At 62.5% G+C, this 417,603-nt stretch carries 378 protein-coding genes, 13 tRNA genes, 1 other RNA gene, 4 pseudogenes and 1 riboswitch; of the genes and pseudogenes, 148 read left to right on the top strand and 248 right to left on the bottom strand.

Annotated elements, in window-relative coordinates; all coding sequences use genetic code 11:
* The 5 genes from CDO35_RS15095 to CDO35_RS15075 form a co-directional block, all read right to left on the bottom strand.
* The coding region (locus CDO35_RS15095) for an aminotransferase class III-fold pyridoxal phosphate-dependent enzyme (RefSeq protein ID WP_143507340.1) at positions 1–485 on the bottom strand (485 nt) is incomplete at its 3' end.
* A gap of 23 nt (positions 486–508) precedes the next feature.
* Positions 509–1,855, bottom strand: a complete 1,347-nt coding sequence (locus CDO35_RS15090; RefSeq protein WP_099525512.1) for a glutamine synthetase family protein — start codon at positions 1,853–1,855, stop codon at positions 509–511.
* Between the two features lie 26 nt (positions 1,856–1,881).
* On the bottom strand, positions 1,882–2,439 hold the full coding sequence (locus CDO35_RS15085) for a helix-turn-helix domain-containing protein (protein ID WP_026042256.1): 558 nt from the start codon (positions 2,437–2,439) through the stop codon (positions 1,882–1,884).
* A 16-nt stretch (positions 2,440–2,455) separates the two neighbouring features.
* Positions 2,456–3,745, bottom strand: a complete 1,290-nt coding sequence (locus CDO35_RS15080) for an NAD(P)/FAD-dependent oxidoreductase (protein WP_099525511.1) — start codon at positions 3,743–3,745, stop codon at positions 2,456–2,458.
* A gap of 78 nt (positions 3,746–3,823) precedes the next feature.
* Positions 3,824–4,123 (bottom strand): putative quinol monooxygenase, encoded by a 300-nt coding sequence (locus tag CDO35_RS15075; RefSeq protein ID WP_099525510.1) that lies wholly within the window; start codon positions 4,121–4,123, stop codon positions 3,824–3,826.
* A gap of 496 nt (positions 4,124–4,619) precedes the next feature.
* On the opposite strand from CDO35_RS15075, the gene CDO35_RS15070 reads away from it, so the two are divergent.
* Positions 4,620–5,567 carry an AraC family transcriptional regulator gene (locus tag CDO35_RS15070; RefSeq protein WP_099525509.1) on the top strand — a complete coding sequence of 316 codons (948 nt, stop codon included), beginning with the start codon at positions 4,620–4,622 and terminating at the stop codon, positions 5,565–5,567.
* An 87-nt stretch (positions 5,568–5,654) separates the two neighbouring features.
* On the opposite strand, the gene CDO35_RS15065 is transcribed toward CDO35_RS15070, so the two are convergent.
* From CDO35_RS15065 to dnaX, 5 genes are all read right to left on the bottom strand, one after another.
* Entirely contained in the window at positions 5,655–6,803 is a 1,149-nt protein-coding gene (locus CDO35_RS15065) for an acyl-CoA dehydrogenase family protein (protein ID WP_099525508.1), read from the bottom strand.
* Positions 6,804–6,869: 66 nt separating this feature from the next.
* On the bottom strand, positions 6,870–7,448 hold the full coding sequence (locus tag CDO35_RS15060) for an eCIS core domain-containing protein (RefSeq protein ID WP_099525507.1): 579 nt from the start codon (positions 7,446–7,448) through the stop codon (positions 6,870–6,872).
* 30 nt (positions 7,449–7,478) lie between these two features.
* Entirely contained in the window at positions 7,479–8,078 is a 600-nt protein-coding gene (gene recR / locus CDO35_RS15055) for a recombination mediator RecR (RefSeq protein WP_099525506.1), read from the bottom strand.
* Between the two features lie 212 nt (positions 8,079–8,290).
* Positions 8,291–8,617 carry a YbaB/EbfC family nucleoid-associated protein gene (locus tag CDO35_RS15050; protein ID WP_074940389.1) on the bottom strand — a complete coding sequence of 109 codons (327 nt, stop codon included), beginning with the start codon at positions 8,615–8,617 and terminating at the stop codon, positions 8,291–8,293.
* Between the two features lie 23 nt (positions 8,618–8,640).
* Positions 8,641–10,734 carry a DNA polymerase III subunit gamma/tau gene (gene dnaX, locus CDO35_RS15045; RefSeq protein WP_099525505.1) on the bottom strand — a complete coding sequence of 698 codons (2,094 nt, stop codon included), beginning with the start codon at positions 10,732–10,734 and terminating at the stop codon, positions 8,641–8,643.
* Positions 10,735–11,198: 464 nt separating this feature from the next.
* Between dnaX and CDO35_RS15040 the strand changes: the two genes are divergently transcribed.
* Positions 11,199–11,420: a hypothetical protein gene (locus tag CDO35_RS15040; RefSeq protein WP_099525504.1), complete on the top strand. Its 222-nt coding sequence runs from the start codon at positions 11,199–11,201 to the stop codon at positions 11,418–11,420.
* Between the two features lie 53 nt (positions 11,421–11,473).
* A complete protein-coding gene (locus CDO35_RS15035; protein WP_099525503.1) occupies positions 11,474–11,761 on the top strand; it encodes a DUF3509 domain-containing protein in 288 nt (95 codons plus the stop codon).
* Positions 11,762–11,941: 180 nt separating this feature from the next.
* Here the strand turns inward: CDO35_RS15035 and CDO35_RS15030 are convergent, their stop codons facing one another.
* Entirely contained in the window at positions 11,942–12,916 is a 975-nt protein-coding gene (locus tag CDO35_RS15030) for a phytanoyl-CoA dioxygenase family protein (protein ID WP_099525502.1), read from the bottom strand.
* Between the two features lie 130 nt (positions 12,917–13,046).
* Between CDO35_RS15030 and mhpA the strand changes: the two genes are divergently transcribed.
* Both mhpA and CDO35_RS15020 read left to right on the top strand, forming a co-directional pair.
* Positions 13,047–14,636 carry a bifunctional 3-(3-hydroxy-phenyl)propionate/3-hydroxycinnamic acid hydroxylase MhpA gene (gene mhpA / locus CDO35_RS15025; protein WP_099525501.1) on the top strand — a complete coding sequence of 530 codons (1,590 nt, stop codon included), beginning with the start codon at positions 13,047–13,049 and terminating at the stop codon, positions 14,634–14,636.
* A 57-nt stretch (positions 14,637–14,693) separates the two neighbouring features.
* Positions 14,694–15,347 carry a TetR/AcrR family transcriptional regulator gene (locus CDO35_RS15020; RefSeq protein WP_099525500.1) on the top strand — a complete coding sequence of 218 codons (654 nt, stop codon included), beginning with the start codon at positions 14,694–14,696 and terminating at the stop codon, positions 15,345–15,347.
* On the opposite strand, the gene CDO35_RS15015 is transcribed toward CDO35_RS15020, so the two are convergent.
* Positions 15,344–16,579: an NADH:flavin oxidoreductase/NADH oxidase family protein gene (locus tag CDO35_RS15015; RefSeq protein ID WP_099525499.1), complete on the bottom strand. Its 1,236-nt coding sequence runs from the start codon at positions 16,577–16,579 to the stop codon at positions 15,344–15,346. The two genes, CDO35_RS15020 and CDO35_RS15015, sit on opposite strands and share 4 nt — an antisense overlap.
* Positions 16,580–16,763: 184 nt before the next feature.
* On the opposite strand from CDO35_RS15015, the gene CDO35_RS15010 reads away from it, so the two are divergent.
* The 6 genes from CDO35_RS15010 (at position 16,764) to CDO35_RS14985 (ending at position 24,957) form a co-directional block, all read left to right on the top strand.
* Positions 16,764–17,378, top strand: a complete 615-nt coding sequence (locus CDO35_RS15010) for a TetR/AcrR family transcriptional regulator (RefSeq protein WP_099525498.1) — start codon at positions 16,764–16,766, stop codon at positions 17,376–17,378.
* 80 nt (positions 17,379–17,458) lie between these two features.
* Positions 17,459–18,550 carry a VOC family protein gene (locus CDO35_RS15005; RefSeq protein WP_243699092.1) on the top strand — a complete coding sequence of 364 codons (1,092 nt, stop codon included), beginning with the start codon at positions 17,459–17,461 and terminating at the stop codon, positions 18,548–18,550.
* A 157-nt stretch (positions 18,551–18,707) separates the two neighbouring features.
* A complete protein-coding gene (locus CDO35_RS15000; RefSeq protein WP_099525496.1) occupies positions 18,708–19,664 on the top strand; it encodes a fumarylacetoacetate hydrolase family protein in 957 nt (318 codons plus the stop codon).
* A complete protein-coding gene (locus tag CDO35_RS14995; protein ID WP_099525495.1) occupies positions 19,664–21,583 on the top strand; it encodes an acyl-CoA synthetase in 1,920 nt (639 codons plus the stop codon). Before CDO35_RS15000 ends, CDO35_RS14995 begins: the two co-directional genes overlap by 1 nt.
* Positions 21,584–21,699: 116 nt before the next feature.
* The gene (locus CDO35_RS14990) at positions 21,700–23,583 is read left to right on the top strand and encodes a DUF1302 domain-containing protein (protein WP_099525494.1); all 1,884 of its coding nucleotides are present in this window, start codon (positions 21,700–21,702) and stop codon (positions 23,581–23,583) included.
* Between the two features lie 15 nt (positions 23,584–23,598).
* Positions 23,599–24,957: a DUF1329 domain-containing protein gene (locus CDO35_RS14985; RefSeq protein ID WP_099525493.1), complete on the top strand. Its 1,359-nt coding sequence runs from the start codon at positions 23,599–23,601 to the stop codon at positions 24,955–24,957.
* A 205-nt stretch (positions 24,958–25,162) separates the two neighbouring features.
* Here CDO35_RS14985 and ffs read toward each other — a convergent pair.
* The 3 genes and pseudogenes from ffs to CDO35_RS23290 form a co-directional block, all read right to left on the bottom strand.
* An RNA gene (gene ffs / locus CDO35_RS14980) (signal recognition particle sRNA small type) lies at positions 25,163–25,259 on the bottom strand.
* A gap of 104 nt (positions 25,260–25,363) precedes the next feature.
* Entirely contained in the window at positions 25,364–26,098 is a 735-nt protein-coding gene (locus tag CDO35_RS23295) for a methyl-accepting chemotaxis protein (protein WP_371916976.1), read from the bottom strand.
* Between the two features lie 123 nt (positions 26,099–26,221).
* A pseudogene (locus CDO35_RS23290) lies at positions 26,222–26,998 on the bottom strand (HAMP domain-containing protein); the annotation flags it as partial.
* Positions 26,999–27,194: 196 nt separating this feature from the next.
* Between CDO35_RS23290 and CDO35_RS14970 the strand changes: the two are divergent.
* Both CDO35_RS14970 and CDO35_RS14965 read left to right on the top strand, forming a co-directional pair.
* The gene (locus tag CDO35_RS14970) at positions 27,195–28,787 is read left to right on the top strand and encodes an alpha/beta hydrolase family protein (RefSeq protein ID WP_099525491.1); all 1,593 of its coding nucleotides are present in this window, start codon (positions 27,195–27,197) and stop codon (positions 28,785–28,787) included.
* Between the two features lie 136 nt (positions 28,788–28,923).
* Entirely contained in the window at positions 28,924–29,202 is a 279-nt protein-coding gene (locus tag CDO35_RS14965) for an HU family DNA-binding protein (RefSeq protein WP_013715180.1), read from the top strand.
* 52 nt (positions 29,203–29,254) lie between these two features.
* On the opposite strand, the gene CDO35_RS14960 is transcribed toward CDO35_RS14965, so the two are convergent.
* The 3 genes from CDO35_RS14960 to arcD all read right to left on the bottom strand — a co-directional run bounded on the left by CDO35_RS14960 (position 29,255) and on the right by arcD (position 31,723).
* The gene (locus tag CDO35_RS14960; RefSeq protein ID WP_099525490.1) at positions 29,255–29,764 is read right to left on the bottom strand and encodes a cupredoxin domain-containing protein; all 510 of its coding nucleotides are present in this window, start codon (positions 29,762–29,764) and stop codon (positions 29,255–29,257) included.
* A 98-nt stretch (positions 29,765–29,862) separates the two neighbouring features.
* On the bottom strand, positions 29,863–30,225 hold the full coding sequence (locus CDO35_RS14955; RefSeq protein WP_099525489.1) for a hypothetical protein: 363 nt from the start codon (positions 30,223–30,225) through the stop codon (positions 29,863–29,865).
* Between the two features lie 70 nt (positions 30,226–30,295).
* Positions 30,296–31,723 carry an arginine-ornithine antiporter gene (arcD, locus tag CDO35_RS14950; protein ID WP_099525488.1) on the bottom strand — a complete coding sequence of 476 codons (1,428 nt, stop codon included), beginning with the start codon at positions 31,721–31,723 and terminating at the stop codon, positions 30,296–30,298.
* A 156-nt stretch (positions 31,724–31,879) separates the two neighbouring features.
* Between arcD and CDO35_RS14945 the strand changes: the two genes are divergently transcribed.
* From CDO35_RS14945 to CDO35_RS14905, 9 genes are all read left to right on the top strand, one after another.
* A complete protein-coding gene (locus CDO35_RS14945) occupies positions 31,880–32,857 on the top strand; it encodes an alpha/beta hydrolase (RefSeq protein ID WP_099525487.1) in 978 nt (325 codons plus the stop codon).
* Positions 32,858–32,995: 138 nt separating this feature from the next.
* Positions 32,996–33,682, top strand: a complete 687-nt coding sequence (locus CDO35_RS14940) for a hydrolase (protein ID WP_099525486.1) — start codon at positions 32,996–32,998, stop codon at positions 33,680–33,682.
* 97 nt (positions 33,683–33,779) lie between these two features.
* Entirely contained in the window at positions 33,780–34,358 is a 579-nt protein-coding gene (locus CDO35_RS14935) for an antibiotic biosynthesis monooxygenase (protein WP_166432410.1), read from the top strand.
* Between the two features lie 137 nt (positions 34,359–34,495).
* Positions 34,496–36,337 carry an amidohydrolase gene (locus CDO35_RS14930; RefSeq protein ID WP_166432416.1) on the top strand — a complete coding sequence of 614 codons (1,842 nt, stop codon included), beginning with the start codon at positions 34,496–34,498 and terminating at the stop codon, positions 36,335–36,337.
* Between the two features lies 1 nt (position 36,338).
* Entirely contained in the window at positions 36,339–37,943 is a 1,605-nt protein-coding gene (locus CDO35_RS14925) for an MFS transporter (RefSeq protein ID WP_099525483.1), read from the top strand.
* Between the two features lie 44 nt (positions 37,944–37,987).
* Positions 37,988–38,725, top strand: a complete 738-nt coding sequence (locus CDO35_RS14920) for an alpha/beta fold hydrolase (protein ID WP_099525482.1) — start codon at positions 37,988–37,990, stop codon at positions 38,723–38,725.
* Positions 38,712–41,753 carry a sensor histidine kinase gene (locus tag CDO35_RS14915; RefSeq protein ID WP_243699091.1) on the top strand — a complete coding sequence of 1,014 codons (3,042 nt, stop codon included), beginning with the start codon at positions 38,712–38,714 and terminating at the stop codon, positions 41,751–41,753. The genes CDO35_RS14920 and CDO35_RS14915 overlap by 14 nt, the downstream gene beginning before the upstream one ends.
* Positions 41,750–42,391, top strand: a complete 642-nt coding sequence (locus CDO35_RS14910; protein WP_099525481.1) for a response regulator — start codon at positions 41,750–41,752, stop codon at positions 42,389–42,391. Before CDO35_RS14915 ends, CDO35_RS14910 begins: the two co-directional genes overlap by 4 nt.
* A gap of 87 nt (positions 42,392–42,478) precedes the next feature.
* A complete protein-coding gene (locus CDO35_RS14905) occupies positions 42,479–43,048 on the top strand; it encodes an AraC family transcriptional regulator (RefSeq protein WP_099525480.1) in 570 nt (189 codons plus the stop codon).
* On the opposite strand, the gene CDO35_RS14900 is transcribed toward CDO35_RS14905, so the two are convergent.
* Together CDO35_RS14900 and CDO35_RS14895 are read right to left on the bottom strand one after the other, a co-directional pair.
* Positions 43,049–43,651: a glutathione S-transferase family protein gene (locus CDO35_RS14900; RefSeq protein ID WP_099525479.1), complete on the bottom strand. Its 603-nt coding sequence runs from the start codon at positions 43,649–43,651 to the stop codon at positions 43,049–43,051. It abuts the gene before it with no gap.
* A gap of 48 nt (positions 43,652–43,699) precedes the next feature.
* The gene (locus tag CDO35_RS14895; RefSeq protein WP_099525478.1) at positions 43,700–44,866 is read right to left on the bottom strand and encodes an aminotransferase-like domain-containing protein; all 1,167 of its coding nucleotides are present in this window, start codon (positions 44,864–44,866) and stop codon (positions 43,700–43,702) included.
* An 83-nt stretch (positions 44,867–44,949) separates the two neighbouring features.
* On the opposite strand from CDO35_RS14895, the gene CDO35_RS14890 reads away from it, so the two are divergent.
* The 4 genes from CDO35_RS14890 to CDO35_RS14875 all read left to right on the top strand — a co-directional run bounded on the left by CDO35_RS14890 (position 44,950) and on the right by CDO35_RS14875 (position 49,631).
* Positions 44,950–45,471, top strand: coding sequence for a MarR family winged helix-turn-helix transcriptional regulator (locus CDO35_RS14890; protein ID WP_099525477.1), 522 nt, complete (start codon positions 44,950–44,952; stop codon positions 45,469–45,471).
* Positions 45,472–45,673: 202 nt separating this feature from the next.
* Positions 45,674–46,198: an RNA polymerase sigma factor gene (locus CDO35_RS14885; RefSeq protein ID WP_425048541.1), complete on the top strand. Its 525-nt coding sequence runs from the start codon at positions 45,674–45,676 to the stop codon at positions 46,196–46,198.
* Positions 46,195–47,142: a FecR domain-containing protein gene (locus CDO35_RS14880; protein WP_099525476.1), complete on the top strand. Its 948-nt coding sequence runs from the start codon at positions 46,195–46,197 to the stop codon at positions 47,140–47,142. The genes CDO35_RS14885 and CDO35_RS14880 overlap by 4 nt, the downstream gene beginning before the upstream one ends.
* Before the next feature lie 80 nt (positions 47,143–47,222).
* Complete coding sequence (locus tag CDO35_RS14875; protein WP_099525475.1) at positions 47,223–49,631, top strand: TonB-dependent siderophore receptor; 2,409 nt, start codon at positions 47,223–47,225, stop codon at positions 49,629–49,631.
* Between the two features lie 54 nt (positions 49,632–49,685).
* Here CDO35_RS14875 and CDO35_RS14870 read toward each other — a convergent pair whose 3' ends face one another.
* On the bottom strand, positions 49,686–50,333 hold the full coding sequence (locus tag CDO35_RS14870) for a hypothetical protein (protein ID WP_099525474.1): 648 nt from the start codon (positions 50,331–50,333) through the stop codon (positions 49,686–49,688).
* 140 nt (positions 50,334–50,473) lie between these two features.
* Between CDO35_RS14870 and CDO35_RS14865 the strand changes: the two genes are divergently transcribed.
* Positions 50,474–51,085 carry a LysE family translocator gene (locus tag CDO35_RS14865; RefSeq protein WP_099525473.1) on the top strand — a complete coding sequence of 204 codons (612 nt, stop codon included), beginning with the start codon at positions 50,474–50,476 and terminating at the stop codon, positions 51,083–51,085.
* Positions 51,085–52,275: a benzoate/H(+) symporter BenE family transporter gene (locus tag CDO35_RS14860; RefSeq protein ID WP_099525472.1), complete on the top strand. Its 1,191-nt coding sequence runs from the start codon at positions 51,085–51,087 to the stop codon at positions 52,273–52,275. Before CDO35_RS14865 ends, CDO35_RS14860 begins: the two co-directional genes overlap by 1 nt.
* An 87-nt stretch (positions 52,276–52,362) precedes the next feature.
* Here the strand turns inward: CDO35_RS14860 and CDO35_RS14855 are convergent, their stop codons facing one another.
* From CDO35_RS14855 to pyrF, 3 genes are all read right to left on the bottom strand, one after another.
* Positions 52,363–53,259 (bottom strand): bile acid:sodium symporter family protein, encoded by an 897-nt coding sequence (locus CDO35_RS14855; protein WP_099525471.1) that lies wholly within the window; start codon positions 53,257–53,259, stop codon positions 52,363–52,365.
* 112 nt (positions 53,260–53,371) lie between these two features.
* Entirely contained in the window at positions 53,372–54,133 is a 762-nt protein-coding gene (locus tag CDO35_RS14850; RefSeq protein WP_099525470.1) for an SDR family oxidoreductase, read from the bottom strand.
* A 218-nt stretch (positions 54,134–54,351) separates the two neighbouring features.
* On the bottom strand, positions 54,352–55,053 hold the full coding sequence (gene pyrF / locus CDO35_RS14845) for an orotidine-5'-phosphate decarboxylase (RefSeq protein ID WP_099525469.1): 702 nt from the start codon (positions 55,051–55,053) through the stop codon (positions 54,352–54,354).
* A 358-nt stretch (positions 55,054–55,411) separates the two neighbouring features.
* Between pyrF and CDO35_RS14840 the strand changes: the two genes are divergently transcribed.
* From CDO35_RS14840 to CDO35_RS14825, 4 genes are all read left to right on the top strand, one after another.
* On the top strand, positions 55,412–56,806 hold the full coding sequence (locus CDO35_RS14840; RefSeq protein ID WP_099525468.1) for an ethanolamine ammonia-lyase subunit EutB: 1,395 nt from the start codon (positions 55,412–55,414) through the stop codon (positions 56,804–56,806).
* Complete coding sequence (eutC, locus tag CDO35_RS14835; protein WP_099525467.1) at positions 56,806–57,573, top strand: ethanolamine ammonia-lyase subunit EutC; 768 nt, start codon at positions 56,806–56,808, stop codon at positions 57,571–57,573. Before CDO35_RS14840 ends, eutC begins: the two co-directional genes overlap by 1 nt.
* Positions 57,574–57,628: 55 nt before the next feature.
* Positions 57,629–57,802 (top strand): DUF2897 family protein, encoded by a 174-nt coding sequence (locus CDO35_RS14830; protein WP_099525466.1) that lies wholly within the window; start codon positions 57,629–57,631, stop codon positions 57,800–57,802.
* Between the two features lie 98 nt (positions 57,803–57,900).
* Positions 57,901–58,659, top strand: a complete 759-nt coding sequence (locus tag CDO35_RS14825; protein WP_099525465.1) for a CPBP family intramembrane glutamic endopeptidase — start codon at positions 57,901–57,903, stop codon at positions 58,657–58,659.
* Here CDO35_RS14825 and CDO35_RS14820 read toward each other — a convergent pair.
* The 3 genes from CDO35_RS14820 to CDO35_RS14810 all read right to left on the bottom strand — a co-directional run bounded on the left by CDO35_RS14820 (position 58,610) and on the right by CDO35_RS14810 (position 61,008).
* Positions 58,610–59,428 (bottom strand): substrate-binding periplasmic protein, encoded by an 819-nt coding sequence (locus CDO35_RS14820; RefSeq protein ID WP_099525464.1) that lies wholly within the window; start codon positions 59,426–59,428, stop codon positions 58,610–58,612. The genes CDO35_RS14825 and CDO35_RS14820 overlap by 50 nt on opposite strands.
* Before the next feature lie 75 nt (positions 59,429–59,503).
* Positions 59,504–60,289: a substrate-binding periplasmic protein gene (locus tag CDO35_RS14815; protein WP_099525463.1), complete on the bottom strand. Its 786-nt coding sequence runs from the start codon at positions 60,287–60,289 to the stop codon at positions 59,504–59,506.
* A gap of 95 nt (positions 60,290–60,384) precedes the next feature.
* Entirely contained in the window at positions 60,385–61,008 is a 624-nt protein-coding gene (locus CDO35_RS14810; protein ID WP_099525462.1) for a TetR/AcrR family transcriptional regulator, read from the bottom strand.
* A 222-nt stretch (positions 61,009–61,230) separates the two neighbouring features.
* On the opposite strand from CDO35_RS14810, the gene CDO35_RS14805 reads away from it, so the two are divergent.
* The 7 genes from CDO35_RS14805 (at position 61,231) to CDO35_RS14775 (ending at position 70,668) form a co-directional block, all read left to right on the top strand.
* Positions 61,231–63,036, top strand: coding sequence for an acyclic terpene utilization AtuA family protein (locus CDO35_RS14805; RefSeq protein WP_099525461.1), 1,806 nt, complete (start codon positions 61,231–61,233; stop codon positions 63,034–63,036).
* A 40-nt stretch (positions 63,037–63,076) separates the two neighbouring features.
* Entirely contained in the window at positions 63,077–63,946 is an 870-nt protein-coding gene (locus tag CDO35_RS14800; RefSeq protein WP_099525460.1) for an SDR family oxidoreductase, read from the top strand.
* A 4-nt stretch (positions 63,947–63,950) separates the two neighbouring features.
* Positions 63,951–65,567 carry a geranyl-CoA carboxylase subunit beta gene (gene atuC / locus CDO35_RS14795; RefSeq protein ID WP_099525459.1) on the top strand — a complete coding sequence of 539 codons (1,617 nt, stop codon included), beginning with the start codon at positions 63,951–63,953 and terminating at the stop codon, positions 65,565–65,567.
* 81 nt (positions 65,568–65,648) lie between these two features.
* Positions 65,649–66,809: a citronellyl-CoA dehydrogenase gene (gene atuD, locus CDO35_RS14790; RefSeq protein ID WP_099525458.1), complete on the top strand. Its 1,161-nt coding sequence runs from the start codon at positions 65,649–65,651 to the stop codon at positions 66,807–66,809.
* 54 nt (positions 66,810–66,863) lie between these two features.
* A complete protein-coding gene (atuE, locus tag CDO35_RS14785) occupies positions 66,864–67,664 on the top strand; it encodes an isohexenylglutaconyl-CoA hydratase (RefSeq protein ID WP_099525457.1) in 801 nt (266 codons plus the stop codon).
* 102 nt (positions 67,665–67,766) lie between these two features.
* Positions 67,767–69,755: an acetyl/propionyl/methylcrotonyl-CoA carboxylase subunit alpha gene (locus tag CDO35_RS14780; protein ID WP_099525456.1), complete on the top strand. Its 1,989-nt coding sequence runs from the start codon at positions 67,767–67,769 to the stop codon at positions 69,753–69,755.
* 88 nt (positions 69,756–69,843) lie between these two features.
* A complete protein-coding gene (locus CDO35_RS14775; protein WP_099525455.1) occupies positions 69,844–70,668 on the top strand; it encodes an SDR family oxidoreductase in 825 nt (274 codons plus the stop codon).
* 116 nt (positions 70,669–70,784) lie between these two features.
* Here CDO35_RS14775 and prmB read toward each other — a convergent pair whose 3' ends face one another.
* A complete protein-coding gene (prmB, locus tag CDO35_RS14770; RefSeq protein ID WP_099525454.1) occupies positions 70,785–71,705 on the bottom strand; it encodes a 50S ribosomal protein L3 N(5)-glutamine methyltransferase in 921 nt (306 codons plus the stop codon).
* A 78-nt stretch (positions 71,706–71,783) separates the two neighbouring features.
* Positions 71,784–71,912 carry a hypothetical protein gene (locus CDO35_RS23105; protein WP_256579520.1) on the bottom strand — a complete coding sequence of 43 codons (129 nt, stop codon included), beginning with the start codon at positions 71,910–71,912 and terminating at the stop codon, positions 71,784–71,786.
* Between the two features lie 155 nt (positions 71,913–72,067).
* Between CDO35_RS23105 and CDO35_RS14765 the strand changes: the two genes are divergently transcribed.
* The 5 genes from CDO35_RS14765 (at position 72,068) to CDO35_RS14745 (ending at position 74,835) form a co-directional block, all read left to right on the top strand.
* Positions 72,068–72,664: a cysteine hydrolase family protein gene (locus tag CDO35_RS14765; protein WP_099525453.1), complete on the top strand. Its 597-nt coding sequence runs from the start codon at positions 72,068–72,070 to the stop codon at positions 72,662–72,664.
* A gap of 81 nt (positions 72,665–72,745) precedes the next feature.
* Positions 72,746–73,066: a hypothetical protein gene (locus tag CDO35_RS14760; protein ID WP_099525452.1), complete on the top strand. Its 321-nt coding sequence runs from the start codon at positions 72,746–72,748 to the stop codon at positions 73,064–73,066.
* Between the two features lie 154 nt (positions 73,067–73,220).
* Entirely contained in the window at positions 73,221–73,778 is a 558-nt protein-coding gene (locus CDO35_RS14755) for a Smr/MutS family protein (RefSeq protein WP_099525451.1), read from the top strand.
* Between the two features lie 77 nt (positions 73,779–73,855).
* Positions 73,856–74,401, top strand: coding sequence for a GTP cyclohydrolase I FolE (gene folE, locus CDO35_RS14750; protein ID WP_074680367.1), 546 nt, complete (start codon positions 73,856–73,858; stop codon positions 74,399–74,401).
* A gap of 65 nt (positions 74,402–74,466) precedes the next feature.
* Positions 74,467–74,835: a glutaredoxin family protein gene (locus tag CDO35_RS14745; RefSeq protein WP_099525450.1), complete on the top strand. Its 369-nt coding sequence runs from the start codon at positions 74,467–74,469 to the stop codon at positions 74,833–74,835.
* Positions 74,836–75,054: 219 nt separating this feature from the next.
* Here CDO35_RS14745 and ligA read toward each other — a convergent pair whose 3' ends face one another.
* The 4 genes from ligA to CDO35_RS14725 all read right to left on the bottom strand — a co-directional run bounded on the left by ligA (position 75,055) and on the right by CDO35_RS14725 (position 82,664).
* The gene (gene ligA, locus CDO35_RS14740; protein ID WP_099525449.1) at positions 75,055–77,415 is read right to left on the bottom strand and encodes an NAD-dependent DNA ligase LigA; all 2,361 of its coding nucleotides are present in this window, start codon (positions 77,413–77,415) and stop codon (positions 75,055–75,057) included.
* 59 nt (positions 77,416–77,474) lie between these two features.
* Positions 77,475–78,296, bottom strand: a complete 822-nt coding sequence (zipA, locus tag CDO35_RS14735; protein WP_099525448.1) for a cell division protein ZipA — start codon at positions 78,294–78,296, stop codon at positions 77,475–77,477.
* Positions 78,297–78,509: 213 nt separating this feature from the next.
* Positions 78,510–81,998, bottom strand: coding sequence for a chromosome segregation protein SMC (gene smc / locus CDO35_RS14730; RefSeq protein ID WP_099525447.1), 3,489 nt, complete (start codon positions 81,996–81,998; stop codon positions 78,510–78,512).
* Positions 81,999–82,004: 6 nt separating this feature from the next.
* Positions 82,005–82,664 carry a GntR family transcriptional regulator gene (locus CDO35_RS14725; RefSeq protein WP_099525446.1) on the bottom strand — a complete coding sequence of 220 codons (660 nt, stop codon included), beginning with the start codon at positions 82,662–82,664 and terminating at the stop codon, positions 82,005–82,007.
* A 612-nt stretch (positions 82,665–83,276) separates the two neighbouring features.
* Between CDO35_RS14725 and xdhA the strand changes: the two genes are divergently transcribed.
* From xdhA to guaD, 4 genes are all read left to right on the top strand, one after another.
* Positions 83,277–84,716, top strand: a complete 1,440-nt coding sequence (gene xdhA / locus CDO35_RS14720; protein ID WP_099525445.1) for a xanthine dehydrogenase small subunit — start codon at positions 83,277–83,279, stop codon at positions 84,714–84,716.
* Between the two features lie 62 nt (positions 84,717–84,778).
* On the top strand, positions 84,779–87,175 hold the full coding sequence (gene xdhB, locus CDO35_RS14715; protein ID WP_099525444.1) for a xanthine dehydrogenase molybdopterin binding subunit: 2,397 nt from the start codon (positions 84,779–84,781) through the stop codon (positions 87,173–87,175).
* A gap of 269 nt (positions 87,176–87,444) precedes the next feature.
* Positions 87,445–88,275, top strand: a complete 831-nt coding sequence (xdhC, locus tag CDO35_RS14710) for a xanthine dehydrogenase accessory protein XdhC (RefSeq protein WP_099525443.1) — start codon at positions 87,445–87,447, stop codon at positions 88,273–88,275.
* Between the two features lie 110 nt (positions 88,276–88,385).
* A complete protein-coding gene (guaD, locus tag CDO35_RS14705; RefSeq protein WP_099525442.1) occupies positions 88,386–89,690 on the top strand; it encodes a guanine deaminase in 1,305 nt (434 codons plus the stop codon).
* A 181-nt stretch (positions 89,691–89,871) separates the two neighbouring features.
* Here the strand turns inward: guaD and CDO35_RS14700 are convergent, their stop codons facing one another.
* The gene (locus CDO35_RS14700) at positions 89,872–90,639 is read right to left on the bottom strand and encodes a GntR family transcriptional regulator (protein WP_024307768.1); all 768 of its coding nucleotides are present in this window, start codon (positions 90,637–90,639) and stop codon (positions 89,872–89,874) included.
* Positions 90,640–91,232: 593 nt separating this feature from the next.
* On the opposite strand from CDO35_RS14700, the gene CDO35_RS14695 reads away from it, so the two are divergent.
* Both CDO35_RS14695 and CDO35_RS14690 read left to right on the top strand, forming a co-directional pair.
* On the top strand, positions 91,233–92,573 hold the full coding sequence (locus CDO35_RS14695) for an NCS2 family permease (RefSeq protein ID WP_099525441.1): 1,341 nt from the start codon (positions 91,233–91,235) through the stop codon (positions 92,571–92,573).
* Between the two features lie 339 nt (positions 92,574–92,912).
* Positions 92,913–94,739: a long-chain-acyl-CoA synthetase gene (locus tag CDO35_RS14690; protein WP_099525440.1), complete on the top strand. Its 1,827-nt coding sequence runs from the start codon at positions 92,913–92,915 to the stop codon at positions 94,737–94,739.
* A gap of 1 nt (position 94,740) precedes the next feature.
* Here the strand turns inward: CDO35_RS14690 and CDO35_RS14685 are convergent, their stop codons facing one another.
* From CDO35_RS14685 to CDO35_RS14650, 8 genes are all read right to left on the bottom strand, one after another.
* On the bottom strand, positions 94,741–95,238 hold the full coding sequence (locus CDO35_RS14685; protein WP_243699090.1) for a hypothetical protein: 498 nt from the start codon (positions 95,236–95,238) through the stop codon (positions 94,741–94,743).
* Between the two features lie 93 nt (positions 95,239–95,331).
* Entirely contained in the window at positions 95,332–95,994 is a 663-nt protein-coding gene (locus CDO35_RS14680) for a hypothetical protein (RefSeq protein WP_099525438.1), read from the bottom strand.
* Complete coding sequence (locus CDO35_RS14675) at positions 95,991–96,563, bottom strand: RNA polymerase sigma factor (RefSeq protein WP_099525437.1); 573 nt, start codon at positions 96,561–96,563, stop codon at positions 95,991–95,993. Before CDO35_RS14675 ends, CDO35_RS14680 begins: the two co-directional genes overlap by 4 nt.
* Complete coding sequence (locus CDO35_RS14670; protein ID WP_099525436.1) at positions 96,560–98,260, bottom strand: vWA domain-containing protein; 1,701 nt, start codon at positions 98,258–98,260, stop codon at positions 96,560–96,562. Before CDO35_RS14670 ends, CDO35_RS14675 begins: the two co-directional genes overlap by 4 nt.
* A gap of 85 nt (positions 98,261–98,345) precedes the next feature.
* Complete coding sequence (locus CDO35_RS14665) at positions 98,346–99,791, bottom strand: aminotransferase-like domain-containing protein (RefSeq protein ID WP_013715143.1); 1,446 nt, start codon at positions 99,789–99,791, stop codon at positions 98,346–98,348.
* 186 nt (positions 99,792–99,977) lie between these two features.
* Positions 99,978–100,790 carry an OmpA family protein gene (locus CDO35_RS14660; protein WP_099525435.1) on the bottom strand — a complete coding sequence of 271 codons (813 nt, stop codon included), beginning with the start codon at positions 100,788–100,790 and terminating at the stop codon, positions 99,978–99,980.
* Positions 100,790–101,140, bottom strand: coding sequence for a DUF4398 domain-containing protein (locus CDO35_RS14655; protein ID WP_099525434.1), 351 nt, complete (start codon positions 101,138–101,140; stop codon positions 100,790–100,792). Before CDO35_RS14655 ends, CDO35_RS14660 begins: the two co-directional genes overlap by 1 nt.
* A gap of 9 nt (positions 101,141–101,149) precedes the next feature.
* The gene (locus CDO35_RS14650) at positions 101,150–101,983 is read right to left on the bottom strand and encodes a substrate-binding periplasmic protein (RefSeq protein WP_099525433.1); all 834 of its coding nucleotides are present in this window, start codon (positions 101,981–101,983) and stop codon (positions 101,150–101,152) included.
* Between the two features lie 113 nt (positions 101,984–102,096).
* Here CDO35_RS14650 and CDO35_RS14645 point away from each other — a divergent pair, with 113 nt between their 5' ends.
* Entirely contained in the window at positions 102,097–103,023 is a 927-nt protein-coding gene (locus tag CDO35_RS14645; protein WP_099525432.1) for an alpha/beta fold hydrolase, read from the top strand.
* An 83-nt stretch (positions 103,024–103,106) separates the two neighbouring features.
* On the opposite strand, the gene CDO35_RS14640 is transcribed toward CDO35_RS14645, so the two are convergent.
* Entirely contained in the window at positions 103,107–104,036 is a 930-nt protein-coding gene (locus CDO35_RS14640) for an electron transfer flavoprotein subunit alpha/FixB family protein (protein ID WP_099525431.1), read from the bottom strand.
* Positions 104,037–104,786: an electron transfer flavoprotein subunit beta/FixA family protein gene (locus CDO35_RS14635; RefSeq protein ID WP_012018936.1), complete on the bottom strand. Its 750-nt coding sequence runs from the start codon at positions 104,784–104,786 to the stop codon at positions 104,037–104,039.
* Between the two features lie 323 nt (positions 104,787–105,109).
* Here CDO35_RS14635 and CDO35_RS14630 point away from each other — a divergent pair, with 323 nt between their 5' ends.
* Positions 105,110–106,774: an electron transfer flavoprotein-ubiquinone oxidoreductase gene (locus tag CDO35_RS14630; protein ID WP_099525430.1), complete on the top strand. Its 1,665-nt coding sequence runs from the start codon at positions 105,110–105,112 to the stop codon at positions 106,772–106,774.
* A 126-nt stretch (positions 106,775–106,900) separates the two neighbouring features.
* Here CDO35_RS14630 and CDO35_RS14625 read toward each other — a convergent pair whose 3' ends face one another.
* The 15 genes from CDO35_RS14625 to leuC form a co-directional block, all read right to left on the bottom strand.
* On the bottom strand, positions 106,901–107,677 hold the full coding sequence (locus CDO35_RS14625) for an SDR family oxidoreductase (RefSeq protein WP_099525429.1): 777 nt from the start codon (positions 107,675–107,677) through the stop codon (positions 106,901–106,903).
* Between the two features lie 2 nt (positions 107,678–107,679).
* A complete protein-coding gene (locus CDO35_RS14620) occupies positions 107,680–108,891 on the bottom strand; it encodes an O-succinylhomoserine sulfhydrylase (protein WP_099525428.1) in 1,212 nt (403 codons plus the stop codon).
* 113 nt (positions 108,892–109,004) lie between these two features.
* Positions 109,005–110,513 carry an amidophosphoribosyltransferase gene (gene purF / locus CDO35_RS14615; protein WP_099525427.1) on the bottom strand — a complete coding sequence of 503 codons (1,509 nt, stop codon included), beginning with the start codon at positions 110,511–110,513 and terminating at the stop codon, positions 109,005–109,007.
* Positions 110,514–110,588: 75 nt separating this feature from the next.
* Positions 110,589–111,110, bottom strand: coding sequence for a CvpA family protein (locus CDO35_RS14610; protein WP_099525426.1), 522 nt, complete (start codon positions 111,108–111,110; stop codon positions 110,589–110,591).
* 86 nt (positions 111,111–111,196) lie between these two features.
* Positions 111,197–111,814 carry an SPOR domain-containing protein gene (locus tag CDO35_RS14605; protein ID WP_099525425.1) on the bottom strand — a complete coding sequence of 206 codons (618 nt, stop codon included), beginning with the start codon at positions 111,812–111,814 and terminating at the stop codon, positions 111,197–111,199.
* A 14-nt stretch (positions 111,815–111,828) separates the two neighbouring features.
* Positions 111,829–113,106, bottom strand: a complete 1,278-nt coding sequence (gene folC / locus CDO35_RS14600; RefSeq protein WP_099525424.1) for a bifunctional tetrahydrofolate synthase/dihydrofolate synthase — start codon at positions 113,104–113,106, stop codon at positions 111,829–111,831.
* On the bottom strand, positions 113,103–113,987 hold the full coding sequence (gene accD / locus CDO35_RS14595) for an acetyl-CoA carboxylase, carboxyltransferase subunit beta (protein WP_099525423.1): 885 nt from the start codon (positions 113,985–113,987) through the stop codon (positions 113,103–113,105). Before accD ends, folC begins: the two co-directional genes overlap by 4 nt.
* Positions 113,988–114,126: 139 nt before the next feature.
* Positions 114,127–114,780, bottom strand: a complete 654-nt coding sequence (locus CDO35_RS14590) for a phosphoribosylanthranilate isomerase (RefSeq protein ID WP_099525422.1) — start codon at positions 114,778–114,780, stop codon at positions 114,127–114,129.
* Positions 114,781–114,804: 24 nt separating this feature from the next.
* Complete coding sequence (truA, locus tag CDO35_RS14585) at positions 114,805–115,668, bottom strand: tRNA pseudouridine(38-40) synthase TruA (RefSeq protein WP_099525421.1); 864 nt, start codon at positions 115,666–115,668, stop codon at positions 114,805–114,807.
* A gap of 7 nt (positions 115,669–115,675) precedes the next feature.
* Positions 115,676–118,507, bottom strand: a complete 2,832-nt coding sequence (locus tag CDO35_RS14580) for a motility hub landmark protein FimV (protein WP_099525420.1) — start codon at positions 118,505–118,507, stop codon at positions 115,676–115,678.
* A gap of 155 nt (positions 118,508–118,662) precedes the next feature.
* Positions 118,663–119,673 (bottom strand): aspartate-semialdehyde dehydrogenase, encoded by a 1,011-nt coding sequence (locus CDO35_RS14575; protein ID WP_099525419.1) that lies wholly within the window; start codon positions 119,671–119,673, stop codon positions 118,663–118,665.
* A 141-nt stretch (positions 119,674–119,814) separates the two neighbouring features.
* Positions 119,815–120,927, bottom strand: coding sequence for an aspartate-semialdehyde dehydrogenase (asd, locus tag CDO35_RS14570; protein ID WP_099525418.1), 1,113 nt, complete (start codon positions 120,925–120,927; stop codon positions 119,815–119,817).
* A 56-nt stretch (positions 120,928–120,983) separates the two neighbouring features.
* Positions 120,984–122,066 (bottom strand): 3-isopropylmalate dehydrogenase, encoded by a 1,083-nt coding sequence (leuB, locus tag CDO35_RS14565; protein WP_099525417.1) that lies wholly within the window; start codon positions 122,064–122,066, stop codon positions 120,984–120,986.
* A gap of 87 nt (positions 122,067–122,153) precedes the next feature.
* Complete coding sequence (gene leuD / locus CDO35_RS14560; protein WP_099525416.1) at positions 122,154–122,801, bottom strand: 3-isopropylmalate dehydratase small subunit; 648 nt, start codon at positions 122,799–122,801, stop codon at positions 122,154–122,156.
* A gap of 11 nt (positions 122,802–122,812) precedes the next feature.
* Complete coding sequence (leuC, locus tag CDO35_RS14555; RefSeq protein WP_099525415.1) at positions 122,813–124,240, bottom strand: 3-isopropylmalate dehydratase large subunit; 1,428 nt, start codon at positions 124,238–124,240, stop codon at positions 122,813–122,815.
* A 224-nt stretch (positions 124,241–124,464) separates the two neighbouring features.
* Between leuC and CDO35_RS14550 the strand changes: the two genes are divergently transcribed.
* Both CDO35_RS14550 and CDO35_RS14545 read left to right on the top strand, forming a co-directional pair.
* On the top strand, positions 124,465–125,346 hold the full coding sequence (locus tag CDO35_RS14550; protein ID WP_099525523.1) for a LysR family transcriptional regulator: 882 nt from the start codon (positions 124,465–124,467) through the stop codon (positions 125,344–125,346).
* Positions 125,347–125,448: 102 nt separating this feature from the next.
* Complete coding sequence (locus tag CDO35_RS14545) at positions 125,449–128,727, top strand: sensor domain-containing protein (RefSeq protein WP_099525414.1); 3,279 nt, start codon at positions 125,449–125,451, stop codon at positions 128,725–128,727.
* Between the two features lie 102 nt (positions 128,728–128,829).
* On the opposite strand, the gene CDO35_RS14540 is transcribed toward CDO35_RS14545, so the two are convergent.
* Both CDO35_RS14540 and CDO35_RS14535 read right to left on the bottom strand, forming a co-directional pair.
* Positions 128,830–129,279 (bottom strand): Hsp20 family protein, encoded by a 450-nt coding sequence (locus CDO35_RS14540; RefSeq protein WP_092374829.1) that lies wholly within the window; start codon positions 129,277–129,279, stop codon positions 128,830–128,832.
* A 140-nt stretch (positions 129,280–129,419) separates the two neighbouring features.
* Positions 129,420–130,370, bottom strand: a complete 951-nt coding sequence (locus CDO35_RS14535; protein ID WP_099525413.1) for a tRNA dihydrouridine synthase — start codon at positions 130,368–130,370, stop codon at positions 129,420–129,422.
* Positions 130,371–130,543: 173 nt separating this feature from the next.
* Between CDO35_RS14535 and CDO35_RS14530 the strand changes: the two genes are divergently transcribed.
* Positions 130,544–130,939 carry a hypothetical protein gene (locus CDO35_RS14530; RefSeq protein WP_099525412.1) on the top strand — a complete coding sequence of 132 codons (396 nt, stop codon included), beginning with the start codon at positions 130,544–130,546 and terminating at the stop codon, positions 130,937–130,939.
* Between the two features lie 5 nt (positions 130,940–130,944).
* On the opposite strand, the gene CDO35_RS14525 is transcribed toward CDO35_RS14530, so the two are convergent.
* Complete coding sequence (locus CDO35_RS14525; RefSeq protein ID WP_099525411.1) at positions 130,945–131,394, bottom strand: acyl-CoA thioesterase; 450 nt, start codon at positions 131,392–131,394, stop codon at positions 130,945–130,947.
* 198 nt (positions 131,395–131,592) lie between these two features.
* Between CDO35_RS14525 and CDO35_RS14520 the strand changes: the two genes are divergently transcribed.
* The gene (locus tag CDO35_RS14520) at positions 131,593–133,455 is read left to right on the top strand and encodes a sensor domain-containing diguanylate cyclase (protein ID WP_243699089.1); all 1,863 of its coding nucleotides are present in this window, start codon (positions 131,593–131,595) and stop codon (positions 133,453–133,455) included.
* Here the strand turns inward: CDO35_RS14520 and CDO35_RS14515 are convergent.
* The 9 genes from CDO35_RS14515 to CDO35_RS14475 all read right to left on the bottom strand — a co-directional run bounded on the left by CDO35_RS14515 (position 133,425) and on the right by CDO35_RS14475 (position 138,342).
* Positions 133,425–134,264: an alpha/beta fold hydrolase gene (locus CDO35_RS14515; protein ID WP_099525409.1), complete on the bottom strand. Its 840-nt coding sequence runs from the start codon at positions 134,262–134,264 to the stop codon at positions 133,425–133,427. The two genes, CDO35_RS14520 and CDO35_RS14515, sit on opposite strands and share 31 nt — an antisense overlap.
* A gap of 23 nt (positions 134,265–134,287) precedes the next feature.
* On the bottom strand, positions 134,288–134,827 hold the full coding sequence (locus tag CDO35_RS14510) for a TetR/AcrR family transcriptional regulator (protein WP_099525408.1): 540 nt from the start codon (positions 134,825–134,827) through the stop codon (positions 134,288–134,290).
* Between the two features lie 295 nt (positions 134,828–135,122).
* Positions 135,123–135,198, bottom strand: a tRNA-Ala gene (locus CDO35_RS14505).
* A 47-nt stretch (positions 135,199–135,245) separates the two neighbouring features.
* A tRNA-Glu gene (locus CDO35_RS14500) sits at positions 135,246–135,321 on the bottom strand.
* Positions 135,322–135,369: 48 nt separating this feature from the next.
* A tRNA-Ala gene (locus tag CDO35_RS14495) sits at positions 135,370–135,445 on the bottom strand.
* A gap of 48 nt (positions 135,446–135,493) precedes the next feature.
* Positions 135,494–135,569, bottom strand: a tRNA-Glu gene (locus CDO35_RS14490).
* Between the two features lie 60 nt (positions 135,570–135,629).
* Positions 135,630–135,705: transfer RNA gene (locus CDO35_RS14485), tRNA-Ala, on the bottom strand.
* A 201-nt stretch (positions 135,706–135,906) separates the two neighbouring features.
* Positions 135,907–137,388, bottom strand: coding sequence for a glutamate--tRNA ligase (gltX, locus tag CDO35_RS14480; RefSeq protein WP_099525407.1), 1,482 nt, complete (start codon positions 137,386–137,388; stop codon positions 135,907–135,909).
* Between the two features lie 33 nt (positions 137,389–137,421).
* Positions 137,422–138,342, bottom strand: a complete 921-nt coding sequence (locus tag CDO35_RS14475) for a LysR family transcriptional regulator (protein ID WP_099525406.1) — start codon at positions 138,340–138,342, stop codon at positions 137,422–137,424.
* A 107-nt stretch (positions 138,343–138,449) separates the two neighbouring features.
* On the opposite strand from CDO35_RS14475, the gene CDO35_RS14470 reads away from it, so the two are divergent.
* Together CDO35_RS14470 and CDO35_RS14465 are read left to right on the top strand one after the other, a co-directional pair.
* Entirely contained in the window at positions 138,450–139,499 is a 1,050-nt protein-coding gene (locus CDO35_RS14470) for an HlyD family secretion protein (RefSeq protein ID WP_099525405.1), read from the top strand.
* Positions 139,489–141,042, top strand: a complete 1,554-nt coding sequence (locus tag CDO35_RS14465; RefSeq protein ID WP_099525404.1) for an MDR family MFS transporter — start codon at positions 139,489–139,491, stop codon at positions 141,040–141,042. Before CDO35_RS14470 ends, CDO35_RS14465 begins: the two co-directional genes overlap by 11 nt.
* A gap of 147 nt (positions 141,043–141,189) precedes the next feature.
* On the opposite strand, the gene uvrB is transcribed toward CDO35_RS14465, so the two are convergent.
* The gene (gene uvrB / locus CDO35_RS14460; RefSeq protein ID WP_099525403.1) at positions 141,190–143,205 is read right to left on the bottom strand and encodes an excinuclease ABC subunit UvrB; all 2,016 of its coding nucleotides are present in this window, start codon (positions 143,203–143,205) and stop codon (positions 141,190–141,192) included.
* A 245-nt stretch (positions 143,206–143,450) separates the two neighbouring features.
* Here uvrB and CDO35_RS14455 point away from each other — a divergent pair, with 245 nt between their 5' ends.
* Together CDO35_RS14455 and CDO35_RS14450 are read left to right on the top strand one after the other, a co-directional pair.
* Positions 143,451–144,647 carry an amino acid aminotransferase gene (locus CDO35_RS14455; RefSeq protein WP_099525402.1) on the top strand — a complete coding sequence of 399 codons (1,197 nt, stop codon included), beginning with the start codon at positions 143,451–143,453 and terminating at the stop codon, positions 144,645–144,647.
* Between the two features lie 237 nt (positions 144,648–144,884).
* Positions 144,885–144,960 (top strand) — tRNA-Asn (locus tag CDO35_RS14450).
* Positions 144,961–145,359: 399 nt separating this feature from the next.
* Here CDO35_RS14450 and CDO35_RS14445 read toward each other — a convergent pair.
* The 28 genes from CDO35_RS14445 to ihfB all read right to left on the bottom strand — a co-directional run bounded on the left by CDO35_RS14445 (position 145,360) and on the right by ihfB (position 177,009).
* Complete coding sequence (locus tag CDO35_RS14445) at positions 145,360–145,683, bottom strand: ComEA family DNA-binding protein (RefSeq protein WP_099525401.1); 324 nt, start codon at positions 145,681–145,683, stop codon at positions 145,360–145,362.
* A gap of 94 nt (positions 145,684–145,777) precedes the next feature.
* A complete protein-coding gene (locus CDO35_RS14440; RefSeq protein WP_099525400.1) occupies positions 145,778–147,778 on the bottom strand; it encodes a polysaccharide biosynthesis protein in 2,001 nt (666 codons plus the stop codon).
* A 9-nt stretch (positions 147,779–147,787) separates the two neighbouring features.
* A complete protein-coding gene (locus tag CDO35_RS14435; protein ID WP_099525399.1) occupies positions 147,788–148,375 on the bottom strand; it encodes a PglD-related sugar-binding protein in 588 nt (195 codons plus the stop codon).
* A complete protein-coding gene (locus CDO35_RS14430) occupies positions 148,372–149,388 on the bottom strand; it encodes an MraY family glycosyltransferase (RefSeq protein ID WP_099525398.1) in 1,017 nt (338 codons plus the stop codon). The genes CDO35_RS14435 and CDO35_RS14430 overlap by 4 nt, the downstream gene beginning before the upstream one ends.
* Positions 149,385–150,347: a UDP-glucose 4-epimerase family protein gene (locus CDO35_RS14425; protein WP_099525397.1), complete on the bottom strand. Its 963-nt coding sequence runs from the start codon at positions 150,345–150,347 to the stop codon at positions 149,385–149,387. Before CDO35_RS14425 ends, CDO35_RS14430 begins: the two co-directional genes overlap by 4 nt.
* 2 nt (positions 150,348–150,349) lie before the next feature.
* Positions 150,350–151,477, bottom strand: a complete 1,128-nt coding sequence (gene wecB / locus CDO35_RS14420) for a non-hydrolyzing UDP-N-acetylglucosamine 2-epimerase (RefSeq protein WP_099525396.1) — start codon at positions 151,475–151,477, stop codon at positions 150,350–150,352.
* Positions 151,470–152,480 (bottom strand): polysaccharide biosynthesis protein, encoded by a 1,011-nt coding sequence (locus CDO35_RS14415; RefSeq protein ID WP_099525395.1) that lies wholly within the window; start codon positions 152,478–152,480, stop codon positions 151,470–151,472. Before CDO35_RS14415 ends, wecB (CDO35_RS14420) begins: the two co-directional genes overlap by 8 nt.
* A 62-nt stretch (positions 152,481–152,542) precedes the next feature.
* Entirely contained in the window at positions 152,543–153,403 is an 861-nt protein-coding gene (locus CDO35_RS14410; protein ID WP_279432786.1) for a dTDP-4-dehydrorhamnose reductase family protein, read from the bottom strand.
* A 36-nt stretch (positions 153,404–153,439) separates the two neighbouring features.
* On the bottom strand, positions 153,440–154,876 hold the full coding sequence (locus CDO35_RS14405) for a hypothetical protein (RefSeq protein WP_143507338.1): 1,437 nt from the start codon (positions 154,874–154,876) through the stop codon (positions 153,440–153,442).
* Complete coding sequence (locus tag CDO35_RS14400) at positions 154,869–157,280, bottom strand: hypothetical protein (protein ID WP_099525393.1); 2,412 nt, start codon at positions 157,278–157,280, stop codon at positions 154,869–154,871. The genes CDO35_RS14405 and CDO35_RS14400 overlap by 8 nt, the downstream gene beginning before the upstream one ends.
* A 45-nt stretch (positions 157,281–157,325) precedes the next feature.
* The gene (locus CDO35_RS14395) at positions 157,326–158,537 is read right to left on the bottom strand and encodes a glycosyltransferase family 4 protein (protein ID WP_099525392.1); all 1,212 of its coding nucleotides are present in this window, start codon (positions 158,535–158,537) and stop codon (positions 157,326–157,328) included.
* Positions 158,534–159,838: a glycosyltransferase gene (locus CDO35_RS14390; RefSeq protein ID WP_099525391.1), complete on the bottom strand. Its 1,305-nt coding sequence runs from the start codon at positions 159,836–159,838 to the stop codon at positions 158,534–158,536. The genes CDO35_RS14395 and CDO35_RS14390 overlap by 4 nt, the downstream gene beginning before the upstream one ends.
* A 61-nt stretch (positions 159,839–159,899) precedes the next feature.
* Positions 159,900–161,786, bottom strand: a complete 1,887-nt coding sequence (asnB, locus tag CDO35_RS14385) for an asparagine synthase (glutamine-hydrolyzing) (protein WP_099525390.1) — start codon at positions 161,784–161,786, stop codon at positions 159,900–159,902.
* 42 nt (positions 161,787–161,828) lie between these two features.
* Positions 161,829–163,286, bottom strand: coding sequence for an oligosaccharide flippase family protein (locus tag CDO35_RS14380; protein WP_099525389.1), 1,458 nt, complete (start codon positions 163,284–163,286; stop codon positions 161,829–161,831).
* Positions 163,279–164,529: a glycosyltransferase gene (locus CDO35_RS14375; protein WP_143507336.1), complete on the bottom strand. Its 1,251-nt coding sequence runs from the start codon at positions 164,527–164,529 to the stop codon at positions 163,279–163,281. The genes CDO35_RS14380 and CDO35_RS14375 overlap by 8 nt, the downstream gene beginning before the upstream one ends.
* A gap of 80 nt (positions 164,530–164,609) precedes the next feature.
* Complete coding sequence (locus CDO35_RS14370) at positions 164,610–165,122, bottom strand: acyltransferase (RefSeq protein ID WP_208019964.1); 513 nt, start codon at positions 165,120–165,122, stop codon at positions 164,610–164,612.
* A 13-nt stretch (positions 165,123–165,135) separates the two neighbouring features.
* Positions 165,136–166,224 (bottom strand): DegT/DnrJ/EryC1/StrS family aminotransferase, encoded by a 1,089-nt coding sequence (locus tag CDO35_RS14365; protein ID WP_099525386.1) that lies wholly within the window; start codon positions 166,222–166,224, stop codon positions 165,136–165,138.
* Complete coding sequence (locus CDO35_RS14360; RefSeq protein WP_099525385.1) at positions 166,221–167,198, bottom strand: NAD-dependent epimerase/dehydratase family protein; 978 nt, start codon at positions 167,196–167,198, stop codon at positions 166,221–166,223. The genes CDO35_RS14365 and CDO35_RS14360 overlap by 4 nt, the downstream gene beginning before the upstream one ends.
* Positions 167,195–168,148: a Gfo/Idh/MocA family protein gene (locus CDO35_RS14355; protein WP_158233725.1), complete on the bottom strand. Its 954-nt coding sequence runs from the start codon at positions 168,146–168,148 to the stop codon at positions 167,195–167,197. The genes CDO35_RS14360 and CDO35_RS14355 overlap by 4 nt, the downstream gene beginning before the upstream one ends.
* Positions 168,149–168,152: 4 nt before the next feature.
* On the bottom strand, positions 168,153–168,659 hold the full coding sequence (locus tag CDO35_RS14350; RefSeq protein WP_099525383.1) for an acyltransferase: 507 nt from the start codon (positions 168,657–168,659) through the stop codon (positions 168,153–168,155).
* Positions 168,649–169,722 (bottom strand): DegT/DnrJ/EryC1/StrS family aminotransferase, encoded by a 1,074-nt coding sequence (locus CDO35_RS14345; RefSeq protein ID WP_208019963.1) that lies wholly within the window; start codon positions 169,720–169,722, stop codon positions 168,649–168,651. The genes CDO35_RS14350 and CDO35_RS14345 overlap by 11 nt, the downstream gene beginning before the upstream one ends.
* A 193-nt stretch (positions 169,723–169,915) precedes the next feature.
* Complete coding sequence (gene wecB / locus CDO35_RS14340; protein ID WP_099525382.1) at positions 169,916–170,998, bottom strand: non-hydrolyzing UDP-N-acetylglucosamine 2-epimerase; 1,083 nt, start codon at positions 170,996–170,998, stop codon at positions 169,916–169,918.
* A complete protein-coding gene (locus tag CDO35_RS14335) occupies positions 170,995–172,086 on the bottom strand; it encodes a DegT/DnrJ/EryC1/StrS family aminotransferase (protein ID WP_099525381.1) in 1,092 nt (363 codons plus the stop codon). The genes wecB (CDO35_RS14340) and CDO35_RS14335 overlap by 4 nt, the downstream gene beginning before the upstream one ends.
* Positions 172,083–172,667: a UDP-2-acetamido-3-amino-2,3-dideoxy-D-glucuronate N-acetyltransferase gene (gene wbpD / locus CDO35_RS14330; protein ID WP_099525380.1), complete on the bottom strand. Its 585-nt coding sequence runs from the start codon at positions 172,665–172,667 to the stop codon at positions 172,083–172,085. Before wbpD ends, CDO35_RS14335 begins: the two co-directional genes overlap by 4 nt.
* A 4-nt stretch (positions 172,668–172,671) precedes the next feature.
* On the bottom strand, positions 172,672–173,622 hold the full coding sequence (locus CDO35_RS14325; RefSeq protein WP_099525379.1) for a Gfo/Idh/MocA family protein: 951 nt from the start codon (positions 173,620–173,622) through the stop codon (positions 172,672–172,674).
* A gap of 66 nt (positions 173,623–173,688) precedes the next feature.
* Positions 173,689–174,990 carry a UDP-N-acetyl-D-glucosamine 6-dehydrogenase gene (gene wbpA, locus CDO35_RS14320; RefSeq protein ID WP_099525520.1) on the bottom strand — a complete coding sequence of 434 codons (1,302 nt, stop codon included), beginning with the start codon at positions 174,988–174,990 and terminating at the stop codon, positions 173,689–173,691.
* Positions 174,991–175,026: 36 nt separating this feature from the next.
* A complete protein-coding gene (locus CDO35_RS14315; RefSeq protein ID WP_099525378.1) occupies positions 175,027–176,493 on the bottom strand; it encodes an MBL fold metallo-hydrolase RNA specificity domain-containing protein in 1,467 nt (488 codons plus the stop codon).
* 228 nt (positions 176,494–176,721) lie between these two features.
* Positions 176,722–177,009, bottom strand: coding sequence for an integration host factor subunit beta (gene ihfB, locus CDO35_RS14310; RefSeq protein WP_099525377.1), 288 nt, complete (start codon positions 177,007–177,009; stop codon positions 176,722–176,724).
* Positions 177,010–177,456: 447 nt separating this feature from the next.
* On the opposite strand from ihfB, the gene CDO35_RS14305 reads away from it, so the two are divergent.
* Positions 177,457–177,900, top strand: a complete 444-nt coding sequence (locus tag CDO35_RS14305; RefSeq protein WP_099525376.1) for an REP-associated tyrosine transposase — start codon at positions 177,457–177,459, stop codon at positions 177,898–177,900.
* 270 nt (positions 177,901–178,170) lie between these two features.
* Here the strand turns inward: CDO35_RS14305 and rpsA are convergent, their stop codons facing one another.
* The 8 genes from rpsA to mtnA form a co-directional block, all read right to left on the bottom strand.
* Positions 178,171–179,853 (bottom strand): 30S ribosomal protein S1, encoded by a 1,683-nt coding sequence (gene rpsA, locus CDO35_RS14300; protein WP_099525375.1) that lies wholly within the window; start codon positions 179,851–179,853, stop codon positions 178,171–178,173.
* A gap of 149 nt (positions 179,854–180,002) precedes the next feature.
* A complete protein-coding gene (gene cmk / locus CDO35_RS14295) occupies positions 180,003–180,668 on the bottom strand; it encodes a (d)CMP kinase (RefSeq protein WP_099525374.1) in 666 nt (221 codons plus the stop codon).
* On the bottom strand, positions 180,665–182,905 hold the full coding sequence (locus CDO35_RS14290) for a bifunctional prephenate dehydrogenase/3-phosphoshikimate 1-carboxyvinyltransferase (RefSeq protein WP_099525373.1): 2,241 nt from the start codon (positions 182,903–182,905) through the stop codon (positions 180,665–180,667). Before CDO35_RS14290 ends, cmk begins: the two co-directional genes overlap by 4 nt.
* Positions 182,902–184,011, bottom strand: coding sequence for a histidinol-phosphate transaminase (hisC, locus tag CDO35_RS14285; protein WP_099525372.1), 1,110 nt, complete (start codon positions 184,009–184,011; stop codon positions 182,902–182,904). The genes CDO35_RS14290 and hisC overlap by 4 nt, the downstream gene beginning before the upstream one ends.
* Before the next feature lie 97 nt (positions 184,012–184,108).
* Positions 184,109–185,203: a prephenate dehydratase gene (gene pheA / locus CDO35_RS14280; RefSeq protein WP_099525371.1), complete on the bottom strand. Its 1,095-nt coding sequence runs from the start codon at positions 185,201–185,203 to the stop codon at positions 184,109–184,111.
* Position 185,204: 1 nt separating this feature from the next.
* Positions 185,205–186,290 carry a 3-phosphoserine/phosphohydroxythreonine transaminase gene (gene serC / locus CDO35_RS14275; RefSeq protein WP_099525370.1) on the bottom strand — a complete coding sequence of 362 codons (1,086 nt, stop codon included), beginning with the start codon at positions 186,288–186,290 and terminating at the stop codon, positions 185,205–185,207.
* Between the two features lie 109 nt (positions 186,291–186,399).
* Positions 186,400–189,168: a DNA gyrase subunit A gene (gene gyrA, locus CDO35_RS14270; RefSeq protein WP_099525369.1), complete on the bottom strand. Its 2,769-nt coding sequence runs from the start codon at positions 189,166–189,168 to the stop codon at positions 186,400–186,402.
* 224 nt (positions 189,169–189,392) lie between these two features.
* A complete protein-coding gene (gene mtnA / locus CDO35_RS14265) occupies positions 189,393–190,469 on the bottom strand; it encodes an S-methyl-5-thioribose-1-phosphate isomerase (RefSeq protein ID WP_099525368.1) in 1,077 nt (358 codons plus the stop codon).
* Positions 190,470–190,629: 160 nt separating this feature from the next.
* Here mtnA and CDO35_RS14260 point away from each other — a divergent pair, with 160 nt between their 5' ends.
* From CDO35_RS14260 to CDO35_RS14240, 5 genes are all read left to right on the top strand, one after another.
* Positions 190,630–191,964: a TRZ/ATZ family hydrolase gene (locus tag CDO35_RS14260; RefSeq protein WP_099525367.1), complete on the top strand. Its 1,335-nt coding sequence runs from the start codon at positions 190,630–190,632 to the stop codon at positions 191,962–191,964.
* Positions 191,965–192,119: 155 nt separating this feature from the next.
* Positions 192,120–192,818 carry a bifunctional 2-polyprenyl-6-hydroxyphenol methylase/3-demethylubiquinol 3-O-methyltransferase UbiG gene (gene ubiG / locus CDO35_RS14255; protein ID WP_099525366.1) on the top strand — a complete coding sequence of 233 codons (699 nt, stop codon included), beginning with the start codon at positions 192,120–192,122 and terminating at the stop codon, positions 192,816–192,818.
* Positions 192,819–192,823: 5 nt separating this feature from the next.
* A complete protein-coding gene (gene mupP / locus CDO35_RS14250; protein ID WP_099525365.1) occupies positions 192,824–193,495 on the top strand; it encodes an N-acetylmuramic acid 6-phosphate phosphatase MupP in 672 nt (223 codons plus the stop codon).
* Positions 193,496–193,581: 86 nt separating this feature from the next.
* Positions 193,582–194,322 carry a YciK family oxidoreductase gene (locus CDO35_RS14245; RefSeq protein ID WP_099525364.1) on the top strand — a complete coding sequence of 247 codons (741 nt, stop codon included), beginning with the start codon at positions 193,582–193,584 and terminating at the stop codon, positions 194,320–194,322.
* Positions 194,323–194,563: 241 nt separating this feature from the next.
* Positions 194,564–195,490, top strand: a complete 927-nt coding sequence (locus tag CDO35_RS14240; protein WP_092374727.1) for a GGDEF domain-containing protein — start codon at positions 194,564–194,566, stop codon at positions 195,488–195,490.
* 104 nt (positions 195,491–195,594) lie between these two features.
* On the opposite strand, the gene rluB is transcribed toward CDO35_RS14240, so the two are convergent.
* The 7 genes from rluB to CDO35_RS14205 all read right to left on the bottom strand — a co-directional run bounded on the left by rluB (position 195,595) and on the right by CDO35_RS14205 (position 201,712).
* Positions 195,595–196,752, bottom strand: coding sequence for a 23S rRNA pseudouridine(2605) synthase RluB (gene rluB / locus CDO35_RS14235; RefSeq protein ID WP_092374724.1), 1,158 nt, complete (start codon positions 196,750–196,752; stop codon positions 195,595–195,597).
* A gap of 126 nt (positions 196,753–196,878) precedes the next feature.
* The gene (locus CDO35_RS14230; protein WP_099525363.1) at positions 196,879–197,061 is read right to left on the bottom strand and encodes a DUF1289 domain-containing protein; all 183 of its coding nucleotides are present in this window, start codon (positions 197,059–197,061) and stop codon (positions 196,879–196,881) included.
* A gap of 97 nt (positions 197,062–197,158) precedes the next feature.
* The gene (scpB, locus tag CDO35_RS14225; protein ID WP_099525362.1) at positions 197,159–197,968 is read right to left on the bottom strand and encodes an SMC-Scp complex subunit ScpB; all 810 of its coding nucleotides are present in this window, start codon (positions 197,966–197,968) and stop codon (positions 197,159–197,161) included.
* Positions 197,965–198,663, bottom strand: coding sequence for a segregation and condensation protein A (locus tag CDO35_RS14220; protein ID WP_166432412.1), 699 nt, complete (start codon positions 198,661–198,663; stop codon positions 197,965–197,967). Before CDO35_RS14220 ends, scpB begins: the two co-directional genes overlap by 4 nt.
* A 140-nt stretch (positions 198,664–198,803) precedes the next feature.
* Positions 198,804–200,018 (bottom strand): tryptophan--tRNA ligase, encoded by a 1,215-nt coding sequence (locus CDO35_RS14215; RefSeq protein ID WP_099525360.1) that lies wholly within the window; start codon positions 200,016–200,018, stop codon positions 198,804–198,806.
* Positions 200,019–200,205: 187 nt separating this feature from the next.
* Complete coding sequence (locus CDO35_RS14210; protein ID WP_099525359.1) at positions 200,206–200,832, bottom strand: L-threonylcarbamoyladenylate synthase; 627 nt, start codon at positions 200,830–200,832, stop codon at positions 200,206–200,208.
* 13 nt (positions 200,833–200,845) lie between these two features.
* The gene (locus tag CDO35_RS14205) at positions 200,846–201,712 is read right to left on the bottom strand and encodes a PHP domain-containing protein (RefSeq protein ID WP_099525358.1); all 867 of its coding nucleotides are present in this window, start codon (positions 201,710–201,712) and stop codon (positions 200,846–200,848) included.
* 261 nt (positions 201,713–201,973) lie between these two features.
* Here CDO35_RS14205 and CDO35_RS14200 point away from each other — a divergent pair, with 261 nt between their 5' ends.
* From CDO35_RS14200 to CDO35_RS14180, 5 genes are all read left to right on the top strand, one after another.
* Entirely contained in the window at positions 201,974–202,273 is a 300-nt protein-coding gene (locus CDO35_RS14200; protein WP_074940120.1) for a YciI family protein, read from the top strand.
* A gap of 41 nt (positions 202,274–202,314) precedes the next feature.
* Positions 202,315–202,689, top strand: coding sequence for an SH3 domain-containing protein (locus CDO35_RS14195; protein ID WP_099525357.1), 375 nt, complete (start codon positions 202,315–202,317; stop codon positions 202,687–202,689).
* A gap of 3 nt (positions 202,690–202,692) precedes the next feature.
* Positions 202,693–203,370, top strand: a complete 678-nt coding sequence (locus tag CDO35_RS14190) for a response regulator transcription factor (protein ID WP_099525356.1) — start codon at positions 202,693–202,695, stop codon at positions 203,368–203,370.
* Positions 203,371–203,647: 277 nt separating this feature from the next.
* Positions 203,648–204,061, top strand: coding sequence for a Spy/CpxP family protein refolding chaperone (locus tag CDO35_RS14185; RefSeq protein WP_099525355.1), 414 nt, complete (start codon positions 203,648–203,650; stop codon positions 204,059–204,061).
* A 63-nt stretch (positions 204,062–204,124) separates the two neighbouring features.
* Positions 204,125–205,453, top strand: coding sequence for a sensor histidine kinase (locus tag CDO35_RS14180; RefSeq protein WP_099525354.1), 1,329 nt, complete (start codon positions 204,125–204,127; stop codon positions 205,451–205,453).
* A 12-nt stretch (positions 205,454–205,465) separates the two neighbouring features.
* On the opposite strand, the gene CDO35_RS14175 is transcribed toward CDO35_RS14180, so the two are convergent.
* Together CDO35_RS14175 and CDO35_RS14170 are read right to left on the bottom strand one after the other, a co-directional pair.
* Complete coding sequence (locus tag CDO35_RS14175; RefSeq protein ID WP_099525353.1) at positions 205,466–206,026, bottom strand: nitroreductase family protein; 561 nt, start codon at positions 206,024–206,026, stop codon at positions 205,466–205,468.
* 178 nt (positions 206,027–206,204) lie between these two features.
* Positions 206,205–206,576, bottom strand: a complete 372-nt coding sequence (locus tag CDO35_RS14170) for a YkgJ family cysteine cluster protein (protein WP_037002400.1) — start codon at positions 206,574–206,576, stop codon at positions 206,205–206,207.
* A gap of 150 nt (positions 206,577–206,726) precedes the next feature.
* Between CDO35_RS14170 and CDO35_RS14165 the strand changes: the two genes are divergently transcribed.
* Positions 206,727–208,181, top strand: a complete 1,455-nt coding sequence (locus CDO35_RS14165; RefSeq protein ID WP_099525352.1) for a TrkH family potassium uptake protein — start codon at positions 206,727–206,729, stop codon at positions 208,179–208,181.
* A 3-nt stretch (positions 208,182–208,184) separates the two neighbouring features.
* A complete protein-coding gene (locus tag CDO35_RS14160) occupies positions 208,185–209,639 on the top strand; it encodes a TrkH family potassium uptake protein (protein WP_099525351.1) in 1,455 nt (484 codons plus the stop codon).
* A gap of 14 nt (positions 209,640–209,653) precedes the next feature.
* Here the strand turns inward: CDO35_RS14160 and CDO35_RS14155 are convergent, their stop codons facing one another.
* On the bottom strand, positions 209,654–210,667 hold the full coding sequence (locus tag CDO35_RS14155) for an AraC family transcriptional regulator (protein ID WP_099525519.1): 1,014 nt from the start codon (positions 210,665–210,667) through the stop codon (positions 209,654–209,656).
* Positions 210,668–210,797: 130 nt separating this feature from the next.
* On the opposite strand from CDO35_RS14155, the gene CDO35_RS14150 reads away from it, so the two are divergent.
* From CDO35_RS14150 to CDO35_RS14140, 3 genes are all read left to right on the top strand, one after another.
* A complete protein-coding gene (locus CDO35_RS14150) occupies positions 210,798–211,115 on the top strand; it encodes an Mpo1-like protein (protein ID WP_099525350.1) in 318 nt (105 codons plus the stop codon).
* Between the two features lie 67 nt (positions 211,116–211,182).
* A complete protein-coding gene (locus CDO35_RS14145; protein ID WP_099525349.1) occupies positions 211,183–211,770 on the top strand; it encodes an HD domain-containing protein in 588 nt (195 codons plus the stop codon).
* Positions 211,771–211,928: 158 nt separating this feature from the next.
* The gene (locus CDO35_RS14140) at positions 211,929–213,317 is read left to right on the top strand and encodes an adenylate/guanylate cyclase domain-containing protein (protein WP_099525348.1); all 1,389 of its coding nucleotides are present in this window, start codon (positions 211,929–211,931) and stop codon (positions 213,315–213,317) included.
* Positions 213,318–213,471: 154 nt separating this feature from the next.
* Here the strand turns inward: CDO35_RS14140 and CDO35_RS14135 are convergent, their stop codons facing one another.
* Positions 213,472–214,500 (bottom strand): glycosyltransferase family 4 protein, encoded by a 1,029-nt coding sequence (locus CDO35_RS14135; RefSeq protein WP_099525347.1) that lies wholly within the window; start codon positions 214,498–214,500, stop codon positions 213,472–213,474.
* The gene (locus tag CDO35_RS14130; RefSeq protein WP_099525346.1) at positions 214,497–215,309 is read right to left on the bottom strand and encodes a UDP-2,3-diacylglucosamine diphosphatase; all 813 of its coding nucleotides are present in this window, start codon (positions 215,307–215,309) and stop codon (positions 214,497–214,499) included. Before CDO35_RS14130 ends, CDO35_RS14135 begins: the two co-directional genes overlap by 4 nt.
* Positions 215,310–215,443: 134 nt before the next feature.
* Between CDO35_RS14130 and CDO35_RS14125 the strand changes: the two genes are divergently transcribed.
* The 3 genes from CDO35_RS14125 (at position 215,444) to CDO35_RS14115 (ending at position 217,527) form a co-directional block, all read left to right on the top strand.
* On the top strand, positions 215,444–216,190 hold the full coding sequence (locus CDO35_RS14125) for a helix-turn-helix transcriptional regulator (protein WP_099525345.1): 747 nt from the start codon (positions 215,444–215,446) through the stop codon (positions 216,188–216,190).
* 153 nt (positions 216,191–216,343) lie between these two features.
* Positions 216,344–216,679 (top strand): tRNA-binding protein, encoded by a 336-nt coding sequence (locus CDO35_RS14120; RefSeq protein ID WP_099525344.1) that lies wholly within the window; start codon positions 216,344–216,346, stop codon positions 216,677–216,679.
* Positions 216,676–217,527, top strand: coding sequence for a DMT family transporter (locus CDO35_RS14115; protein WP_099525343.1), 852 nt, complete (start codon positions 216,676–216,678; stop codon positions 217,525–217,527). Before CDO35_RS14120 ends, CDO35_RS14115 begins: the two co-directional genes overlap by 4 nt.
* 10 nt (positions 217,528–217,537) lie before the next feature.
* Here CDO35_RS14115 and CDO35_RS14110 read toward each other — a convergent pair whose 3' ends face one another.
* Positions 217,538–217,819: an Rdx family protein gene (locus CDO35_RS14110; protein WP_099525342.1), complete on the bottom strand. Its 282-nt coding sequence runs from the start codon at positions 217,817–217,819 to the stop codon at positions 217,538–217,540.
* Between the two features lie 71 nt (positions 217,820–217,890).
* Here CDO35_RS14110 and CDO35_RS14105 point away from each other — a divergent pair, with 71 nt between their 5' ends.
* A complete protein-coding gene (locus tag CDO35_RS14105) occupies positions 217,891–220,077 on the top strand; it encodes a patatin-like phospholipase family protein (RefSeq protein WP_099525341.1) in 2,187 nt (728 codons plus the stop codon).
* A 55-nt stretch (positions 220,078–220,132) separates the two neighbouring features.
* Here the strand turns inward: CDO35_RS14105 and CDO35_RS14100 are convergent, their stop codons facing one another.
* From CDO35_RS14100 to recQ, 4 genes are all read right to left on the bottom strand, one after another.
* Positions 220,133–222,166, bottom strand: coding sequence for a FimV/HubP family polar landmark protein (locus CDO35_RS14100; RefSeq protein ID WP_099525340.1), 2,034 nt, complete (start codon positions 222,164–222,166; stop codon positions 220,133–220,135).
* 339 nt (positions 222,167–222,505) lie between these two features.
* The gene (locus tag CDO35_RS14095; RefSeq protein WP_099525339.1) at positions 222,506–222,937 is read right to left on the bottom strand and encodes a MarR family transcriptional regulator; all 432 of its coding nucleotides are present in this window, start codon (positions 222,935–222,937) and stop codon (positions 222,506–222,508) included.
* A gap of 130 nt (positions 222,938–223,067) precedes the next feature.
* A complete protein-coding gene (locus CDO35_RS14090) occupies positions 223,068–224,228 on the bottom strand; it encodes a GGDEF domain-containing protein (RefSeq protein ID WP_099525338.1) in 1,161 nt (386 codons plus the stop codon).
* A gap of 90 nt (positions 224,229–224,318) precedes the next feature.
* Positions 224,319–226,451, bottom strand: a complete 2,133-nt coding sequence (recQ, locus tag CDO35_RS14085) for a DNA helicase RecQ (protein WP_099525337.1) — start codon at positions 226,449–226,451, stop codon at positions 224,319–224,321.
* Between the two features lie 171 nt (positions 226,452–226,622).
* On the opposite strand from recQ, the gene CDO35_RS14080 reads away from it, so the two are divergent.
* From CDO35_RS14080 to lapD, 4 genes are all read left to right on the top strand, one after another.
* Positions 226,623–227,207, top strand: coding sequence for a UPF0149 family protein (locus CDO35_RS14080; protein ID WP_099525336.1), 585 nt, complete (start codon positions 226,623–226,625; stop codon positions 227,205–227,207).
* Positions 227,208–227,251: 44 nt separating this feature from the next.
* Entirely contained in the window at positions 227,252–227,650 is a 399-nt protein-coding gene (locus CDO35_RS14075; RefSeq protein WP_099525335.1) for a YbaN family protein, read from the top strand.
* A 152-nt stretch (positions 227,651–227,802) separates the two neighbouring features.
* The gene (gene lapG / locus CDO35_RS14070) at positions 227,803–228,483 is read left to right on the top strand and encodes a cysteine protease LapG (RefSeq protein WP_099525334.1); all 681 of its coding nucleotides are present in this window, start codon (positions 227,803–227,805) and stop codon (positions 228,481–228,483) included.
* A gap of 9 nt (positions 228,484–228,492) precedes the next feature.
* Positions 228,493–230,439 (top strand): cyclic di-GMP receptor LapD, encoded by a 1,947-nt coding sequence (gene lapD / locus CDO35_RS14065; RefSeq protein WP_099525333.1) that lies wholly within the window; start codon positions 228,493–228,495, stop codon positions 230,437–230,439.
* A 92-nt stretch (positions 230,440–230,531) separates the two neighbouring features.
* Here the strand turns inward: lapD and CDO35_RS14060 are convergent, their stop codons facing one another.
* Both CDO35_RS14060 and CDO35_RS14055 read right to left on the bottom strand, forming a co-directional pair.
* Positions 230,532–230,873 (bottom strand): tryptophan synthase subunit beta, encoded by a 342-nt coding sequence (locus CDO35_RS14060; RefSeq protein ID WP_099525332.1) that lies wholly within the window; start codon positions 230,871–230,873, stop codon positions 230,532–230,534.
* A gap of 151 nt (positions 230,874–231,024) precedes the next feature.
* Complete coding sequence (locus tag CDO35_RS14055) at positions 231,025–242,091, bottom strand: retention module-containing protein (RefSeq protein ID WP_099525331.1); 11,067 nt, start codon at positions 242,089–242,091, stop codon at positions 231,025–231,027.
* Positions 242,092–242,537: 446 nt separating this feature from the next.
* Here CDO35_RS14055 and CDO35_RS14050 point away from each other — a divergent pair, with 446 nt between their 5' ends.
* From CDO35_RS14050 to CDO35_RS14040, 3 genes are all read left to right on the top strand, one after another.
* Complete coding sequence (locus CDO35_RS14050; protein WP_099525330.1) at positions 242,538–243,893, top strand: TolC family outer membrane protein; 1,356 nt, start codon at positions 242,538–242,540, stop codon at positions 243,891–243,893.
* A gap of 78 nt (positions 243,894–243,971) precedes the next feature.
* The gene (locus CDO35_RS14045; RefSeq protein ID WP_099525329.1) at positions 243,972–246,131 is read left to right on the top strand and encodes a type I secretion system permease/ATPase; all 2,160 of its coding nucleotides are present in this window, start codon (positions 243,972–243,974) and stop codon (positions 246,129–246,131) included.
* Between the two features lie 12 nt (positions 246,132–246,143).
* On the top strand, positions 246,144–247,502 hold the full coding sequence (locus CDO35_RS14040; protein ID WP_099525328.1) for an HlyD family type I secretion periplasmic adaptor subunit: 1,359 nt from the start codon (positions 246,144–246,146) through the stop codon (positions 247,500–247,502).
* A 157-nt stretch (positions 247,503–247,659) separates the two neighbouring features.
* Here CDO35_RS14040 and CDO35_RS14035 read toward each other — a convergent pair whose 3' ends face one another.
* The 4 genes and pseudogenes from CDO35_RS14035 to CDO35_RS14025 all read right to left on the bottom strand — a co-directional run bounded on the left by CDO35_RS14035 (position 247,660) and on the right by CDO35_RS14025 (position 250,915).
* Complete coding sequence (locus tag CDO35_RS14035) at positions 247,660–248,253, bottom strand: tRNA-uridine aminocarboxypropyltransferase (protein WP_099525327.1); 594 nt, start codon at positions 248,251–248,253, stop codon at positions 247,660–247,662.
* An 85-nt stretch (positions 248,254–248,338) separates the two neighbouring features.
* Positions 248,339–249,379, bottom strand: coding sequence for a methyl-accepting chemotaxis protein (locus CDO35_RS14030; RefSeq protein ID WP_420713178.1), 1,041 nt, complete (start codon positions 249,377–249,379; stop codon positions 248,339–248,341).
* A gap of 243 nt (positions 249,380–249,622) precedes the next feature.
* Positions 249,623–249,904 (bottom strand): annotated as a pseudogene (locus tag CDO35_RS23285) (PAS domain-containing protein); the annotation flags it as partial.
* 117 nt (positions 249,905–250,021) lie between these two features.
* Positions 250,022–250,915: a LysR family transcriptional regulator gene (locus CDO35_RS14025; protein ID WP_099525325.1), complete on the bottom strand. Its 894-nt coding sequence runs from the start codon at positions 250,913–250,915 to the stop codon at positions 250,022–250,024.
* A gap of 311 nt (positions 250,916–251,226) precedes the next feature.
* Here CDO35_RS14025 and CDO35_RS14020 point away from each other — a divergent pair, with 311 nt between their 5' ends.
* The 10 genes from CDO35_RS14020 to CDO35_RS13975 all read left to right on the top strand — a co-directional run bounded on the left by CDO35_RS14020 (position 251,227) and on the right by CDO35_RS13975 (position 262,859).
* Positions 251,227–252,069, top strand: coding sequence for a sugar phosphate isomerase/epimerase family protein (locus CDO35_RS14020; RefSeq protein ID WP_099525324.1), 843 nt, complete (start codon positions 251,227–251,229; stop codon positions 252,067–252,069).
* 9 nt (positions 252,070–252,078) lie between these two features.
* Positions 252,079–253,119, top strand: a complete 1,041-nt coding sequence (locus CDO35_RS14015; RefSeq protein ID WP_099525323.1) for an isopenicillin N synthase family dioxygenase — start codon at positions 252,079–252,081, stop codon at positions 253,117–253,119.
* A 42-nt stretch (positions 253,120–253,161) separates the two neighbouring features.
* Positions 253,162–253,968 carry an ABC transporter substrate-binding protein gene (locus tag CDO35_RS14010; RefSeq protein WP_099525322.1) on the top strand — a complete coding sequence of 269 codons (807 nt, stop codon included), beginning with the start codon at positions 253,162–253,164 and terminating at the stop codon, positions 253,966–253,968.
* Positions 253,969–254,092: 124 nt separating this feature from the next.
* Complete coding sequence (locus CDO35_RS14005) at positions 254,093–255,607, top strand: amino acid ABC transporter permease/ATP-binding protein (RefSeq protein ID WP_099525321.1); 1,515 nt, start codon at positions 254,093–254,095, stop codon at positions 255,605–255,607.
* The gene (locus CDO35_RS14000) at positions 255,604–256,326 is read left to right on the top strand and encodes a class II aldolase/adducin family protein (RefSeq protein WP_099525320.1); all 723 of its coding nucleotides are present in this window, start codon (positions 255,604–255,606) and stop codon (positions 256,324–256,326) included. The genes CDO35_RS14005 and CDO35_RS14000 overlap by 4 nt, the downstream gene beginning before the upstream one ends.
* Before the next feature lie 146 nt (positions 256,327–256,472).
* Positions 256,473–257,432, top strand: a complete 960-nt coding sequence (speB, locus tag CDO35_RS13995) for an agmatinase (RefSeq protein WP_099525319.1) — start codon at positions 256,473–256,475, stop codon at positions 257,430–257,432.
* Positions 257,433–257,508: 76 nt separating this feature from the next.
* The gene (locus CDO35_RS13990; protein WP_099525318.1) at positions 257,509–258,915 is read left to right on the top strand and encodes a YjiH family protein; all 1,407 of its coding nucleotides are present in this window, start codon (positions 257,509–257,511) and stop codon (positions 258,913–258,915) included.
* A gap of 21 nt (positions 258,916–258,936) precedes the next feature.
* Positions 258,937–260,538 (top strand): 5-guanidino-2-oxopentanoate decarboxylase, encoded by a 1,602-nt coding sequence (locus tag CDO35_RS13985; RefSeq protein WP_099525317.1) that lies wholly within the window; start codon positions 258,937–258,939, stop codon positions 260,536–260,538.
* Between the two features lie 157 nt (positions 260,539–260,695).
* Positions 260,696–262,036: a purine-cytosine permease family protein gene (locus CDO35_RS13980; protein ID WP_099525316.1), complete on the top strand. Its 1,341-nt coding sequence runs from the start codon at positions 260,696–260,698 to the stop codon at positions 262,034–262,036.
* Between the two features lie 91 nt (positions 262,037–262,127).
* Positions 262,128–262,859: an MBL fold metallo-hydrolase gene (locus CDO35_RS13975; RefSeq protein WP_099525315.1), complete on the top strand. Its 732-nt coding sequence runs from the start codon at positions 262,128–262,130 to the stop codon at positions 262,857–262,859.
* 5 nt (positions 262,860–262,864) lie between these two features.
* Here the strand turns inward: CDO35_RS13975 and CDO35_RS23100 are convergent, their stop codons facing one another.
* Positions 262,865–262,996 (bottom strand): PA1414 family protein, encoded by a 132-nt coding sequence (locus CDO35_RS23100; RefSeq protein ID WP_256579289.1) that lies wholly within the window; start codon positions 262,994–262,996, stop codon positions 262,865–262,867.
* 87 nt (positions 262,997–263,083) lie between these two features.
* Positions 263,084–264,802 carry a bifunctional isocitrate dehydrogenase kinase/phosphatase gene (aceK, locus tag CDO35_RS13970; protein ID WP_099525314.1) on the bottom strand — a complete coding sequence of 573 codons (1,719 nt, stop codon included), beginning with the start codon at positions 264,800–264,802 and terminating at the stop codon, positions 263,084–263,086.
* A gap of 224 nt (positions 264,803–265,026) precedes the next feature.
* Between aceK and CDO35_RS13965 the strand changes: the two genes are divergently transcribed.
* Positions 265,027–265,917: a DMT family transporter gene (locus tag CDO35_RS13965; RefSeq protein WP_099525313.1), complete on the top strand. Its 891-nt coding sequence runs from the start codon at positions 265,027–265,029 to the stop codon at positions 265,915–265,917.
* 102 nt (positions 265,918–266,019) lie between these two features.
* On the opposite strand, the gene cysK is transcribed toward CDO35_RS13965, so the two are convergent.
* The gene (gene cysK / locus CDO35_RS13960) at positions 266,020–266,991 is read right to left on the bottom strand and encodes a cysteine synthase A (protein WP_099525312.1); all 972 of its coding nucleotides are present in this window, start codon (positions 266,989–266,991) and stop codon (positions 266,020–266,022) included.
* A 128-nt stretch (positions 266,992–267,119) separates the two neighbouring features.
* Between cysK and CDO35_RS13955 the strand changes: the two genes are divergently transcribed.
* From CDO35_RS13955 to CDO35_RS13945, 3 genes are all read left to right on the top strand, one after another.
* Positions 267,120–268,202, top strand: a complete 1,083-nt coding sequence (locus tag CDO35_RS13955; RefSeq protein WP_099525311.1) for a DUF748 domain-containing protein — start codon at positions 267,120–267,122, stop codon at positions 268,200–268,202.
* 145 nt (positions 268,203–268,347) lie between these two features.
* The gene (locus CDO35_RS13950) at positions 268,348–269,193 is read left to right on the top strand and encodes an AAA family ATPase (protein WP_079784028.1); all 846 of its coding nucleotides are present in this window, start codon (positions 268,348–268,350) and stop codon (positions 269,191–269,193) included.
* A gap of 172 nt (positions 269,194–269,365) precedes the next feature.
* Positions 269,366–270,544, top strand: a complete 1,179-nt coding sequence (locus CDO35_RS13945) for a vWA domain-containing protein (protein ID WP_099525310.1) — start codon at positions 269,366–269,368, stop codon at positions 270,542–270,544.
* 57 nt (positions 270,545–270,601) lie between these two features.
* On the opposite strand, the gene CDO35_RS13940 is transcribed toward CDO35_RS13945, so the two are convergent.
* From CDO35_RS13940 to CDO35_RS13915, 6 genes are all read right to left on the bottom strand, one after another.
* A complete protein-coding gene (locus CDO35_RS13940; RefSeq protein WP_243699087.1) occupies positions 270,602–271,012 on the bottom strand; it encodes a hypothetical protein in 411 nt (136 codons plus the stop codon).
* Positions 271,009–272,073 carry a DUF2167 domain-containing protein gene (locus CDO35_RS13935; RefSeq protein WP_099525308.1) on the bottom strand — a complete coding sequence of 355 codons (1,065 nt, stop codon included), beginning with the start codon at positions 272,071–272,073 and terminating at the stop codon, positions 271,009–271,011. Before CDO35_RS13935 ends, CDO35_RS13940 begins: the two co-directional genes overlap by 4 nt.
* Positions 272,074–272,231: 158 nt before the next feature.
* A complete protein-coding gene (locus CDO35_RS13930) occupies positions 272,232–272,756 on the bottom strand; it encodes a DUF2937 family protein (protein ID WP_099525307.1) in 525 nt (174 codons plus the stop codon).
* 4 nt (positions 272,757–272,760) lie between these two features.
* The gene (locus CDO35_RS13925; protein ID WP_099525306.1) at positions 272,761–273,534 is read right to left on the bottom strand and encodes a class II glutamine amidotransferase; all 774 of its coding nucleotides are present in this window, start codon (positions 273,532–273,534) and stop codon (positions 272,761–272,763) included.
* Between the two features lie 4 nt (positions 273,535–273,538).
* The gene (locus tag CDO35_RS13920) at positions 273,539–273,985 is read right to left on the bottom strand and encodes an HIT family protein (protein WP_099525518.1); all 447 of its coding nucleotides are present in this window, start codon (positions 273,983–273,985) and stop codon (positions 273,539–273,541) included.
* Between the two features lie 63 nt (positions 273,986–274,048).
* Positions 274,049–274,522 carry an MFS transporter gene (locus CDO35_RS13915; protein WP_099525305.1) on the bottom strand — a complete coding sequence of 158 codons (474 nt, stop codon included), beginning with the start codon at positions 274,520–274,522 and terminating at the stop codon, positions 274,049–274,051.
* 105 nt (positions 274,523–274,627) lie between these two features.
* Between CDO35_RS13915 and CDO35_RS13910 the strand changes: the two genes are divergently transcribed.
* Positions 274,628–276,670 (top strand): S9 family peptidase, encoded by a 2,043-nt coding sequence (locus CDO35_RS13910; protein WP_099525304.1) that lies wholly within the window; start codon positions 274,628–274,630, stop codon positions 276,668–276,670.
* 78 nt (positions 276,671–276,748) lie between these two features.
* Here CDO35_RS13910 and CDO35_RS13905 read toward each other — a convergent pair whose 3' ends face one another.
* On the bottom strand, positions 276,749–277,063 hold the full coding sequence (locus CDO35_RS13905; protein WP_099525303.1) for a hypothetical protein: 315 nt from the start codon (positions 277,061–277,063) through the stop codon (positions 276,749–276,751).
* An 83-nt stretch (positions 277,064–277,146) separates the two neighbouring features.
* Between CDO35_RS13905 and CDO35_RS13900 the strand changes: the two genes are divergently transcribed.
* On the top strand, positions 277,147–277,488 hold the full coding sequence (locus CDO35_RS13900; RefSeq protein WP_099525302.1) for a YajD family HNH nuclease: 342 nt from the start codon (positions 277,147–277,149) through the stop codon (positions 277,486–277,488).
* Positions 277,489–277,535: 47 nt separating this feature from the next.
* Complete coding sequence (locus CDO35_RS13895; protein ID WP_037002491.1) at positions 277,536–278,006, top strand: RNA methyltransferase; 471 nt, start codon at positions 277,536–277,538, stop codon at positions 278,004–278,006.
* A gap of 17 nt (positions 278,007–278,023) precedes the next feature.
* On the opposite strand, the gene CDO35_RS13890 is transcribed toward CDO35_RS13895, so the two are convergent.
* The 5 genes from CDO35_RS13890 to rnd all read right to left on the bottom strand — a co-directional run bounded on the left by CDO35_RS13890 (position 278,024) and on the right by rnd (position 282,293).
* Positions 278,024–279,250 (bottom strand): gluzincin family metallopeptidase, encoded by a 1,227-nt coding sequence (locus CDO35_RS13890; protein WP_099525301.1) that lies wholly within the window; start codon positions 279,248–279,250, stop codon positions 278,024–278,026.
* 100 nt (positions 279,251–279,350) lie between these two features.
* Positions 279,351–279,800 carry a YcgN family cysteine cluster protein gene (locus CDO35_RS13885; RefSeq protein WP_099525300.1) on the bottom strand — a complete coding sequence of 150 codons (450 nt, stop codon included), beginning with the start codon at positions 279,798–279,800 and terminating at the stop codon, positions 279,351–279,353.
* A 133-nt stretch (positions 279,801–279,933) separates the two neighbouring features.
* Positions 279,934–280,866, bottom strand: a complete 933-nt coding sequence (locus CDO35_RS13880; protein ID WP_099525299.1) for a D-2-hydroxyacid dehydrogenase — start codon at positions 280,864–280,866, stop codon at positions 279,934–279,936.
* Positions 280,867–280,869: 3 nt separating this feature from the next.
* Entirely contained in the window at positions 280,870–281,163 is a 294-nt protein-coding gene (locus CDO35_RS13875) for a YcgL domain-containing protein (RefSeq protein WP_099525298.1), read from the bottom strand.
* On the bottom strand, positions 281,160–282,293 hold the full coding sequence (gene rnd, locus CDO35_RS13870; RefSeq protein WP_099525297.1) for a ribonuclease D: 1,134 nt from the start codon (positions 282,291–282,293) through the stop codon (positions 281,160–281,162). Before rnd ends, CDO35_RS13875 begins: the two co-directional genes overlap by 4 nt.
* A gap of 131 nt (positions 282,294–282,424) precedes the next feature.
* Between rnd and CDO35_RS13865 the strand changes: the two genes are divergently transcribed.
* On the top strand, positions 282,425–283,486 hold the full coding sequence (locus tag CDO35_RS13865) for an SMP-30/gluconolactonase/LRE family protein (protein ID WP_099525517.1): 1,062 nt from the start codon (positions 282,425–282,427) through the stop codon (positions 283,484–283,486).
* Positions 283,487–283,617: 131 nt separating this feature from the next.
* Here CDO35_RS13865 and CDO35_RS13860 read toward each other — a convergent pair whose 3' ends face one another.
* Both CDO35_RS13860 and gdhA read right to left on the bottom strand, forming a co-directional pair.
* Positions 283,618–284,298 (bottom strand): spermidine synthase, encoded by a 681-nt coding sequence (locus CDO35_RS13860; RefSeq protein WP_099525296.1) that lies wholly within the window; start codon positions 284,296–284,298, stop codon positions 283,618–283,620.
* Between the two features lie 129 nt (positions 284,299–284,427).
* Entirely contained in the window at positions 284,428–285,765 is a 1,338-nt protein-coding gene (gdhA, locus tag CDO35_RS13855; protein WP_099525295.1) for an NADP-specific glutamate dehydrogenase, read from the bottom strand.
* A 330-nt stretch (positions 285,766–286,095) separates the two neighbouring features.
* Here gdhA and CDO35_RS13850 point away from each other — a divergent pair, with 330 nt between their 5' ends.
* From CDO35_RS13850 to CDO35_RS13835, 4 genes are all read left to right on the top strand, one after another.
* Entirely contained in the window at positions 286,096–286,950 is an 855-nt protein-coding gene (locus CDO35_RS13850; RefSeq protein WP_099525294.1) for a sulfurtransferase, read from the top strand.
* A 412-nt stretch (positions 286,951–287,362) separates the two neighbouring features.
* Positions 287,363–287,842 carry a hypothetical protein gene (locus CDO35_RS13845; RefSeq protein WP_099525293.1) on the top strand — a complete coding sequence of 160 codons (480 nt, stop codon included), beginning with the start codon at positions 287,363–287,365 and terminating at the stop codon, positions 287,840–287,842.
* Between the two features lie 149 nt (positions 287,843–287,991).
* Positions 287,992–289,266: an OmpP1/FadL family transporter gene (locus CDO35_RS13840; RefSeq protein WP_099525292.1), complete on the top strand. Its 1,275-nt coding sequence runs from the start codon at positions 287,992–287,994 to the stop codon at positions 289,264–289,266.
* A gap of 63 nt (positions 289,267–289,329) precedes the next feature.
* Positions 289,330–289,941, top strand: a complete 612-nt coding sequence (locus CDO35_RS13835; protein ID WP_099525291.1) for a response regulator transcription factor — start codon at positions 289,330–289,332, stop codon at positions 289,939–289,941.
* Here CDO35_RS13835 and CDO35_RS13830 read toward each other — a convergent pair whose 3' ends face one another.
* The 22 genes from CDO35_RS13830 to moaB all read right to left on the bottom strand — a co-directional run bounded on the left by CDO35_RS13830 (position 289,942) and on the right by moaB (position 309,309).
* Positions 289,942–291,690, bottom strand: coding sequence for a hybrid sensor histidine kinase/response regulator (locus tag CDO35_RS13830; protein WP_099525290.1), 1,749 nt, complete (start codon positions 291,688–291,690; stop codon positions 289,942–289,944).
* Positions 291,691–291,702: 12 nt separating this feature from the next.
* Entirely contained in the window at positions 291,703–292,761 is a 1,059-nt protein-coding gene (locus CDO35_RS13825) for a lipase secretion chaperone (protein ID WP_099525289.1), read from the bottom strand.
* Positions 292,762–292,803: 42 nt separating this feature from the next.
* On the bottom strand, positions 292,804–293,730 hold the full coding sequence (locus CDO35_RS13820) for an esterase/lipase family protein (RefSeq protein ID WP_099525288.1): 927 nt from the start codon (positions 293,728–293,730) through the stop codon (positions 292,804–292,806).
* 267 nt (positions 293,731–293,997) lie between these two features.
* Complete coding sequence (locus tag CDO35_RS13815) at positions 293,998–294,549, bottom strand: glutathione peroxidase (RefSeq protein WP_099525287.1); 552 nt, start codon at positions 294,547–294,549, stop codon at positions 293,998–294,000.
* 62 nt (positions 294,550–294,611) lie between these two features.
* Positions 294,612–294,737 carry a hypothetical protein gene (locus tag CDO35_RS23095; protein WP_256579287.1) on the bottom strand — a complete coding sequence of 42 codons (126 nt, stop codon included), beginning with the start codon at positions 294,735–294,737 and terminating at the stop codon, positions 294,612–294,614.
* The gene (locus CDO35_RS13810) at positions 294,734–295,939 is read right to left on the bottom strand and encodes an MFS transporter (protein ID WP_099525286.1); all 1,206 of its coding nucleotides are present in this window, start codon (positions 295,937–295,939) and stop codon (positions 294,734–294,736) included. Before CDO35_RS13810 ends, CDO35_RS23095 begins: the two co-directional genes overlap by 4 nt.
* A gap of 58 nt (positions 295,940–295,997) precedes the next feature.
* Entirely contained in the window at positions 295,998–296,402 is a 405-nt protein-coding gene (locus CDO35_RS13805; protein ID WP_099525285.1) for a MarR family winged helix-turn-helix transcriptional regulator, read from the bottom strand.
* Positions 296,403–296,474: 72 nt separating this feature from the next.
* Positions 296,475–297,206, bottom strand: coding sequence for an adenosylcobinamide-GDP ribazoletransferase (locus tag CDO35_RS13800; RefSeq protein WP_099525284.1), 732 nt, complete (start codon positions 297,204–297,206; stop codon positions 296,475–296,477).
* A complete protein-coding gene (gene cobC / locus CDO35_RS13795; RefSeq protein WP_099525283.1) occupies positions 297,203–297,775 on the bottom strand; it encodes an alpha-ribazole phosphatase family protein in 573 nt (190 codons plus the stop codon). The genes CDO35_RS13800 and cobC overlap by 4 nt, the downstream gene beginning before the upstream one ends.
* The gene (gene cobT / locus CDO35_RS13790) at positions 297,775–298,830 is read right to left on the bottom strand and encodes a nicotinate-nucleotide--dimethylbenzimidazole phosphoribosyltransferase (protein WP_099525282.1); all 1,056 of its coding nucleotides are present in this window, start codon (positions 298,828–298,830) and stop codon (positions 297,775–297,777) included. Before cobT ends, cobC begins: the two co-directional genes overlap by 1 nt.
* On the bottom strand, positions 298,827–299,348 hold the full coding sequence (gene cobU, locus CDO35_RS13785) for a bifunctional adenosylcobinamide kinase/adenosylcobinamide-phosphate guanylyltransferase (RefSeq protein WP_099525281.1): 522 nt from the start codon (positions 299,346–299,348) through the stop codon (positions 298,827–298,829). The genes cobT and cobU overlap by 4 nt, the downstream gene beginning before the upstream one ends.
* A gap of 58 nt (positions 299,349–299,406) precedes the next feature.
* Positions 299,407–300,858, bottom strand: coding sequence for a cobyric acid synthase (locus CDO35_RS13780; protein ID WP_099525280.1), 1,452 nt, complete (start codon positions 300,856–300,858; stop codon positions 299,407–299,409).
* On the bottom strand, positions 300,858–301,868 hold the full coding sequence (gene cobD / locus CDO35_RS13775) for a threonine-phosphate decarboxylase CobD (RefSeq protein WP_099525279.1): 1,011 nt from the start codon (positions 301,866–301,868) through the stop codon (positions 300,858–300,860). Before cobD ends, CDO35_RS13780 begins: the two co-directional genes overlap by 1 nt.
* Entirely contained in the window at positions 301,861–302,769 is a 909-nt protein-coding gene (cbiB, locus tag CDO35_RS13770; protein ID WP_099525278.1) for an adenosylcobinamide-phosphate synthase CbiB, read from the bottom strand. Before cbiB ends, cobD begins: the two co-directional genes overlap by 8 nt.
* Positions 302,770–302,772: 3 nt before the next feature.
* Entirely contained in the window at positions 302,773–303,426 is a 654-nt protein-coding gene (bluB, locus tag CDO35_RS13765; RefSeq protein ID WP_099525277.1) for a 5,6-dimethylbenzimidazole synthase, read from the bottom strand.
* Positions 303,423–304,715 carry a cobyrinic acid a,c-diamide synthase CobB gene (locus CDO35_RS13760; RefSeq protein WP_099525276.1) on the bottom strand — a complete coding sequence of 431 codons (1,293 nt, stop codon included), beginning with the start codon at positions 304,713–304,715 and terminating at the stop codon, positions 303,423–303,425. Before CDO35_RS13760 ends, bluB begins: the two co-directional genes overlap by 4 nt.
* A complete protein-coding gene (cobO, locus tag CDO35_RS13755) occupies positions 304,715–305,326 on the bottom strand; it encodes a cob(I)yrinic acid a,c-diamide adenosyltransferase (protein ID WP_099525275.1) in 612 nt (203 codons plus the stop codon). The genes CDO35_RS13760 and cobO overlap by 1 nt, the downstream gene beginning before the upstream one ends.
* Before the next feature lie 186 nt (positions 305,327–305,512).
* A riboswitch (cobalamin riboswitch) is annotated at positions 305,513–305,763 on the bottom strand.
* Positions 305,764–305,802: 39 nt separating this feature from the next.
* Complete coding sequence (locus CDO35_RS13750; protein WP_099525274.1) at positions 305,803–306,123, bottom strand: hypothetical protein; 321 nt, start codon at positions 306,121–306,123, stop codon at positions 305,803–305,805.
* A 10-nt stretch (positions 306,124–306,133) separates the two neighbouring features.
* Positions 306,134–306,658 carry a C40 family peptidase gene (locus CDO35_RS13745; protein WP_099525273.1) on the bottom strand — a complete coding sequence of 175 codons (525 nt, stop codon included), beginning with the start codon at positions 306,656–306,658 and terminating at the stop codon, positions 306,134–306,136.
* A gap of 127 nt (positions 306,659–306,785) precedes the next feature.
* Positions 306,786–307,409, bottom strand: coding sequence for a C40 family peptidase (locus CDO35_RS13740; protein WP_099525272.1), 624 nt, complete (start codon positions 307,407–307,409; stop codon positions 306,786–306,788).
* Positions 307,410–307,558: 149 nt separating this feature from the next.
* Positions 307,559–308,773 (bottom strand): molybdopterin molybdotransferase MoeA, encoded by a 1,215-nt coding sequence (locus CDO35_RS13735; RefSeq protein WP_099525271.1) that lies wholly within the window; start codon positions 308,771–308,773, stop codon positions 307,559–307,561.
* Complete coding sequence (moaB, locus tag CDO35_RS13730) at positions 308,770–309,309, bottom strand: molybdenum cofactor biosynthesis protein B (RefSeq protein WP_045732987.1); 540 nt, start codon at positions 309,307–309,309, stop codon at positions 308,770–308,772. Before moaB ends, CDO35_RS13735 begins: the two co-directional genes overlap by 4 nt.
* A 68-nt stretch (positions 309,310–309,377) precedes the next feature.
* Here moaB and mobA point away from each other — a divergent pair, with 68 nt between their 5' ends.
* From mobA to CDO35_RS13715, 3 genes are all read left to right on the top strand, one after another.
* Entirely contained in the window at positions 309,378–309,968 is a 591-nt protein-coding gene (gene mobA / locus CDO35_RS13725) for a molybdenum cofactor guanylyltransferase MobA (protein ID WP_099525270.1), read from the top strand.
* Between the two features lie 87 nt (positions 309,969–310,055).
* A complete protein-coding gene (locus CDO35_RS13720) occupies positions 310,056–310,277 on the top strand; it encodes a YgdI/YgdR family lipoprotein (RefSeq protein ID WP_099525269.1) in 222 nt (73 codons plus the stop codon).
* Positions 310,278–310,407: 130 nt separating this feature from the next.
* Positions 310,408–310,484: transfer RNA gene (locus tag CDO35_RS13715), tRNA-Pro, on the top strand.
* A 62-nt stretch (positions 310,485–310,546) separates the two neighbouring features.
* Here CDO35_RS13715 and CDO35_RS13710 read toward each other — a convergent pair.
* Together CDO35_RS13710 and CDO35_RS13705 are read right to left on the bottom strand one after the other, a co-directional pair.
* The gene (locus tag CDO35_RS13710; RefSeq protein WP_099525268.1) at positions 310,547–310,783 is read right to left on the bottom strand and encodes a glutaredoxin family protein; all 237 of its coding nucleotides are present in this window, start codon (positions 310,781–310,783) and stop codon (positions 310,547–310,549) included.
* 48 nt (positions 310,784–310,831) lie between these two features.
* The gene (locus CDO35_RS13705; protein WP_099525267.1) at positions 310,832–311,971 is read right to left on the bottom strand and encodes a DUF5610 domain-containing protein; all 1,140 of its coding nucleotides are present in this window, start codon (positions 311,969–311,971) and stop codon (positions 310,832–310,834) included.
* A 318-nt stretch (positions 311,972–312,289) separates the two neighbouring features.
* Between CDO35_RS13705 and CDO35_RS13700 the strand changes: the two genes are divergently transcribed.
* Positions 312,290–313,537, top strand: coding sequence for an OprD family porin (locus tag CDO35_RS13700; RefSeq protein WP_099525266.1), 1,248 nt, complete (start codon positions 312,290–312,292; stop codon positions 313,535–313,537).
* Between the two features lie 122 nt (positions 313,538–313,659).
* Positions 313,660–313,932: a Rho-binding antiterminator gene (locus CDO35_RS13695; RefSeq protein WP_099525265.1), complete on the top strand. Its 273-nt coding sequence runs from the start codon at positions 313,660–313,662 to the stop codon at positions 313,930–313,932.
* Positions 313,933–313,986: 54 nt separating this feature from the next.
* Here CDO35_RS13695 and CDO35_RS13690 read toward each other — a convergent pair whose 3' ends face one another.
* The 7 genes from CDO35_RS13690 to CDO35_RS13660 form a co-directional block, all read right to left on the bottom strand.
* Positions 313,987–314,526, bottom strand: a complete 540-nt coding sequence (locus CDO35_RS13690) for a DUF2058 domain-containing protein (protein ID WP_074914125.1) — start codon at positions 314,524–314,526, stop codon at positions 313,987–313,989.
* A 193-nt stretch (positions 314,527–314,719) separates the two neighbouring features.
* A complete protein-coding gene (gene mazG, locus CDO35_RS13685; RefSeq protein ID WP_099525264.1) occupies positions 314,720–315,550 on the bottom strand; it encodes a nucleoside triphosphate pyrophosphohydrolase in 831 nt (276 codons plus the stop codon).
* 11 nt (positions 315,551–315,561) lie between these two features.
* The gene (gene relA / locus CDO35_RS13680; RefSeq protein WP_099525263.1) at positions 315,562–317,805 is read right to left on the bottom strand and encodes a GTP diphosphokinase; all 2,244 of its coding nucleotides are present in this window, start codon (positions 317,803–317,805) and stop codon (positions 315,562–315,564) included.
* A gap of 134 nt (positions 317,806–317,939) precedes the next feature.
* Positions 317,940–319,298, bottom strand: coding sequence for a 23S rRNA (uracil(1939)-C(5))-methyltransferase RlmD (gene rlmD, locus CDO35_RS13675; protein ID WP_099525262.1), 1,359 nt, complete (start codon positions 319,296–319,298; stop codon positions 317,940–317,942).
* Positions 319,298–320,203 carry a cysteine synthase CysM gene (gene cysM / locus CDO35_RS13670; RefSeq protein WP_099525261.1) on the bottom strand — a complete coding sequence of 302 codons (906 nt, stop codon included), beginning with the start codon at positions 320,201–320,203 and terminating at the stop codon, positions 319,298–319,300. The genes rlmD and cysM overlap by 1 nt, the downstream gene beginning before the upstream one ends.
* A gap of 98 nt (positions 320,204–320,301) precedes the next feature.
* Complete coding sequence (locus CDO35_RS13665) at positions 320,302–321,639, bottom strand: sensor histidine kinase (protein ID WP_099525260.1); 1,338 nt, start codon at positions 321,637–321,639, stop codon at positions 320,302–320,304.
* Positions 321,636–322,346, bottom strand: coding sequence for a response regulator transcription factor (locus CDO35_RS13660; RefSeq protein WP_099525259.1), 711 nt, complete (start codon positions 322,344–322,346; stop codon positions 321,636–321,638). Before CDO35_RS13660 ends, CDO35_RS13665 begins: the two co-directional genes overlap by 4 nt.
* Positions 322,347–322,466: 120 nt before the next feature.
* Between CDO35_RS13660 and CDO35_RS13655 the strand changes: the two genes are divergently transcribed.
* From CDO35_RS13655 to CDO35_RS13640, 4 genes are read left to right on the top strand one after another with little or no spacing between them, the layout of a single operon-like run.
* On the top strand, positions 322,467–325,217 hold the full coding sequence (locus CDO35_RS13655; RefSeq protein ID WP_099525258.1) for a response regulator: 2,751 nt from the start codon (positions 322,467–322,469) through the stop codon (positions 325,215–325,217).
* Between the two features lie 9 nt (positions 325,218–325,226).
* Entirely contained in the window at positions 325,227–326,222 is a 996-nt protein-coding gene (locus tag CDO35_RS13650; protein WP_099525257.1) for a 2-hydroxyacid dehydrogenase, read from the top strand.
* Between the two features lie 27 nt (positions 326,223–326,249).
* A complete protein-coding gene (locus CDO35_RS13645) occupies positions 326,250–326,681 on the top strand; it encodes a hypothetical protein (protein WP_099525256.1) in 432 nt (143 codons plus the stop codon).
* A gap of 4 nt (positions 326,682–326,685) precedes the next feature.
* Positions 326,686–327,084 (top strand): META domain-containing protein, encoded by a 399-nt coding sequence (locus CDO35_RS13640; protein ID WP_099525255.1) that lies wholly within the window; start codon positions 326,686–326,688, stop codon positions 327,082–327,084.
* Between the two features lie 94 nt (positions 327,085–327,178).
* On the opposite strand, the gene dinB is transcribed toward CDO35_RS13640, so the two are convergent.
* Positions 327,179–328,231 carry a DNA polymerase IV gene (gene dinB, locus CDO35_RS13635; RefSeq protein ID WP_099525254.1) on the bottom strand — a complete coding sequence of 351 codons (1,053 nt, stop codon included), beginning with the start codon at positions 328,229–328,231 and terminating at the stop codon, positions 327,179–327,181.
* Between the two features lie 136 nt (positions 328,232–328,367).
* On the opposite strand from dinB, the gene CDO35_RS13630 reads away from it, so the two are divergent.
* The 8 genes from CDO35_RS13630 (at position 328,368) to CDO35_RS13595 (ending at position 333,470) form a co-directional block, all read left to right on the top strand.
* Positions 328,368–328,444 (top strand) — tRNA-Met (locus CDO35_RS13630).
* A gap of 114 nt (positions 328,445–328,558) precedes the next feature.
* Positions 328,559–328,635 (top strand) — tRNA-Met (locus tag CDO35_RS13625).
* A gap of 135 nt (positions 328,636–328,770) precedes the next feature.
* Positions 328,771–329,319 (top strand): cytochrome b, encoded by a 549-nt coding sequence (locus tag CDO35_RS13620; RefSeq protein ID WP_099525516.1) that lies wholly within the window; start codon positions 328,771–328,773, stop codon positions 329,317–329,319.
* Positions 329,320–329,416: 97 nt separating this feature from the next.
* The gene (gene rimO, locus CDO35_RS13615) at positions 329,417–330,739 is read left to right on the top strand and encodes a 30S ribosomal protein S12 methylthiotransferase RimO (RefSeq protein WP_099525253.1); all 1,323 of its coding nucleotides are present in this window, start codon (positions 329,417–329,419) and stop codon (positions 330,737–330,739) included.
* Positions 330,740–330,841: 102 nt separating this feature from the next.
* A complete protein-coding gene (locus tag CDO35_RS13610; RefSeq protein ID WP_099525252.1) occupies positions 330,842–331,552 on the top strand; it encodes an rRNA pseudouridine synthase in 711 nt (236 codons plus the stop codon).
* A 43-nt stretch (positions 331,553–331,595) separates the two neighbouring features.
* Positions 331,596–331,802: a hypothetical protein gene (locus CDO35_RS13605; protein ID WP_099525251.1), complete on the top strand. Its 207-nt coding sequence runs from the start codon at positions 331,596–331,598 to the stop codon at positions 331,800–331,802.
* Between the two features lie 9 nt (positions 331,803–331,811).
* On the top strand, positions 331,812–332,513 hold the full coding sequence (gene tsaA, locus CDO35_RS13600) for a tRNA (N6-threonylcarbamoyladenosine(37)-N6)-methyltransferase TrmO (RefSeq protein WP_099525250.1): 702 nt from the start codon (positions 331,812–331,814) through the stop codon (positions 332,511–332,513).
* A gap of 183 nt (positions 332,514–332,696) precedes the next feature.
* Positions 332,697–333,470 (top strand): SDR family oxidoreductase, encoded by a 774-nt coding sequence (locus CDO35_RS13595; RefSeq protein ID WP_099525249.1) that lies wholly within the window; start codon positions 332,697–332,699, stop codon positions 333,468–333,470.
* Positions 333,471–333,512: 42 nt separating this feature from the next.
* Here CDO35_RS13595 and CDO35_RS13590 read toward each other — a convergent pair whose 3' ends face one another.
* Positions 333,513–333,815 (bottom strand): putative quinol monooxygenase, encoded by a 303-nt coding sequence (locus tag CDO35_RS13590; protein WP_099525248.1) that lies wholly within the window; start codon positions 333,813–333,815, stop codon positions 333,513–333,515.
* Between the two features lie 61 nt (positions 333,816–333,876).
* On the opposite strand from CDO35_RS13590, the gene CDO35_RS13585 reads away from it, so the two are divergent.
* A complete protein-coding gene (locus tag CDO35_RS13585) occupies positions 333,877–334,293 on the top strand; it encodes a VOC family protein (RefSeq protein ID WP_099525247.1) in 417 nt (138 codons plus the stop codon).
* Positions 334,294–334,437: 144 nt separating this feature from the next.
* On the opposite strand, the gene CDO35_RS23280 is transcribed toward CDO35_RS13585, so the two are convergent.
* The 9 genes and pseudogenes from CDO35_RS23280 to CDO35_RS13545 all read right to left on the bottom strand — a co-directional run bounded on the left by CDO35_RS23280 (position 334,438) and on the right by CDO35_RS13545 (position 343,538).
* On the bottom strand, positions 334,438–335,301 hold the full coding sequence (locus CDO35_RS23280) for a methyl-accepting chemotaxis protein (protein ID WP_371916955.1): 864 nt from the start codon (positions 335,299–335,301) through the stop codon (positions 334,438–334,440).
* Positions 335,296–335,481 (bottom strand): annotated as a pseudogene (locus CDO35_RS23275) (HAMP domain-containing protein); the annotation flags it as partial. The gene CDO35_RS23280 and the pseudogene CDO35_RS23275, both read right to left, overlap by 6 nt.
* A 1,209-nt stretch (positions 335,482–336,690) precedes the next feature.
* A complete protein-coding gene (locus CDO35_RS13575) occupies positions 336,691–338,151 on the bottom strand; it encodes a sodium-dependent transporter (RefSeq protein ID WP_099525245.1) in 1,461 nt (486 codons plus the stop codon).
* Between the two features lie 90 nt (positions 338,152–338,241).
* Positions 338,242–338,892, bottom strand: a complete 651-nt coding sequence (maiA, locus tag CDO35_RS13570; RefSeq protein ID WP_099525244.1) for a maleylacetoacetate isomerase — start codon at positions 338,890–338,892, stop codon at positions 338,242–338,244.
* A 97-nt stretch (positions 338,893–338,989) separates the two neighbouring features.
* Complete coding sequence (locus tag CDO35_RS13565; RefSeq protein ID WP_099525243.1) at positions 338,990–339,976, bottom strand: fumarylacetoacetate hydrolase family protein; 987 nt, start codon at positions 339,974–339,976, stop codon at positions 338,990–338,992.
* A gap of 57 nt (positions 339,977–340,033) precedes the next feature.
* Positions 340,034–341,167: a homogentisate 1,2-dioxygenase gene (locus CDO35_RS13560; protein ID WP_099525242.1), complete on the bottom strand. Its 1,134-nt coding sequence runs from the start codon at positions 341,165–341,167 to the stop codon at positions 340,034–340,036.
* 4 nt (positions 341,168–341,171) lie between these two features.
* Complete coding sequence (gene hppD / locus CDO35_RS13555) at positions 341,172–342,254, bottom strand: 4-hydroxyphenylpyruvate dioxygenase (RefSeq protein ID WP_099525241.1); 1,083 nt, start codon at positions 342,252–342,254, stop codon at positions 341,172–341,174.
* A gap of 223 nt (positions 342,255–342,477) precedes the next feature.
* Entirely contained in the window at positions 342,478–342,804 is a 327-nt protein-coding gene (locus CDO35_RS13550; protein ID WP_099525240.1) for an antibiotic biosynthesis monooxygenase family protein, read from the bottom strand.
* A complete protein-coding gene (locus CDO35_RS13545) occupies positions 342,801–343,538 on the bottom strand; it encodes a CTP synthase C-terminal region-related (seleno)protein (protein WP_099525239.1) in 738 nt (245 codons plus the stop codon). Before CDO35_RS13545 ends, CDO35_RS13550 begins: the two co-directional genes overlap by 4 nt.
* A gap of 94 nt (positions 343,539–343,632) precedes the next feature.
* Between CDO35_RS13545 and CDO35_RS13540 the strand changes: the two genes are divergently transcribed.
* Positions 343,633–344,496: a LysR family transcriptional regulator gene (locus CDO35_RS13540; protein WP_099525238.1), complete on the top strand. Its 864-nt coding sequence runs from the start codon at positions 343,633–343,635 to the stop codon at positions 344,494–344,496.
* A 144-nt stretch (positions 344,497–344,640) separates the two neighbouring features.
* Here the strand turns inward: CDO35_RS13540 and CDO35_RS13535 are convergent, their stop codons facing one another.
* The 5 genes from CDO35_RS13535 to CDO35_RS13515 form a co-directional block, all read right to left on the bottom strand.
* Positions 344,641–346,422 (bottom strand): ABC transporter ATP-binding protein, encoded by a 1,782-nt coding sequence (locus tag CDO35_RS13535; RefSeq protein ID WP_099525237.1) that lies wholly within the window; start codon positions 346,420–346,422, stop codon positions 344,641–344,643.
* Entirely contained in the window at positions 346,415–347,047 is a 633-nt protein-coding gene (locus CDO35_RS13530; protein ID WP_099525236.1) for a DsbA family protein, read from the bottom strand. The genes CDO35_RS13535 and CDO35_RS13530 overlap by 8 nt, the downstream gene beginning before the upstream one ends.
* Positions 347,048–347,049: 2 nt before the next feature.
* Positions 347,050–347,988 carry an oxygen-dependent tRNA uridine(34) hydroxylase TrhO gene (gene trhO, locus CDO35_RS13525; protein ID WP_099525235.1) on the bottom strand — a complete coding sequence of 313 codons (939 nt, stop codon included), beginning with the start codon at positions 347,986–347,988 and terminating at the stop codon, positions 347,050–347,052.
* A gap of 276 nt (positions 347,989–348,264) precedes the next feature.
* Positions 348,265–348,558 (bottom strand): BolA family protein, encoded by a 294-nt coding sequence (locus tag CDO35_RS13520; RefSeq protein ID WP_099525234.1) that lies wholly within the window; start codon positions 348,556–348,558, stop codon positions 348,265–348,267.
* Positions 348,559–348,569: 11 nt separating this feature from the next.
* Positions 348,570–349,067 carry a DUF2059 domain-containing protein gene (locus CDO35_RS13515; protein WP_099525233.1) on the bottom strand — a complete coding sequence of 166 codons (498 nt, stop codon included), beginning with the start codon at positions 349,065–349,067 and terminating at the stop codon, positions 348,570–348,572.
* Positions 349,068–349,345: 278 nt separating this feature from the next.
* On the opposite strand from CDO35_RS13515, the gene CDO35_RS13510 reads away from it, so the two are divergent.
* From CDO35_RS13510 to CDO35_RS13500, 3 genes are all read left to right on the top strand, one after another.
* On the top strand, positions 349,346–350,356 hold the full coding sequence (locus CDO35_RS13510) for a DUF2804 domain-containing protein (RefSeq protein ID WP_059391596.1): 1,011 nt from the start codon (positions 349,346–349,348) through the stop codon (positions 350,354–350,356).
* A 106-nt stretch (positions 350,357–350,462) separates the two neighbouring features.
* Positions 350,463–351,857 carry a class II fumarate hydratase gene (locus CDO35_RS13505; RefSeq protein WP_099525232.1) on the top strand — a complete coding sequence of 465 codons (1,395 nt, stop codon included), beginning with the start codon at positions 350,463–350,465 and terminating at the stop codon, positions 351,855–351,857.
* Positions 351,850–352,467, top strand: a complete 618-nt coding sequence (locus CDO35_RS13500; RefSeq protein WP_099525231.1) for an NAD(P)H-dependent oxidoreductase — start codon at positions 351,850–351,852, stop codon at positions 352,465–352,467. Before CDO35_RS13505 ends, CDO35_RS13500 begins: the two co-directional genes overlap by 8 nt.
* A 30-nt stretch (positions 352,468–352,497) precedes the next feature.
* Here the strand turns inward: CDO35_RS13500 and CDO35_RS13495 are convergent, their stop codons facing one another.
* The 14 genes from CDO35_RS13495 to phnC all read right to left on the bottom strand — a co-directional run bounded on the left by CDO35_RS13495 (position 352,498) and on the right by phnC (position 364,371).
* On the bottom strand, positions 352,498–353,697 hold the full coding sequence (locus CDO35_RS13495) for an MFS transporter (protein ID WP_099525230.1): 1,200 nt from the start codon (positions 353,695–353,697) through the stop codon (positions 352,498–352,500).
* A gap of 98 nt (positions 353,698–353,795) precedes the next feature.
* Positions 353,796–354,545, bottom strand: coding sequence for a phosphonate metabolism protein PhnP (gene phnP, locus CDO35_RS13490; RefSeq protein ID WP_099525229.1), 750 nt, complete (start codon positions 354,543–354,545; stop codon positions 353,796–353,798).
* Positions 354,536–355,117: a phosphonate metabolism protein/1,5-bisphosphokinase (PRPP-forming) PhnN gene (phnN, locus tag CDO35_RS13485; protein ID WP_099525228.1), complete on the bottom strand. Its 582-nt coding sequence runs from the start codon at positions 355,115–355,117 to the stop codon at positions 354,536–354,538. Before phnN ends, phnP begins: the two co-directional genes overlap by 10 nt.
* A complete protein-coding gene (locus CDO35_RS13480; RefSeq protein ID WP_099525227.1) occupies positions 355,117–356,262 on the bottom strand; it encodes an alpha-D-ribose 1-methylphosphonate 5-triphosphate diphosphatase in 1,146 nt (381 codons plus the stop codon). Before CDO35_RS13480 ends, phnN begins: the two co-directional genes overlap by 1 nt.
* Complete coding sequence (phnL, locus tag CDO35_RS13475) at positions 356,252–356,968, bottom strand: phosphonate C-P lyase system protein PhnL (protein ID WP_099525226.1); 717 nt, start codon at positions 356,966–356,968, stop codon at positions 356,252–356,254. The genes CDO35_RS13480 and phnL overlap by 11 nt, the downstream gene beginning before the upstream one ends.
* A gap of 82 nt (positions 356,969–357,050) precedes the next feature.
* Positions 357,051–357,860 (bottom strand): phosphonate C-P lyase system protein PhnK, encoded by an 810-nt coding sequence (gene phnK, locus CDO35_RS13470; RefSeq protein WP_099525225.1) that lies wholly within the window; start codon positions 357,858–357,860, stop codon positions 357,051–357,053.
* Positions 357,857–358,726, bottom strand: coding sequence for an alpha-D-ribose 1-methylphosphonate 5-phosphate C-P-lyase PhnJ (locus tag CDO35_RS13465; RefSeq protein WP_099525224.1), 870 nt, complete (start codon positions 358,724–358,726; stop codon positions 357,857–357,859). The genes phnK and CDO35_RS13465 overlap by 4 nt, the downstream gene beginning before the upstream one ends.
* Complete coding sequence (locus CDO35_RS13460; RefSeq protein WP_099525223.1) at positions 358,726–359,802, bottom strand: carbon-phosphorus lyase complex subunit; 1,077 nt, start codon at positions 359,800–359,802, stop codon at positions 358,726–358,728. The genes CDO35_RS13465 and CDO35_RS13460 overlap by 1 nt, the downstream gene beginning before the upstream one ends.
* Positions 359,802–360,413, bottom strand: a complete 612-nt coding sequence (phnH, locus tag CDO35_RS13455; protein ID WP_099525222.1) for a phosphonate C-P lyase system protein PhnH — start codon at positions 360,411–360,413, stop codon at positions 359,802–359,804. The genes CDO35_RS13460 and phnH overlap by 1 nt, the downstream gene beginning before the upstream one ends.
* Positions 360,413–360,862, bottom strand: a complete 450-nt coding sequence (phnG, locus tag CDO35_RS13450) for a phosphonate C-P lyase system protein PhnG (protein ID WP_099525221.1) — start codon at positions 360,860–360,862, stop codon at positions 360,413–360,415. Before phnG ends, phnH begins: the two co-directional genes overlap by 1 nt.
* An 11-nt stretch (positions 360,863–360,873) precedes the next feature.
* Complete coding sequence (gene phnF / locus CDO35_RS13445) at positions 360,874–361,596, bottom strand: phosphonate metabolism transcriptional regulator PhnF (protein WP_099525220.1); 723 nt, start codon at positions 361,594–361,596, stop codon at positions 360,874–360,876.
* Positions 361,597–361,616: 20 nt separating this feature from the next.
* Positions 361,617–362,408, bottom strand: coding sequence for a phosphonate ABC transporter, permease protein PhnE (gene phnE / locus CDO35_RS13440; RefSeq protein WP_003461861.1), 792 nt, complete (start codon positions 362,406–362,408; stop codon positions 361,617–361,619).
* An 82-nt stretch (positions 362,409–362,490) separates the two neighbouring features.
* Positions 362,491–363,492: a phosphonate ABC transporter substrate-binding protein gene (gene phnD / locus CDO35_RS13435; RefSeq protein ID WP_099525219.1), complete on the bottom strand. Its 1,002-nt coding sequence runs from the start codon at positions 363,490–363,492 to the stop codon at positions 362,491–362,493.
* Between the two features lie 54 nt (positions 363,493–363,546).
* A complete protein-coding gene (phnC, locus tag CDO35_RS13430) occupies positions 363,547–364,371 on the bottom strand; it encodes a phosphonate ABC transporter ATP-binding protein (RefSeq protein WP_099525218.1) in 825 nt (274 codons plus the stop codon).
* Between the two features lie 383 nt (positions 364,372–364,754).
* Between phnC and CDO35_RS13425 the strand changes: the two genes are divergently transcribed.
* Positions 364,755–365,081, top strand: coding sequence for an Arc family DNA-binding protein (locus CDO35_RS13425; protein ID WP_061240039.1), 327 nt, complete (start codon positions 364,755–364,757; stop codon positions 365,079–365,081).
* Positions 365,082–365,160: 79 nt separating this feature from the next.
* Here the strand turns inward: CDO35_RS13425 and CDO35_RS13420 are convergent, their stop codons facing one another.
* From CDO35_RS13420 to CDO35_RS13405, 4 genes are all read right to left on the bottom strand, one after another.
* A complete protein-coding gene (locus CDO35_RS13420) occupies positions 365,161–366,297 on the bottom strand; it encodes a sodium ion-translocating decarboxylase subunit beta (RefSeq protein WP_099525217.1) in 1,137 nt (378 codons plus the stop codon).
* Between the two features lie 10 nt (positions 366,298–366,307).
* Positions 366,308–368,086: a sodium-extruding oxaloacetate decarboxylase subunit alpha gene (gene oadA / locus CDO35_RS13415; RefSeq protein WP_099525216.1), complete on the bottom strand. Its 1,779-nt coding sequence runs from the start codon at positions 368,084–368,086 to the stop codon at positions 366,308–366,310.
* A 23-nt stretch (positions 368,087–368,109) separates the two neighbouring features.
* The gene (locus CDO35_RS13410; RefSeq protein ID WP_166432408.1) at positions 368,110–368,367 is read right to left on the bottom strand and encodes an OadG family protein; all 258 of its coding nucleotides are present in this window, start codon (positions 368,365–368,367) and stop codon (positions 368,110–368,112) included.
* A gap of 201 nt (positions 368,368–368,568) precedes the next feature.
* The gene (locus tag CDO35_RS13405; RefSeq protein ID WP_099525515.1) at positions 368,569–369,465 is read right to left on the bottom strand and encodes an AraC family transcriptional regulator; all 897 of its coding nucleotides are present in this window, start codon (positions 369,463–369,465) and stop codon (positions 368,569–368,571) included.
* A 175-nt stretch (positions 369,466–369,640) separates the two neighbouring features.
* Between CDO35_RS13405 and CDO35_RS13400 the strand changes: the two genes are divergently transcribed.
* From CDO35_RS13400 to CDO35_RS13390, 3 genes are all read left to right on the top strand, one after another.
* Complete coding sequence (locus CDO35_RS13400) at positions 369,641–370,363, top strand: SDR family oxidoreductase (RefSeq protein ID WP_099525214.1); 723 nt, start codon at positions 369,641–369,643, stop codon at positions 370,361–370,363.
* A 74-nt stretch (positions 370,364–370,437) separates the two neighbouring features.
* The gene (locus CDO35_RS13395; protein WP_243699093.1) at positions 370,438–370,704 is read left to right on the top strand and encodes an Atu4866 domain-containing protein; all 267 of its coding nucleotides are present in this window, start codon (positions 370,438–370,440) and stop codon (positions 370,702–370,704) included.
* Positions 370,705–370,731: 27 nt separating this feature from the next.
* Entirely contained in the window at positions 370,732–371,193 is a 462-nt protein-coding gene (locus CDO35_RS13390; RefSeq protein ID WP_099525212.1) for a nuclear transport factor 2 family protein, read from the top strand.
* Here the strand turns inward: CDO35_RS13390 and mgtE are convergent, their stop codons facing one another.
* On the bottom strand, positions 371,194–372,636 hold the full coding sequence (gene mgtE / locus CDO35_RS13385; protein ID WP_099525211.1) for a magnesium transporter: 1,443 nt from the start codon (positions 372,634–372,636) through the stop codon (positions 371,194–371,196).
* Positions 372,637–372,959: 323 nt separating this feature from the next.
* Between mgtE and bamE the strand changes: the two genes are divergently transcribed.
* Positions 372,960–373,454, top strand: coding sequence for an outer membrane protein assembly factor BamE domain-containing protein (gene bamE / locus CDO35_RS23030; protein WP_099525210.1), 495 nt, complete (start codon positions 372,960–372,962; stop codon positions 373,452–373,454).
* A 44-nt stretch (positions 373,455–373,498) separates the two neighbouring features.
* On the opposite strand, the gene CDO35_RS13375 is transcribed toward bamE, so the two are convergent.
* The 29 genes from CDO35_RS13375 to gspE all read right to left on the bottom strand — a co-directional run bounded on the left by CDO35_RS13375 (position 373,499) and on the right by gspE (position 400,084).
* Positions 373,499–373,575: transfer RNA gene (locus CDO35_RS13375), tRNA-Arg, on the bottom strand.
* 70 nt (positions 373,576–373,645) lie between these two features.
* Positions 373,646–373,722, bottom strand: a tRNA-Arg gene (locus tag CDO35_RS13370).
* 74 nt (positions 373,723–373,796) lie between these two features.
* Positions 373,797–373,873 (bottom strand) — tRNA-Arg (locus CDO35_RS13365).
* Positions 373,874–374,084: 211 nt separating this feature from the next.
* A tRNA-Ser gene (locus tag CDO35_RS13360) sits at positions 374,085–374,175 on the bottom strand.
* A 61-nt stretch (positions 374,176–374,236) separates the two neighbouring features.
* Positions 374,237–374,422 carry a carbon storage regulator CsrA gene (csrA, locus tag CDO35_RS13355; protein ID WP_003244478.1) on the bottom strand — a complete coding sequence of 62 codons (186 nt, stop codon included), beginning with the start codon at positions 374,420–374,422 and terminating at the stop codon, positions 374,237–374,239.
* A gap of 191 nt (positions 374,423–374,613) precedes the next feature.
* Positions 374,614–375,852 (bottom strand): aspartate kinase, encoded by a 1,239-nt coding sequence (locus CDO35_RS13350; protein WP_099525209.1) that lies wholly within the window; start codon positions 375,850–375,852, stop codon positions 374,614–374,616.
* Between the two features lie 102 nt (positions 375,853–375,954).
* Positions 375,955–378,579, bottom strand: coding sequence for an alanine--tRNA ligase (gene alaS, locus CDO35_RS13345; protein ID WP_099525208.1), 2,625 nt, complete (start codon positions 378,577–378,579; stop codon positions 375,955–375,957).
* Positions 378,580–378,701: 122 nt separating this feature from the next.
* Positions 378,702–379,706, bottom strand: coding sequence for a low-specificity L-threonine aldolase (gene ltaE, locus CDO35_RS13340; RefSeq protein ID WP_099525207.1), 1,005 nt, complete (start codon positions 379,704–379,706; stop codon positions 378,702–378,704).
* A gap of 159 nt (positions 379,707–379,865) precedes the next feature.
* Entirely contained in the window at positions 379,866–380,879 is a 1,014-nt protein-coding gene (gene astE, locus CDO35_RS13335) for a succinylglutamate desuccinylase (RefSeq protein WP_099525206.1), read from the bottom strand.
* A gap of 92 nt (positions 380,880–380,971) precedes the next feature.
* Entirely contained in the window at positions 380,972–381,250 is a 279-nt protein-coding gene (locus CDO35_RS13330) for a hypothetical protein (protein ID WP_003461883.1), read from the bottom strand.
* A gap of 26 nt (positions 381,251–381,276) precedes the next feature.
* Positions 381,277–382,623, bottom strand: a complete 1,347-nt coding sequence (gene astB / locus CDO35_RS13325; RefSeq protein ID WP_099525205.1) for an N-succinylarginine dihydrolase — start codon at positions 382,621–382,623, stop codon at positions 381,277–381,279.
* The gene (gene astD, locus CDO35_RS13320; protein ID WP_099525204.1) at positions 382,623–384,086 is read right to left on the bottom strand and encodes a succinylglutamate-semialdehyde dehydrogenase; all 1,464 of its coding nucleotides are present in this window, start codon (positions 384,084–384,086) and stop codon (positions 382,623–382,625) included. The genes astB and astD overlap by 1 nt, the downstream gene beginning before the upstream one ends.
* Before the next feature lie 63 nt (positions 384,087–384,149).
* Positions 384,150–385,166, bottom strand: a complete 1,017-nt coding sequence (astA, locus tag CDO35_RS13315) for an arginine N-succinyltransferase (protein ID WP_099525203.1) — start codon at positions 385,164–385,166, stop codon at positions 384,150–384,152.
* Positions 385,167–385,244: 78 nt separating this feature from the next.
* Complete coding sequence (gene aruF / locus CDO35_RS13310; RefSeq protein WP_099525202.1) at positions 385,245–386,261, bottom strand: arginine/ornithine succinyltransferase subunit alpha; 1,017 nt, start codon at positions 386,259–386,261, stop codon at positions 385,245–385,247.
* A gap of 162 nt (positions 386,262–386,423) precedes the next feature.
* On the bottom strand, positions 386,424–387,644 hold the full coding sequence (locus CDO35_RS13305; RefSeq protein WP_099525201.1) for an aspartate aminotransferase family protein: 1,221 nt from the start codon (positions 387,642–387,644) through the stop codon (positions 386,424–386,426).
* A gap of 382 nt (positions 387,645–388,026) precedes the next feature.
* Positions 388,027–389,007, bottom strand: coding sequence for a transcriptional regulator ArgR (gene argR / locus CDO35_RS13300; protein WP_099525200.1), 981 nt, complete (start codon positions 389,005–389,007; stop codon positions 388,027–388,029).
* Between the two features lie 55 nt (positions 389,008–389,062).
* Positions 389,063–389,827: an ABC transporter ATP-binding protein gene (locus CDO35_RS13295; RefSeq protein WP_099525199.1), complete on the bottom strand. Its 765-nt coding sequence runs from the start codon at positions 389,825–389,827 to the stop codon at positions 389,063–389,065.
* 28 nt (positions 389,828–389,855) lie between these two features.
* Positions 389,856–390,554: an ABC transporter permease gene (locus CDO35_RS13290; protein ID WP_099525198.1), complete on the bottom strand. Its 699-nt coding sequence runs from the start codon at positions 390,552–390,554 to the stop codon at positions 389,856–389,858.
* Entirely contained in the window at positions 390,551–391,240 is a 690-nt protein-coding gene (locus CDO35_RS13285) for an ABC transporter permease (RefSeq protein WP_099525197.1), read from the bottom strand. Before CDO35_RS13285 ends, CDO35_RS13290 begins: the two co-directional genes overlap by 4 nt.
* Before the next feature lie 177 nt (positions 391,241–391,417).
* Entirely contained in the window at positions 391,418–392,191 is a 774-nt protein-coding gene (locus CDO35_RS13280; RefSeq protein WP_099525196.1) for an ABC transporter substrate-binding protein, read from the bottom strand.
* 546 nt (positions 392,192–392,737) lie between these two features.
* On the bottom strand, positions 392,738–393,259 hold the full coding sequence (locus CDO35_RS13275; RefSeq protein ID WP_099525514.1) for a type II secretion system protein M: 522 nt from the start codon (positions 393,257–393,259) through the stop codon (positions 392,738–392,740).
* A gap of 5 nt (positions 393,260–393,264) precedes the next feature.
* Positions 393,265–394,404: a type II secretion system protein GspL gene (gspL, locus tag CDO35_RS13270; protein WP_099525195.1), complete on the bottom strand. Its 1,140-nt coding sequence runs from the start codon at positions 394,402–394,404 to the stop codon at positions 393,265–393,267.
* Complete coding sequence (gene gspK, locus CDO35_RS13265) at positions 394,401–395,375, bottom strand: type II secretion system minor pseudopilin GspK (protein WP_099525194.1); 975 nt, start codon at positions 395,373–395,375, stop codon at positions 394,401–394,403. The genes gspL and gspK overlap by 4 nt, the downstream gene beginning before the upstream one ends.
* A complete protein-coding gene (gene gspJ / locus CDO35_RS13260) occupies positions 395,372–396,040 on the bottom strand; it encodes a type II secretion system minor pseudopilin GspJ (RefSeq protein ID WP_099525193.1) in 669 nt (222 codons plus the stop codon). Before gspJ ends, gspK begins: the two co-directional genes overlap by 4 nt.
* Entirely contained in the window at positions 396,037–396,423 is a 387-nt protein-coding gene (gspI, locus tag CDO35_RS13255; protein WP_099525192.1) for a type II secretion system minor pseudopilin GspI, read from the bottom strand. Before gspI ends, gspJ begins: the two co-directional genes overlap by 4 nt.
* Complete coding sequence (gspH, locus tag CDO35_RS13250; protein ID WP_099525191.1) at positions 396,420–396,941, bottom strand: type II secretion system minor pseudopilin GspH; 522 nt, start codon at positions 396,939–396,941, stop codon at positions 396,420–396,422. The genes gspI and gspH overlap by 4 nt, the downstream gene beginning before the upstream one ends.
* Positions 396,942–396,948: 7 nt before the next feature.
* Entirely contained in the window at positions 396,949–397,374 is a 426-nt protein-coding gene (gspG, locus tag CDO35_RS13245) for a type II secretion system major pseudopilin GspG (RefSeq protein WP_099525190.1), read from the bottom strand.
* 4 nt (positions 397,375–397,378) lie between these two features.
* On the bottom strand, positions 397,379–398,596 hold the full coding sequence (gene xcpS / locus CDO35_RS13240; protein WP_099525189.1) for a GspF family T2SS innner membrane protein variant XcpS: 1,218 nt from the start codon (positions 398,594–398,596) through the stop codon (positions 397,379–397,381).
* Positions 398,597–400,084, bottom strand: coding sequence for a type II secretion system ATPase GspE (gene gspE / locus CDO35_RS13235; RefSeq protein ID WP_099525188.1), 1,488 nt, complete (start codon positions 400,082–400,084; stop codon positions 398,597–398,599).
* Between the two features lie 386 nt (positions 400,085–400,470).
* Here gspE and CDO35_RS13230 point away from each other — a divergent pair, with 386 nt between their 5' ends.
* Both CDO35_RS13230 and gspD read left to right on the top strand, forming a co-directional pair.
* Entirely contained in the window at positions 400,471–401,106 is a 636-nt protein-coding gene (locus CDO35_RS13230; protein WP_243699085.1) for a type II secretion system protein N, read from the top strand.
* 4 nt (positions 401,107–401,110) lie between these two features.
* Entirely contained in the window at positions 401,111–403,048 is a 1,938-nt protein-coding gene (gene gspD, locus CDO35_RS13225; RefSeq protein WP_099525187.1) for a type II secretion system secretin GspD, read from the top strand.
* 473 nt (positions 403,049–403,521) lie between these two features.
* Here gspD and CDO35_RS13220 read toward each other — a convergent pair whose 3' ends face one another.
* On the bottom strand, positions 403,522–405,213 hold the full coding sequence (locus CDO35_RS13220; RefSeq protein WP_099525186.1) for an amidase: 1,692 nt from the start codon (positions 405,211–405,213) through the stop codon (positions 403,522–403,524).
* 215 nt (positions 405,214–405,428) lie between these two features.
* Between CDO35_RS13220 and CDO35_RS13215 the strand changes: the two genes are divergently transcribed.
* Together CDO35_RS13215 and CDO35_RS13210 are read left to right on the top strand one after the other, a co-directional pair.
* Positions 405,429–405,794 (top strand): DUF7079 family protein, encoded by a 366-nt coding sequence (locus tag CDO35_RS13215; RefSeq protein ID WP_099525185.1) that lies wholly within the window; start codon positions 405,429–405,431, stop codon positions 405,792–405,794.
* A gap of 110 nt (positions 405,795–405,904) precedes the next feature.
* The gene (locus CDO35_RS13210) at positions 405,905–406,294 is read left to right on the top strand and encodes a GFA family protein (RefSeq protein WP_099525184.1); all 390 of its coding nucleotides are present in this window, start codon (positions 405,905–405,907) and stop codon (positions 406,292–406,294) included.
* 6 nt (positions 406,295–406,300) lie between these two features.
* On the opposite strand, the gene CDO35_RS13205 is transcribed toward CDO35_RS13210, so the two are convergent.
* Positions 406,301–407,005, bottom strand: coding sequence for a class I SAM-dependent methyltransferase (locus tag CDO35_RS13205; protein WP_099525183.1), 705 nt, complete (start codon positions 407,003–407,005; stop codon positions 406,301–406,303).
* A gap of 156 nt (positions 407,006–407,161) precedes the next feature.
* Here CDO35_RS13205 and CDO35_RS13200 point away from each other — a divergent pair, with 156 nt between their 5' ends.
* Together CDO35_RS13200 and CDO35_RS13195 are read left to right on the top strand one after the other, a co-directional pair.
* Entirely contained in the window at positions 407,162–408,223 is a 1,062-nt protein-coding gene (locus tag CDO35_RS13200; RefSeq protein WP_099525182.1) for an AI-2E family transporter, read from the top strand.
* 117 nt (positions 408,224–408,340) lie between these two features.
* Complete coding sequence (locus tag CDO35_RS13195) at positions 408,341–409,153, top strand: alpha/beta fold hydrolase (protein WP_099525181.1); 813 nt, start codon at positions 408,341–408,343, stop codon at positions 409,151–409,153.
* Positions 409,154–409,253: 100 nt separating this feature from the next.
* On the opposite strand, the gene CDO35_RS13190 is transcribed toward CDO35_RS13195, so the two are convergent.
* The gene (locus CDO35_RS13190; protein ID WP_099525180.1) at positions 409,254–409,862 is read right to left on the bottom strand and encodes a TetR/AcrR family transcriptional regulator; all 609 of its coding nucleotides are present in this window, start codon (positions 409,860–409,862) and stop codon (positions 409,254–409,256) included.
* Positions 409,863–410,197: 335 nt separating this feature from the next.
* Between CDO35_RS13190 and CDO35_RS13185 the strand changes: the two genes are divergently transcribed.
* The 6 genes from CDO35_RS13185 (at position 410,198) to CDO35_RS13160 (ending at position 415,963) form a co-directional block, all read left to right on the top strand.
* Positions 410,198–411,970 (top strand): DUF1302 domain-containing protein, encoded by a 1,773-nt coding sequence (locus tag CDO35_RS13185; RefSeq protein WP_099525179.1) that lies wholly within the window; start codon positions 410,198–410,200, stop codon positions 411,968–411,970.
* 12 nt (positions 411,971–411,982) lie between these two features.
* On the top strand, positions 411,983–413,344 hold the full coding sequence (locus tag CDO35_RS13180) for a DUF1329 domain-containing protein (RefSeq protein ID WP_099525178.1): 1,362 nt from the start codon (positions 411,983–411,985) through the stop codon (positions 413,342–413,344).
* Positions 413,345–413,597: 253 nt separating this feature from the next.
* Positions 413,598–414,332 (top strand): hypothetical protein, encoded by a 735-nt coding sequence (locus CDO35_RS13175; protein WP_099525177.1) that lies wholly within the window; start codon positions 413,598–413,600, stop codon positions 414,330–414,332.
* A gap of 238 nt (positions 414,333–414,570) precedes the next feature.
* Positions 414,571–415,014 carry a DMT family transporter gene (locus CDO35_RS13170; protein WP_099525176.1) on the top strand — a complete coding sequence of 148 codons (444 nt, stop codon included), beginning with the start codon at positions 414,571–414,573 and terminating at the stop codon, positions 415,012–415,014.
* 411 nt (positions 415,015–415,425) lie between these two features.
* Positions 415,426–415,668 carry a hypothetical protein gene (locus tag CDO35_RS13165; RefSeq protein WP_099525175.1) on the top strand — a complete coding sequence of 81 codons (243 nt, stop codon included), beginning with the start codon at positions 415,426–415,428 and terminating at the stop codon, positions 415,666–415,668.
* A complete protein-coding gene (locus CDO35_RS13160; RefSeq protein WP_099525174.1) occupies positions 415,661–415,963 on the top strand; it encodes a LasR-specific antiactivator QslA in 303 nt (100 codons plus the stop codon). Before CDO35_RS13165 ends, CDO35_RS13160 begins: the two co-directional genes overlap by 8 nt.
* Positions 415,964–416,090: 127 nt before the next feature.
* Here CDO35_RS13160 and CDO35_RS13155 read toward each other — a convergent pair whose 3' ends face one another.
* Together CDO35_RS13155 and CDO35_RS13150 are read right to left on the bottom strand one after the other, a co-directional pair.
* Positions 416,091–416,966, bottom strand: a complete 876-nt coding sequence (locus tag CDO35_RS13155) for an AEC family transporter (RefSeq protein ID WP_099525173.1) — start codon at positions 416,964–416,966, stop codon at positions 416,091–416,093.
* A gap of 42 nt (positions 416,967–417,008) precedes the next feature.
* Positions 417,009–417,573: pseudogene (locus tag CDO35_RS13150) on the bottom strand (NAD(P)-dependent oxidoreductase).
* Positions 417,574–417,603 lie beyond the last annotated feature (30 nt).

The raw sequence follows: 417,603 nt of genomic DNA, 5'->3' as shown, positions 1-417,603 counted from the left end.
GCCACGGTGGAGCCGTGGTAACCGTTGTCGCGGCCGATGATGATTTTCTTGTTCGGCTGGCCTTTGCATGCCCAGTAGTGGCGCACCAGACGCAGCATGGTGTCATTGCCTTCCGAACCCGAACCGGTGAAGAACACGTGGTTCATGCCAGCCGGCGCCAGTTGGGAAATGGCATGCGCCAGCTCCAGCACTGGCGGGTGGGCGGTCTGGAAGAAGGTGTTGTAGAACGGCAACTGGCGCATCTGCGTCGCGGCGGCTTCGACCAGTTCCTCACGGCCATAGCCGACGGCCACGCACCACAGGCCGGCCATGCCATCGAGAATCTTGTTGCCCTCGCTGTCCCACAGGTGCACACCTTTCGCCTCAGTGATGATGCGCGGCCCCTTTTCGGCCAGCTGCTTGTAATCACTGAACGGGGCAAGGTGGTGGGCCTGGCTCAGGGCCTGCCAGTGTGCGGTCTTGGGGTTGTTTACGGCGTTGTTCATGGCGCCTCCTTCTGTCCGTGACATCACAGGTACCAGCGGTATTCGCGCGGGCTGATGTCGTGCATGAAGGCCAGGTGATCCTGGCGTTTGTTCTCGCAATAGACCATGACGAACTCGCTGCCGAGGCCGGCTGCGACGCGCTCGCTGGCCTGCATGCGGCGCACGGCGTCGAGCATGTCGTTGGGAAAGTCGACGCCGCTGGCGCGGTCGTCATTCAGTGGTGCGATGGGCTCGACCTTGGCATCGAGGCCTTGTTCGATACTGACCAGCAATGCCGCCAGCACCAGATAGGGGTTGGCATCGGCGCCCGGCAGGCGGAACTCCAGACGCAGATTGCGCGCGTCCGACTCGGGAATGCGCACGCAGGCATCACGATCCTCGAAGCCCCAGCTGGCTTTGCTCGCCGAGTTCACCTGGGCGCCAAAGCGGCGGTAGCTGTTGTGGTTCTGCGCGTAGATCGGCATGAGCTCCGGCAACAGCTCCAGGCAACCGGCCACGGCATGCCGCAACGGACGCTGCTCATCACGGGCCAGCAGGTTATCGCCAGCCTCGTCGTACAGGCTGACGTGGATGTGCATACCGCTGCCTGGATACTGCAGGTACGGCTTGGCCATGAAGCTGGCGCGATGGCCGTATTTGAGCGCCACGCCACGGGTCACCCGGCAGAACAGCGCCGACCAGTCGGCTGCCTGCATCGGGTCGGCGTTATGACTGAAGTTGATCTCGAACTGCCCCGGGCCGATCTCGGCGGTGATCACCGTGGTATCGATGCCCTGCAGCCGCGCAGTCTCGGTGATGTCGTCGAGCACGTCGGCAAAGCGCGAGAGCCGCTCGATATGCATGTTCGGCTGATCATCGGCATCGCCACTCAGGTCATCGCGCGGGTACTGCGGCAGACCATCCTTCAGTGCCTTGTCGAACAGGTAGAACTCCAGCTCGAAGGCCACCACCGGGCGAATGCCGCGCGCCGCCAGGCGCTGCACCACGCGTGCCAGCACCTCGCGCGGCTCGAACTCGATGGGCGCTTCGGTACCGTCAGAACTGATCAGCATCTGCCCCAGCGGCTGGCGCTCCCAGTTCACCAGCTTCAGCGTGCCGGGAATCAGCCGCCGTGGCGCGTCTGGGTCGCCGTCATGGAAGCAGTAGTCGCCGATCTCGTAGAGCCCGCCCTGCGCGCCGAGTAGCACGCAGTTCTGCGGCAACTTTAGGGCACTGCCGGCAGCGACCTTCTCCAGCATCTCGATGGGGTAGCGCTTGCCGTAGAAATGCCCGGGGATATCCAGACAGATCAGGTCGACGAAGCGCACCTCGGGGTGGGCCTGGCGGAATTGGCGGACTTCGTCGAGCAGCTCGACTCGGGTGGCGTTCATTGTGGTTATTTCCGGTTCACGGGAGGTCAGGTGTAGATCCACAACACCCGCGCAGGGGTGTCGCCTTGGTTGGCATAACGCAGGTGCGCATAGCTCGGCACCTGGAAAACGTCGCCGGGGTAAAGCGTGGCGCTCTGTTCGTCCTCGCCCAGCCACAGCGTCAGCTGGCCTTCGAGCACGTAGCCGGCCTGCTCGGAACGGTCGCTCATCTGCCGCTCACCACTGCTGGCACCCGGCTCGAGCAGGCTGTCGACGACCATGAAGGCGCCCTGCAGCGTCGGCGAGGCCATGATGTCGGTGATGCCACCGGCCAGGTACAGGGTGCGGCGTTCGTCGGGGCGGGTGACCCAATCCAGCGCCTTGGGCTTGGGCAGGCTGTAGAAATAGGTGGTGGGCACATCGAGCGCCTCGGCGATGGCGGTCAGATCAGCCACCGTCGGGCGCGACAGACCCCGTTCGACCTGCGAAAGAAAGCCCACCGAGCGGCCGATGCGCTCAGCCAGTTCGTTGAGGGTGACCTTCTTGTGCTTGCGCAGGTCGTGGATAAGCACGGCCAGGGCCGCCATCTCCAGGTTCTGGTTCATCTCGGCGCTGTCCATGTCAAAAACTGTCTCTCAGTCGATACCAAGCCTTGCCGATGGCCTCCAGGGGCGCGGCCAGGCGTTCGTTGAAGGGAAAGTCGGGGTTGCGCAGTTGCCGGTACAACGCCAGTTCGTCTTCATGGCCAAGAATGGCATCGCTGACTGCTCGTGCAGCCGCCAGCGTCGGCAATACGCCATGTCCGGAGAAACCCTGCAGCCAGTAACGGCCGTTCTCGCCGCCGATATCCGGCGTACGAGCACGAGTCACGTCGATATGCCCGCCCCAGGCGAAGTCGATGGCTACGCCTGACAACTGTGGGAATACGCGTTCGAGGAAAGGTCGCGTGGCAGCTGCCATGTCCTTCGGCAGGCCACCCAGGTAGGTGCAGCCACCGCCGAACAGCAGGCGGTGATCTGGCGTGCGGCGGAAGTAATCGAGGACGAACTGGTTGTCGGTGACGCAGGCATTGCGCGGCAGCAACGCCTCGGCGCGCTCCGCACCCAGCGGCGCGGTGGCTATCTGGTAAGTGCCGACCGGCAGGATACGCCGGGCCAGGCGCGGCTCCAGGTCGTCGATATAGGTGTTGCAGGCCAGCACCAGTTGATCGGCCTGCACGCTGCCCTGCTCGGTTCGCACGCGGTAGCCGTCGCCATGCATCTCCTGGCTCAGCGCACGGCTCTGCTCGAAGATCTGCCCTCCGGCGCGAACGAAGGCCTCGGCCAGACCCAGTGCCAGCTTGAGCGGATTGAGGTGGCCGGCCTCTGGGTCATAAAGACCAGCCTGATAACGCTCACTCGCGACCCATTGCGGCATCTGTTCGCGAGAGACGAATTGCAACGCGCGATGCCCCCACTTATAGGCGGCCTCTTCCTGCCATTCATGTAACAGCGCCACGCGGCGCGGCAGCACTGCCGTCCACAGATGGCCACGGCGGTAGTCGCAGTCGAAGCCATGACGCTGCGGCAGTTCGCGCAACTCGCGGGCCGCCCAGGTCATGCCATCCCAAAGACGTCGCGCACGCTCGGTACCAAGCGCCTTTTCCAGCGGCGGCATATCGCACGACCAGCCGAGAATCGCCTGCCCGCCGTTACGCCCGGAGGCTGCCCAGGCCACGCGACTGGCCTCCAGCAGAATGACCTTGCGCCCTGCTTCGGTCAGGCGCAAGGCGGTGTGCAGACCACTGAAGCCGGCGCCGACCACCAGCACATCACACTGCAAGTCGCCCTGCAGGGTCGGATAGCGCTTCAGCCGATCCTGACAGCTCTGCGCGTAGTAGCTGTCGACGTGCTCACTGGCGTGGCGAAACATAGATGACTCATGAAATTTTTAATAATTAATTTCATGAAAATCTATAGAGATAAATTCACAAAGGCAAGTCTGAGCGACTCAGGCGACCTGCTGCTGTAACTCCATGCCGCATTCGAGCTGAGTGAAAAGCCCTTCGTTTATAGCCTGAGCCACTACCCGGCGCAGACCTTCGCTGCCGAGGAAAGCGTCACGTGCCGCAGCTGAGCGCCACTGCCCTTCTATCAACCAGGTCAGTGGATCATTGTGCAGAGGAAATACACGCAGGCGTTCGCAGCCCGGCATATCTCGCCCAACCTCGTGCAACCGCGCCAGGCACTGACCCAACCGAGTCGAACGGCCATGACGGGCACAAAGGGTCATACGATGAATGATGCTCATGGCAACCTCCTGGAACTGAATCAATACAGACCGGCAGCGTTTCGCTGCAAAACATGGGGCGCTGCGTCTGGTTCGACGAAAGTCGCTCCGCCAACGGCTCTTGAGTCGAGCTAGGCCGTGGCGAGCAACAACAGGGTCAATGGCGCGATCAACCATTTACTCGGCATAGCTCGCTCCTTTCGTTACGGATGTGGGCACCACTTAGCGGGTGACATGGCTACTGCAGGTGTTTGAGCCGGCACAGAGGCACGACGCGATGACGACAAAGATCAGGCAGATGGTCATCCCAGCGTTAGTCGATTACTGGCAGATTCTTGCCTAAACCTGCATTGATTGGATCACTGCCAGGCAGCCGAATCGTCATGCGATAAACCTTGAAATACTCTGTATAACTGGTCATTTGCCCATTACTGGCAAATATTTGCCTAATCCTGCCGCCCCTCATGACTTGCCTGAAAAACCTGGCTAGGCTTCGCTGACTTTCCGGAGGCGCGCCATGCAGTCACCCATTCACACCGCCACAACGCTCGACACTCCCCTTGCCGAACTCAGCCATGAAATGGCACGCCTGGTCGATCGCTTCGTTCCCGAGGACGGCCTGCACCTCACTGCCATTCCAGGCTTGAAACTGGCGCGCGCCACGACGCCGAGCCTGCCGATGCAAACGGTCTACGACCCGTGCCTGTGCATCATCGCCCAGGGCCGCAAGGAGATACGCCTGGGTGACGAACTCTATGTCTATGATCCACTGAACTATCTGGTGGCATCGGTGGTGCTGCCGGTGACGGGCCGAGTGATCGAAGCCAGCCCGGAGGCGCCGTACCTGAGTCTTGCACTGGAGATCGATCCAGCCCTGATCAGCAGCCTGCTCACCGAGATGCCGCCCATTCCGGCACCGGACGCTGCCTCACAACGCGCGTTGTTTCTCGATCGTCTCGACCCACGCCTGCTGGATGCTGTGATCCGCCTGCTGCGCCTGCTGGAAACCCCGCGCGACATCGCCATGCTGGCGCCACTGGCCCTACGCGAGATTTTCTATCGCATGCTGCTCAGCCCGCAGGGCCATCGTCTGCATGAAGTGGTCATCGCCGACAGCCAGAGCCAGCGCATCTCCCGCGCCATCGAGTGGCTGCGCAAGAACTTCGACCAGCCGCTGCGTATCGAGGAGCTGGCCCGCGAGGTGAACCTGAGCCCGTCGACCCTGCACCATCGCTTCAAGGCCGTGACGGCGTTCAGCCCGCTGCAGTACCAGAAACAACTGCGCTTGCAGGAGGCTCGTCGACTGATGCTGTGTGACAACCTCGAGGCGGCGGCGGCCAGCTACCGCGTCGGCTACGAAAGCCCATCGCAGTTCAGCCGCGAGTACAGCCGCCTGTTCGGCGATCCACCGCAACGCGACATCGCGCGCCTGCGCCAGGCAGCGCAGAGTCAGGCAGCGTCCTGATCACCGATTTCCGTGGGAGGCGCTTCAGCGGCGAGCTTTTCGTCTCATTTAGGCTGATCGCGGCTGAAGGCCCTCCCACGCCAGCAGCTACAGCCCCATCTGCTTCGAAATGATCTCGTTCATAATCTCCCGCGTGCCGCCGCCGATGGAGAGAATGCGGTTATCGCGGTACAGCCGCTCGACCAGGCTTTCGCGCATATAACCCATGCCACCCATGATCTGCACCGCATCGTAGGTCAGGCGGTCAGCGATATCGGTGGCGAAGTTCTTGGCCATGGAAATCTCCTTGATCACGCTTCTGCCAGCCGCCATCTGTGCGGCCTGGCGGTAGGTGAACTCACGCGACACCTCCAGCTGGGTCGCCATCTCGGCCAGACGGTGCTTGAGCACCTGGAACTTGCCCACCGGTTTGCCAAAGGCCTGACGCTCACGCGCCCATTTCATCGACTCTTCGAGCGCCAGTTGCGCGGTCATGTTGGCCATGATCGCCAGGCTCAGACGCTCGTTCTGGAAGTTGGCCATGATGCAGGCGAAGCCGGCGTTCTCCACGCCGATCAGGTTCTCAACCGGCACCTTGCAATCGTCGAAGAACAGCTCGGCAGTATCGGACGCCCACCAGCCCATTTTCTTCAGCTTGCGCCCGACGGTGAAACCCGGCGTATCCTTCTCCACCAGCAACAGGCTGACGCCGCCAAAGCCCTCGCCACCGGTACGCACCGCGACCGTGTAGTAATCGGCACGCACACCACTGGTGATGAAGGTCTTGCTGCCATTGATGCGATAGTGGTCGCCATCCCGCACGGCGCGGGTCTTGAGATTGGCCACATCGGAGCCACCAGAAGGCTCGGTCACCGCCAGCGCCATGATCTTCTCGCCAGCCAGCACCTGCGGCACCACACGCTCGCGCACGGCGGGCTTGGCCCATTTGACGATGGGCGGCAAACCGATATCCAGCGAACCCAGCCCGGCCACCAGCCCGCCCGAGCCACTGCGCATCAACTCCTCGCTGGCCGCGACCTTGGCGAACACATCGCCCTCGTGACTGCCGCCGAACTGCTCCGGGTAGCCGATACCGAGAATGCCTGCGGCGCCGGCTTTGAGGTACAGCTCACGAGGAAACTCCTCGGCCTCCTCCCACTCGTCGATATTCGGCAGGATCTCGCGCTCGACGAAACGCCGGACGGAATCACGAACCAGTTGGTGGGATTCATCGAAATGCGACAGAGGGGCGGCCATGCGGGTACTCCCGTTATTATTTTGGCCACCCTAACCTAGCGCTTGCTTGGTTTTCAAGCGAGCGTTTCATTTCTGCTCCCGCAGCGCCTTCCTCACCCGCTCGCCCATTTCGTAGGCTGGCCCTTCCACCGACTGGAAATTACGGGTGTAGCGCTGGGCGAAGCCATCGGTGCCCCACTCGCGGTATTGCTGCACATGCCATAACTCATGCGCCCACAGCACAGCATCCTCTGCGGCGGCATCGCTGCTGCGAAACACCACCACATCGACCAGCGTCACAGCCTGTACATCGGGGTTCTGCAGCATGACGGTGGCAGCATCCATCTCGTCGGTGATACCGACGCGATAGCGCACTTCATCGAACAACGCATCGTCGTAGAACGGCGCGAGCTGCGCGCGAATCATCAAAGGGATGGGCTCGGTACCGGCCCGTAGAGCGGCCTGGCGGGACTGCAGCAACCACGCTTCAAGCCTGACCGCAGCCAGGTTCAGGCCATCCTCACGCATGCGTACGGGATCCGGCACACACAGGCAGGAGCTGCCCAGGCACACCTGTACCTGCCCGGCCGGGCATTGAGCTTGCGCGGCCAGGGGCGCTGCAAGCAGGAGTAACAGGGCAATACGGCGCAGAGTGTCAGCGATCACAGGCACTCCGAATCGAGAGGGTTTGACGGTTTACAGACTGATCGGGCGCCGACCAGCCAGGGCATGGGCCAGGGTGCCGCCATCGACCAATTCGAGCTCACCGCCCAGTGGCATACCATGGGCGATGCGCGAGGCGATCAGGCCTTTGCCGGCAAGGATCTGGGCGATATAGTGCGCCGTGGCCTCGCCTTCCACCGTCGGGTTGGTAGCCAGGATCACTTCGCTGAAAGCACCGGCATCGATGCGCTCCAGCAGCGCTGGAATACCGATGGCTTCCGGGCCCAGGCCATCGAGCGGCGACAGGTGCCCCTTGAGCACGAAGTAGCGACCGCGAAAGCCGGTCTGCTCCACCGCATGCACGTCCATCGGACCTTCCACCACACACAGCAGGCTGTCGTCACGCCGCTCGTCCAGGCACAGCTGGCAGACCTCGTCTTCGCTCAGGCTGCGGCAGCGCTTGCAATGCCCCACGCCTTCCATCGCCGCATTGAGCGCCTGCGCCAGACGCTGACCGCCACTGCGATCACGCTCGAGCAGCTGCAGCGCCATGCGTTGCGCGGTCTTCTGGCCGACGCCGGGCAGGATGCGCAGAGAATCGATCAACTGGCGAATCAGAGGGCTGAAGCTCATGGAAGTCCTGCAAAAGTTGGCGGGCAATGATCTGGCGGGCTAAAGCCCACCCTACGAACTGCACACGCGAGCAACACAAGTGAGAGTGGCGATCAGGCGGCGTACAGGGCAAGGCGCCGGCGGACGAGGAACCACAGTGTGCTGGAGCACATGAGGATTCCGAGTTCGCCGGTAACGCCGCCATGTGCGTTGACTGGACGGCACGTGGCCTGTCAGAAAGGCATTTTGAAGCCGGGGGGCAGCTGCATCCCTGCAGTCATGCCGGACATCTTGTCCTGGCTGTTCTGCTCGACCTTGCGCACCGCATCGTTGACGGCAGCGGCGATCAGGTCTTCGAGCACTTCCTTGTCTTCCTGCATCAGGCTGTCATCCAGGGTGATGCGCTTGACGTCGTGACGACCGGTCATCACGACGCTGACCAGACCGGCGCCGGACTGGCCGGTGACTTCGGCGTTGGCCAGCTCTTCCTGCATCTTCTGCATTTTTTCCTGCATTTGCTGAGCCTGTTTCATCAGGCCTGCCATGCCACCTTTCATCATGTCGGTATCCTCGGTGTTCAGAATTAACTGGGGGTATCGATTGGTTCGATGCTGTCGTCGCGCACTTTGGCGGCGAACTGCTGAATCATTTGCTGCACCAGCGGGTCGGCATGGATCGAGGACTCGGCACTGCGCTGGCGATCAGCACGGCGACGAGCAGCGGCCTGCGCCGGCGTTTCCTGCTCGGGCTTACACAATTCGATGCGCAGTTTGATGCTGCGTCCCTGCTGCTGGTTCAGCGCATCATTGAGACGGCGCTGCTGAGTCGGGTTGAACAGCGCGCTGTGCGCCGGGTCCAGGTGCAGCAGCCAGTCATCACCATTGGCTTCGATCAGGGTGCAGTTGGCGGCGATGCTACCAGTCATGCCGCCCAGCCCGAGCTGCGGGAACAGTGACAGCCACTCCGCCGCCAGCCCGGTAGCAGGCTTGGCGGCCGGCAACGGTTCTTCGACCGCAGGCGCAGCGGTTTCAGCCTGGCCGAAATCGTAATCGAGGGTTTCGGCGTCCATTTCGACATAGTCGTAGTCGCCAAGCGGCGGCTCGTCGTCGGCGCCATCGGCTTCCACCACGGGCGGCGCAGCCTCGCTCGGCTCCGGCGTGGCAGCCGCGGTCACGTGCAGGGCTTCAGGCTCGGCAACAGCCACCTCAGACACGACTGACGCGACGACCTGAACGGCGTCGGCCACGGGCGCAACGGGTACGGCCGTTTCCCAGGGCACATCGACGACGGCAGACGCAGCGGGCTCAGGCTCAGGCTCAGGCTCAGGGGCCACGATAGCGGTCGCTGCAACCGGAGGCACAACCTCGGGTTCCGGCTCACTCACTGCAGGCTCGACGACAGGCGCTAGCGCAGCTGCGACGGCCTCAACCGGGGCAGGCGCAACAGGCGCCGGTGCCACAGCTGGAGCAGGCGAAGAAAGCACAGGAGCAGGAGCCGGCATAGCGGTGCCGGCCACTGGATTTTGTTGGGAATCAGCAGTGGCCTGGCTGATCCCCAAGGGCTTTAGCGTGACCTTGGGCGCGTCGTCAGTGCCCCCCGGACGGAAGGCCAGCATGCGCAGCAGCACCATCTCGAAGCCACCGCGCGGCTCCGGTGCCAGGGGTAGATCGCGACGACCGATCAACCCCATCTGGTAGTAGAACTGCACATCTTCGGCCGGCAAAGCCTGGGCCAATTGCAGCACGCGCTCGCGGTCGCCCTGGCCATTGTCCACTGCATCGGGCAGCGCCTGCGCGATGGCGACGCGGTGCAGGACGTTGAGCATTTCCGACAGCACGCCATTCCAGTCCGGCCCCTGCTCGGCGAGATGGCGCACCGCCTCGATCAGCGCGCGCGCATCCCCCTCGATCAGAGCGTGTAGCACGCCATAGACCTGGCCATGATCAAGCGTGCCGAGCATGGCGCGCACGTCAGCCGCCAGTACCTTGCCTTCACCAAAGGCGATGGCCTGGTCGGTCAGGCTCATGGCGTCGCGCATCGAACCGTCGGCAGCGCGGCCGAGCAGCCACAGGGCGTCGTCCTCGAACGGCACGCTCTCGGCAGTCAGTACATGGGTCAGATGCTCGACCACCCGCTCCGGCGGCATGTTCTTCAGCGAGAACTGCAGGCAGCGCGACAACACGGTGACCGGCAACTTCTGCGGATCGGTGGTGGCGAGGAGGAATTTGACGTGGGGTGGCGGCTCTTCCAGGGTCTTCAACAGCGCGTTGAAGGAGCTGGTGGAGAGCATGTGCACTTCGTCGATCAGGTAGACCTTGAAGCGCCCGCGGCTCGGCGAGTACTGCACGTTGTCGAGCAGCTCACGGGTGTCTTCGACCTTGGTGCGGCTGGCAGCGTCCACTTCAATCAGGTCGACGAAACGCCCCTCATCGATCTCCCGGCACACCGAGCAGGTGCCGCAGGGGGTGGAGCTGATGCCGGTTTCGCAGTTCAGGCACTTGGCGATGATCCGCGCAATGGTGGTCTTGCCCACCCCACGCGTACCAGTGAACAGGTAGGCATGGTGCAGGCGCTGGCTGTCCAGGGCATTGATCAGGGCTTTGAGCACATGCGTCTGGCCGACCATTTCGCGGAACGAGCGCGGACGCCATTTACGTGCAAGAACCTGATAACTCATGGAAAACCGTCATATGAGGAAAGCAAAAGTGGGCTAATCCTAGCGGAGCAACCGGCAAATTGCATCCGCCACCCGCATGTGTGGAGCTGCATCACTCTGACTTGAGAAATAGTGCTGGTTATTTCTTGCACAACGCATTATCATCCGCGCCGTTCGTACCACGCTGTAAGTCATTAAGGCCTTTGCGCCCACTCGCTGGTTTCCCGGTTCAACGCCTAGCGCATCTCTGCGCTGCCGCCCTCCCCGATCCCACCTGCTGACTGATCAGGCCGACTCGCCGTTTATCGGTGCAGTTCCTCTGCCTGCCTCCGACGTACCAACCACGCCGAAGAACCGTAACAATGGAACTTTATCGTGCTAATCAAGCTCCGATCGGTTGACATGCTATGGCCGCTTTTTGGCCAACAACATGGAGCTACACCACGCGCAACGAAGCGCACATGCTTTAAGGAATACCCAGAAAAATGAATGCTCAACATCAAATTCAGAAAGCCATCAGCACCCTTACTCACGCCTTCGCGCCGTTCGATTGCCGCATCCAGGCAACGCGTAAGGGCAGCTTCAGCTTTACCCTGGTCGACAAGACCGGTATCGCCCAGTACAGCCAGCGTCTCTACCCCGGCCAGTACAACGACGAGTCGCTGCAACAGGTGATCGAACGCACGCGTCAGTCGCTGACTGCCTGAACCAAGTCATCATCCTGAGGTCGAAGGTGACCAACCTCAGGATGGAGTAGGACATGGAACTCACCAACCAACAGCTCGTCGATCACTTGTTCAATCCGCTGCGCGCCAGCTTCAGCTCGCCGCGCCCGGACGGCAGCATCATCCTCGCCCTGCTCGACGAGAGCGACAGCACCGTCTACAGCCGCGTCCTGGCCAAGCCACAGGTCACCGATCAGGATGCCTTCGCCCAGAGCCTGGAAGAAATTCGTCTGGAACTGGCCGTGCGCGCCGGCAATATCCCAGCCGATCTGCGCAAGACACTCAAGGAACAGGACAGCGTGCTGAATTACCGCATCGCCTGAGCCTGCAAACAGCCAAAAGCCCGCGCCCAAAGCGCGGGCTTTTTATTGCGCAGCAATTCCACTTCATTGCAAATCCTGGCGAACGCGCCACGCCCAGCGACCGCCGAGCGGTCTGTCAGCTCGACCAAGCCATAGCCAAGTCCCCCGCGGGACAGGAAGCCTCACTCATCGCGTCAACGATCAGGTATCGGACTTCGACCACGTCTGCTTGAGCGAAACCGTCTTGCCCGGCTTGAATGCCAGTCTCGCTGCCGCGACCGCGTTACCCAGCGAAGAACGCAGCAATTTGCTCATACTAGGTCGCTCCGGCCTGGCTCGTGCAGCCCGCTCATGAGGATCCATCTCGGGCAGGATGCGCGGGAAAGCAGCTCCCTGTAGCGGGCCGCCAGGTACAGAGCAATGCTCGAAGTGAATCGGCATGCGCTTGGCCGAAGGCGCGTAAAGCACATCGTCACCTACCCAGCGCAAAGCCAGGGCGCGGCGACGGCGTGTGCGTGACTGGTTGCCGTATGAACCGTGCAGGGTCAGCGGGTGGAACATCAGGATATCGCCCGGCTCCATGTCCCAATCGAGCAACTCATAGCGTTCCGGGTGCGCGTTGATATCGGGAATGTCGTCCATCCGCTCGTCGATGATCGCCGCCACATAGTCCGGCGAGATGGCCTTGAAACGCTGAGGCCACTTGTGTGACCCCTTCACGTACAGCAACCCGCTGTTCTCACGATTGACCGGGTCGCAGGGAATCCAGAACGAGCAGATCTGCTCACCACGGATAGGCCAGAAGCTCAGATCCTGATGCCAGGGCGTTGGCGCATCGGTGCCTGGCTCCTTGACGAACATCTGGTCATAGAAGAAGCGCACCTGCCGCGACCGCATCAGTTGCTGGGCCCAGCGTGCGAAAGGCCCGTAGTAGACCAGATCACGCAGAGCATCGATGCGCTTCCAGAGAAAGATATCCATCTGGTAGCCCTCGACCTTGCGTGACATGAAGCGTCCGACCAGCGAGGCATCACCTCTCGCCGCGTCGATACCGCTCTCCACCAGGGCCATCCAGTTGGGATCGATAGCGCCCTTGATCATGACAACCCCGTCATCTCGGTAGCGTTGGATATCCTCGGCGGTCAGAGCACGGGCTGGATAAGCAGGGAAAGACATGGGGGACTCCTTCGGCACGGCGTGCACGTTTCTTGTTGTGGCACTTTTTAACTAACATATCAATATTGATCAATTATTCATTTTTGAATAATATTTCATAAAATGACACTACCCATGACAAAGGCCTGACATGCACAACAACAAGAAAGCGCTGCCTGAGAACACTGATGTACTGATCATCGGCAACGGTCCGGTCGGCGCCACGCTAGCTGCCTTGCTCGGCCGCTATGGCGTCCAGACCCTGATCATCGACAAGGCTCACGAGATCCTGCTGATGCCGCGCGCGATCGCCCTCGACAACGAGGCGCTGCGCATCCTTCAGCTGGCGGGCCTGGGCGAAGACGCCTTCGACAAGATCGTGATTCCGGAAGTACGCATGCACTGCCCGATGATCGGCCAGTTCGGTCGTGCCAATACCACCGGCAGCCTGGATGGACACCCCAAGCTGGTGACCTTCTACCAGCCGGATCTGGAACGCTCGATGCGTGCGCACTATCAACGCTTCGACAACGTCACCAGCCTTGGCGGACTGGAGCTGGAAGACCTACGTCAGGACAGCGACGGTGTCACCGCCTGCCTTCGCGCCGAGGACGGCAGCCAGCACCAGGTTCACGCGCGCTATCTGGTAGGTGCAGATGGCGCCAGCTCCAGAGTACGTAGCCTCATTGGCCAGGATTTCGAGGGGCAGAGCTACTCCGAGGACTGGCTGATCGTCGATGCCTGTCAACGCGAAGGAAAGGCCATCGAGCACATCGAGTTCCTCTGCGATCACCGTCGCCCTACCCCACACATGCCGGCCCCTGGCGGCCGCGAGCGCTGGGAGTTCATGCTGCGCGCAGGAGAAACCCGTGACCAGGTGGAGGACACCGGCTTCATCAGCACCCTACTGCAGCGCTGGATCGAGCCCAGCCAATTAAAGATCGAGCGCAAGGCGGTCTATCGCTTCCACGCGCGCTGCTGCAAGCATTTCCAGCAAGGTCGTGTGTTCCTGGCTGGTGACGCGGCCCACATCACCCCGCCATTCGTTGGCCAGGGCCTGGTCGCAGGGCTGCGTGACGCTGCCAATCTGGCGTGGAAACTGAGCTGGGTACTCAAGGGCCAGGCAAACCCAGCGATTCTCGACAGCTACGAACAGGAACGTCGCCCCCACGCCCAGGAAATGATCGACATGGCCAAGTTCATGGGACGCCTGATCATGCCACGCAACGCTCTGCTGGCCTTTCTGGGGCACGGCATGATGCGCACCCTGGGCCTGATCCCGGCGGCGCGGCGACACTTCGAGGAACTGGAGATCAAACCCAAGAACATCTTCAAGCGCGGCCTGTTCATGAACAAGACTCGCTGCGCTCGACTACCTCGGGGCGGCCTGCTGCCTCAGGGCCTGGTACGTACGCCCGATGGTCGCATCCTGCCGAGCGACGACGTGCTCGGAGATGGCCTGACACTGATCGGCCTGGGCACGGATCCCCGCGCGACCCTGAGCCCTGAGCAGATAAAACGTTGGGAGGCGGTAGGCGGGCGTTTCCTGCAGATAGGTCCTCAGGGCCAGCGCAGCCATTCCACCACTCCGTTCATCGAAGACCTCGGCCTGCAATTGACTAGCGCCATGCCGCTGGGCTCGCTAATGGTGGTTCGCCCGGACCGTATCCTGATGCACGATGGCGCTGCCGATCAGGCCGCCAGGATCATTTCCGACTCCCTGCAGCTGTTACGAAAGTGAATGGCCTGGCCGCCAACCACTCCATTATCATCGGGGCCTATTTACCAGGGGCTGAGCATGAGCAGAGCCGATACACCCAACCTCGAACCTGCGCCGCTGAGCCGTGGCCACAAGAAGCGCGAACGAACCCGTCGCGGTCTCATCGATGCTGCCGTGCGCCTGTTCGCCCACAAGGAAGTGGGTGAAATCGCGCTACTCGACGTCGCCAATGAGGCAGAAGTAGCCAGCGGCACCGTCTACAACTACTTTCGCTCGCGCGATGAGGTCGTAGAGGCCGTCGGACTGGCCATGGCCGATGAATTCTCCGAAGCCATCGCCCAGCACAGCGTGGGCGTCGACAGTGGCGCACGTCGCATCGCCATTGGCGTGCGAATGTTCATCCTGCGCGCTATCAACGACCCAGACTGGGCGAGCGCCGTGGTACGCGTGGTGCACTTTGACCAGGCCATGCGCTCGAAGATTGCCAATTACGTCTTGACCGACCTGCGCGCGGGAAAAGACCAAGGCGTCCTGACCTATGAACATGAGGCGATCGCCCTCGACCTACTGGTCTCCTGCACACTCGGCGCCATGCGCAGCGTCGTCGAGGGGCGCAGCGTCGACGAACACGACGTGCTGGTGGCCGAAATGGTTCTCAAGGCCCTGGGCGCGACAGCAGCCAGAGCACGCAAGCTGGCCCGACATGACTTGCCGAGCCAACCGGCACTCTAGCAGCCTTTGCTCGCCACCCAGCGTCGATAGCGACGCGCTTGCAGTTTCTGCCTCAACTGGCTGCCAACCAAGGCCAGAAGAGGCGATGTCTGCGCATTGCTCGGCTTGCCACTGCCCAGCAACACCAGTTGCTTCTTGACCACAGCCTGGGTCGCGGCAGCAGCCAGCGCCCTGTTCTTCCAGCCCACGACCACGGGCGGTACCGCAATATCGTCGCCCGCACGCCAACGCGCAGGCAGTCCTGGTTCGATAGCCAGGGCGGTAGCCATGCCGACCATCGCAACGCCACGCTCGATAATGCGCTCGGCTACAGCCCTGCGGCGTACCCCACCGGTCACCATGATGGGCATCGCTGCCACTTGGCCGATGCGCTCGGCGAACTTGAGAAAATAGGCCTCACGCGCAAGCGTGCTGCCATCACGGGTCTGCCCCTGCATGGCCGGGCTTTCATAGCTGCCGCCGGAGAGTTCGACCAGATCCACCGCACGCTCTGCCAGCATCTTCACGACCGCCTCAGCGTCGCCCACCTCGAAGCCGCCACGCTGAAAATCCGCTGAGTTGAGCTTGACCGCCACACAGAACTGCGGAGCAACCTGAGCCCGCACCGCCTCGACGGTGCGCAGCAGAATACGCGCACGATTCTCCAGACTGCCGCCCCAACCATCGCGACGACAGTTACTGAGCGGAGACAGGAACTGGCTGAACAAGTAGCCATGAGCTGCATGAATCTGCACCCCGGTGAAACCGGCACGCTCAGCCAGAACCGCGGCAGTCACGTAGCGCTGGATGATCTGCTCTATCTGCCTCTCATCCAGCGCCTGCGGCTGCACGAAGAGCTTGGATAGCCCGGGGATATCGACCGGGATCGCCGACGGCCCCAGCGCCGGTTGCCCCAGATTGGCCATCAACTGCCGTCCAGGGTGGTTGATCTGCAACCAGGCCTGAGCCCCATAGCTGCGAGACGCAGCAGCCCAGGCCCGGAAATTTGGCAGATGCTCATCATCTTCCAGCACAACGCCCGCCGGCCCGGTCAGGGCATGCCGATCCACCATCACGTTGCCGGTGATGATCAGACCGGCCCCGCCCTTGGCCCAGGCCCGATAGAGCCGAATCAGGGTAGGCCCGGGCGCGTGCTCGGCGTCCGCCAGGTTTTCCTCCATGGCGGCTTTGGCCAGGCGATTGGGGATGACGCTGCCGTTAGGCAGGCGCAGGGGCTGAAACAGATCGCTCATCGGTGAAGCATCCTCGGCAAGGAAATGGGGTCATGCACTGGCAGGTGTGCGACCACGAACACCCCGAACAGAAGAACATATAAATTCAAAATTGAACACCAGAGTCTAATTTTTAACACAACTGCTTGACCAAAATTAAACACCCGTGTTCAATTACCCCACAACCACCCTGGAGCTAACACCGTTGACACAGCTCAGCACCGCTCAACGCCGTATATACAAAGCAGCAGTCCGTCTGTTTGCGGAAAAAGGCGCTACCCAATTGAACGTCAGCGATCTTGCTCAGGAAGCCGGTGTTGCACGCGGCACTATCTACAACAACGTTGAGAACATGGATCAGTTGTTTCAGCAGGTCGCCAGCCAGTTGAGCAAGGAGATGCACTTGCGCGTCCACAGCAGCTTCGCCGCAGTGGAGGACCCGGCAGAACGCCTATCCATAGGCATGCGCCTGTTCATCCGACGCACGCATGAAGAACCCCACTGGGGCGCCTTCCTCAATCGCTTCGCCCTGGGCGATGCCTCGCTGCGCGAAATGTTCTACAGCCAGGCCACCACCGATGTGCTCACGGGCCTTGAAAAGGGCCGCTATCGCTTCCCGCAAAGCCACCTGGCCAGCGTTATCTCATTGATCGCCTGCTCGACACTCGGCTCCATGTTGCTCGTGCTCGAAGGCATCAAGACCTGGCGTGACGCTGGCAGCGAAGCGGCCGAATTGGTTCTGCGCGCGCTAGGCGTGCCTGAAGACGAGGCGCAACGACTGGCGAGTATCGAGCTGCCGCTCCTGCCAGCCCTGGACTGATTGCCACCTGACACCCCAGCGACCCTGCTGCACAGGGTCGACGGCCCGGCTTTGCCCGAAAAAAGCCACGGAGAACGACAATGGCAAAACAAACCACAACAGCCATGCTCGCCACACCCCAGCCGGCACGTCACCCTCAGCCGACTGTCCGCGCCCAGGCATTGGCTCATCTGATCTTCGAGCGCCCGGATCTGAAGCAGGCCGAACGTTTTCTCGGCGACTTCGGCTTGCACACTGCTCGGCGTGATACCACCACCTTGTACATGCGCGGCACCGGCTCTGCGCCCTACTGCTATCGCGTACACCATGCCGAGCGCCCGCGCTTTATCGGCTTCGGCCTGACGCTCGCCAGCCGCACCGACCTTGAACGTATCGCCGCTCTGCCCGGGGCCTCCGATATCGAGCCACTCGAAGGCCCCGGAGGCGGTGAGCGAGTACGGCTGACTGATCCATCGGGCTTTCTGGTAGAGGCCATTCATGCTCAACAACCTGCCGCAGTCATGGCCCATCGCGCTCCGTTGCCACTCAATCTGGTGGACGAAACGCCACGCATCAACGCCACCCAACGACCGCCCATCGCGCCACCCGAGATCATCAAGCTCGGTCATGTGGTGCTGGAAGTAGCCGACTACCAAGCCACCTGCGCCTGGTACACACAGCATTTCGGTTTTATTCCCAGCGACGTGCAAGTGCTACCGGACGGCTCGCCTGCCGTCACCTTCATGCGCCTAGATCTGGGTGATACGCCCACCGATCATCACACCCTGGCGATTGCACAGGGTTTCATGGCCGCTTACAGCCACAGTGCCTACGAGGTGGTGGACGCCGACGCCGTCGGAATGGGCCAACGCGTGCTGCGTGAAAAAGGTTGGAAACATGCCTGGGGCATCGGTCGGCACATCCTCGGCAGCCAGATATTCGACTACTGGCAAGACCCTTGGCGCGACAAGCACGAGCACTACTGCGATGGCGACCTGTTCACGGCCGGCCACCCCACCGGCGTGCATGCGGTCAGCCCCGAAGCAATGTCGCAATGGGGTCAGCGCATGCCCAAGAGCTTCACCAAACCCGTACTCAACCTGGCGGCCATAGCCGCCCTGCTGCGCAACCTGCGCCGCAGCCCGGACCTAACCCTGCGCAAGCTGATCACGCTGGCGCGGATGTTCGGCTAGAGGCGTTGCCAGCATGCCCGGCTGGAAACGTCGCACAGTGCTCAAGAGCTGCCTGTTCGTGGCCGCCGGAGCAATGTTGCCCGCCAACTGCCGAGCCCATTCAGCACAACAAGACATTGCCATCGAGCAAACCACCGCTTCATCGGGAGCCCTTGCCATGCCAGTCCATATCGTCCGTTTCGAGCACCAGAACCTCGTCCAGTGGGGGGTGATCCGCCAAGGTCTTATTTCCCGTATCCCCGGCGACTACGCCAGCACCGGGGAGCTGATCCGCCATACCCAACTGGCGCACCTGGCAGCCTTGCCCGATGGCGACCTACCGCTGGAGGCGGTGAAACTGCTTTCACCGGTAACCCGCGACCAGCAATTCATCTGCCAAGGCGCCAACTACCGGCAGCACATGATCGAGTCCGGCATGGACCCGGACGTGAAGAAATTCAATATGATCTTCACCAAGGCGACCAGTTGCATCGTCCCGGCGGACAGTGAGCTGATCAAACCGCGCGAGGTGCGCTTTCTCGACTACGAAATCGAATTGGGCCTGGTGCTCAAGCGCGATATCGACGCCAGGCAGCTGGTGACCGACGCCAACCTGCACGAGTTCGTGGCTGGTGTGGTGATCGTCAACGACTATTCGGCGCGGGATATCCAGATACCGCAGATGCAGTTCTACAAGGGCAAGAGCTACCGCACCTTCGGCCCAGTCGGTCCTTATCTGTGCCTGCTCGATGCCAAGGACATGCCCTACCTGAAAAAACTGCAGCTACGCCTGAGCGTGAATGGCCAGACGCGTCAGGACGACAGCACCGCCAACCTCGTATTCGGCCCGGCGGAAACATTGACCGAACTGTCGGGAGTACAAAATCTGGCCGCCGGTGACCTGATCGCCACGGGCACCCCGGCCGGCTGTGCACTGAGCATTCCCTCCCCTGCCAAGCAACGTATCGCCGCCCTGCTGCCCGAAGCGGTCAAGTGGAAAGCCTTCATGAAGGCGCAGGAAGGACGCAGCGATTACTACCTGAAGTCAGGCGATGTCGTCGAAGCCAGCATCCGCAGCGCCGATGGTCTGATCGACCTAGGCAGGCAGCGCAACGTCGTGGTGGAGCAAGCCTGATGGCCGTCGCGTCCTATCTAGATATCGAGGCCATCGAACAGGTCCCGCTGAGCCAGCGAGGCCTGGCCGAGAGCACCTATGCGGCCCTACAACGCAGCGCCAGGGCGCATGCTCAGGCGCCAGCGCTGAGCTTTCTGCTCGATGCGCAGAATTTTCGACGAACGCACGACTGGAACTACGCCGAGCTGTTCGCCGACATCACCCGAGCCGCCAATGCCTTTCACGGTCTCGGCATCGGCCCTGACGACGTGGTGGCCTTCATCCTGCCCAACCTGCCGGAGACGCACTTCACCATATGGGGAGGCGAAGCCGCCGGCGTGGTGATGGCGATCAACCCGCTGCTCGAGGCTCCGCAGATCGCTGAACTGCTGCGAGCAGCCAAGGCCAAGGTGGTGGTCACCCTGGCACCGACACCCGGCAGCGATTTGTGGAGCAAGGTATCCAGCCAACTCGACCAGTTACCAAGCGTGCAAGAGCTGGTGTGGGTGAGCATGACACCCTACGTCGGCCCTCTCGCGAGCCTGGCCCTGCGCTGGATGGCGCTGCGTGAAAAGCGCAACCAGCGCTGGCGCCGTATCCACGATCTGCGCACGCTGATGCGCCAGCAACCTGGCGACCGACTCATCAGCGGCCGACAGATCCGTCCGGGCGAGCCCTCATCCTACTTCTGCACGGGCGGCACCACGGGTTTACCGAAGATTGCCGTACGCACTCACGGCTCGGAGGTATTCAACGCCTGGGCAATGGCCGCCAACATGCAGCCGCGCCACACCGGCCAGGTGATTTTCTGCGGTTTGCCACTGTTTCATGTCAACGGCCAGTTGGTCACTGGCCTGATGCCCTGGAGCCAGGGCGACAAAGTGATCATCGGCACCCCACAGGGTTATCGAGGTACGGGCGTGATCGCGAACTTCTGGGCGATGACCGCGCATTTCGGCATCAACTTCTTTTCCGGCGTGCCCACCGTCTATTCCGCCCTGTTGCAGCAGCCAACGGCCGGGCACGATATTTCCAGCCTGCAGTACGCACTGTGCGGCGCGGCGCCCATGCCAATCGAACTGTTCCGCGAGTTCGAGCAGCGTATCGGCGTACCGATTCTGGAGGGTTATGGCCTGACCGAGGCGGCCTGCGTGTCGTCCATCAACCCACCGGCAGGCGAACGAAGGGTCGGCTCCATCGGCCTACGCCTGGCCTATCAGAACATGCGCGCGGTAATTCTTGCCGACGACGGCAGCTACCAGCGTGATGCGCAGCTCGACGAGGTGGGAATCATCGCCATTCGCGGCCCCAACCTGTTCGCCGGCTATCTCGAGCCGCTGCACAACAAGACTGTCTGGATCGATATTGATGGCCAACGCTGGCTCAACACCGGCGACCTGGGGCGACAGGATCAACAGGGTTATTTCTGGCTGACTGGACGCAAGAAGGAGCTGATCATCCGCGGCGGGCACAACATCGATCCGAAGCAGATCGAAGAGGCGCTGCAAGCACACCCTTGCGTGGCTTTGGTCGCCGCGGTCGGCAGCCCGGATGCGCATGCCGGCGAAGTTCCAGTGGCCTACGTGCAGTTGAACCCGGGCGCCAGTTGCGACGAAGAGACGCTGCTGGCTTTCGCGGCCGAGCGCATCAGCGAAAAGGCCGCCGTGCCCAAGCGCATCGAGGTGCTTGAAGCACTGCCCGTGACGCCCGTGGGCAAGATTTTCAAACCCGCCCTTCAGCAGCGTGAGATCGCCCAGGTGGTGCTCCTGGAGGCCGCACGCAGCGGGATCGTCGACCTGCAGGTAGATGTCGTGCAGGACGCTCGACGCGGCCTGGTGGTGCAGCTCACCGATGGCCCGCAGCGCGAACGTCTGGGCAGTGCACTCGGCCGCTACAGCTTCCCGGTCGACTGGTTGCCAGCTGCCACGCCGCCTGGCTGACAGCACGCGCTAAGCCAGCGCAATTCACCGCACAAACATCACTCCCTGCCAACACAGAGGTAGGCCCCACTCGTCCTCAAAAACGTGCCGTACAACAAAAACAAGAGGTAGAACACATGAGTAAAGCCATTTCATGGCGGCGCAGCCGCCTGCCGCTGGCCATCGGCCTGGCCAATAGTCTGGTGCTGCCAGCTCAGGCCATCGACTTCAACATCGGCGAGATCGAAGGCCAGTTCGACTCGTCGCTCAGCATCGGTGCCAGTTGGTCCGTACGCAACGCCGACCCGCACCTGATCGGTGAAAACAACGGGGGCAAGGGTTTTGCCAGTGGCACGGACGACGGTCGCCTGAACTTCCGCAAAGGCGAGACCTTCTCCAAGATCTTCAAAGGCATCCACGACCTGGAACTGAAGTACGCAGACAGTGGACTGTTCGTGCGCGGCAAGTACTGGTACGACTTCGAACTCAAGGACGAAAACCGCCCGTTCGTAGACGTCGAAGACAGCAATCGCAAGCAGGCCGCCCGCGCCTCCGGCGCCGAACTGCTGGATGCGTTCATCTATCACAACTACGTGATCGGCGAACTGCCAGGCACAGTGCGTCTGGGCAAGCAGGTGGTGAGCTGGGGTGAAAGCACCTTCATCCAGGGCGGTATCAACAGCATCAACCCGGTTGACGTTTCGGCCTTTCGCCGTCCCGGTGCCGAGATCAAGGAAGGCCTGATCCCGGTGAACATGTTCTACCTGTCGCAGAACCTCACCGACAACCTCTCCGCCGAGGCCTTCTACCAGCTCGACTGGCAGCAGACCGTGGTCGACAACTGCGGCACTTTCTTTTCGCAGAATGACTTCGTCGCCGATGGCTGCGATGTTCTGACGGTAGGGCCGAACCTGAGCGACAACCCGTTCGCCCAAGCGGCGCTGACGCCTTTCGGTATCACCCTGGACCCACAAGGCATCCGAGTGCCTCGGCAAGGCGACGCCGATGCCCGTGACAGCGGCCAGTGGGGCCTGGCCCTGCGTTGGTTCGTGCCCTCCATCGACGCCGAGTTTGGCGCCTATGCGCTCAACTACCACAGCAGGCAACCCTACGTGAACTCGGTGAGCAGCCCGAACATCGCCGACAGCAATTTCATCCCGCAACTGTGCGCCAACCTGGGCATTCCAGACCCTGCGCTCTGCGCGGGGCTGCTGGGGCCAGCGCTGAACGATCTGGGCGCAGCCTATCGCCTGGGAACGTCCCGCTATCAGGTGGCCTACCCCGAGGACATTCGCCTCTACGGCCTGAGCTTCGCCACCACTTTGCCTACCGGCACGGCCCTGTCCGGGGAGATCAGCTACAGACCCCACATGCCCATGCAACTCAATGCAGTCGACCAGGTACTGGCGGGCACCGGCGACCCTGCGGTCTCCCCGTTGCTCTCGTCCGGCGCTTATACGGCGACTAACTCGACCTTGATGGAAGGCTACCGACGCAAACCCATGACCCAGGTGCAGTTCACCGCAGTGCACTTCTTCGATCAGGTAATGGGCGCAGACCGCCTGACCCTGGTCGGTGAAGTCGGCCTGGTGCACGTCGGCGATCTGGAGGGCAAGGGTGGGCTGCGTTATGGCCGCGACCCGGTGTTCGGTCAGGGCGCCCTGTATCCCGATAACCAGCTGTGCCGCACCGTCACCAGTGCCAACACCGCGCAGAACTGCAATGACCACGGATTCCTCACCAGCACCTCCTGGGGTTACCGCGCACGCGCGATCTGGGAGTACAGCAACCTGATCCCGGCCATGACCTTCAGACCCAATCTGGCCTGGTCGCACGACGTCGACGGCTACGCCCCGGAGCCTGGCTTCAACGAAGGCAGCAAGGCCATCAGCGTCGGTCTGGATGTCGAGTACCGCAATACCTACTACGCCAGCCTGTCGTACACCGACTTTTTCGGCGGCCAGTACAACACCAGCATCGACCGCGACTTCGTCGCGCTCAGCTTCGGCATGTCTTTCTAAGCGGGAGTACGGATCATGAAACACCTTATGCAGAACGCTATCTTCAGTCTCTTGCTACTGACCAGCACAGTGCAGGCTGCAGTCTCCCCTGATCAGGCCGCCCAGCTCGGCAGCAGCCTCACTCCACTGGGTGCGGAGAAGGCAGGCAACGCCGATGGCAGCATTCCGGCCTGGACCGGCGGGCTCGCCAAGAACACTGGCAAGAAAAGCCCACAGGGCTTTCTCGACGATCCCTTCGCCAGCGAACAACCGCTGTTCACCATCACGGCACAGAACGCCGAGCAGTATCAGGACAAGCTGAGCCCAGGCCAGTTAGCCATGCTCAAACGCTACCCGGACACCTACCGACTACCGATATACCCCAGCCATCGAACGGTTGCCTTGCCGGAGTTCGTCTACAAGGCCGTGCGTGCCAATGCCGAGCGCGCCCAGATGATCGAAGGTGGCAACGGCCTGAACGACTTTCAGGTGGCCTACCCGTTCCCCATTCCACAGAACGCGCAGGAGGTCGTCTGGAACCACCTCACCCGCTATCGCGGCGGCAGCATGAAACGAAACAGCGTGCAGGTGACGCCAGAAAAGAACGGCTCGTTCGTGCCGGTGAAATTCAAGATGGAGTTCGCCTACCGCGATCAGCTCAAGGACTACGACCCGGCCAAGCCAGGCAACGTGCTGTTCTACTACAAGGAGCAGATCACCTCGCCCGCGCGCCTAGCGGGCAACGTGCTGCTGGTGCATGAGACCCTCAACCAGGTACGCGAACCGCGCATGGCCTGGCTCTACAATGCCGGCCAGCGGCGCGTACGACGTGCCCCGCAGGTCGCCTATGACGGCCCCTACCCGGCCTCTGAAGGGCAGCGTGTCGGTGACAACTTCGACATGTACAACGGCGCCCAGGATCGCTACGAGTGGAAGCTGGTCGGCAAGCGCGAACTGTACATCCCCTACAACAGCTTCAAGCTCGACTCACCCACGCTGAAATACGCCGACATTGTCCAGGCTGGCCACCTCAACCCCGACCACACCCGCTACGAGTTACATCGGGTCTGGGAGGTAGAGGCGACCCTCAAGCCCGGTGAACGACATATCTATGCCAAGCGCGTGTTGTTCATCGACGAGGATTCCTGGCAGATCGTCCTGGCCGACCATTACGACGCCCGCGGCACCCTCTGGCGCGTCGGTGAAGGCCATATGCAGCCCTACTACGACGTGCAGGTACCCTGGCTGGCCGTGGATACGCTGTACGACCTGTTGAATGGCCGCTACATCGCCTCCGGCTTACGCAACGAGGAAAGTCAGGGCGTCGAGTTCGGCACCAAACCGCTCGCGGCCGACTACACGCCTGCCGCCCTGCGCAACTCGGGCGTGCGCTGAGTATCATCCGCCCGTCGCACAACACAAGCCGCCACCACGACTGGCGGCTTTTTCATATCAAAGAGTCCGTTGCAGGCGATCACTCGTTCATGCCAGATACAGAGCGGCCAGAGGGCTTGAGTGCAGAAAAAAATAGGAGGGTTCAACAGGCGCGATCAGCGCGAAACGCTTACTGAAATCAGGAGATATCGAGACTGGAGGTGGACCCTACCAGCCACACCCCGGCACACAATGTTCCCGCTGTGGCTGCTCCCTTCCGGGCCTGACCAGGTTAACGGGTAATCGTTGCGAGGGGACCGGCAGGGCCACCATAACGCTGCCCGCCATTGCGACGAGCCGCGCCATTGTAACGGCTAAACGTAAACTTACAACTGCTTCAAACACTTAGATACGCGAGACACTGACGTCACACACGGAAGCGTCCCACCAACTGAGCCAGACCATGAGACAGATCGGACAGGTGCTGGCTGGCCCGCGAGCTCTGTTCGGAGGTTTGCGCCGCCTCGTTGGACAGGTCGCGAATATCGCTGATGTTGCGGGCGATTTCTTCGGTGACGCTGCTTTGCTCCTCGCAGGCAGTGGCGATCTGCGCCGCCATGTCGTTGATGCGCTGCACCGAGTCACCGGTGACGCTCAGCGCCTGATCCACACCAGCGGCCTGCTCCACGCTCTGCCGCGCGCGGGTACTGCCCGAGTGTGTGGCCTTGACTGCGTTCTGCACACCAGCCTGCAGGCGCTCGATCATTTGCTGGATGTCCTTGGTCGACTCCTGGGTACGCGCGGCCAGCGCCCGCACCTCATCGGCGACCACGGCGAAACCACGGCCCTGCTCGCCTGCCCGCGCCGCCTCGATGGCCGCGTTGAGTGCCAGCAGGTTGGTCTGTTCGGCGATGCCCTTGATCACCGCCAGTACCGCACCGATGTTGGCGGTTTCCTGCTCCAGGGTCTGGATGGTGTCGGAGGCGCTTTCCACTTCCTGAGCCAGCTGACGGATCGAATGGATGGTCGCCCCCACCACCTGGGCCCCCTCGCGCGACTGTTGCTCGGCATTGCGCGCTGCATCGGCAGCGCTCTGCGCGTTGCGCGCCACTTCATGCACCGCCACGCTCATTTCGGTGGCTGCAGTACTGACCTGATCCACCGCCGCGTGCTCGCTGCTGATCAGCCGGTCATTGGCAGCCGCCAGGCCAGCCAGGCTTTTGGCCGAATCGGCGACTTCGTCAGTGACGCGGCCGACTTCCTTGATCAAGGGTTGCAGCTTGTCGAGGAAGCGGTTGAAGGCATGGCTGAGCTGGCCCAGTTCGTCCTTGGACAGCACGTCCAGGCGCACACGCAGGTCGCCGTCACCATCGGCGATCTGTTCGATACGATGCAGCAGGTTGTGCAGCGGACGGGTCACCAACAGCGGGAAGCCTACCACCAGCACCAGGCACACCAGCAGGCCGATGGCGATGATCAGCCCTTGCTGCCAGGCCAGAGACTCGCCACGGGCGATGGCTTCGGTGCCCACCGCATTGGCCGCGTTGTCCTCAAGCTCGCCGAGCTTGTCGATGGCACTGCGCGCCTCTTCGAATTGCACCTCGCTGTCGGCGAAACTCAACCGACTAGCGGCATTGGGGTCGCTGTTGGCCAGTTCCAGCACGCGCAACGAGGTCGCCTTCCAGCGTTCAAAACCACGGTCGAAGTCGGCCACCAGAGCCAGCGCTTCGCTGCCTGGCTGCATCTCGGCGAACTTGTGCACGCGGTCATAGGCCTGCTGCAGGTTCTCAGCATGCGAGGTGCGCAACTGCGCGGCATGCGAACCGGAGTCTTCGTCGAGCAGGCTGCGCTCGGCGACGAAGGCCTGGTACAGGTCCCGGTCGGCATTGAGCAGCAGGCTGATTGCAGGCAGATGGCGATTGGTCAGCGTGGTACTGGATTCAGCGACCTGAGTGATGCCACGTACACCCAAGGCTCCCATCGTTACCAGCAAGGCGGCCAGCAACAGAATCGGCAGGGCAATTTTCCAACGGAACCCCAGATCAGTGAATGCACGCAGCATGATGGCACTCCAGCATTAGGCAGGTCTCAGTAGCTTAGTCGAGCCTTGCCAAGTCGCCGTCTGGCCGCGCAAAAATCCGGATAATCTCTAACGCTGAGCTAACCTTCTTCACGACCACCCGCGCCACTCGTCGCATCCCGCAGTTCGGCCATGATGAGCATTCCCGAGGCACGCGCACGCCACCTCAGGAGCAACCATGGCCAATTCACATAGCCCCTTCCATCCGATCATCTACGTGCGTGGCTACGCCATGACCCCGGGAGAGATCGACCAGACCAGTGCCGACCCGTTCTGCGGTTTCAACCTCGGCTCCACCGTCTACCGTGCGGTAGCGGAGAAGACCCGCCAGCCACGCAAGTTTGTCTTCGAGTCGCCGGTGATTCGTCTGGCCTCGGAGTTCGACTATCAGGACGTATACGAAGACGGCTACGACATTCTCGACCCGGAATGGGCCGCCAACCCGGATAACCGTCTGGGCAGCCGCTCGATCATCATCTATCGCTATTACGACGAAGCCTCCCGGCTGCTGGGTATCGGCAGCACACCAAGCCTGGAGGTGTTCGCCAGCAAGCTTGGCGAGCTGATTCTCAAGGTGCGCGAGCTGGTGTGCGCCAACCCGAAGAACGCCATCACCAAGACCGACTTCCGTTGCTACCTGGTGGCCCATTCGATGGGTGGCCTGGTGTGCCGAGGCCTGCTGCAAAACCCCAAGCTGGATCCAGGTGGCGCGGCCCAGCTGGTGGACAAAGTGTTTACCTACGCCACGCCACACAATGGTATCGACCTGCTCGGCATCAACCCGCCAAGCTGGCTTAGCCTGAGCGACATCAGCAACTTCAACCGCCAGCGCCTGGCGACTTTTCTCGATCTGGAAGCCGCCTACAAGCTCACCGAACGCGTCGACTGGCTACCCGAGGCACGTTTCCCGTCGAGGCGCTTCTTCTGCATGGTTGGCACCAATCGCATGGACTACGAAGCCGGTCTCGGCCTCTCACGTACCTTCGCAGGCCACGGCAGCGACGGCCTGGTGCGCATCGACAACGCGACTCTCTGCGGCCTGGATGCTCGCAACAAACCGACAGCCCCTTGTGCCAAAGCCTTTACCTATAGAGCGCATTCTGGCTACTTCGGCATCGTCAACAGCGAGGAGGCTTACCAGAATCTCACCCGTTTTCTGTTCGGCGATGTGCGTGTAGACATCTGGGCCGAAGTTGACGCCATCAGCCTGCCCAAGGAGCTGCGCAAAGCGGCAAGCCAGGGGCAATCAGTCAACGCCTTGTACCAGTTCGAAGTACTCGCCGCCCCTCGCGGCAAGCTCTGGTACCTGAGCCGGCGCACCGCCGAGGAGGACTCGGTGGCCTGTCTCGCCCATCAGCATTGGCTCAAGGCACCGCAGGAGAATGGCAAGCTGTACCTCGGCAGCCTGTTTCTCGCAGACCGGGCGCGCGTGAACAGCAGGCGCAAGGGACTGGCCTATACCTTGACCTTCAACGTTCGCGTGCCGGACTACGAGGTGGAGCGCAAGCTGTGGGTCAACCAGCACTTCGAGGGGAGCTATCTGTTCCGCAACAGCCTGATGCTGGAAATAACCCCACCCGGCGCCGACAGCGACTGGCAAGTGAGTCACGCCTGGCAGAACCAGGGAGTGCACAGCGCCGACCGCAAACTCGATGGCAACCGTCAGAAGGATGGAAGCCTGGAGCTCGAAGTGCCGTTTGACAGTGCCAGTGAACCTGGTATCAGTGGCCGACTGCGTTTTTTGGTCGCACGCTGGAACCACCAGGACTGATGCGACACTAAGCCCTATCGGTAAAGTCTGTCAGGCGCTGCCGAGCCATCCCTTTTGTGCTAGCTTTCCCACGTTTTCGGCTGTGCGGCTTCATGTCTGCCAAGCCGAACCTCTCACCTGCAAACGGAGTTACATCATGGCAATCACCAAAGACCAACTGATCAGCGACCTGGCCGAGGCCGTTTCCCTGCCCAAAGCCACTGTCCGCACCCTGATCGATCAGCTGGGCGAAATTGTCGGCGACGCGCTGGAAAACGACGGTGAGATCACCCTGCCGGGTATCGGCAAGCTGAAGGTGAGCGAGCGCCCGGCCCGTACTGGCCGTAACCCGCAGACCGGCAAGAGCATCGAAATCGCTGCCAAGAAAGTGGTCAAGCTGGTGCCTGCCAAGGCCCTGACCGACGCTCTGAACTGATTCAGAGTCCGGCCGCGATCCCTTCTGGATCGCGGCCTTCCCCTACCTTACCTTAGTTAGCCAGCACCTCGACGCTGCCGCGCATACCGGCCTGGTAATGCCCGGCGATCAGACAGGCGAACTCGAACTCGCCGGCTCGGTTGAACGTCCAGATCATCTCGCCCTGCGCCTCTGGCGCGACATGCGCCATATACGCTTCACCATGAGCCATGCCCGGCGCCCTAAGCATTTCGGCGGCATGTTCATCCAAGGTCTGCCGCGTCCCTAGCACGAACTCGTGCATCAGCTTGCCATCGTTGTGATGAACGAAGCGGATGGTCTCACCCTGCCTGACCTGCAACCGCTCCGGTGTGAAGCGCATGCTGTCGCCCATGCGAATCTCCACGGTGCGATCGACCTTGTCGGCCTGCCCGGCAATGCCCCAGGGTTTCTGCGCTGGCCCGTGATCCATCATCTGCATATCGCCATGTCCGGCGTGACTGTCTTCATGGGCCTGCGCCTGCAGTGCAGGCAACAGTGCCGCGAGAAGCAGAGCCAGCAAGGGGCTGATACGTCGTTTCATCTTTGCATCTCCAATCGTTGGTAACGTTCACGCGCAAGCGCGCGTGCGGCGTGCCGGCTGCTGCAGCCGGCCTGAGGCCGTGGTTGAAAGGGGTTCGATCAGGAGAAAGTCGGACGGGGTGGGCGCTCGGGCGTATCTGCCACTATGGACACCAGGCGCGGGCTCAGCGCCTGAGGTGGCTCGGCACGCTGCACCTCAGCGGCCTGGACAAAGGGCTGGGTGAACACCACCGCACTGAAGCAGAACGTGCAGAGGCTGCAGGAGGCGGCTTTCGCCGGGTGATGCTGGCCGTCGGCTGCTGGCTTCATCGCTGCATGCCGCTGACCATGCTCGGGCATCACATGCACGCTGGCGCTACGGTGCACCTGCTGGCAAAGCTGCATGCCGAATGCGGCCATCGCTTGCATCGGCAAGGCCAGCATCAGGAGGCAGACTAGAGCGGTACGCAGCCGTTCGCGCATGGATAAGCCAGTTACCAGTTGGATTGCAGGCGTCGATTATCCACCTCGAGTGGCGATCCTCCAAGCCCGTTCACAAGCTCAGGTGGCCACCGTACAGCCCATACCCGGCCAGTAGCGCCGTCACCAGCACCGCAGCAAAGATCAGCCACTCGTAGCCCCTGAACAGCACCTGCCCCAGCTCTCGCTTGGCTCTGTGGAACAACAGTACGCCTGGGGCATAGAGCAGTGCCGAAAGCAGCAGGTATTTCATCCCGCCGGCATACAGCAGCCAGATGGTATAGAAGGTCGCCAGCAGGCTGACCAGCAGATCCTTGCGCCGCACGCCGACCTGTCCCTCGTACGTCTCGCCGCGCAGTACCAGTAGCAAGGCGTAGACCGACGACCACAGGTACGGCACCAGGATCATCGAGGATGCCAGGTAGATCAGCGACAGGTAGGTGCCCTGGGCGAACAGGATGATCAGCAGGAACAGCTGGATCATCGTGTTGGTCAGCCACAGCGCATTGGTGGGCACCTGGTTGGCGTTTTCTCGGCGCAGGAAGGCCGGCATGGTGCCGTCCTTGGCCGAAACGAAGAGGATCTCCGCACACAGCAGCGCCCAGGACAGCAACGCACCGAGCAGCGAAACCGCCAGGCCGATGCTGATGAACACGGCCCCCCAGCGGCCCACCACATGCTCCAGCACACCCGCCATGGAAGGGTTCTGCAGTGCAGCCAGCTCGGGCTGACTCATCACCCCGAGCGACAGCAGGTTGACCAGCATCAGCAGCGCCAGCACGCCGAGAAAACCGATCACCGTGGCCTTGCCCACATCGCTGCGGCGCTCGGCGCGCGAGGAATAGACGCTGGCGCCCTCGATGCCGATGAACACGAACACGGTGACCAGCATCATGTTGCGCACCTGTTCCAGCACGCTGCCGAATTGCGGGTTGCTGCGCCCCCAGATGTCGCGAGTGAAGATCTCGCGGTCGAAAGCCAGGCCGACAATGACGATGAACAGCAGGATCGGCACCAGCTTGGCCACGGTGGTAATCAGGTTGATCAGCGCCGCCTCCCTGATCCCGCGCAGCACCAGAGCATGCACGCACCACAGCAGTACCGAGGCGCAGCCAATGGCCAGCGGCGTATTGCCCTCGCCGAAGGCTGGAAAGAAATACCCCAGGGTCGAGAACAGCAGGACGAAGTAGCCGACGTTGCCCAACCAGGCACTGATCCAGTAGCCCCAGGCCGATGAGAACCCCATGTAGTCGCCAAGACCGGCCTTGGCGTAGACATAGACCCCACCATCGAGCTGCGGCTTGCGGTTGGCCAGACTCTGGAACACGAACGCCAGCGCCAGCATGCCCACCGCGGTAATACCCCAGCCGATCAGCACCGCCCCAACGTCGGCCCGCGCGGCGATATTCTGCGGCAGCGAGAAGATGCCGCCGCCCACCATCGACCCCACCACCAACGCGGTCAGCGATCCTACCCCCAGCTTGCGACATTCCCCTGTCATGAACACCTCGAGCGTGAGCCTGATCCTCACTCTAGCAGCCCGATAGCAGCCTGATGCCAAAACGGCAGACCGATCCAAGCGTGGCCTGGTGCCTGGCGTGAAGATGCTCGACGCAGTTGCGCGACAGCTCCTTCAGCCACCACGAGGTCATCCGCCATGCAGCCCACCGCCAACCTGGGCGCCGGTAGTCCCGGCGTCGAATCCACCACCCAGTCCTTTCTCGAAGCCCTGGCCGCCGGCGGTGGTACACCGCTCGAACAACTCCCGCCCCTGGAGGCACGCGGGGTGCTCACCGGCGCCCAGGCCTCGGTCGAGGTCGATCTATCCACCGTGGAAACCCGCGAACACAGCATCGAGGCCGCCGGCCAGACACTGAAGCTGGTGGTAGTGCGTCCGGCGGGCAGCCAGGGCACCCTGCCGGGCTTCATGTTCTTCCACGGTGGCGGCTGGGTGCTGGGCGACTATCCCACCCACGCACGACTGATCCGCGATCTGGTGGTGCACTCCGGCGCCGCGGCTATCTACGTCGACTATACCCCCTCGCCCGAAACGAAATACCCAACTGCGATCAACCAGGCATATGCGGCAACCCAATGGGTGGCCGCCAATGGCAACCAGATCGGTGTCGACGGCGCCCGCCTGGCCGTGGCTGGTAACAGTGTCGGCGGCAATATGGCGGCGGTGGTCGCACTCAAGGCCAAGGAAGCCGGCACGCCGAAGTTACGTTTCCAGCTGCTGCTGTGGCCGGTGACCGACGCCAGCTTCAACAACGCCTCCTACAACCAGTTCGCCGAGGGGCATTTCCTGACCCGCGCGATGATGGAGTGGTTCTGGGACAACTACACCACCGACCCGAAACAGCGTAACGAGATCCATGCCTCGCCGCTGCGCGCCAGCCTGGAACAGCTCAAAGGCCTGCCGCCAGCCCTGGTGCAGACCGCCGAGATGGATGTGCTGCGTGACGAAGGCGAAGCCTACGCGCGCCGCCTGGGCGCGGCCGGGGTGGCGGTCAGCGCCGTGCGCTACAACGGCATGATCCATGACTACGGTCTGCTCAACGTGATCGCTGAGGTACCTGCCGTACGCACGGCCATGCAGCAGGCCGGCGCGGCCCTGCGTGAACACCTGGCCTGATCACCACAGCCCGATACCAGAACCGTAGTCCCATCCAATCCAGGCGGTGGCCGCTTTGCGATAGTCCCGGCGTCTACCCGACGGCAACGACCGACGGGATGCGTGCATCGACCACCGCCTCACCGACAGGTAACCGCTATGAGCAATCCAAAAACCGAAGTCCTCACCCCGCACAACAGCCAGCTGATCTTCATCGACCAGCAGCCACAGATGGCCTTCGGCGTGCAGAGCATCGACCGGCAAACCCTGAAGAACAACACCGTGGGCCTGGCTAAAGCCGCCAAGATCTTCAACGTGCCGACCATCATCACCACGGTCGAGACCGAAAGCTTCTCCGGCCACACCTACCCCGAACTACTCGCCGTATTCCCCGACGCGCCGCTGCTCGAGCGCACCTCGATGAACTCCTGGGACGACCAGAAGGTCCGCGACGCGCTGAAGAAGAACGGCCGCAACAAGGTCATCGTTTCCGGCCTGTGGACCGAGGTGTGCAACACCACCTTCGCCCTCTCCGCCATGCATGACGCCGGCTACGAAATCTACATGGTCGCCGACGCCTCTGGTGGTACCTCGCAGGCCGCTCACGACTACTCCATGCAGCGCATGATCCAGGCCGGCGTAGTGCCGGTGACCTGGCAACAGGTGCTGCTGGAATGGCAGCGCGACTGGAAGAACCGCGACACCTACGACGCAGTGATGGAACTGGTGAAGGAACACTCCGGTGCCTACGGCATGGGCGTGGACTACGCCTACACCATGGTGCACAAGGCACCTGAGCGCGTTGAGCATGGGCCGACCCTGGCCCCTGTAGCGGCGCCCATCTGACCTCATGACGGCGGAAACGCCCTCGACTCGACCAGTGGCGCGCATCGGTGCGCGCCGCTGGATCGACAAAACCAAAGCCTCGAGCAGAGTCTCCAGCATGAGTGAGACGCAAGCAGAAACCGTCACTCTGGTGGTACGCCATCAGGTTCGCCCAGGCCACGTGCCGCGTTACGAGGCCTGGTTGCGACGCATCATCGCCACCGCCAGCCAATGCCCTGGCCACCTGGGTGTCGACGTGGTGCGTAGCCATCAAGCCTGCCTGACGCAGTTCACCTGCGTGCTGCGCTTCGCCAGCCTGCAGCAGTTGCAGAATTGGATCGAATCGGAACAACGACGTCAGTTGATCGCCGAAGTCGAGCCCCTGCTACGCGCGGGTGATCAGCTGGAAATCGCCGAGAACAAGGAATTCTGGTTTGTGCCAGAAAGCGCGCAGACGCCGCCACCGCGTTGGAAACAGGCGTGCGTCACCTTCCTGGTCATCCTGCCACTGAGCCTGCTGGTACCGCTGCTCTGGCAACCCCTTTTCCACCTTACTCCCTGGCTCGGCGCTTACCTGCCAAGCAACACCTTGATCACCCTGAGCATCGTCCTGCTCGTGGTGTACCTGTTCATGCCCATGGTCACGCGCCTGTTCGACGCCTGGCTTAATCCAACCGTTGACGAGAATCGATCATGAGCCAGGATCCCTCCGACCCGAAACGCCGCCATTTTCTCGCCACCAGTAGCGTGCTTGGCGCCGCCGGCGCGTTGTGGTCTGCCCTGCCCTTCGCGGCCATGGCCAGCGACTCATCCGTCAATTCATCAGGAGGCAACATGAGCGCCGATCTCATTCTCTACAACGGTCGCCTGCATACGGTCGACCGCGAAAACCCCCAAGCCAGCGCCGTGGCCATCAAGGACGGGCGCTTCGTCGCCGTTGGCAGCGACGCCGAGGCCATGGCCCTGCGTGGTGACAGCACCCGCGTGATCGACCTGCAAAAGCGCACGGTCATCCCCGGCCTCAACGACTCGCACCTGCACCTGATTCGCGGCGGGCTCAACTACAACCTGGAGCTGCGTTGGGAAGGCGTGCCGTCGCTGGCCGACGCCCTGCGCATGCTCAAGGACCAGGCCGACCGCACGCCAACGCCGCAGTGGGTGCGCGTGGTCGGCGGCTGGACCGAATTCCAGTTCGCCGAAAAACGTCTGCCGACGCTGGATGAGCTGAACCGAGCCGCACCGGACACCCCGGTGTTCGTCCTTCACCTCTATGACCGCGCCCTGCTCAACCGCGCGGCACTGCGCGCCGTGGGCTACGACAAGAACACGCCGAACCCGCCCGGTGGCGAGATCCAGCGCGATGCCAGCGGCGAGCCCACCGGCATGCTGATCGCCCGGCCCAATGCGCTGATCCTCTACGCCACCCTGGCCAAGGGGCCGAAGCTGCCGTTGGAGTATCAGGTCAACTCCACCCGCCAGTTCATGCGCGAGCTCAACCGCCTGGGCGTGACCAGCGCCATCGATGCCGGCGGCGGCTACCAGAACTACCCAGACGACTACCAGGTGATCCAGGAGCTGGCCGACAAGGATCAGCTCACCGTGCGCATCGCCTACAACCTGTTCACCCAGAAGCCCAAGGAAGAGCTGACCGATTTCAAGAACTGGACCAGCAGCGTCAAGCTGCACCAGGGCGATGACTTCCTCCGGCACAACGGCGCTGGCGAGATGCTGGTGTTCTCCGCCGCCGACTTCGAAGATTTTGTCGAACCGCGCCCGGACCTCGCACCGAGCATGGAGGCCGACCTAGAGCCCGTGGTACGTCACCTGGTCGAGCAGCGCTGGCCGTTCCGCCTGCACGCCACCTATGACGAGTCCATCTCGCGCATGCTCGACGTGTTCGAGAAGGTTGACCGCGACATGCCGTTCAATGGCCTGCCCTGGCTGTTCGACCATGCCGAGACCATCAGCCCACGCAACATCGAGCGGGTACGCGCGCTGGGCGGCGGCATCGCTATCCAGCACCGCATGGCCTTCCAGGGCGAATACTTCATCGACCGTTACGGTGCCAAGGCTGCCGAGGCCACCCCGCCGATCCAGCGCATGCTGGCCGAGGGCATTCCGGTTGGCGGCGGCACCGACGCCACCCGCGTAGCCAGCTACAACCCCTGGACGGCACTGTATTGGCTGGTCAGCGGTAAAACCGTCGGCGGCACCACGCTCACCCCGCAGGGCCTGTCACGCACCACCGCGTTGCAGCTGTTCACCCACGGCAGTGCCTGGTTCTCCAGCGAGCAAGGCAAGAAGGGGCAGATCAAGGTAGGCCAGCTGGCCGATCTGGTGGCCTTGAGCGCGGACTTCTTCAGCATCGAGGAAGAGCAGATCAAGTGGCTGGAGTCGGTATTGACCGTGGTCGGCGGCAAAGTGGTGCACGGCACCGGCGAGTTCGACAAGCTTGCCCCGCCGACGCTGCCGATACTGCCAGACTGGTCGCCGGTGGCCATGGTGCCTGGGCACTGGAAGCCGTCAGCGGCGCCCATGGCCGCCAGCATCCACCAGTGCATCGGCGCCTGCTCGGTGCATGCCCACCAGCATGACCGCGCACGTCGCAGCAGCATCCCGGTGAGCGATCACCAGGGCTTCTGGGGCGCCTTCGGCTGTTCGTGCTTTGCCTTCTGACATGGCCGACGAGAAAGCTTCGCCGTGGGGCGCACTCAACCACAGCACTTTCCGCTGGCTGTGGCTGGCCAGCATAGCCTCGAATATCGGCACCTGGATGCACGAGGTCGGCGCCGGCTGGCTGATGACCAGCCTGTCGGCCAACCCCATGCATGTGGCACTGGTGCAGGTCGCAGGCTCTGCGCCGATGTTCCTCTTGGCGCTGCCAGCCGGGGCCATGGCCGACATCATCGACAAGCGCCGCTACCTGCTTGGCGTGCAGGTGTGGATGGCCACAGTGGCAACCCTGTTGGCGACCCTGACGCTGCTCGGGCTGACCACGGTCTGGCTGTTGCTCAGCCTGACCCTGGCCATGGGCGTCGGTACCGCGCTGATGATGCCGGCCTGGTCGGCGCTGACACCAGAGCTGGTGAGCAAGCGCGATCTGCCCTCGGCCATCGCCCTGTCCAGCCTAGGCATCAACGTCGCCCGTGCGCTCGGCCCGGCCATCGCCGGGGTACTGGTCAGCTTGAGTGGTCCCTGGGCGACCTTCGCTCTCAACGCACTGTCGTTCTTCGCAGTGATGGCGGTGCTGCTGACCTGGAAGCGCGAACGCCAGGTCGCCGCCTTCCCGGCCGAACGTCTGCTCGGTGCGATGCGTGCCGGCTGGCGTTACAGCCGCGCGTCGAAGCCGCTCCAGGCGGTACTGGTAAGGGCTGCGGCGTTCTTCGTCGGCGCCAGCGCCGGTATGTCGCTGCTGCCGCTGATCGTCCGTGGCGAGTTGCAGGGCAGCGCCAGCGACTTTGGTCTGCTGCTGGGTAGCGTTGGTATCGGCGCAGTGCTTGGCGCCACGTTGCTACCCAAGCTGCGTGAGCGCATCAGCGCCAACAAGCTGGTGGCCATGGCCAGCGCACTCTACGTGCTGGTGCTGCTGGCCCTGGCCTGGGTGCGTGAATTCGCCGCACTACTACCGGTGATGCTGCTCAGCGGCGCCGCGTGGATCGCCGTGCTGTCGAGCCTGCAAATCAGCGCACAGACCTCGGTGCCGGATTGGGTGCGAGCCCGTGCGCTGTCGGTGTATATCCTGGTGTTCTTCGGCAGCATGGCCGCTGGCGGTGCACTCTGGGGCTATGTCGCCAGCCAGGCCTCGATTCCGGTCGCCATGGTCGCCGCAGCGGGTTGCCTGGCGCTGGGCTTGTTGCTGACGCTGCATTTCCCACTGCCGGTGACCGAAAGCGAAGACCTCGCGCCATCGCTGCACTGGCCAGCACCGATCCTGGCTGACGAAGCCGATCTGGAGCGCGGCCCGGTCATGGTCACCCTGCGCTACGACATCGCCCCGGAGCATGCGGCCGGCTTCCGCCAGGCGATGGCCGAGGTCGCCCGTATGCGCAAACGCAACGGCGCGTTCTCCTGGGGCCTGGTGCAGAACAGCGAGAATCCACGGCAGTGGCAGGAGTTCTTCTTCGACGAGTCCTGGCTCGAACACCTGCGTCATCACGGCCGGGTAACGCGTGCCGAGCAACGCATCGAGGCTGCAGCCAGGCATTTTCAGAACCCGGACGTTCCCGTGCACATCGAGCATTTTCTGATGCCGGCCAAGGACGTGCCCCATGCCACCCCCTGAAGACGGCACCTGCCCGAACCAGGGCATGACAGGTTGAGTGCAACATGCCTCGTCATGCCCTGTTCATTCACGGTGCCTGGCTCACGCCAGCGATCTGGATGCCATTTCAGAGACGTTTCAGCGCCTGCGGTTATCGCTGCACGGCGCCGCCTTGGCCAACTGCCCAGGGCGGACGCCAACCCGGTATCAGCGCCCTGCTCGCCCACTACGAAGCACTGGTGCGTAACCTGGAGCAGCCGCCGTTGCTGATTGGTCACGACCTAGGCGGTCTGCTGGTGCAACTGCTGCTCGACCGTGGCCTGGGTCAAGCCGGCATCGTCATCGACCCAATACCGCCACGTGCCGGCCTGCTGGGCTTCTACGGCACATGGCCATGGCTGTTGCCCTGGAGGGGTTGGCGTGACGTTCTGTACATGACACCGCAGTATTTCGCGCGCAATATGGCGCAGACGCTGACACCTGCACAGCAAGACGCTGCCTATGCGCGCCATATCGTGCCCGCGCCTGGGCGGGTGTTCATCGAAGCTGCCCTGGGCATCGGTAGCGCCATCGACTTCACCAACGGCGAACGTGCGCCTCTGCTGTTGCTGGCAGCGGGCAACTCCCAGGCCGTTCGTGCCAGCGTAGTGGCCGCCCTCTATCGCCGCCACCGAGGCTCGTCAGCCATCACCAGCTTCAAGCAGTTCCCCGGCTATAGCCACTGGCTGATCGCCGAACCCGGTTGGGAAAGAATTGCCGACTACAGCATCGAATGGGTTCAGAACCAAGTTGGACGCTTTTAAACCGCACACCCTGCAAGCTCGCCTCGGCGTCCTGGCAAGCCTGTTTTGCCTGCTGTTTTTCAGCGCTGCCGTGCTGGCCGACAGAAACGTTCTGGAGCAGCAACTGGAACATCGGCGCTGGACACTCAACGACAACAGCCCCAGCCAGATCGGCGCCTTGGCCGAAACCCAGGACGGTTACCTGTGGCTCGGCACCCACGACTCCCTGTACCGTTTCGACGGCTTCGACTTCAGCAGGTACCGCACCCCTGATGGCCATGAACTGGGTATCGTCTCCAGCCTGCTGGCCAGCGACGCCGGGCTTTGGGTCGGCCTGCGCAACGGCGGCGTGCACCTGATCGCATCGGTGGAGGAACAACCCAGCAGTTTCGATCTGGCCCGCGGCGTCATCTACGCCCTGGCACAGACCGCCGACGGCAGCGTCTGGGCTGCCGCCAACGACGGCCTGATGCGTTTTGACGGCAAGCGCTGGCAGCAAATGGGCATCGCACAAGGCTTTACCGGCGAGAATGCCTACAGCGTCTTCGTCGACAGCAGTGACCGTCTCTGGGTGGCCGATGAACAGCGTCTTTACGTCCTGCCGCCCGGCGCCCAGAAGCTGCAGGACACCGGCGTTCGCAGCCAACGCACTAGGCAGATCGCGCAAGCCGCCGACGGTGCCCTGTGGTTGATCGAACGTGATCGCGAGAGCCTGCTGCGGGTAAAGATCGACCAACCGCAACTACAGGCGACCCACATAACAATCGGCGAACCCGCCAACGCCATGCTGTTCGACCGCCATGGTTGCCTCTGGCTGAGCACCGCGGGCGGCGGCCTGCTGCACGTGGCCAAGCCCAACGAACATGACAGCGGCAGCTTCGATGATGTCGAGCGGCTTTCTGCGCGTGATGGCCTGAGCTCAGACTTCGCCTGGCCACTGCTCGAAGACAGCGAAGACAGTTTGTGGATCGGCACCCAGAACGGGCTGGATCGGCTACGCGAACGACCTCTGCGCCCTTCAGGTTTGCCGCCCCAGGCGCACAACCTGGCGATTGCCGCCGATGACGCCGGCAATCTCTGGGCCGCCAGCAGCAACCTGCCGCTCATGCGCCTGGATGAACAGGGTGTGCACGAGCTGCCGCTGCGTACACCGATCAGCGCAATCAGCAAAGACCCCGGCGGCTCGGTCTGGCTGGCCGGGACCGAGGGTATCTGGCGCAGCACTGGCGAACAGTTGGAAAAAGTCTCCGCCCTGCCGGTCGAGCGTGATCTCGATTCCTCGGTGCGCACCCTGTTGATCGAAGATCAGGGGGCGCTCTGGCTCTCGCTCAACCGCCAAGGCCTCTACGTGCTGCGCGACGGCAACTGGCAGCAGCTTCCCGCCCCCAGCGAGGACCCGGCGCAACGGATGCCGGTGAGCTCAGCCCTGGCCCCTGACGGCAGACGCTGGTTCGGCTATCGCAACAACCTGATCGTCAGCCATGACGATCAGGGCGAACGCCACTGGGGCAGCGCCGACGGGCTGGACATTGGCCATGTGACAGCGATGGCCCATTCACAGGGCCACAGCTGGTTCGGCGGGCAACACGGCCTGGCGCGCTTCGATGGCAAGCGTTTTCAGCATCTGCCGCTGAGCGAGAGTGGGCTGTTCGACAACCTCTACGCGATCATCCCGGTCACCAGTCCTGAAGGGGAAGACCTCTGGCTGCAAGGCAAAGGTGGCATCTTCCAGTTACCGGCCGAAGAGATCAAACAGGCGCTGAGCGATCCCAAATACCCGATCCGTTACCGCACCTACGATGTGCAAGGCGGGCTCGCCAACGATCCGCAGCAGGTGCTCGCTCTGCCGACGGCGGTGCGCAGCAGCGATGGGCGTCTGTGGTTCGTCACCCGCAACGGCGTCGCCAGCTTGAGTCCCGATCGGGAATCTCATAGCTACAAGCCGCCCAAGGTACGTATCGACTCGTTACTGGCCGACGGTGCGACCATCTCCCTGCAAACGCCGCCAGCGCTGCCCGCTGACAGCAAACGCCTGGTCATCCACTACGGCGCCCTGAGCCTGTCTGCACCTGAGGGCCTGCACTTTCTCTACCGCCTCGATGGTTTCGACAACGAATGGCACGACGCCGGACGACAACGTGAGGCGACCTATACCGGCCTGCCCGCCGGCGACTATCGCTTTCGCGTGCGCGCGCTCAATCAGAATGGCGTGACCAGCGAGCAGGACGCGGAGCTCGATTTCAGCATCGACCAGGTGTTCTACCGCCATCCGCTATTCATTCTGGCCGTGGCGTTTTCCGCATTGCTGGTCCTGCACCTGCTCTATCGCAACGACATGCAACGGGCGGCGGAAAGGCTGCGTACACGTCTGGAGGAACGCCACGACGAACGCGAACGCATCGCCCGCGAGCTACACGACACCTTGCTGCAGGGCGTGCAAGGGCTGATGCTGCATGTGCAGGCCGCCGCAGACAGCCTGCCAGCCGATCAGCCGGCGCGAGGCAAACTGGAGAATGCCCTGGATCGTGCCGACCAGGTGATCGCCGAAGGCCGTGAACGGGTGCGTAATCTGCGCCATGTGCAAGACGCCTCGAGCGACCTGCCACAGACCTTGCGCGGCTACGATCAACTGCACGAACACGCCAATACCGACTATCAGGTCGAGGTCGCCGGCACGCCCTGCGCACTGCACCCGGTGGTGCATGACGAACTCAGCCAGCTCGCCCGCGAGGCCGTCAGCAACGCCTTCCGTCATGCCGGGGCACGCCATGTTCGGGTGCAGCTGGATTATCACCCCCGACAGTTTTCATTGCGCGTGAGCGACGATGGCCGCGGCCTGCTGGGCGCGGCGCCGATCGATCACTGGGGCCTGCAAGGCATGCACGAACGTGCAGCCAAGATTGGTGGAACGCTTAATATCGACAGCGAGCCCGGACAAGGTTGTCAGGTGCAGCTGACACTGGCTGGGCCCTTGGCCTATCGCCAGCCGCCACCTCGCACACGGCGCTGGCTACACTGGAAACGATTGATCAGGAGCTCGCCGTCATGACCGCTGCCAACCCCATCCGTGTGCTGGTCGCCGATGACCACCCGCTGTTACGCGAGGGCATCGCCGCGGTGCTCGCCGGGCAGGCGGATATCGACCTGGTCGGCGAAGCCAGCGATGGTCGCGAGGCACTGGAATGCTTTCGTCAGCTGCGCCCCGACGTCACCCTGATGGACCTGCAGATGCCGCATATGAATGGCATCGACAGTATCCTGGCGATTCGCGGCGAATGCCCGGACGCACGCATCGCCATCCTCACCACCTACCGCGGCGACGTGCGGGCCCTGCATGCCATCCAGGCGGGTGCGCAGGCCTACCTGTTGAAAAGCAGCCTGCGCAAGGAGTTGGTGGAAACCATCCGCACCCTGGCCGCCGGTAAACGCCATATCCCACCGGAAATCGCCGCCGACCTGGCCCAGCATATCGGCCAACAGTGCCTCAGCCCGCGCGAAGTGGAAGTCCTGCAGGCCGCCGCCCTGGGTTATTCCAACCGCGATATCGCCCTGCAACTGCGCATCACCGAAGACACGGTCAAAGGCCATATGCGCCTGATCATGGACAAGCTCGGCGCCAACAATCGCACCCACGCCGTGGCCATCGCCGTGCAACGTGGCGTGCTGGAGATCGGCACACCACTTTAGTGTTGTCACCCGTCCCTTCCTTGTGAGCTGTGCGCCGCCAAAGACGCCGCGCATGCTGTGCCACTGTTCAGACAAGGAGGCTTCGCGATGGGCTCATTCGGCGAATTTCAGGCCACTGCGCCCTGCCTGCACCAGGCCGGGCACGACCCTCAGCTACTGGACCGTATCGCAGCCTTGCTCGCTGAGGCTGAAACGCAGTTGCTGGTGGACACGCAAAACGCCTACCTGCAGGTCGAGCAGGCCATGGCACTGCTACGCCAGGTCAACGCCAACAAGCAGTGCGGCATTGGTCATTGCGCGAACGGACTGACACGCTGGCAGACGCGACGTTTGGATCAGTACATCAGCGACAACCTGGCCGCTGCCATTCGCACCTGCGACCTGGCCGCTCAGCTCAACCTGAGCAGCAGTCATTTCTCTCATGTGTTCAAACAGACCTTCGGCATCACGCCGCTGGCCTATGTGGCACGCAAACGCATCGAGGCAGCCAGGGCGATGATGCTGGCCACCGACCAACCTTTGACGCAGATCGCCCACGCTCATGGTTTCTGCGACCAGTCGCATTTCACCCGCACCTTCCGCCGCGAAACCGGGCTGAGCCCATTGCTCTGGCGGCAGCGCTGCGCCCCAAGGACGCAGGCCACCGCCGAGCGGTGATCAGCCGAGCATGGTCACGTGGCGTGGGTGACTGGCGACACGATCGAGCCAGGCGCGAACCGCGGGGAAAGCCTCTAGGCTGAAGCCACCTTCGTCGGCCACGTGGGTGTAGGCATACAGGGCGATATCGGCGATGGAATACTGCTCACCGACCAGATAAGGCGTGCGCTCGAGCTGCCTCTCCATTACTTTCAGGGCCTTGTAACCGAGCTTCAGGCAGCGCTCGTGCTCCTCGCGGCGCTCTTCGGGCATCCCCTGGTAAAGCTGGATGAACCGCGCCACCGCGACATACGGCTCGTGACTGTATTGCTCGAAGAACTGCCACTGCAGCACCTGGGTGCGCAAGCGCGGTTCGGTCGGCAGGAACTCGCTGCCATCGGCGAGGAAGTTGAGGATGGCGTTGGACTCCCACAGGCAGGTGCCGTCCTCCAGCTCCAGCACAGGAATCTTGCCGTTGGGGTTCTTGGCCAGGAAGGCTTCGCTCTGCGTTTCGCCCTTGAGGATATCGACGTCAATCCACTGGTACTCCTTGCCCAGCAGATGCAGCATCAGCTTGACCTTGTAGCAGTTGCCCGAACGGTAATCGCCGTAGACCTTGAACATCGCGTTGCCCTCCCTATCAATCCTCGCGGCAAGCTCGCCGCCTCAAAATCAAACCGCAGCTGCGCCCTGCGCATCACGAATCACCGCCGCCAGCCGGCGCAGCCCTTCGCCCAGACGCTCCGGCGCCACGTGGCTGAAGTTCAGTCGTAGGTGACCTGGGTTGGCATCCGGGTCGATGAAGAACGGCTCGCCCGGCATGAAGGCGACGTTCTGCGCCAGCGCCGCGTCGAGCAGCGTGCGGGTATCGAGCGGCTGCTTCAGGGTCAGCCAGAAGAACAGACCGCCCTGCGGAATTTCCCAATCGGCCAGGTCGCCGAAATGCTCCAGCAACTGCGCCTGCATGGCGTCACGGCGAATACGATAGAAATCGCGCAACTCGGCCAGGTGACCGCGGTACTGATCGCTGCCCAACCACTGCAGCGCCTGCCACTGACCGATACGGTTGGTGTGCAGGTCAGCCGACTGCTTCAGGCGCAGCAGATGCGGATACAGGTCCTTGGTGGCGATCAGGTAACCGACACGCAAGCCCGGCAGCAGCGTCTTGGACACGGTACCGGTGTAGATCCAGCTGGCCTGTTTCAAGCGGCTGACGATGGGCGTGGCGCTGCCGGCATCGAACACCAGCTCGCGGTACGGCTCGTCCTCGATCAGGGTCACGCCGAACTCGTCGAGCAGGGCCGCCACGGCTTCACGCTTGGCTTCGCTGTAACGGGTGCCGGACGGATTCTGGAAAGTCGGGATCAGGTAGGCGAAGGCCGGCTTGTGGTTCTCCAGGCGTTGGCGCAGTGCGGCCAGCTCAGGACCGTCAGCCTCCTGCGGCACGCTGATGCAGTCGGCGCCGAACAGCTGAAAAGCCTGCAGGGCCGCCAGGTAGGTCGGCGCTTCGAGCAGCACTTCGGTGCCCGGATCGATGAACAGCTTGGAGGCCAGGTCCAGTGTCTGCTGCGAGCCGCTGACGATCAGCACCTGGCTGGCATCGCAAGGCACGCCCAGCGCACGCGCTTCGGCGGCGATGGCTTCACGCAAGGCTGGCTCGCCTTCGCTCATGCCGTACTGACCCATGCTCGCTGGCATCTCGGCCCAGTCCACCTTCGGCAGCATCGGTTCGGCCGGCAGACCGCCAGCGAACGACATCACTTCCGGACGCTGCGCCGCGGCAAGAATTTCACGAATCAGGGAGCTTTTCAGGCGGGCGATGCGTTCGGAGAAGGCCATGGGATGTCCTGGGGTGCAAAAGTTATTGGAATTAAGTCAAACTGCTTGACCGAAACTACGCCGCCAAGCAGAGATACGTCAATATGACTGACCTAAAAAATTTCTCCGAGAAATTTTTGACGTCGCCCGCCGAGGGCACGCAGGCCGGCCGTCACGGCGCGCAGGTGATCAAGAACGGCGCAGCTCAGCAGGCCGCCATGGAGGCTTTCTTCTTCGGCTATCAGGCTTTCACCGCCAAGCCGGACGAAATGCTGGCCAAGCGCGGGTTGTCACGCGTGCACCACCGCATTCTGTTCTTCATCGCCAAGTACCCAGGCCTGAACATGACCGAGCTGCTGGGTTACCTGGGGGTGAGCAAACAGGCGCTGAACATGCCGTTGCGCCAGTTGATCGAGATGGACCTGGTGCAGAGCGAAGCTGCCGCGGACGACAAGCGCAAGCGTGTGCTGGGTTTCACTGCCGAGGGCGCCAAGCTGGAACAGGCACTGCGCCGCGAGCAGGCGCGCCTGCTGCAACGCGTATTCAGCGAGATGGGCGAAGAGGCCGTGCAAGGCTGGCTGGCCGTCAATCACGCCCTGGCACGCAGCCGCCAGGAACGCACCTGAGCATCGTCGTCACAAGCCCCCCGTAGGAGCGAGCTCTGCTCACGAACCCTCTTGTTCGCGAGCAGAGCTCGCTCCTACCGATTCAGCCTGCCTTTCCATTCCCCCGCACCACCGGTCATGCCGCGCCAACGCGTGATTGCACCCTGACACGACCTCTGCAATCATATGCGAATCATTATCACCTTAACTTAGATCTCGCGAGGTGCGCGTGTCGGTTCAGGATTCCAGCAACCAACAGCTGGTCGGTCTGCTTTATCGCGATCACCGTGATTGGCTGTTCGGCTGGCTGCGCAAAAGCCTGAATTGCGCGCAGCGCGCCGAAGACCTGAGCCAGGACACCTTCGTCCGCCTGCTCGGTCGCGCTGACCTGCATAGCCCACGCGAACCCAGAGCCCTGCTCACCACCATCGCCAAGGGATTGCTGGTCGACCAGTTCCGCCGCAACGCGCTGGAGCGCGCCTACCTGGAAGCGCTCGCGCAGGCTCCTGAAGCGGTGCAACTCAGCCCGGAAGAACAGGCCCTGGCATTGGAGCAACTGACCGAAATTGACCGCTTGCTCGGCCAGCTATCGAGCAAGGCACGCGCAGCGTTTCTCTATAACCGCCTGGATGGCCTCGGCCACGCCGAGATCGCCGAGCGGCTTGGCGTGTCGCCGTCGCGCGTGCGTCAGTACCTCGCCCAGGGCCTGCGCCAGTGCTACGTCGCGCTTTACGGAGCGCCGCAATGAGCCAGGTCTCGGCTCGTGTGCTCGATGAGGCCATCGCCTGGCAGCTGTGCCTGGACTCGGGCGAAGCCAGCGAGCAGCAACGTCATGACTTCGCCGACTGGCTGGCCGCTCACCCGGAGCATGGTCTGGTCTGGCAACGCCTGGGCGGTATCGACCAGCAGCTCGCATCTGCCAACACACCAATGGCACGGCGCGCCTTGTTGCAAAGTAGCGCCAGCCGTCGGCGCCTCGGCAGTAGCGCCCTGGGTCTGCTGCTGGCCACGGGCATAACGCTGGTATTGCTGGCTCAGCAGCGCCCGCTTGGCGATTACCTCGCCGGCTACCATACCGCCAGTGGAGAACAGCGCGACCTGCTGCTCGCCGACCGCAGCCAGGTACGCCTCAACAGCCGTAGTGCGCTGGATATCGAATTCGACGAAAACGAACGGCGCCTGCACCTGCACAGCGGCGAAATTCTGATTCAGACCGCCAAGGGCGATACCCGCCCCTTCATCGTCGAGACAGAGCAGGGACGCTTGCGTGCGCTGGGTACGCGCTTTCTGGTACGGCGTGAAGGCGCCGCGACCGAGCTGATCGTGTTGCAGTCGGCAGTCGCCGCCAGGCCGCTGGCCGGTTCACAGGAACGCATCATCCACAGCGGCGAACAGGTGCGCATGGACAGCCAGCACCTCAGCGCAAGCCACCCTGCCCCCATCGGCGCCGACGCCTGGAGCCGCGGCATGCTGGTGGCGGACAACCTGCCCCTGCAGCGCCTGATCGATCAGCTCGGCGAATACCGCAGCGGTTACCTGAGCCTCGATCCGAGCCTGGCCGATCTGCGCATCAGCGGCAGCTTCCCATTGCACGACAGCGACAAGGCACTGGCCGCTGTCGCACTGAGCTTGCCGGTGCGCACCGAGCAACTGAGCCCCTGGTGGACCCGCGTGGTACCGGCGGAAAAATAATTTTCCCAGCCCCTGTCACTTTTCCTTCCTGCTTCGGCAAAAGGGCATTGAGATACATTAACTCTTAGGAGACGTTCGCAATGTCCTTCCGCCCTGCCCCGTTCCGCCACACGCTGCTGGCCCTGACCATCGCCTTCGCCGGGCATGCCGGGCTGGCCCACGCTGAGGTTTACCAACTGCCCGCCGGCCCTCTGGCGACCACACTCAACCAGATCGCCAGCCAGGCCGGCGTGACCCTGAGCATCGACCCGGCCCTGACCGCGGGCAAAAGCTCGGCACCGGTCAACGGCGACTACGAAGCCATCGAAGCCCTCAATCAGGCGCTGCGTGGCACCGGCCTGCAGTTGCAAAGCGGCAATGGCGGCGCCTACAGCCTGGCCCCCGCCGCAGAAGCGGCAATGGCACTGCCGGACGTCACCGTGACCGCCAGCGAACAGGCCGCCGAGACCGCCTGGGGCCCAACCCGTGGTTACCTGGCCAACCGCACCGCGACCGGCACCAAGACCGACACGCCGCTGCTGGAAACCCCACGCTCGATCTCCGTCGCCACCCGCGAGCAGATGCAGGACCGCAAGGTGCAGAACCTCGATGATGCCGTGCGCTACATGCCGGGCGTCATCGCCAGCAGCTACGGCAGCGACAGCCGCGCCGACTGGATGAAGATCCGCGGCTTCGAACCGATCCAGATGCTCGACGGCCTGCCGCTGCCCAAGGGCAGCTACACCATGGCCAAGCTGGAAACCTGGAATCTGGAGCGCGTCGCCGTGCTGCGCGGCCCGGCCTCGGCGGTGTATGGCCAGACCCCACCAGGCGGTCTGGTGGACGCCGTCAGCCGCCGCCCACAGGCTGAAAGCAGCCATGAAGTGCAGGTTCAGGTCGGCAACTACAACCACAAGCAGATCAGCTTCGACAGCACCGGCAAGATCGATGACGACGGCCGCTTCCTCTATCGCTTCAGCGGTACTGGTCGGGACAGCGGCACCACCGTCGAGCATATCGACGACCAGCGCTTCAACCTCGCGCCCAGCCTGACCTGGAATATCGCTGACACCACCAAGCTCACCTTCCTCGGTCAGTTCAACCGTGACGATACCGGCGGCACCAGCCAGTTCCTGCCGCTGCAAGGTACCAAGCTGAGCACCCCGGCCGGCAAGGTCGACTACCACAAGAACCTCGGCGACCCGGACTGGGAGTTCTACGACAAGACCTTCTACGCACTGGGCTACGCCTTCGAGCACCGCATCAACGACACCTGGCAGTTCAACCAGAACCTGCGCTACAGCAAGCTCGAACTGGATAACCAGATCATCACGGCCGGGGGCTGGGCAACCGCCGTGGCTGACGACGGTACGGTCGCACGCGGCGCCAACGTCTACGACGAAAACATCAGCCATTTCGCCGTGGACAACAATTTCCAGGCGGACTTCAACACTGGCGCCATCGGCCACACCCTGCTGCTGGGCCTCGACTACCTGCGCGTGGATACCGATTACCGCTGGTTGTACGGCTCTGCTCCCAGCAGCAACATCATTCGCCCGATCTACGGCCAGGACTTCAGCGGCGTCAGCTACACGGCTTACCAGGACTACAACCAGAAGCGTCGTAACACAGGCCTTTACCTTCAGGACCAAATGTCGCTGGACAACTGGCGCGTGACCCTCGGTGGCCGATGGGACCGTCTGGACACCGATTCGGTGTTCCACAACGCCAACGATGCCAAGGACAGCCGTCGCGACAGCCAATTCAGCGGCAATGCGGCGCTGAGCTATGTGTTCGACTCCGGCTTCACGCCCTATGTGTCCTACGCCGAATCCTTCCAGGCCGAAGCGGGCGGCAACGGCGGCGCGGCGTTCAAACCCAGCACCGGCAAGCAGTACGAACTGGGCATCAAGTATCAACCGCCGGGTAGCGACATGCTGTTCACCGCCGCGGTCTATGACCTCACGCGGCAGAACATCGTGACCACCAACATCGCCGGCGCCACCGAGCCGGTCAGCGAGGTGGAAGTACGCGGCCTGGAGCTGGAAGCCACCGGTAATATCACCGAGAACCTCAGCCTGACCGCCTCCTACAGCTACACCAACAGCAAGATGACCAAGGTCGGTGATCCACGCGACAAGAACCGCGCACTGCCACTGATCCCCGAGCATCAGGCCTCGATCTGGGCCGACTACGATTGGAGTCAGGGTGTGCTGGCGGGCTTCGGCGTCGGCTTTGGCGCCCGCTTCGTCGGTTCCACCGACAACATCTCTGTCGGTAGCATGGGCTTCGTCCGTGATCCTTCCGACGGACACAGCAGCGCCTATACCGTCTACGACGCGGCGGTGCGCTACGACCTTGGCCAGATCGACGCCAGCCTGCGTGGCGCCAGCGTGTCGCTCAACGCCAACAACCTGTTCGACAAGGAATACCTGGCCACCTGCGATGGCTTCTACTGCTATGCCGGCGACCCACGCCGGGTCACGGCCAGCCTCGACTACAAGTGGTGATCGGCTGAAAAACAAGAGCCGCCCGATGGGCGGCTCCTGTCGTTTTGGGCCTTGCTAACTCGCAGCCCCCTGCAATTCGGCAGCCCCTCTGAAGAACACCAGCCCCTGCGCCACGCAAACCGCCAGTGCCGGCACTATAGCCAGCGGCAAAAACAGCACACTGGCGAACATCACACCGCTGGCGATGGACAGCCAGGCCATGACCCGCAGAGAGGCGTACGCCAGCCTCACCTTGAGCAGGAGAATACCGAACCAGGTAATGCCGAGCCCCATGAGTACCATCAGGCCCAGGTAGGCGATGGTCAGCACGCTAAGTGCCTTGAACAGTTGATCCCCAACCATGAAGTCCATCACCCCACTGACCAGGGCCAGCGCAACGATGATCCAGACCGGCCAGCTCAGCCCCGGCGCAGCAAAACGCTGCTCGATGAAGCTCTTGAGGCGGATCAACAAGTAGTTGCCCAACAACATCAGCAACAGTCCCAGCCAGCGGGTATAGCGCTCGACCTGCTCCAGCTCTGCCTGGCCCAGCCAACTGCTAGCGAAAATAACGCACAGCATCAGCGCACTGCCCAGCGCAGACATCAGCGCCAACCAGCCAAGCACCTGTAACTGACGCACACTCCAGCCCGGGAGCTGCCGCACCGGCTGGTCATCGATCAGTTCGACCTGCGGGGCACTGTAGGGGTTGTCCGGCTGCATGAGGCTTCCTTGTCTGCAAAAGATCAAGGCTAACCATCCACGATGCGCTTGACCAGACTGTACGGTTCAACCCACCAGTGGCTGTACCGCGACGGCGTGACAGCCGCGCAATAGGCTTTGCCAGTCACCGGAGAACGACCATGTCCACCGAACTGCTGCTCGCCTTCATCGCATTCGCCTTCGTCACCTCGGTAACGCCAGGGCCCAACAACATGATGCTGCTCGCCTCCGGGGTGAACTTCGGCGTGCGCCGCAGCATTCCGCACATGCTCGGCATCAGCCTGGGCTTCATGCTGCTGGTGGCTGCCGTGGGCCTGGGGCTCGGCCAGGTGTTCCAACGCCTGCCGGTACTGCATGACGTACTGCGCTATCTCGGCGCCGCGTATCTGCTCTACTTGGCCTGGAAGATCGCCCAGTCCGGCGCACCGCAGAGCCGCGAGAACCCTGAAGCGAAGCCGTTCACCTTCCTGCAGGCGGCGGCCTTTCAGTGGGTCAATCCCAAGGCGTGGATCATGGCCATTGGCGCCATCACCACCTACACGCCGCAGGATGGTTTCTTCAGCAACGTGCTGCTGATCGCGGCCCTGTTTGCCTTGGTCAACTGCCCAAGCGTAGGTTTGTGGACCGTCGCCGGCAGCATGCTGCGCAAGTGGCTGGACAACCCGCGTGCGTTGCGCGCCTTCAATATCGGCATGGCGCTGCTGTTGGTCGCCTCGCTGTATCCCATCATCGTCGACACTGGAATGTTCTGATGCAAGACGCCGCCCCTACTCGCCTGCGCCCCCTGGCGGACACCTCCACCTCGGCCGTGGTCGCTGGCTTCATCGCCATGCTTACCGGCTACACCAGCTCCCTGGTGCTGATGTTCCAGGCCGGCCAGGCTGCCGGCCTAACCGCCGGGCAGATTTCCTCGTGGATCTGGGCGCTGTCCATCGGCATGGCGTTGTGCTGCATCGTGCTCTCGCTGCGTTATCGCGCGCCGGTGATGATCGCCTGGTCCACTCCCGGCGCTGCGCTGCTGATCACCAGCCTGCCGCAGGTGTCCTACGGTGAGGCCATTGGCGCCTACATCCTGGCCTCGGGGCTGATCGTGCTGATCGGCCTGACCGGCACCTTCGACCGCCTGATGCGCCGCATCCCCGGCTCCATCGCCGCCGCCCTGCTGGCCGGTGTGCTGTTCAAGATCGGCCTGGAAATCTGCGTGGCCGCCGAGCAGCAGCCCATCCTGGTGGTGGCCATGCTGCTCGCCTATCTGCTGGGCAAGCGCCTGTGGCCGCGTTACTCGGTGCTCTCCGCGCTGATCGTCGGCAGCGTGCTGGCAGCAGTCTTCGGCCTGCTGGACTTCACGAACTTCCAGTTGCAGCTGGCCACGCCGGAATGGACCACGCCGAGTTTCTCGCTGGCCGCAGCCATCAGCATCGGCATTCCGCTGTTCATCGTCGCCATGGCCTCGCAGAACCTGCCGGGCATGGCCGTGCTGCGCGCCAATGGCTATGACGTGCCAGCCTCACCACTGCTGACCAGCACTGGCCTGGTGTCGATCCTGATGGCCCCATTCGGCAGCCATGGCATTCATATGGCCGCCATCAGTGCCGCCATCTGCGCCGGACCGGAAGCCCATGAAGATCCGCGCAAGCGCTACACCGCAGCGGTCTGGTGTGGGGTGTTCTATGCCATTGCCGGCATCTTCGGCGCCACCCTGGCCTCGCTGTTCGCGGCGCTGCCGGCGGCGTTAATCCTCTCCATCGCCGCGCTGGCACTGTTCGCCTCGATCATCGGCGGTCTGACCCAGGCCATGAGCGAGCCCAACGAGCGCGAAGCGGCGCTGATCACCTTTCTGGTCACCGCCTCGGGCATGACCCTGGCGGGCGTCGGTTCAGCGTTCTGGGGTATCGTCGCCGGCCTGCTGACGCTGGCCGTGCTCAACTGGGGCAAGCGCTAACTCCGATGCAATCCGGGCTACGAGCGGTAGGGTGCGCCGTGCGCACCACTGGATAACAGCGTGTTCAAGCGGTGCGCATGGCGCACCCTACTGTTCAGCCACCGTTTCGTGAGCCAGCTCGGCGCCGTGCATACGGTTGACCCACAGCCCGAACAGCGCTGCGGTAACGAACATGATCAGGCTGTAGATGGCCGCCGGAATCGCCATGGTCGGGTTGTTCAGCAGCGCCGGGCTGAGTGCCAGGGTGATGGCCAGGGTGCCGTTGTGGATGCCGATCTCCATGGCGATGGCAATCGCCTGACGCAGATTGAGCTTGAGCAGGCGCGGCACGCAGTACCCCACCGCCATGCTCAGCAGGTTGAAGGCCAGCGCCGCACCGCCGACCGCAGGCGCGTAATCGACAAAGGTGCGCCAGTCCTTGGCCACCGCCAGCAGGATGATCAACAGCAGGAACAGTGCCGAAACGATCTTCACCGGTTTCTGCATACGCTCGGCGAAGCCGGGGAAACGACTGCGCAGCCACATGCCGATGGCCACCGGCCCGAGGACGATGACGAACACCTGCACCACCTTGGCGAACTGCAGCGGGATGGCCTGATCGGCGGACATGAAGTAAGCCAGCGACAGGTTGACGATCAGCGGCATGGTCAGAATCGCGATCACCGAATTGACCGCGGTGAGAGTGATGTTCAATGCCACGTCGCCATGGGCCAGGTGGCTGTAGAGGTTGGCCGTGGTGCCGCCCGGCGAGGCCGCCAGTAGCATCAAGCCGACGGCCAGCGCCGGCGCCAGGCCGAAGGCCTTGGCCAGGAAGAAGCACGCCAGCGGCAGCAACAGCAGTTGGCAAGCCAGACCGATCAATACCGGTTTGGGGAATTTGGCCACGCGGGCGAAGTCGGCCAGGCTCAGTGACAGGCCAAGCCCGAGCATGATGATGCCCAGCGCAGCGGGAAGGAAAAACGTCAGCAAGGGATCGGCGGTCATTATTGTTATCGCTCCAGTTGAACCTGGCAGGATTGTGCTGAGTCAGGGCCACTGCTGGCAGTGGCCCTGCGAGCCAACCTTAGCCGACGTGCAGACGACCGGGCTAGAGCCTTTATATCGCCGTGGCGCCACCATCCACAGCCAACGCCTGGCCAGTGGTGAACGCGGCGTGGTCGCTGCACAGATAGAGCACGGCAGCCGCGATCTCCTCGACCTTGCCGATACGCCCGACCGGGTGCATGGCGGCGGCGAACTCGGCCTTCTTCGGGTCGGCTTCGTAGGCGCGGCGGAACATATCGGTGTCGATCACCGCTGGGCATACCGCGTTTACCCGCAGCTTCTTCTTGGCGTACTCGATCGCAGCGGATTTGGTCAGGCCGATCACCGCATGCTTGGAGGCGGCATAGATGCTCATCTTCGGTGCGGCACCCAGACCGGCCACCGAAGCGGTATTGACGATGGCGCCGCCGCCCTGGGCCAGCAGCAAGGGGATCTGGTGCTTCATGCACAGCCATACGCCCTTGACGTTGACGCCCATGATGGCGTCGAACTCGGCTTCGTTGCCGTCGGCCAGTTTGCCCTGTTCGATCTCGATGCCGGCGTTGTTGAAGGCGTAGTCCAGGCGGCCGTACTGCGCCATGGTGGCGTCCATCAGTGCCTTGACCTCGGCATCGCAGGTCACGTCGCAACGCACGAAGCAGGCCTCGTCACCGGCCGCACGAATCAGCTCGACGGTACCTTCACCACCGCTCACGTCGACATCGGAAACCACCACCTTGAGCCCTTCGGCAGCGAAAGCCTGGGCGGTGGCACGGCCAATACCGGCGGCACCGCCGGTGACCAGGGCGACCTGGCCGGAGAACGTCATGCTCATGTCTGCTTCCTCGCAGCGATTCTTGTTGAATTGGCGAGGAGTCTAGCCAGCCGGCCGCGCGCAGAGCAGCACTATCAGACTCTGGAGTGGTGGGTCATGCAGGGCGCTGATGACGACTCCAGCAGCGCGTTATCGCGAGCAGCGGATAGCCCGGATGAAATCCGGGACAGATCGGACTACGTGCCAGACCGCCCCGGACTTCATCCGGGCTACAGGGCTCAGCCTTGCAGTTCGGCAACCACAGCCGCCAGCGCCTGCGCCGGATCGGCAGCCTGGCTGATCGGGCGGCCGATCACCAGGTAATCGGAGCCAGCATCCAGCGCCTGGCGTGGGGTGAGGATGCGCTTTTGGTCATCGGCATTGCTGCCAGCAGGACGAATGCCCGGCGTCACCAGTTGCAAGCGCGGCTGCGCGACCTTCAATGCCTGCGCTTCCTGCGCCGAGCAGACCAGACCATCGAGCCCGGCTTCAGCAGCCAGGCCGGCCAGGCGCAGTACCTGCTCCTGCGGCGGCACATCCAGGCCGATGCCGGCCAGGTCCTGCTGCTCCATGCTGGTCAGCACCGTCACGCCGATCAGCAGCGGCTTGGCGCCAGCGAGCTTGTCCAGTTCGTTACGGCAGGCCGCCATCATGCGCAGACCGCCGGAACAGTGCACATTGACCATCCACACGCCCAACTCCGCTGCAGCCTTGACCGCCATCGCCGTGGTGTTGGGGATATCGTGGAATTTCAGATCGAGGAACAGCTCGAAACCCTTGGCCCGCAACGCCTCAACCACTTGCGGACCACTGCGAGTGAACAATTCCTTGCCGACCTTGACCCGGCACAGCGCCGGATCGAGCTGGTCGGCCAGCGCCAGAGCGGCATCACGGCTGGGAAAGTCGAGGGCGACGATGATCGGGGTTTGGCAGGCGGGCATGGGCGAGTCTCGAACAGGATAAAAACGCCGCGCATTGTAGCGCAAAGCATCCTGGCGCTGGTCGCGGTTAAAGCCCCTCTCGCATGCAGAGCGGCAGCCCGAATGAAAACCGGTCTAGTGGCCATCCAGCTGCCAACTACCTCCTGCCATCGGAAATTCAGCATTCGAATTGTGGTTGCCATCATGTAACAGGCATCGCGCGACTGCGCGCCAGAGCGGTGCACCCACACTGCCACTGCACCTTTTTCATTCGTCCGATCCGACCGGCATCCAGGTGCAGGCGGCGGATGGTCAGCGCTCAGGCCTCTGGCATGAGCACTGCACGGTAAGCACATCCTCTCTGCAATGGGTTGCAGCCATGCCTTATCAAACCACCATCGGCAGCCTGGTCTACCACTTCGCCGACCTCAAGACGCTGCTGGCCAAGGCCAGCCCGGCGCGCTCCGGCGACTACCTGGCGGGGCTGGCTGCTGCTACCTACGAAGAACGCATGGCGGCCAAGCTGGCACTGGCTGAGGTGCCGCTCAAGCGCTTCCTCGACGAGGCGCTGATTCCTTACGAAGACGACGAAGTCACCCGGCTGATCATCGACCGCCATGACGCCGCGGCCTTCGCCCCGATCAGCCACCTGACCGTGGGTGATCTGCGCGACTGGCTGCTACTGGAAAAAACCGACAGCGCGCGCCTGGCGGCAGTGGCCGCTGGACTGACACCAGAGATGGTCGCCGCGGTGAGCAAACTGATGCGCAATCAGGATCTGATTCTGGTAGCGCGCAAATGCCAGGTGATCACTCGTTTTCGCAATACCTTGGGCCTGCCCGGCCATCTGGCCGTGCGCCTGCAACCCAACCACCCTACCGACGATGTGCGCGGTATCGCTGCCAGCATGCTCGACGGTCTGCTCTATGGCTCCGGCGATGCCACGGTCGGTATCAACCCGGCCAGCGATTCGCTGCCGACACTGATGCGCCTGTGGCAGATGATGGACGAGGTGCGCCAGCACTTCGAAATCCCCATGCAGAGCTGCGTGCTGACCCACGTCACCACACAGATCCAAGCCATCGAGGCCGGTGCGCCGATCGATCTGGTGTTTCAGTCCATCGCCGGCACCGAGGCCACCAACGCCGGTTTTGGCGTGTCCCTGGCGATCCTGCGCGAGGCCCACGAGGCCGCGCTGTCACTCGGGCGCGGCACCCTGGGCGACAACGTCATGTATTTCGAAACCGGTCAGGGCAGCGCGCTGTCGGCCGGCGGCCACCATGGCGTCGACCAGCAGACCTGCGAGGTCCGCGCCTATGCCGTCGCTCGTGAATTCCGTCCACTGCTGGTCAATACCGTGGTCGGCTTCATCGGCCCGGAATACCTCTACGACGGCAAGCAGATCATCCGCGCGGGCCTGGAAGACCATTTCTGCGCCAAGCTACTTGGCCTGCCGATGGGCTGCGACGTCTGCTACACCAACCATGCAGAAGCCGATCAGGACGACATGGACAGCCTGCTTACCCTGCTTGGTGCGGCCGGTATCAACTTCATCATGGGCATCCCGGGTGCCGACGACATCATGCTCAACTACCAGAGCACCTCGTTCCACGACGCGCTTTACCTGCGCAATGTGCTGGGCCTGAAACGCGCGCCGGAATTCGACGCCTGGCTGGCGCGCATGGCCATTACCGAACCCAGCGGCCGCCTGCGTGAGATCGGTAGCGGCCATCATCTGCTCAAGCAGTTGCCACAGATTTCCGGAGCGGCCTGATGAAACAGATCGACTTGATCCAGCACAACCCCTGGGACGAATTGCGCACGCATACCTCGGCCCGTATCGCGCTCGGCCGCGTCGGCTGCAGCCTACCCACCCGCGAGGTGCTGAAGTTCGGCCTGGCCCATGCCCAGGCGCGCGATGCGGTGCATCGTCCGCTGGACTTCAGCGAACTCAAGCACCAGTTGCATGCGGCGGGCTTTCGCACCTTGAAAGTACGCAGCAACGCCGAAGACCGGCAGACCTACCTGCTGCGCCCGGATCACGGCCGCCACTTGCACGGCGACTGCCAGGTGCAACTGCAGCACGAACTGCCGGCTCCTGAAATCGCCATCGTCCTCGCCGACGGTTTGTCGGCCGTTGCCGTCCAGCGCCATGCCCTGCCGCTGTTGCAAGCCCTGCGCGAGCGTTTTGATACCGATTGGGCCAACACCCCGGTGGTGCTGGCCGAACAGGGGCGCGTGGCGATTGGCGACGGCATCGGTGAAGCCCTGCGCGCACGTCTGGTGATCGTCATGATCGGTGAGCGCCCTGGGCTGACCTCGCCGGACAGCCTCGGCCTGTACCTGACCTACGCCCCGCGCGTGGGCTGTCTGGACAGCGCCCGTAACTGTATCTCCAATGTGCGACCTGAAGGCCTGCCCTACGAACTGGCAGCACACAAGCTCGACTACCTGGCGCGTCAGGCATTGCGCCTGCAACTAAGCGGCGTGAAGCTCAAGGACGACAGCAGCATGCAGGCAGTCGCAGTACAGGCAGACTGACAAGTCTCGGCCCGCGGGTTATGGTGACGACTCTAGTCCCTTGTGAGGAGTCATCATGCCTTGGTACGTCTGGCTGCTGCTGGTCCTGGTGTTCGGCTCGGTGATTGGTAGTTTGCTGGTGCTGCGCAGCAGCGCCAAAAAGATGCGTCTGAGCGAAGACCAGCTCGAACGCATGCGTAAACGCGCCGTCGAGCAAGAGGCCAAGGACGCACGCGAGCGTCAACGCTAAGCGCCCCCACTCTCCGCGCCCTCTCAGCGCAAGAAGCCAAAGCCGAGGTGGTTTTTCGACTGCCTGCTAGACTGCGCGCCTTCTCAGGAGAAGGTGCCATGCCTCTGCATCTGCGCCTGCTGTTCCCCGCTCTTACCCTCGCTCTGGGCGCTGGCCTGGGCTTCATCGAGCCCGTCGGCCTGCTGTTGGGCAGCGTGTTCGTTATCGTCTTGCTGGCCGGACAACCGCGCCTGCCAAACTGGCTATGGCTGCCTTTGATCCTGCTCGGTGGAGTCGCCCTGGCGGCGCATCTCATACCCGGTTTCCGCCCCTGGCAGTTGTGGCAACCGCGCCTCCTCAGCCCGGACGCCGCGCCCTACGCGCTGCGCTTGTCCTGGGACAAACTGTTGCTGGGAACCGCCCTGCTCGCCTGGTGGCTAGGGCAACCACGCAGCCCCGTGAACTCGCTGAAAAATGCCTGGCTGGCGTGCATCGCCACCTTGCTGCTGGTGCCGCTACTGGCCATGGCGCTGGGCCTGGTCGCCTGGCAACCGAAATGGCCACAGGGCCTGCTGCTGTGGCTGGCGGTCAATCTCGGCATAGCGGTGCTGGCGGAAGAGTTGCTCTTTCGCGGTCTGCTGCAAAACGCCTTGATCAAGCGCCTGGGCATATGGCCTGGTTTGCTGTTGACGGCGGGTCTTTTCGGCGCAGCCCACCTGCCCTTCAGCACGCTATTTGCGGTGGTGGCGACCTGTGCAGGGCTGGGTTATGGGCTGGCCTTTCACTACAGCGGTCGCATTAGCTTGGCAATCGCCCTGCACGCAGCAGTCAATCTGCTGCATCTAATGCTGTTGAGCTATCCGCTACGACTGGCATGACAGCTATACGGTAAGGCGAAAATATGCGCTGCAATTCGCCTTTTACCCGTAGCCGCTCGAGCAAGGCGGCGAAGCGCTCAGGGCTTATCGGGGCGCCGGGACGGATCATCGCGTGATGACGGTAGACCTGATCGACCCCCTCCGAGATCAGCAGCTTGCGCGCATGCTCGCGATTACGCTCAACGAAGTCGTAAAGGTTGGAGCGGGTCACCAACGCGACATCCGCACGCCCGCGCACCACCATCAGCAGGTTGCTGTCGTGAGAGTGACCGAGATTGGCATTGAAGGTGCGGGTAAGAAACTCCGGGTCACTGTTGAACTGGGCAAAGCCGTAGTGATAACCGCGGTAGAGCGCCAGACGTTTGCCTTCGAGCTGCTCGAAGTACTCCTGGCCGCGCCGCTCTTCCACTCTGGCGACGAATAACTCGGCGTCTTCCAGCCCCATGTCTACGGCCTCGGCGTCGATGTCCTGCCAACCCCACTGCGGGTTCTCGAAAATCGCCATGTCGATACGCCCTCGTTGCAGGTCGCTAAAGCGACGCACAATGGCCGTGGGCAGCATGGTGAAATGGTATTCAGCCTGTTCTTGATTGAGCGCGTCGAGCAGTTGCGGCAATAGGCCGCTCGACTCTTGCAGGTTGGATTTGATGACGTACGGAGGGAAGTGCGCACCGCCGACCTTGACGACCTCGGCAGCGTAGAGAGAACTGGCAAACAATAGACCCAAGGCAACCCAACACTCATGAACCCAGCGCCGCGAATGCCGCATGTCAAATCCCCAAAAAATCCTTCTTCTAGTGTGGTGCAGCCTACTCCAGTCTCTCCTGACCGACTAGATGGATTTTCACTGCGCAGACATTTTGCCGCCTAATGTCAGACGATACCGTCCAAGTAGCCTGGATAGCTCGCCATTGGCTTGTAACTGACTGAGCAATCCTGCCACTTCTGCAGGGCTCAGAGCCCCCTTCGGCCGCAGCAGAACCTGATGATGATAGAGCTGGTCCAGGCGCTCGGATACCAGAAGCTCAGGCAGTATTTCCGGGTGTAGCTCCAGAAACAGCTCCAAGTATGAACGTGTCACCACTGCTATATCGACACGTCGCGCCAGCAGCATGCGCACGTTGCTGTCGTGGGAGTAGGTCAGCACCGCGTTGAAGGTGCGCGCAAGGTAGTCAGGGTCGGCATCGAACCCGGCGAAGCCGTAGTGATAGCCGTTATAGAGCGCCATGCGCTTGTCGCTAAGGTCCTCGAAATACTCCTGGCCGCGCCCCGGCTCAGCCGCAGCGACATAAACTTCCGCATCATCGATATCCAAACCCAAGGCCAGGTATGAAGTGCCCTGCCACCCCCAACGGCTGGACTCGAAAAACATCAGATCGAAGCGGCCGCTCTCCAGGTCGCGGTAACGGCGGGTTGCAGAGGTCGGCACCAGGACGAAGCGATACCGCTGCTGCACCGCGTTGAGCGCTTGCAGCAACTCGGGTACCAGACCTTGCGGGTGCTGCGAGTCAGGTTTATCCAGGTAAGGCGGGAAGTGATAACCGCCGACACGCACCTCCTCGACCGCAACGGCGACAGGCACATGCAGCAGCAACAGGCAGGACAGCAGGCAAAAGGCTAATGCGCGCAAACTCGACCTCTCGTCACGGATCGCAACGCGGGAAGACCGCTGCGCCCGTGTTCGAGCCGAAAACCGGCGGGTGCTCCTAGCCTAGCCGAAATCGCTCAGGCGTCCTTACATACCAATGACAGCGCTTCCTCGGCCAGTTGATTCAGGCTCATCGGCCCTTGCGAGCGGAACCAGGTGTTGGTCCAGCTCAGCGCTCCTGTGAGAAAACGCCGTTGAATAAAAGGATCACCTTTGAAATAACCGGCATCGCGAGCCTCGCCCAGCACCGCCAGCCAGATCTGCTCGTAGGTATCACGCAAGGCCAGCACCTGCGCCTGGCCATCGTTCGACAGGGAACGCCATTCGTATACCAGCACGGCCATGGCCTCGCCGGTACCGCCCATGATCGATTGCAACTCGCAGCGGATCAGCGCCAGCAAGCGCTCGCGCGTGCCTTGCGCCTCTGCCAGCGCGGAGCGCATCAGTGCAGTGTTGTAGACGATGGTTTCCTCCATCACCGAGCGCAGAATCTCGTCCTTGCTCTTGAAGTGGTGAAAGATGCTGCCCGACTGAATGCCAATGGCGGCGGCCAGATCACGCACCGTGGTGCGCTCGTAACCCTTGCTACGGAACAGGTGGGCAGCCATCTGCAACAGCTTGCCCCGGGCGCTCTCCGGATCGGTCACCTGGCCGCTATCGACCAGCTCCTGCATCACGGCCTGAGCTCTGTGTTCGTCCACGCTGACTTCTCCCCTGATTGCCCTGCTCGGCGATTGTTCTGATTAATTCTTCATGCTGCCGGCAAGTGCTTGTCTTGCTTGATGAAATGTATGCGGCGCCAGCTGACCAAGCAAGCGCTTGGGCGCATTTTTGGCCGAAATGTCGTCTTTCGCCACTTTTCAACCAAGCGCTTGCTTGGTAGTGTGGGCTCACCTTCTCAAATGTGTGACGGGCCAATTCCAATGACCAAAACCGTACGCATCGGCTGCGCCTCCGCTTTCTGGGGCGACACCTCCACTGCTGCCGCTCAACTGGTTCGCGGCGCCGAACTGGATTATCTGGTGTTCGACTACCTGGCCGAGATCACCATGTCGATCATGGCCGGCGCCCGCATGAAGAAGCCAGACGACGGCTACGCCCGTGACTTCGTCGAAGTGCTCGCGCCGCTGCTGGGCGAGCTGGCGGTGAAGCAAACCCGCGTCATCAGTAATGCCGGCGGGGTCAACCCGATGGCCTGCGCTGCGGCCCTGAGCGCCGCCTGCGAGCAGGCCGGGGTGAACCTGAAGATCGCCGTGCTGCACGGCGACAACCTGCAACCCAAGCTCGGCGAGTTGGTCAAGGCCGGTACTCGCGAGATGTTCACTGGCGCCGCATTGCCGCCCTTCTGCGTTTCGGTCAACGCCTACCTGGGCGCACCGGGCATCGTCGCCGCGCTGCAGCAGGGCGCCGACATCGTCATCACCGGCCGCGTGGTCGACAGCGCGGTGGTCAGCGCCGCCCTGGTGCACGAGTTCGGCTGGGCCTGGAGCGACTACGACAAGCTGGCCCAGGCCGCACTGGCCGGGCACATCATCGAGTGCGGCGCGCAGTGCACCGGCGGCAACTTCACCGACTGGCGCGACGTGCCGGATTACGAGCACATCGGCTTCCCCATCGTCGAAGTCGAGGACGATGGCCGTTTCGTCGTGACCAAGCCGGATGGTTCCGGCGGCTTGGTCACGCCTTTTACCGTTGGCGAACAGATGCTCTACGAGATCGGCGATCCGCGCGCTTATCTGCTGCCGGACGTGATCTGCGACTTCACCCAGGTCGAGCTGAGCCAGGTCGGCGACAACCGCGTGCAGCTGCAGGGCGCACGCGGCCTGCCGCCCACCGACCAGTACAAGGTCAGTGCCACGCACCCGGACGGTTTCCGCTGCACCGCCAGCTTCCTGCTTGCCGGTATCGATGCCGTGGCCAAGGCCGAACGGGTCAGCGATGCGATCATCAAGAAGACCGAAGAGATGTTTGCCGAGCGCGGCTGGGGCCGTTACCAGGAAGTCAGCGTCGAGCTGCTCGGCAGCGAAGCCACCTATGGCGTCCATGCTCACCGCAAATACAGCCGCGAAGTGGTAGTGAAGATCGCCGCACGGCATGCCAAGAAAGAGGCGCTGATCCTCTTCTCCCGCGAGATCGCCCAGGCTGCCACCGGCATGGCGCCGGGCCTGACCGGCATCGTCGGTGGCCGCCCCACCGTCTACCCGGTGATCCGCCTGTTCAGCTTCCTGGTGGACAAGAGTGCCTGCGCCCTGAGCGTCGAAATCGACGGCGAGCGCCAGCCGGTCGCCCTGCCCCAGATCGATGCCTTCAACCCAGCCCAACTTCGTGCGCCAGCCGCCCTGCCCGTACCGTTGGGTGAAGCCGACTCCGCCGTCCCCCTGATCCGCCTAGCCGTGGCTCGCTCCGGCGACAAGGGCAACCACAGCAACATCGGCGTGATGGCCAGAAAGCCCGAATACCTGGCGTGGATAGCCGCTGCACTGACGCCCGAAGCCGTGGCCAACTGGATGGCGCATACCCTGGACGCCGAGCAAGGCCGCGTCAGCCGCTGGTACTTGCCGGGCAGCCACAGCCTCAACTTCCTGCTGGAAAACGCGCTGGGTGGCGGCGGCGTCGCCAGCTTGCGCATCGACCCGCAGGGCAAGGCGTTCGCCCAGCAACTGCTGGAATTCCCGGTGCCGGTGCCCAAGGCACTGGCCGACAGCCTGAACACTGCAACCGTCTCGTAGCGCGCCACGCGCACCGCAATCACTCAGGACAACAAGAACAATGAGCTACGACTCCGTATTCAAACCTGGCCTGTTCAATGAACAGACCATCCTGGTCACCGGTGGTGGCAGCGGCATCGGCCGCTGCGTGGCCCACGAACTGGCCCATCTGGGCGCCCATGTGGTGCTGGTCGGGCGCAAGCAGGAAAAGCTGGAGAAGACCTGCGCCGAGATTCTCGAGGACAGCGGCAGCGCCAGCTTCCAGGTCTGCGACATCCGTGACGAAGAAGCCGTGAAGGCCATGGTCGGCGCGGTGGTCAAGGAACGCGGGCGCATCCACCAGCTTGTGAACAATGCTGGCGGCCAGTTCCCCGCGCCGCTGATCGGCATCAACCAGAAAGGCTTCGAGACCGTGGTACGCACCAATCTGGTGGGCGGCTTTCTGGTAGCCAAGGAAGTCTTCCTGCAGAGCATGAGCAAGCACGGCGGCAGCATCGTCAACATGCTCGCCGACATGTGGGGCGGCATGCCCGGCATGGGCCATTCGGGGGCAGCGCGGGCCGGCATGGAGAACTTCACCAAGACCGCCGCCTACGAGTGGGGCCACGCCGGCGTGCGGGTCAACGCCGTAGCGCCGGGCTGGATCGCCTCCAGCGGCATGGACACCTACCCCGAGTCGATGAAGAACATGATCCGCAACCTCAAGGATCACGTGCCGTTGCAACGCATCGGCAGCGAGTCCGAGGTGGCCGCGGCCATCGTCTTCCTGCTCAGCCCGGGCGCCAATTTCATCAGCGGCAACACCATCCGCATCGATGGCGCCGCCAGCCAGGGCACCCGTGCCTGGACGTTGGGCAAGGCGAAAAACAGCGAGTCCTACAACGGTTTCCACCGGGCCTACGTGCCCGACGTACTGAAAGATCAGGAGTAAGGCGATGCCCGTGATCCAATCGGAAATCGATGTGCATGGCGAAGCCTTCGCGCAGAACCGTGACGCCATGCTGGCGGCCATCGCGGCCTTCCGCGACGTCGAGCAGAAGGTGCTCGACAAGGCGCAGGAAGCCAAGGCCAAGTTCGAGAAGCGCGGCCAATTGCTGCCGCGCGAACGCATCAACCTGCTGCTCGATGCCGGCGCGCCCTTCCTCGAGCTGTCCTCGCTGGCCGGCTACAAGCTGCACGACGACAAGGACGGCAGCCAGGCCGGTGGCGGCCTGATCGCCGGTATCGGCTATATCGCCGGCGTGCGTTGCCTGGTGATCGCCAACAACAGCGCGATCAAGGGCGGCACCATCTCCCCCACGGGCCTGAAGAAATCCCTGCGCCTGCAGCAGATCGCCTTCGAGAACAAACTGCCGGTGGTGACCCTGGCCGAGAGCGGCGGCGCCAACCTCAACTACGCCGCCGACATCTTCGTCGAAGGCGCGCGCGGCTTCGCCAACCAGGCGCGCATGTCGGCCATGGGCCTGCCGCAGATCACCGTGGTGCACGGCTCCAGCACTGCCGGCGGGGCCTACCAGCCCGGCCTGTCGGACTACGTGGTAGTGGTACGCGGCAAGGCCAAGATGTTCCTCGCCGGCCCGCCTCTGCTGAAAGCCGCCACCGGCGAGATCGCCACCGACGAGCAACTCGGCGGCGCCGAGATGCACGCCCAGGTCGCCGGCACTGCCGAATACCTGGCCGAGAACGATGCCGACGGCGTGCGCCTGGCGCGCGAGATCCTCGCCATGCTGCCGTGGAACCAGCAGTTGCCGGCGCGTCCGGCGAAAAGCTGGCGCGAGCCGCTGTACCCGGCCGAGGAACTGCTCGGTCTGGTGCCGGCCGACGCCAAGAAGCCCTACGACGTGCGCGAGATCATCGCGCGCATCGCCGATGGCTCCGAGTTCCTCGACTTCAAGAACGAGTTCGACAGCCAGACCGTCTGCGGTCACCTGCAGATCGAAGGCCAGGCCTGCGGTTTCATCGGCAACAACGGCCCGATCACCCCGCAGGGTGCGGCCAAGGCGGCGCAGTTCATCCAGCTGTGCGAGCAGAGCAACACGCCGATCCTGTTCTTCCACAACACCACCGGCTTCATGGTCGGGACGGAATCGGAACAAAACGGCGTGATCAAGCACGGTTCGAAGATGATCCAGGCCGTGGCCAACGCCACGGTGCCCAAGCTCACCATCGTCGTTGGCGGCTCCTACGGCGCCGGCAACTACGCCATGTGCGGCCGTGGCCTCGACCCGCGCTTCATCTTCGCCTGGCCCAACAGCCGCACCGCCGTGATGGGCGGTGCCCAGGCCGGCAAGGTGCTGCGCATCGTCACCGAGGACAAGCACGCCAAGGAAGGCAAGGAAGCCGATCCGAAAATGCTCGACATGCTGGAAACCGTGACAGCGCAGAAGCTCGACAGCCAGTCCACGGCTCTCTACGGCACCGCCAGCCTGTGGGACGACGGCCTGATCGACCCGCGCGATACGCGCAAGCTGCTGGGCTTCTTGCTGGATATCTGCGCCGAAGCCAACCTGCGACCGTTGAAATCCAACCGTTTCGGCGTCGCGAGATTTTAAACGTAGGGCGGGTGAAACCCGCCAAGCATGCGGCGGGTTTCACCCGCCCTACAGACCCATTCGATACGGAGCACAACAACAATGATCTTCACCCAAGAACACGAAGAACTCCGCCGCACCGTCCGCAACTTCGTCGACAAGGAAATCAACCCGCACGTCGATGAGTGGGAAAAGGAAGGCCGTTTCCCCATCCACGACATTTTCAAGAAGGCCGGCGAGCTGGGCCTGCTGGGCATCTCCAAACCGGAAAAATTCGGCGGCATGGGCCTGGACTACAGCTACTCCATCGTCGCCGCCGAAGAGTTCGGCACCATCCATTGCGGCGGCATCCCGATGTCCATCGGCGTGCAGACCGACATGTGCACCCCTGCCCTAGCACGCTTCGGCTCCGATGAGCTGCGCGAAGCGTTCCTGCGTCCGGCCATCACCGGCGAGATGGTCGGCTGCATCGGCGTCTCCGAAGTCGGCGCTGGCTCAGACGTGGCGGGCCTGAAGACCTCTGCACGCAAGGACGGCGACGACTATGTGATCAACGGCAGCAAGATGTGGATCACCAACTCGCCGTCGGCCGACTTCATTTGCCTGCTGGCCAATACCAGTGACGACAAGCCGCACGTCAACAAGTCGCTGATCGTGGTGCCGATGAAGACTCCGGGCGTCAGCGTCAGCCCGCACCTGGACAAACTCGGCATGCGCAGTTCCGAGACCGCCCAGGTGTTCTTCGACAATGTGCGTGTGCCGCAGCGCTATCGCATCGGCCACGAAGGCGCCGGCTTCATGATGCAGATGCTGCAGTTCCAGGAAGAGCGCCTGTTCGGCGCGGCCAACATGATCAAGGGCCTGGAGCACTGCGTCGACACCACCATCGACTACTGCAAGCAGCGCCACACCTTCGGCCAACCGCTGATCGACAACCAGGTCATCCACTTCCGCATGGCCGAATTGCAGACCGAGATCGAGTGCCTGCGCGCGCTGGTCTACCAGGCCACCGAGCAGTACGTGAAGGGCCGCGACGTGACCAAGCTGGCGTCGATGGCCAAGCTCAAGGCCGGCCGCCTGGGCCGCGAAGTGTCCGACGCCTGCCTGCAGTACTGGGGCGGCATGGGCTTCATGTGGGACAACCCGGTGTCGCGCGCCTACCGCGACGTGCGCCTGGTCAGCATCGGCGGCGGCGCCGACGAAATCATGCTCGGCATCATCTGCAAGCTGATGGGCATCCTGCCAGGGAAGAAGAAAGGCTGACCTGCCATTCATCCCGTGCGGCGGGTTTCACCCGCCCTACACCGAGGCTATGCGATGAACGATCTGCCCCACTGCGAAACCCTGCTGCTGAACCTCGATGGTGGCGTGCTGCACGTCACCCTCAACCGCCCGGACAGCCGCAACGCCATGAGCCTGGCCATGGTCGGCGAACTGCGCGCCACGCTGGAGGCCGTGCGCCATGATCCGAACGTGCGCGCCCTCGTTCTGCGCGGTGCTGGCGGCCATTTCTGCGCCGGCGGCGATATCAAGGACATGGCCGGTGCCCGCGCCAAGGGTGGCGATGCTTACCGCGAATTGAACCGCGCCTTCGGTGCGCTGCTGGAAGAGGCCCAGACCGCGCCGCAGGTATTGGTAGCGGTACTGGAAGGTGCGGTGCTGGGCGGCGGCTTCGGCCTGGCCTGCGTATCCGATGTGGCCATCGCCGCCAGCGGCGCCAAGTTCGGCCTGCCGGAAACTACACTGGGCATCCTCCCGGCGCAGATCGCCCCCTTCGTCGTGCACCGCATCGGCCTGACTCAGGCACGCCGCCTGGCCCTGACCGCCGCCCGCTTCGACGGTGCCGAAGCGCTGCGACTGGGTCTGGTGCACTACTGCGAGGACGATGAGACTGCGCTGCAACAGCGACTGGACGAGACCCTGGAGCAAATTCGTCAGTGTGCGCCACAGGCCAATGCCCAGACCAAGGCCCTGCTGCTGGCCAGCGAACACGAAGCACTCGGCCCGCTGCTCGACCGCGCGGCCGAGCAGTTCGCCGCAGCCGTGACCGGCGCCGAGGGTGTCGAAGGCACCATGGCTTTCCTGCAGAAGCGCAAGCCGAAGTGGGCTGCCGATTAACCCTGTGGGAGGGGCTTTAGCCGCGACATGTAGCCCCTCCCGCACATGCCAGAACACCGTAGCCCGGATGCAATCCGGGGATCGCCCCACAGGAGCACAAAGATGCCCGCATTCAACAAGATCCTGATCGCCAACCGCGGCGAGATCGCCTGCCGGGTGATGCGCACCGCCATCGAGCTCGGCTACCGCACCGTGGCCGTGTACTCCGAGGCCGATGCCGACGCCCGCCATGTGCAGATCGCCGACGAAGCCGTGTGCATCGGCCCGGCCCAGGTCAACCAGTCCTACCTGCGCATCGACGCCATCATCGACGCCGCGCGCAAGACCGGCGCCGACGCCATCCACCCCGGATATGGCTTCCTCTCCGAGAACGCCGATTTCGCCCGCGCCTGTGAAGCAGCCAACATCGTCTTTATCGGCCCGACCGTGGAAGCCATCCACCTGATGGGCAGCAAGCGCCTGTCCAAGATCGCCATGCTCGAAGCCGGCGTGCCCTGCATTCCCGGCTACGAAGGCGCCGCCCAGGATGACGAAACCCTGGCCAGCGAAGCCGAGCGTATCGGCTATCCGCTGATGATCAAGGCCAGCGCCGGTGGCGGTGGCCGCGGCATGCGCCTGGTACATCAATCCTCCGAACTGCTGGGGCAGATCCGCACCGCCCGTTCCGAGGCGCAGAACGCCTTCGGCTCCGGTGAGCTGATCCTCGAACGTGCGGTGATCCGCCCACGCCATGTGGAGATTCAGGTCTTCGGCGACCAGCACGGCAATATCGTCTATCTCGGCGAGCGCGACTGCTCGGTGCAGCGTCGCCACCAGAAGGTGGTCGAGGAAGCGCCCTGCCCGGTCATGACGCCGGAGCTGCGCAAGGCCATGGGTGAAGCGGCGGTCAAGGCTGCAGCCTCGGTGAGCTACGTCGGCGCCGGCACCGTGGAATTTCTGCTCGACGCCAGCGGCGAGTTCTTCTTCCTGGAAATGAACACCCGCCTACAGGTCGAGCACCCGGTTACCGAGCTGATTACCGGGCAGGATCTGGTGGCCTGGCAGATTCGCGTAGCCGAAGGCCAGTCCCTGCCACTGCAGCAGGACGACATTCGCCTCACCGGCCACGCCATGGAGGTGCGCCTGTACGCCGAGGACTCGGCCGCCGGCTTCCTGCCGCAAACCGGCCAGGTGCTGCGCTGGGAGCCCGAACTGCTGGCCGGCGTGCGCATCGACCACGGCCTGGTCGAGGGCCAGGCCGTCACCCCCTTCTACGATCCGATGCTGGCCAAGGTCATCGCCTACGGCGAAACCCGTGACGAAGCCCGGCGCAAGCTGGTACGAGCCGTTGAGCAATGCGTGCTGCTCGGCGTCAACGGCAACCAGCGCTTCCTCGCCAACCTGCTCAAGAACCCGGAGTTCGCCGCCGGCAACGCCACCACGGCATTCATCGCCGAGCATTTCGCGGATGACCCCAGCCTGCATCCGCATACCGCCAGCCTGGCCGAGCTGGCCATGGCCGCTGCCCTGCTCTATCAGGTCTCGGCCGACGCCCGTGCGCACCAGCCCGGCCTGTCCGGCTGGCGCAGCGCCGGCAGCGCGCCCTGGCGTTTCGTCCTCAAGCAGGGCGAGCACAGGCACGCCGTGGAGCTGGACGTGCTCGCCAGCGGCGCCCAAGCGCACCTTTGCGTGCGTCGTGGCGAAGAACAGCTGTCCCTGCGCCTACTGGCCAGCGACGGTCGCTGGCTGACCCTGGAGCTGGACGGCGTGCGCCGCCGCCAGGCCTACCACATCGAAGGCGAGCACCTGTGGCTGTATGGCGAGCACGGCAACCTGGAACTGGTTGATGTCACCCATGAACCGGCCGGCGGCCAGAACGCCGCCAGCAGCGGCGCGGTGAAGGCACCGATGGATGGCGCCATCGTCGACGTCCTGATCGCCGAGGGCGCCAGCGTGAGCAAGGGGCAACTGCTGGTGGTGCTGGAAGCGATGAAGATGGAGCACCCGCTCAAGGCTGGCGTCGACGGCATCGTTCGCCGCGTCGGCGTGAGCCAGGGCGACCAGGTGAAGAATCGCCAGTTGCTGGTGGAAATCGAAGCTGCAGAGGCTTGATATATCGCTGTGGGAGGGGCTTTAGCCGCGATGGAAACTCACAATTAGAGTCCCTCCTCCCTCATAACAACAATACCGGAGCACGCCCATGTCACTTTCCGGCAAGACCCTGTTCATCACCGGCGCCAGCCGTGGCATCGGCCGCGAGATCGCCCTCAAGGCCGCCGCCGATCGCGCCAACATCGTCATCGCGGCCAAGAGCGCCGAGCCGCACCCAAAACTGGAAGGCACCATCTTCAGCGTCGCCGCCGAGGTCGAGGCCGCAGGCGGCAAGGCGCTGGCCCTGCAGCTGGACGTGCGCGACGAACAGGCCGTGGCAGCCGCCATGGCCCAGGCCGCCGAGCATTTCGGCGGTATCGACGCGCTGGTCAACAACGCAGGCGCGATCAAGCTGGTAGGTGTGGAGAAGCTCGAACCCAAGCGTTTCGACCTGATGTACCAGATCAACACCCGCGCGGTGATGGTCTGCAGCCAGGCGGCCCTGCCGTATCTGAAAAAGAGCGCCGGCGGACATATCCTCAACCTCTCCCCACCACTCAACCTCGACGCCAAGTGGTTCGCCCAGCACGGCCCCTACACCGTCACCAAATACGGCATGAGCATGCTCACCCTGGGCATGAGCGAGGAGTTCAAGAAGTACGGCATCAGCGTCAACTCGCTGTGGCCAAAGACCATGATCGCCACCGCCGCCATCGAGTTCGAGTTGGGCAGCCGCGACGCCTTCAAGCGCGCGCGCACGCCGGCGATCATGGCCGACGCGGCCCACGCGATCCTGGCCAGCCAGGGCCGCAGCATCACCGGTCGCCTGCTGATCGACGAGGACATCCTGCGCGAACAGGGCGTCAGCGACTTCGAGCCGTATCGCTTCGATCCCGCTGGCGGCAGCTTGGTACCGGATCTGTTTGTCGATTGAGCACGACTGGATACGCCACGCTCCCCTCTCCCATTCATGGGAGAGGGCTGGGGAGAGGGAATACCATTTCGACTTCGTAGCCCGGATCCGTAGGGTGCGCCGCGCGCACCGGCGAATCAGCCTTCGATACGCGAACGAAACAACTCCTGATGCTCGCGGCACTGCTTGGCCGCCAGCAGGAACACACCATGCCCGCCACGCTGGAAGTCCAGCCAGGTGAAGTCCACTTCCGGGTATAGCGCTTCGACATGCACCTGGCTGTTGCCCACCTCGACGATCAGCACACCACGCTCGGTCAGGTGATCGGCCGCTTCAGCCAGCATGCGTCGCACCAGATCCAGTCCATCAGCACCGCAGGCCAGGCCCATCTCCGGCTCGTGCTGGTATTCGGCAGGCATGTCGGCGAAATCCTCGGCGTCGACATAAGGCGGGTTGGAGACAATCAGGTCGAAACGCTGCCCAGGCAACCCGGCAAAGCCGTCGCCCTGCACGCAGAAGACGCGATCCTCCAGGCCATGGCGCTCGATGTTGAGGTTGGCCACCTCCAGCGCGTCGAACGACAGATCGCCCAGCACCACTTCCGCTTCGGGGAATTCGTAGGCACAGGCGATACCGATGCAGCCGGAGCCGGTACACAGGTCGAGAATGCGCACCGGTTCGGTCGGCAGCCAGGGGGCGAAATGACGGTCGATCAGCTCGGCAATCGGCGAACGCGGCACCAGCACGCGCTCATCAACGACGAAGGGCAAACCGCAGAACCAGGCTTCGCCGAGCAGGTAGGCGGTGGGCACACGCTCTTCGATGCGGCGTTTGAGCAATGCCTGCAGGTGAGCGTGCTCGTCGTCTTCCAGGCGGCAATCGAGGTAGGCGTCGGAGATTTCCCAGGGCAAGTGCACTGCGCCAAGCACCAGCTGGCGCGCCTCGTCCCAGGCATTGTCGGTGCCGTGGCCGAAAAATAGTTGCTCGGCCTGAAAACGGCTGACGGCCCAGCGAATGTAATCGCGCAGAGTGCGTAAACGGGTAGTGAGAGCAGTCACGGGCGGCCTCCGGGTGAAAAGTGCGGAAGTTTAGCCCAGTGCGGGTGGCTAGCGCATGAATGGCGGGTTAACTAATACTCATAACCGCTCGCGCTTCTTGCGCAGCGCATCGTCATCAGGACGGCGCAGCTCGCGCAGAACGGCGATGGCCACGGCGATGGAGAACAACAGCCAGAAATGCGGTGAATATTGCGACAAAAGTGACATGGCAACTCCTTTTGCGTACGCCACTGAGTCCTTCAGGGCAGTTCCGATTCTGCGCTGGCAAAATGCTCCGAGCAAGCCTTGGCGCAGATAGAGGTTCACAGAGCGCTCTGGCAAGCGGACAATGGCACATTATCACCATCAGCCAGGAGCCCGAGATGTCCCATCCGCAAACCATGTTCCAGCTCACCGGTCGTGGCCACGCGCCGGCCAGCCTGAACAATGCGACCCTGCTGATAATCGACGCTCAGGAAGAATACCGCAGCGGCGTGCTGGCGCTGCCGGGCCTGGACCCTGCACTGGCCGAGATCGCCAACCTGCTGGCAGCGGCGCGCAGCGCCGGTGCCGACATCGTTCACGTCAAGCACCTCGGCATTCCCGGCGGCCTGCTCGACCCCAGCGGTCCGCGCGGTCGTCACCTGCCGGAAGCGGCCCCGCTGGCTGGCGAGATCGTCGTTGAAAAACGCCTGCCCAACGCCTTTGCCGGTACCGAGCTGCATGATCGCTTGCAGGCACTCGGCCACCTGGACCTGATCGTCTGCGGCTTCATGACCCATTCCAGCGTCAGCACCACCGTTCGCGCCGCCAAGGACTATGGCTACCGCTGCACTCTGGTCGACGCTGCCTGCGCTACCCGCGACCTACCCGCACCAGATGGCAGCGTGATTGCCGCCGCCGAAGTGCATCGCATCGAGATGATCGCTCTGGGCGATAACTTCGCCACCCTGGTACCGCACGCCAAGTCGCTGGTGTGAAAGCGGTAGCAGTCTTGCCAGTGCAGCGGAACCTGAGTGCGACCAGCCGGTCATACCGCCGATAAACCAAAGGAAATCGGAATGAAGCTGTCCGACGATTTCGATGCACGCCGCCTGCGCCCGCGCCAGCCGAGAAACTGGCGCCTGCGTATCGGAGCCGGCCTGGGCGCCCTTCTCGCCGCCTTCGGTATCCTCCTGGCGATGGCCGGCGTCGCCTCGCTGGCGGGTCGTGCGCCAGTGCTGGGCGCGCTCAACGACTCCACCGGCGAGGCCATCGTCCTGCTGTTGTTCGGCCTGTTTCTGTTGTGGGCCGGCATCGCCTTCTGGCGTCGCTGCCGCAGACGCCTGCGTCGCCCCAGCGATCTGAGCCTGTCGCCATCGCTGATGAAAAAGCGCGACTGACCACCCGAAGACAGCCCCGACAACTTTAGGAGCTGGCTTGCCAGTGATGCTTTCCGCCGATTGCGCCTGACAATTCTGCACCTACAAATTCGTCTTTCTACGCTTACGCCGCTGGCATTTGGGTAAAATGCCAGCCTGTTTCGCGGAGCCACCGATGCAAGACGACGACTTTTCCCTGTTCCAGGCCGAGCTGCGCGGCGTCAAGCCGCTCAAGCACGACCGCGCCGATACCGGCAAACCCAAAACTGACCGTAAACAGTTCAACACCCTGCGCCAGGCTGCGACCATCAGCCAGAGCGAGATCAAGGTGGATGGCCTGTCTGATCAGTTCGTCATCGACGTGGGGGCCGAAGACCCGCTGTACTGGGCTGGTAACGGCGTGCAGGACGGCCAGATGCGCAAGCTCAAGCTGGGCCAGATCCCCTTCGACGGCAGCCTCGATCTGCACGGCATGAGCGTCGAGAAGGCGCGCGACACGCTGTGGGAGTTTCTTGCCGAAGCCACCAAGCTGGAGATCCGCTGCGTGCGCGTCACCCACGGTAAGGCGGTCCGCATGGACGGGCGCAAGCCGATGATCAAGAGCCACGTGAACACCTGGCTTCGCCAGCACCCGCAAGTACTGGGCTTCAGCTCCTGCGTCGCCAAACACGGCGGTACTGGCGCGGTGTACATCATCCTCAAGCGCACCATGATGGATGGTCGCGACGAGTAATCAGAGAACCTGGCACTCTTGCCAGGCCCCTGTCGGCGCCCTACCCTGCGCCCATTCGATACCCAACAGGATTTTCCATGTCCCTGGAACAACAGTACACAGCGATCCTTGGCCAACTTGGCGAGGATGTTTCCCGCGAAGGCCTGCTGGACACGCCCAAGCGCGCCGCCAAAGCCATGCAGTACCTCTGCCGTGGCTACCAGCAGACGCTGGAAGAGGTCACCAATGGCGCGCTGTTCAGCTCCGACAACAGCGAGATGGTGCTGGTGAAGAACATCGAGCTGTACTCGCTGTGCGAGCATCACTTGCTGCCGTTTATCGGCAAAGCCCATGTTGCCTACATTCCCAACGGCAAGGTGCTGGGCCTGTCCAAGGTGGCGCGTATCGTCGACATGTACGCCCGCCGCCTGCAGATCCAGGAAAACCTCAGCCGACAGATCGCTGAAGCGGTCGAGCAGGTCACCGGCGCGCTGGGTGTGGCGGTGGTCATCGAAGCGCAGCACATGTGCATGATGATGCGCGGCGTGGAGAAGCAGAATTCCTCCATGGTCACCTCGGTGATGCTCGGCGAATTCCGCAGCAACCCGGCGACCCGCGGCGAATTCCTCAATCTGGTTCGTTGAGCCAAGTCTCAGACGACGGCCGCTCACTTCGGTGAACGGCCGTCGGCATTTCAGGAGTTAGAAAGATGTTGCTCAAAGCCCTTCGTATCGGCCTGGGTCAGCTCGTCGTGTTCGTCGACTGGATCAGCCGCCCGCGCAAGCTCAAGCGCAGCCCCGAAGCGCAAGCCGAGGTCGAGCGCGCCACGGCCAACCTGGCGCTCTACCAGTTCCACGCCTGCCCGTTCTGCGTCAAGGTACGCCGCAATATGCACCGTCTGAACCTGCCGGTGCAGTTGCGCGACGCCAAGAACGATGCTGAACATCGTCAGGCGCTGGAGCAGCACGGCGGCCGCATCAAGGTGCCGTGCCTGCGCATCGAGGAAAACGGCCAGAGCACCTGGCTGTACGAGTCGAAGGCGATCATCGCCTATCTGGATCAGCGCTTCGCTGGTTGAGCCAAGCTTTCCGCAGGAGCCGGCTTGCCGGCGATGTCTCCGTAAAGGATTGCCGGCAAGCCGGCTCCTGCAGGTTCAGAATTCGGCACCTGAACTTCGTCCAGGCCTGCAGGCTCTCGACGATCCGGCACGGGTACTTTCGCGGCTGAAGCCGCTCCTACAAGATCGGCGTATCTTTGCCTGTTTCTGTAGGAGCGAGCTCTGCTCGCGAACAGCCTATTAGGGCTCGATACCGTAGACCTTGAGCTGGTCGAGGAACTGCGCTTCGTCCAGTACCTTCACCCCCAGCTCGCTAGCCTTGGCCAGCTTCGAACCGGCACCTGGCCCGGCCACCACGCAATGGGTCTTGGCCGATACCGAACCAGCCACCTTGGCGCCAAGGCTCTCCAGTTTTTCCTTGGCCACGCCGCGGCTCATCACTTCCAGGGTGCCGGTGAGCACCCAGGTCTGGCCAGCCAGTGGCAGGCCTTCTGCGACCTTCTTCTCGCTTTCCCAGTGCATGCCGAAATCTCGCAGTTGCTGCTCGATGGCGCGCGCGAGCTGGGCGTTCTCAGCATTGTCGAAGAACTCACGCACGGCCTTGGCCTGCTTTTCCGGCAGGGTCTGGCGCATGTCCAGCCAATCGCCGCCAAGCACGCCCTCCAGGCTGCCGAAACGCTCCGCCAGCTTCTGCGCCGCTCCGGGGCCGACACTCGGAATATTCAGTTTGTCGAGCATGCCGCCGAGGGTGGCGACGGCCGAGAACTCGGCGCTCAGTTCGCCCTCCTCCTGCAGTTCGAGGCCGCATTCGCCCAACAAGGCGCTGATCACCTGCTGATTGTGCTCATCCTCGAAGAAGCTATGGATCTCGTGCGCGACTTCCAGGCCAATATCCGGCAAGTAGGTCAGCACCTGCGGCAGCGCCTTGCGCACGCGCTCCAGCGAGGCCAGGGAGCGCGCCAGCACCTTGGCGGTTTCCTCGCCTACATCGGGAATACCCAGGGCGTAGATAAAGCGCGCCAGGGTCGGCCGCTTGCTGTCACTGATGGCCGCCAGCAACTTGTTGCTGGACACGTCGGCGAAGCCTTCCAGACCGATGATCTGCTCGAAGGTCAGTTTGTACAGGTCGGCCGGCGAAGCGATCAGCTTCTCGTCCACCAGTTGCTCGATAGTCTTGTCGCCGAGGCCTTCGATATCCATGGCGCGGCGCGAGACGAAGTGGATGATCGCCTGCTTGAGCTGCGCCTGGCAGCTCAGGCGACCGACGCAGCGATACACCGAGCCTTCGCTGAGCGACTCCTTGCCCTTGCTGCGCTTGACCAGTTGTGTGCGCTCCACGACTGAACCGCACACCGGGCATTGCTCGGGGATATGCACCGGGCGCGCATTATCCGGGCGACGCTCGGGCACCACTGCCATCACCTGCGGGATCACGTCACCGGCGCGGCGGATGATCACCGTATCGCCGATCATCACGCCGAGGCGCGCAACTTCATCCATGTTGTGCAAGGTTGCGTTGGCCACCATCACACCTGCCACCTTGACCGGATGCAGACGCGCAACCGGCGTCACCGCACCAGTACGGCCTACCTGAAACTCCACGTCGAGCAGCTCGGTCAGCTCTTCCTGCGCCGGAAACTTGTGGGCGATGGCCCAATGCGGCGTGCGCGCACGGAAGCCCAGCTGCTGCTGATCCTCGATATTGTTGACCTTGAACACCACGCCATCGATGTCATAAGCCAGGCTCATGCGCCGCGCGCCGATATCGCGGTAGTAGTCCAGGCAGGCCTCGACGCCCTTGGCCAGCTTCAGTTCGCGGCTGATGGGCACGCCCCAGGCTTTCAGCTGCTGCAGCATGGCCACCTGGGTCCCCGGCAGTTCACCGCTGACCTGGCCGACGCCATAGCAGCAGAACTCCAGTGGGCGGCTGGCGGTAATTTTCGGGTCGAGCTGACGCAGGCTGCCGGCAGCGGCGTTGCGTGGGTTGGCGAAGGTCTTGCCACCAATCTCGGCCTGCCGTGCATTGAGCTCCTCGAAGCCGGACTTGGGCATGAATACCTCGCCACGCACTTCCAGCACCTGCGGCCAGCCCTCGCCCTGCAGCTTGAGTGGCACGTTGCGGATGGTGCGCACGTTGCTGGTGATATCTTCGCCGGTGCTGCCATCGCCACGCGTAGCACCGCGCACCAACTGGCCATTCTCGTAACGCAGGCTGACGGCCAGGCCGTCAAGCTTGGGTTCGCAGCTGTATTCGATCTCGGCGCCGCCGCCGAACAGATCACCGCCCGGCACGCCAAGGCCGTTCTGCACACTGCGGTCGAAGGCACGCAGGTCGTCTTCCTCGAAGGCGTTGCCCAGGCTAAGCATCGGCACTTCATGACGCACCTCACCAAAGGCGCTGAGCGCCTCACCGCCGACGCGCTGGGTCGGCGAATCCGGCGTAACCAGCTCAGGGTGATCTGCTTCCAGCGCCTGCAATTCGCGGAACAGGCGATCGTACTCGGCGTCGGGTACGCTCGGCTCGTCCAGCACGTAGTAACGGTAGTTGTGCGCGTCCAGTTCGTTGCGCAGTTCGGAAATACGTTGGGCGGCGTCGGTCATGCTCGGTCTCTCAAACGAAAAGAGCAGCCTCGGCTGCTCTTTTGCAATGCACTGATGTTTCAGCGTTTCTGGGTCAGCTGCCGGCGCTCGAATTCGACGATGCGCTGGCGGTAATGCTCGATGGTCTGCGCAGTCATCACGCTGCGCTGGTCATCCTTCAGTTCGCCGCCCAGTTCGTGGGCCAGCTTGCGCGCGGCAGCGACCATCACGTCGAAGGCCTGCTTGGGATGACGCGGGCCAGGCAGACTGAGGAAGAAGCTCACGGCGCGGGTGCTGAAGCCTTCGATGTCGTCCAGATCGAAGGTGCCCGGCTTGAGAGCGTTGGCCATGGAGAACAGCACTTCGCCATTGCCAGCCATGCTTTCGTGGCGGTGGAAAATATCCATCTCGCCGAAGCGCAGGCCACTTTCGAGAATGTTCTGCAGCAGAGCCGGGCCCTTGAAACCGAAATCATCGCGGGCGACCACGTTGATCACCAGCACCTCTTCCACCGGCGCGGCATCAGCGGCTGGCTTGGCGGCTTTTTTCGGCTCGACGGGTTCGTCATCGACCGGATTGAGCAGAGTCGGCACCGGCTCATCGACGGCCAGGTTGAGATCACCTTGCTGCGGCTCGTTGCGCGGACGACGCGGCAGGTCCTTGGCAGTCATCGACGGCAGTTCGTCTTCGTCCAGCTGCGGCTCGTGGTCGCGATTGACCACACGCGGTGGGCTAAGCAAATCCGGGTCACTGTCGTCATCAGGCATGTTGGCGAAGCTGCGGTCGAGCTTGAACTTGAGCCTGCCCTTGCCACCGCGCATACGGCGCCAGCCGTCGAAAAGAATGCCAGCGATAACGATGATGCCAATAACGATCAGCCACTCGCGCAGACCGAATTCCATGAAATACCTGACCCTTAATAATTCTGGTGAAAAAAAGATCCAATCAACCGGATCACAACTCAACTATAAAACGCGACGCCAACTTGATGTTCTATCTGACGTTTTCCGCGTGTAACAAAAGTGGGCAATAAGCTAGCACGACGAAAGGCAACTTTACACAGGGAGCCACATAAGGTTTTGCCTATATTCAGTTAATCTCGCGGCGCTCTGCCATCACGCCTCCACCATCGCCAGCGCCTCCTCGACATCCACCGCCACCAGGCGCGAACAACCCGGCTCGTGCATGGTTACCCCCATCAGTTGATCGGCCATTTCCATGGCGATCTTGTTGTGGGTGATGTAGATGAACTGCACCGTGGCCGACATCTCCTTGACCAGCCGCGCATAGCGCCCGACGTTGGCGTCGTCCAGCGGTGCATCCACTTCGTCCAACATGCAGAACGGCGCCGGATTGAGCTGGAAGATGGAAAACACCAATGCCAAAGCGGTCAACGCTTTCTCTCCACCGGAGAGCAAATGAATGGTGCTGTTCTTCTTGCCCGGGGGCCGCGCCATGATGGTTACACCGGTATCGAGTAAATCTTCGCCGGTGAGTTCCAAATAAGCGTTGCCGCCACCGAAAACTTTTGGAAAGAGTGCCTGCAAACCGCCATTGATCTGATCGAAGGTGTCCTTGAAACGATTGCGCGTTTCCTTGTCGATCTTGCGGATGACGTTCTCCAGGGTCTCCAGCGCCTCGACCAGGTCGGCGTCCTGAGCATCCAGGTAGCGCTTGCGCTCGGACTGCTGCTGATACTCGTCGATAGCCGCCAGGTTGATCGGCCCGAGACGGGCAATACGCGCGGCCATGCGCTCCAGCTCTTCTTCCCAGGCGCTTTCCGTGGCCTCGGCCGGCAGCGTGGCGATCACCCCGTGTAGGTCGTAATTGTCCTCGGCGAGCTGGTCGGCCAACGCCTTGCGCCGTACGTTGAGCGACTGCCAGTCCATGCGCTGTTGCTCCAGCTGGCTGCGCAGCATTTGCGCCTGCTGCTCGGCCTGGGTGCGGCGTTTCTCGGCATCACGCAGCTCACGGTCGGCATCTTCCAGCGCCAAGCGCGCCTGACGCAGCTCGTCGTCCACCGCCATGCGTCGCTCGAGCAACTCTTCGAGCTTCATGCGCAGCTCTTCCAGCGGCGCCTCGCCCTCTTCCAGATTCAGCGACAGTTGCTCGCGTCGCTCGTGCAGACGCTCGGCCTGCATCTCCAGGCGCTCCAGCGCCTGACGGGTGGAGTCATGCTGCGCCTTGAGCGAACCGACGCGCACCGCCAACTGGTGCGCATGATCCTTGTGCTGGCGGGCTTCCTGACGTACGCGATCAAGGCGCTCGCGCAGGCTGTCACGGCTGGCCAGCAGGCTTTCGCGTTGCTCGTTATCCAGCGCCATGGCATCCAGTGCGTCTTGCAATTGCAGGCGCGACTCGCCCAGTTGTTCCTGCTCGATCTCGCGCTGCTCTGCGGCCTCCTGCAGTTCGTCCTGCAAGCGACGACGGCGCAGGCCCAACTGCTCGGCCTTGGCCTGGCTAGCGGACAGCTTTGCCTTCAGCTCGGCCAGCTGGCGCGCCAGCTCCTGACCCTGACGGCGCTGCTGCTCACGCTGCTCTTCCTGACGACGTTGATCATCGCGCAGCGCCAGCAGACGTTCATCCAGTTGCGCCAGGGCCGCTTCACGCTCTTCGCGCTCCAGTTGCAGACGTTCCAGCTCCTGGCCACGCGCCAGCACGCCACTGTCGGCTTCGGCAGCACGACGCACGCGCAGGAAGTGCCGACCGACCCAGTAGCCGTCGCGGCTGATCAGGCTTTCGCCTTCGGCCAGTTGCCCACGGGCAGCCAGCGCCTGCTCCAGGGATTCGACCGGGCGCACACCGGCTAGCCAGGGCGACAGGTCATGGCTCGATTCCACCTTGTCCAGCAGACTGCCGGCACGCCGCACACCACCCGAAGCCGGGCTGGCCAAGCGCAGCTCGCCCTGCTCCAGCGCGGAGAAATCCAGGCCGGCGAAATCATCCAGCAGCACGGCCTGCAGGTCGGCACCGAGTACGGTTTCAACCGCCAGCTCCCAACCCGACTCGACGCGCAGTCCTTCGGCCAGGCGCGGACGCTGCAGCAGGTTCTGCTCGCGCAGCCACTCGCCAGCGCCCTGCCCCGGATCGAGCGCAGCCTGTTGCAGCGCTTCCAGCGACGCCAGGCGACCGTTCAGGCGTTGCAGCTCGCCTTGCGCCTGCTGCTGGGCCTGGCCGGCCTGCTGCAATTCCTCGCGCAGTTGCTGTAGGCGCTCGGCCTGCTGTTCTTCGGCCAGTTGCAGCGCTTCATGCTCCAACTCACCGGCAGCGAGCTGTTCGTTCAATTCGAGAATGGCGGCGTCTTCGGGGTCGGCCACCAGTTGCTGCAATTCTTCGTTGAGGCGGCGCTGGCGTTCGGCCAGGCGCTCCAGGCTCTGCTCCAGCTGGGCGATGCGCGACTGTTGCACCTCGGCCTGGCGGCGCGGTTCAGCGCTGCGCTGGTTGAAGCCGTCCCACTGTTCCTGCCAGCCGTGCATGGCGGCTTCGGCCTCTTCCAGGCTGGCAGCGGATTCTTCGGCAGCAGCGGCAGTCATCTCCTGCTCGGGTAGGAGCATTTCCAGTTCTTCGCCCAGAGTGGCCAGCAAGGTGCGGTCGTGCCCCAGGTGCGATTCGGTTTCCAGACGCGCCTTTTCCGCCTCGCGCAAATCGTCCTGCAACTGGCGCAGGCGCTGTTGGCCGTGCTGGATGCTCTGCTCGACGCGGGCGATATCGCCGCCCACGGAATAGAAGCGGCCTTGCACAAGGTTGAAACGCTCGCTCAATTCGTGATGACCGTCGCGCAGCCGCTCGATGGCCGCATCGGCGCTGCGCTGCTCGGCCACCAGGGCCTCGAAGGCCACTTCCTGATCACCGATCACCTGCTCGCGGCTGCCGACCTGCTGGTTCAGCGTCTGCCAGCGCAGGGCCAGCAGTTGCGCCTTGAGCTGGCGCTCCTCGGCCTTGTACTCCTGATACTTCTCCGCCGCCTGGGCCTGACGGTGCAGGCGTTCGAGCTGGCGCTCCAGCTCTTCGCGCAGGTCGGTCAGACGTGCCAGGTTTTCCTGCGTGCGGCGGATGCGGTTCTCGGTCTCGCGGCGGCGCTCCTTGTACTTGGAGATGCCGGCGGCTTCCTCAATGAAGTTGCGCAGCTCCTCGGGCTTGGCCTCGATCAGCTTGCTGATCATGCCTTGCTCGATGATCGAGTAGCTGCGCGGCCCCAGACCGGTGCCGAGGAAGATATCGGTGATATCGCGGCGGCGGCACTTGGTGCCGTTGAGGAAATAGGTGTTCTGCCCGTCGCGGGTCACCCGGCGGCGAATGGAAATCTCGGCGAAGGCGGCGTATTCACCCACCAGCGAGTTGTCGCTGTTGTCGAAGATCAGCTCGATCGAAGCCTGGGTCACCGGTTTACGGGTGTTGGAGCCGTTGAAGATGACGTCGGTCATCGACTCGCCACGCAGGTTCTTCGCCGAGCTTTCACCCATTACCCAGCGTACGGCGTCGATGATGTTCGACTTGCCGCAACCGTTGGGCCCGACCACCGCCGCCATGTTGCTGGGAAAGCTTACCGTCGTCGGATCGACGAAGGACTTGAAGCCCGCCAGCTTGATGCTCTTCAGGCGCATCTGGGCTTATCGCTCGGCCAAAGTCGCCAGCACCAGCTGGCAGTTGTGCTCGCCATAAGCCTGCAGCACCTCGCGGGCACTCACGGGGTCGCGGGCGATGATCGCCTGCAGCAGGCTGGCGAAGGTATTCATGAACTGGCCCATCTCGCCTTTGCGTCGCTCCAGCGCCAGGTGGTAGGTGCGACTGATGGCCGGCAGCAGATTCTCCAGGGTTTCCTGCAGATAGGGGTTGTCTGCGAAGGGAAAGGCAGCGCGCATCACGTCGAAGCTGTTCTCGACAAAGGCGCCGATATCACCGCGCTCAAGGCTGGCCAGCAGGCGCTGCTGGATATCGATGAAAGGCGCCAGGTCGGTTTCCAACTTCCAGCGATTGATCACCGCGCGCGCCAGCATGATGTAGAGCTCGATGCTCAGCGCATAGAGGCTGGTGACGTGATGCGGGGTCAGTTCACTGACCTGGGCACCGCGGCGCGGCAGGATCACGATCAGATGACGGCGCTCGAGAATGAGCAGGGCTTCGCGTACCGAACCACGACTGACGTTAAGGGCCTGGGTGACTTTCTGCTCCTGAATGCGCTCACGTTCCTTGAGCTCACCGCGAATGATGCGTTCGGCCAGGTAATGCGCGATTTGCTCGGCGAGGCTGTCCGGGGCCTTGAACGTCATGACATTCCTTATTTACGTCGATCCAGGGGCAGGCGGTCGAGTCTGGGAGCCCCGCCACGGCTGGGCGGGAGCAAGAAAATCTGGCAGCAAGTGTACCACAGGGCGTTACCGGGCCAAGCTCCGCTATCAGGTGCTGCGTCACGCCTACAGCGAACCATAACGCGCGCGCTCCACACGCCCGGCTAAGCCGGTGGAGAGCACCAACTGAGTGAGTCGTAGCTGAGCGGAGCCCCTCGCTCGAGCACACCCGATGCCTCCTGCAACGCAAGCTTGCGGGCTTCATATTGCAGGGTGGCTGCGGTCGTGCACACCTGCTGCTCCGCGAAAAGCCTCACTGCGTAAAGCCCAGACAGCCCCGCGACACCCTGCGAAAGACCCGCAGCAGAGCGCTCGCTGGCACGAAACCCGCTACGCTCAGGGCATGAATCCAGCCCGCCGCGCTCATAACCGAAACGCATGACAAGCAGCTGACCACCAGGTCAAATATTTGTTGACCCAAAAGTCAGAAAACTCTAGATTGCCTCCATGGCCAATCACGCCCGGGGCCTTGCAATGCGCGCACATACCCGGCGAGCCACCGATTCATAACAATAAAGTGCCTGGAGGTCGTCCTTGATCCAGTTTTTACTCAACCGGGAGCTGCGCACAGAGCATGCCCTGGACCCCAACGTCACCGTGCTCAATTACCTGCGTGAGCATGTCGGCAAAACCGGAACCAAGGAAGGCTGCGCCTCCGGCGACTGCGGTGCCTGCACCGTGGTGGTGGGCGAGCTTGAGGGCGACCGCGTACGCTACCGCACCCTCAACTCCTGCCTGACCTTCGTTTCCAGCCTGCATGGCAAGCAACTGATCACCGTCGAAGACCTCAAGCACCAGGGCAAGCTGCACAGCGTGCAGCAGGCGATGGTCGACTGCCATGGCTCGCAGTGTGGCTTCTGCACTCCGGGCTTCATCATGTCGCTGTTCGCCCTGCAGAAGAACTCCACCGGGTACGACAAGAGCCAAACCATGGAGGCCCTGGCCGGCAACCTGTGCCGCTGCACCGGCTACCGCCCGATCATCGACGCCGCCGAACAGGCCTGCTGCCAGAAGCAGCCCGATCAGTTCGATGCCTTCGAAAGCGATACCGTGGCCCGCCTCAAGTCCATCGTTCCGCGCGAGACGGCCGAGCTCAATAGCGGCGACAAGCGCTGCCTAGTGCCGCTGACCGTGGCCGATCTGGCCGACCTCTACGCCGCCAACCCTGAGGCACGCCTGCTTGCCGGTGGCACCGACCTGGCCCTGGAAGTCACTCAGTTCCACCGCGAACTGCCAGTGATGATCTACGTCGGCCATATCGAAGACATGAAGCGCATCGAAGTGACCGACAGCGCCATCGAAATCGGCGCTGCCGCGGCGCTGTCCGACTGCTACGAAGCGCTGTCGCGCGAATACCCGGACTTCGGCGAGCTACTGCACCGCTTCGCCTCGCTGCAGATCCGTAACCAGGGCACCCTGGGCGGCAACATCGGCAACGCCTCGCCCATCGGCGACGCCCCACCGCTGCTGATCGCCCTCGGCGCGCAGATTGCCCTGCGCCAGGGCAACACCCGCCGCATCCTGCCGCTGCAGGACTACTTCCTCGATTACAAGGTGACTGCCCGTCAGGAAGCCGAATTCATCGAGAAGATCATCGTGCCGCGCACCCAGGCAAACCAGGCGTTCCGCGCCTACAAGGTGTCCAAGCGCCTGGACGACGACATCTCCGCCGTCTGCGCGGCCTTCAACCTCACCATCGAAGAGGGTGTGGTCACCGAAGCCAGTATCGCCTTCGGTGGTATGGCCGCCATCCCCAAACGCGCCAGCGCCTGCGAAGCGGCCCTGGTCGGTTCGGCCTGGTATCCGGGCGTGATCGAACGCGCCTGCAACGCGCTGGCTGAGGACTTCACCCCGCTGTCGGATTTCCGCGCCAGCAAGGAATACCGCCTGCTCACTGCCCAGAACCTGCTGCGCAAGTTCTTCCTGGAGCAGCAGTCGCCCGAGATCGAAACCCGGGTTACCGCCTACGCGTAAGCGTGCAGTGAATTGATACGCCGCCGGCGCACCCGGCGGCATGCGAAGTTTTGGAGGCGAAGATGTCCAGTCATATCGAACACAAATCCCAGGAAGAGCTGGCCGCCCTGTTCCGCGCCGGCATGACCAGCGGCGTCGGCCGTAGCGTCAAGCATGAGAGCGCGGACAAGCACGTGTCTGGCGAAGCGGTCTATGTCGACGACCGTCTGGAATTCCCCAATCAATTGCACGTCTACGCGCGCCAGTCCGATCGCGCCCATGCGCGCATCGTGCGCATCGACACCAGCCCCTGCTACGAGATTCCGGGTGTGGCCATCGCCATCACTAAGGATGACGTACCAGGCCAGCTGGATATCGGCCCGGTGGTCGCCGGTGACCCGCTGTTGGCCGACGGCAAGGTCGAGTACGTTGGTCAGGTGGTGCTGGCAGTAGCCGCAGACAGCCTGGAAACCGCACGCAAGGCGGCCATGGCCGCCATCGTCGAGTACGAGGACCTGGAGCCAGTACTCGATGTGGTCGACGCCTACCGCAAAAAGCATTTCGTGCTCGCCAGCCACACCCATCGTATCGGCGATTCGGCCAGCAAGCTGGCCAGCGCCCCACGCCGCCTGCAGGGCACCCTGCATATCGGTGGCCAGGAACACTTCTACCTGGAAACCCAGATTTCCTCGGTGATGCCAACCGAGGACGGCGGCATGCTGGTCTACACCTCGACGCAGAACCCGACCGAGGTGCAGAAGCTGGTCGCCGAAGTGCTCGGCGTGCCGATGAACAAGATCGTCATCGACATGCGCCGCATGGGCGGTGGCTTCGGCGGCAAGGAAACCCAGGCAGCCGGCCCGGCGTGCCTGTGCGCAGTGATCGCGCACCTCACCGGCCGGCCGACCAAGATGCGTCTGCCGCGCATGGAAGACATGAGCATGACCGGCAAGCGTCACCCCTTCTACGTCGAGTACGACGTCGGCTTCGATGACGACGGCTTGCTGCACGGCATCGAGATGGACCTGGCCGGCAACTGCGGCTACTCGCCGGACCTGTCCGGCTCCATCGTCGACCGCGCCATGTTCCACTCGGACAACGCCTACTTCCTCGGCAACGCCACCATCAATGGTCACCGCTGCAAGACCAACACCGCGTCGAACACCGCCTACCGCGGCTTCGGCGGCCCGCAGGGCATGGTCGCCATCGAGGAAGTGATGGACGCCGTCGCGCGCAGCCTGGGCAAGGACCCGCTGGAAGTGCGCAAGACTAACTACTACGGCAAAACCGAGCGCAACGTCACCCACTACCACCAAACCGTCGAGCACAACGTCATCCACGAGATGACCGCCGAGCTTGAGGAAAGCGCCGAGTACGCCAAGCGCCGTCGCGAGATCATCGAGTTCAACCAGAAAAGCCCGGTACTGAAGAAAGGCCTGGCCATGACCCCGGTGAAATTCGGCATCAGCTTCACCGCCACCTTCCTCAACCAGGCTGGCGCGCTGATCCACATCTACACCGACGGCTCGATCCACCTGAACCACGGTGGCACCGAGATGGGCCAGGGCCTCAACACCAAGGTCGCGCAGGTCGTGGCCGAAGTGTTCCAGGTCGATATCGAGCGCATCCAAATCACCGCCACCAACACCGACAAGGTGCCCAACACCTCGCCCACTGCAGCCTCCAGCGGCACCGACCTCAATGGCATGGCGGCGAAGAATGCGGCCGAGACCATCAAGCAACGCCTGGTGGACTTCCTGGTGCGCGAGTACAAGGTCACCCCGGAAGACGTCGAATTCCGCAATGGCCAGGTGCGCGTGCGCGATCACTTCCTGTCCTTCGAGGAGGTGATCCAGAAGGCCTACTTCGGCCAGGTCTCGCTGTCCTCGACCGGCTTCTACCGCACCCCGAAGATCTACTACGACCGCGACAAGGCGGCTGGCCGTCCCTTCTACTACTACGCCTACGGCGTGGCTTGCGTGGAGGTGCTGGTCGACACCCTGACCGGCGAATACCGCATGCTGCGTGGCGACATCCTGCATGACGTCGGCGACTCGCTGAACCCGGCCATCGACATCGGCCAGGTCGAGGGCGCGTTCGTCCAGGGCATGGGCTGGCTGACCATGGAAGAGCTGGTGTGGAACGCCAAGGGCAAACTGATGACCAACGGCCCGGCCAGCTACAAGATCCCGGCCATCGCCGACATGCCCATCGACCTGCGCGTGAAGCTGGTGGAGAACCGCAAGAACCCGGAAGACACCGTGTTCCACTCCAAGGCAGTCGGCGAGCCGCCGTTCATGCTCGGCATCGCCGCCTGGTGCGCGCTGAAGGACGCGGTGGCCAGCCTGGCCGACTACAAGGTGCAGCCGCAGATCGACGCCCCGGCCACGCCTGAGCGCGTGCTCTGGGGTGTGGAGCAGATGCGCAAGCTGAAGGCACAGAGCAAGACAGCCAGCACTACCGAGGTCGAACCGGCCTGACCTGGCGCAGCCTCAGGCTGCCGTGGGAGGGACCTTAGGCGCGGCTGTCGCCGCTGCGACTGCAGGGATGCAGGATGCCCGAGCCGAAAGCGCCTCCCACAGACCTGCGACTGCGAACAAATGATGAATGGGTGTACAACAATGACAAAACACACCGAACCGAATAATCCACCCGCTCGCCCGGTACCGGTCCCAATTCTCGACCCTTCGCCGAGCAACTGGCGCCTGCCGCGCCCGGGACAAACCACGCCTTCCTGGAGGCTGAGCAAATGAGCTGGATCAGCGCCCTCGCCGACCTGCAACAACAAGGTGAAGCCTGCGTGCTGGTGACCATCATCGAGGAACGTGGCTCGACGCCACGTAATGCCGGCTCGAAGATGGTGGTCACCGCCGAACGCATCTTCGAGACCATCGGCGGCGGTCATCTGGAATACAAAGCCATGGAGATGGCGCGCGAGATGCTCGCCAGCCGCAGCCAGGACACCCGCCTGGAGCGCTTCTCTCTTGGCGCCAGCCTTGGCCAATGCTGCGGCGGCGCCACCGTGCTGCTGTTCGAGCCCATGGGCCAGCCACAGGCGCAGATCGCCGTGTTCGGCGCCGGTCACGTCGGCCGCGCGCTGGTACCGCTGCTGGCCAGCCTGCCGTGCAAGGTGCGCTGGATCGACTCACGGGAGAACGAATTCCCCGAACACATCCCCGCTGGTGCGCAAAAGATCGTCAACGACGAAGTGGTCGACGAGGTGGAGAACATGCCGCCTGGTAGTTACTACATCGTCATGACCCACAATCACCAGCTCGATCTGGAGCTGACCGCGGCGATCCTCAAACGCGGCGACTTCGCCTACTACGGCCTGATCGGCTCGAAAACCAAGCGCCTCAAGTTCGAACATCGCCTGCGCGAACGCGGCTTCGAGGAAACGTTGATGGCACGCATGCGCTGTCCCATGGGCCTGGCCGAAGTGAAAGGCAAACTGCCGGTGGAAATCGCTGTATCCATCGCCGGCGAGGTGATCGCCACCTACAACGCAAGCTTCGGCCAGGACGTGAAGAAAGGCGAATCCAGCGTCGCCAAGCTGCTTCCGGCCTCACGCCGGTCCTGACTCTCGGTGCGCACAGCTCACCCTAAGCAGAGCAAGTCGTAGGGTGTGCCGTGCGCACCAGCTCCCCTTCAATGGTGCGCACGGCGCACCCCACTGATGAGATTCACACAATGAGTAACACCCGCAAAGCCTACCGCGCCGCCATCCTGCACAGCCTCGCCGACCCCGCCGTGGTCGGTTTCGAGCAGTCCTATGAATATTTCGAGGACGGCATCCTGCTGATCGAAAACGGCAAGGTCGCCCAGGTTGGCGCGGCTGCAGAACTGCTGCCGAAACTGGCCGGCGTCAAGGTGCAGGAATACCGCGATGCACTGATCACCCCCGGCTTCATCGACACCCATATCCACTACCCGCAGACCGGCATGATCGCCTCCTACGGCGAGCAGTTGCTGGACTGGCTCAACACCTACACCTTCCCCACCGAGAAACAGTTCGAAGACAAGGCGCATGCCAGCGACGTGGCGGCGATCTTCCTCAAGGAACTGTTGCGCAACGGCACCACCACCGCCCTGGTATTCGGCAGCGTGCACCCGCAGTCGGTGGATGCCTTCTTCGAGCAGGCCGACAAGCTCAACCTGCGCATGATCGCCGGCAAAGTGCTGATGGACCGCAACGCCCCGGACTACCTGACCGACACCGCCGAAAGCGGCTATGCCGAGAGCAAGGCACTGATCGAGCGCTGGCACGGCAAGGGCCGCCTGCACTACGCCGTCACTCCGCGCTTCGCCCCCACCAGTACACCGGAGCAGTTGGATCTGGCCGGTAAGCTGTTCGGCGAATACCCGGACCTGTACATGCACACCCATATTTCCGAAAACAAGGCTGAGGTGGCCTGGGTCAAGGAGCTGTTCCCTGCGCGCAAGGGCTACCTGGACGTCTACGACCACCACAAACTGATCGGCCCGCGCGCAGTGTTCGCCCATGGCGTGCACCTGTGCGACGACGAGTGCAAGCGCCTGGCCGAGACCGGCTCGGCTGTCGCCTTCTGCCCGACCTCCAACCTGTTCCTGGGCAGCGGCCTGTTCGACCTGAACAAGCTGGAAGAACATGGCGTGCGCGTCGGTCTCGGCACCGACGTCGGTGCCGGCACCAGCTTCAGCCAGCTGCAATCACTGAACGAGGCGTACAAGATCATGCAGTTGCAGGGCAAGAAGCTCGATCCGTTCAAGTCGCTGTACCTGGCCACCTTGGGCGGCGCCAACGCACTGTATCTGGACGACAAGCTGGGCAACTTCATGCCAGGCAAGGACGCCGACTTCCTGGTGCTGGACTACAACGCCACGCCACTGATCAGCTACCGCATGCAGCAGGCCAAGAGCCTGGAAGAACGCCTGTTCGCCCTGACCATGCTTGGCGATGACCGCACCGTGAAAGAGACCTTCGCCGCCGGTGTATCGGTGCACCAGCGCGATTGAAGACGACGATCTACGCACCTCGCAGGAGCGGATTTATCCGCGACCAGGCTGTAGGCAATGCCCTACAGCATCGCGAATGAATTCGCTCCTACACAAATGCGCTTCACCTCAGCCACATCATCTCCACAACGAAAAAGCCCCGATGCGCGAGCATCGGGGCTTTCTTGTTACATGCAGTCGGTCAGCGATTGGCAGCGCTGCGGCCGGGTTTCTTCTTGGTCTGCAGCAGGTGCGAGAACACCGCGTGCAGGTCGTCCGAGGCACTTTCCTCGTCCAGGTTGAGCTTGCTGTCGATGTGATCCATGTGATGCATCATCAGATGCACCGCACGCTCGGCATCGCGCGCTTCAATAGCGTCGATCAGTTGATTGTGTTCGTCGTAGGAGCAATGCGAGCGGCTGCCGCTTTCGTACTGGGCGATGATCAGCGAGGTCTGCGACACCAGGCTGCGCTGGAAGCTTACCAGCGGCGCGTTACGCGCGGCCTCGGCCAGCTTCAGGTGGAACTCGCCGGACAGACGAATACCGGCGCCCCGGTCACCGCGAGAGAAGCTGTCCTGCTCGTCCTTGACCATCTGCCGTAGCTCGGCCAGTTGCTCAGCGGTGGCGTGCTCGACGGCCAGCTCGGTAATGGCACGCTCGACCAGACGGCGCGCATAGAATATCTGCCGCGCCTCTTCGACGCTCGGGCTGGCCACTACCGCACCGCGGTTCGGGCGCAGCAGTACCACACCCTCGTGGGCCAGACGTGACAGGGCGCGACGAATGATGGTGCGACTGACGCCGAAGATCTCACCCAACGCCTCTTCGCTCAGCTTGGTGCCAGGCGCCAGACGCTGTTCGAGAATGGCATCGAAGATGTGGGCATATACGACATCGTCCTGAGTCCCGCTGCGGCTGCTTTTGCCCACGCGCGGCTGCTTCTTGAGAGGCTGCAATTGATCGTTCATTCTGGCTCGCGTCAATGAGAGTCGGCGACACTGCGACTCTACTGTGTTCTACCCGGTAGCTGACAAGCTCCGAGCGAAAAAACATCAGAAAAAAATTGGGGCAATTGTACACAAATCAATCAGCCATCACACCAGTCGTTGTACGATGTCGTAGCTGAGCATCGCCCGAACCTCAGCTATGGCTCCACGCAGAACAACAAATTCTTTCCTTATATACAGCTGCCCTCTCAGCTCATTAGTGGCTAAGGACCCGTTCAGGTCGCCGCACCGACGCTTGATCGGTTACAGCTACCGATCACGCAATAATCATATCTTATTGTTTTATATGAATTTTATTTAAATACCCGAAAGGATTGTCGCCAAATCCGCTCGTTTCTCAATCCGCGCGCTCGACTAGTGCGATTCATGCAACACTAAAAACATTAATTGCATTTTTTGTATACAACAGCATAATCGCGCCTGAGTGACTTCTTGACCGCTCGGTCAACAACTTAGCCAGGAAGCACCGTCGAAAACACCGCCGGCCTCAGAGAGCATTGTTCTTGCGCAACGCTCTGGGCGGTACACAACAAGAGAGATGAGGAGTACCCGCTGTGGAAAGCGTCAAACAAGAACAACACGCGAATCAACTGGCAAGCGGTGGTCTGCTCGACCGCTTCTTCAAACTGACCGAGCACCGCACCACCATCAAGACCGAGCTGCTGGCCGGCCTGACGACTTTCGTCACCATGGCCTACATCATCTTCGTCAACCCCAACATCATGGCTACCGCGGGCATCGATCATGGCGCGGCCTTCGTCGCCACCTGCATCGGTGCGGCGCTGGGCTGCTTCCTCATGGGCCTGTACGCCAACTGGCCGGTCGGCCTGGCGCCGGGTATGGGCCTGAATGCCTTCTTCACCTACACCGTCGTCGGCGAGATGGGTTACAGCTGGGAGATCGCACTGGGCGCCGTGTTCATCTCCGGCGTGCTGTTCATGATCATGAGCCTGTCGAAGATCCGCGAATGGCTGCTCAACAGCATTCCGATGAGTCTGCGCTTCGCCATGGGTGCCGGGGTCGGCCTGTTCCTCGGCCTGATCGGCCTCAAGACTGCCGGCATCGTCGTCGACAGCCCAGCCACCCTGCTGACCATGGGCTCGTTCGGCAACCCGTCGGCGCTGCTCGCCGCCGTGTGCTTCCTGCTGATCGCCGTGCTCAGCCACCGCAATGTGTTCGGCGCCATTCTCTTCAGCATGCTCGGCGTCACCGCCATCGGCTGGGCCATGGGCCTGGTGGAGTACGGCGGCCTGGTGTCGATGCCGCCGAGCCTAGCGCCGACCTTCCTGGCCATGGACATTGCCGGCGCGTTCAACGTGGCGATGATCAGTGTGATCCTGGCCTTCCTCTTCGTGAACATGTTCGACACCGCCGGCACCCTGATGGGTGTGGCACACCGCGCTAACCTGGTGGATGAAGACGGCAAAATCCAGAACCTGTCCAAGGCGCTGAAAGCCGACTCCACTTCCAGCGTCGTCGGTGCCGTGGTTGGTTGCCCGCCGGTCACCAGCTATGTGGAAAGCGCTGCAGGCGTTGCCGCAGGTGGGCGCACCGGCCTGACCGCCATCACCGTCGGCTTCCTGTTCCTCGCCGCGATGTTCTTCGCCCCACTGGCCGGCATGATCCCCGCCTACGCCACCGCCGGCGCACTGATCTACGTGGCGATGCTGATGATGAGCGGCATGGCGCACATCGACTGGAAGGACCATACCGACACCATCCCGGCCATCGTCACCGTGGTGATGATGCCGTTGACCTTCTCCATCGCCAACGGCATCGCCCTGGGCTTTCTGACCTATGCCACGCTGAAGCTGCTGACCGGTCAGAGCGACAAGGTATCGCTGAGCCTGTACGCCCTGTGCATCATCTTCATCGCCAAGTTCGCCTTCCTCTGACGGCCAACACCAGGTGTTGAACCAAACCCCGGCCTTGGTGCCGGGGTTTTCGTTTGTCTCGGTAACGGCAGGCACGCGAGCCATAAGCACAGCGTCAGCCCATACCCGGACTTGATCCGGGCTACGCAAGCAAGATCGCCCGGCAGAGTGCGCCGTGCGCACCGCCTGCACTCGCCCTGCTGAAACATCTCGAATTCGGTGCGCAAGGCGCACCCTACGAATGGCAAGGCTATTTGCCGATCTGCCCGCCGCTCAGCGCACCAGAGCCATGGCTGCTGCGCGCCTGGCTGACTAGAGTCAGTACTCGCCTTCAATTCATAACAGCCAAGTGCGAGCCCCATGAGCCAAGCCGATCTGATTTCGCCCTTCCGCTTCCTGGCCCACCTGCCGCAACACCTGCCGCGTGTGCCGCGCATGCTGCGTGGCCTTTACTACGCCGGCATCCGCAACCGGGAGAAGAATCTGTCACTGGCCTGGGCGCTGCAGCGCGCCGCCGAGCGCCACCCCGAGCGCCCGGCGCTGATGGATGAAAACCGCCAGCTCAGTTATCGCACGTTCAATGCCTGGGCCAACCGACTGGCATGGACGTTCAAGGACGAAGGTGTCGGCCATGGCGACGTGGTCGCTGTGATGCTGGAGAACCGCCTGGAACTGCTGACGATCCTCGCCGCGTTGAGCAAGCTCGGTGCAGTCGGCGCGCTGATCAACACCAACCAGCGCGGCAAGGTGCTGGCGCATAGCTTCAACCTAGTAAAGCCCGGCTACCTGGTCATCGGTGACGAACTGCGCGGCGCCTTTGACGAAATCGCCGCGCAACTGCACAACCAGCAGGCGCGCCGCTACTGGATCGCCGACCAGGATTGCCTGCGTGATCCCGGCCAGGCGCCGGACGGCTGGCTCAACCTCATGCAGATCGCCAGCGGCCAGGCCGAGGACAATCCGCCCGATAGCCAGCATGTGCGCATGAAGGACGCCTGCTTTTTGATCTACACCTCCGGCACCACCGGCCTGCCCAAGGCCTCGATCATGAGCCATGGCAAGTGGATCAAGGCCTACGGCGGCTTCGGCCATTCCGGCCTGACCCTGAACGAACGCGACGTGCTCTACCTCACCCTGCCCTGCTACCACAACAACGCCGTCACCGTATGCTGGAGCGCAGCCCTGGCCGGCGGCGCGGCCATCGCCCTGCGCCGCAGGTTCTCCGCCAGCGCCTTCTGGAGCGACGTGGCGCGCTACCAGGCCACCTGCTTCGGCTACATCGGCGAACTGTGCCGCTATCTGCTCAACCAGCCCGAGCATCCGGCAGAACGAGGCAACAGCCTGCGCTGTATGATCGGCAATGGCCTACGCCCCTCGATCTGGGCCGAGTTCAAGCAGCGTTTCGGCGTCGAGCAGATCACCGAGTTCTATGCCTCCAGCGAAGGCAACATCGGCTTCACCAACGTCTTCAACTTCGACAATACCGTCGGCTACACCCCGGCCACCTACGCCATTGTCCGCTACGACCTGGAGAACGACTGCCCCGTGCGCGGCAACAATGGCTTCCTGCAGAAGGCCGACAAGGGCGAAGCCGGCCTGCTGATCAGCGAGATCAGCGCCAAATGGCCGTTCGATGGCTACACCGACCCCGCCAAGAGCGAGGCGGCAATCCTGCGCGACGTGTTCAAGAAGGGCGACGCCTGGTTCAACACCGGCGACCTGATGCGCGACATCGGCTGCAAGCATGCGCAGTTCGTCGACCGTCTCGGCGACACCTTCCGCTGGAAAGGCGAGAACGTTTCCACCACTGAGGTGGAAAATGTGCTGGGCGCCTTCCCCAGCGTGGAAGATGCGGTTGTCTACGGCGTGGAGATTCCCGGCACCAATGGCCGTTGCGGCATGGCCGCGCTGCGCCTGGCGTCAGGTTGCGTGCTGGATGGCGTGGCGCTGGCCGCTCACCTGGATGCGGAGCTGCCGGCCTGCGCCGCGCCGCTGTTCGTGCGCCTACTCGGCGAAATCGAGACCACCGGCACCTTCAAGTACAAGAAGATCGACCTGAAACAGGCCGGCTATGATCCCAACCAGGTAGATGATTCGATCTACGTACGCCTGCCCGGCGCAGACAGCTACCAGCCGCTGAGTCGTGAAACCCATGCGGCCATCGATCAGCAGCGTTATCGCTTTTGAGCTACTGCTTGAACTCGAACTGCACCTCGGCGCCTTCGATGGAATCCCAGTAGTCGTCCACTCGCTCGTTGCTGATCAGCCGACCGCTGATCTGGAACGGGCTCTGGACTTCGGGTTTCTCGCCAAACAGCGGTGGCAGCACCGGCGCGAGATCCTCGCGGGTTTCGCTTTCCAGTGCTTGCTCGAACAGCTCCTGCGGCACGCTGAGATCCAGCGCCAGCTTCGATTCGGGCTCGGCTGGCTTGGGCTGTGGTGCCGCAGCAGGCTTGGGCTTAGCGGCGACGGGCGGTTTGGCGGGAGGCAGGGGTTTGTTTTCGACCACTTTGGCAGGCGGTGCAGGTTCGACCGGTTTGGGCTTGGCAACCTCGGCAACGGGCGCTGGCTCAGGCGCGGTGACCACTGCGGGCTCAGGTGCAGGCTGCTGCGCAACAGGCTCAGGCGCACGCTCACAGGCGCTCAGCCAACCCAAGCACAGCAACAGTAAAATGGACTTACGCATCATGGGACAAAGGTAACTCGATCAGTAACGCGCCCATGCTCCTCCGCCTGGGCGCGCCTGACAAGTCGACTTACACGACTTTTACCCGGAAGCTCATTCGGCTGACGGCTCCTTAGCCAGATGCTCGAGCTCGGCCTCGATATCCAGTTGCGGATAATCGGCCTTGAGCTGCTCCAGCAACCGCTGCGCCTCCTCCTGCTGATTGGTCTTGCGCAGCTCCAGCAGACGCAGCAACGCCTTGCGTGGTTCGCTCTGGATCACCAGTTCTGCCATCGGAGCAATTGCCGCAGCGCTGGCCATCGGTGCCTCCGCTCTATCGGCAGAAGGGGCCTGGCTCCTCATGCGCTCCTGAGGGACAGCCATACGCGCCACCGACTCGTTCTCGGCAGCACGTTTGGCCGCCATCGGTGCCGGGGCTGGTGCAGCGGGGCTCATGGCCACGCTGGGCGGCACGGCATCGAAGACATCTGGCGTCTGCTCCAGGGTCCGCCAAGTCAGGCTGACGCCAATCCCGACACAGGCCAACCCGGCCACGGCCACCGACCAGCGCTGGCGGCCACTGCCAAACAACCATTGATGCAGGCGCTGCGCCCAGCCAGATTCAGGCTTGTCGGCCTGACGCGCTTCACGGGCAGCCGCACTGGCCGCCGCCAGAATGCGCGCATCCAGCTCGGCCGAAGGTTCGCCGCTGCCATGGGCACGAAAATGCGCCAGCAACGCCTGCTCGTGGTCCAGAGGTTCTCGTTCATGGTTCATACGGACAACTCCTCGGTGGCCAGCAGCCGGCGCAGTTTCTGCAGGGCATAGCGCAGACGGCTCTTGACCGTCTCGGCCGGCGTGCCGGTCAACTCGGCAATCTCGTTCAATTCCAGGTCGCCATGGGCGCGCAACAGGAACACCTCGCGCTGATCTTCCGGCAGGTCGGCCAGTGCCGCCTGCAGCCGCTCGCTATCGCGGCTCAGCCCCCACTGTTGCTCGGGGCCCGGTTGCGGGTCGGCCTGGGCGTGCTGGCCTTCGTCGTATTGGTCATGTCCGGCCTGATGACGGCCCGTCTTGCGCCAGTGGTCGATCAGGCGGTTGCGGGCGATCTGGTACAGCCAGGTCTTGAACAGTACCGCCTCGCGCTGCTCGCTCTGGCTGCGGATCAGGCTCATCCAGGTTTCCTGGAACACTTCCTCGGCCAGGGCATGGTCGCCACACAGGCCGAGCAGAAAGCGGAACAGGCCCAGCCGATGGCGCTGGTACAGCACGTTGAAGGCCGCGGCATCGCCGCGGCGATAACGCCGCAGCAAGACGGCGTCGTCATCCATGAGGGGTGCGTTCACTGCTGAACTCGTGCAGGGGTGGAACCGGAAGTGTGCAGGCTCTGGGCGATTTCGGCCAGTTGGATGAACTCGCCACGTAGACCGAAGCGGTCCTCACCTTTCGCCGAGCGCGCCAACTCGATGCTCTGCGCCAGACCGAAGTCGCCCGTGTAGCGGCCATCCTTGAGCTGCTGGGCGAAGGCCGCAACCGCAGCGGCGAAGCGCAGATCCTCGCTGGCTGCCGCAACCGGCTTGGCCTCACCGCGTGCGATAGGCCGCTCCAGCAGCCGGCTGGATGCTTCCCCCGGCGCCTTGTAGCGAATTCGCAACCAGGCCAGTTCGCCGCTCTTGCTCGCGGGCTGGGCACTAGCCTGATAACGCAGCGGCTCCAGCCAGCCTTTGCTGCCCGCCGGGACGATCTCGTACAGCGCGGTGACGGTATGCCCAGCGCCGATATCACCAGCATCGACCTTGTCGTTGCTGAAATCCTCGCGCTTGAGCGCCCGGTTCTCGTAACCCAGCAAGCGATACTCGCTGACTTCGCTCGGGTTGAACTCAAGTTGCAGCTTCACGTCACTGGCCACGGTGGTGAGGGTCGACGCGAGCTGATCCACCAGCACCTTGCGCGCCTCGCGCAAATTATCGATGTAGGCGTAATTACCGTTGCCAGCATCGGCCAGTTGCTCCATCAGACGCTCGTTGTAGTTGTCCACGCCAAAACCCAGGGTGGTCAGCGAGACGCCGCTCTTGCGCTTGTCGGCGGCCAGTCGCTTGAGGCTGTCGAAATCGCTGATACCGACGTTGAAGTCACCATCGGTTGCCAGCAGGATGCGATTGATGCCGCCGTCGATCATATGCTTGCTCGCCTGTTGGTAAGCCAACTGAATGCCCGACTCCCCCGCCGTCGAACCGCCAGCACTGAGTTGATCGATCGCCGCTCGAATCTTCGCCTTGTCGCTGCCGGGCACGGAGTCCAGCACCACCTTGCTGTCACCGGCATAGGTGACCAGCGAGACACGATCCTGCGGGCGCAACTGATCGACCAGCAATTTCAGCGTGCCCTGCACCATCGGCAGCCCTTCGCGGCGATGCATCGAGCCGGACACGTCGACCAGGAACACCAGATTGGCCGGCGGCAGCTCGTCCACGCTGCGGTCTGATGCCTTGATGGCGATGCGCAGCAGGCGCGTCTGCGGGTTCCACGGTGTCACCGCCAGCTCGGTGCTAACGCCGAAAGGTACGTCACCCTGCGGCAACGGATAGGCATAGGGGAAGTAGTTGACTAGCTCCTCCAGGCGCACAGCGTCCTTCGGCGGCAGTTGCCCGCCGTTGAGGAAGCGCCGCACGTTGGCGTAGCTACCGGTATCGACGTCGATGCTGAAGGTGGACACCGGGGTCTCGGCAACCGCGAACACCGGATTATCGGCATAGGCCTGGTATTGCTCGCGTGACTCATCGCGGTAGCCCGGTGGCACGACATCGGCGATGGGCGACGGCGCGTAAGCCAGGGTCGACAAGCGTTTCTGGCTGGCGGCGGCAGGCATCTCGGCTGCTACAGGCGCAGCCAGACGTTCACGAACGAGTGTCGCCGCCGGCTCCGAGTTGGTCTGGGCTTCCGGCTCCGGGCCAGAGGCGCTGCAGGCGGCAAGCAGCAGCAAGGTTCCCGCGGAAAAACCGACGGCGAATGGGCGAACGAGCAACGAGGAATAAACGGACATGGTGCACCTCCTGAGCAATGGCACGAGACCTTCGCTCAGGTAGACGCAGCCTTTCGATGAATCGGGTTAAAACGAGACGGACTTTTTAATCCTCCCAGGAACCGCCCGCTTCCTGGCACAGCTGCGTGGCCAGCATGCCCAGGGTCATCAACGCCCTCTCCGCCTCGCGATTCCACGGGATGCCGCAGTTAAGGCGTACGCAATGGTTGAACTGCTCGGTGTTGCTGAAGATCAGTCCCGGTGCGATGGAAATGCCCTGCTGCAGCGCGCGCACGTGCAGATCCTTGGTGTTGACCCGCGCCGGCAGGCTGACCCAGAGAATGAAGCCGCCCTTGGGCCGGGTCATCTGCGTACCGACCGGGAAATACTGCTGCACCGCAAGTTGGAAGGCGCTGAGGTTCTTGCGGTACTCCTGACGGATATGCCGCAGGTGACGGTCGTACCCGCCATTCTCCAGGTAGGCCGCTACGGCCATCTGGGTGACGCTGCACGCCGAATGGGTGGAGAAGGTCTGCAGCCGCTGGATCTCGTCCTGATACTTGCCGGCGACGATCCAGCCGATACGCACACCGGGCGACAGCGTCTTGGAGAAGCTCGAGCAATAAATCACCCGGCTGTCGCGATCATGGGACTTGAGCGCCTTGGTCGGGCCCTGTTCGAACATCAGCTCGCCGTAAATATCGTCCTCGACGATCTGGAAATCGTAATCACCAGCCAGGCGCAACAACTGACGCTGGCGCTCCTCGGGGATAGTGCCACCGAGCGGATTGGACAGCCGCGCCGTCAGCACCAGTGCCTTGATCGGCCACTGGTTGGCCGCCAGTTGCAGCGCTTCGAGGCTGATGCCGGTGGTGGGGTCGCACGGGATCTCGATGACCTTGAGCCCAAGCAGATCGGCCAGTTGCAGCAGGCCGTAGTAGGTCGGCGACTCCACCGCGATCAGGTCACCTGGCTTGGTCAGCACGCGCAGGCTCATCTGCAGCGCATCGACGCAGCCATGGGTGATCACCACCTCGGACGGGTCGACCACCACGCCGGCATCGCGCATGCGAATCGCCACCTGGCGACGCAACGGCTCGAAACCGGGGCTGAACATGTAGCTGAAGGCACGCGGACTGTGAAAGCGCGTGACCTTCGCCAGTTGCTGGTGCAGCGCACGCACCGGCAGGTAGTCGACATGCGGCACCGCAGCGCCCAGCGGGAATACGCCCTCGCGACGCGACTCGGTAAGCACCTGATTGATGATGCTGGCACGAGTGACCAGGCCTGGCCGCTCGACCTTGGCGATATCCGGCGTCGGCGCGGTCAGTGCCGGTGTCTGATGTACGTAGAAGCCCGACTGCGGCCGCGCTCGGATCAGGCCCTGATCCTCGAGATTGGCGTACGCTTGCAACACGGTGGCGTGGCTGACATTGAGCTGAGCGCTCATCTTGCGTACCGATGGCACGCGCTCCCCCGGCTGGTAGACGCCACGACGAATATCCTCGGCCAACTGCTGAGCGATGCGTTGGTAGAGCAACAGATTGGTCATGGCGATATCCTTCAGATCACTGGAGCATAACAGTAACCTATTGCTACACAATTGTACCGGCACAGATGAAAACACTTTTCACAAGCAGCTCTGTGCCGACTATCTGTATGCGTAAAACACCATGTCTAAGCCTGATTCAAGGCATAAAAAACCCCGGACGATGCCGGGGTTCTTGACTGTTGACCCTCAGCGCTCGGCGCCGAGCTGGCCTCGCTCGTCGGAGAAGACAATCTCCACTCGCCGATTCTGCGCCCGGCCACGGGCAGAGGCATTTTCCGCAACAGGGAAGTCGACCCCGTAACCGGCTACCTGGATCCGCTTGGAATCCACGCCCAGGTCGACCAGCAGATCGGCCACGGCCTGCGCCCGCGCGCGGGAAAGCTCAAGATTTTCAGCCGCGTCGCCGGTGTTATCGGTATAGCCCTCGATACGCACGCGTCGCTGCGGGTTGATCTGCAGGAATTGCACGAGCTTGAGCACCGTGCGGTTGGCCGCTGGCTGCAGATCGGCGCGGCCGGCGTCGAACAGCATGTCACCGAGGGTCATCACCAGGCCCCGCTCGGTCTCGCTGGTGGCGAGGCTGACCATTTGCTCTTCCAACCAACCGTTGTGCTGCTGCACGCTCATCAGCTTGGCCTCGCGCAATGTCAGTTGCAGGCGCTGGCGCTCCAGCTCGAGTTTGGCCGCACGTTCCTGGTTGAGGCTGATATCGCTGTGCTGGCGGGCGATCGCAGCATAGCGCTGGCTGAGGTAAGCGTAATGACGCACATCGTCACCACTGCCCCAGTAGCTGGACAGGCGCTCGGCACGGCCCAGCGATTCGCCAGCGCGAATAACGTCCTTGGGTGCAGCGCGCAGCACGCTGGGATCTTCCTTCACTGCCTGGAAGCTCAGACGCGCCTCTTCCAGCGCTTGCTCACTCGCCATCTGGTTGGTCGCGCAACCACCGAGCAAGGTAGCGACCAGCGCCAGGCTGCCCAGATAACCATACGCCCTCATCACATGGCCCCCAGTTGCTGACGCAGACGGCCGATGCGCTGATTGAGTTCATTCAGCTGTTCCCGCCCTTTGCCGTTGAGGTGCTCGGCCTCGGCCAGGCGCGCATCCAGCTCGGCCTGTTCGGCGAGCTGGCGCGCCTGCTTGTTCTCATCGTCCTGCATGGCGGTCTGGGCCTGCGCGAACTTGTCCTCAGCCTGGCGCAGCGACTCCGATTGCTCGCTGACCACACCCAGTGACTTGGTCTGCGCCAACGCCTGTTCGGTCAGGCGCAGTTGTTCGACGGGTGCAGGATCGCTCGCACAGGCCGTCAGGCCCAGCGCCAGCAGCAAGGGAAGGGTTCGATTGATCACGAGATTTTCCTACTGAGTGACGTCGCCAACCGGGTCGGGCTGCATCTGCTGCGCCTTCCAAAGCTCAAGATTGCTTTGCAGGAACTGCTCAGGCAGGCCGGCGGCGACCATTTCTGTCATTTTCCGCGCCAGCTGGCCACGCAGCCAGGGCTCGTTGCACGCCGAATTGTGCGACAAGGTAAGGTAGAGGCCTTCGCTGGAAATCGGCGGATCCAGCACCTCCAGGTCATCGTCCATACCCAGCGTCTCGGCGAGCGCGAGGCCGGGATAGCGCTCGTAGAGCACGTAGTCGGTGCGGCCTAGCAGCAGTTTCTGGAAAGCCTGCGTCAGGCTGGAGACACCCTCCAGCTTCAGGTTCTGCTTGGCGAAGGCGTCGAACTGCTGGCCGAAGCTATTGCCCACCAGGGTGTCGCCGGTATGCCCTTGCAGGTCGATCCAGCTACCGTAGGGAAAGGCCTCGCCCTTGCGCACCCAGACCACACTCGGCGTGAAGAAGAATGCCGGGTGCACGTAATCCATGTTCTCCAGACGCGGTAGCGTCAGAAACGCCCCAGCCAGCAGGTCGACACGGCCGGTACGCACCTCGTCCTGCGCGCGCGACCAAGGCCCGGTGTAGATCACGTCGACCACCACGCCCAGCTCCTTGGCCAGATGCTTGAGCAGGTCGGCATTGGCGCCGATCAGTTGCTGCGGATTCTGCGGGTCACGCCAAAGATAAGGGGGATACTCCGGATTGCCGGTCGCCACCAGGCGCTCGCACTTACCGGCAGCCAGAGCAGCGGCTGGCATCAGAGCCAGGGCGCACCACAGCAACAGCGACTTAAACAGACAACGCTCTGGCATTGGCTACTCTCGGTTTATGCGTTGATCGGTGGGATGGTCTTGGCACCCCGGCATCCTCGATGTTCATGCTAGCTTAATGGCGCCGCCATAATAATTCGCGATAAGGACACGCCATGAAAAAACTGCTGTTCGTATTGCTGCTTCTGCTATCAGGCAGCGCCGCCACGCTGTATTTCGTTCCAGCGACTCAACTGGCCAGCCTGCGCCTGATAGAACAGTACCGCGCCGGGCTCAGTCACGAGCAACTATCTGTCCACAATCTTAACATCCATTATTACCGGGGAGGACCGGCAAGCGGTGAAACCCTGGTACTGCTCCACGGGTTCGCTGCAGACAAGGATAACTGGCTGCGTTTTTCCCGCCACCTGACTCAGGACTATCGCGTCATCGCACTGGACCTGCCCGGCTTCGGCGATAGCGACCTGCCGCCAGGCAGCTACGACGTCGGCACCCAGGCCGAGCGCCTGGCGGATATCCTCGATGAGCTGGGCGTCCGACAGGCGCACGTGCTGGGCAACTCGATGGGCGGACAGATTGCCGCCCTCTTCGCCGCGCGCTACCCGGAACGCGTCCGCTCGCTGGCACTGTTCGCCAACGCCGGAATCGACAGCCCACACAAAAGCGAACTGTATCAACTGTTGACCAGTGGCTCGCCCAACCCGCTGGTGGTCAAACAGCCGCAGGATTTCGACAAGCTGCTGCACTTCGTCTTCGTCGAACCGCCCTACCTGCCGGAATCGCTCAAACGCTATCTGGGCGAACGCGCCATGGCCAAGGCCACGCATTACGACCAGGTATTCAAGCAACTCGTGGAGCGCCCAGTGCCGCTGGCACCCGAGCTGTCCAAGATTCAGGCGCCGACCCTGCTGCTCTGGGGCAGACAGGACCGCGTGCTGGATGTCTCCAGCATCGAGGTCATGCAACCCCTGCTGAGCAAACCCAGTGTGGTGATCATGGATAACGTCGGTCACGCACCCATGCTCGAACGCCCTGAAGAAAGCGCCCTGCTCTACCGAGGCTTTCTCGAAGGCCTGAAGTGATGGCTAGGCGCTGATCGCGAGCAACGCGCAGGCAATAAAAAACCCGCTCTGGTGAGCGGGTTTTTCGTAGCGGGAAAAGCGGTTTAGACCGACTTCTCCAGCTCCGGTACGGCTTCGAACAGGTCGGCAACCAGACCGTAGTCGGCGACCTGGAAGATCGGCGCCTCTTCGTCCTTGTTGATCGCGACGATCACCTTGGAGTCCTTCATACCGGCCAGGTGCTGGATCGCGCCGGAGATACCGACGGCGATGTACAACTGCGGCGCAACGATCTTGCCGGTCTGACCGACCTGCATGTCGTTCGGTACGAAGCCGGCGTCGACCGCAGCGCGGGAAGCGCCGACCGCAGCGCCCAGCTTGTCAGCCAGGGAGTACAGGTGCTTGAAGTTGTCGCCATTGCCCATACCACGGCCGCCGGATACGACGATCTTGGCAGCGGTCAGCTCCGGACGGTCGGACTTGGCCAGCTCTTCGCCGACGAAAGCGGACTTACCGGCATCGGCCGGACCGGAAACGGCTTCAACAGCAGCGGAGCCACCTTCAGCAGCAGCGGCGTCAAAACCGGTGCTACGCACGGTGATCACCTTGATGGCAGCCGAGGACTGCACGGTCGCGATGGCGTTACCGGCATAGATCGGGCGCTTGAAGGTGTCGGCGCTTTCAACGGCGATGATCTCGGAGATCTGATCGACGTCCAGTGCAGCAGCGACGCGCGGCAGGATGTTCTTGCCGTTGCTGGTGGCGGCGGCCAGGATGTGGCTGTAGCTTTTGCCCAGCTCGGCTACCAGCGGAGCAACGTTCTCCGGCAGCTGGTTGGCATAGGCAGCGTTGTCGGCAACCAGGACTTTGGCCACGCCAGCGATCTTGGCAGCGGCTTCGGCAGCAGCGCCAGCGTTGGCACCGGCTACCAGCACGTGGATGTCGCCACCGATCTTCTGCGCAGCGGCAACGGTGTTCAGGGTAGCGGCAGCCAGAGCGGCATTGGTGTGTTCAGCGATAACCAGGATAGTCATTTAGATTACCTTCGCCTCGTTCTTCAGTTTCTCGACCAGTTCAGCCACGGACTTGACCTTGATGCCAGCGCTGCGAGCAGCCGGCGCTTCGACTTTCAGGGTCTTGACGGTGGAAGCGGTGGAAACGCCCAGGGCGTCCGGGGTAACGGTTTCCAGCGGCTTCTTCTTGGCCTTCATGATGTTCGGCAGCGACGCATAGCGCGGCTCGTTCAGGCGCAGGTCGGTGGTGACGATCGCCGGCAGGTTCAGCGCAACGGTCTGCAGACCGCCATCGATCTCACGGGTGACGTTGACCTTGTCGCCAGCAACTTCGACCTTGGAGGCGAAGGTGCCTTGGCCGAAGCCAGTCAGGGCGCCGAGCATCTGGCCGGTCTGGTTGTTGTCGCTGTCGATGGCCTGCTTGCCCATGATCACCAGTTGCGGCTGCTCCTTGTCGACCACTGCCTTGAGCAGCTTGGCCACAGCCAGGGAGTTCAGCTCGTCATTGGATTCGACCAGGATAGCGCGGTCGGCACCCAGAGCCAGCGCGGTGCGCAGCTGTTCCTGAGCGGTAGCCGGGCCGATGGAGACGACGACGATTTCGCTCGCCACGCCTTTCTCCTTCAGACGTACGGCTTCTTCCACGGCGATTTCGCAGAAGGGGTTCATGGACATCTTGACGTTGGCGAGGTCGACGCCGCTGTTGTCCGCCTTGACGCGAACCTTGACGTTGTAGTCAACCACTCGTTTGACAGCTACAAGAACCTTCATGGATTCCTCGTTACTCTCCGGTGAATAAGAATCTCGCCAAGGCGAGCCTGGTCAGCGATATAAATTGGCAGGAGCCAACCTTTCAGCCCAGACGGCGAGCGCAAAACCGCCCGTATCTTGACCCCGCGGCCTGGCCTGGTCAATACAGCGAACCGGCCGGTCATCCGCGATGTAGTACGATTCTAACAGGCCTACAGAAAATTCAAACAAACGTTTGTATTGGCCCGCAGAGAGGGTGTAGATATAATGCCCACGCCGCGGTTAGGGGGTGAGCCGTGCCCTCCAATATAAAACATCGAAGAGCCTTGAGTAGGAGATAGCCTGTGGAACGCGAATTTATGGAGTTCGACGTCGTCATCGTCGGCGCCGGCCCGTCCGGACTGTCCGCCGCCTGCCGACTGAAGCAGAAAGCCGCTGAAGCGGGTCAAGAGATCAGCGTCTGCGTGGTCGAGAAAGGCTCCGAAGTTGGCGCTCATATCCTCTCCGGTGCAGTGTTCGAACCGCGCGCCCTCAATGAACTCTTCCCCGACTGGAAAGAGCTCGGCGCCCCGCTGAACACCCCGGTCAAGCGCGATGACATCTATCTGCTGCGCGACGCCGACAAGGCTACCCGAATTCCAGACTTCTTTGTGCCGAAAACTATGCACAACGAAGGCAATTACATTATTTCCCTGGGCAACCTGTGCCGCTGGCTGGCTCAGCAGGCCGAGAACCTGGGTGTGGAGATCTACCCGGGCTTCGCCGCTCAGGAGGCACTGATCGACGAAAACGGCGTGGTACGCGGCATCGTCACCGGTGATCTGGGCGTCGATCGCGAAGGCAATCCGAAGGAAGGCTATTACACCCCGGGCATGGAACTGCGTGCCAAGTACACCCTGTTCGCCGAAGGCTGCCGTGGCCACATCGGCAAGCAGTTGATCAAGAAGTACAACCTCGACAGCGAAGCCGATGCCCAGCATTACGGCATCGGCATCAAGGAAATCTGGGATATCGACCCGGCCAAGCATGACCAGGGCCTGGTGGTACACACTGCCGGCTGGCCGATGGACGTCATGGGCACCGAGAACACCGGCGGCTCCTTCCTCTATCATCTGGAGAACAACCAGGTGGTGGTCGGCCTGATCATCGACCTGTCCTACGCCAACCCGCACCTATCGCCGTTCGACGAATTCCAGCGCTACAAGCACCACCCGGTGATTGCCCAGTACCTGGAAGGCGGCAAACGTGTCGCCTATGGCGCACGCGCCATCGCCAAGGGCGGCCTGAATTCGCTGCCGAAGATGGTCTTCCCGGGTGGCGCCCTGATCGGCTGCGACCTCGGCACGCTGAACTTCGCCAAGATCAAGGGCAGCCACACCGCGATGAAATCCGGCATGCTCGCCGCCGACGCCATCACCGAAGCTCTGGCAGCCGGCCGTGAGGGCGGTGACGAGCTGAACAACTACGTCGATGGTTTCAAAGCCAGCTGGCTGTACGACGAGCTGTTCCGCAGCCGTAACTTCGGCGCAGCCATCCACAAGTACGGCGCCATCGTTGGCGGCGGCATCAACTGGCTGGATCAGAACATCTTCGGCGGCAAGATCCCCTTCACCCTGCACGACAACAAGCCGGATTACGCCTGCCTGAAGCCAGCCGCAGAGAGCAAGAAGATCGCCTACCCGAAACCGGACGGCAAACTCAGTTTCGACAAACTGAGCTCGGTGTTCCTCTCCAACACCAACCACGAAGAAGAGCAGCCCTGCCACCTGAAGCTCACTGACCCGAGCATTCCGTTGGCGAAGAACCTGCCGCTGTACGACGAACCGGCGCAGCGTTACTGCCCGGCCGGTGTGTACGAGGTGGTGACGCAGGAAGACGGCGAGAAGAAATTCCAGATCAACGCGCAGAACTGCGTGCACTGCAAGACCTGCGACATCAAGGACCCGGCCCAGAACATCACCTGGGTTGCGCCGGAAGGCACCGGTGGCCCGAATTACCCCAACATGTAATTCGGCCACACATGAAAAAGGCTCCTTCGGGAGCCTTTTTCGTTTCTATCGAGTCCGTAGGGCGCTAGCGCAGCTCGCGAAGCGCCTGCAACACTGCATTTCGCGAGCAGAGCTCGCTCCTACCAATCAGTCTTGGTAGATCATCTTGCGGCTCATGCCGCCATCGATGACGAACTCCTGCCCGGTGACGAAACCGGCCGCATCGGAGAGCAGCCAGGCAACCTGCGCCGCGACATCCTCTACCGTACCGACACGGCCAACCGGATGCTGCGCATGATCGAACACCGACAGTGGCTCCAGGCGTTGCTGCGACGGGTCACGAGCGTCGATCCAGCCAGGGCTAACGCAGTTGACCCGCACCTCCGGCCCCAGGCTGACCGATAGCGCATGCGTGAGCGCAACGAGGCCGCCCTTGCTCGCAGCGTAGGCCTCGCAATCGGCTTCGGACTGGCTGGCACGGGTCGAGGCGATATTGACGATGGCGCCGCGATGCCCACGCAGATAAGGCGCGCAGTGCTTGGCCAGCAGCATGGCACCGGTCAGGTTGACCGCCAGCGTACGATTCCAGCGCTTGAGATCAAGCGACTCCAGCGGCGGGGAGTGCGGATCGGAGATAGCTGCATTGCACACCAGTGCATCGAGGCGACCAAACTGGCCGAGTATCTCGGCAACGCCGACACTGACCTGATCTTCCTTGGCTACGTCCATGGCGACGAACCAGGCATTGTTACCCAGCACACGCGCTACCCTGGAGCCCCGCTCACGGTCCACGTCGGCCAGCACCACCTGCCAGCCCTCGGTGATCAGCCAGGCGCTGATGCCTAAGCCAATACCGCGCGCGGCTCCGGTGACCAACGCGACACGCCCATTGTTGGGCGTGTCATTCGTGCCCCACTCCAACATGCTCAGAGTGCGGCCAGGCCGCGCGCCAGGTCTGCCTTGAGGTCTTCCAGCTCTTCCAGGCCCACTGCAACGCGAATCAGGCTGTCGCGGATGCCAGCATTGGCGCGCTCCTGTGGCGTCAGCCGACCGTGCGAAGTGGTTGCCGGGTGGGCGATGGTGGTCTTGGTGTCGCCAAGGTTGGTGGTGATCGAAATGACGCGAGTGCCATCGATCACTTTCCATGCGGCATCACGGCCACCCTTGACCTCGAAACTGACCACCGCGCCAAAGGCGCTCTGCTGCTTCTTCGCCAGCTCATGCTGCGGATGGCTGGGCAGGCCAGCGTAGTACACACGCTCGACCTGCGGCTGCTGTTCCAGCCATAGAGCCAGTTGCAGGGCACTCTCGCTCTGCGCGCGCATACGGATGCGCAGCGTCTCCAGGCCCTTGACGAACATCCAGGCGTTGAAAGGGCTGAGGGTCGGCCCGGCGGTACGCAGGAAACCCACCACTTCCTTCATCTGCTCACTGCGACCGGCAACCACACCACCCAGGCCACGCCCCTGGCCGTCGATGTACTTGGTCGCCGAATGCATGACGATATCTGCGCCAAGTTTCAGCGGCTGCTGCAGGGCCGGCGTGCAGAAACAGTTGTCCACCGCCAGAAGCGCGCCGCGAGCATGGGCGATCTCGGCCAGTACGGCGATATCCACCAGTTCGGCCAGCGGATTGGAAGGCGACTCGACGAACAGCAGCTTGGTATTGGGCTTGAACGCGCCCTGCCAGGCATCCAGATCCGCCAGCGGTACGTAATCCACCTCGATGCCAAAGCGCTTGAGGTACTTCTCGAACAGGCTGATGGTCGAACCAAATACGCTGCGCGACACCAACACATGGTCACCGCCACTGCACAGGCTCATGACAATGGCAAGAATCGCCGACATGCCGGAGGCAGTGGCCACCGCCTGCTCGGCGCCTTCCAGTGCGGCAATGCGCTCTTCGAAGGTACGTACGGTAGGGTTGGTATAGCGCGAATAGACGTTGCCCGGCACTTCGCCAGCAAAACGCGCGGCGGCATCGGCAGCGGTACGAAACACGTAACTGGAGGTCAAATACAACGCTTCGCCATGCTCGCCCTCAGGCGAACGGTGCTGACCTGCACGCACGGCCAAGGTGTCGAAGCCTACGCCATCCAGGTCACTGTCCAGCCTGCCGGCTTCCCATTCCAGAGTCATATCGCTACCTCACAAAAAGTAGCCCGGATGCAATCCGGGAAATTCAGAGTGACATTCCCCCGGATTGCATCCGGGCTACGGACCGGGCAGGACCGCTGCCCTGCCCGCTCGCATCAGTTGTTATACAGATCGATGATCGCGCTGACTGCCTGCGACTTGACCTTGCTGGCATCATTACGCGCCTGCTCGATCTTATCCAGGTAGGCCTCATCGACGTCGCCAGTGACGTACTTCCCGTCAAACACCGCGCAGTCGAAGTTATCGATCTTGATCTTCTTGCTGCCGCTGACCGCTTCGATCAGATCCGGCAGATCCTGATAGATCAGCCAGTCGGCACCGATCAGCTCGCAGACTTCCTCGGTGGTACGGCCATGGGCAATCAGCTCATGGGCGCTGGGCATGTCGATACCGTAGACATTCGGGTAGCGCACTGCCGGGGCCGCAGAGCAGAAGTAGACATTCTTCGCGCCGGCCTCGCGGGCCATCTGAATGATCTGCTTGCAGGTCGTGCCACGCACGATGGAGTCATCCACCAGCATCACGTTCTTGCCGCGGAACTCCAGCTCGATGGCGTTGAGTTTCTGCCGCACGGATTTCTTGCGTGCCGCCTGGCCGGGCATGATGAAGGTACGGCCGATGTAGCGGTTCTTGACGAAACCTTCGCGGAATTTCACGCCCAGGTGATTGGCCAGCTCCAGCGCCGCCGTGCGGCTGGTGTCGGGAATCGGGATGACCACGTCGATATCGTGCTCTGGACGCTCGCGCAGGATCTTGTCGGCCAGCTTCTCGCCCATGCGCAGACGCGCCTTGTACACCGAGATACCGTCCATGATCGAGTCCGGGCGCGCCAGGTAAACGTGCTCGAAGATGCAGGGCGCGTACTGCGGGTTTGCCGCGCACTGGCGGGTGAACAACTTGCCCTCTTCAGTGATGTAGACAGCCTCGCCCGGTGCCAGATCGCGGATCAGGGTGAAGCCCAGCACGTCCAGCGATACGCTCTCGGAGGCGATCATGTACTCGACGCCTTCGTCGGTATGACGCTGGCCAAATACGATCGGGCGAATGCCGTTGGGGTCACGGAAGCCGACGATGCCATAGCCAGTGATCATTGCCACCACGGCGTAACCGCCCAGGCAGCGCTCGTGCACGTGGGTAACGGCGGCGAACACGTCTTCCTCGGTGGGCTGCAGCTTGCCGCGCTGGGCCAGTTCGTGGGCGAACACGTTGAGCAGCACTTCCGAGTCGGAATTGGTGTTCACGTGGCGCAGGTCGGACTCGTAGATTTCCTTGGCCAACTGCTCGACGTTGGTCAGGTTACCGTTATGCGCCAAGGTGATGCCGTACGGCGAGTTAACGTAGAACGGCTGAGCTTCGGCCGAACTGGAACTGCCAGCGGTCGGGTAGCGCACATGGCCGATGCCCATATGGCCAACCAGGCGCTGCATGTGGCGCTGCTGGAACACGTCACGCACCAGGCCGTTGTCCTTGCGCAGGAACAGGCGGCCATCATGGCTGGTGACAATACCGGCAGCATCCTGGCCGCGGTGCTGGAGGACGGTGAGCCCGTCATACAGCGCCTGATTGACGTTCGATTTACCGACGATACCGACGATGCCACACATGTGCCACGACCCCTGCTAGATAGTTCAGGCTAATTCAGCGACCGATGCAGCGGTTACTCCGCAGCGGCCACTCTTTTAAAGCAGATCAGCTGGGTGAGCCGATCTACCGGTAGACCACTGATCGGACCACCCCAGAATGAGGTTCTTCGACCAGTCGGCGACCATCAGAAAATGCGGCACCAGTTGCGACTGTTGCCACCACGTATCCTGCTCTACTGGCGCCAGGCTGATCAGCCCGACCAGCAGTACCACCAACAAACCACCACGCGCGGCGCCGAAAACCATACCGAGAAAACGGTCGGTACCGGACAGGCCTGTCACGCGGATCAGCTCGCCAATGAGGAAATTGACCAAAGCACCCACCAGCAAGGTGGCGATGAAGAGAATGGCACAGGCCGCGATGACCCGCGCAGAAGGCGTTTCGATAAATTCGACGAGATGCTGGGCCAGTGCGCCACCGAACATCCAGGCGACCACACCTGCGATGATCCAGGTCAGCAGCGACAAGGCTTCCTTGACGAAACCGCGCTTGAGACTGATCAAACTAGAAATGGCGATGACGGCGATGATCGCCCAATCGACCCAGGTGAATACCACGGTGCGGCCTACCAGCGGAAAAGGCGGAGCATTTTAGCAGAGCCCGGCACATCGAGTAACCAGGCACTGCAAAGTCCCTTGCTTGCTTAGCCTGCTTCCGGCTGGAAGCGCACGACAAAACCGCTGAGCTTGTGCTGGCGATTGAGCTGATCACGCAAACGCTCGGCTTCGGCGCGCTCGATCAGCGGACCGACGAACACCCGGTTCATGCCATCGAAGGCACGGATATAGGCGTTGTATCCCTGGCTGCGCAGGGTTTTCTGCAGATTTTCTGCCCCAGCGCGACTGGACAGACTGGCCAACTGCACCGACCAACTGATCGGCAGGCTATTGGCGTCCAGGCGCCCTTCCGGCTTGGCAGGAGCAGTGCTTGTCGCTTGCTCGGTCTTGACCGGATCAGGTGCGCTCTGCTGCGCAACGGGCGGCGGAGTCGGCTTGGGCTGCTCGGGCACCTCGACGACCTGAGGCTCCACCTCTTCGACGGGAACCGGTTCCTGCGGCAACTCTTCGGGCTCAACGACCTCGGCAGGCTCTACGATGATCTCGGCCGTAGCCGGCGCTTGCGGCATGGCCGGCGCATCTACCACCACGCGACGCATCTCATCTTCGCGCGACAGCAGCATCGGCAGGAAAATCACCGCTAGTGCCACCAGCACCAGAGCACCAACCATGCGCTGCTTGAGCCCACTGTCCAGCATTGCCATCCCCAATCCCCTTATCAAGCCGGGCGGGCCAGCCAATCCAGGGCCTCGGCCACGCAGAAAAACGATCCGAACAACAGTATCTCGTCACCCTCTGCCGCCTGCTCGCACTGCGCATCGAGCGCGGCACGCACATCCGGGTATTGCGCCACCAGCATGCCCTGCCCCCGCAGGTGCTCAGCCAGGTCATCGGCAGAGCGTGAACGCGGCGTATCCAGCGGCGCAACGGCCCAGCCAGCAACCAGACTCAGAAGCGGCGCCACCACGCCAGGCAAGTCCTTGTCGGCCAACAAACCGAACACCGCCCAGCGTTTTCCATTCAGCGGGCGACTCTCCAGGCGCTGCGCCAGATAATCAGCCGCATGAGGATTATGCCCAACATCGAGCAACAGTGTGAGTGACTTGCCTCGCCAATCCAGCGCGCGACGATCCAGACGCCCGGTTACCCGCGTGGCGAGCAGGGCCTGAACGATCTGCTGGTGATTCCACGGCAGCGGCAGAAGCGCATAGGCCTGCAACGCCAGCGCCGCGTTTTCCATTGGCAGATCGAGAAGAGGCAGGTGTTCGAGTCGCAGTACCTGGCCTTTGACGTCAAGGCCATACCAGGACCAGTCCTGCGCCTGCACACTGAGGTCGTAGTCGCGACCACGCAGGAACAACGGCGTGTCCAGGGTCACCGCCTGCTCCAGCAGGGGCTGCGGCGGGTCGAGATCACCGCACAACGCGGGCATGCCAGCACGCATGATCCCGGCCTTTTCGAAGGCGACCGACTCGCGGGTATCGCCCAGCCAGTCAGCATGATCCAGGCCAATGCTGGTGATCAGAGCCAGATCGGCATCGACCAGATTCACCGCATCAAGGCGCCCACCGAGACCGACCTCAAGCACCACGGCATCCAACTGAGCACGCTCGAACAACCAGAAAGCAGCCAGCGTGCCCATCTCGAAATAGGTCAGGGAGATCTCGCCGCGCGCGGCTTCGACCGCCGCAAAAGCCTGGCATAAGTCGTCGTCGCTAGCTTCTCGCCCCTGCACAAGCACACGCTCGTTATAACGCAGCAGGTGCGGTGAACTGTAGACACCGACGCGCTGCCCCTGAGCTGCGATCAGACCGGCGAGAAAGGCACAGGTAGAGCCTTTGCCATTGGTGCCCGTGACGGTAACCACCAATGGCGCAGGCTTGCCCAGACCGAGCCGCTGCGCCACCTCACGCGAGCGCTCCAGGCCCATGTCGATGGCCGACGGATGCAACTGCTCGAGGTAGGCGAGCCACTCGCCCAGGCTACGTTCGGTCATGCAGTGGCCGGCAGGGAAACCGGAGAGGGACGATTCATCATTTGCGCAAGCAGACGCGCCAGGCGCGGACGCAGTTCGTCGCGCGAAATGATCATGTCGATGGCGCCATGTTCGATGAGGAACTCGCTACGCTGGAAGCCTTCCGGCAATTTCTCGCGTACGGTCTGCTCGATCACGCGTGGACCGGCAAAACCGATCAGCGCTTTCGGCTCGGCCACGATGACGTCACCAAGCATCGCCAAACTGGCGGAGACGCCGCCATAAACCGGATCGGTCAGTACGGAGATGAACGGCAGGCCCTCTTCACGCAAGCGCGCCAGAGCCGCCGAGGTCTTGGCCATCTGCATCAGCGAGATCAGCGCTTCCTGCATGCGCGCACCACCGGAAGCAGAGAAGCACACCAGCGGGCAGCGTTTTTCCAGTGCGACATTGGCCGCCTGAACGAAACGCTCGCCGACGATGGCACCCATCGACCCGCCCATGAAGGAGAACTCGAACGCGCAAACGGCGATCGGCATGCCTTCGAGGGTGCCGCTCATGGAGATCAGTGCATCCTTCTCGCCAGTCTGCTTCTGCGCACCGGCCAGACGGTCCTTGTACTTCTTGCTGTCGCGGAATTTCAGGCGATCGACCGGCTCCAGATCAGCACCGATTTCCTCACGGCCTTCGGCATCAAGGAAAATGTCGATGCGTGCGCGAGCACCGATACGCATGTGGTGATTGCACTTGGGGCAGACATCGAGTGTCTTTTCCAGCTCGGGACGGTAGAGCACGGCATCACAGGACGGACATTTGTGCCACAGGCCCTCGGGCACAGAGCTCTTCTTCACCTCGGAACGCATGATCGAGGGAATGAGTTTGTCTACCAACCAGTTGCTCATGCTGTCATTTCTCCATAACCGTTGGTTCGGATGAACGCCTCATCGTGAAACGCCCATCTCCAGCAATTCTTTTCTGCCGCACCCAGAGCCCATCGAAACGAGCCCATGGCGGCGTGACAGGCTAATTGACGGCCCTGCCTCAATTGCCGTCACATCGAGCATCACGCACCGCCTGCACGAATGCGCGAATCTTGCCTGCATCCTTTATGCCTTTACTGGCCTCGACCCCACCACTGACATCCACGGCATAGGGGCGAACCTGGCGAATGGCCGCCGCAACATTGTCCGCATCGAGGCCACCGGCCAGGATGATTGGCTTGGCGGCATTTTCAGGCACCAGCGACCAATCAAACGAAGCCCCCGTACCACCTGGCACGCCCTCGACGAAGGTATCCAACAGAATACCCCGCGCACCACTGTAGGGCGCCATGGCTGCAGCCACGTCCTCACCGGGGCGGACCCGCAGCGCCTTGATGTAGGGGCGACCATGGCCCTCACAGTCAGCCGGCGATTCATCACCATGAAACTGCAGCAGATCCAGCGGCAGGCGCTGCAGCAACTGCTGCAGCTGGTCGCGGGGCATGTCGACGAACAGCCCGACAGTGGTCACGAACGGCGGTAACGCCTGCACGATAGCTGCGGCCTGCTCGACACCGACTGCTCGCGGGCTTTTCCCGTAGAACACCAGGCCGATGGCATCGGCTCCGGCCGCTACCGCCGCCAGAGCATCCTCGATGCGGGTGATACCACAAATCTTGCTGCGCACGACCGTCACGTTCATACCTCTCGCCATCCGGGCTCGGATGGTAACAAAGGGTTATGGCTGTCGCACGTCCGGCAGACCGGAGAGAAAATGCGGCCCGAGATAGCGTTGCGGCAATTCGAACTCATCCGGGTAATCGACCTGTATCAGATATAAGCCGTAGGGATGCGCTGTCACTCCCCCGCTATGTCGATCGCCGCGCTCGAGTACCTCGCGCGCCCACTCTGGAGGTCGTTCGCCAGCCCCAATGGTCATCAACACACCAGCAATGTTTCGCACCATATGGTGCAGAAAAGCATTGGCGCGGATATCCAGCACGATGAAGCGGCCATGCTCGATCAGTTGCAGGTGATGCACTGTCTTGATTGGTGATTTAGCCTGACAACGCATCGCCCGGAAGGCGCTGAAATCATGCGTCCCGACCAGCGCCCGAGCGGCCTCACGCATGCGTGCGACATCCAGCGGGCGATGGTTCCAGGTAACTTCCTCGGCCATGTGCGCCGGGCGGATCGGATCGCTGTAGATCACGTAGCGGTAGCGCCGCGCCATGGCCGAAAAGCGCGCATGAAAGTGTGCCGGCATCACCTTCGCCCAGGTCACGCTGATATCACTGGGCAAATTCATGTTGGCGCCCATGATCCAGGCATGCAGCGAGCGCTCGACAGTGGTGTCGAAGTGCACCACCTGGCCACTGGAATGCACAGAGGCATCGGTACGCCCTGCGCACAGAATGCTGACTGGGGCACCACCAGCGACCTTGGACAAGGCCGTTTCCAGGTGTTCCTGGATCGTCGGAACCTTGGGCCCCTGGCGTTGAAAACCACGATAGCGCGCGCCCTTGTATTCGAGGCCCAGGGCGATTCTGAAAAAGCCAGCGGCCGCCATTTCGGCGGCCGCTACAGGTACTGCGTCAGACATGTATCAATCAAACCATCTTGGCAATCATCTCGCGAGCTTCTTGCTGCTGAGCATCACTGCCTTCGGCAATTACTTCATCAAGAATGTCGCGCGCACCTTCGGTGTCGCCCATATCGATGTAAGCCCGAGCCAGATCCAGCTTGGTCGCGGTCTCATCGGTCCCGGACAGGAAGTCGAAGTCATCATCGCCATCCAGATCGCTGGACAGGCTACTGGCCGGTGCCAGCGGAGCTGCTTGTGGCTCCTCGAAATCAGTCGACAGCTGATCCAGCTCGGCGGTTACCTCGTCCAGCTGCGCGGCGAAGCTATCGGGAGCAACAGTAGGCTGAGCCGGCGTTTCGTCTTCGAGCGAGAGATCGAAGTCAGCCGGCAGATCAAGCTCACCAGATGACTTATCGTCAGCCAGATCGAGACTCAGATCGGACAGGTCGTCGGCCGGCTGGCTCAGCGGCGCGTCGTCATCGAGGCTCAGCAGGAAATCGTCAGCTTCGTCGCTGGCAGCCGGAGCCGGCTCATCCAGGTCCAGACTGAAGGCGGACAGATCGTCGGCCGGCTGGGACAGTTCGACCTTGTCATCATCCAGGGCCAGATCGAAGCTCAGATCGTCATCAGCAGAAGCAGCCGGTGCGACGGGCTCATCGACCAGACCGAAGTCCAGATCATCGTCCAGCGACAACGGCGCTTGCTCAGCCTGGGCGGACTGAACATCACTCTCCAGATCAGCTTCCAGGTCGTCGAGGCTCAGGCCGAAAGCATCATCCAGATCGCCACCAGTGGCGGTAGGCGCCTCTGCAGCTGGCTCATCCAGGCTGAGGTCATCCAGACTGAACTCGCTCATGTCGTCATCGGCGGAGGTAGCCGCGGCCACCGCACCAGCTCCCGCAAAGGCAGCGATCGCCGGATACTTGGACTTCAGCTGCTCGGCTTCTGCATTAACACCGCCGATCTCGCGCAGCTCGTTGTCCTGACGGGCAAAGCCTTCGCGGTCACCCAGCTCGGCGTAGACCTCCATCAGTTTCAGACGCAGATCAGCACGATGCGGCTCGTCGTTGATCGCGTTTTGCAGCAGCTCGGCCGCCTGATTAAAGCGCCCGTATGCAATGTAGATATCTGCTTCACCCAGTGCGTCGCCGGTCTGCGCCGTCACGCGTTCCTCGCCAGCGGCTTGGGCTGCTTGGACAGGCTCGTCGTCGAGACCTGCGAAGCTGTCTTCAGGCATGTCCAGATCGGAGGCGAACGCCTGATCCTGGGACAGTTCGTCAGCCAGTTCATCTTGCAGCTCGGACTCTTTCTGAGCGTTGCGGCGCGACAGCGCCATGAGGCCAACCAACAGGAGCAGAAGCGCACCACCACCCGCCAGGCCCAGCGTCATCGGGTTGGCCATCAGGTCATCAATGAAGCTCTGCGGGGCTGGGGCTGGGGCTGGAGCCGGTGCAGGCGCTGCAGGCTTGGCTGCTTCGACAGGCTTGGCCGGGGCGGCCGGCTCAACGGCAGCAGCCGGCTCACTGGCCGGCTGTTCGGTTGCGGCGGCGCTGTCCTCGACAGGCGCAGCCGGTTCCTCGGAATAGTTGTAGTCAGGCGCCGCCTCCTCAGGCGGCGTAGTCGGCGGCGTCGCCGCTTCCGCAGCGGGCGGTGCGGCCTCAGGCGCCGCTGCCGGAGTTTCCGCAGGCGGCTCTTGCACTGCATCAGGGGCAGGCGCTACGGGCTCTGCCGACAGTTCAGCCTGCAACTTGGCCAGTTGATTGTCCTTCAGCTCCATCAAACGCTGCAGCTTGTCCAACTGACTTTGCAGATCACCTACACGACTCTGCAGTTCGGCGTTCTCACGACGGGTCGAATCAAGACTTTCCTGGGTCACTGCCAGTTTGTCGGCCAATGCCTTGCTACCAGCAGAGCCCGTATCGCTACCGCGAGTGGACTGACCTGCCTCAGCAGCAACCAGCTTCAGGCTGTCGCTCGCTTCGGCAGTCGCAGGTGCGGCGCCAGCAGTGGTACGGCGAGTGGCATCCAGTTGACGCGAGGCTACAGCGCGACCCTCACGCCAGGCGGCATTCTGCTCGGCGACCTGGGCGATCGCCTCGGCATTGCTGCGACTGCGAATCTGCTGTTCGTCCGGCAGGCGCAGTACTTGGCCACTCTTCATGCGGTTGATGTTGCCGCCGATGAAGGCATCAGGGTTCAGATCCTGGATGGCCAGCATGGTCTGATTGACCGAAGAGCCACCACCGACGCGCTGGGCGATTTCCCAAAGCGTATCGTTGGCAGTGGTTCTGTATTCGTTACCGGAAATGGCGCGCGACGCTGGCGTCGGCGCGGCAGGACGCGGAGCCGGAGCGGGTGCAGCGCTGCGTGGTGCAGGAGCAGGAGCCGCAGACGGACGCGGTGCAGGCGCGGCGATGGGCAGCTGCGGCGCAGCGGCTACGGTAGTTTGCGGAGAGTAAAGCGGTGGGTCGAGCAGCAGGGTGTATTCACGCAGCAATCGACCATTCGGCCAAAGCACCTCTACCAGGAAGTTGAGGTAAGGTTCACGCACCACCTTGCTCGAGGTGACGCGAATCACGCTCTTGCCGTTGGGCTTCAATACGGGAGTGAATTTGAGATCAGTCAGGAAGTACTGGCGGTCGACACCCGCCTTGACGAACTCTTCAGGGGACGCGAGATTCGGAATCACCTCGTTGGAGGCCAGATCGCGCACCTCCAGCAGTTCGATTTCCGCTACCAACGGCTGATTCAGCGAAGATTGCAGGGTAACTTCACCCAACCCCAGCGCATGCGCCATACCGGAAGACAGCGCGGAAGCAGCTGCGATTGCCAGCACCAGTTTGCGAACCCGAACCATAGCGTTATCCCTTGTTTTATCTTTTTTCTCGGCATGCGAGAGGGTCTTGAGAACTGCTGCCTGCCTCCGCTCTACGAGCGGCTCCCCATTCAGCAATCAACTCAGCCAGTATTGCCAAGCTAGAAAGATTCTTCAAATTTCTAGGTAAGTATCTTTTACAGATAGTGTTTTATCAATAACTCAGCTATCTGCACAGCATTTAGGGCGGCGCCTTTTCTTACATTATCAGACGCAATCCACAAATTGAGTTGCCGTGGATCGTCCACGCCACGACGGACGCGCCCTACGTAGACCTGATCCTGCCCCACCGCATCGCCCACTGCCGTCGGATAGTCGCCAGCCTCAACCAACTCGATGCCCTGCGCCACCTTGAGCAATTGCTGCACGGCATTGATATCGATATCCGAATCAGCATACACACCCAGCGCAAGACTATCGCCAAAGAACACTGGCACCAAGGCGCAGGTCGCGGCCACCGGAAGCCCAGGCAGACCCAACAACTGCTGGATCTCGGCAGCCAGACGCTTCTCCAATTGAGCATGCCCCTGGTCATCCACTTCGCCGACCTGGGCCAGCAGGTTGAACGCGATCTGTCGATCCACCGTCTTGGGCTCCAGCGGGCGCGCGTTGAGCAGCTCAGCGGTCTGCCGCGCCAACTCCTGCACACCGCTACGCCCCAGGGTGGAGATCGACAGCATCGCAGTCACCTGCAACTGCTGCGGCTGCAGTACAGGCTTCAGCGCCGCCAGCACCAGCGCGCAGGCAACCGCAGAAGGCGTCGCTGCACTGACGCACCAAGGCCGGGTCAATACTGGCAGGCCCGCGGCGCCAAGTTCAGGTAATACGCATGGCGCTTGCGCCAGCGGCAGTGCCGCGCTCAGATCTACGATCGAGCAACCGGCTGCTATCACGCGCTCATGATGACTGCGCGTCACTTCAGGTCCCGCGGCAAAGAACGCCAGTTGTACCTGGGCGAAATCGAAGGCATCGAGCGATCTGACCCGCACCTGCCGACCACGGAACGACAGACTCTGCCCAGCCGATTCACTGCTGGCCAGCAGATGCAGGTCCTTCACCGGGAACTCACGCTCTTCGAGCAATTCGACCAGAGCTTCGCCGACGTTGCTGGTGGCGCCGATCACGGCGATATTGATGGACTGACTCATGAGCTGACCTAAGACGCAGAGGGAGCGGCACTGTAACTGCGCCCCATCGCCCAGGCAATCGACTTGCTCAGCCCTGAAAAGACAAAGCCCCTCTGCCGAAACAGAAGGGCTTTGTTTGACTCCGGATGTCCCGCCCGACGCTTAGCGCTCCAGAAGGATCCGCAGCATGCGACGCAGCGGCTCAGCAGCGCCCCACAGCAACTGGTCACCCACAGTGAACGCGCCCAGGAACTGCGAGCCCATGTTGAGTTTACGCAGACGGCCGACCGGAACGCTCAGGGTGCCGGTCACGGCAGTCGGGCCGAGGTCACGGATGGAATCTTCGCGGTGGTTCGGCACCAACTTGACCCAGGGATTGTGCTGGCTGATCAGGCCTTCGATGTCAGCCATCGGCACATCCTTGTTCAGCTTGATGGTCAGTGCCTGGCTGTGGCAACGCATGGCGCCGATGCGCACGCAGATGCCGTCGACCGGAATGGGGTTCTTGAAGCGACCGAGGATCTTGTTGGTCTCGGCCTGGGCCTTCCACTCTTCACGGCTCTGCCCGTTCGGCAGTTCCTTGTCGATGTAGGGGATCAGGCTGCCGGCCAGCGGCACGCCGAAGTTGTCCACCGGGAAACCTTCGCCACGCATGGCTTCGGCGACCTTGCGGTCGATATCGAGGATGGCACTGGCCGGATCGGCCAGATCATCGGCGACACTGGCATTGATCGCGCCCATCTGCTTGATCAGCTCGCGCATGTTCTGGGCGCCAGCACCGGAAGCGGCCTGGTAGGTCATGGCGCTCATCCACTCGACCAGACCGGCTTCGTAGAGACCACCCAACGCCATCAGCATCAGGCTGACGGTGCAGTTGCCGCCGATGTAGTTCTTGGTGCCAGCATCCAGCGCCTGGTCGATGACCTTGCGGTTGACCGGATCGAGCACGATCACCGACTCATCATCCATACGCAGGCTGGAGGCTGCATCGATCCAGTAGCCCTGCCAGCCGGCTTCACGCAGCTTGGGGAAGACTTCGCTGGTGTAGTCACCGCCCTGGCAGGTCAGGATCACGTCCAGGCCTTTCAGGTCGTCAATGCTGTAGGCATCTTTCAGCGCAGCGATGTCCTTGCCAATGGCCGGGCCTTGGCCACCGACATTGGAAGTGGTGAAGAACACCGGCTCGATCAGGTCGAAGTCCCGCTCTTCCAGCATGCGCTGCATGAGCACGGAACCAACCATGCCACGCCAACCGATCAGACCTACACGTTTCATAACGACTACACCTATATAAACAGCCCGCCGGAACCACCCCGGCGGGGCTGGGAAGATTACAGACTACGCAGCGCTTCGACTACTGCATCACCCATCGCGGCGGTACCGACCTTGGTCTTGCCCTCGGACCAGATATCACCGGTACGCAGGCCCTGATCCAGCACCAGGCTCACCGCTTTCTCGATGGCATCGGCAGCAGCAACCTGGCCGAAGCTGTAACGCAGCATCATGGACACCGAGAGAATGGTGGCCAGCGGGTTGGCGATGCCCTTGCCGGCAATGTCCGGCGCGGAGCCATGGCACGGCTCGTACATGCCCTTGTTGTTGGCGTCCAAGGATGCCGACGGCAGCATGCCGATGGAACCAGTGAGCATCGAAGCTTCGTCAGACAAAATGTCACCAAACATGTTGTCGGTGACCATTACGTCGAATTGCTTGGGCGCGCGCACCAGTTGCATGGCGGCGTTGTCGACGTACATGTGGCTCAGTTCGACGTCCAGGTAGTCCTTGGCCACTTCCTCGACCACGGCACGCCACAGTTGGCTGGACGCCAGGACGTTGGCCTTGTCCACCGAGCACAGTTTCTTGCCGCGCACGCGGGCCATATCGAAACCGACCTTGGCGATGCGGCGAATTTCGCTCTCGCTGTACGGCAGCGTGTCGTAGGCCATGCGCTCGCCGTTTTCCAGCACCTTGCTCTCGCGCGGCTGACCGAAGTAGATGCCACCGGTCAGCTCACGCACGATGAGGATATCCAGACCAGCGACCACTTCCGGCTTGAGGCTGGAAGCCTCGGCCAGTTGCGGGTAGAGGATGGCCGGACGCAGATTGCCGAACAGGCCCAGTTGCGAACGGATCTTCAGCAGACCGCGTTCCGGGCGAATGGCCGGATCGATGGTATCCCACTTCGGCCCGCCTACGGCGCCGAGCAGCACGGCATCGGCAGCCTTGGCGCGCGCCAGGGTCTCGTCGGCCAGCGGCACGCCATAACGGTCGATAGCAGCGCCACCCAGATCATCGAAACTCAGCTCGAACCCCAGGGAGTACTTGTCATTGGCCAGGTTAAGCACCTTGACCGCCTCGGCCATGATTTCCGGGCCGATACCATCACCTGGGAGAACCAGAATCTGCTTGCTCATCACATCCTCATCGAACCGTAGGGTGCGCCGTGCGCACCACTTAAATAGTCTTAAATCAGGCGCGCATAGCGCATCCTATCGAACGCCTTACTTGATCGCGCCGAACAGCCAGGGGCTGCTCTGCTGATAGCCAACCTCGAACGCCTTGATCGCTTCCTGATCCTGCAGAGTCAGGCCGATATCGTCCAGGCCATTGAGCAGGCAGTGCTTGCGAAAGGCGTCGACTTCGAAGCTGTACTGCACGCCGTCGGGACGGGTCACGGTCTGCGCTTCGAGGTCGACGGTCAGTTGATACCCTTCGGTGGCCTCGGCCTGCTCGAACAGCGCATCGACCTCTTCATCCTTGAGGATGATCGGCAGCAGGCCGTTCTTGAAGCTGTTGTTGAAGAAGATGTCGGCGAAGCTCGGCGCGATGACGGTGCGGAAACCGTACTCGTCCAGCGCCCAGGGTGCGTGCTCACGCGAAGAGCCGCAGCCGAAGTTCTCGCGCGCCAGCAGCACACTGGCGCCCTGGTAACGCGGGAAGTTGAGCACGAAATCCTTGTTGACCGGGCGCTTGGAGTTGTCCTGATTCGGCTGACCGACATCCAGGTAGCGCCACTCGTCGAACAGGTTGGGGCCGAAGCCGGTGCGCTTGATCGACTTCAAGAACTGCTTGGGAATGATCTGGTCGGTGTCGACGTTGGCGCGATCGAGCGGGCAGACCAGGCCGGTGTGTTGGGTGAAAGCTTTCATGTGCGGTCTCCTCAGGCCTGGATCAATTCACGAACGTCGATAAAGCGGCCGGTCACTGCGGCAGCGGCAGCCATGGCCGGGCTGACCAGGTGGGTACGACCACCAGCGCCCTGACGGCCTTCGAAGTTACGGTTGGAGGTAGAGGCACAATGCTCGCCGCTGCCCAGTTTGTCCGGGTTCATCGCCAGGCACATGGAGCAACCTGGTTCACGCCATTCGAAACCGGCTTCGATGAAGATCTTGTCCAGGCCTTCCGCCTCGGCTTGCGCCTTGACCAGACCGGAGCCCGGCACCACCAGCGCCTGTTTGACGGTGGCGGCGACCTTGCGGCCCTTGGCTACCTCTGCAGCGGCGCGCAGGTCTTCGATGCGCGAGTTGGTGCAGGAGCCGATGAATACGCGGTCCAGCTGGATATCGGTGATCGGCTGGTTCGCGGAGAGGCCCATGTATTTCAGCGCACGGGTGATCGAGTCCTTTTTCACCGGGTCGGCTTCAACGGCCGGGTCCGGCACGTTCTGGTCGACGGCCAGGACCATTTCCGGCGAAGTACCCCAGCTGACCTGCGGCTTGATGTCTTCGGCTTTCAGCTCGACCACGGTGTCGAACACCGCATCGGCGTCGGACACCAGGTTCTGCCACTGCGCCACGGCCTTGTCCCAGTCGCTGCCCTTGGGCGCGAACGGACGATCCTTGACGTAGGCGATGGTTTTCTCGTCCACCGCCACCAGGCCGACACGGGCACCAGCTTCGATGGACATGTTGCAGATGGTCATGCGCCCTTCCAGCGACAGATCGCGGATCGCGCTACCGGCGAATTCCAGTGCATGGCCGTTACCTCCGGCGGTGCCGATCTTGCCGATCACGGCCAGCACGATGTCCTTGGCAGTGACGCCGAAAGGCAGTTTGCCTTCGACGCGCACCTGCATGTTCTTCATCTTCTTGGCCACCAGGCACTGGGTGGCGAGCACGTGCTCGACTTCCGAGGTGCCGATGCCGTGGGCCAGCGCACCGAAGGCGCCATGGGTCGAGGTATGCGAGTCGCCGCAAACCACGGTCATGCCCGGCAAGGTCGCGCCCTGCTCCGGGCCGACCACATGGACGATGCCCTGACGCACGTCGTTCATCTTGAATTCGAGAATGCCGAAGTCATCGCAGTTCTCGTCCAGGGTCTGCACCTGGATACGCGAGACCTCGTCGGCGATGGCTTCGAGACCGCCCTGACGCTCGGCCTTGGTGGTCGGCACGTTGTGATCCGGCGTGGCGATGTTGGCATCGATGCGCCACGGCTTGCGCCCGGCCAGACGCAGACCTTCGAAGGCCTGCGGCGAGGTCACTTCATGAAGGATGTGACGATCGATGTAGATCAACGAGGAACCGTCATCGCGACGTTTCACTTCGTGCATTTCCCAGAGCTTGTCGTAGAGCGTCTTGCCAGTCATCAGCCTTACCTCATCAGCGCCTTTTGAGCACATCCGTAAACTGCCTGCGTTATCACCGCCCGGCGTCAGAAGTGCACCTTTCTATGCCTGGGCAAAAATGGCCCTTCGGCTTATGGGGAGAATGCTATGGCCAGGCACGAAATAACTCAAATTCATATTTTTTATTCAAAGGATTCCGTAGAGGAATGTATGCTCAGGGCATCATCATTTACTCGGAGCGCTCCATGGATCTGGCCAACCTCAACGCCTTCATCGCCATCGCCGAGACGGGCAGTTTTTCCGAAGCCGGCGAGCGCCTGCACCTGACCCAACCCGCCGTGAGCAAACGCATCGCCGGCCTGGAACAACAGTTGGGCGTGCGCCTGTTCGACCGCCTCGGCCGCGAGATTGGCCTCACCCAGGCAGGTCGCGCTCTGCTGCCGCGCGCCTACCAGATTCTCAACGTGCTGGACGATACCCGTCGCGCGCTGACCAACCTGTCCGGTGAAGTCAGCGGCCGTCTGACCCTGGCCACCAGCCACCATATCGGCTTGCATCGCCTGCCCGCTCTGCTACGCGCCTTCACCCGCGCCCACCCGCAGGTGGCGCTGGACATCCAGTTCCTCGATTCGGAAGTGGCATATGAAGAAGTCCTGCATGGTCGCGCCGAACTGGCAGTGATCACCCTCGCCCCGGAAACCCGCGAACCGATCCGCGCCATCGCCGTGTGGGACGACCCATTGGATTTCGTCGCCGCACCGGAACATCCGCTGGCCCGCAGCCAAGTGATCAGCCTGGCCGACGTGGCGCAGCATCCGGCCGTCTTTCCTGGCGGCAACACCTTTACCCACCATATCGTGCAGCGCCTGTTCGAAGCCCAGGGTCTGACACCCAATATCGCCATGAGCACCAACTACCTGGAAACCATCAAGATGATGGTTTCCATCGGCCTGGCCTGGAGCGTGCTGCCGCGCACCATGCTCGACGAGCAGGTCGCGCGCCTGCCGATACCGGGCATCCAGTTGACCCGCCAGTTAGGCTACATCCTGCATACCGAGCGCACCCTGTCGAATGCCGCACGGGCATTCATGGATCTGCTCGACAGCCAGCGGGATGATCTTGCATAGGCATCCGAACTGAGACTAACGTGGCGACATAAAGACAAAAACATATCTACATGCCTCTAACGCCCGCCCCGCGCATCGCGCACTCCAGAGGAAGGTACGGCCATGGCCAGATCGACTGACCAGACCCCGCCCCTGCCACACATACCGGCGATGGACCCCGCCGAATTCGAGCAGACCTGGCAGGATGCGCCGCGTTTGCTAGCCGCGCTGAACGGCGCCCATCTCGGCACCTGGTATTGGGACATTCGCAGTGGCCAGGTCAACTGGTCTCGCGGCGCTCAGGCCCTGTTTGGCCTCGACCCCAATCGCCCGGTAACGCGTGAGCTGCATTACATCGAACTGATCCCTGAAGAGGAGCGCGCCGAGGTCCTGGCGAAATTCAACGCCATCCTCAAAGGCGAGCAGATCGCCAATGCCTTGCGCCATCGTATCCGCTGGCCGGACGGCAGCCTGCACTGGCTGGAGATCACCGGCAGCCTGCAGTACGAGGCCGACGGCCGCCCGCGCATGTTCGGGGTGATCCGCGATATCAGCGCCCAGCAAGAGCGCGCCGAGGCCCTGCGTGCATCCGAGGAGCGCTTCGCCAGCCTGTTCCGTCTGAGTCCCGACATCATGATGCTGGTGCGCTACGACGACAGCGCGATCATCGAGATCAACCAGCACTTCACCCAGGCGTTCGGCTGGACGGCCAGCGAAACTCTCGGCCGCCACACCCACGACCTGAACCTCTGGGTACACGCCAGCCAGCGCGACCATCTGCGCCAGCAGGCCCCGCAAAGCCGGGAGCCGGTGATCCAGGAAGTCCAGCTGCGCACACGCAGCGATGCGATTCTCGACGGAGTTCTATCGAGCCAGTACATCGAGTTGCAGGGCGAGCGCCTGATGCTCTGCACCTTCCTCGATACCAGCGAACGCAAGCGCGCAGAAAATGCGCTGCGTGCCAGCGAGGAAAAATTCGCCAAGGCCTTTATGCACACCCCCGACGCGGTGGCCATTACCGACCGGGCCACCGGCCGCTTCATCGAGGTCAACCCGAGTTTCGAGCAGCAATTTGGTTGGCGCAGCGCCGAAGCCGTGGGCCACACATCACTGGAGCTAGGCATATGGGCGGACCCCAGCGACCGTCAACGTATGCTCGACGCGGTACAAGCCGGGCGCCTGAACAATCTTGAGGTACGGCTGTTCAGCCGCGACGGTAGCGTCACCAGTAACTTGCTGTTCGGCGGCGAAATAGAGTTGAACGGTACCACCTGCCTGGTACTCACCGTGCGCAACATCACCGAGCAACGCGCGCAGGAGCAGGCGCTCAAAGAGAGCAAGCAGCGCCTGCGCCTGGCGCTGGAATCTGCCGACCTGGGCACCTGGGACTGGCACATCCCCAGTAGCCGACTGTTCGCCAGCGCCCGAGCATCGCAGCTGCAGGGCCTGGAGTCACGACCGTTCGAAGGCGCCTTCCTCGACTTCTTCCACCAGGTGCCGATGGAAGATCGACACAGCCTGCGCCAGAGTTACCAGCGCCTGGTAGAGGAGCGCCGCAGTCACTATCAGGTCACTTATCGCGTACAGCTGGACAATGGCGGCCTGCGCTTTCTCGAAAGCACCGCCAAGCTGCAGCTCGACGATGCCGGTCAACCACAGCGCATGGTCGGTACCCTGGTCGATATCAGCGAGCGGCTGCTGCGCGAGCAGCGCCTGCAAGCCTCGGAAGAGAAATTTGCCAAGGCCTTCCACTCCAGCCCGGACGCCATCACCATCACTGAACGTGATACCGGCCGCTATATCGAGATCAACGAAGGCTTTACCCGCATCACCGGTTACCTGGACTGGGAAGTGATCGGCCGCACGGTGCATGAGCTGAGCATCTGGGCCTACCCCGAAGAGCGCGTGCGCATGATCGAGCACCTGACCCAGCACGGCCAGGTGCTGCACATGGAAATGCACGGCCGCCACCGCGACGGCGAAGTACGCCTGGTCGACGTGTCCGTGCAACCCATCGAACTCAATGATGTGCCCTGCCTGCTGCTCACCGCGCGCGACATCAGTGAACTGAAGCAGGCCCAGGCGCAGGTCCAGCACCTGGCCTATCACGATGCGTTGACCAACCTGCCCAACCGCGCCCTGCTGATGGATCGCCTGACCCAGCAGATTGCCCTGCTCAAGCGCCATGAACTGCGCGGCGCCCTGCTGTTTCTCGACCTCGACCACTTCAAGCACATCAACGACTCGCTCGGTCACCCCGTCGGCGACTCGGTACTGCGTCTGATCACCGCGCGCCTGGAAGCCAGCGTGCGCCTGGAGGACACCGTCGCCCGCCTCGGCGGCGACGAATTCGTGGTGCTGCTCTCCGGCCTGCAGGGCAAGCGCTCGGAAGTGACCCGCCATGTTCGGCAGGTTGCCGACAAGCTACGCCAGTTGCTCGCCGAACCCATGCTGCTGGACGGTCACCGTCTGCAGGTGACCCCGAGCATCGGCGTTGCGCTTATCCCCGACCACGGCAACACCCCGGCCGATTTGCTCAAGCGCGCGGATATCGCCCTCTATCGCGCCAAAGACTCCGGGCGCAACGCCATCCAGCTGTTTCGCACCACCATGCAGGACGCCGCCAGCGCACGCCTGCGCCTGGAGAACGACCTGCGCCTGGCTCTAGCACGCGGCGAATTCGAACTGCACTTCCAACCCCAGGTCGATGCCCGTGACGGCAAGGTGGTCGGCGCCGAGGCGCTTCTGCGCTGGCAGCATCCACAGCTGGGCCCACAGTCGCCCGCGCAATTCATCCAGGTACTGGAAGAAAGCGGGCTGATCGTTGAGGTCGGCGGCTGGGTGCTGGCCGAGGCCTGCCATTTCTGCTCACAGCTACTCGTGGACGGCTTGGTCGACAGCGAACGTTTCAGCCTGTGCGTCAACATCAGCCCCCGCCAGTTCCGTCAGCACGACTTCGTCGAGCGGGTCGCCAAAAGCCTGCGCGACAGCCAGTTACCCAATGCCATGCTCAAGCTGGAGATCACCGAAGGCATCGTCATTCAGAATATCGACGACACCGTCGGCAAGATGCTGCGCCTGAAGAAGCATGGCGTCAGCTTCGCCATGGACGACTTCGGCACTGGCTACAGCTCGCTGACCTACCTCAAGCGCCTGCCGGTAGACATGCTGAAGATCGATCAGTCGTTCGTGCGTGACGCCACCAACGACCCCAACGATGCAGAGATCATTCGTGCCATCGTCGCCATGGCCCGCAGCCTGGGCCTGGCGCTGATCGCCGAAGGCGTCGAACAGCAGGACCAGCTCGACTTCCTGCAAGCGCAGGGCTGCCACCTCTACCAGGGTTATCTGTTCAGCAAGCCGCTACCGCAGGAAGTCTTCTGCGAGCTGCTGGGAAGGTAGCAGTCGTAACCTGGTAACGCCCTCGGTGCGCACGGCACACCCTACCCGTCTCTTGAAACGAAGAAGGCGCCCCATGGGGCGCCTTCTCGGTCAGCTCGAGGCTCAGTTTTCCAGCGCCGGACGCTGGCTGCCGATCGGGATGCGCTTGGCCTTGGCCTCTTCCGGCACGATACGCTCCAGTTCGACATGAAGCAGACCGTTGACCAGGTTGGCGCCTTTGACCTCGATATGGTCAGCCAGGCGGAAGGACAGTTTGAAGGCACGCTGAGCGATACCCTGATGCAGGTAGCTAACGCTCTCGGCGCTGCGATCACGCTTGTTGCCAACCACGGTCAGCACGCCCCGCTCGACCTGCAACTCCAGGTCGTCATCCTCGAAGCCGGCAGCCGCGACCACGATACGGTAGTGGTCTTCGCCATGCTTCTCGACGTTGTAGGGCGGGTAAGAACTGCCGGCGTCATTGCTGCGCAGGGCAGATTCGAAAAGATCATTGAAACGGTCGAAACCGACGGACTGGCGGAACAGAGGGGCCAGGGACAGTACGTTGCTCATGAGTAATCTCCTGAAGATTTCAGCAAGTGTCATATCGCGGAACCCGACTTCGGCATCCCGCATTCACTTATCTGAGGCCTGTCAGAGGAATTTCAAGGCATGCCTCGATCATCTAACGCTAGGATCAGGAGAGCTCGCGCCTACCGAGTTTGTTCAGTCAGCAGCCTATCGATACGCTCGCAATCCTGCTCGCGGCGAACTTCAGCGAACAGCGCAACAGCCTCTGGATAGGTGCGCGTGAGCATCGCCAGCCATTGCTTCAGGCGCCCTGGCGCATAACGCGGCGCCAGCTTGCGCCGTGCCTGCTGCCAGAAGTCGAGCAACAGCGGCTGCAGCTCGACCCAGCTCATTTCCTCGGGCTCCTCGCCGGCTCTGACGGCAGCGATCTGTCGCGCCAGCCCTGGCCGAGAAACCAGGCCGCGCCCCAGCATGATGTCATCCACGCCGCTGATTTCGCGGCAGCGGCGCCAATCGTCCAGCGTCCACACCTCGCCATTGGCGAACACCGGCACGCCGACCACCTCCTGCACACGCGCCACCCACTCCCAGTGCGCCGGCGGCTTGTAGCCCTCGACCTTGGTGCGCGCATGCACGACGATCTGGCTCGCTCCGCCTTCGGCCAGCGCCCGCGCACAGTCCAGCGCGCCCTCCTTGCCTTCGAAGCCCAGGCGCATCTTCGCCGTGACCGGAATCTCGGCCGGTACGGTGCGCCGCACCTCGCGAACGATGGCATGCAACAGTTCCGGCTCCTTGAGCAGCACCGCGCCACCACGCGACTTGTTCACTGTCTTGGCCGGGCAACCGAAGTTGAGGTCGATCACCGGCGCGCCGAGCGTGCAGGCGAAGGCGGCGTTGTCCGCCAGGCACTGCGGATCGGACCCCAGAAACTGCACACGCATCGGTGTGCCGGCCTGAGTGCGCGAGCCATTGAACAACTCGGGCGCCAGCTTGTGATAGGTGGCAGCCGGCAACAGCCGTTCGCTGACGCGAATGAACTCGGTGACGCACCAGTCGATGCCGCCGATGCGGGTCAGCACGTCGCGCAGAATCTCGTCGACCAACCCCTCCATGGGCGCCAGGGCGATTTGCATGTGGTTGTCCGGAAAAATGGGGCGCACAGTGTATGGGCTGCATGAAAAGTCGTCGAGCGACGCTCAGGCAGGGCGAAAGACGATGCTCAAACCGCACTCAGCAGGGCCACAGGTGTCGTATCTACGGCATCAGATAGGCCACACTGACATTCCACCCAACAGAGAGGCTCGCCATGCGTTATCTCGCACTGATCGCTCTGGGCATCTGCTGCTGGGGCGCCCAGGCTGATGAAGCGATGCCCAGCGGCATCGTCCCCATGCCGGCAGACCCGGTTGCCGATGCGCCCGCGCGCCTGATCTTCAGCCGTGACAACAACGCACCGAATGCCTGCGACGTGGAGCTCTACGTCAACCAGCAGGTAGTGGCGAAACTTGGCCCGGGTGACCACACCAGCCTGGACCTGCCCAGCGGCGAGCTGAGCGTCGCCGTGGCCATGTCGCCGGACGGCTATTGTGGAGGCCGTGGGCCGGATGTGGCGCAGTCCGTCATCCTGCGCCCCGGCGAAACCCGCAACTTCGCCATCATGGTCGAGCCGGAACAGGTATTTCTTGCGCCGGTGGATGACTGAGCAGCTTACAGCTCCAGCGGATAAGGCGGCGTCAGCGCCTTGCCATAGCCTTCGACGAACTCCGCCGGCATGCGCTTGGGGCGCCCACTGGACAGTTCGATGCAGACGAAGGTGGTCTTGGCACGCAGCAAGGTAACGCCATCTTCCGGGCGCACCAGCTGGAAACGTCGATCCATCTTCAGGCGCTGATCGGACTCGACGATCCAGGTTGCCATCTGCAGATGCTGCCCTTCGTAGGCGCTGGCGAGGTAGTCGATCTCATGACGCACCACGGCCATGGCCCGGTCCAGACGGCGATACTCGACCAGGTCCAGCCCAAGGAACTGCGAGTGCCGCCAGGCGCAACGCTCCAGCCAACTGACGTACACCGCGTTGTTGGCGTGGCCGAGGCCATCGATGTCGTCTGCGCTCACTTCGATATCGATGACGAAGGGGTCGGGCAACTCCCAGTTCATGACTCTACCTCCGAGTATGCAGCCTGCATGCGGCAAGCCGGGTGATCCGATTCCAGAATGCGGCTGCCTGCTTCCTCGGCGGCCAGTCGATCAGGTGCCGCATGATACGCCGCACGGCCTCTCCGTGCAGCGCCGAGCTTTCATCGTGCCATCATCGCGCGCCATAATGCAGCGCACTCGCACGAGAGCCCGAGACAATTGACTGCCACCCTGCGCCTATTGATACTTCTGCTGCTACCAGCACTGACCTGGGCGCAAAGCCTGTCGCTGCCGATTGGTCAGACGCAGACATTGCCCGGGCCTTACATGACGTTCTGGGAAGACCCGGATGGCCGTGCCGACATCACCGATGTGCATGCACTGCCCGACTCCGCCTGGCAAGCAGTGGAGCGGCGCGATGCCAGCTTCGGCTACAGCGGCAGCACCTACTGGCTACGCCTGGACGTACACAACCCGCACAGCCGCTCGCTGGGCTGGGTGCTGCTGATCGGCAATCCACTGCTGGATCAACTGGACGCCTACGGCCTGGACGACAAACGCATCTACCGCGCAGGTGACCAGCGCCCCTTCGACTGGCGCTGGGTCGAGCACCGGCAACTGGTACTGCCTCTGCACGTAACGTCTGGCGAACGCCAGCGCATTTGGCTGCGCATGCAAACTGACGGCTCGGCCAACCTCAGCGCCAGTCTGATGACCCGCGATGCCTTCGACCATCAGGAACAGCGCAGCCTGTTGCTGCAGGGCCTGTTCTTCGGCGCCCTGATGGCAATGCTGATCTACAGCCTGAGCATTTTCTGCATCACCCGCGACCGCAATTACCTCTGGTACAGCCTGTTCGTCGCCAGCTTCAGTCTCTACCAGTTCATCCAGCTCGGCTTCGCCCTGCAATGGTTGTGGCCCAATGCCCTGGCCTGGCATCAACTGAGCTTCCCGCTCAGCTCCGCCCTGGCGACATTGTTCGGCATTCAATTCACCTACGGCGTGCTGGATCTGGACAAGGCCGCCAGACCTTATCGCTGGGTCGCCAATACGCTCAAGGCCTGCGCCTGGTTGGTGCTCGGCATGGCGCTGTTTGGCCCGTATGCACCCGCCCTGATCGGCAGCTTCGTGCTGGTGACCGCCTGCGCACTGGCCGCCTTCGTCATTACCCTGCTGCGCTGGCGCGGCGGTTACGCAGCCGCGCGCCTGTTCGCCCTGGGCTGGTTCGTGCTGATCGCCGCCAGCCTTGCCAGCATCCTCACCGGCACCGGACTGCTGCCCTACTCGCTGCTGACCCTGCATGCCCAGCAGATTGGCGGCCTGATCGAGATGACGGTGTTCTCCATCGCCCTGGCCTCGCGCATCCGCCAGGTGCAGCAAGCCGAACGCCAGGCTCAGGCCAAGCTGATCGATCAGGAGCGCCGCCTGCGCAGCGAACAGACCAAGCACCTGGAACTGCAAACGCAGATCAGCGAAAGCCTGGAACAGCGCGTACAGGAGCGCACCGCGACGCTGCAGGACACCCTGCAGCAACTGTCCAACGCCAACCTGCGCCTGGCCGAACTGAACCGACGCGACGGGCTTACCGGCCTGTTCAACCGCCAGACTCTCAGCGAAGAACTGGCGCGCGCCTGCGCCCGCGCCGTGCGCAGCCGACAGTCACTGGCAGTCCTGATGCTGGATCTGGATCACTTCAAGCAGGTCAATGACCGCTACGGACATCTCGCTGGCGATGCCTGCCTGCGCCATGCAGCCCAGCGCATCCAGCAGCGCCTGCGCAGTAGCGATTTGCTGGCGCGCTTCGGCGGCGAAGAATTCGTCATCTTGCTCGACAGCACCGATCTCACCGGCGCACTCGACCTGGCCGAACAACTGCGCGAAGAGCTCGCGCTCAATCCCTGCCTTTACCAACAACAGTCGATAGCGCTGAGCCTGAGCATCGGCCTGCATGCCGGCGTACCGAGCGAGTCGGACTGCGGCGAGCACTGGCTGGAACTGGCCGACCGCGCCCTGTACCGCGCCAAGGCGGGCGGCCGTAACCGTGTGGTCAGCTACGAGGCCAGAGCCTTCAAGGACGCCTGAGGCACTTGCTCCAACAACTCGAGTACAGCCTGCAGAAGCAGCGGATCGCTCAGCAGACGCTGATGTCCGCCCGCCGGCAAGCGCAGCAACTGGCTGTCGAACCAGGCCTTGTGAATCAGATCGGCCTCGCCTACCGGCACCACCTGATCATCCTCGGCATGCACGATCAGCCCCGGCAGATCCAGCTGATAACGCTGCACATCGAGATGCGCCGCGGGGATGCCCGCCGTCGTTTCAACGGCGCGAACGAAATGCGCTCGCGCCTCGGCCGGCAACCCCATGAATCGAGCGAAACCGCGCAACAGTCCGAGGATGCGACTGGGCGCGGCGACGGTCACCAGCGTCTCGCAGCGTAAGCCCATTTGTGTGGCCAGCAGCGCGCTGGCACCGCCCATCGAGTGACCGATCACGGCCCGCAGCGGCGGCAACTCGCTGGCGGCCTCGAGCAATGCACGCGCAAACAGCACCACATTGGCTTCTCGTCCAGGTGAACGGCCATGGGCAGGCGCATCCAGTGCGATGACGCCATAGCCTGCGTCGACCAGACCGCGGATCAACAACGCAAACTGGGTTGGCCGCCCTTCCCAGCCATGCATCAGCAGCACGGTCGGCCCACTCCCCCAGCGCAGCGCCGACAAGCCAAAGCGCAGGGTGATGCGCTCGGCACTGGCCAGCAGCGGCAACTCCCAGTCTCGCGGCGGTTGCGTGCGTGGCGTCATGAAGCGCTCACGCAAACGGCTGGCGATCAGTTGCGGGGCGACTCTGCCCAGCGTTGCGTTGACACCTCGTACCCAGGTCATCTGGTTCATCACCCTCTCCTTCACGCTCGATTTCAGACAACTGCCGACTTGGCAGCACGCAACACCCGGTCGGACAACTCGCCTGGCCCCAAGGCCCGCGCCAGTGCCAGACCACCGATCATCAGCGCCAGGTCGGCCAGCGCCACATCCGCCTCCTCAGGCGCGGCGCTCATATGCGCCACCATCAACTCGGTGTGCTCGGCCAGGGCCTGACGAAAGCCCGCCGGCAAACGCGCGATTTCCGCCAGCGAACTGGGCAGCGGGCAGCGCTCGTCAGCATTGTCGCGGTGCCGGCGCGACAGATAGAACGCTGCCAGCAACACCCGACGCTCCCGGCCCGTCATGCGCCGATCGATCTCTACAACGCGCCCCCGCCTGACGGCGAGCAGTTGGCGAAAGGCTTCGAGCATCAATGCGTCCTTGCTGGCGAAATGCGCATAGAAACCGCCCACCGTCAGCCCGGCGGCGGCCATCACTTCGGCCACGGCCGGGTCGCCCGGCCCACGCTCGGCGAGTACACGGCCAGCCGCGGCGATGATGCGTTGACGGGTTTCACGCTTGCGCTCACTCATGGTCTTGCCCTTTATATGACGAAAGCAATATTACGGTCATAATATTAATTTGCAAGCCACCAGTACGACCATTGGTCCGCACTACGAAAGCGCAGGCCGAGCGCCAGACAAGGGAGACGAAAACAAAAAGGGGCCACCTCCGAAGAGGTGGCCCCTGGGTTCCGCAAATGCGGCAAGAAAAATAGCGTCCCTAGGCGACCAGAACCCCTGTTACCGCCGTGAAAGGGCGGTGTCCTAGGCCACTAGACGAACTTCTTCGAACGACAAGGCCAGCGCTAGGCTGGCCTTGTGTGATTGGTGGAGCTAAACGGGATCGAACCGTTGACCTCTTGCATGCCATGCAAGCGCTCTCCCAGCTGAGCTATAGCCCCGAAACCTTGCGGTCGGCTCGCAGCGCCTGAGCGCTGCGACTGGAAAATGGCGTCCCCTAGGGGACTCGAACCCCTGTTACCGCCGTGAAAGGGCGGTGTCCTAGGCCACTAGACGAAGGGGACAAAACCTTCGAAGAACAAGGCCAGCACTCAGCTGGTCTTGTCAGTGTTTGGTGGAGCTAAACGGGATCGAACCGTTGACCTCTTGCATGCCATGCAAGCGCTCTCCCAGCTGAGCTATAGCCCCGAAACCTTGCGGTCGGCTGCAACGCCTGGACGTTGCGGCTGGAATAAATGGCGTCCCCTAGGGGACTCGAACCCCTGTTACCGCCGTGAAAGGGCGGTGTCCTAGGCCACTAGACGAAGGGGACGCAAGACCCTGATCGTGAATCGACTCACATCGATTCTGGCACTCCCGAAGGAGCCGAGATTGGTGGAGCTAAACGGGATCGAACCGTTGACCTCTTGCATGCCATGCAAGCGCTCTCCCAGCTGAGCTATAGCCCCATCTCGAGGACGGGGCGCATGTTAAGAGTGCCCCGATTGGCTGTCAACAACATTTTTCCGGCCAGCCCAAAGTTTTTGCCACTAGAACAATTACTTAGAGCCAAACCAAGAATCAAACGCCGACCTAAATCGTAGGGTGCGCTGTGCGCACCGCATACAACCACAGTCAAGTCGGTGCGCACGGCGCACCCTACGAAAGCATCAAGCGATGCTCGTCAGCACCTTTTCCCACTCCTTGGCCTCTTTCTTCGAGGTGCCGCCGAGCAGCTCCAGAGCCTGGCGCAGACGGAAACGAGTCAGGTCCGGGCCGAGGATTTCCATGGCATCGAGTACCGATACCGAGCTGGCCTGGCCGGTGATCGCCGCGAACATCAGCGGCATGGCGTCACGCAGCTTCAGTTCAAGATGCTCGACCACCGCCTGAATGCAGCCGGTGATGCGCTCCTTTTCCCACTGGCGAAGCGATTCGAGCTTCCACAGGATCAGCTGCATCAGCTGACGCACCTGATCAGGCGACAGTTTCTTGTGCTCGAACAGCTTGGCATCCAGGTTCAGACCGCCAGAGAAGAAGAAACCGGCCAGCGGTGCGATCTGGCTGAAGGTTTCCACCCTGCCCTGCACATGCGGCGCGATTTTCATCAGGTATTCGGGGTTCAGGGCCCACTTCTGCACTTCAGCGGCGAAGGTTTCCACCGGCAGCTCCCGCAGCCATTGACCGTTGAGCCAAGACAGCTTCTCCAGATCGAAGATCGGCCCGCCCAGCGACACGCGGTTGATGTCGAAGTGCTCGATCATCTCGCCCAGGGAGAACTTCTCGCGCTCGTCCGGCATTGACCAGCCCATACGGCCGAGGTAGTTGAGCATAGCCTGCGGCAGGTAACCCATGCGCTCGTAGAAGGTGATACTGGTGGGGTTCTTGCGCTTGGACAGCTTGCTCTTGTCCGGATTACGCAGCAGCGGCATGTAGCACAGCGCCGGCTGTTCCCAGCCGAAGTACTCGTACAGCTTGATCAGCTTGGGCGCGGACGGCAGCCATTCCTCACCGCGCAGCACGTGGGTAATACCCATCAGATGATCGTCGACCACGTTGGCCAGGAAGTAGGTCGGCAGGCCATCGGCCTTCATCAGCACCTGCATGTCCATGCGGTCCCATGGGATCTCGACATTGCCACGCAGCATGTCCGGCACCACGCAGACGCCCTCGCTGGGCACCTTCATGCGCACGACGTGCGACTCACCTGCGGCGATGCGGCGCTGCGCCTCAGCTGGCTCCAGGTGCATACAATGGCCGTCGTAACGCGGAGTTTCCTTGTTGGCCATCTGCTGCGCACGCACTTCATCGAGGCGCTCTGCGGAGCAGAAGCACGGGAAAGCATGGCCCTTGCCGACCAGCTCATCGGAGTACTTTTTGTAGATCTCGCCACGCTCGCTCTGCCGATACGGGCCGTGCGGGCCGCCAACGTCCGGGCCTTCGTCCCATTCGATACCCAGCCAACGCAGTGCGTCGAAAATCTGCTGCTCGGACTCACGCGTGGAACGAACCTGGTCGGTGTCCTCGATGCGCAGGATGAACTGGCCACCATGCTGACGGGCAAAACACAGGTTGAACAGCGCGATATAGGCGGTGCCGACATGGGGGTCGCCAGTTGGCGATGGCGCGATACGGGTACGGACGGTGGTCATGAATGCTCTCGGAAGGAAGACACGAGGATTGAATCAAGCGGACGATGTTAGCAGGCCGGCGGCACCTGGCTCCAGCAACCCGCCACGAGTGATGGGCAAGCTGGCGATGAGGAAGTCGAGGAAGGTCTTGACCTTCATCGCCTGGAAGCGTCGTGACGGGTAGATGGCATACACCTCACCTACCGGCAAGCGCGCCTCAGGCAGCAGCTCGACCAGGCGCCCGCTGCGCACCGCCTCCTCACTGATCATCACCGGCAGCCCGCAAATCCCTGCACCTGCCAGCGTCGCCTCACGGGCGAAGGTGATGTTGTTGCAGGTCATCACTCGCTGACACGGCAGATGCTCGCCCAGCAGCGGCCAATAACGCGGCGCATCGTGCTGCAGGAGGATCGCCCGATGCCCCTCCAGCTCGGCAACGCTGCGCGGCGTACCGTGCGCTGCGAGGTAGGCAGGGCTGGCGCATAGGCGCCGGCCACTTTCGAACAGCTTGCGCGCGATCAGCGTGGAATCCTGCGGCTGGCCGACCTGGATAGAGATATCCACGCCCTCCTCCAGCGGATCGACCGAGCGTGAAGTCAGCTCCACCTCCGCGTCGATCTGCGGGTACTGACGCATGAACTCGCCCAGCACTCGCCCGAGAAACAGCTGGCCGAACTCGGTGGGTGAGGTGATCCGCAACAGCCCCGACGGCTCTCGCTGCAGCTGCATCACCGCCTGCTCGGCCTCGGCGAAGTCGAGCATGATCTGCCGGCAACGCTCGTAGTAAGCCTGGCCCACCTCGGTCAGGCGCAACTTGCGCGTGGTGCGATTGAGCAGACGCACGCCAAGGCGTTCTTCGAGCAACGCAATGCGACGGCTCACCGTCGACTTCTGCATTCCCAGGCTGGTCGCCGCCTGCGTGAAGCTGTGGCACTCCACCACCCGGGTAAAAATCAAAGCATCATCGAGCCCCATGATTGTTCCTCATACGCAACAAAGCATGCCAAGTCGAGAGTCTACTAGCGAAAAGGGAACGCTGTTAAATTTACTTACACTTCCATGACGCCCCTTGAGCCTCAAGCATGCCTGCCAAACTGCAACGTCGCCTCCTCGTCTTCGTGATCCTCCTGGTGTTGATCGCCGGTGCCCTGCTCGCCCACTGGCTGCTGGTCGGTCGCTACCACGAGAGCACGGACAATGCGTACGTGCAGGGTGAGATCACCCGCCTCTCCAGCCAACTGAACGCACGGATCGAAAAGGTACTGGTGCGTGACAACCAGCATGTCGAAGCCGGCCAGCTTCTGGCAGTGCTGGAAGACGCCGACTTCCGCCTGGCCCGTCAACGCGCCCTCGCCGCTCTGGAAACCCATCAGGCCGAACGCACCCAGGCGCAGAGCAAGCTCGACCAGCAGGCCAGCCTGATTGCCGCCAGCCAGGCCGACGTCGCAGCCAGCCAGGCGACCCTCGACCGCTCCAAGCTAGATCTCGGCCGCGCCCAGACCCTGCGCAAGCCGGGTTATGTCTCCGAAGAGCGCGTCACCACCCTGGCTGCCGACAACCGCGTGGCCCGCTCCCAAGTGGCCAAAGCTCAGGCCGATTTGCAGGCGCAGCGCCAGCAGGTAGCCAGCCTGGAAGCCGAGCTGAAACGCCTGGACGCGCTGATCCTTTCCGCCCAGGCCGACCTGGAACAAGCCGACCTCAATCTCTCGCGCACGCAGATTCACGCGCCGATCAGCGGCATGGTCGGCCAGCGCTCGGCGCGCGAGGGCCAGGTGGTGCAAAGCGGCACCTATCTACTGTCGCTGGTGCCGGATCAGGACATCTGGATCCAGGCCAACTTCAAGGAAACCCAGATCGGCCGCATGCGCCCAAGGCAGAAAGCCGAACTGTTGTTCGACAGCTACCCGGACACGCCCATCGAAGGCCGCATCGACAGCCTGTTCGCCGCCTCCGGCGCGCAGTTCAGCCTGCTGCCACCAGACAACGCCACCGGCAACTTCACCAAGGTGGTGCAGCGCATTCCGGTCAAGCTGACCTTCGCCGCTGACAACCCGTTGCGCGGGCTGATCCGCCCCGGCATGTCGGTAGAGGTCACCGTGGATCTGCGCAGCGACGACAGCCATGGCGGGTGATGCACTGGTCCGCCCCACGGCGGAACCCAGCCGCCGCGACTGGATCGCGGTGATGAGCACCATGCTCGGCGCTTTCATGGCGGTGCTGGATATCCAGATCACCAACTCCTCGCTCAAGGACATCCAAGGCGCGCTGTCCGCCACGCTTGAGGAAGGCTCGTGGATTTCCACGTCCTATCTGGTAGCCGAGATCATCATGATCCCGCTCACCGCCTGGCTGGTGCAGCTGCTCTCGGCGCGGCGCCTGGCTGTGTGGGTGTCAGTGGGCTTTCTGATCGCCTCGCTGCTGTGCTCCCTGGCCTGGAGCCTGGAGAGCATGATCGTGTTCCGCGCCCTGCAGGGGTTCACTGGCGGCGCACTGATCCCGCTGGCGTTCACCATGACACTGATCAAGCTCCCCGAGCACCACCGCGCCAAGGGCATGGCCCTGTTCGCCATTACCGCCACCTTCGCCCCCTCCATCGGCCCGACGCTGGGCGGCTGGCTGACCGAGAATTGGGGTTGGGAATACATCTTCTACATCAATGTGCCGCCCGGCCTGATCATGATCGCCGGCCTGCTCTATGGCCTGGAAAAGAAGGCGCCGCACTGGGAACTGCTGAAGACCACCGACTACGCCGGGATCGCCACCCTAGGTCTGGGCCTGGGCTGTCTGCAGGTGTTTCTCGAAGAAGGCCACCGCAAGGACTGGCTGGAATCGCAACTGATCGTCGGCCTGGGCAGCGTGGCGCTGGTCAGCCTGATCCTGTTCGTCATCCTGCAGATATCCCGGCCCAACCCGCTGATCAACCTGGGCGTGCTGCGCGAACGCAACTTCGGCCTGGCCAGCATTTCCAGCCTGGGGCTCGGTGTCGGGCTATATGGATCGATCTATGTGCTGCCGCTGTACCTGGCGCAGATCCAGGGCTACAACGCCCTGCAGATCGGCGAAGTGATCATGTGGATGGGCGTGCCGCAGCTGTTTCTGATCCCTCTGGTGCCCAAGTTGATGAAGATCATCTCGCCAAAATGGCTATGCGCCCTAGGCTTCGCCCTGTTCGGCGCGGCGAGTTTCTTCTCCGGCGTGCTCAACCCGGACTTCGCAGGCGAGCAGTTCCAGCACATCCAGATCGTCCGCGCTCTGGGCCAGCCGCTGGTGATGGTCACGGTGTCGCTGATCGCCACCGCCTACATCCTGCCGCAGGATGCCGGCTCGGCCTCCAGCCTGTTCAACATCCTGCGCAACCTTGGCGGAGCAATCGGCATCGCCCTGCTAGCCACCCTGCTGGATGCCCGCGCCAAGGTCTATTTCGACTACCTGCGCGAATCCATCGTGCCGACCAACCCGCAGGTAGAGGAACGCCTGCACCTGCTGACGCAGACATTGGGCAGCGAACAGGCAGCGCTGGCCAAGCTCAGCCAGATGGTGCATGAGCAAGCGATCATCATGGCCTACAACGACGCCTTCCACTTCATCGGCATCGCCCTGGGCGTGAGCATGCTGGCGATCCTGCTGACACGAAAGCTGCCGCAGAACATGGCGGGCGGTGGCGCAGGGCATTGAGGCACCTACCACGTAGGGTGGATGTCGCTTTTTACATCCACCAGATGGCGATCAATGTAGTCGTAGGGTGAATGAGAAGAGCGTCATCCACCCTACGCGATGCGCCGAGGCATAGCCCGGATGCAATCCGGGGGCGACCGCCCGAGATCAAACCTGCAGCAACCGATCCCGCAGCTTCTGAATCTCATCACGTAACTGCGCGGCGGCCTCGAACTCCAGATCGCGCGCCAGGGCGTACATCTTCTCTTCCAGCTGACGAATACGCTTGGTGATCTCGCTCGGCGAGCGCAGCTCGTTCTCGTAGCGTGCGCTCTCCTCCGCCGCCTTGGCCATGCCCTTGCGCTTGTTGCTTCGCGCACCGGGCACCACGGCGCCTTCGAGGATGTCCTTGACGTCCTTCTGCACGCCCTTGGGCACGATGCCGTTGGCTTCGTTGAAGGCGATCTGCTTGGCACGACGCCGCTCGGTCTCGCCGATGGCGCGCTGCATCGAGCCGGTCATGTTGTCGGCGTAGAGAATCGCTCGACCGTTGAGGTTACGCGCCGCGCGGCCGATGGTCTGGATCAGCGAGCGCTCGCTGCGCAGGAAGCCTTCCTTGTCCGCATCGAGGATCGCCACCAGCGATACCTCGGGCATGTCCAAGCCCTCACGCAGCAGGTTGATACCCACCAGCACGTCGAAGGCGCCCAGACGCAGGTCGCGAATGATCTCCACCCGCTCAACGGTATCGATGTCCGAGTGCAGGTAACGCACCTTGACGTCGTGATCACCCAGGTAATCGGTCAAGTCCTCGGCCATGCGCTTGGTCAGCGTGGTGACCAGCACACGATCGCCCGCCGCCACGCGCAAACGAATCTCCGAGAGCAGATCATCGACCTGAGTGCGCGCCGGGCGCACCTCGATCTGCGGGTCGACCAAGCCAGTCGGTCGCACCAACTGCTCCACCACACGCCCGGCATGCTCGCCCTCGTAAGGCCCAGGCGTGGCGGACACGAAAATGGTCTGCGGGCTGGCCGCCTCCCACTCCTCGAAGCGCATCGGTCGGTTGTCCAGCGCCGAAGGCAGGCGGAAGCCGTATTCCACCAGGGTTTCCTTGCGCGAGCGGTCGCCCTTGTACATCGCGCCGACCTGCGGCACCGAGACGTGGGACTCATCAATCACCAGCAGAGCTTCATCAGGCAGGTAGTCATAAAGAGTGGGCGGCGGCGCGCCAGCCGGGCGACCCGAGAGGTAGCGTGAGTAGTTTTCGATGCCGTTGCAGTAGCCCAGTTCGAGAATCATCTCCAGATCGAAGCGGGTGCGCTGCTCCAGACGCTGCGCCTCCACCAGCTTATTGGCACCGCGCAGGTACTCCAGGCGCTGCTGCAGCTCGACCTTGATGTGCTCAACCGCCTCCAGCAGCGTTTCACGCGGGGTGACGTAGTGACTCTTGGGGTAGAAGGTAAAGCGCGGCAGCTTCTGGATCACCTCGCCGGTCAGCGGGTCGAAGGCGCTAATGCTCTCCACTTCGTCATCAAACAGCTCGACACGGATGGCTTCGAGATCCGACTCCGCCGGAAAGACGTCGATCACATCGCCGCGCACGCGGAAGGTGGCGCGGGCGAAGTCCATGTCGTTACGCGTGTACTGCAGCTCGGCCAGTCGGCGCAGCAGCGCACGCTGGTCCATCTTGTCGCCCCGATCGAGGTGCAGCACCATTTTCAGGTACTCCTCGGGGCTACCCAAGCCGTAGATCGACGACACGGTGCAGACCACAATCACGTCCTTGCGCTCGATCAGCGCCTTGGTCGCCGACAGACGCATCTGCTCGATATGGTCGTTGATCGAGGCATCCTTCTCGATGAAGGTATCCGACGACGGCACATAGGCTTCCGGCTGGTAGTAGTCATAGTAGGAGACGAAGTACTCCACCGCGTTGTTCGGGAAGAACGCCTTGAACTCGCCGTAGAGCTGCGCGGCCAGGGTCTTGTTCGGCGCCAGGACCAGGGTCGGGCGCTGCACCTTGGCAATCACGTTGGCAATGGAGAAAGTCTTGCCCGAGCCCGTCACGCCGAGCAGGGTCTGATGTGACAGACCGGCTTCCAGCCCCTCAACCATCTGCCGAATCGCCTCGGGCTGATCGCCAGCAGGTTTGAAGCGGGTCACCAACTGAAACTCGGACATGCAGTACCTCGACAAATGGCTGTGACGCATCCTGTCGGACCGCGTCAAAAGCCATGAATTGCGGGGCGATTCGGCAATAGGTCCAGGTAGAGTCGAATTACCTGGCAAAAGGCCTTAATTCAGGGCTTTGCGCTGTCGCCCCCTGGATTCAGGGTCGTTATACTAACGCCCCGTTTACGCGCCCCCTAGCGCTTTTGTCGGGGACGCCTGGCCACCCACCCCTCACTCGAGTTGTCGCACCCATCATGAGTCTCTTCTCTGCCGTCGAAATGGCTCCGCGCGATCCCATCCTGGGCCTCAACGAAGCATTCAACGCGGACACCCGCACCACCAAGGTCAACCTTGGCGTGGGCGTCTACTACAACGAGGAGGGGCGAATTCCGCTGCTGCGCGCCGTCGCAGAAGCCGAAAAAGCGCGTATCGAGGCGCATGCTCCGCGCGGCTACCTGCCGATCGAAGGCATCGCAGCCTACGACAAGGCCGTGCAGGAACTGCTGTTCGGCAAGGGCGCGGCGCTGATCGACGCCGGCCGCGTAATCACCACCCAAGCCCTCGGCGGCACCGGCGCACTGAAGATCGGCGCTGACTTCCTCAAGCGCCTGCTGCCGGACGCCACCGTCGCCATAAGCGACCCGAGCTGGGAGAACCACCGCGCCCTGTTCGAATCGGCCGGTTTCCCGGTGCAGAACTATCGCTACTACGATCCGTTCAGCAACGGCGTGAACCGCGGCGGCATGCTCGAAGACCTGCGCAACCTGCCGGCGCGCTCCATCGTCGTGCTGCATGCCTGCTGCCACAACCCGACTGGCGTCGACCTGCAGCTGGAAGACTGGACAGCCGTACTGGAAGTGCTGCGCGAGCGCGAGCATGTGCCCTTCCTCGATATCGCCTACCAGGGTTTCGGTGACGGCATCGACCAGGACGCCGAAGCCGTGCGCCTGTTCGCCGAGTCAGGCCTGGAATTCTTCGTTTCCAGCTCCTTCTCCAAATCGTTCTCGCTTTACGGCGAACGCGTCGGCGCCCTGTCGCTGGTCACCAGCAGCCGTGAAGAGTCGACTCGCGTCCTGTCGCAGCTCAAACGCGTGATCCGCACCAACTACTCCAACCCGCCGACCCACGGCGCCACCGTGGTCGCCAGCGTACTGAACAGCCCCGAGCTGCGCGCCATGTGGGAAGCCGAACTGGGCGAAATGCGCGACCGCATCCGCAGCATGCGCCTGGCCATGGTCGAGCAACTGGCCGCACTGGGCGCCAAGCGCGACTTCGGTTTCGTTGCCGAGCAACGCGGCATGTTCTCCTACTCCGGCCTCACCGTGGAGCAAGTGGAGCGCCTGAAGGAAGAGTTCGGCATCTACGCCGTCGGCACCGGCCGCATCTGCGTCGCCGCTCTGAACAACGGCAACCTGGACAGCGTCACCCGCGCGATCCACGCCGTGCTTTAAGCCTCTGCGATAGACAAAAACGCCGGCCCAAGGGCCGGCGTTTTTGTATGCGCCAACAGTCACTGCAGGAGCGGCTGGGCGGCATTCCGCTTCAGCCGCGATTTGTCGCCGACTGCAGTTGTCGCGGCTAAAGCCCCTCCCACGACATCATCGCTGAACATCCCGAATTCCAACCGGGTAGATATCGCGACAAAGTGTTGACTTCTCTTTTTTAATCAGTAACATACGCGCCGTTGTTCCGCGATAGCTCAGTCGGTAGAGCAAATGACTGTTAATCATTGGGTCCCTGGTTCGAGTCCAGGTCGCGGAGCCAAATTCAAGAACCCAGCCTAACCGCTGGGTTTTTTATTGCCTGCGGACTCTCACCAGGGACTGAGTCCCAGGTTATTCGCCTCGCTCCCCCCTTCGGGGCCGCGCTAAAGCGCGTTCAGCTGCGCTGTCGAGTCCAGGTCGCGGAGCCAAATTCAAAAGCCTCGGTTGATCCGGGGCTTTTTTGTGCCTGCAGGACTCTCACCAGGGAGCCTGTCCTAGATTATTCGCTTCGCTCGCCCCTCAGGCCGCACTAAACCGACTCTTTATAGCTCGCCAAGCGCTCTTCGTAGGTTGCGCCACGCGCACCGAGAGCGCCCAATAAGCAAGCGTGACAACATACAAGCCTTAAAAGCAAAAAGGCCGGTCAAAAGACCGGCCCAGACAACAACGCCGCCAGGCGTCAGTTAACACTCAACTTGTCGCGATTCTTCTCCAGCGTCGCCTCGCCGATACCTTTCACCTCCAATAGCTCATCGACCGAGGCGAAATTACCGTGCTCCTCCCGATAAGCCACAATCGCCTGCGCCTTGGTCGCACCAATACCCGCCAACTCACTCTGCAGCGTTGCAGCATCAGCGGTATTGAGATTGACCACGGCAACCTGCGCTACATGCGCTGCAGCCGGTTTGGCACTTTCGGTTTTTGGGGTTTCAGCTGCGGCGGCAGCCAGAGAGAAGGAAGCGAGAACAGCGAACAGAAGGGAAGATAGACGGAGTTTTTGCATGATGTGCATTCCTTGTCGTAAGTAGATCCAAGTGAGGTATGAAACCCCACAAGAATCAACCTAGACGCTATCTCCCAACTGTCAAATCAAAGCCTCAACGCTCCCGGTTTCTGAGATGAATCCAGTCGACGATCTCACCTTCCGGCACATAACCATGCACGGTTTCACGCAGCAGCACGCGTACGCGAGCGTAGTCATCCTCGTTGACTGCAGCCAGCAGCGCCTGCAAGCGCGCCTTGAGCTCGTCCCAGGGCAACATATCCTCTTCCGCACGCATGATCATCGGATGCTCCGTAGGCTTCACATCCTCGCCGATTAGCAGCTCCTCGTAGAGCTTCTCACCTGGGCGCAACCCGGTGAACTCGATACCGATATCGCCATGCGGATTACGCTCATCGCGCACAGTCAGACCGGACAAACGAATCATCTTCTCCGCAAGGTCGGCAATCTTGACCGGCTCGCCCATATCCAGCACGAACACATCACCGCCCTGCCCCAGCGAACCGGCCTGAATCACTAGCTGCGCGGCCTCAGGGATAGTCATGAAATAGCGCGTGATGTTCGGATGCGTAACCGTCACCGGCCCACCCTGCTTGATCTGCTCCCTGAACAACGGAATAACAGACCCGGAAGAGCCCAGCACATTGCCGAAACGCACCATGGTGAACCTGGTCTTGTTGACGTGATGAACACCTGAGTCATCACCGAACAGCAACGGCGCAGACTCACGACTCAGCGCCTGCAGTACCATCTCAGCCAGGCGCTTGGTGCTGCCCATGACATTCGTAGGCCGCACCGCCTTGTCGGTAGAAATCAAAACGAAATTGGCGACTCCCGCCTTGATCGACGCTTGCGCCGCATTGAGCGTACCGACCAGGTTATTGAGCACGCCCTCAGCAACGTTATGCTCGACCATCGGCACATGCTTGTAAGCAGCGGCGTGATAGATGGTGTTGACCCGCCAGGTCTGCAGAATATCGAACAACCGCTCGAAGTTGCGGATAGACCCGAGAATCGGCACCAGCTTGATCGGCAGCGACTCCCGCTCGATTCGCTGCTGCAATTCGCCATGGATGCTGTAGAGATTGAATTCGCTGTGCTCGAAAAGCAGCAAGGTCCGCGCGCCGCTAGCGAGAATCTGCCGACACAACTCCGAACCGATGGAGCCACCAGCGCCGGTTACCAGGACGACTTGATTCTTGATGCAGCGTTCGAACAAATCCTGTCGAGGCGGCACGGCGTCGCGGCCCAAAAGGTCGGCGATATCAACTTCCTGAAGGTCTTCGACCTTTACCCGGCCGCTAGCGAGATCCATAAATCCGGGGATGCTGCGTACATGGAGCGCGTAAGGCTCCAACGCCTCGAGTATCTCTCGTCTGCGCGCGCGGGGAATCGAGGGCATTGCCAGCAAAACCTCTGTCACCCCCGTTTCATTGATCATTTGCTGAATATGCTTGGGCGAGTAGACGCGCAGGCCCGCAATCGTGCGAGTAGCAATACCGGAATCATCATCAATGAATGCAGCCGGGCGCATCGCTTTACCCAAACGTAAAGCGGCTACCAGTTGGTTACCCGCCGCCCCTGCTCCATATATAGCAACCTTGGAAGTGCCTGACTCGATATCGCGACGGCGAGCAATCGGCTCGAACCAATCACCTATAAAGAACTGGCGCATGGTCAAACGCAAACCACCCAACAGCAGCAGGCTCAGCCACCAATAATTAAAAACCATGGACCTTGGAACGAGAGCCGTCGGCCCGCGATACCAATAAACCGCCAGAGATAGCACCAATGCAGACAAGGTCACTGCCTTGGCTATCGTTACAAGAGCATCATTACCCACATAACGCATTACCGCGCGATACATCCCCAGTCTGATGAAAATGGGAAGTGCAATAACAGGCGCCAGCAGAAACAGCCAGCCATGACCAGAAAAAGGTCTGGCAGCATCCCAATCCCCCATACGAACGGCAAACGACAGCCACAGCGCCAGCCAAATTAGCAATATATCAACAGCCAGTTGAAGAACTCGCTTCTGCCGACGAGACAAATGCAAAAGGCTGTGGCGCAATAACTCTATTCTTCGATGAATCATCTCAATACCTCAGTCCTTGGCAACCAGAGCCTGACCAGGTTTGATAACTAAACCCGGTTCGATAACCACACCATATCCAGCACTGCAACCTGCCTGAAGCCAAGCGGCTTCGCCGACCGTGACTCCGCCAGCCAAGCAAACACCAACACCAAGATGCGCATAGTCTTCCAATGTCACATCATGGTCGACCACCGCCCCCGCATTGATGATTACCCCTTGCCCCAGCCGAGCCTCAGCGCCCACGACTGCTAGTGACATGATGGCTGAACCAGGACCGATTGAAGCTGAAGCACTCACGCAAGCACGAGGGTGAACTACGCTGCCTAACGAAATGCCAGCGGCAGTGATCTTTTCATTCCACGTACGACGCAAGGAATTATTACCAAACGCCGCGATAGCTCCGTCAGCTGCCCTAGCATTTTCAGCCAAATGACTCAGGCCACCGACCACAGGCAGGCCAAAAACAACCTTCAGCTCAGGCCATCTATCGTCGAGGAAAACTACCTGCTGCCACTCTCCAGAGAGTAATGCAGCCTCGGCAACAGTCTTACCGTGGCCACCAGCTCCAAGAACTAACAATTTCCGCAACTGACTCATCTGCGCTCCAACTCGCCAGCACGAAACTTGATAGCCAGCGCTATCAGAGGCACGTAAGCCAACACTAGTCCGACCAAACCATCGCCGCCTTGCGTTACCCAAATTGCCACCGGTAACAGCCAGCAGAGATTGATCGCGGCTACCGCCAGGGTAACCGGCAAATGGCGACCGAAATGACGCGAAGCGTATTGATACGCATGGCTTCGATGAGCTTCATAAACCTTGTCTCCGCGCAGTAAACGCCGAAGTAGAGTAAAGGTCGCGTCTACAACAAAAACACCCAGCAAGATCAGCCAGCCCCAAAGCAAGGATTGATCGATCCACGCCGCCTGTAAGGAAAGAACGCCAAGCACCACGCCTAGAAAGCCGCTACCAGCATCGCCCATGAAAATTCGCGCCGGCGGGAAATTCCAGTAAAGAAATCCCACTACAGCAAACGACAGCAACAGCGGCAGCACTGCAGCGTCGGCATGCCCCTGGAGGGCATATAACAAAGCGCCTCCCACACAAACACAGATAGCCTCGATGCTGGCAATGCCATCGATTCCATCCATGAAGTTGTAAAGGTTGAGTAACCAAACCAGATACAAAGAGGCCAGCAAATAACCCAACCAACCAAAGTCAACTGAGTGGTCAAGTATTGCCAACGGCGGCAGCCCACCGAGCCAGAAAAGTGCCCAAGCAGCAGCAGCGAAATGCCCAAGCAAGCGCCAGCGAGCGGCAATGTGCCCGTGATCATCCAGGAATCCAAGCCACGCAATTGCCGAACCCGCACCTAGCAGCGAGTAATAAATATCAGCCGGTAAATCCAGACCTGCAGCGGACGCGGTGCACAACGCCAGGAGGAATGCCACCACAATGGCGACGCCTCCTCCACGAGGAGTTGGCCGGCTATGCGAGCTGCGCGCGTTGGGTATATCCATCAGGCTGCGGGCCAGCGCATAGCGTCGCAGCAACGCTGTCAGTCCCCACGCCAAGACAGCAGTGACCACCATCAGAACCATAACTTTCATTTAGATATTTCTTTCAGATAATGCGCAGCAGTCTTGGCCAAAGCCTGATCAACGGTAAGAGGTGGAGTCCACCCCAGTCGTTCGCGCGTCTTGTCCATGCTGATCTGTAACGAACCACACAGGCGCTGACTAAGCTGGCGACGCCCGAGCAAGATCGCAGCCCGCTCTATCATGGCCTGCGGCACGGGCAAGAGCCGCGCTGGGCGCCCGAGAGCGGCACTCAGACGACACAGCAACTCGGTGGTAGATAGATCCTCGCCGTCGCTGACCAGAAACCGCTGCCCGCTGGCCGCCGGATGGGTAAGGCACACCACCAGCAAGTCCACCAGGTTATCCAATGCCACCAGACTGCGGCGGTTATCTATGGCACCGAACGGCAACGGCACACCCCGCTGCAGCCAGCGCATCATGCTCAAGAAGTTGGCCTTGACCCCGGGGCCATAGATCAAAGGCGGACGGACGATGACCACCTCCAGCCCTGTTTCATCAGCAAGAGCCAGCAATTCATCCTCAGCCTCTCGTTTTGAGATGCCGTAAGGGTCCGTTGCATTCGAAACATCATCGGCCCTATAAGCCTGCCCTGGGAAAGTCTGCTCACCGTTGACCTTGATCGAGCTGACGAAGACGAAACGCCGCACGCCCGCGGCCACAGCCTGATGCGCCAGGCGTAGCGTGCCCTCGACGTTGGCTCGACGAAACTCCGCCAGCGGATCGGCGACCTGCTCATGCATCACGTGCACCCGCGCTGCACAGTGAATGACCGCATCGACGTCCGCGAGCGCCTGTGACCAGTCGGCCTCCGCATCCAACGACGGAGCCAGGCAGTACTCCACCCCGACAAGTGGGGCAACCGGTGCATTGCGCTGGGCACAGCGCAACCGATGCACGCCATCGGCCAGCAAGCGCGCCTGCACGCCACGGCCGACAAAGCCACTGGCGCCAGTCAGCAGAACACGCATATTCAGTCCTTGCGCCAGACGGTACGGTTCACGTAGTCGGTGTAACTGAGCACCACCCGCACCACCTGCAGCGACACCGGACCGCCTTCGTAGTCGGGCACCAGCGGAATCACCCGCTTGGCGGCATGGTGCTGGCTGGTGATAACCTTGACCGCAGCCAGCACCGAATCCTTCTTCAGCCCGGTCATGATGAGCGTGCCCTGGTCCATACCCTCGGGGCGCTCATGAGCATTGCGCAGCGTCACCGCCGGCAGATTGAGCAACGAGGCTTCCTCGGTGATGGTGCCGCTATCAGAGAGCACACAGAAAGCGTTCATCTGCAGCTTGATGTAATCGAGCAGACCGAATGGTTTGGAGAAACGGATCAGCGGGTGATCCAGCGATTCGCCCAGCGCCTCCAGCCGTTTACGTGTACGCGGATGGGTCGAGACAATCAGTGGGAAGCCATATTCGTCGGCCAGCGCTCGCAACGTGGCAAGCAGATCGCGCAGGTTGTCCGGAGTGTCGACGTTCTCTTCACGGTGGGTGCTGACAATGAAGAATTTTCCGGCCTCGAGCCCCTCACGAACCAGTACGTCGGAGGCCTCGATCTTCGGCCTGTAGTAATCCAGCACCTCATGCATGTGCGAGCCGGTCTTGATGATAGTCTCGGGGCGGATGCCCTCAGCGATCAAATAGCGACGAGCATGCTCGGTAAGCACCAGGTTGATGTCGGAGAGATGATCGAGCACCTTGCGGTTGAGCTCTTCCGGCACACGCTGATCAAAGCAGCGGTTGCCCGCCTCCATATGGAACACAGGAATCTTGCGGCGCTTCGCGGCGATCACCGCCAGGCAAGTATTGGTGTCACCATAGAGCAGCAACGCATCAGGCTTTTCCAGTTCGAACACGGCGTCCGCCTTGGCAATCACCTCGGCGATGGTCTGAGCGGCGGTCTCGCCGGCGGCACCGAGGAAGTGATCGGGCTTGCGGATCTCCAGATCGTCAAAGAAGACCTGGTTGAGCTCGTAGTCGTAATTTTGCCCCGAGTGCACCAGCACGTGGTTCACCTGGCGATCCATCTCGTCAATCACCCGGCTCATCTTGATCAGTTCCGGGCGGGTCCCGACCAGTGTCATGACCTTAAGCATCGAGCTGCTCCTTGATGTAATCGAGCTTCAGCAGGAGCTCCTTGATGCCGGGTACGTCCAGACGATGGGTATTGTGCGAGGTGTAGTCGTCCAGTTCGGAGATCCTCTCCTCGCCCTCGACGAAGTATTTCTTGTAGTTCAGATCGCGGTTATCGGCTGGAATGCGGTAGTAGCGCCCCATGTCCTCGGACTTGGCCATTTCCTCACGCGATACCAGCGACTCGTAAAGTTTCTCGCCATGCCGAGTACCGATGACTCGCACCGGATTGTCATGACCGAACAGCTCCTTGAGCGCCTGGGCCAAATCTCCGACGGTTGAGGCAGGCGCCTTCTGCACGAACAAGTCACCCTGCTCGCCATGCTCGAAGGCATGCAGCACCAGATCGACCGAGTCTTCCAACGACATCAGAAAACGTGTCATCTGCGGGTCAGTAACGGTCAGCGGCTCGCCGCTGCGCAGCTGGTCGATGAACAGAGGAATTACCGAACCGCGCGAGGCCATCACGTTGCCGTAGCGAGTGGCACAGACCACTGTGCCGCCCTCGGGAATCATCCGCGACTTGGCGACCATCAGCTTCTCGGCCATGGCCTTGGAGATGCCCATGGCGTTGATCGGGTACACCGCCTTGTCGGTGGAGAGCACCACCACGCGCTTTACGCCGCTGGCGATGGCAGCATTGAGCACATTCTCAGTGCCGTTGACGTTGGTGCGCACCGCCTCCATCGGATAGAACTCGCAGGACGGCACCTGCTTGAGCGCCGCGGCATGGAAGATGTAGTCGACGCCGACCATGGCCTGCTTGAGGCTGTCATAGTCACGAACATCGCCGATGTAGAACTTGACCTTGTCATTGGCCAGGGCAATGCGCATGTCCTCCTGCTTCTTCTCGTCGCGGGAGAAGATGCGGATCTCGCGCACGTCGGTATCGAGGAAACGCCGCAACACCGTATGGCCAAAGGAACCGGTGCCACCGGTGATCATCAATACCTTATTGTCGAACATAGAACCTTCCAGAACGTAAACGCAGCCAGACGGCTGCGTGGATTCTCTTTCATCAGGGCAGACTAGCGCTGCTCGTACATACGCCGGACCAGCTCCGGCCACTCCGGCGCGACATAGCCGGTAGCCTGGCGAAAACGCGAGCCATCCAGCGACCTGTCGATCACCAGCGCATCATCCGGGTGAATCTCGATTTGCTTGCCGTACTGAGCCGCCACCAGGCTCAGCAGTCTGAACTTGTCGATTGGCGCAGCGGCGACATGATACAGGCCGTTGAGCTGCGGGTGCGGAATCACGAAGTCCTTCATCACGCGTGCGAGCTCCGCAGTCGGCAAGCCGGAAAAGATTGCCTTGGTGAACCCCTTGACGCCGCCTTGCTGGGAGAGAAACCAGTCAACCAGCGCATAGCTAGACCCTAGCTCATGGCCGATAATCGAGGTACGCAAGGTAATGGCATGCGGCAGATCGTGTAGCTCGCCGATGTACTTGGACTTGCCGTAGAGATCTTCTGCGTCCGAGAGATCGCTCTCCTGATAAAGCCCCTTTCTACCAGAGAACACGCAGTCGGTACTGACATGGATGAACCTTGCACCGGCCAGTTCGCAGAGGCGCGCCAGCCGGTGAGGCAGCATGGCATTGATCGGCAGCGCAGTGAGCGGATCCTTGGCATCGGCCAACTGCTTGATCAGGCCGACGCAGTTGATCACTACATCCGGCCTGACCTTCGCCATCACATCGATCAGCGCATCCTGATCGAGCACATCGACGCCACACATTAGTCGGGCATGGCGGCCCGCTGCGAAGTGCCGCAGCGCCGCTGTGCTGCGGAGAGTACCCCAAGTCTGGTGCGCAGCATCGGCACCGAACACTCGAAAAACGGCATTTCCAAGCATGCCAGTTACACCCAGAACCAGAACCTTTGCCACTTCAGATACCTTAGATTAGCTATAAAGCCCCAAAATTCATGCAACCGTGCGACGAAACAGCAGGCCGCACAACTTATCCGCGACGTATAGCATCAGGATCGTCAGGGCGATGGTACCGAACAGCTTGTAGCTCTGCATCGGTACATAGCCAAAACTGGTGAACCGGTAGGCGACGACCTGCGCAATCAGCGCACAAAGCACCATGTTGCGCCCAGCGAAGCGGTAGGTCAGGTACTCCAAAGCAGCGGCGAAGATGGAGAAAACTGCCACCGCAGCGAAGAGGAACAGATAGGAACCGGGATAGAAGAGGAATGCGATATAACCGGGCAGCGAAATGAAGTGGCGCCCGTCCTCGCCGGTGTTTGAATGATAGGAATTGATGAAATTCTTGTCATAGAAGCTGGTCACTGTGGGATCGAAACGCTCGGCCAGGGCCTGTTCGAAGAGCTCGCTGCCCAGCTCTGGCTTGTCGATTACCGACATCACGCCTTCGATGCCGACCCAGCGATCAATAAACAACGCCGCTGTGTACTGATTGAGAGCCGCTTGCTTTTGCTCCCCCTGGGCCTCGTTCGAATAACCATAAAAAACGTTCAAACGAGCACTATTAACAAGAAACACAGAGCCAACAAAAAGAGCACAGAACAAGACTCCTACATACAGCAACAGCCCAGCGCGCAGCTTCGCCTCTACACGTTGAAATAATGCTGCGCCGCCGTATATCAGGGCTCCTGCATTAAGGATCATGCCGCGACTCATCAACGACACGTTGGAAACGAAGCTCTCCGCCAGCGCCAGCGTGGCGACAAGCCAGAGCTGGTCGCGGTTACGCTCGAACTCGAAGCGCAGCAAAACCGCGGCAAACGCCGCCAGGCCGAAGGTCAGCAGCCAAGTGTAGACGCCGTTCAGGCCGAATGGCAGCTGAGTCCTAGCAACCATGCCACGCTGGTAGATGCCGAACCAGGCATTCGAGACACCGACAAACAGCACCAGCAAAATAAAGCTGGCAAGGGCCAGCCAGCGAAAACGCAGGTACAGGGCAAACAGTCCGGAGAATGCCACCTGCGCGAGGTCCTGCGGGTAGCAAAATAGCTGCGCGCGCGCGAAGCGCACCAGTAGCAATGCGGCAAAGGCGCAGGACGCCACCAGGAGGGCCTGGTCCAAGGACTGCGGCGTGCCCTCGAACGCGCCGACTGGCACCATGAATGCGCCATTCATGAATGCAATGCGCACACTGAACTTGAGCCAGAAGCCGATCCACAGCAACGCGCCGATGAAGGCATCGAAGAAGATCGCACCACGGCCAAAACCGAAGAAAAGCAGCGCCGTAGAAAGCGCCGTGAACAGCAGATAGACCCAGACGCTGCCCTGGTACTCGACCAGCGCACAGCCTCCAATCAGCGCAATCATGGTGAACACCACCAGCCACACGGCCTTGACCAGAACTTCCCAGCGCATAAATTCCTCAGACATCCTTTTCGTTGAAAGCCGCTGGGCGCGCAAACTGAACCAACAGCAGCCCCCAGAGAAAGAACATGATCACGCCAGAGTACGGCTGGCGCAGGCCAACCTTGAAGGCACTGTCGAGCGTGAGCATGAAGATGACCACCAGCGCCAGCCCCAGGGCCGGAGTACTGGCCCAGAACTTACGCCAGCGCCGCAGCACCGCTGCCAGGCTGTACAGCGCCAGCAGCAACAGCGGTAGCAACCCGAGCAGGCCGAAGTTGTAGGCGAAGTCGAGGTAATAGTTCAGTGCACTCGGGTACAGATCACGCGCTGGCGGCTGGGGATGCCCGAACAGGGCACTGGCCCAGCTGCCAGCGATGCCATCGATGTAAAAAGTCCAGCGCTCCAGGTAACCGACCCGCCCTTCCATTTCCTGCATCAACAAATCAGCTGAAGCCGAAAGCGGCGCCGGCCCTTCCCCATGCAGCAGCGTACGAACATGCCAGAGCGCCAGCAGGGCGCCCGCGAGCGCAAGCAGCGGAAGCGCCAGCCGGCGCAAGGTGCGGCCATCATGCCTATGCTGCTGCAGCAGGAACAGCACCAGCCCGAGCGCAAACAGCAGGCCAGCCAGCAGCGACCAAGACAGCACCACGTAGCCCCCCATCGCCAGCGTCAGCCCCTGCAGCCAACCGTGCATGCCTGCGCGCTCCCACAGGCTGAACAGCGCCAGCACATAGGCCGCCACAAATAGCACCGGAACGTACTGCAGATGCTGGTATATACTGAACAGCCGCAGCGAAGGCGACAGCGTCAGGCTGTCGGCCAGCAGCGTGGTCAGCAGCTGCAGCGGCACGATCGCCAGCAGCACCAGTAGGGTCGCGCGCGCCAACAGCTCCAGGGCATCCTCACGCCCGCCGAACTGCTGCCCGAGAACCAGGGCGAACATCGGCAGGATGTACTGGATCAGCAGGATCAGCTTCAGCCGCCCCTCCCCGGTGGTCCCCAGCCCCAGCAGCATGCTGGTCAGCAGCATGCTGATGAACACGAAAAACAGGCTCAGCAGCGCCAGCCGTGCATGCGAATAGCCGCCAAGTAGTACCATCCCCAGGTAGCAGGCGAGCACCGACATTGGGATCGGTAGCAATGCCAGCACTCCGCCACTGCTGAAGCTGCCCGATGGATCGCGGAAAATGCCGCCCTGCAGCTGGAAGAACACCGGCAGGAAAATTACCAGTGCAATCAGCAGCAGCAGGCGCCGCTGGCTAAACCAGCCGCGGTCACGCTGAGGCAGCAGGCCGTGCCGCTCACTGGCGTAGAACACCCACGACAGCAGCGCACCGAGCAGATACAGCAGCGCCAGGGCATTCACCCCCAGGCCGTAGAAAACGAACGGAATACTCGCCACCAGCAGGATGTTCGCCAGGATGTCAGAGCCGAATACATCTCCGCCGACATCGTCCTGGATAATGCGCAGGCGAATGCGCTGCGCCAGCACCATGACCACGCCACCCGCCAGCGAGCAGCCCACTGCCAACCAGAACAGCTGGCCCTTGTGAGTCCAGTCGAGTAACTGCGGCAGGGTCCATACCAGTGCCACCAGCCCCCCCCCTGCCAACAGCAGCGACACCAGCACCAGGTTGAACAGCAGCACCAGGCGCCCCGACCTGGCCGAACGCTGCTCGTGACGCACCATGGTCGGCCCCAGCGCATGGGAGAATACCGCGCCGAGAATGCCGCCCAGCGCAAAGGCCGAGAACAGGTCACCGGCCACCTGCTTGTCTGCCACCAGCAGGATGAAAAGGCGGAACACATACACCGAGACGCCAATGACCGCAGTCGAGCCGAAGTGCGGCAACAGCTGGCGGATGCTTGACAACAGTGGCATGGAGTGAAGCAAGGCCCGGCTAAGTAGGCCGAGGCTAATGCAGCCGATCAGTGGCGACAAGCTCCAGAACAGGGTCGCCGGCAGCGCCAGGACGCCGCCATCGAGCAGCGCCAGCAGCAATGCCAGACTCAGGCAACCCTGGATCAGCAGAAAGCGAAGCGCCGCGCCGCCATGATGATGCAGCTCCTGCTCACTGAGGAAGATTTCCGCCAGCCACTCTGCAGCTCGCCGCACCACCAGCAGCAGCACGAATAGCCAGCCACCGTCAACCATGCCAATGCACAGCATGAAGGCCAGGACACCCAGCGGCAGCAGCATCAGCAGACGCAGTCGGAGGATGCCCGCCGCGCCGACCTCGCCGGACTCGGCCAGGATCAGACTGCGCGCATTGCCAGAGAAGGCGTAGAAAAGCGCCACAGTGGCACCGTGAATCAGACCGAAGTCTGCCGCCAACTCCGGTTTGCCAAACAGGCTCAGGCCGATCATTACCAGCATCATGGCGAAGGTGTTAGCCATGAAGGCGGCGGGGTAAAGCAGCAAACTCATTAGTCAGCCTTTAATTTACGTTCGCCTTCGAACGCATCTTTGAATTCAAGCGTTTAGCAACTCTGCCAGTCGGCGCACCTGACTGGTCATCTCGAAGTGGGCATCGAAATATGCCCGCCCAGAACCACCCATAACTGCACGCTCGCTGTCTTTCAGCGCATGCAGACGGCGAATGTTGGCCACCAGCGGCAGGACCTGCCCGGCCGGCGAAGCTAGACCGGCGCGCGCCTCGCAGACCACTCGGGCACCCTCGCCGTTCATGCAGGCCAGGATCGGCCGTCCGGCGGCCAGGTAAGCCTGAATTTTACTGGGGATGGTCTGTGCAAAAGCCGGTTCGTTGTTCAGCGATACCAGCAGGGCCGAAGCGCGCTCGAAGATCTGTGGCATCGCCTCCATGGGGAAACGCCCCGGCAGTACCAGATTATCCAGGCCGTGCACCTGCTGCTGCGCCTTGAGCCAGGACAGGCGGCTACCGCTGCCCACCAGAACCAGACGGATATGCGGATCATCTCGCAGATGAACCGCCGCCTGCACGATGGTTTCCAGCGCCTGTGCCGTCCCCAGGTTACCGGCGAAAACAACGCAGAAATATTTCTCGAGCAACTCAAGCAACTCGCTCGGCACCGGCACCACAGCCTTCGAACTGCTTATATCCATGGAGTTGGGGTAGTACTGAACCTTCGCGCGGTCAGCGTAGTGCGCCACCGGTTCGACGAAAGCCCGTGACTGCACGAGTAACGTGTCGCACTGATGGTAGATACCGCGCACCATCCAGCCTACTGCACGCAGCAGGTAAGAGTTACGCACAAAGCCTGTGGCTGAGAGGCTCTCAGGCCAGAGGTCTTGCACCCACAGAGCCAGTTTCGCCCGCTTCAACCATTTGAGCAGGATCGCCGGGATCGCCTGGGTAATTGGTGATGGGGCGAATACCAGGATGGCGTCGAACTCACGACCACGTAGCATCCAGGGTAGACACAGCAGACCGCTGAATACAAAGGACAGGTAATTGAGGATCAGATTCTTCGCGCCCCCCTGCCCACGCGGCCACAGCGGCACCCGCAGCACCTCGATACGCCCCAGGTACCGTTCACGCTGGGTACCCGCAGCACGGTAACCATCGAAGACCTTGCCGTCGGGATAGTTGGGCTTGCCGGTGGCTACTATCACCTCGTGCCCCTGCTCGTCGAGCGTACGCACGATGTCGTTGATGATGAAGCTTTCCGGCCAGAAGTACTGCGTCAGTACGAGAATCCTCATGGGCGATCGCCACCCTTGAGGGTTCTCACCTGATCCAGCAGCACGGCAGCCTGGACGCTGCGTCTGAACGGGTCAAGGTAGTCCATATTCGGTTGCACCTTGGCCGTTTCGCCCTGAACGGCAGCCAGCAGGCGCTGCCTAATCCGCGCCACGTCAGCGGCATAATGGGTGCCGACAGCTGCTTGGCGCAGCATGTCCGCTACCAACATGTCATCGGTAACACCCACGGCCAGCACCTCGGTGCCAGATATCAGGTACTCGAAGATCTTGCCGCTGACCACACCCTTGGTCGAACCGACACCATCAGCTACTGGCTGCGAACCGAGGAAGAGCAGGAAGTCAGCGCTTTTCTGCACCGCCAGGATTTCCTGCCGGGGCACCTTGCCGCCGAGTCTTACGAAAGGCGCCACAAGCGGATCGCGGGCAACCGGGAAGTCGTCCAGCGCGGCATAGTCCCCATAGAAAGAGATGGCCAGGTCGCCCTCGGCCAGCAGCCCTTCAGTCACCAGTTGACGAATTGCCAAAAACAGCGGGGTTGGATTCTGCAGGCCTGGCAGTATGCTCCCGGCATAGACGATGTTCACCTTTGCCGGCAGGCTGACCCGAGCCGCATTGCGGAACACGTCAACCTCGTTATCCTCGAAGCCGTTGGGCAGTTCCAGGTAGTCGCGCGGACCATGCAGTTCACGCAATTCCTGCAGCAACGGCGCATTGATCGAACAGATCAGGTCGGCGCGGGCCAGTACCATGCGCTCGTGCCGGCGCTCGAAGGCCCGCACCGGTGCACAGCCGGGAAAGATCGGGTTGCCTGCCCACAGATCGCGATAGTCGGCGACCCAGAACAGCTGTCGGTTCGCCTGCTTGATCAAGGCCGCCGCAGAGTGCGCGGTGTAAGACGGTACCGTCGAATAGAGCAGGTCGAAGTGCTGTTCACGCAGCAGGCTCCGCCCGACCAGCGCCGCGCGCGGCCACCAGAGCACCCGCGGATCGAGGTAATTACTCAGCAACCGGCGCTTGAGCCAGTACTGAAAGGACAGAAGCGCCCGGCGCCAGCCCTTCACCCCCTTGGAATAGCCTTGGACACCACCTGCCTGGCCACCGCGAATCAGCCAGGGGGCGATCTGCTGTACGTGAACACGCGGGTTGTCCCTGAGTCCGGCGGGTAACTCCCCGGTGAAAGGCATGGTCAGCACATGCACGTCATGACCCTGGCGAGACCAGTGGTTAGCGAACGCGTTGACCCTGAGCACGCCAACGGAGGTTTCCGGGCCAAAGTAACTGGAAATAATGAGGATCTTCACGCCACACGCCTAACTGATGAACAACCGAGGGTAAAAGGATTGATGCCGTCCATCGGACTGCCTAGCCCATGAACGTGCGATACCAACGACAGAAATTGATCCAGCGCCAGACCTGCCAGGAAAACGCCTGCCGGCCCGCCACCACGCGGTCGAACTCGGCCAGCATGGCTGCCTGGTCGAGGAACGGTAGCTGCAGGTCTTCGGCGAGCCAGTTGCGCACCTGGCCGGTCATGCCCAACAGCCATTCCTGTTCGGGCGTGGCGAAGCCGATCTTGTCGCGGCGGTCGAGAATATCATCCGGCACTATTCCTCGCATGGCTGCACGGAAAATGTGCTTGGTCTCGCCCTGCGGGGAAATCAGGTAGGACTCGGGCATCGACAACGCCAGCTCGACCATGTCCAGGGTGAGAAATGGCACACGACTCTCAACCGAAAAACGCATCGAGTTGCGATCACCATGGCGTAGCAGCGCCGGTAGCCCGCGCTGAGTGAGGCACAGGACCAGCTCGGCCATCACCCGCCGCCCGGCACTGCCGGCCTGAGCGAGCTGGCGCGGGTAGCGACGGATGATACCGCGCTCCTCCAGCGACGCCGAACGAATCCAGCGCGGCAGGCTGTCCATACCGTTGAGCCGGCGCAGGACATCGTAGAGCGCGCCCTGGCTCATTTCCGCCGCCGCGCGTTTGGCTCCGGCCATACGGCTGCGCCCCGGCCAGCGCGCCCACTGGTCGAGAAAGTGCCAGGCCTCGGCCAGTCGGCCTTTTTCCAGCAGGCTGCGCAGGCGCTGCCCCGGATAACCGTTATAGCCGGCCAGCATCTCGTCGGCGCCCTGTCCGTCCAGGGTCACGGTCACGCCCTGCTCGCGGGCCAGTTGGAATACTCGGTACTGAGCGTAGATGCTGGTACTGCCGAAAGGCTCGCCCTGCGCGGCGATCATGTCGTCCAAATCGCGGGCCAACTCGTCGCCGCTGACCTTCACCTTGTGCGGCCGGGCCCCGACATGCTGGTTGACCCGGTCCACCCACACTTCTTCGGACATCGCGCTGCCATGGGCGATGTAGCTGAAAGTGTTGATCGGCAGGTCCGGCTCCACATGACGCATGGCGCAGACCACCGCCGATGAATCAATGCCGCCGGACAGCGCCGCGCCCAACGGCACATCGCTGCGCAGATGCAGGCGTACACTGGCCAGAAAGCGCTCGCGCAACTGCTCGGTTGCATCGGCCAAGCTGAGGTCGCTGCGTTCCTCGATGCATGGCGTCCACCAGCGATGCGGCTCACCCAGCGCACCAGAAGCCAGATCCAGTTCGACCAGGTGGCCGGGCAACAGGTGCAGCACGCCATCGAGGAAGCTGTGCGCGCCACTGTCGTAGTCGGCATGCACCAGGTAGTCGTAGGCGCGCTGCCAGTCCAGTTGCACCCGCTCCTGCTTGAGCGCCTTGATCGCCGCCACCTCGGAAGCGAACAGGAAGCTGCCCTGCTCGCGGGTGTAGAAGAACGGCTTGATGCCAAAGGCATCGCGCACGCAGGTCAGGCTACCCCGCGCGCTGTCGAACACTGCAAAAGCAAACATGCCCACCAGCCGCGGCAGACACGCGCGCCCCCACTGACGCCAGGCAGCCAGTAGCACCTCGGTGTCCGAACCGGAGACGAAGCGATGCCCCAGCGGCTCCAGCTCTGCGCGCAGCTCGCGGTAGTTGTAGATCTCGCCATTGAAAACGATCGACACGGCCTTGTCCTGCGACTGCATAGGCTGATGCCCTGCCGCAGAAAGATCGATGATTGAAAGCCGCGTATGCCCGAGCGCAGTCACCCCGCCCCGGCTTGTGTACAGCTCGTAGCCACGGTCATCCGGGCCACGCCTGTGCATCGCCGCCAGCGCCCGGGCCAACCTCTCATCCAGCGTGGCCGGCCGGCCAGGCCACCATCCACCCGTGATACCGCACATGACTATCCAATCTCCAAAGACAAGGCGATCCCGCCTTGCAAATCACACACGAGCAGAGCCACCCAAGCGACGTAGTTGCTGCACCACGGCCCGCAGGTCCGCCAGGGGCAACAGCCCGCACACCACGACCACCCCCAGCAGCACACACATCAGCAGGCCCTTGAGCAACAGCGTCAGAGGCAGCGCCAGACCCATTGCCTCAAGCTGCACGCCAACCCCGGCGCACACCACGAAACCCAGGCTCGACAGCAGCAACGCCCGCCAGGCATAGGGAATTCTGTACAGACGTTGACTGAGCGACAACCAGCAAAGGAAGAACAGCGAGGATGCCAGCAAGGTGGCTAGCGCCGCCCCCCAGATGCCCCACAGCGGTACCAGCAGCCAGTTACCGGCCACGCTGGCCATCGCCGACAGCAGCGTCACCCAAAGCTGCCAGTGGGTCTTCTTCGCAATGGCGATGCCCGGCGCGAAGATGTACATCTGCGAGAGCAGTAGCGACGGCGCCAGCACCCCCACCAGCGCCGCACCGGCCATGAACTCGGGGGTGGCGAACAGCATTAGCAGCTCGCGGGCGAACAGCGCCAGGAACAGGCAGCCGGCCAGTGCCACCGACATGAACCAGCTGAACAGCCGAGCGATCTGGCCCGGCGTCTGCGGTTCGCGATAGTGCTGGTAGACCAGCGGCGTCAGCGCCGCCTGAATCCCCAGGATCAGCAGCGCCGCAAGGCCGGCGATACGGCTGCCGATACCGAAATGCCCCACATCCTCCAGGCTGCCGAAGTGATTGAGGGCAAAGCGGTTGATATACAGACTGATGAAAACCGCCAGGCCGGCCGGCACCAACGGTGCCGAAAAGCGCAGCATGGCGCGCAGCTGGCCCGCATCGAACAGCCAGCCGAAGGTCCGCCGTAGTAGCCACAAACACAGCAGGCCGGCCAGCAGCGCCGCCATTAGCTGGGCCAGCATCACCCCGACCAGCCCAAGGCCCAGCCACAGGCAGAAGACCAGGGCAAACAGCAGCGTGAACAGCGCATAGGCCACGCTGGCCAGTGCATAGGCCTTGCTGCGCAGCTCCCAGCGGAACTGGTTGAGCAGCAGGTAATAGATGCCGTTGACCGCAATGAAGCCGACCCCCAGGCGAAACGCATCGAGATACCGGGCATCCCCCAGGACCAGCGCATTGAGCTGCGGCGCAGCCAGCAGGCCGATCAGCAGAAACAATCCGTACATCAGCACGCTGAACCACAGGCTGGTGCTGGCCAGGCGCTTGCGCGCAGCCGGCTCGGGCGCATCGGCCCAATAACGCGCCAGGCCCTGGGTAATCTCCAGGGCCACCACCAGATTGGCCAGCGCCCCTAGGGTAATCAGCAGGTCATAGGCGCCATAGTCGCCCGGTGACAGCACGCGGGTGTAGAGCGGCAGCAGGAAGATCACCAGGCCCTTGGACAGCAACGACGCCAGGCCGTAGACGAGGCTGTCGCGCAATGCAGCCTTAAGCATCTACCGGCTCCTCACCCACTCGAGCGAACTCGACCAGAGCACGTTCCAGACCGGGTTTATCCTGCACCTGCAAGGCGCTCGCGCCAAAGTGCTCAAGCAGCAACGCTACCAGTTTTCTGCTGCGTCCCTGTGGGAGCCCGCATCCACTCAGATAGCGCACGGCAGCCGGATCACACCACCACTGGCCGGGAATATCGTCATTCAGCAACTGCAAATAGCGCCCCGCTACGCCCTTCAGGTTCCAGCTAGACAGGACAAACTGTCGCGCCTGCTCACCCAGTTGCAGACGGAACGCAGAGTCCACCACCAACCGCTCGATGGCCATTTCAAGATCATCCGGCGCAACAAACAGGCTCGGCGGAATATCGGTTGGCTCAAGACACTGCTCAATCGCTTCGGCAAAGTAGCCCCCGACAACGGCCGGCTTACCAAAAAAAGCCGCTTCGGTGGCAAGGGCCGCCAAAGGTGTGTCCGCGTACAGCTGATCGACGATGAAGTCGCAGCGAGCCAGTTCCTGTAGCACCACCTCGTTCGGCATGCCCTGAACTTTCACCAATTCAATCGAATGCCCTTTGCGCCGCAGCCGGTCCAGCACCTCAAGAATCTCGGCCGTCCCCTTGACCAGAGGGTTCGACGGCCCGTGCAGCACTCTTACAGGTCCCGGCCTGCCGGCATCCTGCGGAACAATCCCGGGGCAGACAGGCAATGCCCTGGGAATGCCCAAGGCAAACCAGTTAATGTACGGACGCTCATGGAAGTGCGCCGTTGCGGGTGAGTTAACCAGATAGTCGGCATAGCGCTCGTGCAGACGGAGCTTTCGCTTGCAGCGGCGGACAGTACTCAGCAATGTTGTAGGCAAAGGCAGTTCATCTGCCACCCGGCCAGGAAACCAGCCGCCATCCATATAGGGCGGCCGACTATCGCTGCCGGTGTAAACGAAAACGATCTTTCGCCCCAGGCGCCTGAGCAACCAGAGTTCAAAAGCCGAGTTGGTAATGGTCTGGCCGTAAATGAAGATGAAGGCATCAAAGCGGTTGATAACCCGCAGCAGTACGAGCCACCCCCAGAGGTCATGCGTAGCCACCAGCAGCAATTTGCGCAGCAGGTTAGCGCGCGTTGTCGCATTGCGGGCAGCTCCAATACGTTGCCATGTCCTGACCAGCCACGAACGGGATTCATCGCCATATTTGAACGGGTGGGCAATGGAGAGCATGAGCTGTGCATCAACATGCAACGCACGCAAGCCCTCCACCAGAGCGCCTGCGATACCTGCGATCTCTACAGGCCCGACAAATACCCGTGGAATCTTATGCCCAGCAAAACTCAAGAGCGTCCCACCACCCGACAGGGCGTACCAAAAGCCTTGCTGCCTGCCGGAACATCTTTCAGTACCAGGCTGTTGGCACCGATGACCACGCCATCACCAATGGTCACCCCCTTAGCGATCACGCTATTAGGGCCGATGTAACAGTTAGAACCGATGCGAGTCGGCGCAGTAACTATTGAGGCCTTACCTCCGCTCAGAGAGCGCTCCACCGTATCGTGGGTATAGATCTGCACACCGGCCGAGATCGAACAGTGCGAACCAATCTCCAGCCCACCGCCCGATCCATCCAGCAGGGTGAACGGTCCGATCCAGGTATGCTCGCCCACGCGGACATCACCAAACACCAGACTGCTGTCATAGATCGAGGTACCCTCGCCAAAGCCCAGTTCACGGGCCTTTTCCCAACGATCCACGATGTAGTCGGCCAGGGGCAGAGTGCGCTTGAAACGATCGTTCACCTCACGCCGGCGCTCCTGCCAGAAGCGCTTCAACTGGTTCAGCAAGTCCACCCTCGGCCCTCCCTCAACGCAGAACGGCACGCACGGCTGAAGCCACTGCGTCTACGTCCAGCCCGGTAAAGCAGGGGAAGGTGATGGTGGTAGCTTCGAGCTTCGTCGCCGTTGGCTGCGCATCACGGTATTTGTTCAGGAAGTAGCTGCCGGAACTCAGGGCATAGGTACCGATAGTGGTTTCTACTGTGCCGCGCAGATCGGCGATTAGCAGGTTCCGATCACATCCTTCTGGCACCCTGAACACCATCGACTGCACGTTGTGAACTACGCCGGGGCCGACCTTCTGCGCAACGAAACCCAGCTCGGAAAGCTTCTCCACATATCGCTCACGGATGCCGTTACGCTCTCGGACAATGTCATCGATCTTTGCCAACTGCTTGCGCCCCATCACCGCCTGCAGTTCGGACAGGCGGAAGTTGTAGCCGTAATCGACAAAATCCAGCGCCATGCCCTTCATGCCGGAGGCGCCATGCGCCAGCTTGACGGCAAGCCATTGCGCCCACTCGTCGCTATGAGTCGTGATCGCACCGCCCTCCCCCGTGCTAATAAGCTTGCGCGGATGGAAGCTGAAGCACGTCAGGTCGGCAATGGCGCCACAACGAACACCATTCTCCGAGCTACCGATGGCACAGGCGGCGTCTTCGATCAAGGGTATGCTGCGCGACGAGCAAATGCGCTTGATCTCAGTAATGCCGGTCGGATTGCCCAGCGCATCGACGAAGATGACCGCCTTGGTACGCGGACCGATCAGGGCATCGAGCACTTCGGGACGCATGTTGAAGGTTTCCGGGCAGACATCGGCGAATACCGGACGTGCGCCCAGATCCTCGATCACGTTAGCCGACGCTGGGAACGAGAAGTCGGAAACGATCACCTCGTCGCCCGGGCCGACTTCCAGCAACTTCAGGCACATCCAGAGCGAAGTGGTTGCTGAAGTGGTCAGGAAAGCATGCTTGGCGCCGGTATAGGCAGCCAGCTCGGCCCGAAACGCTTCGACATGCTGACCTCGGGTGAAAATGCCGCTATCGAACACATCGCGGAACTCGGCTTCGACTTCATCGAAGCCGATATAGGGTCTCATCAAACGGATCTGGCTCATGCGCGACTTCCGATCAGATGGGTGTACCAGTCCAGGGTTTGCGCCAGGCCCTGCTCGAACGGGGTCAGCGAATACTGGATCAGCCCCTTCACTCTCTCGTTGCTGGCGTTGTGCGAAAGCACGTCGGAATGACGCGCAGGCTTGCGCAAGATCTCGCCGCTGTAGCCGTAGTGAGCGCAGATGCGCGGGATCAGCTCGTTGATCGAGATCTGGTTGTCGGTGGAGATATTCACCGTTTCGCCAGACGGCAGCACGGCATGCAGCTTGACCACGGCATCCACGGTGTCATGGACATAGATGAAGTCGCGGCTCTGGGTGCCTTCGCCATGAATCTCCGGGGTGCCACCAGTGAGCAGGCGCACGGCGGTGATCGGGATCACTCCAGCCAACATGCCCTTGTGGTTCTGCCGTGGCCCGTAGTTGTTGAACGGGCGGACAATGTAGGCATCCAGGCCGAACATACGCACGTAGCTTTCCACCGCCAGGTCGGCGGCAGCCTTGCCGGCGGCGTAGGTGGTGGTGGGGTTGCGCGGATGGGCCTCGTCCATCGGCTCGTACACCGCCGAGCCATACACCTCCGAGGTGGAGAAGTGGCACAAGGTCTTGAACAGCCCACGGCGCTGCAGCTCGAGCAGGTTCAATACCACCTTGACGTTGGTGTCGAAGGCATTGGCCGGGTTGAGGAAGGAGTAGTTCAGCGCCTTGGTTGCGCAGTTGAACACCACGTCGATGGCGTGGTTGGCAAAGATGTATTCCAGGCTGGTGCTGAGTTCGGCGTCATCACGGTAGAAGGTGGCCTTGCCGCTGGCCAGGGCCTCGACCAGGTTGTCTTCGGAACCGACGAAGAGGTTGTCGATCACCACCACGTGAGCGGCACCTTCGGCCAGCAAGCGGTCCACCAGGTGGCTGCCGATGAAGCCGGCGCCGCCCGTGACCAGAACACCCTTGCCCGCAAAACCTTCTCGAATCGTCATGCCTGAACCGCCGCCTGAATTTGTGCACATATCTTCATTGCATCGACGCCAGCGTCGACACCCGGAACCTGGCCAGCTGCCGGTTGGCGGCAACTGGCCATGAATGCCTGCAGCTCGCTCAGCAGGGCTTCCTGCGGCGGGACGGCGACAGCCTCCTGGATCGCCGATATGGCGTAGGGCAGGCTGCCGCTGTCACGCGCCTCGGACTGGCGGTTGATCAGGATTTCCTTACGCAGAAGGTCGCAGTCGACGAACATGTCGACGCAGGTGCCTTCGATCTGGCGGATTTTCTTGTCCGTCACGCGGCTGGCCTGGATGCGCGAAAACTGGCCGTTCTCGTGGGTGATGAGTGCCGAGGCGAAGTCGATCATGTTGCCGTGTGCGAAGCCGTGGGCGGCTACCGACTGGGCCGGGCCGTTGAGGTACAGGGCCAGGTCGATGTCGTGGATCATCAGATCGGTGACCACATCGACATCGGTGATGCGCGCGCTGACTTTGTTGGTTCGGGTGAAGTCCAGGCTGATGACGCGTTCGGTACGGTCAAGCACCGTCTTCAGCGCCTGCACTGCGGGATTGAAACGCTCAATGAATCCGACCTGAACGTTGAGCCCCTTGTCCCTGGCAAAGGTCGCGATTTCCCGCGCCTCATCCAGGGTGGCGGCCAGCGGTTTCTCGACGAAGATGTTCTTCACATGGGCTGCAGCAAGGCGAATGTAGTCGGCGTGGGTCACGGTTGGAGTACAGATCACCACCGCATCGACGTCGGCCAGCAGCGGTGTCGGGTCGACCACGCCTGGGATGCCATGCACCTCGCCGGCCCTAGCGGCGACTTCGGCATTGGCATCGGCGACAAAGGCCAAGTCGACCCCCTTGAGCATCGACAGTACGCGCAGGTGGTTGCGCCCCATGTTGCCGAGGCCGATCAGACCTACCTTGAGTACTTGTTGCATAACGTCAAACATCTCCGGAAACGCGGTTACCTTCGCGGTCGATACGAGCCACCGCACGTGCGGGGTTGCCCATGACCAGGGTGTAGGGCGCAACGTCCTTGGTCACCACGCTGCCGGCGGCGACCATGGCGAACTCGCCGATGGTGATGCCGCATACGATGGTGGCGTTAGCGCCGATGCTGGCACCGTCGTCGATGCGCGTCGGAGTGATCTTCCAGTCGGCATTGAAGGCGCGCGGCACCTTGTCGTTAGTGAAGCAGGCATTGGGCCCGACGAACACGTCGTCACCGATCTCCACGCCGTTGTAAACCGAGACGCTGTTCTGGATCTTGCAGCGGCTACCGATCTTCACTGCGTGGTCGATGTAGACATCCTTGGACAGGATGCAGCCCACGCCGATCACTGCGTTCTCGCGGATCTGTACGTTGATCCAGATCTTGCTGCCAGCACCGATGCTGGCCTTGTCCGAAACGTTGGCGCTGGGATGGATGTAGACGTCGTTAGCGGACATTGCCACCTCCGAGAACCGAACCGACCACTTCGACCACGCGCAGTTGCTCGGCTTCCGTCATGTAGGGGAACAGCGGCAGGTTCAACACCGAGGCGCACAGCTGCTCGCCGACCTGGCCACCAAAGTGGCCCTTGATGTAGGCCGCAGCGCCCGGCTGACTGGACATGACGCTGGGATAGATGTTGCCAAAACCAATACCCTCGGCCTTGAGGCGGGCCTCCAGGCTGGCCTTTAGTGCGGCATCCGGCACCAGGCAGACATTGCAGTAGCCGTTTTCTTCATAGCCGGCCGGCGCATTCATCAGCTGGATGCCGGTGGCCGGCAGGTGCTTCTGGTAAAACGCCACGGCTTCGCGGCGCGAGGCGACCCGTGCGTCGATGTGATCCAGCGCCAGGTTGAGGAAGGCCGCCTGCAGCGAGTCCAGGCGCGAGTTCCAGCCCACGTCACCGTAGCCGTAGTGAGCAGTGCGGCCATGGTTGCCCAGGCGGCGGACCTTGTCGGCCAACTCGGCATCGTCGGTGAACACTGCACCGCCGTCACCGGCAGCGCCCAGCACCTTGGCCGGATAGAAGGAGGTAGTGGAGATGTGCGCGCCCTTGTAGATGGGCTCGCCCTGATAACGGGCGCCAAAGGACTGGGCACCGTCCTCCACCAGCACCACGCCCTGGTCGCGGCACAACGCACGCAATTCAAGCAGGCGGGCAGTGCCCCAGCCATACAGGTGCGCCACCAGTGCCGCCTTGGGCCGGGACTCGCGAATGGCCTGAGCAAAGGCATCGAAGCACACGCCGCCATCGCTGAGATCGGCGTCCACCGTCACCGGCTTGGCGCCGACGTTCACTACCGCCTCGAAGGTTGCCCAGAAGGTCACGTTCGGCACCAGCACCACGTCGCCCTCGCCCACGCCAACCGCACGCAACGCCAGTTGCAGGGCGTCGGTACCGTTGGCGCAGCTCACCGCATGCGCGACCTGCAGCTCGGCCTGCAGACGGCTTTCAAGCGTAGCTACCTCAGCACCGCCGATGAATTGCGCGCCCAGGGTCATGGCATGGAATTTTTCCATCAGCGCCGCGTGGAAACCGGGCTCCAAGCGCTTGAGGTCAATAAAGGGAACGTTAATTTTCAATCTCCTTGACTAGGCGGCCAGAACGGCCGGCACTGTACCAGCAAGAGGGGTTGATAGTCATAAACAACGCGGAGCCACAGATTCTTTACCTAGACTGCCGTATAGCATTACCCCAGATCGAATCGCGTCTCTACACCATTAATAGTGCAAGAATGCGCGCGGCAGCCCGCCCGTCGCCATACGGCAGACTAGATACATCCGCGCTACCGGCTGCCAGGGCCGCATATGCTTCTAGTATGCGTACCCGCTCCGCGCCTACCAAGCGGTTCCAGCCTAACTCGACGGTCTCAACCCACTCGGTTTCGTCACGCATGGTGATGCAGGGTACTCGGTAGAAGAAGGCCTCCTTCTGCACGCCACCCGAGTCGGTGAAAATGACTTTAGTTGCCTGCTCTAGCGCAACCATGTCAAGGAACGGCAGTGGTTCAACAATCGTCAGCGCAGCCAGATATCGCTCCAGTCCGAACTGCTGTAGAAGCTTGCGGGTTCGCGGGTGCAGCGGCAGGACCACCGGCATGTCACTGGCAATTTGCGCCAGTGCGCTGACGATGCCCTCCAAACGCACAGGGTCATCGGTATTCTCCGCCCGATGGCAAGTAGCAAGTGCAAAAGCTTGCTCCGTGAGCCCGAGCGTCTTCAGTATGCCGCTACCGGCCCGAGCTCGCTCACGATAGTAGAGTGCCACGTCGTACATGACATCGCCGACGTTATGCACACCTTGGGTCACGCCTTCGCGGGCCAGGTTATCGACGGCCACATCCGTCGGACAGAGCAACAGGCTCGATACACGATCAGCGAGGATGCGATTGATTTCCTCGGGCATATGCATATTGAACGAGCGCAGACCAGCCTCGACGTGCGCGACAGGGATATGCAGTTTGGCCGCCGCCAGTGCACCCGCCAGGGTCGAGTTGGTATCACCGTAGATCAGCACCCAATCCGGCTTCTCGTCGAGCAGGATGCGCTCGATGCCCTCAAGCATGCGTCCGGTCATAGCACCATGGCTGCCCCCTGAGACTTCCAGATTGTAGCGCGGCGCAGGGATTTCCAATTCATCGAAGAACACCTGCGACATGTTCGGATCGTAGTGTTGGCCGGTATGCACCATGATTTCTTCAAGCTGGCCAGGGTGCTTGAGTATCTCGCGCGAGACCGCCGCTGCCTTGATGAACTGCGGGCGCGCCCCGACGATGGTGACGATTTTCTTACTCATGTGCCCAGGCTCTCCTGCAGGGACTGGGTGATGGTGACCTGCTGCGCCACATCCAGGTACGGATGCATCGGCAGGCTCATCACTCGCTCGGCGATGGCATCACCCACCGGTAGGCATGCAGCATCGTCCTTCACCGCCGGTTGGCGGTTGAGCGGAATCGGGTAATGCACCGCAGTAGGGATGCCGGCAGCCTTGAAACTCTCCTGCACTTTATCGCGCCCGACCACCTGCACAGTGTACTGGGCCCAAGCGCTGCCGTTATGCGCCTCAACAAATGGTGCGGCAATACCGGCATCTCCCAGCAGCCGACCGTAATCCTGGGCAACTTGCTCGCGCCGCTCCAGTTCGTGCGGGAAGATCTCCAGCTTGGGCAGCAGGATTGCCGCCTGCAGGGTATCGAGACGACTGTTCACACCGACCCGAATGTGGTGGTAACGGCGATCCTGGCCATGACGGGCAATCTGGCGCATTACCTTGGCCAATTCATCATCGTTGGTGAAGATTGCTCCACCGTCGCCATAGCAACCCAAGGGCTTACTTGGGAAGAAGCTGGTGCAGGCAATGGTGGTCAGGTTGCACGAGCGCTTGCCCTTGTAAGTGGCACCGAAGCTCTGCGCGGCGTCTTCGATCACGGGGATGCCATGCCGGGCAGCGATGGCATTGATCGCATCGAAGTCGGCGCATTGGCCATACAGCGAAACAGGAATGATCGCCTTGGTACGCGGCGTAATAGCCGCCTCGAGCAAGTGCGGATCAAGGTTGTAGGTGCGTGGATCGACGTCCACGTAAACCGGCTTGGCTCCTAGCAGAGCGACGGTCTCGGCAGTGGCGATATAGGTGAAGCCCGGCGTGATGACCTCATCGCCCGGGCCGATGCCCAGCGCCATCTGCGCAATTTGCAGCGCATCGGTGCCGTTGGCCACGCTGATGCAGTACTTGGCGCCCACGAAGGCCGCCAGCTTCTCCTCCAGCTCCGCCACTTCCGGACCAAGAATGTACTGACCATGCGCCAATACGCGCTGGATATTGGCATCGATCTTGTCTTTGATCAGCGCCTGTTGTGCCTTGAGATCGATGAATTCGATCACTGCGCTTGCTCCTTTCTCAGAATGCCGCCATTGAGCACATAGCGTTCCCCGGAGTGAATACATGGCGCACTCCCCTCCCCGGTGAGCGGCAGATCCAGCTGCTCGCCATGCTCGCTCATCCAGCCTATATGCCGGGCAGGAACACCTACCATCAGTGCATAGGCCGGCACGTCCTTGTTGACGACCGCACCTGCGCCGATGAAGGCGAACTCCCCGATGGTGACGCCGCAGACGATGGTGCAGTTTGCCCCCAGCGTGGCGCCCTTCTTCACCAAGGTGTCGCGATATTCGCTCTTGCGTTCGATCAGCGAACGCGGGTTGTAGACGTTGGTGAAAACCATACTCGGACCGCAGAAGACGCCTTCCTCAAGTGTGACGTTGTCATACACCGAGACATTATTCTGGATCTTGCAATGATCGCCGATCAGCACCTTGTTGCCGACGAATACGTTCTGCCCCAGGGATACACCTCTGCCGATCCGCGCGCCCGCGCATACGTGGACGAAATGCCAGATGCGCGAACCTTCGCCGATCTGTGCACCTTCATCGACGATGGCGCTGGCATGCTGGTAGTGGCTCATAGGCTCAACCCAGTAGGCGCGCAAGGAACGGGTGATCTTCACCGTTCTGAGCACGAGTAGCGTCCAAGGTGCGGATGGTCTCAACGGTTTCAACGCAGTGGCGAGCGTCCTCGATGCCATATCCATCGCCATTGAGAATGGCCTGGTAGCTGATAGTGTGCAGATCCGTGAAGCCCTCGGAAAACTCGATCTCGACACCATCGCAAGTGATAGAACGGTAAGTCGGCTTCTTGCCCTTTACGGTATCAGGCAGGTCGCTCGCATCGATGGAGAGGAACCAGCGAACGCGAGCGTTCTCATACTCTAGGTAGCCCGTGGCTTTGTAGTCATCGACGTAGTGCACCACGTTGCGCTGCAAGGCGCCGAAGATGAAATGCAGCATGTCGAAGAAGTGCACACCGATGTTCGTGGCGACGCCAAAGGATTTGCGCGGGTCGCCCTTCCAGCTCTCCATGTACCACTTGCCGCGACTGGTGATGTAGGTCAGTTCGACTTCGTGCTTGCGCGCTTTGTCGCCAGCTCCCACGCGCTTCTTCAGATCGATGATGGCTTGGTGATGCCTAAGCTGCAGAATGTTGTAGAGACGTTTACCGGTTTCGCGCTCCACCAGAGAAAGGTCATCGAGCAGCTCAGCGGTCGGCACCAGCGGCTTTTCACAGATGACGTCACAGCCGAGACGCAGGCCTGTCGTGATGTGCGGATGGTGCAGATAGTTGGGCGAGCAGATCGAAACGTAATCGAGCGCAGTCGACGGATCACGCTTGAGGCGCGAGGCATAATCGTGGAACCGCTCGAATTCGGTGAAGAACTCGCTTTGCGGCGAGATGCTGTCGATGATACCGACCGAGTCATTGATGTCATAAGCACAGACCAGCTGGTTGCCGGTGTCCTTGATGGCGCGCATATGGCGAGGCGCGATATAGCCGGCAGCGCCGAGCAGGGCGAATCTTTTCATGTTTGTTTCTCACGACGGAGGAACAGGCCGGCACACACAGTGCGCACGCCGACCTGCATACCAGAATCAGGCCTTGATGATGTTCGCGTGCGGAATGCGATATTTACCGCGAGTATCGACGATCAGCCGCGCATGAGCCCTGATCAGCTCGTAATCAAAGCGCTCGTGATCAGTGGCCAAAACCACGGCGTCGAAGCTGGCGATATTCTCGGCAGTCAGAACCTCACTGCTCAGGTCGAAGTGATGCTCGCGCATCTCTGGGAACGAAGGCACATGCGGATCGCTGTAGGCAACGATGCCGCCCTTGGCCTGAATCAGTTCCATGATCTCCACTGAGGGAGATTCGCGCATGTCATCTACGTTCTTCTTGTAGGCGATGCCCAATATCAGGACACGACTGCCCTTGAGTGCCTGCCCACGATCATTCAGGCCATCCATAAGCTTGCCGAGCACATACTCGGGCATGGCTTGGTTGACCTCGCCTGAGAGCTCGATAAAGCGGGTATGCAAGCCGTACTCACGCGCTTTCCATGTGAGGTAGAACGGGTCGATCGGGATGCAGTGCCCGCCCAGGCCCGGCCCGGGATAGTAGGGGGTGAAGCCAAAGGGTTTGGTCGCAGCAGCATCGACTACCTCGAAGATATCGATACCCATGCGATCAGCGACCACCTTCATTTCATTGACCAAGCCAATGTTCACGGCGCGGTGAATGTTCTCCAGCAGCTTGGTCATTTCCGCCGCTTTCGTTGAGCTGACCGGCACGACCTGGTCGATGGCCTGCTCGTACAGGGCGATACCGACTTCAAGGCAGTTCGGCGTGTGGCCACCGATGACCTTGGGAATGGTGCGGGTCTCGAAATCTGGGTTGCCCGGATCTTCACGCTCTGGCGAATAAACCAGGAAAACACTCTCGCCGACCCTCAGACCTGTCGATTCAACACGCGGCAGTAATTCTTCTTCAGTGGTGCCGGGATAAGTTGTGCTTTCCAAGGAAACTACTTGCCCAGCACGTAGATACGGCGTGATCGCGTTCGTGGTATTGATCACAAAGCTCATATCGGGCTCGCGATACTTGTTGAGCGGAGTCGGCACACAGAGAATCAATGCGTCACATTCGCTGGCTCGAGCAAAATCGCAGGTCGCTTCAAAACCGCTCGCACGCGCTTTCGATATATGCTCACTGGCAATATGCTCGATGTAGCTCTGACCAGAATTGAGCTTGTCAACCTTGACTGCATCGATATCAATGCCGAGCACGCGGAAACCGATGGCGTTGTAACGCAGCATCAACGGCAAACCGACATAGCCGAGACCGACAATGCCTACCAATGCGTCTCGACTTTTGAATTTATCGATATACGCCTGCAGCGAATTTGCCTTCACCCTTACACTCCATCACAAACTTCACGGAATTACGATTTTTAGAGTCTTATCAGTCGCGTCGTAGCGCTGCTGCAGAATCATTGCAAATTGCTGCTTGGCTTCAAGCTCGCCATGCACGACACGGACCTCTGACGGCCAGTGTGTCATCCGGGTAACAAAGCTCACCAGACCCTTCTGATCCGCATGGGCAGAATAGCCGCCTATGGTATGCACCTGAGCCCGAATGTCATAGCGCTGCCCGTCAAATTCCACATAGCCACTACGCGGGCCAAAGCGTTGGATTTGCCTTCCGGGCGTACCATCCGCCTGGTAGCCGACGAAGAGCACGTCATGCCGTGCATCACCGAGCATGGCTCTGAGGTAGTTGACGATGCGCCCACTGGAGCACATGCCGTTGCCAGCGATGACGATAGCCGGCTGAGCGGTTTGCGTCAGGCGATTAACCATGGCCAGGTGAGCCTGGTGGCTGTCCACCGTAAGCAGGTTACGGAAAGCCAGTGGGTTACGGCCTTTGGCCAAGCGCGCCCTCGCCTCTGCATCCCAAAATTGGTCAAGCTCGCGATAAACCGAAGTGAAGCGGCTGGCCAGCGGAGAGTCGAGGATGATAGGCAAATTCGTCCAGTCGAGTGCTGTCGCTTTACTGGTGCTCGACTTGGAAGCACTCGACGGAGCCTTAGCTGAGTCTTTCAGCGCTCTGCGATGGATGATGTCTTCGAGTTCGTAGAGCAGCTCTTGAGTGCGCCCAATGCTGAAAGCTGGCATCAGAACCGTGCCCTGGTTGCTCAGCGCGTGCTCGAGCACTTTTTCCAGTCGCGCACGACGACTGCGGCGATCTTCATGCAGGCGGTCGCCATAGGTGCTTTCGATGACCAGAATATCGGCTTTATATGGGGCTTTAGGCGCCGGGAGGATTGGCGCATGGGGAGCCCCCAGGTCGCCAGAGAACACGATGCGTTTCTTCTCGCCCGTCTCGGGGTAGTGCAGATCAACCTCGACGTAGGCCGAGCCGAGGATGTGGCCAGCGCGCTGTAAACGAATGCGAGCGCTGAGCTGTTTCGTATCGATCAGAGTGAACCACTGTTTATAGGGCAAGGCGACGATGCGCTGCTCGATCAGCTTGAGGTAGCGCTCTACTTGCTTTTGATCGCGACTGAAACCGAGCTTGAAGGCATCCTCAAGGACGATGGGCAACAACTTTGCCGACGGTTCACTACAGAGAATCGGACCTTTGAAACCAGCTGCTAACAAATAGGGAATGCGGCCAACGTGGTCGATATGGACATGAGTCGCGACCAGAGCCTTGATGCCGTTTAGAGAAAAGTCGATTGCGAGCTTACCGGCGCCTGCCCGGCCTTCAGGGGAGGTTTCGGCACCTTGAAAAAGACCGCAGTCGATCAGCAGCGCGTGCTCATCATCCATCTGTAGCTGATGACATGAGCCCGTAACGCCCGTGACAGCGCCGTGATGAACAATGGAGGGGTACCGCACGAGTCAATCCCTAACGCTGGCGAAATTTAAAGGGACTCAGCCCAGTAGTGCGGATGGCAGTTCAGAAAAAGCTGATTAGCTGAACTAGCTGGAAATCTGACAAGGGCACGCCTTGTGAAAGCCCGCACATTTTGCCGGTTTTCCATGATTTCGCAAGTATGACAAAAGTGTGACGCCAGGCCACCGCCTAATCAGGAGACCTGCACCAACGAGAGGGACTAATCGCAGTCACTCGTCGTCCTCATTTACCCGGTCGCGCAACTCCTTGCCCGGCTTGAAATGCGGCACGAACTTGCCATCCAGACGCACCGACTGGCCGGTTTTCGGGTTACGCCCAACGCGCGGTGCGCGGTAGTGCAGCGAGAAGCTGCCAAAGCCACGAATCTCGATGCGATCTCCGGTGGACAGTGCCTGGGACATTTGCTCGAGCATGGTCTTGATGGCTAGCTCGACATCCTTGGAGGACAGCTGACCTTGATGAGTGACAATTCTTTCGATCAACTCCGACTTGGTCATGGTTTTCCCTTCTTTTTCAAGCGGCTAGAAGACTCGACGGTTTGGTTTTAGCATGCTGATCAGCTTTTGAACAGCCTAAAAAACAAGGTGTTAGCGAGTTTTGCGGTTAGTTGGGATAACCAGGGCTTCGTGTAGGAGGCTTGCCTCGGGGCGAAGCTTTTGGGTATTGGTTCGATATTGCGGGATGGCCACCATTCGCTGCGGGGCGCAGCTCCTACAGAGAGCGTCGACTGGCGCATTCGTGTAGGAGCCCCGCCTCGGGGCGAAGCTTTTGCGCATGAGCGCGACATTGCGGGGTGACTGCTATTCGCCGCGGGGCGCGGCTCCTACAGGGGGAGCGTTGTTTTGCGGTTTGGTGTGGGGGCCCTGCATCGGGGTGAAGCTTTCACGGGCTCTGATTCTGGCTCGACTAAGCTGAACTGGCGAACGCTAACGGAAGGGAATCCGATGACCGAGAAACGCTATGCCGCGCATAAGCTTCGCGATGGACGCTGGTCCAGTAGCGGGCAAATCTATCTTGTCACCACCGTGACCAAGGACCGTGTTCCTGTGTTTGCCGATCTCTCTGCAGCGCGCACGCTCATCCAGATCATTCGTCAGGACGAGATGCTTGGGTCGCACCAAACGCTTTGCTTTGTTGTGATGCCGGATCATCTGCACTGGCTGCTGCAACTACATGACGAAGCATTGCCCCGATTAGTGGGCAGAGTTAAATCAATATCCGCCAAACGCCTGGGTCAGCCTATATGGCAAAAAGGCTTTCATGATCACGCGCTACGCCGGGAGGAGGATGTTCGGAGTATGGCGAGATATGTGGTGGCAAACCCCTTGAGAGCCGGGCTTGTGAAGCGCGCAGGTGATTATCCGCACTGGGATGCAGTGTGGATATGAGCGTGGCAGGGCGAAGCCTTTAGGTATTGGTTCGGTATTACTGGATGGCCGCCGTTCGCCGCGGGGCGCGGCTCCTACAGAGGGAGCGTCGGCGGCGCATGCGCGTAGGAGCCCCGACTCGGGGCGAAGCTTTTAGGTATGGGCTCGGTATTGCTGGATGGCCGCTATTCGCTGCGGGGCGCAGTTCCTACAAGTGACGCGCTGTTTGATGGATTGGTAAAAACGAAAAAGGCGACCCGAAGGTCGCCTTTTTTGATGGATCAACCGAACTTAGTTCTGTTTTTCCATTTGAGCACGGAGCAGATCACCAATGGTGGTCGGGCCGGTGCTTTCAACGTCTTGCTTGTTACGCAGTTCCTTCATCGCGTCCTTCTCGTCTTCAACGTCTTTCGACTTGACGGACAGGCTGATGACGCGGGACTTGCGGTCAACGCTGATGATCTTGGCTTCTACTTCGTCGCCTTCTTTCAGGACGTTGCGCGCGTCTTCAACGCGGTCACGGCTGATTTCGGAGGCTTTCAGGGTAGCTTCGATCTCGTTGCCCAGGTCGATGATGGCGCCCTTGGCGTCTACTTCTTTCACAACGCCACGGACGATGGTGCCCTTGTCGTTGATGGAGACGTAGTTGCTGAACGGATCGTCTTCCAGTTGCTTGATGCCCAGGGAGATGCGCTCGCGCTCCGGGTCAACCGACAGGATGACGGTTTCCAGCTCGTCGCCCTTCTTGAAGCGACGCACGGCTTCTTCGCCGGCTTCGTTCCAGGAGATGTCGGACAGGTGAACCAGGCCGTCGATGCCGCCGTCCAGACCAATGAAGATACCGAAATCGGTGATCGACTTGATGGTGCCGGAGATCTTGTCACCTTTGTTGAACTGACCGGAGAAGTCTTCCCATGGGTTGGTCTTGCACTGCTTGATACCCAGGGAGATACGACGACGCTCTTCGTCGATGTCCAGAACCATGACTTCCACTTCGTCGCCGACGTTAACGACTTTCGACGGGTGGATGTTCTTGTTGGTCCAGTCCATTTCGGAAACGTGTACCAGGCCTTCCACGCCCTCTTCCAGCTCGGCGAAGCAGCCGTAGTCGGTGAGGTTGGTAACACGGGCAACAACGCGGGTGTTTTCCGGGTAACGAGCCTTGATGGCAACCCATGGGTCTTCGCCCAGTTGCTTCAGGCCCAGGGATACGCGGTTACGCTCGCGATCGTACTTCAGAACCTTGACGTCGATCTCGTCGCCAACGTTGACGATCTCGGACGGGTGCTTGATGCGCTTCCAAGCCATGTCGGTGATGTGCAGCAGGCCATCTACGCCGCCCAGGTCAACGAACGCACCGTAGTCGGTGAGGTTCTTGACGATACCTTTGACTTGCTGGCCTTCCTGCAGGGATTCCAGCAGAGCTTCGCGCTCGGCGCTGTTCTCGGCTTCCAGGACGCTGCGACGGGAAACGACAACGTTGTTGCGCTTCTGGTCCAGTTTGATGACCTTGAATTCCAGCTCTTTGCCTTCCAGGTGAGTGGTATCACGCACCGGACGGACGTCAACCAGGGAACCCGGCAGGAACGCGCGGATGCCGTTGACGTCAACGGTGAAGCCGCCTTTGACCTTACCGTTGATAACGCCCTTGACCACTTCTTCAGCGTTGAACGCAGCTTCCAGAACCAGCCAGGATTCAGCGCGCTTGGCTTTCTCGCGGGACAGCTTGGTTTCACCGAAGCCATCTTCAACCGCGTCCAGCGCAACGTGGACTTCGTCACCGACCTTGATGGTCAGCTCGCCTTGTTCGTTGAAGAACTGGTCGAGCGGGATGACGCCCTCGGACTTCAGACCTGCGTGAACGGTAACCCAGTCACCGTCGATGTCGACCACGATACCGGTGATGATGGCGCCCGGCTGCATGTCGAGGGATTTCAGGCTTTCTTCAAATAGTTCTGCAAAGCTTTCGCTCATGTTGATTCCTGTTGATCAAGGGCGGGGATTCGCCCAAACCACATTCCAGACCATGTGGGTTCGTTCATATGAAAAGAGGCCTACGGGACAAGGACTGGTCTCCCGTATGCCTCCTTGCGGACCCTTCGATTTAAAGCAACCGAGAGCCCTTACCCGGCGAGATCGCGATCGGCGACCTCGCTCAGAATTCGTTCAAGCACTTGCTCGATGGAAAGTTCGGTGGAATCCAGCACGATTGCGTCGGCTGCCGGCTTGAGCGGAGCCACCGCGCGCTGAGTATCGCGCTCGTCGCGCGCCCGTATCTCGTCGAGAAGACTCGCGAGATTAACATCATCGCCTTTGGCCTTCAACTGCAAGTAGCGGCGACGGGCACGCTCCTCGGCGCTGGCGGTCAGGAAAATCTTCAGCGGCGCGTCGGCGAATACCACAGTGCCCATGTCGCGACCATCAGCCACCAGGCCCGGCATCTCCTGAAATGCGCGCTGACGCTGCAGCAGTGCTTCGCGCACGGCAGGCAGCGAGGCGACCATCGAAGCACCCGCACCGATCTGTTCATTACGGATGGCGTCGGTCACCTCCTCGCCTTCGAGGATGATGCGCTTGTCGATGAACTGTACATCCAGATGCGCAGCCAGCTGCTTGAGCGACTCTTCGTTGGTCAGATCGATACCATGGTTACCGGCAGCAAAAGCCAGCAGGCGATAGAGCGCACCGGAGTCGAGCAGATTCCAGCCCAGCTGCTTGGCCAGCAAAGAGCAGAGCGTGCCCTTGCCCGACCCGCTCGGCCCGTCGACGGTGATTACCGGGGCGCTCATGCGTTGCCCTCTACAGCCACATTGATACCGACTTCAGCCGCCAGGGCGAGGAAGTTGGGGAAGGAAGTGGCGACGTTGGCGCAGTCATGGATGCGGATCGGCGCACTGGCGCGCAGTGAGGCAACGCTGAAGGACATGGCGATACGGTGATCGCCATGCGCCCAGACTTCACCACCACCAATGGTGCCGCCGTCGATGATGATGCCATCCGGAGTCGGCTCTGCCTTGACGCCCAGCGCGATCAGGCCGTCGGCCATGACCTGGATGCGGTCGGATTCTTTCACCCGCAGCTCTTCGGCGCCGCGCAACACGGTACGGCCTTCAGCGCAGGCAGCAGCGACGAACAGTACCGGGAATTCATCGATGGCCAGCGGTACCAGGTCTTCCGGGATATCGATGCCTTTCAGCTTGGCCGCACGCACGCGAATGTCCGCCACCGGTTCGCCGCCAACTTCACGCTGGTTTTCCAGGGTGATGTCGCCACCCATAAGCTTGAGGATATCGATCACGCCGGTACGGGTCGGGTTGATGCCGACGTGCTCCAGCACCAGCTCGGAGCCTTCAGCGATGCTGGCAGCGACCAGGAAGAAAGCAGCCGAGGAAATATCCGCCGGCACTTCGATGCGCGTGGCGGTCAGCTTGTGGCCGGACTCGACGCTGGCAGTACTGCCCTCGACGCTGACCGGGTAGCCGAAGCCGCGCAGCATGCGCTCGGTGTGGTCACGAGTAGGCGCCGGCTCGGTCACCGAGGTGCTACCCGCAGCGTACAAGCCAGCCAGCAGCAGGCAAGACTTGACCTGGGCACTGGCCATGGGCATTTCGTAGGCCATGCCGGTGAGGCGCTGGCCACCCTTGATGGTCAGCGGCGGACGACCTTCCGGACCGGTCTCGATGACTGCACCCATCTCACGCAGCGGCTTGGCCACGCGATTCATCGGGCGTTTGGACAGCGAAGCATCACCGGTCAGCGTGGTATCGAACGGCTGCGCAGCCAGCAGGCCGGAAAGCAGGCGCATGGAGGTGCCAGAGTTGCCCATGTACAGCGGGCCGGCTGGCGCTTTCAGACCATGCAAACCGACACCATGGATGGTAACGCGGCCGTGGTGCGGGCCTTCGATGACCACGCCCATGTCGCGGAACGCCTGCAGCGTGGCCAAGGCATCTTCGCCTTCGAGGAAGCCTTCGACCTCGGTGGTGCCTTCAGCCAGCGAACCCAGCATGATCGAGCGGTGCGAAATGGACTTGTCACCGGGGACGCGGATACGTCCAGACAGGCTGCTACCGGGTTTTGCCAGGAAAATCAGATCAGTCGAGTGCATAGCGTCCACATAGGCCCTGCGGGCCAGAATTTTACTGAAATGTTCGCGGGCCACGCGGGCGCGGGTGAACACGCCCAGCAGTTGATGCCCATCCCCAGCGTCGACCGCGTCGCGCAAGGCGTCCAGGTCGTCGCGAAACGTATCCAATGTGCGCAGCACGGCCTCGCGGTTGGCGAGGAAGATATCGTGCCACATCACCGGATCACTGCCGGCGATCCGCGTGAAGTCGCGGAAACCGCCAGCGGCATAGCGGAAAATTTCCAGGTTCTCGCTGCGCTTGGCCAGCGAGTCAACCAGGGTAAAGGCCAGCAGATGCGGCAGGTGGCTGGTGGCGGCAAGCACCTGGTCGTGGTGCTCGACCTCCATCGCCTCGACATCCGCCCCCAGCTCGCGCCATAGCCCTTCGACCAGCGCCAGAGCCGCCTCATCACTGTATTCGCACGGAGTGAGAATGACCTTGTGACGGCGGAACAGCTCGGCGTTGGCAGCCTCCACCCCACTCTGCTCGGACCCTGCAATGGGGTGGCCGGGCACCAGACGCACTGCCTTTCCAGCAAACGCCAGGCGCGCCGCGCGCACGACATTGCCCTTGGCGCTACCGACGTCGGTCAGCACGGTATTGCCAAGATCCAGCGCAGCCAGTTGAGCAAGCACCTTCTCCATGGCCAGGATAGGCACTGCCAACTGAATGACCTCGGCCCCCTGACAGGCGGCAGCCAGATCGCTCTCACAACGATCGACCACGCCTAACTGTACCGCCAAGCGACGCGATTCTGCATCCAGATCGACACCCACCACTTCCCGGCACAGACCACGTTCACGCAGGCCCTTGGCGAAGGAGCCACCGATCAGGCCAAGGCCGACCACTACCAGGCGGCCGATCTTAGGGGTAATCGATTGCACTGCAGTGACAGTCACGCCGACAGCACCTTGGCCAGGGCCTCGAGGAAGCGTGCGTTCTCTTGCGGTAGGCCGATGGAGACACGCAGGAAATTCGGCATGCGGTAACCAGCCATCGGTCGCACAATCACCCCTTCACGCAGCAGCGCCTGGTTGATCGCAGCGGTGTCGCGACCAAAATCGACGGCGATGAAGTTAGCCTTGGAGGCAATCCAGCTCAGCCCCAGAGCCCGCAAACCCTCTTCCAGCTGCTGCATGCCGGCATCGTTTAGACGACGGCTTTCAGCCAGGTAGTCGGCATCGGTCAGCGCCGCACAGGCAGCTGCCAGCGCGAGGCTGTTAACGTTGAACGGCTGGCGCACGCGGTTGAGTACGTCGGCGATAGCCGGCGAGCTGATGGCATAGCCGACGCGCAGCGAGGCCAGACCGTAGGCCTTGGAGAAGGTGCGCGAGACCAGCAGGTTCGGGTAGCGCGCCAGGTAATCAAGGCCGTCCGGCAACTCGTCGCCTTCGGCGTATTCGATATAGGCTTCGTCCAGCACCACCAGCACCGACTCCGGCACCTTGGCCAGGAAGGTTTCCAGCGCGTCCGGGCCAAACCAGGTACCGGTCGGGTTGTTGGGGTTGGCGATGAAGACGACGCGAGTATTGCCATCGATGGCGGCAAGCATGGCCTGCAAATCGTGACCGTAATCCTTGGCCGGCACGATCTTGCCCTGTGCGCCGACTGCCTGCGTGGCAATGGGATAAACCGCGAAAGCGTAGTCACTGAACACGGCGTTGAGGCCAGGCGCCAGGTAGGCGCGAGCAACCAGCTCAAGGATATCGTTGGAGCCATTACCCAGCGTCACCTGCGCAGCGTCGACACCGTAACGGGCAGCCAGCGCAGTCTTGAGGGTGAAGCCATTGCCATCCGGGTAGCGGGTCAGCTCGTCCAGTTCGGCGCGAATCGCTGCCAGCACTTTGGTGCTGGGGCCGAGCGGGTTTTCGTTGCTGGCCAGCTTGACGATACCGGCCGGGTCGAGACCCAGCTCACGGGCCAGCTCATCGACCGGCTTGCCGGGTACGTACGGAGACAGCTTTTGCACCCCTGGCTGGGCCAGGGTCAGGAAATCGCAACTCATTACAAAACCTCATTGTCTCGACCGAGCGCCACAGGCTTCGCAGGAGCAACTTCAATCGCGAACATCGCGGCTAAAGCCGCTCCTACAGGGACGCGGTTTACAGTACCGCCTTCGGATAAGAACCCAGCACCTTCAGCGCCACCGCTTCCTGAGCGAGCTTCTCCAGCACACCCTTGACCAATGGATCGCGATGGTGACCGACGAAATCGATGAAGAACACGTAGGTCCACTTGCCGCTGCGCGACGGGCGGGTCTCGATGCGAGTCAGGTCGATACCGTTGTTATGGAACGGCACCAGCAGCTCGTGCAGCGCACCCGGCTTGTTGCGCATCGAGACGATGATCGAGGTCTTGTCATCACCGGTCGGCGGCACTTCCTGACTGCCGATGATAAGGAAACGCGTGGAGTTGTCCGGGCGATCCTCGATCTTTTCCGCCAGCTTGGTCAGGCCATACAGGTTGGCCGCCATGTCGCCGGCGATGGCCGCACTGTTCCACTCGCTCTTCACTCGCTTGGCCGCGTCAGCGTTGCTGGAAACAGCAACTCGCTCGACGTTCGGGTAGTGCGCGTCCAGCCACTTGCGGCACTGCGCCAGAGACTGGGCATGGGAATAGATGCGGGTGATCTTGTCGGTCTGAGTGGTCTCGCCCACCAGCAGGTGGTGGTGAATGCGCAGCTCCACCTCGCCACAGATGACCATGTCATGCTCGAGGAAGCTATCGAGGGTATGGTTGATCGCGCCTTCGGTGGAGTTTTCCACCGGCACCACACCAAAGTTGACAGCGCCAGCGGCTACTTCGCGAAACACCTCGTCAATGGCCGCCATCGGAACGCTGATCACCGCATGACCGAAGTGCTTCATCGCTGCGGCCTGACTGAAGGTACCTTCAGGGCCGAGGTAGGCGACTTTCAGCGGATTTTCCAACGCCAGGCAGGAGGACATGATCTCGCGGAACAGCCGCGCCATTTCCTCGTTACCGAGCGGCCCCTGGTTGCGCGCCATCACGCGCTTGAGCACCTGAGCCTCGCGTTCAGGACGATAGAAGACCGGCGATTCGCCTTCCTTCAGCTCTTTCATCTTCACGCGGGCGACTTCTTCGGCGCAACGCGCGCGATCGCTGATCAGCTCGAGAATGCGCTCGTCGAGGTTGTCGATGCGTACGCGCAGCGCTTGCAGTTCCTGCTCGGACATATCAGGCGTGCTCCTTCTCGAACTCGGCCATGTAGGCCACCAGCGCCTCGACCGCATCCATACCTACGGCGTTGTAGATGGAGGCGCGCATGCCACCGACCGAGCGATGGCCCTTGAGGTTGAGTAGGCCGCGCTCATCGGCGCCGGCCAGGAAGGCCTTGTCCAGTTTCTCGTCAGCCAGGCGGAACGGTACGTTCATCCAGGAACGCGCGTTATGGGCGATGGGGTTGCTGTAGAAATCGCTGTCGTCGATGGCCTTGTACAGCAGGTCCTTCTTGGCGCGGTTGATGCGCTCCATGGCCTCGACGCCGCCCTGCTCCTTCAGCCACTGGAAGACCAGGCCGGAGAGGTACCAGGAATAGGTCGCCGGGGTGTTGTACATCGAGCCGTTGTCGGCGGAGATCTTGTAGTCGAGCATGGTCGGGCAGCTGGAACGGGCGCGACCGAGCAGGTCTTCACGGACGATCACCACCACCAGGCCGCTCGGGCCGATGTTCTTCTGCGCACCGGCGTAGATCAGGCCGAACTGCGAAACATCCAGCGAACGCGAGAGGATGTCCGAGGACATGTCGGCGACCAACGGGGTATCGCCGGTCTGCGGCACCCAGTCGAACTGCAGACCACCGATGGTCTCGTTGCTGCAGTAATGCACGTAGGCAGCGCCCTTCGACAGCTGCCAGTCGTTCTGACCGGGAATGGCGAAATAGTCGTGCGCCTTGGCACTGGCGGCGACGTTGATGGCACCGTAACGACGCGCTTCTTCGATGGCTTTCTTCGACCAGATGCCGGTTTCGACGTAATCCGCCACGCCGTCTTCCGGCAGCAGATTCAGCGGAATCTCGGCGAACTGCTGACTGGCACCACCCTGCAGGAACAACACCTTGTAGTCACTGGGCACAGCGAGCAGATCACGCAGGTCCTGCTCGGCCTGGCTGGCGATGGCCACGTACTCGTCGCTGCGATGGCTCATCTCCATCACCGAGAGGCCCTTGCCTTGCCAGTCGAGCATCTCGGCCTGGGCGCGTTGCAGTACAGCGGTCGGCAGCGCGGCCGGGCCGGCGCAGAAGTTAAAAGCTCGCTTGCTCACGTCTGTCTCTCTCAGATTCACAGAACGCCACCACCAGGCGATGGCATGTCCACACTGCTTACCGTGTCTGTGGGAGGGGCTTTTAAAGCCCCTCCTACAGAGCCCGACTTCACTCTTCGCTACCTTCCTCGGCGTCGGCGACTGGTGCTTCGACGCTTTCGGCGACTTCAGCGCCCTCTTCGCCTTCGACCAGATCGTCCTCTTCCACCGCAGTCGGCTCCTGCACACGCTCCAGGCCTACCAGGGTCTCGTCCTTGGCCAGCTTGATCAGGGTCACGCCCTGAGTGTTACGGCCAGAGCTGGAGACTTCGTCGACACGGGTCCGCACCAGGGTGCCCTGATCGGAAATCAGCATGATTTCCTCGCCGTCCTGCACCTGGATGGCGCCGACCAGCTTGCCGTTACGCTCGCTGGTGACCATGGCGATAACGCCCTGGCCGCCACGACCGCGACGCGGGAATTTGCCAAGACCGGTGCGCTTGCCGAAGCCGCGCTCGGAGGCGGTGAGGATCTGCGCACCAGACTCTGGAATCAGCATGGAAATCAGTTGCTGATCTTTGGCCAGGCGCATGCCACGCACGCCACGAGCAGTACGACCCATGGTACGCACCTTGCTCTCGGCGAAACGCAGCACCTTGCCAGCGTCGGAGAACAGCATGACTTCCTTGGCGCCGTCGGTGATGGCGGCAGCAATAAGGGTATCGCCCTCTTCCAGCTTCAGGGCAATCAGACCGGCGCTACGCGGACGGCTGAACTGCACCAGCGGGGTCTTCTTCACGGTACCGAAGGCGGTGGCCATGAAGATGAAGGCGCCGGTCGGCTCGGCGACCAGTTCAGGGGTTTCGCCCTCGACTTCTTCGACTTCCTCGGCCTCGACCACCTCGGTGGCTTCGCCCTCGATCACCACGCCTTCATCATCAAGATCGTCGTCTGCGCCGGCGCTCTGCTGCAGCGCCTCGAGGTCGATTTGCAACATCGCGGTGATGCGCTCGCCCTCGTCCAACGGCAGCAGGTTGACCAGCGGACGACCACGCGCAGCACGCGAGGCCTCGGGGATTTCGAAGGTACGCAACCAGTACACCTTACCCTTGCTGGAGAACAGCAGCAGGGTCGCGTGGCTGTTGGCGACCAGCAGGTGTTCGACGTAGTCCTCGTCCTTAACGCCAGTGGCCGATTTGCCCTTGCCACCGCGACGCTGCGCCTCGTAGGCCGCCAGCGGCTGGCTCTTGGCGTAGCCGCCGTGGGAGATGGTGACAACGCGCTCTTCTTCGGTGATCAGATCGGCAATGGTCAGGTCCAGACGCGAGGCGACGATCTCGGTACGACGGGCATCACCGAACTCGGCCTTGACCTTCTCCAGCTCCTCGCGGATGACTTCCATCAAGCGCTCGGGGTTGGTCAGGATGCGGATCAGCTCGCCGATCAGGTTGAGAATTTCCTGGTACTCGGCCAGCAGCTTCTCGTGCTCCAGGCCGGTTAGACGGTGCAGACGCAATTCGAGGATGGCCTGAGCCTGCTCCGGCGACAGGTAGTACTTGCCGTCGCGTAAACCGTATTGCGCATCCAACCCTTCCGGGCGGCAGGAGTCGGCGCCCGCGCGCTCGACCATGGCTTCCACCGCACTGGATTCCCAGGCGGTGGCGATCAGGCGCTCCTTGGCTTCGGCCGGCGTCGGCGAGGCCTTGATCAGCTCGATCACCGGATCGATGTTCGACAGCGCTACCGCCTGGCCTTCGAGGATGTGGCCGCGCTCACGCGCCTTGCGCAACTCGTAGACGGTACGGCGGGTCACCACTTCACGGCGGTGACGGATGAACACCTCAAGCATGTCCTTGAGGTTCATGATCTTCGGCTGACCGTCGACCAGCGCCACGACGTTGATGCCGAACACGCTCTGCATCTGGGTCTGGGCGTACAGGTTGTTCAGCACCACGTCCGGCACTTCACCACGACGCAGTTCGATCACTACGCGCATACCGTCCTTGTCGGACTCGTCACGCAGCTCGGTGATGCCTTCGATCTTCTTCTCTTTGACCAGCTCGGCGATCTTCTCGATCAGACGCGCCTTGTTCAGCTGGTACGGCAGCTCGGTGACCACCAGCTGCTGGCGACCGCCGACCTTGTCGATATCCTCGACCTCGACGCGAGCGCGGATATAAATGCGCCCACGGCCGGTACGATAGGCCTCGATGATGCCGGCACGGCCGTTGATGATGCCCGCAGTGGGAAAATCAGGGCCGGGGATGTACTGCATCAGGTCATCGACGGTCAGCTCGGCGTTGTCCATCAGCGCCAGGCAGCCGTCGATCACCTCGGTGAGGTTGTGCGGCGGGATGTTGGTGGCCATGCCCACGGCGATACCGGACGAGCCGTTGACCAGCAGGTTCGGCACCTTGGTCGGCATGACAGCAGGGATCTGCTCGGTGCCGTCGTAGTTGGGCACCCAGTCGACAGTTTCCTTTTCCAGGTCGGCCAGCAGCTCGTGGGCCAGTTTGGTCATGCGCACTTCGGTGTATCGCATGGCCGCGGCGTTGTCGCCGTCCACCGAACCGAAGTTGCCCTGACCGTCGACCAGCAGGTAGCGCAGAGAGAAGTCCTGCGCCATACGTACGATGGTGTCGTACACCGCGGTGTCGCCGTGCGGGTGGTATTTACCGATCACGTCACCGACCACACGGGCGGATTTCTTGTAGGGCTTGTTCCAGTCGTTGCCCAGCTCGCTCATGGCGTAGAGCACACGACGGTGTACCGGCTTCAAGCCATCGCGCGCATCCGGCAGCGCACGCCCGACGATCACGCTCATCGCGTAGTCGAGGTAGGACTGTTTCAGCTCGTCTTCGATATTGACCGGGAGGATTTCTTTGGCCAGTTCGCCCATGAGAAGCCTGGTTCCTTTTTCTGGTGAAACTCCGCGCCATTCTTCCTGAACGCCATGGAGCTCGTCGCGATAGCCTCAGGCCATCAGCGACTCACGACAAATCAACGAGTTATGTCACGATTCGATGCAGTGAAGGAGGCTGCAGTCAGCCCCCTTGAAAACTGCCGGAGATTACCACAAAGCGTGCTACACACCTACCCCGCGACGGCGCGCGCATGGCAGGTTCAATGCAGGCGCTTGCGGCACATCAACTGCGCCAGCTTGGCGCTATCTGGACGTTCGATCACGCCCTTCTCGGTCACGATGTAGTCAACCAGATCAGCCGGCGTCACATCGAACACAGGATTGACGGCATGCACATCGGCCGCGACCCGATGCCCCGCCACCTCCAGCAACTCAAGACCATCGCGCTCTTCGAGCAGGATGTCCTCGCCACTTTCCAGATTCATATCGATGGTCGAACTCGGCGCCACCACCATCAGCCGCACGCCGTGGTGCATGGCGTTGACCGCCAGCTGATAAGTACCGATCTTGTTGGCCACATCACCGTTGGCGGAGATGCGATCAGCGCCGACGATGACCCAGGTGATGCCCTTGGTCTTCATCAGGTGAGCCGCCGCTGCATCGGCATTGAGCGTGACCGGTACGCCGTCACCCGCCAATTCCCAGGCCGTCAGTCGCGCGCCCTGCAGCCAGGGGCGGGTTTCATCGACATAGACCTGCTCGACCAAACCTTCCAGATACGCCGCACGGATCACCCCGAGCGCGGTGCCAAAGCCGCCGGTTGCCAGGGCACCGGCATTGCAGTGCGTCAGCAGCACCTGCGGATTGCCCTGATGCTTGCGAATCAGCTCCATGCCCAACTGCGCCATGGTCAGGTTGGCCTCACGGTCGCTGAGGTGAATCCCCACCGCCTCAGCCTCCAGTAGCGCCAGGATGTCGTCGCCATCCTTGAGTCTTGCCAGGCGTTCACGCATGCGCTGCAGAGCCCAGAACAGGTTTACCGCAGTCGGGCGCGAGCGCTCGAGATAGGCAAAATCGGCCTCCAACGCCTCACGCCAGTCACCACCGTCTTGTAGACGAGCACGGACACCCAGCACCAGCCCATAGGCAGCAGCGATGCCAATAGCCGGCGCACCACGCACCACCATGTCGCGAATCGCATCGGCCACCTCGGCGGCAGAGTCGAAACGCAGCCAGGTCTGCTGATGCGGCAGCAGGCGCTGATCGAGCAGGTGCAACGCACCATCGCGCCACTCGATTGCCTGAACCTTCTCCACCGCCAGCAATTGCTCGCGCATCGCGCACTCCATCTGTCACCGCCAAAAAATCGCGGATTATACGCAGACCGACCAAGACCAGCCGAACAATCCTGCTCGCCCTCACGACTTCAAGCCAGGTGCGTTCATCTATACACTGGCGACCTTCCTTGCATCGATCAAGCCAGACGGACAACCCCCCATGCCCGAAGCCCCTCTCGACCTGCTGCTCCTGCCCACCTGGCTGGTGCCCGTTGAGCCGGCCGGCGTGGTGCTACGCGACCATGGCCTGGGCATTCGCGACGGGCAGATCGCACTGATCGCGCCACGTGCCGAGGCGCTGCGCCACCCGGCAACGGAAGTGCGAGAGCTGCCGCAATGCCTGCTCGCCCCAGGCCTGATCAACGCCCACGGCCACGCCGCGATGACGCTTTTGCGCGGCATTGCCGATGACCTGCCGCTGATGACCTGGCTGCACGAGCATATCTGGCCTGCCGAAGGAAAGTGGGTCGACGAGGATTTCGTCCGCGACGGCACCGATCTGGCTATCGCAGAACAGATCAAGGGGGGCATCAGTTGCTTCTCCGACATGTACTTCTACCCGCAGACCGCCGCCGAACGCGTGCACAACGCCGGCATGCGCGCGCAGATCACCGTTCCCGTGCTGGACTTCCCGGTACCCGGCGCACTCAATGCCGCCGAAGCCCTACGCACGGGCCTGCAACTGTTCGATGACCTAAAGCAGCACCCACGCATCCGCATCGCTTTCGGCCCCCACGCGCCCTACACGGTCAGCGACGACAAGCTGGAACAGATTCGCGTACTGGCTGACGAGCTGGATGCCGGCATTCATATGCACGTGCACGAAACCGCCCAGGAAGTGGCCGAAGCCGTCGCCAAGCACGGCGAACGCCCACTGGCCCGCCTGGCCCGCCTCGGCCTGCTCGGCCCGCGTTTCCAGGCCGTGCACATGACGCAGATCGATGACGAGGATCTGGCACTGCTGGTGGAGCACAATTGCAGCATCGTGCACTGCCCTGAATCCAACCTCAAACTGGCCAGCGGCTTCTGCCCGGTCGAGCGCCTGTGGCAGGCTGGCGTCAACGTCGCCATCGGCACCGATGGCGCCGCCAGCAACAACGACCTCGACCTGCTCGGCGAAACCCGTACCGCCGCCCTGCTGGCCAAGGCCGTCGCCGGCTCCGCTACCGCCCTGAACGCTCACAGCGCCTTGCGCATGGCTACCTTGAATGGCGCGCGCGCAATGGGACTGGAAACACAGACCGGTTCGCTGGAACTGGGCAAGCTGGCCGACGTGGTCGCGTTCGACCTTTCCGGCCTGGCCCAGCAACCGATCTACGACCCGGTATCGCAGCTCATCTACGCCAGCGGCCGCGACTGCGTGAAGCATTTGTGGGTTGGCGGCAAGCAGTTGCTGGAAGACGGCCGCCTGACGCGCATGGACGAAAGCGAGCTGATCGCCAAGGCCAGGGAATGGGGAGCCAGAATTGCCCAAAGGTCGCCGGATGCCGCCTGAGAATAATGCAATCGCCCCGGATTGCATCCGGGCTACGCTCACGGAACAACTGCGACAAACTGACATACATTGAACGAATCTGCGCTGCCCCACGCCCGTTCTTAAACTGGCAACATAGCGGCGATACTCTTTCCATGCTTTGAATAGAGATGCTTATGAGCAACGTCGACCGCGCCGAAATCGCCAAATTCGAGGCCCTGGCACACCGCTGGTGGGACCGCGAGAGCGAGTTCAAACCCCTGCACGACATCAACCCACTGCGGGTCAACTGGATCGACGAGCGCGTCGGCCTAGCCGGCAAACGCGTTCTCGACGTCGGCTGCGGCGGCGGCATTCTCAGTGAGGCCATGGCCCAGCGCGGCGCCACGGTGACGGGCATCGACATGGGCGAAGCGCCGCTGTCGGTCGCCAGGTTGCACCAACTGGAATCCGGCGTGGAGGTCGACTACAGGCAGATCACCGCGGAAGCCCTGGCCGAGGAAATGCCAGGCCAGTTCGACGTCGTCACCTGCCTGGAGATGCTCGAGCACGTACCCGATCCGTCCTCGGTCATCCGCGCCTGCTACACGCTGGTCAAGCCGGGCGGCCAAGTGTTTTTCTCCACCATCAACCGCAACCCCAAGGCGTACCTGTTCGCGGTGATCGGCGCCGAATACATCCTGCGCCTGCTGCCGCGCGGCACCCACGACTTCAAGAAATTCATCCGCCCCTCCGAGCTCGGCGCCTGGAGCCGCGCAGCCGGGCTGGAGGTCAAGGACATCATCGGTCTGACCTACAACCCGCTGACCAAACACTACAAGCTGGAAGCTGACGTCGACGTCAACTACATGATCCAGACGCTGCGCAAGGAGTAGAACGCATGCGTTTGAAAGCAGTTCTTTTCGACATGGACGGCACCCTGCTCGATTCGGCGCCGGACTTCATCGCCATCACCCAGGCCATGCGTGCCGCCCGCGGCCTGCCGCCACTGGCAGACAAAGCCATTCGTGACCAGGTATCCGGCGGCGCTCGCGCCATGGTCGCCTGCGCTTTCGATGAAGCCCCGGACTCGGCCGCCTTCGAAGCCCTGCGCCAGGAGTTTCTGGAGCGTTACCAGCAACACTGCGCCGTCCTCACCCGCCCGTTCGACGGCATCGAAGCCCTGCTCGACGACATCGAGCAGGCGCGTCTGCTGTGGGGCGTCGCCACCAACAAGCCGGTGCGCTACGCCGAACCGATCATGCAGGGTCTGAACCTGGCCCAGCGCTCGGCAGTGCTGGTTTGCCCCGACCACGTCGAGCAGAGCAAACCGGCGCCGGACATGCTGCTGCTCGCCTGCCAGCAGATGGGAGTCAAACCCGAGGAAGTGCTGTTCATCGGCGACGACGCCCGTGACATCGAATCCGGCCGCGCCGCTGGCTGCCGCACCGCAGCAGTGACCTATGGCTACATTCACCCCGAAGACAACCCGCGCAACTGGGGCGCCGATGTGGTCGTGGATCACCCTCAGGAGCTGCGCGCAGTACTCGATCGCGCCATTTGCAGCTGTTGATCGCGCAGGCCGGGTGAAACCCGGCCACTCTGCCATTTGGCGGGCTTCACCCGCCCTCCCCTTAGAGCCCTTCGAAGGATTCTCACATGTTCGACTACACCGCCCGCCCAGACCTGCTCAAGGATCGCATCATCCTGATCACCGGTGCCGGCCGCGGTATCGGCGCCGCAGCCGCCAAGAGCTTCGCCGCCCATGGCGCCACGGTGCTGCTGCTGGGCAAGACCGAAGCCAATCTGAGCCAGGTTTACGACGAAATCGAGGCTGCCGGTCATCCACAACCAGTGGTGATTCCCTTCAATCTGGAAACTGCCCTGCCGCATCAGTACGACGAACTGTCGGTGATGATCGAGAACGAATTCGGCCGCCTCGATGGCCTGTTGCACAACGCCTCGATCCTCGGCCCGCGCACGCCGCTGGAACAGCTCTCCGGCGACAACTTCATGCGTGTCATGCACGTAAACGTCAACGCCATGTTCATGCTCAGCAGCACCCTGCTGCCACTGCTCAAACTGTCGGAGGATGCCTCCGTCGCCTTCACCTCCAGCAGCGTCGGGCGCAAGGGCCGCGCGTATTGGGGTGCCTACGCAGTATCGAAATTCGCCACCGAAGGCCTGATGCAGGTCATGGCTGACGAGCTGGACGGCATCGCCAACGTGCGTGCCAACAGCATCAACCCCGGTGCGACCCGCACAGCCATGCGCGCCCAGGCCTACCCCGGGGAAAACCCGGCGACCCGTCCCCTGCCGGAAGAGATCATGCCGCTCTACCTCTACCTGATGGGCCCGGACAGCAAGGGCGTCAACGGCCAGGCCTTCGACGCTCAGTGATTACCTGCCATGGCTCACTGCCTATCAGTGGGCCATGGCACGACAAAAATCCGCCGCTATCACTGCCAGGCGGCAGCACATTGCCAGCACCACCGTCAGGCAACCGGCAATCCCTTGCCGATCAGCGCTCTGAAAAACATCTAAGTGACTGACTTCACAAGACTTTAATCCCGAAAGAACCACCTGGCACGAAATTCGCTCTAACCCTCTCGTCGCACCATCGCGCCAGAGGTTCAGCTCCATGGTTCCCCCCAGCCAGTCCAACACCATCGATTTCGATGCCGCCAAGCTGCAGCGTCTCGGCTTTACCGGCAGTCGCAACCTGCCGCTCAAGCCCGCCAGCCTGGTAGAGCTGCGTCACCAATTGAGCCTGCAACTGCAGACCAGCTTGGACGCGGAGCGAATCCTCAATCTGTTCTTCCGCGAAGTGCAGCGCCTGGTGCCGCTCGATGCATTGGCTTTCCAGCATCCGTCGCACGACCTGCGCCTCGAGCTGGGCGAGCGCGCGCCTCACTCGGCAGGCTATCGCCTGAGTCATGAGGGGGAATACCTGGGCGAGCTGATTTTCCGCCGCAAGCAGCGTTTCTCCGAAGAGGAGCTGATTCAGCTGGAGTCGTTGCTGGCCAGCCTGCTGTTCCCACTGCGCAATGCCCTGCTCTACCGCACTGCTCTGCAAAGTGCGCTGCGCGACCCACTGACCGACACTGGCAACCGCATCGCCATGGACCAGGTGCTGCAGCGCGAGGTGGATCTGGCCCGCCGCAACCTGCAACCGTTGTCACTGCTGATGCTCGATATCGACCACTTCAAGAGCATCAATGACAACCACGGCCATGCGCTTGGCGATGAAGTGCTGAAAGCAGTCGCCCAGACCCTGAAGAACCAGCTGCGCAACATCGACATGGTGTTTCGCTACGGCGGCGAGGAGTTTCTGGTGATTCTCTCCGGCACCAACCGCGAAGGTGCTGCGCTGGTAGGCGAGCGCCTGCGCTTTGCGGTGATGGAGCTGCAATGCCTGGATGCCGGCCGCCACATCGACGTATCCATCAGCCTGGGCTGTTCCAGCCTGCTGCCGGGTGAGTCAGGCGAAAGCCTGCTGCGCCGTGCTGACAACGCGTTGTTCGTGGCTAAGCGCGAAGGCCGCAACCGCCTGTCCATGGCCGGTTGAGAGATTGCCCGCCTAATTCGGGAATGCTCTGAATACAATGGTTCACGCTGCCTTTCGGACAGCAGAATGAAAAAAGGGACTCCGCAGAGTCCCTTTTTCGTTTATCAGCGCTTGCGGCCGAAGCCTGGACGCTGACCATCGCCGGCAGGCGGACGCTTGCCGGGTGTTGCCGGACGCGGCTTGCGCGCCGGACGCTCGGACAACTCGACGGCCGGACGCGGCTGACGCTTCTTCACATCGCTCGGACGCTCCGCCACCGGAGTGCCACGGCCATTCTCGCGGCGCTCACCACCCTCTTTACGCGGGCCGCGCGGTGTACGTTGCTCAGCCTCGTCACGGCGCGGTGCGCGGCTCGGGCGAGCATTGTCAGCACCGGCCTCGTCCTTCGCCGGACGCAACACGCGCTTACCACGCACCTCGACCGGTTTAGCCGATTTGCGCTGCAGGCGGTCGAGCTTCTCGCGGGTCTTCTCCTTCATCGCCGGCAGAGCCTGCGGGGTCAGGCCAACTTCGGCGCTGAGAATGTCCACTTCACGCTGCTCCATTTCGCGCCAGCGGCCCATGGTCAGCTCGGAGGTCAGGAACACCGGACCGAAACGCACGCGCTTCAAGCGACTCACCACCAGGCCCTGGGATTCCCACAGGCGACGCACCTCACGGTTACGCCCTTCCATCACCACGCAGTGATACCAGTGGTTGAAGCCTTCGCCGCCCGGCGCTTCCTTGATGTCGGTGAACTTGGCCGGACCGTCCTCGAGCATCACGCCGTTCTTGAGGTTCTCCAGCATTTCCTCGGTGACTTCACCACGCACGCGCACCGCATATTCGCGGTCCATCTGATAGGAGGGGTGCATCAGGCGGTTGGCCAGCTCACCATCGGTGGTGAACAGCAACAGACCGGTGGTATTGATGTCGAGGCGACCGATGTTGATCCAGCGGCCCTCTTTGGGACGCGGCAGGCGGTCGAAGACGGTTGGGCGACCTTCCGGGTCGTCACGGGTGCAGATCTCGCCGTCCGGCTTGTTGTAGATCAGCACGCGGCGTACCGAGCCGGTGATTTCTTCGCGCTTGAGCAAGCGGCCATCGAGGGCGATGGCGTCGTTGGCATCGACGCGCTGGCCCAGGGTCGCAGCAGCGCCATTGACCTTGACCCGACCTTCGGCGATCCAGGTCTCGATTTCGCGACGCGAAGCCAGCCCGAGGCGGGCCAGGACTTTCTGCAGTTTCTCGCCTGCAGGACGCGGTTGTTCGTGCTCAGTCATCGTGGGCACCTCCCGGTGTAGTAGTTGATGATCGAAGGGCGCGCATCATACGCACTACGGAGCCCTTAGGGTAGACGAGGCTCGGCCAAACGACAGCGAAAAGCGCTGAAGCAGCGCCCGGCACGCTCAGAACTTGCGCCGCCCGGTCGCCTCCAGCGCCAGCAGACGCATATCGGCTTCGGCCAGCAAAGCCAGGCGTTCGCCCTTGTCCAGGCGCTTCCAGCCCTTGATTTCCTGGCGGCTACGGCCGCAGCCGAGGCAGATGTCCTTTTCGAATTCACAGACCTTGATGCACGGGCTCTTGCTCATGGGCGCTCCTGGGCCGAGAAGGATCGGATGGGCGCCAGAATAAAGGCCGAGCACACAACAGCGGGATTGAAGTATTCGATAGCTGGCTTACACGCACTCAATGCAACGGCTGATCGCCATCCAGGTCAGCGAGATCGTCTTCGACCGCTTCATCCGACTCGCCTGCCTCGTCCTCATCGGCCAGGCGCAGGTCATCGAAATCGGTCTTGAGCCCTTGCTCCATGGTATCCAGCTCGGCCAGCAGGCTACGGAAGCTGGTTTCCTCGCGGGGCTCGGCGGCTTCGCCACCTTCCTGCAAGGCCAGATCGGCGCGTGCCTGCAACCCAGCCGGCACCTCGGCGTCGTCATCCAGCGCCAGTTCAGGCTCGGGCTCCAGCTCCCGCAGAGCGGCGAGCGGTGGCAATTCGTCGAGGCTTTTCAGGTTGAAGTGATCGAGAAAGCCCTTGGTGGTGGCGAACATTGCCGGGCGCCCCGGCACATCGCGATAGCCCACCACGCGAATCCACTCGCGTTCGAGCAGGGTCTTGGTGATATTGCTGTTGACCGCCACACCGCGCACGTCTTCGATCTCGCCACGGGTGATGGGCTGGCGGTAGGCGATCAGCGCCAGGGTTTCCAGCAGCGCACGGGAGTAACGCTGCGGACGCTCTTCCCAAAGCCTGCCAACCCAGGGGGCGAAGCGCTCACGCACCTGCAGGCGGTAGCCCGAGGCCACCTCCTTCAACTCGAAGGCGCGCCCCTCACAGGACAAACGCAGGACCTCCAGCGCCGCCTTGAACTGCTCAGGCTCGGGCCGCTCACCCTCTTCGAAGAGTTCGAAAAGGCGTTCGAGCGACTGCGCCTTGCCCGAAGCCAGCAGAAAGGCTTCGAGCAACTGCGCCAGGTCTTTGGGATCGTTGAGGTTCATTCGGCACGGGCTCGGACGTGAATAACGGCGAAGGGCTCATTCTGCACCAGCTCGACCAGGGATTCCTTGATCAATTCGAGCACCGCCATGAAGGTCACCACCACGCCTAGTCGGCCCTCTTCGGCAGCGAACAGCTCGACGAACGGCACGAACGCCCCGCCCTTGAGGCGCTCAAGCACCTCACTCATACGCTCGCGGGTAGACAGGGCCTCACGGGTAACCTGGTGGCTTTCGAACATGTCGGCGCGGCGCAGCACCTCGGCCATCGACAGCAGCACCTCCTCCAGGCTGACGTCCGGCAGCAGCTTGCGCGCGCGGGCTTCGGGAGCATCCAGTTTCGGTACGGTCACGTCGCGGCCTACACGCGGCAGTTCGTCGATACCTTCGGCAGCGGCCTTGAAGCGCTCGTATTCCTGCAGGCGGCGAATCAGCTCGGCACGCGGGTCGTCCTCTTCTTCCTCGGCCTCGGTCGAGCGCGGCAGCAGCATGCGTGACTTGATCTCGGCCAGCATGGCGGCCATCACCAGGTATTCGGCAGCCAGCTCCAGACGCACCGAGTGCATGAGCTCAACGTAGCCCATGTACTGCTTGGTGATCTCGGCCACCGGGATGTCGAGGATGTCGATGTTCTGTTTGCGAATCAGATAGAGCAGCAGGTCCAGCGGTCCCTCGAAGGCCTCGAGGAAGACTTCCAGGGCATCCGGGGGAATGTACAGATCCAGTGGCAGCTCGGTGACCGCCTCGCCATACACCAGGGCGAACGGCAGCTCCTGCTGGGCACCGGCCTGACTGTCGGGGGTTGGCGTGGCGGGCTCACTCATCGGCGGGCGCTCCTTCAACGGTAATTCAGGCCCATGGCCATGCGCACTTCGGCCAGGGTTTCACGCGCCTCGTCACGCGCGCGCTCGGCGCCCTCGGCGAGAATGCTGCGCACCAGGTCCGGGCTTTCCTCATAGTCGATAGCGCGCTGCTGGAGCGGCGCAAGCTCGGCCTGCAGAGACGAGCACAGCGTGCTCTTGCAGTCGAGGCAACCAATCGAGGCGCCGCGGCAGCCCTCGATCACCCAATGCAATTGCTCGTCGCTGGAATACAGCTGATGTAGCGACCAGACCGGGCAACGCTGCGGTTCACCTGGATCATCACGGTGTACGCGGGCCGGATCGGTGGGCATGCGCCGCAGTTTTTCCTCGAGTTCAGCATCGCTATCGCGCAGGAATATCGCGTTGCCGCTGGACTTGGCCATCTTCTGTCCGTCCAGGCCAGGTACCCGCGAAAACTCGGCAAGAATCGGCTGCGGCTCACTCAGAATCACCTTGCCGCCACCTTCGAGATAGCCGTACAGGCGCTCCTGGTCGCCGAGGGTGATGCTGGTCTGCTCCTTGAGCAAGGCCCGCGCCGTCTCCAGGGCCTGTGCGTCACCCTGCTCCTGATAAGCCTTGCGCAGGTTGCTGTAGAGCTTACCGAGCTTCTTGCCCAGCTTGCCGATGGCAGCTTCAGCCTTGCGCTCGAAATCCGGCTCGCTGCCGTACAGGTGGTTGAAGCGGCGCGCCACTTCACGGGCAAATTCGATATGGGGGAGCTGATCGGCGCCGACCGGCACCTGCCCGGCGCGGTACAGCAGGATGTCCGCGGCCTGCAGCAGCGGGTAGCCGAGAAAACCGTAGGTGGAGAGGTCTTTACCGCTCTGGTGCTCCTGCTGCTCCTTGTAGGACGGCACGCGCTCCAGCCAACTGAGCGGGCAGATCATCGACAGCAACACGTGGAGCTCGGCATGCTCCGGCACCTGAGACTGTACGAACAGCGTTGCAGAGCTGGGGCTTACGCCTGCGGCCAGCCAATCCACTGCCATATCCATAACGTGCTGGGAAAGCTGGCCGGCATCGGCGTATTCGGTGGTCAGGGCATGCCAGTCGACGATACAGAAGAAGCAGTCGTACTCGTGCTGCAACTTGACCCAGTTCTTCAACACACCGTGGTAGTGCCCGAGGTGAAGACGACCACTCGGACGCATTCCTGACAACACTCGACGCTCAGAGTCGTTAAGGCTCAAACCGTTCTATCCATAATCCAGACAAGACCACGGAGTATAGGGTAGCTGCGCTCACAACGGAAAAGGCGGTGTCATGGATGTTTTGAAAAAGCGCTTGATCGTCACTCCGGCGATGACGGAAGCCCAGATCATTCGAAAACGCTGGATGCCCGCCGGCGCGGGCATGATGGATTTTTCCGGTCTCGCTTCAGAGATCGTTGAACGGCGTCGGGTCACCGCAACCGACGCGCACGACCTCGGGGCTGTCGTCGGCCAGATTGACCACGGTAGAGGCTTCCAGACCACCAAAACCGCCATCGATGATCAGGTCCACATGGTGCTCGAGAATCTGGCGCATCTCGTAGGGGTCGGACATCGGCAGCTCATCGCCCGGCATGATCAGGCTGACGCTCATCAACGGCTCGCCCAGTTGCTCCAGCAACGCCAGGGCGATCGGGTGGCCGGGTACGCGGATGCCGATGGTGCGACGTTTGGGGTGCAGCAACATTCGCGGCACTTCGCGGGTGGCGTTGAGGATGAAGGTATAAGGGCCCGGGGTGTGATTCTTCAGCAGGCGGAAAGCGGCGGTGTCGACCTTGGCGAACAGGCCGATCTGCGACAGGTCGCGGCAAACCAGGGTGAAGTTGTGCTTGTCGTCGAGCTGACGCAGGCGGCGAATGCGCTCTACCGCATTCTTGTCACCGATCATGCAGCCCAGCGCATAGGAAGAGTCGGTCGGATAGACCACCACGCCGCCGCCACGAATGATTTCCACGGCCTGTTTTATCAGGCGTGCCTGTGGGTTTTCCGGGTGAACCTGGAAAAATTGACTCACACTTGCTCCCAGCTCATGAAGTGACAGCGGATGGCTGTGCATGTTCGAAGCGCTCCCAGAGCGCAGTCAGGTCATCAGGCAATGGGCGATACATGCCCAACTCGGACCAGTCGCCGGGCGCATGGAAATCGCTGCCGACACTGGCCATCAAGCCAAATTCGCGCGCCAGAATCGCCAAACCGCCGACTTGCTCGGCCGGCTGCATGCCATTGACCACTTCCAGGGCATGACCGCCGGCCGCCGCGAAATCGGCCACCAAACGTCGACGCTTACTGCGAGTAAAGTCGTACTGCCACGGATGCGCCAGGCTGATCCAGGCCCGGGCCGAACGCAAAGTGGCGACGGTTTCTTCCAGCATAGGCCAATGTTGCTTGACGTCACCCAACTTACCCGAGCCCAGCCACTTGCGAAACGCCTCGGCGCGATCGCGCACATGACCGGCGCGCACAAGAAATTCGGCGAAATGTGGACGCGCCGGCGCGTTGCCACTGTCGCCCAATTCCTGTTGGACAGCACGTGCGCCCTCAAGTGCGCCCGGCATGCCTTTAGCCGAGAGGCGTCGGTCGATTTCCTCGGCACGCTGCCAGCGCCCGTGATGCAGGGCCTCTATGGCAGCGCACAGCGCTGGCGCCTCGCGCTCGAAGGCATAGCCCAATACGTGGATGGTCGCCCCACCCCAGGTGCAGGACAACTCGATACCGTTGACCAGCTTCACACCTAACGGCTCGGCAGCACGGCGCGCTTCATCGAGACCTTCCAGGGTGTCATGATCGGTCAACGCCAGTAGCCGCACGCCCCGTTCATGCGCTCGGGCCACCAGTACGGCGGGGGCCAGGGCGCCATCGGAGGCGGTGCTGTGGCAGTGCAAATCGACAATCATGGCGGCGCTTTCGTTGAGATTGATGTTTGTTATTATGCCCCACATCCGCCGCAAGCAGGCCGTTGAAAAACGTAGGCGAGGCAGCCAGTGCAAGGCAAAAACAGGCGAAAAAGCGCAGTTTACGAGTTGTAAATGAGCATTTTGAGCCTGTTTTTAACGCAGCACTGGCAACGCAGGTAGTCTTTCAACGGCCTGCTAGGCTGTTGCCGTGTGGCGAAAATGCTTCATCCCTCCCCGCTTCGACCCCAAATAAGGATTGAGATGCTCTACGCCATCATCGCCACCGACGTCGAAAACTCCCTGGAAAATCGCCTGGCCACGCGCCCCGCTCACCTCGCTCGTCTGGAGCAGTTGAAACAGGAAGGTCGCCTGCTGCTGGCCGGCCCGCATCCGGCCGTCGACAGCAACGACCCGGGCCCAGCGGGGTTCAGTGGCAGTCTGGTGGTTGCCGAGTTCGACTCCCTCGAAGCTGCGCAGAAATGGGCCGACGCCGACCCATATCGAACCGCCGGTGTGTATGCCAACGTTCTGGTCAAACCCTTCAAGAAAGTACTGCCCTGAAAGAGTTCTACCAACGCTGCTCTCGCACACAAGGAATCGCGATGCGCTCGATCCCGCTGTCCCTGCTGGTCACCGTGATGCTGACTTGTGCTTCGGTACAGGCAGAAGAACAACCCTCTGAGCCATCTGCTCCTGCAGCGCCGCTCGACACCCAGGCGCTGGAGCAGCGCCTGGCGCAAAGTGAGCAATTGCGCAACGAGCAGGAAGCGAGCAGCGCCGTGCAACTGCAACGCCTGCGCCAGGAAAACCAGCGCCTGCGCATGCAACTCAAGGAAAGCCAGGCCCAGGCTCAACCCCGCCTGCTCAGCGAAGAACAGACCTGGTTCGCTGCCGGCGCCGCCCTGAGCCTGATCTCGATGGTATTCGGCGCCCTGTTGCGCGGTTCTCGCAAGACCCGCCGCGAGTGGATCAACTAAACCATGAACCGACTGCTGCTGATCGATGATGATCAGGAACTGTGCGAACTGCTTACCCGCTGGCTGACCCAGGAAGGCTTTCAGGTCACGGCTTGCCACGATGCCGGCGGCGCTCGCCAGGCCCTCGTCACGCACGCGCCTGAGGCCGTGGTGCTGGATGTCATGTTGCCGGACGGCAGCGGCCTGGAGCTGCTCAAGCAATTGCGTGGTGAGCATCCGGAACTGCCAGTGCTGATGCTCTCGGCCAGGGGCGAACCACTGGATCGCATCCTTGGCCTGGAGCTAGGCGCCGATGACTACCTGGCCAAGCCTTGTGACCCTCGCGAGCTGACCGCACGCCTGCGCGCTGTGCTGCGCCGCACCGTGCCCGCACCGGCAAGCAGCCAGTTGGAGCTGGGAGACCTCCGATTCAGCCCCAATCGCGGGGTGGTCAGTATTGGCGAACATGACGTTCCCCTGACGCTTTCCGAAAGCCGCCTGCTGGAGGCCCTGCTGCAGCAGCCGGGCGAGCCAGTGGACAAACAGGCCCTGGCGCAACTCGCCCTGGGCCGCAAATTGACGCTGTATGACCGTAGCCTGGACATGCACGTCAGCAACCTGCGCAAGAAGCTCGGCCCGCACCCGGATGGCCGCCCACGCATTCTCGCCTTGCGCAGTCGTGGCTATTACTACGCGCAGTGACTGCCTGGCGCAGCGTAAATAACCCGCAACATCGCCTTTACCCAAGCTTTACCCACACCTGACTGCCCTTGACCTTGACCGCCGCATAATGAGCCCATCCGGTACTTACCGGCCTCGGAACCTGTTTACGACCTGCTGCGCGTCGGCCCTGCTGCGTTGAAAACAGACTCGGAATGCTCATGTACAACAGTACACTCCGCTTCCTCGTCTGTTTTCGCCTTGCATGACTCTAGCTCGCTAGATCGTAAAACAGGTTCTCAAGACAAGGAGAATCACCATGCGTAAGACCCTCACCGCCCTGCTGCTCGCTGCCACCCTGCCGACCCTGGCTTTCGCCATGCCCATGCAAGACGGTGGCCCTCGCCACCACGACCGCGGCCCCGGCATGTTCAAGGAGCTGAACCTAAACAAGGAACAGCGCCAGGAATTTCGTAAACTGATGGGCGATCAGATGAAAACCCATCGCGACATCACCAAGCGCTACCTGGACAAGCTGCCGGAAGCAGAAAAGCAGGCCATGAAGAAGGAACTGGACAAGGCCCGCGCCGACCAGCACAAGGCCCTGCGTGACCTGCTCAACCCCGAGCAGCAGAAGGCCTTCGACGAGCACCAGAAAAAAATGGAAGCCCGTCGCGCCGAGATGGCCGAATTCAAGGCCTGGAAAGCTGAGAAGGACAGCAAGACCAACTGATCGACGCCCCTAAACCCGCCGCCGCGCTCCCAGAGCCCGGCGGCTTTTGCATGAGGAATTACCGTGCGTTCACTGTTCTGGCGCATTCTGGCGACCTTCTGGTTGGGCATCGCACTGGTCGCCGGCCTGTCCCTGCTGCTGGGTCGCGCCCTCAATCAGGACGCCTGGATTCTGAGCCTGCACCCAGGCCTGGATGGCCTCGACAGCAAATGGGTCAAGCGCTACGAACAGAAGGGGCCAGCAGCCGCCCAGGACTTTCTCGAACAGCGCAAACGCGAGTACCGCATCGACACGCAAGTGCTTGGCGAGAGCGGCCAGCAACTGGTCAAAGGCACTTTTCCGTCCCGTGCCGCAGCCTTCGAGGCGCGTCAAGACGACGACCGTCGCTTGCCCTGGCGGCGTCTGACCGCCGAATACACCAGCCCGGAAAGCGGCGAAAGCTACCTGTTCATCTACCGAATTCCACACCCGGAACTGGCAGCCTGGCACCGCGGCAGCCTGTTCTGGCCACTTAGCGCCATCGCTATTGCCCTGGTGGTGCTGACGCTGTTCAGCCTGATGCTGACGCTGTCGATCACCCGCCCACTGGACCGCTTGCGCGGCGCCGTGCATGACCTCGGCCAGACCGCCTACCAGCAGAACAGCCTGGCTCGCCTGGCCACCCGCCGCGACGAACTGGGCCTGCTGGCCAAGGACTTCAACCGCATGGGCGAGCGACTGCAGGGCTTGATCGGCAGCCAGCGCCAGTTACTGCGCGATGTTTCCCACGAATTGCGCTCGCCCCTAGCACGACTGCGTATTGCACTGGCATTGGCAGAGCGCGCCGATGCTGCAGAGCGAGAAAGGCTGTGGCCACGCCTGACTCAGGAGTGTGACCGGCTGGAAGCGCTGATCAGCGAAATTCTTGCCTTGGCGCGCCTGGATGCAGACCCGGGCGATGCGCACCCCGTCGATCTGGCCGCCCTGCTCGGCAAACTGCAGGAAGACGCTCGCCTGACCGCCCCACAGCATCAGTTGCAGATCGATCTCGACCCTACGGCACGCCTGGAAGGCTGGCCAGACATGCTGGAACGCGCGCTGGACAACCTGCTACGCAATGCCTTGCGCTTCAGCCCGCCGGATCAGCCTGTCGTCATCAGCATGCAGCGCCAGGGTCCAAGTGTCACGCTGAGCGTACGCGACCATGGCCCTGGCGTGGCCAGCGAGCACCTGCAGCAGTTGGGCAAACCTTTCTTTCGCGCACCCGGTCAGAGCAGCGCCGGCCACGGCCTCGGGCTGGCTATCGCACGCCGGGCCGCGCAGCGCCATGGCGGCGAGCTGCTGCTGGCCAACCATCCAGAAGGCGGCTTCGTTGCCACGCTCAGCCTGCCGGCCAGGCAGCAGGCAGACTGAAGCGCGTGTCGATCAGCCCTGCCAGGCGCTGACGAAATCCTCGACGACCACTTCCGGGGCGCGGCGCAGCTCACGCTCCGGTGTGCCGAGGTAGAGATAGGCGATGATCTGTTCGTCCGCCGCCAGGCCCAGACCTTTGCCCACGTGGGCGTTGTAGGCCATGTCGCCGGTGCGCCACACCGCGCCGATGCCCTGAGCATGAGCCGCCAGCAGCATGCCGTGAGCCGCACAGCCAGCCGCGATCACCTGCTCGGAGGCCGGCACCTTGGGGTGAGCCTGCACGCGAGCGATCACCACCACCAGCAATGGCGCGCGCAGCGGCATGCCACGCGCCTTGTTCAGCGCCTCCGGCGCAGCCTGCGCATCGGCAACCTGCAGGGCTTCGGCAAACAGTTCGCCCATGCGCTCACGCGCCGCCCCTTCGATCGTCAGAAAACGCCAGGGACGCAGTTGGCCATGATCCGGGGCGCGCAGGGCGGCACGAAACATCAGGTCACGCTGCGCGGCATCCGGGGCCGGTTCGACCAAACGAGGAACAGAAACACGGTTGAGCAGAGCGTCGAGAGCTTCCATCGGCCACCTCCAAAAACAAAGATGGCGCATTCTCAATGCTGCAAGCTGCAAGCTGCAAGCTGCAAGCTGACCAATGCACGGAGCGGATAACAGACGACGGTCGAACCGTAGCCCGGATGCCCCTGGGAACGCTGGACTCCGGACTGCATCCAGGCGAAACGCTAGTCTGCAGCTGCCGTCAGGCGACGCGGTCAGGCGATATCACCGGCTGCACCGGCGGAGTGAGCGGTGGCAGACCGTAAGCCTTGCGCGCATCGTCGCAACGCGGGTTGTGCTCACCGTTCGCCCATGACGCTTCGAACTCGCGGCAGCTACTCGAACGTTGTTCATACATGGTGCAACGCACCCCACAACCGACATCGCCCAACAGTTGCGTGCAACGTGCCGGTTTGCTCTCCGTGCCACGCATGGCGACGTAGTGAGGGCTGATCTGGATAACCTGCTCATCCGGTACGCTACCGCCCGCGGATTGGCACTCGCCCCAGAAGAAGGACACACGAAAAAACGCGCAGCAGGCGCCGCACGTGAGGCAAGGATTAGCTTCGGACATTTGGGGAGGACTCGGAAACCGACGGACGTCGGCAACTGGCGGCTATTCTATGCTTGGCGATGCGCTTGTAAAGCCCCTTGGTGCAGCGGTTTACAGCCGCCCGTCCACGGGTAGAATGGCGCACTTTTACAACCCGCCAGAGCCCCCTAAATGGCCTTGCCGACGCTACGTACCATCGGTTTCATCATCGGCATATTCCTGATTACCCTGGCAATCAGCATGGCCATTCCGATGCTGACGCTGCTGATCTTCGAGCACCCGGAAGATCTCAACGCTTTCCTCTGGTCCAGCCTGATCACCCTGATCACAGGTCTCGCTCTGGTGGCTCCCGGTCGACCGCAGAACGCCCAGCTGCGCCCGCGTGACATGTACCTGCTGACCACCGGCAGCTGGACCGTGGTGTGCGCCTTCGCCGCTCTGCCAATGATGCTGATCGCCCATATCAGCTACACCGACGCCATCTTCGAAACCATGTCCGGCATAACCACCACCGGCTCCACCGTGCTGGTTGGCCTGGACAACATGTCACCCGGCATCCTGATCTGGCGTTCGATGCTGCACTGGCTGGGCGGCATCGGCTTCATCGGCATGGCCGTGGCGATTCTGCCGCTGCTACGGGTGGGTGGCATGCGCCTGTTCCAGACGGAATCCTCGGACTGGGGCGAGAAGGTGATGCCTCGCTCGCACATGGCTGCCAAGTACCTGCTGCTGATCTATCTGGCCCTCACCCTGTTGGGTTTCCTGGCCTTTTGGGCGGCGGGCATGAGCCCCTTCGAGGCCATCAATCACTCCATGGCGTCGATCTCCACGGGTGGTTTCTCGACTTCCGATTCGTCACTGGCACACTGGCCACAGCCTGCCGTGCATTGGACGGCAGTGGGGCTGATGCTGCTCGGCGGCATGCCGTTCATGCTCTACGTCGCCTTCATCCGCGGCAATCGCAACGCCCTGTTCAAGGACCACCAGGTGCGTGGTTTCATCGGTTTCCTGCTGCTGACCTGGCTGGTCTTCGGCACCTGGTTGTGGATCAACTCGGATTACGCCTGGCTCGACGCCTTTCGCATCGTCGCGGTGAACGTCACCTCGATCGTCACTACCACCGGCTTCGCCCTCGGCGACTACACCACCTGGGGCAGCTTCGCCGTCTTGCTGTTCTTCTATCTGACCTTCGTCGGCGGCTGCTCCGGCTCCACTTCAGGCGGCCTGAAGATCTTCCGCTTCCAGGTCGCCTATGTCCTGCTCAAGGCCAACCTGATGCAGTTGGTGCACCCCCGCGCGGTGATCAAGCAGCAGTACAACAACCACAATCTCGATGAAGAGATCGTGCGTTCGATGATCACCTTCTCCTTCTTCTTCACCATCACTATCGGCGTGCTGGCCCTGGCCCTGACACTGGTCGGCCTGGATTGGGTCACCGCGCTGACTGGCGCTGCCACCGCGGTGTGCAACGTCGGCCCGGGCCTTGGCCCGATCATCGGCCCGGCCGGCAACTTCGCCAGTCTGCCGGATTCAGCCAAGTGGCTGCTCAGTGCCGGCATGCTGCTGGGCCGCCTGGAAATTCTGACCGTGCTGGTGCTGATCACCCGCAGCTTCTGGAAACACTGACCGATGCCTTTAGCCAGCCTGCGCATCCTCGCCTTCATCAACGGCATTTTCCTCATCACCCTGGCACTTAGCATGCTGGTGCCGGTGGTCACCCTGTTGATTTTCGAGCAGCCCCAGAAGATCAATGCCTTCCTCTGGTCGAGCCTGATCACCGCACTCGTCGGCATCGCCATGATCGCCCAGGGCAGACCCAAACAAACGCAACTGCGCCCACGCGACATGTACATGCTGACGGTGTCAAGCTGGGTGATGGTATCGATCTTCGCTGCGCTGCCATTCATGTTCGCCGAACGCGCAAGCATTACCGACGCGTACTTCGAGAGCATGTCCGGCATTACCGCCACCGGCGCCACCGTATTCAGCGGCCTCGACGACATGTCGCCCGGCACGCTGATCTGGCGCTCGCTGCTGCACTGGCTGGGTGGCATCGGCTTCATCGGCATGGCCGTGGCGATCTTGCCGATCCTGCGTATCGGTGGCATGCGCCTGTTCCAGACCGAGTCCTCGGATCGCTCGGAAAAGGTCATGCCGCGCTCACACATGGTCGCCAAGTACATGGTGCTGGCCTACGTCGGCCTCAGCACCTTCGCCGTACTGGCCTTCTGGTTGGCAGGCATGGGCGTGTTCGATGCGATCAACCACGCCATGTCGGCGATCGCCACCGGTGGTTTCTCCACCTCGGACGCGTCGCTGGGTAAATGGCAACAGCCTGCGGTTCACTGGGCCGCCATCGTGGTGATGGTGCTCGGCAGCCTGCCGTTCGTGCTCTACGTCAGCACATTACGTGGCAACTACCGCGCACTGATTCGCGATGCACAAGTGCGTGGCTTTCTGCTGTTGCTGGTGGGTAGCTGGTTCGTGCTGGCTGGCTGGAAATGGTTCACCACCGATCTGTATTGGCTCGATGCACTGCGCTTGGTGGCGGTGAACATTACCTCGATCATGAGCACCACCGGCTTCGCCGTGGGTGATTACCACCTGTGGGGCCCCTTCGCCAGCATGATGTTCTTCTACCTGGGCTTCGTTGGCGGGTGCTCCGGCTCAACCGCGGGCGGCCTGAAGATCTTCCGTTTCCAGGTCGCCTACATCCTGCTCAAGGCCAACCTCAAGCAGCTCATCCACCCGCGCGCCGTGATCAAGCAGCAGTACAACCATCACCGGCTGGATGAAGACATCGTTCGTTCGATCCTGGCCTTCGCCTTCTTCTACACCATCACCATCGCCACGCTGGCCCTGGCAGTAGCGATGTGCGGCGTGGACTGGATCACCGCCCTGACCGGCGCGGCGGCGATGGTCTCCGGTGTTGGCCCGGGCATGGGCGAGATGGTCGGCCCGGCCGGCAACTACGCCACCATCCCCGATACGGCCAAGTGGCTACTGAGCCTGGGTATGCTGCTCGGGCGCCTGGAAATCCTCACGGTGCTGGTGCTGTTGTTCCCCGCCTTCTGGCGCCATTGAGTGGTTGATGGACCTTAACCGACCAGTCCACGGCGACTGCGATACTCACCGGGCGTTTCTCCGAACCAGCGGCGAAACGCCCTGAAGAAGTTGCTCGGGTCGGCAAAGCCCAGCAGATAGGCGACCTCCAGCAGCGTCAGGTCGACCTGGCCAAGATACTGCTCGGCCAGCTCTCGGCGCGTGTCGTCGAGCAGTTGCTGATAGCTGGTGCCCTCCTCCTGCAGGCGTCGCTGCAAGGTGCGCTGCGACAGATGCAGCGCCTGCGCCACCACCTCACGGCGTGGCTCGCCCTGCGGCAACAGGCGGCACAGCACCTGGCGCGCCTGATGGGTGACACGGCTACTGCAGAAACGCGCCAGGTACTCGCCAGCAAAACGATCATGCAGTTGTGCCAACGCCTCATTGGCACTGGGCAGCGGCGCCTCCAGATCAGCACGCTCGAAGATCAGCCCATAGTGCTCGGCGTTGAACTTGAGCGGCGCCTGGAACACCTGCTGATAAGGCGCCAGATCAGCGGGGGCCGGGCCTTGCAGACGAATTTCACGCGGCCGGATCAACTTGCCGGTCATCCAGCGGCAGAACGCCAGGCAGTAGGCCATCGAAGCCTCCGCGCTCTGCCGCGCCGGCGGCAAACGGTCGCCATGAATAGCCAGGGTCAGCGCGTAGCCGTCGGGTTGCGGCAGGAAGTTCAGGTCCGCCCCTTCACCAATGATGCGCTGATAGCGCACCAGACGGGTGAAGCCATCACGCAGGTTGCGGCTGGACATCAGCGCATAACCCACCACATGGAAGGACGCCGGACGTACCACCTGCGCCATGTTCAGGCCGATCGCCGGGTTGCCCGACAGCGCCACGGCGCGCTGCCACAGGCGGGTCATACCGTCCTGCGGGAAACGTGCATCTGGATCGTTCAGCGCGGCGTACTCCATACCCAGCTCGGCGAACAGGCTGACGCAGTCGACGCCGCCCAGTTCCAGCGCCTGCACGATGGCCAATGCCCAGTTGGAAGAGGTGGTTCTTTCACTCATCGTCTTGTTCTTATGATCAAACAGCAAGGCCATGGTTGGCGGCGCAAGGATACTAGACTGGCACTTTAAGTCAGTGGCCGATGGAGACAGCCACCCTACACTCGACCGTGACAATAACAGGAGGTGCGCCATGACCGCCCAGACTACCGAGCGCTACCAAAGCTTCGCCGAGTTCTATCCCTACTACCTGCAGGAGCACAGCAACCCCGTGTGCCGCCGCCTGCACTACGTCGGCAGCCTGCTGGTGCTGACGAACCTCGCCTATGCCCTGCTTACCCAACAATGGTTGTGGCTGCTGGCAATGCCGTTGGCCGGTTACGGCTTCGCCTGGATCGGCCACTTCATCTTCGAGAAGAACCGCCCGGCGACCTTCGATTACCCGCTGTATAGCCTGATGGGCGACTGGGTGATGCTCAAGGATGCCTTTACCGGCCGTATCCGCTTCTAGCCCGCAGCCACACGTGCCGCAGCAAGGTTGACCGTCATGCCACAGAACAACAAGAACGAGAAATGCCATGAATAGCCGAGCCCGCTTCACCCATATGCAAGACGGCCAGGCCGAGGATTGGGCCATCATCGCCCGGGACTTCGCCGCCTACGCCGCCGAACTGCCCGCTCGCATCCTCGCCCACCTGCGCCTGCTCGACGGCGATTTCGGTGGTTTTCCGGTCGACCGCCTAACCCACTCGCTGCAGACCGCCAGCCGCGCCCATCGCGACGACCGTGACGAGGAGTACGTGATCTGCGCGCTGCTGCACGATATTGGCGATACGCTCGGCAGCTACAACCACCCAGACATTGCCGCGGCTATCCTCAAACCTTTTGTCAGTGCCGAGAACCACTGGATGGTGGAGAAACACGGCATCTTCCAGGGCTATTACTTCTTCCACCACCTGGGCATGGATCGCCACCTGCGCGAGCAATTCAAGGACCACCCGCAATACCAGGCGACCATCGACTTCTGTGCCAAGTACGACGCGGCTGCCTTCGACCCCGACTACGAAAGCTTGCCGCTGAGTTTCTTCGAACCCATGCTGCAGCGCGTGTTCGCCCGGCCGAAGAACTCCATCTACCTGGCCGCCATGGACAGCACCAGCACCTGACCGCTGGCCTCTGCTGCGCCACCGTTCGGCGGCCGTGCTTGGCTGGCCGCCACTCCCTTGGTTATGATCCCCGCCCAGCGAGCCTCTGGCTCAGGTCTTGCAGACCAGCCAGGCGTCCAGTAGAGACGCCAGAAATCCAGCAGGGACAGTTCCAGCAGATGAAGCCAGCAACCCCCAGCCGTGCCAACGGGCTGCCGACGCCGCCGTTGCGTGAATACTATTCGCGCGTGCTGGCCTATATCGCCACGGCTGCCAGCATCGCCGCCGGCACCTACGTGGGGCACTTCGGCTACGACATCCTGTGGATGGTGCCCTACGCCCTGCTCTATCCCCATCTGGCGCACAACCTGAGCCGCCGCTTCAAGCGCGACTACCCTGCGCAGACCGATCTTGCCCTGCTGTTCTTCGATGCCCTGCATGCTGGCGCGGCCTGCGTGCTGCTCGGTTTCTCCGCCGTACCCAGCCTGATGTTCCTGCTGATTCTCTGCTTCAGCGCTTTGGTCATCGGCGGCATGCGCTATCTGGGCCTGGGACTGCTGGTGGCCGCCAGCGGCATGGCATTGTGCGCCGCGCTGGTGGGCGTCCATCCCAATACCGACACTCCAACGCTGGTGGCGCTGGTCAGCATACTCTTCGCCACCCTGTACATCTGCATCACCGCTTATTTCGTCAACCAGCAAGGCCTGCGCCTGGCCCAGGTGCGCAGCGAGATCAAGCGTGAGCAGGAAAAGGCCGCACGCCTGGCGCGCAACCTGGCGAAATACCTGTCACCGCAGGTGTGGGAGTCGATCTTCACCGGCAAGAAAAGCGTGCGCCTGGAAACCCAGCGCAAGAAGCTCACGGTGTTCTTCTCCGACATCAAAGGCTTTACCGAACTGTCGGAAGAGCTGGAAGCCGAAGCGCTGACCGACCTGCTCAACACCTACCTCAATGAAATGTCGAAGATCACCCTGAAATACGGCGGCACCATCGACAAGTTCATCGGTGACTGCGTCATGGTGTTCTTCGGCGACCCCAGCAGCAATGGCGCCAAGAAGGATGCGGTCGCGGCAGTCTCCATGGCCATCGCCATGCGCAAGCACATGAAGGTGCTGCGCCAGCAGTGGCGCGCCCAGGGCATCACCAAGCCTCTGGAAATTCGCATGGGCCTCAATACCGGCTACTGCACGGTGGGCAACTTCGGCGCCGACACGCGCATGGACTACACCATCATCGGCCGCGACGTGAACCTCGCCAGCCGACTGGAGAGCGCCGCAGAATCCGGCGAGATCCTGATCTCCCACGAGACCTATTCGCTGGTCAAGGACGTGATCATGTGCCGCGACAAGGGCCAGATCACCGTCAAGGGCTTCACCCGCCCGGTGCAGATCTACCAGGTGGTGGACTTCCGCCGCGACCTCGGCGCCACCTCCAGCTACGTCGAGCACGAACTGCCGGGCTTCTCCATGTACCTGGACACCAACGGTATCCAGAACTTCGACAAGGAGCGAGTGATCCAGGCGCTCAACCAGGCCGCCGAAAAGCTGCGCGACAAGGTCATTCTGTAAGATCGAGACGGCGGCCGCTCGTAGGGCGGATCGGAACGCCCGAGATCCAACCAGTAGGGCGGACTCAGGAGCGCCAGCGAACAGTCCGCCGTTCTTTGGTGTGGCACAGATCCAACGGCGTACTGCTTCCGAGCGGCCGGCGTCCCGGTACGCCCTACGCCTCCATTGCCTCGGTCAACACCGGCTCACCGTCGATCAGCGGCTGCAACGCCAGAAACTCCAGCGCCGACGCGCGCCAGGACTGCGCTGCAGCCAAGCGAGCACAACGCACCCGATCCAGCTCCAACGCAGCCAGGCAGGCGACGCGCAGATCCTCGTCCATCACGCCACTGAGCCCCTGCTGCAGCACGTCCAGCGGCCCGGCCACCGGAAACGCGGCCACGGGCGTACCGCAGGCCAGCGCCTCTAGCATGACCAGGCCATAAGTATCGGTACGCGAAGGAAAGACCAGCACCGAGGCATTCTGATAGGCCTCGGCCAGCGCCTGGCCATGGCGATAACCGAGAAAACGCACCGATGGATACTGCTGTTGCAACGCCTCGCGCTGCGGGCCGTCACCTACTACGCGTTTCTCGCCGGGCAGGTCCAGATCGAGAAAGGCCTGCAGGTTCTTTTCCGGGGCGATGCGTCCGACGTAGAGAAACACCGGTCGCACAGGTCGGGGGCGCGTCTCGTCCGGCTGAAACAGCCGGGTGTCCACACCTTTGCGCCACAGTTGCAGCCGTTGCAGAGCCCAGCCGGCGAACTCTTCACGCAAGCGCTCGGTGGTCACCAGGACGGCTTGGCTGGGGCGATGAAAAACGCGTAGGAAGGCATACCCCCAACGCGGCGCAATCCAAGGCCAGCGTGTGCTGACGTACTCCGGGAAGCGCGTATGGATCGCCGTGGAAAACGCCAGCCCACGCTTGGCCAGCCAACGCCGCGCTGCCCACCCCAGCGGCCCCTCGGTAGCGAGATGTACGCAGTCAGGACGAAAGTCGCGAATCGCCGCACCGACGCGCCACAGATTCCACACCAGAGGAATCTCCGGATAAGTGGGGCACGGCACGGCGCGGAAATCGGCGGGCGACAGCAGCTTGACCTGGTGCCCCAAGCCACGCAGCTCGCCGACCAGCGCAGCCAGGCTGGTGACCACGCCATTGACCTGAGGCGTCCAGGCGTCGGAGACGATCAGTATCCTCATGCGCCGGTCTCGAGGGCGACAGCCTGCTCCTCGCTGGCCAGTTGCGCCTCGGCCAGGCGATAGAGTTCGATCTGCCCGTCCCAATGCTCGATCAACGCCGTGCAGGACTCCACCCAGTCGCCGCAATTCATGTATTCCACGCCACTCACCTGGCGAATCTCGGCATGGTGAATATGGCCGCAGACCACGCCCTGCAGGCCGCGCTTGACGCACTCATGAGCGATGGCCTCCTCGAAGTCGCTGATGAAGTTCACCGCCGTCTTGACCTTGTGCTTGAGGTACGCCGACAGCGACCAGTAACCGTAGCCCCAGCGGCTGCGCCAGTGATTGAGCCAGCGATTGAGGGTCAGGGTGAGCTCGTAGGCCGAGTCGCCGAGAAAGGCCAGCCAGCGGTGATAGCGGGTGATCACGTCGAACTGGTCGCCATGGATTACCAGCAGTTGCCGACCATCGGCCGTGACGTGCACGGCCTCGTCGACCAGCTGGATATTGCCCAGCAGCAGGCTGGAGTAGCGACGCAGGAATTCGTCGTGGTTGCCGGTGACGTAGATCACCTCGGTGCCGCGCTTGCTCATCGTCAGCAGGCGGCGGATCACATTGGTGTGCGCCTGCGGCCAGTAGATGCCGCCACGCAGCTTCCAGCCATCGATGATGTCGCCTACCAGGTAGATACGGTCAGCGTGGTAACGCTTGAGAAACGCTGCCAGGTGCTCGGCCTGGCAATCGCGCGTGCCGAGGTGTACGTCGGAAATCCACAGGGTGCGGACACGTTGCTTGCGGCTGGGCTTGGCGAGCTGAGCGCTGGTCATGGGCGACCTCCGGCTGGGTTTAGTCGAGCTTGAGGCGTTGCGGTGAAAGGCTTGTGACGGGAAAAAGACGGTTCCATGACACGGCATTGCTGCGCCCCAGGCGTTACACTGCGGCGGTTGCCGAGGAAACCGCCATGCTCCCGATCATGTCCCTGCGTCACTACAGCCACGAAGTGCTCAGCCATAGCCATGAGCATGCGCAACTGGTTTTCGGCCTGGCAGGTGAGCTGCAGTTCGAAGTGGACGGCCAGGGCAGCCGAGTGCTACGTCATCACCTGGCCGTAGTGCCAGCCGAAGCGCGCCATACCTGCGGCAGCCCACGTGGCAGCCAATGCCTGGTGCTGGACCTGCCGGCCAATGACTGGCTGGAGCGCCAGCTTGGCCACCATGCGAGCGACATCCAGCGTCTGCTGGACAAACCCAACGCACTGCAACTCGATCCCTCGCAGGGGCAGCTACTCAACTGGCTGGCCAGCAGCCCGATCAATGATCCAATCATCGCTGGCCAGGGTGCGGCCTTGCTGCTCGGCAGCCTGGCCTGCAGCCGCCAGCATGCCGAGACGACCGGCTTGCCGCTGACAGCCCTGGATCGCTATATCGAACAGCACGCAGCGCATCCGCTGCAGGTGGCAGATCTGGCACGCCTGGCCGGTCTGTCGGTGGCGCGCTTCCATGCGCGTTTCCTCGCCGAGACCGGGCGCACGCCGATGGAACATATTCGCCAACGGCGCCTGCAACTCGCCGAACAGCTGTTGCGTGGCAGCGACCTGGCGGTTGGCGAAATCGCCGCACGGGTCGGTTACAGCTCGCAGAGCGCCTTCACCGCCGCCCTCTCCCGCCATCTGGGCATAACGCCACGGCAATTGCGCCGTACGCGTTAACAAGCACACGAACCGTAGGGTGCGCCGTGCGCACCGGCCGTTAACGATGCCCGCACGTTTCCTCGATAGCCTGGCGACAAAACTCACCACTCCCGCGACAGACAGCTATCGCACGCAGCCCTAGACTGCGCCGCATCATCGAAGGAGTACCTTATGCAAACCATCGAATGGCAGGATTTCGAGAAGGTGGAGCTGCGCGTCGGCACCATTCGCAACGCTCGTCCCAATGAAAAAGCGCTGAAGCCAGCCTACGTGCTGGAAGTCGATCTCGGCGAACTGGGCATCAAGACCTCCAGCGCCCAAATCACCGCGCACTACGATTGCGACACGCTGGTGGGTCGTCAGGTGCTGTGCGTCTGCAATTTCGCCCCCAAGCGCATTGCCGGGGTGCGCTCGGAAGTGCTGGTCACCGGTGTCTATGACAGCGAGAACCGCGTCGTCCTGGCAGGTTTCGACCAGCCACTGCCCAACGGTGCGCGCCTGGCATGACGCAGCGTAACGCCCTGCTGGCGATTCACCTGGGTGCCCTGCTGTTCGGCCTGTCGGGCATCTTCGGCAAACTCGCGGCGACCACGCCGAACATGATTGCAGGCGGCCGCGCGCTCTTTGCCGTGCTCGCCCTGGGCCTGGCTGCCACGCTCTGGCGCAGCCGCAACACAGTTCGCCCGAGCCTACGGCAGATGGCCCTGCTGGCACTCGGCGGCCTGCTGCTGGGCACGCATTGGGTCACCTTCTTCGAAGCGGTGAAAGTCTCCGGTGTGGCCATCGCCACCCTGGGCTTCGCCAGCTTCCCGGCCTTCACCGTCCTGCTGGAGGGCCTGCTGTTTCGCGAGCGTACCCGCCCCGGCGAGTTCGCCATGGTCGGCGTGGTATGCCTGGGGCTGATTCTGGTCACGCCCGAATTCAGCCTGAACAGCGGCGCCACAGTCGGGCTGCTGTGGGCGGTGTTGTCGGGCTTTCTGTTCGCCCTGCTGTCGCTGCTCAACCGCGCCAGCACCCGTGGCTTAGATCCGGTAAAGGCCGCGCTGTACCAGAACATCACGGTGCTGATCTGCTTTCTGCCCTTGGCCTGGCCACTGCTGCCCAGCGTGCGCCCGGTGGACTGGCTGTGGCTGGCCATGCTCGGCATCTTCTGCACAGGCCTGGCGCACAGCCTGTTCGTCGCCAGCCTGCGCGTGCTCAAGGCGCGTACCACGGCAGTGATCTTCGCCCTGGAGCCGGTCTACGGAATTCTGTTCGCCTGGTGGCTGTTCAGCGAGCAGCCGACCCTGCGCATGCTGGCCGGCGGCTTGCTGATCGTCAGCGCGATCTTCGTTTCAGCGCGGATGGCGCGTTGATCCTGAAACTCTAACGGTCGTTGTGGCCCAGATCGCGACCTGGATCGATCAGATCGCGCACCCGCTGCTTGAGCACCTTGGCCTCTGGGAAGCCACCATCGGCCTTGCGCTCCCAGATCTGCTGGTTATCACAGAGGATGCGAAAAACGCCGCCGGTGCCTGGCTCCAGACTGACCCGGCCCAACTCGTCGGCAAAGGTGCTCAGCAGCTCCTGAGCCAGCCAGGCGGCGCGCAGCAGCCACTGACACTGGGTGCAATAGGTGATGACGATTTCGGGCTTCTGATCGGGCATGGCAGCGGCTCTACTGTGGGGCTTGGTGCCTATAATAACGGCCTTTGTCTTTGCTTCTGCCGGAATCCGCCATGCGCAGCCTGCTCTTTTCGTTGCTCTGCCTGTTCGCCCTCTCCAGCCTGCCCGTCATCGCCGCCGATCGCGTCGGCCTGGTGTTGTCCGGCGGCGCCGCCCGTGGCCTGGCGCACATTGGCGTGCTCAAGGCGCTGGAGGAACAAGGTATTCGCATCGACGCCATCGCCGGCACCAGCATGGGCGCCATCGTCGGCGGGCTGTACGCGTCCGGCTATTCGGTCGCGGAACTTGAGCGTCTGGCGCTGGAACTGGACTGGCAACAGGCGCTGTCCGACTCACCGCCACGTGAGGACGTACCTTTCCGGCGCAAACAGGACGACCGCGATTTCCTGATCAAGCAGAAGCTCAGCTTTCGCGACGACGGCAGCCTGGGCCTGCCGCTGGGCGTGATCCAGGGCCAGAACCTGGCGCTGCTGCTGGAGAGTCTGCTGGTACACCGCAGTGCCACTCGCGACTTCGATCACCTGCCAATCCCCTATCGCGCCGTGGCCACCGATGTGGTCACGGGCGAACAGGTGATCATGGGCAGCGGTCACCTGCCGCAGGTTATGCGCGCCAGCATGTCGATCCCGGCAGTGTTCGCCCCGGTGGAAGTGGATGGCCGCCTGCTGGTCGACGGCGGCATGGTCAACAACGTGCCCATCGACGTGGCGCGACAGATGGGCGTCGATCACGTCATTGTCGTCGACCTGGGCATGCCACTGAAACCGGCCAAGGAGCTGCTCACCGTGGTCGACGTGATGAACCAGTCGATCAACCTGATGATGCGCAAGAACTCCGAGGCGCAACTCGAAACGCTGGAAGCGGACGACGTATTGATCCTGCCACCTCTGGCTGGCTTTGGCGTCGCCGACTTCAATCGGGGCGAACAGATGATGGAGGCCGGCTATCGCGCCACACAGATTCAGGCAGAGCGTTTGGCTCGCTTGCGCACCGGCAGTGCCGGCAACCCGGCGTTGGCCATGGCGCGCTCGCGCGAACAGCGCACACCGGTGATTCGTGAGATCCAAGTGGAGAACGACTCGAAAGTCAGCGACGCGGTGATTCGCCGGCACATTCGCCAACCGCTCGGCGAGCCACTGGACATGGATCGCCTGCAAAAAGACATGGGCACCCTTTACGGTCTGGACTACTTCGAGCGCGTGCAATACCGCGTAGAGCCACTGGACGAGCGCGGTAGCGCCCTGGTGATCGATGCCCGCGGCAAGCGCACCGGCACCGACTATCTGCGCCTGGGGCTGAACCTGTCCGACGACATGCGCGGCGACAGCGCCTTCAATATCGGCGCCAGTTACCGCATCAATGGCATCAACGAGCTCGGCGCCGAATGGCTGACTCGCTTGCAGTTGGGTGACCGCCAGGAGCTCTACAGCGAGTTTTATCAGCCGCTGGACGCCGGCTCACGTTACTTCGTCGCGCCCTATCTGTTCGGCGAGGCGCAGAACGTCGAAGCGATTCTGGACAACGACCCGATCGCCGAATACCGCCTGGAGCGCTACGGCTATGGTCTCAACCTCGGTCGGCAGATCGCCAACAATGGCGAAATTCGCTTCGGTATCGCCCAGGCCTGGGGCGAGGCGGATGTGCGCGTCGGCGAGCGCGATCTGCCCAGCTTCAGCTTCAGCGAGGGGTACTACGAGCTGCTGTACTCCTTCGACACCCTGGACAACCTCGACTTCCCGCGCACAGGTGAGGACATCGGTCTGATGCTGCGCAAATATGATCGCGGCCTGGGCTCGGACGAGGAATATCGCCAATGGCAGCTGAAACTGGACAAGGCCTATAGCCACGGCCCCAATACCTGGCTGTTCGGTGGGCGCTACGGGCGCACCCTGGATCAGGCGGAGGTGGTCACCTCGGGCTTCATCCTCGGTGGCGCCCAGGAACTGTCGGGCTTTCGCCAGGACTCGCTGAGCGGCCAGAACATGGCCCTGGCACGGATGATCTACTACCGGCGCATGACGCAAACCTCGATGCTGCCGCTGAACTTCCCGCTGTACCTGGGCATTTCGTTGGAGCGCGGCCGTGCCTGGAACAACGACAACGCTTTCGATAGCGGCTATATCAACGCAGCCAGCATCTTCCTCGGCCTGGACACCCCGCTAGGCCCGCTGAACTTCAGCTACGGCTTCAACGACGAGCGGGAGAAGGCGCTGTATCTCAATCTGGGCAAGAGCTTCTGAAACGACCAGGCCGCGACATACGCGCGGCCTCGTCAGGTGTAGCAGCACAAGTCTGTCAGGCGATTTCCGCCAGTAACTGGCGCGCGGCCTTCCTCTGCTCGTCATCGCCGTGATCGATCACCTCGTTGAGGATGTCGCAGGCGGTGGCGATATCGCCCTGCTTGATATAAGCCAGCGCCTGGTTGAGCTGGGCCATATGCTCCGGGTTGCCTGCCAGGTGATCGATATCGCCCTGCAGCGCGGCAGTGGCATCAGCATCGCCGGCAAAAACGTCGAGGAAGTTGTCATCCAGCCCCGGCGCGTCATCGCTCAGCACCATTTCCATCTCACCGAAGGCGCTCAACTGCTCGTCTTCATGATGCAGCTCGAACACCTCCGGCAGTTCCTGCAAATTGCTGGCGAACGACGGGTCGAACTCCGGTTCTGCAGCAGCCTTGGGTTTGGCCTTGGCGGCAGCAGGGAAAGGGCTGACCAGATCCCAGTCGGCATCCAGCGACAGGTCGTCGAGGTTGAGCTGGAAATCAGGTTCAGTCGCAGGCGCTGCTGCCGGCTGCAGCGCAGCCACAGGCTCGGTCGGTGCCTGCCGAGCTGCTAGCAGATCAGGATGACGCGCCTTCAGCGCATCGATGCGTACGGTGTCGAACTCTTCGGCACGCAGCACGGCCTCCTCACGCGCAAAACCCGCGCCATCGCCCAACAGCGCCAGCACTTCCAGTAGACGGAAGCGCAGATCGCTGCGCTGCGGGTCCTGAGCCAGTGCCTTGCTCAGCTCGCCACGCGCCTCGCTGACACGACCGTAGGCGATGTAGACATTGGCCGCCTCGAGCGGGTCGACCGGCCCTTGAGCACGTGCCGGGGCTGGCGTCGGGACAGCCTTGGCCACCGGAGCAGCATCAACGGGAACGGCAACCGCCGCGAGTTGCGGACGAGGCGGTTGCTGAGTTGGCTGAGCCTTTGGCTGGACCTGCACCACCGGTTTGGTTTTCTCGCCACGGCGCCGCACAGCCCAGAACAGCGCACCGAGCAATAGCAGAAGCCCAATGCCACCGGCCAACAATGTCGACCACCAGCCACGCTCTGCGGGCGCCTGTTCGATACTGGCCGGCGCGGCGGCAATGGGCTGGGTGACTGGCTCGGCCGGCGTACGCGCTGCCAGCTCAGCCAACTGAGCATCCTTCTGCGCCAATTGCTCCTGCAACTGCTGCAGTTGCACTTGCAGTTGCGCCAGCCCTTGTTGCAGTTGCAGGTTTTCCGCAGCCTGGTTGGCCAGTTCCAGATCGACCTGGCGCTGTTTCTCCGCCAACAGCTCCAGGCTTTCGGTTTGTTGCGGTGCAGATTCGAGGGCAGCCAGAGGTGCGCCTACAGGCCCTTCGGTCGCACTTTCCGTAGCGGCAGGAGCGAGCTCGGCAGCTACTGGAGCAGCGGCCGGCTGAGTAGCCTCAGCACGAGCGGCATCCGGCAGCAGCAAGTCAGCGCCAGCCTGTAGACGACTTGGATCGCCGCCAGCGAAGGCATTTGGGTTGAGGGCAAGAATGCCTTCCATCAACGCCTGTTGAGACAACGTGCTGCCCTGCTCACGCAGACGCGCGGCGATGGACCAAAGGCTGTCACCACGGCTGACCTGATGACGGTGCCCAGCAGATGCACTCGGCGGCGTGACCGCTCTAACTGACGAGGCTGGTGCTGCGGTGCGGCTAGAGGGTTGCGATACGGCAGCAGCGCTTGGCGCGGCTACAGCGGAATAAGCCGAAGAGCCAGGTGGATCGAGCAGAACCGTGTATTCACGCAGTAGCTGGCCGTTGGGACGCGCCACTTCGACGATAAAGTTCAGGTATGGCTCGCGCACCGGGCGGTTGGATACCACGCGAATCACGTTACGTGAACCCTGCAGAAGCGGCGTAAAACGCAGGTCATTGAGAAAGTAGAAGCGCTCGACACCCGAACGGCTGAACACCTCGGCCGAGGCCAGACCGACACGCAGATCCTGCGCGCCCAGGTCGCCCAACTCGAGCAGCTCGATTTCCGCCTCGAAAGGCTGATTCAGCGCCGAATGCAGCGTGATTTCACCCAAACCGAGCGCTGGTGCCATTCCCGAATAGAGAGCGGACCCCGACGCCAAACCCAACATTAACTGACGCACCCGAGCCATGTGACCTCCAGGCTTATCCGGCTCGAACGCCACCTCCTCGACTTCCTGTCTGAGCTTCCCTTGGCCGGGAGGCTGGCGCCCTTGATAATTCCGAGAACGGGCGACAAGGTCCTTGTCGATGCCGCCTCGAATTGCATTATGGCTACTAATTCACAAAGTAGCGGCTTGGACGCCAGTTTGCCGACGAAAGCACGGTGCCATCAAGCGCCATCAGTCAAAAGTTAGGCACAAAAAATGATCCGTTCAAAAAACGATCAGATTTTGACAGTGACGACCGATTCACTTCGTCAGATTGCCGAGCACTCGCGCATGGACCTGCTGACAGCGGCGCAGATCATCTTCGTCGATGCCGGCGAAAACCTCATGACGAAGCTGGGTGGAAATCGCCTCGATCTTCTCGATCAGCGGCTGGGCCTTGGGTTGCAGCGCGATTTTCTTGGCGCGACGATCTTCAGGCACCGCCACGCGAATCACCAGTTCCTGGTTTTCCAGGCTGTCGAGCAGACGCGCCAGGGTCGGCCCTTCTACGCCAACGCTTTGCGCCAATTCGCGCTGGGTCGGCATTTCGGTGAAACGTGCCAGGTGTAGCAGCACCAGCCAGCGAGCCTGGGACAGACCAAGGCCGACCAAGCGTCGGTCGAGTTCGGAACGCCAGGCGCGCGACAGCTGGGCAACCTGCATGGCAAAGCGATGTTGATCGGGGTAAGACATGGGCAAGCGGACTCATACAAAGGTCAAAAACTAATTATTAGTCAGCTAGCCATAACCCGATGTCCAGGGCAAGCGCAGATTGCGCCATGTGCATTGCAGAATGCGACCGAGCCTTGTTCATGGCGCCAACTCAGACCGCAACCCTGTTACGCCCGAAGGCCTTTGCCTCGTATAGCGCTCGGTCAGCCTGTTCATACAGTTGGCTCAATTCAGGCTGGCTATCGGGGCTCAGGCAAGCGACGCCGATGGACATGGTCAATACATCGGCGCTCCCGGAGCCGCGGTGAGCAATGCCCGCTTCCTCCAGCGAATGGCGCAAAGCCTCGGCCCGTAGCCTGGCTTCATCGGCGCTGATGTCGAACAACAACAGCGCGAACTCCTCACCGCCAAGCCGTACGCCCATATCCAGTGGCCGCCGCGCAGCCTGCTCGATCAGTGCTCCGACACGCTGCAAAGCCGCGTCGCCAGCCTGATGGCCGTAGCAATCGTTGTATGCCTTGAAATGGTCGATGTCGCAGAGCAGCAGTGCCAGCGATATGCCCTCACGCTGCGCATGGCGCCAAAGGCGCTCGAACTGTCGGTTGAAACTGCGACGGTTGTGCAGCCCAGTAAGACTGTCGTGGTGGGCAAGCAGATGCATCAGGCGGCTGATCAGAAAATGCTCGCGTGATTTGTATTCCAGGAGGTAGCAACCGACGGCGCCGATAAGATTACCGAACCCCAGGAACAGCAGGTTGTTGATCAATCGTGGAGCCGGCAGCCCTGCGGCCAATTCCGCCAGCACATAGGCGAGCAACACCACCAGAGAACAGGCAAGGGCCTCGCTCAAACGCAAGCCGACCAGAAAGTACGCAGCCATGCTCACCAGCAGCAGGCCTTCGTAGGGGTAGCCAGGGTCGGCGCGATGAGCGATACCGACAATCACCGTTGCGCCCACGCCGAGCACGAGGATGCAGATCATGCTCAGCGGTAACAGAAGATGGCTGTGGCGCCGCCGCAGGATCAGGGTCGCGCATACCAGCAGGATGACCAGCGCCACCAGGCGCACTGCGATCACCCAGCCCAGGTGCGATGCAGGCACCACCAACATGTCCAACACCGTCAGGGCCAGCCAGATGACCGTGGCGACGCAAAGCGCAATACGTTTGAGTTCGAAGCCGTCCTCAAGTATGTGCGCACGATATTCACGCTCGAGAGCGCGGGAAAAACGCAGCCGACGAAACCCCAGGCTCAGCTGCTCGGCATAAGGGCTCGGACGAACCTCGTCGTACCAGGCGTGATAGTCAGGCACCCTCACCTCGTTATCTGGCGGCCTGCCCACACCTTAGCCCTGCGAGCAAAATGCCGCCAGAATCAGGCTGCCACGTTTCACCGAGGACGCTTAGATCTCGAACTCGGCCTGTAGCGCCGCACGCACGCAGTAGAGCACCGCTTCGTCGACCCGCCCGGCGAACAGCGGGGCAATCTCGCTGACCGCCGGTAATTCGCCCTCGCCATCGAGGAAGGTCTCCTGAATCTCGCCCAACAGTTCCTCAGGAAGATCCAGCGCCTGCTCCAAAGTCAGTTGCTGCTGGGCGATTGCCTCGGCCAGCAGGCTGTAGACGTTCTTCTCGCTGCAACCCAACTGGCCGGCGATTTGCGTCGGGGTCATACCGGCGCGAGCCAGGCTGACCAGCTCATGACGCAGATCGGCCACCGGCGGTGGCGTGTCATCCGCGCCGCTGCCATTGAGTACTTCCAGGAAGGCCTGGCCGTAGCGTTCCAGCTTGCGCGCACCGACGCCGCTGACCTCGGCCATTTCACTCAGCGAGTTGGGCTGGCTGCGCAACATTTCCAGCAACGTCGCATCAGGGAAGATCACGTAAGGCGGTACGCTGTGCTCCTCGGCCAGCTTACGGCGCAGACTGCGTAGCGCCTCCCACATGTCCCGCTCATGGACGCGCACCAGTTGGCTGGCAGCGCTACTGGAGGCCTTGGCCGCCTGCGCCGGCTTGGGCTCACGACGCAGTTGCAGGCTGACCTCACCACGCAGCAGCGGCCGGCAGGACTCAGTCAGACGCAAACCGCCGAAACCGTCCAGATCGACATCGGCCAGGCCGCGGGCGACCAACTGGCGGAACAGGGTTCGCCACTCGACTTCGGAAAAACCCTTGCCGACGCCGAACACTGCCAGGTGCTGATGACCGGCGGCGCGAATCTTCTCGTTGTCGCGGCCCAGCAGAATGTCCACCAGATGGCCGACGCCGTAGCGCTGGCCACTACGATAGACCGCCGACAACGCCTGACGCGCCGGCTCGGTGGCATCCCAGGTCTCGACGCCGTCGATGCAGTTATCGCAATGCCCGCAGGGGTTGGGCAACTCTTCGTCGAAGTAGGCCAGCAGCGCCTGACGGCGGCAGCGTGTCTCCTCGCACAGTGCGAGCATGGCATCGAGCTTGTGCTGCTCGATGCGCTTGTGGCGCTCGTCGCCTTCGGAATTGTTGAGCATCTGCTTGAGAAAGATCACGTCCTGCAGGCCGTAAGCCATCCAGGCATCGGCCGGCAGACCGTCACGGCCGGCGCGACCGGTCTCCTGGTAGTAGGCTTCCAGCGATTTGGGCAGATCCAGATGGCAGACGAAGCGCACGTTGGGCTTGTCGATGCCCATGCCGAAAGCGATGGTGGCCACCATGATCAGGCCTTCCTCATTGAGGAAGCGCTTCTGATTGAAGGCACGCAATTCGTTGGGCAGGCCGGCGTGATAAGGCAAGGCCGGGAAACCCTGGCTGCTGAGAAAGTCGGCAACCTCCTCGACCTTCTTGCGCGACAGGCAATAGACGATGCCGGCATCGCCCTTGCGCGCGGCGAGAAAACCGAGCAGTTGCTTGCGCGGCTGATCCTTGGGCTGAATGCGATAGAAGATGTTCGGCCGGTCGAAACTCGACAGAAAGCGCTCGGCGTTATCCAGATGCAGGCGCTGGACGATTTCCTCACGGGTACGTTTGTCCGCGGTGGCGGTCAGGGCGATACGCGGTACATTGGGAAACAGCTCAGCAAGCTGGCCGAGTTGCAGGTACTCAGGCCGGAAGTCGTGACCCCACTGTGACACGCAGTGCGCTTCGTCGATGGCAAACAGGGCGATATCCAGGCCCTGCAGGAAGCTCAGCATGCGCGGCTGCACCAGGCGCTCGGGCGCCAGGTAGAGCATCTTGATCTGCCCGCGACGGATACGGTCGGCGATCTCGCGCTGCTCGTCAGGGCTCAAGGTGGAATTCAGCGCCACAGCTGCCACACCCAACTCGTCGAGGGTGGCCACCTGATCGTCCATCAAGGCGATCAGTGGTGAAACCACTACCGCCAGGCCCTCGCGCATCAGCGCCGGCACCTGGAAACACAGCGACTTGCCGCCGCCGGTAGGCATCAACACCAAGGCATCGCCGCCGCCGGCCACACGCTCGATGATCGCGGCCTGATTGCCGCGAAAGGCGTCGTAGCCGAAAACGTCTTTGAGAATGCGCATGGCGTGGTCGAGCATGAAGGCCTCCAAATCTAGCCGCGCATTATGCCGCAGGATCGCAGGTAACAGGGCGCCTCCCCGTCCAAAGCCGTTGAATCGCCGTCAGTAGAGCACCCGCGCTGGTCGCAGAGGCAGCGGTGAACTAGAATCCTTCCTCGTTTATCCCCTAAGCCTCAAGGTAACCCCACGATGTCCTTCGCTGAGCAACTGTCCCGCCTGCAAGCCTTTCTCGATGCCGATGAGTTGCACGAAGAGGCGTTGGACTACGTGGCCGCCCATGGCTACCTGACTGCCCTGGCGATCTGTCCCGATCAGGTGCCAGACCGCGAGTGGATCGACGCGCTGTTCGCTGAGCCGCCGCACTACCGCAGCGACGCCGAACGCGAAGAGATCGAAAGCACCCTGATCCACCTGAAGGCGCATATCTCCCGTCAGCTGGCTGGCGAAGAAGAGCCTGAACTGCCCTGCGACCTAGACCTCGGCGAAGAGCCGGACGACTCCGACCTGCGCGGCTGGTGCATCGGTTTCATGGAAGGCGTGTTCCTGCGTGAAGCCGTGTGGTTCGAGGATGCCGAAGACGAAGTCAGCGAGTTGCTGCTGCCGATCATGGTCGGCTCGGGCCTGTTCGACGAGCAGCAGGAATTTGCCGAGATCGCTCGCGACCGCGACCTGGTGGACAGCATGATCGACCAGATTCCCGAGCTGCTGACCGCCCTCTTCCTGCTGTGCCAGGCTCCGGAAGAAAAACCTGCGCTGCTCAAACCCCGCCACTGACAGTGCCAGCCGGGCCCAGGCCCGGCTGCCGCCAAGACCCACACATGCCGCGTGATATCCAGCCAAGCCGCCACCGCAGTGTCCGCTACCTGCTGCTGAGCATCGGCTGGCTGAGCGTGGCCCTCGGGGTCATCGGCATCTTCCTGCCCGTACTGCCGACCACGCCGTTCCTGCTGCTGGCGGCGGCCTGCTTCGTACGCAGCTCACGGCGTTTCTACCTCTGGCTGGTCACCCACCCGCACCTGGGTCCATGGATTCGCGATTACCTGGAAGGCCAGGGCATCCCGCTCAAGGGCAAGATCTACGCCCTGGTGCTGATGTGGGCCAGCATCAGCTTTTCCTGCTATCTGGTGCCCATGCCCTGGGCGCGCGTGTTCATGCTGAGCAGTGCGGTGCTGGTCAGCCTGTACATCCTCAAGCAGAAAACCCTGCCCAATCCCTGAGCGCTAAACGCACCCCGGATTGCATTCGGCTAAGGCTACCAGTCACCTATTCGACAAGCTTTTGACGCTACTTCCTTGTTCTAACGAAGCGGCCGGCAAAAAGCCGACACCTCGCCTAGACTCCGTCAATCGAGCCTGGAGACGACGACACCATGCGACGGCTGCACGTTCAGGGATGGCGGTGGCGGCTGCTGATCCTGTGGATTGGCGGCGCGCTGCTGGCCGCGTTGGCAGTCGCCGACTGGGACTTTGCCGTGATCGTGAAGAACGCGGAAACCCGCTACGGCAACCTCGGCCCGGCTCGCAAACGTATTCTCGACTGGGAAGAGTTGATCAAGACCAGCGCCAGCCTGAACGAGGCGGACAAGCTCAACGAGGTCAATCGCTTCTTCAACCGCACCATCCGCTTCGTCGATGACATCCAGCTCTGGCGCGAGAACGACTACTGGGCCACGCCAGTAGAAATGCTGGTCAAGGGCGCAGGCGATTGCGAGGACTACTCCATCGCCAAGTACTTCACCCTGCGCCGCCTCGGCATCCCCAGCGAGAAGCTGCGCATCACCTACGTCAAGGCGCTGAATTACAACCAGGCGCACATGGTGCTGACCTACTACGCCAGCCCCACTGCCGAGCCGTTGGTACTGGATAACCTGATCAACGACATCCGCCCTGCCTCACAACGCAAGGACCTGCTGCCGGTATACGCCTTCAATGCCGAAGGCCTCTACCTGCCGGGTTCGAACACGCGCAAGAGCGACTCCAAGAAGCTCTCGCGCTGGCAGGACATCCTGAAAAAAATGCATGCCGAAGGTTTCGCCGTGGGCGAAGGCTAGGAGGAAACCATGTCCCTGCTCAAACAACTGTTCCTCGCCATCTGCCTGTTCCTGGTGGTTGCCTTCACCGGCAGTTTCATCGCCAGTGTCGAAAGCTCGCGCGAACAGTCGATCAGTCAACTGCGCTCGCACGCTCAGGATGCCGCCACGGCACTGGGCCTGTCGCTGACCCCGCACGTGGACGATCCGGCGATGATCGAGCTGATGGTCAGTTCGATCTTCGACAGTGGCTACTTCGCCAGCATTCGCGTGGTGCGCATCGCCGACGACAGCGTGATCGTCGAGCGCAGCACCGAGATCAAACCTGAGAACGTACCCGGCTGGTTCGTTGACCTGGTCGATCTGCGGTCCCAGGGTGGCGATGCATTGATCATGCGCGGCTGGGAGCAGGCAGCACGGGTCGAAGTGCTCAGCCACCCGCAGTTCGCACTCGCCCGCCTGTGGGACAGCGCCATTGGCAGCTTGCTCTGGCTATTGCTCTGCGGCCTGGTCAGTGCCGTGCTCGGCGGCTGGCTGCTGCGTACCCAACTGCGACCATTGGACAACATGGTGCAGCAGGCGCAGGCCATTACCCGCCGTGAATTTCTCACCCTGCCCCGCGTGCCACGCACACCGGAACTCAAACGTGTGGTGCTGGCGATGAACCAGATGGTCGACAAGCTCAAGACGCTGTTCGCCGAAGAAGCCACGCGCAGCGAGAAATTCCGCGAAGAAGCCTACCAGGACAGTCTCACCGGCCTGGCCAACCGCCGTCAGTTCGACATACGCCTGAGCAACCAGTTGGTGATCAACGAGCAGCATCCAGATGGCTATCTGTTGCTGCTGCGCCTCAACGACCTGGGCGGCCTCAACCAGCGTCTCGGTGGCCAGCGCACCGACGCGTTGATCGCCGCATTGGGCGACCAACTCAGACAACTGCTGGCGCTACCAGGGCGCAGCCAATGGCTGGCATCGCGCAACCGCGGCGGCGAGTTCACACTGCTGGCGCCCGGCCTCAATAGCGAAGACGCAGAGCGCCTGGCCAGCGAGCTAAGCGAAGCGCTGAACAGCCTGAAGCAGACCGGTGCCAGCGACTGCGATCCCGTCGCCCACATCGGGATTGCCGCCTTTCGTCCCGGCGAACAGAGCGAGGTGGTGCTGAGTCGCGCGGACCAGGCGTTAGCTCAGGCACAGAGCAACACCGACAAGTGCTGGGAACGCCTCGACGACTTCACCGCTCGGACCACTCAGGGCTTGCATGACTGGCGCAGCTGGATCGACGATGCGCTGACCCAGGGCAAACTGCAGTTGTATTTCCAGCCTGTCGCCGAATGCGCGACGGGCAGGCTCATGCAGCACAAGGTCCTGGCACGCCTGCTTGATCCAGCTGGAGAAGCCATCACGGCCGGGCGCTTCCTGCCCTGGATCGAGCGCCTGGGCTGGGCCGCGCGCTTCGATCTGGCGATGCTCGAACACAGCCTGGAGCACCTGACGCAACATCCTCGCCCCCTGGCATTGAGCCTGTCTGCCGCGACCCTACGTAATCAACAGGACAAAGCGCGCCTGCTGGATGCGCTGAACAGGCACAAAGACGTAGCGCACCTGATGACGCTGGAAATCGATGAACGCCACCTACCGCCACCCGCCGAGCTGGAAGCGCTGAGCCTGGCGATTCGTGAGGCAGGTTTCAACCTGGGCCTGCAGCATTTCGGTGGGCGCTTCAGCCTGATTGGTAACCTCACCCACCTGGGCCTGGCGTACCTGAAGATCGACGGTACCTACATCCGCGCCATCGACCAGGAGGGCGACAAGCGGATGTTCATCGAAGCGATCTTCCGCGCCACCAACAGCATCGACCTGCCGTTGATCGCCGAGATGGTGGAAACCGAAGAGGAACTCGCAGTGCTGACCGAACTGGGCATCCACGGCGCCATGGGCCGTCTGATCGGCGCACCGGCGCCGTGGGGCAAGCAATAGCTGCAGGAGCCCCTACCGGGGGTAGTTTCTGAAAATTACGGTTGGCGCACCGGCCGCTTCGCCGCGCGGCGCATAGCCTACAAAGGCCTGGTTTAAACCAGATCGTGCTCGTCGTCGCCAAGCAGGCCGCTGAGGCCCTCGATTTCGGCGCGGGCGATGGCACGCTGGTCGAGCTTCTGCCGAGCGGCCTCGGGCAGGTCGGTGTAGCGGATCACACCGCGCTCTACAAGCACGCTGACCACGTCTTCCAACACGCGCACCAGCTCCAGGTCGGACTGCTTCAGGCTGTCCAGGCGCGCCTTGACCTCTTCCTTGGCAGCCAGCCAGGTATGCAACTCCTCGCTTTCGACTGCCAGGTTTTCCGTCATCCCTTCGAAGGGTTCATGTTCAACCCGCAACAAACGCCCGGCCGCGTCGCGCTGTACGTAAACCATCGCTGCCTCCAGCAAACGCCATAAAAAAGCCCGCTACTCGGAGCGAGTAGCGGGCTTACTCTAGTTGAGTGCTTCAGCTAAGGAAACTCTGATAAGCATTTCCTTTTGCCTGAGGGGCCACCGCAGCGGCGCAACGCCCCTTGTACGCGCCTCAAGCGACCAGCTGATTATGATCCAGCATGCCCTGGATGACCTCCGCAGCATTACCTCCGGACAGAATGGTGTTTTCCAGGGTGATGGTCTGATCCACCGGTGCACCACTGCCGGCACTGGCGATGTTGATCACCGTACTGCCCGGCTCGCTGACGAAGTCGAAGCTGAGGTACTGGGTCAACACATCGGCGCTCCCTGGGTCAGTGACGCCCTGCAACAGTTGCGACAGATCCAGCTTGTCCTCGCCATTGCCGAAGTCCTTGACGATGTCATGATAGTTGCCACCACGATCATCGGCGTTCCACACGAAGGTGTCGTTGCCGGCACCGCCAATGAGGATGTCGTTGCCCTTGCCGCCGATCAGGGTGTCGTTGCCATCACCGCCCTCCAGACGATCATTGCCACCCAGCCCATGGAGCGTATCGTTGCCGCCCAACCCCAGCAGCACATCACTGCCTTCGCTACCCAGCAAGGTGTCGTTGAGCGCCTCATGCCCCATTACCACGTTGGACTGCACCGCCACGCTGGAGCCGATACCAACCACCAGACGCGCCGTGCTGACGTCGCCATCTGGCTGGGTCAACTGGTAGGTGAAGACATCTTCCTTGCCCAGGTTGGCGTAGTCGGGGTCCGGCGTGTAGGTGTAAGCCCCGTCGCTGTGCAGCACCAGGCTGCCCCACTGCCCATCGATGGTCTTAGAGGTACCCACGGTCACAAAGCTGCCGTTGTCCAGCACGCTAAGCGTCGCGCCTTCACTCCCCTTACTGTCCACCGCACCCCATGGATGGTCGCTGTAGAGATAGTTGTTGGCATCGGTCAGCACATTGCCCGCCACTGCCGTGGCCGTGTCGACCAGCATCGCGGCGGCCACGGTGATCAGGGTGATGTTGTCCACCCGCACACGGAAGCTGTTGCTGTTGTTGGTACGATCATTGACCTCGAAGAAGAGGCGATAAGTACCCTCGCCCACGCTGTTGCTGGTGACGGTAGTCGAGTTACTGGATGCATGGGTGCCGCTCTGCACCAGCGTCCAGGCGCTGCCGTTCTGCTTGTACAAGGTCCAGGTGAACTGGTCTCCCGAGCCGCTGCTGCTGAAGTTGCTGATGCTGCCCAGGTCGAAGGAGACCTTGGCCGTGTTGCCCCCGGCCACCTCGAAGGTCGGTGTTGCAGCCTTGGTGCTGACACCGGCGCTACGATCACTGTCAACGAGCTGCAAGGCATTACCCTGCACGCTGACGCCATTGGACGAATTGACAGCGGTGACGCCCCACTTGCTGCCCGCCACAGCCATGACATCGGCCTGCGTGATCACCGTGGTTTCATTGCCACTCACGTTGCCGTTGTCGGTGGTATCGAATATCCAGGGGTTGTAGTTGGGCCCGGACGAGGCCTGATTGCTGGTGCTGGAAAAGTCCGCCAGCACCTTGGTTACCGGGTCGGGCGTGACCCATTTCTGCCCGACGATGGCCTGGTTGTAGTTGTCGTAGGCATAGACCTCGCTGCTGTCGGTGATGGTCAACTTCAGGTCGGCAGACACCGCATCGCCATCGCGATCAATCAGAGTGTAGCGGATGGTATCCGTCACATCCTCGGCGACATCGTCGTTGAAGTTGTAGGTGTAAGCACCGGTGACCAGATTGACGCTGAACGAGCCGCCACCCGCGGTGGTGAAGGTCAGCGTATGGCTCGTGGCATCGTAGGCAGCCGACTCGCTGGTGTAGGTCACTCCGTTATGGGTGATCGCGGCAACCGGCTGCAGGCCCGGGCCATCAGCACCGAAACCATTACTGCCTTCGCTGATCAGGTTGCCGGAAATGACCGTACCGGTGACCGTACCCTGCAGGGTGTCGTTGAGCTGGTTGAGGTTGGAAACCAGGATGCCATCGGTGTTGGCGCCCGCCTTGCCGTCATAAGCGATGGGGTTGAGCAATGTTTTGTCCAGGTCACTGCCCAGCCCCATGCCCAGCGCATAGGACTTGATGTCCTTGGCCGTGAGGAAGGCGATCCAGTCCGCCTCCTCGCTGGCGCCGATGCCATCGCCCAGTTCCGGGTTGTACTGGCTGCCGCTGTTGTTGCTGCCCGGATTGGCGTTGGACAACGTCGGCTGGCCGTCGGAGAGGAAGTACGAAACGTTCTGTACCCCTGCGCCGGTGAGCTTGCCGGACGAGTCGTAGGCATTCATCGCCTTGATCAGCGCATCGTCATAGTTGGTCGAACCGTTGCCGGCGTTGTTGGCCAGGTCGGTGAGCCAGGCCTTGGCATCGACGGCGCTCATCCAGACATTGCCCACAGCGCTCGCGCTGTTGGCGAAGGTCACGATACGCACCATCACGTCACCGAGGTTGTCGTAGCTGTCGATCAGACGCTGCACGGCATCCTTGGCCAGCGCCAGCTTGCTGCTGAACCCGCTGACACCCGACGGCGCTTCGTCCATGCTGCCGGACAGATCCAGCACTACCATCAGGTTGGTCTGGATGCCTTGCGGCTCGCTGGCAGACTTGGCGATGTCGTCGGGCGTGGCCGGCGAGTCGTCATCCACCGTGATCGTTAGGCTACCCGTGGCCGGAGCCGAAGGAGCAGCGGAGTCCCAGACCTTGTAGGAGAAGGCCAGGTTCAGGTCGTTCTCGTCTGCCGTACCGGCAACGTCTGGCGCCGGATGATCGAGCGGTTTGAACAGCTTGAAGCTGTATTGCCCGGTATCCGAGTTGGTCAGGCTGAGAGTGAAGACCGGATTGCCACCGGCATCGAACGCGCTCAGCGTCTTGCCATCCACACTGAGCTGATAGTTGAGTGGCGAGCCGCCTGAAGACAGGCTGCCAAGGCCACTGGCATCCCAGGCGAAACCACCAAAGTTGTCTACCTGATAACCCAGTGGCCCACCAGCCGTGGTGGCTTCACCAGCCAGGTCGTTGGGGCCTCCGGCCAGACCATGGGTCAAGCCATCCTCGTCGACGCTGCCAGAGGCCTGACCACCGACCGGGTCATTGCCACCGAGCGAGAGGGTCACAGTGGCCGTGGAAACGTCACCATCGCCGTCGGTGATCTGATAGGTGAACACCTCCGTACCGGCGCTGGCCCCACTGCCAGCGCTGTAGACCAGATTGCCGCTGGTATCGATGACCAGCGTACCGCCCTGGCTGCCCTGGCCGATGATCTGCACCGGCGAGACGCTTGCCTTGCCATCGTTGCCAAAGCTGTCATTGCCGGTGAGGTCGTTGATGTTACCGACGACCTGATCAACTGCCGTGCGTGAGACTTCACCGACAATCTCATCGTTGACCGCCATCGGTGCGTCATCACGGAAGCCCAGTACCTGGCCCAGGTCGATGCTGGCCGAAGCCTGATCGCCGTCGGCGTCGGTGATGGTGGCCTGCAGGCCGACTTTGTCACTGCCCAGCAAGTGCAACTCATCCGGCTGGGCAGTGGGATGAACCACAGCGCGCAGTTGCGTCAGGCTCACCAGCCCTGCGGCGTTGACGCTCAGGGTAAAGACCAACTCGTTACTGGTTTCGGTACGACCTTCGAGCACCGAGCCGTTGAACACCAGCTTGACCGCTTCATCGCTCGCGGTATCGACCAGCCCGGAGTTCGGCGATTTGATCACCAGTTCGTACACCAGAGAACCAGGGCCGTCGGCACCATATTCGGCGTTGAAGGCCGAGCTGAAGTTGCGGCTGACCGTTGCATCGGGCGTGCCCAGATAGGTCTCGTCCACCTGCAGCGGCATGCCCCAGGTCACGTTGGTATTGACGTCGTTGTAGTCATAATCAGGAGCGTCGGTGAGATCCTCCCAATTCTGGTTGCCTGGTTCGGCGTTGTCCTGCAGGTGCGAGCCGCCTGGGTTGAACTCGGCGCGATCGAACAGCACATTGGCACCGCCAGCGCCGGTCAGTGGCACGCCACCCAGCAAGGCCTGCCAGTTACCATCAGCGTCCTGCTGGAAGGTCAGTTCGGCGCCATTGCTGAGCGCGACGTTGGCCGCACCATTGGGGATGATGAAGAAACCCACCTCACTCGGGTCGAGCCCATCCAGATCGAAGGTGGTTCCCGCCGCCTGCGCTTTCACATCAGCCCAGATCACCTTGCCCACGGATGGATTGCCCTCGGCATCTCGCGAGTAATAGCCGTAGCTGTTGTGATAGCCGGCATCGGTGCCGAGGAAGGTGGCCTGCGACTCGAAGCCCGGCTGCATGGCCTGGATGGTCGGGGTATCGTCGTTGACCGTGACCACCAGCTTGCCCACGGCGGTATCACCATCACCATCGGTCACGGTGTAGCCGATCTGCAGTTTGATGTCGTTTTCGTCCTGGCCAGCCGGATGCATCAGGGGCTGATGCAACTCCAGCTCGTACTTGCCGAGCGCCGGGTCGGTCAACACCACGGTCACCAGCGTGCCGCGCTCGGCACTGCTGATGGTCAGCGTTTTGCTGCCGGCGTTCCAGGTCGAGGTGACGTTCTCGGTGCCCAACACGCTCGGCCCGGACAGGGAGATGCCACGCAGACCATCAGAGCCGGCGTCGAATACCAGCGTGCCAGAGACCGTGGCGTTCGCCCCTGTCACGTCGCCCTCACCACCGTTGATGCCATTGGGCAGACCTTCATCGTCCAGCGCGTAGGCGGCATTGGTGATGCCCGCGGAGGGGCCATCGTCCTCGAAGCCGACTACCTTGCCCAGATCCAGACTGGCACTGTGGGAATCGCCATCCTTGTCATAGACAGTCACGCCGAGCTTCAGCACGCCGGCGCGAATCAGCGCCAGCTCGTCATGATTGCTGGTATTGCCATGGGCGATGGCCTCGTACTGCACGAGGGTCACACTGCCACTGCCGGCATTGACGCTGACCTTGAATACCGTGACGCCATTGGCCACACCCAGCACGTTGCCGTCGGCATCCTTGTACAGACGAATATCGCCGCCTGCGGTAGCATCCAGCCCGGAGTCCACGCCGTCCTGGCTCAGGTTCAACTCGAAACGGGTACGCGACGTATCCTGGCCATCCGAACCGGCATCCACCGTGAGCTTGAACAGATCCTTGCCGTCGATGCTGGCATACCCAAGCACATCGCCATGGCCCTGCTCGTCGTTCGGCGCGACATGGCCATTCTCGTTCTGGCTGGAACCTGTGGTGCCCACCGATTCGTCGACGTACAGCTTGGTGCCATGTTGCAGCTCGAACTTGGTGATTTTCGGGCCGTCGTCCTCAAAGCCGACCACCTTGCCCAGATCCAGGCTGGCGCTCTGCGAGTCGCCGTCCTTGTCATAGACCGTCACGTTCAGTTTCAGCACGCCATCCTTGAGCAGCGCCAACTCGTCGTGGCTGCTGGTATCGCCATGAGCAATGGCCTTGTACTGCACCAGGGTCACGCTACCGTCAGCGGCATTGACGCTGATCTTGAACACCGTAACGCCATTGGCTTTACCCAGGATGCTGCCATCGGCTTCCTTGTACAGCAGGATGTCGCCGCCGGCCGTGGCATTCAGCCCGGAGTCCACGCCATTACTGGCAAGGCTCAGGGAGAAGCGGGTACGGCTGCTGTCCAGGCCATCCGAACCACCATCGGCGGTCAACTTGAACAGTTTGTCGCCGTCGATCCGGGCGTAACCCAGCACATTGCCGTGGCCCTGCTCGTCATTCGGCGCAGCCTGACCGGGTTCGTTCTGGCTGGAACCACCTTTGCCAACGGATTCGTCGACGTATAGCTTGACGCTGTGGCCCAGTTCGAACTTGATGATTTTCGGGCCGTCGTCCTGGAAGGAGAAATAGGACGAATTGCCGCCAGCAAGCTCGACCTTCGCGGTACGGGTCACCGCGTCACCATCACCGTCGACACGGGTGACCTGATACTGCAGCTGCAACGAGCCCTGGTGTTTGATCAGCAGATCGACCGCCTCGTCGAAACGCTGATCGTTGTGCGGATGGCGGATCGCTTCGAACAGCGTGGTCTGCAGTTGCGGCTGACCATCGACAGTGACGATGGCAATGGTGAAGACCGTATCGCCAGTGGCATCGACACCCTTGATGACCTGGCTGTTGGCCGGGTCGACGAACAGGCGGATGGCACCGCCATTGGTGGCCGAAAGTGTGGTGGCCAGCCCCTGGGCCGGCACCCCGGAGAAGCTCAGCGTGCCGCTCAGCGAAGCCTGGCCATCAGCCCCGGCTGCCCCACCGATGGTGAACAGCGAGGTCAGGCCACCGGCAAGTTGGGTGGTGACCTTGGCCAACGCGCCATTGTCGTCGTTCACGTAGCCCTGGCTCTGGTCGTCGTTCGCGGCGTAACGATCCTGATTGCCACGGGTTTCGTCCAACGCCACTTCCAGCTGAGCCAATGCCTGAGCGTTGACCCCGAGGCTCAGGGTCGGCACATCGTCCTCGATATTGATCACGAACAGGCCGCCAACCCCTTCGGGGATGTTCAGCGGATCGCCATCACCGTCGGTGATGGCCAACAGATGGGTGAAGTCGATGCCGATCTGGCCAGCGCTCGACCACAGCTCACTGTCGTTGCCATCGGCCTGCGGATGGTCGATCGGCCCTTGCAGGGTGAAGGTGAAGCTGCCATCGGCATTGATCACCAGGGTGAACACCGGATAGCCACCAACGTCCGCGGCAGCCGTAGCGGTCAGCGTGGCGCTGAGCAGATTGCCGTCGTCATCGAAGCTTTCGCTGACCGTATAGACCAGCGGCTTATCGCCGGAAGTCAGCCCTTGCTCGTTCAGCTGCGAAGTGGCCGTGGCGCTGTCCACCAGGCCGAAGCTGCCAGGGCCGTCGGCACCAAAGGCCACTAGCGAGGCCAGCGTGCCAGCACCGCCAGCCGTGCTTACAACAAGCGTCTGTCCAGCCTCCTGATTCCCGACATTGGGGGTCGTCAGCTTGTCTTCATGCACCGTGCCACCGATGGCAGGCGGCGTCTTGGCCGTCCAGGTGGCCTGGATATTGACGTCGTTGTAGTCGTTGTCGCTGTTGCCGTTGTTGACGTCTTCCCAGTTCTGGTTGCCGGGCGCGGCGTTGTCCTCAACATGGGATTTTCCATTGGGGTTCAGCACCGGGTTGTCGAAGACAACCGCAGCACCACCGCCACCATTGAGTGCGCTACCGCCGACAAAGGCCTGCCACTGGCCATCGACCAGTTCGAAGGTGACTTCGGCGCCATTGGCGACACCATTGGCACCGCCATTGGGAATGATGAAGAAGCCGACACTGGACGGATCAAGACCTTCCAGCGTGGCACTGCTACCGATGCTGAGCGACGTGGTATCAGCCCAGATCAGCGCACCGCTGACCGGCACGCCATCGGCACCCTTGATGTAGTAGCCATAGCTGTTGGCATAAGACGCATCACCGCCCTCGTAGGTCAGGGTCAGGCAATACTCCGGCTCGCTCACTACTAGCTCCGGCACATCATCTTCGATATTGATGACGAATAGCCCCGTGGTGCCCTCCGGCAACTGCAGGTGGTCGCCATCGCCATCGGTGGCGGTGAATAGCTGGGTGAAGTCGATGCCGAACGCCCCATCGTTGGCCCACAGTTCACCATCATTGCCATCGGCAACCGGATGGTCGATCGGCCCCTGCAGCTCGAAGCGGAAGCTGCCATCGGCATTGACCGTCAGGGTGAACACTGGGTAATTGCCCAGACTGTCAGCGGAAACCGCAGTCAGCGTGGTGCTGACCAGCTTGCCGTCGACGCGGGTTTCAACCACCTCATAAACCAAGCTTTCCCCGCCCGAGGTAAGCCCCTGAGCATCGAGCAGTCCCGTCGCGGTACCGCTGTCGACCAGCCCAAAGGCCCCCGGACCGTCGGCGCCGAAGGAAACCAGCGAGCTCAGATTGCCGGCACCACCCTCGGTGCTGACAACCAGCGTTTGCGTACCGCCATCCGGGTTGCCCGTGTTCGGGCTGGTCAACAGATCCTCGTGTACCGTACCGCCCAGAGCAGGCTGCTGCGGGTCTAGGGTCTTGAGAATCGGCACATCATCTTCTACGTCGATGACGAAGCTGCCAGACGGGAAACCTGCGGCGATGGGGTCGCCATCGCCATCAGTGGCTACCAGCACTTCAGAGAAATCCAACGCCTGGCTGTTGTCACCCAAGGTTTCCGAGTCGACACCATCCGCCTCCTGATGATCCAACGCACCATTGAGCGTGAACAGGTAGCTACCATCGGTACCTACTTGCAGAGTGAATACCGGACTACCACCGTCACCCGCAGTAGCAGTCAATGTCGTGCCGTCCGCCGACACGGCGTAGAACAGCGCCACGCCACCGGAGGTCAAGCCGAGCGCCTGCAAACCGGACAGCGCGCCGGGCTGCTGGCTCAGGTGGAAACCACCGCGACCATCTGCACCGAAGTTGACCAGCACATCCAGCGTGCGCGGCCCGCCTTCGGCGGTCAAGATTTGCTGTGGTTCGCTGCCGGGCTCGGCATTGCCGCTACCCAACGCATCTTCGTGCACTAGGCCACCGACCACCGGCTGCTGCGGGGTGGGCTGAGCCGGCAGCGGGACGTCATCCTGAATATTGATGACGAACAGGCCTTTCGCGCCTTCGGGCAGTTGCAGCGGATCGCCGTCGCCATCGGTCGCGGTGAACAGCTGGGTGAAATCGATTCCGATACCGCCCTTCGACGCCCACAGCTCGCTGTCGTCGCCATCGGCGCGCGGATGATCGATCGGCCCCTGCAACGTGAAACTGAAACTGCCATCGGCATTCACCACCAGAGTGAATACCGGGTAGCCGCCCACCCCTTCGGCAGCCGTAGCAGTAAGAGTGGTACTTACAAGGTTGCCGTCGCCATCGAAACTTTCGCTGACCGTATAGACCAGCGCCTGGCCACCCGACTTGACGCCCTGCGCGGCAAGCTCAGTGCTCACAGCTACGCTGCTTGCCAGGCCGAATGCGCCGGGGCCATCAGCGCCGAACTTCACCAGCGCCATAAGGCTGCCGGCACCACCATCGGTACTGATCACCAAACGCTGACCAGCCTCCGGATTGCCTTGATGCGGCGCTTCCAGTTGGTCTTCATGCACGGTGCCGCCGACCGGTGCCTTGGTCGTCCACGTGGCTTGAATGTTGACGTCGTTGTAGTCGTTGTCACCACCGACGTTGATGTCCTCCCAATTCTGGTTGCCGGGCGCGGCGTTGTCCTCGACATGGGACTTGCTTCCGGGGTTGAGCGCCGGGTTGTCGAACACGATGTTGGCACCGCCATCACCCACCAACGCCGTTTCACCAATGAACGCTTGCCACTGGCCATCGACCAGTTGAAAGGTCACTTCGGCGCCGCTGGCAAACTCATTGGCGGCGCCATTGGGAATGATGAAGAAACCGACTTCACTGGGGTCGAGCCCGTGCAAGGTCACCGAATCCCCGTTACTGAGGGCGCTGGTATTGCTCCAGATGATCTGACCACTGACGGGCTCACCATCTGCACCCTTGATGTAGTAGCCATAGCTGTTGCTGTAGCCGGCATCACCGCCCTGGTAGGTCAGGGTCAGACAATTGTCGATGCCATCGTCGACCAGTACCGGCACGTCATCCTCGACGTCGATCACGAAACTGCCGGCGTTGAAACCGCCCGGCACCGCGTCACCATCGTAGTCAGTAGCGATCAGCAGTTTGGAGAAGTCCAGCGCCAGGCTAGCGTCGCCCAGGCGCTCGGAATCATCGCCGTCGGCACGAGGATGATCGATCGGCCCCAGCAGGGTGAAGACATACCCACCATCGCTGGTCACTACCAGCGTGAATACCTGCACGCCACCTGCAGTCGCTGTCAGGGTGCTGGTGCTGCCGTCGTCCGAGACCTCGACGGAATAGAGCAACGGCTCCTTACCCGAGGTCAGCCCCAGCGCCTGCAAATCTGCCAACGCGTCAGGACTCGTGCTCAGTTGGAAACCACCACGGCCGTCAGCACCGAAGTTGACCAGCGCGTCCAGAGTGCTGGGATCGCCGATGATCTGGGTCTTCTGCCCAGGAATGCTGCCAGGCTCGGCATTGCCACTGCCCAGGGCATCCTCGTTGACCACTTCCCTGATGAGCGGACGCTCCTCACCACCTGCCAGTGCAGGGCTGTCATCGTCCACCAGAATGCTCAGGCTGCCACTGGCTGGCGTACCGTTGCCGTCGGTGATGGTGTAGTTGAACAGGTAGAGAATGTCGTTTTCGTCGCTGCCACCTAGCGGTGGAGCGGCATGATCGAGCGGCGCGAACAGCTCGAACTGATAGGCGCCGGTCGCCAGATTGGTGACCTGAGCGACGAACACTACCGTTTCCCCGGCATAGGCGGCCAGGGTCAGCCCATTCGGGCTCACCTGATAGGTCAGGGGCGTCCCACTCGAGCTGACGCCCATTTCCGCCAGCCCGGCGGTCGACCAGGTAAAAGTGCCCGGACCGTCTGGCCCGAAGCTGTAGCCCAGAACGCCGGTGACCAGCGTCGCCTCGCCATCCAGATCGTTCACCCCACCGACGATACCGTCGGGCAGGCCATCTTCGTCGACCGCGTTCGAGGCGGTGCCGCCCGTGGGAATGCCATCCACTTCAGGGTCGGCGGTAGCGATTGGCAGAGCGTCTGGGAATTCCGGCCCACCTGGCAACCCGGCAGTGGGGAAGCCGATCACCGGGTCGAGTGCTCCACCTACTTCACTGAGCAACACGAACGAGTGGCCACCGCCTACGCCGCCGGCGCCACCCGTACCAGCACCGGGGCCAGCCGCCGTAGCCTCACCTTGCTGGGTCGGGTCGTCACCCGCTTCGATGGCAGCCTGCAGGCGCTCGACATCGGTGAGGTCGTCATCGCTGGGGGTAGTCGGTGGAGTTTCGACGACCGGAGCCTGGGACTCGCCGCGATCCGCGATCATTTGCGTATCGAGGGTGATGCTGCTGTCCCGACCCAGGGTCAGTTGCTGCCCGTTGGTCATGGCCACCGCAACCGCACCGGAAACACCGGTGACTAGCTGCTCGCCCGCGTAGACCCGATCACCTTCGCTGATTGGCCGGCGCGATCCGTCGCTCGCTACCGCGAACACTTCGCCGACAACCTGACTGACGACACCAATAAGAGTAGCCATGATTCCATCCTCACTACAGCTGCCGACCACCGCCGACACGTACCTACCGAAAGGGTCAGAACACCTTTTCGAAGCCGAGGAAAGAACCTAGACAGCTGACTGAAATGGAACGGCGCAAAATCCAAAAAACGCTACCGACAAAAAAATGTCACCACAGCATGCGTCGAACTACTCCATCAGTTGAATCCCCGCCCTTTGATGCCTGACAACCCATTTCAGCTGTGCAGCCCCCGAAAAACGAGGACTTGCACAGCTCACAGGTTCAAACAATGTGCTGCTTTTCTCAGAGTTCATAAGATTTTTTCTGAATATAGGTTGTGAAAAAAACATCTTAGGTTCTCCAAAAGTTGTTCTTAGCTGTGATGTTACAAGCCTGAAACGGTTTTACAGGCAAAAACGCCATTTTTATGGCGACAGGATAAGAACTTCAGTCAGGAGAAACGCCAATGCGCACCTTAACCCCGCTGTGGAGCGCCATGCTTTTGGCGACTGTTTGCAGTCAGGCGCAAGCCATGAATCTGTCGGAAGCGATTCAGAGCACGCTGGACAATCACCCGGAAATCCACGCTGCCGCCAATAGCCGACTCTCATCGGATGAGGATGTGAAATTCGCCAAGGGCGGCTACCTGCCCACCGTCGATCTGCTGGTCGGTTACGGCCGGGAACGTACGGACAGCCCCAGCACGAGGGCGCTGGGCAATCACAACACAGAGACCCTGAACTACCGCGATGCCGAGCTGCGTTTGCGGCAGATGCTGTTCGATGGTTTCAACACCCCCAACGAAGTGGCGCGCACCCAGGCCGTGGTCAACTCCCGCGCCTACCGTCTGCTCGGCACCTCCGAAAGCCTGGCGCTACGCACCGTCGAGGTGTACCTCGATGTGCTGATGCGCCGCGAGATGGTCGCTCTGGCGCGCAACAACCTGCAGGCACACCAGCGCATCAACGATCAGATCGGTTTGCGCAGCCGCCAGGGCGTTGGCAGCACCGCAGACCTCGATCAATCCGAGGCCCGTCTGGCCCTGGCGCAGAACAATCTGTACACCGAAGAGGTCAACCTGGCCGATGCCGAGGCCAACTTCTTCAGTGCCGTGGGGCGCTTGCCGGATCAGCTGGAGACACCCTCCTCGGTCAAGGGCAACATGCCGGCCGATTTGCTCGCCGCCCGCCAGACCGTGATGGACAACAACCCGTTCCTGAAGTCGGCACAGTCGGACGTCAATGCTGCCGAGAAGCAGTACGAGGTGGCCAAGTCGCCCTTCTACCCGCGCTTCGACCTGGAGTTGGCCACCAATGCCAACGACAACGTGCAGGGTGACGAGGGGCACTACAACACCTGGCGAGCCGCCGTGGTGATGAACTACAACCTGTTCAACGGCATGCGCGACAAGGCCCGCCTGCAATCGGCCGCGCACCAGATCAACGAGTCGATGGACATCCGCAACAACGCGCTGCGCGTGCTTAACGAAAACCTCTCGCTGGCCTGGAACGCCATGGAGAACGCGCGCCTGCAAACCCCCAAAGCCCGTGACTACGCGGACTACACCTCACGGGTTCGCGAGGCCTACCAGCAGCAGTTCAGCCTGGGGCAACGCACCCTGCTCGACCTGCTCGACAGCGAAAACGAACTGTTCACTGCCAACCGCCGCTATACCGAGGTTCGCTACGGCGAAGAGTTCTCGATGTACCGCGTCGTCGCGGCCATGGGTGATCTGCTGCGCCAGCAACAGGTCGTAGTCCCGGCGGAAGCTGTAGCCCTCACCGAAGTGAAGAGCGAAGCACGCTTGCCGGAGATGAAGTAGTACCGACTCGAGACCCTGTGTGAACACACGGGGCCAACGTGCGGCAAAGGTCTGAACAGGCCTGAGGAGTAGTAGAAATTGACCACCATGGAACGGCCAGGGCCGACCAGTGATCCGCGGCTCAGTCACGACGATCCGTTGTTGGATGGTTTGTTGATCCTATGCAGGCTGCACGGCTGTTCCGCTAGTCGCGGCAGCCTGAGCGCTGGGCTGCCTCTGCCAGAGCAGCGCCTGAGCCCCGACTTGCTGGCCCGCGCCGCAGCACGGGCGGGGTTGCAAGGACGCTTGCTGCAACGCGACCTGGCCAGTATCTCAGCACTCAACCTACCGGTACTGCTGCTGCTCAAGGACGGCCGCAGCGCCGTGCTGCGCCAGTGGGGACCAAAGCAGCAGGCGCAGATTCTGCCCTGCGAAACGGATGGCGGCGAGCAATGGGTCAGCCGCGAACAACTGGCCACCGAGTACAGCGGCCGGGCCTTCTTCGCTCGCCCGCGGCATGAGCTTGAAGAAGCCCGCACACCGCTGGTGCCGCGCATCGAAGCCTGGTTTCGCGACACCTTGAAGCTGTCGCGCTGGCTCTATACCGATGCCGTGCTGGCCAGCCTGCTGATCAACCTGCTGGGTTTGATGGTGCCGCTGTTCGTGATGCAAACCTACGATCGCGTGGTGCCCAATCAGGCGACCTCGACGCTCTGGGTGTTGGCGATTGGCCTGTTTGTCGGCACCGGTTTCGAACTGCTGCTCAAGGTACTGCGCGCGCACCTGCTGGACACCGCCGGCAAGAAGACCGATGTGGTGCTGTCGGCCACCTTGTTCGAACGCATCACTGGCATGTCGATGAAAGCGCGACCGGCCACCATCGGCGGTTTCGCACAGAGCATTCACGACTTCCAGGGACTGCGCGATTTTCTCACGGCCGTGACCCTGACCAGCCTGATCGACCTGCCCTTCTCCATGCTGATGCTGCTGGTGATCGGCCTGATCGGTGGCCCGCTGGTGTTCATCCCCCTGCTGGCCTTCCCCATTACCGCACTGTTCGCCTACATCATCCAGGTGCGCCTGCGCGACACAGTGCAGAAGAGCCTGCAACTCGGCTCGCAGCGCCAGGCATTGTTGATCGAAACCCTTGGAGGCCTGGAAACCCTCAAAGCCTGCGGCGCGGAAAGTGAGCGCCAACATCAGTGGGAGCAAACCCACGGTGCCCTCACCCGCCTGGACGGCCATGCAAAATTCCTCGCCTCACTGGCCACCAACGGCACCCTCTTCCTGCAGCAATTCGCCGGCATGGCCACCATCGTTTCAGGCGTTTACCTGATCATTGCCGGCCACCTCAGCGTCGGCGCGCTGGTGGCCTGCTACATGCTGGGCAGCCGGATTCTTGCGCCACTGGGCCAGATCGCCGGACTGATCACCCGCTACCAACAGGCGCGCCTGACCATGACCAGCACCGACGCACTGATGGCATTGCCACAGGAGCGTCAGGACAAGCAGCGCCCGCTGGATCGCACCCAGCTCAAGGGGGCGCTGGAAATCCGCCAGATCAGCTTCACCTACCCCGGCCAGAACGCCCCGGCGCTGCACAACGTCAGCCTGCGCCTCGGCGCCGGCGAGCGGCTCGGCATCATCGGTCGCAGCGGCTCGGGCAAGAGCACCCTGGCGCGTCTGATGATGGCGTTCTACAGCGCCGACGAAGGGCAGATCCTGCTCGACAACCTCGACCTGCGTCAGCTCGATGTCGCCGACCTGCGCCACCAGATCGGCTACGTCGCCCACGACCTGCCGCTGCTGGCCGGCAGCCTGCGCGACAACCTCACCCTCGGTGCGCGTTACATCAGCGACGCGCGCATGCTCGAAGTGGCCGAGCTGACTGGCGTCGTCGACCTGGCGCGACAGCACCCGCAGGGCTTCGACCGTCCGGTGGGCGAGCGCGGCCAACTGCTTTCCGGCGGCCAGCGCCAAGCCGTGCTGCTGGCCAGGGCGCTACTGCTCGACCCACCGATTCTGGTGCTCGACGAGCCCACCAGCGCCATGGACAACACCAGCGAAGACCTGCTGCGCCAGCGTCTGCACAGCTGGGTGCAAGGCAAGACCCTGATCCTCATCACCCACCGCGCCTCCATGCTCAGCCTGGTAGATCGCCTGGCCGTGCTGGACAACGGTCGTGTGGTGGCAGACGGGCCGAAGGAAGCGGTGATCGAAGCCTTGCGCAAGGGCCGCGTCGGCCCAGCCAGCCTGTAGGAGCGACGAACGATGCAAGCGACCCAGAACCTCGGCAACTACTTCGGCAGCCTGCGCGAGAAACGTCAGGACACCGAGTTCATGCCGGAAGTCGAAGGCGCCATTCTGGAAGACTCGCCCTGGCTGAGCCGCATCACCGTGTGGGCGGTCAGTGCCTGCCTGCTCAGCGCACTGGTCTGGGCGCATTTCGCCGTGCTCGAGGAGGTGACCACGGGTGAAGGCAAGGCCATCCCGTCGAGCAAGGTGCAGGTGATCCAGAACCTCGAAGGCGGCATCGTCAGCGAGATCTTCGTACGTGAAGGCCAGGTGGTGGAAAAGGGTGACACCTTGCTGCGGCTGGATGACACGCGCTTTCTATCCAATCGTGGGGAAACCGAAGCGGATCGACTGGCACTGATCGCCCGCCTGGAACGACTGAGTGCCGAGGCCGAAGGCCGAGAACCGCAACTACCCGAAGAAATCACCCGCGACGCGCCGCAACTGGCAGAAGACCAATTGGCCCTGTACCGCTCACGCCAACAACGCCTGCGCAGCGAGCAACGCACCTTGGGTGAACAACTGCGACAGAAGGAGCAGGAGCTCGCCGAGTTTCGCTCCAAGTCCCAGCAATACCGTTCCAGCCTCGGCCTTTTGCAGCAGGAGCTGAACATGTCGCAGCCGCTGGTGGCCTCGGGGGCGATTTCCCAGGTCGAAGTGCTACGCCTGCGCCGTAGCGTGGTGGAAGTTCGAGGATCACTGGAAGCCACCAACCTGGCCATTCCACGCGCTGAAGCAGCGATGAGCGAGATCAAGAGCAAGATGGACGAATCCGAGCTGGCATTCCGCGCCGAGGCCTTCAAGGAGCTCAACGAATTACGCACCGAACTGCAGAAGATCACCGCCACCAGTGTCGCCATCGAAGACAAGGTAACCCGTACCACCGTCACCTCACCGGTGCGCGGAGTGATCAAGCAGCTCAAGGTCAACACCATCGGAGGCGTGGTGCAGCCGGGCAGCGACATGCTGGAGATCGTGCCGCTGGACGACAGCCTGCTGATCGAGGCCAAGGTGCGCCCGCAGGACGTCGCCTTCCTGCATCCGGGGCAGAAAGCCATGGTCAAGTTCACCGCCTACGACTACACCATCTACGGCGGCCTCAAGGCCAACCTGGAGCTGATCAGCGCTGACACCATCACCGACGAGGAAGGCAACAGCTTCTACCTGATCCAGGTACGCACCGACAAAAGCCATCTCGGCAGCGACGAACACCCGTTGCTGATCATCCCTGGCATGGTTGCCACGGTTGACATCATCACTGGCGAGAAGAGCGTGCTGGCCTACCTGCTCAAACCCGTGCTCAAGGCTCGCTCGGAAGCCATGCGCGAACGCTGAATACCTGCCGTGCACGCTGCGTAGTCAGATGCACCATATGTACCGAGCCCGAACCGTAACATTCATCAAAAGCCGGTGCGCGCGGCGCACCCTACATGCCTTCGCCCTTCATAGGTCTGCCACGGCTACGCGCGTAGGGTGCGCCATGCGCACCGCGTCAACGCTGGTGGTTGCGGACAAACACTGCTTCACCCATCGCCGCGATCTGCCCTTCAATCAACGCATCGAAAGGCCTGAGCAACGCAGCGAAGCCCTGTGGCGACTCAAGCACATCCAGCGCTGCAACGATCGCCTCGATGGTCGACAGCGCCCCCTCTTCCGGTGCCTTGCGCAGACGGTAACGCGACGGCGCCACTGCCCCCAGGCTCACACGCGGCAGTGCCGCCAGCGACGGGTTGAGATGCAGCAGCTTGCGCGCCTTGCGCCAGGTGCCATCGGGCACCACCAACAACAAGGGTTTCTCGTCGGGCGCATAAGCGCTCAAGGCGACGGACTCTTCGCCGGGAAACAGCAGACAGGCTCGATAGTCAGGATGCGCGAGCAATTGCGGCAGATCATCGAACACCTCACCGACGCGCAGCTCGGCATTGCGTAACCCAAGCGTAACCAGGCGAGCAGTATTGAGGGCATGACCGACCTCGCTCGGGTGCTGCAGGATCAGCAACCGAGTGCGGCTATCGAGATCGGGGATCAGCGGGCACAGGCAATGGCTGAGCGGTCGCTGACAGCGGGAACAGGTCGGACGAGGCATGCCGCGCAGTGTGCCAGAACGTCGAGCGACGGCGTAGAGCAGCTGCAAGCGGGGCCGTGTTTAACGTGCCCCGGTTGCACACCGATCAACGGTTGAAGCGTTCTGCCAGGCTGTGCAGGTAATCGGCCATTTCCTCCAGCTCGCGGCTGATCGCCGCGCCCTGATGCGCCTGGCCGGCACTGTGATCGGAAAGCTGGGCGATACGGGTGATCTGCCGGCTGATGTCCTCGGCCACGTGGCTCTGCTCCTCGGAGGCGGCCGCCATCTGCTGGCTCATACCGGTGATACGCGTTACCGCCGAGCTGATGCCCTCCAGTGCATCGCGCACCGACTCCACGCTCTGCACGCTGCCACGGGAAATTTCCTCGCCCTTGCCCGCCGTCACCACGGCGCGCTCGGCTCCAGCACGCAGGTCAGCGATGATCTGGTGAATCTGCTCGGTGGACTGACGGGTACGCGATGCCAGCGAGCGCACTTCATCGGCGACCACAGCGAAACCGCGCCCCTGCTCCCCTGCCCTGGCCGCCTCGATGGCAGCGTTGAGCGCCAGCAGGTTGGTCTGTTCGGCAATCGAGGTGATCACGTCGGCGACGCTGCCGATCGACTGCGTGGAGTTGGCCAGTTCGTTGACCGCCTGACCAATATCGTTGACCGCCTTGGCCATCTGTCGCATCGAATCCAAGCTGCCGACAGCCAGATCGCGTCCCTCACGCGCCAGGCGATCCGCCTCTTCGGCGGCATGCGAGGTGTTCTGTACGTTGTGTGCGACTTCCTGAATGGTCGCCGCCATCTCGTTGATGGCGGTGGCCGACTGGTCTGTCTCGGCGCGCTGTTGATCGAGCATCTGTGCGCTGGATTGCGACAGCTCGGCCGATTGCGTCGCCCGCTTCTTGACGTTCTCGCCTGCATCCTCCAGTCGCGTCAGAGCCGTCTGCAAGCGCGCCTCCTCGCTGATCATTGCCATGTCCAGCAAGGCCTGGGCACCGCGATTATCGCTGTAGGTCAGCGCCACAAGGCCGCTGGTAAAGGCTTTCGGATGCTCCGCCAGCGTGCGGCGGATCAGTTGCCGGGTCCGATACAACTGGTAGGAGCCCAGCGCGAACAGCGTCAGCACGATAAACGCCATCAGCGCCCAGCCAGAAACCGCCCAGTGCGCCGCAACAATCAGCAGCGACGCGGCGATCAGCGGCCAGGAGCGCACCAGGTCATAGGTCCAGTACTCCAACTTCGGCACGGGCGATTTGCCGGCACGCAGCCGGGCATAGAGCGCTTCGGCACGACGTTTCTGGGCCTCGGTTGGGACTGAGCGCACCGACTCATAGCCGGAAACTCGACCGTTCTCGTAGACAGGCGTGACATAGGCGCTGACCCAATAGAAGTCGCCGTTCTTCGCACGGTTCTTGACGATGCCCATCCAGGGTTTGCCCTGTTTGATGGTGTCCCACATATGACCGAACACCGCTGGCGGCATGTCCGGGTGGCGCACCAGGTTGTGCGGCTGGCCGACCAGCTCCTCGCGGGTAAAGCCGCTGATCTCGACGAAGGCGTCGTTGCAGTAGGTGATCTTGCTGTTGAGGTCGGTGGTGGAAATCAGGCGTTCATCAGCGGGGAAGGTTCTTTCCCGCTGAGTCACGGGCAGGTTCTGGCGCATCGAGGCTTCCCTGTTCGAATTGAAGTTGGTACAGACGTATAAATAAGTACTAGCACAGCCTAATAACCGCGCCAGTCGTAGGCTCTAAGCCTTTCGGAGGAGAAAGGCGACCCTGTTTCAGATCTGATTCAGTTGCGCCTTGAGCAGGTCGCGAAAGGTCTGAATCAGCGGCTCGCGGGTACGTCCGCGACGCAGGATCAGCGAGAACGGGGCCTGATAACCGAAGGTGGCGGGCAACAGCACACGCAGCTTGCCCTGATCGACCCAGGGCTGAGCGTAATGCTCGGGCAGATAGCCTATGTAGGCGCCGGAAAGCACCAGAATCAGCTGTGCCTCCATCGACTCCACAGTCGCCGCACTGTGCTTGAAGCCATGGCGCGCCAGCTCGGCCTGGCTCCAGTAGCCACGGCCCACCATGCGCTGCTGGGTGATCAACTCCTCAGGTATCCGCCGCTGCTCGAATAAGGGGTGTCGCTCGCTGCAATACAGCCAGTGCTGCTCACGGTAGAGCGGCTGATAGACCAGGCCGTTCATACGTGTGGAGAACGCACCGATGGCCAGATCCAGACGGTTGTCCAGCACCGCCAGCTGCAGCTCGTAGGGGCTCATCACCGACAGGTGCATGTGCACGCCTGGGTGTTCCTGGCTGTAGGCACCGATCACTTCGGCCAGCGGCAAGGCCGGGTCGCTGACGGTGGAGTCCAGCACACCGAGGTTGAGCGTGCCACGCAGCTCGCCCTTGAGCGCCGCCGAGTAACGCTCGAAGCCTTCCAGCTCGCCGAGCAGGCGCAGGGTTTCCTGGTGAAACAGCTCGCCCTTGCTGGTCAGGCTGAAGCCGCCCCGGCCGCGATGGCAGAGCACGATGCCGAGCTGGCTCTCCAGTTGACTCATGTAGGTGCTGATGGCCGAGGTGGACAGGTTCAGTTCCTGCTGCGCAGCAGCAAAGCCCTGATGACGCACCACGGCGACGAAGATCTTCAGCAGTTTCAGATCGGGCAAGGCGAAGGACATGAGGGCGCACGGCGGATTAACAGAGCGCCAGTGTAGCGCCATGCAGGCCCCGCAGACATCCAGGGAAACGGAGTTCGGGCTCTTGTAGGAGCGGATTTATCCGCGATTATCGCGGCTAAAGCCGCTCCTACTACCCCATCCACAATAGTTCAGTAATCACTGAACTAAGTATTTGTTCGATGCGATTTAACCCGTTCGCAGGCTGAGCCAACAATGCAGCCATAACCAGGCGCCGGCTCGAACCGGACGCCATCGGGCACTAGCCCCATTGCCAATCTGCCGCTGACCTTCGCCCTCTCCAGGAGACGGCCATGCGACTGGAAATCTTCCGCACCCTCTGGGGTTATCGCGGCAGTTGGCAGCAAGCGCTCGACGAAGCGCTCGGTGCCGGCTTCGACGGCATCGAAGCGCGCATCCCCGAGACCGCCGCGCAGCGCGCCATCAATGCCCGTCTGCTGCGCGAGCAGAACGTCCCCTATATCGCCACCCTGTTCACTTCCACGCCGGTGCTGCCGCGTCAGAGCGACAGCCCGCAGGTGCACCTCGAAGACCTGCGTATGAAGCTCGACTGGGCCGCCGAACTCGGCCCACGGCTGGTCAACGTGCTGCCCGGCAACGATCGCTGGTCGCTGAGCGAGCAGGTCGATTTCTTCGCCCGTGCCGTCGAACTGGCCTCGGCCAGCGGTCTGCGCGTGTGCTTCGAAATTCATCGCGGCCGCTCGCTGTACAGCCCCTGGGTCACCCTTGACGTGATCCGCCAGGTGCCCGAACTGCGCTTCACCAGCGACATCAGCCACTGGCTGGTGACCTGCGAGCGCCTGCTCGACGATCCCGCAGACGACCTTTCCGCCTTTATCGAGCGGGTCGACCACATCCAGGCTCGCGTGGGCTACGACCAAGGCCCGCAGGTGCCGCACCCCGGCGCCCCGGAATACGCCGAGGTACTGGCCTTTCACCAGCGCCACTGGGAAAGCATCTGGAGCAGCCAGGAAAAACGTGGCCTGCAGACCACCACCCTGACCCCCGAATTCGGCCCGGACGGCTATCTGCACCACCTGCCCTTCACCGACATGCCGGTGGCCGACCTGTGGCAGCTCAACCAGTGGATGGCGCGCTGCGAGCGCCAGCACTTCCACCGTTTCACCAGTCGCTGAGGAGCCGTGATGAACAACAACGCCAAGCATTTCACCGAAATCCCCGTGGTCGACATCGCCGGCCTGTTCAGCAGCGACCCGGCCGAGCGCCTGGCCGTGGCCGAGAACCTGGGCCGCGCCGCCCGCGAGGTGGGCTTTCTCTACATCAGCGGCCATGGCATCGAGCAGACGCTGATCGATGGCCTGCACCGCGCCGCCGAGGACTATTTCGCCCAGCCCCTGGACGCCAAGATGCGCCACTACATCGGCACCTCGGCCAGCCACAAGGGCTTCGTGCCCGAAGGCGAAGAGCGCTACGGCGCTGGCAAGCCGGACCACAAGGAAGCCTTCGACATCGGCTTCGAAGTCCCCGCCGACAATCCGCTGGTGCTGGCCGGCACGCCGCTGCTGGGGCCGAACGACTGGCCCACGCTGCCCGATTTCAAGGAAGCGGTGCAGGCCTACTACGCGCGTATCTTCCAGCTTGGCCGCACGCTGTTTCGCGGCTTCGCTCTGGCCCTCGGCGTTCCGGAAAACACCTTCGACGAGATGGCCAACTTCCCGCCGTCGAAGCTGCGCCTGATCCACTACCCCTTCGATGGCGAGGCCCAGGACGCCCCCGGCATCGGCGCCCACACCGACTATGAGTGCTTCACCATCCTGCTCGCCGACCGTCCGGGGCTGGAGGTGATGAACGACCTCGGCCAGTGGATCGACGCACCGCCGCGCGAAGGCACCTTCGTCGTCAACATCGGGGACATGCTCGAGGTGATGAGCGCCGGCACCTTCGTCGCCACCTCGCACCGCGTGCGCAAGGTCAGCCAGGAGCGCTATTCGTTCCCCTTCTTCTATGCCTGCGACTACCACACGCAGATCCGCCCGCTGCCGCAGTTCGAAGCCACCGGCCAGAGCTACGAAACCATCAGCATCGGCGAGCACATGTGGAGCCAGGCGCTGCAGACCTACCAATACCTCAAGAAGCGCGTCGAGGACGGCCAGTTGCAGCTGCCCGAACGCGCCCGCGCACCGTCCAGCTTCGGCCACCTGAAGCACCAGCCGAGTGCGCTGTGACTTTCCACGCTGCCAATACAAGCCCTGATCCGGAGATTAACAATGACAACCCGTAAACCGCTGCGCACCACCGCCCTGGCTCTGGCCTGCACCCTCGCCGGCCTGTTCAGCACCGCTCACGCCGCCGAAACGCCCAAGACCCTCTCCAGCGGCGAGCTGAAGGTGGGCATGGAAATTACCTACCCACCGTTCGAATACTACGAAGGCGACCAGGTGAAAGGCTTCGACCCGGAAGTTTCCGCAGCCCTGGCCAAGCGTCTGGGCCTGGAGGCGAGCTTCAGCGACATCACCTTTCCCAACCTGATCCTCGGCCTCGACGCGGGCCGTTTCGACACCATCATCTCCGGCATGTACATCCTCCCCGAGCGCCTGGAGAAAGCCGATGCCATTCCCTACGCCAAAACCGGTGCGGCGATCATGGTACGCAGCGACGCCGAGAAGAAACCGGCTACCCCCGAAGAACTGTGCGGCATGACCGTCGGCCTGCAACAGGGCACTTCGTGGATTCCGGCGCTGCAGAAGGTTTCCGACGGCTACTGCAAGGAAAAGGGCGCCGGTGCCATCACCATCAACCAGTACCCGACCACCTCGGAAACCTCCCAGGCGCTGCTCTCCGGCCACATCCAAGCGCATCTGGAAATCGACGCCGCCTCGCTGCTGATCGTCGAAAAATCCCGGGGCCGCATCACCATCAGTTCCAAAAGCGCGATCTACCCGCAGGTACTGGGCATCTACGTGAAGAAGGGCAACAAGCAGTTGCTCGACGCCCTGAAAGCCGCGCTGGACGACTTCAAGGCCAGCGGCGAATACGCCGAACTGCTGAAGAAATACAACCTGGAAGAAGCCTGAAACCAACCCGTGGATGAGCCTTGTGGCTCCCCACGGGCGCTGTATGGCATGACCGCTTCACCCCGCTGGCCGGTGCTCACTCCGGCCAGCGGCCTTTTTTCGGCTTGAGTCGCAGGTGCCCCATATGCCGTTCGAATGGAGCTATTTCTTCTCCCTGTTTTCCATGCCGGCCTTCTGGGCTGCGTGTTGGACGGTGGTCAAACTCAGCAGCCTGGCCTGGCTGCTCGGCCTGGTGCTGGGCTTCGGCCTGGCCAGCGCCAAACAGGCCAGCAGCCGCTGGTTCAGCGCACCCGCCGCGATCTACGTGTGGTTCTTTCGCAGCGTGCCGCTGCTGGTGCTGCTGATCTTCGTCTACAACCTGCCACAACTCATCCCGGCCAGCGGCAAGGTGCTGTCCAACCCCTTCTATGCCGGCCTGTTCGCCCTGGTGCTGACCGAAGCGGCGTACATGGCGGAGATTCACCGTGGCGGCCTGCTTTCGGTGGCCAAGGGTCAGCGCGAAGCGGCCCGCGCTTTGGGCATTGGACGACTCGGCGCACAGCGGCTGATCGTGGTGCCTCAGGCCTTTCGTATCGCCCTGCCGACCCTGACCAACGAGTACGTCACCATCGTCAAGCTGACCTCGCTGGTCTCGGTAATCTCTCTTAGCGAGTTGCTGCTGGTCGGCCAGCGCCTCTACGCGCAGAACTTCCTGGTGCTGGAAACCCTCGGCGCCGTGGCCGTGTACTACGTGCTGATCGTCAGCCTGTTCGGCTGGGGCCTGCAGTACCTGGAGCGCCATCTCGACCTCAGCCGGCGTAAGCCGAGCACCCTGAGCGACGCGCAGATGACCGAGCTGCGCAGTAGCCTGCCGCAGGTGACGGCCGGTAGCGCGCAGATTCGCCAGTCCGGCGCCCCGGCGGCGCTGTATCTGAGCAACATCCACAAGCACTACGGCGACCACCATGTGCTCAAGGGCATCGACCTCAGCGTGCAACCCGGCGAGGTGATCTCCATCATCGGCCCGTCCGGCTCCGGCAAGACCTCGCTGATCCGCACCGTCAACGGCCTGGAAAGCATCGACGAAGGCGAGATCGTGCTGTTCGGCGAAGCCTTCATCCAGGCCGGCGATCGCCCCGAGAACCGCCGCCAACGTGAAGGCGTGCGGCGCATCGGCATGGTGTTCCAGAGCTTCAACCTGTTCCCGCACCGCACCATCCTCGACAACGTGCTGCTCGCGCCGCGCTACCACGGCCTGGGCAATACCGTCGACCTGCGCCGGCAGGCCCTGGCGCTACTGGACAAGGTCGGCCTGCTGGCCCATGCCGACAAATACCCGCACCAGCTCTCCGGCGGCCAGCAGCAGCGCGTGGCCATCGCCCGCGCCCTGGCGATGAAGCCGGACGTCATGCTGTTCGACGAGCCCACCTCCGCCCTCGACCCGGAACTGGTCGGCGATGTGCTCGCGGTGATCCGCGACCTGGCCCGCGAGGGCATGACCATGCTGATCGTCACCCACGAGATGGACTTCGCCCTGTCGATTTCCGACCGCGTGCTGTTCATGGAGGACGGACACGTCCAGCTCGACGCCTCACCCGACGCCATCCGCACCGGCAATCACGAACGCGTACGCCGCTTCATCGGCCTGGAGAACGCATGAACGACATCGCCACCCTGCGCCGCGACCTGGCCGCGGCCTACCGCCTGGCTGCCCTGTTCGGCTGGGACGACACCCTCTACACACACTTTTCCGTGCGCCTGCCAGGCGACGGCGAGCCGCGCTTTCTAATCAATCCCTTCGGCCTGTTCTTCGAGGAGATCCGCGCCAGCGACCTGATCGTGGTGGACATGCACGGCAAGGTGGTCGAGGGCAACGCCGAGTACAACGTCGCCGGCTTCACCATCCACAGCGCCGTGCACATGGCCCGCGACGACGCCCACTGCGTGATCCACACCCACACGCTGGCGGGCATGGCGGTGGCCGCGCAGGACGCCGGCCTGCTGCAGCTCAACCAGATCAGCACCGAATTCCACGGGCGTCTGGGCTACCACGCCTATGAAGGCGTGGCGCTGGATCTGGACGAACGTGCACGCATCCAGGCCTCGCTGGGCGACAACATCGCCCTGCTGCTGCGCCACCACGGCCTGCTCAGCGTCGGCGCCAGCGTCGCCGATGCCTTCTATGTCATGCATTACCTGAACCGCGCCTGCGAGATCCAGCTTGCCGCCATTGGCGGTGGCCAGCCGTGCAGCGAGATCCCCGCGCACCTGGCGCAGCACGCCTGCGAGCAGCTGCAGGGCGCCGAATGGCAGCGCCAGCTGATCTGGCAGGCCTGGTTACGCAAGCTCGATCGCCTCGATTCCAGCTACCGCGACTGATGTGCATGCCACGCCAACCCTTATGAGCCGGGGCTTACAGCCTTACTTCAAACAATCCTGAAGTAAGTTTTTGCCCCAGCCGATTTTTCCCAGCACCTGGCCGGTCAAGACTCCGGCCACAACCAGAACGAGCCTGAGGCCTACCCATGGACAAGACCTTCCACCAGCCCCTGGGCGGCAATGAAATGCCCCGCTTCGGCGGCATCGCCACCATGATGCGCCTGCCCCACATCCAGAGCACCGAGGAAAAACGCCAGCTCGACGCCGCCTTCGTCGGCGTGCCGCTGGACATCGGTACCTCGCTGCGCTCCGGCACCCGCTTCGGCCCGCGCGAGATTCGCGCCCAGTCGGTGATGATCCGCCCGTACAACATGGCCACCGGCGCCGCGCCCTTCGACTCGCTGAACGTGGCCGATATCGGTGACGTGGCGATCAACACCTTCAACCTGCTCGACGCTGTGCGCATCATCGAAGAGGCCTACGACGAGATCGTCGAACTTGGCATCAAGCCGCTTACCCTGGGTGGCGACCACACCATTACCCTGCCGATACTGCGTGCGCTGCACAAGAAACACGGCAAGATCGGCCTGGTGCATATCGACGCCCACGCGGATGTGAACGACCACATGTTCGGCGAGAAGATCGCTCACGGCACCACCTTCCGCCGTGCCCAGGAAGAAGGCCTGCTCGACAGCGAGCGCGTGGTGCAGATCGGCCTGCGCGCCCAGGGCTACACCGCCGAGGACTTCAACTGGAGCCGCAAGCAGGGCTTCCGTGTGGTGCAGGCAGAAGAGTGCTGGCACAAGTCGCTGGAGCCGCTGATGGCCGAAGTACGCGAGAAGGTCGGCGGCGGCCCGGTGTACCTGTCCTTCGACATCGACGGCATCGACCCGGCCTGGGCGCCCGGCACCGGCACCCCGGAGATCGGCGGTCTGACGACTATTCAGGCCATCGAGATCATTCGCGGCTGCCAGGGCCTGGACCTGATCGGCGGCGACCTGGTCGAGGTCTCCCCACCTTACGACACCACTGGCAACACCTCGTTGCTCGGCGCCAATTTGCTGTACGAAATGCTCTGCGTGCTTCCGGGAGTTCAGCGCCGCTGATCCATGGCTTTTATGCCCGTTCGGGTGTCCCAGACGACACCCAATATATTCAAACAAAAATAATCAAGGTGACCTGATGAATCGCGAAGACACTGCCCCGGTGCTGGACAAGCAGCCGCCAACCAACGACCCTGCCGCGCGACCTTACGACCTGCGCCAGTTTCTTATTTTCCTGATCCCTTCCCTGCTTGGCGTGCTGCTGTTTCTCACCCCCATTGTCTATGAAGAGAAGGTGACCATCGGCCTCGGGGTCATGGCCGATGCACTCAAGGCCGCTGTAAGCGAACAGTTGCCAGCCATCGCCACCGGGCTGCTGATCATCTCCGCAGTGCTGGGCGTATTCGGCAGCCTGCTCAAGCCGCGCTGGGTCACCGAGCGCCGCGCGCTGGATGATCTGTTCAACCTGCATCCACTCTGGCTCGGCCTGCGTGTGGTCGGCGCGCTGTTTGCAGCCATGACCTTCTGGCAGTTCGGCCCTGAATGGGTCTGGAGCGCCAACACTGGCGGCGTGGTACTGAAAGACCTGGCGCCGGTACTGATCACCTTCTTCCTGGTCGCCGGCCTGATTCTGCCGCTGCTCACCGACTACGGCCTGATGGAGTTCTGCGGCACCCTGGTGCGCAACGTGTTCCGCAAGATCTTCGGCTTGCCGGGGCGCTCGGCCATCGACGCCATCGCCAGTTGGCTTGGCTCCGGCACCGTTGGCGTGCTGATCACCGCCCAGCAGTACCAGAAGGGTTTCTACAGCGCCCGTGAAGCGGCGGTGATCGCCACCAACTTCTCCATCGCCTCGATCGCCTTCAGCCTGCTGATCACCAGCTTCATGAAGCTCGATCACCTGTTCGTGCCCTTCTACCTGACCGTGGTGGTCGCTGGCCTCGCTGCCGCCATCATCACCCCACGCATCCCACCGTTGTCGTGGAAGAAGGACGAGTACGTCGCCGGCGTCGGCAAGCAGATTCAGGAGGACGTGCCGGCCGGCACCTCGCTGCTGCGCTGGGGCCTGACCCAGGCCGTTCAGCGCGCCAATGCCAATCCCTCTCCCGTGCAGATGGTGAAGATCGGCGTACACAACGTGGTCGACATCTGGCTCGGTTTATTGCCGCTGGTGATGGCTATCGGCACCGTGTCCCTGGCGATTGCCGAGTTCACACCGATCTTCAACTGGCTGTCCTACCCCTTCGTCCCACTGCTCGAAGCCCTGCAGTTGCCAGAAGCGGCCAAGGCGGCACCGGCCATGCTGGTGGGTTTCGCCGACATGTTCCTGCCGGCAGTACTGGGCAAGGGCATCGAAAGTGAGCTGACCCGTTTCGTGGTGGCCTGCGTGTCGCTGACCCAGCTGATCTACATGTCTGAAGTGGGCGTGCTGATCCTCAAGGCCAAGCTGCCGCTGAACCTGCTGGAGCTGTTCGTCATCTTCATCATCCGCACCCTGATCACCCTGCCGATCATCGCGCTGATGGCGCACTGGATCGTTGGCTGACGCCGACACAAGGACCTGACCATGACCACCTGCGGCGAATTTCTCGTCAAGCAACTCGAAGCCTGGGGCGTCGACACCGTGTTCGGCATTCCCGGCGTGCACACCGTCGAGCTCTACCGTGGCCTGCCGGCCAGCGGCATCCGCCATGTCACCCCGCGCCACGAACAGGGCGCGGGCTTCATGGCCGACGGCTATGCGCGCGTCTCGGGCAAGCCCGGTGTGTGCTTCATCATCACCGGGCCGGGGATGACCAACATCCTAACCGCCATGGGCCAGGCCTACGCTGACTCGATCCCGATGCTGGTGATCTCCAGCGTCAACGAGCGCGAACGCCTGGGCCTGGGCAAGGGCTATCTGCACGAGCTGCCCAACCAGCGGGCGATGACGGCAGGCGTCACCGCCTTCAGCCACACCCTGATGAGCGTCGAGGAGCTGCCCGCCATCCTGTCCCGCGCCTTTACCGTGTTCGAGGGCGAGCGGCCGCGCCCGGTGCACATCGAGCTGCCGCTGGACATCATCACCGCCGACGCCTCGCACATGTCCCTGGCGCCGCGCCCGACGGTGCGCCGCCCGGCGCCGAACCGCACGCTGATCCGCGAGGCCGCCGGGCTGCTCAAGCAGGCCGAGCGCCCGTTGCTGCTGCTCGGTGGTGGCTGCGTCGCCACCGAGGCCGAGGCCCGCGCCCTGGCTGCCGCGCTGGATGCACCGACTGCCTTGACCATCAACGCCAAAGGCCTGCTTCCGCCGGGCCATCCGCTGCTGCTGGGCAGTAACCAGTCGCTGCGCCCGGTGCGCGACCTGGCGCTAGAGGCCGACGTGGTACTGGCCATCGGCACCGAGCTGGGCGAGACCGACTACGACGTGGTGTTCGACGGCGACTTCCGTCTGCCTGGCCGGCTGATCCGCGTCGACATCGACGGCCAGCAACTGCAGCGCAACTTCACCCCGCACCTGGCGATTCAGGGCGATGCGCGCTTGGCTATGCGCATGTTGCTGGCCGAGTTCGCCCCCCGTCAGCCAGGCGAACACAGCCCCGGCGCCCAGCGTACTGCTGCCGTGCAGGAGCGGCTGGCAGAGGATTTCAGTGATTGGGCGCACTACCGCCAGTTGTTCGACTGCATTCTCGAGTCCCTGCCCGATGCCCGCTTCGTCGGTGACTCGACGCAGACCGTGTACAGCGGCAACCATCTGGTCGAACTGGACGGCGCGCGGCGCTGGTTCAACGCCTCCACCGGCTACGGCACCCTCGGCTACGGTCTGCCGGCAGCCATCGGCGCCAAGCTGGCCGAACCTGCGCGGCCGGTGATAAGCCTGATGGGTGATGGCGGTATTCAGTTCACCATCGCCGAGCTGGCCAGTGCCGTAGAGGCAAGGGTCGGTATCATCGTGCTGCTGTGGAACAACAGCGGCTACGGCGAGATCAAGCGCTACATGCAGCGCCGCGAGATCACCCCGATTGCCGTCGACATCTACACGCCTGATCTGCTGGCCATCGCCCGGGGCTTTGGCTGCGCCGCCGAGCGTGCGCGCGACCATGCCCACCTGGCCGAGCTGCTGCGCAGCGCGCCCGAAGATCGCCCCTTGATCATCGAAGTGCAGGAGACTGCGCCCTTTCATCCCTGACTAGATCAATCGCGGCTAAAGCCCCTCCCACGGAAATCGAGGTGCCCCCGTGGGAGGGGCTTTAGCCGCGAGCCCGCGTGACCATAACCACAAGATTCAGCTGTACCACTGACTGCCGCCCACCAATACCAATAATCAAGCATCGGGGAGTCGTTCCATGTTCAAGAATCTCAGCCAGCATTTCGGCCAGGACGGCCTTGCCCCAACCGACAAGGCGCATCGCAGCCTAGGCCTCGGCGGCACCATCGCCCTGTGGCTGGGCGCCAACGTGGTGGTGACCACCATCCTCACCGGCATGCTGCTGGTGCCGGATCTGAAATTCACCCAGGCCATGCTCATCGTGCTGATCGGCTCGGGCATCGGCATCCTGCCGCTGGTACTGGTCGGGCTGATGGGCCAACGCTCGGGCCTGACCACCATGGTGCTGGCACGTGGCAGCTACGGCTCGCGTGGCGCCAAGCTGCCGTCACTGGTCAACCTGCTGACCCTGCTCGCCTGGAGCTGGATCCAGGCGCTGCTGGCCGGCATGAGCCTGAACTACGCGGTGGAACATCTGACCGGTTACTCCAACCTGCCGTTGTTCACCATCCTCTGCGAGACCCTGGTGCTGCTGATCGCCCTGCGCGGTCATCTGGGCATCGAACGCGTCGAGCGCTGGGCCGCCATCGGCATGCTTCTGCTGGCCGGCGCGGTGTTCTACGTGATGGGACAGAAGTTCGAGTTCGACAGCCTGCTGGCCATGCCGACCGAGCCGCGCAACGAAATCACCCCCGGTATCGCATTCGATATCGTCATCGCCACCGCCTTCTCCTGGATTCCACTGGCCGCCGACTACAACCGCAACTGCCGCAGTCAGGGCGTGGCTGGGGTCGGTACCTGGGTCGGTTATGTCGCCGCCACCCTGCTGGCCATGGGTCTGGGCGCCACGGTATCCGGCTTCTCGGTACTGACCGGCATGGAGCAGACCTACGACCCGGCCGTGCTGTTGGCTGGTTTCGGCTTCGGCTTGCCGGCGGCCATCGTGGTGTTCCTCTCGGTAATGACCACCAATGTCATGTGCGTCTACAGCGCTTCGCTGTCGTACCTCAACATCAGCCCGAAAACCCCATTCTGGAAGCCGGCACTGTGCATCGGCGTGCTGTCGATCCTCGGCTCGCAGATACCCGGTATCCTCGACAATTTCCAGAGTTTCCTGCTGGTGATCGGCAGCGTGTTCATCCCGGCCTTCGCCGTGCTGATCGCCGACTACTTCCTGATCCACAAGGGCGACTACGCCGTGGACGAACTGCTCAGTGAAGATGGCGGCCGCTATCGTTACCTGAACGGCTTCAACCCTGCGGCCTTCGTCGCCTACGGCCTGGGCGCGATGTTGGCTTACTACTGGGGCTGGGTCTCGCCGCTGGCCTGGGGCGCCTCGCTGCCGGTGTTCCTGATTACCGCTGCCAGCTACGCGGTATTGCGTCGCTGGGTGCTGGTGCCGCGAGCACAGCTGGCGTAGCGTGATAACAACCGTGGCGGGTTGCACCCGCCCTACTCGTCATACGAACCTGTAGGGCGGGTGCAACCCGCCAGTGAGGTAAGTTCCGGTCATGAAAATCGTCAGCCGCGACCGCTGGTTCGAGGTGGAGCACCGCCACGACGGCATCTGCCTGATCCACGAGCCCTACGTACGCCCCTTCTATCGCTGCAACATGTGGCATGTGCAGGGGCGCGAGCATGACGTGCTGATCGACTCCGGCTCCGGGCTGGTCAGCCTGCGCGAGCAACTGCCCTGGCTGACCGAAAAGCCGCTGCTGGCCGTAGCCAGCCACTGCCACTTCGACCATATCGCTGGGCATCACGAGTTCGATGAGCGTCTGGTGCATCCAGCCGAGGCTGACATTCTCGCCGCGCCGGACGGCGCCAATACCCTGGCTACGGATTTCGTCGGCGACGACATGTTCGAGGCGCACCCGGATTGCCCGCTGTGTTACGCCGAGTACCGCGTACGCGCAGCGCCGGCCACGCGTCTGATCGAAGATGGCGACGTGCTGGACCTGGGTAATCGGGTATTGCAGGTGCTGCACACACCCGGTCATTCACCGGGTGGCATCAGCCTGTGGGAAGCGCAGACGCAAACGCTGTTTTCCGGCGACATCCTCTACGACGGCCCGTTGATCGAGGACGCCTACCATTCGAATCTGGAGGATTACGCACAGAGTCTTGCGCGCTTGCGCGAACTACCCGTACGCACCGTGCACGGCGGGCATTTCGGCAGTTTCTCGGGACAGCGGATGCGCGAGCTGATAGGCGCCTGGTTCGACGCCCATCGACTCACCTGAGCGTTTCAGCGACGCTGACGCGCTTCGCGACTCAGGCGCTCCTGCTCGGCTTCGCTGATACGAATTGGCTGAGGTTGCGGGACAAGGCCAAGGGCCTGCAACAGGGCTTGCAGTTGTTCTTGCAGCTTGGCGAGCATGGGTACGACCTCCTGCCAAGTAAAGGGAAGAGCCAGCGGCTCATTTATCAGATTAGGCCGGACAAACCGGATTTCAACCAGGCGCCGTCAAATTACCGGGCTCTTGCGCCGATAAGGGAACACGTCGATCACCTTGCCTGCGCGAATCGCCTCCTGCAACTGTTTCCAGTAATCGGCTTCGTACAGGTTGCCATGCAGCTGGCTGAATAGCCGGCGCTGCTTGATATCGGCGAACAGGAACGGCGGAAACTCTTCGGGGAACACGTCCATCGGCCCCACCGAATACCAGGGTTCGGAACTCATCTCGTCCTCGGGAAAGCGCGGCGGCGGGATGCGGCGGAAATTCACCTCGGTGAGAAAGCAGATCTCGTCGTAGTCGTAGAACACCACGCGGCCATGACGGGTAACACCGAAGTTCTTCAGCAGCATGTCGCCAGGGAAGATATTGGCTGCAGCAAGCTGCTTGATGGCCAGACCGTAGTCGTCCAGCGCCTCACGCACCTGCGCCTCGTTGGCACTTTCCAGGTAGAGGTTGAGCGGCGTCATGCGTCGCTCGGTCCAGCAGTGGCGCACCAGCACAGTGTCACCCTCCACCACCACGGTCGACGGCGCCACCTCCAGCAACTCGGCCAGGCACTCCGGCTCGAACTTGGCCTTGGGAAAGCGGAAGTCGGCGAACTCCTGGGTATCGGCCATGCGCCCTACCCGATCCACGCTTTTTACCAGGCGGTATTTCTCGATCACCGTGTTGCGATCCACCGTCTTGGCATGGGCGAAACGGTCCTTGATGATCTTGAATACGGTATTGAAGCCCGGCAGGGTGAACACGCTCATAACCATGCCGCGCACACCGGGCGCCATGATGAAGCGGTCATCGGTACTGGCCAGGTGGCCGATTAGCGCCCGGTAGAACTCGGACTTGCCGTGCTTGTAGAAGCCGATCGAAGTGTACAGCTCAGCAACGTGCTTGCCTGGCAGGATGCGCTTGAGAAAGCCGACGAACTCGGCCGGGATGGCCACGTCCACCATGAAGTAGCTGCGGGTGAAGGAGAAGATGATCGACACCTCCGCCTCGTCAGTGATCGCCGCATCGGCCTGGATACCCAGCCCTTCGCGGTGCAGCAGCGGGATCGCCAGCGGCCACTGCTCCTCACGGTTGTAGATGCGCCCGATCAGGTAGGCGCCCTTGTTGCGATACAGCACCGAGGAGAACAGCTCGATGCACAGCTGCGGGTCCTTGCAAACCCAGTCCGGCAGGCTGGCGCGCAGTTGCTCTTCCAGGCGCTGCAGGTCGCGAGGCAGGTCCTCGTAAGGAGCATCGAAACGGTAATCGTCGAAGATCGTCTGCAGTGCCAGGTGCAGCTCGCCAGAAGGCCGGTAGCTGCGCGTCTGCGCCGCGCTGGGCTGGTTGCGTAGAGACGGCCGCGTGGTGTGGATGAACATGCAGCCATCGCTGATCTGGTCATGGCTGAACAGGCTGCAGAAGATCGAGTTGAACCAGGTCTCCGCCAGTTCGTCGTCGAAGCGCAGGTCGATCAGGGAGATATAGGCGCTCTTGACCAGCGGCCACTGGCCGACTTCCAGCAGCGAAGCATCGAACCCTTGCAACAAGTGCTCGCGGGTTTCTGCGACCTTCTCTTCGTAGAGGTTGATGCGCGCCGCCGAAGCCTGCTGCGCCTCCTGCCATTGCGCCTGCTCGAAGCGCACGCGCGCGCCATCGGTGATCTGGCGAAAATGCTCGCGGTAATCATCGAACCCCTCGAGGATCAGTCGAGCGATCTCGCCAGCCGGCCATTGCTGCCCCATTACGCATGCCTCATCTGCAGTGATCAGCCGAGCTTAGCCGACAACACTGGCCTGGATGCAATCAGAGATCACCGGGTAAAGCTTGCGGGATTGCTCATCGCGGCTAAAGCCGCTCCCACATTCTCATGCGCAGCACCGCCACACATATTCGAAAGTGCAATGCGGATTGCCAGAACCCCGCCCAGCGGCAACACTCTCGGCCCCACCCAGCCGGATACTCCGCCTTGCGTACCGCCGACCTGCTCCGCCTGCTGCTGCTCGCCGCCATCTGGGGCGCCAGCTTCCTGTTCATGCGCGTTGCCGCCCCCGTGTTGGGAAGCATGCCGACCGCGTTCTTTCGCGCCAGCTTCGGCGCGCTGGGGCTGCTCGCACTGCTTTTGCTGCTGCGCACGGACTGGGACTTTCGCGGCAAATTTCGCATCTGCCTGGGTTTAGGCGTGATCAATGCCGGCCTGCCTTCAGCCATGTATTGCCTGGCGGCATTGATCCTACCGGCTGGTTACTCGGCGATCTTCAACGCCACCACTCCGCTGATGGGTGTATTGATCGGCGCACTGTTTTTCCATGAGGGCATCACCCGCAGCAAGGCGGCGGGCGTATTTATCGGTCTGCTTGGCGTTGCGGTGCTGACTCGCACCGGCCCGGTGGCCTTCGACCTGCAACTGCTGCTCGGTGCCGGCGCCTGCCTGGTGGCCACCACCTGCTACGGCTTTGCCGGCTTTCTTACCCGGCGCTGGATCGGCCAACAGGGCGGCCTGGACAATCGCCTCACTGCCTTCGCCAGCCTCGCGGGTGCCAGCCTGTTCCTGCTACCGCTGTTCGGCGGCAGCCTGGCGCTGCAACCGCCGCCGAGCTGGGGCGGCATTGAGGTGTGGCTGTCGCTGGCCGGCCTTGGCCTGGTCTGCACCGCGTTCGCCTACGTGCTGTATTTCCGTTTGCTGGCCGATATCGGACCGATCAAGGCCAGCACCACCACCTTCCTCATCCCGCCATTCGGCGTGCTATGGGGCGCTTTGCTGCTGGGTGAGCCACTGAGCTGGGCCTACATACCTGGCTGCGTGTTGATCGCGTTGGCGCTGTGGCTGGTGGTCAGGCCAGCCGTTGCCAGAACGTAGGGGGCGCTGCGCGCACCGAGCCCGCTGCGAAACCATCCCGCTGCGCGAGGCTCTACGAAAAAGCCGCCCGAAGGCGGCTTTGATCACGAGAGCTGGCAACTCTTACTGCTGCAACTCCTGCTCGGTGAACATATCGCTGAACAGCATGCTCGACAGGTAGCGCTCCCCGGAGTCCGGCAGGATTACCACGATGGTCTTGCCCTGCATCTCCGGTTTCTCCGCCAGACGCACCGCCGCCACCATCGCAGCGCCGCAAGAGATACCGCAGAGAATGCCCTCCTCACGCATCAGGCGCAGGGCCATGGCCTTGGCGTCGTCGTCATTGACCTGCTCGACCTGATCGACCATCGCCAGATCGAGGTTCTTCGGCACGAAACCGGCGCCGATGCCTTGGATCTTGTGCGGGGCCGGCTTGACCTCGTCACCCGCCAGGGTCTGGCTGATTACCGGCGAACCCACTGGCTCCACCGCGACCGAGAGGATCGGCTTGCCCTGGGTCTGCTTGATGTAACGCGAAACCCCGGTGATGGTGCCGCCAGTCCCCACGCCAGCGACCAATACGTCGATGGCACCTTCGGTGTCACGCCAGATTTCCGGACCGGTGGTCTTCTCGTGGATGGACGGGTTGGCCGGGTTCTCGAACTGCTGCGGCAGGTAATAGTCAGGGTTGGCGGCGGCCAGTTCGTTGGCCTTCTCGATGGCGCCCTTCATGCCCTTGGCCGGCTCGGTCAGTACCAGTTCGGCGCCAAGGGCCTTGAGCACCTTGCGCCGCTCCAGGCTCATCGAGGCCGGCATGGTCAGCACCAGCTTGTAGCCACGTGCAGCAGCGACGAAGGCCAGGCCGATGCCGGTGTTGCCCGAGGTCGGTTCGACGATGGTCATGCCCGGCTTGAGCACACCGCGCTCCTCGGCATCCCAGATCATGCTGGCACCGATGCGGCACTTGACCGAATAGGCCGGGTTGCGCCCCTCGATCTTGGCGAGGATGGTCACACCTTTCGGCCCCAGGCGATTGATCATCACCAGCGGCGTGTTACCGATGGCCTGGGAGTTGTCAGCGAAAATGCGGCTCATGATTCCTTCCTAAGCAGATGGACGATGAATAAGGGGCACCAGCCTATGCCCAGGTGCAGCGTCAGTCCAGCCGAACAGAATGCCGCGCACGCAGTCCATCGAAGATAGATCACTCGATGGACTGTCCGATGAAACGACGCTACAGCTGGCCCCTCAGGGCTCTGCTTGTTGCACTGCTGCTGTTGCTGGCGGCGCAGCTTACGCTGCCCTGGTTGATCCGCGACTACCTCAACGGCAAGCTCGCCGACATGGGCGACTACCGCGGGCATATCGCTGATATCGACCTGGCCTGGTGGCGCGGCGCCTATCGCATCAACGACCTGCGCATCGTCAAGAGCAGCGGCGACGTACCCGTGCCGCTGCTCGACGCGCCGCTGATCGATCTGGCGGTAAGCTGGCGGGCACTGTGGTCGGAACACGCGGTGGTCGCGGAAGTGTTCTTCGAGCGCCCACAACTGAATTTCGTCGATGGCGGCGAAAACGACCAGGCCACCCAGACCGGTGCCGGCACCGACTGGCGCGATCAGTTGAACAAGCTGCTGCCCATCACCCTCAACGAACTGCGGGTGATCGACGGCCGCATCAGCTTTCATAACTTTAGCACCGACCCCCAGGTGGAACTGAGCGCTGACCAGGTCAACGCCAGCCTCTACAACCTCACCAATGTCGGTGACGAGCCGGGCGACCGCGTCGCGCACTTCGGAGGTCGCGCGCTGTTGCTGGAGCACGCGCCACTGGAAGCCGAGGCGACCTTCGACCCGTTCGAGCAATTCGAGGACTTCGAACTGCGCCTGCGCGCGAAGGACATCGACCTGACGCGCTTCAACGACTTCGCCCGCGCCTACGGCCGCTTCGACTTCAAACGCGGCAACGGCGACCTGGTGATCGAAGCGCAGGCCAAAAATGCTCAGCTCAACGGCTACATCAAACCCCTGCTGCGCGATGTCGAGGTGTTCGACTGGGAGCAGGACGTCGAAGACGAAGATAAAGGCGTACTGCGCTCGCTTTGGGAGGCCATCGTCGGCGGCAGCGAGACGCTGTTGAAGAATCAGCGCCGTGACCAGTTCGCTACCCGCGTCGAACTCAGCGGCAGCGTGCATGACCAGCAGACCAGTGCATTCCAGGCCTTCATCGCCATCCTGCGCAACGCGTTCGTCGAAGCCTTCACACCCCGCTACGAGCGCCCACCACCCCAGCAGGACGGCAGCTGAGCCGTAGTCATAAGCAGCGGTGACCGCCCATTCAGTGACTGAATACTGCGTCTGCGTTCACAGCCACCTGAGCTGCGCGTTATAGTCGCGCTCTGAATTTCTGCTGCGGGCCGGCCCCGCGCGTTACCGTTCCGAGGATTTTCCGATGAAGTTCGAAGGCACACAGTCCTACGTCGCCACCGACGACCTCAAGCTCGCGGTCAACGCCGCCATCACCCTGCAGCGCCCGCTGCTGGTCAAGGGTGAGCCGGGTACCGGCAAGACCATGCTCGCCGAACAACTGGCCGACGCCTTCGGCGCCAAGCTGATCACCTGGCACATCAAATCCACCACCAAAGCGCACCAGGGCCTGTATGAATACGATGCTGTCAGCCGCCTACGCGACTCGCAGCTCGACTCCGACAAGGTTCACGACGTTCGCAACTACATCAAGAAAGGCAAACTGTGGGAGGCGTTCGAGGCCGACGAGCGCGTGATCCTGCTGATCGACGAGATCGACAAGGCCGACATCGAGTTCCCCAACGACCTGTTGCAGGAACTCGACAAGATGGAGTTCTACGTTTACGAGACCAACGAGACGATCAAGGCCAAGCAGCGCCCGATCATCATCATCACCTCGAACAACGAGAAAGAACTGCCGGACGCCTTCCTGCGCCGCTGCTTCTTCCACTACATCGCCTTCCCTGATCGCGACACGCTGAAAAAGATCGTCGACGTGCACTACCCCAACATCAGCGGCGAGCTGGTGGCCGAGGCGCTGGACGTGTTCTTCGACGTGCGCAAAGTACCGGGCCTGAAGAAGAAGCCCTCGACCAGCGAACTGGTGGACTGGCTCAAGCTGCTGATGGCCGACAACATCGGCGAAGCCGTGCTGCGCGAACGCGACCCGACCAAGGCCATCCCGCCTCTGGCTGGCGCCCTGGTGAAGAACGAGCAAGATGTGCAGTTGCTCGAGCGCCTGGCCTTCATGACCCGCCGCGCTTCGCGGTAAACATCGGGCGGCTGCGCGTCGGCCAGGCTGCGTTGAGAGCAGGCTCGCAATGCTCATGTACAAAAGTACACTGCGCTTGCTCGCCTGCTCTCGCCTTGCCTGACTCTAGCTCGCCCTTCCTCTGGTGCGGGCAGTGGCCACAGGCAGTCACAGACTTTCATGAGGGCATAACATGCTGCTCAACCTGTTCAACGAAATGCGCGCGGCCAAGGTGCCGGTGTCGGTGCGCGAGTTGCTCGACCTGATCAACGCGCTCAAGCACAACGTCGTGTTCGCCGACATGGACGAGTTCTATTACCTGGCGCGCGCGATCCTGGTCAAAGACGAACGTCACTTCGACAAGTTCGATCGCGCCTTCGGCGCCTACTTCAAGGGCCTGGAAAACCTCAACGAACATATCGAGGCGATGATCCCCGAAGAATGGCTGCGCAAGGAATTCGAGCGCCTGCTGAGCGATGAGGAAAAGGCGCAGATCCAGAGCCTCGGTGGCCTCGACAAGCTGATCGAGGAGTTCAAGAAACGCCTCGAAGAACAGAAGGAAAAGCACGCAGGCGGCAACAAGTGGATCGGCACGGGCGGCACCAGCCCGTTCGGCTCCGGCGGCTACAACCCGGAAGGCATTCGTGTTGGCGATGCCGGCAAGCGCCAGGGCAAGGCCGCCAAGGTGTGGGATCAGCGTGAATACAAGAACCTCGACGACCAGGTCGAGCTGGGCACGCGCAATATCAAGGTGGCGCTGCGCCGCCTGCGCAAGTTCGCCCGCCAGGGCGCAGCCGAAGAGCTCGATCTGGACGGCACCATCGACCACACGGCGAAAGATGGCGGCCTGCTCAATATCCAGATGCGCCCGGAGCGACGCAACACGGTCAAGCTCCTGCTGCTACTGGATATCGGCGGCTCCATGGACGCCCACGTCAAGGTCTGCGAGGAGCTGTTCTCAGCCTGCAAGACCGAGTTCAAGCATCTTGAATATTTCTACTTCCACAACTTCATCTACGAGAGCGTGTGGAAGAACAACATGCGCCGCACCAGCGAGCGCACCTCGACCCTGGACTTGCTGCACAAGTACGGCGCCGACTACAAGGTGGTGTTCGTCGGCGACGCGGCCATGGCGCCCTACGAAATCACCCAGGCCGGCGGCAGCGTCGAGCACTGGAACGAGGAAGCCGGCTACGTCTGGATGAAGCGCTTCACCGAGAAATTCAAGAAGATCATCTGGATCAACCCCTACCCCAAGGACACCTGGAACTACACCGCCTCCACGGGCCTGGTGCGCGAGCTGATCGAAGATCGCATGTACCCGCTGACCCTGCAGGGTCTGGAAGACGGCATGAAGTACCTGTCCAAGTAAGGCATCGAGCCGCAATGAAAAACGCCGCGAACCCTGTAGAGGGTTCGCGGCGTTTCGCTATTCGGAGGCAGGCGCCTGGCTTGCATATTCCTGGGCCAACCGACCGAGCATCCTCTCGGTGTAGTCGAAGCAGTAGTCCAGTTTCTCGTGCGCCTTGAGATAGTCCACGGCGGAACGGAGCGACATGTCGCTCAGACATTTCTCGACCAGGGCGCTACTAATCGGCAACCCTTCCTCAGGCATATCGGGAATGCGCTCGCGGACGAAATCGGCGCTGGTGGCCAGTCGATTGGCATCGACGGCAAAGGCCCATTCACGCATGCTCGCGTCATGCAGCGTACCGCCACGATCCCAGCCGTCGGCGAAGCGATTCGCTTCGCCACAACCGGCGCTCAGCGTCAGTACAACGGCAACTGAGGTACCGCGTAACGCATCCCTGCAAATGACGCTACCACGCTTCAAACTCACCGCTTGTCCGCATCGTCTGGCTTGTTCAGGTCCATCACCGTCTGCGCCGGGGTCTGCAGAGGCTCTTCCGGCTTGCTCTCGGCATTGGCTACTGGCGCTTGCGACGCACTCGCCGCTTCGCTGGGAGCGTCCTTCTTACGCAGGCCGATGCGCTTGAACAGCCAACCGCCCAGCACCACCGGGATGAACCAGAACTTCTTCAGCAGTACCAGCAACAGCGCCAGCAAACCGGTCTTGGCCGCTACCTTACCAGCCACCAGCGCACCCAGGCCATAGGCCGCTACGGTGTCCAGGTCTGGGTCGAATTCGACATAGCGCTGGCCGGGGTTGAAATCGGTCGCAGCCAATACGGCCGGTACATTGGCTTCGATTTCCGCCAGTTGGTCCATGTTGGCGACGAAGTTCAACACCAGCACACCCTTACGGCCGAGCACGCGGATGTTGTAGTTCAGGGTGTTGGTCTCACTTTCACCGAACTTCAGTTCCTTGGCCCAATGCAGCTTCTTGCCTTCGGCATCGTAGCGTGGCGCTGCGGCCCAGCCGACCAGTTGTACCGGCTCGTAACCGTTCTCTTCACGCCAGGTGTTGGCCTCGCGCATGTCGGCCTGCATGTCCTTGAGCATGTCGCCATAGTCGATGTCAGCGGCGTCCTCGTCGGACACGTAGCCACTGTCTTCATATTCGACGGTCACACCCCAGGATTCATCGGCCAGCGGCGACACGCCGGCCGGCAGGATCATGCCCAGCGGCGGGACATCATCCGGCGGGTTGCCCCAAGCGTCGACCAGCAGGCGCTGGGCATTCTCACCGTCGAGAAACACCAGCGAATCGGGCAGGTTGAGGGTGGCAAGATCATTGCCCAGGACGACGCGGCCGCTCTTGAACTCCAGGCTGGCGACGAATTCTTCCGGGCTGATGTACTGCGCCGAATCATCGCTCTCGCTGACGTCCTCGCTGACCGCAGCGCTGTCTGGCTCGGTCTCGTAGTTGGCGTAGGCGGCACAGGTGAATGGCAGGACAGCAGCCAGCGCGGCTGCCAGGATCGAATCCTTGATCGACATGGAAACTCCAGTAACACGAGAGAGAGATAAATGTAACGCCGTATTACATTAACACGCCCTGCCTCGTGCCCAGGCGAACCAGTGCACTTTTTGTGGCTTTTGATCCCAGGCAACCAACCGCCGGATCAGCGCAAAACACGCCCGGCACTCGCCTGTCGTCAGTGCCAGTGCCGTTGCTGCGCTCGCCGGGTGCGGCCCGCTCCGAACAGCCAGCCGCACAGCACCACCAGCACCTCGACCAACCAGGCCAACAGCAAGGCGCTGATCACGCCCCAGAGAATTGCATCCGGGGTGAACAGCACCTGATAGCGGTACGCCTGCAGGGTTTCCTCGAACAACTCGTGATCGGCAGCGGTCGCCAGGTGCCAGGCCTGGGTGTACCAGGGGCCCTGCATGGCCTGCCATTCACGTTCGAGCAAGGCCGAGCGCTGCACCAGGTGACCGACGCTCTTGGCATCGCTGCGCATCACCGGGTCGTCGCTCACGCGATAGTGCGCTACCAGTGCGTCCATATCGCCCTTGAAGAAATTGCGCGCAGTTTCCTGAAAGCCTTTGAGGCTTTGCTGCGACTCCAAGCGATGGGCTTCGACGCGCTTGGCGTAGTCATCGATGAAACCCGGCACCTGCACGCCAGGTAACAGGCCGAAGGCGAACAACGTCAGACGCAGGTAGCTTCTAAGCATGGGGTCAGGCCTTGCCGTGAGTGATGCATTCGCCGCGTCGCCACAGGCGCCATTCGCCCGGCTGATACAGCGACCATTGTTCGTTGTCGGTCAGGGGTTCGGTGGCGATGACCGTCACCACGTCGTTGGGCGTGGTTTCCGACTGAAAGTCCACCTTCAGGTCGGCATCCTTGAGTTGCGCGGGGCCGAACGGCGCACGCCGGGTGATATGCGCCAGCTTGGTCGAGCAGAAGCTGAACAGCCAATCGCCATCGCTGAGTAGGCAGTTGAATACGCCAAGCTGACGGTAGCTGGCACACGCCGCCACCAGCACCGGCAGCAGCATTTCCACCGATACCGGCTCGGGAAAGGCCCGGCGCACGCGGTTGAGCAGGTCGCAGAACGCTGCCTCGCTGTCGGTCTCGCCTATCGGTCGGTAGAAACTGGTGGAGCCCTGCAGGCCGGCCAGTTGCCCGTTGTGTGCGAAACACCAGTTACGCCCCCACAGCTCACGGCTGAAAGGATGAGTGTTGACCAGGCAAACCTTGCCGACGTTGGCCTGACGAATGTGCCCGATCACCACCTCGCTCTTGATCGGGTAACGCTGCACCAACTGCGCCACCTCGGACTCACTGCTCGCCCGCGGGTCCTGAAACAGACGCAGGCCGCGCCCTTCGTAGAAGCCGATGCCCCAGCCGTCGCGATGCGGGCCGGTGCGGCCACCACGCTGCATCAGCCCGGTGAAACTGAACACGATATCGGTGGGTACATTGGCGCTCATGCCGAGCAATTCGCACATCGAATCAATTCTCCTTGCCGAGGATCAGACGCAGACGATCGGCTTCATCTTGCAGACGCACTTCGATTCGCTTGCGGCCCATTGGCAGAAAACGCACCAGCAATCGCCAGAGCAGCGCCGGCAGGTCGCCTGGCTGGCGTGGAATCAGGTGTAAATGAAGGTGGGGCACGTGCTGATTGGAATCCGGACCATCGTTGATCAGCAGGTTGATGCCGTTCTTGCCAAAGCCGGCCTCGCGCAGCGCGGCGGCGATACGATCGGCCAGTATCAGCAGACGCTCACGCACCGCCGGCGGCAAGTCACGCAGAAACGGTGCATGCAGACGACTGACGATCAACACATGGGCCGGCCGCATCGGGAAGATATCCAGCAGCACGATGAAATCATCGTCCTCATAAAGGCGATGAGCGGGTAGCCGTTGCTCGGCAATGGCGCAAAACACGCAATCCATCGGGCCTCCCTTGCACAAGGCCATCATGCTGAACGCCTGGGCCGACAGGCGCAAGGGGTCAGATCAAATACGCGGTTCCATGCGACCCGAACGATCACGCCCGTAATCGCGTGCTGGCAGGTCGCCGTCTTCCTCCATGCGTTCGCGCAAGGTACGCGGGTCTTCGTCGACCTCGGCCACCTGCTCGCCCTTGCGCCCCTTCCACCAGCGCTCGATGGGCCAGCGCACGGCGACGAACAGCAGGTATACGGCCAGCGCAATGAGACTGTAGAGCGCGAGATCGGCGACAGCACGCCAGGCGTTGTTGCCGACCTTGAGCAACACGTCCATGGCGGTGACCGCAAGAGCCGGCGCGAACAGCTCGCGCGTCGGGTCGACAATGGTAGGGCTGAACAGCAACACGGCCACCAGCACGGCGAGCGGCTCGCGCAGGTAGCGCCACATCCAGCTGGTCAGGCGCATCCACACCAACAGGCAACCCAGGGCAGCAATCCCGTAGGCCGCCCAGGCCATGAGGTAGTCGTTTTCATTCATCATAAGCAGGCGCCGGCGTGGCAGGTCTGGCAAAGGGGCGCTTATGATAACGGCTTTTGCCCAATGCGGCGCCCCCGCCGTCGCCCTCTCGTTCTCTGGAGCTACGCCATGTCCTCTGCCCCCATCGCCCGCCAGGAAGCCGGCAAAGATCCCTATCGCTGGCTGGAAAACCGCGACAGCGATGAGGTCCTGGCGCACCTGCAGGCAGAAAACGCTTATCTGGATGCCGTGCTGGAGCCGCAACGAGCTCTGCGCGAGCAACTGTTCGAGGAGATCAAGGGGCGCATTCGCGAGACTGACCTGTCACTGCCGACGCCCTGGGGCGACTATCTCTACTACCAGCGCACCACGGCCGGTGATGAGTATCCACGGCACTATCGCTGCCGCCGTCCTGCCGACGGTACGCTGCAGGTCGACAGTGCCAGCGAAACGCTGCTGCTCGATCCCAACGCGCTGGCCGACGGCGGCTTTCTTTCCGTCGGTGCTTTCAGCATCAGCCCCGACCAGCAGCTCCTGGCCTACAGCCTCGACAGCAGCGGCGACGAGATCTACCGCCTGTTCGTCAAGGAACTCGCCAGCGGCGAAATCAGCGAACTGCCCTTCGACGACTGCGACGGCAGCATGACCTGGGCCAATGACAGCCAGACGCTGTTCTTTACCGAACTGGACGAGACCCATCGCCCCTACAAGCTGTACCGTCACCGCCTGGGCGACGCCGCCGCGCAAGCCGTATTCGAGGAAATGGATGGCCGCTTCTTCTTGCACTGCTACCGCTCCAGCTCCGAGCGCCAGCTGATTCTGCAACTGGGCAGCAAGACCACCAGCGAAGTCTGGGTGCTGGATGCGCAACAGCCGCAGGGCAACTTCAGCTGCCTGGCCCCGCGCGAAGAAGACCATGAATATGACGTCGACCACGGCATGCTGGACGGCCAGTGGTGCTGGTTGATCCGCAGCAACCAGAGTGGCATCAACTTCGCGCTCTACCGCGCCACTGAGGACAAGCCGCAGCGCCCGCACTGGCAACAGATTCGCGCTCACGACCCGCAGGTGATGCTCGAAGGCGCCACCCTGAACCAACGTGCGCTTACCCTCGCCCTCCGTGAAGGCGGCTTGCCGATCCTCGAAGTACAGCCGCGGGGACTGGCGCCCTATCGCGTACAACTGCCGGATGCGGCCTACAGCCTCTACGTACAGGACAGCCTGGAGTTTCACAGCCCGGTAATCCGCCTGCGCTACGAAGCACTGAACCGTCCCGCACAGGTACGTCAGCTGGAGCTGGCAACGGGTGAACAGCAGGTACTCAAGCAGACGCCGGTAGAAGGCCCGTTCGATGCCGACGCCTATGAAAGTCGCCGTCTCTGGGCCAGCGCGGCCGACGGTACGCAGATCCCGATCAGCCTGGTAGCGCGCCGCGAGGTGTTCGCCGCCGGCAAACCGGCACCGCTCTATCTCTATGGTTACGGCGCCTACGGGGCGAGCCTCGACCCCTGGTTCTCCCACGCGCGCCTGAGCCTGCTGGAGCGCGGTTTCGTCTTCGCCATCGCGCACATACGCGGCGGCGGCGAGATGGGCGAAGCCTGGTACCGCGCCGGCAAGCTAGAGCACAAACAGAACACCTTCGACGATTTCATCGCCAGTGCCGAGCGCCTGGTCGCCGAGGGCCTGACCATCACTTCGCAACTGGCGATCAGCGGCGGCAGCGCAGGCGGTCTGCTGATTGGCGCCGTACTCAACCAGCGCCCCGAGCTATTCGCCGCCGCCATCGCCGAAGTGCCGTTCGTCGATGTGCTCAACACCATGCTCAACCCGGACCTGCCGCTGACCGTGACCGAGTACGACGAATGGGGCGATCCGAATCAGCCCGAGGTCTTCGAGCGCATCAAGGCGTACGCACCTTACGAGAACGTCCGCGCCCAGGCCTACCCGCCCATCCTCGCCGTCGCCGGTTACAACGACAGCCGCGTGCAGTACTGGGAAGCAGCCAAATGGGTGGCGAAACTGCGTCGCGACAAGACCGACGACAACCTGCTGCTACTCAAGACCGATCTCGGCGCCGGCCATGGCGGCATGAGTGGGCGTTATCAGGGCATAAAGGATGTGGCGCTGGAGTACGCGTTTCTGTTCCGTGTGCTCGGGATACCACACCCTTAGGAGCGGTTGGGCGGCATTGCGCTTCAGCAGCGAGACACCAAGCATCGCGGCTGAAGCCGCTCCTACAAAAAACGATGATCAGTCCTGCTTGCGTTGCCCATCCAGCCCCTGGCTGTTGCGGCGCAGTTGCTCATCCAGTTGCGGAATCGGCTGGTCACCGGTGGATTTCGGCGCAGTCCCTGGGGGCGTTTGTCCCTGGGGCGGCGGTAAAAGGGGCGCCGATCCCTGGCGCTTGATCGTACTGGGCGTGGAAGGCTGGCCGTATGGCTGCGGCGTGGCGGTGCCCGGCGCGCCCGCCCCAGGGGCGGACGGCATGCGTATCGGCTCCTGAGCCCAGGCCAGACTGCCGAGGCTGGAGGCCAGAATCATCACGGCGAACAGAGGCAAGCGCATGACATTTCTCCTGTGCAGCTGGCTTTCGTTCTATTCTGGCAACATATCCAGACAAGCGTTCACCTTCGATAACAGGTTCCGCCATGAGCACCAGCAACAACCCCTATTATCTGTCCGCCCAGGCCGAAGAAGGCTACCGGCAGAAAGCGCTGAAAATGTACCCCCACGTCTGCGGCCGCTGCGCCCGTGAGTTCTCTGGCAAGCGCCTGAGCGAACTGACCGTGCACCACCGCGACCACAACCACCACAACAACCCGGCCGATGGTTCCAACTGGGAGCTGCTGTGCCTGTTCTGTCACGACAACGAACACTCGCGCTACACCGACCAGCAGTACTTCGCCGAAGGCTCCACCGCCAGCCCTCAGGCCGCCAAATCGACCTACAAGGCCTTCGGCGATCTGGCCAGCCTGCTGAAAAAGGACTAGGGCGTGGCACTCGGCACCGTATAATCGGCGCTTTTGCGAGTGCCACCGTGGCCAACAAGAGATACGCCTGCATCGGCCTGTTCAATCCGAAATCCCCGGAAAACGTCGGTTCCATCATGCGTGCGGCAGGCTGTTATGGCGTCAGTTCGGTGTTCTACACCGGAACCCGCTATGACCGCGCCAAGGATTTCATCACCGATACCAAGAAGGTTCACCAGGATATCCCGCTGATCAATATCGACGATCTGCGCAAGATCCTGCCGCTGGGCTGCACCCCGGTAGCGGTGGAACTGGTCGATGATGCCCGCGCCCTGCCCGCCTATACCCATCCCGACCGGGCGCTTTACATCTTCGGCCCGGAGGACGGCTCACTGCAGCAGGAGATTCTCGACTGGTGTGGCGCCGAAGTGGTGTACATCCCGACCCAGGGCTGCATGAACCTGGCCGCGACGGTCAACGTGGTGCTCTACGACCGCCTGGCCAAGGGTAACAACACCCGCTCCGGCCCCCTGTTCTGACCACGAAGCGCTAACGCTCAACGCAGCAAACGCGTGTCCAGGGTCTTCGACGGACCGCCGATGACGTTCTCGGTGATGTCGATGAAATCCTTGGTGCTGACCTTGTCCAGGCGCATCAGGCCACGGGTGACGTCATCGAGCGACAGATTGCCCTTTTCCTTGGTCTTCTGCCGAATCTCGCGATCCAGCTCCTGCAACAGCAACACCGCACGCGCCGTGACCGGGCCACTGGCGTTGTCGGTACGCAGGCTGTTGACCGGTTTGCTCCAGCGAATCAGCTGCTCGCGGATTTTCTGATAGCGGTCCTCGCTGATGCCGCCGGCACGGCGCATCAACTCGATGGCGTAATACTCGGCAAGACCTTCGGCGATCCAGTCGCTGCGCTCGCGGCCATAGATACGGCCGAACACGTGTACCAGCTCGTGCACCAGGGAGCTGGTGCCGTTCTCGCTGACCAGCGGCCGATCAGCATGCATGAAGTAGGAGTTGGCCGCTGACAGGCCGCCGCGCCACATCGGGTCGCCAGCGCCAACGATCAGCAGTTTGTCCGGATCGCGCGGGAACACCTGCTGCATCTGCGGCCAGACGAAGGTGAGGAAGGTCATGATGTCCATGCGCCGCATGCCCTCGCCGATGGGCGCAGAGATGGCGACTTCGGTGTCGCCCAGACGGGTGCGACGGGTGCCGAGCTTGCCGGCGAGCATCCAGCCGGTCGGGCGGTCGAACTTGCGCTGCGGGTTGTCGATGCGGAAACGGTTCTTGCCGATACGCGGCCAGCCGGTCTCCACACTTTTCCAGCCCTTGGGCAGATCGAACTGCAGGCGCGCCACCAGATCGGTCTTGTCCTTCTGATCGAGCTTGGCCGCCGGCACCAGGTCGTCACCGCGAAACAGCGCCCAGTCCTGGGTCAGCCGGGCGTCGTAGCGACCGGGCTTGCGCTCGTTGTCGATCAGCACGCGGTAGCTCAAAACGCTCCTGCCCTCCCCCGGCTGCCATTTGCCGCGCCCGGCCTGCTCCTGCGACCACTGGCCGTCGGCCTTGAAGTCGCTGAAACGGCCGTCTTCGCCGAGGTTGAAGTCAAGACTGCGCACGCGCTCGCCCTTCTCCAGGGTGATGCTGACTTCAGCCTGATTGCTCTCCGGCAAGAAGCGCACGCGGTAATCCAGATCGACCTTCTGCGTGGCGGCGAAGGCCGGCAGACTCAGAAGCAGCAAAAACGAGTACAACGGCAAGCGAAGGGACATCGAGCGAACTCCTGATGCTGAACGTGGCGGCATATGACAGCTGCGCCACAGGGCAAATTCCATGGACGGCAAACAGAATTGCCACGAAGCCGCGTGGCAATCAACCTGCGCGAAAAATCAGATGATCTTCCCAGTCGTCTTCGGCCACGCTGTTCTCACTGAGCATACGTCCTGATTGGGAAATGCGCTCGGCGTGCACCGCGTCCGGGTCGCCGCAGACCAGGTGATGCCAGTGCGGCAGGTCCTTGCCTTCGCTGACCAGGCGATAGCCACAGGTGGGCGGCAGCCAGCGGAACTGATCGGCCTGCGCCGGGGTGAGCTGAATGCAGTCAGGCACGTGCTTGACCCGATTGGGGTAATCGCTGCAACGGCAGGTTTGCAGGTCCAACAGCTTGCAGGCGATGCGCGTGTAGTAGACAGCACCGTCGTCTTCGTCCTCGAGCTTCTGCAGGCAGCACAGGCCGCAACCGTCGCACAGCAACTCCCACTCGCGCGGATCGAGCTGGGCGAGTGTCTTGCGTTTCCAGAAGGGTTCGAGGTCGGCAGCCATGGCAGCAGTATGGACTCAAGCGTAAAAAGCGCGGCAGTCTAGCTTGGGCATCCGCCCCGGCCAAGCGGCGCATGCCGAACGGCGGGCCATGGGCAGCCGCCCATGGGGTGCGCCATGCACACCAACTGGATGCTCAATAACCGCGGGCGAAATCCACTTCACCCTGTAACGGCTGTCCGGCTTGCCAACGCGCCAGGTTGTCGATGAACAACTCGCCCATCAACGCCGGATCGGTGGGCGCAGAGCTGTGGCCGGTGAGTAGCAAACGCGGCGTCGTCCAAAACGGATGGCCTGGCGGCAAAGGTTCTTCACGGCAGACGTCGATCACGGCTGCGGCCAACTGGTTCTGCTCCAGTGCGGTCACCAGGTCAGCATCGACCACGGCAACGCCGCGCCCGGCATTGATCAGCACCGCTTCTGGGCGGAAATGGGCGAGCAGCCGGGCATCGTACAGATCGCGCGTGGCCGGCGTATCCGGCAGCAGGTTGACCACGTAGTCGGCCCAGGCGACCAACTGCGCCAGTCGATCCATGGCCGCGACCTCGAAAAACGGCATCTGCTCACGCGCCTGGCTGGCAACGCCACGCAGTTCCACCCCAAAGGGCTGAAGAAAGCCGGCCACGGCCAGACCGATATCACCGCAACCGACCACCAGCACGCGGCGCCCGCGCAGGCTACGTGGCAGGCTGTGATCCCAATGCTGCTCGACCTGCGCCGCCAGGCGGGCGAACAGGCGCCGCTCGTGGGCCAGCATATGGCCAAGCACGTATTCGGCCATTACCTGTCCGAAGATGCCGACCGCACGGGTCAGGCGGTAATCACGCGGCAATCCTTCCGCCAACAGCGGCGTGATGCCGGCCCAGGTCGATTGCAACCACTGCGGCCGCGTGCCGTCGCGCAACAGCGGTGCGAGCAGGTCGGGTTGCCCCAGCCACAGGTCGCACTCGCCGGCATGCTCACGCAGCGATTCGAGCTGCGCACTGGCGACCAACTGCAGGTCGGGGCAGGCGCTACGGATACGCTCGGCGTAGAACGCATGCTCCTCTTCGGCGATCAACAGGCGCATCGGTCACACCGGGTCGTTACGGCGCAGCAGTTCGTCAGGCAGGTGCTCGATGTACTCTTCCTCGGGCGGCGGCATCTGGAGGTGATAGCCCTGCTTCTCGAGGTTCTCCAGCACCTGGGCGATGTCCTCGCGGGCCAACTGACGCTCGGGGCTGAGCACCAGGTCGAAGGCATGCGCGGGTGGGCCGAAGACGCTGAGCAGCCCTTCCGGTACACGCGCCAGAGCATCGGCCTTGAGTACGTAAAGGTACATCTCGTTCTTGCGCGAACTCTTGTAGATGGAACAGATGCGTTTCACGCGGATTCTCCTTCGGCGGCCAGGCAATCCAATAGCGCCTGGCCCATCAGCTCCCGGCGCCAGCCGCGCAGGGAGTCGGGCAATTGGTACGGGCCATGGGGGAAGCCGGTTTTCAACAGGGCTTCCAGGGTTTTCTTGCGCAGCATCAGCTCAGGGACGATGTCAAGGCGCTCACCTTCTTGCTGACCGATGACACGCAATTTCTTCAGCAGCGCAGAGGCTTCGATGGGCAGCGGCTCGGGCAAGGCTTCGGGCCACTGCTCGGGCGGCAGCGCAGCGGCATCACGAATCAGCTGCAGCAGTGTCTCTCCGTCCTGACGCACGGTTTTCGGGTGCATGTCCTCGATGCGCGCCAGCGTCACCAGGTTATCCGGCTGGGTACGCGCCAGCGGCCACAGCGAATGCTCGCGCAGCACGCGATTACGCGGCTGGTTGCGGGCCCGCGCCTCGCGCTCGCGCCAGGCGCACAGTGCGCGCAGCACGGCCTGCTGTTGACGCGACAGTTTCCACGCCAGCTTGGCCTCGCGCCAGGCGTCTTCCGGGGCGATCTCACGACCAAGATTGGCGACCAGTTCGGCACCGTCCTCCAGAATCCACTCGACCTTCTGCGGCGCCAGGCGGGCCATCAGGGCGCGGTACACCTCAACGAGATGCAGCACGTCCTCGGCGGCGTAGCGCACCTGCAGCTCAGACAGCGGCCGCTGCAGCCAATCGGAGCGGGTCTCGCCCTTGGGCAGCTCGATATCCAGCAAGGCCTGCACCAGGCGCGAGTAGCCCATGGAGAAACCGAGATTCAGATAACCGGCGGCCAGTTGCGTGTCGAACAGCGGCGTCGGCAGGCTGCCGGTCAGGCGTAGAAAGACCTCCAGGTCTTCACTGCATGAATGCAGCACCTTGACCACTGTAGGCGACTCAAGCAGCGCGGCGAACGGCCGCCAGTCGCTGATGCGCAAGGGGTCGATCAGGTAGGCGCCGTCGCCAGCGCTGACCTGCAGCAAACCGGCGATGGGATAGAAGGTGTCGACGCGCATGAACTCGGTGTCCAACGCGACGAAGGGCTGCGCCTGCCAGGCGGCGCAATGCTCGGCCAGGCTGGCGTCGTCGAGAATCCAGTGAATGTCGTTAGCCACGCGGCTCTCCCGTCTAGAATGCCGCGCAGTATATATGCCCAGGCCAGCGCACGGGGCAGCAGCCTGCCGCCGATGACGGGAACTGTGTAATCTGTGCCGCGCACCACCTCCGAAACGGAAGAACAACAATGCTGAAGAAACTGCTTGCCCTGGTCGTCATGCTGCTGGCCGCAGCGGCCAGTTACCTGGCCCTGACGCCCAGCCCGATCGATCCGCTGCCCTGGGATGCCGCGCCCGCCCCGGCGATGACTGGAACACTGGAGCCCAACGACACCCTGATGAAAGCCGAGCTGCTGGCGCGCGGCCAGGTGCATGGCCCGGAAGACACCGCCGTCGACAGCCAGGGCCGGGTGTACGCCGGCCTGCATGATGGCCGCATCGTTCGCGTGCTGGAAGACGACAGCCTGGAAACCTTCGCCGACACCGGCGGCCGCCCGCTGGGCATGAACTTCGATGCCAGCGGCAATCTGATCGTCGCCGATGCCTACAAGGGCCTGCTGAGCATCGACCCGCAGGGCGCGATCAAGGTGCTGACCACCGAGGCTGAAGGTCTGCGTTTCGCCTTCACCGATGACCTGGACATCGCCAGCGACGGCACCATCTACTTCAGCGACGCCTCCTCGCGCTTCGAACAGCCGGACTACCTGCTCGATCTGCTCGAGGCACGCCCTCACGGCCGCCTGCTCAGCTACAACCCGGCCAGCGGCGAGACCCGTGTACTGCTGAAAGACCTGTACTTCGCCAACGGCGTGGCGCTGTCGGCGAACGAGGACTTCGTGCTGGTCAACGAAACCTATCGCTATCGCATCACCCGCTACTGGCTCAAGGGCGACAAGGCCGGCCAGCACGACATCTTCATCGACAACCTGCCGGGCCTGCCGGACAACCTGCAGGGCGACCGCAACGGCACCTTCTGGGTGGCCCTGCCGACCCCGCGCAAGGCCGATGCCGACTTCCTTCATCGCCACCCCTGGCTCAAGGCGCAACTAGCCAAACTGCCGCGCGCGCTGTGGCCGAAAGCGATCCCTTACGGCTTCGCCATCGCCCTCAACGAGAACGGCGAGATCGTCCGCAGCCTGCATGACACCAGTGGCACACACCTACGCATGGTCACCTCGGTGAAGCCGGTAGGCGACTACCTGTACTTCGGCAGTCTGGACAACGATCGCATCGGCAAACTGCAGATTCACTAAGGGCGAGACTCCACCAGCGAATGACAGCAAAAAGGCGGAGTGATCATTCGCGGTGGTGCGCCAAGTTGGTGGGCTGAAGCGGATCGCCGCCCGGCCCGACCTACTGCAAGGCAAATCGAAAGGCTGCAGGCTCAGACCTTCTGAGCAATCCAGATGGTGTGCCGCGTGCCCCGATTGCCGTGGGCATATACCTGCACCGCTTCGCCCTTGAAGCCGGCCTTACGCACCTTCTCCAAGAACGCCCGGTCGGCGCTGGATGACCACACCGCCAGCATGCCCTTGGGCCTCAGTGCCCTGGCGCACTGACGCAGGCCGTCCATGCTGTACAGCCAGTCATTGCCCTTCTGAGTCAGACCCTCCGGGCCGTTGTCGACGTCCAGCATGATCGCGTCGTAGCACTGCTCGGCGGCCTGCAGCACCTTGGCGACGTCCTCCTGAATGATCACTGCACGCGGGTCATTCAACGGATAACCGGACTTCGCCCCCAACGGGCCACGATTCCACTCGACCACCCCTGGCACCAACTCGGCCACCGCCACCTCGGCATCCGCGCCCAGGTGTTGGAGTGCCGAGGCCAGGGTGAAGCCCATGCCCAGACCACCGATCAGCACCCGCGCCTGTGGACGACCGGCGATCTGCTTGCAGGGAATCGCGGCCAGGGCGTCTTCCGAACCGTGCATGCGCGTATTCATCAGTTGCCCGCCATCGCCGCCGGCAATCTTGATCACGAAATCTTCGCCGTATTCGAACAGGTTGAGCGCGCCATCCGTACCCGGGATAGGAGCGGTATCGAGCAGAACGAAGCGTTTCATAGAAGGCGAGGACCTGTGTTGCGAGCGAGAGGGCAGGCAGCATGCCTGAATCGGCCGGGCAACACAGCCCCGCCAGAAACGACGAGGCTCCGCGTTCTCACGCGGAGCCTCGAGTCTACTGCGATGGGCTCAGACCACGCCTTGCGCCAGCATCGCATCGGCGACCTTGACGAAGCCAGCGATGTTGGCGCCCTTGACGTAGTTGATGCGGCCATTCTCTTCACCGTGATGCACGCAGGCATGGTGAATGTTCTGCATGATGCCGTGCAGACGCTCGTCCACCTCGCCGGCGCTCCAGTGCAGGCGCATGGCGTTCTGGCTCATTTCCAGGCCGCTGGTGGCCACGCCACCGGCGTTGGACGCCTTGCCCGGTGCGTAGCAGATACCGGCCTCGACGAACAGGTCCACCGCTTCCAGGGTGGAAGGCATGTTGGCGCCTTCAGCCACGCAGATGCAGCCGTTCTTCAGCAGCGTGCGAGCATCCTCAGCGTCCAGTTCGTTCTGCGTCGCGCAAGGCAAGGCGATATCGCAGGCCAGCCCCCACGGACGCTGCCCGGCGAGAAACTGCAGACCATAGTGCTCGGCCATCTCGCGCAGACGACCACGACGCACGTTCTTCAGCTCCATCAGGTACTGCCACTGTTCGTCGTTGAGGCCGCCCTCGGCATGCAGCGTGCCTTCGGAGTCGGACAGCGAGATCACCCGTCCGCCCAGCTCCATGATCTTCTGCGCCGCGTACTGGGCGACGTTGCCGGAGCCGGAAACGGCCACGCGCTGGCCCTCGAAACCCCGGCCGATGCGCTTGAGCATCTCCTGGGCGAAGTAGACGCAGCCGTAACCGGTGGCCTCCGGGCGGATCAGGCTGCCGCCATAACTCAGACCCTTGCCAGTCAGTACCGAGGTGAACTGGTTGGACAGACGCTTGTACTGACCGAACAGGTAACCAATCTCGCGACCGCCGACGCCGATGTCACCGGCCGGTACGTCCAGATCGGCGCCGATGTGACGGTACAGTTCGGTCATGAACGACTGGCAGAAACGCATCACCTCGCCTTCGCTCTTGCCCTTGGGGTCGAAGTCCGAACCACCCTTGCCACCGCCCATGGGCAGCGAGGTCAGGGAGTTCTTGAATACCTGCTCGAAGGCGAGAAACTTGAGTACACCGAGGTTCACCGAGGGGTGGAAACGCAAGCCGCCCTTGTAGGGGCCGATGGCGCTGCTCATCTGGATGCGGTAACCGCGATTGACCTGTACCTGGCCACGATCATCGACCCAGGGCACGCGAAACAGAATGGCCCGTTCCGGCTCGACCATGCGCTCGAGAATGCCGGCATCGCGGTAGCGCGGGTTGGCCTCGAGGAAGGGCCACAGGCTGCGCACCACCTCTTCCACCGCCTGGTGGAATTCCGGCTGATCGGGGTCGCGCTGCTTCAGGCGCGCCAGGAAAGAATCGACGGACAACGACATGCGGCACCTCGACACCACAAAGACAAAGTGGCCGGCACTCTAGCAGGCAGCAAAGCACCAAAACAGATCAAAATGTCGCCTTTATGAAACTTTTTAGTGCGCACACTGCAAATAAAGATTGTAAAGCCTCTATCGCGTAATCATCCCCACCCAATAACGCACCAAATAATTGCATTCAGCGCACGAACATCGATCACCCATGATTGAATCGGCCTCAGCGCTGGCGTTACAGCTTTCCCAAATGAGTGTGAGAAGGCTTTTCTTCGCAGAGGCCCAATAGAGGGCCAGGCGGTATGATGCCGCAAACCCTGCTACGAAACAGGAGGCTGCATGCCACTCGCTCAACTGATCAGTGCGGAACACCTTCAACAGCGTCTAGGCCAAAACGACCTGCTGGTACTGGACTGCCGCTTCGCCCTCGAAGACCCAGCCTATGGGCGCCGCAGCTACGTCGATGGGCATATCCCGGGCGCGCACTTTCTCGACCTGGAGCAGGACCTGTCTGCCCCAGTGGTCAAGGGCGTAACCGGTCGCCACCCGCTCCCCGACCCGAGTTATCTGGTCGAACGCCTGCGCAGCTGCGCTCTGCGGGCGAATAGCCAGGTCGTGCTGTATGACGACGGTCCCGGTGCCTTCGCCGCACGCGCCTGGTGGTTGCTGCTGTGGCTGGGCAAGCGTGATGGTTTGTACCTGCTCGATGGGGGCCTGAAAGCCTGGCGTGAAGCAGGACAGGAACTGACCACCACGCCACCTAACAACACCCCGGGCGATTTCTCCGCGCAACCCGACAGCAGCCTGCTGCTGACTGCCGATCACCTGGCCCAGCACTTGGGCAACCCGGAGCTGACCCTGCTCGACGCGCGGGCACTGCCGCGCTTTCGCGGCGAGGTCGAGCCGCTCGACCCGGTCGCCGGGCATATTCCCGGCGCACAATGCGCCGTATTCACCGACAACTTGGGTAAGGATGGTCGCTTCCTTCCGGCAGCGGTATTGCGCGAGCGTTTCGACGAGCTGCGCGGCGAACGCCCGATGGAAAATCTGGTGGCTTACTGCGGCTCCGGGGTCACAGCCTGTCACAACCTGTTCGCCATGAGCCTCGCCGGTTATCCATTGGCGCCGCTCTACGCAGGCTCCTGGAGCGAGTGGATCACCGATCCGACGCGCCCGGTAGCCACGGGTGATTGATCGAGGGTTTTAAGCACCAATCGAAATATGCCCAATAACTCAAATCCGGAATCAATTTAAAAACAGCCCTTTATAGCTGAAATATCACACTAGACTTGAGAATGAGCGGCTAACCCCGCTCCCGGTGGGGCCTTTAACGAAAAGCCCAGACCGTTGAAAAACGTCAGCGAGGCAGGCAAGACAAGGCAAAAACAGCCGAGAAACGGTCGGAATCGCGCTCGATTTTACAAGCGTGAATGAGCATTTCGACTGGGCTCGCACACGAGGCTGTTTTTAACGCAAGATTGCCAACGCACGACTGCATGGATGCAGGAGGTAGAGCGACGCAGGAAGCCAAAGCCGAGATAGTTTTTCATCGGTCTGCAAACAGCTGCCACGCGCCCGGCCCTATCGGCACCCTTGCGAGGATGCCATGGGAATTGCCGCCTGCGATCTCAGCCGGCATGTGATCCGCCCTACCCTGCTCTATCTCGAACGCCATAGCGCCACCGCCGAGGCGCTGCTGCTGGGGGCTGCGGCTTGTCAGTCAGCTCTGGGCAGTGCGCTGGACACCCCGCAAGGCCACGGTTTGTATCGCATCAGCGAACAGCGTCACCAGATACTCTGGGACCAGCATCTGGCCTTCGACCCAGATCTTGCCAGCCGTGTACGTGGCCTCGCCAGCCAGCACGCATTCTTGGAAATGCCGCACATGGAGCTGACGGTCAATCTGCGTTACGCCACTGCCATTGCTTGGCTGATGATCGAAAGCGAAAAACTCGAGCTGCCGGCCGCTGATGACGTGCTGGCCATGGGCCGAATTTGGCGCAAGGTTTTTCAGCCGCAGGCGAGCCAACATGACTTTCTCGATACCTGGCAACGCTGCATTGAGCCCGCAAGCCAGGCGGCCTGACCAGGCAGTCAGAAAATACAATTTAGAAAATCCATTCAGTATCCAACCAATTGTCCGACAATACGCTCTATTTCGGGAACTTCAGCGCCTTGGCAGGGGTCAGGAAAAACTGTAGCGTGCGCCCCTCGCCTCACCACAGGAGCTTCCCCGTGAGCAAACGTCTTCTCAAGACCGGTCTTGCCGTCGCCATCACTGCCACCTCGAGCCATGGTTTCGCCAGCGGCTTCGCCCTCAACGAACAAAGCATTTCCGGTATGGGTACCTCCTTCGCCGGACGCTCATCGTCGGCCGACGATGCCAGCACCGTGTTCGGCAACCCGGCCGGCATGGCCCGCCTCAAGCGCGACGAAGTCTACGTTGGTGCTGCGGTGATTCACGCCAAGAGCGATATTAGCCACGCCAGCGCCAATGCGGGCCCGCTCACGCTGTCCGGCAGTAACGACGGCGATATGGTGCCGACCACCGGCGTGCCCATGGGCTATTACGTCAAGCCGCTGGACGACAAGGTCGCCTTCGGTCTGGGTATCTACGTGCCCTTCGGCCTGATGACCGACTACGAGAGTAATTTCCAAGGCCGGTATCACGCGGACAAGAGCTATGTACGAGTGATCACGATCCAGCCGACCCTGAGCTATCGCTTCAACGACAAGCTGTCAGTCGGCTTCGGCCCGACCTTCAACCATATCGAGGGCGAACTCAGCTCCTCCGTGCTCAACCCGCTGAGCCCTGGCAACAACGATGGCAAGGTGCGGGTCAAGGGCGACGACACCGCCGTCGGCTTCAATGTTGGCGTGCTCTACGAGTTCACCCCGCAGACCCGTGCCGGCTTGGTCTATCATTCGCGGGTGAAGTACGAGCTGGAAGGTGATACTCGCGTTTCCGGTAGTGGCGCTCTGGCCGGCATCGCCGGCAAGTACGACGCCAACCTGGACCTGACCACGCCCGAATCGGTGGACATGTCCATTACCCACGACCTGACCGATGCGCTGACACTGCATGTCGGCAGCACCTGGACGCGCTGGAGCCGCTTCAAGGAAATCCGCGTGGAGAACGACTCCGCCACCTTGCCGGCCAACCTCGCCACCATCGTTGAGGAGCAGAACTGGCACGACACCTGGGCTCATGCGGTCGGCCTGTCGTACAAGGTCAACCCGCAATGGACGCTGCGCACCGGTGTCGCCATCGACCAGTCACCGATCAACAACGTCGACCGCTCGCCACGCGTGCCGTCCGGTGACCGCACCATCTTCAGCGTCGGTGCCGGCTGGAGCCCGAATCAGGACATGACCATCGATGTGGCCTATTCCTACCTGCAGGAAGAGTCGGTGGACGTGAACCACGCCAGCGCCACTCGAGGCACCTACAGTGCACGTTACAAGAACAGTGCACACGGTCTTGGCGCCTCGCTCAGCTACCGCTTCTAATCGGGCCACTGCATTGGCTAAACTCACGCGGCAGAACAACAATAAAAGCCGCGTGAGAACATCATGACTGCCCTCTGCACTACCCTGCCCGACAATCTCCGTCTGCTGTTGGTCGACGATCACCGCATTTTTCTCGATGGCCTGTCCCTGGCCCTGTCGCCGCTCAGTGCGAACCTGCAGATCCACACCGCGCACAATGCCACGGAAGCCGAGCAGTGCCTGCGCCAACACAGCTATGACCTGATCCTGCTCGACCTGCGCCTGCCTGACGTGCCTGGCCTGGAGCTGTTGCAGCGCTGGCTGGCGCGCGGCGAAAGCACTCCGGTGGCCATTCTCAGCGCCAGTGACTCGGCGCTGGATGCCCAGGCGAGCCTGGCGGCTGGCGCGCTCGGTTTCATCCCCAAGAGCTCCGATGGCCATGCCCTGCGTCAGGCGGTGACTCGCGTCCTGCTGGGTGAAACCCTGCCGGCGCCGAGCAGCGCCTCACCGCTGACACCGAGGCAGCTAGAGATTCTCCAGCTACTGGCCGAGGGTCTGCCGAACAAAGCCATCAGCCGCCAGCTGGGCCTGGCCGAAGACACGGTCAAGACCCACCTCAAGGCCCTGTTCGAAACCTTCGCCGTGCATACCCGCACCGCCTGTGTCAGTGCCGCCCGCCAGCGTGGCTGGCTGTGATCAACTGACGGCCTGGCGCGCTCGCAACTGAGTGGCCAGCACTTGACGCAAACGCGCCGGCAACAGCGGTTTGCCCAAGGGGATGACGTGAGCGGGCAGGCAGCGCTCGTGCAGCTCCGGGCTCAGGTCAGCACTGATCAGTAGAGCCGGGAGCATCAGCCCGGCCGCCTCGCGCATGCGCTCGATGGCCTGCAGACCGTCCTCCTGCTCGGCCAGCCGGTAGTCACTGATCAGCAACTGCGGTGTATCGACCCGCAATACCTGCAGCGCACTGGCTAGGTCAGCGCAAGCCTGCACCTCGCAGCCCCAGCGACGCAGCAAGCCAGCCAGCGCTTCACGCCCGGCTGGGTCGTCTTCGAGTAGCAGCACGCGCCCCTGCAAGGTCAATCCAGTATCGGCGCGCGGCGCTGCCACAGGTACCTCGGCCAGCGGCAAACGCAGGACGAAGCGTGCGCCCGCGCCCGGCTGTGAATGCAGGTGCAAGGGGTGCTCCAGCACCTCGGCCAGCTGCCGCACGATGGCCAGACCAAGACCGAGTCCGCGCTCGACATTGCGCCCGGGATTGTCCAGTTGACGAAACTCCTCGAACACCAAGGCCTGCTCCGCCTCACTGAGGCCGCGACCATCATCGGCCACCTCCAACACGATCTCGTCGCCATCAGGCGCTGCGCTCAACCTCAGGTGCTGCGCCTGTGCGTGCAGCAGGGCATTGTTCAGCAGGTTGCGCAGCAGGCGCTCCAACAGCAGCGGGTCGCTGTATACCCCGCACTCGTCGCAGTGCAGCTCAAGCTGCAACTCTTGTTGCTGCGCCTCTGGCGCCACTTCGGCAATCAGCCGCTCGAGCAAGGGGCGCAGGGCAAACGCATGCGAGCTGGCCTGCACACCACCGGGCAAGGTCAGACGGGTGTAGTCGAGCAGCGATTGCAGCAGGCGTCCCAACTGCTCCACCGACGCGGCCAGGCGCGAGCTGATGCGCCGGGTCTGCAGGTCACCGCCCTGTTCCACCAGATGTTCGGCGTACAACCCCATTGCGTTGAGCGGCTGGCGCAGATCGTGACTGGCCGCTGCGAGCAGGCGCAGCTTGCGCGCGTCATCGGCTTCGGCGCGCTGGCGCGCCAGATCGAGCAGGCGCAGGTTCAACCAGGCACCACGCTGACCATGCTCCTGCATATAGGCGCCGACGCTGCCGATCAGGTTGGCGCAGAACAGAAACAGGCCCTGATAAGCCAGCGCGCCACCGGTTTCACCGAACAGCACGCCGACGCCAATGAACAGCAGGCAGAAGCTCCAGCTACACAGGCTGATCGCACGAAACGACAGCCCGAGCAGGGCGTAACCGAACAACAGGATAAGGAATAGGCCGTCGTAGGGCATCGCCACGCCCTGCTGCCAGCAGAGGTGTACGATCAACGCGACACTGACGCCGTTGACCCAGTAGGCCGCGGCATAGACCAATGGCACCCTGGCAGGCGGTGCCTCGACCCGGCGGCAGTAGAAAAAGGACAGCGCCAACACCGCCAGCGCAAGCATACGCAGCGGTAGCACCGACAGGCTGACCGGCAGCGGCATGAGCAGAAAATCCAGCAGCGCATAAATCAACTGAAACAACGCTGCGATGGGGGCGATCAGCGGCAGGCGCCGACGAATGCGCTGCACCCGATGCTCGGCAAAACCCGCCTCCAGCTCGGTAGCGAAACGCAGCGAGCGATAGCCTCGGCGCTGCTGGGCCAGCAGCAGGCGCTCACTCATGGGCGGCAACCGTCAGGGGTCGAGCAGCTCCGGTTGCTTCGCGGCGATGGCGTCATAGGTTTCCACACGGTGTCGGTCTTCACTGTTGAACAGGCGCTCGCGTAGCTGACGCTGCAGTTGCTCGTTATCTGCCTCGCTCAGCCCCCGCCCTTGCAGGCTGGCCAACTCATTGCGATAGGCCTGATAGTGCTGCTGCCAATCGCGCTCGCGGCGCTGTTCATCCAGCAGGCTCTGCACGGTCTGCGGATCATAGGTCATCGCCAGGAAATCGCGCACCTGCTGCTCATCCGCACCATCACGCCACAACTGCTCACTGCGCTGCAATTGCTCCAGCGCGAGCTGCTGGCGCTGTTCGCTTTCTCGCAGCGCATTGGGCAGACGCGCACGCAACTGTTCGAGCATCTGCGTACGCTGTGCCTCACCGAGGTCATCACGCTGCTGCAACGCCAGACTATCGAGGGTGTAACGGGCATAGGCCTGTTCGGCGCCAAACAGTGCTTCCTGCGCAGCGGCAGAAAAATGTGCCCGGCGCAGCTCGTCCAGACGCGCGAAAGCTGATTGCAGGGCCTGCAACTGCGCCTGCGGTTCGATCTGTTGCCTAGCATCCAGCGGCTGCTGCATCAGCGCCATACTGGCGCGCTTGTAGTCCAGGTAGTCACCAAGCAGGCTGACCATCTGCCCAAGTGCGGGTTCCGGCAGACGCCGCCCGGCATCGGCCAGCAGCGCCTCGATCACCGCATCGAGCCCGGAATGATCGACGGCGCTGAGGAAATAATCGAAGTAGTCGCGCACCGCCAGGTCCAGCACCAGATTACCGGCCGCATCGGTGCGCAGTCGGCCGTCCACCTCGGTATCGGCCAGGCTGGGCAAGGTCGCGGCCACTGACGGCTGTGCCTCGACAGATGCCTTGGCGATAGGGACAGACAGCGGTTCAGTCGACGTTTGCCGTGACGGCACGGCGACAGCGGCAGTTGGCAACGCCTCGGGTACCGCTGCCGGCCAGCGCCAATACAGGGTAAGACCACCCGCCACCACCACGGCGACCAGGGAAAGACTGAAGAACTTGGACATGCAACCTCGCTGCGGCGGGTCACCCCGCCGCGTTCACCGGGATCAGACGCCCTTGTTCTTCAGGCGGTTGGCATGCTGGCGATACAGCGACACCGGCTCGGTCCAGCCACGGATGCCGAACAGATGGTTGATCGCATCGACGTGATTCATGTTGTAGCTGTCGTCGATCACCTGCCCCAGGTAGGTGGAACACACACCTACCAAACCGTCGTTCTTCTCGCTGCCGAACACCAGGCCGGTGAAGGCCAGGAACGGATCGGCCGCATCGAGCACGTTGGTATAGGCGGCATTACCCGTCCAGGAGTAGTAGCGGATGCTGTGCCCACGCACGTTGTGCACTTCGGTGGACTTGGCGCAGTAGCTGCTGGTGTTGACGCCCCACGGGTGACGGCTGTTCAACGAACTGGTACCTGCGGTGGTCAGGGTGCCCAGCGCGTTGATACCGCTCTGCGGGTTGCTCGACCCGGACAGCAGGTTGATCACCGCACCGAGGGCATTAGCGATGGCGTTGGCACCACCTTCGATCCCGCTGCCCGGTGGCAGCACGCCACGCACTACGTCAGCGACCTTGGAGCCCTTGTTGACACCGTTGATCGAGGTCACCGAGGCGACCAGATCCGGGCGTAGCGAAGCGGCCACGCGCGAGGTCGGCGAACCCTGGCTGTGACCGATCAGGTTGACCTTGCCGCCACCGGCAGCGGCCCAGGGCACGATCTGCCGGGCCAGTTCGGCGCCACGCTGCTCGCTGTCGTTGAAGGCGGCGACGCTGGCGACGTGCACCCGGGCGCCGTCGCGTTCAAGGTTCCAGGGAATGGTGTGGAAGTAGTTGACCAGACCGCCGATAGTGTTGAAACCGGTCACGCCGTGCACCAGCACGATCGGGTACTTGGTCTTGGTGTAATTGGCCTGGGCCTCGACGGCGCCAAGTAGAGCGAGTGTTGCCAGAGCAGCGGTATAGACGCGACGCATGGGTGCCTCCTTATTGTTCTTGTAGGGCACGCCGGGTGAACTGCGTCCGGCGCCTGGCCAGTCTAGGCAGGCAGCCGGATGCGGCCCATCGCCCAGATGGGTGAAGGGCCGCGAAACAAAAAGACCCAGAACCTGTTCAAAGTCTCGCGAGCTAGAGTCATGCAAGGCAAAAGCAGGAGAGGAAGCGGAGTGTGCTGTAGCACATGAGCATTCCGAACCTGTTTTTAACGCAGCAGGGCCGACGCGCAGCAGACTTTGAATAGGTTCTCAGGGTTGCGAAGCGATCGCCTTTTCGACGGCGGCGATCAACTCGGGATCATCCGGCTTGGTCAGGCTGGAGAAGCTGGCCACCACCTTGCCCTGACGGTCGACCACGTACTTGAAGAAATTCCAGCGCGGCTGCCGGCTCTGCTCGGCCAGCCCCTTGAACAATGGGATGGCGTTGGCACCGGAAACCGGCTGCGGTTCGGTCATGGCGAAGGTCACGCCGTAGTTGACGTAGCAGACAGTGGCCGTTTCCTTGCTGTCGGCGGATTCTTGGCGGAAGTCGTCAGATGGCACGCCGAGCACTTCCAGGCCCTGATCCTTGTAACGCTGGTATAGCGCTTCAAGCCCTTTGAATTGCGGGGTGTAGCCGCAGAAGCTGGCAGTGTTGACCACCACCAGCGGCTTGCCCGAGAACTGACAGAGCTCGATGTTTTCACCTTTGGCTCGCAGCTTGGGCAGTTCGCCCTGCAGCATGGCCGGGCATTCGGCGGCCAGCGCTGGCAACGCCAGGCTGGACAGCAACAGGGAACAGGCAAGACGACGAAGAGACATGGCAGTGACCTCAAGCGATGACGCGATTGCACCACGCTACTCGCAGGCCCAGCCGCAAGCAACTAGCAGATACCGACACCCAGCTGCAGCAAAGCCAGCCCACCCTGGCGCCAGCCCCACCAGGCCAACGCCAGCAGCGTACCGAAGCCCAGCGCCACGGCACTGAGCGTCAGCACCTTACGGCTCATGCCGGCGCGCCCTGCAGACGCGCCACCGGCACCTCACGCACCGGCCAGTTGAGCGCGGCGGCCATCAGGCTGAGGCCGATAGAAATTTGCCAGACCAGGTCGTAGCTGCCAGTGGTGTCGTAGAGATACCCACCCAGCCAGCCACCGAGGAAGGAGCCGAGCTGGTGGAACAGGAACACGATACCGCCGAGCATCGACAGGTTACGCACGCCGAACAGGGTCGCCACGGTACCGTTGGTCAGCGGCACGGTGGACAGCCACAGCAGGCCCATGGCGATACCGAACAGATAGGCACTCCATTGCGTCAGCGGCGCCAGCAGGAACAGCGTGATCACCACCCCACGCAGCAGATACAGCGCACTGAGCAGACGCGGCTTGGACATGCGTCCGCCGAGCCAGCCGGCGATGTAGGTGCCGAAGATATTGAACAGGCCGACCAGCGCCAGCACCGTGGTACCAGTCAGCGCCGGCAGATGGTGATCGACGAGGTAGGCTGGCAGGTGCACGGCGACGAACACCACCTGGAAACCACAGACGAAGAAACCCAGCGCCAGCAGCCAGAAACCGGAGTGGCTGGTGGCCTCGCGCAGCGCTTCGATCAGCGTCTGCTGTGGACCATTGCTCGCTGGTGGAGGTGTCTCCTTGATCATAACTGCCAATGGAATCATCAACGCCACCAGCAGCCCCAGGGCCAGTAATGCTGCCGACCAACCGAGCCAGCCGATCAGCCCGAGCGTGCCCGGCAACATGGCGAACTGCCCAAACGAGCCTGCCGCCGCAGCGACGCCCATGGCCATGCTGCGTTTCTCCGGCGGTACCGCGCGCCCGACCACACCCAGGATCACCGAGAACGAGGTACCGGACAGGCCGATGCCAATCAGCAAACCGGCACTCAGCGACAGCGATAGCGGCGAATCGGCCATGCCCATCAGCATCAGGCCGAGCATGTACAGCACACCGCCAACGACGATGGCCTTGCGCGCCCCGAAGCGGTCGGCCAGCGCACCAGTGATCGGCTGAGCGATACCCCAGATCAGGTTCTGCAAGGCGATGGCGAAGGCGAACACCTCACGCCCCCAGCCAAACTCCGCACTCATCGGCGGCAGGAACAGGCCGAAGCCATGGCGCGTGCCTAGCGACAGCGCGAGGATCAGCGATGCACCGAGCAACAGCCAGGTGGTTGAACGCCATGCAGTGGTCATCAGTCTCTCCAGCGAACGGCCATTCACGACCGCTCAGGCAGTAAAAATGAGTTGGCCATCAGGCCAGTTGTTCGAGCAACCTCATCAATTCGGCACGGCGACCTTCGCCCAGTTGCGCGGTCACCTCGCGCTGCGCCTGTTCCCACAGCGGCAGCGCCAGATCGATGCGCTGCAGGCCAGCTTCTGTGAGCCGTACCTCGCGAGCGCGCAAGTCGCGCCCTTCTCCCAGTTGCACTAGCCCCTGCTCTTCCAGCACCCGCACGTTGCGCCCCAACGTGCTGCGATCCAGCCCCATGGCCTCGGCCAGCACGGAAATGCTCGGCTGCCCGAGCCGCTGTACGTGGCGCAGCAGGGAAAACTGCGCACCGCCAAGCCCGACAGCAGCCAGGGCGTCATCGTAGAGACGGGTAACACCGCGACTGGCGCGGCGCAGTTGGGTACAGAGACAGGAGGTCGGCAACATGAATACAGGTATATACCCGCATCAACGATTCACACTCATACAGTTATGCACTGGGTCGGCATAACAGTTGTGTCAGAGGCTCAGCGCTAGCGCTAAAAGTGCGCCGCACTCAGCCAGCTCGACCAGTGCACCGGCCGTATCACCCGTGGTGCCGCCGAGACGTTGCAGCAAGGCGTGGCGCAGCCAGGCGAACAGCAGCAAGCCCGTCGCCAGCACCAGCAGGCCCTGCCAGCCGAACAGCAGCATGCCCAGCAGGTGCAGGCCCAGCACCCAGGGCAATTGTCGGCGCGGCAAGTGATCGACCAGCGTCTGACCCAGCCCACCGGAGCGCACATAGGGCGTGGTCGCCAACAGCAGTGGTAACAGGCTGCGTCCCAGCCAGGGCAACAGCAGCAGGCAGATCCCCTGCCCGGCCTGAAGCAGCGTAAACAAGGCAGCGAACTTGAGTAGCAACAGCAGCACCAGCACCACTACTGCGATAGGCCCGCTGCGTGGGTCTTTCATGATCGCCAGGGTGCGCTCACGGTCACCAAAACCGCCGACCCAGGCATCAGCCGTATCGGCCAGGCCGTCCAGATGCAGGCCACCGCTCAGCCCCACCCACAGCGCCAGAATGATCGCTGCCTGTAATAAGGCCGACGTCTGCCCCAACAGCAGGTGCGCGCCCCATAACAGCAGGCCGAGCAACAGGCCCACGGCCGGATACCAGAGCAGCGAACGCCCCACCAGCTCCGGCGCGGGCATGCCAGGCAGCGTGACAGGCAAGCGAGTGAGGAACTGCAGGGCGATCAGCAGCGCAATCATGGCAATTCCGTCAGCTGCCCGTCGGCATCCAGGCTCAGGCGAAAACGCTGGGCGTAGCCGACGTTGACCTGCAGCAGCTCCTGGCGTGGCAGACAGCGGGCTCGCGCCAGCAGCAGACGCATGACACCGCCATGAGTGATCAACAGCAGGCGCTCGTCCGCATGGTTCTGCTGCAAGCGCCGCATGGCAGCCAGAATACGCTCCTCGAACTGCAGCAACGGCTCGCCATTGGGCGGCGTGAACGCATAGGGATCGGCCCAGAACCTGCCCAATGCATCGGCATCGCTGCCCATCAGCTCGGCAGCGCTACGCCCTTCCCAGTCACCGAAATGCAGCTCCTGCAGGCCGGGCTCAAGGTGCAGCGGCAAACCATGGGCGGCGGCCAGCTCCTCGGCAAAGCGGGCACAACGCTGCAGCGGCGAGCTGATCAGGCGATCCCAGGGGCCAGCGCCCTGCACGGCGGCACGCAACTGCGCCCAGCCCTGCTCGGTGAGCGCATCGTCCAGGCTGCCGCGCAAACCGCCACCCAGTTCGGTCTCGCCATGGCGCAGCAATTCCAGCTGCAGCATCAGCTCGGTCTCTCGGCAACGGCAGCTTCAGCGAAGGTCGCCATCTGACCGTGCAGGGCGCAGGCCAGGCGCAGCAACGGCACGGCCAATGCGGCGCCGCTGCCCTCGCCCAGGCGCAAGCCGAGTTCCAGCAGTGGTTCGGCCTGCAGCGCCTGCAGCACGCGCAAATGGCCTGGCTCGGCGCCGTGGTGGGCGAACAGCAGCCAGTCGCGGCAACCAAGGTTCAGGCGCACGGCGAGCAATGCGGCGACGCTGCAGATAAAGCCATCGACCAATACCGCGACACCCTGCTGCGCAGCGGCCAGGTAAGCACCAACGAGGGCGGCGATCTCGAAGCCACCCAAGTGGATCAGCGCCTGCAGCGGATCGGCGATCTGCGTCCGGTGCAGCGCCAGCGCAGCATCGATCACCCGCGCCTTGTGCGCCACGCCAGCACCGTCCAGCCCGGTTCCCGGGCCAGCCAGCTCACTTGCAGGGCAATCCAGCAGCCAGCAGGCCAACGCCGCCGCGGCCGTGGTGTTGCCGATGCCCATCTCGCCGCCGACGAACAGGTCGCAACCACTGGCGCGCGCGCGTTGGACGCTGTCGCGGCCAGCTTCCAGGCAAATCATCGCCTGGGCCAAGGTCATCGCCGGATCGCGGGCGAAATTCTGCGTGCCGGCGCCGACCTGCAGATGACGCACGCCAGGCAGCGGCGGCAATGGTTCGGCAGTCCCCAGATCGATCACCTCCAGCGCTGCGTCCAACTGACGCGCGAGCACGCTGATGGCCGCACCGCCAGTGACGAAGTTGGCCAGCATCTGCCCGGTCACTGCCTGCGGATAGGCGGAAATGCCCTCGGCCACCACGCCATGGTCACCGGCAAAGATGGCGATCGACAGCTTGTCCAGGCTCGGCCGCTCGCGCCCCTGTAATGCGGCCAGATGGATGGCGAGACTCTCCAGCCGCCCCAGCGAACCCGCGGGCTTGGTCAATTGCTGCTGACGCGTCTCGGCCTTGACCCGCGCAACATGATCGAGCGGCTGACACGGCCCTTGCCACCATTGCAGGCTCATAACGCCTCCCCCTTCAACACCATGGGCAAACCGGCAACTGTGAACAGCACGCGCTGGCTGCGCTCGGCCAGCGCCTGGTGCAGCCAGCCGGCTTCATCGACATAACGACGGGTGAGCTCGCCCAGCGGCACCACGCCCAGCCCGGTTTCGTTGCTGACCAGCAGAATGCGCCCTGGCAACATATCCACGCAGCCGAGCAACAGCTCACGCTCAGCCTCAAGCCGCGCCGAATCCTCCAGCATCAGCAGATTGGTCAGCCACAGGGTCAGGCAGTCCACCAGCAGGCAACGGCCGGGCGCAGCCTGTTCGCGCAGCACGCGGGCGAGTTCCAGTGGCTCCTCGACCAACGCCCAGTGTGCTGGCCGACGTGCACGATGCTGGGCGACGCGTGAATTCATCTCGCCATCGAGCGGCTGGCTGGTGGCGATGTAGACGACCTCCAATCCGGACTCGTCGGCCAGCTTCTCGGCCAGCCGGCTCTTGCCGGAACGAGCACCGCCGAGGATCAATTCAAGCATCTTCTCTCCGTAGGGTGCGCTGTGCGCACCATTTCAAAACCTGCGGGTGCCAGGCCCCCTACCCCAGGCCGCAAAGCGCCTTGAGTTTTTCGGTATCCAGGTGCAGCTCCACCTGATCCGCCAGGCGCTCGATATCGCGCTCGCGCAGCGCCTGGTAATCCACTGCCTGCACCTCATGCAGCCCGGCCCAGCGCAACAGTGCGGCGAACGCCGACGGTTGCTCGAACAGGCCATGCAGGTAGGTGCCGAACACCTGGCCATCGGCGCTGAGGCCACCGTCGCTGCGACCGTCATCGAGCCGCACGGCGCCATTGAGCCCAGGCCCGCTACTGACGCCGGCATGAATCTCGTAACCGCTGACATCAGCCTGCTCTAGGCACAACCGACCGCGCACGTTGCGCAACTGTTTCTCCGGCTCCAGCAGCGTCTCGAAATCCAGCAGACCGAGACCTTCGCTACTGCCGGCAACACCTTCCAGGCCGTGCGGATCGTGAATCTGCCGACCGAGCATCTGCAGACCACCGCAGATACCCAGCAGCTTGCCGCCATAACGCAGGTGGCGGGTGATGGCAGCGTCCCAGCCCTGCTCGCGCAGCCGCGCGAGATCGGCGCGCACACTCTTGGAGCCAGGCAGGATGATCAGGTCCGCCGGCGGGATGGCCTGACCGGGCCCGACGAAAGTCAGTTGCACCTGCGGATGCAGGCGCAGCGGGTCGAAATCGGTGTGGTTGCTGATGCGCGGTAATACTGGCACCACCACGTGCAAGGCCTGTTCGTCCTTGACCTGCTGGCGGGTATCGACGGCGTCCTCGGCTTCCAGGTGGAAATCCATCAGGTACGGCAGCACTCCGAGCACGGACTTGCCGGTACGCTGTTCGAGCCAGTCCAGCCCCGGTTTGAGCAACGCGATATCACCGCGAAAGCGATTGATCACGAAGCCGCGGATGCGCGCCTGCTCGCTCGGGCTGAGCAGCTCCAGGGTGCCGACCAGGTGGGCGAACACGCCGCCCTTGTCGATATCGGCGATCAGGATTACCGGGCAATCGACGGCCTCGGCAAAGCCCATGTTGGCAATGTCACCAGCACGCAGGTTGATCTCGGCCGGTGAGCCGGCGCCCTCGACCAACACCAGCTGATGACGCTGCAGCAACCGGGCATGGGACTCCAGCACCGCCGCCATCGCCACCGGCTTGTAGCCGTGATAGGTCAGCGCCTGCATATTGCCGATGGCCCGACCGTGGATGATCACCTGGGCGCCCATGTCGCTGTTGGGCTTGAGCAGCACTGGGTTCATGTCGGTATGTGGCTGCAGCCCGGCCGCCTGCGCCTGCACTGCCTGCGCGCGGCCGATCTCGCCGCCATCGGCGGTCACCGCAGAGTTGAGCGCCATGTTCTGTGGCTTGAATGGTGCCACGGACACGCCCTGGCGCCGCGCCCATCGGCACAGGGCCGTCACCAGCGTGCTCTTGCCGGCATCGGAGGTGGTGCCCTGCACCATCAAGGTGGCCATCAGGGCGTTTCCTCGAGACTGGCCAGGATCGGCGCGCACTCCAGCAGCCCCTGTTCCAGCCGCAGCCAGCCAGCCTCATCCGCCGGCAGGCCGAAACGCAGACTGTCCAGCTCAGCGAACAGGCGCACCAGAATGCCGCGCCGCGCAAGCAGCTCCATGCAAGGCACCGCCCGACGGGTGCAACAGAACTGGAACAGCGCCGAGCCACCGGTCACCGGCATGCCGCAATCACGCAGCAGCGCCGCCAGACGCTCGCCATCGGCCAGCAGGCGCTCACGCTGAAGGCGCTGCCCCTCGCCATCGACCAGCAGGCTGAGCGCCACACTGCGCGCTGGGCCACTGACGGCCCAGGGCCCCAGCAGCGTTTCCAGCTCCTCCAGCAGAGCCTGAGCAGCCAGGACGAAGCCCAGACGCAGACCAGCCAGGCCGAAGAACTTGCCGAACGAGCGCAGCACGATTAGCCCCGGCATGTCGCTGTAGGCAGCCAGGCTGTGCTCCGGCGTGCAGTCGATGAAGGCTTCGTCGACCACCAGCCAGCCGCCGCGCTCGGCCAGTTCGTCATGCCAGTCAAGCAGGCGCGCCGGCTCGATCAGCCGGCCTGTCGGATTGTTCGGGTTCACCACCAGAAGCACATCCAACTGCGGCAAGGCGCGATGCACCGAACCCTCGCTGAGCTTGGTGATGCGATGGCCTTCACGACGCCAGGCAGCAGCATGCTCGGCGTAGGTGGGCGCGATGATGCCCACGCTGGCGTTACGACGTAGACGCGGCAAGGCCTGGATCGCCGCCTGCGAACCGGCTACCGGCAGCAGGCTGACGGCGCCGTAATAATTGCGCGCGGCCTGCTCCAGGCCGTCATCCGCCTCAGGCAGGCGTGCCCAGGCAGACCCCGGTACAGCAGGCAGATCCCAGCCGTAGGGCGCAACCCCGGTGGACAGGTCCAGCCAATCCTCCAGTGGGATGCCATAGCGCTGCGCAGCGGCGCGCAGTCGACCTCCATGCTCAAGCAACCCAGACCTCCCATACGATCAGGCACAGCAACCATAAGCCAACGCCCGCGACGACTCGATTCATCGCCCGCTCGATATCCCGCGCACGCGGCGCCGGGCCTTCGCCCAACTGCGGGCGTTCATGCCGCTCGCCGTGATACTCCGCAGCCCCGCCCAGGCTCACGCCCAGGCTGCCTGCGCCAGACGCCATCACCGGGCCAGCATTGGAACTGTCCCACAGCGGCGCCTGCTTGCGCCAGCACCTAAGCGCCAGGGCGGTACGTCCAAGCAGTGCGTAGGTCAGCGCCACCAGGCGCGCCGGCAGGTAATTGAGCACGTCATCGATCTTCGCCGCGGCCCAGCCAAAACGCTCGAAGCGCTCGTTGCGGTAGCCCCACATGGCATCAAGGGTATTGCTCAGGCGGTACAGCACCACACCCGGTGCACCCGCCACGATGAACCAGAACAAGGCGGCGAAGACCGCATCGGAGCCGTTCTCCAGCACAGACTCGGTGCCGGCACGCGCCACGCCCGTGGCATCCAGTTCGGTAGTGTTGCGGCTGACCATCCAGCCGACGCGCTCGCGCGCCAGAGCCAGGTCCCCCAGGCGCAGCGCGCGGGCCACCGGTTGCGCATGCTCGTAAAGGCTGCGCAGGCCGAGGGCGAAATACAGGGCGAAGATTTCCACGGCCCAGCCCAGACCACTGACCTGTACCAGCAGCCAGGTGAGCAGGGTAAGCGGCAGCACCGCCAGGCACCAGGCGGTGACGCCATGACTGCGCCAGCCGCCGCCGGCCGGGTTGAAGCGCTGCTCCAGGCGCTCGGCCAGGCGACCGAAGGCCACCAGCGGGTGCGCGTGTCGGGGCTCGCCCAGTACGGCGTCCAGCGCCACGCCGGCACAGGTGATCAGCGCCAGACTCATCGTTCAGTCACCCCGCACTCCCCATTGATTCTCGAATAGCAGCTCGCTCAGCGGCCGTGGCGTGGCCCAGCCCTCTTCCACCAGCATCGGTTTCTCATAGAAGGCGTCCACTGGCCCCAGGCACAGCAACGCCACCGGTTTGCTGCCAGCCGGCATGCACAGCAGCTCGGCCAGCGCATCGGGGTCGAACAGCGACACCCAGCCCACGCCCAGACCTTCGGCTCGTGCAGCCAGCCACAGATTCTGAATGGCGCAGGCCACCGAGGCCATATCCATTTCCGGCAAGGTGCGCCGCCCGAAGACATGCGCTTCGCGTCCCTCCATCAGCGCCACGGCCAGCAGCTCGGCGCAGTCACGAATGCCCTCGACCTTCAGCCTCATGAACTGGTCGCTGCGCTCGCCCAAAGCTTCGGCAGTACGCACACGCTCGGCCTCCACCAGCGCATGAGCCGCCTCACGCAATTGCGGATCACTGATACGCAGGAAGCGCCACGGCTGCATCAGGCCGACGCTGGGGGCGTGGTGCGCCGCTTCGAGCAGGCGCGCCAGCACCTCGGGCGGCACCTCGCCGCTGGCAAAATGGCGCATGTCGCGGCGCTCGGCGATGGCGCGGTATACCGCGGCACGCTCCTGCGCGCTGAAGGCATGGTCGGTCACGGACGCAACAGCGCGGCGGCTGCCTCCGGGTTGGAAGGCAGGTAGAAGTGGATATAGCTGGCGGTGAGTCGGCCTAGGCGATACACCGCTTCGGCCACTGGTTTGCCATTCGGGCAGCGGCCCTGTGCCACTGGCTCGAGCGGACTTTCCAGCCGCGAGTGATGGTAGCTATGACCGCGCAGCTCACCTTCCGGTAGCGTCACGTCCTGCAGGGCCAGAGCCGTCAGGCGCGGCTGCAACGCGGCGCTGCCACTGAGAAGGCCGAGCATGCGCCCGCTGCTGCCCTGCTTGTCGCGCAACTCATCGAGCAGATAGAGCATGCCGCCACATTCGGCGAGCAGCGGTTTGCCGGCCTGGTGATGGGCGCGAATCGCGTCGGCCATGGCCTGATTGCTCTCCAGCTCGGACAGGTACAACTCGGGGTAACCACCAGGCAGATAAAGGCTGTCCACCTCGGGCAGCTCGCTATCGGCCAGCGGCGAAAAGTAACGCAGCTCTGCGCCCAGTGCCTGCAGCAGATCGAGGTTGGCCTGGTAAAGGAAGGCGAACGCGGCATCACGCGCCACGCCGATACGAACTCCAGCCAGCAGCTCAGGTAGCGGCTCAATCACTGGCGCGGCAAAACTCACCGCCGGCGGTAGGTCGACGTCGGCGGTAGCCGCCAGCGCATCGGCCGCAGCATCCAGGCGCCCATCCAGATCAGCCAACTCAGCCGCTTGCACCAGGCCCAGGTGCCGACTGGGCAACTCCACGGAGGCACTGCGCGGCAAGGCGCCGAACCAGCGGATGCTGGGCGGCAGTGCATCACGCAGGATATCGCCATGACGCGTGCTGGCGACGCGATTACCGAGTACGCCGGCGAAGGGCAGATCAGGCTGGAAGGTGGCCAGGCCATGGGCCAGAGCGCCAAAGGTCTGCGCCATGGCTGCACCGTCGATCACTCCCAGTACCGGCACGCCGAAATGGCGGGCCAGGTCGGCCGCCGAGGGCTTGCCGTCGAACAGGCCCATGACCCCTTCGATCAGGATCAGATCAGCCTCGCCAGCCGCCTGCCACAGCAACCGCCGGCTCTCCGCCTCGCCGACCATGGCCAGGTCGAGCTGGTAAACCGGCGCACCACTGGCACGAGCGTGGATCATCGGGTCGAGAAAATCCGGCCCACATTTGAACACACGCACCCGACGCCCCTGACGCGTATGCAGGCGCGCCAGGGCAGCAGTAACGGTGGTCTTGCCCTGACCAGACGCGGGGGCGGCGATCAACAGCGCCGGGCAGTGACGTGCATTCATCAGAATTCGATGCCCTTCTGCGCCTTCACCCCGGACTTGAACGCATGCTTGACCAGGCTCATTTCTGTGACCGTGTCGGCCGCCTCGATCATCCCCGGCAAGGCACCACGCCCGGTCACTACCACGTGCTGCAGCATCGGCCGAGCCTCGATATCGGCCAGCACTGCGTCCAGTTCGAGGTAGCCATGCTTGAGGGCAATGTTCAGCTCGTCCAGCACCACCAGGCTGACGGACTCGTCGCTCAGCAGGAGCCGAGCCACCGCCCAGGCTTCCTGCGCCTTGGCGATATCGCGCTGGCGGTCCTGGGTTTCCCAGGTAAAGCCCTCACCCATCACGTGGTAGCTGACTTCCTCGGGAAAGCGGCGGAAGAAGGTTTCTTCACCGGTGCTGGCAGCGCCCTTGATGAACTGCACCACACCGACCTTGAGGCCATGACCGAGCGCACGCGCGACCATACCGAAGGCACTGCTGCTCTTGCCCTTGCCATTGCCGCTGTGTACCAGCAACAGACCGTATTCGTCCTGGGCCTGGGCGATCTTTTCGTCGATCAGGGCTTTCTTGCGCTGCATGCGCGCCTTGTGGCGGGCATCGCGTTCGGTGGACTCGCTCATGCTGTGCTCCTGTACATCAGGCACCCGCGTCGGCTGTCGGTAAACAGTACGAGCAACGATGGGGAGCAGATCGCGATGATCCGCACGTCCTCACCCAGGCGCCAATGGCTGGTCAGGCGAGCGGAAGACAGGAAGCACAACACCCCGGAAAAACCGGAGCGTCGGCCGGACAACGCCCTCCGCGATGCCGTGAAAATGCGACAGGCCGGTCTCCGGGCTCGTGAGCGAACCCAAAGGCTCGGCACCGCGCCTTCCCGTGCAAATACACAGTGGCCTTGCAGACTGCGTGAAAACTGACGTATTCACTCGGTCTGCTTATGCGGTGTTTGACTCACCTACCGTTGCGGGGGCAGCGCCGGCATTCGAACCGGCTTCCCTGTTTCACCTCTCGCCCACCATTCACGGCAGCTCGGGGCACCTGAAGCAAGGCGCGCAGGGTAGAGGCTGGCAGCCCTGCGCGTCAACGCCGGGAGCGCTCAATGCCTGGGCGTGAAGCCCGGCGGCTTGCTGGCCAGCCATTCGACGAAGGTGCGCAGGCGCTCATCACCCAGCAGCGCGTCACGGCTGTTGTAAGTCAGCGCCAGCTCCTTTTCGCTGAACAACCGGTGAATCTGGTTGTGGCAGGCGCGGCAGACCCAGAGCGTAGCCGTGATGCGCTCATGACGAGCGAAACGCTTCTGCACGTAGGTCTTGTCGTGCAGGGCCTTGGGAATCAGATGATGACGCGTCAACGCAACGGGCCGCGCGCACAGTTCGCACACCTCGGGCTGAGGCGGCAGGCGAATGGGATCGACCATGGACAGTAATTCAGGGATTACGCGCGAGCTCTGGCGTGATGACGCGCTTGGCATCGAGATAGACGCCCTGCCAATAACCGCTGGTGAGGCTGTCCAGGCGCACCGTACCGCCGGTAGAGGGAGCATGCACGAAGCGGCCGTCGCCGACATAGATGCCGGCATGGCTGACGGTACGCCCGCCATTGGTGGCAAAGAACACCAGGTCACCACTTTTCAGGGCGTCACGACGGACATCCGGGGTGCGCATGGCACTCAGCTCACGCGTCGAACGCGGCAGACTGATACCGGCAGCATCGCGATAAACGTAACCAATCAGGCCGCTGCAGTCGAAACCACCTTCCGGGGTATTACCGCCATAACGATAGGGTGTACCAACCAGACCGAGGGCGCGGAACAGCACATCTTCGGCACCACCCTGATAGGACGAAGCAGAGACTGGAGGACTATAGATAGGCTGGGGAGAGGGAGCGCGACTACTGCAAGCACTCAGCAGCAGAGCGAGAGCGATGAGGGCAACACGGGTCGTGACGGGCATAAGCGAGGCGATCCTGAGCCTGAATGCGCTCTACTCTGCCGCTTGCAGACAAACGGCGCAACCCTCAGCACCTGCTCAAGGCTGACAAGACAGCCTTTGAACAGATTCTGCAGTTACGCCGTATGCATCAGTTATGACGCTTGGCAGCGACCTGATCTTCAACCGGAGCCAGCGCGAGCACGCGCTTGGCTTGCAGATAGCTGCGGTTCCAGTAGCTGTCGTCCAGGCTATCGATGCGCACACCACCGCTGCGGCTGCTGCTGGAGTGGATGAACTGGTCATCACCCAGATAGATGCCTGCGTGGCTGACGCGACCACGACCGCGATCGTTGAACAGGATCAGGTCACCTGGCTCCAGATCGGCACGCGCCACCTTCGGCGCATCGAGGTTGATCAGCTCACGAGTGGAACGTGGCAATTCCAGGCCGACTTCCTCGCGGAACAGGTAGCCAACAAAACCGCTGCAATCGAAACCGGATTGCACCGAAGTGCCGCCATAGCGATAGCGAGTGCCAATCAGCGAACGGCCGAGATCGAGCAGGCTGTCTGCCAGCTGCGGCATTTCATAAGGCTTGTCGTCGATCAGCGCGGTGATTTCATCATCATCGGCAGGCTCAACCTGCTGAGAGAGCGGACGAGCAACTGGCTCGACCGTGGCTTCGCTGATCTGCGGTTGCGGCGAGTGGCCGGCGCAGGCAGCGAGAAAGACTGTGAGTGCGAGAGGCACGAGGGGTGCGAAGCGTTTTAGCATGGGCACGACCGTGTCGGTTGGATTTACAAGTTGGCGACTATGCCCTCTACCAAGCCCATTTGCAAATTCTATCGTTATAAATGTGACCCAGTAGTTTCGCCGCGACATCTAAAGCGCCCGACCACTTGCTTGGTCGGGCTTGCGAAACGCTAGCCGAGAATCTCGCTCAGCGGGATAAAGCGCAGCATATCCCCTTCGCTCAGCGTGCTGCCTTCCATCACCTCGGCCAAGCCTTCTGCCCAGGCGGCGCTGCGCAAAACGCCAGAACTCTGGTTAGCGTAAGGCACCACACGCCCCTGCTCAAGACGCGCCCGCAGGTACTCGCGGCGCATGCCCGGCTTGCGCCAGGTAAAACCTGCCGGTACCGCGAAGCCCAACGGCTCGACCCGCTGCACGCCAAGACGACGCAACATATAAGGACGCGCCAGCAGTCCGAAGGTAACCAGTGTCGAAGCCGGGTTGCCCGGCAGACCTATTACCGGAACCCCCTGGTAATGACCGAAGGTCAGCGGCTTACCCGGCTTGATCGCCAGTTTCCACAGCGCCAGTTCGCCCGCCTCACGCAGGGCTATGCCAAGGAAATCCGCCTCCCCCACCGAAACGCCACCCGTGGAGAGAATCAGATCGACCTCGCCCAAGGCCCCCAGCGCTTCGCGGGTACGCTGCAGGTCATCGGGCAAGATGCCCGCATCCACCACGCTGCAGCCCAGCCGCTGCAACCAGGCAATCAGCAGACGCCGATTGCTGTTGTAGATCTGCCCCGGGCCAAGCGCCTGACCCGGCTCTACCAGTTCGTCGCCAGTGGACAGCACGGCAACACGCAGGCGCCGGCGCACCGAAAGCTGCGCCGCCCCCAAAGACGCCGCCAACCCCAGCTCGATAGGCCCCAGGCGCGTACCGGCTGGCAACACACCTTCGCCGACGCGGGTTTCCTGACCTTGAGCTCGAACGTTCTGGCCAATTTTCAGCGGCTCACGGAAGTGCACCCGCCCCGCCTGATCCAGCTCGACGTTCTCCTGCATTTCGACGGTATCGGCACCTGCCGGCAGCGGCGCACCGGTGAAGATGCGCGCACAGGTACCCGGCTCCAGCGACACAGGCGCAGTTCCGGCCTGAATACGCTGACTGACCGGCAATGCCTGGCCGTTCCAATCAGCCAGGCGCAGCGCATAACCGTCCATGGCGCTGTTGGCCCATGGCGGCAAATCCAGCGCCGCAATCAGCGGCTCGGCCAGCACCCGTCCATCGGCCTCGGCCAGCGCAACCAGCTCGTTCTGCTCGATGGGCGCCGCCTCAGCCAACGCCAGCAGGCGCTCCAGCGCCGCCTCCATCGGCAACAGTCCGGGATGATCGCAACCACTCATCCGCGCGTCTCGCAGGCGCCCACCTGCTTCAGATGCGGCACGAAGTTGCAGGGACGATGGCGCGCATCCAGTTGCTCACCGAGGATGCCGTCCCAGGCAGTGCGACAGGCATTGGTCGAGCCCGGCAGGCAGCACACCAGGGTGCCGTTGGCCAGACCGGCCAGCGCGCGCGACTGGATGGTAGAAGTGCCGATATCGGCCACGGAGATCTGCCGGAACAACTCGCCGAAACCATCGACCTGCTTGTCCAGCAGGCAGGCGACCGCTTCCGGCGTGCTGTCACGCCCAGTGAAACCGGTACCGCCGGTGATCACCACCACCTGCACCTGATCCTCGGCGATCCAGGTCGCCACCTGGGCGCGGATCTTGTAGAGATCATCCTTGAGCAGAACGCGAGCGGCCAACTGGTGGCCGGCGGCGGTCAGGCGGTCGACCAGCAGTTGACCCGAGGTGTCGGTCTCCAACGTGCGTGTGTCGCTGACGGTCAGCACGGCAATGTTCAGCGGCACGAAAACCGCATCGGCCTTGTGGTTCATGGCAGGCATCCAATTGGGAGAGAATGGACGCTGTTATATCACACAGCCTGTCTTCGGAGACTGCCCGCATGCCCGTATCCAACCCCCTTCCCACCTGCTCGGTGCTGCTGCTTTCCGGCGGCCGAGGCCAGCGCATGGGTGGCCGCGACAAGGGCTTGCTGGACTGGCGCGGCCGCCCACTGATCGCCTGGTTGCATGACCTGACCAGACCCATGAGCGACGACCTGATCATCTCCTGCAACCGCAACACCGAGCGCTATACGCCTTATGCCGACCAACTGGTCGCCGACGAGGATCAGGACTTTCAGGGCCCACTGGCTGGTATCCGCGCCGGCATGGCTGCGGCACGCCATGAGCAAATGCTGGTCCTGCCCTGCGACGCCCCGCTGGTCGACCGCGCGCTGATCGAGTCGCTGCTGGCGCACGCTGGCCCCCAACCGGTGGTGATTCGCCAGGGTAACTATTGGCAACCGTTGTTCTGCCTGCTGCCGACACGACTGAAAGACGACCTGGAACGTGCATGGCAATCCGGAGAACGCAGCCCGCAGCGCTGGTTCGGTAAATTAGCGCCCATCGCTGTCGATTGCCCCATAGAGGATGCACGTTTAGCCAACCTCAACACGCCGGAGACCTTGGCAGGCCACGCCCCTTCGCAGTGAAACACCGCACACGCAGCGGAACTCATACGACAGTTTTACGTCTGAGCGAGGGTATAGCCCCACCTTTTGTATTCAAGGAGACAGACCATGAACCAACGGATAATCCCCGCCCTGCTTATGACGATCGGCCTTGCTGTATTGGCCGGCTGCTCCTCGCCGTCGGTAATCACGCTGAACGACGGCCGTGAGATCCAGACCGTGGACAAGCCCAAATTCGATGAAGAATCCGGCTTCTACGAGTTCGAGCAGCTCGACGGCAAACGTGCCACGATCAATAAAGATCAGGTGCAAACCGTCAAGGAGCTCTGAGGCAACAGCCTGAGCGCCCATATCGGCCGGACAGATGGATGATACGAGTCGACAACCGGGTTGCCGACTCGTAGTTTTTTCGGGCTAACCCCTTGTGCGGTAAAAGTTTTTCGGTAGAATACGCGGCATTCGGAGTGTAGCGCAGCTTGGTAGCGCGTCTCGTTCGGGACGAGAAGGTCGCAGGTTCGAATCCTGTCTCTCCGACCAAATCAAAAACCCGCCTTAATCGGCGGGTTTTTTATTGGCTGCGTTTTGTCGAACTGACTCTCTCAACTCAGAAAGGCCACCACCTGCTCGGCATCGAATGGCCAGTTCAGCTCGCTGCCATTATCGCAACGGCGCAATACCGGAATACGCAATCCGTATTGCTCGACCATCCCCTCATGCTCGGCAATGTCGATCAACTCGACCAACAGGCCATTCTCGACGAATGGCATGAGCAACGCCTCGGCCACCTCGCAAAGATGGCAGCCTAGGGTTCCGAAAAGTTGGCATTCAGGCGTCATGAGCGCACCTCACTGTCAGCAAGGCACGCAGTTTAGCACCGGGCTGGATCAGCTCGCGTCGCCGACCTTGCCCGCCTGACCGGCGAGCAGCGACTGCAGGCCGTCGAGCAGGCTGCGGTTGAGGCTGTCGGCCTTTTCCAGGCGCGGCAGGTCGAAGCGCTCGTCGAGCGAGAAGCCGCCCTTTAGCAGTTCCTTGAGCATGCCGCCGGCATCCTGCGCCAGATCACCGGCACTGCGCAGCGCATCGAGCAGACCCTGAGCATATTCCTGCAACCCGGCATTGACTGCACTGGCGCCCTGCCCAGCCACCGCGCCATAGGCATCGGTGGCCTGACGCACACTAGTCTGGGTCAGACGCAGCGACATCGAAGCCAATTGCTCACCATCCATGTCCAGCGCCATAGCGCGATCAAAGGCGCCTGCCAGGTCACCGGCGTAGAACTTGTCGGAGAGATCCTGAACCTGGCTGAAGAGCTTCTCCAACGCCTTGATCTCGTCGTCGTCCAACTCACCTTCGACATCCACCTGCCAGCCGCCGATACGCATGCTGCCAGACTGGCTGCTGCCCACCACACTGGTGGACTTACCATCGCTGGAGGCAGCAAAACTGCTCTGCGACCAGCTGGCGGAAGCCTGCGCCACGGAAATGCGCAAGCGGTCACCATCGCGAGTAGTGACAGACAAATCGAAGGTCTCCGCCAGCGCGCTGAAGCGCTCACTGTAACCCGCCATCGCCACCTGGCCCGAGGCGCCAGGGGCGGCGCTGCCGAAGCGCTTGTCGAGATCGCCAAAACCATCCTGAATACGCTTGTAGGTATCGTCGATATCGCTAGCCACCTGCCCCTTGAGCGCGCCCATGCCATCGAGGATCTTGCGTGCCTCGGCAAAGCCCTTCTCGACGCCATCACGCGCCTGGGACAACAGCTTGTCCAGCTTGGCCGGATCAGCGCCTGCAGCGGCCTCGCTTTGCAGGCGTTGCTCGATAAAACCCAGAATCCGCCCAGCCACTTTCTCCGGGGTGTAGTCATCACGCGTTCCGGACAACGAGCCGGCCGGCACACCGAGCTTCTCGGCGAGGCGATTGGCCAAGGTGGCTTGGGCATCGGCGCTATTGCTGCGCGCCGCCATGGACTGGCTGGCTTGCGCAGCGCGGGAAGCGGCGGAATTCAGTGAGTTCAAAGGATTCATGACTGGGCACCCGAACAAGTTATCTGCCGAACTTAACGGCCGTTGAAAGGCAAGCTTTAACCTTTATCGACCAACGGTTGTCGATTTTTCTCAGCTCGATTGTGCTCCAGCGAAATTTTCCCGATCGATGGCCAGCCGCCGAAAATCCCTGATAAGCACGACCTAGAGCCCACGGCTGTTTACGCTCCGGCTCCACTCAAGGCTCGACAGACTAAAGTCTTACAGTCGACTCGCAGGCGAAATGCTTTATTTCGTCGCGCCGTAACTGGCTGGTCACTTCGTGGCCAACCTGCTTATAACAACGAGGAGACAACAATAATGAGTAAAACTCCCCTCGCCCGTGCCGTGGCCCTCGCCACGCTGGGCGCCAGCCTGACCCTGCCAAGCCTGGCACAGGCTGACTTCATCGGTGACAGCAAAGCCTCTCTGGAGCTGCGTAACTTCTATATGAATCGGGACCTGCGCGACACCACTGCCGCGCAGCAGTCCAAGCGCGAGGAATGGGCACAGGGCTTTATCCTCAAGGCCGAGTCCGGCTTTACCGAGGGCACCGTCGGTTTTGGCCTGGACGCCTATGCGGGCCTGGGCCTAAAGCTCGACTCATCTGACGAGCGCGCCGGAACCGGCCTGCTGCCCAACGGCTTCGGCAACGAGGGACCGGACGAATATTCCGAGTTCAGCGGCGCGGTCAAGGCACGCATCTCCAAGACCGTCGGCAAGGTCGGCGGACTGATGCCCAAGCTGCCCATCGTCTCCTCCGGTGACTCGCGCCTGCTGCCACAGGTGTTCACCGGCGGCATGATCACCTCGCAGGAAATCGACGGTCTGACCCTCAACGGAGGCCAACTGCGTGAGGTCAACCAGCGCGCCTCCACCGACCGGGTCGACATCACCGCCACCAACGTGGCCGGTGAGAGCGACCGCTACAATTTCGCCGGCGGCGACTACAAGTTCAACGGCGGCAACACCACCGTTGGCGTGTGGTATGGCGAGCTGGAGGATATCTACGACCAGAAGCTGTACAACCTGATCCATGTACAGCCAATCGGCGATTGGAAGCTGGGCGCCAACCTGGCCTACTTCGACTCCCAGGATAACGGTCGCAAACTCGGCGGCAAGCTGGACAACGACCTGACCTCGGTCAATCTCTGGGCCGGCATTGGTGCGCACACCTTCCGCGTGGGGTACCAGAAGGTCGGCGGCGACAACGCCTTCCCCTTCCTGACCGAAACCGATCCGTACATCGTCAACTACATCCAGATTCTCGACTTCACCCGTAAGGACGAGAAATCCTGGCAAGCTCGTTATGACGTCAACTTCGCCAGCTACGGCATTCCGGGTCTGACCGCCTTCGTCCGCTACGTCACCGGTGACGGCTTCGACGGTGTGGGTGGGGCGAGCGGCAAGGAATGGGAACGCGACGTCGATATCAGCTACATCATTCAGCAGGGCCCACTGAAGAACCTCGGCGTACGCTGGCGTAACGCGATGGTGCGCTCCAACGCGAGCATCGGCGACCTGGACGAGAACCGTCTGATCGTCAGCTATACCATTCCGTTGATGTAAGGCGCGTCCCCGAAACGAAAACGCCGCAACACCGATATCGGGTTGCGGCGTTTCTTTATCGCCACGGAAAACAGCCGGGGTAATTTCTCGGCTAGGCTCTAGCCAGCGCGGAGGACGACTCGATGGACAACTACCAACCCTTGGCCTGTGATCTCTACGACTATCTGGAGATCGCCTGCATGCACCGCTATCAACTGGATATCGAACTGGTCGACGGCTCGACCCTAATGGGCCAGGCCTTGACCACCGAAACCACGGCGAGCAAGGAAGAGTTTCTTCTGGTACATACAGCCGACGGCGAGCAACGCCTGCGCATGGATCGCCTGCTGGCGATCACCCCACAGGATGCAGGCGCCAGTTTTGGTCGGGTGCTGTTGAGCGGCAATCGCTGCTGATCGCATGGCATCGCGGTGCGCACGGCGCACCCTACGGCGTCCTGTGATGCGGTATTACCACATCAGATCATCGGGAATCTGATAGGCCGCGTAAGGATCATCGGCATCCGGCTCTTCGACATGGGTGTTGAGCAGGACGATACGCGAAGCATCACGTTCCTGAATCTTCAGCGCGGCCTCGCGCGGGATGATCTCGTAACCACCGCCATGTCGGACGATGGCCAGCCAGCCGTTGGACAGCTTGTTGCGCACCATGGTGTTGACCGGCAGGCGCTTGACCTTCTTGTCATCGACAAAGTTGTAGTAATCCTCGCCATCGAGTTTGGGCAGGCGTGAAAGCTCGATCAGTTGCTTGACCTGCGCTGTGCGGGCTTTCTGCTCGGCTTTTTCCTGCTGCTGACGATTCAGCTCCTGATCACGTGCGGCCTTTTCGGCTTGCGCCTGCAGCGCGGCCTGGCGTGTGCTGTCATCCAGTTCGGCCTGGCCTTTTTGCACCAGACGCTTCTGCTTTTGCTGTTGCTTGCCAGCCTGCTTGGCCTGTTTTTCATTGACCAGGCCGGCTTTGAGCAGCTGGTCGCGCAGGGAAAGACCCATGACTAAAGATCCCGAACATGATTCAGTTGCGGCAGCGACGCAGATTCGCGCTGCCAGTCCAAGGCGCCCAGCATAAGGGCTAAGCAGCGGCGGCTCCAGCCTTTAGGAGCGACCGGACGGCGAACCGCTTCAGCCGCGAAAGGCGGACAGCAAAGGCTTCGCGGATAAATCGGAACGCCGCCGTCTATAGGGTTCAACAGCCAGGCGACCGCTTCTCCAGCTTCTTCGCCTCGCCCCACAGGGCGTCCAACTCCTCCAGCGAGCAACCGTCCATATTGCGCCCAGCCTCACGTACGCTCTGTTCGATAAAGCGAAAACGCCGCTCGAACTTGCCGTTGGCCGCGCGCAGCGCAGCTTCCGGGTCCACCTTCAGGTGGCGCGCCAGGTTGGTGACGACGAACAGCAAATCGCCGATCTCCTCAGCAACCGCCTCGGCATCGTTCTCGCTCATGGCTTCGAGCACTTCATCCAGCTCTTCGCGCACCTTGTCCACCACCGGCAAAGCATCGGGCCAGTCGAAGCCGACCTGGGCCGCACGCTTCTGCAGTTTGGCCGCACGCGACAGCGCCGGCAGCGCCGTCGGTACATCATCTAGCAGGGATAGCTGCTCGGGTGCAGCGGCCTTTTCGGCGCGTTCCTCGGCCTTTAGCTCTTCCCAGCGCTGCTTGACCGCAGCTTCCTCCAGCTTGGCGGCGTCCGGCGCCCCGTACAGATCACCGTCGGGGAATACATGCGGATGGCGCCGGATCAGCTTGCTGGTGATGCCATCGACCACCCGAGCGAAGTTGAAGCGTCCCTCTTCCTGCGCCAGCTGGCTGTAGTAGACCACCTGAAACAGCAGGTCGCCGAGCTCACCCGGCAGATGCTCGAAGTCGCTGCGCTCGATGGCATCGGCGACTTCGTACGCCTCTTCCAGGGTGTAGGGCACGATGCTCGCGTAGTTCTGCTTCAAATCCCACGGACAGCCGTGCTGCGGATCACGCAGACGGGCCATCAGGTGCAGCAGGTCGTCGACTCGATACATGAAAGCTCTCGCTAGGATACGCGGTGGCGACGCGCCTCGATGATATTGGGCAGCTGACCGATACGCGCCAGCAGACGACCCAGGGCATCGAGCCCTGGAATCTCCACGGTGATCGACATGGAGGCGGTGTTGTCCTCCTTGTTCGAACGCGTGTTGACCGCCAGCACGTTGAGCTTCTCGTTGAGCAGCACCTGGGTGACGTCTCGCAACAGACCGGAGCGGTCGTAAGCCTTGATGACGATTTCCACCGGGTAGGTCTGCACCGGTACCGGCCCCCAGCTCACCTGAATCATCCTCTCCGGCTCGCGCGCAGTCTGCTGCAGCGCCGTTGGGCAGTCCTGACGGTGAATGGTGACGCCACGGCCGAGGGTGATGTAGCCGACGATGGGATCGCCCGGCAACGGCTGGCAGCAGCCGGCCATCTGCGTCAGCAGGTTGCCGACGCCCTGGATCTGGATGTCGCCGCGTTTGCCCGGTTTGAAGCCCTGCGCCTTGCGCGGGATCAACTCCAACTGCTCGTTGCCGCGCTCCGGCTCGACCAGTTGCTGCGCCAGGTTGACCGCATGGGCCAGGCGCACGTCGCCAGCACCCAGTGCAGCGAACAGGTCCTCGGCGGTTTTCAGGTTGGCCTTCTCGGCCAGCTTGTCGAAATCCGCGCCGACCAGGGCCATGCGTGCCAGCTCGCGCTCAAGCAGTTGCTTGCCGGCGGCGACGTTCTGGTCGCGATCCTGCAACTTGAACCAGTGGACGATCTTCGCCCGCGCGCGGCTGGTGGTGACGTAGCCCAGGTTGGGGTTGAGCCAGTCGCGGCTGGGCGAGCCCTGCTTGCTGGTGATGATCTCCACCTGCTCGCCGGTCTGCAGGCTGTAGGTCAGCGGCACGATACGGCCGTTGATCTTGGCGCCCCGGCAGTTGTGGCCGATCTCGGTATGCACGCGGTAGGCGAAGTCCAGCGGCGTCGCGCCCTTGGGCAGGTCGATGGCGTGGCCGTCAGGGGTGAAGACGTAGACCCGGTCCGGCTCGATATCCACGCGCAACTGCTCGGCCAGGCCGCCGATATCGCCCAGTTCCTCGTGCCACTCGATGACCTGACGCAGCCAGGAAATCTTCTCTTCATAGTGGTTGGAGCCGGACTTGACGTCGGTACCCTTGTAGCGCCAGTGCGCGCAGACGCCCAGCTCGGCCTCTTCGTGCATGGCGTGGGTGCGTATCTGCACCTCCAACACCTTGCCTTCGGGGCCGAGCACGGCGGTGTGCAGCGAGCGGTAGCCGTTTTCCTTGGGGTTGGCGATGTAGTCGTCGAACTCCTTGGGAATATGCCGCCACAGGGTGTGCACGATACCCAGGGTGGTGTAGCAGTCGCGCACCTCCGGCACTAGCACGCGCACCGCACGCACGTCGTAGATCTGGCTGAACTGCAGGCCCTTGCGCTGCATCTTGCGCCAGATCGAATAGATGTGTTTCGCCCGCCCACTGATGTCGGGCTTGATGCCGGTGGCTTCCAGCTCCTGACGCAAATTCGCCATGGCGTCGTTGATGTACTGCTCGCGATCGAGGCGACGCTCGTGCAGCAGCTTGGCGATCTGCTTGTACTGCTCCGGCTCCAGGTAGCGGAAGGACAGATCCTCCAGCTCCCACTTGATATGACCGATACCCAGGCGGTGGGCCAGCGGCGCGTAGATGTCGAACACTTCACGTGCCACGCGCTGACGTTTTTCCTCGTCAGCCTCCTTGACCGCACGGATGGCGCAGGTGCGCTCGGCCAGCTTGATCAGGGCCACGCGCACGTCGTCGACCATGGCCACCAGCATCTTGCGCAGGTTCTCCACCTGCGTCTGCGAGCCGAGCACGACCGATTCACGCGGGTTGATACTGGCGCTGATCGCCGCCATGCGCAGCACGCCTTCGATCAGTTTGGCCACCACCGGACCGAAGCGCTGATGCACCGCGGCCAGGGTAATCTTGCCCTCGCGCACGCCGCGATAGATGACCGCGGCGACCAGCGAATCCTGGTCGAGCTTGAGATCGGCGAGGATTTCCGCGATGTCGAGACCGGCGCGGAATGTCGAAGCGCCCTCGCTCCAGTGATGCTGATTGGTGTTGGCCTGTTGCTCCAGATCACGGGCGAATTCGCAGGCTTCTTGCAGCGCCTGACGATCCAGCGCCGGATCGACGCGGGTGACATGCTCCAACCAGGCCTCGAGGTTGATGCTGCCGTCATCGTTGACCGGCTGATGCGCTCTCACCTGAACCATCGTCTTACCTTCCCTACGGTGCGCTTAGGTCGCACCGAGCAGTCGCCGGCCTTCTCTGAGCCGGTCGGATTAACTGAAAGAATGCGCGTCCTGCGCATCCCTGCGGTACCGAACGTACCGCTTTGGCCCGAGGCCTAGACCTCGGGTTTCTCGAATAAAGCCATCGCCTCGACGTGCGCGGTCTGCGCGAACATGTCGAGAATCCCGGCACGGCGCAAACGATACCCCTGTTGCACCAGTTCGGCGGCATCGCGCGCCAGGGTGGTCGGGTTGCAGGAGACGTAAACCAGGCGCCGTGCGCCCAACTCCGTCATCCCGCGCACCGCCTGCAACGCACCATCGCGTGGCGGGTCAAGCAGCACCGCCGTAAAACCGCCCTGCGCCCAGGCCTCGCAAGCCAGCGGGTTGGACAGGTCGGCACGGAAAAAGTGCGCGTTGTCCAAACCATTGTTTTGCGCGTTGCCTGCGGCACGCTGCACCATCGCCTCGACACCCTCCACAGCCACCACTTCAGCGGCCTGCCGCGCCAGCGGCAGGGCGAAATTACCCAAGCCGCAGAACAGATCCAGCACCCGCTCGCCAGGCTGCACTGCCAACCAGTCTAGCGCCTGAGCGACCATCGCCTCGTTTACCAGACCATTGACCTGCACAAAGTCACCCGGCCGATAGGCCAAGTGCAGCTGCCAGCGCTCAAGCATGAAGCCCAGCTCAGCGGCCTGGTCTTCAGGCTGGGGTTGCCCCTCGCCCTGCAGCCACAGCTGCGCGCGATGCTCGCTGCAAAACGCGCGCAGGCGACTCAGATCAGCCTCCGTCAGAGCGGCAGTGTGGCGCAGCAGCAGCGCTTCGGCCGTACCGCTGAACAGCTCCACGTGTCCGACTGCCTGTGACTTCTCCAGACTGCGCAACAGCGCCGGCAACGCAGTGAGAATAGGCTGCAAGGGCTGTACCAGCACCGGGCAGTCGTCGATGGCGACGATGTCCTGACTGGCCTCGGCACGAAAGCCGACCTGCAGTTGACGCGCCTTGGCATCCCAGCGCACGGCAATGCGCGCGCGGCGGCGGTAGCCGAATTCAGGACCGGTCAGCGGCGCCGCCCACTCATCTGGCTGCACGCCGCCCAGGCGTGACAACTGCTCGGCCAGCGTGCGCTGTTTCAGGGCCAACTGATCGGCATGGGGCATGTGCTGCAGGTTGCAGCCGCCGCAACGGTCAGCGTGCACGCAGGGCGCTGCGCGGCGCTCGCTGCTGGCAGCGATGATGCGTTCGGCGCGCGCCTCGACAGTCTGGCTGCGGGCAGCGAGTACCCGCGCCTCGACTTCTTCGCCGGCCAGTGCACCACTGACGAACCAGGTGCGCCCGCCTTCGAAGGCAATGCCGCGGCCGTCACCGGCCAGACGCTCGATGGACAGCTTCTGCTTCTTGCCGACCGGCACCTGCGCCGCACGGCTGCCGCCGCTGGGCTGAAAGCGCAGGTTGGAGCTGCGTCTGGCCATCAGCGCGCCGGTTCTTCGTAAACGCCGGTGGACAGGTAACGGTCGCCACGGTCGCAGATGATAGCCACCAGCACCGCGTTCTCCAGCTGCTGCGAGAGGCGCAGCATGCCGGCCACCGAGCCACCGGAAGACACGCCGCAGAAGATGCCCTCTTCCCGCGCCAGGCGCCGCATGACGTGCTCGGCCTCGGCCTGGCCCATGTCCATCACCTGATCGACCCGTTCGGCCTGATAGATCTTCGGCAGGTATTGCTCGGGCCAGCGACGAATGCCGGGAATGGCCGAGCCTTCCTGCGGCTGCAGACCGACGATCTGGATCGCAGGGTTCTGCTCCTTGAGGTAGCGCGAGGTGCCCATGATGGTGCCGGTGGTGCCCATGGAGCTGATGAAATGGGTGATGGTCCCGCCGGTCTGGCGCCAGATCTCGGGGCCGGTACCGCTGTAGTGCGCCTCGGGATTGTCGCCATTGGCGAACTGGTCGAGCACCTTGCCGCGGCCCTCGGCCTGCAGCTTCTCGGCCAGGTCACGCGCGCCTTCCATGCCCTCTTCCTTGCTGACCAGGATCAGCTCGGCGCCATAAGCGGTCATCGCCCACTTGCGCTCGGCGGTGGAGTTGTCCGGCATGATCAGGATCATCTTGTAACCCTTGATCGCCGCGGCCATGGCCAGGGCAATGCCGGTGTTGCCACTGGTGGCTTCGATCAGGGTATCGCCGGGCTGGATAGCGCCGCGCAGCTCGGCGCGATTGATCATCGACAAGGCCGGACGATCCTTGACCGAACCGGCCGGGTTGTTGCCTTCCAGCTTGACCAGCAAGGTATTGCTGGTGTCACCGCCCAGGCGTTGCAGACGTACCAGAGGGGTATTGCCGATGCAGTCGGCAATGGTGGGGAATTGCAGGGTCATGGGTCGCTCGAATCCAGACTGACGCGAAGGGGCGTCATGATACGCCGAACCCGCCGCGGCATCACCCAGCGAACGTAACCAGCGGCTGTTCGGCGTGATCAGACCGCCGGCATGCGCAGCGATACGCGCAAGCCATGCCTGCCGTTCTCGGCCCAGACGCGCCCGCCCTGTGTCTCGATCATGCTACGGGCGATGGCCAGGCCCAGGCCGAAACCGTCGCCGCCCGGCCTGGCGGTGCTGAGACGGGTAAACGGACGGAAGATGGTCTCCAGCTCGCTTTCTGCCACACCCGGCCCCTGATCCTCGATCCACAGCAACCAATGATCGCCTTCCTGCTGGCCAGCGAGGCGAACCAACCCGCCGTGCGGCGAATGTCGGATGGCATTGCGCAGGATGTTTTCCAGCGCCTGCGCCAAGCCATTGAGATTGCCGCGCACTCGGCAACATACCTGCAGATCGCAGGGCATACGCGCGAGTGGCCAGCCGGTTTCGAAGCCGGCGTTCTCGCGCAGCACATCCCACAGCCGGATTACATCCACCTCTTCGCTGGGCAGTTGCGGTCGCTCGGTGTCCAGCCAGACCAGCTCCAGCGCATCGCCGACGAGTTTTTCCATCGCATCCACTTCACGTGCCAGGCGCTGGCGCAATGCATCGTTGTCACGCTCGTTCTCTCCGGCCACGCGCAAGCGGCTCAAAGGCGTGCGCAGTTCATGGGACAGGTCGCGCAGCAACTGGCGCTGAAAAGCGACGGTACCCTGCAGGCGCTCCGCCATATGGTCGAAGCTTCGCGCCAGCTCGCCCAACTCGTCCTTGCGCCCGGTGACCGGCGGGCCAAGCCTGGCAGACAGATCACCAGCACTCAGAGCGGCAGCCTGGCGTCGAAGGGTCGCCAAGGGGGCGATCAACAGCCGATAAAGCAGCAGTGCCACGACCACCGCCAAGACCGCTGGCAGTACCCGCTGCAGGAGCAGTTCCCACAGCTCGTTGTACTTGCGTGGATTCAAGCGCTGCGGCAACGCCATGACCAGACGGGTCTTTCCATCGCTGAAGGGCACGTAGAAGGTCGGCGTACCGCCCGGCCGGCCCACGGGAAAGTCCAGCTTGCGCACAAAATCCAGGCGCTGCTGTTCTTCATCGGTCAGTGGTCGCGAGGCCAGCGAGTGCTTGTGCTCATCGACCACCACGGCCCAGACCCGCTCACGCTCATGCAGGTGTTGTAAATAGGCATCAACGCCAGGCGCCCCGCCCTCTCGCCAGGCCCGTTCGGCCTGCCGCGCCTCATCCCTGAGCATATGCCGGGTCGAGTCGGGCAGATAGGAGGTCGCCTCGAGCAGCATCCGCCCTACATCCACATGCAGGCTGACCAGCAGCAGGCAGAACAGCGCCAACGCACCAGCCAGCCGCCACAACAGCGAGTGACGTCCCGGCAGGCTCATGGCCCGGCCTGTGTCAGGATGTAGCCCTTGCCCCAGACGGTATTCACACGCGTGGCCTCATAACCGACCGCCTGCAATTTGCGCCGAATGTGGCTGACGTGCATGTCCAGGCTGCGGTCGTGCTGGGAATAGGCACGGCGCAACGCCTGCTGATAAAGGAAGGGCTTGCTGAGGGCCTCGTCGCGATGCCGCCAGAGTAACTCCAGCACGCGGTACTCACTGGGCGTCAGGCCCACCCATGCACCTGAGAAGGCGACATCGCTGCGCCCTTCATCGAACTGCAAGCCACCGTCGACGCTGCCGAGGTGCTGCTCACGACGCTCATAAGCGACCCGACGCAGAATCGCCTCGACCCGCACGCTGAGTTCACCGAGGCTGAAAGGCTTGGGCAGATAATCGTCGGCACCCTGACTGAACCCGGCGATGCGATTCTGCTCATCGCCCAGGGCCGACATCAGCAGCACCGGCACGCTGCGGCGCTGGCGCAAGCGCTGCAGCACCTCCAGGCCATTGGTGCCGGGCAGAAGGATGTCCATCAGCACCAGATCAAAGTCTTCGCTTTCGGCCAACTGCAAACCTTCGCTGCCATCGTGACTCAAGGTCACGTCAAACCCGCAGCTCATCAGGTGCGACTGCACGTGGCTGGCGAGCAAGGGGTCATCCTCGACGGCAAGGATGCGAGCCGAGGTAGGTGTTCGGGTCATCATGGTGGTCAACCGGAAGGAATTGAATGCGAACAATTCTATCTACTAAACGTAAATCTCTCACCTACAGATTCCGTCGCGCCGAATCGCTACACTGCCCAGATGTTCCGAAGGAGGAAGGTCGTGTTCAAGGATCTCAGCATCAAAGGGCGCGTACTGCTGCTCACCCTGCTGCCCACCAGCCTGCTGGCCTTGGTGCTGGGCGGTTATTTCACCTGGGTGCAGCTATCGGGCTTGCAGACTCAACTGCTGCAGCGCGGCGAGATGCTGGTCGAACACCTGGCCCCCCTGGCGGCCCCGGCACTGGAACAGAAGGACGTGAAGAAGCTCGAGCGCATCGCCCAGCAGGCGCTGGAGCACCCGGACGTCCGCGCGGTTGGTTTTCTTGCCCCCGAGCGCGCCTCTCTGGCACACGCCGGACCCAGCATGCTCAACCCCTCGCCCAGCGGCCAGCCGGGCGTCAGCCTGCTCAGCGGCCAGGATGCCACGCGCTTTCTGCTGCCGGTCTACGACCAGCACCTGGTGCTCAGCGACACCCTCGGCGAGGACAGTCAACTGGAGCTGCTCGGCTGGGTCGAGCTGGAGCTTTCGCACCAGGGCACACTGCTCAGCGGCTACCGCAGTCTGTTCGCCAGTCTGCTGCTGATCGCCGGCGGCCTTGCCGTCACCGCCCTGCTCGCTCTGCGCATGAGCCGCAGCATCAATGGCCCGCTACGCGCGATCAAGGCCGGGGTCGCACAGCTCAAGGACGGCCATCTGGAAACCCGCCTGCCACCGTTGGGCAGCCATGAAATGGACGAGTTGGCCTCTGGCATCAACCGCATGGCCGAGGCGCTACAGAACGCCCAGGAAGAACTGCAACACAGCATCGAGCAGGCCACAGAAGACGTGCGCCAGAACCTGGAAACCATCGAGATCCAGAACATCGAACTGGACTTCGCGCGCAAGGAGGCCCTGGAAGCCAGCCGTATCAAGTCCGAATTCCTGGCCAACATGAGCCACGAGATCCGCACCCCGCTCAACGGCATTCTCGGCTTCACCAACCTGCTGCAGAAGAGCGAGCTCAGCCCGCGCCAGCAGGACTATCTGTCGACCATCGAGAAGTCCGCCGACAGCCTGCTCGGCATCATCAACGAGGTGCTCGATTTCTCCAAGATCGAAGCCGGCAAGCTGATGCTCGAATCCATCCCCTTCAACCTGCGTGATCTGCTACAGGACACCCTGACCATCCTCGCCCCCGCAGCCCATGAAAAGCAGCTGGAGTTGGTCAGCCTGATCTATCGCGACACGCCGCTGGCCCTGCGCGGCGACCCACTGCGCCTGAAGCAGGTACTGACCAACCTGGTCAGCAACGCGATCAAGTTCACCCGCGAAGGCACCATCGTCATGCGCGCCATGGTCGAGGACGAGAGCGCCGACAGCGCACAATTGCGCATCAGCGTGATGGACACCGGCATCGGCCTGTCGGATGAGGACCTGCGCGCGCTGTTCCAGGCTTTCAGCCAGGCCGACAATTCGCTAAGCCGCCAGGCCGGCGGCACCGGCCTCGGCCTGGTGATTTCCAAGCGCCTGATCGAGCAGATGGGCGGCGAGATCGGCGTCGACAGCACGCCAGGCGAAGGCTCGGAATTCTGGATCACCCTGACCCTGCCCAAGGCACGCGACGATGCCGAAGATCTGCCGCGCGCAGCCTTTCAAGGGCGTCGTGTGGCCGTGCTGGAAAGTCACGAACTGGCGCGCCAGGCCCTGACCCACCAGCTTGAGGACTGCGGCCTGGAGGTGGAGAGTTTCTCCGATCCCGCTCAGCTCTTCGAAGCGGTGAACAACCAGCACACGCGCGAACGCCCACTGAGCCTGGCAGTGCTGGGCATTACCGCCAGCCAGCTCGCGCCCGAGAGTCTCGGCCAACGGATATGGGACCTCGACCGCCTCGGCTGCAAAGCGCTGGTACTCTGCCCGACCACCGAGCTGGGCCTGTTCCACGACTCGCTGCCCGACGCCTATAACCAGTTGCAGGCCAAGCCCCCTTGCACTCGCAAGCTGCACAAGGCGCTGATAGAACTGGTCAGCCCGCAACGGCCGATCAGCGAGCCGGTGGTGATCAGCGATACCCGCCGACCACAGATTCTCTGCGTCGACGACAACCCGGCGAACCTGCTGCTGGTGCAGACCCTGCTCGATGACCTTGGCGCCCAGGTGACTGCCGTCGACAGCGGCTACGCGGCGATAGAAGCGGTGCAGCAGGACAGCTTCGACCTGGTGTTCATGGACGTGCAGATGCCCGGCATGGATGGACGCGAAGCTACCGAAGTAATTCGCCAATGGGAAAGCGAACAGAGCCGCAGCACCACGCCGATCATCGCCCTCACCGCCCATGCCCTGGCCAACGAGAAGCGCGCCCTGTTGCAGAGCGGCATGGACGACTACCTGACCAAGCCGATCAACGACCGCCAGTTGGCCCAGGTGGTGCTCAAGTGGACCGGCCTTAACCTGCGCAACCCGCCAACGCACAAGGCGGCCCCGCCCGCCCCTGCGCAGTCGCAACCCAAGGTGCTCGACAACGAGGAAGGCCTGCGTCTGGCAGCCGGCAAGCCCGACCTGGCCGCCGATATGCTGAGCATGCTGCTGGCGGGTCTGCCCGGCGACCGTCAGGCCATCCGCCAGGCGCGCGCTAGCGGTGAACGCACGACGCTGATCGAGCGGGTTCACCGCCTGCACGGTGCCACCCGTTACTGCGGCGTGCCCCAGCTGCGCGCTGCCTGCCAGCGCAGCGAGACGCTGCTCAAGCAGGACGACCCCGAAGCCCAGCGCGCTCTGGACGAGCTGGACGCAGCGATCGAGCGCCTGAGCGAAGCCGCCGCGCAAAGCGCCTGAGGAGCCCATATGCGCATCTGCCTGTTCAGCAGCAAACCCTATGACCGTGACTCGTTTCTCGCGGCAAACTGCCCGCCCGACTGGCATCTGCAGTTCCACGAAACACGCCTGACCGCCGACAGCGTGGCATTGGCCAAAGGCAGCGAGGTGGTCTGCGCCTTCATCAATGACGACCTGTCCGCCCCGGTTCTGGAGCAATTGGCCGCTGATGGCACGCGCCTGATCGCCCTGCGCTCGGCCGGCTACAACCATGTCGACCTGGCAGCGGCACAGCGTCTCGGCCTTCCGGTCGTGCGGGTGCCGGCCTATTCGCCCCACGCCGTGGCCGAACACGCGGTAGCCCTGGTCATGGCCCTCAATCGACGTACCCACCGGGCCTTCAATCGCACCCGCGAAGGGGACTTTTCCCTGCACGGCCTGACCGGCTTCGACCTGCATGGCAAGCGCGTCGGCGTGGTCGGCGGCGGCAAGATCGGCCAGGTCTTCGCCCGCATCATGCATGGCTTCGGCTGCCAGGTGCTGATTCACGACCCGTTCCCGCTGAGCGGGCTGGAGGCCCTGGGCGCACGCCAGGCGCCGCTGGACGAGGTGATCGCCAGCAGCGACATCCTCAGCCTGCACTGCCCGCTGACCGATGCCAGCTACCACCTGATCGACCGTGAACGCCTGACCCAGATGAAACGCGGCGCCATGCTGATCAACACCGGTCGCGGCGCCCTGGTCGATGCTCCCGCGCTGATCGAAGCGCTGAAGAGCGGCCAACTCGGCTACCTGGGCTTGGACGTCTACGAGGAAGAGTCGGAGCTGTTCTTCGAGGATCACTCCGACCTGCCGCTGCAGGACGACACCCTGGCCCGCCTGCTGAGCTTCCCCAACGTCATCATCACCGCGCACCAGGCCTTTCTCACCCACGAGGCACTCGCGGCCATCGCCCACACCACCCTGGACAACATCAAGGCCTGGCTCGCCGGCCGGCCAAGCAATGAGGTCAAGGCCGGCGCGTGATAGCATGCCGGCTGATCCGGAGGACCCATGGCCGAACACGATTTCCGTTATTCCCTGCTCAACCCGCAACACACCCTCACCGAATGCCGCGCACTGGCGCCGGGCCGCTACCAGGTCACCGGCAACGGCGGTTCGATCCAGGCCAATGACGTGCTGCTGGTCACCCTCAAGGGCAGTCGTGACCTGCACATGCGTCTGGACGTGGAAAAAGTACGTCACCTGATCAACCCGCCCGGCCAATGGCTGGCCGTGTGCAAGGGTCCGCAGTTCAAGGAACTGGCCATCCATAACTGGCAGGTGAACTGCGACAGCTGCGGCAAGCAGCTGGATTTCGAATTCGCCGTCGATGCGGCCCTTGGCAAAGCCGCGCAAGCGCCAGCCGCCGAAGCCCGCATCACCGAGCTGGGCTGGCGCAACGATGCCGGTCGTCACCTATGCCGCACCTGCCAGGAGGCCTGACAGCATGAACCGCGCCCTGCCCCTCGCCCTGCTCGCCGCCACCTTGGTAGGCTGCGCCAGCGACGCACCGCAGCTGGAAACCGAACGCAGCTACCAAGTGGAATGGATCGGCGAACGCCCGCTGATAGACCGCAGCCACCTGACCGTGACCTTTGCCGCTGACGGTCGCGCTCACGGTCACGCCGGCTGCAACCACTGGTTCGCTGGCTACACGCTGAAGGATGACTCTGTCCGTTTCGAAACCCCGGGCAGCACCCGCAAGATGTGCGCGCCCTCATTGATGGAGCAGGAGCAGCGCTTCCTCGCGGCACTGACTGAAGTGCAGCGCTGGGACTTCAACGACATCGGCCAACTGCAACTGTGGCCGGCCAACGGCAAACCGATTCGCCTGTGGGCGGAGTGACATGACGCTCGCCCTACAGGACGCACTCTGTTCCTGTAGGAGCGGCTTCAGCCGCGATAAAACCTCGCGGCTAAAGCCCCTCCCACGACGGCAACTACGCGAACAGCTCCAACTGCTCCTGCCGCCCGCGCAGATCATGTAGCCTGACGCCCACCCCGAGCAGCCGCACCGGCTTGCCGCCCCGGGCGAAGGCGTTGCTTAGCAATAGCCGATAGCTTTCCAGATCCCGACTGGCCCCCGCCTGCTCCAAGGTGGTCTGGGTAAAGTCGTGAAATTTGACCTTGACGAAGGGTTTGTCCGGTCGATAGCTGGCGTCCAGCCGCTGCAAACGGCCGTTCATCTCGTCGAGAAGCGCCGGCAGCTTCTCCAGGCAGGCCTCCAGGTCGGGCAGGTCCTGATCGTAGGTATTCTCGACGCTCAGTGATTGGCGACGACTGTCCACCTGCACGGCGCGCTCGTCGATGCCATGTGCCAAACGCCACAAGCGCTCACCAAAACTGCCGAATTCGCGCACCAGCGCCAGCTTGTTCCACTCCCGCAGATCCAGGCAGGTACGAATGCCTAAGCGCGTCAGCTTATCGGCCGTGACCTTGCCGACGCCGTGCAGCTTGTTCACCGGCAACTCTGCAACGAAATCGTCGACCTGATCCGGGGTGATCACGAACAACCCGTTGGGCTTGCGCCAGTCGCTGGCGATCTTGGCCAGGAACTTGTTCGGCGCCACCCCGGCCGACACGGTAATGTGCAGCTCCTGCGCCACGCGGCGGCGAATTTCCTGGGCGATGCGCGTGGCGCTGCCAGAGAAATGCGCCGACTCGCTGACATCCAGATAGGCTTCGTCGAGCGACAACGGCTCGATCATGTCGGTGAACTGGCGAAAGATGCCGTGAATCTCGCGGGAAACCGAGCGGTACACCTCGAAGCGCGGCTTGACGATCAACAGGTCCGGGCACAGCTTCAGCGCATGCCGCGAGGACATCGCCGAACGCACGCCATAGGCACGTGCCTCGTAGTTGCAGGTGGCGATCACCCCACGACGGTCAGCCGAACCGCCAACGGCCAGCGGACGATTGGCCAGGCTCGGGTCGTCACGCATCTCGATGGCGGCGTAGAAGCAGTCGCAGTCAACGTGAATTATCTTGCGCACAACACCCTCGAAAGCCTTGCCAGGTCTGGTCGAACTCGCTGAAGTCTAACAGTTGTTTGAGGCTAACCATCTGAGTTGAAAACAGTTTTTTGAAGATAATAGTTGACGCAAAACTCTCTACCGGTAGAATGGCGGCCGCGGGATGGAGCAGTCTGGTAGCTCGTCGGGCTCATAACCCGAAGGTCGTAGGTTCAAATCCTGCTCCCGCAACCACCTTCCGAAAARGCCACTCTARCGAGTGGCCTTTTTGTTTGCCTGTCGATTAGTATTTTCGATCAAAAGCAAGAAACCGATTGACAACACTCTCTCCCTGAGTAGAATGGCCGCCGCGGGATGGAGCAGTCTGGTAGCTCGTCGGGCTCATAACCCGAAGGTCGTAGGTTCAAATCCTGCTCCCGCAACCACCTTCAGATAAAGGCCACTCAAACGAGTGGCCTTTTTCGTTTCCGGATATTGATCTTCCTCAGTTTCACATAAGCCAAGCGGGCCTAAGCTGGAGACACCTGCCACAGATGCAGGATATTACCGAGGAAGCCTGTATGAACTGGAAGAACACCCCACCACGCTATGGAAGCCTGTCCATCGGCCTGCACTGGCTGATGCTGATCCTGATCGCCGCCGTCTACGCCTGCATCGAACTCAAGGGCAACTTCCCCAAAGGTAGCGATACCCGCGAATTGCTCAAGCAATGGCACTTCATGCTCGGCCTGAGCGTCTTCGCTCTGGTCTGGTTGCGCCTGCTCGCTCGTGCGCTGAGCCCTACCCCGGCCATCCAGCCCGCGCCACCGAGCTGGCAGAACCTGCTCGCCAAGCTGATGCACCTGGCCCTGTACGCCCTGATGATCGGTGCGCCGCTGGCTGGCTGGTTGATTCTCAGCGCCGCCGGCAAGCCCATTCCCTTCTTCGGCCTGGAGCTGCCAGCACTGATCGGCCCGGACAAGGCACTGGCCGGGCAGATCAAGGAACTGCACGAACTGGCGGGCAGCGCCGGCTACTGGCTGATCGGCCTGCACGCGGTCGCTGGTCTGTATCACCATTACGTGGTGCGCGATAACACCCTGACGCGCATGCTGCCGGGGCGCAATTGAGGTGAAGACGCCTCTGGTCAAGTGCCCGATCCGCCGCTAGAATTGCGCACTTTTTGATCAGAGGCGCCCACAAGGCGCCCGTTAGAGGTTAGCCCGCATGTCCACCGCCACCCCGAAAGTCGGCTTCGTCTCGCTCGGCTGCCCGAAAGCGACTGTCGACTCCGAACGCATCCTGACCCAACTGCGCATGGAAGGTTACGAGATCGTGCCGACCTACCAGGATGCCGACGTGGTGGTGGTCAACACCTGTGGTTTTATCGACAGTGCCAAGGCCGAGTCGCTGGACGCCATCGGTGAAGCCCTGGCCGAGAACGGCAAGGTGATCGTCACTGGCTGCATGGGCGTGGCTGAAGACAGCATCCGCGACGTGCACCCGAGCGTGCTGGCCGTCACCGGCCCGCAACAGTACGAGCAGGTGGTCAACGCCGTACACGAAGTCATCCCGCCGAAGACCGAGCACAACCCGCTGATCGACCTGGTACCGCCGCAGGGCATCAAGCTCACCCCGCGTCACTACGCCTATCTGAAGATTTCCGAAGGCTGCAACCACACCTGCAGCTTCTGCATCATCCCATCCATGCGTGGCAAGCTGGTCAGCCGTCCGGTGGGCGACGTGCTCAGCGAAGCCGAGCGCCTGGTCAAAGCCGGCGTCAAGGAGCTGCTGGTGATCAGCCAGGACACCAGCGCCTATGGCGTCGACCTCAAGTACAAGCTGGACTTCTGGAACGGCCAGCCGGTGAAGACGCGCATGCTCGAACTGTGCGAAGCGCTGTCCTCCATGGGCGTGTGGGTGCGCCTGCACTACGTCTATCCCTACCCCAACGTCGATGACGTGATCCCGCTGATGGCCGCCGGCAAGCTGCTGCCCTACCTGGACATTCCGTTCCAGCATGCCAGCCCGAAAGTGCTCAAATCGATGAAGCGTCCGGCCTTCGAAGACAAGACCCTGGCGCGCATCAAGAAGTGGCGTGAGATCTGCCCGGAGCTGACCATCCGCTCCACCTTTATCGTCGGCTTCCCTGGCGAGACCGAGGAAGACTTCCAGTACCTGCTCGACTGGCTGACCGAGGCGCAGCTCGATCGCGTCGGCTGCTTCCAGTACTCGCCGGTAGAAGGCGCCCCGGCCAACGACATGGGCCTGGAGCCGGTACCGGATGACGTCAAGCAGGAACGCTGGGAGCGCTTCATGGCGCATCAGCAGGCCATCAGCAGCGCGCGTCTGCAGGCCAAGATCGGCCTGGAGATGGACGTGCTGGTCGACGAAGTGGACGGCGAAGGCGCTGTAGCCCGCTCCTGGGCCGACGCCCCGGAGATCGATGGCAGCGTGTTCATCGACTCCCCCAACGTCAAGCCAGGCGACAAGGTGCGTGTGCGCATCGTCGATGCCGACGAGTACGATATGTGGGGCGAGCTGGTCTGAGCCAGATCCCTGCATGACGGGCCCCGCAGCATGCGGGGCTTTTTCTTTCCGGCAGCGCAACGCCTTGCCGGTACACTGACCTTCTTTTTGTCGAGCGCCGTCATGAGCGAAGCCACCCGTCTGTCCAAACGCGTCATCGAACTGTTCGGCTGCTCGCGCCGCGAGGCCGATCTGTACATCACTGGCGGCTGGGTGACGGTGGACGGCCAGGTGGTCGAAGCGCCGCAATTCAAGATCGAAGATCAGCGCGTCGAGCTGCATCCGGATGCCACGCTTGAGCCGGTAGAGCCCGTCACCCTGTTGGTACATGGCTCAGCTGGCTGTAACGCCGCACAGTTGCAACACCTGCTGGTGCGCGAACGACACTGGGAACAAGACCCGCACGCCCAACGCATCCTGCATGGCCACTTCCTGCGCCAGGAACAGAGCCTGCCCTTGCAGACCGGCGCCAGCGGCCTGATGGTGCTCAGCCAGGATTGGCGCACACAGCGCAAGCTGCGCGAGGATGCCGCCAAACTGGAGCAGGAGTACCTGGTCGAGGTCGCCGGCGAGGTGCCCGCCAGCGCGCTGGAACGCCTGAAGAAAGGCTGGTTGCACAAGGGCACGCAGTTCCCACCGTGCAAGGCCAGTTGGCAGAGCGAACAGCGCCTGCGCTTCGCCTTGAAGAATCCGGCTCCTGACCTGCTGCGGCAGATCTGCACAGCCCTGGGCCTGAAAGTGCTGAGCATGAAGCGCATCCGTATCGGCGGCGTACCCATGGCCAAGCTGCCTTCCGGGCAGTGGCGCTATCTGGGTGAGAAGGAACGCTTCTGAGGCCGTGTTAGGCTGTGTCCGTCACGCTCTGGAGACCACCCTCATGCGTACCCTGTTACTCACCGCCCTACTTGCCCTGAGCCTGCCCGCCCTGGCCGCGCCAGCCCCCTTCTTCCTCTGGCAGAGCAAGGTCGACGGCCACCTGACCTGCGCCCAGGTCAGCCCTGGTGACGGCTGGATTCGTTTCACCGGCCCCTTCCGCGATGCCGGCTGCCGGGTAGCGCACGACGCTCCTGTGCGCAGCCGCTAAGAGGACGCCATGCAGCATCTGGTTTCGCCTGTCGGTATCGTGCGCTCCTGCTTCAAGGAAAAGTTCGCCATTCCCCGCCAGCCACACTTGGCTCCCGCCGCTCGCGGCGTGCTGGAACTGTTGCCGCCTTTCGATCAGGGCGAAGCCGTGCAGGGACTGGAACAGGTCAGCCATGTCTGGCTGCTGTTTCTGTTTCACCAGGCGCTGGAGGACAAGCCACGGCTGAAGGTGCGCCCACCACGCCTGGGCGGTAATCAGTCGGTGGGCGTGTTCAGTACCCGTGCAACCCATCGCCCCAATGGCATCGGCCAATCGGTGGTACGCCTGGACAAGGTCGAACCGGGCCGGCTGTACCTGTCCGGCATCGATCTGCTCGACGCCACGCCCGTACTGGACATCAAGCCCTACGTGCCCTACGCCGACTGCGTGAGCGATGCGCACAACGCCATGGCCGATAGCGCGCCACGGCTGATCCCAGTGGAATGGCATGCCGATGCATTGCCGTCGGCGCGCCAGCATGCGCTGCGCCTGAACGAACCGCTGGTGGAGCTAATCGAGCAATGCCTGGCGCAAGACCCGCGTCCGGCCTACCAACAGCCAGAGCCGGAGCGCCGGTATGGCGCGCGCTTCTGGGATCTGGACGTGCACTGGCACTACCCCGAGCCCGGGCGCATCCGGGTGCTGGATGTGCAGATGGCGAGTCGCGACTAAAGCCCCTTCGACAAAGCGCGAATGCCTCTACATGGCCAAAGCTCTTACAGGGCGTGATTCCGTGGAAAGCCTCAACCGCGACCAGACAAAACGCATAAAGCGTCATTTCGGCCGGCAATGATGCCTGCATTCCCCGCTGCCAGGCCCTAGGGTGAAGCCCTCACCATCTCGCGAGGCCTTTCCATGCATCCTTACTTCTCCCTTGCCGGGCGCACTGCCCTGGTCACCGGTGGCACCCGTGGCATCGGCCTGATGATCGCCAAAGCCTTCGTCGAAGCCGGCGCCCATGTCTATGTTTGCGCGCGCGACGGCGAAGCCTGTGCGCAAACCGCCGCTGAACTCTCGGCGCTGGGCCAGTGCACCGGCATCGCCGCCAACCTGGCCAGCGAGGAAGGCGTGCAGGCGCTGGCGCGCGAGCTAAGCGAACGTATCGAGCGCCTGGACATTCTGGTCAACAACGCCGGTACCACCTGGGGCGCACCGCTGGAGAGCTACCCTGCCAAAGGCTGGGAAAAGGTCATGCAGCTCAACGTCACCTCGGTGTTCGGCTGTATCCAGCAACTGCTTCCGCTGCTGCGCAAGGCCGGCTCGGCGGACTGCCCGGCGCGGGTGATCAATATCGGCTCGGTGGCCGGCATCAGCGCCATGAGCGAACAAGCCTATGCATACGGGCCGAGCAAGGCGGCGCTGCATCAACTGTCGCGCATGCTGGCCAAGGAACTGGTCGACGAGCACATCAACGTCAACGTGATCGCACCGGGCCGCTTCCCGAGCAAGATGACCCGTTTCATCGCCGAGGACGAAGCCGCGCTCGCCGCCGATACCGCAGTAATTCCGATGAAGCGCTGGGGCCGTGAAGAGGAAATGGCCGCCCTGGCCCTGAGCTTGGCCGGCAGCGCCGGCTCTTACATGACAGGCGCCATCATCCCCATCGATGGCGGCTTTCATCTGGGCTGAACTGCAGCGCAGTGCTTGGCCCACCCTGCGGGACGTGGGCCTTCAACGCGACGGATTGAACGCCAGCATATCGGCTTCGATGGCGTCTTGACGCTCGATCAGCGGCTCCACCAGCGGCCGACTCGCGAGGAAATGCGCAGTTCGCGTATGCGCCTCGAAAGCCGCCTCGTCGACGTATACCTCGTACAGCCACACCAGATCGGCATCACTGCGGTCGCGCATCACGTCGAAGGTCAGGCAGCCCGGTTCATCGCGCACCGAAGCAGCGGCGTTGATCCGCATGGCGTCCATGAACGTCTCGAAACTGCCGGGTTTGAGTTGGGTCTTGAGCAATAGCACGTACACAGCGAACTCCATTATGTTTTATATTTGAAAAATAATTGTATACATAATGGAGTGCAAAAAGATGCTCGAACGCCCGTCGCGCCTCAATGGCCTGCGCCACCTGGCCCTGCTGGTACCCAACCTGGAAGCGTGCGAGCGTTTCTACGTGGACGTGCTGGGCATGCAGTTGCTGCACCGCGCCAACGAGGACCTGGTCTACCTGACCTGTGGCAATGACAACCTCTCGCTCGGCCGCGCCTATGCAGAGAGCCATGGCGTACCGCTGGTCGATCACTACGGTTTCATCGTCGACAGCGTCGAGGAGCTGGATGCCTGGTACCAATACCTCAAGGCGCGTGGGGTGACACTGCTGGATCGCCCCTTCGACCATGGCGACGGCGCACGCAGCTTCCACCTGCTGGACCCCGCCGGCAACAAGATCCAGCCGCTCTACCATCCGGCAATCTCGGGTCAACGCTTCAGTCCGGCCCGAACCTGAATGCGTGGGAAAGAGCGCTGTAGGGCGTACTCGCGAAGCAGTACGCCGTCAGGACTTTTGCCACGCCGAAGACGGCGGACTGTTCGCTGACGCTCCTGAGTCCACCCTACGCCCGCCTGCGGCCGGAGTCCCGGTTCGCCCGCGTCAGGTGCGGAACTGTCGCACCATCCCCTGCAGTTCCACTCCCAGGCGAGCCAGCTCGGCGCTGGACGCGGCGGTCTGCTCGCTGGCAGTGGCGCTCTGCTCACCGATATCGCGCACGCGGGTGACGCTTTCGTTGATCGCCTCGGCTACCGCACTCTGCTCCTCGGCGGCGGCAGCGATCTGCTGGTTCATCTGCTCGATGGTGCTCACCGCCTGGGTGATACGACCCAGAGCATCGCCGGCTTCACCGGCCAACTCGACGGTACGCCGGGTCAGATCACGGCTGCTGTCCATCTGCTGCACCGCGCCTTTGGCCATGCGTTGCAGGCCGGCGATCAGGCTTTCGATCTCCTCGGTGCTCTCCTGAGCACGCTTGGCCAGCGCCCGCACCTCATCGGCGACCACGGCGAAACCACGGCCCTGCTCGCCGGCGCGCGCCGCCTCGATGGCCGCGTTGAGTGCTAGCAGGTTGGTCTGCTCGGCGACGTTGCGAATCACTTCAAGCACGCTGCCGATGCGCGCGCTTTCCTGATTCAGGTCGGCGATGGCCTTGGCCGACTGCTCCACTTCGCTGGCCAGGCTGTCGATCTGGTCCACGGCTTGCTGCACCACGCGATTACCCTGCTGTGCCTCCAGGTCGGCATCGCGTGCGGCCAGTGAAGCCTGCTCGGCGTTCTGCGCCACTTCCTGCACGGTGGCGGCCATCTGGTGCATGGCGGTAGCGGTCTGTTCGGTTTCCAGTTTTTGCGTCTGCACCCCGGCGCTGGTTTGCGCGGTGATCGCAGACAGTTGCTCGGCAGCTGCAGCAATCTGCCCGACACCCCCGCCAATACGGCCAACCAGATTGCGCAGGCTCACGGTCATGTCCTGCATGGCGGCAAGCAACTGGCCCACTTCGTCACCGCGGTCCTGCGGAATGTCGTGGCTGAGGTCACCGGCGGCGATACGCTGGGCAAAGGTCACGGTCTGGCGCAGCGGCGCGACGATCAGACGAGTGATCAGCAGCGCGGCGCACAGCCCAAACACCACAGCGGCCACGCCCATGATGCCGAGCATCACCAGTGCGCGCTGAGTGCCGGCGAGCATCCGGGCTTCGGCGCCGGCCTGGGCCGACTCAGCCAGGTCAACGACCGAGCGTGCACGCTCGATCATGGCCTTCTCGGTGGCCTGGTTCTGCTCACGCAGCTGTTGGTAGTAGAGGAAGGAGCGCTGGTAGAGAGTCAACGCCTGCAGGGCAGTTTCGATGGAGGCTTTCTGATCATCGTTGAGCCAGACGGTCAGGCTGCGGGCAACGGTCTGCAGGTCTTCGCTGACGTACTCCCACTCTTCCAGCGCTTCGGGCGAGCCATCGATGATGTACAGGCTTTCCTGGCCGCGCAGGTCGAGCATGCGTTTGCTCAGGCCGGATGCGGTTTCCGCCAGGGTCAGGGGGTCGCTACCCCGCAGACGATCACCCTGCAGGCGCAGCTCACGCACGGCGTCATACATGTCCAGCTCGATCACCTCGAACTGGTCACGGGTTTCTCCAGCAGCAGTGCGCATGTCCTGGCGTGCTTCGCGCGCCTTGCCCTGCTGCTCGACATAGTTGTCGAACTGCTTCAGGTACTCGGCAGTGGCCTGCTGCATGGTCTGCACACGCGTGCTTTCGGTTGCATCCTTGCCCAGGTGCTCCAGCATGCCCTGTACCTTGAGCAAGCTTTCGCGCACACGCTCTGCACTCTCCTGAGTCTGTTCGATGGCGAAACTGCGTTCCAGACGACGCGCCTGAAGAATCTCCTGGTTCACCTGCGCCAACTGCCCAACCTGCTCATGCCCATGTAGTACCGCTTGAACCGCCAGATAGCCACTGACCGTCATGGCGGCGGTAAGCAACAGCACGAGGCCGAAACCGATAAAGAGTTTCTTGCCGACGGCAAGATTGGCGAAAAAGCGTGCGGCAGGCTTGAACATAACGGCGACTCCAGATTCTTCTTATACAGCCGCGCATCGTGGGCGCGACCTGGTCGACTGACTACGCAACTGCTGTGCCATGTCGAGTCCGGTTTATCGGCAAAGAGTGCCCCCGCTTGAGTGCTGGCAATTAGCCAACCCATGGCTCTCAGCATAGCCAATGAAATGGCCAAGACAGGCAACTATCCGCTTATTGACGCCGAATAAATGGCGAAATACCGCCTACTGAGGCGCCGTTTCTGGCTTATCGCAACAAAAAAGGCGCAGCTCTGCCGAAGCTGCGCCTCTGGATTCGAGCCGCGATCAGCGCCCGGCGAGCGCCGGCACCACTCTCGGCCGTAGAACCTCCCCAGCCACAGCCAGCAGGCCGATGGCACCGGCAATCCAGTACCACTGCAGTACGGGATCGAACATCAGCCAGCCCAGCGCATGCAGGAACACCACCATGATCAGCACCGGGCTGACGTAGCGCACCATGAACAGCCACAGCGCATACCCCGCAGGCGGTAGACCCAGCTCGTCACGCATGATCTCGCCGCGCAGTGCGTAGCCTGCGAGTACGACCATGAAGATGCCGCCCAGCGGCATCATCCAGCGCGAGGTGAGGTAATCCAGCCAGTCGAAGAAGTTTTTGCCCAGCGGCGTCCAGCCCGTCAGCAGGTTGAACGACAGCATTGCCAGCAGGCTGATCACCAGCAGCACCGCGCCGGCCCCGATGGCAGCGCGCAGGCGGCTGATGCCGTGCTTTTCGTTCAGGTAGGCCACGCTGGCCTCGATCATCGAAATCGCCGAGGTCAGCGCGGCGATCGATACCATGGCGAAGAACAAGACCCCGAACGCAGTACCGAATGGCATCTGCTGGAAGGCCAGCGGCAGGCTCATGAAGATCAGCCCCGGCCCAGCGCTAGGGCTCATGCCGTTGGCGAAGATGATCGGGAAGATCGCCAGACCGGCCAGCAACGCCACGCAGGTATCGCAGAGTGCGACGATGAAGGTGGTCCGCGCGATGGATTGCCCATCCGGGATGTAGGAGCCGTAAGTGAGAATGGCGCCCGAGGCCAGGCTCAGGGTGAAGAAGGCGTGCCCCAGTGCCGCCAACAGTGCCTCACCGGTGATCTTCGAGGCATCGAAGTGGAAGAGGAAGCCGAAGCCTGCACTGAAACTGCCACTGGTGAACGCATAGCCAACCAGCGCCACCAGCATCAGCGCCAGACCCGGCATCATCCAGCGTACGGCATTCTCGATGCCTTTCTGCACGCCCTTGGCGACGATCCACAACGTCAGCAGCGCCACCAATACACTCCAGCCACCGAGTTGCCAGGGATTGGCATTGTGCGCCTCAAACACCCCGCCCAGTGCTTCGACGCTGGTGGCCGCCAGCGAACCGTCGAGCATCTTCCACGTATAGGCGAAAGCCCAGCCGGCAACGACCACGTAGAAGCACAGGATCATGAAGCCGGCGAGCATGGCCATACCGCCGACCGCCTTCCACAGCGGGTTGCCACCGTTCTCGCGGACCACGCGGCCGATGGCGTCGATGGGGCTACCGCGGCCACGGCGACCGATGGCGATCTCGGTCATCATCACCGGAATGCCGATGGCCAGGATGCACGCCAGGTACATCAGCACGAAGGCGCCGCCGCCGTACTCGCCAGTGATGTAAGGGAATTTCCAGATATTGCCCAGGCCGACGGCCGAGCCGGTTGCAGCGAGGATAAAACCCCAGCGCGAGAGCCAGAGGTTCTTCGGTTTTTCACGGGTCATGCGTCACCTGTTTGTTTTTATCTGTGACGGAATCGGACCCGCCGCGCTTGTGGCGCAGCGGAATGCAAGGCTTGGGTGAAGCCGAAGGTGTCACTGAGCGTCGGCTTGTGCCTCCGGCAAGGCCAGTTGGAAGGCCTCCAGGGGTTCACAGCGCGCCGCCATGGCGACAATGCGTGGGTACGCGGCAAGGTCACAGTTAAAACGCCGCGCATTATACAGCTGCGGAATCAGGCAGGCTTCCAGATATCCAGGTCGGTCGCCGAGCGACAGGCGGCCGTCGAACACAGCCATGCCCTCCTCCACGGCGGTCAGACCGAGCGCGACCCAGTGTCGGTACCAGGCGTTCTTCGCCTCGTCGCTGACACCCAACTCACCGCTCAGGTACTGCAGCACGCGCAGGTTGTTCAGCGGGTGCACGTCGCATGCAAGATGCAGCGCCAGCGCACGCACCTGCGCACGCTCGGCCGGATCGGCCGGCAGCAGCGCCGGCACCGGGAAGATTTCTTCTAGGTACTCGATGATCGCCAGCGACTGGGCAATACGCACGCCGCCGTTTTCTTCGTCCACCAGCAGTGGCAGCAGGCCCTGCGGGTTCAGCGTACGGTAGGCGGCGCCGTGCTGCTGGCCGCCATCCTTGACCAGGTGCACCGGCACTTGCTCGCAGGCCAGCCCCTTGAGATTCAGGGCGATACGCACGCGATAGGCGGCGCTGGAGCGCCAGTAGCCGTAGAGTTTCAACATTGCGGATTCCTTTCGAAACACGACTTGGTAGGAACGGCTTCAGCCGCGATGCTTTTAGCGACTTCAGACGAATCGCGGCTAAAGCCGCTCCTACCGATCAGTGGGCGTCGTACTTTTCCACCACCTGATCGATGGCGCCGAAGATGCTCTGCCCAGCTACGTCGAACATCTCGATACGTACCCGGTCGCCGAACTTGAGGAACGGCGTCTTCGCCTCGCCCGACTCGACGATCTCCAACATGCGTTTCTCTGCCAGGCAGCTCGAACCGGCGCTGCGGTCGTAGTTGGACACGGTGCCCGAGCCGATGATGGTGCCCGCGCCCAGCGGTCGGGTCTTGGCGGCATGGGCCACCAGAGTCGGGAAGTTGAAGGTCATGTCCACACCGGCGTTCGGCTGACCGAAGAGCGCGCCGTTGATATGCGACACCAACGGCCGGTGCACCTTGCCGTCCTTCCAGCTCTCGCCCATTTCATCCGGGGTGATGGCCACCGGGGAGAAGCTCGACGACGGTTTGCTCTGGTAGAAACCAAAGCCCTTGGCCAACTCGCCAGGAATCAGATTGCGCAGCGAGACGTCGTTGACCAGCATCAGCAGACGGATATGGCCGCCCGCTTCGGCCGGTGTGGCGCCCATCGGCACATCGTCGGTGACCACTGCCAGCTCGGCTTCCAGGTCGATGCCCCAGGCTTCGTCGGCCAGGCTGATCGGGCTGTGCGGCGGGATGAAGGCATCGGCGCCGCCCTGGTACATCAGTGGATCATGCCAGAAGGATTCGGGCATCTCGGCGCCACGCGCCTTGCGCACCAACTCGACATGATTGACGTAGGCGCTGCCGTCGGCCCAGTGATAGGCACGCGGCAGCGGGCTGTGACAGGCGGCCTGATCGAAGGCGAAAGCGCCCTCTTCCATGCCGTCGTTGAGGCGCTGATAGACCGCTTCGAGCTTGGGCCGGGCCACAGCCCAGTCGTCCAGCGCAGCCTGCAGGGTGAAAGCGATCTGCGGCACAACGACGGCACGGGTGAGATCGCGGGAAACGACGATCAGCACGCCATCGCGGCCTTGGTTCAGTGATGCGAGTTTCATGCTCTAACCTCGTAGGGTGCGCCGGGCGCACCATTGCAATCAGAAATCCGTGTGCAGCTACAGACCCGGCGCACGCCAGGAGTTGACGTACTCGGCCACGTCCACCGCAGCAGCGGCATCGGCCACCTCCAGGGCGCGGCGAGTGTCGATCATCACCGCCACCTCGTCGATGAAAGTGGCCGGATCTTCCTGACTCTTCTTCAGCGCCTTGGGGTGCGGCCCATGGGGGAAGCCGCACGGGTGCAGGGTGACCATGCCCTGCTCGATGTTGTCGCGGCTGAAGAAGTTGCCACGGTGGTAGAACAGCACTTCGTCGTAGTCGTCATTGTTGTGGAAGAACGGCACCTTGAGCGCGCCGGGGTCGGACTCCACCGGGCGCGGGGTGAAGGTGCAGATCACGAAGCCATTGGCGACGAAGGTCGTGTGCACCGACGGCGGCAGGTGGTAGCGGTGGCTGACCAGCGGACGGATGTCGCGCCAGTTCAAGCGCACCACGGTGTTGTCGCCATGCCAGCCGACCACATCCAGCGGGTTGTAGGGGTAGGTCACGGTGCTGATCTGGCCGCGCCGCTTGATGCGAATCTGCCAGGTGTTCTCGTCCTGCTGCGCCTTGAAGGCGTCATCGATATGCGGGTGCTCCAGCACCGCCAGGTCGAAGATCGCCTGCGGGCCGAGCAGGCCCTTGTCCGGCAGCTGATACGCGCCGTCAGTGTTCTCGATCAGCAGGAAGTAACTCGGTGTGCTGGCCTCGATACGCCAGGCGGTGCCACGGGGGATCAGCAGGTAGTCGCCGTCGCGGTACTCCAGATGGCCGAAATCGCAGTAGAAATGCCCACTGCCCTCGTGCACGAACAGCAACTCATCGCCGTCGGCGTTGCGCACCAGATGGCGCATCGCGCCGTGGGTGCGCCACACGCGCAGCTTGACGTCGGCGTTGTGCAGGGTAAGCGGCGCCGCCAGCGGGCAGTCGCGCTCGCTGGGAATGTTGTTGAAGTTGAACGCGTGCGGACGCAGCGGGCCTTCCCAGTCGATCCAGCCGGTCGGCGGATGCTTGTGGTGCAGGTGCGCAGTGGGGCCGAAAAAGCCTTCGCGGCCCATCTCGCGCTCGTAGGTGCCCTGCGGCAGGTCGCAGTGCGCCTGGCGCGAACACTCGCCCTCACGCAGGGGAAAGCGGATCCATTGGCGGCTCATGGCATCACTCCTCGGCGATCACACCGCGACGCAGCTGGTCTTCCTCGATGGATTCGAACAGCGCCTTGAAGTTGCCCTCGCCAAAACCCTGGTTGCCCTTGCGCTGGATGATCTCGAAGAAGATCGGGCCGATCACCGTGTTGGTGAAAATCTGCAGCAGGATGCCGTCATCGCCGGGCGCACCATCGATCAGGATGTTCAGCTCACGCAATACGTCCGTCGGCTCGCCATGACCGGCGACGCGGCTGTCGACCTTCTCGTAGTAGGTGTCAGGGGTGGTCATGAAGTCGACGCCATTGGCGCGCAGTTGGCGCACGGTGGCGTAGATGTCGTCGGTGCTCAGGGCGATGTGCTGGATGCCTTCGCCGTGGTACTCGCGGATGAATTCCTCGATCTGCGACTTGTCATCGGCCGACTCATTGATCGGGATGCGGATCTTGCCGCACGGCGCGGTCATGGCGCGGGAGAACAGGCCGGTGAGCTTGCCTTCGATATCGAAGTAGCGGATCTCGCGAAAATTGGCGATACGCTCGTAGAAGCCGGACCAGACGTCCATCTGCCCGCGGCGCACGTTGTGGGTCAGGTGATCGATGCATTGCAGGCCGACGGCGTTGTCATTGGCGCTGCGGCCTTCGATGTACTCGAAGTCGACGTCGTAGATGCTCTTGTCACCATAGCGGTCAACCAGATACAGCAACGAGCCACCGATACCTTCGACGCAGGGGATGTTCAGCTCACCGAAGTTGGCGTGGCTGCCCACCAGCGTTGCGCCCTGCTGTTCGACATAAGCCGCAGCCTGGGCCGCATTCTTGACCCGGAAGGCCATGGCGCAGGCACTGGGGCCATGCTTTTCGCCGAAGGCGCGCACGTGGCCGGTAGGGCTGCCGTTGAGCACGATGTTGATGTCGTTCTGCTGAAACAACCACACCTCTTTGGAGCGGTGCTTGGCGGTTTCGGTGAAGCCCATGGCGGTGAACAACTGGCGCAGTTGCTCGATACCTTCGGCATTCGGTGCGGTGAATTCGACGAACTCGAAACCGTCGGTTCCGATGGGGTTGTGCTGCTCGATCTTGGCCACGGCGTTCATCTCGCCTCCTGATTGTCATTGTTATGGCAGCGCACGAATGCGTTGCGGACAACCTCATGACAACCGAGCGCAGACCCGCTCTCAAGATGCGTTGCGACACTTCAACGCATCGGCCGAGTGCGGCAGTGGCAAATTTTCCTTACGCCTTCCAGGCAAGGCACGGGAAGAACTGACAACCGTAAAATAATCCTTACACGACGGTCAGCCGGCTTGCCACTATCACTCAGCTCGGGCGCGAGAATGTGTAGGCGCGTTCGACCTTGGCCACGCGAGTGGTGAAGGCGGCGTACCAGTCGGTGCGCCCCTGCTCGCGAACGGCGCGGTGCTCGGCATGCTCGCGCCAGCCGCGAATGGCCTCCTCGCTCTGCCAGTAGGACAAGGTGATGCCCAGGCCGTCGCTGCGCGCCGACTCCACGCCGAGAAAGCCGGGCTGCTGTGCAGCCAGCTCAAGCATGCGCTGCGCCGCCTCGGCATAACCGGTGTCCACGTCGGTACGCTCCGAGGTGAACATCACCACGTAATAGGGTGGCTCCGGCGTGGCGGCGATCAAGCCACTGCTTCCTGCTGCGCCTCATGCACGGACTGCACCGCGCAGGCACCAACCAGGCCGGCGACCAGCGGCGGCAGGCGCCCTTCCAGCGCCGCACGCTCGGGCTGGAACAGGGTGGCGATGAAGAACGGATGATCTTCCAGCTCGATGGCGCGCACGGCACCCGCCTCGTCATGCCCGGAAGCCTTCAGCGCCTGCGCCATCAGCGGCTCGACGAAAGCATCGGAAAGGCCGTAGCGACACAGGTACTGCTCGCTGATCTCGCGTACACCGTAGAGCTCGGCGATACGCGAACCGGAAACCAGGTGCACATGCTCGCTGACATCCAGCAAGGCGCAGCTCAGCGGCGCGATCAGAGGGTTCTGCGTTTGCGACGAAAGCTCGCCGTGTTCGGCATCCACCCACCCCAGCTGATTGCGTGCATATTCCAGCAACGCGTGCTGGAAGCCACCACAGGTGCCGAGAAATGGCACGCCCTGCTCGCGGGCGAAACGGATCGCGCGTAGCGCACCCTCGGTAGCAGCATACGGACTGCCCGGCACGCACCAGATGCCGTCATAAGCCTGCAAGGTCGTGTCATCGAGAATGCGCTCAGTGGCCAGCCAGTCATATTCGACCACCACTCCCAGCGCTTCACCAGCCAGGCGTAGCGCCTCTGGAATGGCACGGTGCGCGGTAACTGCCGCACTGTAATCACCTACCAGGGCGACCTTGACTCGACACTTGCTGTACATACGCCTATCCCCTCTTGCATGACCGTCTCCCTGCCACTATAAGATGGCGCTCGCGCAATAATAATTGGCGAATAGACAAGCAGAGATTGCAGCCATGCAATATCATATCGACCATACCGACCTCTCTCTGGTGCTCGCCCTGGTGCGTGGTCGCTCACTGGCGCGGGCGGCAGAATTGATGCAGGTCGACGTGTCCACGGTGTTCCGTGCCGTGCGCCGGCTCGAAGCCGCCCTGGGGGTGGCGCTGTTCGAGAAGAGTCGACGCGGCTATGAGCCCAGCGAAACCGCTCGAGCCCTGGCCGAGCAGGCCGAGCGCGCCGAACAGGCACTGGATGCCGCCCGTGTGGCGCTGGAGCTGGGCAAGCAGGTGGTCAGCGGCACGGTACGCCTGACTTGCACCGATGCGGTCTTGAGCGGCCTGCTGCTACCGGCAATGGCTCGTTTCATGCCCAATTACCCGGCCCTGGCGCTGGAGTTGGTGACTTCCAATGACTTCGCCAACCTGAGCCGACGCGATGCAGACCTGGCCCTGCGCCTGACCAATGAGCCGCCGGAGCACCTGGTGGGCCGGCGTCTGGCCAAGGTGTCCTACGTCGTTTGCGCCCGTGACGATGATCAGGATCGCAGCGACCTGGCGCGGCAGAGCTGGATCGCCCCGGACGAGGCGATGCCGGATCACGCCACGGTACTCTGGCGCCTGCGCGAATTGCCGGGCGTCACGCCCAACTACCGTTGCAGCAGCATGTATGCCGTGGCGCAACTGGCACGTGCCGGCCTGGGGGTTGCCGCCCTGCCCGACTTCGTGTTGCGCGCCCACCCCGAACTCAAGCCACTCGGCCCGCCGCTGGCCGGCTGCGACACCGAACTCTGGCTGCTGACCCGCCCGGACTGCCGCGCCTTGCGCTCGGTGCAGACGCTGTTCGAGGAGTTGAGCGAAGCGCTGATGAGCCATGACTGAGCTAGAGCGTCGCCGCTGAAGCGCCTCCCACAGAACGGGGGGCAGCCTGTCAGTGCAGCAGCGAAACCTTGTGGGAGCGGTTTCAGCCGCGAAGAATTTCCCGAAAATCCTGATCGCTGCGGTGCGCACGGCGCACCCTACGACTCAGCCCTGCTGCAAATGCCCGTAGAGCTTGGCGTACAAGCCACCTTCTGCGATCAGTTGCTGGTGGTCACCATCCTCGGCGACGCTGCCGCCGTCGAACACCAGCACGCGATCGGCCTGCTTCACCGCACTCAGGCGGTGAGCGATGATCAGCGTGGTGCGGCCTTCAAGGAACTGCGCCAGCGCTTCGTGCAAGGCGTACTCGGTGGCGGCATCCAGTGCCGAAGTGGCTTCGTCGAGGATCACAACCTTGGGCTCGGCCAGCACCATACGGGCAATGGCCAGGCGCTGGCGCTGCCCGCCGGACAAACGCACACCGCTACGCCCGACCACGCTGTCCAGCCCTAGCGGCAGTTGCGCAATGGTGTCGTGCAGCTGGGCGATGCGCAGCGCCTGCCAGCAAGCCTCATCGCTGCGCTCGCGGCCCATGGTCAGGTTGGCGCGTACCGTGTCGTTGAACAGCGCTGGGTGCTGCAGCACCACCGCGACGTTGTCGCGCACGCAATCCAGGCCGATCTCCTCCAGCGCGCTGCCGCCGAAGCGAATGCTGCCGGCCTGCGGCGTGTACAGACCCAGCAGCAACTGCACCAGAGTACTCTTGCCTCCGCCGGAGGCGCCAACGATGGCCACCTTCTCGCCCGGGCCGATGGACAGATCGAGCCGATCCAGCACCGGCTCGTCGTCATAGCCGAAGGTCAATCCGCGCACCTCGATACCGACCGTGTCACGCCCCTTGAAAGGATCGACGCGCCCGTCGTACTGCGGCTCGTCCTTGCGTGCCAGCAGCTCGTTGATCCGCGTCAGCGCGCCGCCTGCGGCGTAGAACGCGTATTGCAGACTGAGCAGCTGCTCCACCGGACCGATCATGAACCACAGGTAGCTGAACACCGCGAGCATCTGGCCGATGGACAGGTCGGAAAACAGCACGGTGAGCATCGCCGCCGCGCGGAACACGTCGATACCGAACTGGAACAGCAGGCCGCTGGCACGGTTGGAGGCATCGCTCTTCCATTGCGAGGCCACCGCATAGTCGCGCACCTCGCGCGCCCGCCCGCCAAGGCGACCAAGGAAGTAGCCTTGGCGGTTGCCGGCACGCACTTCCTGAATCGCCTCCAGGGTCTCGGTCAGCGCCTGGGTGAAGCGCGAGGTGCTGTCGTTCTCCAACTTCTTCAGGTGCTTGACCTTCTTGCCCAGCAGCACGGTGGCGTAGATCACCAGCGGGTTGAACAGCAGAATCAGCAAGGCCAGCTGCCAATGCATCCAGATCAGGATGGCCGAGGTGCCGACCAGGGTCAGGATCGCAACCAGAAAGCGGCTCAGGGTCTCGCCGACGAACTTGTCCAGGGTGTCCAGATCGGTGACCAGGTGGGTGGTCACGGTGCCGCCGCCCAGGCTCTCGTACTCGCCAAGGGAAATGCGTTTGAGCCGCTCGATCAGACGCATGCGGATGCGGTAGACGATGTCCTTCGACAACCTGGCGAACAGCCGCGCCTGCAAGACGTTGAAGATCAGCGCCGAGCCGCGCAGCAGCAGCGTCAGCACCAGCATCAGGCCGATATAGCCAGCTGCCGTTTCCCACTCGGTCGGGAGGAAGTTGTCCATCACCTTGAGCGCCGCATCGCCGTCGTTCAGCAGCACTTCGTCGACCAGCAACGGCAACAGCAATGGGATCGGCACACTGCACAGGGTCGCCAGCACGGCGACCAGATTGGCCAGGATCAGCGCTTTCTTGTGACGCAGGGCCAGGCGACGAATTTCTGCCCAGCTCAACCGATCAGGCATTGGCAGCGCGCTCCAGCCAGCGCCCCAGCAGCGGCGATAACACCTCGAGCGGCTGATAGCCGTTGGTCAGCAGCGCCAGTTGGCCATCGCGCTCGGCCAGCAGCGTGGGGAAGCCGGCGATGCCCAGGTCCTGCACCCAGGTGAAATCGGCGGCGGTCGCGTCCTCCATGGCCTGGCTGTCGAAGGCCTCGGCAAACTCGATGCGCGGGATGCCCGCCTGCTCGGCCAGTTGCACCAACACGCTGGCCTGGGTGACGTCGGCCCCTTCGGTGTAGAAGGCTTGCTGAATCAGCTTGAGCAGCGTCCAGGCGCTCTGCGCATCGAGACTACGTGCAGTGACCAACGCGCGGCAGGCGGGTTCGGTGTCATACACCATCCCTTCCGGCAGGCCGCGCTCGAAGTCGAACAGTTGTCCGGTGCTGGCATTGACCGCCTGCCAGTAGCCCAGGTAACGCACCCGTGCGGCGGCATCGACAGCCACCTGATCACGGCGCAAGCCGCCTACCACGATCTGCAGCGGCACATCGGCTGCGGCCGCCTGCTCGACGAGGGTTTCGATTACCGGTGCAAAACCCCAGCACCAGGAGCACATCGGATCCATCACGTAGAGCAGGCGGCTAGCCATGGTCAGGCCTCGTTCAGTTGGCGGGGGTCGCGGCCGATGGGGTGCGGTTGATTGCGCGCACGGGCCAGTTCGATCTGTTTCTGCCGTTCGCGGGCGCCTTCACGGGTCTTCTCCGGCAGCGAATCCCAGCAATGCGGGCAACTGACGCCAGGGCTGTAGAACTCGGACTGGCGCTCTTCCACGGAGATCGGCGTACGGCAGGCGTGACACTGATCGTAATCACCTTCAGACAGGTCATGGCGAACGGTCACGCGATTGTCGAAGACGAAACAGTCGCCCTGCCACTTGGTCTCTTCCTGTGGCACCTCCTCGAGGTATTTGAGAATGCCGCCCTTGAGGTGATAGACCTCTTCAAAACCCTCGCCGAGCATGTAGCTGGAGGCCTTCTCGCAGCGGATACCGCCGGTGCAGAACATCGCCACCTTCTTGTGCTTGCTCGGGTCGAAGTGCTCGCGGATGTACTCGGGAAATTCGCGGAACGACTTGGTCTTCGGGTCGATGGCACCCTCGAAGGTGCCGATGGCCACTTCGTAGTCGTTGCGGGTATCGATCAACAGCACTTCAGGGTCGCTGATCAGGGCGTTCCAGTCCTGCGGCTCGACGTAGGTACCGACGCGCTGGTTGGGGTCGACGCCAGGTACACCGAGAGTGACGATCTCTTTCTTCAGCTTGACCTTGGTGCGATAGAACGGCTGCTCATCGCAATAGGATTCCTTATGGTCGACATCGGCCAGACGGGCGTCCAGGCGGAACCAGGCGAGCAGTGCATCGATAGCGGCACGGGTGCCGGAAACGGTGCCGTTGATACCCTCCTCGGCGAGCAACAGGGTGCCCTTGATGTCGTTATCGATGAGGGTTTGCAGCAGGGGTTCGCGCAGCGCCTGATAGTCCGGCAGGGAGACGAATTTATATAGCGCCGCAACGACGATCTTGTCGGTCATAAATATTCTCTCAGTAGTCGCCCACGTAAAGGGCGGACTGGCCCTCGATCAGCTGCGCGTCGGCCGTGCTGCGTTACTAACGTAGCGCCTTGCATGGCTCCAGCTCGCTGGATCGAGAATCTAAACGAAAGCGCCGGCGTGGGCCGGCGCGGACGGATTGTAGCAAAGCAGGGATTCGCCGGGGTGGCTTGGCGACAAGGCGCGACAGCCTGTCACGTCGCCCGGATGCAATCCTGGAATTACCGGCGGGTTCCCCCGGATTACAGCCGAGCTACATCAATGACCGCCGCGGCAGGTCGGCGAAGCCGGCGCCACGCCCTGCGCCGCCCACTCCTGCGGGGTGTAGGTATGCAGCGCCAGCGCGTGGATCTGTCCCATCAACTCGCCGACCGTCGCATACACCTTCTGATGTCGCTTGACCGCATTCAGGCCAGCAAATGCCGGGCTGACGATCACCGCCTTGTAGTGGGTTTCCAGACCGCGGCTGTGCATATGGCTCTCGTCCAGCACTTCGAGGTGCTCGGGTTGCAGCGCGGCCAGGGCGGTGACGATCAGGTCTTGCTTGGACATCTCGGGCTCCATCAGGGCTGTTTAGGCAGGCCGAGCTCGTTGCTCATGTCGGCCAGCAGCTTGTTCACCTCAGGCACGGCGGACTCCAGCTTGCTCTGGGTGATCTGCGCGGACTGTGCGGTGAGAGTCGGCATTTTCTGCAGTACCTTCTGTCCCAGCGGCGACTCGTAGAAGGCGATCAGGTCCTTGAGCTCCTGCTCATTGAAGTTGCTTGTGTAGAGCCTGACCATGTCCGGCTTGAGCTTGTCCCAGCCGACCGCCTTGTCCAGCGCGGTATTGGCCTTGGCCTGGTAACTCTCGAGTACTGCTTTCTTGCCGTTCGGCGCCTCGGCGAAACGCTGGGCGAACATCTGCTGCACCTGGCCGTAGACCGGCACGGTCAGCTTGTCGGCGTGAGCCAACTTGAGAAAACGCTCGGCATCGGCAGCATGACTGGCGGCATCGGCCATGGCCAGGGATGCGCTCGCGCTGAGCAGAACGGCGGTGCAGAGTTTGGAAAAACGGAGCATGGAGAGCGTCCAGAGGTTGTGAATGAGTCTGGGTAGACTACGAAGGCGGCATTTTGTGCCCTGTGCGGAAATCCCTCAAGCGATGCGCGTTGTGCGCTGGCTCACACCCGTCATGTTGACCGGCGCACCCACTGGTCAGTTGCCAAAATGCCAGTACTTGCTCATGCTCGGGTGGGCTCGGCATTCTTTGCGACCTCCCCACTATTATTCAACAAGGCGTGCGCACCTCAAGAGCCGGCAATTGATCGCCAGCCCGCGTACACACACGGACGTGCCCGATGACCAGCCTCACCTCACACGCGCCCCTTCCGCTCCAGCCGCTTTGCGACAGCAAAGGCCGATTGCTGGACGAAGCCATTGGCTGGTCCAGCCGCCCGCAGGTGGACTGCACCCTGCACGGCCACGCCGGGCGGCGCAAACGCTGGAATCACTGGTGCATCACCACGCCGCAGTGGATGCTCTCGCTAACCCTGGCTGACCTCGACTACCTCGGCTACGGCGCCGCCTACTTCCTCGACCTGGAAACCGGCCAGGCCGTCGCCCATACCCAGTTCCGTCCCTTCGCCCTCGGCTGCCAGTTGCCCGACCTGCCGCTGGAGAGCCATGCTTTCAGCCACTCTCGCCTGCAGCTGCGCATCGATGAGCACCCCGGACGCCTGCGCCTCACCGCTGCCGCCCCGGATATCGGCGGCCAGCCCCTACAGGTTGCTCTAGACATACAACGCCCCGCCCATCTGCAATCGATCAATCTGGTTGCGCCCCTGCAAAAAGGCGGTTTCCATGCCACCTGTCGCCAGCTAGGCCTGCCCACCGCGGGTAGCCTGCAGTTGGGCGGCAAGCACTACAGCTGTGTGCCGGGCCAGAGCTTCGCCGCGCTGGATTTCGGTCGCGGTGTCTGGCCGCTGAACACATACTGGCAGCGCGCGGCTTTCGCTGCAGCGGGCGGCATTGCCGGCAACTTCGGCGCTGGCTGGCTCGATCACAGCGGCCTGTCGGAAAACTCCCTGTGGTTCGGCGGTGAAGTGCAATTGCTCGACAGCCCCCTGCATATCGAGCGCAGCTCGCAGGCGCCGCTGGCTCCCTGGCGTCTGGACAGCGAAGATGATCGCGTGGCCCTGCGCTTCACGCCCCGCCAACTGCACAAGGCCTGCCCCAAACTCGGTCCGTTTCACGCCAACACCGTGCAGCGCTTCGGTCATTACGACGGCGTACTGCGCGGCCCTAAAGGCGAGCGCGTGCCGGTAGACGGAGCACTGGGCTGGCTGGGTGAAACCCACGCCCGCTGGTAGTCGCGCTTTCAAAGGCTCCAATCAACCTGATAGATAAGTTGTGGAACCAGTCTTCGGTGGCGCGACCTAAACTGCCAGCAACCTTGCACTTGCCCCGGAGAACGCCATGAGCCGCACCGAAACCGACAGCATCGGCCCCATCGAAGTCCCTAACGACGCCTACTGGGGCGCGCAGACCCAGCGCTCGCTGATCAACTTCGCCATCGGCCAGGAGCGCATGCCGCTGGCCGTGTTGCATGCTTTGGCGCTGATCAAGAAAGCCGCGGCACGGGTCAACAGCCGCAGCGGCGAGCTGCCGGCGGATATCGCCCGACTGATCGAACAGGCTGCCGACGAAGTGCTCGAAGGCCAGCACGACGCGCAATTCCCCCTGGTGGTCTGGCAAACCGGCAGCGGCACGCAGAGCAACATGAATGTCAACGAGGTGATCGCCGGCCGTGCCAACGAACTGGCCGGCGGCCAACGCGGCGGCAAGAACCCAGTGCACCCCAATGACCATGTCAACCGCGCGCAAAGCTCCAATGACTGCTTCCCCACCGCCATGCACATCGCCGCTGTGCAGGGCGTTCGCCACGCCCTACTGCCGGCGCTGGCCGAACTGCGTGACGGCCTGCAGGAACAGGCGCAGCGCCACGCCAACCTGGTCAAGACCGGGCGCACCCATATGATGGACGCCACCCCCATCACCTTCGGCCAGGAGCTGTCGGCCTTCGTCGCCCAGCTCGGCCATGCCGAGGCCGCGATTCGCGCTGCACTGCCCGCCGTCTGCGAGCTGGCCCAGGGCGGTACTGCCGTCGGCACCGGGCTGAACGCACCGGCCGGTTTCGCCGAAGCCATCGCCGCCGAACTGGCCGCACTCTCCGGCCTGCCGCTGACCAGCGCACCGAACAAGTTCGCCGCACTGTCCGGGCACGAGCCGCTGGTGCAGCTCTCCGGCGCGCTGAAAACCCTGGCCGTGGCCCTGATGAAGCTGGCCAACGACCTGCGCCTGCTCGGCTCCGGCCCGCGCGCCGGCTTCGCCGAAGTGCGCCTGCCAGCCAACGAGCCGGGTAGTTCGATCATGCCTGGCAAGGTCAACCCGACCCAGTGCGAAGCGCTGTCGATGCTGGCCTGCCAGGTGCTGGGTAACGACGCTACGATCAGCTTCGCCGCCAGCCAGGGACACCTGCAGCTCAACGTGTTCAAGCCGGTGATCATCCACAACCTGCTGCAATCGATCCGCCTGCTCGCCGATGGCTGCCGCAACTTCCAGCAGCATTGCGTCGCCGACCTGCAGCCGGATGCCGCGCAAATGGCTGCGCACCTGGAAAACGGCTTGATGCTGGTGACAGCGCTCAACCCCCACATCGGCTATGACAAAGCCGCCGAAATCGCCAAGAAGGCCTACGCCGAAGGCAGCACGCTACGCCAGGCCGCACTGCAGCTCGGCTACCTGAACGAAGAGGAGTTCGACCAATGGGTACGACCGCAGGACATGCTCGGAGCCGGGCGGCATGACTGAAGGCAAGAGTGGCGCCACACCGCTGGAAGGCGATGGCAAACGCATCCTGCTGATTCTCGGCAACCCCAAGAAGGACAGCCTCTGCCACGCACTGGCCGAGGCCTACAGCCTGGGAGCACGTAGCAAGGGGCACGTGGTGCGCCAGCTCAGACTGGGCGAAATGCAGTTCGACCCAATCCTGCGTGAAGGTTACGAGCAGAGCCAGAATCTGGAGCCGGACCTGCTCGAAGCTCAGCGTCTGATTCACTGGGCCGAGCACCTGGTGTTCGTCTACCCCGTCTGGTGGGGCGGCATTCCTGCGCTGCTAAAGGGTTTCTTCGACCGGGTGTTCCTGCCCGGCTTCGCCTTCAAGTACCGCAACCGCTCGCAACTCTGGGACAAGCTGCTCAGCGGGCGCAGCGCTGACCTGCTGGTGACCATGGACACGCCACGCTGGTATTTCCGCTGGATCTACGGAGCCCCGGCGCATCGGCAGATGGTGCGTACCATCCTCGGTTTCTGCGGGATCAAAACGCGGCGTCTGAGCGAGTTCGCCCCGGTGCGCCCGTCCAGCGAAGAACAACGCCAGAGCTGGCTGCGCAAGGCCGAGACGCTGGGCAGCAAAGCGTAAAATCCACCACACAGGCCCGGTAGACCTGACTCAGAGGCGCGAGCGTTCCTCGCGCCCTCTACCCGCCCACCACAACGCCAGTGGCCCGAGCGTCAGCAACAGGCCCATCAGCGCGAACGCCGCCCACCAGCCGAGCAACTGCTGATCGCCCAAAGCATCCAGAGTCATGCCGAACAGCAACGGACCGAGGAACGCGCCGGTAAAGCCGGTACAGGAATACAGCGCCATCGCCGCGCCACGGTGGCTGGCCGGGGCGACGCTGACCAGTCCGGCAGTCAACGAAGCCGAGTCGGCGGTGACGGTCACTGCGTAGATCAGAATCAGCCCCAGCATCGCCCAGAACGGCAGCGCCGCGCCCAGGCCGACCACGGCGGCCAGCAGCGCGGAGCTGAGCATCACACCGATCAGCCAGCGCTGACGCCCGAAACGCAGCGCCAGTTCGTTGCCGAGGATGCTCGACGGCATACCGATGAGCGTCGCCAGCATCGCCACCCAGGTGCCCGACAGCCAGGGATCGACGCCCTGCAGATGCCCGGAGAACACCACGAAGGCCACCAACCAGGCGCGCAGGGCGAACAGTTCCAGGTTGTGCATCGCATAGGCCAGGCAGTAAGCCAGCACCTCGCGATTTCTCAACGGCGCCAGATCCAGCAGATTGCGCGGCGCATGTGCCTCTACCGCTTTCGGCGCCAGCCCCCAGTACACCAGCGCCCAGGCCAGCAACGCACAGGCACCACTGAGCAGCGCCGGCAGTTGCCAGCCGCCGAGCTTGGCCAGCTCGCCAGACAGGGTGAACGACAGCGCCGTGCCCAATCCGAAGCTGGCGGTATAGAAGGCGATGGCACGCGACTGCGAGGCACCGTCGATACGTTCCGACAGCGCCTTGAGCCCCGGCATGTACGTGCCCGCCAGGCCGATACCGGCGAGTACGCGCCAAAGCAATGCGGACCAGAAACCATCGGCGAAAACGAAACCCGCGCTGGCCACGGCCGTCAGCAACATGGCCGCCAGGTAGATAAGCCGGGCGTCGTGCCGATCGGTCAGGCCGGTGAGCACAGGCACGGCGAGCATGTAACCAAGAAAGAAGCCGCCGCCGATCCAGCCGGCCTCGGTATTGCTCAAACCCCAGAGTGCCTGGAATTGCGGTAGCAGCGCGGCGAACAGGGCGAAACCGGCCATGCCGAGGGTTTCGGCCGTACACAGCAACAGGGTAATGCGGCGGGCGTTCATGCAACCTCTCTGCTGGCGGCGAACACGTTGGAAGGCCCAGCACTGTAACGGCAAGCCCGGCCAATCTGAAATCTTTGGTTACAGATAGCGGCGTGGACTCACAACACCAGGCCATCGCTTGCCAGCGTCACGCCTGGCGGTAAGGCGTCGGGATGCTCCAGCAGCCAGGCATCGAAGCTGTGGCCGATATGGGTCAGCACTGCCTGTGTCGGTTGCAGGCGCTCGACGACCTCCAGCGCACGGGTCAGATCGTTGTGGTTACGCGGTGCGACGGGTTGCGGCGCGGTGGAGCAATCGAGCACCAGCAGATCCAGTGGCGCGCGCTGCAGCTCGGCGCAACTCGCTTCCGGCACGCCGACGGTATCGGTGAGGTAGGCGATGCGCCTGTCCTGCCCCTTTAGTAGGTAGCCGAAGGTCGGCTTGGAATGCGTCAGCGGTAGTGCGGTAACACTCAGCTCACCCAATTGGCGACGCTCGAAAGCGGCGAACGGCTGGCTGAAGTCGAGAATGCCCGGATGCTTGTATAGATCGGCCAGCCCCTCCGGGTCATCAGGACCATGCACGGGGATGATCAGCCCCTGCCCCCAGCGCAGGTGCAGCAGACCCTGGGCGTGATCGGCGTGGTAGTGGGTCTGCAGGATGCCGCTGAGGCTGTGTGGCGCAAAGCGCTCGGTAAGGTCGGTCAGGCCGCTGTCGATCAACCAGCGCTGCGCCCCGCATTCGATCAGCGCGCAACAGGGGCCGCGACGACGTGTTGGATAGACGCGGGACGCATCGCAGGCCGGGCAACTGCAGTTATAGACCGGCACCTGGCGGGCATCACCGGTGCCGAGCAGGGTCAGGCGCATTGGCGAGTCTCGTCGAGCAGCTGCAGCAGGCGGGTAACGGTGTGTGGCAGCGGGCCGGAGTTGTCTAGAACGCAAATGTGCTCCTGCGCGACAGTCGCTGCTGAAGCGCCTCCCACCACAGTAAAGCTGCGGCTGCGGGCCAGGCGCTGCTCGATCTGCTCCGATGTTTCCCGGCCACGGTCCAGCAGGCGCTGACGCAGTACCGCTTCGTCGACCTGCAGGAGAATCGCCAGCAGATCCGGGTAGCGCTGCCGCGCCGTGTCGAGATGACCGCGCGAACCGTTGATCAGCACGTCCTGCCCGGCACTCAGCCAGTCATCGATCTCGAGCGGGATGCCATAGGCCAGGCCATTGGCGCGCCAGCTCAGAGCGAAGGCGCCCCCGCCCTCCAAGCGCTGGAAGTCGGCCGGGGTCACTCCCAGCGCATCTTCCCCCACCGATTCGGCACTGCGGGTGATCACCCGCCGAGCGAAACGGCAGCCGTGCGCCTCCAGCGGCGCACGTGCGGCTTGTAACAGGCTGTCCTTGCCCGAGCCCGAAGGCCCCATCAGATAGATCAACCTGCCCTGCATCAGAACACCCTTCGTGCTTGGCGCCACACCTGCTGGATCACCGGTTGCTGGCCATGGGCCCTGGCCTGGACCAGGTCGGCACGCAGACCGACGCGAATCTCGCCGCGGTCATCCATCCCCGCCGCCCTGGCCGGTGCGCGGCTCACGGTGGCGATGGCCGCAGGCAAATCATAGTCGTTGTCTTGCTCGGCCAGCAGCCAGGCCGCATGCAACAGGCTGGCCGGGTAGTAGTCGCTGGAAAGGATATCCAGCACGCCGTGGCGCGCCAGCTCGGCGGCGGCGATATTGCCCGAATGCGAGCCGCCACGCACCACGTTCGGAGCGCCCATCAGCACCTTCAGCCCCCGTTCGTGGCTGGCCCTGGCGGCCTCCAGTGTGGTGGGAAACTCGGCAATGGCCATGCCGAAATCGGCCGACTCCTGCACGTGGGCCAGGGTCGCGTCGTCATGGCTGGCCACCGAGATGCCCCGACTGTGGCAGTCCTCGACGATGGCATGGCGCTGACGGTCGCTGTACTGGCGCGAGTTGGCGATCTGCTCCTGAAGAAATTCCTCCATCTCCGCCGGGCTCAGGTGGTACTTGCCCATGTAGTACTCGCGGTACTTCTCCACCTTGGCGAATTGACGCTGACCGGGCGAGTGATCCATCACCGAGACTAGCGCCACCAGCGGGTGCTCCACCAGGTCACGGTAGATGGTCAGGGCATCGGGGTGGCACAACTCGCAGCGCAGGTGCAGACGGTGCTCGGCGCGGGTCTGCCCGGCTGCCTCGCTGGCGGCAATGGCCTCGATCATCGCAGGCAATTGCTGCATGCGCCGGCCACGCGGGTTGATGTCGCCGATGGACAGAGCATCGAACACCGTGGTGATGCCGGCGGCAACGATCTGCGCATCGTGGGTCAGCACCGCCGAGGTCGACGGCCAGTCCACCCCGGGGCGCGGGCTCATGTGTTTCTCCAGGTTGTCGGTGTGCAACTCCACCAGCCCCGGTAGCAGGTAATCGCCACCGAGATCCTGGGCTTGCGGCAGGCGGCTGGCCCCCTCATCCACCGCGGTGATCAGCCCGTCACGCAGCACCAGCGTACCGAGGAACTCGCGTTCGGCTGTGACGAGGCGGGCGTTGCTGAGAATCTGTTCAGACGACATAGACGTACTCCGCTTGCGCCGCCTTGGCGCTCATGTCGAGGTAACGGTCGGCCACCGCCTCGCGGGCGGTGCGGTCGTGGAAAATGCCGATAAGCGCGCTACCCGCGGCCTTGGCCTCGTTGATCAGCGCCAACACCACCTGGCGGTTGGCGTCGTCCAGCGAGGCCGTGGGTTCGTCGAGCAACAGCACCGGCCACTCGACCATGAAGCCGCGGGCGATGTTGACGCGCTGCTGCTCACCGCCGGAAAAGGTGCCCGGCGCCAGTTGCCACAGCGCCTCGGGAATGTTCAGCCGGCCCAGCAACGCCTTGGCCCGCGCCTCGGCGTCGCTACGCGTCCAGCCACGTGACAGCGCCGGTTCCATCACCACATCCAGGGTCGACACGCGTGGAATCACCCGCAGGAACTGGCTGACATAGCCCAGACTCTGCCGACGTACCGCCAGTACCTGGCGCGGTTCGGCGCCGACCAGCTCCACCGGCGAGCCCTGGTGACGGATGCGAATACTGCCGCCGGCGGCCAGGTAGTTGCCGTACAGCGTGCGCAGCAGGGTCGATTTACCGGCGCCGGACTGGCCGTGCAGCACCAGGCACTCGCCGCCGCGCACGGCGAAATTCAGGTCACGCAGCACCTGCAGGACGACGCCGTTCTGCTGATGCAGGGTGAAGGTCTTGCTGAGGCCGCTGACCTCGATCAGGTTGTTCATGGTCAATACTCTCTGCGTTCGTGGGAGGGCTTTAGCCGCGACAAAGAGGGGCCGCGGCTAAAGCCCCTCCCACAGGACGAAATCAGGGCTGCAACACCGACGACACCAACAGCTGCGAATACGGATGCTGCGGATCGTCGAGAATCTGATCGGTCAGCCCCGCCTCCACCACGTGCGAACGGCGCATCACCATCAGCCGGTCGGCCAGCAGGCGCGCCACCGCCAGGTCATGGGTGACGATCACCACCGCCAGATCCAGCTCACGCACCAGGCCGCGTAGCAGATCGAGCAGGCGCGCCTGCACCGACACGTCTAGCCCACCAGTCGGCTCGTCCATGAACACCAGGCGTGGCGCCGAGACCAGGTTGCGAGCGATCTGCAGGCGCTGCTGCATGCCGCCGGAGAAGGTGCGCGGCAGGTCGTCGATACGCGCCGGGTCGATCTCCACCTGGCTCAACCAGTCCAAGCCGGCGGCGCGCAGCTCGCCGTAGTGGCGCACGCCCTGCGCCATCAGCCGCTCGCCGATGTTGGCGCCAGCCGATACCGCCATACGCAGGCCGTCGCGCGGGTTCTGCTCGACGAAGCCCCATTCGGTGCGCAGCAGCGTGCGCCGCTCGGCCTCGCTGGCGCTGTACAGGTCGAGCCACTGGCCATCGCGGCCGCGATAACTGACCGCGCCGCGATCCGGCGGGCAACGCCCGGAGAGCAGGCTGAGCAAGGTGGACTTGCCCGACCCCGACTCGCCGACGATCCCCAGCACTTCGCCGGGATAGAGGTCGAAACTCACGCCCTGGCAGCCCTTGTCCGGGCCGTACAGGCGGGTCAGGTCACGCACAGAGAACAACGGCTCGGTTGCAGCCACGGCAGGTTGCAGACGTTCGGCGGCGCTCATTGCAGGTTCTCCTCGGTTCGCTGACGGCAGTAGTCGGTGTCGGAGCAGACGAAGCGCTTGCTGCCGGCGTCATCGACGATCAGCTCGTCAAGGAAGGACTCGCTGCTGCCACAGAAGGCGCAGCACTCGTCCCAGCGCTGCACGGCGAAGGGGTGATCCTCGAAGTCCAGGCTGACCACACGAGTAAAGGGCGGCACCGCATACAGGCGCTTCTCGCGACCGGCACCGAACAGCATCAGCGCCGGGCTCATGTCCAGTTTGGGGTTGTCGAATTTCGGGATTGGCGACGGGTCCATCACGTAGCGCTCGTCCACCGTCACCGGGTAGGCATAGGCGGTGGCGATATGGCCGAAGGTGGCGATGTCCTCGTACAGCTTCACATGCATCACGCCGTAATCCTCCAGCGCATGCATGGTCCGCGTCTCCTGCTCGCTGGGCTCGATAAAGCGCAGCGGCTCGGGGATGGGCACCTGATAGACCATGATCTGCCCGGCCGACAGCGGGGTTTCCGGGATGCGGTGGCGGGTCTGGATCACGCTGGCCTCCACCGTGCGCTCGGTGGTGTCGACGCCGGCGGTGCGGGCGAAGAAGCGGCGGATCGACACCGCATTGGTGGTGTCATCAGCGCCCTGGTCGATCACCTTGAACACGTCATCCGCGCCAAGAATCGCAGCGGTCAGCTGCATGCCGCCGGTGCCCCAGCCATAGGGAAGCGGCATTTCTCGACCGCCGAAGGGCACCTGGTAGCCGGGAATTGCCACCGCCTTGAGCAGGCCACGGCGGATCATGCGTTTGGTCTGCTCATCCAGATAGGCGAAGTTGTAGGCCGACGCCTCGCGGGCGCCGCTTGCATTGGACAGATTCATCAGCGGTTCTCCTCTGCCGGCGCCTGGCGGCGCAGCTTGCGGATCAGTTCCAGTTCGGCCTGGAAGTCGACGTAGTGCGGCAACTTGAGGTGCGAGACGAAGCCGGCGGCTTCGACGTTGTCGCAGTGCATCAGCACGAACTCCTCTTCCTGCGCCGGGCCCTGCACCTCTTCGCCGTACTCGGCGGCTCGCAGCGCGCGGTCGACCAGCGCCATGCCCATGGCCTTGCGCTCGGCGTAACCGAAGGCCAGGCCATAGCCGCGGGTAAACTGCGCCTGCTCGGCGCTGTCACCGACGAACTGGTTGACCATCTCGCACTCGGTGATCTCGATGTCGCCCAGCGGCACGGCGAAACCCAGTTCGGCGGGCGTCATCCACACCTCGACATCGCCGATGCGGATCTCCCCGGCGAAGGGGTGATTGCGCCCATAGCCGCGCTGAGTCGAGTAGCCGAGCGCCAGGAGGAAGCCTTCATCACCACGGGCAAGCGCCTGCAGGCGCTCGGCGCGGCTCGCGGGAAAGGCCAGCGGCTCGCGGGTGATGTCCGGCACCGGTGCGCCGTCGTCCTGCTCGCGGGCCATCAGCCCTTCGCCTGCGAGAAAATCCAACACCCGAGGACAGGGCTTGGGCTCGTCGGCAAGCGTGATGTCCGGCGCCGGATATTCGCCCTCGGCCAGCAAGGTGAAATCCAGCAGACGGTGGGTGTAGTCGAAGGTCGGGCCGAGCAGCTGACCACCGGGCAGATCCTTGAAGGTGGCGGATATGCGCCGCTCCAGCTGCATCTTCGTGGTATCCAGCGGCTCGCTGGCACCGAAACGTGGCAGCGTGGTGCGGTAGGCGCGCAAGAGGAAGATGGCCTCCATCAGGTCACCGGCCGCCTGTTTGATCGCCAGTGCGGCCAGCTCCTCGTCGTACAGCGAGCCTTCGCTCATCACCCGAGCCACGGCCAGCGGCAGTTGCTGGCGGATCTGTTCAACGCCCAGTTCAGCGATCGTGGTATCGCCACGGCGACGGCTGGCCAGCAGTTGATGGGCATTGTCGATGGCGCGTTCGCCACCCTTGACGGCGACATACATCAGGCAGCCTCCTCGGTTTCGATCAGCACGCGGGTGCTGCGCGGCAGGCCAATGACTTCGCCGGCAGCGGCAAAGAAGCAATCCAGGCCACGGGGAAAGGCGCTGCGCGCCTGACGCTGCTGCCAGAACGAGGCCGGCAGCGGCAGGTTGACGCCGCGCACGTCCTTGATGCCCGGCCCGCGCCAGCGCAGAGGGATGCCGGCGCGCAGATCGTCGAGCTGGATCAGCAGCGTGCAGGACTGGTCCGGGTAGCGTTCGCTGCCATTGTCGAAGTCCGACAGATCGCTCAACTCGCCCTCATCAAGCAGGGCGAACAAAGCGATCTCACGCTCGGCGACAATCGGGCAGCCGCAGTGGAACGCCAGGTTGGCGCGAATCAGCGGCGTGTCGAAACGCGGCGCCAGCCACAGAGGCGTATCACTGTCGAGGAAGGCCAGACACAAGCCATAAGTAGCTGGGGCCAGGTCACCCAAGGCATGGGCACGATCCATGGCGCGTGGCAGCCCCGGTTCGGCCAGGGCTCCGAGGGCCGCGCGGAAACTGACCTGGGCGTCCAGCACCGGGTCGTCGAAAGCCGGTTGCAGCCAGTGCGAGCTGTGCGGCGTAGTCATCAGTCCTCTCCTCTGACCAGGGTGAAAAATTCCACCTGAGTGGTGGCGGTACGGGCGGCCCGGTTCAGGCGCTGTTCGCGCTGCTCGCGGGCCAGGGGTTCGATCAGGTCATCCAGCCAGCGCGCCTGGTCGCTGCCCTGCAGGTGCGCGTCGGCCAGGGCGGCCAGTTCGGCGCGACGCTTGTCGCGGCCGGCCAGGTAGCTGTAACCGGTTCGGCCGTCGGCCAGACGCACCACACAGCGGGTCACGGTCATCTCGCCGAGGTTGAAGGCGCTACCGGTGCCGCCCATGCGCCCGCGCACCAGGGTCATGCCAACCTCGGGGGAGCGGATCAGTTGGTAGGCGCTGTCTTTCAGCGCCGCTTCATGGGGGTCGAGAGCGCTGCCGGCGCGGGCCAGGACGCCCATCCAGCGCTGACGCGCGGCGATGTTCGGATCGGTTTCGTTCATGCGGGTCTCCATCAGGTCGCTACCTGGTACTGGAAGCGGTCGGCGCGGCTGCTGGACTGCGCCAGCTCCACCGCCCGGCCAGCGGGATCGCGGGACAAAGTGAGTACGCTGAGCAGCGGCGCATGGCGCGGCATCAGCAGATGCGCAGCCTCCTCGCGACTGGGTAGGCGCGCGCCGATCAGGCTGAAGGTGCGTGTCAGCGGTAGATCGCGCTCGGCCAGGTACTGGCGCAGCGAGCCGCCCTGATAGTCGGCCAGCAGCGGCGCCAGGCTGATACAGAAGCGATGACGGATCAGGCTCAGCGGCTGGCCGTCGAGCAGGCGCAGGGTGACCAGCTCGAGCAGTTCGCTGCCATCGGGCAGTTGCAGGTGGCGGCACTCCTCGCTGCTGCCGCTGCGACGCAGGCGCTCGATCAACTGCGCCTCGACGCGGTGACCAAGCGCAGACAGCGACTGACTGAACGCACTGCCCGCCTCTACCGGATACACCAGCGGCTTGGCCAGCACCTGAGTGCCCTTGCCCTGGCGGCGCAGCAGGCGGCCTTCGAGCACCAGCTCGTCGACGGCGCGGCGCAGGGTGTGACGGTTGACGGAAAAGCGCGCGGCCAATTGCATCTCGCCCGGCAGGTAATCGCCCGGGCTCATGTGCTGCACGTCTTCGCGCAACACGGCGGCCAGCTCGCGGTACAGCGGTTCGCTTTGTCTAGACAAGTTCATCGTTTGAAAAGGGCGCACGCAGGCGCCCTCCCTCTCCTTCAGATAAAGAGCTTGCGCAGGCGTTGGGACAGGATGTCGATGGCGCTCACCACCAGGATGATCACGATCAGCAGCGCGCAGGTCTGGGCGAACTGGAAGCCGCGTATGGCCTCCCAGAGGATCACGCCGATGCCACCGGCGCCGACCATGCCGACCACCGTGGCCGAACGCACGTTGGACTCGAAGCGGTACAGCGAGTAGGAAATCCACAGCGGCAGCACTTGCGGGATGACGCCGAAGATCACCTCCTGCAGGGCACTGGCGCCGGTCGCGCGTACGCCTTCGACCGGGCCTGGGTCGATGGCCTCGACCGCCTCGGCGAACAATTTGGCCAGCACTCCGGTGGTGCTGATGAACAGCGCCAGCACGCCAGCGAAGGGGCCGAGCCCGACCGCGACGACGAAAAGCATGGCGAAGACCATTTCGTTGATCGAACGGCAGGCATCCATCACCCGGCGTACCGGCTGGTACACCCACCAGGGCACGATGTTCTCGGAACAGAGGATGCCCAGCGGAATGGCGCAGACGATGGCCAGCACCGTGCCCCAAAGAGCGATCTGTACGGTGACGACCATCTCCTTGAGGTAGTGCTGCCAGTTGCTGAAGTCCGGCGGGAAGAAGTCGGCGGCGAAGGTGGCCATGTTGCCGGCATCGCGCACCAGCGCCAGCGGGTTCATTTCCGCACCCTGCCAGGACCAGGCGAGTACGGCGAAGAACAGGCCCCAGCCGATCAATTGCAGCCAGCTGCGCTTGGCTTCGGTTGCCGGGGTGGCGGTGGTCAGTGTGGTCATGGGTAACTCTCGTTCCTGTGGGAGGCGCTTCAGCGGCGAGCTGTTCAAGAACCGCCCCACCTTCGCGGGGCGGCTCCGAGGCTCAGCCAGCGCTGTCGCTGTTCTGCTTCTCACGCTCGGCCATACGCTGCTCCAGCTTGGCCAGCTCGGCATCAAGCTCCTTGAGCTGGGCCTGCTTGTCGGCGTCCTTGAGCTTGTCGTTGCTGGCCACTTCGCTGCGCTTCTTGAACAGCTCAAGCTGGCGAATCGGCAGCAACTGGTCGTTGTCGGAAGCCTTGAACTGGCCCCACTGCAGGCCTTCGAGCACCTTCTTCTCCTCCGGCTTGGCGCCGTAGCTCATGAAGAAGTTGCGCAGTTTGTCGCGGGTTTCCTGCGGCAGGTTCTTGCGCCAGACGATGGGGTCGGAGGGAATCAGCGGCGAAGTCCAGATCACCTTGAGCTGTGCGGCCTTGTCCGGCGCGGTCACTTCCAGACGCTCCATGCCTTCGCTGTTGAAGGTGCCGACATCGACTTGCTTGTTGGCCACCGACAACGCGTTGACCTCATGGCTGCCATTGAGCGAGCGCTTGAAGACCTTGCCGGCGTCGACATTGTTCTGGGCGAACACGTAATAGCCCGGTACCAGGTAGCCGGAGGTGGAGTTGGGGTCGCCGTTGGCGAAGGTCAGGCTCTTGGCGTTCTTGAGCATGTCATCGACCGAGTTGATCGCGCTGTCCTTGTGCGCCACCAGCAGGCTGTAGTAACCCTGCGCACCGTTGGCCGCCACGGTCTGGGCGAAGATCTCGCCGCCGGCGCGATCAACCGCCTCCATCGCCGACTTGTTGCCATACCAGGCCACGTCGACCTTGTCGAAGCGCATACCCTGGATGATCCCGGCGTAGTCAGGCGCGAAGAAGGCGTTGATCTTTACCCCGGTCTGCTTGCTCATGTCGGCCAGGAAGGGATCCCACATGGCCTTGAGATTCTGCGAAGACTCGGTGGAAATGATGCCGAAGTTGAGTTCCTCGGCAGCCTGGGCCGAGCCCAGCAGGGAACCGGTGACGAGCGCGGAAGCAGCCAGCACCTGGCCGATGCGTTTGAACATGGAGCACACTCCTGTTGCTAGTTGGCGTTGTTGTTTCGAATGAGGGTGCTGAGATCAGGCCTTGGCCAGTGTCAGCGGACGTTCCACGGCCCGTGGGCGCTGCCCTTGCGGCAGCAGCAGGCTGATATCGAGATCGCCGCCGTAGAGGTCATTGAGGAAATCGGGGTTGAAGCCCGCGGTCGGGCCGTCGAAATGAATTCGCCCACCCTTGAGCGCCACGGCGCGCTGGCAATAGCGCACCGCGTAATCGACCTGATGCAGGGTCACCACCACCGTCTTGCCGTCGCGACGGTTGATGTCGGCGAGGATCTCCATCACCTTGCGCGCCGACTCCGGGTCGAGCGAGGCGATGGGCTCGTCGGCGAGAATCACCTCGGCCTGCTGGCACAGCGCACGGGCGATGGCCACGCGCTGCTGCTGGCCACCGGACAGGGTCGAGGCACGCTGCGCGGCGAACTCGGCCAGCCCTACCCGCTCCAACGCCTGCAGCGCACGCTGCTTCTCTTCGGGATTGAACAGGCTGAGGCTGCCACGCCAACGCGGCATGCGCCCCAGGCCGCCGAGCAGCACGTTCTGCAGCACGCTGAGACGGCCGACCAGATTGAACTGCTGAAAGATGTAGCCGATATCGGCGCGCTGGCGGCGCACATCGCCATTCAGGCGCCCGTCGCTCTGCACCTGACGCCCAAGCACTTCGATGCTACCGGCGTCACCGCGCGCCAGGCCGGCCAGATGCCGCAACAGGGTCGACTTGCCCGAGCCCGAGGCGCCGATCAGCGCCACCATCTCGCCCGGCTGCACGGATAGCGCCAGATCGAACAGCGCCTGCTTGCGGCCGAAACTTTTATTCAGACGATCGACTCGAATAGCTACGCTCATGTGCTGGCCCTCTACTATCATTTCGATAAGAAGGCCGCTAGCCGGCGCCTTCTGGTGTAGACCAAGGTAGGCGCACGCTGTGTCAGACCCGTGAACCGGGGATGACGATTGAGTGAATGAGACTTGAAACTTTTATGATCGAGCGAAGCAACAGGATGAGTTCTGCCGAGTACCACGCATTTCAGACAATCGGTGCTGGCATAAAGCCGCTACCTGAATCACAATGTGACACGTATTTGGCGTCAAGGAACTGTTCAGATGACCTGAAGGTCATAATGACGCAGAACGCGGTACCGGTTGAACGGCTAGTGCGAAACACTGTCAAACCGGTGACAATCTCGACACTGACTACCAGTATCGCTCCCTGAACTAACCGGTAATGTATGCGCCCTATGAAACAGGCTATTTATTCCAGCCGCACGGCTGACAAATTCGTCGTTCGCTTGCCTGATGGCATGCGTGAGCGTATTGCTGACGTAGCACGCAACCATCACCGCAGCATGAACTCTGAAATCATCGCCCGCCTGGAGCAAAGCATGCTGCAGGAAGGCGCCCTGGATGAGGATCTTAGCCTGCGCCTCGACAGCCCTGAGCTGAGCCTGCACGAGCGTGAACTGCTGCAGCGCTTCCGTCAGCTGTCGCGACGCCAGCAGAATGCACTGGTCGCTCTGATTGCCCACGACGTGGAAATGGCCGCCGAAGAAGCTTGAAGCGAGCCCATAAAAAAACCGGCCTTGAGCCGGTTTTTTATTGCCTGCCATTCCTGACGGCGGTCATGACATCCCTTGCTCAGCCAACGAAGCTGAGCAATACCCCCGCCGCCACGGCCGAGCCGATCACCCCAGCCACGTTCGGGCCCATGGCATGCATCAGCAGGAAGTTCTGTGGGTTGGCCTCCAGGCCGACCTTGTTCGATACCCGAGCCGCCATCGGCACGGCCGACACCCCCGCCGAACCGATCAACGGATTGACCTTGTTGCTGCTGAACACGTTCATCAGCTTGGCCATCAATACACCAGCCGCCGTACCCGCGCAAAACGCCACCATGCCCAGCATCAGAATGCCCAAGGTCTTGAGCTGCAGGAAGGCCTCGGCCGACAGCTTCGAACCCACGGTCAGACCGAGGAAGATGGTGACGATATTGATCAGTGCATTGCGCGAGGTATCGGCCAGGCGCTCGACCACACCGGCCTCACGCAGCAGGTTGCCGAGGGCGAACATACCGATCAGCGGCGCGGCGTCAGGCAGCAGCATCCCGATCAGAATGCATAGCACGATGGGGAAAATGATTTTCTCGGTCTGCCCCACCGGACGCAACTGCTGCATGACGATGGCCCGCTCTTCCTTGGTGGTCAGGGCGCGCATGATCGGCGGCTGAATCAAGGGCACCAACGCCATGTAGGCATAGGCCGCAACTGCAATAGGACCAAGTAGATGCGGCGCCAGCTTGGAGGTCACGAAGATCGAGGTCGGGCCGTCAGCACCGCCAATGATGGCGATGGAGGCAGCCTCCTTGAGGGTGAACTCCATACCGGGAATACCCAACGCAGTCAGTGCCAAGGCGCCGAGCAGCGTACCGAAAATACCGAACTGCGCAGCAGCACCCAACAGTAGTGTTTTGGGGTTGGCCAGCATCGGACCGAAATCGGTCATGGCGCCGACGCCGAGGAAGATCAGCAATGGGAAGATGCTGGTCGGCAGCCCCACTTCATAGATCAGGTGCAGAAAACCCGCCCCCTCCGCCATGTTGGCCACCGGAATGTTCGACATCAGCCCGCCGAAGCCGATAGGAATCAACAGCAAAGGCTCGAAGCCTTTCTTGATCGCCAGGTAGATCAGCAGTATGCACACCGCGATCATGAACGCCTGACCGGGTTCCAGGTGATACAGGCCGGTGCTCTGCCAGAGCTTGAGCAGCTTTTCCATTATGCGCCCCTCAGCCGATGGTCAGCAGGCTAGCGCCCACTACCACGGTATCGCCGACCTTGACGTTGACGGCACCGACAGTACCGGCCTTGAAGGCGCGGATTTCGGTTTCCATCTTCATCGCCTCAAGAATGATCACCAACTCGCCTTCCTCCACGGCCTGGCCTGGCTGCACCAGCACCTTGAAGATATTGCCAGCCAGCGGTGCCGCCTGCGGCTCGCCGCCATCCACTGCGGCCGGGGCAGCCGCCGGTGTAGCGCTCGCCGCGCCACCGACGGGCTTGATGCCCTCGATATCACCGCCGTCGCTCACCTGCACGACAAACGACTTGCCATTGACCTCGACGGTGTAGACCTCAGGCTTGCCAGCCTCGCGAGCCGGCATTTCCTTAACAGTCGGAGCGGGTTCGAAGGCCGCCGGATTGCCGCGGTTCTCCAGGAATTTCAAGCCGATCTGCGGGAATAGCGCGTAGGTCAGGACGTCGTCGATTTCGTCGGCGGCCAACTTGATGCCTTTCTCCTGAGCGATGCCCTTGAGTTCGGCGGTCAGCTTGTCCATCTCGGCTTCGAGCAGGTCGGCCGGGCGGCAGGTAATGGCCTCGGCGCCATCGAGCACACGGGCCTGCAGCTCGGCGTTGAAGGGAGCAGGGGCTGCGCCATACTCGCCCTTGAGCACACCCGCGGTCTCCTTGGTGATCGATTTGTAGCGCTCCCCCGTGAGCACGTTGATCACTGCCTGGGTACCGACGATCTGCGAAGTGGGCGTCACCAGCGGGATGAAACCCAGGTCTTGGCGCACACGCGGAATCTCGGCCAGCACCTGGTCGAACTTGTCCTGGGCACCCTGCTCTTTCAGCTGGCTTTCCATGTTGGTGAGCATACCGCCCGGCACCTGGGCGACCAGGATGCGCGAGTCGACGCCCTTGAGGTTGCCCTCGAATTTCGCGTATTTCTTGCGCACCTCGCGAAAGTACGCGGCGATTTCTTCCAGCAGCTCCAGGTTGAGCCCGGTGTCGCGCTCGGTGTTCTGGAACATCGCCACCACCGACTCGGTCGGCGAATGGCCGTAGGTCATCGACAGCGAGGAAATTGCGGTGTCGACGTTATCGATGCCAGCTTCCACCGCCTTCAGGATGGCCACCGACGACAGCCCAGCCGTGGCGTGGCACTGCATATGGATCGGAATGGCCAGGCTGGCCTTCAGACGTGAGACCAGCTCGAACGCCGTATAAGGCGTAAGAATCCCGGCCATATCCTTGATCGCCACCGAATCGGCGCCCATGTCTTCGATCTGCTTGGCCAGATCGACCCACATATCCAGCGTATGCACCGGACTGGTGGTATAGGAGATGGTGCCCTGGGCATGCTTGCCCTGCTGCTTGACGGCCTTGAGCGCCGTTTCCAGGTTGCGCGGATCGTTCATCGCGTCGAATACGCGAAACACATCGACGCCGTTGACGGCGGCACGCTCGACGAATTTTTCCACTACGTCATCTGCGTAGTGGCGGTAGCCCAACAGGTTCTGCCCGCGCAACAGCATCTGCTGACGGGTATTGGGCATGGCCTTCTTCAGCTCGCGGATACGCTCCCAGGGATCTTCGCCGAGATAACGAATGCAGACATCGAAGGTCGCGCCACCCCAGGACTCCACCGACCAGAAGCCCACCTGATCGAGCTTGGGCGCGATCGGCAGCATGTCTTCAAGACGAACACGCGTCGCCAGGATCGACTGATGCGCATCACGCAGCACCACATCGGTGATTCCGAGTGCTTGTTTCACGGCAGTCATGCAGGTACTCCCTCTGAACCTGATCAACCGCGGCGTGCGCGGTGCTGGGCAATGGCGGATTGGATGGCGGCCAGTGTTGCTGCGTCCGGCTCATGGCTGGCCGACCTGGCACTAGGTGCTGGAGAAGAAATGGCCGGGCTCGGCGCGGGCGGAGCGAAGGTCGCGATCAGCCGTGACATCAGACTGACCACACCCACCAGCAACACCAGAAAGACAAAGACGAAGCCCATGCCGAACAGCATGAGTTCGACACCCTCGAGCAGCAGTTCACTGGGGGTCATCTTGGCTCCTTTGGCCAGCAGCTCGCGGGCTGCGTTCATTATTGATTAGGAGCGCCCAGCGTCAGCGCCTGGGCAAAGCTGGCGAACCTTAGCGTGAAACGAGCGTTTGAAGCAAACGCCAAAAGGGCCGCACGGGCTATTTATGTAGTGGTTTATCGGCATCCACTACCAAAGAAGCAGAAAGGTCCTGCGAGGGAAGTATCAGGATGCGGAGCGCGCAACGCCAGCAACGGCAGGAGCAAGCCTAAGCAGGGTCTTGAAGTGACGCGTCTCATCGCCAGGGGTACGCCCGAACAGGCGCTTGAACTCTCGACTGAACTGCGACGGACTTTCATACCCGACGCGCTGCGCCGCACTGAGCGCACTCATGTCGTTGCGGATCATCAGCAGGCGCGCCTGATGCAGGCGAATGGCCTTGAGGTACTGCAGCGGCGAGCGGCTGGTCATCGCCTTGAAGTGCACATGGAAGGCCGGGACGCTCATGCTGGCGATCTCAGCCAGCGAAGGCACATCGAGCGACTCCTGATAATCCCGGTGAATCCGCTGCAGGACGCGAGCGATACGACCGAAATGGCTGTTCTGCGCCAGCGTCGCGCGCAGGCCATTGCCCTGCTCACCCTGCAATACGCGAAAGACGATCTCACGCAGAATCGATGGGCCGAGCAGACGCACCTCGTCAGGGTCAGCCAGTGCCTCCAGCAGGCGCAACGTGGCATCACTCAAGTGCGCATCGATCGGGCTGGAATAAAGCGTTGCTGGTTGAGTGGGTTGAGGCTCGTCCCGATCCATGACCAGTTCGGCCACCAGCAGCGGCTCGACACGCAGCGCCACACCCAGCATCGGCTCCTCTGCGCTGGCCTCGGTCTCGATGGAAAATGGCAGAGGCAGTGCCAGCACCAGATAGTGCTGTGCGTCGTAAACGTAAAGATTGCCATCGTGCAGCCCGCTCTTGCGCCCCTGGATCACGATCACGATGCTCGGCTCATACAGCGCCGGGGTAACCGGTAGCGAGCGATTGGAGCGCATGAAGGTAACTCCGTCGAGCTGCGCCGCGGTGTACCCCTCCTCGGGGGCCAAGCGCAGCATCAGCTCGACCATACGCTGCTTGATGCTCTCAGGACTCATGCTCATGCGCCGCTTTCGACTCGTTATCAATACCCGGACATTGTAGGAAGCATTCAATAGAAACAGGCAATATCGAAAGAGTAACGAGACTTAGCAGCCGGCCGCCCCCTGCCTAGCATGGACTCTCCAGAACGCAATGGAGATCGACATGAGCAAAGTCATCCTAGTCACCGGCGCCAGTAGCGGTATCGGCGAAGCCATCGCCAGACACCTGGCAAGCCTGGGCCATCACGTGGTACTCGGCGCCCGGCGCATCGAGCGCCTGCAGGTGCTGGTAGAAGAACTGCAAGCACAAGGTCAGCACGCCTCCTGCCTCACCCTCGACGTCAGCCAACTGCATGAGATGCAAGCCTTCGTCGAATATGCCGAAGCGCAGCACGGCCCCGTCGACGTGATCATCAACAATGCCGGAGTCATGCCGCTGTCGCCGCTCAACGCCCTGAAGGTGGACGAGTGGGACCGCATGATCGACGTCAACATCCGGGGCGTGCTGCATGGTATTGCCGCCGTACTACCAGGCATGGAAGAGCGCGGGCGCGGCCAGGTCATCAATATCGCCTCCATCGGCGCCCACGCCGTATCGCCGACAGCAGCGGTCTACTGCGCCACCAAGTATGCCGTCTGGGCGATTTCCGACGGCCTGCGCCAGGAAAGCGAGCGTATACGCGTCACTACCATCTGCCCCGGCGTGGTCGAGTCCGAACTGGCCGACAGCATCTCCGATGCCAGTGCGCGCGAGGCGATGAAAGCTTTCCGTCGCGTCGCCATCACTCCAGACGCCATCGCCCGCGCCGTGGCCTATGCAGTCGAACAGCCCGATGACGTCGACGTCAGCGAGCTGATCGTGCGCCCAACCGCCAGCCCCCATTGATGGAGAGCACCATGTCAGCGAAGAACACCGTCGCAGCAATGCTGATCAGCGGCGCCCTGCTACCCGAAGCGGTAATGGCAGCATCAGCTCCCTCGCATCCTTATGTTGGCATGTGGGTAACGGACGACGGCCATGTCCGCCATGAGCTATTGGCCAACAGCCGTTATGACGAGGCGCGCGGGAATCGCGAGAGCGCCTACCAGGGCAACTACCACGTCACCGGCAACCACATCGACTACGTCGACGACACGGGCTTTACCGCCGACGGTGAATTCATCGACGACGTGCTCTATCACGGCGGCATGGTGCTGCGCCGCAAGAACACCTCAACTGACGAGTAACGCCACCCATCAGCCAAGGAAAAAACCATGAACACGCAAAAAATCGTCATTGCACTGCTACTGAGCGCCTCACTCTGCTTCCCGGCCTGGGCAAACGACAGCACCGCGGCCAATCAGGCCCTTATTCAGAAAGCCTTCGATGATTGGCGCGCCGGCCAGGGCGGCATCTTCCAGTTGCTCGCCGATGACGCCGTCTGGGTCGTGGCCGGTAGCAGCCCGTCCTCCGGGACTTACCGCACGCGTGAGGCGTTCATGGAAGATGCGGTCAAACCCATCACTGACAAACTGGCCACGCCCATCGTACCCACCGTCCGCCAGATAGTGGCGCAAGGGCCTTACGTGGTCGTGCACTGGGATGGCGAGGCGACTGCCAAGGACGGCAGCCGCTACGAGAACAGCTACTCCTGGCACATGCAACTGGAGAATGGCCGGATCACTCGGGTCACGGCCTTTCTCGATACCTGGCGGCTGGTCGAGCTGATGAACTGATTACAGCAGGAAGATCGACGCCAGCCCCAGGAAGATGAAGAAACCACCGCTGTCGGTCATGGCGGTGATCATCACGCTGGCCCCCATGGCCGGGTCACGCCCCAGGCGTGCCAGGGTCATGGGGATCAGCACGCCCATCAACGCCGCCAGCAACAGGTTGAGGGTCATTGCCGCGGTCATCACCACGCCCAGCGACCAACTACCGTAAAGCCCATAGGCAACGGCGCCGATCACGCCACCCCAAAGGATGCCGTTGATCAGGGAAACACCCAGTTCCTTGCGTACCAGACGCTTGGTATTGCCAGTGCTGACCTGATCCAGCGCCATGGCGCGTACGATCATGGTGATAGTCTGGTTGCCCGAGTTGCCGCCGATACCGGCAACGATGGGCATCAGCGCCGCCAGCGCCACCAGCTTCTCGATCGAGCCTTCGAACAGGCCGATCACACGCGACGCCAGGAACGCGGTGACCAGGTTGATCGCCAGCCAGGCCCAACGGTTGCGCACCGACTTCCACACCGAGGCGAAGATGTCTTCCTCCTCGCGCAGACCGGCCATGTTCAGCACTTCGCTTTCACTTTCCTCACGGATCAGGTCGACCATCTCGTCGATGGTCAGACGGCCGATCAGCTTGCCGTTCTTGTCCACCACCGGGGCGGAAATCAGGTCGTAACGCTCGAACGCCTGAGCGGCGTCGTAGCCGTCCTCGTCCGGGTGGAAACTCACCGGATCGTCGGCCATGACCTCGCCGACCTGCTTCTCCGGATCATTGACCAGCAAACGCTTGATCGGCAGCACACCCTTGAGCACGCCGTCGTAATCGACCACGAACAGCTTGTCGGTATGGCCCGGCAGCTCCTTCAGGCGGCGCAGGTAACGCAGAACCACTTCCAGGCTGACGTCTTCGCGGATGGTGACCATCTCGAAGTCCATTAGCGCGCCGACCTGATCCTCTTCGTAGGACAGGGCCGACCGCACACGCTCACGCTGCTGAGCGTCGAGCGACTCCATCAGCTCATGAACGACGTCGCGCGGCAGTTCCGGGGCAAGGTCAGCGAGTTCGTCGGCGTCCATGTCCTTGGCTGCAGCGAGAATCTCGTGATCGTCCATGTCGGCGATCAGGGTTTCTCGTACCGCGTCGGAGACTTCCAGCAGGATGTCGCCATCGCGCTCGGCCTTGACCAGTTGCCAGACGGTCAGACGCTCATCGAGCGGCAGGGCTTCGAGGATATGGGCGATATCCGCAGGGTGCAGATCTTCGAGCTTGCGCTGCAGCTCGACGAGATTCTGACGATGTACCAGGTTCTCGACCCGGTCGTGATGCTGGCCTTCCTGACGGTGAGTCAGGTCTTCGACCAGTTTGTGCCGATGCAGCAGTTCGATCACCTGGGCCAGGCGATCCTGCAAGCTCTCTTGCGGCTTTTTGGCTTCTACTTCTGTCATAGCGCGCTCCACCCCCAGTTGGCGGGCACGCCAAAGGGGATCAATCAGGTCTTACACGATTGTGCGAGGGGAGTATTGAGTAACTACTGGGTAAGTCCATGGTGGTATTCCACAAGCCCCGGCGGGGCTGACGCGGCGAATCATAACACCGCAAAACAGCTTTGTACGTGACAAAAGCGCGGCAAGAACAATTGCTTGCATCGCAAACTTCGATCTCGCATGAAAACCTGGCTATGCGACGCCAGCCATCCGCACCAAGACACCCTGGCGAGTACGAAAAAACGGTCTAACCTGAAACAGGCAAACGTCAGGGAGGACGACTCATGCGAGGACTGCACTTCGCAGCGCTATTGGCCGCTGCATTTCTCTACCCTATTGCAGACAGCTCGGCGGCCAGTGTGTTCCGCTGCGTGAGTGCAAATGGCCATGTCACCTTCACCCGCCACGGCTGCGCCGACGATCAAGAGCAGCACCTGCAGGATGCGCGCAACCACACCCCCAGCAGCGGCAAGGCAATCCCTCTCGCGGACCCAGGCCGGCGCGCAGCAACCACCTCGGCCGGCAGTGGCGAGCTGGTCATCGTTGGCCAACAGGACGATGGTTGCGACAACCTGCTGACCAGCAGCGAGAGACGCCAGGCGATCATCCGCAAGGAAGTCCGCTTCGGCATGAGCCGCGCCGACGTGGAAAGCAGCCTGGGCAGGCCAGACAGAGTCACCAGCAGCAATGGGCAGCAGCGCTACCACTACCGAGAGAAACGCAAAGGCGGGAACAGCCGACAGGTCAGCTTCGACGAAGCCGGCTGCGTGAAGAAATAACGCACAAAGAAAAAGGGCCTGCATTGCTGCAGGCCCTTTCGGTATGGCGGACTCAGGAGGATTCGAACCTCCGACCGCTCGGTTCGTAGCCGAGTACTCTATCCAGCTGAGCTATGAGTCCATTTGGCGCTTTTTGACCAGATCACCGCTGGCTGAAACATGACCTTGCATCGCTGCAGTGCCATTTAATATGGCGGACTCAGGAGGATTCGAACCTCCGACCGCTCGGTTCGTAGCCGAGTACTCTATCCAGCTGAGCTATGAGTCCACTTTTGGCGCTTTTAGACCAGATCACCGCTGGTTGAAACAAAATGGCTTGCAGCGATGCAAGCCATTTGAATATGGCGGACTCAGGAGGATTCGAACCTCCGACCGCTCGGTTCGTAGCCGAGTACTCTATCCAGCTGAGCTATGAGTCCGTTACAGATCACTCGAAAGCTACTGCGCTTGGGTATGCTTCGTTGAAACCGAACTCAGAATGCTCATTTAGAAAACTAAACTGCGCTTCTTCGCTCGCTTTCGCCTCGCCTACCCTTCGCTCGCTACGCTTTCGCGAGATCTTTGGTGCTTTTATACCAGATCACCTCTGGTTGATTCGCCAGCCCGACTTACGCCCGACTCGCTGAATAATGGCGGAGAAGGGGGGATTCGAACCCCCGACACCCTTTTGAGGTGTACTCCCTTAGCAGGGGAGCGCCTTCGGCCACTCGGCCACCTCTCCGCAACACGGGGCGCATGATAAACATGTTTTCCCCGTTTGCAAACAAAAATTTGTAGAAAAATTAGTGGCTTGGTTCGTCACCCTTCTCTTTCTGGATGCGCTGGTAGATTTCTTCACGGTGCACGGCAACCTCCTTCGGCGCATTGACACCAATGCGCACCTGGTTACCTTTCACACCCAACACGGTGACAGTCACATCATCACCGACCATCAGGGTCTCTCCGACCCGGCGAGTCAGAATCAGCATTCCTTTCTCCTCACGGATTACATTTTTCAGGACAACAGTCTGCAAAAAAGAAAATGGTGCCGGCTTCCCGCTAAATCAAGCCCGAAAGCCTCCACCCAAGTATTGACCAGCCCGCGCAGAAAGAAAGTTCCCGCATGCCAATCAAAAAGACGAAAGGCGCGGAACCAGCCGCGCCTTTCAAATCAGTGGAATCACTCGCCCTGCCGGGCCGGAGCATCCAGCTCGAAGGCGGTATGCAGTGCGCGTACCGCCAGCTCCAGATACTTCTCTTCGATCACCACGGACACCTTGATCTCGGAGGTGGAGATCATCTGGATATTGATGGTCTCCTTGGCCAGGGCCTCGAACATGCGACTGGCAACACCGGCGTGGGAACGCATACCGACACCGACGATGGACACCTTGGCAATGTTGGTGTCGCCGACCACTTCACGAGCGCCCAGCTCGTCTGCGGTCTTCTGCAGCACGCTCAGGGCGTTGTTGTAGTCGTTGCGGTGCACGGTGAAGGTGAAATCGGTGGTGTTATCGTGCGAAACGTTCTGCACGATCATGTCCACTTCGATGTTGGCGGCGCTGATCGGGCCGAGAATCTTGAAGGCGATGCCAGGGATATCCGGCACCCCACGGATGGTCAGCTTGGCTTCGTCGCGATTGAAAGCGATGCCGGAAATGATCGGCTGTTCCATGGATTCCTCTTCATCAAGGGTAATGAGGGTGCCCGGGCCCTCCTGGAAGCTGTGCAGGACGCGCAGCGGGACGTTGTACTTGCCGGCGAATTCCACCGAACGAATCTGCAGCACCTTGGAACCGAGGCTGGCCATTTCCAGCATTTCTTCGAAGGTGATCTTTTCCAGGCGCTGAGCCTTGGGCACCACGCGCGGGTCGGTGGTGTAGACACCATCGACGTCGGTGTAGATCTGGCACTCCTCGGCTTTCAGCGCCGCGGCCAGAGCCACACCGGTGGTGTCGGAGCCGCCACGACCCAGGGTAGTGATGTTGCCGTGCTCGTCGACGCCCTGGAAACCTGCGACCACAACGACGCGACCAGCCTTGAGGTCGGCACGAATCTTCTGGTCATCGATCTGCAGAATACGCGCCTTGTTGTGCGCGCTGTCGGTGAGGATGCGCACCTGGTTGCCGGTGTAGGACACCGCCGGCACGCCGCGCTTGATCAGCGCCATGGCCAGCAGGGCAATGGTCACCTGCTCACCGGTGGACACCATGACATCCAGCTCACGCGCAACCGGCTCGCCATCGGTGATCTGTTTGGCCAGATCGATCAGGCGGTTGGTTTCGCCGCTCATGGCGGAAACCACGACGACGATGTCGTCACCGTTCTCGCGGAACTTCTTCACCTTGTCGGCCACCTGAGCGATACGCTCGATGGTGCCGACGGAGGTGCCCCCAAACTTCTGTACGATCAAAGCCATTTCAAAAAGCCGCCTGATTCCTCGAAGGGCGCCCATTAAACCCGCATCGGGTCATACTGCCAAGGCCCGCCGGACGCACTGCGGGCCCCGCTTTCTCGCTCGTTACGAAGCCTGCTCGACCAGGGTTGCGGCCAGGGCCAGGGCTTCATCCAGCTTGCCGGCATCGACGCCGCCACCCTGGGCCATGTCTGGGCGACCACCACCCTTGCCGCCCACTGCTGCGGCGGCCTGCTTCATCAGGTCACCGGCCTTGAGCTTGGCAGTCAGGTCCTGAGTCACACCGGCGACCAGTACCACCTTCTCGTCGAACACGCCGCCGAGCAGGATCACAGCGCTGCCCAGCTTGTTCTTCAGTTGGTCGACCAGCGCCAGCAGCGCTTTGCCGTCCAGGCCATCGAGACGCGCGGCCAGCACCTTGGTGCCCTTCACGTCCACGGCCGAACCAGCCAGGTCATTGCCAGCAGCGCTGGCGGCCTTGGCCTTGAGCTGCTCCAGCTCCTTTTCCAGCTGACGGTTGCGCTCGATCAGGGCCGAGAGTTTGTCCAGCACGTTGTCGCGACTGCCCTTGACCAGGGAGGCGGCTTCCTTGAGCTGTTCCTCGGCACCGTTGAGCCAAGCCAGCGCGGCTGCACCAGTGACCGCTTCGATACGACGCACGCCAGCGGCCACGCCGCCTTCGCTGGTGATCTTGAACAGGCCGATGTCGCCGGTGCGCGATACGTGAGTACCGCCACACAGCTCGACGGAGAAGTCGCCGCCCATGCTCAGTACGCGCACCTGATCACCGTACTTCTCGCCGAACAGCGCCATGGCACCCTTGGACTTGGCGGTCTCGATGTCGGTTTCTTCGGTCTCGACCTCGGAGTTCTTGCGAATCTCGGCGTTGACGATGTCTTCCAGTTGCTTCAACTGCTCAGGCTTGATCGCCTCGAAATGGCTGAAGTCGAAACGCAGGCGCTGACTGTCGACCAGCGAGCCTTTCTGCTGCACGTGATCACCCAGCACCTGACGCAGCGCGGCGTGCAGCAGGTGAGTCGCGGAGTGGTTCAGCGCGGTGGCTTGACGCACACCCGCTTCGGCTTCGGCCTTGACGCTGGTGCCGACGCTCAGACCGCCCTTGGCTACCACACCGTGGTGCAGGAAGGCACCGCCGGCCTTGGTGGTGTCGCGCACGTCGAAACGCACGCCAGCACTTTCCAGGTAGCCGCAGTCGCCGATCTGGCCACCGGACTCGGCGTAGAACGGGGTCTGATCCAGCACCACCACGCCCTCTTCGCCTTCGGCGAGGCTGTCGACCGCAGCACCGGCCTTGAACAGAGCGATGATCTTGCCGCTGCCGCTGGTGCCTTCGTAACCGAGGAAGCGGGTGTCGGCGTCGACCTTGACCAGAGCGTTGTAATCCATGCCGAAGGCGCTGGCGGAACGGGCGCGCTCGCGCTGCGCTTCCATTTCACGCTCGAAGCCCTCTTCGTCCACCGACAGCTCGCGCTCGCGGGCGATGTCGGCGGTCAGGTCAACCGGGAAACCGTAGGTGTCATACAGCTTGAACACCACGTCGCCGGGGATTACCGAGCCCTGCAGGCCGGCCAGATCCTGCTCAAGGATCTTCAGGCCCTGCTCCAGGGTCTTGGCGAACTGCTCTTCTTCGGTCTTGAGCACGCGCTCGATATGCGCCTGCTGCTGTTTGAGTTCGGGGAAGGCTTCGCCCATCTCGGCCACCAGCGCAGCAACGATCTGGTAGAAGAAGCTGCCCTTGGCGCCCAGCTTGTTACCGTGACGGCAGGCGCGACGCACGATGCGGCGCAGCACGTAGCCACGGCCTTCGTTGGACGGGGTCACGCCGTCGGCGATCAGGAAGCTGCAGGAACGGATGTGGTCAGCCACCACTTTCAGCGAGGCCTGACCTTCGTTGCTGCAGCCGATGGCCTTGGCCGAGGCGGCCAACAGATTCTGGAACAGGTCGATCTCGTAGTTCGAGTTGACGTGCTGCAGTACGGCGCTGATGCGCTCCAGGCCCATGCCGGTGTCCACACTCGGCGCCGGTAGCGGGTGCAGCACGCCATCTGCAGTACGGTTGAACTGCATGAACACGTTGTTCCAGATCTCGATGTAGCGGTCGCCATCTTCTTCCGGGCTGCCGGGTGGGCCGCCCCAGATGTGCTCACCGTGGTCGAAGAAAATCTCGGTGCACGGGCCGCACGGACCGGTATCACCCATTGCCCAGAAGTTGTCGGAGGCGTACGGCGCCCCCTTGTTGTCGCCGATGCGGATCATGCGCTCGGTGGGGATGCCAACTTCCTTGGTCCAGATCTCGTAGGCTTCGTCATCGGTGGCGTAGACGGTGACCCAGAGCTTTTCCTTGGGCAGGTTCAGCCACTTGTCGGAGGTCAGGAATTCCCAGGCGTAATGAATGGCATCGCGCTTGAAATAGTCGCCGAAGCTGAAGTTACCCAGCATTTCGAAGAAGGTGTGGTGACGCGCGGTGTAGCCGACGTTTTCCAGGTCGTTGTGCTTACCGCCGGCACGTACGCATTTCTGGCTGGTGGTGGCGCGGGTGTAGGCGCGCTTTTCCAGGCCCAGGAAGCAGTCCTTGAACTGGTTCATGCCTGCGTTGGTGAACAGCAGGGTCGGGTCGTTCGCCGGGATCAGCGAGCTGGAAGCGACACGGGTGTGCCCTTTTTCTTCGAAGAAGCTCAGGAAGGCTTCACGGATTTCTGCGCTTTTCATAGGGATATCCACGGAATCAGGCGGCCACGGCAAAGCCGGCAAAGGGACGCATTATATCGGCCCTTTCGCCCGCGGCTAGTGCCTTGTTGATAGCCGACAGCTATGAACTGTCGGCATTTCGCTCAATGGGAACGGAAGGCAGCGAACGCCTCGATCACGCGCTCGACGCCCGCGGTTCCAACATCCAGATGAGTCACCAGGCGCAGGCGCGGCGCGGCACTGACAGCGATGCCTCGTTCAGCCATGAAGCCCTTGATCTGCCCGGCACGCTCGCCAAGTTGCACATAGACCATGTTGGTCTGCACCGGCTCAACGCTATAACCCAGCTCGCTCAGCTCTTCGCCGAGTCGCGTCGCATTGGCATGGTCCTCGGCCAGGCGCTGAACCTGATGCTGCAGCGCATACAAGCCTGCTGCCGCCAGCACGCCGGCCTGACGCATGCCACCGCCAACCATCTTGCGCAAACGGCGTGCTTTGGCGATCAACGCCGTACTGCCACAGAGCACCGAACCGACCGGCGCACCGAGCCCCTTGGACAGGCACACCGAGACCGAATCGAAGTGCTGGGTGATCTCGCGCGCCGGCACACCGAGCTTGACCGCTGCGTTATACAGGCGGGCGCCATCGAGGTGCAGGCTCAAACCACGGCGGCGAGTCATTTCGCGGGCGGCAGCCAGGTAATCGAGCGGCAGCACCTTGCCCTGCATGGTGTTTTCCAGGGCCAGCAGGCGGGTGCGGGCAAAGTGGAAGTCGTCTTGCTTGATCGCCGCCTCGACCTTGGCCAGGTCCAGCGAACCGTTGGTTTCACCCTCGATCGGTTGCGGCTGGATGGAGCCGAGCACGGCGGCACCGCCACCCTCGTACTTATAGGTGTGCGCCTGTTGGCCGACGATGTACTCGTCACCGCGTTCGCAATGAGCCATCAGGCCGAGCAGGTTGCTCATGGTGCCGGTGGGGACGAACAGCGCCGCCTCGAAGCCCAGTTCATTGGCCAGCCAGACCTCCAGACGATTGACCGTGGGGTCTTCGCCATACACGTCATCGCCCAGCTCGGCAGCCATCATGGCTTCGCGCATGGCAGCAGTGGGTTGGGTAACGGTGTCGCTACGCAGGTCGATCAGGGGCATGACAGGCTTTCCTGGCAATTGGCGAAAGTCCCATGCTAAAGAGGTCGCTCGGACGGTGGAAGATACAGTTGAAGGCAAAATCGCGGGCTGCCGTGGGAGGCGCTTTAGCGGCGATCAATACGACGCGACGTCGCGGCTAAAGCCCTGCCACATACGCAGCTATGCCAAACCGGCACCATCGTCGGGGACGATCAGGATGGCAGCGCGGTGGCCGTTTTTGACCTTGGGATTGGGGAAGATGATGCGCGCGCCCTGCTCGTCCACGATCCAGCGGGTATCGGCGATATCCTCGGCAAGCAGGTAGCCGGGCTCCAGCTCGGTGAAGTTCTCGATATCCGCAGGCACGTGCAGCTGGAAGCTATCGCTGTGCTTGATCACCTCGCGCGACACGGCGAATAGCTGCATGCCATCGAGGGTCGGCTCACCACTGATTACCTCGCGCCCTTCGATCAGCGCGTGCAGCGCGTTCTCCAGCAGATCGAGGTTGACCAGTTCGTTCTGGCCGAAAGCACGCGCCTTGCCCAGCTCCAGGGTGAAGGCCTCGGCGCCGAGTTGCGCGTAGGTATAGGCGCTGAAGGTAATCGACGATTTGTTCTGCAGCAGTACCGCCTCGATGCCGGCAGCCCGCAGACGCTCCAGCTCGCGACGGGAATGCGCACGCCCCTCCTGCCACGGATAGAGGGCGAACTGCTCGATTTTGGACGCGCGGATGGCGGTATGCAGGTCGTAGTGCAGGCGCGTGCGACCGGTGTCCTTGCCGAAGAAATTGACGGCCAGGTGCTCGAGGTCGCAGGCCCTGATGGCCTCGAAGCCACTGGACTGCTCGTGACGGCCGCTGAACAGACGATTGAGGTCCTGCTCGACGTAACGCTCGCCACGGCGCATGGCCTCAGGGTTGCCGAACAGAAAGAGAATGCGCGCCGCCGGATGCAGCTCGTTGCGCGCGATGCCGCGCAACAGACGATCAAGCAGCTCGATTGGCGCGGTTTCGTTACCATGGACGCCGGCCGACAGCAGCAGGTCGAGGCCGTTGTCGCGCGCAGCAGGCGGAGTCACCTCCAGCGCGCCCTCATCTAGCCAGCGCAGACGCGTGCCATCGGGCGTCAGTTGAATCTTCGCCGACGGCTCATGGCCGGCCAGGGTCAGTTCAAGCAGTTTGCCGAGGGCAAGCATGGGGACTCCTTGGTTCGCAGCATTTTGGTAGGAGCGAGCGTCGCGAGCGAACAAGCGTTTTCGCGAGCAGAGCTCGCTCCTACAAGGTTCAATCAGTGATTGCAGTCCGGGCCATGAACATGATCGTCCTCATCGGCGATCATCGGCTCCATCTCCAGTTGCAGGCTGACCAGGTTGGTGGCCTGTGGACGCAGCAGCAGGTTGACGTACTCGGTATCGCCCTCCTCCACGTCGACACCGATCAGCAACTGATCGCCAACAGCCTGGACCCACAGTTCCTTGCCCTGCCAGACCACGGCAAAGCGGCTGCAGGAGGTTTCCAGCTGAGTGCCATCGTTGTCTTCAAGAATCAGTTGCAGCGCGTCGCTCATACAATCTCCGGGAATCGAGGTCAGGTTCAGGCTATCTGGAAAGGATAGACCGAGCCCAGTTTAAGGATCTGCGTCAGTTCATCCAATGCCGTGCGGCATTCGGTCAGCAATTGCGGGTCGGCCAGGTCGGCTTCGCTCAAGCGGTCGCGGTAATGCTTGTCGACCCAGGCCACCAAGGTATCGTGCAACGCGTCGCTCATCACCACGCCAGGATTGACCGCTGCCAGTTCCTGCTCATTGAGCGCCACGCGCAGGCGCAGGCACGCCGGGCCACCGCCATTCTGCATGCTCTGCTTGAGGTCGAACACGCGCACCTCGCGGATCGGCCCGCCGCTGGCCGTCAGCTGCTGCAGATAGCGCCAGACGCTGGCATTGTTCCGGCATTCCTCCGGCACCACCAGCAGCATGCTGCCGTCGGCACGGCTCAGCAGTTGACTGTTGAACAGGTAGGAGCGCACCGCCTCCTGCACGCTGACGGCAGAACCAGGCACGCATACGACCTGGAAGTTGCCGCCACGACGAGCCAGCTTGTCGCCCAGCTCGGCCAGCACCTTGTCTGTTTCGAGGAAAGCATCCTGGTGATAGAACAGCACCTCGCCGTTACCCACGGCGATCACGTCATTGTGGAACACGCCCTGATCGATCACCGCCGGATTCTGCTGGGCGTAGACCACACCCGCCTCGCTTAGCCCATGCAGACGGGCCACCGCCTGGCTGGCCTCAAGGGTCTGTCGCGCCGGATAGCGCGCCGGCGCCGGATAGCGAGCGTCGAAGGCGCTACGCCCGTAGACGAAGAACTCCACCCCGGCGTCGCCATAACCCTTGCAGAAGCGCGTGTGGTTGGCTGCGCCCTCGTCACCGAACTGCGCCACTGCCGGCAGCGCCGGGTGGTGAGCGAAGTGCGCCGGGTTGGCGAACATCGCTTGCAGCACGCGACTGGTGGTCGGGTGCTCGATGCTACGGTGGAACTTGCAGTTGAGGTTGGCCGCGGTGAAGTGCACGCGCCCGTCCGCCGTGTCGGCGCTAGGGCTAACGGTGCAGGCATTGGCCGTCCACATGCTCGAGGCCGAGCAGCTCGCCACCAGCAGTGGCATGGCCTCACGTGCAGCGCGCTGGATCACCTCGACATCGCTGCCGGTAAAGCCCAGACGGCGTAACGCCGCGACATCCGGACGCTCCTGCGGGGCCAGTACGCCCTGCTTGAAGCCCATGTCCATCAGCGCCTTCATCTTCGCCAGGCCCTGCTTGGCAGCCTCCTTGGGATTGGATGCCGCCTGACTGTTGCTCTGCGAAGCCACGTTGCCGTAGGACAGACCGCCGTAGTTGTGAGTCGGCCCGACCAGGCCGTCAAAGTTCATCTCATAGGCAGCCATTACAGGGTCACTCCCGGAGTCAGGGTCGCGGGCAGGCTCAGGCTGTCGCTTTCCAGCCCGGCCACCGGGTAGGCGCAGTAATCTGCCGCGTAGTAGGCACTGGCGCGGTGGTTGCCCGACGCCCCGATACCACCGAACGGCGCGGTGCTGGCGGCACCGGTGAGCTGCTTGTTCCAGTTGACGATGCCGGCGCGGCTATGCAGCCAGAACTGCTCGAAGCGTGCACGCGAGTCGGACAGCAGGCCAGCGGCCAGACCATAAGCCGTGGCATTGGCCTCGGCGATGGCCGATTCGAAGCTGTCGTAGCGGATCACCTGCAACAGCGGGCCGAAGAACTCTTCGTCAGGACGGCCGCTCACGGCCGTGACATCGAGGATGCCGGGCGTCAGCAGCGCAGCATCGGCCTGCGGTTGCGTCATCGCCAGCAGCGCCGTAGCGCCGCCGGCCAGCAAGGCCTGCTGGGCCTGCATCAGCTGCGCGGCGGCCTGTAGGGAAATCACCGAACCCATGAACGGCGCCGGCTGCTCGTCGAAGCGACCGATCTTGATCTGCCCGACGACCTGCACCAGGCGCTCCAGCAGCGCATCGCCCCACTCCCCTTGCGGCACCAGCAGACGGCGCGCGCAGGTGCAGCGCTGGCCGGCAGAGATGAACGCGGACTGGACGATGGTGTAGACCGCCGCGTCGACATCCGCGACCTGATCGACGATCAGTGGGTTGTTGCCGCCCATCTCCAGCGCCAGGATCTTGTCCGGGCGACCGGCGAACTGGGCGTGCAGCAGATTGCCGGTGCGGCTGGAGCCGGTGAAGAACAGCCCGTCGATACCGGGGTGGCCAGCCAGGGCGACGCCGGTTTCGCGGCCGCCCTGCAACAGGTTGAGCACGCCCTCGGGCAGCCCGGCCTCGATCCAGCATTGCACGGTCAGCTCGGCCACCTTCGGCGTCAGCTCGCTGGGCTTGAACAGCACGCAGTTACCGGCCAGCAGCGCCGGCACGATATGTCCATTGGGCAGGTGACCCGGGAAGTTGTAGGGACCGAACACCGCCACCACCCCATGTGGCTTATGCCGCAACACGGCGGTGGCATCGCCCAGCGGGCCGCTCTTCTCGCCAGTGCGCTCACGGTAGCTCTGAATGGAAATGGCGACCTTGCCCACCATGCTGTTCACTTCGGTGGCGGCTTCCCACAGCGGCTTGCCGGTCTCCTCACCAATCGCTCGGGCGACTTCGTCAGCACGTGACTTCAAACAGGCGGCGAAGCGCTCCAGCACGGCGATACGGCCGTCCAGCGAGTGCGCGGCCCACAGCGAGAACGCACCCCGTGCAGCGCTAACGGCGGCATCGACCTGCGCCGCCGTGGCGCCCTGGCCCTGCCACAGCACGGCCTGGCCGACCGGGTCGAGCGATTGCAGCGACTCGCCCTGACCGGGCTGCCACTGACCTGCGATGTAATGAGTGTTCATCTTGTTTTACCACTCCCAGCATTTTTCAGCGGCCAGCTTGGGCCGCCGCGCAAAACCAATTACTCAGCGGTGCGCCGACAGCGTAACGGCGCGCACCTGATCACCCGCGGAAAGGCGCAGACGCTTGGCCGTCAGCGGATCGACCACCAGGGTGCCAGCCGCCAGGCGCGCAGGCGCAGCAGTGATACGGCAGTCCTGACGCTTGCGGTTGTGTATCAGGAAAGGCTCGGCGTCATCGCCTGGCGTGCCAATGGCCAGCACCAGGTTCTGGCTGCCCTGCACGGCGCGGATCTTCGCGGTTTCCGCCTCGATAGCCGGGCCGGCATCGAAGATGTCGACATAGCCCTGGTAGCTGAAACCCTCGGCCTTGAGCATGGCCAGCGCCGGCTCGGTGTCCGGGTGTACCCGACCGATCACGGCGCGCGCATCTTCGGACAGGAAGCAGGTGTAGAGCGGAAACTTGGGCATCAGCTCGGCGATGAAAGCCTTGTTGCCAACGCCGGTGAGGTAGTCCGCCTGGGAGAACTCCATCTTGAAGAAATGCCGACCAAGGCTTTCCCAGAACGGTGAACGCCCGCGGTCATCGGACATGCCACGCATCTCGGCGATCACCTTGTCGCCGAACAGCTCGCGAAATTCGGCGATGAACAGAAAACGCGCCTTGGACAATAAGCGGCCGTTGAGGCCCGTGCGGTGATCGGCATGCAAGAACAGCGAGCACAATTCGGAGTTGCCAGTCATGTCGTTGGCCATGAACAGCGTCGGCACCTGGCGGTGGATGTTCAGCTCCTGCGAAGCGCTGACGGTCAGGCCGACCCGGTAGTTGTACCAGGGCTCGCGCAGGCCGACGGCACCGGCCACCGCAGAAATGCCTACCACCTTGCCGGCATCGTCTTCGAGCACGAACAGGTAGTCGGCGTCGGCGCGTTCGGCCTCGCCACGAAATGCCTTCTCCGCCCAGCCGACCCGATGCGCCAGGCGCTCCTCGTTGGCCGGCAGCGTGGTCAGGCCAGCGCCGGTGCTGCGAGCCAGGTCGATCAGGGCCGGCAAATCGGCACTGCGCACGGGACGAACGATCATAAAACCTCCAGATTCCTCAAGAGCACCGCCGGCACTCTCCTTTGCCCGTGAAGGGCGCCCTCTCCTGCGGAGCAGGGGTTAAACCGCTACCAACCTGACACTGGCACCCTCACCGACCCCCAGCGCTTCGGCCGCCTGCGCACTGAGTACCACGGGTTTGCCCGGCACCCAGTCGAGGTCGGCAACGATGGCGCGGAAGTCCTGCAACTGACCGTTGCTGACCAGATACTGGCGTCCGCCGGCCTCGGCCTCGCCGATCTTCACCGGCACCAGGCGACTCTGCGCGATGCTGCGAATGCCCGAGGTGCGCGCATGCAGGGTCGGGCCGCCATCGAAGATGTCGATGTAATGGTCGGTCTCGAAGCCTTCGCGCATGAGAATGTCGAAGGTGATCTGCGCACGCGGATGCACCTGACCCATGGCCTCCTGCGCCTCGTCCGAGAGCAGCGGCACGTAGATCGGATAATGCGGCATCAGCTCGGCGAGGAAGGTGCGGCTCTTGAGGCCGCACAGGCGCTCGGCCTCGGCGTAGGTCATGTCGAAGAAATTGCGCCCCAGCGCGTCCCAGAACGGCGAATCACCGTTCTCGTCACTGTGGCCGACGATCTCCACCACCACGGCATCGGCGAAGCGCTCCGGGTGCCCCGCCATGAACAGCAGGCGCCCGCGCGAATTGAGCTCGGCGAACACGCTGCTGACCAGCGAGCGCTCGACGTAGAAGCTGGTGAGCAGGCTGTTGCCGGTCAGGTCGTGACACAGCGACAGCACGTGGATCTTGTTGTGGATCTTCAGCTCGCGCGAGTTGTGCACGAAGGTTTCGTTGCGAAAGCTGTAGAAGGGCTCGGAGTAGCCCGCCGAGGCAACGATGCCGGAACAGCCGACCAGGCGGCCGCTCTCGGTGTCCTCGAGCACGAAGAAGTAGCTCTCCTCGCCGTTGAAACTGACTTCGGCGGCGAACGACGCATCCGAGGCGGCGATCTTGTCACCCAGCCGGCCTGCATCGTCCGGCAAGGAAGTGACACCCACCGGGCTGTCAGCAGCCAGTCGCTGCACATCCGCCAGGTCCGCCATTTGCGCAGGGCGCATCACCAGCATGGGTCACTCCTTCTAAACAGGGAATTCGTAGCCCGGGTCGGGCAAACAGCCGTGGGAGGTGCTTCGGCTCGGGCATCCTGCTTCGCTCTAGCTCCTGCATCCATGCAGTCGCAGCCGCGATTGTCGCGGCTGAAGCTCCACCCACAGCAAGTCAGCGAAGACTCAGGCTGCCGTCAGTTTGCTCAGCGCACGCTCGAAACGAGCCAGGCCTTCGTCGATATCGGCCTCTTCGACCACCAGGCTCGGGGCGAAACGCACCACATCCGGACCGGCCTGCAGAATCATCAGCCCCTCGGAGGTGGCGGCATCGAGTACCTGCTTGGCCTTACCCATCCAGGCATCATTGAGTACGCAGCCGAGCAACAAGCCCATGCCACGTACCTGCTCGAACAGGCCGTACTGCTTGCCCAGCGCCAGCAGGCGCGTCTTGAACTGTTCGCTCTTGGCTTTGACGCCGTTCAGCGTCTCGGCAGTGTTGACGATATCCAGTACCGCCTCGCCCACCGCACAGGCCAGCGGGTTGCCACCGTAGGTGGTGCCATGGGTACCAGGCGAGAAATGCTTGGCCAGATCGGTGGTAGTGAGCATCGCCGCGATGGGGAAACCACCGCCCAGGCTCTTGGCACTGGAGAGGATGTCCGGCACCACGCCGTAATTCATGTAGGCGAACAGCTCGCCAGTACGGCCCATACCGCTCTGCACTTCATCGAATACCAGCAGCGCGTTGTGCGCGTTGCACAGCTCGCGAGCGCCTTGCAGATAGGCCTTGTCCGCCGGCAGCACGCCGCCCTCGCCCTGCACGGGCTCCAGCACCACGGCGCAGGTCTTGTCGGAGATGGCGGCTTTCAGCGCCTCCAGATCGTTGTACGGCACGTGGGTGATGCCCTGGATCTTCGGCCCGAAACCGTCGGAGTACTTCGGCTGGCCACCGACGCTGACGGTGAACAGGGTACGGCCGTGGAAACTGTTGGTCGCAGCGATGATCTCGTGCTTCTCCGGCCCGAAACGGTCATGAGCGACACGCCGCGCCAGCTTGAACGCAGCCTCGTTGGCCTCGGCGCCGGAGTTGCAGAAGAACACGCGCTCGGCGAAGGTCGCCTCGACCAGCTTCTTGCCCAGGCGCAGGGTCGGCTCGTTGGTGAACACGTTGGAGATGTGCCACAGGGTATTGGCCTGCTCGGTCAGCGCCGCGACCAGCGCCGGGTGGCAGTGGCCAAGCACGTTGACGGCGATGCCGCCGGCGAAGTCGATCAGCTCTCGACCGCTCTGATCCCAGACTCGCGAACCCAGGCCGCGCACGGGTACGAAGGCAGCAGGGGCGTAGTTGGGGACCATGAACTGGTCGAAATCGGCGCGTTGCACCGCATCGTGCTGAACGGACATCAAAGCTCTCCTGATGAGAAATACCGGCCGCTGGCAGGCAACAAAGCGCCCGAAACGACAGGGAATGCAAGGATTGTAGGGACTGAATCGGGGCCGGCATTGTCGCCATGCGACAACTTCTTACAGCGCCACCCCAGGTTTTCCGCGGGTTTTCGTCCAAGCGACAGAAAGCGTCGGAAAGGCGCAGTTTAATCGCAGATCGCCGCCTGGAGCACGCTGCCAGAAAAAATCTCCGCAGGCTGACCGGTCAGTATCGAAATTCACGCCTGCGTAGCCAGGATGCAATCCGGGCTACGGCCACCGCGGCGTAGGAGCGAGCTCTGCTCGCGAACCGAGGGCAACACCAGAGTTTCGCGAGCAGAGCTCGCTCCCACAAGGCGTCTCAACCCCGCTCGACCGGCGTCGACGTCAGCTCGAAGGGGCTGTTGCTGCGGCGCTGGTTGCGATCATCGCGTGGCGTGGCGCCGAAGAAGTTGCGGTAGGCACTGGAGAAATGCGGCCCCGAGGAGAAGCCGCAGGACAGGCCGATCTGGATGATCGACTTGCTGGTCTGCATCAGAAGCTGGCGCGCCTTGTTCAAGCGCAGCTCCAGGTAATACTGGCTGGGCACGCGATTGAGGTACTGCTTGAAGATGCGCTCGAGCTGACGACGCGACACGCACACATGCTGGGCGATCTCGTCGGTGGTCAGCGGCTCCTCGATATTGGCTTCCATCAGCAGCACGGCCTGGGTCAGCTTCGGATGACTGGAGCCCAGGCGATTCTGCAGTGGAATACGCTGACGCTCACCGCCCTCGCGAATGCGCTCGACCACCAGCTCCTCGCTCACCGCACCGGCCAGCTCGGCGCCGTGGTCGCGCGCCAGCACCGCCAGCAGCAGATCGAGCACGGCCATGCCGCCACAGGCGGTCAGACGATCGCGATCCCAGTCGAACAGGTGGCTGGTGGCGATGACCTTGGGGAAGCGCTCGGCGAAGTCGTCCTGCCAGCGCCAGTGCACCGCCGCGCGATAACCATCGAGCAAACCGAGCTGAGCCAGCGGATAGACCCCTGCAGACAGCCCGCCGATCACGCAACCGCTGCGCACCTGCTGCTTGAGCGCAGCCGCCAGACCGGCCGACACCTGCGCCGGCGGCGTATCGGCGAGCAGAAACAGCTTGTCCAACCCTTCCAGATGCCCGGCCCAGGGCTCGCCCGGCAGACGCCAGTCACCCGCAACCAGCGGCTCGGCCTGGAGGAACACCAACTCGTACACCACTTCTGGATGCACGCGCTGGGCAACACGCAGGGCTTCCTCCGCCAGAGACAACGTCAAAGCCTTGGTGCCGGGCCAATAGAGAAAGCCGATTCGATGGGGGGTCATTAGCGTCTATTCAATGGGTTCAACGCACCAGTTAAGTGCGCAGTCTAGCTTCTTATTATTTGAGACTGCCGGAAAGAAACTGCTGCAGTCGTTCGGATTGCGGATTGGCCAGCACTTCCTTCGGGCAACCGCGCTCTTCAACCAGCCCCTTGTGCAGGAATACCAGCTGGTTCGACACCTCGCGGGCAAAACCCATTTCGTGGGTCACCACCACCATGGTGCGACCTTCGGTGGCCAGGTCCTGCATCACCTTCAGCACTTCGCCGACCAGTTCCGGGTCGAGCGCCGAAGTCGGCTCGTCGAACAGCATCACCTCCGGCTCCATGGCCAGGGCACGGGCGATGGCCACGCGCTGCTGCTCACCACCGCTCATGTGCGCCGGGTAGGCATCCTTGCGGTGCGCGACACCGACCTTGGCCAGGTAGTGCTCGGCCTTGTCGCGGGCCTCGGCCTTGCTCACGCCAAGCACGTGCACCGGCGCTTCCATCACGTTTTCCAGGGCGCTCATGTGCGACCACAGGTTGAAGTGCTGGAACACCATGGCCAGGCGCGAGCGCATGCGCTGCAGTTGCTTGGCATCGGCTGCACGCAGCGAACCGTCCTTGGCCGGCACCAGCTTCAGCTCTTCGTTGTTGAGCAAAATCTTGCCGGCATGCGGCTGTTCGAGCAGATTCAGGCAGCGCAGGAAGGTGCTCTTGCCCGAGCCGCTGGAGCCGATGATGCTGATCACGTCGCCCGCCTTGGCCGCCATCGACACGCCCTTGATCACTTCATGGCTGCCGTAGCGCTTGTGCAGGTCCTGAACTTCGAGTTTGTACATGTTCGGGTTCTCTTGAATCGTCATGGCATCAGCCCTTGCGCGGGGCCATGTAGGCCAACCAGCGGCGCTCGGCCAGCTTGAACAGGCGCACCAGGATGAAGGTCAGCGCCAGGTAGAACAGGCCGGCGGTGATGAAGGCTTCGAACGGCATGTAGTACTGCGAGCTAACAGTGCGCGCCGCGCCAGTGATGTCGATCAGGGTCACGATCGACGCCAGCGACGTGGTGTGCAGCATCATGATCACTTCATTGCTGTACTGCGGCAGCGCCCGGCGCAGCGCCGACGGCAGCAGGATGCGCCGGTAGAGCTTGCTGCGTGACATGCCCATGGCCTTGGCCGCCTCGATCTCCCCTGGCGGCGTGGCCTTGAGGCTGCCGGCGAGAATTTCCGCGGTGTAGGCGCTGGTATTGATGGCAAACGCCAGGCAGGCGCAGAAGGTCGCGCTGGAGAAATACGGCCACATGAAGCTGTCACGGATGAACTCGAACTGAGCCAGGCCGTAATAGATCAGAAACAGCTGTACCAGCATCGGCGTGCCGCGAATCACGTAGGTGTAGAGCCAGGCCGGGAAGTTGACCCAGGGCGATTTCGACACCCGCATCAGCGCCAGCGGCAGCGCCAGGCTGAGGCCGACCGCCAGGGAGATCAGCAGGATTTTCACGGTGACCAGCACGCCGCCCCAGTACAGCGGCAGGTTCTCCCAGATCATTTGATAGTCGAAGATCATAGGTCTGCCGCCTTGGTACCTACCGAATACCGTTTCTCGAGGAAACGCAGCGCCAGCAAAGACACACTGGTCAGCACCAGGTACAGCCCCGCTACCGCCAGATAGAAGGTGAACGGCTCACGCGTCGCGTCGGCCGCGCTCTTGGCCTTGAACATCATGTCCTGCAGGCCGACCACGGAAATCAGTGCGGTGGCCTTGGTCAGCACCAGCCAGTTGTTGGTGAAGCCGGGAATGGCGAAACGGATCATCTGCGGCACGAGAATGCGGAAGAACACCTGCATCCCGCTCATGCCATAGGCCGCGCCGGCTTCCGACTGCCCCTTGGGGATCGCCATGAAGGCGCCACGGAAGGTCTCCGACAGGTAGGCCCCAAAGATGAAGCCCATGGTGAACACGCCGGCGACGAAGGGGTTGATGTCGATGTAATCGTCATAGCCGACCATGGGCGCGATGCGGTTCACCATGTCCTGGCCGCCGTAGAAAATCAGCAGAATCAGCACCAGATCGGGGATGCCACGAATCACCGTGGCATAGGTATCGCCCAACGCCGCCAGCCAACGCACCGGCGACAAACGGAAGGCCGCACCCAGCAGGCCGAGGAAGATCGCCACTGCCATCGACGTCAGCGCCAGAAGCAGAGTGAGCCAGGCACCATCGAGAATGGTCGAGCCGTAGCCTTGAAGCATGCGCTAATACCTCTCAGGCACCCCAGGCGCCGCCTAGCACAAAGAAAATTCATGTCGCTCACACGACGGGTCGCACGGCTGGCATTCAGCCAAGGCCAGCAAGAACCAACCCCGCAGAACCAAGAAAAAAGTGGCACCAACCTTTTTCAGGTTGTGCCACTTTTTTGCCTGGGACGCTTACTCGCCGTAAACGTCGAAGTCGAAGTACTTGTCCTGCACTTCCTTGTACTTGCCGTTGGCACGGATAGCCAGGATGGCAGCACTGATCTTGTCGGCCAGCGCCTGGTCACCCTTGCGCACGGCAATGCCCTGACCTTCGCCGAAGTACTTCACTTCGGTGAAGTCCGGGCCGGCAAATGCGAAGCCCTTGCCAGCGTCGGTCTTGAGGAAACCGTCGTCGATGTTCACCGAGTCGGCCAGGGTGGCGTCCAGGCGGCCAGACTGCATGTCCAGGAACACTTCGTTCTGCGAGCTGTAACGGACGATCTCGGCACCGGCCGGAGCGAAGATGTCGGTGGCGTAACGGTCATACACGGACGAACGCTGCACGCCGATCTTCTTGCCTTTGAGGTCGACCAGCGGGTCCTTGATCTCGGTACCGGCTTTCATCGCCAGCTTGGCCGGAGTGGCGTAGTACTTGCCGGTGAAGTCCACGGACTTCTTGCGGTCTTCGGTGATCGACATGGACGACAGCACGGCGTCGAACTTGCGCACTTTCAGGGCCGGGATCAGGCCGTCGAACTCCTGCTCGATCCACTTGCACTCGACTTTCATCTCTTCGCACAAGGCGTTACCGATGTCGTAGTCGAAGCCGGAAATCTGACCATCGGGAGTCTTGAATGCGAAGGGCGGGTAGGCCGCCTCGATGCCAATGCGCAGCGGCTTCTCGGCCATGGCCAAGGGCGACATCAGGGACAGCGCCAGGGCGCCAAGCAGTGCGATCTTCTTCATTCTTTGCTCCTTCGAATTGGGTATGACATCGATGGCAGTGAGGGGCCCGGGCCTTTTATGGATTGTAGAAGGCGGTGCTGCGCTGTCGTGGTGGACAAGCGACAAAGGGGCCTTGGCTGGGTGTGCGGCATTCTAGCGGCAGGCAATGAGGCGATATTTCCTCAATGCGACAACTAATTACAGAAGCACCAGAAGCGCCGGGCGCAGATATTGACAGCCTGCGAAAGGAGTGATCAAGCAGAAAAGGGTAAACGGATATCTATAGCAATACTCAGGCCATGAATCAGCAAAAGCCCGATTCATGGGCTTCAAGGCCGTTTTCGCATGTCATCCAGCGTTGTAAATGGCACCGTATCGGCGCACCAACGTTCCCTAACCGCCCAATCGGGTGCGCGCTGTTACCGTGGCGCCACGCAAACCGTAGGGGGCGCATAGGTACACGACCACGCACTGGAGTAGCCGTCATTCCCGCGAAGGCGGGAAACCAGGCGTTACGCAACACCTGGGCTCCCGCCTTCGCGGGAGTGACGATCAATAGCGCACGAGTCACTCACCCACACGCAAGCTAAGCCGCGCTATCACACGGTTTTCCTCGGCGCGGTCCAGCCCGGCTTCCTCGACGCGCACGCCCTGCTCTTCCAGCGCCTGAATCCAGCGCAGCAACTGAGCGAACACCACCGGCTGCAGGTTGACCTGCACCGCGCCGTAGCCTTCGGTATCCAGACGCTCGATCACCAGCCCCTGCTGCGCCGCACTCGCCGTGACCACGCCCTGCAGGCGCGCCGGGTCGAGGCTGGCGCGCGGCTGCAGGTCACGCCCCTGCACCTGCGGCGCACGGCTTTGCAGATAGGTGTAAAGCGCGCGCTGCTCCTCGAACGCGGCGCGCGCGGCATGGGCATGGCGCTGCGCCGGTTGCCACAACGCCAGGTAGAACAACACCAGCAGCAGGAAAACGCTCAGCGCCGCCAGCGCCAGGCGATCACGCGTCGGCAGCGCCTGCCAGCGTTGCGCCAGCGGCGAACGCTGCCAGTGCAGTTGCAGACTCTCGCTCAACCCTGTTCTCGACATGCTGCTCATCCTCCTATCACCACGCGCGCGCTGACGCCTTCGGCCTCGCGGCTGGCCGAGCCCATTTGCACCGACAGTCCTGCCGCCTCCAGGCGCTCACGCAAACGCTCCAGCTCGGCGAAGCCCGGTGCCTGCAACTGCAGCGACATATCGGTACGGGTCGCGCTGTAGTCGAGCTGATTGACCTGTACCTGCGGCGCGCCCTCGGCATGCAGCGCCGCCGCCACCTCGGCCAACAGGCCGAGCACCGGGCTGGCGCTGCCCGAAGACTGCGCCAGATGCTGGTCGAACTGCGCGCGCAGGTTGATCAGCTTGCTGTCCTGCGGAAACAGCTCGCGGTACAGCGCCTCGCTGGACGCAGCATAGGCATCGGCCTCACGCTGCAAGTACCAGCCCTGCGCGAAATTGAAGCCCCACTGCAATACAAGACACAGCGCCAGCACCCCGGCCAGCGGCCGCCAACGCAGCCAGCCGTCACCGCTCTGGCGCAGGGCGAACTCCCCTTGCGCGAGGTCGACACTCGCGTGCTGACGCACCAGCCACTGATGCGCATCTTCCAAAAGGTGCACTTCATCGACCGATTCGGGCAGCGCCTGCCCCGCCGGCGCACTGGCGATATGCGGCGTGGGGCAGCGTCCTGCCAGCACCGGCCAATCCTCGCGCTGCAAGGCCAGACGCCAAGGCGCCTCGCCACCGAGCAGCCACCGCGAGTGCAGCCAGAGCAGTTGACTGCCCTGGGGCGGCAACAGATCGGCATCGACCCGGATCGCCTGCGGCGGCTGCGCCGCGAACAGCGCCAGACACTCGCGCAACCAGCTGGCGCGCAGCGCGTAGACGCGGTGACGGCCATCGGCCAGTTGCTCACCCAGGGCCAGGTGCATCAGTTCGACATCCTCGGCCAGCAGCTCCTCTACCGCGAACGGCAGCGCCTGGCGCATCCAGCGCGCCTTCTGCGTCGGCAGTTGCACGGCGCACGCGGTGACGGCCTCAACCGGCAGCACCAGTTGCCAGTGCGCCGGAATATCGGCCAGAGCCTCGGCCAGGCTCAAGGCGCGACTGTCATCTGCCGTAACATGCATGACGGGCAGGTCCGCTGACAGGTCGTGGCACGCCTCGGGCGGCAGGAATATCCATGTCGAGTTCATTCTTGTTCTTCCTCAATAGGACGTGGCGGCATACCGCCCTGCCCCAGATCACGCGCCAGGACACTGACCTGGCCATCATTGCTGCGCTGCAACAGGCTGCGCAATACCACCCGGCGTTCACCCAGGCTCACTTCGCTGAACACCTCGAAATACTGGCTGCCGACCGCCAGCCCCTGCACCACCTGCTCACCCAGGCCAGCAAGCGCAGGCTGGGCAGCGAAGGCCGCAGCGCTGGGATAGCCTTCGGCGCCGCGCCCGGCAATCAGTGACATAGCCGCATCCGGGCTCAAGCCGTCGGACAGACTGGAGAGCACCATCGCACTGGCCGTGTTGACGTTGAGCAGCGCCTCGCTCGGCAGCGCGCTGACGAAGGGCTGCAGGCGGCGGTAGTCGGCCTCCTCCATCTCCAGCAGCAGGCGCAGTTCGGACACATCAGTGATCTCGCGATTGGCCGTGCGGTAAGGTGGAGTCGCCAACAGGTACTGGCCATCCTCCGCGCCATTGCCGCCCTGCAGTTCGCTGTCGCTATCGAGCCAGTCCAGCAGGCGCTCGGCATAAGGTTTGTCGATTCCCAGGCGCAGCAGCAGGCGACGCAAACGCAGCACCGCCAGCTCGTTGGGTCGGCCCTGGCGCACCAGGCTATTGAGATTGAAACGACCGCTGGGGTCGACGATACGCACACGCAGCTCGCCGCCCTCATCCAGCGGGAACGGCGCCAGTGGCCGAGCCCAGGGCTCCAGCGGATGATCCACCGGCTGGCGCGGATCACCCTGACGCAGATCGCGCTCGAGAATCGCCTTGGCCAGGGTCTCGCCGCCCAGGGCGTAGTGCCAGGCTTGGGTTACGTGCAACTGGTTGGCGCTGCTGCGGATCGACAGCTGCTGGCGGGCGATCAAACCAGCGCAGACCACCGTCACCACGGCGACCACCAGCAGCACGGTAATAAGCGCCACCCCACTCTGCCGCCTCATGCCTGCGGCACCTCATTCGGCTCGTCCGGCGACTCGCCAGCACGGTTCTCTGCCGGCAAATCCGGCAAGCGCAGCAAGCGACGCAATTCGCCATAACGGCGATGCTGCAGGCGCAGCTCGATCGCGCGCGGCAAATCGGTGAGCAGGCCGTCGCCGGAGGCATTGGCCGGCGGCCAGTCGGGCTGCCACTGCCCGTCCTTGTCCAGGTAGCGCAGGCTCAGCGATTCCACGCCATCGAGTGCCTGCTGGATTTGCGGTGCGCTGTCCTGCGCGCGGTCCAGCACACGCCAATAACGGCGCTGCCATTGCTCGCCACTGAGCTGCCAGCGCACTCGCTGCACCTCGGCTCGCGGTTGGCCCAGCGGATTGCGCCAGCCAGCGCGGGTCAGCTCCAGCGCCGTGGCATCGGTCAGGTCGCTGTGCAGCGCTGGCTGAGCATCGCCGAAACCATCGCGAATCGGCCGCACCGTCACCTGGCGCAGGTCGCGCTCGAAGGCTGACAGGGCGCGGGTCAGTTCACGCAACTGACGTTCGTGCTCGCGGGTAATGGCATCGGCGCTGAGCACGCTGTCGAGCATGCGGTAGGTGGCCAACCCCAGCAGAGCGAAGATGGCGATGGCGATCAGCAGCTCCAGCAGGGTGAAGCCGCGCTGCGGACGAGTCACTGCGGCGCCCCCAGAAAACCGCTGAGCGTGACCTGCGCGCGCTCACGCAGATCGCCACTGGCGCCGCGCTCTTCGGCGGCGACCCACAGCGTCACACGGCGCATGGCAGGCTCGCTGGTGGCCTGGATTTCGCTCTGCCACGACCAACGGCGCCCGGCGAACTCCACCTGGCCCTGATCGCGGCCATCGGCGGGCGGGGTCTCGGCGAGTTGCAATTCCGTCATGCGGTTATCGGCCACCCACATGGCCAGGGTCTTGTCTTCCAGCTGGCTGGCGGTCCGCACGCTGCGTGCACTGGCGGTCAGCACACTGGCGGCGACCAGGGCAAAGATCGCCAGCGCCACCATCACCTCGAGCAGCGTAAAACCGCGCGCACCTTTCATCCGGCACGCCCCGCACCCAACTCCTCAACGCGCGGCAGGCCGAAGCCATCACTGGACAATTGCAGGCGCAGGCCGTCGCGCCTGCGCTCGGCCAGGCGGAGGCGAAATGGTGTCAGCTCGCCGCTGGAGAGAATCAGCAATTGCGGCGTATCAGCACCAGCCTCGGTCGTCAGGCTCAGGGCCTCGCCCTCCACTTCAAAGGCCAGCTCGGCCCACTCCGGCAGGCGATGAACCTGACGATCCAGCGCCTGCCACTCGGCACGCTGCGGGTCATAGCGCAGGACTCGATAACCTTCACGGGTGAAGCTCAAGCCGTATTCGCGGTTATCCAAAACCGCCTCGTCGAGCAGCACGCCGATCAAGCCACTGAGTCGCTCGGCCTCGCTGCGCAGCTCGCGCCCCGGCCCGGCGATGCCGGTGCTGAACACCGCCAGACCGATCAGGCTGCCGAGAATGACCAGCACCACCAGCAGTTCGATGAGGGTGAAGCCGCGCGTCTTTGCCGGCACGCCGATCATGCTCGGGTCAGAGATCCCAGTTGCCGATATCGGCGTTCAGGTCGCTGCCGCCCTGCTTGCCGTCGGCGCCGAGCGAATACAGGTCGAAGGCGCCCTTGGTGCCAGGCGCCAGGTATTGATAAGGGTTGCCCCAGGGATCGATGGGCAGGCGCTTGAGGTAGCCGTCCTTGTTCCAGTTCTTCGCCTGCGGATTGCCGCTCGGCTTGCTCACCAGCGCCTCCAGGCCCTGCTGGGTGCTGGGGTAGTTGTGGTTGTCGAGCTTGTACATATCCAGCGCCGCACCGATGGCGCGGATGTCGTTCTGCGCGGCGGTAACCTTGGCCTGATCCGGCCGGCTCATCACCTGCGGCACCACCAGCGCTGCCAGAATGCCGAGAATGACGACTACCACCATGATTTCGATGAGCGTGAAACCTGCTTGTCTGCGTATCACCTAATTACCCCACCATTTGGTTCAAAGAAAGAATCGGCAACAGGATGGCCAGCACGATCACCAGCACCACTGCCCCCATGAAGACCAGCATGAACGGCTCGAACAGCCCGACCAGCAGGGCGATCTGCGCGCTGAGGTCGTTTTCCTGGTTCTTCGCCGTGCGTGCCAACATCTGATCCAGCTCGCCGGAGCGTTCGCCACTGGCGATCATGTGCAACATCATCGGCGGGAACTGCCCGGTGGCCTCCAGCGAACGGGTCAGGCTGCCGCCCTCGCGCACCTTCTGCGCCGCCACCAGCACCTCGCCGCGGATCACCCGATTGCCGATCACCTCACCAGCAATCGCCAGCGCCTCCACCAGCGGCACGCCACTGCGGGTGAGGATGGCCAGTGTGGAGGCGAAACGCGCGCAATCGGTGGCGCGACCCAGCCGGCCTATCAGCGGGATACGTAACAGAAAACGATGCCAGCGCAGACGGAAGGTCTCGTCACGCAGCGCGGCGCGCAAGGCGATCACCGCCAGTACCAGCGCCACCAGTGCAACCAGCCCCCAGGCCTTGACCCAGTCACTCAGGGCGATCAGACCACGCGTCAGCGCTGGCAGGGTCTGCCCGGAATCGACGAACACCTTGACCACGTCCGGCACCACATAGCCGAGCAGAAAGCCGACGATCAGCAACGATGCGCACATCAGAATCACCGGATAAAGCAGCGCCAGCTGCACCTTCTGCCGCGATTGCTGACGCTGCTCGGTGTAATCGGCCAACTGCTCCAGCACCGGGCCGAGGTGCCCCGCGTGCTCACCCGCCGCCACCGTGGCGCGATACAGCTCGGGAAAAGCGGCCGGAAACTCCTTGAGGCTACCTGCCAGGCTGTGGCCCTCCAGCACGCGAGCGCGCACCGCCAGCAACATGCCCTGGATACGCGAGTTGGTGGATTGCGCGGCAGCGGCGCGCAGCGCCTCTTCGATGGGCAATGCCGCCTGGATTAATGTCGCCAACTGGCGGGTGACCAGCGCCAGATCACGTGCCGACAGGCCACGGGCAAACCCCAGGCGCGCCTGGCCACCGCCCTGCTCGCGGCTGCGCGTGGCCTTGACCTCCAGCGGCGCCAGCTGTCGCTCACGCAGCAACTGGCGTACCTGGCGCGCGCTATCGGCCTCCAGCACGCCCTTCTGCTGACGGCCGCGCCCATCGAGGGCTATGTACTCGAAAGCGGCCATCTATTCTTCTCGCGTCACGCGCAGCACTTCCTCGACCGTGGTCACCCCCTCCAGCACCTTGCGCCGGCCATCGTCACGGATGCTCGGGCCCAGCGTGCGGGCGTGGCGGGTCATGTCCTGCTCGGAGGCGCGGCTGTGCACCAGGGTGCGCATGGTTTCGTCGAACACCACCAGTTCGTAGATGCCGGTACGCCCGCGATAGCCTTGCTGATGGCAATGGGCGCAGCCACGCGCATGGTAGAGCGTCGGCGGTGAGCTGGCCGGCACACCGAGCAACGCGCATTCGGCCGCATCGGCGGCATAGGGTTCCTTGCACGACGGGCACAGCACGCGCACCAGGCGCTGGGCCAGCACGCCGAGCAGCGATGACGACAGCAGGAACGGCTCCACGCCCATATCCACCAGACGAGTGATGGCGCCGATGGCGCTGTTGGTGTGCAGCGTGGACAACACCAAGTGGCCGGTCAGCGAGGCCTGTACGGCAATCTCGGCGGTCTCCTTGTCGCGAATCTCGCCGACCATCACCACGTCAGGGTCCTGGCGCAGGATAGCGCGCAGGCCACGGGCGAAGGTCATGTCCACCTTGGTGTTGACCTGGGTCTGGCCGATGCCTTCGAGGTGGTACTCGATGGGGTCTTCGACGGTAAGAATGTTGCGCGTGTGGTCGTTGAGGCTGACCAGGCTGGCGTACAGCGTGGTGGTCTTGCCCGAACCAGTGGGGCCGGTGACGAGCAGAATGCCGTGCGGTTTGCGCACGGTGTCTTCCATCAGCGCGCGATCCTCGGCGCGCATGCCCAGGTGCTGCAGCGACAGGCGCCCGGCCTGTTTGTCCAGCAGACGCAGCACCACCCGCTCACCGTTGGCCGAGGGTAGCGTCGATACACGAATGTCCACTTCGCGCCCGCCCACCTTGAGCGAGATGCGCCCATCCTGCGGCACGCGCTTCTCGGCGATATCCAGGCGCGCCATGACCTTGACCCGTGACACCAGCAAGGCGGCCAGCTCACGCTTGGGCTCGAGCACCTCACGTAGGATGCCATCGACGCGAAAGCGCACGACAAGGCGTTTCTCGAAGGTTTCCAGGTGAATGTCGGAGGCGTTTTCCTTGATCGCCTCGCCGAGAATGGCGTTGATCAGGCGGATGATCGGTGCATCGTCCTCCTGCTCCAGCAGGTCTTCGGTTTCCGGCACCTGATCGGCCAGCGAGGCCAGGTCGAAGCTGCCGCCAATATCCTCGGCCAGTTGCATGGAAGCGGAGTCGTGCTGATAGGCCGCGCCCAGCGCCTGGGCGAACGCCTGGGTATCGAGCACCTGCAGCGGCAGGCTGCGCCCGGCAAAACGCTGCGCCTCGGCCAGGGCAGCCAGGTCGCAGTCGGCGCGATGGGCCAAACTGGCGCGCCCGTCATGCATGACGAACACCAGGCCATGACGCTTGGCGAAACTGAAGGGCAAGCGGCGCAATGGGGTTTCGAGCAGCGAAGCGTTCATGCGAGACCTTAGAACAGAACCTTATCCCGGTATTACAGCCTAACCTGGCCGTTTTGACCCAATGGGCCACCTCTGGGACGGTCTTCTTGTATGTTTATGCGATTATCTTTAAGAACCTGTGCAGGATCTCGCGAGCTAGAGCCATACAAGGCAAAAGCAGGCGAGGAAGCAGAGTTTACGAGCTGTAAATGAGCATTCCGAGCCTGTTTTTAACGCAGTAGGGCCGACGCGCAGCAGATCGTGAGCAGGTTCTAACACATTGCCAGGAGCAGCACACCCACCCTATTTGGGGGATGCCAAGCGCGAGCAGGCTGCTATGATCAGCGCGCGACGCCCCGCACATAAGAAGAACTAGAACGTCGTTTTCCGGAGTGATGCTTTTGCCCATGTCGGCCCTTTCCCAGCGGCTCAAGGACAATGCCCCGAGCCTGATCGGCATGCTCGCGCTGATCGCCCTGAGCGTCAGCCTGGCCTGGCAGAGCGCCGAACTGCTGCGCCTGGTGCGCGGCCCTGTGCAGCAAGCGCCCAGCCAGAGCACGCCCAGCCCCGAACAACACGCGCAGGCGCCCATCGACCAGCTGTTCGGCACACCACGGCAGGCCGACAGTGGCCCGCCGCCGGCCACCAATCTGCAACTGACCCTGCTCGGCAGCTTCGTGCACAGTGACCCGCAACGTTCCAGCGCGATGATCCAACGTCAGGGCCAGAGCGCCCAGCGTTTTGCCGTCGGCGCGGACGTGGATAACGGCGTGCGCCTGGATGCCGTCTACGCCGACCGCGTCGAACTGGAGCGCAACGGCCGCCGCGAAAGCCTCACCTTCCCGCGCCCGAGCAGCAGCCAATACAGCTATACCCCACCGGTCGAAACGGCAGCGCCAGACTCGCTGCAACAGCTCGATCAACTCGACCAGGACAACCTCGAACAACTGCGCCAGCGCATGCAAGCGCTGCGCGAGCAGATGGAAGCCTCCGGCACCCAGCCTGTGGAAACGCCCCCTGATCAGCCCATGGAAAGTGACTGAACCGATGCATTTTTTCCGTAGCCGACTGTCCCTCGCCGTCCTCGCCGCCGGCCTGGCCACCGCACCGCTGCCTCTGCTCGCGCAGATCCAGCAGGTGCCGGCCAGCGCCAACCAGCAGGAAGAAAGCTGGACCATCAACCTGAAGGGCGCGGACATCCGCGAGTTCGTCGACCAGATCGCCAGCATCACCGGTCAGACCTTCGTCGTCGACCCGCGCGTGAAAGGCCAGGTCAACGTGGTGTCGAGCACGCCGCTGGGGCTGTCCGAGGTTTACCAGCTGTTCCTCTCGGTCATGGCCACCCATGGTTTCAGCGTGCTGACCCAGGGCGACCAAGCGCGCATCGTGCCCAACGCCGAGGCCAAGGCTGAAGCCGATGCCGGCCGTCCGGCGCCGGATCGTCTGGAAACCCGCCTGATCCAGGTGCAGCACGCGCCCGTGGCCGAGCTGATCCCGTTGATTCGCCCGCTGGTGCCGCAATACGGCCACCTGGCCGCCGTCACCTCGGCCAACGCGCTGATCATCAGCGACCGCAGCGCCAACATCGCCCGTATCGAAGACCTGATGCGTCAGCTCGACCAGAGCGGTGCACAGGACTTCAGCGTGGTCACCCTGCAGAACGCCTGGGTGATGGACGCGGCCGAAGTGCTCAACACCGCCATCGCCCGTGGCCAGGCCAAGGGCACCAGCGCCACCCAGGTGGTGGCCGATGCGCGTACCAATCGCCTGATCCTGCTTGGCCCGCCGGACGCCCGCGCCAAACTGGCCGACCTCGCCCGGTCACTGGATACGCCCACCAGCCGCTCGGCCAACACGCGGGTGATTCGCCTGCGTCACAACGACGCCAAGTCCCTGGCCGAAACCCTCGGGGAAATCTCCGAAGGCCTGAAGAACCAGCAGAACGGCGAAACCACCGGCAAGCAGTCGAACATCCTCATCCGCGCCGACGAGAGCCTCAACGCGCTGGTGCTGCTGGCCGAACCGGACCTGGTGGCCACTCTCGAAGACATCGTGCGCCAGCTCGACGTGCCGCGCGCACAGGTGATGGTCGAGGCGGCCATCGTCGAGATTTCCGGCGACATCACCGATGCCGTCGGCGTGCAGTGGGCGGTGGACGCACGCGGCAGTACCGGCGGCCTGGGTGGAGTGAATTTCGGCGGCACCGGCTTGTCGGTCGGCACCGTGCTGCAGATCCTGCAGGATGGCGAAATTCCCGACGGCACCACCCTGCCCGACGGCGCCATCATCGGCATCGGCAGCGACCGCTTCGGCGCGCTGATCACTGCATTGTCGGCCAACAGCAAGAGCAACCTGCTGTCCACACCGAGCCTGCTGACCCTGGACAACCAGAAGGCGGAAATCCTCGTAGGCCAGAACGTGCCGTTCCAGACCGGCTCCTACACCACCGACGCATCCGGTGCCGGCAACCCCTTCACCACCATCGAGCGCCAGGACATCGGCGTTACCCTCAAGGTCACGCCGCACATCAATGAAGGCGCCACCCTGCGCCTGGAGATCGAGCAGGAAATCTCCTCCCTCGCTCCCAGCACCGGGCTCAACGCCCAGGCGGTCGACCTGGTGACCAACAAGCGCTCGATCAAGAGCACCATCCTCGCCGACGACGGCCAGGTGATCGTGCTCGGCGGCCTGATTCAGGACGACGTCACCCAGGCCACCTCCAAGGTGCCGCTGCTCGGTGACATTCCGCTGATTGGCGGGCTGTTCCGCTCGACCCGCGACTCGCACATCAAGCGCAACCTGATGGTGTTCCTGCGGCCCACCGTGGTACGTGACGGCGCCGGCCTGGCTGCGCTGTCGGGCAAGAAGTACAGCGACATCCGCATCCTCGGCGACGGCAGCAACGGCCGCCCGAGCATCCTGCCCAGCACCCCGAGCCAGCTGTTCGATGGCCAGGGCGCACCGGCGGTGGATTTGCGAGAGTAAAGGTAGAGCGCTGGGTGCAACACGCTGAATCGTGGAGCACCACAAACCGTGGGAGGCGCTTTAGCGGCAGCCGTCGCGGCTAAAGCCCCTCCCACAAGACCGATGCAACCTGCCTGCCCTTTCCCATTTATGGGTCGTAAGGCGGGTGAAACCCGCCGAGATGGCAGTGGCGGGTTGCACCCGCCCTACACGCTGTATCGTGGAGCACCACAAACCGTGGGAGGCGCTTCAGCGGCGACTATCTCTACAGCCGTCGCGGCTAAAGCCCCTCCCACAAGACCGATGCAACCTGCCTCCCCTTTCCCATTTATGGGTCGTAGGGCGGGTGAAACCCGCCGAGATGGCAGTGGCGGGTTGCACCCGCCCTACACGCTGAATAGTGGAGCACCACAAACCGTGAGAGGCGCTTCAGCGGCGACGATCTCTGCAGCCGTCGCGGCTAAAGCCCCTCCCACGGGGGCCGCAGGGGCACCTCACAACGCTGGCGTACGCGGTGGCACCAGGCGTTTGCTGCCGGTGGCCTCATAGGCTGCCGCCAGTTGTAGCAACACCGAGTCGTCATAGGCACGGCCGGCGAAGGTCAGGCCCACCGGCATGCCGATATCGGCCATCACGCCCATCGGTACGGTGACGGTCGGCACGCCCAGGTGACGGATCGCCAGGTTGCCGTTGGCCACCCACACACCATTGCTCCAGGCGATATCGGCGGAGGCCGGGTTCACATCGGCATCCGCCGGGCCAACGTCGGCCACGGTGGGGAACAGCACCGCGTCCAGCCCCAGTTGATCCATCCAGTCTTCCAGATCGATCTTGCGGGTGTGCTCCAGGCCACGCAGGCCATCAGGCAGCGTGGCGATCTGATCCCAGGGTTTGATGCCGCGCTTGGCCATGTTGACGTACTCGTCCATGCCCGCCGCCAGGTCACCCTCGCGGTTTGGCAGCGTACCGGGGTCGTGCGGGAAGATCTGCGGGCCATCCACGTCGGCCAGACGATTGAGCTTGGGGTCGCCGTTGGCACGCAGGAAATCGTCGAAGGCCCAGCCGCTCAGCTCCCACAGTTCGTCATGCAGGAACTCCGGCGTGACGATGCCGCGATTGAACACAGTCGGCGCTCCAGGGCGATCACCTTCGCAGTTGGACACCAGCGGGAAGTCCACTTCCACCACCTCGGCGCCTGCCGCTTCCAGCGCCTGGCGCGATGCTTCCCACAGAGCGATCACCGTCGACCGGGTGTGAATGCGCTGGCCGGTCGGGCCACCGATGCCCGGGTTCTCGCTGGTGCCGGCGGCTTCGTCCTTGTTGATGAACATGCGCGGCACACCCAAGCGCTTGCCGGCCAGTGCATCGGCCTTGGCCGCCAGTGCCAGGTAGGACGCGGGGCGTACTTCGGAGGCCCGCGGGATCGGCACCCAGGGCTGCAAACGCCACAGGTCGCCACGCGTGTCGGCATCATCGGCCACCACCACGTCGAGCACTTCCAGCAGATCGGCCATGGTCCGGGCGTAGGGCACGACCACGTCCATGGTCGGCGTCAGCGGCCAGTTGCCGCGTACCGAAATCACCCCACGCGATGGCGTGTAGGCGCACAGGCCGTTGTTCGACGCCGGGCCACGCCCGCTGGACCAGGTTTCCTCGGCCAGGCCGAACGCGGAGAAGCTGGCAGCGGTCGCGGTGCCGGCGCCATTGGACGAGCCCGAGGCGAACGGCGCAGTCAGGTAATCGGCGTTGTACGGGCTTTCGGCGCGGCCATAAACGCCACGCTGCATGCCGCCATTGGCCATCGGCGGCATGTTGGTCTTGCCCAGGCAGATGGCGCCGGCCGCGCGCAGGCGCTCGACGGTAAAGGCATCGCGCTGCGCCACCAGATCCTTGAACGCCGGGCTGCCGGAGGCCGCCGTCAGGCCCTTGACCAGATAACTGTCCTTGGCGGTGTAGGGGATGCCATCCAACGGGCCGAGGGTTTCACCACGGGCGCGGCGTGCATCGGAGGCCTCCGCTTCCTTCAACGCGTCGGGGTTACGCACCACCACCGCGTTGAGCCGGGTCGGGCCATCGTAGGCGTCGATTCGCGCCAGGTAGGCCTTGACCAGCTCGACCGCCGTGGTGCGGCCGGACTCCAGCGCGGCGCGCAGCTCGGCAATGGAAACTTCGGTTACCTCGATCATGGTGTCATCACTCGCAGATGGCGGGCCGCGTCTACGGCCACGGATACGAAAACAGCGTGTGCACGGCCGACGCTCACGGGCAGATTCAGCCATGCAACTATGTGCCCGATGATACATCCCACCAGGCCTTCACAGCAGCCCGCGCCAATGGCCAGAACGCGCGCCAGCCACTACAGTCTCGCCACCAATTACGCTGCATTGAGCAGAACAGGCTTATGACCCGCGAAGAACGCATTCATCTGTGGTCGGCGCTGTCAGACGTATTCGTCGACAACGAAGTCGACTACGGATACATCGCCCGTCAGGTGGCAGGTTTCGACCGCGCCACCGTACAAGCCGCCTTCTACCAGGACGTCGCGCCCGCGTGCTACTCCAACATGCTCGCGCCCATTCCACCCATCTGGACAGGCTTCGACAGCGCCTGGCTCAGCGCAACCATCGAGCACGCCCAGGCGGCGCGACGGAGTTCCACCCTGCGTCGCCTGCGCGACAAACTCTTCATCGCCTACCTGCGCCGCGCCCTGCAAGCGGAATGGGCCAAGATCGAGCAGGAACTGGAGCGCAACGATACAAAACCGTAAGAGCCCGCTTGCGGCGATGCTCTTGTCAGGATCGCCCGCATGCGGGCTTCTACAGAGTCAGCGTCCTGCTATGTTCTCAGTCCCTGCACACGAAACAGGAGAACATCGCCATGCCCCACTTCACCGGCGGCTGCCTCTGCGGCCAGGTGCGTTTCGAAACCAGCGGCCAGCCTTATCGGGTCGGCGTCTGCCACTGCATGGACTGCCGCAAGCACCACGGCGCCCTCTTCCACACCTCGGCAATCTTCCCGCAGGACGCGGTAAAGGTAGAGGGCGAAACCGGTCAGTACGCCGGCCGCCACTTCTGCCCGCACTGCGGCTCGCCGGTGTTCGCGCGCTCGGGGGATGAAATCGAAGTCAACGTCGGCTCGCTGGACGAACCGAACCAGTTCACCCCCTCCTACGAACTCTGGACCATCCGCCGCGAAGCCTGGCTACCGCCCTTGCCCTTCGACCGCCACTACCCAGGCGACCGCGACCGCAGCACGCGTCACGAGTAGCGCCCCTCAAACATCGGCTTCGCGCCGGCTGACCCAGCCATGCATCAGCCCGGCCTGGAAGAACTGCACCGGCGCCTCGAAACCAGCGGCCTGGATGATACCCGCCACCTGCTGCGTAGGTAGCACCGCCACATCACGGGCGTAGGCTGCCCGCGCGCGCTCCAGCATCTGCGCATCGACCCCGGCCGCAGCCATCAGCGTCATCCAGCCTGGCAGCAATACCTCATAGGCCGGCGACTGGATATCCGCTGCCAGGTCGACACTGGCCAGCAGCCCGCCAGGTTTCAGGCGCTGCGCGATCTGGCCGAAGAACCCGGTACGCACCACAGGCTCGAGCAGAAACTGCGACACCAGAAAACAGGTCGCGCCATCGTAGGCCGCCCCAGGCGCCAGCGTATCCAGATAGCCCTCGTGAAAGTCGCAGCGCTCGGCAAAGCCGCCGTGCTCCGCGCGCTGACGGCATACCTCAAGCATCGCTCCGGATGGGTCGAGCGCAGTGAAGCGCCAGCCCGGAAAGCGTTCGGCCAGGTGCGCGATTTCCGCCCCCGTGCCAGTGCCCACGCAGAGTATCCGCGCGTCGGCCGGCAGGTCGATGAACAGCGCATCGAGCAGCAGATACAGCGCCTGACGAATCGGCGCCATCCCAGCCCATTGCTTGTCGTAGCCCGCCGCCTGTTGATCGAACAGCGCCTTGATTTCCTCATCACGCATGGCCATGCCTCCGTCGAATGATCGCCCTCACGCCTTCCAGTATCCCAGAGCTGTCAAGCCCCCCAAGCGAGCGACTACAAGCCCAATCCAACTTTGTGGGCACTTTGCCAGGGCATCGGGGGACTAACTGGCATGTCCCTTCCCGGCGAACCCGAAATGCAGAACCCGACCTTCGAACAGAAAGCCTTCATCCTGCTGCTCGTCCTGGTGACCATCGCCTTCTTCTGGATACTGTTGCCGTTCTACGGCGCGGTGTTCTGGGCCATGGTCCTCGCCGTGGTGTTCGCACCGCTGCAGGAGCGCCTGCTGCGGCGCACTGGCGGCAGAGGCAACCTGGCCGCCCTGCTGACACTGATCATCTGCTTGCTGGTGGCGATTCTGCCGGTGATCTTCATCACCTCCGCCGTGGTGGCCGAAGGCACCGCCCTGTACCAGAAGCTCGAATCGGGCGAGCTGGATACCGGCGCCTACGTCACCAGCTTCATCCAGATGCTGCCGCCGTCGATCCAGGAACAGCTCGACCGCGTCGGCATAAGCAACCTCGAAGGCCTGCGCGAACAGATCTCCAAGGGCGCCATGGCCGGCAGCCAATACCTGGCGACCAAGGTGTTCGCCATCGGCCAGGGCACCTTCGAGTTCTTCATCGGCTTCTTCGTGATGCTCTACCTGCTGTTCTTCCTGCTGCGTGACGGCAAGGATCTGGTGCATAGAATCCGAGGCGCCATCCCGCTGGCCGGCAGCACCAAACGCCGCCTGCAGATCAAGTTCACCCGCGTGGTACGTGCCACGGTAAAAGGCAACGTAGTGGTCGCTGCCGTACAGGGCGCGCTCGGTGGCTTCATCTTCTGGGCGCTGGGCATCTACAGCCCATTGCTGTGGGGCGTGCTGATGGCGTTTCTATCACTGCTGCCGGCAGCCGGCGCCGGCATCATCTGGGCGCCAGTGGCCATCTACCTGATGCTTAGTGGCAGCATGGTGCAAGGGATCATCCTCACCGCCTTCGGCGTACTGGTGATCGGTCTGGTGGACAACATCCTGCGCCCCATTCTGGTCGGCAAAGACACCCGCATGCCCGACTACCTGATCCTCATCTCCACCCTCGGCGGCCTCTCCCTGCTGGGTCTCAACGGCTTCGTGATCGGCCCGCTGGTGGCGGCGCTGTTCGTGGCCAGCTGGAACCTGTTCGGGGCGAAGAAGAAGGTCAGGTTGCCGGCGTGAATCGAGCCCGGTTCATTCCGGGGCTCGAACCCAGAAGGCAATGCGGCAGTTCGCCCTAGCGCGTATTCAGCAAGGTGGTGATAAAAGACCGAAACGCCACTTTGCTCGGAACTAGCGATGGACTTCAAGGAATACGGAAACCGGGCTGGCAAACCGGTCGTTTACTTCCACGGGGTGCCGGGCTCGCCTTCTGAGGCCTCCGTATTCGACGCGCCAGCCCGAGAGCAGGGCCTGCGCATTCTCTGCTTCGACCGATTCGCCATCGACCACGCCATCACCGGCGCTGACTACTACCGACAGATCGCCCAGGCGATCAGCGAGACCGTGCAAGGTACTCGGGTCGACTTCATCGGTTTTTCCCTCGGCACGCATGAAGCCTTGGAAGTCGCTGCCCTCATGCCAGGCCAGATTCGTAGCTTGCATCTGGTTTCCGCCGCCGCCCCGCTGGATGGTGGAGACTTCCTCGATCAGATGGCCGGCAAGGCCGTGTTCTCGCTGGCCCAGCGCAACCCAGGTTTGTTCCAGTGGCTGGTGAGGTGGCAGGCGCTACTGGCCAAACGCGCGCCACAGCTGCTGTTTCGCATGCTGTTCGCCAGCGCTCAGGGGCAAGACCGGGAACTGGTGAAATCACCAGAGTTCAAAGCGCTTATCTGCCAGGTACTGCAACGGTGCTTTGCCCAAGGTACGACCGGCTATACGCGGGACATACAGCAATATCTCCATCCCTGGTCAGCCAGCACCTTCGCCTGCGAGGCAGCTGTATGCCTATGGCATGGTGCCGAGGACAACTGGTCGCCCTTCGGTATGTCGGCGTATCTGGCTGAGCGCCTCCCAAACAACGCGCGCGTCGAGCGGATGGAGGGGCTTTCTCACTACTCCTGCCTGTATGCCGCAGCACCGATGATTTGTGCGCGGCTCGCCAGCGAGTGATGTAGGAGTTGTCTTCCCAGTGAGATGGTCCTGTTAAGACGCCGCTGTGATCAGGCTACTTTCAGCCATAACCAGATGCTCGGCGCGATGCCATGTGATTTTATGGGGAGCTGAATGCCAAGATGGTACGACGAGCGATTTCGGTGATCTCTGCTTGCGAAAACACCTCTCCCGTTATCACCCCACGAAAGAACAGAGGTGAAGAAGCGAGCTCCAGGAACTGCCTAGGGCTAGTGCCAGGGGGTAGCTCACCTCGCTCAACTGCGCGCTCTACAAGCTGACCGCTTACCGCAAAACGCGTAGCCCAGAACTCAGCGCGCATCCGCTTGATCATTTCTACATCCCTGTTCTGAGTAATTGCAGCCTGTATTAAGCCTGCTATCAGTGGGGATGCAAGGGCTGCATGCACCGCAATGAGTAGCGAGCTCAAATCGCCATGTAGAGTTCCAGTATCTGGGAGCGGCACCTCTTGCTCCATGCGGAGCAACGAGATATCGAGAACAAGCTCAGCTTTTGTCGGCCAACGCCGATACACGGTGGTTTTATTGACCCCTGCGCGAGCAGCCACCTCTGGCAGTTCCAGGCGCTCATATCCTCCTTCCTCGAGGATCTCCAGCGTAGCCGCGTAGACCGCTGAAACCACACCCGCGGAACGTCCTCCAGGTCGCTTCCGCTTACCCTCGTTCTCCACCTGTTCTGTACTGCTCATCCAGATCTCCTTACTGAGCTTTTCTCGGCTATGGCAACGATTGTTGCATTAGCAGCTGATCAGAGAAAGCGACGTCGTGCCTGTTCATACAGGAGCTTTCTCTCGTTAGTTCGTCCTGCTTTATCTGAGCGCCCCTCCTGACATATCACCTCGCAGGCCTTCGGAGTAATCCTCACACCTGCGCGCTTCACTTGGGGTGATTTACCTTCTATCTACTAAAGCAACTACAGTTGCTTTAGTAGATAAAGCCATGTATGTTCACCTGCGCGTGCTACGGAGTCGTCAGGCATGACGGCACCGAGGCGCTTTAGCTAAACCACCCCAGCGGAGCTGCCATGAAAACAATAAGAGTGCACCACGGGCGACACCGCCCCCTCCGTGCTGTCGCGACTGCTATAGCCATAGCAATAGCGCCGGCATCTCATGCAATTACGTTCAACATCGGCGAAGTACAGGGTCAGCTCGACAGCAGCCTGTCAGTAGGTGCCAGTTGGTCTCTTCGCAGCCCCGACCGCGATTTGATTGGCGATAACAATGGGGGGCGAGGCTCTTCTAGTACCGCCGACGACGGTCGTCTGAACTTCAAAAAAGGCGAGACCATCTCGAAGATCTTCAAAGGCATCCATGACTTGGAGCTGAAGTACGGCGAGACCGGCATCTTCCTGCGCGGGAAATACTGGTATGACTTCGAGCTGAAGGATGAGCACCGACTGCTCTATGACATCGACGACAGCAATCGCAAGTCAGGTGCTCAAAGCTCCGGCTACGAACTGCTGGATGCCTTCGTCTACCACAACTATCTAATTGGCGATCTGCCGGGCTCGGTCAGGTTGGGCAAGCAAGTGGTTAGCTGGGGCGAAAGCGTTTTCATCGGCAACAGCATCAATGCCATCAACCCGATAGATGTTGCAGCCTTCCGCCGCCCGGGGGCCGAGATCAAGGAAGGCTTGATCCCGGTAAACATGTTCTATGTGTCACAGGGACTATCGGAGAACCTGTCGGCGGAGCTGTTCTACCAGCTGGAATGGGATCAGACCGTGCTCGACAACTGCGGCACGTTCTTCTCGTCAACCGACTTCGTCGCCGATGGATGCACGCAGGGGCTCAGCGTATCGGGCTCAGACTTTAATCGTGATGACCCAAGCTACATCTACGTTCCGCGCCGTGGCGATAACGACGCCCGTAACCTGGGGCAGTATGGCGTAGCGCTGCGTTGGTTCGCGGAGGAGTTGAATAGCACCGAGTTCGGCCTGTACGCAATGAAGTACCACAGCCGAACGCCCTATACCAGCATGTACACCACAACGGCTAACCCGCTGACAGCACCAGCCTTTGGGGCCGCAGACACGGGGTATCAGGTCGAGTACCCGGAAGATATTCAACTTTATGGGCTGAGCTTCCAGACGAACGCAGGCTCAGCGAGTCTTGCTGGAGAGGTAAGCTATCGACCCAACCAGCCGCTGCAACTCAATGCCTTTGATCTGGCCACAACGTCCTACAATCTCGGCGCATTTCTTCCCACTCAGCTGAAAACTTCAGGGTTGCCCAACGAATACATTCAGGGATACCAGCGTAAGCCTGTGACCCAGGCGCAGATTTCTCTGACGCAGACTTTCGATCAAGTGCTGAAGGCCACGCGACTGACGGTAATCGGTGAAGTTGGCTACAACCACATCGCTGATATCGGTGAGGGTAGTGGTGATAAAGCCCGCTTCGGGCGTGACTCGGTATTCGGTTCTGGCGAATACACGCAAACCTCGTTATTAGGGCCAAATATCTGCGAAAGATTGCTAAATCCCCAGGCGGAAAACTGCAACGACGATGGTTTCTATACTCGCAACTCGTGGGGGTATCGACTGCGTGCGAGCCTCGATTACACCAACGTCATCGCGGGTATCAACCTCTCTCCGATAATAGCCTGGTCGCATGACGTAGATGGCTATGGCCCCAACTTCAACGAGGGGGCTAAGGCCATCAGCATCGGCCTGAATGCCGACTATCTGAGCACCTACACCGCCTCCATCACCTATACCGATTTCTTCGGCGGTGATTACAACTCTCTGGTGGATCGCGACTTCTTGTCCTTCACTGTCGGCGCCAATTTCTAGAGGTTAAAACTGATGACTTCTCTAACCAGACTCGCATCGAGTGTGGCACTTTGCTGCGCCCTCACTGCTCCGGCTTACGCCGCTGTTTCCGAACAAGAAGCTGCTCAACTGGGGAGCACTTTGACGCCCATCGGTGCCGAAAAATCTGGCAATGCTGCGGGCACTATTCCGGAGTGGCAAGGTGGTTTACCGCAGAATGCCAGCAACATTCAAAACGGCTTTCGTGACAACCCATTCGCGAATGAAAAGCCTCTCTTTATAATCGATGCGAAGAACTACACCCAATATCAGGACAAGCTCAGTCCAGGTCAGGTCGCTCTATTCAAGCGTTATCCTGACACCTACAAGATGCCGGTATACACGACCCATCGCTCAGCTGGGGTGCCTGATGAAGTAGCCCAGGCCATTCGTAAGAATGCGGTCACTACCACGCTCGTTGAGGGCGGCAATGGTATCGATGGTTTCAAGACAGCGATTCCCTTCCCGATACCCCAGAACGGCCTCGAGGTGATCTGGAACCATATCGCCCGCTATCGCGGTAAGACCTCACTTCGTCAGACTTCTCAGGCCGTACCGCAGGCCAACGGCGCCTATGTCCAGGTCGATGCGGATGAACGGTTTGCCTTGGCGGATCAGGTAACCGACTACGACCCGAAAAGCGAAAACAATCTTCTCTACTTCTACAACTCCAGGATCAACGCTCCAGCTCGCCTGGCGGGCAACGTGCTGCTGGTTCATGAGACGCTCAACCAGGTCAAGGAGCCCAGGCTCGCCTGGCTCTACAACTCGGGGCAGCGCCGCGTCCGCCGAGCGCCGCAGGTCTCTTACGACGGCCCAGGCACGGCCTCTGATGGCATGCGCACGGCCGATGGCCTGGAACACTTCAACGGCTCGCCGGATCGCTACGAGTGGAAGCTGGTCGGGAAGCGCGAGATGTACATCCCGTACAACAGTTATCTCATCGCCTCACCGAAGTTCAAGATTAAAGACCTGATCAAGCCGGGCCATTTAAACCCTGAGCTCACACGCTATGAACTGCATCGTGTCTGGGAGGTGGTTGCAACGCTCAAGCCTGGTGAGCGGCATATCTATGCCAAGCGCCATATGTTCATCGACGAAGACACCTGGGCCATCTCGCTGGCGGATCACTACGACAACCGGGATGCCTTGTGGCGAGTCGGTGAGTCGCATCTCCAGTATTTTTACGATGCGCAGGTTAGCTATGCGACACCTGAGGTTCTCTATGACCTGATTGCTGGGCGTTACATTGCATCTGGAATGATCAACGAGAGCAGCAAGCCTTATGACTTCACCTTCAAGGCATCAAAGAAAGACTTCCTGCCTGCAACGCTACGCACCATGGGTATTCGTTAAGGCCTTTGTCGAGTCGCTGCGAGATTGGCGACTCAGAATACTGTGAGCATCGACCGGTGTCTGCGTGGCTTGCTTATGCAGGCACCACTCCAGTCGACGGCGAAAGCCCGAGACCCTCAGCCGCCCAAGTGGCGGCTTTTTTATCGAGTAGCCCAGTCGGCAATATCCACTTTATTGGAGTGGTGCCTGACTGCGCTTGATAGATCAATGGCGTATTTACGTCGGAACAACAAGAAAAGCGGAGCTTTTGATCATGGCTATCGACATTAAAACCTTCATCGGAGGGCGCGAGATCCCTCGCGAGCAGGTACTGGAATGGGAGCGCCGCCGCGCTCTAGTCGTACTTAAGAAACTGGGGGTCCAGCCTTTCGGTGATGAAGATCTGAAGACTCTCAACCATCAAATCCTGAATCGAAAACTTACCCTGGGGTCGGAGGGGATTCGGCAACTGCTCAAGAGTGAGCTGGCCCTGTCTCAGCCTATTGCTAATTTTGTGGCTCGTATATCGTGCGGACGTCGTCGTTACAGCGTTACAGAACTACTGGTTGATCGTGGCTCGGCTAAGGAGTTCGTTGAATGGTTTCTCCAGCGCAATGAACTCAATGATGAAGTCACTATGCTGGCCGCCTCCCCCGACCATTACCTGATTCAGAAGTATGCCAATGGTGCCCAAGAGGTGATCGAAACTACTGGTGGATCACCGTTGGTTGGTCGATTTGTTATTGATTATCTAGATATCTCCAACCTTCGCTCCTTACCTGATTCTCACTACCCCTACCAAGCAGTTGGTGTGGCCAGATCAGAAGGTGGCCTGGCTATCGGAGGTGTCCGCCATCAGTTCAGGGATGAAGGCTTTGGCTTCCGGGCCAAGCTGCTCGTCGAGTTCCCGATGATGATCATACCGGGAGCTGTGTCGGCACATCGCTGGCATCTCGCGAGCGAATTCTCCAACTGGATCGAGGCAGCATTCGCCTCAAGATCATCCTGACCATTGTGAATCGGCGGTGCCGGATGCGCCGCTGAATCAGCACCGAACTAGGGTTTGTACGAAAAGTGGTCGAGCGAAGGTCAGGCGAGGCAAAAACGAGGAAGGAAGCGGAGCTTACAGTTGTAAATGAGCATTCCGAACCCGTTTTTAACGAAGCATCACCGAGCGCAGGCACTTTTTTGTACAGAGCCTAGGGTACCCCCTAAAGATCAGATGCAGTCTTACGTTGGAGGACTACATGCCCAACTGGTGGTTGATCGCACTGCCGCTACTTGCAGGTTCCATGCTCACTCTACAGGCAGGCATAAATGGGCAGCTTGCCAAAAACCTGAACGGGGTACTGGCAGCCTCCTTGGTTTCATTTTCGGTTGGCAGTGCAGCGCTGTTAATGCTCGTGCTGGTGAGTCGAGAATTACCAACTTGGCCCGCCCTGAAAGGGCTGACTTGGTGGCAATGGAGTGGAGGGCTACTCGGAGCCTTCTTCATAGCCACTGCGGCTTTCGCAAGCCCGCGAATAGGGGCCTTGCTCTTCATGGCGCTGGTGTTAGCTGGTCAGCTCGGGATGGCACTACTGCTTGATCACAAGGGGTGGGCGGGCTTTCCTGAGTCGCCTGTCACGACTGGTAAGGCAATGGGGTTGGCGCTAATCATCAGTGGTGTATGGCTAATCCGACGTGGTTGAGACCACCACCAAGCAATCCCTCCTACTGGCCGATCCCAGCCCCTCACCCTTGTCCTCCTCCCCCCACCACGCTACAGTCCGCCCTGTCACGGTCAATCCCGTGACCGGGTGTAGGAACCCGTTTTGTCCGGGCGCGGTAGCGCCATAGTCGAGAGCAGGCGCTTTTTTTGTGCCTGCTGTTTTCTCGTGCATTTATGGCGGGCCGTGTGAGGCAGGCTTCGGCCTGGCCGGTTCCCTCGGACGCCGGTTTCCTACCCTTGCACGGTCCGCCACCCACGCCCGTAGGAAGGCTGGATGGCGGCTCCTTAAATCGTCCGAGGAGCATAAGGAAAATGCACTATCCCCCTTTTACCCAAGGGCTCCGCCCTGGGCTGCTGGCTGTCGTGTCAACTTCCGTTTTGGAGGTGCTGCATGACCAAGTCTGAATCCGTCGTTATCCCCTTCCCTAGACCACGCAATCCCTTGCACAGCCATGTGGCCGACGAGTGTCCGCACCAGGCGGCTGCCGAGTATCGGGCGGCGTTGCTAACCAAGCTGTTGCGGCGGGTATCGGAGCCGGAGTTGGCGAGCACCACCAATGCGTTGCTGAGCGAGTTGGTGGTGCTCTATCGCCGGGCCATAGCCCAAGCAGCCGGGAGGGCCGAACATGATTGAGCTGCAACGGCACCTCACCCACCTGCCCGCCCATGACGGGCAACCAGCAGCGGACTTTGGCTGGAACGCAGATTGTCAGGCCAGCTTCGGCCACGGTGTGCAAACCGCGCAGGCCTGGCTGGACGACGCAAACAGCGGCTGGCTATGGGCCAATCTGTTGCTGGAACGCCAGCTGTACCCGCCGGGCGCACAGCGCCATGCCTTCGAGCTGGGTTTTCTAAGCCGCATCCACCAGCGTTTGTGTTCGCCCCTTGGTGGCGATCACAGGGCAAAGCGTACGGAGTTGAAGTTATAGGCTTGGGTCCGTCGTTTGAAATTAGAGAAGCCCACTTGCCCGAACTCAGTAAATACGAAGCGAGTGGCTTCATTCTCTTTACCGACCAGCCATAACGCCGCATCGCCAAAGGTATGCACGCAAGCCTCTACGCCAGTCGTAAAGCCAGCGCCAACGAGATGGAAAACAGCGCAACCAGATTGCCCAGGATCACGATCGACGCGACCTTCTCCGGCTCCTGGGCATAGCGCTCGGCGAACATGAAGTTGAGCACCGCTGGCGGCAGCGCGCCGAAGATCAGCAGGATGTCCGTTTCACGATCCGACAGGCCGAAGGCAAGGCAGAACAGGTAGGCGATCAACATGCCGGTCAGCGGCGTGGCCACCGCGCCGACCGTGCCGATGCGCCATTGCGCGAAAGGTGCGGTGTTCAGGCGCACACCGAGGGAGAACAGCATCAGACCGGTGGACACGTCGGCGATGATCTTGATCGCGGAGAGAAAAGGCGGCCACATCGCGATACCCAACATGCTCACCAGCACGCCAGCGATACCGGCGATGATCACCGGTTCGCGCAAAAGCAGCCACACCTTGGCGTTGCGCCCGAGCCACCAGGTGGCGACGGCAAAGTGCAGGACGTTTTCCACCAGGAACAGCACCACCGCCGCCGGCAACACCTGCTCACCGAAGGCGAACAGCAGTAGCGGCAAGCCCATGTTGCCGGCGTTCTTGAACATCATCGGCGGTAGCAGGGTTTTCGGTGCATAACCCAGCCGGCGGGCGATGGGCCAGCCGAGCAAGCCGGAGCCGAGCACGATGATAAGGCCGCCGAGGGCAATCATCTGCACCTCGGCCAGGTCGACGGATTTGCCGGCCAGCGCGGAGAAGATCAACGCGGGCACGAAGATACCCATGTTGACCTGGTTGGTGGCGAGCATGTCAGGCCGATGCTTGCGACCATACAGGTAGCCAACCGCAATGACCGTGAACACGGGGAAGACGATGCTCACGATCTGCACGAGCATGGGGCAACCTTAGCCGCTGGCGAGTAGAGGGTGCTAGGCGACTCAGCCCTGCGTGGGCGTACCGTTGAGGGCGTAGTAGCTGCGAATCACCTGGCTGTCGTCAGCCCGGCCCTCGCCGCGCCCGGAGGTGGCGAGGAACAGTTGGTGCGCCACGGCGGCAATCGGCAACGCAGCCTGCGCGTCGCGCCCGGCTTCGAGGACGATGCCCAGGTCCTTGACGAAGATGTCCACCGCGCTGCTGACTTCGGGCTGCCGCCGAACCGCCCATGATTTCCAGCAGTACCGGCAGATCGACACCGACCTTGGCGGCGAGCGCAAAGGCTTCGGCGACCACGGCGATATGCACACCACACAGCAACTGGTTGACGGCCTTGACCGTGGCGCCCTGCCCGGCTCGCTCACCGACATGGAAGATGCGCTGGCCAATGCCCTCGAACACCGGCTGCACCGCCTCGAAGGTGTCGCGTTCACAGGCCGCCATGATGGTCAGCGAGCCGGCGATGGCGCCTGCGGTACCGCCGGAGACCGGGGCATCGACGAAGCGGCGTCCCGCTGCCCTCACCCGCTCGGCGATGCGCTCGACGGCAGCGGGTGGACAGGTCGCCATCAGGCAGACGATGCCCTTGTCGGCCAGTGC

Source organism: Pseudomonas sediminis (genome assembly GCF_002741105.1).
GTDB classification, from domain to species: Bacteria; Pseudomonadota; Gammaproteobacteria; order Pseudomonadales; family Pseudomonadaceae; genus Aquipseudomonas; species Aquipseudomonas sediminis.
This window is presented reverse-complemented; position numbering and strand designations above follow the sequence as displayed.

What these genes read in the sequence shown, in the direction of transcription:
- CDO35_RS13305 (WP_099525201.1), bottom strand. Translation starts at nt 387,644, where the DNA reads ATGTCCGTTCAGCACGATGCGGTGCAACGCGCCGATTTCGACCAGTTC.
- CDO35_RS13165 (WP_099525175.1), top strand. Translation starts at nt 415,426, where the DNA reads ATGACCAAGTCTGAATCCGTCGTTATCCCCTTCCCTAGACCACGCAAT.
- phnH (WP_099525222.1), bottom strand. Translation starts at nt 360,413, where the DNA reads ATGACTACGCCGCACAGCTCGCACTGGCTGCAACCGGCTTTCGACGAC.
- CDO35_RS14110 (WP_099525342.1), bottom strand. Translation starts at nt 217,819, where the DNA reads ATGCCCGATCAGAAGCCCGAAATCGTCATCACCTATTGCACCCAGTGT.
- CDO35_RS15015 (WP_099525499.1), bottom strand. Translation starts at nt 16,579, where the DNA reads ATGAGCGATCTGTTTCAGCCCCTGCGCCTGCCTAACGGCAGCGTCATC.
- hppD (WP_099525241.1), bottom strand. Translation starts at nt 342,254, where the DNA reads ATGAACGCCGTGGCCAAGATCGAGCAGCACAACCCCATCGGAACCGAC.
- CDO35_RS14830 (WP_099525466.1), top strand. Translation starts at nt 57,629, where the DNA reads ATGCCTTGGTACGTCTGGCTGCTGCTGGTCCTGGTGTTCGGCTCGGTG.
- CDO35_RS14575 (WP_099525419.1), bottom strand. Translation starts at nt 119,673, where the DNA reads ATGAGTCAGTCCATCAATATCGCCGTGATCGGCGCCACCAGCAACGTC.
- csrA (WP_003244478.1), bottom strand. Translation starts at nt 374,422, where the DNA reads ATGCTGATTCTGACTCGCCGGGTCGGAGAGACCCTGATGGTCGGTGAT.
- CDO35_RS14755 (WP_099525451.1), top strand. Translation starts at nt 73,221, where the DNA reads ATGCAAGACGACGACTTTTCCCTGTTCCAGGCCGAGCTGCGCGGCGTC.
- CDO35_RS14775 (WP_099525455.1), top strand. Translation starts at nt 69,844, where the DNA reads ATGTCACTTTCCGGCAAGACCCTGTTCATCACCGGCGCCAGCCGTGGC.
- cobT (WP_099525282.1), bottom strand. Translation starts at nt 298,830, where the DNA reads ATGAGCCTGCAATGGTGGCAAGGGCCGTGTCAGCCGCTCGATCATGTT.
- CDO35_RS14080 (WP_099525336.1), top strand. Translation starts at nt 226,623, where the DNA reads ATGTCCTTCGCTGAGCAACTGTCCCGCCTGCAAGCCTTTCTCGATGCC.
- leuB (WP_099525417.1), bottom strand. Translation starts at nt 122,066, where the DNA reads ATGAGCAAGCAGATTCTGGTTCTCCCAGGTGATGGTATCGGCCCGGAA.
- CDO35_RS13205 (WP_099525183.1), bottom strand. Translation starts at nt 407,005, where the DNA reads ATGCGTGATGAGGAAATCAAGGCGCTGTTCGATCAACAGGCGGCGGGC.
- CDO35_RS13275 (WP_099525514.1), bottom strand. Translation starts at nt 393,259, where the DNA reads ATGTCGAGAACAGGGTTGAGCGAGAGTCTGCAACTGCACTGGCAGCGT.
- CDO35_RS14000 (WP_099525320.1), top strand. Translation starts at nt 255,604, where the DNA reads ATGAACGACATCGCCACCCTGCGCCGCGACCTGGCCGCGGCCTACCGC.
- CDO35_RS15030 (WP_099525502.1), bottom strand. Translation starts at nt 12,916, where the DNA reads ATGTCTTTCCCTGCTTATCCAGCCCGTGCTCTGACCGCCGAGGATATC.
- CDO35_RS13650 (WP_099525257.1), top strand. Translation starts at nt 325,227, where the DNA reads ATGCGCATCTGCCTGTTCAGCAGCAAACCCTATGACCGTGACTCGTTT.
- CDO35_RS13210 (WP_099525184.1), top strand. Translation starts at nt 405,905, where the DNA reads ATGCCCCACTTCACCGGCGGCTGCCTCTGCGGCCAGGTGCGTTTCGAA.
- CDO35_RS23280 (WP_371916955.1), bottom strand. Translation starts at nt 335,301, where the DNA reads ATGACCGTGAGCCTGCGCAATCTGGTTGGCCGTATTGGCGGGGGTGTC.
- CDO35_RS13220 (WP_099525186.1), bottom strand. Translation starts at nt 405,213, where the DNA reads ATGATCGAGGTAACCGAAGTTTCCATTGCCGAGCTGCGCGCCGCGCTG.
- CDO35_RS15000 (WP_099525496.1), top strand. Translation starts at nt 18,708, where the DNA reads ATGCCAGTCCATATCGTCCGTTTCGAGCACCAGAACCTCGTCCAGTGG.
- CDO35_RS13885 (WP_099525300.1), bottom strand. Translation starts at nt 279,800, where the DNA reads ATGGCTGCCGACCTCGAACCCTTCTGGAAACGCAAGACACTCGCCCAG.
- CDO35_RS14970 (WP_099525491.1), top strand. Translation starts at nt 27,195, where the DNA reads ATGGCCAATTCACATAGCCCCTTCCATCCGATCATCTACGTGCGTGGC.
- ltaE (WP_099525207.1), bottom strand. Translation starts at nt 379,706, where the DNA reads ATGCCCCTGATCGACCTGCGTAGCGACACCGTTACCCAACCCACTGCT.
- CDO35_RS14230 (WP_099525363.1), bottom strand. Translation starts at nt 197,061, where the DNA reads ATGAGCAAGAGCCCGTGCATCAAGGTCTGTGAATTCGAAAAGGACATC.
- CDO35_RS14395 (WP_099525392.1), bottom strand. Translation starts at nt 158,537, where the DNA reads ATGAGGATTCTCGTACTGACGCAGTACTTCTGGCCGGAAAGCTTCATC.
- CDO35_RS14365 (WP_099525386.1), bottom strand. Translation starts at nt 166,224, where the DNA reads ATGAGCCAGATCCGTTTGATGAGACCCTATATCGGCTTCGATGAAGTC.
- CDO35_RS13920 (WP_099525518.1), bottom strand. Translation starts at nt 273,985, where the DNA reads ATGGATTGCGTGTTTTGCGCCATTGCCGAGCAACGGCTACCCGCTCAT.
- CDO35_RS13460 (WP_099525223.1), bottom strand. Translation starts at nt 359,802, where the DNA reads ATGTATGTCGCCGTCAAGGGTGGCGAACGCGCCATCGACAATGCCCAT.
- CDO35_RS13480 (WP_099525227.1), bottom strand. Translation starts at nt 356,262, where the DNA reads ATGTCGTCTGAACAGATTCTCAGCAACGCCCGCCTCGTCACAGCCGAA.
- CDO35_RS14455 (WP_099525402.1), top strand. Translation starts at nt 143,451, where the DNA reads ATGAGTCTCTTCTCTGCCGTCGAAATGGCTCCGCGCGATCCCATCCTG.
- CDO35_RS14170 (WP_037002400.1), bottom strand. Translation starts at nt 206,576, where the DNA reads ATGTCCGAAGCTAATCCTTGCCTCACGTGCGGCGCCTGCTGCGCGTTT.
- CDO35_RS14040 (WP_099525328.1), top strand. Translation starts at nt 246,144, where the DNA reads ATGCAAGCGACCCAGAACCTCGGCAACTACTTCGGCAGCCTGCGCGAG.
- astB (WP_099525205.1), bottom strand. Translation starts at nt 382,623, where the DNA reads ATGGCTGCCTATGAGATGAACTTTGACGGCCTGGTCGGGCCGACTCAC.
- mazG (WP_099525264.1), bottom strand. Translation starts at nt 315,550, where the DNA reads ATGTATCGAGTCGACGACCTGCTGCACCTGATGGCCCGTCTGCGTGAT.
- CDO35_RS13935 (WP_099525308.1), bottom strand. Translation starts at nt 272,073, where the DNA reads ATGTCGATCAAGGATTCGATCCTGGCAGCCGCGCTGGCTGCTGTCCTG.
- CDO35_RS13560 (WP_099525242.1), bottom strand. Translation starts at nt 341,167, where the DNA reads ATGAGCCGCCAATGGATCCGCTTTCCCCTGCGTGAGGGCGAGTGTTCG.
- CDO35_RS13950 (WP_079784028.1), top strand. Translation starts at nt 268,348, where the DNA reads ATGAAGTTCGAAGGCACACAGTCCTACGTCGCCACCGACGACCTCAAG.
- CDO35_RS13500 (WP_099525231.1), top strand. Translation starts at nt 351,850, where the DNA reads ATGACTGAAGGCAAGAGTGGCGCCACACCGCTGGAAGGCGATGGCAAA.
- dnaX (WP_099525505.1), bottom strand. Translation starts at nt 10,734, where the DNA reads ATGAGTTATCAGGTTCTTGCACGTAAATGGCGTCCGCGCTCGTTCCGC.
- pheA (WP_099525371.1), bottom strand. Translation starts at nt 185,203, where the DNA reads ATGTCCGAGCAGGAACTGCAAGCGCTGCGCGTACGCATCGACAACCTC.
- CDO35_RS13295 (WP_099525199.1), bottom strand. Translation starts at nt 389,827, where the DNA reads ATGTACAAACTCGAAGTTCAGGACCTGCACAAGCGCTACGGCAGCCAT.
- CDO35_RS13690 (WP_074914125.1), bottom strand. Translation starts at nt 314,526, where the DNA reads ATGGGTCTTTCCCTGCGCGACCAGCTGCTCAAAGCCGGCCTGGTCAAT.
- CDO35_RS14135 (WP_099525347.1), bottom strand. Translation starts at nt 214,500, where the DNA reads ATGAGGATACTGATCGTCTCCGACGCCTGGACGCCTCAGGTCAATGGC.
- mgtE (WP_099525211.1), bottom strand. Translation starts at nt 372,636, where the DNA reads ATGACAGAAGTAGAAGCCAAAAAGCCGCAAGAGAGCTTGCAGGATCGC.
- CDO35_RS13825 (WP_099525289.1), bottom strand. Translation starts at nt 292,761, where the DNA reads ATGTCCAAGTTCTTCAGTCTTTCCCTGGTCGCCGTGGTGGTGGCGGGT.
- phnP (WP_099525229.1), bottom strand. Translation starts at nt 354,545, where the DNA reads ATGCGCCTGACCCTGCTCGGCACCGGTGATGCCCGCCAGGTGCCGGTC.
- zipA (WP_099525448.1), bottom strand. Translation starts at nt 78,296, where the DNA reads ATGGAATTCGGTCTGCGCGAGTGGCTGATCGTTATTGGCATCATCGTT.
- CDO35_RS13215 (WP_099525185.1), top strand. Translation starts at nt 405,429, where the DNA reads ATGACCCGCGAAGAACGCATTCATCTGTGGTCGGCGCTGTCAGACGTA.
- CDO35_RS13585 (WP_099525247.1), top strand. Translation starts at nt 333,877, where the DNA reads ATGCTCGAACGCCCGTCGCGCCTCAATGGCCTGCGCCACCTGGCCCTG.
- CDO35_RS13605 (WP_099525251.1), top strand. Translation starts at nt 331,596, where the DNA reads ATGCGTACCCTGTTACTCACCGCCCTACTTGCCCTGAGCCTGCCCGCC.
- CDO35_RS14185 (WP_099525355.1), top strand. Translation starts at nt 203,648, where the DNA reads ATGCGTAAGACCCTCACCGCCCTGCTGCTCGCTGCCACCCTGCCGACC.
- phnC (WP_099525218.1), bottom strand. Translation starts at nt 364,371, where the DNA reads ATGAGCGTAGCTATTCGAGTCGATCGTCTGAATAAAAGTTTCGGCCGC.
- astE (WP_099525206.1), bottom strand. Translation starts at nt 380,879, where the DNA reads ATGCTTGCCCTCGGCAAACTGCTTGAACTGACCCTGGCCGGCCATGAG.
- CDO35_RS13955 (WP_099525311.1), top strand. Translation starts at nt 267,120, where the DNA reads ATGAAACGACGCTACAGCTGGCCCCTCAGGGCTCTGCTTGTTGCACTG.
- CDO35_RS13530 (WP_099525236.1), bottom strand. Translation starts at nt 347,047, where the DNA reads ATGGCTAGCCGCCTGCTCTACGTGATGGATCCGATGTGCTCCTGGTGC.
- CDO35_RS13195 (WP_099525181.1), top strand. Translation starts at nt 408,341, where the DNA reads ATGGACTTCAAGGAATACGGAAACCGGGCTGGCAAACCGGTCGTTTAC.
- CDO35_RS13175 (WP_099525177.1), top strand. Translation starts at nt 413,598, where the DNA reads ATGGCTATCGACATTAAAACCTTCATCGGAGGGCGCGAGATCCCTCGC.
- CDO35_RS13390 (WP_099525212.1), top strand. Translation starts at nt 370,732, where the DNA reads ATGAACACGCAAAAAATCGTCATTGCACTGCTACTGAGCGCCTCACTC.
- CDO35_RS14400 (WP_099525393.1), bottom strand. Translation starts at nt 157,280, where the DNA reads ATGAGTTTGCTGCTTTACCCCGCCGCCTTCATGGCTAACACCTTCGCC.
- CDO35_RS14380 (WP_099525389.1), bottom strand. Translation starts at nt 163,286, where the DNA reads ATGCTTAAGGCTGCATTGCGCGACAGCCTCGTCTACGGCCTGGCGTCG.
- pyrF (WP_099525469.1), bottom strand. Translation starts at nt 55,053, where the DNA reads ATGCCCGCCTGCCAAACCCCGATCATCGTCGCCCTCGACTTTCCCAGC.
- CDO35_RS14995 (WP_099525495.1), top strand. Translation starts at nt 19,664, where the DNA reads ATGGCCGTCGCGTCCTATCTAGATATCGAGGCCATCGAACAGGTCCCG.
- mtnA (WP_099525368.1), bottom strand. Translation starts at nt 190,469, where the DNA reads ATGCGCGAGCAATTGCTGGCGGTGGAGAAGGTTCAGGCAATCGAGTGG.
- CDO35_RS14115 (WP_099525343.1), top strand. Translation starts at nt 216,676, where the DNA reads ATGACGCAGCGTAACGCCCTGCTGGCGATTCACCTGGGTGCCCTGCTG.
- CDO35_RS14195 (WP_099525357.1), top strand. Translation starts at nt 202,315, where the DNA reads ATGCGCTCGATCCCGCTGTCCCTGCTGGTCACCGTGATGCTGACTTGT.
- CDO35_RS14590 (WP_099525422.1), bottom strand. Translation starts at nt 114,780, where the DNA reads ATGGCGAGAGGTATGAACGTGACGGTCGTGCGCAGCAAGATTTGTGGT.
- CDO35_RS14920 (WP_099525482.1), top strand. Translation starts at nt 37,988, where the DNA reads ATGCCTCGTCATGCCCTGTTCATTCACGGTGCCTGGCTCACGCCAGCG.
- CDO35_RS13290 (WP_099525198.1), bottom strand. Translation starts at nt 390,554, where the DNA reads ATGATCTTCGACTATCAAATGATCTGGGAGAACCTGCCGCTGTACTGG.
- xdhC (WP_099525443.1), top strand. Translation starts at nt 87,445, where the DNA reads ATGAGCTGGATCAGCGCCCTCGCCGACCTGCAACAACAAGGTGAAGCC.
- CDO35_RS13800 (WP_099525284.1), bottom strand. Translation starts at nt 297,206, where the DNA reads ATGATTGCGCTGCTGATCGCCCTGCAGTTCCTCACTCGCTTGCCTGTC.
- recQ (WP_099525337.1), bottom strand. Translation starts at nt 226,451, where the DNA reads ATGCTCGACCACGCCATGCGCATTCTCAAAGACGTTTTCGGCTACGAC.
- CDO35_RS14015 (WP_099525323.1), top strand. Translation starts at nt 252,079, where the DNA reads ATGAACAACAACGCCAAGCATTTCACCGAAATCCCCGTGGTCGACATC.
- CDO35_RS13170 (WP_099525176.1), top strand. Translation starts at nt 414,571, where the DNA reads ATGCCCAACTGGTGGTTGATCGCACTGCCGCTACTTGCAGGTTCCATG.
- CDO35_RS13945 (WP_099525310.1), top strand. Translation starts at nt 269,366, where the DNA reads ATGCTGCTCAACCTGTTCAACGAAATGCGCGCGGCCAAGGTGCCGGTG.
- CDO35_RS13845 (WP_099525293.1), top strand. Translation starts at nt 287,363, where the DNA reads ATGGGAATTGCCGCCTGCGATCTCAGCCGGCATGTGATCCGCCCTACC.
- CDO35_RS14440 (WP_099525400.1), bottom strand. Translation starts at nt 147,778, where the DNA reads ATGATTCATCGAAGAATAGAGTTATTGCGCCACAGCCTTTTGCATTTG.
- CDO35_RS14190 (WP_099525356.1), top strand. Translation starts at nt 202,693, where the DNA reads ATGAACCGACTGCTGCTGATCGATGATGATCAGGAACTGTGCGAACTG.
- tsaA (WP_099525250.1), top strand. Translation starts at nt 331,812, where the DNA reads ATGCAGCATCTGGTTTCGCCTGTCGGTATCGTGCGCTCCTGCTTCAAG.
- CDO35_RS13750 (WP_099525274.1), bottom strand. Translation starts at nt 306,123, where the DNA reads ATGGTCGATCCCATTCGCCTGCCGCCTCAGCCCGAGGTGTGCGAACTG.
- CDO35_RS14020 (WP_099525324.1), top strand. Translation starts at nt 251,227, where the DNA reads ATGCGACTGGAAATCTTCCGCACCCTCTGGGGTTATCGCGGCAGTTGG.
- CDO35_RS13905 (WP_099525303.1), bottom strand. Translation starts at nt 277,063, where the DNA reads ATGCGCTTGCCTCTGTTCGCCGTGATGATTCTGGCCTCCAGCCTCGGC.
- CDO35_RS13835 (WP_099525291.1), top strand. Translation starts at nt 289,330, where the DNA reads ATGACTGCCCTCTGCACTACCCTGCCCGACAATCTCCGTCTGCTGTTG.
- CDO35_RS14985 (WP_099525493.1), top strand. Translation starts at nt 23,599, where the DNA reads ATGAAACACCTTATGCAGAACGCTATCTTCAGTCTCTTGCTACTGACC.
- CDO35_RS14125 (WP_099525345.1), top strand. Translation starts at nt 215,444, where the DNA reads ATGCTCCCGATCATGTCCCTGCGTCACTACAGCCACGAAGTGCTCAGC.
- CDO35_RS14960 (WP_099525490.1), bottom strand. Translation starts at nt 29,764, where the DNA reads ATGAAACGACGTATCAGCCCCTTGCTGGCTCTGCTTCTCGCGGCACTG.
- CDO35_RS14145 (WP_099525349.1), top strand. Translation starts at nt 211,183, where the DNA reads ATGAATAGCCGAGCCCGCTTCACCCATATGCAAGACGGCCAGGCCGAG.
- arcD (WP_099525488.1), bottom strand. Translation starts at nt 31,723, where the DNA reads ATGACAGGGGAATGTCGCAAGCTGGGGGTAGGATCGCTGACCGCGTTG.
- gspK (WP_099525194.1), bottom strand. Translation starts at nt 395,375, where the DNA reads ATGAGGCGGCAGAGTGGGGTGGCGCTTATTACCGTGCTGCTGGTGGTC.
- CDO35_RS13565 (WP_099525243.1), bottom strand. Translation starts at nt 339,976, where the DNA reads ATGAAACTCGCATCACTGAACCAAGGCCGCGATGGCGTGCTGATCGTC.
- CDO35_RS14925 (WP_099525483.1), top strand. Translation starts at nt 36,339, where the DNA reads ATGGCCGACGAGAAAGCTTCGCCGTGGGGCGCACTCAACCACAGCACT.
- CDO35_RS14665 (WP_013715143.1), bottom strand. Translation starts at nt 99,791, where the DNA reads ATGACCAATCTGTTGCTCTACCAACGCATCGCTCAGCAGTTGGCCGAG.
- smc (WP_099525447.1), bottom strand. Translation starts at nt 81,998, where the DNA reads ATGCGCCTGAAGAGCATCAAGCTGGCGGGCTTCAAGTCCTTCGTCGAT.
- CDO35_RS14685 (WP_243699090.1), bottom strand. Translation starts at nt 95,238, where the DNA reads ATGCGTAAGTCCATTTTACTGTTGCTGTGCTTGGGTTGGCTGAGCGCC.
- wecB (WP_099525382.1), bottom strand. Translation starts at nt 170,998, where the DNA reads ATGAGTAAGAAAATCGTCACCATCGTCGGGGCGCGCCCGCAGTTCATC.
- asd (WP_099525418.1), bottom strand. Translation starts at nt 120,927, where the DNA reads ATGAAACGTGTAGGTCTGATCGGTTGGCGTGGCATGGTTGGTTCCGTG.
- astD (WP_099525204.1), bottom strand. Translation starts at nt 384,086, where the DNA reads ATGAACACTCATTACATCGCAGGTCAGTGGCAGCCCGGTCAGGGCGAG.
- CDO35_RS14765 (WP_099525453.1), top strand. Translation starts at nt 72,068, where the DNA reads ATGTCCCATCCGCAAACCATGTTCCAGCTCACCGGTCGTGGCCACGCG.
- CDO35_RS14425 (WP_099525397.1), bottom strand. Translation starts at nt 150,347, where the DNA reads ATGCGTGTTCTGCTGACTGGCGCCAGTGGCTTTGTCGGCCGTGGCGTG.
- CDO35_RS14515 (WP_099525409.1), bottom strand. Translation starts at nt 134,264, where the DNA reads ATGAACCAGATGACCTGGGTACGAGGTGTCAACGCAACGCTGGGCAGA.
- CDO35_RS13860 (WP_099525296.1), bottom strand. Translation starts at nt 284,298, where the DNA reads ATGAAACGCTTCGTTCTGCTCGATACCGCTCCTATCCCGGGTACGGAT.
- CDO35_RS13900 (WP_099525302.1), top strand. Translation starts at nt 277,147, where the DNA reads ATGAGCACCAGCAACAACCCCTATTATCTGTCCGCCCAGGCCGAAGAA.
- CDO35_RS15075 (WP_099525510.1), bottom strand. Translation starts at nt 4,123, where the DNA reads ATGAGCATCATTCATCGTATGACCCTTTGTGCCCGTCATGGCCGTTCG.
- CDO35_RS13190 (WP_099525180.1), bottom strand. Translation starts at nt 409,862, where the DNA reads ATGAGCAGTACAGAACAGGTGGAGAACGAGGGTAAGCGGAAGCGACCT.
- CDO35_RS14260 (WP_099525367.1), top strand. Translation starts at nt 190,630, where the DNA reads ATGCCCGAAGCCCCTCTCGACCTGCTGCTCCTGCCCACCTGGCTGGTG.
- wbpD (WP_099525380.1), bottom strand. Translation starts at nt 172,667, where the DNA reads ATGAGCCACTACCAGCATGCCAGCGCCATCGTCGATGAAGGTGCACAG.
- CDO35_RS14095 (WP_099525339.1), bottom strand. Translation starts at nt 222,937, where the DNA reads ATGTCTTACCCCGATCAACATCGCTTTGCCATGCAGGTTGCCCAGCTG.
- CDO35_RS13505 (WP_099525232.1), top strand. Translation starts at nt 350,463, where the DNA reads ATGAGCCGCACCGAAACCGACAGCATCGGCCCCATCGAAGTCCCTAAC.
- CDO35_RS13330 (WP_003461883.1), bottom strand. Translation starts at nt 381,250, where the DNA reads ATGAGCGACGCGCTGCAACTGATTCTTGAAGACAACGATGGCACTCAG.
- CDO35_RS14130 (WP_099525346.1), bottom strand. Translation starts at nt 215,309, where the DNA reads ATGACCAGCGCTCAGCTCGCCAAGCCCAGCCGCAAGCAACGTGTCCGC.
- CDO35_RS14840 (WP_099525468.1), top strand. Translation starts at nt 55,412, where the DNA reads ATGCCTTATCAAACCACCATCGGCAGCCTGGTCTACCACTTCGCCGAC.
- CDO35_RS14670 (WP_099525436.1), bottom strand. Translation starts at nt 98,260, where the DNA reads ATGTCCGTTTATTCCTCGTTGCTCGTTCGCCCATTCGCCGTCGGTTTT.
- CDO35_RS13810 (WP_099525286.1), bottom strand. Translation starts at nt 295,939, where the DNA reads ATGACCACTGCATGGCGTTCAACCACCTGGCTGTTGCTCGGTGCATCG.
- mobA (WP_099525270.1), top strand. Translation starts at nt 309,378, where the DNA reads ATGCCCGTATCCAACCCCCTTCCCACCTGCTCGGTGCTGCTGCTTTCC.
- eutC (WP_099525467.1), top strand. Translation starts at nt 56,806, where the DNA reads ATGAAACAGATCGACTTGATCCAGCACAACCCCTGGGACGAATTGCGC.
- CDO35_RS14620 (WP_099525428.1), bottom strand. Translation starts at nt 108,891, where the DNA reads ATGACTCTGGAATGGGAAGCCGGCAGGCTGGACAGTGACCTGGATGGC.
- moaB (WP_045732987.1), bottom strand. Translation starts at nt 309,309, where the DNA reads ATGAACCACAAGGCCGATGCGGTTTTCGTGCCGCTGAACATTGCCGTG.
- purF (WP_099525427.1), bottom strand. Translation starts at nt 110,513, where the DNA reads ATGTGTGGCATCGTCGGTATCGTCGGTAAATCGAACGTCAATCAGGCG.
- rpsA (WP_099525375.1), bottom strand. Translation starts at nt 179,853, where the DNA reads ATGAGCGAAAGCTTTGCAGAACTATTTGAAGAAAGCCTGAAATCCCTC.
- phnD (WP_099525219.1), bottom strand. Translation starts at nt 363,492, where the DNA reads ATGTTCAAACGCATCGGCCAGGTGCTGGCTGCTTCCGCGCTCGTCACC.
- CDO35_RS14855 (WP_099525471.1), bottom strand. Translation starts at nt 53,259, where the DNA reads ATGACCGCCGATCCCTTGCTGACGTTTTTCCTTCCCGCTGCGCTGGGC.
- CDO35_RS15090 (WP_099525512.1), bottom strand. Translation starts at nt 1,855, where the DNA reads ATGAACGCCACCCGAGTCGAGCTGCTCGACGAAGTCCGCCAATTCCGC.
- CDO35_RS14510 (WP_099525408.1), bottom strand. Translation starts at nt 134,827, where the DNA reads ATGAGTGAGCGCAAGCGTGAAACCCGTCAACGCATCATCGCCGCGGCT.
- CDO35_RS14120 (WP_099525344.1), top strand. Translation starts at nt 216,344, where the DNA reads ATGCAAACCATCGAATGGCAGGATTTCGAGAAGGTGGAGCTGCGCGTC.
- cobU (WP_099525281.1), bottom strand. Translation starts at nt 299,348, where the DNA reads ATGCTTGAATTGATCCTCGGCGGTGCTCGTTCCGGCAAGAGCCGGCTG.
- phnN (WP_099525228.1), bottom strand. Translation starts at nt 355,117, where the DNA reads ATGCAGGGCAGGTTGATCTATCTGATGGGGCCTTCGGGCTCGGGCAAG.
- mhpA (WP_099525501.1), top strand. Translation starts at nt 13,047, where the DNA reads ATGCACAACAACAAGAAAGCGCTGCCTGAGAACACTGATGTACTGATC.
- CDO35_RS13285 (WP_099525197.1), bottom strand. Translation starts at nt 391,240, where the DNA reads ATGCTTCAAGGCTACGGCTCGACCATTCTCGATGGTGCCTGGCTCACT.
- CDO35_RS13180 (WP_099525178.1), top strand. Translation starts at nt 411,983, where the DNA reads ATGACTTCTCTAACCAGACTCGCATCGAGTGTGGCACTTTGCTGCGCC.
- cysM (WP_099525261.1), bottom strand. Translation starts at nt 320,203, where the DNA reads ATGACCCTGCAATTCCCCACCATTGCCGACTGCATCGGCAATACCCCT.
- CDO35_RS13540 (WP_099525238.1), top strand. Translation starts at nt 343,633, where the DNA reads ATGCAATATCATATCGACCATACCGACCTCTCTCTGGTGCTCGCCCTG.
- maiA (WP_099525244.1), bottom strand. Translation starts at nt 338,892, where the DNA reads ATGTTGAAACTCTACGGCTACTGGCGCTCCAGCGCCGCCTATCGCGTG.
- CDO35_RS13200 (WP_099525182.1), top strand. Translation starts at nt 407,162, where the DNA reads ATGCAGAACCCGACCTTCGAACAGAAAGCCTTCATCCTGCTGCTCGTC.
- atuE (WP_099525457.1), top strand. Translation starts at nt 66,864, where the DNA reads ATGAACGATCTGCCCCACTGCGAAACCCTGCTGCTGAACCTCGATGGT.
- CDO35_RS13395 (WP_243699093.1), top strand. Translation starts at nt 370,438, where the DNA reads ATGGCAGCATCAGCTCCCTCGCATCCTTATGTTGGCATGTGGGTAACG.
- CDO35_RS15070 (WP_099525509.1), top strand. Translation starts at nt 4,620, where the DNA reads ATGCAGTCACCCATTCACACCGCCACAACGCTCGACACTCCCCTTGCC.
- CDO35_RS14990 (WP_099525494.1), top strand. Translation starts at nt 21,700, where the DNA reads ATGAGTAAAGCCATTTCATGGCGGCGCAGCCGCCTGCCGCTGGCCATC.
- CDO35_RS15005 (WP_243699092.1), top strand. Translation starts at nt 17,459, where the DNA reads ATGGCAAAACAAACCACAACAGCCATGCTCGCCACACCCCAGCCGGCA.
- CDO35_RS13420 (WP_099525217.1), bottom strand. Translation starts at nt 366,297, where the DNA reads ATGGAAAAGCTGCTCAAGCTCTGGCAGAGCACCGGCCTGTATCACCTG.
- CDO35_RS14640 (WP_099525431.1), bottom strand. Translation starts at nt 104,036, where the DNA reads ATGACTATCCTGGTTATCGCTGAACACACCAATGCCGCTCTGGCTGCC.
- CDO35_RS14940 (WP_099525486.1), top strand. Translation starts at nt 32,996, where the DNA reads ATGAGCAATCCAAAAACCGAAGTCCTCACCCCGCACAACAGCCAGCTG.
- CDO35_RS14935 (WP_166432410.1), top strand. Translation starts at nt 33,780, where the DNA reads ATGAGTGAGACGCAAGCAGAAACCGTCACTCTGGTGGTACGCCATCAG.
- atuC (WP_099525459.1), top strand. Translation starts at nt 63,951, where the DNA reads ATGCCCGTGATCCAATCGGAAATCGATGTGCATGGCGAAGCCTTCGCG.
- CDO35_RS14030 (WP_420713178.1), bottom strand. Translation starts at nt 249,379, where the DNA reads ATGGCGTTTATCGTGCTGACGCTGTTCGCGCTGGGCTCCTACCAGTTG.
- CDO35_RS14075 (WP_099525335.1), top strand. Translation starts at nt 227,252, where the DNA reads ATGCCGCGTGATATCCAGCCAAGCCGCCACCGCAGTGTCCGCTACCTG.
- phnE (WP_003461861.1), bottom strand. Translation starts at nt 362,408, where the DNA reads ATGACCACACTGACCACCGCCACCCCGGCAACCGAAGCCAAGCGCAGC.
- gspL (WP_099525195.1), bottom strand. Translation starts at nt 394,404, where the DNA reads ATGAACTCGACATGGATATTCCTGCCGCCCGAGGCGTGCCACGACCTG.
- oadA (WP_099525216.1), bottom strand. Translation starts at nt 368,086, where the DNA reads ATGACTGCCGTGAAACAAGCACTCGGAATCACCGATGTGGTGCTGCGT.
- phnK (WP_099525225.1), bottom strand. Translation starts at nt 357,860, where the DNA reads ATGAGCGCCGCCGAACGTCTGCAACCTGCCGTGGCTGCAACCGAGCCG.
- CDO35_RS14910 (WP_099525481.1), top strand. Translation starts at nt 41,750, where the DNA reads ATGACCGCTGCCAACCCCATCCGTGTGCTGGTCGCCGATGACCACCCG.
- CDO35_RS13890 (WP_099525301.1), bottom strand. Translation starts at nt 279,250, where the DNA reads ATGTCCCTTCGCTTGCCGTTGTACTCGTTTTTGCTGCTTCTGAGTCTG.
- lapD (WP_099525333.1), top strand. Translation starts at nt 228,493, where the DNA reads ATGTCCCTGCTCAAACAACTGTTCCTCGCCATCTGCCTGTTCCTGGTG.
- cobO (WP_099525275.1), bottom strand. Translation starts at nt 305,326, where the DNA reads ATGAGCGAGTCCACCGAACGCGATGCCCGCCACAAGGCGCGCATGCAG.
- CDO35_RS13515 (WP_099525233.1), bottom strand. Translation starts at nt 349,067, where the DNA reads ATGCTCCGTTTTTCCAAACTCTGCACCGCCGTTCTGCTCAGCGCGAGC.
- CDO35_RS13465 (WP_099525224.1), bottom strand. Translation starts at nt 358,726, where the DNA reads ATGAATCTGTCCAATGCAAGCGGCGCCCGCGAGGCGTCGGCCTACAAC.
- CDO35_RS14305 (WP_099525376.1), top strand. Translation starts at nt 177,457, where the DNA reads ATGACCGAGAAACGCTATGCCGCGCATAAGCTTCGCGATGGACGCTGG.
- CDO35_RS14165 (WP_099525352.1), top strand. Translation starts at nt 206,727, where the DNA reads ATGGCCTTGCCGACGCTACGTACCATCGGTTTCATCATCGGCATATTC.
- CDO35_RS14470 (WP_099525405.1), top strand. Translation starts at nt 138,450, where the DNA reads ATGCCTGCCAAACTGCAACGTCGCCTCCTCGTCTTCGTGATCCTCCTG.
- cmk (WP_099525374.1), bottom strand. Translation starts at nt 180,668, where the DNA reads ATGAGCGCCCCGGTAATCACCGTCGACGGGCCGAGCGGGTCGGGCAAG.
- CDO35_RS14850 (WP_099525470.1), bottom strand. Translation starts at nt 54,133, where the DNA reads ATGAGCATGACGTTCTCCGGCCAGGTCGCCCTGGTCACCGGCGGTGCC.
- wecB (WP_099525396.1), bottom strand. Translation starts at nt 151,477, where the DNA reads ATGCTTAAGGTCATGACACTGGTCGGGACCCGCCCGGAACTGATCAAG.
- CDO35_RS13745 (WP_099525273.1), bottom strand. Translation starts at nt 306,658, where the DNA reads ATGCCCGTCACGACCCGTGTTGCCCTCATCGCTCTCGCTCTGCTGCTG.
- CDO35_RS13760 (WP_099525276.1), bottom strand. Translation starts at nt 304,715, where the DNA reads ATGAATGCACGTCACTGCCCGGCGCTGTTGATCGCCGCCCCCGCGTCT.
- CDO35_RS13880 (WP_099525299.1), bottom strand. Translation starts at nt 280,866, where the DNA reads ATGCGCCTGTTGATCGCCGAAGAGGAGCATGCGTTCTACGCCGAGCGT.
- phnG (WP_099525221.1), bottom strand. Translation starts at nt 360,862, where the DNA reads ATGAACGAAACCGATCCGAACATCGCCGCGCGTCAGCGCTGGATGGGC.
- CDO35_RS14175 (WP_099525353.1), bottom strand. Translation starts at nt 206,026, where the DNA reads ATGGAAGCTCTCGACGCTCTGCTCAACCGTGTTTCTGTTCCTCGTTTG.
- CDO35_RS13665 (WP_099525260.1), bottom strand. Translation starts at nt 321,639, where the DNA reads ATGAGCCTGCCGGGACGTCACTCGCTGTTGTGGCGGCTGGCTGGTGCG.
- CDO35_RS14580 (WP_099525420.1), bottom strand. Translation starts at nt 118,507, where the DNA reads ATGGTTCGGGTTCGCAAACTGGTGCTGGCAATCGCAGCTGCTTCCGCG.
- speB (WP_099525319.1), top strand. Translation starts at nt 256,473, where the DNA reads ATGGACAAGACCTTCCACCAGCCCCTGGGCGGCAATGAAATGCCCCGC.
- CDO35_RS13740 (WP_099525272.1), bottom strand. Translation starts at nt 307,409, where the DNA reads ATGCTAAAACGCTTCGCACCCCTCGTGCCTCTCGCACTCACAGTCTTT.
- CDO35_RS13980 (WP_099525316.1), top strand. Translation starts at nt 260,696, where the DNA reads ATGTTCAAGAATCTCAGCCAGCATTTCGGCCAGGACGGCCTTGCCCCA.
- cbiB (WP_099525278.1), bottom strand. Translation starts at nt 302,769, where the DNA reads ATGAGTCTGGCGCTGATCACCTGTGCCGGCGTGGCGCTGGACGCCGTA.
- CDO35_RS14890 (WP_099525477.1), top strand. Translation starts at nt 44,950, where the DNA reads ATGACTGACCTAAAAAATTTCTCCGAGAAATTTTTGACGTCGCCCGCC.
- CDO35_RS14025 (WP_099525325.1), bottom strand. Translation starts at nt 250,915, where the DNA reads ATGTCCTTCGCCTTGCCCGATCTGAAACTGCTGAAGATCTTCGTCGCC.
- CDO35_RS13545 (WP_099525239.1), bottom strand. Translation starts at nt 343,538, where the DNA reads ATGTACAGCAAGTGTCGAGTCAAGGTCGCCCTGGTAGGTGATTACAGT.
- CDO35_RS13230 (WP_243699085.1), top strand. Translation starts at nt 400,471, where the DNA reads ATGTCGGCCCTTTCCCAGCGGCTCAAGGACAATGCCCCGAGCCTGATC.
- CDO35_RS14605 (WP_099525425.1), bottom strand. Translation starts at nt 111,814, where the DNA reads ATGGCAATGCTGGACAGTGGGCTCAAGCAGCGCATGGTTGGTGCTCTG.
- CDO35_RS14905 (WP_099525480.1), top strand. Translation starts at nt 42,479, where the DNA reads ATGGGCTCATTCGGCGAATTTCAGGCCACTGCGCCCTGCCTGCACCAG.
- truA (WP_099525421.1), bottom strand. Translation starts at nt 115,668, where the DNA reads ATGTCTGACGCAGTACCTGTAGCGGCCGCCGAAATGGCGGCCGCTGGC.
- scpB (WP_099525362.1), bottom strand. Translation starts at nt 197,968, where the DNA reads ATGAACCTCAACGATCCCAAAGACCTGGCGCAGTTGCTCGAAGCCTTT.
- CDO35_RS13155 (WP_099525173.1), bottom strand. Translation starts at nt 416,966, where the DNA reads ATGCTCGTGCAGATCGTGAGCATCGTCTTCCCCGTGTTCACGGTCATT.
- astA (WP_099525203.1), bottom strand. Translation starts at nt 385,166, where the DNA reads ATGATCGTTCGTCCCGTGCGCAGTGCCGATTTGCCGGCCCTGATCGAC.
- recR (WP_099525506.1), bottom strand. Translation starts at nt 8,078, where the DNA reads ATGAGCTTCAGCCCTCTGATTCGCCAGTTGATCGATTCTCTGCGCATC.
- CDO35_RS14430 (WP_099525398.1), bottom strand. Translation starts at nt 149,388, where the DNA reads ATGAAAGTTATGGTTCTGATGGTGGTCACTGCTGTCTTGGCGTGGGGA.
- CDO35_RS14800 (WP_099525460.1), top strand. Translation starts at nt 63,077, where the DNA reads ATGAGCTACGACTCCGTATTCAAACCTGGCCTGTTCAATGAACAGACC.
- asnB (WP_099525390.1), bottom strand. Translation starts at nt 161,786, where the DNA reads ATGTGCGGTATCACGGGTGGATGGTGGCCTGGCCGGCCGGCCACGCTG.
- CDO35_RS13975 (WP_099525315.1), top strand. Translation starts at nt 262,128, where the DNA reads ATGAAAATCGTCAGCCGCGACCGCTGGTTCGAGGTGGAGCACCGCCAC.
- CDO35_RS14645 (WP_099525432.1), top strand. Translation starts at nt 102,097, where the DNA reads ATGAAAAAACTGCTGTTCGTATTGCTGCTTCTGCTATCAGGCAGCGCC.
- bamE (WP_099525210.1), top strand. Translation starts at nt 372,960, where the DNA reads ATGCGAGGACTGCACTTCGCAGCGCTATTGGCCGCTGCATTTCTCTAC.
- CDO35_RS15080 (WP_099525511.1), bottom strand. Translation starts at nt 3,745, where the DNA reads ATGTTTCGCCACGCCAGTGAGCACGTCGACAGCTACTACGCGCAGAGC.
- cobC (WP_099525283.1), bottom strand. Translation starts at nt 297,775, where the DNA reads ATGCTGCAGCTGGAATTGCTGCGCCATGGCGAGACCGAACTGGGTGGC.
- ihfB (WP_099525377.1), bottom strand. Translation starts at nt 177,009, where the DNA reads ATGACCAAGTCGGAGTTGATCGAAAGAATTGTCACTCATCAAGGTCAG.
- CDO35_RS14545 (WP_099525414.1), top strand. Translation starts at nt 125,449, where the DNA reads ATGGCCAGATCGACTGACCAGACCCCGCCCCTGCCACACATACCGGCG.
- ligA (WP_099525449.1), bottom strand. Translation starts at nt 77,415, where the DNA reads ATGACCGACGCCGCCCAACGTATTTCCGAACTGCGCAACGAACTGGAC.
- CDO35_RS14930 (WP_166432416.1), top strand. Translation starts at nt 34,496, where the DNA reads ATGAGCGCCGATCTCATTCTCTACAACGGTCGCCTGCATACGGTCGAC.
- CDO35_RS14035 (WP_099525327.1), bottom strand. Translation starts at nt 248,253, where the DNA reads ATGCCTCGTCCGACCTGTTCCCGCTGTCAGCGACCGCTCAGCCATTGC.
- CDO35_RS14745 (WP_099525450.1), top strand. Translation starts at nt 74,467, where the DNA reads ATGTTGCTCAAAGCCCTTCGTATCGGCCTGGGTCAGCTCGTCGTGTTC.
- CDO35_RS13640 (WP_099525255.1), top strand. Translation starts at nt 326,686, where the DNA reads ATGAACCGCGCCCTGCCCCTCGCCCTGCTCGCCGCCACCTTGGTAGGC.
- CDO35_RS13805 (WP_099525285.1), bottom strand. Translation starts at nt 296,402, where the DNA reads ATGTTGCCGACCTCCTGTCTCTGTACCCAACTGCGCCGCGCCAGTCGC.
- CDO35_RS14540 (WP_092374829.1), bottom strand. Translation starts at nt 129,279, where the DNA reads ATGAGCAACGTACTGTCCCTGGCCCCTCTGTTCCGCCAGTCCGTCGGT.
- CDO35_RS23105 (WP_256579520.1), bottom strand. Translation starts at nt 71,912, where the DNA reads ATGTCACTTTTGTCGCAATATTCACCGCATTTCTGGCTGTTGTTCTCC.
- CDO35_RS14150 (WP_099525350.1), top strand. Translation starts at nt 210,798, where the DNA reads ATGACCGCCCAGACTACCGAGCGCTACCAAAGCTTCGCCGAGTTCTAT.
- CDO35_RS14245 (WP_099525364.1), top strand. Translation starts at nt 193,582, where the DNA reads ATGTTCGACTACACCGCCCGCCCAGACCTGCTCAAGGATCGCATCATC.
- CDO35_RS14680 (WP_099525438.1), bottom strand. Translation starts at nt 95,994, where the DNA reads ATGAACCATGAACGAGAACCTCTGGACCACGAGCAGGCGTTGCTGGCG.
- CDO35_RS14625 (WP_099525429.1), bottom strand. Translation starts at nt 107,677, where the DNA reads ATGTTGGAGTGGGGCACGAATGACACGCCCAACAATGGGCGTGTCGCG.
- CDO35_RS14700 (WP_024307768.1), bottom strand. Translation starts at nt 90,639, where the DNA reads ATGAACGATCAATTGCAGCCTCTCAAGAAGCAGCCGCGCGTGGGCAAA.
- cysK (WP_099525312.1), bottom strand. Translation starts at nt 266,991, where the DNA reads ATGAGCCGCATTTTCGCTGACAACTCCCAGGCCATCGGTAACACGCCG.
- CDO35_RS13575 (WP_099525245.1), bottom strand. Translation starts at nt 338,151, where the DNA reads ATGACCCGTGAAAAACCGAAGAACCTCTGGCTCTCGCGCTGGGGTTTT.
- CDO35_RS14205 (WP_099525358.1), bottom strand. Translation starts at nt 201,712, where the DNA reads ATGATTGTCGATTTGCACTGCCACAGCACCGCCTCCGATGGCGCCCTG.
- CDO35_RS15035 (WP_099525503.1), top strand. Translation starts at nt 11,474, where the DNA reads ATGGAACTCACCAACCAACAGCTCGTCGATCACTTGTTCAATCCGCTG.
- CDO35_RS13830 (WP_099525290.1), bottom strand. Translation starts at nt 291,690, where the DNA reads ATGAGTGAGCGCCTGCTGCTGGCCCAGCAGCGCCGAGGCTATCGCTCG.
- CDO35_RS14860 (WP_099525472.1), top strand. Translation starts at nt 51,085, where the DNA reads ATGCAAGACGCCGCCCCTACTCGCCTGCGCCCCCTGGCGGACACCTCC.
- CDO35_RS13535 (WP_099525237.1), bottom strand. Translation starts at nt 346,422, where the DNA reads ATGCCTGATCGGTTGAGCTGGGCAGAAATTCGTCGCCTGGCCCTGCGT.
- CDO35_RS13660 (WP_099525259.1), bottom strand. Translation starts at nt 322,346, where the DNA reads ATGATGACCCGAACACCTACCTCGGCTCGCATCCTTGCCGTCGAGGAT.
- CDO35_RS13720 (WP_099525269.1), top strand. Translation starts at nt 310,056, where the DNA reads ATGAACCAACGGATAATCCCCGCCCTGCTTATGACGATCGGCCTTGCT.
- CDO35_RS14200 (WP_074940120.1), top strand. Translation starts at nt 201,974, where the DNA reads ATGCTCTACGCCATCATCGCCACCGACGTCGAAAACTCCCTGGAAAAT.
- uvrB (WP_099525403.1), bottom strand. Translation starts at nt 143,205, where the DNA reads ATGTCCGAGTTTCAGTTGGTGACCCGCTTCAAACCTGCTGGCGATCAG.
- rluB (WP_092374724.1), bottom strand. Translation starts at nt 196,752, where the DNA reads ATGACTGAGCACGAACAACCGCGTCCTGCAGGCGAGAAACTGCAGAAA.
- alaS (WP_099525208.1), bottom strand. Translation starts at nt 378,579, where the DNA reads ATGAAAAGCGCAGAAATCCGTGAAGCCTTCCTGAGCTTCTTCGAAGAA.
- CDO35_RS14875 (WP_099525475.1), top strand. Translation starts at nt 47,223, where the DNA reads ATGTCCTTCCGCCCTGCCCCGTTCCGCCACACGCTGCTGGCCCTGACC.
- CDO35_RS14240 (WP_092374727.1), top strand. Translation starts at nt 194,564, where the DNA reads ATGGTTCCCCCCAGCCAGTCCAACACCATCGATTTCGATGCCGCCAAG.
- CDO35_RS14010 (WP_099525322.1), top strand. Translation starts at nt 253,162, where the DNA reads ATGACAACCCGTAAACCGCTGCGCACCACCGCCCTGGCTCTGGCCTGC.
- CDO35_RS13695 (WP_099525265.1), top strand. Translation starts at nt 313,660, where the DNA reads ATGGACAACTACCAACCCTTGGCCTGTGATCTCTACGACTATCTGGAG.
- CDO35_RS14530 (WP_099525412.1), top strand. Translation starts at nt 130,544, where the DNA reads ATGCGTTATCTCGCACTGATCGCTCTGGGCATCTGCTGCTGGGGCGCC.
- argR (WP_099525200.1), bottom strand. Translation starts at nt 389,007, where the DNA reads ATGACCCCCCATCGAATCGGCTTTCTCTATTGGCCCGGCACCAAGGCT.
- CDO35_RS14140 (WP_099525348.1), top strand. Translation starts at nt 211,929, where the DNA reads ATGAAGCCAGCAACCCCCAGCCGTGCCAACGGGCTGCCGACGCCGCCG.
- rimO (WP_099525253.1), top strand. Translation starts at nt 329,417, where the DNA reads ATGTCCACCGCCACCCCGAAAGTCGGCTTCGTCTCGCTCGGCTGCCCG.
- CDO35_RS13510 (WP_059391596.1), top strand. Translation starts at nt 349,346, where the DNA reads ATGACCAGCCTCACCTCACACGCGCCCCTTCCGCTCCAGCCGCTTTGC.
- CDO35_RS13815 (WP_099525287.1), bottom strand. Translation starts at nt 294,549, where the DNA reads ATGTCTCTTCGTCGTCTTGCCTGTTCCCTGTTGCTGTCCAGCCTGGCG.
- CDO35_RS14005 (WP_099525321.1), top strand. Translation starts at nt 254,093, where the DNA reads ATGCCGTTCGAATGGAGCTATTTCTTCTCCCTGTTTTCCATGCCGGCC.
- CDO35_RS13280 (WP_099525196.1), bottom strand. Translation starts at nt 392,191, where the DNA reads ATGAAGAAGATCGCACTGCTTGGCGCCCTGGCGCTGTCCCTGATGTCG.
- CDO35_RS14635 (WP_012018936.1), bottom strand. Translation starts at nt 104,786, where the DNA reads ATGAAGGTTCTTGTAGCTGTCAAACGAGTGGTTGACTACAACGTCAAG.
- CDO35_RS13425 (WP_061240039.1), top strand. Translation starts at nt 364,755, where the DNA reads ATGCGCCCTATGAAACAGGCTATTTATTCCAGCCGCACGGCTGACAAA.
- mupP (WP_099525365.1), top strand. Translation starts at nt 192,824, where the DNA reads ATGCGTTTGAAAGCAGTTCTTTTCGACATGGACGGCACCCTGCTCGAT.
- xcpS (WP_099525189.1), bottom strand. Translation starts at nt 398,596, where the DNA reads ATGGCCGCTTTCGAGTACATAGCCCTCGATGGGCGCGGCCGTCAGCAG.
- CDO35_RS14405 (WP_143507338.1), bottom strand. Translation starts at nt 154,876, where the DNA reads ATGTCTGAGGAATTTATGCGCTGGGAAGTTCTGGTCAAGGCCGTGTGG.
- CDO35_RS14475 (WP_099525406.1), bottom strand. Translation starts at nt 138,342, where the DNA reads ATGGGGCTCGATGATGCTTTGATTTTTACCCGGGTGGTGGAGTGCCAC.
- CDO35_RS13400 (WP_099525214.1), top strand. Translation starts at nt 369,641, where the DNA reads ATGAGCAAAGTCATCCTAGTCACCGGCGCCAGTAGCGGTATCGGCGAA.
- CDO35_RS13985 (WP_099525317.1), top strand. Translation starts at nt 258,937, where the DNA reads ATGACCACCTGCGGCGAATTTCTCGTCAAGCAACTCGAAGCCTGGGGC.
- CDO35_RS14805 (WP_099525461.1), top strand. Translation starts at nt 61,231, where the DNA reads ATGACCAAAACCGTACGCATCGGCTGCGCCTCCGCTTTCTGGGGCGAC.
- CDO35_RS13410 (WP_166432408.1), bottom strand. Translation starts at nt 368,367, where the DNA reads ATGACCCCCAGTGAACTGCTGCTCGAGGGTGTCGAACTCATGCTGTTC.
- CDO35_RS14955 (WP_099525489.1), bottom strand. Translation starts at nt 30,225, where the DNA reads ATGCGCGAACGGCTGCGTACCGCTCTAGTCTGCCTCCTGATGCTGGCC.
- CDO35_RS14965 (WP_013715180.1), top strand. Translation starts at nt 28,924, where the DNA reads ATGGCAATCACCAAAGACCAACTGATCAGCGACCTGGCCGAGGCCGTT.
- guaD (WP_099525442.1), top strand. Translation starts at nt 88,386, where the DNA reads ATGAGTAACACCCGCAAAGCCTACCGCGCCGCCATCCTGCACAGCCTC.
- CDO35_RS14155 (WP_099525519.1), bottom strand. Translation starts at nt 210,667, where the DNA reads ATGAGTGAAAGAACCACCTCTTCCAACTGGGCATTGGCCATCGTGCAG.
- CDO35_RS14350 (WP_099525383.1), bottom strand. Translation starts at nt 168,659, where the DNA reads ATGTCCGCTAACGACGTCTACATCCATCCCAGCGCCAACGTTTCGGAC.
- CDO35_RS14535 (WP_099525413.1), bottom strand. Translation starts at nt 130,370, where the DNA reads ATGCAAATCGCCCTGGCGCCCATGGAGGGGTTGGTCGACGAGATTCTG.
- rlmD (WP_099525262.1), bottom strand. Translation starts at nt 319,298, where the DNA reads ATGGCCAGACGCAGCTCCAACCTGCGCTTTCAGCCCAGCGGCGGCAGC.
- CDO35_RS14650 (WP_099525433.1), bottom strand. Translation starts at nt 101,983, where the DNA reads ATGCCAGAGCGTTGTCTGTTTAAGTCGCTGTTGCTGTGGTGCGCCCTG.
- CDO35_RS15065 (WP_099525508.1), bottom strand. Translation starts at nt 6,803, where the DNA reads ATGGCCGCCCCTCTGTCGCATTTCGATGAATCCCACCAACTGGTTCGT.
- CDO35_RS13495 (WP_099525230.1), bottom strand. Translation starts at nt 353,697, where the DNA reads ATGAACGCCCGCCGCATTACCCTGTTGCTGTGTACGGCCGAAACCCTC.
- CDO35_RS15020 (WP_099525500.1), top strand. Translation starts at nt 14,694, where the DNA reads ATGAGCAGAGCCGATACACCCAACCTCGAACCTGCGCCGCTGAGCCGT.
- xdhB (WP_099525444.1), top strand. Translation starts at nt 84,779, where the DNA reads ATGTCCAGTCATATCGAACACAAATCCCAGGAAGAGCTGGCCGCCCTG.
- gltX (WP_099525407.1), bottom strand. Translation starts at nt 137,388, where the DNA reads ATGACCACCGTCCGTACCCGTATCGCGCCATCGCCAACTGGCGACCCC.
- CDO35_RS13645 (WP_099525256.1), top strand. Translation starts at nt 326,250, where the DNA reads ATGGCCGAACACGATTTCCGTTATTCCCTGCTCAACCCGCAACACACC.
- CDO35_RS14820 (WP_099525464.1), bottom strand. Translation starts at nt 59,428, where the DNA reads ATGCGGCATTCGCGGCGCTGGGTTCATGAGTGTTGGGTTGCCTTGGGT.
- folC (WP_099525424.1), bottom strand. Translation starts at nt 113,106, where the DNA reads ATGACCGAACGTAGCCTGGGCGAGTGGCTCGCCTACCTCGAGCAGTTG.
- CDO35_RS14780 (WP_099525456.1), top strand. Translation starts at nt 67,767, where the DNA reads ATGCCCGCATTCAACAAGATCCTGATCGCCAACCGCGGCGAGATCGCC.
- CDO35_RS14895 (WP_099525478.1), bottom strand. Translation starts at nt 44,866, where the DNA reads ATGGCCTTCTCCGAACGCATCGCCCGCCTGAAAAGCTCCCTGATTCGT.
- CDO35_RS14160 (WP_099525351.1), top strand. Translation starts at nt 208,185, where the DNA reads ATGCCTTTAGCCAGCCTGCGCATCCTCGCCTTCATCAACGGCATTTTC.
- gspE (WP_099525188.1), bottom strand. Translation starts at nt 400,084, where the DNA reads ATGAACGCTTCGCTGCTCGAAACCCCATTGCGCCGCTTGCCCTTCAGT.
- CDO35_RS13735 (WP_099525271.1), bottom strand. Translation starts at nt 308,773, where the DNA reads ATGAGTGGTTGCGATCATCCCGGACTGTTGCCGATGGAGGCGGCGCTG.
- CDO35_RS14325 (WP_099525379.1), bottom strand. Translation starts at nt 173,622, where the DNA reads ATGAAAAGATTCGCCCTGCTCGGCGCTGCCGGCTATATCGCGCCTCGC.
- aruF (WP_099525202.1), bottom strand. Translation starts at nt 386,261, where the DNA reads ATGCTGGTGATGCGCCCTGCGCAAATGGCGGACCTGGCGGATGTGCAG.
- ubiG (WP_099525366.1), top strand. Translation starts at nt 192,120, where the DNA reads ATGAGCAACGTCGACCGCGCCGAAATCGCCAAATTCGAGGCCCTGGCA.
- CDO35_RS13700 (WP_099525266.1), top strand. Translation starts at nt 312,290, where the DNA reads ATGAGTAAAACTCCCCTCGCCCGTGCCGTGGCCCTCGCCACGCTGGGC.
- phnL (WP_099525226.1), bottom strand. Translation starts at nt 356,968, where the DNA reads ATGAACAACCTGATCGAGGTCAGCGGCCTCAGCAAGACCTTCACCCTG.
- CDO35_RS13185 (WP_099525179.1), top strand. Translation starts at nt 410,198, where the DNA reads ATGAAAACAATAAGAGTGCACCACGGGCGACACCGCCCCCTCCGTGCT.
- CDO35_RS13405 (WP_099525515.1), bottom strand. Translation starts at nt 369,465, where the DNA reads ATGGTCGAGCTGATGCTGCGCTTGGCCCCCGAGGAGGGGTACACCGCG.
- CDO35_RS14355 (WP_158233725.1), bottom strand. Translation starts at nt 168,148, where the DNA reads ATGCAACAAGTACTCAAGGTAGGTCTGATCGGCCTCGGCAACATGGGG.
- CDO35_RS14465 (WP_099525404.1), top strand. Translation starts at nt 139,489, where the DNA reads ATGGCGGGTGATGCACTGGTCCGCCCCACGGCGGAACCCAGCCGCCGC.
- CDO35_RS13915 (WP_099525305.1), bottom strand. Translation starts at nt 274,522, where the DNA reads ATGATGAATGAAAACGACTACCTCATGGCCTGGGCGGCCTACGGGATT.
- CDO35_RS13925 (WP_099525306.1), bottom strand. Translation starts at nt 273,534, where the DNA reads ATGTGCGAATTGCTCGGCATGAGCGCCAATGTACCCACCGATATCGTG.
- CDO35_RS14060 (WP_099525332.1), bottom strand. Translation starts at nt 230,873, where the DNA reads ATGGTTTACGTACAGCGCGACGCGGCCGGGCGTTTGTTGCGGGTTGAA.
- gdhA (WP_099525295.1), bottom strand. Translation starts at nt 285,765, where the DNA reads ATGTCGTTGTCCGTCGATTCTTTCCTGGCGCGCCTGAAGCAGCGCGAC.
- CDO35_RS13710 (WP_099525268.1), bottom strand. Translation starts at nt 310,783, where the DNA reads ATGACGCCTGAATGCCAACTTTTCGGAACCCTAGGCTGCCATCTTTGC.
- CDO35_RS13520 (WP_099525234.1), bottom strand. Translation starts at nt 348,558, where the DNA reads ATGTCCAAGCAAGACCTGATCGTCACCGCCCTGGCCGCGCTGCAACCC.
- CDO35_RS13850 (WP_099525294.1), top strand. Translation starts at nt 286,096, where the DNA reads ATGCCACTCGCTCAACTGATCAGTGCGGAACACCTTCAACAGCGTCTA.
- atuD (WP_099525458.1), top strand. Translation starts at nt 65,649, where the DNA reads ATGATCTTCACCCAAGAACACGAAGAACTCCGCCGCACCGTCCGCAAC.
- CDO35_RS13820 (WP_099525288.1), bottom strand. Translation starts at nt 293,730, where the DNA reads ATGCGTCGCGTCTATACCGCTGCTCTGGCAACACTCGCTCTACTTGGC.
- gspI (WP_099525192.1), bottom strand. Translation starts at nt 396,423, where the DNA reads ATGAAAGGTGCGCGCGGTTTTACGCTGCTCGAGGTGATGGTGGCGCTG.
- CDO35_RS14825 (WP_099525465.1), top strand. Translation starts at nt 57,901, where the DNA reads ATGCCTCTGCATCTGCGCCTGCTGTTCCCCGCTCTTACCCTCGCTCTG.
- CDO35_RS14760 (WP_099525452.1), top strand. Translation starts at nt 72,746, where the DNA reads ATGAAGCTGTCCGACGATTTCGATGCACGCCGCCTGCGCCCGCGCCAG.
- CDO35_RS13610 (WP_099525252.1), top strand. Translation starts at nt 330,842, where the DNA reads ATGAGCGAAGCCACCCGTCTGTCCAAACGCGTCATCGAACTGTTCGGC.
- trhO (WP_099525235.1), bottom strand. Translation starts at nt 347,988, where the DNA reads ATGACCGACAAGATCGTCGTTGCGGCGCTATATAAATTCGTCTCCCTG.
- CDO35_RS13705 (WP_099525267.1), bottom strand. Translation starts at nt 311,971, where the DNA reads ATGAATCCTTTGAACTCACTGAATTCCGCCGCTTCCCGCGCTGCGCAA.
- lapG (WP_099525334.1), top strand. Translation starts at nt 227,803, where the DNA reads ATGCGACGGCTGCACGTTCAGGGATGGCGGTGGCGGCTGCTGATCCTG.
- accD (WP_099525423.1), bottom strand. Translation starts at nt 113,987, where the DNA reads ATGAGCAACTGGTTGGTAGACAAACTCATTCCCTCGATCATGCGTTCC.
- CDO35_RS14345 (WP_208019963.1), bottom strand. Translation starts at nt 169,722, where the DNA reads ATGGAAAAATTCCATGCCATGACCCTGGGCGCGCAATTCATCGGCGGT.
- CDO35_RS14050 (WP_099525330.1), top strand. Translation starts at nt 242,538, where the DNA reads ATGCGCACCTTAACCCCGCTGTGGAGCGCCATGCTTTTGGCGACTGTT.
- relA (WP_099525263.1), bottom strand. Translation starts at nt 317,805, where the DNA reads ATGGTTCAGGTGAGAGCGCATCAGCCGGTCAACGATGACGGCAGCATC.
- aceK (WP_099525314.1), bottom strand. Translation starts at nt 264,802, where the DNA reads ATGGGGCAGCAATGGCCGGCTGGCGAGATCGCTCGACTGATCCTCGAG.
- CDO35_RS14900 (WP_099525479.1), bottom strand. Translation starts at nt 43,651, where the DNA reads ATGTTCAAGGTCTACGGCGATTACCGTTCGGGCAACTGCTACAAGGTC.
- leuD (WP_099525416.1), bottom strand. Translation starts at nt 122,801, where the DNA reads ATGAAAGCTTTCACCCAACACACCGGCCTGGTCTGCCCGCTCGATCGC.
- CDO35_RS13350 (WP_099525209.1), bottom strand. Translation starts at nt 375,852, where the DNA reads ATGGCTTTGATCGTACAGAAGTTTGGGGGCACCTCCGTCGGCACCATC.
- CDO35_RS14550 (WP_099525523.1), top strand. Translation starts at nt 124,465, where the DNA reads ATGGATCTGGCCAACCTCAACGCCTTCATCGCCATCGCCGAGACGGGC.
- CDO35_RS13780 (WP_099525280.1), bottom strand. Translation starts at nt 300,858, where the DNA reads ATGGCCACCTTGATGGTGCAGGGCACCACCTCCGATGCCGGCAAGAGC.
- CDO35_RS14105 (WP_099525341.1), top strand. Translation starts at nt 217,891, where the DNA reads ATGCGCAGCCTGCTCTTTTCGTTGCTCTGCCTGTTCGCCCTCTCCAGC.
- folE (WP_074680367.1), top strand. Translation starts at nt 73,856, where the DNA reads ATGTCCCTGGAACAACAGTACACAGCGATCCTTGGCCAACTTGGCGAG.
- CDO35_RS14880 (WP_099525476.1), top strand. Translation starts at nt 46,195, where the DNA reads ATGAGCCAGGTCTCGGCTCGTGTGCTCGATGAGGCCATCGCCTGGCAG.
- hisC (WP_099525372.1), bottom strand. Translation starts at nt 184,011, where the DNA reads ATGAGTTGCGATTTCCTGACCCTGGCCCAGCCAGGGGTGCAAAAGCTG.
- CDO35_RS23095 (WP_256579287.1), bottom strand. Translation starts at nt 294,737, where the DNA reads ATGAGCCGTAAGGTGCTGACGCTCAGTGCCGTGGCGCTGGGCTTCGGT.
- CDO35_RS14725 (WP_099525446.1), bottom strand. Translation starts at nt 82,664, where the DNA reads ATGACGTTCAAGGCCCCGGACAGCCTCGCCGAGCAAATCGCGCATTAC.
- CDO35_RS15050 (WP_074940389.1), bottom strand. Translation starts at nt 8,617, where the DNA reads ATGATGAAAGGTGGCATGGCAGGCCTGATGAAACAGGCTCAGCAAATG.
- CDO35_RS13990 (WP_099525318.1), top strand. Translation starts at nt 257,509, where the DNA reads ATGAATCGCGAAGACACTGCCCCGGTGCTGGACAAGCAGCCGCCAACC.
- CDO35_RS14865 (WP_099525473.1), top strand. Translation starts at nt 50,474, where the DNA reads ATGTCCACCGAACTGCTGCTCGCCTTCATCGCATTCGCCTTCGTCACC.
- CDO35_RS13930 (WP_099525307.1), bottom strand. Translation starts at nt 272,756, where the DNA reads ATGCTTAGAAGCTACCTGCGTCTGACGTTGTTCGCCTTCGGCCTGTTA.
- CDO35_RS14525 (WP_099525411.1), bottom strand. Translation starts at nt 131,394, where the DNA reads ATGAACTGGGAGTTGCCCGACCCCTTCGTCATCGATATCGAAGTGAGC.
- leuC (WP_099525415.1), bottom strand. Translation starts at nt 124,240, where the DNA reads ATGACTGGCAAGACGCTCTACGACAAGCTCTGGGAAATGCACGAAGTG.
- gyrA (WP_099525369.1), bottom strand. Translation starts at nt 189,168, where the DNA reads ATGGGCGAACTGGCCAAAGAAATCCTCCCGGTCAATATCGAAGACGAG.
- CDO35_RS14055 (WP_099525331.1), bottom strand. Translation starts at nt 242,091, where the DNA reads ATGGCTACTCTTATTGGTGTCGTCAGTCAGGTTGTCGGCGAAGTGTTC.
- CDO35_RS13595 (WP_099525249.1), top strand. Translation starts at nt 332,697, where the DNA reads ATGCATCCTTACTTCTCCCTTGCCGGGCGCACTGCCCTGGTCACCGGT.
- CDO35_RS14435 (WP_099525399.1), bottom strand. Translation starts at nt 148,375, where the DNA reads ATGAGTCAGTTGCGGAAATTGTTAGTTCTTGGAGCTGGTGGCCACGGT.
- CDO35_RS13620 (WP_099525516.1), top strand. Translation starts at nt 328,771, where the DNA reads ATGAACTGGAAGAACACCCCACCACGCTATGGAAGCCTGTCCATCGGC.
- CDO35_RS14415 (WP_099525395.1), bottom strand. Translation starts at nt 152,480, where the DNA reads ATGTTCGACAATAAGGTATTGATGATCACCGGTGGCACCGGTTCCTTT.
- CDO35_RS13160 (WP_099525174.1), top strand. Translation starts at nt 415,661, where the DNA reads ATGATTGAGCTGCAACGGCACCTCACCCACCTGCCCGCCCATGACGGG.
- CDO35_RS14870 (WP_099525474.1), bottom strand. Translation starts at nt 50,333, where the DNA reads ATGCAGCCGGACAACCCCTACAGTGCCCCGCAGGTCGAACTGATCGAT.
- CDO35_RS14945 (WP_099525487.1), top strand. Translation starts at nt 31,880, where the DNA reads ATGCAGCCCACCGCCAACCTGGGCGCCGGTAGTCCCGGCGTCGAATCC.
- CDO35_RS14445 (WP_099525401.1), bottom strand. Translation starts at nt 145,683, where the DNA reads ATGCAAAAACTCCGTCTATCTTCCCTTCTGTTCGCTGTTCTCGCTTCC.
- CDO35_RS13910 (WP_099525304.1), top strand. Translation starts at nt 274,628, where the DNA reads ATGTCCTCTGCCCCCATCGCCCGCCAGGAAGCCGGCAAAGATCCCTAT.
- CDO35_RS15085 (WP_026042256.1), bottom strand. Translation starts at nt 2,439, where the DNA reads ATGAACCAGAACCTGGAGATGGCGGCCCTGGCCGTGCTTATCCACGAC.
- CDO35_RS14360 (WP_099525385.1), bottom strand. Translation starts at nt 167,198, where the DNA reads ATGACGATTCGAGAAGGTTTTGCGGGCAAGGGTGTTCTGGTCACGGGC.
- gspH (WP_099525191.1), bottom strand. Translation starts at nt 396,941, where the DNA reads ATGATCGGCGTGCCGGCAAAGACGCGCGGCTTCACCCTCATCGAACTG.
- CDO35_RS23100 (WP_256579289.1), bottom strand. Translation starts at nt 262,996, where the DNA reads ATGCTCGCCAAGCTGCAAGAACAACTGCAAGCCCTGTTGCAGGCCCTT.
- gspD (WP_099525187.1), top strand. Translation starts at nt 401,111, where the DNA reads ATGCATTTTTTCCGTAGCCGACTGTCCCTCGCCGTCCTCGCCGCCGGC.
- CDO35_RS14690 (WP_099525440.1), top strand. Translation starts at nt 92,913, where the DNA reads ATGAGCCAAGCCGATCTGATTTCGCCCTTCCGCTTCCTGGCCCACCTG.
- CDO35_RS14660 (WP_099525435.1), bottom strand. Translation starts at nt 100,790, where the DNA reads ATGAGGGCGTATGGTTATCTGGGCAGCCTGGCGCTGGTCGCTACCTTG.
- CDO35_RS14100 (WP_099525340.1), bottom strand. Translation starts at nt 222,166, where the DNA reads ATGGCACCAGCGCTCGGTTTGGGTGAAATCACGCTGCATTCGGCGCTG.
- CDO35_RS15040 (WP_099525504.1), top strand. Translation starts at nt 11,199, where the DNA reads ATGAATGCTCAACATCAAATTCAGAAAGCCATCAGCACCCTTACTCAC.